Annotated in this window: 417 protein-coding genes, 10 tRNA genes, 1 other RNA gene and 5 pseudogenes (2 of these 433 only partly in view); 176 read left to right on the plus strand and 257 right to left on the minus strand. The window is 65.6% G+C overall.

The genetic code is table 11. The features are described from left to right. Positions 1-150 carry the 3' end of a TonB-dependent receptor domain-containing protein gene (locus Q7I88_RS11825; RefSeq protein ID WP_305096119.1) on the plus strand. 2970 nt of this gene lie to the left of the window's left edge, so the window shows 150 of its 3120 coding nt (coding positions 2971-3120); the start codon falls outside the window, past its left edge; it ends in the stop codon at positions 148-150. Positions 151-327: 177 nt separating this feature from the next. On the opposite strand, the gene Q7I88_RS11830 is transcribed toward Q7I88_RS11825, so the two are convergent. The 4 genes from Q7I88_RS11830 to grxC form a co-directional block, all read right to left on the minus strand. Further along, positions 328-404 (minus strand) — tRNA-Arg (locus tag Q7I88_RS11830). Positions 405-442: 38 nt separating this feature from the next. After that, positions 443-901, minus strand: coding sequence for a DUF1178 family protein (locus Q7I88_RS11835; protein ID WP_305096120.1), 459 nt, complete (start codon positions 899-901; stop codon positions 443-445). Beyond that, a complete protein-coding gene (locus Q7I88_RS11840) occupies positions 898-1728 on the minus strand; it encodes a carbon-nitrogen hydrolase family protein (RefSeq protein ID WP_305096121.1) in 831 nt (276 codons plus the stop codon). The genes Q7I88_RS11835 and Q7I88_RS11840 overlap by 4 nt, the downstream gene beginning before the upstream one ends. A gap of 12 nt (positions 1729-1740) precedes the next feature. Next, complete coding sequence (gene grxC / locus Q7I88_RS11845; RefSeq protein WP_305096122.1) at positions 1741-2001, minus strand: glutaredoxin 3; 261 nt, start codon at positions 1999-2001, stop codon at positions 1741-1743. A 127-nt stretch (positions 2002-2128) separates the two neighbouring features. On the opposite strand from grxC, the gene Q7I88_RS11850 reads away from it, so the two are divergent. Further along, on the plus strand, positions 2129-2614 hold the full coding sequence (locus Q7I88_RS11850) for an Hsp20 family protein (RefSeq protein WP_305096123.1): 486 nt from the start codon (positions 2129-2131) through the stop codon (positions 2612-2614). A 290-nt stretch (positions 2615-2904) separates the two neighbouring features. Here Q7I88_RS11850 and pyrG read toward each other — a convergent pair whose 3' ends face one another. The 3 genes from pyrG to tpiA form a co-directional block, all read right to left on the minus strand. Continuing rightward, positions 2905-4539 (minus strand): CTP synthase, encoded by a 1635-nt coding sequence (pyrG, locus tag Q7I88_RS11855; RefSeq protein WP_305096124.1) that lies wholly within the window; start codon positions 4537-4539, stop codon positions 2905-2907. A gap of 81 nt (positions 4540-4620) precedes the next feature. Further along, the gene (gene secG / locus Q7I88_RS11860; protein WP_305096125.1) at positions 4621-5001 is read right to left on the minus strand and encodes a preprotein translocase subunit SecG; all 381 of its coding nucleotides are present in this window, start codon (positions 4999-5001) and stop codon (positions 4621-4623) included. A gap of 76 nt (positions 5002-5077) precedes the next feature. Beyond that, on the minus strand, positions 5078-5836 hold the full coding sequence (gene tpiA, locus Q7I88_RS11865; protein ID WP_305096126.1) for a triose-phosphate isomerase: 759 nt from the start codon (positions 5834-5836) through the stop codon (positions 5078-5080). Positions 5837-6019: 183 nt separating this feature from the next. Between tpiA and Q7I88_RS11870 the strand changes: the two genes are divergently transcribed. Genes Q7I88_RS11870 through Q7I88_RS11880 form a run of 3 tightly spaced genes read left to right on the plus strand, consistent with a single transcriptional unit; the run spans position 6020 to position 10264 of the window. Next, positions 6020-7954 (plus strand): peptidylprolyl isomerase, encoded by a 1935-nt coding sequence (locus Q7I88_RS11870; RefSeq protein ID WP_305096127.1) that lies wholly within the window; start codon positions 6020-6022, stop codon positions 7952-7954. A 10-nt stretch (positions 7955-7964) separates the two neighbouring features. Continuing rightward, the gene (locus Q7I88_RS11875) at positions 7965-9476 is read left to right on the plus strand and encodes an anthranilate synthase component I family protein (RefSeq protein WP_305096128.1); all 1512 of its coding nucleotides are present in this window, start codon (positions 7965-7967) and stop codon (positions 9474-9476) included. Next, positions 9473-10264 carry a phosphodiester glycosidase family protein gene (locus tag Q7I88_RS11880; protein WP_305096129.1) on the plus strand — a complete coding sequence of 264 codons (792 nt, stop codon included), beginning with the start codon at positions 9473-9475 and terminating at the stop codon, positions 10262-10264. Before Q7I88_RS11875 ends, Q7I88_RS11880 begins: the two co-directional genes overlap by 4 nt. Here the strand turns inward: Q7I88_RS11880 and Q7I88_RS11885 are convergent. Then, complete coding sequence (locus Q7I88_RS11885) at positions 10255-11433, minus strand: FAD-binding domain (RefSeq protein WP_305096130.1); 1179 nt, start codon at positions 11431-11433, stop codon at positions 10255-10257. The genes Q7I88_RS11880 and Q7I88_RS11885 overlap by 10 nt on opposite strands. Before the next feature lie 87 nt (positions 11434-11520). Between Q7I88_RS11885 and pip the strand changes: the two genes are divergently transcribed. The 10 genes from pip (at position 11521) to lexA (ending at position 19206) form a co-directional block, all read left to right on the plus strand. Continuing rightward, complete coding sequence (gene pip / locus Q7I88_RS11890; RefSeq protein ID WP_305096131.1) at positions 11521-12480, plus strand: prolyl aminopeptidase; 960 nt, start codon at positions 11521-11523, stop codon at positions 12478-12480. Continuing rightward, on the plus strand, positions 12477-13076 hold the full coding sequence (locus Q7I88_RS11895) for an anthranilate synthase component II (protein WP_305096132.1): 600 nt from the start codon (positions 12477-12479) through the stop codon (positions 13074-13076). Before pip ends, Q7I88_RS11895 begins: the two co-directional genes overlap by 4 nt. Continuing rightward, on the plus strand, positions 13073-14065 hold the full coding sequence (gene trpD / locus Q7I88_RS11900) for an anthranilate phosphoribosyltransferase (RefSeq protein WP_305096133.1): 993 nt from the start codon (positions 13073-13075) through the stop codon (positions 14063-14065). The genes Q7I88_RS11895 and trpD overlap by 4 nt, the downstream gene beginning before the upstream one ends. Beyond that, positions 14062-14856: an indole-3-glycerol phosphate synthase TrpC gene (gene trpC, locus Q7I88_RS11905; protein ID WP_305096134.1), complete on the plus strand. Its 795-nt coding sequence runs from the start codon at positions 14062-14064 to the stop codon at positions 14854-14856. Before trpD ends, trpC begins: the two co-directional genes overlap by 4 nt. Positions 14857-14893: 37 nt before the next feature. Then, positions 14894-15193, plus strand: coding sequence for a hypothetical protein (locus Q7I88_RS11910; RefSeq protein ID WP_305096135.1), 300 nt, complete (start codon positions 14894-14896; stop codon positions 15191-15193). Beyond that, on the plus strand, positions 15186-15395 hold the full coding sequence (locus Q7I88_RS11915) for a hypothetical protein (protein WP_305096136.1): 210 nt from the start codon (positions 15186-15188) through the stop codon (positions 15393-15395). The genes Q7I88_RS11910 and Q7I88_RS11915 overlap by 8 nt, the downstream gene beginning before the upstream one ends. 118 nt (positions 15396-15513) lie before the next feature. Beyond that, positions 15514-16605, plus strand: coding sequence for a mechanosensitive ion channel family protein (locus Q7I88_RS11920; RefSeq protein ID WP_305096137.1), 1092 nt, complete (start codon positions 15514-15516; stop codon positions 16603-16605). Between the two features lie 174 nt (positions 16606-16779). After that, complete coding sequence (gene moaC, locus Q7I88_RS11925) at positions 16780-17250, plus strand: cyclic pyranopterin monophosphate synthase MoaC (protein WP_305096138.1); 471 nt, start codon at positions 16780-16782, stop codon at positions 17248-17250. Beyond that, a complete protein-coding gene (locus tag Q7I88_RS11930; protein ID WP_305096139.1) occupies positions 17247-18446 on the plus strand; it encodes a molybdopterin molybdotransferase MoeA in 1200 nt (399 codons plus the stop codon). Before moaC ends, Q7I88_RS11930 begins: the two co-directional genes overlap by 4 nt. A gap of 73 nt (positions 18447-18519) precedes the next feature. Continuing rightward, positions 18520-19206, plus strand: a complete 687-nt coding sequence (gene lexA / locus Q7I88_RS11935; protein ID WP_305096140.1) for a transcriptional repressor LexA — start codon at positions 18520-18522, stop codon at positions 19204-19206. Between the two features lie 5 nt (positions 19207-19211). Here the strand turns inward: lexA and Q7I88_RS11940 are convergent, their stop codons facing one another. Further along, on the minus strand, positions 19212-21389 hold the full coding sequence (locus Q7I88_RS11940) for a ComEC/Rec2 family competence protein (RefSeq protein WP_305096141.1): 2178 nt from the start codon (positions 21387-21389) through the stop codon (positions 19212-19214). A gap of 29 nt (positions 21390-21418) precedes the next feature. On the opposite strand from Q7I88_RS11940, the gene gltX reads away from it, so the two are divergent. Both gltX and Q7I88_RS11950 read left to right on the plus strand, forming a co-directional pair. After that, positions 21419-22831 carry a glutamate--tRNA ligase gene (gltX, locus tag Q7I88_RS11945; protein WP_305096142.1) on the plus strand — a complete coding sequence of 471 codons (1413 nt, stop codon included), beginning with the start codon at positions 21419-21421 and terminating at the stop codon, positions 22829-22831. A 23-nt stretch (positions 22832-22854) separates the two neighbouring features. Beyond that, complete coding sequence (locus tag Q7I88_RS11950) at positions 22855-24138, plus strand: citrate synthase (protein WP_305096143.1); 1284 nt, start codon at positions 22855-22857, stop codon at positions 24136-24138. Between the two features lies 1 nt (position 24139). Here Q7I88_RS11950 and Q7I88_RS11955 read toward each other — a convergent pair whose 3' ends face one another. From Q7I88_RS11955 to Q7I88_RS11965, 3 genes are read right to left on the minus strand one after another with little or no spacing between them, the layout of a single operon-like run. After that, positions 24140-25525, minus strand: coding sequence for a sensor histidine kinase (locus tag Q7I88_RS11955; protein ID WP_305096144.1), 1386 nt, complete (start codon positions 25523-25525; stop codon positions 24140-24142). Between the two features lie 3 nt (positions 25526-25528). After that, complete coding sequence (locus Q7I88_RS11960) at positions 25529-26485, minus strand: hypothetical protein (protein WP_305096145.1); 957 nt, start codon at positions 26483-26485, stop codon at positions 25529-25531. Positions 26486-26519: 34 nt separating this feature from the next. Then, positions 26520-27194, minus strand: coding sequence for a hypothetical protein (locus tag Q7I88_RS11965; RefSeq protein ID WP_305096146.1), 675 nt, complete (start codon positions 27192-27194; stop codon positions 26520-26522). On the opposite strand from Q7I88_RS11965, the gene Q7I88_RS11970 reads away from it, so the two are divergent. Further along, positions 27180-27770 (plus strand): hypothetical protein, encoded by a 591-nt coding sequence (locus tag Q7I88_RS11970; RefSeq protein WP_305096147.1) that lies wholly within the window; start codon positions 27180-27182, stop codon positions 27768-27770. The two genes, Q7I88_RS11965 and Q7I88_RS11970, sit on opposite strands and share 15 nt — an antisense overlap. Here the strand turns inward: Q7I88_RS11970 and Q7I88_RS11975 are convergent. Continuing rightward, the gene (locus Q7I88_RS11975) at positions 27748-28047 is read right to left on the minus strand and encodes an Hpt domain-containing protein (protein WP_305098603.1); all 300 of its coding nucleotides are present in this window, start codon (positions 28045-28047) and stop codon (positions 27748-27750) included. The two genes, Q7I88_RS11970 and Q7I88_RS11975, sit on opposite strands and share 23 nt — an antisense overlap. Positions 28048-28117: 70 nt before the next feature. Here Q7I88_RS11975 and Q7I88_RS11980 point away from each other — a divergent pair, with 70 nt between their 5' ends. Beyond that, a complete protein-coding gene (locus tag Q7I88_RS11980; RefSeq protein ID WP_305096148.1) occupies positions 28118-30664 on the plus strand; it encodes a coiled-coil domain-containing protein in 2547 nt (848 codons plus the stop codon). On the opposite strand, the gene Q7I88_RS11985 is transcribed toward Q7I88_RS11980, so the two are convergent. The 23 genes from Q7I88_RS11985 to ndhC all read right to left on the minus strand — a co-directional run bounded on the left by Q7I88_RS11985 (position 30661) and on the right by ndhC (position 50277). Continuing rightward, positions 30661-30951 (minus strand): DUF1467 family protein, encoded by a 291-nt coding sequence (locus tag Q7I88_RS11985; RefSeq protein WP_305096149.1) that lies wholly within the window; start codon positions 30949-30951, stop codon positions 30661-30663. The genes Q7I88_RS11980 and Q7I88_RS11985 overlap by 4 nt on opposite strands. Beyond that, a complete protein-coding gene (locus Q7I88_RS11990; protein ID WP_305096150.1) occupies positions 30951-32603 on the minus strand; it encodes a ribonuclease J in 1653 nt (550 codons plus the stop codon). The genes Q7I88_RS11985 and Q7I88_RS11990 overlap by 1 nt, the downstream gene beginning before the upstream one ends. Further along, on the minus strand, positions 32600-33376 hold the full coding sequence (locus Q7I88_RS11995) for a type III pantothenate kinase (protein ID WP_305096151.1): 777 nt from the start codon (positions 33374-33376) through the stop codon (positions 32600-32602). Before Q7I88_RS11995 ends, Q7I88_RS11990 begins: the two co-directional genes overlap by 4 nt. Before the next feature lie 3 nt (positions 33377-33379). Next, positions 33380-34093 (minus strand): biotin--[acetyl-CoA-carboxylase] ligase, encoded by a 714-nt coding sequence (locus Q7I88_RS12000; RefSeq protein WP_305096152.1) that lies wholly within the window; start codon positions 34091-34093, stop codon positions 33380-33382. Then, complete coding sequence (gene nuoN / locus Q7I88_RS12005; protein WP_305096153.1) at positions 34090-35553, minus strand: NADH-quinone oxidoreductase subunit NuoN; 1464 nt, start codon at positions 35551-35553, stop codon at positions 34090-34092. The genes Q7I88_RS12000 and nuoN overlap by 4 nt, the downstream gene beginning before the upstream one ends. Then, positions 35553-37085: an NADH-quinone oxidoreductase subunit M gene (locus Q7I88_RS12010; protein WP_305096154.1), complete on the minus strand. Its 1533-nt coding sequence runs from the start codon at positions 37083-37085 to the stop codon at positions 35553-35555. Before Q7I88_RS12010 ends, nuoN begins: the two co-directional genes overlap by 1 nt. Further along, the gene (gene nuoL, locus Q7I88_RS12015; protein WP_305096155.1) at positions 37082-39145 is read right to left on the minus strand and encodes an NADH-quinone oxidoreductase subunit L; all 2064 of its coding nucleotides are present in this window, start codon (positions 39143-39145) and stop codon (positions 37082-37084) included. The genes Q7I88_RS12010 and nuoL overlap by 4 nt, the downstream gene beginning before the upstream one ends. 103 nt (positions 39146-39248) lie before the next feature. After that, the gene (gene nuoK / locus Q7I88_RS12020) at positions 39249-39554 is read right to left on the minus strand and encodes an NADH-quinone oxidoreductase subunit NuoK (protein WP_305096156.1); all 306 of its coding nucleotides are present in this window, start codon (positions 39552-39554) and stop codon (positions 39249-39251) included. Next, positions 39551-40168: an NADH-quinone oxidoreductase subunit J gene (locus tag Q7I88_RS12025; RefSeq protein WP_305096157.1), complete on the minus strand. Its 618-nt coding sequence runs from the start codon at positions 40166-40168 to the stop codon at positions 39551-39553. The genes nuoK and Q7I88_RS12025 overlap by 4 nt, the downstream gene beginning before the upstream one ends. 15 nt (positions 40169-40183) lie before the next feature. Next, entirely contained in the window at positions 40184-40669 is a 486-nt protein-coding gene (gene nuoI / locus Q7I88_RS12030) for an NADH-quinone oxidoreductase subunit NuoI (RefSeq protein ID WP_305096158.1), read from the minus strand. After that, entirely contained in the window at positions 40666-41709 is a 1044-nt protein-coding gene (nuoH, locus tag Q7I88_RS12035; protein WP_305096159.1) for an NADH-quinone oxidoreductase subunit NuoH, read from the minus strand. The genes nuoI and nuoH overlap by 4 nt, the downstream gene beginning before the upstream one ends. Further along, positions 41706-43712: an NADH-quinone oxidoreductase subunit NuoG gene (nuoG, locus tag Q7I88_RS12040; protein WP_305096160.1), complete on the minus strand. Its 2007-nt coding sequence runs from the start codon at positions 43710-43712 to the stop codon at positions 41706-41708. Before nuoG ends, nuoH begins: the two co-directional genes overlap by 4 nt. A gap of 117 nt (positions 43713-43829) precedes the next feature. Then, on the minus strand, positions 43830-44081 hold the full coding sequence (locus tag Q7I88_RS12045) for a hypothetical protein (protein WP_305096161.1): 252 nt from the start codon (positions 44079-44081) through the stop codon (positions 43830-43832). 49 nt (positions 44082-44130) lie between these two features. Next, the gene (nuoF, locus tag Q7I88_RS12050; protein ID WP_305096162.1) at positions 44131-45426 is read right to left on the minus strand and encodes an NADH-quinone oxidoreductase subunit NuoF; all 1296 of its coding nucleotides are present in this window, start codon (positions 45424-45426) and stop codon (positions 44131-44133) included. After that, on the minus strand, positions 45423-45563 hold the full coding sequence (locus tag Q7I88_RS12055) for a hypothetical protein (protein WP_305096163.1): 141 nt from the start codon (positions 45561-45563) through the stop codon (positions 45423-45425). Before Q7I88_RS12055 ends, nuoF begins: the two co-directional genes overlap by 4 nt. After that, the gene (locus tag Q7I88_RS12060) at positions 45560-45718 is read right to left on the minus strand and encodes a hypothetical protein (protein WP_305096164.1); all 159 of its coding nucleotides are present in this window, start codon (positions 45716-45718) and stop codon (positions 45560-45562) included. The genes Q7I88_RS12055 and Q7I88_RS12060 overlap by 4 nt, the downstream gene beginning before the upstream one ends. Continuing rightward, entirely contained in the window at positions 45715-46386 is a 672-nt protein-coding gene (locus tag Q7I88_RS12065) for a complex I 24 kDa subunit family protein (protein ID WP_305096165.1), read from the minus strand. Before Q7I88_RS12065 ends, Q7I88_RS12060 begins: the two co-directional genes overlap by 4 nt. Then, on the minus strand, positions 46379-46570 hold the full coding sequence (locus Q7I88_RS12070) for a hypothetical protein (protein WP_305096166.1): 192 nt from the start codon (positions 46568-46570) through the stop codon (positions 46379-46381). Before Q7I88_RS12070 ends, Q7I88_RS12065 begins: the two co-directional genes overlap by 8 nt. Further along, complete coding sequence (locus Q7I88_RS12075) at positions 46567-47781, minus strand: NADH-quinone oxidoreductase subunit D (protein ID WP_305096167.1); 1215 nt, start codon at positions 47779-47781, stop codon at positions 46567-46569. Before Q7I88_RS12075 ends, Q7I88_RS12070 begins: the two co-directional genes overlap by 4 nt. Beyond that, positions 47781-48317, minus strand: a complete 537-nt coding sequence (locus Q7I88_RS12080) for a hypothetical protein (protein ID WP_305096168.1) — start codon at positions 48315-48317, stop codon at positions 47781-47783. Before Q7I88_RS12080 ends, Q7I88_RS12075 begins: the two co-directional genes overlap by 1 nt. Next, positions 48317-49291, minus strand: coding sequence for an NADH-quinone oxidoreductase subunit C (locus Q7I88_RS12085; RefSeq protein WP_305096169.1), 975 nt, complete (start codon positions 49289-49291; stop codon positions 48317-48319). The genes Q7I88_RS12080 and Q7I88_RS12085 overlap by 1 nt, the downstream gene beginning before the upstream one ends. A 15-nt stretch (positions 49292-49306) precedes the next feature. Beyond that, positions 49307-49807: a NuoB/complex I 20 kDa subunit family protein gene (locus tag Q7I88_RS12090; protein WP_305098604.1), complete on the minus strand. Its 501-nt coding sequence runs from the start codon at positions 49805-49807 to the stop codon at positions 49307-49309. A 95-nt stretch (positions 49808-49902) separates the two neighbouring features. Further along, the gene (gene ndhC / locus Q7I88_RS12095) at positions 49903-50277 is read right to left on the minus strand and encodes an NADH-quinone oxidoreductase subunit A (RefSeq protein ID WP_305096170.1); all 375 of its coding nucleotides are present in this window, start codon (positions 50275-50277) and stop codon (positions 49903-49905) included. A 197-nt stretch (positions 50278-50474) separates the two neighbouring features. On the opposite strand from ndhC, the gene Q7I88_RS12100 reads away from it, so the two are divergent. The 3 genes from Q7I88_RS12100 to Q7I88_RS12110 all read left to right on the plus strand — a co-directional run bounded on the left by Q7I88_RS12100 (position 50475) and on the right by Q7I88_RS12110 (position 52657). Further along, on the plus strand, positions 50475-51671 hold the full coding sequence (locus Q7I88_RS12100; RefSeq protein WP_305096171.1) for an acetyl-CoA C-acyltransferase: 1197 nt from the start codon (positions 50475-50477) through the stop codon (positions 51669-51671). Positions 51672-51752: 81 nt separating this feature from the next. Beyond that, positions 51753-52190 (plus strand): hypothetical protein, encoded by a 438-nt coding sequence (locus Q7I88_RS12105; protein ID WP_305096172.1) that lies wholly within the window; start codon positions 51753-51755, stop codon positions 52188-52190. Between the two features lie 65 nt (positions 52191-52255). Further along, entirely contained in the window at positions 52256-52657 is a 402-nt protein-coding gene (locus Q7I88_RS12110) for a hypothetical protein (protein WP_305096173.1), read from the plus strand. Positions 52658-52683: 26 nt separating this feature from the next. On the opposite strand, the gene Q7I88_RS12115 is transcribed toward Q7I88_RS12110, so the two are convergent. Then, positions 52684-53145: an SH3 domain-containing protein gene (locus tag Q7I88_RS12115; RefSeq protein ID WP_305096174.1), complete on the minus strand. Its 462-nt coding sequence runs from the start codon at positions 53143-53145 to the stop codon at positions 52684-52686. Between the two features lie 149 nt (positions 53146-53294). Between Q7I88_RS12115 and Q7I88_RS12120 the strand changes: the two genes are divergently transcribed. From Q7I88_RS12120 to Q7I88_RS12130, 3 genes are read left to right on the plus strand one after another with little or no spacing between them, the layout of a single operon-like run. Beyond that, positions 53295-54587 carry an ammonium transporter gene (locus tag Q7I88_RS12120; RefSeq protein ID WP_305096175.1) on the plus strand — a complete coding sequence of 431 codons (1293 nt, stop codon included), beginning with the start codon at positions 53295-53297 and terminating at the stop codon, positions 54585-54587. After that, positions 54587-54988 (plus strand): nuclear transport factor 2 family protein, encoded by a 402-nt coding sequence (locus tag Q7I88_RS12125; RefSeq protein WP_305096176.1) that lies wholly within the window; start codon positions 54587-54589, stop codon positions 54986-54988. The genes Q7I88_RS12120 and Q7I88_RS12125 overlap by 1 nt, the downstream gene beginning before the upstream one ends. 50 nt (positions 54989-55038) lie before the next feature. Continuing rightward, a complete protein-coding gene (locus tag Q7I88_RS12130) occupies positions 55039-55464 on the plus strand; it encodes a nuclear transport factor 2 family protein (RefSeq protein WP_305096177.1) in 426 nt (141 codons plus the stop codon). A 4-nt stretch (positions 55465-55468) separates the two neighbouring features. On the opposite strand, the gene Q7I88_RS12135 is transcribed toward Q7I88_RS12130, so the two are convergent. From Q7I88_RS12135 to Q7I88_RS12165, 7 genes are all read right to left on the minus strand, one after another. Continuing rightward, complete coding sequence (locus tag Q7I88_RS12135) at positions 55469-56629, minus strand: GDSL-type esterase/lipase family protein (protein ID WP_305096178.1); 1161 nt, start codon at positions 56627-56629, stop codon at positions 55469-55471. 25 nt (positions 56630-56654) lie between these two features. After that, complete coding sequence (locus tag Q7I88_RS12140) at positions 56655-58061, minus strand: NAD(P)H-dependent flavin oxidoreductase (RefSeq protein WP_305096179.1); 1407 nt, start codon at positions 58059-58061, stop codon at positions 56655-56657. 20 nt (positions 58062-58081) lie between these two features. Then, positions 58082-58831: a class I SAM-dependent methyltransferase gene (locus Q7I88_RS12145; RefSeq protein ID WP_305096180.1), complete on the minus strand. Its 750-nt coding sequence runs from the start codon at positions 58829-58831 to the stop codon at positions 58082-58084. A 139-nt stretch (positions 58832-58970) separates the two neighbouring features. Continuing rightward, a complete protein-coding gene (gene prfB / locus Q7I88_RS12150; RefSeq protein ID WP_305096181.1) occupies positions 58971-60098 on the minus strand; it encodes a peptide chain release factor 2 in 1128 nt (375 codons plus the stop codon). Positions 60099-60250: 152 nt separating this feature from the next. Beyond that, entirely contained in the window at positions 60251-60781 is a 531-nt protein-coding gene (locus tag Q7I88_RS12155; protein ID WP_305096182.1) for a peroxiredoxin, read from the minus strand. 68 nt (positions 60782-60849) lie between these two features. Then, positions 60850-63366 (minus strand): penicillin-binding protein 1A, encoded by a 2517-nt coding sequence (locus Q7I88_RS12160; RefSeq protein WP_305096183.1) that lies wholly within the window; start codon positions 63364-63366, stop codon positions 60850-60852. Positions 63367-63432: 66 nt separating this feature from the next. Next, the gene (locus Q7I88_RS12165; RefSeq protein ID WP_305096184.1) at positions 63433-64302 is read right to left on the minus strand and encodes an N-acetylmuramoyl-L-alanine amidase family protein; all 870 of its coding nucleotides are present in this window, start codon (positions 64300-64302) and stop codon (positions 63433-63435) included. Between the two features lie 449 nt (positions 64303-64751). Here Q7I88_RS12165 and Q7I88_RS12170 point away from each other — a divergent pair, with 449 nt between their 5' ends. Continuing rightward, the gene (locus Q7I88_RS12170; RefSeq protein WP_305096185.1) at positions 64752-67460 is read left to right on the plus strand and encodes an Rne/Rng family ribonuclease; all 2709 of its coding nucleotides are present in this window, start codon (positions 64752-64754) and stop codon (positions 67458-67460) included. 143 nt (positions 67461-67603) lie between these two features. Here Q7I88_RS12170 and Q7I88_RS12175 read toward each other — a convergent pair whose 3' ends face one another. The 6 genes from Q7I88_RS12175 to Q7I88_RS12200 all read right to left on the minus strand — a co-directional run bounded on the left by Q7I88_RS12175 (position 67604) and on the right by Q7I88_RS12200 (position 74132). Continuing rightward, complete coding sequence (locus tag Q7I88_RS12175) at positions 67604-68572, minus strand: bile acid:sodium symporter family protein (protein WP_305096186.1); 969 nt, start codon at positions 68570-68572, stop codon at positions 67604-67606. Positions 68573-68692: 120 nt separating this feature from the next. Further along, positions 68693-70306, minus strand: coding sequence for a tannase/feruloyl esterase family alpha/beta hydrolase (locus tag Q7I88_RS12180; RefSeq protein ID WP_305096187.1), 1614 nt, complete (start codon positions 70304-70306; stop codon positions 68693-68695). A gap of 105 nt (positions 70307-70411) precedes the next feature. Then, positions 70412-71044 (minus strand): TadE/TadG family type IV pilus assembly protein, encoded by a 633-nt coding sequence (locus Q7I88_RS12185; RefSeq protein ID WP_305096188.1) that lies wholly within the window; start codon positions 71042-71044, stop codon positions 70412-70414. Further along, entirely contained in the window at positions 71041-71676 is a 636-nt protein-coding gene (locus Q7I88_RS12190) for a TadE/TadG family type IV pilus assembly protein (protein ID WP_305096189.1), read from the minus strand. The genes Q7I88_RS12185 and Q7I88_RS12190 overlap by 4 nt, the downstream gene beginning before the upstream one ends. Then, positions 71673-73277 (minus strand): pilus assembly protein, encoded by a 1605-nt coding sequence (locus Q7I88_RS12195; protein WP_305096190.1) that lies wholly within the window; start codon positions 73275-73277, stop codon positions 71673-71675. The genes Q7I88_RS12190 and Q7I88_RS12195 overlap by 4 nt, the downstream gene beginning before the upstream one ends. A 219-nt stretch (positions 73278-73496) precedes the next feature. Beyond that, entirely contained in the window at positions 73497-74132 is a 636-nt protein-coding gene (locus Q7I88_RS12200; protein WP_305096191.1) for a class I SAM-dependent methyltransferase, read from the minus strand. A gap of 251 nt (positions 74133-74383) precedes the next feature. Between Q7I88_RS12200 and Q7I88_RS12205 the strand changes: the two genes are divergently transcribed. From Q7I88_RS12205 to Q7I88_RS12220, 4 genes are all read left to right on the plus strand, one after another. Beyond that, on the plus strand, positions 74384-75163 hold the full coding sequence (locus Q7I88_RS12205; RefSeq protein ID WP_305096192.1) for a succinate dehydrogenase iron-sulfur subunit: 780 nt from the start codon (positions 74384-74386) through the stop codon (positions 75161-75163). A gap of 7 nt (positions 75164-75170) precedes the next feature. After that, a complete protein-coding gene (locus Q7I88_RS12210; protein WP_305096193.1) occupies positions 75171-75617 on the plus strand; it encodes a PaaI family thioesterase in 447 nt (148 codons plus the stop codon). Beyond that, the gene (gene zapE / locus Q7I88_RS12215; protein WP_305096194.1) at positions 75614-76729 is read left to right on the plus strand and encodes a cell division protein ZapE; all 1116 of its coding nucleotides are present in this window, start codon (positions 75614-75616) and stop codon (positions 76727-76729) included. Before Q7I88_RS12210 ends, zapE begins: the two co-directional genes overlap by 4 nt. Before the next feature lie 68 nt (positions 76730-76797). Further along, on the plus strand, positions 76798-77496 hold the full coding sequence (locus tag Q7I88_RS12220) for a pirin family protein (RefSeq protein ID WP_305096195.1): 699 nt from the start codon (positions 76798-76800) through the stop codon (positions 77494-77496). 9 nt (positions 77497-77505) lie between these two features. On the opposite strand, the gene Q7I88_RS12225 is transcribed toward Q7I88_RS12220, so the two are convergent. From Q7I88_RS12225 to Q7I88_RS12285, 13 genes are all read right to left on the minus strand, one after another. Then, entirely contained in the window at positions 77506-78318 is an 813-nt protein-coding gene (locus tag Q7I88_RS12225) for a crotonase/enoyl-CoA hydratase family protein (protein ID WP_305096196.1), read from the minus strand. A 313-nt stretch (positions 78319-78631) separates the two neighbouring features. After that, complete coding sequence (locus Q7I88_RS12230) at positions 78632-80530, minus strand: XrtA/PEP-CTERM system amidotransferase (protein ID WP_305096197.1); 1899 nt, start codon at positions 80528-80530, stop codon at positions 78632-78634. Between the two features lie 10 nt (positions 80531-80540). Continuing rightward, a complete protein-coding gene (gene xrtA, locus Q7I88_RS12235; protein ID WP_305096198.1) occupies positions 80541-82100 on the minus strand; it encodes an exosortase A in 1560 nt (519 codons plus the stop codon). Next, positions 82090-83322, minus strand: coding sequence for a TIGR03087 family PEP-CTERM/XrtA system glycosyltransferase (locus tag Q7I88_RS12240; protein ID WP_305096199.1), 1233 nt, complete (start codon positions 83320-83322; stop codon positions 82090-82092). Before Q7I88_RS12240 ends, xrtA begins: the two co-directional genes overlap by 11 nt. After that, positions 83319-84377, minus strand: a complete 1059-nt coding sequence (locus tag Q7I88_RS12245) for a FemAB family XrtA/PEP-CTERM system-associated protein (RefSeq protein WP_305096200.1) — start codon at positions 84375-84377, stop codon at positions 83319-83321. The genes Q7I88_RS12240 and Q7I88_RS12245 overlap by 4 nt, the downstream gene beginning before the upstream one ends. Next, positions 84374-85291: an XrtA system polysaccharide deacetylase gene (locus tag Q7I88_RS12250; protein ID WP_305096201.1), complete on the minus strand. Its 918-nt coding sequence runs from the start codon at positions 85289-85291 to the stop codon at positions 84374-84376. The genes Q7I88_RS12245 and Q7I88_RS12250 overlap by 4 nt, the downstream gene beginning before the upstream one ends. Before the next feature lie 19 nt (positions 85292-85310). Next, positions 85311-86465: an XrtA/PEP-CTERM system-associated ATPase gene (locus tag Q7I88_RS12255; protein ID WP_305096202.1), complete on the minus strand. Its 1155-nt coding sequence runs from the start codon at positions 86463-86465 to the stop codon at positions 85311-85313. A gap of 17 nt (positions 86466-86482) precedes the next feature. Then, positions 86483-88144, minus strand: coding sequence for a preprotein translocase subunit YajC (locus Q7I88_RS12260; protein ID WP_305096203.1), 1662 nt, complete (start codon positions 88142-88144; stop codon positions 86483-86485). Between the two features lie 4 nt (positions 88145-88148). After that, a complete protein-coding gene (locus Q7I88_RS12265; protein WP_305096204.1) occupies positions 88149-89201 on the minus strand; it encodes a P-loop NTPase family protein in 1053 nt (350 codons plus the stop codon). A gap of 10 nt (positions 89202-89211) precedes the next feature. Further along, on the minus strand, positions 89212-90729 hold the full coding sequence (locus Q7I88_RS12270; RefSeq protein ID WP_305096205.1) for an XrtA system polysaccharide chain length determinant: 1518 nt from the start codon (positions 90727-90729) through the stop codon (positions 89212-89214). Positions 90730-90745: 16 nt separating this feature from the next. Then, a complete protein-coding gene (locus tag Q7I88_RS12275; RefSeq protein WP_305096206.1) occupies positions 90746-91384 on the minus strand; it encodes an XrtA/PEP-CTERM system exopolysaccharide export protein in 639 nt (212 codons plus the stop codon). A gap of 187 nt (positions 91385-91571) precedes the next feature. Further along, positions 91572-92798: a pyridoxal-dependent decarboxylase, exosortase A system-associated gene (locus tag Q7I88_RS12280; protein ID WP_305096207.1), complete on the minus strand. Its 1227-nt coding sequence runs from the start codon at positions 92796-92798 to the stop codon at positions 91572-91574. Further along, a complete protein-coding gene (locus tag Q7I88_RS12285; protein WP_305096208.1) occupies positions 92795-94318 on the minus strand; it encodes an acyl-CoA ligase (AMP-forming), exosortase A system-associated in 1524 nt (507 codons plus the stop codon). The genes Q7I88_RS12280 and Q7I88_RS12285 overlap by 4 nt, the downstream gene beginning before the upstream one ends. Positions 94319-94348: 30 nt before the next feature. Between Q7I88_RS12285 and Q7I88_RS12290 the strand changes: the two genes are divergently transcribed. The 4 genes from Q7I88_RS12290 to Q7I88_RS12305 are packed head-to-tail and all read left to right on the plus strand — an operon-like array spanning position 94349 to position 97105. Next, positions 94349-95335, plus strand: coding sequence for a GNAT family N-acetyltransferase (locus Q7I88_RS12290; RefSeq protein ID WP_305096209.1), 987 nt, complete (start codon positions 94349-94351; stop codon positions 95333-95335). Between the two features lie 31 nt (positions 95336-95366). After that, positions 95367-95657, plus strand: a complete 291-nt coding sequence (locus Q7I88_RS12295) for an acyl carrier protein (protein ID WP_305096210.1) — start codon at positions 95367-95369, stop codon at positions 95655-95657. Positions 95658-95666: 9 nt separating this feature from the next. Further along, on the plus strand, positions 95667-96326 hold the full coding sequence (locus Q7I88_RS12300) for an alpha/beta hydrolase family protein (RefSeq protein WP_305096211.1): 660 nt from the start codon (positions 95667-95669) through the stop codon (positions 96324-96326). Next, positions 96323-97105 carry a hydrolase 1, exosortase A system-associated gene (locus tag Q7I88_RS12305; protein ID WP_305096212.1) on the plus strand — a complete coding sequence of 261 codons (783 nt, stop codon included), beginning with the start codon at positions 96323-96325 and terminating at the stop codon, positions 97103-97105. The genes Q7I88_RS12300 and Q7I88_RS12305 overlap by 4 nt, the downstream gene beginning before the upstream one ends. Here Q7I88_RS12305 and Q7I88_RS12310 read toward each other — a convergent pair. The 7 genes from Q7I88_RS12310 to Q7I88_RS12340 all read right to left on the minus strand — a co-directional run bounded on the left by Q7I88_RS12310 (position 97082) and on the right by Q7I88_RS12340 (position 105141). Beyond that, positions 97082-98284, minus strand: a complete 1203-nt coding sequence (locus Q7I88_RS12310; RefSeq protein WP_305096213.1) for a class I SAM-dependent RNA methyltransferase — start codon at positions 98282-98284, stop codon at positions 97082-97084. The genes Q7I88_RS12305 and Q7I88_RS12310 overlap by 24 nt on opposite strands. Further along, on the minus strand, positions 98281-99675 hold the full coding sequence (locus tag Q7I88_RS12315; protein WP_305096214.1) for an NAD(P)H-hydrate dehydratase: 1395 nt from the start codon (positions 99673-99675) through the stop codon (positions 98281-98283). The genes Q7I88_RS12310 and Q7I88_RS12315 overlap by 4 nt, the downstream gene beginning before the upstream one ends. Continuing rightward, entirely contained in the window at positions 99662-100027 is a 366-nt protein-coding gene (locus Q7I88_RS12320; protein WP_305096215.1) for a hypothetical protein, read from the minus strand. The genes Q7I88_RS12315 and Q7I88_RS12320 overlap by 14 nt, the downstream gene beginning before the upstream one ends. Then, positions 100027-101883, minus strand: coding sequence for a dihydroxy-acid dehydratase (ilvD, locus tag Q7I88_RS12325; protein ID WP_305096216.1), 1857 nt, complete (start codon positions 101881-101883; stop codon positions 100027-100029). Before ilvD ends, Q7I88_RS12320 begins: the two co-directional genes overlap by 1 nt. Positions 101884-101956: 73 nt before the next feature. Continuing rightward, the gene (locus Q7I88_RS12330; protein WP_305096217.1) at positions 101957-102682 is read right to left on the minus strand and encodes an N-formylglutamate amidohydrolase; all 726 of its coding nucleotides are present in this window, start codon (positions 102680-102682) and stop codon (positions 101957-101959) included. Beyond that, complete coding sequence (locus tag Q7I88_RS12335; protein WP_305096218.1) at positions 102679-103485, minus strand: 4-(cytidine 5'-diphospho)-2-C-methyl-D-erythritol kinase; 807 nt, start codon at positions 103483-103485, stop codon at positions 102679-102681. Before Q7I88_RS12335 ends, Q7I88_RS12330 begins: the two co-directional genes overlap by 4 nt. 30 nt (positions 103486-103515) lie before the next feature. After that, on the minus strand, positions 103516-105141 hold the full coding sequence (locus Q7I88_RS12340) for an electron transfer flavoprotein-ubiquinone oxidoreductase (RefSeq protein WP_305098605.1): 1626 nt from the start codon (positions 105139-105141) through the stop codon (positions 103516-103518). 115 nt (positions 105142-105256) lie between these two features. Between Q7I88_RS12340 and Q7I88_RS12345 the strand changes: the two genes are divergently transcribed. Genes Q7I88_RS12345 through moaB form a run of 3 tightly spaced genes read left to right on the plus strand, consistent with a single transcriptional unit; the run spans position 105257 to position 108292 of the window. Further along, complete coding sequence (locus Q7I88_RS12345; RefSeq protein ID WP_305096219.1) at positions 105257-106003, plus strand: uracil-DNA glycosylase family protein; 747 nt, start codon at positions 105257-105259, stop codon at positions 106001-106003. A gap of 5 nt (positions 106004-106008) precedes the next feature. After that, a complete protein-coding gene (locus Q7I88_RS12350) occupies positions 106009-107763 on the plus strand; it encodes a lytic transglycosylase domain-containing protein (RefSeq protein ID WP_305096220.1) in 1755 nt (584 codons plus the stop codon). A gap of 1 nt (position 107764) precedes the next feature. After that, positions 107765-108292, plus strand: a complete 528-nt coding sequence (gene moaB, locus Q7I88_RS12355) for a molybdenum cofactor biosynthesis protein B (protein ID WP_305096221.1) — start codon at positions 107765-107767, stop codon at positions 108290-108292. 529 nt (positions 108293-108821) lie between these two features. On the opposite strand, the gene Q7I88_RS12360 is transcribed toward moaB, so the two are convergent. After that, positions 108822-109700, minus strand: coding sequence for an NmrA family NAD(P)-binding protein (locus tag Q7I88_RS12360; protein WP_439648341.1), 879 nt, complete (start codon positions 109698-109700; stop codon positions 108822-108824). A gap of 157 nt (positions 109701-109857) precedes the next feature. On the opposite strand from Q7I88_RS12360, the gene Q7I88_RS12365 reads away from it, so the two are divergent. Both Q7I88_RS12365 and Q7I88_RS12370 read left to right on the plus strand, forming a co-directional pair. Continuing rightward, positions 109858-110943 carry a PA0069 family radical SAM protein gene (locus Q7I88_RS12365; RefSeq protein WP_305096223.1) on the plus strand — a complete coding sequence of 362 codons (1086 nt, stop codon included), beginning with the start codon at positions 109858-109860 and terminating at the stop codon, positions 110941-110943. A gap of 109 nt (positions 110944-111052) precedes the next feature. After that, complete coding sequence (locus Q7I88_RS12370; RefSeq protein ID WP_305096224.1) at positions 111053-112585, plus strand: carotenoid oxygenase family protein; 1533 nt, start codon at positions 111053-111055, stop codon at positions 112583-112585. Between the two features lie 21 nt (positions 112586-112606). Here Q7I88_RS12370 and Q7I88_RS12375 read toward each other — a convergent pair whose 3' ends face one another. The 6 genes from Q7I88_RS12375 to Q7I88_RS12400 form a co-directional block, all read right to left on the minus strand. Beyond that, positions 112607-112807: a hypothetical protein gene (locus Q7I88_RS12375; RefSeq protein WP_305096225.1), complete on the minus strand. Its 201-nt coding sequence runs from the start codon at positions 112805-112807 to the stop codon at positions 112607-112609. Positions 112808-112854: 47 nt separating this feature from the next. Next, positions 112855-116325, minus strand: a complete 3471-nt coding sequence (gene dnaE / locus Q7I88_RS12380; protein WP_305096226.1) for a DNA polymerase III subunit alpha — start codon at positions 116323-116325, stop codon at positions 112855-112857. A gap of 76 nt (positions 116326-116401) precedes the next feature. Further along, positions 116402-117076, minus strand: a complete 675-nt coding sequence (locus Q7I88_RS12385; RefSeq protein ID WP_305096227.1) for an ABC transporter ATP-binding protein — start codon at positions 117074-117076, stop codon at positions 116402-116404. Further along, a complete protein-coding gene (locus tag Q7I88_RS12390) occupies positions 117069-118310 on the minus strand; it encodes a lipoprotein-releasing ABC transporter permease subunit (RefSeq protein WP_305096228.1) in 1242 nt (413 codons plus the stop codon). The genes Q7I88_RS12385 and Q7I88_RS12390 overlap by 8 nt, the downstream gene beginning before the upstream one ends. Positions 118311-118432: 122 nt before the next feature. Continuing rightward, on the minus strand, positions 118433-119779 hold the full coding sequence (locus Q7I88_RS12395) for an aldehyde dehydrogenase family protein (RefSeq protein WP_305096229.1): 1347 nt from the start codon (positions 119777-119779) through the stop codon (positions 118433-118435). Between the two features lie 75 nt (positions 119780-119854). Next, a complete protein-coding gene (locus Q7I88_RS12400; RefSeq protein WP_305096230.1) occupies positions 119855-120271 on the minus strand; it encodes a DUF6152 family protein in 417 nt (138 codons plus the stop codon). A 92-nt stretch (positions 120272-120363) separates the two neighbouring features. Here Q7I88_RS12400 and Q7I88_RS12405 point away from each other — a divergent pair, with 92 nt between their 5' ends. Then, positions 120364-121161, plus strand: a complete 798-nt coding sequence (locus Q7I88_RS12405; protein ID WP_305096231.1) for a hypothetical protein — start codon at positions 120364-120366, stop codon at positions 121159-121161. Between the two features lie 12 nt (positions 121162-121173). Here Q7I88_RS12405 and recG read toward each other — a convergent pair whose 3' ends face one another. After that, positions 121174-123234 (minus strand): ATP-dependent DNA helicase RecG, encoded by a 2061-nt coding sequence (gene recG, locus Q7I88_RS12410; RefSeq protein ID WP_305096232.1) that lies wholly within the window; start codon positions 123232-123234, stop codon positions 121174-121176. Between the two features lie 118 nt (positions 123235-123352). On the opposite strand from recG, the gene Q7I88_RS12415 reads away from it, so the two are divergent. The 5 genes from Q7I88_RS12415 to Q7I88_RS12435 all read left to right on the plus strand — a co-directional run bounded on the left by Q7I88_RS12415 (position 123353) and on the right by Q7I88_RS12435 (position 128980). Continuing rightward, positions 123353-123868: a hemerythrin domain-containing protein gene (locus tag Q7I88_RS12415; RefSeq protein WP_305096233.1), complete on the plus strand. Its 516-nt coding sequence runs from the start codon at positions 123353-123355 to the stop codon at positions 123866-123868. A 103-nt stretch (positions 123869-123971) separates the two neighbouring features. After that, entirely contained in the window at positions 123972-124238 is a 267-nt protein-coding gene (locus tag Q7I88_RS12420; RefSeq protein WP_305096234.1) for an FAD assembly factor SdhE, read from the plus strand. Between the two features lie 119 nt (positions 124239-124357). After that, entirely contained in the window at positions 124358-127840 is a 3483-nt protein-coding gene (mfd, locus tag Q7I88_RS12425) for a transcription-repair coupling factor (protein ID WP_305096235.1), read from the plus strand. A gap of 97 nt (positions 127841-127937) precedes the next feature. Continuing rightward, a complete protein-coding gene (locus Q7I88_RS12430; RefSeq protein ID WP_305096236.1) occupies positions 127938-128258 on the plus strand; it encodes a hypothetical protein in 321 nt (106 codons plus the stop codon). 317 nt (positions 128259-128575) lie between these two features. Then, the gene (locus Q7I88_RS12435) at positions 128576-128980 is read left to right on the plus strand and encodes a hypothetical protein (protein WP_305096237.1); all 405 of its coding nucleotides are present in this window, start codon (positions 128576-128578) and stop codon (positions 128978-128980) included. Here the strand turns inward: Q7I88_RS12435 and Q7I88_RS12440 are convergent. Continuing rightward, positions 128977-129546, minus strand: coding sequence for a response regulator transcription factor (locus tag Q7I88_RS12440; RefSeq protein WP_305096238.1), 570 nt, complete (start codon positions 129544-129546; stop codon positions 128977-128979). The two genes, Q7I88_RS12435 and Q7I88_RS12440, sit on opposite strands and share 4 nt — an antisense overlap. Positions 129547-130148: 602 nt before the next feature. On the opposite strand from Q7I88_RS12440, the gene Q7I88_RS12445 reads away from it, so the two are divergent. Beyond that, complete coding sequence (locus Q7I88_RS12445; protein WP_305096239.1) at positions 130149-132620, plus strand: G8 domain-containing protein; 2472 nt, start codon at positions 130149-130151, stop codon at positions 132618-132620. Here Q7I88_RS12445 and Q7I88_RS12450 read toward each other — a convergent pair. Then, positions 132601-133422: an EAL domain-containing protein gene (locus Q7I88_RS12450; protein ID WP_305096240.1), complete on the minus strand. Its 822-nt coding sequence runs from the start codon at positions 133420-133422 to the stop codon at positions 132601-132603. The two genes, Q7I88_RS12445 and Q7I88_RS12450, sit on opposite strands and share 20 nt — an antisense overlap. Before the next feature lie 121 nt (positions 133423-133543). On the opposite strand from Q7I88_RS12450, the gene Q7I88_RS12455 reads away from it, so the two are divergent. Continuing rightward, positions 133544-134332, plus strand: a complete 789-nt coding sequence (locus Q7I88_RS12455) for an NAD kinase (protein WP_305096241.1) — start codon at positions 133544-133546, stop codon at positions 134330-134332. Positions 134333-134335: 3 nt separating this feature from the next. Here the strand turns inward: Q7I88_RS12455 and Q7I88_RS12460 are convergent, their stop codons facing one another. Beyond that, positions 134336-134569 (minus strand): hypothetical protein, encoded by a 234-nt coding sequence (locus tag Q7I88_RS12460; protein ID WP_305096242.1) that lies wholly within the window; start codon positions 134567-134569, stop codon positions 134336-134338. A gap of 253 nt (positions 134570-134822) precedes the next feature. Between Q7I88_RS12460 and Q7I88_RS12465 the strand changes: the two genes are divergently transcribed. Next, positions 134823-134897 (plus strand) — tRNA-Asn (locus Q7I88_RS12465). A 97-nt stretch (positions 134898-134994) separates the two neighbouring features. Here Q7I88_RS12465 and Q7I88_RS12470 read toward each other — a convergent pair. Genes Q7I88_RS12470 through Q7I88_RS12480 form a run of 3 tightly spaced genes read right to left on the minus strand, consistent with a single transcriptional unit; the run spans position 134995 to position 137863 of the window. Next, complete coding sequence (locus Q7I88_RS12470) at positions 134995-135744, minus strand: class I SAM-dependent methyltransferase (protein ID WP_305096243.1); 750 nt, start codon at positions 135742-135744, stop codon at positions 134995-134997. A 42-nt stretch (positions 135745-135786) separates the two neighbouring features. Continuing rightward, positions 135787-137004 carry an MFS transporter gene (locus tag Q7I88_RS12475; protein ID WP_305096244.1) on the minus strand — a complete coding sequence of 406 codons (1218 nt, stop codon included), beginning with the start codon at positions 137002-137004 and terminating at the stop codon, positions 135787-135789. Continuing rightward, positions 136997-137863: an SMP-30/gluconolactonase/LRE family protein gene (locus Q7I88_RS12480; RefSeq protein WP_305096245.1), complete on the minus strand. Its 867-nt coding sequence runs from the start codon at positions 137861-137863 to the stop codon at positions 136997-136999. The genes Q7I88_RS12475 and Q7I88_RS12480 overlap by 8 nt, the downstream gene beginning before the upstream one ends. A gap of 102 nt (positions 137864-137965) precedes the next feature. On the opposite strand from Q7I88_RS12480, the gene Q7I88_RS12485 reads away from it, so the two are divergent. Continuing rightward, entirely contained in the window at positions 137966-139402 is a 1437-nt protein-coding gene (locus tag Q7I88_RS12485) for an MFS transporter (protein ID WP_305096246.1), read from the plus strand. Between the two features lie 9 nt (positions 139403-139411). Here Q7I88_RS12485 and secA read toward each other — a convergent pair whose 3' ends face one another. Both secA and Q7I88_RS12495 read right to left on the minus strand, forming a co-directional pair. Beyond that, positions 139412-142162, minus strand: a complete 2751-nt coding sequence (secA, locus tag Q7I88_RS12490; RefSeq protein WP_305096247.1) for a preprotein translocase subunit SecA — start codon at positions 142160-142162, stop codon at positions 139412-139414. Positions 142163-142241: 79 nt separating this feature from the next. After that, positions 142242-142517: a hypothetical protein gene (locus tag Q7I88_RS12495; protein ID WP_305096248.1), complete on the minus strand. Its 276-nt coding sequence runs from the start codon at positions 142515-142517 to the stop codon at positions 142242-142244. 135 nt (positions 142518-142652) lie between these two features. Between Q7I88_RS12495 and Q7I88_RS12500 the strand changes: the two genes are divergently transcribed. From Q7I88_RS12500 to Q7I88_RS12510, 3 genes are read left to right on the plus strand one after another with little or no spacing between them, the layout of a single operon-like run. Further along, positions 142653-144752, plus strand: a complete 2100-nt coding sequence (locus Q7I88_RS12500; RefSeq protein WP_305096249.1) for a spermine/spermidine synthase domain-containing protein — start codon at positions 142653-142655, stop codon at positions 144750-144752. A 43-nt stretch (positions 144753-144795) separates the two neighbouring features. Further along, positions 144796-146022, plus strand: a complete 1227-nt coding sequence (gene argJ, locus Q7I88_RS12505; RefSeq protein WP_305096250.1) for a bifunctional glutamate N-acetyltransferase/amino-acid acetyltransferase ArgJ — start codon at positions 144796-144798, stop codon at positions 146020-146022. 23 nt (positions 146023-146045) lie between these two features. Further along, entirely contained in the window at positions 146046-146846 is an 801-nt protein-coding gene (locus Q7I88_RS12510) for an inositol monophosphatase family protein (protein WP_305098606.1), read from the plus strand. Here Q7I88_RS12510 and trxA read toward each other — a convergent pair whose 3' ends face one another. The 8 genes from trxA to ahcY all read right to left on the minus strand — a co-directional run bounded on the left by trxA (position 146847) and on the right by ahcY (position 159625). Further along, entirely contained in the window at positions 146847-147170 is a 324-nt protein-coding gene (trxA, locus tag Q7I88_RS12515; RefSeq protein ID WP_305096251.1) for a thioredoxin, read from the minus strand. It abuts the gene before it with no gap. A 78-nt stretch (positions 147171-147248) separates the two neighbouring features. Beyond that, entirely contained in the window at positions 147249-150710 is a 3462-nt protein-coding gene (gene addA / locus Q7I88_RS12520; protein WP_305096252.1) for a double-strand break repair helicase AddA, read from the minus strand. Continuing rightward, a complete protein-coding gene (locus Q7I88_RS12525; RefSeq protein WP_305096253.1) occupies positions 150707-153664 on the minus strand; it encodes a PD-(D/E)XK nuclease family protein in 2958 nt (985 codons plus the stop codon). The genes addA and Q7I88_RS12525 overlap by 4 nt, the downstream gene beginning before the upstream one ends. Further along, the gene (locus Q7I88_RS12530) at positions 153657-154373 is read right to left on the minus strand and encodes a nucleotidyltransferase family protein (protein ID WP_305096254.1); all 717 of its coding nucleotides are present in this window, start codon (positions 154371-154373) and stop codon (positions 153657-153659) included. The genes Q7I88_RS12525 and Q7I88_RS12530 overlap by 8 nt, the downstream gene beginning before the upstream one ends. Beyond that, positions 154370-155347, minus strand: a complete 978-nt coding sequence (locus Q7I88_RS12535) for an aminoglycoside phosphotransferase family protein (RefSeq protein ID WP_305096255.1) — start codon at positions 155345-155347, stop codon at positions 154370-154372. The genes Q7I88_RS12530 and Q7I88_RS12535 overlap by 4 nt, the downstream gene beginning before the upstream one ends. Continuing rightward, positions 155344-155781 carry a tRNA (adenosine(37)-N6)-threonylcarbamoyltransferase complex ATPase subunit type 1 TsaE gene (gene tsaE, locus Q7I88_RS12540; RefSeq protein ID WP_305096256.1) on the minus strand — a complete coding sequence of 146 codons (438 nt, stop codon included), beginning with the start codon at positions 155779-155781 and terminating at the stop codon, positions 155344-155346. Before tsaE ends, Q7I88_RS12535 begins: the two co-directional genes overlap by 4 nt. After that, positions 155778-158129, minus strand: coding sequence for a sensor histidine kinase (locus Q7I88_RS12545; protein WP_305096257.1), 2352 nt, complete (start codon positions 158127-158129; stop codon positions 155778-155780). Before Q7I88_RS12545 ends, tsaE begins: the two co-directional genes overlap by 4 nt. An 89-nt stretch (positions 158130-158218) precedes the next feature. After that, positions 158219-159625: an adenosylhomocysteinase gene (gene ahcY, locus Q7I88_RS12550; RefSeq protein WP_305096258.1), complete on the minus strand. Its 1407-nt coding sequence runs from the start codon at positions 159623-159625 to the stop codon at positions 158219-158221. Positions 159626-159799: 174 nt separating this feature from the next. Between ahcY and Q7I88_RS12555 the strand changes: the two genes are divergently transcribed. Continuing rightward, positions 159800-160279 carry a peroxiredoxin gene (locus Q7I88_RS12555; protein ID WP_305096259.1) on the plus strand — a complete coding sequence of 160 codons (480 nt, stop codon included), beginning with the start codon at positions 159800-159802 and terminating at the stop codon, positions 160277-160279. Between the two features lie 54 nt (positions 160280-160333). On the opposite strand, the gene Q7I88_RS12560 is transcribed toward Q7I88_RS12555, so the two are convergent. After that, positions 160334-160780, minus strand: coding sequence for a ferritin-like domain-containing protein (locus Q7I88_RS12560; RefSeq protein WP_305096260.1), 447 nt, complete (start codon positions 160778-160780; stop codon positions 160334-160336). Between the two features lie 484 nt (positions 160781-161264). Here Q7I88_RS12560 and Q7I88_RS12565 point away from each other — a divergent pair, with 484 nt between their 5' ends. After that, positions 161265-162188 carry a phosphatase PAP2 family protein gene (locus Q7I88_RS12565; protein ID WP_305096261.1) on the plus strand — a complete coding sequence of 308 codons (924 nt, stop codon included), beginning with the start codon at positions 161265-161267 and terminating at the stop codon, positions 162186-162188. 7 nt (positions 162189-162195) lie between these two features. Here Q7I88_RS12565 and Q7I88_RS12570 read toward each other — a convergent pair whose 3' ends face one another. From Q7I88_RS12570 to Q7I88_RS12595, 6 genes are all read right to left on the minus strand, one after another. Continuing rightward, positions 162196-163488: a UDP-N-acetylglucosamine 1-carboxyvinyltransferase gene (locus Q7I88_RS12570; protein WP_305096262.1), complete on the minus strand. Its 1293-nt coding sequence runs from the start codon at positions 163486-163488 to the stop codon at positions 162196-162198. A 31-nt stretch (positions 163489-163519) separates the two neighbouring features. Further along, entirely contained in the window at positions 163520-164128 is a 609-nt protein-coding gene (folE, locus tag Q7I88_RS12575; protein ID WP_305096263.1) for a GTP cyclohydrolase I FolE, read from the minus strand. Further along, positions 164125-165681 carry a phospholipase D-like domain-containing protein gene (locus Q7I88_RS12580; RefSeq protein WP_369426056.1) on the minus strand — a complete coding sequence of 519 codons (1557 nt, stop codon included), beginning with the start codon at positions 165679-165681 and terminating at the stop codon, positions 164125-164127. The genes folE and Q7I88_RS12580 overlap by 4 nt, the downstream gene beginning before the upstream one ends. Before the next feature lie 17 nt (positions 165682-165698). Then, positions 165699-165866, minus strand: a complete 168-nt coding sequence (locus tag Q7I88_RS12585) for a hypothetical protein (RefSeq protein WP_305096264.1) — start codon at positions 165864-165866, stop codon at positions 165699-165701. 120 nt (positions 165867-165986) lie between these two features. Next, positions 165987-166063: transfer RNA gene (locus Q7I88_RS12590), tRNA-Arg, on the minus strand. Positions 166064-166109: 46 nt separating this feature from the next. Continuing rightward, positions 166110-166502 (minus strand): (deoxy)nucleoside triphosphate pyrophosphohydrolase, encoded by a 393-nt coding sequence (locus tag Q7I88_RS12595; RefSeq protein ID WP_305096265.1) that lies wholly within the window; start codon positions 166500-166502, stop codon positions 166110-166112. A gap of 98 nt (positions 166503-166600) precedes the next feature. Here Q7I88_RS12595 and Q7I88_RS12600 point away from each other — a divergent pair, with 98 nt between their 5' ends. Together Q7I88_RS12600 and Q7I88_RS12605 are read left to right on the plus strand one after the other, a co-directional pair. Then, positions 166601-166792, plus strand: coding sequence for a Flp family type IVb pilin (locus Q7I88_RS12600; protein WP_305096266.1), 192 nt, complete (start codon positions 166601-166603; stop codon positions 166790-166792). A 135-nt stretch (positions 166793-166927) separates the two neighbouring features. Beyond that, positions 166928-167098, plus strand: coding sequence for a Flp family type IVb pilin (locus Q7I88_RS12605; RefSeq protein WP_305096267.1), 171 nt, complete (start codon positions 166928-166930; stop codon positions 167096-167098). A gap of 76 nt (positions 167099-167174) precedes the next feature. Here Q7I88_RS12605 and Q7I88_RS12610 read toward each other — a convergent pair whose 3' ends face one another. The 5 genes from Q7I88_RS12610 to Q7I88_RS12630 all read right to left on the minus strand — a co-directional run bounded on the left by Q7I88_RS12610 (position 167175) and on the right by Q7I88_RS12630 (position 172602). Next, positions 167175-168662, minus strand: a complete 1488-nt coding sequence (locus Q7I88_RS12610) for a M48 family metalloprotease (RefSeq protein ID WP_305096268.1) — start codon at positions 168660-168662, stop codon at positions 167175-167177. Between the two features lie 92 nt (positions 168663-168754). After that, entirely contained in the window at positions 168755-169735 is a 981-nt protein-coding gene (locus Q7I88_RS12615) for an acetyl-CoA carboxylase carboxyltransferase subunit alpha (RefSeq protein WP_305098608.1), read from the minus strand. 10 nt (positions 169736-169745) lie between these two features. Next, complete coding sequence (locus tag Q7I88_RS12620; RefSeq protein ID WP_439648391.1) at positions 169746-170624, minus strand: tyrosine recombinase; 879 nt, start codon at positions 170622-170624, stop codon at positions 169746-169748. Between the two features lie 2 nt (positions 170625-170626). Beyond that, the gene (locus tag Q7I88_RS12625) at positions 170627-172471 is read right to left on the minus strand and encodes a hypothetical protein (RefSeq protein WP_305096270.1); all 1845 of its coding nucleotides are present in this window, start codon (positions 172469-172471) and stop codon (positions 170627-170629) included. Then, positions 172468-172602: a hypothetical protein gene (locus Q7I88_RS12630; RefSeq protein WP_305096271.1), complete on the minus strand. Its 135-nt coding sequence runs from the start codon at positions 172600-172602 to the stop codon at positions 172468-172470. Before Q7I88_RS12630 ends, Q7I88_RS12625 begins: the two co-directional genes overlap by 4 nt. Positions 172603-172649: 47 nt before the next feature. Between Q7I88_RS12630 and Q7I88_RS12635 the strand changes: the two genes are divergently transcribed. The 3 genes from Q7I88_RS12635 (at position 172650) to Q7I88_RS12645 (ending at position 176140) form a co-directional block, all read left to right on the plus strand. After that, complete coding sequence (locus Q7I88_RS12635; RefSeq protein ID WP_305096272.1) at positions 172650-173219, plus strand: shikimate kinase; 570 nt, start codon at positions 172650-172652, stop codon at positions 173217-173219. Then, positions 173210-174319: a 3-dehydroquinate synthase gene (gene aroB / locus Q7I88_RS12640; protein ID WP_305096273.1), complete on the plus strand. Its 1110-nt coding sequence runs from the start codon at positions 173210-173212 to the stop codon at positions 174317-174319. Before Q7I88_RS12635 ends, aroB begins: the two co-directional genes overlap by 10 nt. Before the next feature lie 414 nt (positions 174320-174733). Continuing rightward, on the plus strand, positions 174734-176140 hold the full coding sequence (locus tag Q7I88_RS12645; protein WP_305096274.1) for a peptide MFS transporter: 1407 nt from the start codon (positions 174734-174736) through the stop codon (positions 176138-176140). Here Q7I88_RS12645 and Q7I88_RS12650 read toward each other — a convergent pair. The 10 genes from Q7I88_RS12650 to Q7I88_RS12695 all read right to left on the minus strand — a co-directional run bounded on the left by Q7I88_RS12650 (position 176137) and on the right by Q7I88_RS12695 (position 184883). Further along, positions 176137-176661 carry a DUF421 domain-containing protein gene (locus tag Q7I88_RS12650; RefSeq protein ID WP_305096275.1) on the minus strand — a complete coding sequence of 175 codons (525 nt, stop codon included), beginning with the start codon at positions 176659-176661 and terminating at the stop codon, positions 176137-176139. The two genes, Q7I88_RS12645 and Q7I88_RS12650, sit on opposite strands and share 4 nt — an antisense overlap. 24 nt (positions 176662-176685) lie before the next feature. Further along, positions 176686-177150, minus strand: coding sequence for a DUF488 domain-containing protein (locus tag Q7I88_RS12655; protein ID WP_305096276.1), 465 nt, complete (start codon positions 177148-177150; stop codon positions 176686-176688). A gap of 151 nt (positions 177151-177301) precedes the next feature. Further along, positions 177302-177562 carry a hypothetical protein gene (locus Q7I88_RS12660; protein ID WP_305096277.1) on the minus strand — a complete coding sequence of 87 codons (261 nt, stop codon included), beginning with the start codon at positions 177560-177562 and terminating at the stop codon, positions 177302-177304. Between the two features lie 8 nt (positions 177563-177570). Continuing rightward, the gene (locus tag Q7I88_RS12665) at positions 177571-179103 is read right to left on the minus strand and encodes an acyl-CoA carboxylase subunit beta (RefSeq protein WP_305096278.1); all 1533 of its coding nucleotides are present in this window, start codon (positions 179101-179103) and stop codon (positions 177571-177573) included. Positions 179104-179182: 79 nt separating this feature from the next. Beyond that, entirely contained in the window at positions 179183-180238 is a 1056-nt protein-coding gene (locus tag Q7I88_RS12670) for a cytochrome c oxidase assembly protein (RefSeq protein ID WP_305096279.1), read from the minus strand. 52 nt (positions 180239-180290) lie between these two features. Next, positions 180291-181310, minus strand: coding sequence for an NAD-dependent epimerase/dehydratase family protein (locus Q7I88_RS12675; protein ID WP_305096280.1), 1020 nt, complete (start codon positions 181308-181310; stop codon positions 180291-180293). Between the two features lie 36 nt (positions 181311-181346). Then, on the minus strand, positions 181347-182693 hold the full coding sequence (gene gorA / locus Q7I88_RS12680; RefSeq protein WP_305096281.1) for a glutathione-disulfide reductase: 1347 nt from the start codon (positions 182691-182693) through the stop codon (positions 181347-181349). Positions 182694-182748: 55 nt separating this feature from the next. Then, positions 182749-183210, minus strand: a complete 462-nt coding sequence (locus Q7I88_RS12685; RefSeq protein ID WP_305096282.1) for a hypothetical protein — start codon at positions 183208-183210, stop codon at positions 182749-182751. 4 nt (positions 183211-183214) lie between these two features. Further along, entirely contained in the window at positions 183215-183430 is a 216-nt protein-coding gene (locus tag Q7I88_RS12690; RefSeq protein ID WP_305096283.1) for a helix-turn-helix transcriptional regulator, read from the minus strand. Between the two features lie 94 nt (positions 183431-183524). Continuing rightward, positions 183525-184883 (minus strand): DEAD/DEAH box helicase, encoded by a 1359-nt coding sequence (locus Q7I88_RS12695; RefSeq protein WP_305096284.1) that lies wholly within the window; start codon positions 184881-184883, stop codon positions 183525-183527. 369 nt (positions 184884-185252) lie between these two features. Here Q7I88_RS12695 and Q7I88_RS12700 point away from each other — a divergent pair, with 369 nt between their 5' ends. Then, positions 185253-186473 (plus strand): MFS transporter, encoded by a 1221-nt coding sequence (locus Q7I88_RS12700; protein ID WP_305096285.1) that lies wholly within the window; start codon positions 185253-185255, stop codon positions 186471-186473. Positions 186474-186625: 152 nt separating this feature from the next. Then, the gene (locus Q7I88_RS12705; protein ID WP_305096286.1) at positions 186626-187534 is read left to right on the plus strand and encodes an OmpA family protein; all 909 of its coding nucleotides are present in this window, start codon (positions 186626-186628) and stop codon (positions 187532-187534) included. A 114-nt stretch (positions 187535-187648) separates the two neighbouring features. Here Q7I88_RS12705 and pgi read toward each other — a convergent pair whose 3' ends face one another. Next, complete coding sequence (gene pgi / locus Q7I88_RS12710; RefSeq protein ID WP_305096287.1) at positions 187649-189163, minus strand: glucose-6-phosphate isomerase; 1515 nt, start codon at positions 189161-189163, stop codon at positions 187649-187651. A gap of 167 nt (positions 189164-189330) precedes the next feature. On the opposite strand from pgi, the gene lepB reads away from it, so the two are divergent. The 3 genes from lepB to era are packed head-to-tail and all read left to right on the plus strand — an operon-like array spanning position 189331 to position 191734. After that, on the plus strand, positions 189331-190167 hold the full coding sequence (gene lepB, locus Q7I88_RS12715) for a signal peptidase I (protein WP_305096288.1): 837 nt from the start codon (positions 189331-189333) through the stop codon (positions 190165-190167). After that, on the plus strand, positions 190164-190832 hold the full coding sequence (gene rnc / locus Q7I88_RS12720) for a ribonuclease III (RefSeq protein WP_305096289.1): 669 nt from the start codon (positions 190164-190166) through the stop codon (positions 190830-190832). Before lepB ends, rnc begins: the two co-directional genes overlap by 4 nt. Continuing rightward, positions 190829-191734 (plus strand): GTPase Era, encoded by a 906-nt coding sequence (gene era / locus Q7I88_RS12725; RefSeq protein ID WP_305096290.1) that lies wholly within the window; start codon positions 190829-190831, stop codon positions 191732-191734. Before rnc ends, era begins: the two co-directional genes overlap by 4 nt. On the opposite strand, the gene Q7I88_RS12730 is transcribed toward era, so the two are convergent. The 7 genes and pseudogenes from Q7I88_RS12730 to plsY all read right to left on the minus strand — a co-directional run bounded on the left by Q7I88_RS12730 (position 191731) and on the right by plsY (position 199214). Then, entirely contained in the window at positions 191731-193182 is a 1452-nt protein-coding gene (locus tag Q7I88_RS12730) for an MFS transporter (RefSeq protein ID WP_305096291.1), read from the minus strand. The genes era and Q7I88_RS12730 overlap by 4 nt on opposite strands. Before the next feature lie 68 nt (positions 193183-193250). Continuing rightward, positions 193251-193433 carry a hypothetical protein gene (locus Q7I88_RS12735; protein WP_305096292.1) on the minus strand — a complete coding sequence of 61 codons (183 nt, stop codon included), beginning with the start codon at positions 193431-193433 and terminating at the stop codon, positions 193251-193253. Next, positions 193430-195976 (minus strand): type I DNA topoisomerase, encoded by a 2547-nt coding sequence (topA, locus tag Q7I88_RS12740; protein ID WP_305096293.1) that lies wholly within the window; start codon positions 195974-195976, stop codon positions 193430-193432. Before topA ends, Q7I88_RS12735 begins: the two co-directional genes overlap by 4 nt. Positions 195977-196048: 72 nt before the next feature. Further along, entirely contained in the window at positions 196049-196750 is a 702-nt protein-coding gene (locus Q7I88_RS12745; protein ID WP_305096294.1) for a YciC family protein, read from the minus strand. Positions 196751-196774: 24 nt separating this feature from the next. After that, positions 196775-197476 (minus strand): hypothetical protein, encoded by a 702-nt coding sequence (locus tag Q7I88_RS12750; protein ID WP_305096295.1) that lies wholly within the window; start codon positions 197474-197476, stop codon positions 196775-196777. 52 nt (positions 197477-197528) lie between these two features. Further along, positions 197529-198627: pseudogene (gene dprA / locus Q7I88_RS12755) on the minus strand (DNA-processing protein DprA). A gap of 5 nt (positions 198628-198632) precedes the next feature. Then, positions 198633-199214: a glycerol-3-phosphate 1-O-acyltransferase PlsY gene (plsY, locus tag Q7I88_RS12760; RefSeq protein ID WP_305096296.1), complete on the minus strand. Its 582-nt coding sequence runs from the start codon at positions 199212-199214 to the stop codon at positions 198633-198635. A gap of 61 nt (positions 199215-199275) precedes the next feature. On the opposite strand from plsY, the gene murI reads away from it, so the two are divergent. The 3 genes from murI (at position 199276) to Q7I88_RS12775 (ending at position 203783) form a co-directional block, all read left to right on the plus strand. Next, the gene (murI, locus tag Q7I88_RS12765) at positions 199276-200070 is read left to right on the plus strand and encodes a glutamate racemase (protein WP_305096297.1); all 795 of its coding nucleotides are present in this window, start codon (positions 199276-199278) and stop codon (positions 200068-200070) included. Positions 200071-200200: 130 nt separating this feature from the next. Then, positions 200201-201421 carry a 5-aminolevulinate synthase gene (gene hemA, locus Q7I88_RS12770; RefSeq protein ID WP_305098609.1) on the plus strand — a complete coding sequence of 407 codons (1221 nt, stop codon included), beginning with the start codon at positions 200201-200203 and terminating at the stop codon, positions 201419-201421. A gap of 142 nt (positions 201422-201563) precedes the next feature. Further along, on the plus strand, positions 201564-203783 hold the full coding sequence (locus Q7I88_RS12775) for a sensor domain-containing protein (protein WP_305096298.1): 2220 nt from the start codon (positions 201564-201566) through the stop codon (positions 203781-203783). A gap of 6 nt (positions 203784-203789) precedes the next feature. On the opposite strand, the gene Q7I88_RS12780 is transcribed toward Q7I88_RS12775, so the two are convergent. Then, complete coding sequence (locus tag Q7I88_RS12780) at positions 203790-204980, minus strand: type III PLP-dependent enzyme (protein ID WP_305096299.1); 1191 nt, start codon at positions 204978-204980, stop codon at positions 203790-203792. Positions 204981-205203: 223 nt separating this feature from the next. After that, positions 205204-206256, minus strand: a complete 1053-nt coding sequence (locus Q7I88_RS12785) for a 1,9-bis(guanidino)-5-aza-nonane synthase (protein WP_305096300.1) — start codon at positions 206254-206256, stop codon at positions 205204-205206. 114 nt (positions 206257-206370) lie between these two features. Here Q7I88_RS12785 and Q7I88_RS12790 point away from each other — a divergent pair, with 114 nt between their 5' ends. The 3 genes from Q7I88_RS12790 (at position 206371) to Q7I88_RS12800 (ending at position 208371) form a co-directional block, all read left to right on the plus strand. Further along, on the plus strand, positions 206371-207333 hold the full coding sequence (locus Q7I88_RS12790) for a threonine ammonia-lyase (RefSeq protein WP_305096301.1): 963 nt from the start codon (positions 206371-206373) through the stop codon (positions 207331-207333). An 83-nt stretch (positions 207334-207416) separates the two neighbouring features. Then, positions 207417-207860 (plus strand): MAPEG family protein, encoded by a 444-nt coding sequence (locus tag Q7I88_RS12795; RefSeq protein WP_305096302.1) that lies wholly within the window; start codon positions 207417-207419, stop codon positions 207858-207860. A 76-nt stretch (positions 207861-207936) separates the two neighbouring features. Next, positions 207937-208371 (plus strand): response regulator, encoded by a 435-nt coding sequence (locus Q7I88_RS12800; RefSeq protein ID WP_305096303.1) that lies wholly within the window; start codon positions 207937-207939, stop codon positions 208369-208371. Here Q7I88_RS12800 and Q7I88_RS12805 read toward each other — a convergent pair. From Q7I88_RS12805 to Q7I88_RS12890, 18 genes are all read right to left on the minus strand, one after another. After that, positions 208360-210723 carry a TonB-dependent receptor gene (locus tag Q7I88_RS12805; protein WP_305096304.1) on the minus strand — a complete coding sequence of 788 codons (2364 nt, stop codon included), beginning with the start codon at positions 210721-210723 and terminating at the stop codon, positions 208360-208362. The two genes, Q7I88_RS12800 and Q7I88_RS12805, sit on opposite strands and share 12 nt — an antisense overlap. Beyond that, positions 210632-211570, minus strand: coding sequence for a FecR family protein (locus Q7I88_RS12810; RefSeq protein ID WP_305096305.1), 939 nt, complete (start codon positions 211568-211570; stop codon positions 210632-210634). Before Q7I88_RS12810 ends, Q7I88_RS12805 begins: the two co-directional genes overlap by 92 nt. Then, positions 211567-212184 (minus strand): RNA polymerase sigma factor, encoded by a 618-nt coding sequence (locus tag Q7I88_RS12815; RefSeq protein ID WP_305096306.1) that lies wholly within the window; start codon positions 212182-212184, stop codon positions 211567-211569. Before Q7I88_RS12815 ends, Q7I88_RS12810 begins: the two co-directional genes overlap by 4 nt. Before the next feature lie 8 nt (positions 212185-212192). Further along, on the minus strand, positions 212193-212813 hold the full coding sequence (locus tag Q7I88_RS12820) for a class I SAM-dependent methyltransferase (protein WP_305096307.1): 621 nt from the start codon (positions 212811-212813) through the stop codon (positions 212193-212195). A gap of 9 nt (positions 212814-212822) precedes the next feature. Next, the gene (locus tag Q7I88_RS12825) at positions 212823-213464 is read right to left on the minus strand and encodes a tetratricopeptide repeat protein (protein WP_305096308.1); all 642 of its coding nucleotides are present in this window, start codon (positions 213462-213464) and stop codon (positions 212823-212825) included. Positions 213465-213487: 23 nt separating this feature from the next. After that, positions 213488-214243: an SDR family NAD(P)-dependent oxidoreductase gene (locus Q7I88_RS12830; protein ID WP_305096309.1), complete on the minus strand. Its 756-nt coding sequence runs from the start codon at positions 214241-214243 to the stop codon at positions 213488-213490. Then, on the minus strand, positions 214230-216278 hold the full coding sequence (locus Q7I88_RS12835; RefSeq protein WP_305096310.1) for an AMP-binding protein: 2049 nt from the start codon (positions 216276-216278) through the stop codon (positions 214230-214232). Before Q7I88_RS12835 ends, Q7I88_RS12830 begins: the two co-directional genes overlap by 14 nt. Then, positions 216275-216814: a thermostable hemolysin gene (locus Q7I88_RS12840; RefSeq protein WP_305096311.1), complete on the minus strand. Its 540-nt coding sequence runs from the start codon at positions 216812-216814 to the stop codon at positions 216275-216277. The genes Q7I88_RS12835 and Q7I88_RS12840 overlap by 4 nt, the downstream gene beginning before the upstream one ends. Positions 216815-216943: 129 nt before the next feature. Then, a complete protein-coding gene (locus tag Q7I88_RS12845; protein WP_305096312.1) occupies positions 216944-217720 on the minus strand; it encodes a sulfite exporter TauE/SafE family protein in 777 nt (258 codons plus the stop codon). A 14-nt stretch (positions 217721-217734) separates the two neighbouring features. Continuing rightward, the gene (locus Q7I88_RS12850) at positions 217735-218157 is read right to left on the minus strand and encodes a protein tyrosine phosphatase family protein (RefSeq protein WP_305096313.1); all 423 of its coding nucleotides are present in this window, start codon (positions 218155-218157) and stop codon (positions 217735-217737) included. 48 nt (positions 218158-218205) lie between these two features. Beyond that, positions 218206-218409, minus strand: a complete 204-nt coding sequence (locus Q7I88_RS12855) for a YgaP family membrane protein (RefSeq protein ID WP_305096314.1) — start codon at positions 218407-218409, stop codon at positions 218206-218208. A 23-nt stretch (positions 218410-218432) separates the two neighbouring features. Continuing rightward, the gene (locus Q7I88_RS12860) at positions 218433-219371 is read right to left on the minus strand and encodes an MBL fold metallo-hydrolase (protein ID WP_305096315.1); all 939 of its coding nucleotides are present in this window, start codon (positions 219369-219371) and stop codon (positions 218433-218435) included. A 96-nt stretch (positions 219372-219467) separates the two neighbouring features. Continuing rightward, positions 219468-220613, minus strand: coding sequence for a glutamate 5-kinase (gene proB, locus Q7I88_RS12865; RefSeq protein ID WP_305096316.1), 1146 nt, complete (start codon positions 220611-220613; stop codon positions 219468-219470). A 75-nt stretch (positions 220614-220688) separates the two neighbouring features. Then, positions 220689-220765: transfer RNA gene (locus tag Q7I88_RS12870), tRNA-Met, on the minus strand. A gap of 78 nt (positions 220766-220843) precedes the next feature. Further along, on the minus strand, positions 220844-221395 hold the full coding sequence (locus Q7I88_RS12875; RefSeq protein WP_305096317.1) for a 2'-5' RNA ligase family protein: 552 nt from the start codon (positions 221393-221395) through the stop codon (positions 220844-220846). Further along, entirely contained in the window at positions 221392-222360 is a 969-nt protein-coding gene (gene mltG / locus Q7I88_RS12880) for an endolytic transglycosylase MltG (RefSeq protein ID WP_305096318.1), read from the minus strand. Before mltG ends, Q7I88_RS12875 begins: the two co-directional genes overlap by 4 nt. A 10-nt stretch (positions 222361-222370) precedes the next feature. Then, complete coding sequence (gene fabF / locus Q7I88_RS12885) at positions 222371-223633, minus strand: beta-ketoacyl-ACP synthase II (RefSeq protein WP_305096319.1); 1263 nt, start codon at positions 223631-223633, stop codon at positions 222371-222373. A gap of 141 nt (positions 223634-223774) precedes the next feature. Continuing rightward, positions 223775-224011, minus strand: coding sequence for an acyl carrier protein (locus Q7I88_RS12890; protein WP_039094202.1), 237 nt, complete (start codon positions 224009-224011; stop codon positions 223775-223777). Between the two features lie 153 nt (positions 224012-224164). Here Q7I88_RS12890 and Q7I88_RS12895 point away from each other — a divergent pair, with 153 nt between their 5' ends. The 3 genes from Q7I88_RS12895 to Q7I88_RS12905 are packed head-to-tail and all read left to right on the plus strand — an operon-like array spanning position 224165 to position 227852. Beyond that, a complete protein-coding gene (locus Q7I88_RS12895) occupies positions 224165-224665 on the plus strand; it encodes a 2Fe-2S iron-sulfur cluster-binding protein (RefSeq protein WP_305096320.1) in 501 nt (166 codons plus the stop codon). Beyond that, positions 224662-225645, plus strand: a complete 984-nt coding sequence (locus Q7I88_RS12900; protein WP_305096321.1) for an FAD binding domain-containing protein — start codon at positions 224662-224664, stop codon at positions 225643-225645. Before Q7I88_RS12895 ends, Q7I88_RS12900 begins: the two co-directional genes overlap by 4 nt. Beyond that, a complete protein-coding gene (locus Q7I88_RS12905; protein WP_305096322.1) occupies positions 225642-227852 on the plus strand; it encodes a xanthine dehydrogenase family protein molybdopterin-binding subunit in 2211 nt (736 codons plus the stop codon). The genes Q7I88_RS12900 and Q7I88_RS12905 overlap by 4 nt, the downstream gene beginning before the upstream one ends. Positions 227853-227863: 11 nt before the next feature. On the opposite strand, the gene aspS is transcribed toward Q7I88_RS12905, so the two are convergent. Next, positions 227864-229690, minus strand: a complete 1827-nt coding sequence (gene aspS / locus Q7I88_RS12910) for an aspartate--tRNA ligase (protein ID WP_305098610.1) — start codon at positions 229688-229690, stop codon at positions 227864-227866. Positions 229691-229807: 117 nt separating this feature from the next. On the opposite strand from aspS, the gene rnd reads away from it, so the two are divergent. Then, positions 229808-231031, plus strand: coding sequence for a ribonuclease D (gene rnd / locus Q7I88_RS12915; RefSeq protein WP_305096323.1), 1224 nt, complete (start codon positions 229808-229810; stop codon positions 231029-231031). Further along, positions 231028-231924 (plus strand): hydrogen peroxide-inducible genes activator, encoded by an 897-nt coding sequence (locus tag Q7I88_RS12920; RefSeq protein WP_305096324.1) that lies wholly within the window; start codon positions 231028-231030, stop codon positions 231922-231924. Before rnd ends, Q7I88_RS12920 begins: the two co-directional genes overlap by 4 nt. A 20-nt stretch (positions 231925-231944) precedes the next feature. Here Q7I88_RS12920 and pgsA read toward each other — a convergent pair whose 3' ends face one another. Beyond that, positions 231945-232538 (minus strand): CDP-diacylglycerol--glycerol-3-phosphate 3-phosphatidyltransferase, encoded by a 594-nt coding sequence (gene pgsA / locus Q7I88_RS12925; protein ID WP_305096325.1) that lies wholly within the window; start codon positions 232536-232538, stop codon positions 231945-231947. 112 nt (positions 232539-232650) lie between these two features. Between pgsA and Q7I88_RS12930 the strand changes: the two genes are divergently transcribed. After that, positions 232651-233970, plus strand: coding sequence for an MFS transporter (locus Q7I88_RS12930; RefSeq protein WP_305096326.1), 1320 nt, complete (start codon positions 232651-232653; stop codon positions 233968-233970). Here Q7I88_RS12930 and Q7I88_RS12935 read toward each other — a convergent pair whose 3' ends face one another. The 3 genes from Q7I88_RS12935 to Q7I88_RS12945 all read right to left on the minus strand — a co-directional run bounded on the left by Q7I88_RS12935 (position 233971) and on the right by Q7I88_RS12945 (position 234974). Further along, entirely contained in the window at positions 233971-234174 is a 204-nt protein-coding gene (locus Q7I88_RS12935; protein WP_305096327.1) for a hypothetical protein, read from the minus strand. 134 nt (positions 234175-234308) lie between these two features. After that, complete coding sequence (locus Q7I88_RS12940) at positions 234309-234479, minus strand: CsbD family protein (RefSeq protein WP_305096328.1); 171 nt, start codon at positions 234477-234479, stop codon at positions 234309-234311. Positions 234480-234560: 81 nt separating this feature from the next. After that, entirely contained in the window at positions 234561-234974 is a 414-nt protein-coding gene (locus tag Q7I88_RS12945; protein ID WP_305096329.1) for an EVE domain-containing protein, read from the minus strand. 84 nt (positions 234975-235058) lie between these two features. Between Q7I88_RS12945 and Q7I88_RS12950 the strand changes: the two genes are divergently transcribed. Genes Q7I88_RS12950 through Q7I88_RS12970 form a run of 5 tightly spaced genes read left to right on the plus strand, consistent with a single transcriptional unit; the run spans position 235059 to position 240338 of the window. Further along, positions 235059-236729: a putative bifunctional diguanylate cyclase/phosphodiesterase gene (locus Q7I88_RS12950; protein ID WP_305096330.1), complete on the plus strand. Its 1671-nt coding sequence runs from the start codon at positions 235059-235061 to the stop codon at positions 236727-236729. A gap of 42 nt (positions 236730-236771) precedes the next feature. After that, on the plus strand, positions 236772-237581 hold the full coding sequence (gene dapF / locus Q7I88_RS12955) for a diaminopimelate epimerase (protein ID WP_305096331.1): 810 nt from the start codon (positions 236772-236774) through the stop codon (positions 237579-237581). Then, positions 237578-238753, plus strand: a complete 1176-nt coding sequence (locus tag Q7I88_RS12960; RefSeq protein WP_305096332.1) for a MiaB/RimO family radical SAM methylthiotransferase — start codon at positions 237578-237580, stop codon at positions 238751-238753. The genes dapF and Q7I88_RS12960 overlap by 4 nt, the downstream gene beginning before the upstream one ends. Beyond that, positions 238750-239676: a signal recognition particle-docking protein FtsY gene (gene ftsY / locus Q7I88_RS12965; RefSeq protein WP_305096333.1), complete on the plus strand. Its 927-nt coding sequence runs from the start codon at positions 238750-238752 to the stop codon at positions 239674-239676. Before Q7I88_RS12960 ends, ftsY begins: the two co-directional genes overlap by 4 nt. After that, positions 239676-240338, plus strand: a complete 663-nt coding sequence (locus Q7I88_RS12970; RefSeq protein WP_305096334.1) for an inner membrane-spanning protein YciB — start codon at positions 239676-239678, stop codon at positions 240336-240338. Before ftsY ends, Q7I88_RS12970 begins: the two co-directional genes overlap by 1 nt. Before the next feature lie 42 nt (positions 240339-240380). Here Q7I88_RS12970 and Q7I88_RS12975 read toward each other — a convergent pair whose 3' ends face one another. The 3 genes from Q7I88_RS12975 to Q7I88_RS12985 all read right to left on the minus strand — a co-directional run bounded on the left by Q7I88_RS12975 (position 240381) and on the right by Q7I88_RS12985 (position 243563). Beyond that, positions 240381-242282, minus strand: a complete 1902-nt coding sequence (locus tag Q7I88_RS12975; RefSeq protein WP_305096335.1) for a potassium transporter Kup — start codon at positions 242280-242282, stop codon at positions 240381-240383. A gap of 93 nt (positions 242283-242375) precedes the next feature. Next, the gene (locus Q7I88_RS12980) at positions 242376-243437 is read right to left on the minus strand and encodes a Glu/Leu/Phe/Val family dehydrogenase (RefSeq protein WP_305096336.1); all 1062 of its coding nucleotides are present in this window, start codon (positions 243435-243437) and stop codon (positions 242376-242378) included. 49 nt (positions 243438-243486) lie between these two features. After that, a tRNA-His gene (locus Q7I88_RS12985) sits at positions 243487-243563 on the minus strand. Between the two features lie 184 nt (positions 243564-243747). Between Q7I88_RS12985 and Q7I88_RS12990 the strand changes: the two genes are divergently transcribed. Beyond that, positions 243748-244383 (plus strand): prolyl hydroxylase family protein, encoded by a 636-nt coding sequence (locus Q7I88_RS12990; protein WP_305096337.1) that lies wholly within the window; start codon positions 243748-243750, stop codon positions 244381-244383. Beyond that, complete coding sequence (locus Q7I88_RS12995) at positions 244377-244799, plus strand: GFA family protein (protein ID WP_305096338.1); 423 nt, start codon at positions 244377-244379, stop codon at positions 244797-244799. Before Q7I88_RS12990 ends, Q7I88_RS12995 begins: the two co-directional genes overlap by 7 nt. A 3-nt stretch (positions 244800-244802) precedes the next feature. On the opposite strand, the gene Q7I88_RS13000 is transcribed toward Q7I88_RS12995, so the two are convergent. The 16 genes from Q7I88_RS13000 to Q7I88_RS13075 form a co-directional block, all read right to left on the minus strand. Continuing rightward, a complete protein-coding gene (locus tag Q7I88_RS13000; RefSeq protein ID WP_305096339.1) occupies positions 244803-246023 on the minus strand; it encodes a hypothetical protein in 1221 nt (406 codons plus the stop codon). Positions 246024-246177: 154 nt separating this feature from the next. Then, positions 246178-246381: a hypothetical protein gene (locus tag Q7I88_RS13005; protein WP_305096340.1), complete on the minus strand. Its 204-nt coding sequence runs from the start codon at positions 246379-246381 to the stop codon at positions 246178-246180. A 218-nt stretch (positions 246382-246599) separates the two neighbouring features. Further along, complete coding sequence (rpmE, locus tag Q7I88_RS13010) at positions 246600-246824, minus strand: 50S ribosomal protein L31 (RefSeq protein WP_305096341.1); 225 nt, start codon at positions 246822-246824, stop codon at positions 246600-246602. A gap of 396 nt (positions 246825-247220) precedes the next feature. Beyond that, complete coding sequence (gene fabZ, locus Q7I88_RS13015; protein ID WP_305096342.1) at positions 247221-247676, minus strand: 3-hydroxyacyl-ACP dehydratase FabZ; 456 nt, start codon at positions 247674-247676, stop codon at positions 247221-247223. 20 nt (positions 247677-247696) lie between these two features. Further along, positions 247697-248392 carry an OmpH family outer membrane protein gene (locus Q7I88_RS13020; protein WP_305096343.1) on the minus strand — a complete coding sequence of 232 codons (696 nt, stop codon included), beginning with the start codon at positions 248390-248392 and terminating at the stop codon, positions 247697-247699. Then, on the minus strand, positions 248392-251094 hold the full coding sequence (bamA, locus tag Q7I88_RS13025; RefSeq protein WP_439648392.1) for an outer membrane protein assembly factor BamA: 2703 nt from the start codon (positions 251092-251094) through the stop codon (positions 248392-248394). The genes Q7I88_RS13020 and bamA overlap by 1 nt, the downstream gene beginning before the upstream one ends. A gap of 170 nt (positions 251095-251264) precedes the next feature. Continuing rightward, positions 251265-252401, minus strand: a complete 1137-nt coding sequence (gene rseP / locus Q7I88_RS13030; RefSeq protein WP_439648342.1) for an RIP metalloprotease RseP — start codon at positions 252399-252401, stop codon at positions 251265-251267. A 1-nt stretch (position 252402) separates the two neighbouring features. Continuing rightward, positions 252403-253557, minus strand: a complete 1155-nt coding sequence (locus Q7I88_RS13035) for a 1-deoxy-D-xylulose-5-phosphate reductoisomerase (protein ID WP_305096344.1) — start codon at positions 253555-253557, stop codon at positions 252403-252405. A gap of 1 nt (position 253558) precedes the next feature. Continuing rightward, entirely contained in the window at positions 253559-254272 is a 714-nt protein-coding gene (locus Q7I88_RS13040) for a phosphatidate cytidylyltransferase (protein ID WP_305096345.1), read from the minus strand. Continuing rightward, positions 254259-254939, minus strand: coding sequence for a polyprenyl diphosphate synthase (gene uppS, locus Q7I88_RS13045; protein ID WP_305096346.1), 681 nt, complete (start codon positions 254937-254939; stop codon positions 254259-254261). The genes Q7I88_RS13040 and uppS overlap by 14 nt, the downstream gene beginning before the upstream one ends. Before the next feature lie 123 nt (positions 254940-255062). Further along, positions 255063-255620, minus strand: a complete 558-nt coding sequence (frr, locus tag Q7I88_RS13050; RefSeq protein ID WP_305096347.1) for a ribosome recycling factor — start codon at positions 255618-255620, stop codon at positions 255063-255065. Further along, entirely contained in the window at positions 255620-256342 is a 723-nt protein-coding gene (gene pyrH, locus Q7I88_RS13055) for a UMP kinase (protein WP_305096348.1), read from the minus strand. The genes frr and pyrH overlap by 1 nt, the downstream gene beginning before the upstream one ends. A gap of 436 nt (positions 256343-256778) precedes the next feature. After that, a complete protein-coding gene (tsf, locus tag Q7I88_RS13060; RefSeq protein ID WP_305096349.1) occupies positions 256779-257705 on the minus strand; it encodes a translation elongation factor Ts in 927 nt (308 codons plus the stop codon). A 93-nt stretch (positions 257706-257798) separates the two neighbouring features. Beyond that, entirely contained in the window at positions 257799-258563 is a 765-nt protein-coding gene (gene rpsB, locus Q7I88_RS13065; protein WP_305096350.1) for a 30S ribosomal protein S2, read from the minus strand. A 540-nt stretch (positions 258564-259103) separates the two neighbouring features. Then, positions 259104-259949: a CDP-alcohol phosphatidyltransferase family protein gene (locus tag Q7I88_RS13070; RefSeq protein WP_439648393.1), complete on the minus strand. Its 846-nt coding sequence runs from the start codon at positions 259947-259949 to the stop codon at positions 259104-259106. A 29-nt stretch (positions 259950-259978) separates the two neighbouring features. Then, positions 259979-260731 (minus strand): phosphatidylserine decarboxylase, encoded by a 753-nt coding sequence (locus Q7I88_RS13075; protein WP_305096351.1) that lies wholly within the window; start codon positions 260729-260731, stop codon positions 259979-259981. A gap of 235 nt (positions 260732-260966) precedes the next feature. Between Q7I88_RS13075 and Q7I88_RS13080 the strand changes: the two genes are divergently transcribed. The 5 genes from Q7I88_RS13080 (at position 260967) to Q7I88_RS13100 (ending at position 270680) form a co-directional block, all read left to right on the plus strand. Further along, entirely contained in the window at positions 260967-261944 is a 978-nt protein-coding gene (locus Q7I88_RS13080; RefSeq protein WP_305096352.1) for a hypothetical protein, read from the plus strand. An 11-nt stretch (positions 261945-261955) separates the two neighbouring features. Next, positions 261956-262417, plus strand: coding sequence for a hypothetical protein (locus Q7I88_RS13085; protein WP_305096353.1), 462 nt, complete (start codon positions 261956-261958; stop codon positions 262415-262417). A gap of 79 nt (positions 262418-262496) precedes the next feature. Next, positions 262497-263624: a hypothetical protein gene (locus Q7I88_RS13090; protein ID WP_305096354.1), complete on the plus strand. Its 1128-nt coding sequence runs from the start codon at positions 262497-262499 to the stop codon at positions 263622-263624. Positions 263625-263661: 37 nt separating this feature from the next. Beyond that, positions 263662-268734, plus strand: a complete 5073-nt coding sequence (locus Q7I88_RS13095; protein ID WP_305096355.1) for a carboxypeptidase-like regulatory domain-containing protein — start codon at positions 263662-263664, stop codon at positions 268732-268734. Next, positions 268734-270680 (plus strand): proprotein convertase P-domain-containing protein, encoded by a 1947-nt coding sequence (locus Q7I88_RS13100; RefSeq protein ID WP_305096356.1) that lies wholly within the window; start codon positions 268734-268736, stop codon positions 270678-270680. The genes Q7I88_RS13095 and Q7I88_RS13100 overlap by 1 nt, the downstream gene beginning before the upstream one ends. A gap of 41 nt (positions 270681-270721) precedes the next feature. Here the strand turns inward: Q7I88_RS13100 and Q7I88_RS13105 are convergent, their stop codons facing one another. From Q7I88_RS13105 to Q7I88_RS13200, 20 genes are all read right to left on the minus strand, one after another. Beyond that, a complete protein-coding gene (locus tag Q7I88_RS13105) occupies positions 270722-271180 on the minus strand; it encodes a DUF4402 domain-containing protein (protein WP_305096357.1) in 459 nt (152 codons plus the stop codon). A gap of 344 nt (positions 271181-271524) precedes the next feature. Further along, entirely contained in the window at positions 271525-271764 is a 240-nt protein-coding gene (locus tag Q7I88_RS13110; protein WP_305096358.1) for a hypothetical protein, read from the minus strand. Between the two features lie 280 nt (positions 271765-272044). Then, entirely contained in the window at positions 272045-274462 is a 2418-nt protein-coding gene (gene treY, locus Q7I88_RS13115) for a malto-oligosyltrehalose synthase (RefSeq protein WP_305096359.1), read from the minus strand. After that, entirely contained in the window at positions 274459-276462 is a 2004-nt protein-coding gene (gene malQ / locus Q7I88_RS13120; protein WP_305096360.1) for a 4-alpha-glucanotransferase, read from the minus strand. Before malQ ends, treY begins: the two co-directional genes overlap by 4 nt. Then, on the minus strand, positions 276459-278165 hold the full coding sequence (gene treZ / locus Q7I88_RS13125) for a malto-oligosyltrehalose trehalohydrolase (protein WP_305096361.1): 1707 nt from the start codon (positions 278163-278165) through the stop codon (positions 276459-276461). Before treZ ends, malQ begins: the two co-directional genes overlap by 4 nt. Beyond that, positions 278165-280255 carry a glycogen debranching protein GlgX gene (gene glgX / locus Q7I88_RS13130; RefSeq protein ID WP_305096362.1) on the minus strand — a complete coding sequence of 697 codons (2091 nt, stop codon included), beginning with the start codon at positions 280253-280255 and terminating at the stop codon, positions 278165-278167. The genes treZ and glgX overlap by 1 nt, the downstream gene beginning before the upstream one ends. Positions 280256-280259: 4 nt before the next feature. Further along, complete coding sequence (glgB, locus tag Q7I88_RS13135; RefSeq protein WP_305096363.1) at positions 280260-282449, minus strand: 1,4-alpha-glucan branching protein GlgB; 2190 nt, start codon at positions 282447-282449, stop codon at positions 280260-280262. Then, complete coding sequence (gene treS, locus Q7I88_RS13140) at positions 282446-285697, minus strand: maltose alpha-D-glucosyltransferase (RefSeq protein ID WP_305096364.1); 3252 nt, start codon at positions 285695-285697, stop codon at positions 282446-282448. The genes glgB and treS overlap by 4 nt, the downstream gene beginning before the upstream one ends. Next, positions 285694-288792, minus strand: coding sequence for an alpha-1,4-glucan--maltose-1-phosphate maltosyltransferase (locus Q7I88_RS13145; RefSeq protein ID WP_305096365.1), 3099 nt, complete (start codon positions 288790-288792; stop codon positions 285694-285696). Before Q7I88_RS13145 ends, treS begins: the two co-directional genes overlap by 4 nt. A gap of 89 nt (positions 288793-288881) precedes the next feature. After that, positions 288882-289220, minus strand: coding sequence for a DUF2934 domain-containing protein (locus Q7I88_RS13150; protein WP_305096366.1), 339 nt, complete (start codon positions 289218-289220; stop codon positions 288882-288884). Between the two features lie 73 nt (positions 289221-289293). Next, positions 289294-289557: a hypothetical protein gene (locus Q7I88_RS13155; protein WP_305096367.1), complete on the minus strand. Its 264-nt coding sequence runs from the start codon at positions 289555-289557 to the stop codon at positions 289294-289296. Next, the gene (locus Q7I88_RS13160) at positions 289557-290615 is read right to left on the minus strand and encodes a Glu/Leu/Phe/Val family dehydrogenase (protein ID WP_305096368.1); all 1059 of its coding nucleotides are present in this window, start codon (positions 290613-290615) and stop codon (positions 289557-289559) included. Before Q7I88_RS13160 ends, Q7I88_RS13155 begins: the two co-directional genes overlap by 1 nt. Positions 290616-290749: 134 nt before the next feature. Next, the gene (locus Q7I88_RS13165; RefSeq protein WP_305096369.1) at positions 290750-291229 is read right to left on the minus strand and encodes an Lrp/AsnC family transcriptional regulator; all 480 of its coding nucleotides are present in this window, start codon (positions 291227-291229) and stop codon (positions 290750-290752) included. 3 nt (positions 291230-291232) lie between these two features. Next, positions 291233-292432: a dipeptidase gene (locus Q7I88_RS13170; RefSeq protein WP_305096370.1), complete on the minus strand. Its 1200-nt coding sequence runs from the start codon at positions 292430-292432 to the stop codon at positions 291233-291235. A gap of 2 nt (positions 292433-292434) precedes the next feature. Then, positions 292435-294009 carry a serine hydrolase gene (locus Q7I88_RS13175; protein WP_369426062.1) on the minus strand — a complete coding sequence of 525 codons (1575 nt, stop codon included), beginning with the start codon at positions 294007-294009 and terminating at the stop codon, positions 292435-292437. Next, positions 294002-295129 (minus strand): YkvI family membrane protein, encoded by a 1128-nt coding sequence (locus Q7I88_RS13180; RefSeq protein WP_305096372.1) that lies wholly within the window; start codon positions 295127-295129, stop codon positions 294002-294004. Before Q7I88_RS13180 ends, Q7I88_RS13175 begins: the two co-directional genes overlap by 8 nt. Before the next feature lie 5 nt (positions 295130-295134). Beyond that, entirely contained in the window at positions 295135-296178 is a 1044-nt protein-coding gene (locus tag Q7I88_RS13185) for an N-acetyltransferase DgcN family protein (RefSeq protein ID WP_305096373.1), read from the minus strand. A 12-nt stretch (positions 296179-296190) separates the two neighbouring features. Continuing rightward, a complete protein-coding gene (locus Q7I88_RS13190; protein ID WP_305096374.1) occupies positions 296191-298515 on the minus strand; it encodes a TonB-dependent receptor in 2325 nt (774 codons plus the stop codon). Between the two features lie 166 nt (positions 298516-298681). Beyond that, on the minus strand, positions 298682-299704 hold the full coding sequence (locus Q7I88_RS13195) for a dipeptide epimerase (protein ID WP_305096375.1): 1023 nt from the start codon (positions 299702-299704) through the stop codon (positions 298682-298684). Next, a complete protein-coding gene (locus tag Q7I88_RS13200) occupies positions 299704-301686 on the minus strand; it encodes a serine hydrolase domain-containing protein (RefSeq protein WP_439648343.1) in 1983 nt (660 codons plus the stop codon). The genes Q7I88_RS13195 and Q7I88_RS13200 overlap by 1 nt, the downstream gene beginning before the upstream one ends. Positions 301687-301817: 131 nt before the next feature. On the opposite strand from Q7I88_RS13200, the gene Q7I88_RS13205 reads away from it, so the two are divergent. After that, positions 301818-302450, plus strand: coding sequence for a helix-turn-helix domain-containing protein (locus Q7I88_RS13205; RefSeq protein ID WP_305096377.1), 633 nt, complete (start codon positions 301818-301820; stop codon positions 302448-302450). A gap of 76 nt (positions 302451-302526) precedes the next feature. Here the strand turns inward: Q7I88_RS13205 and Q7I88_RS13210 are convergent, their stop codons facing one another. From Q7I88_RS13210 to Q7I88_RS13220, 3 genes are all read right to left on the minus strand, one after another. Next, positions 302527-302877 carry a EutQ-related cupin domain-containing protein gene (locus tag Q7I88_RS13210; RefSeq protein ID WP_305096378.1) on the minus strand — a complete coding sequence of 117 codons (351 nt, stop codon included), beginning with the start codon at positions 302875-302877 and terminating at the stop codon, positions 302527-302529. A 257-nt stretch (positions 302878-303134) separates the two neighbouring features. Next, positions 303135-313724: a filamentous hemagglutinin N-terminal domain-containing protein gene (locus Q7I88_RS13215; RefSeq protein ID WP_305096379.1), complete on the minus strand. Its 10590-nt coding sequence runs from the start codon at positions 313722-313724 to the stop codon at positions 303135-303137. A gap of 90 nt (positions 313725-313814) precedes the next feature. After that, positions 313815-315449, minus strand: a complete 1635-nt coding sequence (locus Q7I88_RS13220) for a ShlB/FhaC/HecB family hemolysin secretion/activation protein (protein ID WP_305096380.1) — start codon at positions 315447-315449, stop codon at positions 313815-313817. Between the two features lie 654 nt (positions 315450-316103). On the opposite strand from Q7I88_RS13220, the gene Q7I88_RS13225 reads away from it, so the two are divergent. From Q7I88_RS13225 to Q7I88_RS13245, 5 genes are all read left to right on the plus strand, one after another. Next, the gene (locus Q7I88_RS13225; RefSeq protein ID WP_305096381.1) at positions 316104-317012 is read left to right on the plus strand and encodes a carboxylesterase family protein; all 909 of its coding nucleotides are present in this window, start codon (positions 316104-316106) and stop codon (positions 317010-317012) included. Continuing rightward, positions 316957-317733: a carboxylesterase family protein gene (locus Q7I88_RS13230; RefSeq protein WP_305096382.1), complete on the plus strand. Its 777-nt coding sequence runs from the start codon at positions 316957-316959 to the stop codon at positions 317731-317733. The genes Q7I88_RS13225 and Q7I88_RS13230 overlap by 56 nt, the downstream gene beginning before the upstream one ends. A gap of 107 nt (positions 317734-317840) precedes the next feature. Next, complete coding sequence (locus Q7I88_RS13235; RefSeq protein WP_305096383.1) at positions 317841-318743, plus strand: SDR family NAD(P)-dependent oxidoreductase; 903 nt, start codon at positions 317841-317843, stop codon at positions 318741-318743. 129 nt (positions 318744-318872) lie between these two features. Next, a complete protein-coding gene (locus tag Q7I88_RS13240; RefSeq protein WP_305096384.1) occupies positions 318873-321113 on the plus strand; it encodes a TonB-dependent receptor in 2241 nt (746 codons plus the stop codon). Between the two features lie 78 nt (positions 321114-321191). After that, positions 321192-322772: an AMP-binding protein gene (locus tag Q7I88_RS13245; protein ID WP_305096385.1), complete on the plus strand. Its 1581-nt coding sequence runs from the start codon at positions 321192-321194 to the stop codon at positions 322770-322772. Positions 322773-322783: 11 nt separating this feature from the next. On the opposite strand, the gene Q7I88_RS13250 is transcribed toward Q7I88_RS13245, so the two are convergent. Next, on the minus strand, positions 322784-324439 hold the full coding sequence (locus tag Q7I88_RS13250; protein WP_305096386.1) for a carboxylesterase/lipase family protein: 1656 nt from the start codon (positions 324437-324439) through the stop codon (positions 322784-322786). Further along, a complete protein-coding gene (locus tag Q7I88_RS13255) occupies positions 324436-325743 on the minus strand; it encodes a spinster family MFS transporter (protein ID WP_305096387.1) in 1308 nt (435 codons plus the stop codon). The genes Q7I88_RS13250 and Q7I88_RS13255 overlap by 4 nt, the downstream gene beginning before the upstream one ends. Positions 325744-325899: 156 nt before the next feature. Between Q7I88_RS13255 and Q7I88_RS13260 the strand changes: the two genes are divergently transcribed. Further along, the gene (locus Q7I88_RS13260) at positions 325900-326583 is read left to right on the plus strand and encodes a TetR/AcrR family transcriptional regulator (protein ID WP_305096388.1); all 684 of its coding nucleotides are present in this window, start codon (positions 325900-325902) and stop codon (positions 326581-326583) included. An 83-nt stretch (positions 326584-326666) separates the two neighbouring features. After that, the gene (gene bktB, locus Q7I88_RS13265; protein ID WP_305096389.1) at positions 326667-327854 is read left to right on the plus strand and encodes a beta-ketothiolase BktB; all 1188 of its coding nucleotides are present in this window, start codon (positions 326667-326669) and stop codon (positions 327852-327854) included. Between the two features lie 30 nt (positions 327855-327884). Here the strand turns inward: bktB (Q7I88_RS13265) and Q7I88_RS13270 are convergent, their stop codons facing one another. After that, positions 327885-330071 (minus strand): malate synthase G, encoded by a 2187-nt coding sequence (locus tag Q7I88_RS13270; RefSeq protein ID WP_305096390.1) that lies wholly within the window; start codon positions 330069-330071, stop codon positions 327885-327887. 183 nt (positions 330072-330254) lie between these two features. Continuing rightward, a complete protein-coding gene (locus tag Q7I88_RS13275; protein WP_305096391.1) occupies positions 330255-331853 on the minus strand; it encodes an isocitrate lyase in 1599 nt (532 codons plus the stop codon). Between the two features lie 120 nt (positions 331854-331973). Here Q7I88_RS13275 and Q7I88_RS13280 point away from each other — a divergent pair, with 120 nt between their 5' ends. The 4 genes and pseudogenes from Q7I88_RS13280 to bktB (Q7I88_RS13295) all read left to right on the plus strand — a co-directional run bounded on the left by Q7I88_RS13280 (position 331974) and on the right by bktB (Q7I88_RS13295) (position 337544). Then, positions 331974-333362 (plus strand): helix-turn-helix domain-containing protein, encoded by a 1389-nt coding sequence (locus Q7I88_RS13280; protein WP_305096392.1) that lies wholly within the window; start codon positions 331974-331976, stop codon positions 333360-333362. 304 nt (positions 333363-333666) lie between these two features. Continuing rightward, positions 333667-335432 (plus strand): annotated as a pseudogene (locus Q7I88_RS13285) (carboxylesterase/lipase family protein). Then, positions 335429-336331 carry an SDR family NAD(P)-dependent oxidoreductase gene (locus Q7I88_RS13290; RefSeq protein ID WP_305096393.1) on the plus strand — a complete coding sequence of 301 codons (903 nt, stop codon included), beginning with the start codon at positions 335429-335431 and terminating at the stop codon, positions 336329-336331. The pseudogene Q7I88_RS13285 and the gene Q7I88_RS13290 overlap by 4 nt, the downstream one beginning before the upstream one ends. A 26-nt stretch (positions 336332-336357) precedes the next feature. Further along, positions 336358-337544 (plus strand): annotated as a pseudogene (gene bktB / locus Q7I88_RS13295) (beta-ketothiolase BktB). Between the two features lie 79 nt (positions 337545-337623). On the opposite strand, the gene Q7I88_RS13300 reads toward bktB (Q7I88_RS13295), so the two are convergent. The 5 genes from Q7I88_RS13300 to Q7I88_RS13320 all read right to left on the minus strand — a co-directional run bounded on the left by Q7I88_RS13300 (position 337624) and on the right by Q7I88_RS13320 (position 346298). Continuing rightward, the gene (locus tag Q7I88_RS13300; protein ID WP_305096394.1) at positions 337624-339252 is read right to left on the minus strand and encodes a tannase/feruloyl esterase family alpha/beta hydrolase; all 1629 of its coding nucleotides are present in this window, start codon (positions 339250-339252) and stop codon (positions 337624-337626) included. 24 nt (positions 339253-339276) lie between these two features. Continuing rightward, on the minus strand, positions 339277-340608 hold the full coding sequence (locus Q7I88_RS13305) for a spinster family MFS transporter (RefSeq protein WP_305096395.1): 1332 nt from the start codon (positions 340606-340608) through the stop codon (positions 339277-339279). Then, positions 340605-341483: a 3-hydroxyacyl-CoA dehydrogenase family protein gene (locus Q7I88_RS13310; RefSeq protein WP_305096396.1), complete on the minus strand. Its 879-nt coding sequence runs from the start codon at positions 341481-341483 to the stop codon at positions 340605-340607. Before Q7I88_RS13310 ends, Q7I88_RS13305 begins: the two co-directional genes overlap by 4 nt. Beyond that, the gene (locus Q7I88_RS13315) at positions 341480-343537 is read right to left on the minus strand and encodes an acetoacetate--CoA ligase (protein ID WP_305096397.1); all 2058 of its coding nucleotides are present in this window, start codon (positions 343535-343537) and stop codon (positions 341480-341482) included. The genes Q7I88_RS13310 and Q7I88_RS13315 overlap by 4 nt, the downstream gene beginning before the upstream one ends. 103 nt (positions 343538-343640) lie before the next feature. Further along, positions 343641-346298, minus strand: a complete 2658-nt coding sequence (locus tag Q7I88_RS13320) for a TonB-dependent receptor plug domain-containing protein (protein WP_305096398.1) — start codon at positions 346296-346298, stop codon at positions 343641-343643. Between the two features lie 155 nt (positions 346299-346453). Between Q7I88_RS13320 and Q7I88_RS13325 the strand changes: the two genes are divergently transcribed. Further along, positions 346454-347530 carry an AraC family transcriptional regulator gene (locus Q7I88_RS13325; protein ID WP_305096399.1) on the plus strand — a complete coding sequence of 359 codons (1077 nt, stop codon included), beginning with the start codon at positions 346454-346456 and terminating at the stop codon, positions 347528-347530. 533 nt (positions 347531-348063) lie between these two features. Here the strand turns inward: Q7I88_RS13325 and Q7I88_RS13330 are convergent. Beyond that, a tRNA-Tyr gene (locus Q7I88_RS13330) sits at positions 348064-348149 on the minus strand. 129 nt (positions 348150-348278) lie between these two features. Here Q7I88_RS13330 and Q7I88_RS13335 point away from each other — a divergent pair. Beyond that, positions 348279-349073 carry a TrmH family RNA methyltransferase gene (locus Q7I88_RS13335; protein ID WP_305096400.1) on the plus strand — a complete coding sequence of 265 codons (795 nt, stop codon included), beginning with the start codon at positions 348279-348281 and terminating at the stop codon, positions 349071-349073. A gap of 78 nt (positions 349074-349151) precedes the next feature. On the opposite strand, the gene Q7I88_RS13340 is transcribed toward Q7I88_RS13335, so the two are convergent. Continuing rightward, on the minus strand, positions 349152-349424 hold the full coding sequence (locus tag Q7I88_RS13340; RefSeq protein WP_159792146.1) for an HU family DNA-binding protein: 273 nt from the start codon (positions 349422-349424) through the stop codon (positions 349152-349154). Positions 349425-349674: 250 nt separating this feature from the next. Next, on the minus strand, positions 349675-352068 hold the full coding sequence (lon, locus tag Q7I88_RS13345; protein ID WP_305096401.1) for an endopeptidase La: 2394 nt from the start codon (positions 352066-352068) through the stop codon (positions 349675-349677). 180 nt (positions 352069-352248) lie between these two features. On the opposite strand from lon, the gene Q7I88_RS13350 reads away from it, so the two are divergent. After that, the gene (locus Q7I88_RS13350; protein WP_305096402.1) at positions 352249-352842 is read left to right on the plus strand and encodes a PilZ domain-containing protein; all 594 of its coding nucleotides are present in this window, start codon (positions 352249-352251) and stop codon (positions 352840-352842) included. A gap of 16 nt (positions 352843-352858) precedes the next feature. Here the strand turns inward: Q7I88_RS13350 and Q7I88_RS13355 are convergent, their stop codons facing one another. The 7 genes from Q7I88_RS13355 to Q7I88_RS13385 all read right to left on the minus strand — a co-directional run bounded on the left by Q7I88_RS13355 (position 352859) and on the right by Q7I88_RS13385 (position 360591). Then, positions 352859-353197 carry a YbaB/EbfC family nucleoid-associated protein gene (locus Q7I88_RS13355; RefSeq protein WP_305096403.1) on the minus strand — a complete coding sequence of 113 codons (339 nt, stop codon included), beginning with the start codon at positions 353195-353197 and terminating at the stop codon, positions 352859-352861. 23 nt (positions 353198-353220) lie between these two features. Next, complete coding sequence (locus tag Q7I88_RS13360) at positions 353221-355005, minus strand: DNA polymerase III subunit gamma/tau (protein WP_305096404.1); 1785 nt, start codon at positions 355003-355005, stop codon at positions 353221-353223. Between the two features lie 51 nt (positions 355006-355056). Continuing rightward, an RNA gene (gene ffs / locus Q7I88_RS13365) (signal recognition particle sRNA small type) lies at positions 355057-355151 on the minus strand. 36 nt (positions 355152-355187) lie between these two features. Beyond that, positions 355188-355466, minus strand: coding sequence for an ETC complex I subunit (locus Q7I88_RS13370; protein WP_305096405.1), 279 nt, complete (start codon positions 355464-355466; stop codon positions 355188-355190). A 17-nt stretch (positions 355467-355483) separates the two neighbouring features. Then, positions 355484-357910 carry an ATP-dependent helicase HrpB gene (gene hrpB, locus Q7I88_RS13375; RefSeq protein ID WP_305096406.1) on the minus strand — a complete coding sequence of 809 codons (2427 nt, stop codon included), beginning with the start codon at positions 357908-357910 and terminating at the stop codon, positions 355484-355486. 180 nt (positions 357911-358090) lie between these two features. After that, entirely contained in the window at positions 358091-359317 is a 1227-nt protein-coding gene (locus tag Q7I88_RS13380; protein ID WP_305096407.1) for a cation:proton antiporter domain-containing protein, read from the minus strand. A gap of 251 nt (positions 359318-359568) precedes the next feature. Then, a complete protein-coding gene (locus Q7I88_RS13385) occupies positions 359569-360591 on the minus strand; it encodes a polyprenyl synthetase family protein (protein WP_305096408.1) in 1023 nt (340 codons plus the stop codon). A 66-nt stretch (positions 360592-360657) separates the two neighbouring features. On the opposite strand from Q7I88_RS13385, the gene Q7I88_RS13390 reads away from it, so the two are divergent. Beyond that, positions 360658-360963: a chorismate mutase gene (locus Q7I88_RS13390; RefSeq protein ID WP_305096409.1), complete on the plus strand. Its 306-nt coding sequence runs from the start codon at positions 360658-360660 to the stop codon at positions 360961-360963. A gap of 35 nt (positions 360964-360998) precedes the next feature. Here Q7I88_RS13390 and Q7I88_RS13395 read toward each other — a convergent pair whose 3' ends face one another. Further along, complete coding sequence (locus tag Q7I88_RS13395) at positions 360999-361559, minus strand: peptidase (RefSeq protein ID WP_305096410.1); 561 nt, start codon at positions 361557-361559, stop codon at positions 360999-361001. Between the two features lie 116 nt (positions 361560-361675). Here Q7I88_RS13395 and Q7I88_RS13400 point away from each other — a divergent pair, with 116 nt between their 5' ends. After that, positions 361676-362104 (plus strand): GFA family protein, encoded by a 429-nt coding sequence (locus tag Q7I88_RS13400; protein WP_305096411.1) that lies wholly within the window; start codon positions 361676-361678, stop codon positions 362102-362104. A gap of 6 nt (positions 362105-362110) precedes the next feature. Here Q7I88_RS13400 and Q7I88_RS13405 read toward each other — a convergent pair whose 3' ends face one another. The 4 genes from Q7I88_RS13405 to Q7I88_RS13420 all read right to left on the minus strand — a co-directional run bounded on the left by Q7I88_RS13405 (position 362111) and on the right by Q7I88_RS13420 (position 365389). Next, positions 362111-363577 carry a sensor histidine kinase gene (locus Q7I88_RS13405; protein ID WP_439648344.1) on the minus strand — a complete coding sequence of 489 codons (1467 nt, stop codon included), beginning with the start codon at positions 363575-363577 and terminating at the stop codon, positions 362111-362113. Next, on the minus strand, positions 363528-364205 hold the full coding sequence (locus Q7I88_RS13410) for a response regulator transcription factor (RefSeq protein WP_305096412.1): 678 nt from the start codon (positions 364203-364205) through the stop codon (positions 363528-363530). Before Q7I88_RS13410 ends, Q7I88_RS13405 begins: the two co-directional genes overlap by 50 nt. A gap of 79 nt (positions 364206-364284) precedes the next feature. Further along, on the minus strand, positions 364285-364608 hold the full coding sequence (locus Q7I88_RS13415) for a hypothetical protein (protein WP_305096413.1): 324 nt from the start codon (positions 364606-364608) through the stop codon (positions 364285-364287). Between the two features lie 67 nt (positions 364609-364675). Continuing rightward, the gene (locus Q7I88_RS13420) at positions 364676-365389 is read right to left on the minus strand and encodes an SIMPL domain-containing protein (protein ID WP_305096414.1); all 714 of its coding nucleotides are present in this window, start codon (positions 365387-365389) and stop codon (positions 364676-364678) included. A 94-nt stretch (positions 365390-365483) separates the two neighbouring features. On the opposite strand from Q7I88_RS13420, the gene Q7I88_RS13425 reads away from it, so the two are divergent. After that, positions 365484-367310 (plus strand): ABC-F family ATP-binding cassette domain-containing protein, encoded by a 1827-nt coding sequence (locus Q7I88_RS13425; RefSeq protein ID WP_305096415.1) that lies wholly within the window; start codon positions 365484-365486, stop codon positions 367308-367310. Between the two features lie 85 nt (positions 367311-367395). Here the strand turns inward: Q7I88_RS13425 and Q7I88_RS13430 are convergent, their stop codons facing one another. After that, positions 367396-367869, minus strand: coding sequence for a DUF6456 domain-containing protein (locus Q7I88_RS13430; RefSeq protein ID WP_305096416.1), 474 nt, complete (start codon positions 367867-367869; stop codon positions 367396-367398). A 102-nt stretch (positions 367870-367971) separates the two neighbouring features. Between Q7I88_RS13430 and Q7I88_RS13435 the strand changes: the two genes are divergently transcribed. Together Q7I88_RS13435 and Q7I88_RS13440 are read left to right on the plus strand one after the other, a co-directional pair. Next, a complete protein-coding gene (locus Q7I88_RS13435) occupies positions 367972-368544 on the plus strand; it encodes a helix-turn-helix domain-containing protein (protein ID WP_305096417.1) in 573 nt (190 codons plus the stop codon). Continuing rightward, positions 368541-369725: a glycosyltransferase gene (locus Q7I88_RS13440; RefSeq protein WP_305096418.1), complete on the plus strand. Its 1185-nt coding sequence runs from the start codon at positions 368541-368543 to the stop codon at positions 369723-369725. The genes Q7I88_RS13435 and Q7I88_RS13440 overlap by 4 nt, the downstream gene beginning before the upstream one ends. On the opposite strand, the gene secF is transcribed toward Q7I88_RS13440, so the two are convergent. Genes secF through yajC form a run of 3 tightly spaced genes read right to left on the minus strand, consistent with a single transcriptional unit; the run spans position 369722 to position 372642 of the window. Next, a complete protein-coding gene (gene secF / locus Q7I88_RS13445; RefSeq protein ID WP_305096419.1) occupies positions 369722-370681 on the minus strand; it encodes a protein translocase subunit SecF in 960 nt (319 codons plus the stop codon). The genes Q7I88_RS13440 and secF overlap by 4 nt on opposite strands. A gap of 12 nt (positions 370682-370693) precedes the next feature. Beyond that, on the minus strand, positions 370694-372298 hold the full coding sequence (secD, locus tag Q7I88_RS13450; protein ID WP_305096420.1) for a protein translocase subunit SecD: 1605 nt from the start codon (positions 372296-372298) through the stop codon (positions 370694-370696). 26 nt (positions 372299-372324) lie between these two features. Next, entirely contained in the window at positions 372325-372642 is a 318-nt protein-coding gene (gene yajC, locus Q7I88_RS13455) for a preprotein translocase subunit YajC (protein ID WP_305096421.1), read from the minus strand. A gap of 172 nt (positions 372643-372814) precedes the next feature. Here yajC and Q7I88_RS13460 point away from each other — a divergent pair. Beyond that, positions 372815-372891, plus strand: a tRNA-Pro gene (locus Q7I88_RS13460). A 266-nt stretch (positions 372892-373157) separates the two neighbouring features. Beyond that, positions 373158-373571: a holin family protein gene (locus Q7I88_RS13465; RefSeq protein ID WP_305096422.1), complete on the plus strand. Its 414-nt coding sequence runs from the start codon at positions 373158-373160 to the stop codon at positions 373569-373571. 93 nt (positions 373572-373664) lie between these two features. Here Q7I88_RS13465 and Q7I88_RS13470 read toward each other — a convergent pair whose 3' ends face one another. Next, positions 373665-374066 carry a PRC-barrel domain-containing protein gene (locus tag Q7I88_RS13470; protein ID WP_305096423.1) on the minus strand — a complete coding sequence of 134 codons (402 nt, stop codon included), beginning with the start codon at positions 374064-374066 and terminating at the stop codon, positions 373665-373667. Positions 374067-374217: 151 nt separating this feature from the next. Here Q7I88_RS13470 and Q7I88_RS13475 point away from each other — a divergent pair, with 151 nt between their 5' ends. The 4 genes from Q7I88_RS13475 (at position 374218) to Q7I88_RS13490 (ending at position 377060) form a co-directional block, all read left to right on the plus strand. Beyond that, positions 374218-374652, plus strand: a complete 435-nt coding sequence (locus tag Q7I88_RS13475) for a type II 3-dehydroquinate dehydratase (protein ID WP_305096424.1) — start codon at positions 374218-374220, stop codon at positions 374650-374652. A gap of 74 nt (positions 374653-374726) precedes the next feature. Next, positions 374727-375227: an acetyl-CoA carboxylase biotin carboxyl carrier protein gene (gene accB, locus Q7I88_RS13480; protein ID WP_305096425.1), complete on the plus strand. Its 501-nt coding sequence runs from the start codon at positions 374727-374729 to the stop codon at positions 375225-375227. 2 nt (positions 375228-375229) lie between these two features. Next, positions 375230-376579, plus strand: a complete 1350-nt coding sequence (gene accC / locus Q7I88_RS13485; RefSeq protein WP_305096426.1) for an acetyl-CoA carboxylase biotin carboxylase subunit — start codon at positions 375230-375232, stop codon at positions 376577-376579. Positions 376580-376601: 22 nt separating this feature from the next. Then, on the plus strand, positions 376602-377060 hold the full coding sequence (locus Q7I88_RS13490) for an ion channel (RefSeq protein WP_305096427.1): 459 nt from the start codon (positions 376602-376604) through the stop codon (positions 377058-377060). A gap of 3 nt (positions 377061-377063) precedes the next feature. On the opposite strand, the gene Q7I88_RS13495 is transcribed toward Q7I88_RS13490, so the two are convergent. Continuing rightward, positions 377064-377528: an Lrp/AsnC family transcriptional regulator gene (locus Q7I88_RS13495; protein ID WP_305096428.1), complete on the minus strand. Its 465-nt coding sequence runs from the start codon at positions 377526-377528 to the stop codon at positions 377064-377066. Positions 377529-377742: 214 nt separating this feature from the next. Here Q7I88_RS13495 and Q7I88_RS13500 point away from each other — a divergent pair, with 214 nt between their 5' ends. The 4 genes from Q7I88_RS13500 to Q7I88_RS13515 all read left to right on the plus strand — a co-directional run bounded on the left by Q7I88_RS13500 (position 377743) and on the right by Q7I88_RS13515 (position 380668). Beyond that, positions 377743-379416: a histidine kinase gene (locus Q7I88_RS13500; RefSeq protein ID WP_305096429.1), complete on the plus strand. Its 1674-nt coding sequence runs from the start codon at positions 377743-377745 to the stop codon at positions 379414-379416. 26 nt (positions 379417-379442) lie between these two features. After that, positions 379443-380438: a polysaccharide deacetylase family protein gene (locus Q7I88_RS13505; RefSeq protein ID WP_305096430.1), complete on the plus strand. Its 996-nt coding sequence runs from the start codon at positions 379443-379445 to the stop codon at positions 380436-380438. Between the two features lie 55 nt (positions 380439-380493). Further along, positions 380494-380569: transfer RNA gene (locus Q7I88_RS13510), tRNA-Ile, on the plus strand. Between the two features lie 21 nt (positions 380570-380590). Next, positions 380591-380668: transfer RNA gene (locus Q7I88_RS13515), tRNA-Pro, on the plus strand. On the opposite strand, the gene Q7I88_RS13520 is transcribed toward Q7I88_RS13515, so the two are convergent. The 23 genes and pseudogenes from Q7I88_RS13520 to Q7I88_RS13625 all read right to left on the minus strand — a co-directional run bounded on the left by Q7I88_RS13520 (position 380642) and on the right by Q7I88_RS13625 (position 394534). Further along, positions 380642-381724, minus strand: a complete 1083-nt coding sequence (locus Q7I88_RS13520) for a tyrosine-type recombinase/integrase (protein ID WP_305096431.1) — start codon at positions 381722-381724, stop codon at positions 380642-380644. The two genes, Q7I88_RS13515 and Q7I88_RS13520, sit on opposite strands and share 27 nt — an antisense overlap. Positions 381725-381753: 29 nt before the next feature. After that, a pseudogene (locus tag Q7I88_RS16545) lies at positions 381754-381924 on the minus strand (helix-turn-helix domain-containing protein); the annotation flags it as partial. Continuing rightward, entirely contained in the window at positions 381921-383648 is a 1728-nt protein-coding gene (locus Q7I88_RS13525; protein ID WP_305096432.1) for an ATP-binding protein, read from the minus strand. The pseudogene Q7I88_RS16545 and the gene Q7I88_RS13525, both read right to left, overlap by 4 nt. Then, complete coding sequence (locus Q7I88_RS13530; RefSeq protein WP_305096433.1) at positions 383641-384285, minus strand: ASCH domain-containing protein; 645 nt, start codon at positions 384283-384285, stop codon at positions 383641-383643. The genes Q7I88_RS13525 and Q7I88_RS13530 overlap by 8 nt, the downstream gene beginning before the upstream one ends. Continuing rightward, on the minus strand, positions 384272-384769 hold the full coding sequence (locus Q7I88_RS13535) for a Lar family restriction alleviation protein (RefSeq protein ID WP_305096434.1): 498 nt from the start codon (positions 384767-384769) through the stop codon (positions 384272-384274). Before Q7I88_RS13535 ends, Q7I88_RS13530 begins: the two co-directional genes overlap by 14 nt. Positions 384770-385008: 239 nt before the next feature. Beyond that, positions 385009-385413: a hypothetical protein gene (locus tag Q7I88_RS13540; RefSeq protein ID WP_305096435.1), complete on the minus strand. Its 405-nt coding sequence runs from the start codon at positions 385411-385413 to the stop codon at positions 385009-385011. Between the two features lie 14 nt (positions 385414-385427). Beyond that, complete coding sequence (locus Q7I88_RS13545) at positions 385428-385637, minus strand: hypothetical protein (protein WP_305096436.1); 210 nt, start codon at positions 385635-385637, stop codon at positions 385428-385430. A 60-nt stretch (positions 385638-385697) separates the two neighbouring features. Then, positions 385698-385976: a hypothetical protein gene (locus tag Q7I88_RS13550; protein WP_305096437.1), complete on the minus strand. Its 279-nt coding sequence runs from the start codon at positions 385974-385976 to the stop codon at positions 385698-385700. After that, the gene (locus Q7I88_RS13555; protein ID WP_305096438.1) at positions 385973-386179 is read right to left on the minus strand and encodes a hypothetical protein; all 207 of its coding nucleotides are present in this window, start codon (positions 386177-386179) and stop codon (positions 385973-385975) included. Before Q7I88_RS13555 ends, Q7I88_RS13550 begins: the two co-directional genes overlap by 4 nt. Beyond that, entirely contained in the window at positions 386176-387207 is a 1032-nt protein-coding gene (locus Q7I88_RS13560) for a phage Gp37/Gp68 family protein (protein WP_305096439.1), read from the minus strand. The genes Q7I88_RS13555 and Q7I88_RS13560 overlap by 4 nt, the downstream gene beginning before the upstream one ends. 195 nt (positions 387208-387402) lie before the next feature. Further along, entirely contained in the window at positions 387403-387894 is a 492-nt protein-coding gene (locus tag Q7I88_RS13565; protein WP_305096440.1) for a hypothetical protein, read from the minus strand. Continuing rightward, a complete protein-coding gene (locus tag Q7I88_RS13570) occupies positions 387894-388136 on the minus strand; it encodes an acyl carrier protein (protein ID WP_305096441.1) in 243 nt (80 codons plus the stop codon). Before Q7I88_RS13570 ends, Q7I88_RS13565 begins: the two co-directional genes overlap by 1 nt. A gap of 211 nt (positions 388137-388347) precedes the next feature. Then, positions 388348-389574 carry a recombinase RecT gene (locus Q7I88_RS13575; RefSeq protein WP_305096442.1) on the minus strand — a complete coding sequence of 409 codons (1227 nt, stop codon included), beginning with the start codon at positions 389572-389574 and terminating at the stop codon, positions 388348-388350. Beyond that, on the minus strand, positions 389574-389858 hold the full coding sequence (locus Q7I88_RS13580) for a hypothetical protein (RefSeq protein ID WP_305096443.1): 285 nt from the start codon (positions 389856-389858) through the stop codon (positions 389574-389576). The genes Q7I88_RS13575 and Q7I88_RS13580 overlap by 1 nt, the downstream gene beginning before the upstream one ends. 1 nt (position 389859) lies before the next feature. Next, entirely contained in the window at positions 389860-390165 is a 306-nt protein-coding gene (locus Q7I88_RS13585) for a hypothetical protein (protein WP_305096444.1), read from the minus strand. A gap of 29 nt (positions 390166-390194) precedes the next feature. Continuing rightward, positions 390195-390944, minus strand: a complete 750-nt coding sequence (locus tag Q7I88_RS13590) for a hypothetical protein (RefSeq protein WP_305096445.1) — start codon at positions 390942-390944, stop codon at positions 390195-390197. Between the two features lie 12 nt (positions 390945-390956). Further along, positions 390957-391346 (minus strand): hypothetical protein, encoded by a 390-nt coding sequence (locus Q7I88_RS13595; RefSeq protein WP_305096446.1) that lies wholly within the window; start codon positions 391344-391346, stop codon positions 390957-390959. Positions 391347-391569: 223 nt separating this feature from the next. Then, entirely contained in the window at positions 391570-392010 is a 441-nt protein-coding gene (locus tag Q7I88_RS13600) for a hypothetical protein (protein WP_305096447.1), read from the minus strand. Further along, positions 392007-392351 carry a hypothetical protein gene (locus Q7I88_RS13605; protein ID WP_305096448.1) on the minus strand — a complete coding sequence of 115 codons (345 nt, stop codon included), beginning with the start codon at positions 392349-392351 and terminating at the stop codon, positions 392007-392009. Before Q7I88_RS13605 ends, Q7I88_RS13600 begins: the two co-directional genes overlap by 4 nt. Next, on the minus strand, positions 392348-392737 hold the full coding sequence (locus Q7I88_RS13610) for a hypothetical protein (RefSeq protein WP_305096449.1): 390 nt from the start codon (positions 392735-392737) through the stop codon (positions 392348-392350). The genes Q7I88_RS13605 and Q7I88_RS13610 overlap by 4 nt, the downstream gene beginning before the upstream one ends. 91 nt (positions 392738-392828) lie before the next feature. Beyond that, a complete protein-coding gene (locus Q7I88_RS13615; protein WP_305096450.1) occupies positions 392829-393512 on the minus strand; it encodes a hypothetical protein in 684 nt (227 codons plus the stop codon). After that, on the minus strand, positions 393509-393796 hold the full coding sequence (locus Q7I88_RS13620) for a hypothetical protein (RefSeq protein ID WP_305096451.1): 288 nt from the start codon (positions 393794-393796) through the stop codon (positions 393509-393511). Before Q7I88_RS13620 ends, Q7I88_RS13615 begins: the two co-directional genes overlap by 4 nt. Positions 393797-393805: 9 nt before the next feature. After that, the gene (locus tag Q7I88_RS13625) at positions 393806-394534 is read right to left on the minus strand and encodes a LexA family protein (protein ID WP_305096452.1); all 729 of its coding nucleotides are present in this window, start codon (positions 394532-394534) and stop codon (positions 393806-393808) included. On the opposite strand from Q7I88_RS13625, the gene Q7I88_RS13630 reads away from it, so the two are divergent. Further along, positions 394533-394784, plus strand: a complete 252-nt coding sequence (locus tag Q7I88_RS13630; protein ID WP_305096453.1) for a helix-turn-helix domain-containing protein — start codon at positions 394533-394535, stop codon at positions 394782-394784. The two genes, Q7I88_RS13625 and Q7I88_RS13630, sit on opposite strands and share 2 nt — an antisense overlap. 86 nt (positions 394785-394870) lie before the next feature. On the opposite strand, the gene Q7I88_RS13635 is transcribed toward Q7I88_RS13630, so the two are convergent. Continuing rightward, the gene (locus Q7I88_RS13635; RefSeq protein WP_305096454.1) at positions 394871-395320 is read right to left on the minus strand and encodes a hypothetical protein; all 450 of its coding nucleotides are present in this window, start codon (positions 395318-395320) and stop codon (positions 394871-394873) included. A 53-nt stretch (positions 395321-395373) separates the two neighbouring features. On the opposite strand from Q7I88_RS13635, the gene Q7I88_RS13640 reads away from it, so the two are divergent. The 44 genes from Q7I88_RS13640 (at position 395374) to Q7I88_RS13855 (ending at position 427756) form a co-directional block, all read left to right on the plus strand. Further along, complete coding sequence (locus Q7I88_RS13640) at positions 395374-395673, plus strand: hypothetical protein (RefSeq protein WP_305096455.1); 300 nt, start codon at positions 395374-395376, stop codon at positions 395671-395673. A 529-nt stretch (positions 395674-396202) separates the two neighbouring features. Next, positions 396203-396676: a hypothetical protein gene (locus Q7I88_RS13645; RefSeq protein ID WP_305096456.1), complete on the plus strand. Its 474-nt coding sequence runs from the start codon at positions 396203-396205 to the stop codon at positions 396674-396676. A gap of 197 nt (positions 396677-396873) precedes the next feature. Next, positions 396874-397137, plus strand: a complete 264-nt coding sequence (locus tag Q7I88_RS13650) for a DUF2312 domain-containing protein (RefSeq protein WP_305098615.1) — start codon at positions 396874-396876, stop codon at positions 397135-397137. Between the two features lie 160 nt (positions 397138-397297). After that, a complete protein-coding gene (locus Q7I88_RS13655) occupies positions 397298-397519 on the plus strand; it encodes a hypothetical protein (protein WP_305096457.1) in 222 nt (73 codons plus the stop codon). Continuing rightward, complete coding sequence (locus tag Q7I88_RS13660; RefSeq protein WP_305096458.1) at positions 397516-400140, plus strand: DNA methyltransferase; 2625 nt, start codon at positions 397516-397518, stop codon at positions 400138-400140. Before Q7I88_RS13655 ends, Q7I88_RS13660 begins: the two co-directional genes overlap by 4 nt. After that, positions 400140-400562: a helix-turn-helix domain-containing protein gene (locus Q7I88_RS13665; RefSeq protein WP_305096459.1), complete on the plus strand. Its 423-nt coding sequence runs from the start codon at positions 400140-400142 to the stop codon at positions 400560-400562. The genes Q7I88_RS13660 and Q7I88_RS13665 overlap by 1 nt, the downstream gene beginning before the upstream one ends. After that, on the plus strand, positions 400559-400939 hold the full coding sequence (locus tag Q7I88_RS13670; RefSeq protein WP_305096460.1) for a hypothetical protein: 381 nt from the start codon (positions 400559-400561) through the stop codon (positions 400937-400939). Before Q7I88_RS13665 ends, Q7I88_RS13670 begins: the two co-directional genes overlap by 4 nt. Beyond that, positions 400936-401880, plus strand: a complete 945-nt coding sequence (locus Q7I88_RS13675) for a DUF1376 domain-containing protein (RefSeq protein ID WP_305096461.1) — start codon at positions 400936-400938, stop codon at positions 401878-401880. Before Q7I88_RS13670 ends, Q7I88_RS13675 begins: the two co-directional genes overlap by 4 nt. A gap of 52 nt (positions 401881-401932) precedes the next feature. Next, complete coding sequence (locus Q7I88_RS13680) at positions 401933-402238, plus strand: hypothetical protein (protein ID WP_305096462.1); 306 nt, start codon at positions 401933-401935, stop codon at positions 402236-402238. A gap of 171 nt (positions 402239-402409) precedes the next feature. Continuing rightward, positions 402410-402622, plus strand: a complete 213-nt coding sequence (locus Q7I88_RS13685; RefSeq protein WP_305096463.1) for a hypothetical protein — start codon at positions 402410-402412, stop codon at positions 402620-402622. Next, positions 402619-402864: a hypothetical protein gene (locus Q7I88_RS13690; protein ID WP_305096464.1), complete on the plus strand. Its 246-nt coding sequence runs from the start codon at positions 402619-402621 to the stop codon at positions 402862-402864. The genes Q7I88_RS13685 and Q7I88_RS13690 overlap by 4 nt, the downstream gene beginning before the upstream one ends. Further along, positions 402849-403469 (plus strand): terminase small subunit, encoded by a 621-nt coding sequence (locus tag Q7I88_RS13695; protein ID WP_305096465.1) that lies wholly within the window; start codon positions 402849-402851, stop codon positions 403467-403469. Before Q7I88_RS13690 ends, Q7I88_RS13695 begins: the two co-directional genes overlap by 16 nt. 16 nt (positions 403470-403485) lie before the next feature. Beyond that, complete coding sequence (gene terL / locus Q7I88_RS13700) at positions 403486-404943, plus strand: phage terminase large subunit (RefSeq protein ID WP_305096466.1); 1458 nt, start codon at positions 403486-403488, stop codon at positions 404941-404943. A 45-nt stretch (positions 404944-404988) separates the two neighbouring features. Further along, positions 404989-406377 (plus strand): anti-CBASS protein Acb1 family protein, encoded by a 1389-nt coding sequence (locus Q7I88_RS13705; RefSeq protein ID WP_305096467.1) that lies wholly within the window; start codon positions 404989-404991, stop codon positions 406375-406377. Next, positions 406377-406580, plus strand: coding sequence for a hypothetical protein (locus Q7I88_RS13710; RefSeq protein ID WP_305096468.1), 204 nt, complete (start codon positions 406377-406379; stop codon positions 406578-406580). The genes Q7I88_RS13705 and Q7I88_RS13710 overlap by 1 nt, the downstream gene beginning before the upstream one ends. Before the next feature lie 11 nt (positions 406581-406591). After that, positions 406592-407734, plus strand: coding sequence for a hypothetical protein (locus Q7I88_RS13715; RefSeq protein ID WP_305096469.1), 1143 nt, complete (start codon positions 406592-406594; stop codon positions 407732-407734). Positions 407735-407736: 2 nt separating this feature from the next. Next, entirely contained in the window at positions 407737-408195 is a 459-nt protein-coding gene (locus tag Q7I88_RS13720) for a hypothetical protein (protein WP_305096470.1), read from the plus strand. A gap of 15 nt (positions 408196-408210) precedes the next feature. After that, the gene (locus Q7I88_RS13725) at positions 408211-409254 is read left to right on the plus strand and encodes a major capsid protein (protein ID WP_305096471.1); all 1044 of its coding nucleotides are present in this window, start codon (positions 408211-408213) and stop codon (positions 409252-409254) included. Between the two features lie 24 nt (positions 409255-409278). Next, positions 409279-409563: a hypothetical protein gene (locus tag Q7I88_RS13730; RefSeq protein WP_305096472.1), complete on the plus strand. Its 285-nt coding sequence runs from the start codon at positions 409279-409281 to the stop codon at positions 409561-409563. Positions 409564-409630: 67 nt separating this feature from the next. Beyond that, the gene (locus Q7I88_RS13735) at positions 409631-410125 is read left to right on the plus strand and encodes a DnaT-like ssDNA-binding protein (protein ID WP_305096473.1); all 495 of its coding nucleotides are present in this window, start codon (positions 409631-409633) and stop codon (positions 410123-410125) included. An 11-nt stretch (positions 410126-410136) separates the two neighbouring features. Then, positions 410137-410397 (plus strand): Rossmann-fold NAD(P)-binding domain-containing protein, encoded by a 261-nt coding sequence (locus Q7I88_RS13740; protein WP_305096474.1) that lies wholly within the window; start codon positions 410137-410139, stop codon positions 410395-410397. Beyond that, a complete protein-coding gene (locus tag Q7I88_RS13745; RefSeq protein ID WP_305096475.1) occupies positions 410397-410792 on the plus strand; it encodes a hypothetical protein in 396 nt (131 codons plus the stop codon). Before Q7I88_RS13740 ends, Q7I88_RS13745 begins: the two co-directional genes overlap by 1 nt. Continuing rightward, complete coding sequence (locus tag Q7I88_RS13750) at positions 410789-411964, plus strand: putative phage head morphogenesis protein (RefSeq protein ID WP_305096476.1); 1176 nt, start codon at positions 410789-410791, stop codon at positions 411962-411964. Before Q7I88_RS13745 ends, Q7I88_RS13750 begins: the two co-directional genes overlap by 4 nt. 10 nt (positions 411965-411974) lie before the next feature. Further along, positions 411975-412253, plus strand: coding sequence for a hypothetical protein (locus tag Q7I88_RS13755; RefSeq protein WP_305096477.1), 279 nt, complete (start codon positions 411975-411977; stop codon positions 412251-412253). Next, on the plus strand, positions 412253-412696 hold the full coding sequence (locus tag Q7I88_RS13760; RefSeq protein WP_305096478.1) for a hypothetical protein: 444 nt from the start codon (positions 412253-412255) through the stop codon (positions 412694-412696). Before Q7I88_RS13755 ends, Q7I88_RS13760 begins: the two co-directional genes overlap by 1 nt. Beyond that, positions 412697-413140 carry a phage tail terminator-like protein gene (locus Q7I88_RS13765; protein ID WP_305096479.1) on the plus strand — a complete coding sequence of 148 codons (444 nt, stop codon included), beginning with the start codon at positions 412697-412699 and terminating at the stop codon, positions 413138-413140. It begins immediately after the preceding gene. A 117-nt stretch (positions 413141-413257) separates the two neighbouring features. Next, on the plus strand, positions 413258-413983 hold the full coding sequence (locus Q7I88_RS13770; protein ID WP_305096480.1) for a hypothetical protein: 726 nt from the start codon (positions 413258-413260) through the stop codon (positions 413981-413983). A 74-nt stretch (positions 413984-414057) separates the two neighbouring features. Continuing rightward, the gene (locus Q7I88_RS13775) at positions 414058-414471 is read left to right on the plus strand and encodes a phage-derived protein YdaY family protein (RefSeq protein ID WP_305096481.1); all 414 of its coding nucleotides are present in this window, start codon (positions 414058-414060) and stop codon (positions 414469-414471) included. After that, a complete protein-coding gene (locus tag Q7I88_RS13780) occupies positions 414408-414836 on the plus strand; it encodes a phage tail assembly chaperone (RefSeq protein ID WP_305096482.1) in 429 nt (142 codons plus the stop codon). The genes Q7I88_RS13775 and Q7I88_RS13780 overlap by 64 nt, the downstream gene beginning before the upstream one ends. Positions 414837-414839: 3 nt before the next feature. Continuing rightward, positions 414840-417512: a phage tail length tape measure family protein gene (locus Q7I88_RS13785; RefSeq protein WP_305096483.1), complete on the plus strand. Its 2673-nt coding sequence runs from the start codon at positions 414840-414842 to the stop codon at positions 417510-417512. After that, positions 417509-418156 (plus strand): hypothetical protein, encoded by a 648-nt coding sequence (locus tag Q7I88_RS13790; protein ID WP_305096484.1) that lies wholly within the window; start codon positions 417509-417511, stop codon positions 418154-418156. The genes Q7I88_RS13785 and Q7I88_RS13790 overlap by 4 nt, the downstream gene beginning before the upstream one ends. A 29-nt stretch (positions 418157-418185) precedes the next feature. Beyond that, complete coding sequence (locus tag Q7I88_RS13795) at positions 418186-418668, plus strand: hypothetical protein (RefSeq protein WP_305096485.1); 483 nt, start codon at positions 418186-418188, stop codon at positions 418666-418668. Between the two features lie 98 nt (positions 418669-418766). Continuing rightward, entirely contained in the window at positions 418767-419426 is a 660-nt protein-coding gene (locus Q7I88_RS13800) for a hypothetical protein (RefSeq protein WP_305096486.1), read from the plus strand. Further along, complete coding sequence (locus tag Q7I88_RS13805; RefSeq protein WP_305096487.1) at positions 419426-419827, plus strand: DUF6950 family protein; 402 nt, start codon at positions 419426-419428, stop codon at positions 419825-419827. The genes Q7I88_RS13800 and Q7I88_RS13805 overlap by 1 nt, the downstream gene beginning before the upstream one ends. Continuing rightward, the gene (locus Q7I88_RS13810) at positions 419814-421964 is read left to right on the plus strand and encodes a hypothetical protein (RefSeq protein WP_305096488.1); all 2151 of its coding nucleotides are present in this window, start codon (positions 419814-419816) and stop codon (positions 421962-421964) included. The genes Q7I88_RS13805 and Q7I88_RS13810 overlap by 14 nt, the downstream gene beginning before the upstream one ends. A 174-nt stretch (positions 421965-422138) precedes the next feature. Further along, positions 422139-422537, plus strand: a complete 399-nt coding sequence (locus tag Q7I88_RS13815; protein ID WP_305096489.1) for a hypothetical protein — start codon at positions 422139-422141, stop codon at positions 422535-422537. Beyond that, on the plus strand, positions 422530-424818 hold the full coding sequence (locus Q7I88_RS13820) for an SGNH/GDSL hydrolase family protein (protein WP_305096490.1): 2289 nt from the start codon (positions 422530-422532) through the stop codon (positions 424816-424818). Before Q7I88_RS13815 ends, Q7I88_RS13820 begins: the two co-directional genes overlap by 8 nt. A 28-nt stretch (positions 424819-424846) precedes the next feature. Next, positions 424847-424972, plus strand: coding sequence for a hypothetical protein (locus tag Q7I88_RS13825; protein ID WP_305096491.1), 126 nt, complete (start codon positions 424847-424849; stop codon positions 424970-424972). After that, positions 424972-425388 (plus strand): hypothetical protein, encoded by a 417-nt coding sequence (locus tag Q7I88_RS13830; protein WP_305096492.1) that lies wholly within the window; start codon positions 424972-424974, stop codon positions 425386-425388. Before Q7I88_RS13825 ends, Q7I88_RS13830 begins: the two co-directional genes overlap by 1 nt. After that, positions 425385-426062 carry a hypothetical protein gene (locus Q7I88_RS13835; protein WP_305096493.1) on the plus strand — a complete coding sequence of 226 codons (678 nt, stop codon included), beginning with the start codon at positions 425385-425387 and terminating at the stop codon, positions 426060-426062. Before Q7I88_RS13830 ends, Q7I88_RS13835 begins: the two co-directional genes overlap by 4 nt. Then, a complete protein-coding gene (locus Q7I88_RS13840; protein WP_305096494.1) occupies positions 426059-426496 on the plus strand; it encodes a hypothetical protein in 438 nt (145 codons plus the stop codon). The genes Q7I88_RS13835 and Q7I88_RS13840 overlap by 4 nt, the downstream gene beginning before the upstream one ends. Beyond that, positions 426496-426900 carry a hypothetical protein gene (locus Q7I88_RS13845; protein ID WP_305096495.1) on the plus strand — a complete coding sequence of 135 codons (405 nt, stop codon included), beginning with the start codon at positions 426496-426498 and terminating at the stop codon, positions 426898-426900. Before Q7I88_RS13840 ends, Q7I88_RS13845 begins: the two co-directional genes overlap by 1 nt. Beyond that, complete coding sequence (locus Q7I88_RS13850) at positions 426900-427466, plus strand: hypothetical protein (RefSeq protein WP_305096496.1); 567 nt, start codon at positions 426900-426902, stop codon at positions 427464-427466. Before Q7I88_RS13845 ends, Q7I88_RS13850 begins: the two co-directional genes overlap by 1 nt. Beyond that, a complete protein-coding gene (locus tag Q7I88_RS13855; RefSeq protein WP_305096497.1) occupies positions 427463-427756 on the plus strand; it encodes a hypothetical protein in 294 nt (97 codons plus the stop codon). Before Q7I88_RS13850 ends, Q7I88_RS13855 begins: the two co-directional genes overlap by 4 nt. Before the next feature lie 964 nt (positions 427757-428720). On the opposite strand, the gene Q7I88_RS13860 is transcribed toward Q7I88_RS13855, so the two are convergent. The 4 genes from Q7I88_RS13860 to Q7I88_RS13875 all read right to left on the minus strand — a co-directional run bounded on the left by Q7I88_RS13860 (position 428721) and on the right by Q7I88_RS13875 (position 431626). Further along, positions 428721-429038 (minus strand): hypothetical protein, encoded by a 318-nt coding sequence (locus Q7I88_RS13860; protein WP_305096498.1) that lies wholly within the window; start codon positions 429036-429038, stop codon positions 428721-428723. Further along, positions 429035-429199, minus strand: a complete 165-nt coding sequence (locus Q7I88_RS13865) for a hypothetical protein (protein ID WP_305096499.1) — start codon at positions 429197-429199, stop codon at positions 429035-429037. The genes Q7I88_RS13860 and Q7I88_RS13865 overlap by 4 nt, the downstream gene beginning before the upstream one ends. A 36-nt stretch (positions 429200-429235) precedes the next feature. Continuing rightward, positions 429236-429619 (minus strand): hypothetical protein, encoded by a 384-nt coding sequence (locus tag Q7I88_RS13870; RefSeq protein ID WP_305096500.1) that lies wholly within the window; start codon positions 429617-429619, stop codon positions 429236-429238. A gap of 237 nt (positions 429620-429856) precedes the next feature. Next, positions 429857-431626 (minus strand): DNA cytosine methyltransferase, encoded by a 1770-nt coding sequence (locus Q7I88_RS13875; protein ID WP_305096501.1) that lies wholly within the window; start codon positions 431624-431626, stop codon positions 429857-429859. A 127-nt stretch (positions 431627-431753) separates the two neighbouring features. Here Q7I88_RS13875 and Q7I88_RS13880 point away from each other — a divergent pair. Further along, positions 431754-431830 (plus strand) — tRNA-Pro (locus Q7I88_RS13880). Between the two features lie 9 nt (positions 431831-431839). Here Q7I88_RS13880 and Q7I88_RS13885 read toward each other — a convergent pair. Further along, positions 431840-432421: a DUF4142 domain-containing protein gene (locus tag Q7I88_RS13885; protein WP_305096502.1), complete on the minus strand. Its 582-nt coding sequence runs from the start codon at positions 432419-432421 to the stop codon at positions 431840-431842. 213 nt (positions 432422-432634) lie between these two features. Between Q7I88_RS13885 and Q7I88_RS13890 the strand changes: the two are divergent. Both Q7I88_RS13890 and Q7I88_RS13895 read left to right on the plus strand, forming a co-directional pair. Next, positions 432635-433320: pseudogene (locus Q7I88_RS13890) on the plus strand (winged helix-turn-helix domain-containing protein). Continuing rightward, positions 433321-434673, plus strand: coding sequence for a sensor histidine kinase (locus Q7I88_RS13895; RefSeq protein ID WP_305096503.1), 1353 nt, complete (start codon positions 433321-433323; stop codon positions 434671-434673). It begins immediately after the preceding pseudogene. A 196-nt stretch (positions 434674-434869) separates the two neighbouring features. Here Q7I88_RS13895 and Q7I88_RS13900 read toward each other — a convergent pair whose 3' ends face one another. Next, positions 434870-435070: a hypothetical protein gene (locus Q7I88_RS13900; RefSeq protein ID WP_305096504.1), complete on the minus strand. Its 201-nt coding sequence runs from the start codon at positions 435068-435070 to the stop codon at positions 434870-434872. A gap of 190 nt (positions 435071-435260) precedes the next feature. Between Q7I88_RS13900 and ettA the strand changes: the two genes are divergently transcribed. Both ettA and Q7I88_RS13910 read left to right on the plus strand, forming a co-directional pair. Beyond that, the gene (gene ettA, locus Q7I88_RS13905) at positions 435261-436934 is read left to right on the plus strand and encodes an energy-dependent translational throttle protein EttA (RefSeq protein ID WP_305096505.1); all 1674 of its coding nucleotides are present in this window, start codon (positions 435261-435263) and stop codon (positions 436932-436934) included. Positions 436935-437053: 119 nt separating this feature from the next. Beyond that, a complete protein-coding gene (locus Q7I88_RS13910) occupies positions 437054-437320 on the plus strand; it encodes an acylphosphatase (protein WP_305096506.1) in 267 nt (88 codons plus the stop codon). Positions 437321-437386: 66 nt separating this feature from the next. Here Q7I88_RS13910 and Q7I88_RS13915 read toward each other — a convergent pair whose 3' ends face one another. Both Q7I88_RS13915 and Q7I88_RS13920 read right to left on the minus strand, forming a co-directional pair. Beyond that, positions 437387-438223 (minus strand): substrate-binding domain-containing protein, encoded by an 837-nt coding sequence (locus Q7I88_RS13915; RefSeq protein WP_305096507.1) that lies wholly within the window; start codon positions 438221-438223, stop codon positions 437387-437389. 101 nt (positions 438224-438324) lie between these two features. Beyond that, entirely contained in the window at positions 438325-439680 is a 1356-nt protein-coding gene (locus Q7I88_RS13920) for a chloride channel protein (RefSeq protein WP_305096508.1), read from the minus strand. A 172-nt stretch (positions 439681-439852) separates the two neighbouring features. Here Q7I88_RS13920 and Q7I88_RS13925 point away from each other — a divergent pair, with 172 nt between their 5' ends. Continuing rightward, positions 439853-440869, plus strand: a complete 1017-nt coding sequence (locus tag Q7I88_RS13925) for an RcnB family protein (RefSeq protein WP_305096509.1) — start codon at positions 439853-439855, stop codon at positions 440867-440869. A 90-nt stretch (positions 440870-440959) separates the two neighbouring features. Here the strand turns inward: Q7I88_RS13925 and Q7I88_RS13930 are convergent, their stop codons facing one another. Then, positions 440960-441514 (minus strand): cytochrome b, encoded by a 555-nt coding sequence (locus tag Q7I88_RS13930; protein WP_305096510.1) that lies wholly within the window; start codon positions 441512-441514, stop codon positions 440960-440962. Positions 441515-441608: 94 nt separating this feature from the next. On the opposite strand from Q7I88_RS13930, the gene Q7I88_RS13935 reads away from it, so the two are divergent. Next, entirely contained in the window at positions 441609-442319 is a 711-nt protein-coding gene (locus Q7I88_RS13935) for a prolyl hydroxylase family protein (RefSeq protein WP_305096511.1), read from the plus strand. A gap of 7 nt (positions 442320-442326) precedes the next feature. Here Q7I88_RS13935 and Q7I88_RS13940 read toward each other — a convergent pair whose 3' ends face one another. After that, entirely contained in the window at positions 442327-442929 is a 603-nt protein-coding gene (locus tag Q7I88_RS13940; protein WP_305096512.1) for a DUF1003 domain-containing protein, read from the minus strand. Beyond that, positions 442926-444530: a lysine--tRNA ligase gene (locus Q7I88_RS13945; RefSeq protein ID WP_305096513.1), complete on the minus strand. Its 1605-nt coding sequence runs from the start codon at positions 444528-444530 to the stop codon at positions 442926-442928. Before Q7I88_RS13945 ends, Q7I88_RS13940 begins: the two co-directional genes overlap by 4 nt. A 134-nt stretch (positions 444531-444664) precedes the next feature. Between Q7I88_RS13945 and Q7I88_RS13950 the strand changes: the two genes are divergently transcribed. From Q7I88_RS13950 to Q7I88_RS13960, 3 genes are read left to right on the plus strand one after another with little or no spacing between them, the layout of a single operon-like run. After that, entirely contained in the window at positions 444665-446395 is a 1731-nt protein-coding gene (locus tag Q7I88_RS13950; RefSeq protein WP_305096514.1) for a MoaF N-terminal domain-containing protein, read from the plus strand. Further along, on the plus strand, positions 446392-446892 hold the full coding sequence (locus Q7I88_RS13955) for a hypothetical protein (protein WP_305096515.1): 501 nt from the start codon (positions 446392-446394) through the stop codon (positions 446890-446892). Before Q7I88_RS13950 ends, Q7I88_RS13955 begins: the two co-directional genes overlap by 4 nt. 16 nt (positions 446893-446908) lie before the next feature. Next, positions 446909-448408: a tannase/feruloyl esterase family alpha/beta hydrolase gene (locus Q7I88_RS13960; RefSeq protein ID WP_305096516.1), complete on the plus strand. Its 1500-nt coding sequence runs from the start codon at positions 446909-446911 to the stop codon at positions 448406-448408. A gap of 56 nt (positions 448409-448464) precedes the next feature. Here the strand turns inward: Q7I88_RS13960 and Q7I88_RS13965 are convergent, their stop codons facing one another. Next, entirely contained in the window at positions 448465-449574 is a 1110-nt protein-coding gene (locus Q7I88_RS13965; RefSeq protein ID WP_305096517.1) for a hypothetical protein, read from the minus strand. Positions 449575-449808: 234 nt separating this feature from the next. Here Q7I88_RS13965 and Q7I88_RS13970 point away from each other — a divergent pair, with 234 nt between their 5' ends. From Q7I88_RS13970 to Q7I88_RS13980, 3 genes are all read left to right on the plus strand, one after another. Next, complete coding sequence (locus tag Q7I88_RS13970) at positions 449809-452532, plus strand: ATP-dependent DNA helicase (RefSeq protein WP_305096518.1); 2724 nt, start codon at positions 449809-449811, stop codon at positions 452530-452532. 1 nt (position 452533) lies between these two features. Beyond that, complete coding sequence (locus tag Q7I88_RS13975; RefSeq protein WP_305096519.1) at positions 452534-453067, plus strand: SixA phosphatase family protein; 534 nt, start codon at positions 452534-452536, stop codon at positions 453065-453067. An 84-nt stretch (positions 453068-453151) separates the two neighbouring features. Continuing rightward, positions 453152-453280: the beginning of a hypothetical protein gene (locus tag Q7I88_RS13980; RefSeq protein ID WP_305096520.1), read on the plus strand. The gene runs 138 nt beyond the window's last position; only the first 129 of its 267 coding nucleotides appear in the window; the start codon lies at positions 453152-453154; its stop codon lies off the right edge, out of view.

Here is a 453280-nt window from a genome sequence, read left to right on the forward strand (position 1 = left end):
ATCGACGGGATCCAGCTGTTCGGCTCGATCAACAACCTGTTCGATCGCGATCCGCCGGTCGCGCCGGGCGGGAACGGCTATCCCACCAACCCGGTGTATTTCGACACCTACGGGCGGCTGTGGCGCGCGGGTGTGCGGGTGAAATTCTGAAGTTCGGAGTCATGGGCGGTCACTCCCACGGCGCGCCCTGACTCCGTTCCTGCCGGATTGCCCTTCGGGTCGCAGCAAGGTCGCACTGGCAGTACATCGAGGGGTCATTCCGCAAGGGATGGCCCCTCTTCTTTCGAGCCGGCCCGCGGGCAGCGAAGCGGCAGGGCAGAAAAAGGGTGGTGCGCCCGACAGGATTCGAACCTGTGGCCCCCAGATTAGGAATCTGGTGCTCTATCCTGCTGAGCTACGGGCGCCCGGCCGAGGCAATAGTCAGGGCTTGGCCTGCTTGCAATCAGTTGAGTTCGTCGGGCGGCGCGACGGGAAAAAGGATTGGCATTACCGGAACGCCTTCCTCGGCCAGCGCGCGCGCCTCCTGGGGCGTCGTCTGGCCGTGGATCGGTTCCGCCGCGCGCTCGCCATAGTGCATCTCGCGCGACTGTTCGGCAAATCCGTCGCCCACCCAGGTCGAGGTTTTCAGCGCTTCCGCCTGGATCCGGGCGACCTTTTCGAACATGACAACCGCTTCGGGCGGAAGCTTGCCGCCGGCAACCGGTGCGCTCGGCTGCCCGGCGAGCTGCTGATTGCCCTTCTTCGGCACAGCCGGTGCCATCGGCGCCTTGACGACCTCGGCCGAACCGCATTGCGGACAGGTAACTAGGCCCCCCGCCTGCTGAGCGGCGAAATCGTCCGACGAGCCGAACCAGCCCTCGAAACGGTGGCCGTCGTCGCAGGTGAGGTCGAACACGATCATTGCGCGCCCGACGTAGGGATGTCGCGCCTGTTGGCAAGGCTCGGCAGCTGCGCGCGCACTTCGGCAGTGCGCGCCGGATCGATCTCGGCAAACGCCAGTCCCGCCGCGTCGCCGCCCATGTCGAGCCTTACGTCGCCCCAGGGATCGACCACCAGCGAGTGGCCGTAGGTCCTGCGACCGTCGGCGTGTTCGCCGACCTGCGCCGCTGAAACAACCCAGGCGCTGGCTTCGACGGCCCTGGCACGTTGCATCAGATGCCAGTGGGCGTTGCCCGTGGGCACGGTGAACGCCGCGGGAATTGCGATCGCATCGCAGGAGAGGCGGCCAAGCTCTTCGAACAAGCCGGGAAACCGGATGTCGTAACAGACTGTCAGCCCGAGCCGTCCGACCGGAGTTCCGGCAATCGTTACAACCTGTTCGCCCGGTACATAAGCAGCAGATTCGCGCCAGGTCTCGCCGCTCGCCAGGGTTACGTCGAACATGTGGATCTTGTCGTACCGCGCGGCGATCTCGCCGGCCGGATCGATCACGAACGAGCGGTTGGCCCAGCGCCCGTCTTCGCGCGCTATCGCCAGCGATCCCAACGCGACCCAAATGCCCGCTTTTGAAGCCGCCTCGCGCACCGCGGCGAGGGACGGATTCTCAACCTCGGAAACGATCGAACCGGCCGCTCGCGCCCGGTCGCGGTCAAGAAGGCCGGACATTTCGGGCGTGAAAAGCATCTGCGCCCCGCCCTCGGCCGCCTCGCGCACGGCGGAGGACAGCGCCCGGGCGTTGGCGGCAGGGTCGATGCCGCTGGTCATCTGCAGGAGAGCGACGCGAGTCATGGCGCAGCCGTGTCAGACCCCGAGCAGGCTGTCGAGTTTGCCGGCGCGTTCGAGTGCGGCCAGATCGTCGCTGCCGCCGATGGCGACGTCATCGATGAACACCTGAGGGACGGTTCTCGCGTCCGGTTTGCGGCTGCGCATCTCCGCGGCCTTTTCGCCGCCCATGGTGATGTCGTATTCGAGATAATCGACGCCCTTGGAATCGAGCAGACGCTTGGCGCGGGAGCAGTAGCCGCAGAACATCTTGGTATAGATTTCGACTTTGGCCGCCATGGTTTATCCTTTCTTTTCAGCGCCTTGCCAGCTCTTGAATCGCCACGCCGAAATCATATCTATTCCAGTGAGGCGCCAAACCGGGCCTCGAACACACTCAAATTGCTCAAAAGAGGATTTGTTTCAAATGAACCGTTTCGATTTTACTCCCTATCGCCGTTCCACCGTCGGCTTCGATCGCCTTTTCGACCTGCTCGAAAACACCGCCCGCAATTCCGGTGGCGGCGACAATTACCCGCCCTTCAACATCGAGCGCCGCGACGAGGACAGCTACCGCATCACCCTCGCGGTCGCCGGCTTCCGCCCCGATGATCTCGATATCACCGCGCAGCAGAACTTGCTGATCGTGCAGGGCCGCAAGCGCGAGGAGGAGGCTGCCGGCGAAATGCTTCACCTCGGCATCGCCAATCGCGGGTTCGAGCGCCGCTTCGAGCTGGCCGATTACGTGCGGGTGGCGAACGCCGACCTTGCCGACGGTCTGCTGATGATCGACCTCGTCCGCGAAGTGCCGGAGGCGATGAAGCCGAAGAAGATCGGCCTGCCGGGCCAGCGCAAGCTCGACCTCGTCAAGAATGACGACAAGAGCGATACGGACCAGGCCGACGCCGCCTGATCTGCAAAGTTACGCACAACATTGCGAAAAAATGCGGGGGCGGAACCGGGATAGGTTCCGCCCCCTCGACGCCTGAGCGCCGATTCACCCCCGGTACTGGCCGTCCGGGTCGCAGAAGACGGCCAATTCCGATCGGCGAACCCATGTGACGAAACCGTTGAAAACGCTGGTTTCGCGTCCCACGCACCCGCGCCCGGTGCGTAAATACGAGGAAACGATAATGAAGGTGAGACTATTGCTCAAGCCATCAAATATTACAATCGGCTAAAGTTAACTTACCCGTCCCGAAATCAGACAAGCCGAGATTGCGTCAAAGCGGCTTCGATAAAGCCCGCGAACAGCGGATGCGGGTCGAACGGCTTGCTCTTCAGTTCGGGATGGAACTGCACGCCGACGAACCACGGATGGTCGGGCCGTTCCACGATCTCGGGGAGCAATCCGTCGGGCGACATGCCCGAAAAGATCAAGCCCTCGCCCTCAAGGGCGTCCTTGTACGAGGAGTTGACCTCGTAGCGATGGCGGTGGCGTTCCGATATTTGCCGTGCGCCGCCATAGATTTGCGAAATGTGGCTGTTGCCCGCGAGGACGGCGTCGTAGGCGCCGAGCCGCATCGTCCCGCCCAGGTCGCCACCCGCGCTTCGCTTCTCCAGTCCTTCCTTGCCCATCCATTCGGTAATGATGCCCACCACCGGGTCTTCGGTCGGGCCGAATTCGGTCGAGCTCGCCTTCTCGTAACCTGCGCCACGCGCCGCCTCGATGCAGGCCATCTGCATGCCGAGGCAGATGCCGAAGAACGGCACCTTGCGCTCGCGGGCAAAGCGCACCGCCGAGATCTTGCCTTCGGAGCCGCGTTCGCCGAATCCCCCGGGCACCAGAATGGCGTGCATCGGTTCGAGCCGGGCGGCGATCTCGGCGTCGTCCTGTTCGAAGATCTCGGCGTCGATCCAGCGGATATTGACCTTGACCCGGTTGGCCAGGCCACCGTGGACCAGTGCCTCGTTGAGCGACTTGTACGCGTCGGGCAGCCCGACGTACTTGCCGACGACGGCAACAGTCACCTCGCCTTCCGGATTGAAATAGCGCTCGGTCACGTCGAACCAGCGCGCCAGGTTCGGCTCGGGCGCGTCGGCGATGCCGAACCCGCGCAGAACCTCGGCGTCGAGCCCCTCGGCGTGGTATTGCAGCGGCACCGAGTAGATCGAGGGGGCATCAAGCGCCGGAATGACCGCCTCGGGCCGAACGTTGCAGAATTGCGCGATCTTGCGCCGCTCGTTGTCGGGGATCGGGTGCTCGGCCCGGCACAGCAGGACGTCGGGCTTGATGCCCAGGCTGGCCAGCTCGCGCACGGAGTGCTGGGTCGGCTTGGTCTTCAACTCGCCCGCAGCTGCGATGTAAGGCACCAGCGTGACGTGGACGGACAGCGTCTGGAGCGGTTCGAGCTCGTTCCTGAGCTGGCGGATCGCCTCCATGAAGGGCAGCGATTCGATGTCGCCCACCGTGCCGCCGATCTCGCACAGGATGAAATCGTGGTCGTCGGTGTCGGCGAGCGCGAATTCCTTGATCGCATCGGTCACGTGCGGGATCACCTGCACCGTGGCGCCGAGATAGTCCCCGCGCCGCTCCTTGGCGATAATCTGCTGATAGATACGGCCCGACGTGATGTTGTCGCTCTGCCGCGCTGAGACGCCGGTGAAACGCTCGTAGTGCCCCAGGTCGAGGTCGGTTTCGGCCCCGTCGTCGGTCACATAAACCTCGCCGTGCTGATAGGGGCTCATCGTGCCCGGATCGACGTTGAGGTAGGGGTCGAACTTGCGAATACGGACTTTGTAGCCGCGCGCCTGAAGCAGGGCCGCGAGGCTTGCAGCCATCAATCCCTTGCCAAGCGATGAGACCACGCCGCCGGTAATAAATATGAACCGCGCCATGGGAGTTGGGCCTTAAGCCGCCAAACGGATTCGGGGCAAGCGTTTGCTCGCCCCGATTTCACACAAGGGGTGGATAACGGCTTACTGTGCGACGTCGCGCAGCGGGTCGTTGCTGGCCGGAGCCTGATCGCCCGCGGCGCCGTCGGTCGTCGCAGGGCCCGTCACCGGGGGTTGCCCGGCCGGCGTTACCGTGCGGTCGAGCGAATCGTCGATCACTTTGCTCTTGGTGGTGCCGACGGCGACCGCCGCCATGGCGATCGCGAGAACCACGAAGACCACGGCCAGCCACTTGGTCATGCGTGTGAGGAAATCGGCCGCACCGCGCGCGCTCATCAGACCGCCGGGGCTGCCACCGCCGCCGATGCCGAGACCGCCGCCTTCCGACCGCTGCATCAGCACGATGCCGACGAGCGCGGCAGCGATGATCGCCTGGACGACGGTAAGGAAGAGGAAAAGGCTCATGACGTCGAATATCCCGGTGGGTCTGCGTGGCCGCCAGATAGGCGCGCCGCGCGCGAATTACAATTGCGCCCCGGCGTCAGCCTTCGCCGCGCTCCGCAGCCGCGGTCATGATGCCGACGAAACTCTCCGCCGTCAGACTCGCCCCGCCGACCAGCGCCCCGCCGACTTCGGGGATCGAAAGGATTTCCGCCGCATTGTCCGCCTTGACCGAACCGCCGTAGAGAATGCGAACCCCGTCCGCCGCTTCGCCGTAAATGCCGCGCAGGCGCAAACGGATTGCCTGATGCATCGCACCGATATCCTCGAGCGTGGGCGTGCGGCCGGTGCCGATGGCCCACACCGGTTCATAGGCCACGGTGACCTTCTCGGCAGCCTGTTCGGTTTCCGGCAACGAACCCTCGAGCTGCTTCGAAACGACCTCGGCCGCCTTTCCGGCGTCGCGTTCGGCCTCCGTTTCGCCGACACAGACGATAACCGAAAGACCGACCGCCAGCGCGGCTTCGGCCTTGGCCTTGACGTCGGCGTCGGTCTCGCCGTGGTCGGCGCGGCGTTCGCTGTGCCCGACGATGACGAACCCGGCGCCCGAATCCTTGAGCATCGCGGCGGAGATGTCCCCGGTGTGCGCGCCGCCTTCCGCGGCATGGCAGTCCTGCGCCCCGACGCCGATCAAGGCGGCTTCCTTGCGCGTTGCGTGGATCAAGGTGAACGGCGGCGCAATCGCCACCTCGACCTTCATCAGGCGTTCGGCCGCGCGGTCGATCGCGCGGGCTTCGGACAGCATGGCGCGGGAGCCGTGCATCTTCCAGTTACCGACAATGTAGGGACGTTCGGACATCGCTTGCGAAGAAATCTTGCCTTGTGGGAAGCCTGCCCGGCAGGCGTGGTGGAGGGGCGCTAATCCGCGGGACCGACGTTGTCAAAGTCCCATTTTCACAAAGTGGGCAAGGTGCGGGCAACTGTTGCGGGCGCGCCGCAGCGGGGATATGGCGCGAGCCCGTTCCCCCAGAGAATTGGCCTCATGCTGCACCTGTTCCGTAAAATCTTTCAATCCAAGTTCGGCATCCTGCTGACTCTCGGCTTCCTCGCGCTCATCGCGCTGGCCTTTGCCAGCTCCGATATCGTCAGCAACAACCCGACCTTCGGCGGCGTCGCCGGGGGCGACCAGGTGGCCGTGGCGGGCAAGACCAAGATTTCCGCTGCCGATTTACGTCAGGCGATGAACAGCGAACTCGATCGCCGCCGGCAGCAGCAGCCGACGCTGACGATGCAGGCGCTCGTCGCCAACGGCGCGACCAAGAGAGTGGCCGACCAGCTTGTCCAGCGCGCCGCGCTGGTCGAATGGGGCCGCAAGTACGGGCTGCGTGCGGGAAAGCGGCTGGTCGACAGCGAGCTGGTCAAGATTCCGGCCTTTTTCGGCGCCAACGGCCAGTTCGACCAGAACGCGTTCAACGCGATCCTCGCCCGTGAGGGGCTGACCGAAGCGTCCGTGCGGCAGGACATCGCCAGCGGGCTGGTGGGCCAGCAGGTGCTCGTCCCGGCGAGCCACGGTGCGGTGGTGCCGCAGGCGCTGGCCAGGCAGTACGCCAAGCTGCTGCGCGAGCGGCGCAAGGGCGATATCGCCGAATTGCCGAGCGCGCTTTTCGCTCCCAAGGGCGCCCCGAGCGATGCGCAGCTGAGTGCATACTACACGGACCACGGCAACGACTATCTCCGGCCCGAGCGGCGGGTGATCCGCTATGCCACGTTCGGCGAGGACGTGCTCGGAGACGTGCCGGCCCCGACCCCGGCACAGGTCAAGGCGCGTTACGAGCAGGACAAGGCGCAGTACGCCGCCAAGGAAGAACGAACCTTCACCCAGATGGTCGTGCCCACCGAGGCGGCCGCGAAAGCGATCGTCGACGAGCTGAACGGCGGCAAGAGCCTCGCCGCGTCGGCCCGCGAGAAGGGCCTCTCGACCACGACGGTCGGGCCGGTCGGCAAGACCGCGTTCGCCACCCAGTCTTCGCAGGCAGTGGCCGACGCCGCCTTTGCCGCCGCCGAGGGCTCGCTGGCCAAGCCCGCGCGAGGCAACCTCGGCTGGTACGTGCTCAAGGTCGACAAAGTCGCGCGCCAGCCGGGCCGCTCGCTTGACGACGTTCGGGCCGAGATCGCCAAGACTCTGGCCGAGGAGCAACGCCGCCAGGCCTTCGTCGACATGGCGAGCAGGATCGAGGACGAGTTCGACGAGGGCAGTTCGATCGACGACGTCGCCAAGGAGCTCAAGATCGAGCTCAAGGACACGCCGCCGCTGACCGCCGACGGCAGGGTCTACGGCAAGGCGGACACGGCGCCGCCCGAGCTGGCCAGCGCGCTCAAGACCGCGTTCGAAATGCAGGAGGGCGAACCGCAAATCGCCGAAGTCGAACCGGGCAAGACCTTCCTCGTCTTCGGCGTGAGCGACATCACGCCTTCTGCGGTCGCGCCGCTGGCCGAGATCCGCGACGATGTCGTGGCCGACTGGCGCCGGTCCGAAGGCGCGAAAGCGGCCAAGGCCGCGGCCGACCGCATCATGAAAGCCGTTGACGGCGGCAAGAGCCTGGCCGAAGCCGTCGCCGCCGAAAAGGTCGCCCTACCCCGTCCCCAGGAAGTGGCGATGGGCCGCGAAGAACTGGCCCGCGCCGGGCAGGTACCGCCGGTCCTCGCGCTGCTGTTCTCGATGGCACAGGGCACCACCAAGCGGCTCGAGGCTCCGCGCAACCAGGGCTGGTTCGTAGCCCATCTCGAAACCATCACTCTGCCCGACGTGAAAGGCGACGATCCGATCATCGCTCAGACGCGCCAGCAGCTCGCGTCGGTATTCGGCGACGAATACGCCGAGCAGTTCGTCCACGCGGCAATGGCCGACGTCGGCACCGAGACAAACCAGGCGGCGATCGACGCCGTGGTGCGCCAGCTGACCGGCCAGGCCGAGTAGGCCGGCAGCCTTGGCCGGCGGCCTTCCCGAGAACGCCCAGAAGGCGCGCAGTCAGCTGGTAGCGGGCGCGCCGGCGCTCGTCTGGCGCAAGCTCGTCGCCGATACCGAGACCCCGGTCGGCGCGGCGCTCAAGCTGATCGAGCCGGGGCGCGGCGACTTCCTGCTCGAATCGGTAGAAGGCGGCGAGGTCCGCGGCCGCTACTCGCTGCTCGGCATCGACGCCGACCTGATGTTCCGTGCCACCGGCAATGCCTGCGAGGTGAATCGCAGGTGGCGCTATGACCAGGACGCGTTCGAGCCGCTGCCAGGCGGAAGCCTCGAGGAGCTGCGCGCGCTGGCTGCCTCCTGCCGAATAGAGGTGCCCGAGGATCTGCCGCCCATCGCCTGCCTGGTCGGCTATTTCGGCTACGAGACCATCGGCGTGGTGGAAGACCTGCCGCGCGCGCCGCAGAGCAAGCTGGCGCTGCCCGACATGCTGTTCGCCCGCCCGGCGCTGATCTGCGTATTCGACCGGCTCTCGGACGACTTGTTCTGCATCGCTCCGGTGTGGGCCGGCAGCGGCGACCCCGATGCGGTGATCGCGGCGGCCGGCGAGCGGATCGACGAGGCGCTGCGCAAGCTTGCCGCGCCCGCGCCCAAGGCGGACGTCATCGCCGATCTGCCTGCGATGGCGCTCGAGCCCGTGATGGACGCCGCCGACTACGAACGCATCGTTCTCGCGGCAAAGGACTACATCACCGCCGGCGACATCTTCCAGGTGGTGCTGGCCCAGCGCTTCACCTGCCCCTTCCCGCTGCCGCCGTTCGCGCTGTACCGCGCGCTGCGCCGGGTGAACCCCTCGCCGTTCCTCTATTTCCTCGACCTGCCCGGTTTCGCCGTGGTCGGCTCAAGCCCGGAGATTCTCGTCCGCGTGCGCGACGGCGAGGTGACCATCCGCCCCATCGCCGGCACGAGGCCGCGCGGCGCGACGCGCGAAGCCGACGAAGCGGCCGAGGCGAGCCTGCTGGCCGATCCCAAGGAATGCGCCGAGCACCTCATGCTGCTCGACCTCGGCCGCAACGACGTCGGCCGCGTCGCTGCCGCGGACAGCGTCCATGTCACCGCCAGCTTCACTGTCGAACGCTATAGCCACGTGATGCACATCGTCAGTAACGTGGTCGGCAAGCTCGATCCGAACAGGGACGCGCTCGATGCGCTGTTCGCCGGCTTTCCCGCAGGCACCGTCAGCGGCGCGCCCAAGGTCCGCGCCTGCCAGATCATCGCCGAGCTCGAGCCGGAAACGCGCGGCCCCTACGCCGGCGGTGTGGGCTATTTCGCGCCCGACGGCTCGGTCGATTCGTGCATCGTCCTGCGCACCGCGGTGGTGAAGGACGGGGTCATGCACGTGCAGGCCGGCGCCGGCATCGTCGCCGACAGTGTGCCCGAATACGAACAGCGTGAGTGCGAGGCCAAGGCCGGCGCGCTGATTGCCGCGGCGCGCGAGGCGGCACGGGTGGCTACGGAACCGGGCTTCGGCCAGTGAGGCTGATCCTCGCTGCCCTTGCTCTGGCCGCCCTCAGCGCCTGCCACCAGAAAGTCGAAGAAAGCTCTGACGTCGCGGCGTTCGAACCCGGACCGCCGGCCTGCGGGCCGGTGATGTTCGAAGACTCGCCGCTCACCGAATGCGTCGCCGAGCCGGGCCGCGACCGCATCCGCATGGTTCTGTCCGGCAAGGACGATGTGCCTTTCCGCAGCTTCAAGGCCTTTGCCGACAGCCGCCCCGGCGACGCCGCGCCCGTCGCCTTCGCGATGAATGCCGGGATGTTCGACGAGGAGGGTCAGCCGATCGGCTACTTCGTCGCGGACGGCAAGCGGTCGAAGGTGCTCAACGAGCGCAAGGGGCCGGGCAACTTCCACATGCTGCCCAACGGCGTGTTTTTCGGCACTGGCGATAATTGGCAGGTGCTCGACACCGAGCGCTTCGCCGACGAAGTCTCCCAGCGCCCCGAGTTCGCCACCCAGTCGGGGCCCATGCTGGTCATAGGCGGCGAATTGCATCCCGCGTTCGATCCCGACGGCGCGTCGCTCAAAATCCGCAACGGCGTCGGCGTCGACGAGGCCGGGCGGGCGCATTTCCTGATCAGCGAAGCGCCCATCAGCTTCGGCAAGTTCGCCCGCTATTTCCGCGACGTGGCCAAGACTCCCAACGCCCTGTTCCTCGATGGCAGCGTCTCGTCGCTATGGGATCCGGGGCACGAGCGCATGGACAGCCGCGTCCCGCTCGGGCCGCTCGTGGTGGTCGAGCGCATTCCCCAGCGCGCTCAGGAGTAATCGGGCAGCTCGACCTGGTCGCGCAGGCTGCGGCCGACCAGCAAGTCAGCCACCCAGCCGATGCCGAGGACGCGGGAAGCGAGGTTACGGAACTTGAGGCCCAGGGCGGTGCGCGGCACGAACGAGCGCGCCAATCCCTGCGCGGCATCCTGCTTGGAGCGCATGAAATCCCCGAGCCGCCGTTCGTACGCCGCCAGCGCCGGCTCGATCGTGCCGGCGCTGCGCTGCAGTTCGCCCGCCAGGACATAGCCGCCGATCATCGCCAGCGCCGCTCCCTGCCCGGCGAGAAAGGACGGCGCATAGGCGGCATCGCCGACCAGCGCGATGCGCCCGTCGTGCCAACTGTCCATGCGGATCTGGCTGACCCGGTCGATGTAGAGATCGTCGGCGCGATGGAGCGCGGCGAGGAAGTCGGGAACCTCCCACCCCGCCCCGGCATAACGCTCGCGCAGCAGCTCGCGCTTGGCATCCGGGTCGTGAGGGATCGCCGCGCGTTCGTCGTCGCGCCAGATCAGCAGCACCAGCGAGGCGCCGCCACGCAGGGCGAAGCGCGCGGCCTGCCGCCCCGGCTCGCCGTACATCACGTAGGCGTCCGCCGCGCGGCGACCGTAACTCTCGGCGGTGAAGGCGGCGAAACTATAGCCGAGAAAGCGCTCGAATCTCTCCTGCGGCCCGAAGGCGAGGTCGCGCGTGCGCGAGTGGATGCCCTCGGCGCCGACGACGAGATCAAAACGCCGCTGCGAGCCGTTGGAGAGGCGCACGCTGGCGCCGCGCGCGTCCTGCGATATTTCGACCAGTTCGGTGTCGAACAGCACCTCCGCCCGGTCCTTCACACTATCGTAGAGCGCCAGCGACAGCTCGCCGCGGGGCAAGCTGACGAAGCGCCCGTCGGTCGCCCGATCGAAGACTTGCGCGCCAAAGCCCCCGCTCGGCTCGCCATCCTTACCGAGGAAGCGGACGTGTTCGACGTGGTAACCGGCCTGCTGCAGCCTCGGCATCAAGCCCATGCGCTCGGCGAGGTCGTAGCCCTTGCCCCAGAAGTCGATGATGTAACCGCTGCCGCGCGGCTCGGGCGCCTTCTCCAGCATGGTCACCCGGTGCCCGCCGCGCGCCAGCCACCAGGCGAGATTGGGCCCCGCGATGCCCGCTCCGCTGATCAGCACGTCCATGGCGGGGGCCTAACCTCTACCCCGCGAGATTTCAAACGCGCGCCCGGCAATTGCCTTGGCGCCCGCCGGACCGTAAGCGCTGGCTTCATGACCGGATACCGCACGCTCTATCCCGAGATCGAACCCTACGAGAGCGGCATGCTCGATGTCGGCGAAGGCCATTCGCTGTACTACGAACGCGTCGGCACGCCCGGCGCCAAGCCGGCGGTGTTCCTCCACGGCGGCCCCGGCGGAGCGATGAGCCCGAAACATCGCCGCCAGTGGAACCCGGACCTCTACGACGTGCTGCTGTTCGACCAGCGCGGCTGCGGCAAATCCCTGCCCTTCGCCGAGATCGAGCACAACGACACCTGGCGCATCGTCGGCGATATCGAGCGGCTGCGCGAAATGTGCGGCCACGAGGCCTGGCAGGTGTTCGGCGGCAGCTGGGGTTCCACCCTAGCGCTCGCCTACGCCGAGACATATCCCGAGCGCGTGACGGAGCTCGTCCTGCGCGGGGTATTTCTCGCTCGGCAGAAGGAGAAGCACTGGCTCTACGCTTGTGGCGCGAGCGAGCTCTATCCCGAGCAGTGGGACAAGTTCAGCGGCCACATCCCGGCAGCTGAACGCGGCGACCTGGTGAAGGCCTACCACGACCGCCTGACCAGCGACGACGAAGCGGTGCGCCTCGCCGCTGCCAAGGAATGGTCGTCGTGGGAAGGCAGCGTCATCACCCTGCGGCCCGACCCTGCCCTGCTCGACGATTTCAACGATCCCGCCAAGGCCCTGCCCTTCGCCCGCATCTGCGCGCGGTTCTTCCTCGACGATTTCTACCTCGAGGAGAATCAGCTCCTGGCGAACATCGACCGCATCCGCGGCATCCCCGGGATCATCGTCCAGGGCCGCCACGACGCCTGCACCCCGCCGGTTTCGGCGTGGGATCTCAAGAAGGCCTGGCCCGAGGCCGAGCTGTGGGTCGTCCCCGACGCCAGCCACGCGGCGAGCGAGCCGGGCATCGTCGATGGACTGGTGCGCGCGACCGACACATTCGCTAGAGGCGCGCCATGATTCTCGTCGTCGACAATTACGACAGCTTCACCTTCAACCTGGTCCATTACGTGATGGAGCTGGGCGCCGAGGTGCATGTCGTGCGCAACGACCGGATTTCGGTCGCGGACTGCATGGCCAGCGGCGCCAGCGGCGTCCTCATCTCGCCTGGACCGTGCACGCCCAACGAGGCCGGGATCAGCCTCGCCCTGGTCGCCGCCTGCGCCGAGGCGAAGTTGCCGCTACTCGGGGTGTGCCTCGGCCACCAGGCCATCGGCCAGCACTTCGGCGGTCGGGTCGTTCGCGGCGGGCTGATGCACGGCAAGACCAGTCCGGTCGACCACGACGGGACGGGCGTGTTCGAGAGGCTGCCCTCGCCGTTCATCGCCACGCGCTATCACTCGCTCGTCGTCGAGGACATTCCCGAATGCCTGGTGGTCAACGCCACCAGCGAGACCCCGGGGCTCGACGGCACCGCGGTCATGGGCTTTCGCCACGCCGAGCTGCCGATCCACGGGGTGCAGTTCCACCCCGAATCGATCGCCACCGAGCACGGACACGAACTGCTGGCCAATTTCCTCAAGATCTGCGGCCTGCCGGTCAAAGTGCCGGCATGAAGACGCTTCCGCCGGTCGAACCGCACCTCTCCGAAGAGGAAGCCGAAGCCGCGTTCGCCGCCATGCTCGACGGCGAGACCTCGGACGAGGAAATCGCCCGCTTCCTGGCCGAACTGGCCGAGCGCGGCGAAACCGCCAGCGAGATCACCGGCGCGGCGCGAGCGCTGCGGGCCCGGCTGATTCCGATCGAGGCCCCCGCCAACGCCATCGACGTCTGCGGCACCGGGGGCGACGGCAAGAACACGCTCAACGTTTCGACCGCCGTCAGCCTCGTGGTCGCCGCCTGCGGGGTGCCGGTGGCCAAGCACGGCAACCGCGCGGCAAGCTCGAAGGCCGGCGCGGCCGACACGCTCGAAGCGCTGGGCCTGGACATGGAAGCCGCAGGGCGCACCGCGGAGATGACCCTGCGCGAGGTCGGCATCTGCTTCCTGTTCGCTGCGAACCATCACCCAGCGATGCGCCGAATTCAGCCGATTCGTCAGAAGCTCGGTCGGCGGACGATCTTCAACCTGATGGGCCCGCTGTCCAACCCCGCGCACGTCAAGGGCCAGTTGCTCGGCATCGCCCGGCCCGCCTACGTGCCGATCTACGCCGACGCGATGGCGCGTTTGGGGACGACGCGCTCGCTCATCGTCTCCGGCGACGAGGGGCTCGATGAACTGAGCCTCGATGCCGGCAACGAACTGGCCGACGTGCGCGGGCACGATTTCGAAATGCGCCGGGTCGATGCCTCGATGGCCGGCCTGCCCCACGCGCCGGTCGAGGCGATCCGCGGCGGCGATCCGCAGCACAACGCCGCTGCCCTTCGCGCACTTCTGCTGGGCGCGCCGGGCCCCTACCGCGATGCGGTGCTGTTCAACGCCGCCGGGGCGCTGATGGTCGCCGGCGAGGTCGAGGACTGGCGCGAGGGCGTCGAGGAAGCCGCCGAGGTCATCGACAAGGGACTGGCCAACGCCTTGCTCGACTGCTGGATAGCGGCGGCGAAATGACCGACAAGCTCGCCGAAATCTGCGCCACCAAGCGCCTCGAAGTGCAGGAGCGCAAGGCGCTCGCCACGCTCGAGGACCTCGACCGCGCGGCGCTGGGCGCCACGGCTCCGCGAGGGTTTCGCAGCGCGCTCGAGGCAAAGGCGTCCGCCGGCTTTGGCCTGATCGCGGAAATCAAGAAAGCTTCGCCTTCCAAGGGCCTGATACGAAGCGATTTTCGTCCCGCCGAACACGCCGTCGCCTACGAACACGGCGGCGCCGCCTGCCTCTCCGTCCTGACCGACGCGCCCTATTTCCAGGGGCACGAGGACTACCTGATGGACGCGCGCGCTGCATGCACCCTGCCGGTGCTGCGCAAGGACTTCATGGTCGACCCGTGGCAAGTCGCCGAAAGCCGCGCGATCGGTGCCGACGCCATCCTGATCATCGTCGCCGCGCTCGATGACGCCGTGATGGCGGAGATCGAGGCCGCCGCGCTCGAACGCGGCATGGACGTGCTGGTCGAGGTCCATGACGAGGCCGAGATGGAGCGCGCCGCGACCCGGCTGCAGTCGCGCCTGATCGGCGTCAACAACCGCGACCTGCGCACCTTCAAGACCGACCTCGCCACCACCGAACACCTCGCCCCGCTGGCGCCCGAAGGCGCGCTGCTGGTCGGCGAAAGCGGGATCGACAGCCACGCCGATTGCCGGCGCCTCGCCGAATCCGGCGTGCGCTGCTTCCTCGTCGGCGAAAGCCTGATGCGCCAGGATGACGTCGAAGCGGCAACGCGCGCCTTGCTTTCAGGCGCCTAGGGCGCGGCGAAGTGCACGCTTCGAAAGCGAACAGACGATGATCCGCGCCGCGCTGCCGCCGGAAGTCTATGAGCGCATCCGCACTGGCGATCTCGCACAGCGGGGCAGGCGCATCGCCGAACTGATCGAAGCCGCTCGGCCGGAGGCACCCGAAGATATCAAGCGCCTGACGGCCCGCAACATCCAGTACCACGTTGTCGCCACGACCTGGTTCTACTATCGTTTCCGCTTCGGGCTCTCGGCGGCCGACACGGTCAGCGCGGCGACACTCGCCATCGCGACCGCCATCTTGGGGCTGCCGCCGGAACCCGCTGAGGGGGAGAGACACGATGGGTAGCCTTTTCAACGTGGTGTTCCGGATCGTCAGCAGCCTGCTCGGCATCCTGATGATCTGCATGGGCGGTATCTGGATACTTCAGGGCCTCAACATCGCCTTCCTCGACAGCTTCATGGCCAACGATAAGCAGTGGGCGATCTGGGGCGTTATCCTCGCGTTGTTCGGTGTCGGGCAGCTGGTGTGGAGCAACACTCGGCGATAGCTCCATTCCCCTGCGGATTCGGATTTCGCGGTCCGTTCGCTCTATGCGGGGGGGCAAGAATGGGAACAATCCCGCGGCGAGGCGCCTGAAGATCAGTAGCCACTGACAAGGAGCCGCCATGCTCGAAAACATCTGGCCGAACCTCGCCAACCAGCCCGCCTGGCTGCAGCAAACGCTCGACTTCCTCGTCGCCGGCGGCATTGCCGTGGCTATCGCCTTCGTCGTGCACTGGCTGGCGTTTCGCCTGCTGTCGGCGCTGGCCAAGGCGAGCGAGAGCGAATCCGACAACATCCTGCTCCAGCGCCTGGGCCGCCCCACGCTGTGGGGGCTCATCGCCCTCGCCCTGGTGCTGGTCGCGCGTGAACAGCCGGCGCTGGACAAGACCTGGGACAAGGTCGCCGGGTTCGTCATGCCGGCGCTGATCGGCTGGATCGTCATCGCCATCGTTCACGCCCTGGTCGAAGCGATGAAGCTGCGCTCCGACATAACCGTCGCCAACAACCTCGAAGCGCGGCGGCGCCGCACCCGGCTCGCCATGTTCAGCCGCATTGCCAGCTTCATCATCGTGTTCGTCACCGTCGGGCTGATGCTGCTTTCGATTCCCGGCGTGCGCGACATCGGCGTGACGCTGGTGGCCTCGGCCGGGCTCGCCGGGCTGGCGGTCGGGGCTGCGGCCCAACCGGCGCTCAAGTCGCTGATCGGCGGCGTGCAACTGGCGATCACCGAGCCGATCAACATCGACGACGTGGTCATCATCGACGGCGAGTGGGGACGGATCGAGGACATCCGCACGACGTACGTGGTGGTCAAGATCTGGGACGAGCGCCGCCTGGTCGTGCCGACGTCCAAGTTCCTCGAGGACGTGTTCGAGAACTGGACCAAGCAGACCGCGCAGCTGCTCGGCACAGTGTTCCTCTACCTCGACCCTGCGACCCGCATGGGCCCGGTCCGCGCGGAGTTCGAACGCCAGGTGCGCGCCCATGAAGGTTGGGACGGGCGGGTCCAAAAATTGCAGGTTACCGATACCACGCCAGAGGCGCTCGAAGTGCGCCTGACGATGAGCGCGCAGGATGCCGGCACGCTGTTCGGCCTGCGCTGCGACATCCGCGAAGGGATGAGCGACTGGATCGCCGAGAACCTGCCGGGCGCGATCGTCCGGCGCCGCTACCTTCGCGTCGAGGAGGACGATCGGGAGCAGGTAGCAGCCTGATGCGCTCTGTCCTACATCTGCGCGATCTGCCATGAGGCGAGTCATGAACCTCGCCATCGCGCCCCTAACTCGACGTTTCCCGGCGCCTCGTATGAAGGCCGATTTTTTTGCCCCTGGACCGTGTAACACCCGGTCCATGTCTGTCACCTTTGCTCTTGCCGCGAGGGCGTGCAGGTGAGCCGCCTCACCCATCTCGACGAATCGGGCGCGGCACGGATGGTCGACGTCGGGGGCAAGCCGCAGACCGCCCGCTCGGCCACGGCCGAAGGCCGGATCCGCATGGCTCCCGCCACGCTTGCGGCGGTCCGCGAAGGCAGCGGTCCCAAGGGCGATGTCCTCGCCGCCGCGCGCATCGCCGGGATCATGGCGGCCAAGAAGACCGGCGAGCTCATCCCGCTGTGCCACCCGCTGGCGCTCGACGCGGTGACGGTCGATTTCGCCTTCGAGGAAGGCGCCGTGCGGGTGATCGCCCGGGCCTCGCTGACCGGCAAGACGGGCGTGGAAATGGAAGCGCTTACAGCCGCTTCGGTCGCTCTGTTGACAATCTACGACATGGCCAAGGCGCTCGAAAAGGGCATGGTCGTCGAAGGTCTGCGCTTGCTCGAAAAGACCGGCGGCAAGAGCGGCGACTGGCGCGCGGAATGACCCCGCCGCTGCCGCTCGGCGAGGCGCAGGCGCGCCTGCTCGGGACGGTCGAACCGCTGGCGGCAGAAACCGTCGCCGCACACGGGGCGATTGGGCGCCATCTTGCCGAGCCGCTTCGCGCCGCCCGCACCCAGCCGGCCGCGGACCTCTCGGCGATGGACGGCTACGCGGTGTGCGGCGACGATCTCGAAGGGCCCTGGGCCGTCGATGGCGAAAGCGCCGCCGGACACCCGTTCGCCGGTACGCTCGCCCCGGGTCAGGCCATCCGCATCTCCACGGGCGCGCTGATGCCCGCCGGCGGCGGCGCGGTGCTGCTGCAGGAAAATGCCGTCCGCGAGGGGAATTTCCTGAAGCTCAACGGCGAAGGGGTGCCGAGCGAGCGGCACATTCGCCGTGCCGGGTTCGATTTTCGCGCCGGGGATGCCTTGCTTGATGCGGGAACACGAATTGGCCCGGCCCAGCTCGCGCTCGCCATGGCTGCCGGTCACGGCGCCCTGGCGGTGCACTGTCTGCCCACGCTGGCGGTGCTCGATTCGGGCGACGAACTGGCGGCTGATCCGGCGAACTGTCCGCCGGGCAAGCTCCCGGCCAGCAACGGGGCGATGCTCACGGCGATGAGCGCGCCCTATGCCGCCTCGATCCGGCGACTCGGCCCGGTGCCCGACACGATGGAGGCGATGCTCGCCGCCTTGGAAAGCGCCGGCGACGTGGATGTTATCGTCACCAGCGGCGGAGCCTCCGTCGGCGACCATGACCTGGTGCGCCCCGCGCTCGAGCACTGGGGCGCGGACATCGATTTCTGGCGGGTGGCGATCAAGCCGGGCAAGCCGCTGCTCCTCGCGCGCAAGGAAGCGCAATGGGTCCTCGGCCTGCCAGGCAACCCGGTCTCGAGCTACGTCACCGCATTCCTGTTCCTGCTGCCGCTGCTGCGCCGGCTCGGCGGGGCCGCAGAACCGCTGCCGCGCCCGCTGCAACTCCCGCTCGGCATGGCGCTGCCCGCAGCCGGCGATCGCACCGAATTTCTCCGCGCCCGGATCGTGGCAGAAGCGCTGGTCGCCGTCGACGAACAGGATTCGAGCGCCCTGCGCGCGCTGTCCGCGGCCGAAATGCTGATCGTGCGTCCCGCCGGAGCGGGTCCTGCCTCGCCCGGCGACGGCGCCCTGGCCTATCGCCTCGAAAACGGCGGTATCGCTTGACGGCCTTGCAAAAGTTGCCTACCTGTTCCGCATTCGTTCCCGAATTGGAACACTTTTTGCGGAGAGAACAGGGATGTTGACCGCCAAGCAGCACGAATTGCTCCTCTACATCCAGCGCAAGCTGGAGGAGACCGGTATTTCGCCCTCGTTCGAGGAGATGAAGGAAGCGCTCGATCTGAAGAGCAAGTCGGGCGTGCACCGCCTGATCTCGGCGCTCGAAGAACGCGGTTTTCTCCGCCGCCTGCCCAACCGAGCCCGCGCGCTCGAAGTGCTCAAGCAGCCGGAGAACGTAAAGGGTCAGACCCCGGCAGCGGCCAATTCGAACGACCCGCTTACCCGGGTGACGACGCCGCCGCGCGCCGCCGCGCCGGCCAACGACGTGATCGAGATCCCGCTCCACGGCCGCATCGCCGCCGGCGTTCCGATCGAGGCGATGGAAAGCGACCGCACGCTGCCGGTTCCCGCCGCGCTGCTCGGCTCGGGCGCTCACTACGCGCTCGAGGTGTCGGGCGATTCGATGATTGAAGCCGGCATTCTCGACGGCGACTTCGCGCTGGTGAAGAAGACCGACACCGCACGCGACGGCGAGATCGTCGTCGCCCTCGTCCGCAACGAGGAAGCGACCCTCAAGTACCTGCGCCGCGAAAACGGCAAGATCCGCCTCGACCCCGCCAATGGCGCCTACGATCCGCAGATCTACGCCGAGCATGAAGTCCAGGTGCAAGGCAAGCTTGCCGGGCTGCTGCGGCGATATCACTAGGCGTTTTACTTCCGCGGGTGCCACCACCCGTGCTCACCCTGGCTCGCCGCCACGGTCGTGACGTCGACGCCGCTCTCGCCCAGCACCAGCGCCACTCCGCCGGTCTCGCCCAGGGTCCGCGCGTCGGCCAGCAACGCGCGCGGCCGGCATGAGCGCGGAAGGTAGCGGTCGGCGACCACGATGTCGGCGCGTTCGCAGGCTGCCGCCAGTGCGCGTTCCTCGATCATGTTGCGGCTGCGGGCCATGAGGAGGCGCCAGGACCGCCCCGCCCGTTCTATCGTCAGGGTGCAGAAATCGCGCGAGCACTCGGCCCCCCGCCAAGTCGCCAACGGTACCGGCTCGGCCTCGACCCCGGCGAGCTCCATCAGGTTGTCGCGGGTAAACTCGCTCTTCGTGTCGCGCAAAGACAGCAGACGCCCGTCCCGGGTGACGATGCCGACCTGCCGGCCGTCGCCCGAGACCAATACGTCGGGGGCCGGTGTGAGCAGCATCGACAGCGTCGCCGCGCCCGCCGCCGCAAGGCCCCACAGCCGTTCCTTGCCGCGCCACAGCGCGAGCCACAGTCCGCCGAGAACGAACAGCGCGAAGGTGCCCCAGCCCATCTGCGGCATCAGCGTGACCGCGCCCGGCTGGCTTGCGGCGAGGTGCGCGATCCACAGCAGGAGGTCGAGCGATTGGCCCGCAAGCCACCAGACCGGCAGTCCAAGCCCCACGAGATCGAGCAGGAGGGCGAGCGCGATCAGCGGCATCGAGACGAACGTGACCAGCGGGATCGCCAGCACGTTGGCGAAGGCGCCGTAGACCCCTGCGCGGTGAAAGTGGAACAACACGATAGGCATCAGCGCCAATTCGATCACCACGCCGGTGAGAAGCAGCCCAAGCGCGCCGCGCAGTATTCGCATCGCAAGCCTCTCCTCGCGCGCGCCAAGCGAGGCCCGCACCGGGCCGGCATTGTGCAGCGCGACGATTGCGACGACCGCGGCAAAGCTCATCTGGAAACTCGGTCCGGCGAGCGATTCCGGCCACAGCAGCAGGACGAACACCGCGGCCACTGCGACCATCCGCAAACTCAAGGGCTCGCGCCCCAGCGCCAGCGCGCCGAGAACCAGAACCGCGCCGACGCAGCTGCGCACGGTCGGCACCTCCGCTCCGGTGAGCAGGGTGTAACCGATCCCGGCAAGCGCCCCGACGCCCGCCGCGACGACCGGCAGTCGCACCCGCAGCGCCAGCCACGGCCAGGCGGCCAGCACGGTCATCGCAAGGAAATAGGCCGCAGCTATGACCGCGCTGACGTGGAGGCCGCTGATCGACAGCAGGTGGGTCAGTCCGGCATCGCGCATGGCGTCTTCGTCGGCCGTAGTGATGGCGCCGCGGTCGCCGCTGGCGAAGGCCGCGGCGATGGCCCCTGCCGAACCGCCCAAACGCGATCGGACATGTGCTGCGAGGCGCCGCTGCAACGGCGCGAGCCACGCCTCGCTGGCCGGCGGCGCGACCAGTTCGACCGGCCCTTGCACGCTGCCCGTTGCGGCATAGCCGGCGAACCAGGCGGCGCGAGCGAAGTCGTAGCCGCCGGGCAGCATCGGCGAGGCAGGCGGCATGAGCCGCGCCTTGAAGCGGATCACGGCTCCCTCGCGAAAATCCTCGCGGTCGGCATCGAGCGGCACGTTGACCCGGATCTTGACCGCCTCGCCCGCGCGATCGCGCGCCGCGAGCACGAGCCGGGTGCGGTCTTCCGCCGGTTGTTCGATGCGCTCGAGCACTCGCCCTTCGACGACGGCCGAGACGGGCCGGGCGAAGGGTTCGGCCCCGACCGCGGCCGAGCGTGCCCAGATCAGCGCCGTTCCCGCCGCGAGCAGCGCACCGGTGCTCGCCACGGCAGTGAGAAGATGCACGCGCCGCTCCTGGCCGCGCCACAATGCAACCGCGCCGAGCGCCGCGAGCATGCCCGCGGCGATGGTACCGATCCACCACGCGGATGCCGGCAGCGCGAACCACGCGGCGATCCCGCCGGCCAGTGCCACCGCCAGCCAGGGTCCGCGATCGAACGCCGCCCGGGCGAGAAACGCATCGGCTCCGTCGAGGAAACTGGACAAGCGGGCGCGCATTCGCCAAGGCGTCTGCTGCAACGCAGCATCGCCTGGTTCCTGCCCCAACGGGACCAGAGGCGCCTCGCGCGTGGCCATCGGGCGCATTGGAAAGGAAAGTCAGTTACATGGCAAGCGGTAGCGAGGGACAGGTGGTCACCCGTTTCGCCCCGTCGCCGACCGGATTCCTGCACATCGGCGGCGCCCGCACGGCGCTGTTCAACTGGCTCTACGCGCGCCACCACGGCGGCAAGGCGCTGCTGCGGATCGAGGACACCGATCGCAAGCGCTCGACCCAGGAAGCGATCGACGCAATTCTCGACGGCCTCGCCTGGCTCGGCCTCGACTACGACGAGCCGCCGGTGTTCCAGAGCGAGCGCGCCGCCCGCCACGCCGCGGTTGCCGAGGAGCTTCTCGCCAGCGGCCATGCCTACAAGTGTTACGCCACGCCGGAAGAACTCGAGGAAATGCGCGCCGAGCAGCGGGCGAAGAAGCTGCCGCTGCGCTACGACGGGCGCTGGCGCGACCGCGACCCGTCCGAAGCGCCCCAGGGTGCGCACTACGTGATCCGGCTGAAGACCCCCAACGAGGGCGAGATGGTGATCGATGACCGCGTGCAGGGCCGCGTCACGGTAAAGAACGCAGAGATCGACGATTACGTGCTGCTGCGCGCCGATGGCACGCCGACCTATATGCTCGCCGTGGTGGTCGACGATCACGACATGGGGGTGACCCACATCGTCCGGGGTGACGATCACCTCAACAACGCCTTCCGCCAGCTGCCCATCTACCACGCCATGGGCTGGCCTATTCCCGTCTATGCCCACATTCCGCTGATCCACGGCAACGATGGCGCCAAGCTGTCGAAGCGCCACGGGGCCATGGGGGTCGACGCCTACCGCGACGAGCTCGGCATTCTGCCTGAAGCGCTGTTCAACTACCTGCTGCGCCTCGGCTGGGGTTTCGGCGACCAGGAGGAGTTCACCCGCGAGGAGGCGATTGCCGCCTTCACGCTTGAAGGCGTCGGCAAGAGCCCGAGTCGCTTCGATATGAAGAAGCTGCTGAGCATGAACGGTACCTATATCCGCAAGGCCGACGATGGCGAGCTGGCCGGGCTCGTAGCAGCCAGAATCGGTCCCCAGGCCGACGTCGCCGTCCTGACCACGGCCATGCCGGTGCTCAAGACCCGCGCCCGCGACCTGCACGAGCTTGCCGATGGTGCCGGGTTCTTGTTCAGCTCCCGCCCCTTGTCGATGAGCGAAAAGGCACAGGAACTGCTAACACCCGAGGCCCGCGTCCTGCTCGGCGGGATTTCGGAGCGCCTAGCCGCGGAAGCGCACTGGACAACCGAGGCGCTGGAGGCCAATCTCAAGACATATGCGGAAGACCTGGGGCTCGGCCTCGGCAAACTCGCCCAGCCGCTGCGTGCGGCGCTTACGGGGCAGACCACCTCCCCCGGAATTTTCGATGTACTGGCCCTTCTCGGCAAAGAAGAGAGCCTGGCCCGGATCGACGCTCAGGCGGCCGAAACGGGCAAATGAACACGACAGACAGGAGACGCGAATTGGCGGACAAGGCAAAACTGGCAGTCCACGGAAACGACTACGAGCTGCCTGTACTCGAAGGGACCTGCGGCCCCGATGTGGTCGATATCCGCAAGCTCTACGGCCAGACCGGCATGTTCACCTATGATCCGGGCTACAAGTCGACCGCCAGTTGCGAGAGCGCGCTGACTTACATCGACGGCGAGGAAGGCGTCCTGCTCCATCGCGGTTATCCGATCGGGCAGCTCGCCGAACACTCAAGCTTCATGGAAGTCTCGTATCTGCTGCTCAACGGCGAGTTGCCGAGTTCCGACGAGCTCGACCAGTTCACCTGGACGATCACCCGCCACACAATGCTGCACGAGCAGTTGATCCAGCTTTTCCGCGGCTTCCGCCGCGACGCGCACCCGATGGCGGTCATGTGCGGGGTGGTCGGCGCGCTCTCGGCGTTCTACCACGACAGCACCGACATCTCCGATCCCGAGCACCGGCGGATTTCGAGCCACCGGCTCATTGCCAAGATGCCGACCATCGCTGCGATCGCCTACAAATATTCGGTCGGGCAGCCGTTCCTCTATCCCGACAACTCGCTGTCCTATACCGGCAACTTCCTTCGCATGACCTTCGGCGTTCCGGCAGAGGAATACGAGGTGCACCCGGCGGTCGAAAAGGCCATGGACCGGATTTTCATCCTCCACGCCGACCACGAACAGAACGCCTCGACCTCGACAGTGCGGCTCGCCGGCTCCTCTGGCGCCAATCCGTTTGCCTGCGTCGCGGCGGGCATCGCCTGCCTGTGGGGTCCCGCGCACGGCGGCGCCAACGAGGCCGCGCTCAACATGCTGCGCGAGATCGGCACCCCAGACAGGATTCCGCACTACATCGAGCGCGCCAAGGACAAGAACGACCCGTTCCGCCTGATGGGTTTCGGTCACCGCGTCTACAAGAACTACGATCCGCGGGCGACGGTGATGCAAAAGACCGTGCGCGAGGTGCTCGAAGCGCTCAAGGTCACCGATCCGGTGTTCGAGACCGCCTTGCAGCTTGAGGAAATGGCGCTTCACGACGATTACTTCATCGAAAAGAAGCTGTTTCCCAACGTCGATTTCTACTCCGGCATCATCCTTTCGGCGATCGGTTTCCCGACGACGATGTTCACCGCGCTCTTCGCGCTGGCCCGCACCGTCGGCTGGGTGGCGCAGTGGAACGAGATGATTTCCGACCCGGCGCAGGTCATCGGGCGTCCGCGCCAGCTCTACACCGGGCCGACGCAGCGCGATTACGTGCCGGTCGACAAGCGGTAGGCTAGCGGCGCTTCTGGCGCCGGTCGTCGAAGGCGGGGAGCTCCAGCGTGAAGCGGGCCCCCTGCCCCGGCGCGCTTTCGACCGACAACTCGCCGTCCATCGCCCGCGCCAGGCGGCGTGAGATGTAGAGGCCAAGGCCCGAACCGCCATCCCCGCTTCGGCCGAGCCGCTCGAACTTTTCGAACACTCTCGCCTGCTGTTCGGCGCTCAGTCCCTCGCCCTGATCGGCGACGGTCAGGCGCGCGCGTCCGCCCTCGCGCTCAGCGCGCAGCCAGACTTGCGAGCCTTCGGGGGCATAGCGCAAGGCGTTGCCGAGCAGGTTGAGCAAGATTTGCAGCACGCGTCGGAACTCGCCGACAGCCAGCACGCTTTCGTCGTCTTTCGGTGCATCGATGGAAATTCCCCGCTCGCGCGACCGCACGCCGAGAATGCCGGAAGCGCGGCGCGCGACATCGGCAAGGTCGATCTTGTCGGGCGCGGTGTCGAATTCTTCTGCCTCGACCACTTCGAGATCGGCAAGGTCGTCGATCAGCGCGAGCAGGTGCTCGCCCGCGGTGGCGATGTCGGCGGCATACTTGCTGTATTCATCCGACAGCGGGCCGGCGAGCTGCGTCCGAATGGTCTCGGCATTGGCGATGATCCGGCTGATCGGTTGACGCAAGACCGGCGCTATGTCGCGCCCAATGGCGGTGCTGAAGACCGATTTCGTTGCCGTCGTCCTCGGTGCGGGCGCAGGCGGCTCGTCGGCGACGAAAAGCAGGTCGAAACCGGTCTTGCCCGGCTCGGCGCGCCCGAGCGGGAGCAGAACCGCTTTCCAGTGGCGCGACGAGCCCGGGATCACCAGTCTCGCCCCGTCGAGCAAACGCCAATGAAGGTTCTTGCGGCGTGTGTCGCCGGCGATCTCGACGAGCTCGGTCCAACGCCTGCCTTGCCCTTCGCGCAGGCGCTGCGCAATTTCGGCCAATTCGGCGCAATCGCAGTCGACCGAGAGCACTTCCTGCTGCGGACCGAGACGAGCGGCGAGTTCGGCCACGTGACGCTCGATTGCTTCGTGGCGGCGCGCGGCGGCCGCCTGGTCTTCGGCGGTCAGGGGGGCCGCTTGCCAATTGGTCAATCCGATGCGACAGCCCTCGCCATCTTCGTCGGGTTCGATCTCGACCCACGCGGTAACGCTTTCGCTGTCGTCCTGGGCCTGGATCGCCCGCGCCAGTCGCAGACCGTACTTGCGCGACTTGCGGACCAGTTGCAGCAACGCCGGCGTGGCGATGATGCCTGGCAGGTCGCCCCCGCTGCGCAGTTGCAGCTCGGAAAGCGGCTCCGCCGCCTCGACCAGCCAGTCGCGCCCATCGGTCCGAGCCGTGGCGATGAATTGGGCTGCGCCCGCCATCGCCTAGCTTTCGGCCCGCAAATCGGAAGCGGCCAGTAACGCAGCCGCGCGCTGGGGCGTCAGATGGTCGAAATTCTCCGGCAGCGATACATCGGGATGGAGATAGAGGAACTGCTCCTCCAGGGCACGCGTCTTGAGCCCTGCCGCGCGCAGGCCCAGGGCGAGGCGGGCGAACTGACGATCCGAGAAAGCCAGCACGGTCACGTCGCGATCCTGCCCAATGGCCATGGCCAGCCCGGTCGCGAAGAGCGCGAGCCCGGCGGTATCGATGTCGAGCGCGCGAGAGGCGCCCTTGCCGAGACGCATGACCAACCGGGTCAAAAGGCCGATACGGCCGAGCCCTTCGTCGAACTCGTCGCGCAACTTGCGTTCCGCCGCCGCGGCACTTTCGTCGCCGCCGGAGGTCTCTCGGAAGGCGACGAGAGCGCTATGCAACAAGTCGCCCGGCAGTTCGCCGAGCGGCATGGCCATGCGCTGCAGCTGCTGCATGAAGCGGGCCTGCGCAGCGATGGCCGACATCGCCGCGGCCGCCATGGCATCGTCCTTTGCCGCAACCAGCTCCTGCAGCAGCGGCGAAAGCACCGGATCGAGTCCGGTGCGGTCCTGCAGCTTGCGCGCCAGTTGCCCTTCCATAGTCAAGGTGTGCAGATGGCCCAGGAAGCCAGCATCGCCCGCCAGTGCGGCGACGAGCGGCTCGCTGCGCGACTCGGCAAACTCGGCACGGTCCGCCGCCATGGCCGCTTCCGCTTGGGCATAGAGCATTTGGCGAGCCACGTCGGTCAGCATCCCGCGAACCCGCGCGACGATCTCGTCGCTGAACAACGCCTGGTCCTCGTTGGCGAGTAGATGGCGCATGATCGGCGCGGCGTTGGACAGCACGGAATCACCCTGCGCGAGCTCGTCGCGCATGACGGCCTCGACCGCTTCGAGACTGCTCTCGGTCAGGGGGGCGTTGTCCATCGCTAAGCCATAGTCGAAGTGGGTTAAATGCGCGTTAGCCGCGTTTGTCGGAAAATGGCCAGATTCGCACTGCCAGCAGCACCAGGGCGACAATCATGAAGCCTTTTTCCGCCGCGTCGATCGCAACCGAAAAGGCCAGGGCAAGGACGAGCAGCACACGATCCGCAAATATCGCCTGCCAACCAGCCCGGTCAGGCAGCGGTTTTACGTGAAGCAGCCCGACGGTGAGCAGTGCCAGGAATAGCCGCCGGTGCAGTGTGCCGGGCAACGCCAGCACCGCCACGACGAGCAGCGCAAGATCGAATGCAGCCCGCAAGCCTCTGGAGACCCGCGATGGCTTTCGCTCACCGGCAAAGCTCGGACGCAACAGCCGGGAGATCCCGTCGCCCAGTTCGATCGCCAGTGCAGCCAGCGCGAGCAGAGTGAACCCGGCAATCGGAAAGGCAAACCACGCCGACGCGAGAGCCCCCGCCAAGGCTAGAGCGGCAGCCATCCGCGCGAGCGGAGCGGCCCGCCGCGAGGCCGTGGCGGCGGCGCCGAAACGACGCAACAGCAGACGCGCGAACCAGCGCGTCGGATTGCGCAGCGAGGCGGCCGGCAGGCGGCGACGCATCCAGCCCGGCTCCGCCGCCGCGGCCTGGTCGGCCGTGCGCAAGAGCCCCCAGCGCCCTTCCGCAAGCTCGCTTTCGGGAAGTTGCCGCTCGGGCACGCCGGCCTGGCGGGCGATCCTCAGGAGGCCGGAGATCGGCTCCGCATCCTCGGGCAGCATGTCGAGGCGGTCCACGAGGCGTCCGGGAATGACCATTGCCCCGCCCCAGGCGGTGGTCAAATCGAGCAGCTCGAAACCCGCGCCGGCGCCCGGCTGCACCGGCAGGCCGAGGAGAACCGGCTCTTTGAGCAAGGCCTCGAAGGCAAGCGGCGAATCCGGCAGAAGGCCGCGCGCGAAGACGAGCAATTGATCATCACCGCGAACGGCCGCGGGCAGATCGCGCGCGCCGCGAAGGACCTGGAACTGGGTCCCCGCCCTCTCAGCCCCATGGCGCAAGGCGATCGCTTCGGGCGAGGCGCCGTGTCCGAGACAGAGGATTTTCTCGCAGCCTTGCCCGAGAGCGAATTCCAGTTGGTGGAGCGACAGCGCGCGGCCGCCGAGAACAGCGGGGTCGCGGGCCGGGTCGAAGCCCGCGTCATCGGTCGCAATCAGGGCAATTCGCACATGGGGTCACTAGGCCGGGCCTGGCGCGCTGCCAAGCTGCAGCGCTTGGTCAGACCTGAATCTTCCCGATGAAACGTTCGAGTTGGCGCAGTACGGCGGGGTCGCCCGGCGCGCTCTCGAGTGCGAGAACGGCAAGATCGACCAGCCGGGGGGCGTGGAAAGAGGCGCCGAGGCTTTTTAGGCGCTGCGCCGCAATTTCCCAGTTACCGTCGCAGCGCGCGCGGCGAAGCAGGTCGATCTGACGCGCGAGACTCTCGACGAATGCAGAGCGCAGTTCCTCAAGCAGCTCCAGGTCGTCACCGGCAGCCGCGGAAATAGTTGCGTCGAAACCGTTGCTCTGCACAGCCATCCACAGCTCCATGCGCGCATCAGGGTTAATGAAGGGTTTTTTGCGGACGGGCCTGTGATATCCTCTGCGAATGTCTCGACGGGAAAACTTGGTTGCGGTGGGCTCCGAGCCTGACACTGCACAGAGCACGGAATCGTCCGAAGCGATTGATTCTTCAGCAGCAGAGATCGACGTCGAAGAGGTCGCGTGGGACGAGGAAGCGCCGCGGCGCCACCTCGACTGGATCGTGCCGACGCTTGCCGTCATGGCGGCACTCGTCTGGAGCGGCTTTTTCGGCTGGGTCTACAGAGACGAAATGCTCGCCGGCGCCACTCCCGAGCAGTGGAGCAATTGGGTTGTCGCCTGGACAGTCCCGATCCTGCTCATCGTATCGCTATGGCTGCTCGCCATGCGCCATTCGCGGCGCGAGGCGTCGCGTTTCTCCGACACGGCCCGCTCGTTGTCGCTTGAAAGTGCGCGGCTCGAGGAACGGCTGTCGGTCGTCAACCGCGAACTCAGCCTGGCTCGCGAGTTCCTGGCCGCGCAATCACGCGATCTCGAAGCGCTCGGCCGCATGGCCGGCGAGCGGATTTCCAAACACGCCGGGCGTCTGCAGGAACTGATTGTCGATAACTCGCAGCAGGTCGAGACGATCGGCAGGGTTAGCGAGACGGCGCGCGACAACATGGAACGTCTGCGCAGCGACCTTCCGGTCATTTCGAACTCGGCCCGCGATGTCAGCAACCAGATCGGGCACGCGGGAGATGTCGCTCATGGCCACGTGCAGTCGCTGGTCGATGGCTTCAACCGGCTCAATCAGTTCGGCGAAGCGAGCGAGAGGCAAATCACTTCGCTCCGCGAACGTATCGACGACGCGCTAGGGCACTTCGAAACCCAGCTGAGCCAGCTCGAGAAAATCGCCACAGAGCGGTTCACGGTGTTGGGTCAGCAGAGCGAGGAGTTCCGAGCCAGACTCGACGGCCGGGAAGTCGAAGCGCTCGCGTCCTTGCGCCGCCAGGCCTCCGCGCTCGACGAGGAGCTGACCGCACGGGGGAGCGAAATCCAGGACCGCACCGAGAGGGAAATTGCCGCGCTGCGCGAACGCGTTGCGCTGGCAGACGACGAAGGCCGCGCGCTGCTCGACCGAATGCGCGCCGGGCAGGACGAGGCCGCGGAGAAATGGTCTGCCGCGATCGCAGACTTCAAAGACCGGCTGAAGCAAGCAATCGACGACATATCGCGGATCGACGCTGCCGCGCTCGACCAGGCGCGGCGTCGGCTCCACGCTTTGAGCGACGAGGCGGAGAGGGTCGACACGGCCATGAACGATCGTGTCGCGGCGTTCGAACAAGCCCTCGCAGGCCGCCGAGAGGAAGCACAAGCGCGCGAAACCGATGCCATCATTGCGCTCGAAAACCGCCTCGCGTCGCTCGACGAGCACGTTCGCGAGCGACAGGAAGAGCATCTCGCGCATGTCGCCGGGCTGGCGGAGCGCGGCGAGGCCATGTCGGCGCTACTGGGCGAACTGGGGCGCAAGATGGCCAGCATCGCCGAGCAAGGCAACCAAGCCGGCGGAACCTTGCAAGAGGCCACGGTCAACCTCGCTCTCAGCCTCGCCGAATCGCGCGAGGAACTGGTTCGCAACAGCGACCTCATTGCCCGGCTTACCGATGAAAGCGTGCGCCTGCTCGAACTCGTCAGGGCCGGCTCCGAACATGCCCAGCGCGATCTGCCGCGTGCCCTGGCCGATGCCACGAACGAACTGGACGGGTTCCAAAAGCGCGTCAGCGATGCGCGCGATGTCATTGGCGAGGCCGTCGGCCGGGGCGAGGCGCTTGCTGCGCATGCCGCCGCGGCGCGACGCGAGGGGGACGGGGCGCTCGATCAGTTCGCTGCGCTCGATGCACAAATTGCCAAGGCTGCCGAAACGCACGCCGAGCGGCTCGCCGAACTGGAGGCTTCGCTCGCGGCGATTGCCGAAAAGTCGGAGGCGATTGCCGAGCGCGCCCGCGGAACGCTCGGCGAAGCGCTCGAAGGCATGACCGAACGCTTTGCCGAGGACAGCGCGGTGTCGATCGAGCGTGCGCTGCGCGAGCACGCCGACAGCGCCATCGAAGACCTGCAGGAAAGCGCGCGCAAGGCAAGCGAAGCGAGCCGCGACGCTGCGATGCAACTGCGCGATCAGCTTTCGGCGGTCAACGAACTCGCCGGCAATCTGGAACATCGCGTCGCCTATGCGCGGCAACGCGCCGAGGAACAGGTCGACAACGACTTCGCCCGCCGCATGGCTCTCATCACCGAGAGCCTCCATTCGAGCGCGATCGACATATCGAAGGCGTTCGACACCGAGGTGACCGACACCGCCTGGGCAAGCTACCTGCGCGGCGACCGCGGAATATTTACCCGCCGTGCGGTGCGCCTGCTCGAAACGCAGGATGCGCGAGAGATCAGCGAGATCTACGGCGAGGACGGGGAATTTCGGGAAACGGTCAACCGTTACATCCACGATTTCGAGGCGATGCTGCGCAGCGTCCTGTCCACGCGCGACGGCCACGCGCTGGGGGTGACGCTGCTGTCGTCCGACCCGGGCAAGCTCTATGTCGCGCTCGCCCAGGCGATCGAACGCCTGCGCGGCTAGTTATCCGACACGGAGCCCGAGATCATCGGCGAAATGAAGTCGAGGTCGTCTGCCTCTATCCAGCCGAACGTGTAATTGGCGACGAACAGCGCGGTCAGCAACGCGGAGAGGATCGTCGCGCGGATCGCCACCTTGCCCGGCCTGAAATTGGCCGGTGCGCTGTCGGCCTGCCCCGCGGTCTTGTCCTTGCCCAGTTCGTCGTGCGTGCGAATTCCGAGCGGCAGCATGATGAACGCGCTCAGGACCCAGACCAGGCCATAGATGGCAATAATCGAGGTCCACTGCATCAGTCGTCGCCCACCAGGATCACACGCGTCTGCGGCTTCTTGCCCGACCAGCGCTGCGCGGCGCGGCGCGCGGCGAGGCGGGCAGCCTCCATGATCGCCGCCCGATCTCGCGACCTGGCGCTCTTGAGGCGCTTGAGCGCATCGACGATATCCTCCTGCGCCTCCTCGACGAAAGCGTCGTAGTCCTCGTCGAGAGGCAACCCGTAACCTTCGACCTGCGGGCGGCCCGCCGCATCGATCACGACGAGCAACATTCCGTCACGCGCCAGACGCCGGCGCAAGGTCACCGCTTCGCCGTCGGCGGGGGCGATGATATCACCGTCGAGCACGAGCCGCCCGGCGCGAACTTGCGCGAGGCGCGACGGCGTGCCGGGCGCAAGGCGTACGACGTCGCCGTTTTTCTGAAACACGCAGTGCTCGATACCGTTCGCCCGGCCGAGCCGCACCTGCTCCTGCATATGGCGTATTTCTCCGTGAACAGGGACCAGGATATTGGGCCGCAGCCAGCCGTAGAGCGCTTCGAGTTCGGGCCGGCCGGGATGGCCCGAGACGTGGATTTCGCTCTGCCGGTCGGTGATCATGACGATCCCGCGCTCGGCAAGGCGGTTTTGGATTCTTCCGATGGCAATCTCGTTGCCGGGAATCTGGCGGCTGGAGAAAAGCACGACGTCGCCCGACGTCAGGCCGACCTGGTGATTGTCTTCGGCGATTCGGGCTAGCGCCGCGCGGGGCTCGCCCTGCCCGCCGGTGCCGAGAATCAACACTTCGCCGCGCGGCAGGCCCATCGCCGTGACGAAATCGATCAGCGGGGGGAAATGCTGCAGGTACCCGTTGTCCTTGGCGACCTCGATGATGCGGTCGAGCGAGCGCCCGGCGACGCACAGCTGGCGCCCGGTTTCCTCGGCCACGTGGCCCAGAGTCTGCAGCCGCGCGACATTGGAAGCGAAGGTCGTTACCAGCACCCGTTTGCCGCGATGCTTCTTCACTTCCTCCAGCAATCCGCGGTAGACCGCCCCCTCGCTACCGGATGCCGCGGAATTGAAAACATTGGTCGAATCGCAGACCAGCGCGAGCACTCCCCCGTCGCCGATGTCCGTCAGTTCCTCCTCGGTTGCCGGCTCGCCGATCAGCGGTTCCTCGTCGAGCTTCCAGTCGCCGGTGTGGAACACCCGGCCAAAGGGCGTCTCGATCAGCAGCGCGTTGCCCTCGGCAATCGAGTGAGCGAGCGGGATGTAGGTTATCTCGAACGGACCGAGTTGGATCGATCCATGGTCTTCCTCGATGATGTTGATCTCGATCTTGCCGGCGATGCCCGCCTCTTCGAGTTTGCGCCGCACCAGCTCGGCGGTGAACGGGGTGGCATAAAGCGGCACCCCCAATTCCTCGGCGAAGTAGGGCACCGAGCCGATGTGATCCTCGTGCGCGTGGGTCAGCACCACGCCCAGCAGATCCGCGCTGCGCTCCTCGATGAAGTCGAGGTCGGCGAAGACGAGGTCGATGCCGGGATATTCATCGCCGCTGAAGGTCATGCCGAGATCGACCATCAGCCATTTGCCGCGGCAACCGTAGAGATTGACGTTCATCCCGATCTCGCCGGAGCCACCGAGCGCCAGGAACAGCAATTCGTCTTCGGGTGTGAAATCCTTCTTCACGACATCTCCATGCGTTCGGCGAGTATTGCGAGGCCTTCGAGCGTCAGATCGGCATCGACGTGGTCGAAAATCTCGGTGTGCTCGTCGAACAGGATAGCCATGCCGCCGGTCGCGACGACCTTTGCCGGTCGGCCGATCTCCGCGCGGATACGGGCTATCAGGCCCTCCATCATCGCCACGTATCCCCAGTATACGCCGATGTGCATCTGATCCTCGGTGTTGCGTCCGATCACGCTTGCGTTGCCGGTTGGCGCTTCGATGGCGATGCGCGGAAGCTTGGCGGTGTTGTTGACGAGCGCATCGAGCGAAAGGTTGATGCCCGGTGCGATGATCCCCCCCTTGTAGGCGCCGTTGAAGTCGACGACATCGAAGGTCGTCGCAGTGCCGAAATCGACCACGATCAGATCGTCGCCGTATTTCTCATGCGCGGCGATGGCGTTCACAGCGCGGTCGGCGCCCAGAGTGGCCGGTTCCTCGACGTCGATCTCGATTCCCCAGCCCCTTTCGCCCGCAAACACCGCCGTGACGCCGAAATACTTGCCTGCCAGGACTTCGAGGTTGTGCCGGGTGCGCGGCACAACCGAGGATACGATCATCCCGGTCACGGCCGCCCGCTCGATCCCTTCGATGGCCATGAGCTGCAGCAACCACACCGCGTATTCGTCGCCGGTCCGGCGCGGATCGGTGGTGATCCGCCAGCGGGTGCGGATATCGCGCCCCTCGAGCACCGCGAAAACCACGTTGGTGTTGCCGACATCGACGGCGAGCAGCATGGTCTATCCTTCCAGCGAGACGTCGCCGGCGTGGATAGGCCGGATGGTGCCGTCTTCCAAGCGCAGCCGCAGCGCGCCGTCGGGTTCGAGGCCGTCGAAGATGCCTGACACGGTTGCTCCGGCGGCGTCGTGGACGGTCAAGCGCGTGCCGGGCCGATGTGCTGCCGCCCGCCAGCGGTTGAGCAGCGGCTCGAGCCCGAACTGGCGCCAGCGGCCCAGTTCGAGATCGAAATTCGCGGCAAGACGGATGGCAAAATCGTCGCGCGACGGGGCGGGACCGACATCGGCCAGCGAGAAGGTCATCGCTCCGTCGATCTGCGGCGCCGAGACCAGGTTTGCGCCGATCCCGACAACTGCGCTGTCACCCACGCGCTCGAGCAAGAGGCCGCACAGCTTGGCGCCGCGCAGCAGCACGTCGTTTGGCCACTTGAGCATCAGATCCTGCGGCTTGGCAATCAGCGCCACGATTGTCTCGTAAACCGCCAAGGCGGCGACGAACGAAAGCCCTGACGCAGCGGGGTCCTGTGCAGCCAGATGGACGACCGTCGAGCCCATGAAGTTGCCCTCACCGTCCTGCCACATGCGCCCCCGCCGCCCGCGCCCGCCGGTCTGGCGGTCGGCGATCAGCCAGTCACCTTCGGAAATGCGCTCGCCGGCGGCGAGCCGGGCGACGAGGTCGGCGTTGGTCGAACCTGTTTCGGGAACGGTATGAATCAAGCGGCGTGGAACAGCGCGGCAGCAGCGCCATTCGCCAGACCGTCAAGCCACACGGTCAGCAAGTAGCCAAGTGGCGAAATCGCCAAGGAACTGATTGCCAGCAGGGTCCAGTGCGCCCAGTCGCTCTTGCCGGTGACAGTCCCGGCGGGTTCATCGAAGTACATGATCTTGACGATCTTGATGTAGTAGAATGCACCAATCACGCTGGCGGCGATACCGAGAGCGGCAAGCGGCACGAGGTCGGCCTGCACAGCGGCCTGGAAAACCACGAACTTGCCCCAGAAGCCGAACAGCGGCGGGATGCCCGCTAGGCTGAACATGAGCATAGCGAGGCACAGCGCCAGCAGCGGACGGGTGCGCGAGAGGCCGGCGAGGTCGGCAATGGCCTCGACAAAGTTGCCTCCGTCGTCCTTGAGCATCAGCACCGCGACGAAGCTGCCGACGGTCATCGCAACGTAGATCGCGAGGTAGACCAGCATCGCGCTGGCTCCCGCCGGCGTGGCCGCAGCGAGGCCAATCAGGATGAAGCCGACGTTGTTGATCGAGGAATAGGCGAGCAGCCGCTTGATATTGCCCTGCCCGATCGCACCCAGCGCGCCGACGACGATCGAGGCAAGCGCGGCGAAAATGACGATCTGCTGCCAGGCGAGCCACTGCGGACCAAAGGCATCGAGCGCGACCCGGGCGGAAAGGGCGATCGCGGCCACCTTGGGGGCGCTGGCGAAGAACGCGGTGACGGGGGTCGGCGCGCCTTCGTAAACGTCGGGCGTCCACATGTGGAACGGCACCGCGCTGATCTTGAAGGCGAGGCCGGCGAGCACGAAGGTGATGCCGAACAGCGCCCCGGTGGTCATGCCGCCGTCCAGTGCGGCCCGGATGCCGTCGAAGCTGGTGGTGCCGGTGAAGCCGTAGGTCAGGCTCATGCCGAACAGCAGGATGCCCGAGGCCAGCGCGCCGAGGACGAAGTACTTGAGGCCCGCCTCGGCGGAACGTTCGTCGGTGCGCAGGAATGCAGCAAGAACGTAAGCGGCGAGGCTATTGAGCTCGAGCCCGACGTAAAGCGTGAGGAGATCGGTCGCGGAGACCATGATGCCCATGCCGAGCGCTGCAAACAGCACGAGAACCGGATATTCCGCGCGCATCATGTTGAAGCGCTCGAAGAATGCCGGGGCGATGACCAGCGCGGCGCCAGCCGCGGCGTAGATCATCAGCTTGGCGAGGCCCGCGAAGGCATCGGCCGTAAACTGTCCGCCGAACGCGACCGTGTCGGGGCCGAGCGCGCCGCCGCAGACCGCAGGAGCGACGAGGAAGAACGCGCCGCCAAGTGCGACGCACGAAAGGATCGAGATCAGCCGGCTGGCCTTGTCCCCGACCCAGGCGGCGAACAACAGGAGCGCCAGCCCGCTCAACGAGAGCAGGATTTCGGGCGCGATCAATCCGAGCGAGTTGTGGAAGTCCATCAGTGGGCTCCCTCGTGCGCCGCGGTCTCGGTGGCGGATGCCGGCTTACCGATCTTGAGCAGCGAATCCCCTGCAGGTTTCACGCGGGCGAGACGCGCGTCGAGCGCGGCGATGTCCTGGCGCATGGGGGCGAGGAAACTCTCCGGATAGACGCCCATCCACAGGACGCCGGCGGCTATGGGGCCGAGCATCAGCCATTCCCGCAGGTTGAGGTCGGGCATGGCGGCGGCATCGGCGTTCCTTTGTTCACCGAATGCCACGCGGCGGTAGAGATAGAGCATGTAGGCAGCGCCAAGAATGATGCCTGTGGCGCAGATCGCGGTGACCCAGGTGTTGGCCTGGTAGATACCGGCGAGACTGAGGAACTCGGCGACGAAGCCGCTGGTTCCCGGCAAGCCGATGCTGGCCATCGTGAACAGCATGAAGAACAGCGCGTACTTGGGCATGTTGATTGAAAGCCCGCCGTACCGCGCTATCTCGCGGGTGTGCAGGCGGTCGTAGATCACGCCCACGCAGAGGAACAATGCGCCCGACACCAGGCCGTGGCTCAGCATCATGATCATCGCGCCTTCAAGGCCCTGCACGTTGAACGCGAACAGACCGACGGTGACGATCGCCATGTGCGCGACCGAGGAATAGGCAATCAGCTTCTTCATGTCGTGCTGGACGAGCGCAATGAGGCTGGTGAGGACGACGGCGGCCATGCTCAGGCCCCAGATCAGCCAGACGAACTGCAGGCTCGCCTCGGGAAACATCGGCAAGCTGAAGCGGATGAAGCCATACCCGCCCATCTTGAGCAACACGCCGGCCAGGATGACCGAACCTGCTGTCGGCGCCTGCACGTGCGCGTCGGGCAGCCAGGTGTGGAAGGGCCACATCGGCATCTTGACCGCGAAACTGGCGAAAAATGCCAGCCACAGCCACGTCTGCGCCTGCGGTGGGAAGTCATAGGCCATCAGCGTCGGGATGTCGGTGGTGCCGGCATTGTTGACCATCCACAGCATGGCGATCAGCATCAGCACCGAGCCGAGCAGCGTGTAGAGGAAGAACTTGTAACTGGCGTAAATCCGGTTGTCCCCGCCCCACACGCCGATGATTAGATACATCGGGATCAGGCCGGCTTCGAAGAAGATGTAGAACAAGTACAGGTCCTGCGCCGCGAACACGCCGATCATCAGCGTTTCCATGAACAGGAACGCGGCCATGTACTCACCCACGCGCCTGGTGATCGAATCCCAGCTCGCGCCGATGCAGATCGGCATGAGAAATACCGACAGCACGATCAGCATCAGGGCGATACCATCGATGCCCAATGCATACTGGAAGCCGGCAAAGATCGGGGCGCGTTCGCTGAACTGCCACTGCGCGCCGCCTACGTCGTAATTGGCCCAGAGCAGGATGCCGAGCGCGAGATTGACCAGCGTAGCGACGAGCGCGATCGTGCGCGCCGCCTTCGCTTCGGCGAACAGACAGGCCAGCGCGCCGAGCAGCGGCACGAGGAGCATGACGGAAAGGATCGGGAAGCCGCTCACTGCGCCATCACCCACGTCACTGCGGCAACGAGGCCGACGAGCATAATCAGCGCGTAACTGGTCAGGTATCCGGACTGGAAGCGCTTGGCGACGATCGCGCCCTTCTCGACCACCCAAGCCGCGCCGTTGGGGCCGAAGCGGTCGATGATGCCGACGTCACCCTTCTGCCAGAAGACCCGGCCGAGCCAAAACGCCGGCTTGACGAAGACGACGTTGTAGAGCTCGTCGAAGTACCACTTGTTGTAGAGGAATCTGTAGACCGGGCCGAGCTGGGTCGCGACCTTGTTCGGGATCGAGGTATCGCGGATGTAGGCGAGGAACGCCGTTGCGAACCCAAGCAGCATGACGATCGTCGCCGCCCACTTCGCCAGTTCGGGAATTTCGTGCATCGCGTGGATCAGGTGCTCGTTGTAGGCGATTGCGCCGTTCCAGAAGGTTTCGCCCTCGATGAACGGATCGTAGAACACGAATCCGGCAAAGATGGCGCCCAGCGACAGCACGCCGAGCGGCACCAACATGGTCCACGGGCTCTCGTGCGGATGATATCCGGCGGTGCCATCGTCTTCTTCGGTGGAAGGCACGTGGTGCGGATCGCCCATGTCGGAGCTTTCCTGACGCGGCGGATTGGCGTGTTCGGGATCGTCGTGGCCGTGATGCACCGCGTGCTGAATGTGCTCGCTGTCGGCCCAGCGCGGCTTGCCCCAGAAGGTCAGGAACATGAGACGCCAGGAATAGAAGCTGGTCAGCAAAGCGGCGATCACGCCCATCCAGAAGGCGAAGGTGCCCATCTGCGTGCCCGAAGCGAATGCGGCTTCGATGATGGCGTCCTTGGAGTAGAACCCGGCAAAGCCGAAAATGCCCGCAATGCCCACCCCGGTGATCGCCAGCGTGCCCGCCAGCATGCCGTAGAAGGTCAGCGGGATCTGCTTTCTGAGGCCGCCGTAATAGCGCATGTCCTGCTCGTGGTGCATCGCGTGGATGACCGAGCCCGCGCCGAGGAACAGCAGCGCCTTGAAGAAGGCGTGGGTGAAGAGATGGAACATCGCCGCGCCGTAGGCGCCGACGCCGGCGGCGAAGAACATGTAGCCGAGCTGCGAACAGGTCGAATAGGCGATGACCCGCTTGATGTCCCACTGCGTGGTGCCGATCGTGGCGGCGAAGAAGCAGGTCGCGGCGCCGATGAAAGTGACGAAGGTCAGCGCGCTCGGCGCGGCCTCGAACATCGGCGAGAGGCGGCAGACCATGAACACACCCGCCGTGACCATCGTCGCGGCGTGGATCAGCGCGGAGACCGGGGTTGGACCTTCCATCGCGTCGGGAAGCCAGGTGTGCAGCCCGAGCTGGGCCGACTTGCCCATCGCGCCGATGAACAGCAGCAGGCACAGCACGGTCATGGTGTCGGCCCGCATCCCGAGAAAGCCGATCGTGCTCGCCCCCTTCATCGCCGGGGCGGCGGCGAGGATTTCAGGAATCGAGGTCGTCTGGAACACGAGGTAGGTGCCGAAGATGCCGAGCATGAAGCCGAGGTCACCGACGCGGTTGACCACGAAGGCCTTGATCGCCGCGGCGTTGGCGCTCGGCTTGCGAAACCAGAACCCGATCAGAAGGTAGCTGGCGAGGCCGACGCCTTCCCAACCGAAGAACATCTGCACGAGGTTGTCCGCGGTCACCAACATCAGCATCGCGAAGGTGAACAGGCTGAGGTAGGCGAAGAACCGCGGCTGGTCCGGGTCCTCATCCATATAGCCCCAGCTATAGAGGTGGACGAGCGCGGAAACGGTGGTGATGACCACCAGCATGACAGCGGTCAGCGTGTCGACGCGCAGGGCCCAGTCGAAGCTGAGCGTGCCCGAATGGACCCACTGGAGGACAGGCGTGACAGTCGCCGGAACGTTACCGCCGAGGTGCTCGATGAAGATCGGCCAGCTCAGCGCGCACGACAGGAACAGGCCGCCGGTGGTGATGAGCTTGACCGGTACGTTGCCGAGCCCGCGATTGCCCAGACCGCCGACGATGGCAGCCAGCAGGGGCGCGAAAACGATGATCAGGATCGGGTTCATATCGCGCGCCCCCGTTCGTCCTGAGCTTGTCGAAGGACGTTGGCCTGGCGCGAGCGTGCTTCGACAAGCTCAGCACGAGCGGGTGTTGGGATGACCAAGGTGCTCATCCCTTCATCCGGTTGACGTCGTCGACGGCGATCGTGCCGCGGTCGCGGAAGTAGATGACGAGAATCGCCAGCCCTATGGCCGCCTCTCCGGCCGCCACGGTCAGCACGAACATCGCGAAGATCTGCCCGGTAAGGTCCTGCAGGAAGGCGCTGAAGGCGACGAGGTTGAGGTTCACCGCCAGCAGGATCAGCTCGATCGCCATCAGGACGACGATGATGTTCTTGCGGTTGATGAAGATGCCGAGGACGCCGAGCACGAACAGGATCGAGCTGACGACGACGTAGTGTTCGATGCCGATCACAATTCGATCCCCCGTCCTACTTCGGGATTGGTGTTGACCACAGCCTCTTCGGGGCGGCGGCGGACCTGGGCCGAAATGTCCTGCGGCCGCTGCATCTTGCGTCCGCGATAGGTGAGCGCGATCGCCCCGACCATCGCCACCAGCAGGATCACGCCCGCCGTTTCGAACAGGAACAGGTACTTGCCGTAGAGCAGGGCTCCGATGCTTTCGATGTTGCTTGCGCCGGGGAGCGGAGCCGAAGTCCCGTCAGGTGTACCGAGGTTGAGCGCGCCGACGCGGTAGGCACCTGCCCCGAGCACCAGTTCGGCCAGCAGCACAAGCGCAACGAGGATGCCGAGCGGGAAGTTCTTGACGAAGCCGGAGCGCAGTTCGGCGAAGTCGATGTCGAGCATCATCACCACGAACAGGAACAGCACCGCGACCGCGCCGACGTAGACGATGACCAGCAGCATGGCGATGAACTCGGCGCCGACCAGCACCATCAGGCCGGCCGCGTTGAAGAACGCCAGGATCAGCCAAAGCACCGAATGCACCGGGTTGCGCGAAGTGATCACCAGCACCGCGCTGGCGACGACCATGAAGGCGAAAAGGTAGAAGGCGATGGCGTGGATCATCGGGTCGCGCGCCGCCTAGCGATAGGGCGCATCGGCTTCAAGGTTCGCGGCGATGGCCCGCTCCCACTTGTCCCCGTTGGCCAGCAGTTTCGCCTTGTCGTAGAGCAGTTCCTCGCGCGTCTCCGTCGAATATTCCAGGTTCGGCCCCTCGACGATGGCATCGACCGGGCAAGCCTCCTGGCAGAAGCCGCAATAGATGCACTTGGTCATGTCGATGTCGTAGCGCGTCGTGCGGCGGCTGCCGTCTACGCGCGGTTCGCTCTCGATAGTGATCGCCTGCGCCGGGCACACCGCCTCGCACAGCTTGCAGGCGATGCAACGCTCCTCGCCGTTGGGATAGCGGCGCAGCGCATGCTCCCCGCGAAAGCGCGGGCTGAGCGGGTTCTTCTCGAACGGGTAATTGATCGTCGCTTTGGGCTTGAAGAAGTACTTGAGCGTGAGGGCATGCGCCTTCACGAACTCCCACAGCGTGAACGCCTTGATGGTTTGGCCGATGCTCATCCGAAATGTCCTGTGGCCATGAGCCAGCCCGATACGAGCACCACGAAGAGCAGGCTGACCGGCAGGAAGACCTTCCAGCCGAGCCGCATCAGCTGGTCGTAGCGGTAGCGCGGCACGGTCGCCTTGACCCACGAGAAGATGAAGAAGAACGCGAAAATCTTGATGAAGAGCCAGATCCAGCCCGGAAGCCAGTAGAGCGGCGCCCAGTCGAGCGGAGGCAGCCAGCCGCCGAAGAAAAGGATCGCGTTGAGCGCGCACATCAACAGGACGTTGGCGTACTCCCCGAGCCAGAAGAGCGCGAAGCTCATGCTCGAATATTCGGTCTGGTAGCCTGCGACCAGTTCGCTCTCCGCCTCGGTCAGGTCGAACGGAGCGCGCTGCGTTTCCGCAAGCGACGAGATCAGGAACATGACCCACATCGGGAAAAGCAGCAGGTTGAAAGCGAAGGCGTTGACGATGCCGAGCCCGTGTCCGCGTTGCGCCTCGACGATGGCATTGAGGTTGAAGCTGCCGGCCCACAGCACCACGCAGATGAGGATGAAGCCGATCGAGACTTCATAGGAAATCATCTGGGCAGCCGCGCGCATGGAACTGAAAAACGGATATTTGGAGTTCGACGCCCAGCCCGAAACCACCACGCCGTAGACACCCAGCGAGCTGATCGCGAGCACGTAGAGCAAGCCGACGTTGATGTCGGCCAGCACGGCGCCGGAATTGAACGGAATAACCGCCCAGGCCATCAGGGCTACGGTAAAGGTGATGATGGGCGCAAGCAGGAACAATCCCTTGTTCGCCGCGCTCGGAACGATGGTTTCCTGCAGGAACACCTTGAGACCGTCGGCAAAGCTCTGCAGCAGTCCGAAAGGACCGACCACGTTCGGACCGCGCCGCAGCGCCATCGCCGCCCAGACCTTGCGGTCGACGTAGATGATCATCGCCACCGCCAGCATCAGGGGCAACGCGATCAGCAGAATGCCGGCAATCGTGGCGACGAACCACGCCCAGTCGTAGGGCAGCCACTGGTTGAAGAAAGCGGTCATTCCGCCGCCTCCGCGAACGTCTCGCCGTGGAGCAGCTCGGCCGAACAGCGCTGCATCGTCGTGCTCGCGCGGGCGATCGGGTTGGTCAGGTAGAAGTCCTTGATCGGATAACCGATCTTGCCCGAACCGCCGTTCTTGCCTTTCGGCAGCTCGGTGCCGTAGTCGGCAAGACCCTCGACGCCGAGCGCCGGCACCTCGGCGATCATCGCTGCGCGCAGTTCGTCGAAGCTGTCGAAGCCGACCGAAACGCCCAGCGCATCGGCCAGCGCGCGCAGAATCGTCCAGTCCTCCCGCGCATCGCCGGGCGCGAAGACGGCCTTGTCCGCGAACTGCACCCTGCCCTCGGTCGAAACGTACGTCCCGGCCTTTTCCGTATAGGCCGAGGCCGGGAGGATGACGTCGGCGACGTGGGCGCCCTTATCGCCGTGGTGGCCGATATAGACCTTCACCGCGCCCTCGAACTGGCTGTAATCCGCCTCGTCCGCGCCGAGCGCGAGCACGACCTTGGGCTTGGCCGCCACGAGGTCCTTGATCCCGGCCTTCTGCGCGAAACCGAGCATCAGCGCACCCATGCGGGCGGCGGAGAAGTGCATGACATTGAAGCCGTTCCAGCCCTCACGCACCAGGTTCCACTCGGCTGCCAGCGCCAGCGCCGGATCGAGCGCGCCGGCAACGATGCCGCCCCCGCCGAGGATGATCGCCGGCTTTTCGGCCTTGCTCATCGCCTCGGCCACGTGGTCCGGCAGGTCGCCGAGCACCGAGACGTCGTCTCCAAGGAACTCGGCCGGGAATGTCGTCTCCCAGTGCGGGCCGACGATGAAAACCTTGGCCCCGCGTTTGACCGCCTTGCGCAGCCGCACGTTCACGAGCGGCGCTTCCCAGCGGACGTGGCTGCCGACGATCAGGACGGCATCGGCTTCCTCGATGCCGGCGAAGGTCGAATTGAAGTTCATCGCCGCGAGGTTGTCGGTCGGATAGTCCATCCCGGTCTGACGGCTTTCGATCAGCGACGAGCCGCAGGCCTTGAGCAGCGCCTTGGCGGCGAACATGGTCTCGCAATCGAGCAGGTCGCCGGCGATCGCGGCGATGTCCTTGCCGGGCCTGGCCGCAGCGATTCGGCCGAAAGCCTCGCTCCAGCTCGCCTGTTCGAGCTTGCCAGTCTTGCCCCGAACCCAGACCTTGTCGAGTCGGCGACGGGTGAGACCGTCGACCTGATAGCGCGCCTTGTCGCTGATCCATTCCTCGTTCACGTCGTCGTTGATCCGCGGCAGCACCCGCATAACCTCGCGCCCACGGCTGTCGATGCGGATGTTCGAGCCCATCGCGTCGGATACGTCTATGCCCCAGGTCTTTTTGAGCTCCCACGGCCGCGCTTCGTAAGCATAGGGACGGCTCGTCAGCGCGCCCACCGGACACAGATCGATCACGTTGGCCGAGAGCTCATGTTCGGCGGCATGCTCGAGGTAAGTGGTGATCTGCATGTTCTCGCCGCGATAGAGCGCGCCGATCTCGTCCACGCCGGCGATTTCTTCCGAGAACCGCACGCAACGGGTGCAGTGAATGCAGCGCGTCATGATCGTCTTGATCAGCGGGCCCATGTACTTCTCGGTCACCGCGCGCTTGTTCTCGTGATAGCGCGAGGCGCCGCGGCCATACATCAGGCTCTGGTCTTGCAGGTCGCACTCCCCGCCCTGGTCGCAGATCGGGCAATCGAGCGGATGGTTGATGAGCAGGAACTCCATCACCCCCTCGCGTGCGGTCTTGACCATTTCGCTGTCGGTGCGGATTTCCTGCCCCTCGGCGGCGGGCAGCGCGCAACTCGCCTGCGGCTTGGGCGGTCCCGGCTTCACCTCGACGAGGCACATCCGGCAATTGCCGGCGATGCTCAGGCGTTCGTGGTAACAGAACCGCGGGATTTCCTTGCCGGCAAGCTCGCAGGCCTGAAGCACCGTGGCGCCGTTTGGTACCTCGATTTCCTGGCCGTCGACCGTGACTTTGGGCATGCTCGATCCGATTGATTCCGCGGGGCTGCGGGGTGCCCTTAGAACGCTGCGGCCTACGCGTCCATGCCCGCAAGGCGCGTATTTCAGCAAAATTTCCGCAATTGAGCGCCGCGAGGCTCAGGACTTGTCCGAATCGCCGTTGCTGCGGGTCCAGTGATAGAGCGTCTCTGCCAGATAGCTGCGGTGGATAAGGCCGGCCAGCTTGCTGTCGACCTCGATCTCGCCGCAAGCCTCTGTTTCCTTGGCAAGCTGCTCGCGCAACTTCTCTTCGTCGGCCGAATCAGGTGCCGCGTCGACAACCTTTCGCGCGAGCCCAGGAGCCAGCAGAACTTCGCACTGGGTGTGCTTGGACAAAGCACGAGCAACCACGTCACTTTCCTCGTCGGCGCTGGGCGTGACCTCGCATATCGCAGAGCGACTACTCCGCCGCTTGCGCGAACTCGCCTTGCCGTTCGGAAATGCGCCGTTCGAGCTCCGGCCGGAAGTGCTTGAGCAGTCCCTGGATCGGCCAGGCCGCGGCATCGCCGAGGGCGCAGATGGTGTGGCCCTCGACCTGCTTGGTCACCTGATAGAGCATGTCGATCTCTTCGAGCGAGCTGTCGCCGACGCGTAGGCGCTCCATCACGCGCCACATCCACCCGGTGCCTTCGCGGCACGGGGTGCACTGGCCGCAGGATTCGTGCTTGTAGAAGGCGCTGATGCGGCTGATCGCGCGGACGATGTCGGTCGACTTGTCCATGACGATGACCGCCGCGGTGCCGAGGCCCGAGCCGACTTCCTTCAGCCCGTCGAAGTCCATCGGGCAGTCCATGATCTGCTCCGCCGGGACCAGCGGGACCGAGGAGCCGCCTGGGATCACCGCCAGCAGGTTGTCCCACCCTCCGGTGATGCCGCCGCAATGCTTCTCGATCAGCTCGCGGAACGGGATGCTCATCGCCTCTTCGACAACGCACGGCTTGTCGACATGGCCGGAGATCTGGAACAGCTTGGTGCCCTTGTTGCCCTCGCGCCCGAAGCTGGCGAACCAGCTGGCGCCGCGGCGCAGGATGGTCGGGACGACGGCGATCGATTCGACGTTGTTGACCGTGGTCGGGCAACCATAGAGGCCGGCGCCGGCCGGAAACGGCGGCTTGAGGCGCGGCTGGCCCTTCTTGCCTTCGAGACTTTCGATCATCGCGGTTTCCTCACCGCAGATGTATGCGCCCGCCCCGCGGTGGACGAAGACGTCGAAGTCGTAACCCGAGCCGGCCGCGTTCTTGCCCAGCAGTCCCGCGTCGTAAGCCTCGGCCACGGCCTTGCGCAGGGTCTCGGTCTCGCGAATGTATTCGCCGCGCACGTAGATGTATGCGGCGCGCGCGCGCATCGCATAGCCGGCGACCAGCGCGCCTTCGATCAGCTTGTGCGGATCGTGGCGCAGGATCTCGCGGTCCTTGCAGGAACCGGGTTCGGATTCGTCGGCGTTGATGACCAGGAAGCTCGGCCGGCCGTCCTTGCTCTCCTTGGGCATGAAAGACCACTTCATGCCGGTCGGGAAGCCCGCCCCGCCGCGCCCGCGCAGGCCGCTGGCCTTGATCTCGTCGATGATCGCGTCCTGCCCGACGGCCATCAGCGTCTTGGTGTCGTCCCAGTCGCCGCGATGTTCGGCCGCCTTCAAGCCCCAGTCCTGGAAGCCGTAGAGGTTGGTAAAGATGCGGTCCTTGTCGGCGAGGCTCATGCCAGAGCTCCCTGCGATAGTAGGTAGGCGGCGATGACGACGACGGCGAGGATGGCGCCGATCTTGAGCAGGCCGGTCAGCACCTTCCAGGCGATGAAGACCAGGACCAGCGCGATGACGATGGTGGCGATGCTCATCGTTTCGTGTCCTTGCGCATCTTCGCGCCCCAAACGACTGCGGCGCCGCCGAATGCCGCCAGTACGGCAGTAAGCACGAACTGATGCTCGGCCGCCGAATAGAGGCCCCAGCCGATCAGCAGCAGGCCGAGCGCGATAAGGATCGGGCCGTTCATGCCCACTCATCCCGGTAATCGTGGTTTTCGGTGACCATGTCCTTGAGCGTGGTCGGTCCGCCGAGCGGTTCGCTGGTGTGGCGGCCGGGTTCCTGCGTGCCTTCCTTCGGCGTCTCGCCACGAGCGAGCGCGTCGAGGATCGCGTCCATCCGCTCGGGCGTCAGGTCCTCGTAATTGGCATCGTTGATCTGCACCATCGGCGCGGTTGCGCAGTTGCCCATGCATTCGACCTCGGTGAAGGTCCACAGTCCATCCTCGGTCGTGTGACCCGGCTTCATCCCGCGCTTGAAGCAGGTGGCGATGATCTCGTCCGAACCGCGCAGCATGCACGGCGTGGTGCCGCAGACCTGCACGTGGAAGCGCCCGACCGGCGCCAGGTTGTACATGGTATAGAACGTCGCGACCTCGAGCACGCGGATCACCGGCATGTCGAGCTCGCGCGCGACGAATTCGATCACCGGGATCGGCAGCCAGCCCTGCGTGTTCGTTTCCGCCCCGACCTGACGCTGGGCGAGGTCGAGAAACGGCATGACCGCAGAGCGCTGCCGTCCTTCGGGATAGCGCTTGACGATCTCGCTCGCCTTCGACGCGTTCTCTTCGGTCCAGGCGAAGTTGCCCCAGCGCTCGCGCAGCTCGGACGTGTCGGGGTGGGGTGCTCGTTCAGCCATGCCGGCGCTTCCTGATCTGGTCGCCCGCGAAAAGCGCCAGTTCGAAGCCGGCTACCGCCGCGGCCACCATTGGCAGATAGTCCGAGCCGGACCATCCAAGGACGATCTGAGCGAAGGCCAGCGCCACCACCGCAAGTCCGGTCAGCATCGCGCAGATGCGCAACTGCTCGAGATCGTCCCTCACCGGTCGCACTCCCCGAACACCACGTCGATCGCGCCGAGGATGGCGGTTGCGTCGGGCAGCATGTGGCCCTTGGACATAAAGTCCATCGCCTGCAGGTGGCTGAAGGCGGTCGGGCGGATCTTGCAGCGGTAGGGTTTGTTGCTGCCGTCGCTGACCAGGTAGACGCCGAATTCGCCCTTGGGACTTTCGGTGGCGACGTAGACCTCGCCCGCGGGGACGTGGAAGCCCTCTGTATAGAGTTTGAAGTGGTGGATCAGCGCTTCCATCGACTGCTTCATTTCGCCGCGCTTGGGCGGGACAACCTTGCGGTCGTCGCTGGCGATCGGGCCTTCGGGCATTTCGGCGAGACACTGCTTCATGATGCGCGCGGACTGGCGCACTTCCTCGACGCGGACCATGAAACGATCGTAGCAATCCGAGTTGGTGCCGACGGGCACGTCGAAGTCCATCCGGTCGTAGACGTCGTAGGGCTGGCTCTTGCGCAGGTCCCATGGCAGGCCCGCGGCGCGGATCATCGGGCCTGAAAAGCCCCAGGCGACTGCGTCGTCCTTGCTCACCACGGCAATATCGACGTTGCGCTGCTTGAAGATGCGGTTGTCGGCGACCAGGCTGATGGCGTCCTCGAACAGCTGGAACAGCCGGTTGTCGATCCAGTCGGCGATATCGGTCAGCAGCTTGAGCGGCACGTCCTCGTGCACCCCGCCCGGGCGGAACCAGGCCATGTGCATGCGCGCGCCCGAAGCGCGTTCGAAGAAGTTGAGGCAATCCTCGCGAATTTCGAACAGCCACAGGTTGGGCGTCATCGCGCCGACGTCCATCACATGGCTGCCGAGATTGAGCATGTGGTTGCAGATGCGGGTCAGCTCGGCGAACAGCACGCGCAAGTACTGCGCCCGCAGCGGAACCTCTAGGTTGAGCAACTTCTCGATGGCGAGGACGTAGCTGTGCTCCATGCACAGCGGGCTGCAGTAATCGAGCCGGTCGAAGTAAGGCAGCGCCTGGAGGTACGTCTTGTACTCGATCAGCTTCTCGGTGCCGCGGTGGAGCAGGCCGATATGCGGATCGATCCGCTCGATGATCTCGCCGTCGAGCTCCATGACCATGCGGAGCACGCCGTGCGCCGCCGGATGCTGCGGCCCGAAGTTGATCGTGTAGTTGGTGATCACCTCGTCGCCGGTCGTCGGCGATTGTTCGATCGTCAGTCCGCCCATCAGCTGCACACCCACTGGCCGTTCACGGCCTTTGAAACTCCATCTGCACCCTGCGCAGTCAGCACGGCATCGCGAAACGATCTGCCCGCCTTGGGCGCCACCGTTACCATGACGCCGTCACCGACATAGGTCGCTCCGCCTTGCACTGCGGGAAGACCGCCGCTGCCTAGCGTGAGAAGGTAGAGCTTGCCTCCCAACCGAACGACCGCCTTGCCCGGAGCCGAGGGATCGGCCGGAGCGCCGGCGAGCAACATCTCGTTGCCGCCGGCCTGGAAGGTGCAACCGCCGTCGCGCGGGCCGAGGTCGGTAGCCGAAATATCGCCAAGCTTCTCCAGCTTGGTCACATCGACGCCGGCGGGAGGCGCAGCATCGGCCGCAGCGGTCTCCGCCGGCAGGCTGGCATCGGTTCCGGCCGCGCCCGATTGTGCGCCGCCGACGCGAGCAGCGAAATCGTCGGCCGTCTCACCGTCATCCTGCGACGAGCAAGCCGCCAGCGCAAGCGGCAGCGCGGCGAGGAGAATCAGGCTGCGCGCCATCACGACTTGCCCTTCTTCGTTTCGGTGGACGGCTTGGTGTCCCGGCCGCTGGCCTTGCGCGGCTTGCGCGCGGGGCGATCTTCGGTCGGGTCCGGGGCGTCGGGGGCGTCGACGCCGGTATTGATCGGGGCGGGATCCGCATCGCCCTGCCCCGCCGGAGAGCCGGAGCTCTTCTTCGCCGGAGCACGCCGCTTCGCGGCCTTCTTGTCGGTCTTGGCGCCGGCGCCGGTCTGCGCGGGGCTCTCGGTCGTCTTCGGAACGCTCGTTCCAGGTCCCCCGCGCGTTTCCGGGGCCTTGGTGTCGACCTTGCCGCTCGGTTCCTCGACTTTCTGCGGGTTGGGCGAAGGCACGGGTTCGGCCGCTTTCTCGTCGCCGGGAAGCACGTAGTCGGCGCCCTCCCACGGGCTCATGAAATCGAAGCTGCGGAAATCCTGCGCCAGTTCGACAGGCTCATAGACCACCCTGCGCTCCTCCTCGGAGTAGCGCAGCTCCTGGTATCCGGTCAGCGGGAAGTCCTTGCGCTGCGGGTGACCTTCGAAGCCGTAGTCGGTGAGGATGCGGCGCAGGTCGGTGTTGCCGTCGAACAGCACCCCGTACATGTCGAACACCTCGCGCTCGAGCCAGCCGGCGTTGGGCCACAGCCTCGTGACGGTTGGCACCGGGGTATCCTCGGCGGCGCGGACCTTGACCATGATGCGATGGTTCTTGGTTAGGCTGAGCAGGATGTAGACGACCTCGAAGCGCTCTTCCCGCTCCGGGTAGTCGACCCCGGCAATATCCATTAGCTGCTGGTAGGCGTGCTCGTCGCGCAGCGTACGCAGGGCATCCTCGATGCCCTCGCGGCTTACGCCGATTACGATCTCGCCGTGCTCTTCCTTACTGGCGAGCACGTTCTTGCCGAGCGCCTTCACCAGCGCATCGCGCACGCCTTCGTTCGAAGAAATCTTCGGGGCGGGATGCAGGACGGCGGCCATCTTAGTGCGAACCCCTCACCGTTCGATCGTCCCTTCGCGGCGGATCTTCCGCTGGAGCTGCATCACGCCGTAGAGAAGCGCCTCGGCGGTCGGCGGGCAGCCGGGGACGTAGATGTCGACCGGGACGATCCGGTCGCACCCGCGCACGACGCTGTAGCTGTAATGGTAATAGCCGCCGCCGTTGGCGCAGCTGCCCATGCTGATGACGTACTTGGGGTCCGACATCTGGTCGTAGACCTTACGCAGCGCCGGGGCCATCTTGTTGCACAGCGTGCCGGCCACGATCATCACGTCAGACTGGCGCGGGCTGGCGCGCGGGGCGACGCCGAAGCGCTCCATGTCGTAACGCGGCATGTTGACGTGAATCATCTCGACCGCGCAGCAGGCGAGGCCGAAGGTCATCCACCACAGCGAACCCGTGCGAGCCCACTGGAACAGCTCCTCGGTGCTGGTGACGAGGAAACCCTTGTCGTTCACCTCGGTCTGGAGGGCGTTGTAATAATCCGCACCGGGCATGCGGATGTCCGGATGCAGGACCTGGTTGTTCTCTGGCCCGATCACTGTGCTCGCGGCGGGATTGGCGAGCGCGTGGTCGAGCGGACCCGTATCCCTTACTCCCATTCCAGCGCTCCCTTCTTCCAGGCGTAGGCAAGACCGACCGCCAGCTCGAACAGGAACACCATCATCGTGATCCAGCCGGGCCAGCCGGTCACATCGAGGCTCACCGCCCACGGGAACAGGAACGCCGCTTCCAGATCGAAGACGATGAACAGGATGGCAATAAGATAGAAACGCACGTCGAACTGGCTGCGCGGATCCTCGAAGGCGGGAAAGCCGCATTCGTACTCGCTCAGCTTCTCGGCGTTCGGCTGATACGAGCCGGTCAGGCGCGAAACGCCCATCGGCAGGAAGACAAACAACGCGGAGAGCGCCGCGGCGATGCCGAGGAAAATCAGGATCGGCAGGTATTGTGAAAGGTCGACCAAGCGCCTGACTCGATTGCTAGCAGTTCGCTGCGCGCCCTAGTCCGTGGCCGGTCCCGGCGCAAGGGCGCGAGGCATGGTTTTTGGGGTCGCCCTCACCTCAGAGGGTCCCCCGCCCCCAGGCCCGCAATTGCATTTACTGCACTGCAACATTAGGTAGCCCCACGCCCATCACTTCCCCGCACGAGGTTCCACTCTCCATGGCCCAGTTTTCGCAGTCCGACCCGATCGTCATCCTCAGCTACGCGCGCACCCCGATGGGAGGCATGATGGGCGTCCTGTCCGATGCCTCGGCGACCGATCTGGGCGCGACCGCGGTCAAGGCCGCGGTCGAGCGCGCCGGCGTCGCCGGCGAGGACATCGACCGCATCTACATGGGCTGCGTGCTGCCGGCCGGTCTCGGCCAGGCTCCGGCGCGCCAGGCCGGGATCAAGGCCGGGCTGCCCAAGTCGGTCCAGGCGACCACCGTCAACAAGGTCTGCGGCAGCGGCATGCAGACCGTCATCATGGGCAGCGAAGCGCTCGCCTCCGGCACGGTCGACGTAGTCGTCGCCGGCGGTATGGAGAGCATGACCAACGCCCCCTATTTGCTCAAGAAGCACCGCGTCGGCGCGCGCCTCGGCCATGACACGGCTTATGACCACATGTTCCTCGACGGGCTCGAAGACGCCTACGAAAACGGCCGGGCCATGGGCACGTTCGCGCAGGAAACCGCCAACGAATACCAGCTTACCCGCGAGGACATGGACGCCTATTCGATCGAATCGCTGCGCCGCGCGGTCGCCGCGATCGACGAGGGCAAGTTCGACGGCGAGGTGGTTCCGGTGACGATGTCCACCCGCAAGGGCGAGGTCGTCGTCGACAAGGACGAACAGCCCCACAAGGGCCGCCCGGAGAAGATCCCGATGCTGAAGCCCGCGTTCGCCAAGGATGGCACGATTACAGCGGCGACGTCGAGCTCGATCTCCGACGGTGCCGCGGCCCTGGTCATAAGCCGCGAGAGCGTGGCTAAGGACAAGGGCCTGACCCCGGTTGCGAAAATCGTGGGCATGAGCGCCCACGCCCAGGAACCCGCGGCCTTCACCACCGCCCCGGTCGGCGCGATCCAGAAGCTCCTCAAGCAACTCGACTGGAGCGTCGAGGACGTCGAGCTGTGGGAAGTGAACGAAGCCTTCGCGTGCGTGACGATGTTCGCCATGCACGACATCGGCATCCCGCACGACAAGATCAACGTCAACGGCGGCGGCACCGCGCTCGGCCACCCGATCGGGGCGAGCGGCACGCGCATCATCGTCACCCTTCTCAACGCGCTCCAAAAGCAGGGCAAGAAGCGCGGCATCGCTTCGCTGTGCATCGGCGGCGGCGAAGGCACCGCAGTGGCCGTGGAAATGTGCTGAGCGGAACTGGATACCGCGCGTGGCGTTCTTGCTGTAACGAAAACCGGACCGCCCGAGCGGCCCGCACTGGGAGAACTTGCCATGAAGAAAGCCATCCTGCTCATCGCGCCGCTCGCGCTCGCCGCCTGCAACCAGGCCGATGACGACGCCGCCCCGGCGGCGGACGCCAGCACGGCGTCCACCGCGCCCCTCGAAGGCGACAGCGTTGTCGATCCGAGCAAGGCCGGTTTCGAGGCTGTCGCTCCCGGAGACTACGAGGTTACCCGTTCCGACGGCACCGTCGACCATCTGACGGTCCATCCCGGAATGACCTGGTCGCGGGTCAACGCCGACGGCTCGGCCGCCGGCGGCACGATCTTCATGCAGGACGGCAAGACCTGCTTCGTCACCGAAGGAGTCGAAGGTCATCGCTGCTTTACCGACGGCCCGGTCCAGCCGGACGGAAGCATGAAGGTCACCGCGGACGACGGCACTGTCGGCGTCGTGCGTCCGGCGGAGACACCCGCCACGACCGGCTAGATACCTCTCGGTTTGCGGGCCTATGCTGTATGGGGCGCTGGCCTTTGTTTAGGGGGCGCACAACCATGAACCGATCGATCGTACTGGCGGGGCTCGCGGCGCTTGCCGCCTGCAGCCGGTCGCAACCTGCGCCGGAGCCGACCGAAAGCCCTGCCGCCATCGCGCCGCTCATGAGATCTGCCAACGGTTCGCCGCCCGGCGTCTACGAGGTGACTGCACCCGATGGGGCCGTCACGACGACCACGCTACGCGGCGATGGGACCTACGCCGACACCGATGCCGAAGGAAATGTGGTGGCCGAGGGGACTTGGACGGTCGGCGGCGGCAAGACCTGCTATACTCCTACAACCGAAGGTCTGGCAGCCAAGTGCTATACCGAAGGGCCGGCCGGCGCCGACGGAACCTTTTCCGAGACATCCGGCAGCGGCGAAGTGTTGACCGTCAGACCGACCGCGGCAAGGCAATAGGGAGCCAAGCGCGGCCTCCCCTCTCCTCAGGGTTCGCCGTCGCCCCAGAGTCGTTCGGCCGCGACCCAGCCCTTGCGACCGGCGGCATCGAATTCGCACCAGTCCTGCTGGCAATCGCCCAGCTTGCCGACCACGCCCGGTTCGGCCTTCCAGCGCAGCGCAGCGTCTGCCGCCGGTGCAGCCCTGATCGCCGCGAGGCCTTTGCCGATGATCACGGCGGCGCGCTCGGGGCTCAGCAACGGGGCATAGAACCAGCCCTGTGCGCCGTCCTGGTCGACGACCAGGCGCCAACCTTCCATCACGCGCACCACCTTCACCGGCAGGCCCTTGCGCTTGTAGACCCAGTCGATGGGGAAGTTCTCGCTCGGCCCGACGCGCATATTCGCGACCTCGGCTCGAAGCGAGGCCCAGTAGGGCGTTTCGCGGTCCTGAGCGCCCGCCGGGACCGCGAAGACCAGGAGGAACACGAACGGGAGAATCAAACGCATCCGGCTACCTAGACAGGCGCCCGGAGTCGCAGCAAGACGCCTGAAGTGCTCGCAATATCGTTGCGTCGGCCCCTTGCCCGGCCTTGCGAATATGTCCTATCGGCTTTGACGAGAGATCGTTCGCGGCAGCGCGGACCGGGGGGAGACGGATGATTCGCAAGTTGGCTCTCACGGCGATGCTCGCCGGCCTTCCCGCTGCCGCTGCGGCGCGGGGCCCCATGGCACTCAACGACAGCGGCGATACGGCATGGCTGCTGGTCTCATCTGTGCTGGTCCTGCTGATGGCGCTGCCCGGTCTCGGGATGTTCTACGGCGGCTTGGTCCGTGCAAAGAACTTCCTGTCGGTGCTGCTGCAAGTCGCCGCCGTGGCTGGGGTGTCCTCTCTGCTGTGGATAGTGCTCGGCTACACGATCGCGTTCGGCCCCGTGGCGGGCGGCTGGATTGGCGCGGGCAGCAAGTGGATGCTCAACAACCTCGGCAATGTGCGCGGAGGGACGGCGCTGCCGGAAAGCACCTTCATGCTGTTCCAGATGACCTTTGCGCTGATCACGCCGGCGCTGATGGTCGGCGCCTGGGTCGACCGCGCGCGATTCGGCTGGGTCGTCGCCTTCTGCGCGCTGTGGAGCCTCGTCGTCTACGCGCCTGTAGCGCACTGGGTTTGGGGTGGCGGCTGGCTGATGCAGCTCGGCACCCTCGATTTCGCGGGCGGAATCGTCGTTCACACCACCGCAGGCGTTTCGGCGCTGGTCGTCGCGTTGCTGCTCGGCAAGCGCAAGGGCTTCCCCGGCAGCGCGCTGCTGCCCCACGCCCCGGGGCTGACCATGCTCGGTGCGATGCTGCTATGGATCGGCTGGTTCGGCTTCAACGGCGGCTCTGCGCTCGCCGCGACCGACGATGCTTCGGCCGCGATCATCAACACCCATGCCGCGGCCTCGACGGCGGCGCTGGTGTGGATCCTGATCGAGCGCCTGACCTTCGGCAAGCCCACCACCGTGGGCTTCGCCACCGGTGCCATCGCCGGCCTGGCCGCCGTGACCCCCGCAGCCGGAATGATCTCTCCCGGCGCGGCAATCGTCTTTGGCGCGGCTTCCGCCCTGACCTGTTACGGCGCCATCCAGCTGGTGAAGATGAAGCTTCTTATCGACGATTCGCTCGACGTCTTTGCCGTTCACGGCGTCGGCGGCATGCTCGGTTCGATCCTGGTGGCGGTATTTCTCGCGCCGGCCGTGGGTGGCACCGGCTATGCCGAAGGGATGAGCGGCGGCAGCCAGCTCGGTGCCCAGATTATCGGTGTGGCCGCAGTCGCAATATATTCGGCCGTCGCCACCGCGCTCATCGCGCTCGGCACGTCGCTGTTCCTGCCGATGCGGGTGAGCGAAGATGACGAGCGGCAAGGGCTCGACGTGGCCAACCACGGCGAACGGGCATGGGAGTTCGATTGATGGACCGGGCAGCCTACGAAGACTACGTCGCCGCTTTCAACGGACGCGATTACGAGCGGCTCGGCTCGTACTACGCCGACGATGTCGAGTTCATCCTCAACCCGCAAGCGGGTCTCGTCTTCCACGGGCGGCAGGCGATCCTCGACCTGTATATTCCCTTTCACCAGGCCGTCGAGGAACGGGTCGATATCGTCAAATTCGCCGCCGGCACCGACTTCATCGCCGCCGAGGTCAATGCCACTTTCAAGCCGAGACCGGGCAAGGACCAATCGGTTATCGATCTGCCGCATGGCAAGGTGCTCAAAGTCACGACCTTCGCGATCTACGACCTCGACGAGCACGACCGCTTCAGCCGCATCCGCGCCTGCAGCTACTCGCGGCGCTACGAGGATGCCGAATAGCTTCGCATCCGGCTTGAATCGTCACACGGTTCGGCTAGGCCGCTGCGGTGATGGACAGCTTTGCCGCCAGTATCGAGACCTTCGAGCACCAGTGGATGCGCGCCTGGATCCAGCGCGATCGCAAGGCGATGAAGGCGCTCGCCTCGCGCGATTTCATCTTCCTGCTCGGCGGCAAGCGGGCCGCGATCCTCGACCGCCCGAGCTGGCTCGACGCAGTCGACCGGTTCCGCTGCGAATCCTATCGGCTCGGGGAGGTCTACGTCCGTCGCCACGGCGCGACGGCGGTATTCGCCTGCCAGATGACGATCGAGGCCAAGTTCGGCCGACGTGACTGGTCGGGCGAGGTCTGGGTGACCGATCTGTGGCAACGCTCGCGCGTCAGGCGCAAATGGAAGCTGGTCGAGCGCGTGGTCTCCCGTCCGGACACCGACGAGGACGCGCCGGCGGACATTCGCGAACTGCAGCTCTGGCGGTAGTCGTTCAACGACCGCGCCAAAGCTCGGGTCGCGCTAGAAGCCATTCGGTCATCCAGTTAGCCATTTGACGGTGATCGGCGTGGCTCCAGTGATAATCGCACGCACTGTTTTCGGCAGGAAAATCGGGCAAAACGGGAAAGTCGACGCGCCGCACGCCCGCGCCGGCTGCGGCATCGCGGATCGCTGTTTTGACGTCGGTACTGAATAGCCGGGCGGTCTCATCCGGATATTTGTCGAAGTCGATCCAAGGCAGGACCAGGGCAGCTTCGGGCGCACGCTCGTGAAGCGATGCCACCAGCTCCCGATAGGCGCCCGTGTAGGCAGTGACGAGCGCAGCTTGGTCCGGCCACGCCTCACCCGGCTTCAGGTCTATAAGGAAATCGGCGAACAGCATCACCACCACGACTTGGGGCTGCCACGCCGGGTCTTGCCATAACGACTTTTCGTCGGGCAGCGTGCGCTCATAGAGCACTGCCATCGTCCGCTCCGGTTCGACCCCGTCGTAGTTGCGCACGAGTCCCCGACCGGACATCGCATCGACCTCATAATCGGCATCCAGCGCATGGGCGACCAGCACAGGCCAAGCCGCGCCGCTGTCGGTCCGCAGCCGGACCTCTTCCGCGCTGCACGTGCGGGTCGCGGAGCGAATGCCGTAACCTGTCATGCCCGAATCGCCGATGAATTCGATCTGACGGGCGCGCGGCGGCGGCGCAGGCAGCACCTTTCCGCCCCGAGGTACGAAAAATCCGTCAAAAGACCTCACCAGAGTGGCGCTTTCCGTGACTTTGTCGAGCCGCACGCTGTGCTTGCCCGGTCCCAACCCTGTGATTTCCAGCATCGTCCGGCCGGGTTGCGGCAGGGCCACGGGCACGCCGCCATCCACAGAAAGTCGATATTCGTTCTTGTCGTCGTCGAAGCCGAGCAGCAGCTGATCCCCGACGAATTCGCCCTCCCAATAAATCGCCGGCCATTGGTGACGATAGCCGTGCGCGCCCCTGGGAGCGGGCGGCGGTAGCGGAACGACCGCGACGCGCCCCCCCACATGTACGGCAAGCGGGATGCTCTGCGCAGCGACCGCGGGATCGACCGAGGCGATGGTCGGAGGTTCAGAAGCCGCGAGCGCGGTCGCCAGCAGCGACGATATACAGATCATCAACCGCCACATGACCCCAGTCGCTGCCTCCGTTTTCTCAGTCCCCCGTGAGGATGCGGTCGACCAGTTGCTTCACCGTCGGGGTGAAGTTGTTCGAATAGAACGGGTCCTGCTTGAAACGGAACGCCGAGTGTCCGGCGAACATGAGATTTTCCTCGACCGGAGCGCCATGGGCGATGTCCTGCAGGGTCTTCTGGATGCAGAAGCTGCGCGGATCGGCCAGGCGGCCGGTGGTGTAGTCGTCGTGATCCTTCCACGACGAGAAGCCGCAGTGCGAGAGGCAGCCCATGCATGCCGCCTGGTCCTCGCGGATCGTCGCGCGTTCCTCGGGGCTGACGAAGACGACGGTGTCGTCAGGCGTTTTCAGCGCTTCGGTATGGCCTTCGGCCACCCACGCGCGGGCCCGCGCCAGATCGGTTGGCGCAACCCAGAAGTTCTTTCCCTTCACCCCGACGTCGAGCTGCACGGTGTGCACTCCGGCCTCGACCTTCGAATAAGGAATTTGCCGGTGGCTGCGCGCCTCGAGGTTGCGGAGGAACGGGTTGCGCACCGCCGAGCTGTAGAACCCTGTCGGGCTGAATCGGTGCAGCAGGATGTCGCCTTCCTCGAGGTGGCGGAGCGCTTCCTTCCAGCCGTCCGGGATCGGGCTTTCTTCGGTCAGCAGCGGGCGCGTACCGTACTGGAAGGCGATTTGCCCGAGCTCGGGGTTGTCGATCCAGTTGTCCCATTCCCGCAGGTACCACACGCCGCCGGCCATGATGATCGGAACGCTCTCCGGGATACCTTCGCTGCGCATCGTCTCGCGCAGGGCCTTGACGCGCGGGTAGGGATCCTCGGGCTTTTCGGGGTCTTCGGCGTTCGATAGGCCGTTGTGGCCGCCGGCCAGCCAAGGGTCTTCGTAGACAACCGCCGCCATCAGATCGGCGACCTTGTGATAGCTGCGCTTCCACAAAGCGCGGAAAGCGCGGGCCGAGCTGATGATCGGCAGGTAGTTGACGTTGAAACGCGCGGCGATCTCGGCCAGCTTGTAGGGCATGCCTGCCCCGCAGGTCACGCCGGTGACGAGGCCCCGGGTCTTTTCCAGAACGCCTTCGAGGACTTGCTGCGCGCCGCCCATTTCCCACAGCACGTTGATGTTGATCGCGCCCTTGCCGCTTGCGACCTCGTAGGCCCGGCGAACCTGTTCGGTCGCGCCGTCGATGGCGTAGCGGACGAGTTGCTCGTGCCGCTCCTTGCGGGTCAGCGCGTCGTAAACCTGCGGGACGATCTTGCCCTCGGCATCGTAGCTGTCGGCGTTGACCGCGCTGACGGTGCCGATGCCGCCCGCGGCCGCCCACGCGCCCGAGCTCATATGGTTGGTCGCCGAAACGCCCTTCCCGCCCTCGATCAACGGCCAGACCTCGCGGCCGCCGTAGGAGATCGGTTGCAGACCCTTGAATGCCATTGTGGTCCCTTGTCTCCGCCCTAGCTCTCGATCCCGTCGGCAGATGCGCCGCCGGGCTGACTGCAGGGCTCGATATCTCGCGGATCGGGCCTTTCGCCGACCGCTTCGAACCGGGCGAAATAGCCCGCGATTTCCGGCTTACGAACAAATTCGGCGAGGCGGAAGCCCACCCGCTCGAATTCGCAGAAGAGCAACTTCGGCGGAATGCCGTGGCGGTCGGTCGGCCGGTCGACGTCGACCACGATCACTTGTCCCCCGTCGCGAAGTGCCGGGCGAAGCCGCCACAGGAACGCATAGGGTTCGCTGACCTCGTGATACATGTGTACCATGAAAATGCGATCGAAGCTTCCCCGCGGCAGTCGCGGGTCGTCTTCGGTACCCCGTTTGATCGAAACGTTGTCGAGCCGCTCGGCTTCGACCCGGTTGCCCAGCCGCGCCAGCGCATCGCCATCGATGTCCTCGGCCAGGACCCGCCCGGACTTGCCGACCCGTTCGGCCAGGCGGACCGTATAGTATCCCTCGCCTGCGCCGATATCGGCCACGGTCATGCCGCGGCGGATCTGGGCCAGGTCCATCACCGTCTGCGCCTCGCGCCGGTCGTCGCGCGATTGTTCGTTCGAGAAGGCGTTGCCGCTGACGGCCGAAACCGGGCGATAGGCCCGCGGGAAGTCGCGTGCCGTCGGGGGGCGCGTGGTGTCGTCCGCCTGCTGGCAGGCTGGCAGCGCGAGAAAGGCAGCGGCAAGGCCGAAAAGGATAGTGCGGCGAAACATCAGCGCGCCCCTTAGCTAGCCCGGTGCGCCAAGGCAAAGCTTGCGTGACACATCTCCGGCGCCGTCGCGCGCTCCGCCAGCCGCGCCCGTGCGGACTGCGGCGATCGGCGATCGACCCTGAGCCGGGCGCGAACGGGGACTACTCGACGTCCTCGACTTCGACCGTCTCGCCGGTCACCCGCTGCGCCAACGCGGCGGCGATGAAATCGTCGAGCTTTCCATCGAGCACGTCGTCGGGCGTCGGCGAGGTCACACCGGTCCTGAGGTCCTTGACCATCTGGTAGGGTTGCAGGACGTAACTGCGGATCTGGTGGCCCCAGCCAATATCGGTCTTTTCCTGATACTCGCCCGCGGCCACCGCCTCGCGCTCGGCCATCTCGCGTTCGTAGAGCCGCGCCTTGAGCATGTTCATCGCCGTGGCGCGGTTCTTGTGCTGGCTGCGGTCGTGCTGGCTGGCGACGACGATGCCGGTCGGGATGTGGGTGATGCGCACGGCCGAATCGGTGGTGTTGATGTGCTGCCCGCCCGCGCCGCTGGCGCGGTAGGTGTCGATCCTGAGATCCGCCGGATTGACCTCGATATCGATGTCGTCGTCGATCACGGGATAGACCCACACCGAACTGAAGCTGGTGTGGCGCCGAGCGCTCGAATCGTACGGACTGATGCGCACCAGCCGGTGGACCCCGCTCTCGGTCTTCGCGTAGCCGTAGGCGTTCTCACCCTTGATCAGCAGCGTGGCGCTCTTGATCCCGGCCTGTTCGCCTGCCTGGTATTCGACCGTCTCGACCTTGAAGCCGCGGCGCTCGGCCCAGCGGGCATACATCCGCAGCAGCATCTCGGCCCAGTCCTGGCTCTCGGTGCCCCCCGCGCCGGCGTGGATTTCGAGGTACGTGTCGTTGCCGTCGACTTCACCGCCGAGCAAAGCCTGGACCTTGTCGGCATCGGCGCGGATCGCAAGGCCGGCGAGCGAGGCCAAGCCGTCGGCGACCACCGCGTCGTCGCCCTCGGCCTCGCCCAATTCGACGAACTCGATCGCGTCGGCCATTTCTGCGGAAATCTCCTTGACCGTTCCGATAGCGCTCTCGAGCCGGCGACGCTCGCGCATGACTTCCTCGGCCTGCTTGGGATCGTCCCACAGGGTCGGGTCCTCGACCCGGGCATTGAGCTCGTCGAGGCGGCGCACCGCGCGTTCCCAGTCGAGCGACTTGCGCACCAGCGCCAGCGCTGCCTCGATCCGGTCGATATGGGCCTGCCCTTCGGCACGCATGAAAAAATCCTTTGGTCAAAAAAGAGCGGCCCGCCTAGCCGAAGGCGGGCAACGGGGAAAGTGGGAGAGCAAAATCCTTCCGGCGGGCCGGAGCACCCGAAGCCGAGGACAAGCTCAGTCGCGGACTGCCGTCCCCTGCCCGCGGAGGATTCTCAGCCCTTCTTGAGCGCGCGAACCGCAGCCAGACTCTTGGTGATGTGATCGTTCGGCTTGAGGTCTGAAAAGGTCAGGACGACCTTGCCGCTGGGCGCGATCACGAAAGTGGTGCGGTTGGTCCAGCCGTTGGCGTTGTTGGGCAGCGCCACGTCGTAGGCCTTGACCATCGCCGGCGTCGTCGCCGCGACCGGGAACTTGCCGGCGCAATGCTTGCCCGAGAACTCGGCCAACTGGTCGGTGTTGCCCGCGGTCATGCCGACCACCGTCGCCCCCGCCTTTTCGAAATCCGGGATCGCCTCGGCGAAGGCCGCGGCCTCGATGTTGCAGCCGGGGGTGAACGCGGCGGGAAAGAAGTAGAGCACGACCGGCCCCTTCTTGAGCGCCTTGTCGAGGTCGAACGTGATCGGCTTGCCCGCCATGGCACCCTTCGCGACGATTTCGGGTGCCTTGGCGCCTTCCTTCAGCGCGGCGTGGGCGGGCGAGGCGACGAGCGCGATCGCGGCGAGTGCGGGGACAAGCTTCTTCATGGTGCGCATTTTGCCTGTTCGGATTGACGATGTCCAATGCAAACGGCGTCGCGGCACTCCGTCCCGCCCTAGTAGATCCCGCCCTGCTCGGCAGCGAAGTTCTCCTGCTGCTCGCCATTGGACGACGAGCTGCGCGAGGGGCCTTTCTCGACCCGTCGCAATTCGGCGAGGATCATGTTGCGCATTGCATCGATTTCGTCCTGGCGCTTCTTCCGCCGCGGCTCGGTATCGGGCTTGAAGGCCTCCCAGATGACCGGCGTCAGCGGATCGCTGGTCGGCTCGGCATCGAAGACGCGGGTGCCGGTGCGTCGGTCGATACGGACCATTCGTATGCCCTTGGGCGCGAGGAACGGGCGGCCGCTCCAGCGGTCGCGCGTCGCCTCCACGAACTGCTTCATGATCGGCCCCGCGGTGTTGCCGCCCTGGACCCAGCCGCCGAGATTGCGCGGCTGGTCGAAACCGACGTACATTCCGGCGATCATGTCGGGGCCGCCGCCCACGAACCAGGCGTTGGTCGGGCCGCTCGTGGTCCCTGTCTTGCCCGCCAGAGGCATTCCCAGCGAGCGCAGCCGCACCGCGGTGCCGCGCTGGACGACCCCTTCCATCATGTGCAGCACCTGGAAGGCCGTGCGCGGATCGAGCACCTGCTTGCCGTTGTCGCCGAGGCGCGGCATCGGCTTGCCGTCCCATTCGGGCATGTTGCAGCCGGTGCAGGCCCGGTTGTCGGAGCGGTAGATGACCTTGCCCCGGCGGTCCTGCACATAATCTATCAGCGTGCCCTTGTGCTGCTGCCCGTGGTCGAACAGCGCCGAATAGGCATTGACCATGCGCATCACCGTGGTGTCGCCGGCTCCGAGCGCGAAGGCGGGGTAGTTTTCGTAGTCGCCGATGCCGACGCGGCGGAACGTGTTGGTCACGTTCTCCATGCCGGCGTCCATCGCGATGTGCACCGTCATGAGGTTTCGGCTCTGTTCGAGCCCCCAGCGCATCGTGTGCTCGCCGCCCCCGCCGCCGCCGAAGTTGCGGAAGCATTTCTCGCCCAGGTTGGCGCCCTGATAGTAGCAATAGGTCTGATCGGGGACCATTGTCGCCGGGGTCATTCCCTGGTCGAGACCGGTGGCGTAGACGAACGGCTTGATGGTCGATCCGGGCTGGCGCAGCGCCTGCGTGGCGCGATTGAAATCGCTCAGCCGGCTGTCGAACCCGCCCTGCATGGCGACCACTCGGCCGGTGTGCGGGTCCATCGCCACGAACCCGCCGGAGACTTCCGGGACGGTCCTGACCGCCCATGAGCTGCCGTTCGGTGCAGCGGCGATCACGTCGCCCACCTTGAGCGCGTCGGGCAGCCCGGTGAGCGGCGCCTCCTCTCCGCTGGCGAAGCCGATCCGCGCCGCGTTGCCGCTGCGCTCGGTCACGACGCCGATGCGCCAGTTCTTGTAGTTGATGCCGAGATAGCTGCTGGCCAGCTGCTTCTTCAGGTCGCCCTTCTCCGGGTCGATCTTCGCCACCGGCCCGTGCCAGCCCTTGCCCGCCGAATAGCGCAGCAATCCGTCGCGCAGCGCGTCGCGAGCGGCATTCTGCATCTCGGGGTCGAGCGAAGTGCGTATCCACAGGCCGCCGGCATAAACGCTGTGCGGGCCGTCGTCGGCCTGCTCGCCGTACTTGTCGATGAGCTCGCGGCGCACTTCCTCGAGGAAATAACCGGCATCGACCGAACGCGGGTCCGAACGCTGGGTAGCGAGACCCAGCGGAGCCGCCTTTGCCGCTTCGGCCTGGGCCTGCGTGATGTGACCGTTGTCGACCATCTCGTCGAGAACGTAGTTGCGGCGCTCTATGGCGAGGTCGCGGTATTTGCTGCGGCCGTAACGTTCCGGCGCCTTGGGCAGGATCGCCAGGAAGGCCATTTCGGGCAGAGTCAGCTGGTCCACATCCTTGTCGAAATAGGCCCGGCTCGCCGCCTGCACGCCGAAGCTGCGCCGCCCGAGCGGGATTTCGTTCAGGTAGAGGGTGATGATTTCCTGCTTGGACAGCACACCCTCGATGCGCCGCGCGAGAATCATTTCCTTGAGCTTGCGGGTAATCGAATATTCGTCGCCGACGAGGATGTTCTTGGCGACCTGCTGGGTGATGGTCGACCCGCCGACCGCTCGTTCGCCCGAACCGATCTTGCTGACATAGTCGATGACCGCGCCGACGAAGCCGCCGAAGTCGATGCCGCCGTGAGTCCAGAAGGTCTTGTCCTCAGCCGAGGTGTAGGCATTTATCAGCTGGGCCGGGAAGTCCTGGAATTCGAGCTGCACGCGGCGTTCGCGGGCATAGGAATGGACGATCTCGCCGTCGTCGCCGCGCACCACGCTTGGCAGCGGCGGTTCGTAATCGACAAGCTTGCCGGCGTCGGGAAGGCCGCTGGCAAGCACCGTCCAGCCGACGATCCAGACGACGAGGAAGGCGCCCAGTGCGCCCGAGACCCACTTGAACCACCACTTGCCGCGCCACTGCTGCCTGAACCACGTGACGAGCCCGCCGGCATCGCGGCGGATGCGATAGCGGAGGTACTCGCCGGTAGACTGGTCGGTGTCGGCCATAGCGCGCCGCCCCTAGCACGCGGATTCAGAGTGAGGGAAGTTGGTTTGAGACAAACCGAACCAGCCTCACACCCCGGCCTGGCGCGCGAAGTAAATCTTGATCGCGCGCGCCATGACCTTGGCAAAGCGTTCGCGTCCCTCGGGCGAAGACAGCCGTTCGGCATCGTTCGGGTTGGTCACGAAGCCGCTCTCGTAAAGCACCGAAGGCACGTCGGGCGCGCGCAGCACGGCGAGCGCCGCCGAGCGCAGCGGTTGCGGGTGGAATTGCAGCACGCCCTTGCCTTCGCGCACGATCAGGCCGGCGAAGGTGGCCGAGCTTCCCGAAGTGCGCCGCTGCGCCAGGTCGACGAGGATCGAATTGACCGCATCGCTGCGCCCGGCCAGAGTCACGCCGTTGACCGTATCGGCGCTGTTCTCGCGGGCGGCAAACCGCGCCGCTGCCTCGCTCGATGCCTTGTCCGAAAGGGTGTAGACGCTGGCGCCGGTGACCTGGTCCTTTTCGCCTGCGGAATCGGCGTGAATTGAAAGGAACAGGTCGGCGCCGAGCCGCCGCGCTATCTCGGCCCGTTCCTCCAGAACGAGGAACCTGTCGTCGGACCGCGTCAGCGCGACGCGGATGCCGCCCTCCCTGACGAGTTCGTCGCGCAGCGCCCGAGCCAGACCCAGCGCCAGGGTCTTCTCCTTGAACCCTTCGCCAACCGCGCCCGGATCGTGGCCGCCGTGGCCGGCGTCGATCACCACCAGCGGGCGGCTGGCGTCCTGCGGCCCCTCGATCGGCGGAAGGCCGACATGCGCACCGGGCTCGGGAAGAATGATGCGGATAACGTAGCTGCGGCCCAGCACCGGCACCGACACCGTCAGCCCCAGCAGGTACAGCCCCCCGACGAGCGCCACCGGCAGCAGGAATATCATGAGGATTTGCAGGCGATGCCACATTCGGGCGCATGGTTATCGGTCGCCGGCCCCTCGTCACAAGGTATTTTTGCCACTTCGCGCAACAACCTTGCCCGATTGTGAAGCCGTTGCTATCTGCTTCCACGACCGGGAGAAACATCTTCCGGCCCTTCCCGGAAGCCCCGTTTGCGGCTTAATCCGGACTTGCATACAGGTTGATGCCATAGTGACAAGAATGTGCCCTCCTACCCCGTTGCAGCCCTTGGCTGGCAGCGCGGTGGCCGGTGCATGCGCGCAGATCGCAACCCTGCGCCTCGTCGCCATGACAGACACGTCAAGCCGCGCCGGCGCGATCCATCGCACCGGCGCCCTTTCATCGTCCGGCCGCGCCCACGGGTGCGCCGGAATATTCACAGAGATGCGTGGCCACGCGCTTGCCCGGGTTTTCACCCGGCGCAAGGCAAAGTCGCGGCGCGCATGGAGACAATTCAATGGCAACGCGCATGCTCATCGATGCGCGCCACCCGGAAGAAACCCGGGTGGCGGTGCTCAAAGGCAACCGGATTGAGGAATTCGATTTCGAATCTGCCGATCACAAGCAGATCAAGGGAAATATCTATCTAGCCAAGGTCACCCGGGTCGAACCGTCGCTTCAGGCGGCGTTCGTCGATTTCGGCGGCAACCGGCACGGCTTCCTCGCCTTCAACGAAATCCACCCCGACTATTACCAGATCCCGAAGCAGGATCGCGAGGCCCTGATCGCCGAAGAGCAGGCCCATGCCGAGGAAGAGGCGGCGCTCCGCGCCTCCGAAGACTTCGACGACGACGACGAACCGCTCGATCGCGACGACGAGGACGATGACGACGACGGCGACGGTGTCGAGGAAATCGACACCAGCGAAAAGGACGACGTCGCCACCATCGAGGACGGCCAGGTCGAGAATGGCGAGGACGAAGATGATGATTCTTCGTCCGAGGACGAAGGCGAAAGCACCGAAAGCGACGAGGACGACGCCGGTCAGGCGCGCGGCCGCGGTCGTGGTCGCGGTCGCCGCCAGGGCCGCAGCCGTGCCAAGGAAATGGACGAGCTGCGCTCCAAGCGCCTGGCGCTGCGCCGCCGCTACAAGATTCAGGACGTCATCCAGCGCCGCCAGGTGCTCCTCGTCCAGGTCGTCAAGGAAGAACGCGGCAATAAGGGCGCCGCGCTGACCACCTATCTGAGCCTTGCCGGCCGCTATTGCGTGCTGATGCCGAATTCGAGCCACGGCGGCGGCATTTCACGCAAGATTTCCAGCGCAGCCGACCGCAAACGGCTCAAGTCGATCGTGGGTGAGCTCAAGCTGCCCAAGGCGATGGGCCTGATTGTTCGCACCGCCGGCCTCCAGCGCACCAAGACCGAGATCAAGCGCGACTTCGACTACCTCGCGCGGCTGTGGGACGAAATCCGCGAAAACACGCTGAAATCGACCGCGCCCGCGCTGATCCATTCCGACAGCGACCTGATCAAGCGGGCGATCCGCGACATCTACAACCGCGAGATCGAGGAAGTGGTGGTCGAGGGCGAGGACGGCTATCGCTCGGCCAAGGAATTCATGAAGCTGCTGATGCCCAGCCACGCGCGCCGGGTGAAAGCCTATTCCGATCCCGTCCCGCTGTTTCAGCGCTACGGCGCTGAAGATCAGCTGTCGGCGATGTACGAGCCTGTCGTCCAGCTCAAGAGCGGCGGCTACCTGGTCATCAACCCGACCGAGGCGCTCGTCTCGATCGACATCAACTCGGGCCGCTCGACCAAGGAACACGGGATCGAGCAGACCGCCCTGCACACGAACCTCGAAGCGGCGCGCGAAATCGCACGCCAGCTGCGCCTGCGCGACATGGCCGGGCTCGTGGTGATCGACTTCATCGACATGGAATACGGATCCAACGTCCGCAAGGTCGAGAAGGCGATGAAGGACGCGCTCAAGAATGACCGCGCGCGCATCCAGGTCGGCCGCATCTCGGGCTTTGGTCTGATGGAGATGAGCCGCCAACGCCTGCGCACCGGCGTTCTCGAGGCGACGACGCGCTCGTGCCCGCATTGCGACGGCACCGGCCTGGTCCGTACCGCCTCGTCGGCAGGTCTCAGTGCCTTGCGGTTGATCGAGGACGAAGCGGCCAAAGGCAAGGGCAGCGTGATCACGCTCTACGCCTCGACCGAGGCGGCGATCTACCTGCTCAACGCCAAGCGCGCCGATCTCGCAGAAATCGAGGAACGCTACGGCGTTTCGGTCGAAGTGGTGCCCGAAGGCGAAGAAGAGGGCGCCAAGATGCGCGTTGGCAGCTCCGGCCCGCGTCCGACATCGACGCCCAAGTTCGAGGCCATTGTGGACGAAGACGACGGCGGCGACGATGCCGAATTCGACGAAGCCGACGACGACGACGATAATGACGACGGCGAACGCGACAGCGATAGTGATCGGTCGCAGAAGCGCCGGCGCCGCCGCCGCGGCGGACGCGGCCGCAACCGTCAGCAGGACGACGAGCCCCGCTCGGACGACGAGGACGGCGACGAGGCTTCGGGCGAGCGCCCGTCGGGCGACGACGGCGAAAGCGGCGAGGACCGGCCGAAGAAGCGCCGCCGTCGCCGCGGCGGACGCGGGCGCAATCGCCGCCGCGAAGAAGGCGCCGACGATGAGAATGGTGAAGGTGCCGAGGGCGGCGAAGGCGAACAGGCCGAAGTTCGCGAGCCGGCTCAGGACCCTGTAGCCGAAGCACCTGCCCCGGAGGAGAAGCCCAAGCAGCGCCGTTCGCGCCGCAAGAAGCCGGCTGAAGGCGAACCCGCAACCGCGCTCGAAGAAGCGACCGAACAAGCGCCAGTGGCCGAGGACGCTCCGTCGAAACTCGCCGCGGAGGGCGTGGAAGCTCCGGTGACCGAGGAAAAGCCCAAGCGCCGCTCGCGCAAGAAGAAGATCGAAGACGTGCCGGTCGAGGCCAGCGAGGCTCCGGCCACGGCGGAACCCGATGGCGAAGTGGAGGCGAAGCCCAAGCCGAAACGCACGCGCAAGAAAAAGGTCGAAAACGAAGCCGAGGCAGCGTCGGGGGACGAAAGCCCCGTCCCCGCTCCGGCTGCAGCGAGCGGCACCGCCGACATCGAGGAGCAAACAGCCGAGGATGCCGGCTCACCGCGTCGCGGCTGGTGGCAGCGCACGTTCGGGGAATAGCTTCGCCCGGCAAGGATCCCAGAAGAGGCCCCCGTCGCGCGTGCGCCGGGGGCCTTTTTCGTGCCGGCGGATCGATGCCCGCCAGGACCGCGGCCTGCCTCGCTCGCTGGGAATGTCCGTAAGCGAAACGTCGCCCTGACTGCCTAGGGTTCGGCCCGGCTGTTCCACCAGCCGGCGAGCAGGCTGCCGATGATCACGTGCCACACAGCCGAGAGCGCCGCGGGAACCGGGGCGAGCGCGGCCTGCACCGCGTCGGGAAACTGCGCGGCGAAGGCCGGCGCCTTGGCGAGCCCCGAGCCAAGTCCCGAGTTCTGCATTCCGACCTCGATCGACACCGTGCGCTGTTCGATCGGACCCAGCCCGAACACCCGCGCCGCCACGTGGCCCAGCGCAAAGCCGAAGGCGTGGAGCAGGAAAGTCGCCAGCAGCAGTTGCCGAGCGTTCTCGCGGATCAGGTCCTTGGCCCCGCCGACGATGCCGCCGACGATCAGCACGACGAGCACCGCGGCGACGAGCGGCAACCAGTCGCCCACGCGCCTCGCGAACCCGGGCAGGAATTCGCTGATCAATGTGCCCACCACGACCGGGACCAGCACGATGGCCAACATGTCGCGGAACAGCGCCCAGCGGTCGATATCGACATAGGTCCCGGCGAGGGCGCCGGTGAGCAAGGGGGTCGCCACCACCGCCACCAGCGTCGAGGTCATGGTCATGGCCACCGACAGCGCGAGATTGCCCCGCGCCAGATAGGCGACGATGTTCGAGGCGGTTCCGCCGGGGCAGCAGGCGACCAGGATCAGGCCCACCGCGAGGCCCTGCTCGAGCCCCAGCGCGCGGGCCACGGCGAAACCGGTCAGCGGCATGATCGTGAACTGGGCCACGACGCCGATCGCCAGCGCCTTGGGCATGTGCGCCAGCGCGCGGTAGTCGGCAAAGGTCAGCGTCAGCCCCATCGCCAGCATGATCACGCCGAGCGCGACCGAGAGCAGCGACTGCCCGGCCAGCGTTATCGAGCCGTCGGTCATCCACGTGAAGAGCGCAGGCTGGAACCATGCGAGCGCAGCGCCGGCCAGCGTCATCAGCGCAAAGTTTGCCGTTATGGCGCGAATCACCGGCGCCCCTCCTTCATGCGCGAGCCCTGTCGCCGGGCGCTAGCCCAGCCCGGCCCGCGCGCCAACCAGATCAGGACGGCTGGAGCGGTCCGACCGGGCCGGAATTGACTGGCGCGACGTTCACCCCTCGCTCGGCAACTTGCACTGGAAGCTTTCGGGCTTCGTGGCGTCGCCTCCGGTGTACTGGGCATGAGCCGGGAACTGGCACAGCGGACGGCTTGCGCTGCCGTCGCTCCGGCTGGCTATCGGGCGATCGGGCGCCTTGCCCTGCTCTACCCAGGTCACGAGGTCGCTCAACAGGTCGAAATTGTCGAAGCTCTCGCCGCCGCGGCAGTGAAGCATCCCCGGCACCATGTAGAACCGGCTCGCCTCGGCAAACCGGGGGCCGTTGGTGGCCAGCGCGCGGGTCCACCAGTCCCACGTCGCCCAAGGGCTGAAGAAGAAGTCCGACGTGCCGTGGTAGAAGATCGTCTTGCCGCCGCGATCGAGGAAGGTGTTGAGGTTGGTCCAGTAATTGGTGTCGACCAGCCGCTGCATCGCATCGTGGTGCGCCGCCCAGGCGGCGGCGTCGACGTCGTAGCTCAGGTCGCGAATGGCCGGACCGAACGGTCCCGGCGCGCCGGTCGGCAGCAACCCGCCCATCGGATCGACGATCCCCGTGTCGTAGGGATAGCGCGGATAGACCAGGTGGCCGAGCGAATCGAGCGTCGGCTGGAAGCCCTGGTCGAGCGCGCCGGCCACCTTGGCGCTGAGGCAGCCCTCGTTCTGTCCCGGCTTGCAGACAAGCTTCTTGGGGTCGAAGCGGCACTGGGCGACGTTCTCGATCACTCCGTCCTCGAGCCCGTCAAGCGTGTCGCACTGGTCGAGGATGCCCTGTTTGATCACTGCCCGTACGGCCGGGGGAAATATCTCCGAGACGATCGGCTTGCCCTCCGCGTCGCGCGGCGCGGCCTGGTTGAAGGCGACCTTCATCCGGTCGAGCGCGGTGTTCGAATCCCCCGTCATCATCGCCGGGGCGCCGACGATCACCCCGTCGAACAGCTCGGGATAGCGCTCGATCGCCAGCATCCCCTCGCGCCCGCCGGTCGAGCAGCCGGTCATGTAGCTGTGAGCCACGGGGCTGCCGTAATAGGTTTCGGTGATCGCCCGCGCCGCCTTGGTCACCGTCGGCAAGCTGCTCTCAGCGAAGTCGAGCGCGGCGCGCTGGTCGGCGCTGAAGCTGCTGTCCCACACGGTGCCGGCGTGGCCGCTGTCGTGCGCCACGACCGCGAAGCCGCGCGCCAACGCCGGGGTCATTCCCGCCGCGACCGGGCCCCAAGGCTGGCCGACGGTCCCGTTGAGCCCGCCGCCGCCCATCATGAGGAAACGCCCGCTCCAGTCCTGCGGCAAAGCCAGCGCGAACTGGATGCCGTAGGTCTTGCCGCCGGCGCCGGTGCGCTTGTCGATAATCCCCTTGACCAGGCAGTGCGCCGGCAGGTGGGTGGTGTTGGTGAAAGGCCCCTGCCCGACCGTGCCCGCCGCGGCGGCGGCAACTTGCGTGGCCGAGGTGATTTCGAGCCTATCGCCAAAACTGCGTCCCACGAGGCGGGCGCAGTCCTTCTCGCCGAGAGCGGGACCGGCCAACCGCTTGCCGCTCTCACGGGGCAGCGAGGCCGGCGACGATTGTGCCGCGCCGCTGGTCGCGGTCGCTCCGGCAAGCATGGCGGCAAGGATCAAGCTGGCGGACTTGTGCATGGTATCTCCCTCTCGCCGCAGGGATACCGCATCATGCACGGCAGGCAAGGCCTCCGCGGTCCGCCGGCACTTCGCGGCGCCCAGCGGGTTTCCGAGCCGCGCCGCTCAACAGGTGTTTTTGGCCAACGCCTGGGCGTTGCTGATGTTGTTGTTCTGCCGGCCGCGCACGTTGAAGGCGCTTTCCTGATGGATCCGGGTGGTGATCGGCAGGATCGTCGCGGAGATCAGCGGCTGGTAGTCGTAGTTGACCTCGACGAACATGACCGCCGTGCCCGAGATGGAGGTGATCCGGTTGGCCGCGGCCCCCATGCCCAGCTTGAGCGAACTGTCGTTGCGCCCGTCGTTCTCCTTGCCGTAGGCCGAGCTGACGGCAAGATCGCCCCAGCAGCGCTGCCAATTGATCACCTGCCCGTGCTTGTTGCCCTTCTTCTCGTTGTCCTGCAGCGAGGAGAGCACGATCCGCCCCCGGCTCTTGAAGTTCATCGACTCGCCGATCGAATTGGCCCCGGCGAAGACCTCGTAGATATTGGCCTCGTCGATCCCGGTGGTCACCCGCCCGGCGTTGTCCGCCACGGTCATCGCGATCTGGTTCACTTTCATGTAGGCCATGGCGTAGTTGACCAGCTCGAGCCCGCCGAGGATCGCGAAGATCATCACCGGGGCGACGAAGGCAAATTCGACGAACGCAAGACCGCGCTCGTCGCCCCGGATGCGGGTAAGCAGTTCGCGCATCGTCATGCCGGGGTTCCGCACACGACGGGCGGCGTCTTCTGGGTGCCGTAAGGCTGATTGCGGATCGCGGTCGACACGCTCATGTCGTAGTTCGAAGGGAAGCCGAGCAGACCGGCAACCGGGAACAGCCGCGGCATCGTGATCCGCGCGGTGTAGAACACCACGTCGTTCGCGCCGCCGATGCCCGACTTTCCGGCGTTCTCGTCGAACTCGCCGTCCTCGTCGAGGTCCGAAAAGCAATCGCCCTGCGTCTCGTCGTACTGGCCGTTGCCGTTGACGTCGGTCATCAGCTTCTCGGGACTGCCGATCCCGGTGAAGTCGAAATAGCTGCGCATGGTGATGTCGATCGTGGCGTTCGGTGTGATCGGATCGAGCGTTTCCTTGATCGTGTTGCGGACCCGCGCCTCGGTCGTCGCGCCGCTGGCAGTGAACGCCGGATCCTGCACCGCCGCCCGCCGCGCGGCGTCGTTCAAGGCGCCCTGCATCGTCGCGCGGATATAGCTCTGGTGGCCGAGGTCGAGCCCGCCCATGATCAGCATCGACAGCGGCAGCGCGACGAGCGCGAACTCGATGATCGCCGCGCCAGACCGCTCGGCGGCCAGGCGCTTGGCAAAGGCGCCGAGAGATCGGTTTCTCATCGCGTCAACCGCAGGTTGCCGATGCCCTGGCCGATTTTCTCGAACACCTTTTCGAGGTCGTTACCGTCGCTGGTGTAGAATTGATCGGCGCTCGTCGCGCAATCGTCAATATCGTCCGTGTCGGTTACATCGAGCGCGATCACCCAGACCGTAATGCCCATCTGCTTGGCAACGTCGCAGGTGGAGTGGAAGCGATCGATATGCCGCTTGTTGCGCGTGCCCGACGTGCCCAGGCGCCTGGAATAGTCGTCTACACCATAAGCCGAGTAGAGCGTACCGCCGGTATCGAGCTTGCCGTCGGTCATGAAGACGATGTGCATGTTGACAGGCACGCCGTCGATTTCAGTGACATTATCACCCTGATTCCGGTTGTTGCCGGCAAAATACCCGGTTTGCGAAACGAAACGGGTTCCCCACAGCATCCCGATGTCATGGTAAGTGCCTCCGGTCACCCTTGCAGTCGCGGTGTTGATCGCAGACTGGAAACTGGCCTCGCTGTCGTATTCCTGCAGTCTTACCGCTTCGGACGGGCAGCCGTCCTGGGATTCGCCTTCCTGAACGAAGGGATCGTACCGACCGTACTGCAGCGGCTCTTGGTTGCCCGCGTTGCCCGCGACGGTGTCGATGTCGGCCCGGGTGACATAGTCCCAGATCTGGAACGTGCCCGTCGAACCGACGCTCGGACGCTCTTCTATGCAACCATCGCCGCTGGTCCGGAATCCCTCGGTATTACCGGCCGCAAAGCCGTGCGCGTTGTTCCAGTAAGAATCGCTGATATGTACGGTCTTCGAACCGGTGTGTGCAAAACTGATGTTGTAAGTGTACTTGGTGTTGCCGTTCGACAGGCCCGCAGTCGGCTTCGCGTCGGAAGTCTTCCACTGGCAATTCCAGTATGAGTAGCCGTTCGAATCGCAGTATCGGTAGGTGTAGGTTCCGTCGACATAGGTCTGGTTGTCGAGGATGTCCTTGTTCTTGAGCGAGCGTGCGACATTGACTGTGTGCGAATAGGGCACGATGCCGTAGCGGGTCACCGAACCGTCGTCGTTGTCGAGGGCGCGATAAAGGCCCATCGCACCCGTGCGCAAACGGCTGATTTTCGAAGCGCCGCCTCCGCTCGGTGCGTCGTTCATCGAACCCGTCACGTCGAGGACGAGGACGATGTCATTGTGACCCATGTCGCGCGTGGCGTTGCAATCGACCTTCAGAGGAATGGTGGTGAAACCGAAGATCCGCATGATCGAGGTCGGCACACTGGCGCTGGCCGTCCCGATCAACTGCGAGGAATTGTTTTTGTCCTGCACGAGTTCGAAGACGGGGGTCGCCACGCCGGCGGTCCCGTTGGGAAAATTGAATTGGAAGAACTTGTGGCCCTCGTCGTCGACACTCTGGTTGAAGTTGGAGCCCTGCATGAACTGGCGCGCCGCCAGCGCGCCCGCGTCGCAGGCGTTCTGCAATCGGCTGCGCGTCATGTAGGCGACACCGAGATCGAGCGCAGAGCCGATCAACGCGGTCAGCGGGATCAGTGCCGCGGCCGCGATTACGAGGGTATTACCCTTGGTGTCGCGGCGCAGGCGCCGCAGGAATTCACCCGATCCGAACATGGAGGTTCCCCAACAGCTCCTTGGGTGACGCTGGTCCAAAAAACTGAAGATCGGGTTAAAATGCTTTGTTACCCGCCAAGTGGCCAAGCAAAGGATTCCCGGTCCTGAGGAATACTTTTCGCCGATCTTCGGGTCTTCGAAATCCAGTTCTTAAGATGGGCGGGGCAAGGTTCGGCTCCTCACCCGGAGCCCGAGAAATGACCCAGGTCAGCGCCGCGCTCAGGCCCCGCGCCGGACGCCGACGCCCCACTCCATCCAGCCGGCCCACTTCGGCATGTTGTCCATGTAGGTGCTGTCTGTGTTCGACAACTCGAAGCCGCCCTGCGCCACCGCGCCGGAAACCTCGCGGGTCAAATGACAGTTGCCCATCGCCCGCTTCCACAGCGGCTCGATCCGGCGTTGCCATTTGCGCGGGCCGGCGTCGGGCGATCGCCCGTGCTCGAGAAACAGCAGCTTGCCGCCCGGTTTCAGCACGCGCCTCAGCTCGCTCAGCACCTGATGCTGGTCGTCGACCGAGCACAGGGTGTAGGTGCACACCGCCGTATCGAAACTGGCGTCGGGGAACGGAATCGCCTCGCCTTTGCCCTCGCGGATATCGGCCTCCCACCCTCGGCCGCGCGCAGCCTTGCGCGCCTGTTCGAGCAGGGCGCCGTTGGGATCGAGCCCGGCGAAGGCCGTGACCTTCTGACGATCGTAAAACGGGTGGTTCAGTCCGCCGCCGCAGCCGATCTCGAATACCCGCCCCGTGGCCAGCGGCACCACGCGCTCGCGCAGTGCGGCGATCTTGGGATCGGCGCAGGCGCAGCCGATCATCTTCGGCAGGATCGTCTCTTCGTACCAGTATCGAAAGCCCATTTGTTTCCTTCCCCGATCGAAAAGCACTGTCCTACATGCTGCGGAGGTGTTCAATGGCGCGGTGCTGCCGATTCCGCCCTTGCCCGCCCAATCTGCCGCGACCGTCATGGCGCTCGGGCTTCGCGAGGTGATTTTTCTTCCCCTGGACCGTGTAACACCCGGTCCATGTCTGTGAACTTCGCCCCCTTCGCCAAGGCGCGGCTTGCCCCAGCGGCTGGGATTGTTAGAGAGGCGGCGAAACGAGGAATCCGATGGCCGAATTCACGCTCCCCCAGAACTCCAAGATCAACGGCAAAGGCCGCACCCACACCGCCGAGGGGGCAAGCCGGGTGCAGAAATTCAAGATCTATCGCTGGGACCCGGAAAGCGGCGAAAACCCCCGCTACGACACGTTCGAGATCGATCTCGACGATTGCGGCCCAATGGTTCTCGATGCGCTGATCAAGATCAAGAACGAGGTCGATCCGACGCTGACGTTCCGCCGCTCGTGCCGCGAGGGCATCTGCGGATCGTGCGCGATGAACCTCAACGGCAAGAACGGGCTCGCGTGCACCACGGCGATGGAAGACCTGAAAGGCGAGATTCGCATCACGCCGCTTCCGCACATGGACGTGGTCAAGGATCTGGTTCCCGACTTCACCCACTTCTACGCCCAGTACGCGTCGATCCGTCCCTGGCTGCAGACGGTCACGCCGAATCCGACCAAGGAACGCCTGCAGAGCCCCGAGCAGCGCGAGCGGCTCGACGGCCTCTACGAATGCATCCTGTGCGCCTGCTGCTCGACGGCGTGCCCGAGCTACTGGTGGAATTCGGACAAGTACCTCGGCCCGGCAATCCTGCTGCAGGCCTATCGCTGGCTGGCCGACAGCCGCGACGAGATGACCGGCGAACGGCTCGACGACCTCGAGGACCCGTTCCGGCTCTACCGCTGCCACACGATTATGAACTGCGCCAACGTCTGTCCCAAGGGCCTCAACCCGGCCAAGGCGATCGCCGAGACGAAGAAGCTGCTGGTCGAACGCCAGATCTGAGCGAGAGGTGGCCCTCGAGGACGTCCTTAGGCCCTGCGAAGATCCGGACCATTCGGACTGGTACGAATGGCGCGTGCCGGGTCCTTTCAACCGCGACGTGATCGGCCGGCTGCTGGTGCGCGAGGAGGCTGACGGAATGGCTCGCACCCGGATCGTTCCCGCGCCGCACATGGGCAACGTCCACGGCATGATCCACGGCGGCGTCATCACTGCCCTCGCCGACGCGACGCTCTTCGCCGGGCCCGGACTGCTTACCAGACAGGACCTCGGCGCTTCGGTAACCGTCGATCTGTCGGTCCAGTTCATCGGCGCGGGAAGCATGGACGCGCCGCTCGACGGTCTGGTCTCGATCCTGCGCGAAACCGGGCGGATGATGTTCTGCCAGGGCCGGATCGTCCAGGGCGAGAACCCCGTCGCCGGCTTCTCCGGCATCGTCCGCAAGATCACCGCATGAGCGCCCTTCTCGCGCGCTATGACGCGCTCGTCGCCGCCGGCGAGCTCCAGCCCGATGCCGATCAGCGCGTCGCGGCCGAGCGGCTGCAGCGGGTGCAGGACGACCTCGTCGCGGCGCGCGACCCGGGAGCTTTCGCCCGCCTGTTCGGCAAAGGTCCGCGGCGCGTGCGCGGTGTCTACCTGTGGGGCGGCGTCGGGCGCGGCAAGTCCATGCTGATGGATCTGTTCGTCGCCACGCTCGAGATCGAGCGCAAGCGCCGCGTCCACTTCCACGCCTTCATGCTCGAGGTCGACCGCCTGATCCGCGAGGAACGAAGAAAGGAGACGGGCGACCCGCTCGCCCCGGTCGCCGCGCGCATCGCCGAACACGTCCGCTGCCTCGCCTTCGACGAGATGGTGGTCAAGAACACCGCCGACGCAGCGATCATGGGGCGCCTGTTCACCGCGCTGATCTGCCAGCAGAACGTGACCGTGGTCACCACCTCGAACCGCCCGCCGGGCGATCTCTACAAGGACGGCATCAACCGCAGCCTGTTTCTGCCGTTTATCGACCTGGTGAAGAAGGAACTCGACGTGGTCGAACTCGACGGGCCGACCGATTATCGCCTCGACCGCATCGCCGGCCTTCATACCTGGCACACTCCGCTCGGCGATGCCGCTACGGCGCAGGTGCGCGAGGCGTTCTTCCGCCTGACCGACTACCCGCCCGAAGACGCCGCGCACGTGCCTTCCGCCGACCTCGACCTCGGTGGCGGACGTACCCTGCACGTGCCGAAGAGCCTCAAGGGCGTCGGGGTGTTCAGCTTCAAGCGCTTGTGCGGCGAGCCACGCGGCGCGGCCGACTACCTCGCCATAGCCCAGTGCTACCACACCGTCATCGTGGTCGGCATCCCGGTCATGGGGCCGGAGAACCGCGACGAAGCCGCTCGATTCGTGACGCTGGTCGACACGCTTTACGAAAACAACGTCAAGCTTTTCGCCACGGCCGCGGCGGAGCCCGAGAAGCTCTACCCGGCGGGCGACGGCAGCTTCGAATTCGCCCGGACGGTCAGCCGTCTCAAGGAAATGCAAAGCGATGCCTACATGGCGCGCGGCCACGGTCTGGAGGCTTGATTGGGCGCTCCCCACCCCCATCTTGTTCCTGTTCCGGCGACAACACCCCGCCGAGGTGGATTACCGACATGATCGACATTCGTCCGTTCGAGGACCTGGCGCACCGCGACCATGGCTGGCTCGACACCCGCTATCATTTCTCGTTTTCCGACTACATGGACCGCGAGCGCATGGGCTGGGGCCGGATCCGGGTGTGGAACGACGACACCATTGCCCCGCAGACCGGTTTTCCGCCGCATTCGCACGCCGACATGGAAATCATCACTTTCGTCCGCACCGGTGCGATCAGTCACAAGGATTCGCTCGGCAACGAGGGCCGCACCGCGGCCGGCGATGTGCAGGTGATGAGCGCCGGCAGCGGCGTGGCTCACGCCGAGTACAACCTCGAAAGCGAAGCCACGACGCTGTTCCAGATCTGGATCCTGCCCGACAGCGCAGGGGGCGAGCCCGGTTGGGGCATGCGCGAATTTCCGCGTGGCGACCGCGCCGGACGCTGGGAAGTCCTCGCCAGCGGCAATCCTGAAGGCGACGGTGCACTGCCCATTCGGGCCGATGCGCGCGTCCTCGCAGCAAGCGTCAAAGCCGGCGAGACGGTGACCTACGAGGCTGCTCCTTGGCGCCACCAGTATCTCGTCGCCGTGGGCGGACGCATCCGCATCAATGGGCAAGAGGCGCAACCACGCGACGGAATCGCCATTACCGGCGAAGAAGCGCTCGCGGTCGAGGCGCTCGAGGATTGCGAAATAGTGATGGTCGACGCCCGCTAGGACGCGTGATCAGGCCGCCGCGACTCGCTCCTGCGCGCGCGTTAGACGGCTCATCACCTTGAGGTCCTGCTCGGTAAGCTGAATCGCCGCGTCGGCCCACAATTCGACGATATCCTTGAGCTCGCGCAACTCGATCGGGCGCGTATGCTTCATCGCCTTGCGCGAGTTCACGAGACCCGGATGACGCCTTTCGCTGCGCTTGATGAAATCGCGACAGGCCTTCGCGCCCTCGCCCGGTTCGGCAAGATAGCTGACGATGCCGAGGTCGTACATCTGCTCGGCGGTGTAAGTCTCGTTCGAGAGGATCAAGCGGTCCGCCATCGCCGAGCCGAGCTTGCGCGAGAGGATCGCATGCGCGCCCATGCCGGGGAACAGGCCGAACAGGATTTCGGGGAGTCCAAAGGTCGCCCCGCGCTCGGCGATGATGAAATCGAACGACAACAACGCTTCGAACCCGCCGCCGAGCGCCGCGCCTTCAACGAGGCCGATGGTCAGCATCGGCAGGTCGAGCGAACGCATGTTGCGGTGCAGAATTTCGACGCAGCGGAAGCCGTATTGCGCCAGCGCCTGCCGGTCGCCCGAGCGGATCAGCTCCTGGAACAGTGCAAGATCGCCGCCGAAGCAGAACACGCCGGGTGCGCGGCTGCCAAGGATCAGATAGCGAAGGTCGGCCTTGTCGGTACCGAAATTGTTCGAAATCAGCCTTTGCCAAGTGTCAAAATCGCGAAGCATTGGCGGAGTAAAACTCGGTCGGCCTTTGGGACGCATATAGGTCCACAGGCTCGCCGTCTGGATATCGTAGTGACACTCTAGCTCGTTCATCAGGAAAAGCTGGGCGTCGATGTCGGCTGGATATCCAGCCGATGTAACCAGGTGCTCGTCGCCCCTACCAAACCCAATTACCGAAGATTCCGCGTCCTGTGACACCGTATCGTCGTCTTCTATATGTCCGGACAAGCGGTCCATTGCGTCCCCATTTCGACCCTGAACTGGCAGCCAGTCTTCTGGTCTTTCCGGAATCTAGGCTTGGCGGAGTCACGTTGGCAACGAATTATTTACCCTAATCCTCCGCAAGGCCGCCCTTGTCTCGTTTTGGGACAACAGGAGTGCTATTGCGGCCACACTCTAGGGCCGGTCAGGTCGCCACTCCCAGCCTGCGCAAAGACCGGTCGAGCATGACCAATTGCCACAAGAGCCGCGAATGGTCCGAACGACCGGTGATGTGGGCATCGGCGAGGCCTGCCAGCTTGCGACTGTCGAACCAGCCGGTGCGGGCCAATGCCGCGCTGCTGGAAATGGCCTTCGCTTCACCGGCGAGCGGACCGCGCAGCCATTCGGCGATCGGGGTGACGAAACCCTGCTTGGGACGAAAGAGTATCTGGTCGGGCAAGTAACGGCGCATCGCTCTCTTCAGCAGCCACTTGCCCTGCCTGCCTCTGACCCGCATCGAATCCGGTAACGTCGCGGCGAATTCGATCAAACGGTGATCGAGCAACGGTTCGCGCGCTTCGAGACTGACCGCCATGCTCGTGCGGTCGACCTTGGTCAGGATGTCGCCGGGCAACCAGAACATGAGATCGGCATACTGCGCGCGGTCGAGCCCACTGCGCGCCGGGGCTTGCTGCATGACTTCGATCAGGCGGTCCTCGGCCCGGTAACCGGCGATGCCGCGCGCGAAATCCGGAGTATAGAGCGACTGGCGCAGCGCATTTGGCGTGGCCGCCAGGGCGCTGGCGTAGCCCTCGCCGCCGTCGCCCGCGAGCGACTGGAGCGTGGTTTTGAGGCGCAATGACCGCGGCGCCCAGTCCGCCTTGGGATAGATTTCCGCAAGCGGGCCGAGCAGCGACCGGCGCAAGCTCCCTGGCAACAAGCGGCGTACCTGTTCCTCGTGGGCGTGAAACACCTGGCGGCGGTATCCGGCGAGCGCTTCGTCCGCGCCGTCACCGGAGAGCGCCACGGTCACGTTCTCGCGCGCCAGCTGGCACACGCGCCACGTCGGCAGGGCGGAGGCATCTGCAAAGGGTTCGTCGAACATCGCGGCAAGGTCGTCGATCGCCCCGAATTGTTCGGCGCCAACGGTGCGCGAATGGTGTTCGGTCCCGAACAGGCGCGCCACTTCGTCGGCATAAGTCGTTTCGTCATGCGCCGCGACGTCGAAACCGATTGAGCACGTGCGCACCGGATCGCGGCTGGTTTCCGCCATCAGCGCCACGACACTCGAGGAATCGACTCCGCCCGAAAGGAAAGCGCCAAGCGGCACATCCGCCACCATGCGGCTGGTCACCGCTTCGCGCAGGTGATGCAGCAGCTCCGCCTCGAGGTCTGCGACGCTGCCCTTGCGCCGCTCGGCGAACGAGACGTCCCACCACCGCACCGGAGCAGCAGGCGCGGTGTCGTGTTTGAGTATGCGGTAGTGGCCGGCAGGGAGCTTCTCGACCCCGCTCAGAATCGATCGGTGATCGGGAACGTAGCCCCAGGCGAGGTAGTCCTCGACGGCCAGCGGATCGATTTCGCGGCGCAGCAAGGGGTGCGCCAGCAAGCCCTTAAGCTCGGACGCGAAGGCCATGCTGCCGTCGGCTAGCCGCGCCATGAATAGCGGTTTGACGCCGAGGCGGTCGCGCGCGAGGAGCAGTTCGCGCTTTTGCCCGTCGTACAGGGCGAAGGCGAACATGCCGTGCAGGCGCGAAAGGCAGTCCACTCCCCAGCGCGCGTAAGCGGCAAGGATGACTTCGGTGTCGCCTTCGGTGCGGAACGTCGCCCCGCTCGCCGCCAGCTCGCTGCGCAGTTCACGGTAGTTGTAGATCTCTCCGTTGAAGACGATCACCGCGGGGCTGTGCGCGCTGGTCATCGGCTGAGGCGAGCCGGCGATATCGATGATTGAGAGACGGCGATGACCGAGGCCGATGCCGGGCGCGGTCCACACGCCCGACCCGTCGGGCCCGCGGTGGGCCAGCGCATCGGTCATCCGCTCGATCCTGGCAGGGTCGACCGGCTTGATCGTGCCGCAGTGGAATATCCCGGCGATCCCGCACATGGCGCGGCGCTTAGGGCACGCGGCCGATGGCGTCCATCCACTCGCCCGGCGGCCCGGCGGCGGCCAGAAAGGCGCGGATAGAGGCGTGCGGATCGTTGCCCGGGCGCGCCTCGGCGGAAAGGATCAAGGTTGCCACGGGCTTTGCGCGCATGGCCAGCCGGTCGGCCATCGTGGCCAGCTTGAGCCGCGCGCGATCGCCCGTCGTCAGGACTCCGCTGTGATACCAGGTCATCGCCAGGCGCCGAGTCCGGCCCTGGGCCTGCAGCCATTCGCCTTGCCCTCCGCCAATCGGGGCGGCGGGTTCGAGCCAGCGCCAGGGCGAGTCTGGCACGAGCGCGCCTTGCCCGTATGCCCCAGCTTCGCGGCCTTCGTCCTGGCGTGCATAGAGAGCATAGGCGACGTCGACTTCGTGGCCCGCGGCATCGCGGTAGCGGCCGAGCAGGCGGTGATCCGCCCCGGCGGAGCGCGGCTCCCACCATACGCGCGGGGCATAGTCGGTTCGCTCCCATCCTGGCACGGCCGGCAGCGCGATGACGGAGGGGAGTGGCGCCTCGAGCGATCGTGCGGCAGCTGACCAGAGCGAGAACGCCAGAACCATGCCGCCGATCGCCAGCAGTGCGGCGCGACTGTCGATCCGATAGCGCGAGAGGTCGGTCAGCAGCGGCGAGGACTCTAGCGAGGTGAGATTGGGCGAAGTGTCGCCTGGGGCGCGGTCGAAGAAGCGCCAGCTGGCGGCGAACAATATCGCCATCACCAAGGCGAAGAATATCCAGCCGTAGAAGATATGGTCGAAACCGGCGGCGAATTCGATGCCCTGCGACTGCGCGAGATAGATCGTGCCCCAGGCGCGTATTCCGTTGGCGACAACCGGTACGACGACCGCGGCGGCCATGAACGAGGCCCGGCGCCTCCAGCTCCGGAAGCAGACGTGTGCCGCGAGCGTTCCGAGCGCAACCATGGCAATGAGGAACTTCACCCCCGAACAGGCCTCCGCGACCTCGAACAACCCGGCAGGCGTATCGATGAACACGCCCTCGATCTGCGCCGGGACGCCGCTCAGGTGCGTAAGCGCAATGGTTAGCTTGGCGGTAATGAGCTGCAGCGCCGGGACGAGTTCGTCGCCGAACGGAACGAGAAACAGCATGTAAGCGAGCGGAAACAGCAAGGCGGCGACGATGCGCGGGCCGAGCAGCGCCAGCGACGCTGCCTGGAGCGCCAGCACGGCGCCGAACTGGCTGGCCGAATTGAGGCCCGAGATGGTCCCGAGCAGCCACAGGAACAGCGCACCTGCGACCATGACGAGTCCCGGCCACCAGGCCGAGGGCTCAAGCTGCCCAAGCAGCGACGCGCGCTGTAATACAAGCCAGCCGATGATCGGCGGAACCAGGAGGATATGGTTGTAGGTCGAAACGTCCCACCACTGGTGGGCCATCTCGTCCCATTCTGGGGCGGTCAGTGCAAAGAGAGCCAGCCAGGCCAGCGCAAGCCAGGCAAGGGGGCGCCGCCATGCCGGGGGCACCACAAGAGGGCGCAGCGCCGGACGGCGCGAAAGAGCAAGGTCAGGCAGCATCGCGGCACGTATCCGGGCCCGCATGCCCGACGATTTTGGGAAGTCCGGCGAGCATCGCCGACCAGCACATTTTCCCTACCACGAAACTGCGGGCCGCTCGGCCGAGTGCTTCGCGCGCGGGGCGGTCGGCGAGCAATGCCAGGGCGCGTCGGACGAGTTCGGCATCGCTCGCGGCGATTGCGACATGCTCGCCATCGGCGATGTCGATCCCGGTCGCGGCTTGCGGGGTCAGCAGCACGGGGCGCGCCATCGCCATCGCCTCGAGCACTTTGTTCTGGATACCCCGGGCGAGCTCCAAGGGGACGACGACGATGTCCGCCCCGGCCAGGAACGGCTGCACAGCGGGGACCTCGCCCCACACACGCACGCCGCCCTTGCCATCCAACTCGCGCACCTCGGCAGCGGGCGCGCGGCCGACGACATGAAACTGTGCCAGCGGGTGGACCTTGCGGATCGCTGGCAAGACGCGGCGCGCCATGCGGACCACTCCAGCCACGTTGGGGGCATAGTCCATCTGTCCGGTGAACACGAAATGCGGACCGCGCTCTGCCGATAGCGCGTCGTGTCGCTGCCAGTTCGCGGGATCGAAGGCGGCGGCATCGATGCCGTTGCCAAGCACCTCGATCTGGGCCGTATTCGAAGCAGGCAGGCGTGAACGCAGCAGCGCCGCCTCGGCTTCGCTGATCAGCAGAGTTCGGTCGGCGATCCGGGCGAGCCGCGCCTCGTAATCTCGCAGCAGCCGCGCCTCGCGGGCATGGACACCGGCTATCAGGCCACCGGCTCGGGAATACTGTTCAAATTTGGCCGAATCGACATCCACCAGGTCGACCACCAGGCGCCCCTCCCAGTTGCGCGGGACGTATTGCCCCATCTGCCCGGAGAATACGTAGATCGTGCCGATGGGCCGCTCGCGCAGGGTTCGGGTTACGAAGGCGGCTATGTCGGCGTGGTGGAACGCCGTCAGCAGGACCGGGAGACCGCGCGCCACCGCCTCGATACCGGCAAATGCCACCGGCTTGCTGCGTGTGGGCATGCAATAGCTTGCGGCGCTTTCCGCCAGCAAGTGCTCGCCCGCGCGGTCGGCGGCCGTTTCGGCAAAGCAGGCAACGTGCACCGGCGCCAAACCAGTCAGCTCAGTGAGCAGGTGATGCGACCGGATCTTGTCACCGCGATCGGGGGGAAACGGCAAGCGGTGAGCCAGGAAGAGAATTTCGCGCTTCACCCCAGGCCCCGCGAAACGTGCGGGCCAATTCGATTGGCGAGCGCGAGGGGCAGGCGCTTCCACGCGGCCACGAGCGCGGCGTGCTTGCCGCTCGCGGGATTGATGTCGCGCGCCTGGGCTCCTTGTGCCGTCCAACTCGCGTAAGACAGCGGTACGCCCTCGAAACCCCAGGTCTTCTTGTAGGCTGCCGGCCCGGAGCCCTTCTTCGAGCGGCCGAAATCGAACCGCGCGCAGCCGCGCCGCCGGGCGTGCAGCATCAGTTCGTAATAGTTGCGGTCGTTGGCGCGTAACCGGCGGGCATCCCACACTCCGCCGCCCCAGTAAGGCAGCACAGCACCGTCATGATAGAAGGACAGCACGCTGGCCACGGGCTCGCCCCGATGCCAGATGGTCTGGATGTCACTGTCGAAGGCATCCAGCGCGGCGTCGAACAGCGCGCGGGGGAAGACCGGCGTGCCGAGGTTTCGCACGCTTTCGGCATAGACCGCGAAATGTGCCGCCCGGTCCCGCTCCGCGCGGCCCACCGTCACTTCGAGCTCTTCCTGCAGGCTCTTGCGCACTTCGGCGCGTTGCTTGCGGGGGATCCAGAGCAGCTGCGCCTCGTCGTCCGCGGTCAGCGGTGCCTCGAACTTGAGGTGGCTCTCGCTCGTCGCGGTCCAGTCCGCCGGCGCCGCGCCGCCGCGCAACTCGATGCACTGGCACGAGCGGCGGGCCGCCAGCTCCTCGGCTGCCCGACACAATGCGAGGGCGGTGCTATCGCGGGTCGCGAGCACCCCGCCCTCGACCGCGAAACCGCTGGAAACCAGCGCCCGGCCGAAAACCGGCGAGTGCAGTTCGTTCAGCGGCAGCCAGCCGACCATGGCGGCACCTTTTTCCGCAACGAGCCCCAGCGCCGCCTGCCCGGTACCTCGCTCGATCGTGCGCAGCCATGCGGGACGGTGGAACAGGCTTCCCCCTTGCGCGGCCACGAATGCTTCGATCCGCGCCGTCTCGTCGGGCTGTCGCAGATCGGCGAGACGCACGACATCGCTCGTCGAGCTGAAGGGCGCGTTCATGCCGCCGCCTCGGCTTCGAGCCGCGCGGCCTCGCGATGGGCGAGAAGGTCCATTCGCCCCCAAGCGAATTCGCCGATCAGCAGCCGCAGTTTGTCCGCCATGCGGTCGAGATTGGTATAGTGCCTGAGCCGTGACTTCAGCGGCGCGCCGGCGACCCGCGGCTGGCCGGGATCGATTTCCCAGGGATGAAAATAGAAGATCGCCGGTCGTCCCTCCTGCCGATTCACCTGGCGGATCGCCCAGCGCGAGAACGCATAGGGAATGACGCGGAAGAAGCCGCCACCACCGGCGGCGAGGCGCTTACCGGCGAACATCGCGGTCGTGACGGGGATTTCGATTAGCTCGGACCAGGGCAGCGGCCGAAAGGCGAAACGCGGGGCCTGGGCCCAGCCGTAATGGTCGTGTGAAACCGGCGCGACGCTGGAGGAATAGGCATAGCCCTGCGCAGCCAGCTCCTGGAACGCCCAGGGGGTGCGCACATCGATCGAGAAACTCGGCGCGCGATAGCCGCTGACCCGGCTGCCCGAGGTGTCCTCGAGCGCTTTGCGGGCGCGTTCGATATCGGCGCCGAACAATGCCCGGTCCATCCGGAACACGCGGCCGTGGTCCCACCCGTGGCTTGCGACCTCGTGCCCGCGATTGACGATCTCGCGCATGATGCCGCCGTGCCGCTCGGCCACCCAGCCGAGCGCGAAAAACGTCGCCTTGACCTCAGCCTCGTCGAACATGTCGAGGATGGCGTGAACGTTGCGCTCGACCCGGTCGACCAGCGAAGGCCAGTCGTCCTTTTCGATGACGGTTTCGAACGCGCCGACCTGGAACCAGTCCTCGACATCGACCGACAACCCGTTGACAATCGACGAGCCCGCTGGGCCGGCAAGAACGGCATCGTCCAGGGGCGCTACGGCATTCACGGGCTATACCTCCCGGCCTTCAGGCCGCCTGCGCTTCGTCCATCTCGCTCTCGATCCATTCGATGAGCATGGTCAGAGTGTGGCGGATCGAGCGCTCCTGCTCGAAGGTCTTTGCCTCGAGATGGGCGACCTTTTCCTGCAACGCGGCGATTTCGGGCATCAGCGCGGCAGCGGCTTCGTCCTGACTGCCGCTGGCCAGCTCGACAATCGCCTGCTGCAGTTCGGCGATCTGCTGATCGCGCTCGGCGAGCATCGCCTCGACCGCCGTCCTGTCCAGACGCGGTTCGTGATTGAGCGGCGCAGGAGTAGCGGGAGCCGGTTCGACCTTCGGCATGGGCTGAGGTGCAGCTTCGGGAAATGCCTTTTCCCCGGCCATCTCGTCGAGCACGGCCTTGAGCATGGCAGAATCGATCCGGGTGCGCTCTTCGACGGCGCCGAGCAGGAGGAGGCGATTGGCGATCTGGTTGACGCGCCGCGGAATGCCCCCGCTGGCCTCGTAGAGCTCCATGAACACGCGCTGGTCGAACGACGGGTTGCCGTTGTAGCCGACCTTGTCGAGACGGTGGATGATATAGGGCTCGATCTCGCCCTTCTCCATCGGTTCGAGGTGATGCGCGGCGATGACGCGCTGGCGCAGCTGTTCGAGGTCGGGGCTGCTTTGCAACGTGGCGCGAAATTCGGGCTGGCCGAGCAGCAAGGTCTGCAGCAGCGGATGATTGCCGAGTTGGAAGTTCGACAGCATGCGCAACTCTTCGAGCGCCGGAATTTCGAGATTCTGCGATTCGTCGACCACCAGCAGGCAACGCCGCCCGGCGCGGGCTTCCTCGTGCAGGAAGCCCTCGATCGAACCCAGCGCGCTGGCCTTGTCGTGTCCTTCGATGTCGAGCCCGAAGCTCTGCGCCACGACATGGATGATCTCTTCGTCGTCGAGCTTGCTGGTGACGATCTGGCCCACGGTAAGCCGTTCGGGATCGATCGTGCCCATAAGGTGCGCGACAAGCGTGGACTTGCCGGCGCCGACTTCGCCGGTGATGACAATAAAGCCCTCGCCCTGCGCCAGACCGTACCCGAGGTAGGAGAGCGCCTTCCTGTGCGTGACGCTGCGGAAGTAGAACGCCGGATCGGGCGTAAGCTGGAAGGGCTTCCCGGTCAGTCCGTAGAAGTTGTCGAACATCGAGTCTTCTCCAAGCGTCAGAAGGTGTACCGCAGGCCGAGCAGCGCCGAAGCGGCCTGCACGTCGGGCAGTGAATCCTGGGTGATGCCGTCGAGACCGACCGCGGCGGTGCCGCTGAGGCCCGCGATCAGCTGGCGGTAATAGGCGAGCGATGCGCTGTACCCGAAGGTCGTTTCGCCGGTGAGGCCGTTCGAGTATCGGCTACCATAGGCATTGGCGCTGAGGCTCGATCGGCGATCGATCTCGGTCGTGCCATAGATCGTCGCCCAGTATTGCTCGTCGACCGCCCCGTTGGCGAGCGCCAGCACAGTTCCGGCGGCGGCAATGTACTTACGGTGATCGTAACCGATGCCGATGCCGGCCTGGCTGCGGCCCATGTTGATCCCGTAGCTCAGCGATACGCCACGATCGCGGTAGACCACCGAGTTGAGCGACCCGAAGGCATCGCCAATGCACGTGCCGCCTTCCGTGCTGGTGCTCGTGACACATGTCCCGAGGTCGCCCGAGAACGGGCTGCGGATGGCCTGAAACTGCGCGGGGAGCCCGGCGAGACGGTCGCTGATCAGGCCGCCGAACGTCTGAATCCCGTCATAAACGGAAATGTTGAGACTCTGGCGGCTGTTCGGTGCGTAGGTGAGACTGCCGTAGTACGTCGTCGAATCGTAACGCTTGCCGATAAACGCCTCGAGCGAGGTCCGGCGGCTCGGGCGCCACATGACGCCGGCATCCCAAATCAGGCCGTCGGTCTGGTAGGCGATGACCCGCGGGGCACTCTTGTCGGTGACGAAGCGGCCGTCGGCCCCGATAATCGGCGCGCCGCTGCCGTCGCGAAGGGCGTCGCGGCTCGATATTTCGACGTCTTCGTATCCTACTCCGCCGACGAGGGCGAGCGTCGGACTGAGCGGGACGGTGACGTCTGCACGCGCATGACGGTCGCGGACGCGCTGGTCGAGATTCGTGGTGTTCTGTTCGTTCCAGCCGCCGCCGACGCCTACGCCGACGACCGGCAGGACCGTGTCGGGCGCGAAGCCGACCCGCGCCTGCGCCGAATGCGTGGTGCTCTCGTCGGCAAGATCGACCAGCTGCGCGCCCCCGCTGGCGCCGGCAACGAGCCTGTCGGGCGATTCAACTTTGGTATAGCCGAAACGGTAATGCCCCTCGACTTCGAGTGCGCCTTCGCGCGACTGGACCGATGGACCTGCATAGACCGAATAGATCCTGCTGGTGGTCGAGTCATCCTGCTGCAGCGAGCCGGCAAACGCCGTGCCGTCGCTGTCGACGCGCGAGCGCGAAGCGAGCGCGCCGGCTTCCACCGTGACGTTGGGCGAGCCGAGCGCAACCGACGCGCGGCCGATGCCGCTGACGGTGTCGCTGTCGCGCGTGGTGCTGTCGTTGGCAAAATGCCGTTCATAGCGAGCCGAGGCCGACGCGGCCGAGTAGCGGCCGGTCGCCGAGACGTCCACGCCCGCAGCAACGGTCGTGTAGGTGACGGTGTCGTTATAGGGATCGAGCTGCTTTGTGAGCACCTCGGCCGCCTCGATATAGGGCGCAATCTCGATATGCGGGCCGCGCAGCGTGGGCGTGGCCTCCTGTTCGCCGCCCTGGTCCTGCGCCTGCGCACCCGCCGGAACGGCGAGCACGGCAAGAGCAAGAGCGATGGTGCGGATATGGCCCGTCATGCGATCACTCCCCGTATCCGTAATAGGTGCCGAACCGGCGTCCGCTCGGGCTGTACTGCGCGGCGTTGAGCAGAAGCTTGATGTCCGGGCAGTTCGACAGCAGCGAGAGCGCATCCTCGAGCGCGCTCTGCCCGGTGAGGTCGGCGCGTGCGACAACCAGCGCCTGACCGACGTATTTCGCCAGCTCCGCCGCGGGTGATGCGGCCAGCGCCGGAGGCGAATCGAAAATGAGCAGGCGATTGGGTGCGCCTTGCGTCAGGCGGTCGAGCACCGCGGCGGTGCGCTTGCTCGAGAGGAATTCGCTGTCGGAATTGGTCTGGTTGCCGGCCGGCAGGACGTAGAGTCCGGGCACGTCCGTCGCCAAGACGAAGCTTTCGACGCGCAACGACGGGTCGGCCAGCGCGTCCATCAGTCCACGGCCCCCGGCCAGGCCGAGCGTGGAGAGGATCGAGGGCTTCGCGAAATCGGCGTCGACCAGCACGACTTCGCTGTCTTTTTCTGCGGCCATGGCGAGTGCCAGGTTGGCAGCGCAAAAGGTCTTGCCCTCACCGGGCAGCGGTGAACAGATGAGCACGCGCTGGGCTTTGGCCCCGCCGCCGTTCGCCTGGGCCGTGCGCGCGGCAAGCAGGACCTCGCGCTTGACGATGCGAAACTCTTCGAGGAGCGCGGTAACCTTGCCACCCGGCTCGATCAGACCCTGCTGGCGCAGGTGGTTGCGGTCGAGCGTTTGGGGCTTGGCCGCGAAGGTCACGGCAGGCTCGACCGGTGTCGGCGCGGCGGGAATCGGCGCAGCTTTGGCCTGAACGGACCGGTCGGACGCAAGGTCGGCAGCGGGACCCGGTTCGGCGAAGGTGTGCTCCGTGTCCTTTGCGACTTCTGCGGAGAGGACGGGAGCCGCTGTTTTCTTGCCGCGCTTTTGCGGCGGCTGGGCGAGTTCGGTGGGAACCGGCGCGCCTCCGAAGCCGAACAGGTCGTCGACCCGCTCGAACAGCGACTTCTTGCGTTCGCCCTCGCCTTTGCCCGCTTCGGGCAGCGGGATCTTGCTCTGTTCGGTCATGCCGGCCTCCTCACGCCACCGTGCCGCGCTGAACGAATTCGGCGATCAGCAGGACCAGGAACAAGACGCCGAGACCGGCGGAAGCTGCGGTAAAGCGGCGCATCCGCAGCTTGTGCAGCGCGCGCGCCGCGTCGGTCAGTGCAAGCGAAATCGTGCCGACGACCGGCAGCTGGAAGGTCTCCTCCAGCCTGCCCGCGGTCGCGAACGAAGAGCGCATGCGGCCGAGCAAATAAGCGGTGCCGCCACCGGCGCAGAGGCCGAGGAAGAGAACTGCGAAGAGCAGGATCGGGCGATTCGGCCAGCTCGGCACGCGCGGCGTGCTTGGTGGGTCGATGACCTCGAACTTGATGGCGCTTCGCTCGGTCTCGACCTGGCCGCGCAGGCGCAATTCCTCGCGGTCCTGCAGGAGCTTGTCGTATTGTTGACGCAGCACGTCGTAGTCGCGGCTGATGCGCTGCGCTTCGGCGGCGACCGTCGGTTCCTTCGCCTGGCTGGCGGCGAAATTGGCCAATTCCGACTGGATCGCCGCGGCCCGCGAAGACAGCGCTTCGACCGTGGCCTGGCGGTCGATCCGCAGGCCCTGAAGCGAGGTATAGGCCGGGTTCGGGGTGCCATAGTCACCTCCGGCGCCCTGCGTCTGAATGCGCAGCGCGGCGATCTGCTTCTTCACCGCGACGACATCCGGGTGGCTGTCCGTGAGCCCGCGAGCCTGCAGTGCCGCAAGGTTCGACTGCGCTTGGGCCAGAGCGGCCTTGGGGCCGCCGCCGTCGGCGGTGACGAGCGTGCGCGGCGTGCTGGCGAGTTGCCCGTCGATCGCCGCGAGCGCGCTCTTGGCGGCTGCAAGGTCCGCTTGCACGGCGCGCAGATCGTCGCGGTTGGCGTTGATTTTCGCCGAGATCGCTTCGGTCCCGCCGGCAAGATCGGGGTGCTCTGATTCGAAGGCCAGGCGCTTTTGTTCGGCTTCCTCGAGCTGGCGGCTGCGTTCCGCGAGTTGCTGATCCAGGAACGTGATCGTGTCGCGCATCTCGCCGCGCGATTCGCCGAGATTGGATTCGCGGAAGATGTCGATCATGCGATTGGCAATGTCCTGCGCCAATTGCGCGTTCTCGGCATCGGACAAGTCGCTGCGGCCGCTCGTCGCGGTGATTTCGAACAGGTTTTCGCCCTGTGCGACGACGACGATCTTCTTGGCCAGCGCCTGCACCGCACGCTCCATCTGCGCCGGCGTGGTGATGTCGTCGCCGATGCGGGTAGAGCGGATTACCTTTTCGAGGTTCACCGCGCTGGTCAGCGTCTGCTGGACGCGCAGGATGTCCTTCTCGCGCGTCGACGAACCGATGCCGATCTGCTGCGCGAGCGCGTCGTCGAGCTGGACGAATATGCGAGTCTTCGAATCATAAGCGTTCGGAATGAGCGCCACTACCAGCCAGCCAAGCAGGCACACGCCCCAGGCGACGGCAAGCGCCTGCCAGCGGCGGTTCCAGACCGTCCAGAGTGCCGAGCGCACCTCTTCGATGATGGTGTTCAAGCCCCCGGCCTCCTGCTCAGAACATGCTCTCGGGGATGATGATCACATCGCCGGGCTGGAGCATCACGTTGGCCTTGCTGTCGCCCTTCTTGAGCAGGTCGCCGAGCCGCAGGTGATATTCGCGCTGGCGGCCGACCTGCTTGTCGAAGCGGATCAGCTTGGCGCGATTGCCGGCGGCGAATTCGCTCAGCCCCCCGACCGAGATCATCGCGTCGAGCACGGTCATGTTGGCGCGGTACGGGATCGACGCAGGCTTTTCCGTCGCCCCCACCACCCGGATTTGCTGGCTGAACGTCCCGGCGAACTTGTTGACGATGACCGTGACCAGCGGCTCGGCGATGTATTGCGAGAGCTGCAGGCGGATGTCCTCGGCCAGCATCGTCGGTGTCTTGCCCACGGCCGGCATGTCGGCGACGAGCGGGGTGGTGATGCGTCCGTCGGGACGTACCTGAACCTGCGCTCCAAGCTCGTCGTTGCGCCAGACGTGGATGGTCAGCTCGTCGAGCGGGCCGATGATATATTCCTCGCCGGGGCCTTCCTGCATTGCGACGAAGCTCGCCGGAGCGAGTTGGGCATCGGGAGTGCTCGAACAGCCGACAACGGCGAGAGCCATCGAGAGGGCAGCCAGAAAACGGGAAACGGCGGAAAATCGCATGGTACGTCCTCGAGTTTTCGGCGGGCCAGACGCGGGTGCAGCCATTCGCACCCGGACCACGACCCTGAATCCGGCTCGCCTTGTCCCGGAAAAGGGTGAACATTGCGTTAGTCTTGACGCCCGAAACCGCCCGATTCTGCGGGTTTGTGAGCGCCCGTCCCAATCCGGGACAGGCGGGGGCCCAATCCTAAACCAGCATTTCTCGGGCAGGTCCCTGGCCGAGAAAGGCTGAGGGGCTGGCGCTGGCGCCATAGGCCCCGGCACAGAACACCGCGACGGTGTCGCCAATGTCGGCGTGCGGCACCATGGCCTGGTCGGCGAGGCGGTCGAGCGGGGTGCACAGGCAGCCGACAACATTGACCTCTTCGACCGGCTCACCAGTGAATTTGCTTGCTATCGCAACGGGATAGTTGCGGCGCACGACCGTGCCGAAGTTGCCCGAAGCGGCCAGCTGGTGGTGCAGACCACCGTCGGTGACGAGGAAGGTCGTGCCGTGGCTGACTTTTCGGTCGACGACCCGCGTCAGGTAAACCCCCGCCTCGCCGACGAGGTAGCGGCCGAGTTCGATGGCGAACTCGGTCCCTGCCAGCTCGCCCGGCAGTTGATCGAAGCGCTCCCCCAGGGCAGCGCCCACGGCGGCGATGTCGAGCGGCTGGTCGCCGCTGAAGTAGGGAATGCCGAATCCGCCGCCCATGTTGAGGTGCGGCAAGGGATGACCGATCTCGCGGGTAAGCCGCGCGGCGAGTTCGAGAACGTTGGCCTGGGTTTCGGCCACCGCACCGGCATCGAGCGCCTGGCTGCCGGTGTAGATGTGGAGGCCGCGCCAGGTGGCTCCGGCAGCGATGATTTCGCGCGCCAGGGCGGACACACGTTCGGCGTCGAGGCCGAAGGGCTTGGCCCCCCCGCCCATCTTCATGCCCGAGCCGCGCAGTTCGAAATCGGGATTGACTCGAATTGCCAGCGCCGGCGCCTTGCCAAGTTCCTCGGCGATGCGCAGCGCGCGATGCGCCTCGTTCTCGGATTCGAGGTTGAGCGTCACGCCATTCTCGATCGCCGCGCGCAGCTCGTCGTCGCGCTTGCCCGGGCCGGCGAAGCTGACTTTGGCCGGGTCCTGCCCGGCTGCCAGGACCATCTCCAGTTCGCCGCCCGAGGCGATGTCGAAGCCGTCGACCAGACCTGCCATCAATTCGAGGACCGGCCGATAGGAATTTGCTTTTATGGCATAATGAATGCGCAGGCTTTGCGGCATGGCCTGACGCAGCACGGCCATGCGGCGGCGCATCAGGTCGGCCGAATAGACGAACAGCGGTGTGCCTCCAGCCTCTTCGACCAGCGCGCTGGCGGCTTTGCCCCCGAGGGCGAGCTCGCCATCGATGCTGCCGTAGCCGGCGGGGATAGGGCCGAGCGGTTTCATGCGGCCTCCTTGCGCGCCATTTCGGCCTGCAGCGCGTTACGGTCGATCTTGCCGTTGGGGTTCAGCGGCATGGCCTCGACCCAGACCACGTCCCTTGGCTGCATGAAATTCGGCAGCTCGCGCTTGAGCGCGGCGCGCAGGGTCTCCTCGTCCCCGCCCCCGCGGACCACCAGCACCACGGCCTGCCCGAGCCGCGGATCGGGCACGCCGACCGCCGCGACTTCGCTGGCCAGGCCGGTGGCGAGCACGGCTTCCTCGATTTCCTGCGGGCTGATGCGGTTGCCCGCGCTCTTGATCATGGCGTCGCGCCGCCCGACGAAGTAGAGCAGCCCGTCCTCGTCGCGCCGCACGCGGTCGCCCGACCACACCGCGGTGCCGCCATATTCGGATTGCGCGGGAGCAGGCTTGAAGCGCTCCGCCGTCCGCTCGGCGTCCTGCCAATAGCCCTGTGCGACGAGCGGCCCGCAATGCACCAGTTCCCCTTCTTCGCCGGGCGACGTCACGCGGCCATCGTCGCCAATGACGAGAATCTCGGCGAACGGGATCGCCTTACCCATCGACGTCGGGTGCGTGTCGACCAGCGCCGGGTCGAGGTAAGTCGAACGGAACGCCTCGGTCAGCCCGTACATCGGGAACAGCCGCGCCTGGGGAAATTGCCCGCGAAGCTTGCGGACCAGGTCCTCGGTCAGTGCGCCGCCGCTGTTGGTCAGGCGGCGCATCGACGCCACGGCTTCCGCCGGCCAGTCGAGTTCGGTCAATTGCACCCACAGGGGCGGCACCGCGGCGAGCGTCGTGACGCCGTTCGTCACGCAGGCCTTGGTGACGTCGCGCGGGGTCAGGTAGTCGAGCGGAACCGCGCAGCCGCCGGCGTACCAGGTCGAAAGCAGCTGGTTCTGCCCATAGTCGAACGACAGCGGCAGCACCGCCAGCGTGACGTCGTCGTTGGCGAGCCCGAGGTAGCTCGCCACGCTGACCGCGCCGAGCCACATGTTCGCATTGCTGAGCATCACGCCCTTGGGCCGTCCGGTCGAGCCGCTCGTGTAGAGGATCGCCGCCAGTTCGTCGGTATTCCGGTCAGACGGGGGCAGGTGTTCATCGGCGTTTCGCGCTGCATCGAGCGCTTCATTCTCACCCAATGCCCGGCAAGCGGCCGGCACGTCGCCATCTTCGAGCGTAGCCAGCCGCGCGGGCGTGCCGATCAGCAGTTTCGATCCGCTATCGCTCAGGATGTGCGCCACTTGCGCCCGCTTGAGCAGCGGGTTGATCGGCACGTGGACCAGCCCGGCGCGCGCCGCGGCAAGCGGCAGCAGGCAAGTGAGTTCGCCCTTGGCCGCCCAGCTGGCGACCCGCGCCCCGTCTTCGTCGGCCAGCGCCCGGAGCCATCCGGCGAGCGCAGCGACACGGGTTCTTAATTCATCGAAACTAAGCGTCTCCCCCCGCAGGACGAGCGCCGCGTCGCCGCCCCTGCCGCGTTCGGCAAGGTGATCGAGCGGCCGGGGCACGGGATCTGGAAGCGGCATTGGAGCTCCGAGGAGGGACGCGAAAGCACTGTGACAGCCATCAGCTATCACGACACGGTTAACGATGTGCAAGCCATAGACTTGGCCGCGCGCGGTCCGTTCGCTCGGCGCGACTGGTTTGCCGCGCTCGAAGGCGGCGCCGGCGTGCCGCTCTATGCCGTGGCCGCAGATGCCTCGGGCGGTATCGTCTTCCCGCTGCGCCGCACCGGACGCCGGCTCGAAGCCCTGCTCAATTGGTACGCCTTCACCTGGCGTCCGCTGGGCACCGCCTATGCCTCTGCCGACAGCCTCTCGATTGCGCTGGCCGGTGATCTTGCCCGCCATACCTCGCACATCGTGCTCGAGCGCGTGCCCGACGAGGACGGCACCGCCCGCCAGCTGCAGCGCGCCTTCGAGCGATCCGGCTGGCTGGTCGTGCGCGAGCCGTGCGACACCAATCGCATGCTCGCAGTCGGCGGGCGCAGCTATGGCGAATACCTCGAAGGACGCCCCGGCCGGCTGCGAACCACGCTCAAGCGAAAGGCGAAGAAGGTCGACGTCGAAATCCTGGACCGCTTCGACCCGGGTGTCTGGGCCGACTACGAGGATATCTACTCCGAAAGCTGGAAGCCCGAGGAAGGCGACCCCGCCCTGCTCCGCCGCTTTGCCGAAGCCGAAGGCAGCGCCGGGCGCATCCGCCTCGCCGTGGCGCGCCACGATGGCGTGGCCATCGCCGCGCAGTTCTGGACGGTCGAGGACGGCACCGCCTACATCCACAAGCTGGCCCACCGCGAAAGCGCCAAGCCGCTGTCCCCCGGAACGACGCTGACTGCCGCGCTGATGGAGCGCGTCATCGACGGCGACGGCGTCCGATGGGTCGATTTCGGTACCGGCGACGATCCCTACAAGCAGGACTGGATGGAGGAATCGCGCCCACGTTACCGCCTGCAATGCTGGCGCGCCCGCGACCCGCGCAACTGGCCGGCGATTGCGCGGGCCAGGCTGCGCACGCTTGTTTCGCGCGATTCCCGCGGCTAACCGGGCTTCCGCAATGCAATTGGGGACCCGGATGAGCCGCGAAACCGCTCTCGACAATTCCAGCGACGCGACCGACGCTTCGCTGCGCCAGATCCTGCAGGACGTGCTCGGCATCTCCGCCGAACGTGCCGCCGCTTTCGACGCCGACACCGGGCTGTTCGGCCACCTGCCCGAACTCGATTCGATGGCCGTCGCCGGCCTCTTGACCGAGATCGAGGACCGGCTCGCCATCGTCATCGAGGACGACGAGGTCGACGGCGAAATGCTCGAAACGTATGGCGGCCTGCTCGATTTCGTCCGTGCCAAGTGCAACGCAGGTTAACGCAGCGCGGTGATCGCCGGCTGGACCTCCCCTTCCGGTGAAGAATACGCGCTCAAGTTCGACCGCGACCGGGATCGGCGCGTCCTCGTGCTGCCCGCCTGGTTCGATGAGAGCAACAAGCTCCGGCGTCTGACCGCCGAAGTCATGCGGCGGCTCGACGGCGCAGGGATCGACGTCATCCTCCCCGATCTGCCTGGCTGCAACGAGAGCGAGGCGCCCCTCGAGGCGCAGACGATCACAACGTGGCGCGCAGCGGCCGAGGCTGCAGCGCGCGAGTTCGCCGCGACCCACGTGCTGGCGATTCGCGCCGGCGCCATCCTCGCGCCGGACCTGCCGGGCTGGCGCTATGCCGCGCTGGGCGGCAGTCAGGTTCTGCGCTCCATGCTCCGCGCCCGCACGATTGCCGCTCGCGAAGCCGGGCGCGAGGAGACGCGCGAGGGCCTGATCGAAATCGGCCGCCGCGAAGGACTCGATCTGGCCGGATACCGGCTAGGGGCGGAGATGATCGCCGAGCTGGAAACGGCCGAGCCGCCGGACCTGCCGCGGCAGCGCAAGATCGCCCACGCCGATATCGGCGGCGCGGCGCTGTGGCTGCGCGCCGAACCCGACTACGACGCGGCGCAGGCCGATGCGCTGGCTGCCGTGGTCTCGATGGAACTGCTGGCGTGAACCGCAAGCACCTCGTCTTCGCGTGCGAGGGAGCGCAGCTGGCCGGAACGCTGGACGACGCCGAAGGCGAGACCGGGCTGCTGCTCGTTACCGGCGGCAACGAGACTCGCGCCGGGGCTTTCTCCGGCCAGGCTGCGCTTGCCGACGGGATCGCCCGCGCCGGGTACCCGGTGTTCCGCTTCGATCGCCGCGGGGTTGGCGACAGCGAAGGCTACAACACCGGTTTCCGCCACTCGCAGCACGACATCGCCGCCGCGCTCAGAGCCTTCAGAGGCGCGTGCCCCGGCCTGTCCCGCGTCGCCGCTCTGGGCAACTGCGACGCCGCCAGCGCGCTGATGGTGGCCGGCGGCGCTGGGGCCGACGCGCTCATCCTGAGCAATCCGTGGACCTATGAAGACGACGCCGCCGACGCGCCGCCCCCGCCCGAGGCGATCCGCGCGCGCTACCTGCAGAAGCTCAAGAATCCGCGCGAAGTCTTGCGCCTGCTGACCGGCGGGGTGGACCTGCGCAAGCTGGTCGGCGGACTGTTCGAGGCAACGCGGCGCAACCCGGCGCCGAGCGGCCTGGCCGGCGAGATGGCGCAAGGCCTGGCGGGATTTCGCGGCCGAACCGCGATCCTCGTCGCGGGCGCGGATCGGACGGGACAGGCGTTCTTGGCCAGCTGGGACCGCGGCGACGAGCGGCTGGCGATCTGCGAGAACGCCGACCACGCCTATTCGGGCACGGCCCACCAGGCGTGGTTGCTCGAACGGATCCTAGCCGTTCTCGCGGACAAATAAGCTCGCCAGTTCGACGTGGGTCGACCAGCGGAACTGGCCGACCGGGCGGACCTCGGCCAGCGTAAAGCCGCCCTGGACCAGCACCTTGGCGTCGCGCGCCCAGCTCGACGGGTTGCAGCTGACGTAGACCACCCTGCCGAGCTTGCTCGCCGCCAGCTGCGCTACCTGCTCGCGGGCGCCGGCACGCGGCGGATCGAGCACGACGCCGTCGAATCCGGCCAGCTCCTCGGCGCGCAGGGGGCTGCGAAAAAGGTCGCGGTGGACCGCTTCGAACGGCAAGCGGGCGCGATTGGCGGCCGTGCGGCAGGCGAGATGGGCATCGCGCGCCGCTTCGGCGGCAACGACCTGCGTACCGCACAGCGCAAAGGCGAAGGTCCCGAGCCCGGCGAACAGGTCCGCCACGCGCTTGCTGCCCGCGAGCCACTCGCGGGCCGCATGCGCCAGCGCCGCCTCGCCGTCGCGGGTCGCCTGCAGGAAGGCGCCGGGCGGATACTCGACCGCTACGCCCGACAGCGTCACGGTCACCGGCTCGGGTGCCCAGAAGCTTTCCGACCCGTAGCCCTGGTCGAGCGAGAGGCGCGCCAGGCCGTTGGCGCGGCAGAAGTCGAGCAGGGCCTCGGTTTCCTCGAGCCCATCGACCTCGAGTCCCTTGATCGCGCAGTCAACGCCCGAATCGGTCAGCGCGAGGTCGATCGACAGCGCATACTTGCCGCGGCGCGATGCGAGCAGGCCGCGCAGCTTGCCGACCATCTCGAACAGGTCGGGCGCGAGGACGTGGCATTCGGCAAGGTCGACGACTTTGTGCGATCCGCCCTCGTTGAAACCGACCAGCGGACGACCGCCGCCGTTCACCGCCTTGAGCGAGGCGCGGCGCCGTGTGCGAGGCGGTGAGAGATGCACCGGAGCGACGATTTCGGGCGCGAGGCCCTGCCCCTCGGCGGCGTTGACCACGCGATCGCGGACGAAATCGGCCAGCGCGGCATCGTCGCAGTGCTGCAATTGGCAGCCGCCGCAGCGCGGGAAGTGGCGGCACGGCGGCGCGATGTGATGCGGGCCCGGCTCTACGATGCCGTCGGGCCGTAGGACATCGCCCGGTGCGGCCAGCGCGACGTGCCGCCCCGACGCGGTGACGCCGTCGCCCTTGGCGGCAAGGCGGACGATCTGCTCGGATTCGCTCACAGGCCGGCCGCGTAGGCCTCGGCAACATGGTCGGCAAGCTCGCTGGCGGAGAATGCAGGGCCCGCCAGCCGCGCCGCCTCGCCGTGCAGCCACACGCCGTTGCACGCCGCCGCGAAGGCTTCCTCCCCCGTGGCGAGGCGGCTAGCGACAATGCCGGCCAGGACGTCGCCCGTCCCCGCGGTCGAAAGCCAGCTCGAAGCCGGCGGCGCGACGCCAAGCCGGCCGTCGGGCGCCGCAACCAGCGTGTCCGGTCCCTTTGCGACGATGACCGCGCCGCAAGCCGACGCCAGCGCGCGCACCGCGTCGATCCGCCGCTCCGTCGTGGTGCCGAAGGCCTGTGCGAGCGCCGCAAACTCCCCCGCGTGGGGTGTCAGGACGAGCGGAGCCGAACGACCGCCAAGCATGGCCGGCGCGAGCAGGTGCAGGGCATCGGCATCGACCAGCGTCGGCAGATCGCGCGCCAGCACTGTCTCCAGCCTGCCGCGCGCCGCGCCGTCACGGGTCAGGCCGGGCCCGACCAGCGCCGCGCCAATCCGCTCGTCGTGCAGCGCTTCGGCCAACGGGCGCGAATCGTTCACCGCCCAGACTGGCCCGCCGGGGGCCTCGCCCAGGACCTTGATATAGCCAGCGCCCGCATGGACCGCGCCTTGCGCAGCCAAGAGCGCGGCGCCCGGCATGGGGCCCGCGACGATGGCCAGCAGTCCGCGCGAATACTTGTGCGCGTCGCGCGCTGGCGCTGCGAGCGACGGGCGGCCAATGACCCGCACCGCGCTCTGCACTTGGGCAACACCGATATCGACCAGCCGCAATTGGCCCATCATCGCGCGCGCCGGCAGCAGGCTGTGGGCGAACTTCCACGCGCCGAGGGCGACGGTCAGGTCGTAATGCGGCAGGTCGTCATTGAGCTGCGCGCCATCGTCGCTCGAAACTCCGCTCGGCAGGTCGATGGCGATAGATGCGCCGTGTGCCGCTGCCAGCGCGCGCAACAGCGCGGCGAGCTCGCCGTCAAGCGGACGGCTGAGGCCGCTGCCGAACAGGCAATCGACGAACACGCCGCCGTCTCCAGTGTCGGCGAGATCGCCGCCATAGGCAGCGCGCGCCTTGCGGGCGGCATCCGTCGCCGGTTCGATGGGCGCCACGACGGTGACACGCGTGCCGCGCGCGCGCAGGGTTTCGGCGATGACATAGCCGTCGCCGCCGTTGTTGCCCGGGCCGCACAGCACGGTAACCGAACGACCCGCCGCGACCCGCCAGACCCATTCGGCCGCGCCCTGCCCTGCGCGCAGCATCAGGCTGTCGACGCTCTCCCCGCCGTCGATGAGCGCCTGCTCGGCCGCCTGCATCTCCGCGACGGTCAGTATCTGGTCGGTCGGTCCGTCACTCGGCGGCATGATCGCCGCGCTTGCTCGCCGGCAGCACGTAGCGATCGCGCCCGACCGCCACGGTCACTGTGCCTTCGGCATATTCGAGGTCGAGCGGCAGGGCCCCGTCGGCCGCTTCGAGGCCCTTGCCGTCGTTCACGATGCGAAAGCGGTGGAAGCTGCCGTCCGGGTTGCGCACGACGACGATCGACTCGCCGCTCTCGTCGGCCAATTCGGCGGTGCAGTCCGCTGCGAACGTCTCGGCGCCCGCCGGCGCGCAATCGATTCGGTCGGAGTTTACAGCCGCTTGCGGCGCTTCGCCCGCCCCGCCGGTGCACGCGGCGACCGCAGTGATCGCAGCAAGCGAGGCCCAGCGGCGCATCACCGGCGCTTGAGCTGCGAGACGTCGCGTACGGCGCCGCGTGCGGCGCTGGTGGTCATCGCGGCATAGGCCTTGAGCGCGTCGGACACGCGCCGCTCGCGCGGCCGGGCGGGATGCCAGGCAGCCTCGCCCTGCGCTTCCATCCGTTCGCGGCGCGCGGCGAGCTCCTCGTCGGAAACCAGGAGTTCAATCGTCCGGGCCGGGATGTCGATCTCGATCGTGTCGCCGGCCTCCACGAGCCCGATGTTTCCGCCCTCGGCCGCTTCGGGCGAGACGTGGCCGATCGACAGACCCGAGGTGCCGCCGGAAAAGCGCCCGTCGGTAATCAGCGCGCAGGCCGCGCCGAGGCCCTTCGACTTGAGGTAGCTGGTCGGGTAGAGCATTTCCTGCATCCCCGGCCCGCCGCGCGGCCCTTCGTAGCGGATGACGACGACGTCGCCCTCGACGACTTCGCCGCTGAGAATCCCCGCGACCGCGGCGTCCTGGCTCTCGTAGACCTTGGCCGGCCCCGAGAACTTGAGGATCTTGTCGTCGACCCCGGCGGTCTTCACAATGCAGCCGTCGCGGGCGATGTTGCCGTAAAGCACGGCCAGGCCGCCGTCCTGACTGAAAGCATGCTCCTTGCTGCGGATGACGCCCGAGACGCGATCGGTATCGAGCTCGTCCCAGCGGCGCGATTGGCTGAACGCGGTCTGTGTCGGCACCCCGCCAGGCGCGGCCTTGTAGAATTCCTGCACCTTGGGTTTGTTGGTCAAGCGGATGTCCCAGTCGGCCAGTGCATCGCCCAGAGTCGGGCTGTGCACCGTCGGGAGCGCGGTGTGCAGCAGGCCGGCGCGGTCGAGTTCGCCGAGGATCGCCATGATCCCGCCGGCGCGGTGGACGTCTTCCATGTGCACGTCGTTCTTGGCCGGGGCGACCTTACACAGGCACGGCACGCTGCGGCTCAACCGGTCGATGTCCTTCATAGTGAAATCGACCCCGGCCTCGTGCGCCGCGGCGAGCAGGTGGAGCACGGTGTTGGTCGATCCGCCCATCGAGATATCGAGCGTCATCGCGTTCTCGAAGGCTTCGAAGCCGGCGATAGTGCGCGGCAGGACGCTGTCGTCGTCCTCCTCGTAATAGCGCTTGGCCAGCGCCACGACGAGGCGGCCGGCGCGTTCGAACAGGCCCTGGCGGTCGGCATGGGTGGCAAGCTGCGAGCCGTTGCCGGGCAGCGAGAGGCCGAGCGCCTCGGTGAGGCAATTCATCGAATTGGCGGTGAACATGCCGCTGCACGATCCGCAGGTCGGGCAGGCAGACTGCTCGATGCTGAGCACTTCCTCGTCGGTCATGCTCTCGTCGGCTGCTGCGACCATCGCATCGACCAGATCGAGCGCGACCTCCTTGCCCTTGAGCACCACCTTGCCCGCTTCCATCGGGCCGCCCGACACAAACACGACGGGGATGTTGATCCGCATCGCCGCCATCAGCATTCCGGGCGTGATCTTGTCGCAATTGGAGATGCAGACCATCGCATCGGCACAATGGGCGTTGACCATGTATTCGACGCTGTCGGCGATCAGGTCGCGGCTGGGCAGCGAATAGAGCATGCCGTCATGGCCCATGGCGATCCCGTCATCGACGGCGATGGTGTTGAATTCCTTGGCGACGCCGCCGGCCTTCTCGACCTCGCGCGCGACGAGCTGGCCGAGGTCCTTCAGGTGCACGTGCCCGGGCACGAACTGGGTGAAGGAGTTGACCACGGCGATGATCGGCTTGCCGAAGTCGCCGTCCTTCATGCCCGTCGCCCGCCACAATCCGCGCGCGCCGGCCATGTTGCGGCCGTGGGTCGAGGTTCTGGAACGGTAAGCGGGCATGTCGGGTCCGATTGCTGGTGGCGGTTGCAGGTCCCGTCCTACCGCAGCGCGCCGCGCAATCTAAGACAAAATCCTATTCAAGCGCCAAAGCTACCCTGTTCGCGATGTCGCCGATCATCGACGCCCAGCGCGCCTGCCCGGCCTCCTTCGTGATCAGGTCATTGCGCAGTTCGATGGCGCAGTACGGAATCCCGCGCGCCTCCGCATGACGGTTCATCGTCGCGTTGAGCTGCTTGCCCGAATAGGGCTCGTTGTCGCCGACGACGCAGCGCTGCGCCTTGAACATGCGGATCGCGTGGCGAGCGGCGCGGTCGTCTTCGTTGTAAAGCAGCGCCACTTCCCAGGGCCGTTCGGCGGGGGTGCTTTCGAGTTCGGGTGTGAAGCTGTGGATCGACAGCAGCAGCTCGGGCTCGACCTCGTCGATCCAGTCCGCAAGCGCCTCGTGATAGGGCCGGTAGAAGCGATCTATCCGCATCTGGCGATCGGCGCCGATGTTGCCGGGTATGAGGGTGCCGTCGCTCGATTCCGGAATTAGCGCGGGCGAATCTTCTTCGCGGTGCAGGTCGATGACGAGTCGGCTGACGCAGGCGAGGTGCGCGGCGATGTCGTGCCTGCGGGCGAGCCGTTCGCACACTCCGGCCGCGCCGATGTCCCAGGCGATATGCTTCTCCAGCGCCTCGGGCGGCACGCCGAGCGGAATGTCCGCGGGCACGAAGTTGCTGGCATGGTCGCATACCGCGATAATGCCGCCCTTCCGGGGCGTGCCGATGCGCCGGTAGACCTGTTCTGCGCCGTTCACCTGAGCCTTCCGGAAAGTTGCCACCAGTTCGGGCAATCGCGGGCCGTCCGCGCCGCCGCTTCGGACCGGGTATCGGCGTCGCGATAAAGTGCGAAGCACGTCGCCCCGGAGCCACTCATACGCACAAGGACTGCTTCCGTTTCGCGCAGGACGTCGAGAACCCCGGAAATCTCGGGACAAAGCGAGATCGCCGGGGCTTCGAGATCGTTGCGCCCCTCGCGGGCGATATCGCGCGCGGTTCCCTCAGGCAGTGGTCCGCGATCAAAGCCGTCCCAGGCGGCAAAGACCGGGCCGGTCGACAGCGCAACCCGCGGGTTGACCAACAGGACCGGCGTTCCGCCAAGGTCGTTCTCGACCAACTCCAGCTCGGTCCCGGTCCCGCGCCCGATGCAGGCAAGGCTGTCGATGCACGCGGGGACGTCGGCGCCCAGCGACGCAGCCTGCTGACGCCAGTCTTCCGGCAGCCCATGGGTATCGCGCACCATGCGGAATACTGCGGCGGCATCGGCCGAACCTCCACCGAGCCCGGCAGCTACCGGGAGGTTCTTTTCGAGCGTGATCGACAGACCATCGGGACGAGGCAATTTCGCCAAAGCCTTCGAAACGAGATTTCCAAACGGATCAGCTATTTCCGTAGCAAACTCGCCAACGACTATCAGTTCGTCGCGCTCGCTGCGTCGTGCCGTCAATTCGTCGCCCGCATCGACGAACGCGAACAGCGTTTCGAGCTCGTGATACCCGTCCTCCCGCCGCCGCCGGACATGCAGCGCGAGGTTGATCTTGGCGTAAGCAATTTCGCGCATCAATCCTCCCCCTCCCCGGTCCGGGGAGGGTTACATGTTCGGATAGTTCGGGCCACCACCACCTTCGGGCGTGACCCATTCGATGTTCTGGGTCGGGTCCTTGATGTCGCAGGTTTTGCAGTGGACGCAGTTCTGGGCGTTGATCACCAGCTTGGGTTCGCCCTCCTCGACGCCGACGAACTCGTAGACCCCGGCCGGGCAATAGCGCGCCTCGGGCCCGGCATAGATCGGCAGGTTGATCCGCGTTGGCACCGTCGGGTCCTTGAGCACGAGGTGGCACGGCTGGTCCTCGACGTGATTGGTACCCGAGAGGAACACCGAGCTGAGCCGATCGAAGGTGAGCTTCCCGTCGGGCTTGGGATAGGCGATGGGAGTGAACAGGTCGGCCCGCCGCGTTTCCTCGGCATCGATGTGGTGCTTCATCGTGAACGGCAGGCGGATCTTGAGCGTGCGCAGCCACATGTCGATCCCGGCGAGCGCCGATCCGAGCGCACCGCCGAACTTGGCGACCAGCGGCTGGGCGTTCTTCACCAGTTGCAATTCGCTTGCGATCCAGCTTGAATGAAGCGCGCTATCATATTCGGAAAGCGTGTCTTTTTCCCGACCGTCGGCAATGGCTGACGCCACGGCTTCGGCCGCCAGCATCCCGCTCTTCATCGCGGTGTGGGTGCCCTTGATCCGCGGCACGTTGACGAAACCGGCCGAGCAGCCGACCAGCGCGCCGCCCGGGAAGGCGAGTTGCGGCACCGACTGCCAGCCGCCCTCGTTGATTGCCCGCGCCCCGTAGGACGCGCGCTTGCCGCCCTCGAGCACTTCGCGGATCGCCGGATGCGTCTTCCAGCGCTGGAATTCCTCGAACGGGTAGACCCAGGGGTTGGCGTAATCGAGCGCGGTGACGAAACCGAGCGCAACCTGTCCGTCGGCCTGGTGGTAGAGAAAGCCCCCGCCCCAGGTCTCGCTCTCCGACAGCGGCCAGCCCTGCGTGTGGATCACCCGCCCGGCTTGATGCTTTTCAGCAGGGACGTCCCACAACTCCTTGATGCCAAGCCCGTAAACCTGCGGCTGACTATCGGCATCCAGCGCAAAGTGAGCCTTCATCCGCTTGGTAAGGCTGCCGCGTGCGCCCTCGGCGAAGAGCGTATACTTCGCGTGCAGTTCCATTCCCGGCTGGTAGTCGGGCTTGTGGCTGCCGTCGGCGGCGACGCCCATGTCCTGCGTCGCCACGCCCATCACCGCGCCGCCATCGTCGAACAGCACTTCGGACGCCGGGAACCCGGGGAAGACCTGTACGCCCAGCGCCTCGGCCTGCTCGGCCAGCCAGCGGCACAGATTGCCGAGCGAGCCGGTGTAGTTGCCCTTGTTGCTCATCAGCGGCGGCATGACGAGGTGCGGCAGCTCCCGCTTGCCCTTCGCGCTCAGCACCCAGTGGTGGTTCTCGGTCACCGGCACGCGCGCCAGCGGGCAGGTCTCGCGCCATTCGGGCAGCAGTTCGTCGAGCGCCCGGGGATCGATCACCGCCCCCGAGAGGATGTGCGCGCCGACTTCGGAGCCCTTTTCGAGCACCACCACTTCGAGCGCGTCGTCGAGCTGCTTGAGCCGGATCGCGGCGGCGAGGCCCGCCGGGCCCGCGCCGACGATGACGACGTCGACAGGCATCGATTCACGCTGCGATTCCTGGGCGCTCACCGGCTCACCTTCATTCGTGTGAATAGCATGGACGGGGCTTGATAGCTGGGCGGCGGCAGGTCAAGACCTGCGCACCGACCGCACCATGGATACGAAACCCGCCATCCCGCTCAGCGAAGCGCTCGCAGCCGCCCAGGACTGGTGGCGCGAAGCGGGCGTCGACTGCGATTTCGTCGACGAGCCACACAATTGGCTCGCCGCACCCGAACCGGTCACCAAGGCTGCTGCTCCGCCGGCAGCAACGGCGATCGAGCCGCCGGAAAAGCCGGAACTGCCGCCGCTGGGAGGGGATCGCGCCGCCTGGCCTCGATCGCTCGCCGAGTTCGCGCCATGGTGGCTCTCCGAGCCCTCGCTCGCCGCTGCCGGCAGCGGGCAGCGAATCCCGCCCCGCGGGGCCGCCCGGGCGAAGCTGATGATTCTCGTGGCCATGCCCGAGACAGGCGATTCGCAGGCGCTCCTCTCTGGTCCGCACGGCCAGCTCGTATCCGCCATGCGCGAGGCCATGGGCCTTGCCGAAGAGGAGACCTATCTGGCGTCGGCCTTGCCTTACCATGCCAAGCACCCAGATTGGACGATGCTGGTCGCGCGCGGATTCGACGATATCGTCAAGCACCACATCGCCCTTGCCGCTCCGCAGCGCATTCTTGTGCTCGGTCGCGAACTTTTGACTCTTTTTCAGCACGATCCGGCGCAAGGCGGTGCAAATCCGCGGCGAATCGCGCTTGAAGGCTCCGACACGGCGGTGCTCGCCGCGGTCGACCCCGACACGCTCTTGCAGCGGTGGAAATTCCGGGCGTCGCTGTGGCAGGCCTGGCTCGACTGGAGGGAGTGAACAGCGTGAAGTTCTTCGCATCGGCCACGGCGGCCGTGCTTGTGGCAACGGCAGCTTTCCCGGCCGCAGCCGAGACGACCCGCGAATATTTCACCGCCCATGCCACCGGGAACGGCGCGCCGCAGCAGCTGGACCGCGACACGCGCGACTATTACCGCCAGGTCTTCGGCGCCATCGACAGGGGCGACTGGAACACGGCCGCGGCCATGCTTGCCCAGCGCGACGGACCGCTCCACGCGGTCGCCCAGGCCGAGCTCTATCTCGCCGCCGGGTCGCCCCGGGTCGAGTTGCCGCAGATCGAAGCCTGGATGGCCAAAGGGCGCCGCCTGCCCGAGGCAGCGCAGCTCGCGCGGCTCGCCGTCACCCGCGGCGCCGCCACGATGCCCGATGTGGCGGAAGAGGCCGATTTCTATCCGCGCGCCGCCCTGCCGCGCCGCGTCCGTCCCCGCACGATCGACGACGGCTCCATGCCCGAGGCCATCCGCGAGCAAATCCTCAAGAGCATCGTCAACGACGATCCCGACGGCGCCCGCCAGCTGCTCGACGGAGTCGATGCGACGCTGAGCCCCGAGGCGCGCGCCGAATGGCGCCAGCGTGTCGCGTGGAGCTACTATATCGAGAACCGGGATGCCGAGGCGCTGGCCATGGCGCAGACGGTGGCAGCGGGCAGCGGTCCGTGGGTCGCCGAGGGGGACTGGGCCGCCGCGCTCGCCGCCTGGCGGCTCGGCGACTGCGGCCTGGCCGGCAATTATTTCGAGCGTTCGGCTCACGGCGCGCAGAACGCCGAACTTCGCGCCGCCGGCTATTACTGGGCGAGCCGCGCAGCGCTGCGCTGCCGTCAGCCGGAGCGCAGCGCCGAACTCCTGCGCGGCGCTGCGGGTGACGACGAGACCCTCTACGGCATGCTGGCAAGCGAACAGCTCGGACGGGCGCTGCCCGACCGGGTCGATACCGCCGACTTCACCCAAGCCGACTGGCGCAGCCTCAAGGACAACGACAACGTCCGGACCGCCGTCGCGCTCGCGGAAATCGGCCGCGACGCGCTGGCCAGCGAAGTGCTGATCCACGAGGCCAAGATCGGCAACCCGAAGAATTTCGGCGCGCTCACGCGCCTCGCGCGCGATCTCGGCCTGCCGCAGACCCAGCTCTATTTCGCCTATAATGCACCGGTCGGCGCCGATCCCGATCCCGCCTCCCGCTGGCCGACGCCCAAGTGGCTGCCCGCGACCGGCTGGCAGGTCGATCCGGCGCTGGCCTATGCCCACACCCTGCAGGAATCGAACTTTCGCGCGAACGCGGTCAGCCCGGCGCAGGCCAAGGGTCTGATGCAGATCACGCCCATTACCGTGCGCGAGCACGCTCCGCGGCTGGGCATGAGCGCGAGCCAGGTCGACATCTTCGATCCCGCCACCAATCTCGCTTTCGGCCAGCGCAACCTCGAGATGCTTCGCGATGCACCGGCGACCCACGGGTACCTGCCGCAGGTCATGGCGGCCTACAACGCAGGGCTGACCCCCGTCACCCGCTGGAACAACGAGGTGAACGACCAGGGCGACCCCCTGCTCTACATGGAAAGCATTCCCTATTGGGAGACCCGCAGCTACGTCGCCATCGTGATGCGCAACTACTGGATGTACGAGCGGCAGGCGCGGGCGAAGTCCGCCAGCCGTGTCTCGCTGGCCGAGAACGCATGGCCCGCTTTCCCGAGCGAGAGTGGCGGCGACGGGCGGGTGTACCTGACCGCCTCGGCGGAGAAATAGCGTGGCGATCGACGAAGCCCGCGAGTTCAAGCCGATTTCCATCGCCTTGCTGACGGTGAGTGACACGCGCGGACCCGAGGACGATACCTCGGGCGACATCCTCGCCCAGCGGATCACCGACGCCGGCCACCGGCTGGCGGTGCGCGCGATCGAGAAGGACGACGCCGACGCCATCGTCCGCCGCCTGAGCGGCTGGATCGACGACCCGCAGATCGACGCGATCGTCTCGACCGGCGGGACCGGCCTGACCGGGCGCGACGTGACCCCCGAAGCACTGAACCGCGTCGCCGACAAGGTGATCGAGGGCTTCGGTGAGCTTTTCCGCTGGGTCAGCTACCAGACCATCGGCACCAGCACCGTCCAGAGCCGAGCCCTCGCCGTGCTCGCACGCGGCACCTACATCTTCGCCCTGCCCGGCTCGAACGGCGCGGTGAAGGACGGCTGGGACCGCATTCTCGCCGAACAGCTCGACAGCCGCAACCGGCCGTGCAACTTCGTCGAACTGATGCCAAGGTTGCGGGAGAAGTAGGACAGATGAGGCTCTATCGCGCGGTCAGGAAATGGATAGATCGCGACCTCTCTCGAGGCTCTCGAGTCATTCTGAAAGCCGACGGCAAGAGCGAATTCGTATCGAACGGATTTCAACGCGCCGGCGCCTCATACCTGCTCATTGGATTGCCGTTTTTCGTACAGGCAATTTTGGAGGGTTTCCTGCAAGGCGGCCTCTCCAGGTCTGGCCTGATGTTTTCGCTAGCGATTTCGTTGCTCATCTTTGCCTTCATAACCTGGAGGCAATTGAGACTTCTCAAGGCAAGGTCGATCAAATCCGGCCGGTATTATGAACGTAGGGCACGGTATTCCATACCGCCCGAATACACCGAATCCGAAGATGCCTTTCTGGCTGACAGGCGCCGAAGCCGAACCCCGAATTCGTCACCCCGGGCTTGACCCGGGGTCCCGCTGTTCTTCGAGCGTCGCCACAAACTAAGACAAGCGGGTCCCCGGCTCGGGGGCCGGGGTGACGAATGGAGGGAAAACTCGCGGTGCCAAAGCAGCCCTCACCCCCGCGCCGCCTTCACCCCTTCGAGGAACTCGTCGAGCGACAGCGGGCTGCGGCCGGTGACCTTGCGATAATCGTCGCTCACCAGGTCGAACTCTCCGGCCTCGATGGCACGCATGGTGCCGACGGTGCTCGCAGAAAGCGAGGGCGGCATGCCCCACTTCTCGGTCATGTAGGCGGGCCAGTCTTCGGCCGCGATTCGCTCGTAGCGGACCGGCTTGCCGAAGCAGCGCGAAAGCGCCTCGGCCACCTCGTCGCCGGTATATGAGCGTTCCATCGTCTCGTTGAGAACGCGGTTCTCCCGCCCGCTTCCGGCGAGAACGGTGGCGGCGGACAGGCCGAGATCGTCGCGCGCGATATAGGTGCAGGGCTTCTCGCCGAGCGAGCGGGCCAACACCCCGGTCGCTAGCGTCTCGTCGAGGTCGCCGACGATAATCTCGGCATAGAGTGCGTGGCGCAGGATCGTATAACTCAGGCCCGAGGCGACGATCGCCTGCTCGGTCGGCCAGTGGACGAGCTGCGTGTGTTCGGGCAGCGCATCGGGCCCGGCGCCGAGGAAGCTGGTGTAGAGCACGTGCTCGACGCCAGCGGCCTTGACCGCTTCCAAACCGGCGAGGTTCTGGCGCAGCCGCTCGGAGTTGTCGGCATATGTCGAGATCAGCAGCGCGCGGGTGGCCCCCGCGAACGCCGGCCCGAGCGTTTCCGGGGCGTCGAAGTCGGCATGGCGCACCGTCACCCCCTGCGCGGCAAGCTGGCGGGCGTTGTCCGATTGGGGGTCGCGCGTGGTGACAAGGATATTTCCGGGATCGGTCATCCGCAGCAGGTTCGCGATAACAGATCGCGCCAGGTTGCCGTTTCCTCCGCTTACCAACAGCATCGCTCGTCCCTCCGGTTTCGGCTCGATTGCCCTGATGGGCCGGCCTAGCACAGGATGTTGGCGGGTACAGCGACGGCCCGCACTTATTCGCCGTCCTTCCGATCCCCGCTCGTTTCGTACAGTGGCGACTCTCTTATGTTCTTGCTATGTTCCTCTTATGGATCAGCGCAAAGAACCTGCAGTACATGGTCGCGGCGCCCAGTCGGCATCGGTACCGCAACGCTTCGGCCTCGCCGAGCGCGAAGTCGACGGCGACTGGAAGGATTTCGTCGCCGCCCTCGACGGCGAGCCGCCGAAGCTGCGCACCACCGTGATCGAGGAGCATCCCAGGACCATCGTCACCTTCAATCAGTCACCCGACGTCGGCTTCGACCGCTCGATCAACGCCTATCGCGGCTGCGAGCACGGGTGCGTTTACTGCTTCGCGCGCCCGACCCACGCCTATCACGACCTTTCCCCCGGGCTCGATTTCGAGACCAGGCTGTTCGCCAAGCTCGATGCCGCGCGGCTGCTGCGCGAGACGTTCGCCCGGCCGCGCTACCGGCCGAAGTGGATTGCCATGGGGACCAACACCGATCCTTACCAGCCAATCGAAGGTCGCTACCGGATCACCCGCCAGGTGCTCGAGGTGTGCCTTGACGTCCGGCATCCGGTAACGATCACCACCAAGTCGGACCGCGTGCTGCAGGATCTCGACCTGCTCGCCGAGATGGCGAAGCATCGGCTCGTGGCGGTGGCGATCTCGGTCACCACACTCGATCCGAAGCTGTCGGGCAAGCTCGAGCCGCGCGCCGCCTCGCCGGCCAAGCGGCTCGCCGCGCTGGCCCGGCTGGCCGAGGCCGGCGTTCCCAATCACTGCTCGGTCGCCCCGGTCATCCCGGCGATCACCGACGAATTCATGGAAGGCATCGTCGCCCGCGCCGGCGAGATCGGCGTGGGCAGCGCGGGGTGGATCCCGCTGCGGCTGCCGCACGAGGTCGCCCCGCTGTTCCGCGAATGGCTCAGCGTCCATTTCCCCCAGCGTGGCGACAAAGTCATGAACATCGTGCGCTCGATACGCGGCGGGAAAGACAACGACCCCGACTTCTTCACGCGGATGAAGCCGAGCGGGGTCTGGGCCGACCTGTTTCGCGCCCGCTTCCGCCTCGCCTGCAAGCGCGCCGGGATCCGGAATGCGCGCTTCGAACTCGACCACAGCCAGTTCCGCCGCCCCGCGGAGGGCGGGCAATTGCGCCTTCTCTAGCCGCCTCCGTTCTTCCTGAGCTTGTCGAAGGACAAAGTGGCAGGCCGCCCGTGCGAACGTGCTTCGACAAGCTCAGCACGAACGGTATGGTGGGCAGGAGGGAGAGGACATGACCTTCGATTTCTCGGGCGATCCGTTCACCACCGGTTTCTGGGCCCCGACGCGGTTCGAGGCCGACCTGCACGACTGCGAGATCGAAGGCGATATTCCCGAGGGCATCGACGGCACCTTCTACCGCGCGGCGGTCGACCGGCGCTATCCGCCGCGCCATCCGCTCGACATTCCCTACAACGCCGACGGGGCGATCGACATGTTTCGCATCCGCGGCGGGCGCTGCGATTTCCGCAGTCGCTATGTGCGCACACCGCGCTATGTCGCAGAGCGCAAGGCGCGCCGGGCGCTGTTCGGCGCCTATCGCAACCGCTCGACCAACGATCCGGCCGCCGCCGGGCTATCGATGAACACCGCCAACACCACCCCGATCGTGTTCGGGGGCAACCTGCTGGCGCTCAAGGAATCGAGCCCGCCGATGCGGCTGGACCCGCACACGCTGGAGACTTTCGAGGAATACGATTTCGACGGCCGGATGACGGCGGAAAGCTTCACCGCGCATCCGAAGATCGATCCGCTTACCGGGGAGATGCTCGCGTTCAGCTACGAAGCCCGCGGCGACCTGTCCGACGATCTGGCAATTCATTTCTTAGCCCCCGACGGCACGCTTGAGCGCACGGTCTGGGTCAAGGCGCCGGTCGTCTCGATGATGCACGACTGGGCGATCACCGACAGGCACGTGGTCCTGCCGACCACGGGCATGGTGACCAGCCGCGAGCGGCTCGAGGCCGGGCAGAACCACTGGGCCTACGATCCGCGCGTGCCGGCCTACGTCGGTATCATGCCCCGCGACGGCGAGGCCAAGGACATGCGCTGGTTCAAGGGACCGCCCGACCGAGCCATGCTGATCCACACCACCAACGCCCGAACCGTTGGCGACAAGGTCATCGTCGATACCCCAGTGGCGCGCGGCAACTTCAACCCGCAGTTCCCCAACCTCGACGGCGGCAGCTTCGACCACGAGGCGAGAAAGAACACGATTCGCCGCTGGACCTTCGACCTCGCCTCCTCGTCAGACACCTGGCAGGAGGAAATCCTCTTTCAAGGCGTCACTCCGACCAGCTTCACGCGTATGGACGACCGCTTCCTCACGCAGGATTTCCGCTGGAGCTTCAACCTCCTCCACGACCCGGCCTTCGCGTTCGACAACGCGCGCACGCGGGTGCCGATGCGGGGCAACTGGAACGCCTGGTACCGCTTCGACCACCAGGGCGGCAGCATCGACAAATTCAGCGCCGGCCCCACGCACGAGCTGTTCGAAGCGCAGTTCGTGCCCCGCCGCGCCGACGCGCCGGAGGGCGACGGCTGGCTGATCGGCGTCGCCAACGACTATGCCGAGATGACCAGCGAACTGGTCATAGCCGACGCCCAATACCTCGCCGACGGTCCGGTAGCGCGGGTGAAGCTGCCTTTCCGTCTGCACATGCAGGTCCACGGCTGGTGGGTCCCGGCCCATGTGCTGCCGTTCGAGTTCGGGCGCGATTACGACTACCACGGAGCCGACTACGGGCCGGAGACGCGGATTCCCTGAAACGCAGGGAGACATGGCCGCTCAGCGCATCAGCGCAGAAATTCCGGCGGTCAGGCCCGCGCCGATCAGGAACAGCACCCACGACCAATAGAAGCCGACACCTTCGATGACGAAATGGCGGACGTTGAGAATGCCGCCGGTCCCGCCTCCCGACCCGATGAACAGACTGACGATGATCGACAGCGCGATTCCGAGAACGATCGACTTGAACAGGGCCCCCATGCGGCAATCCTCCACCCTCGGGGTTAACGGGTTCTTGCTTGCAGCGGTCAGGCCACCAGACGCAGATGTGCGGCGCCGCGCCGCGGGATCAGCGCGACGTTGTCGAGACCGGCGATCAGCGCGAGCCGGTCGACCAGTTCCCCGTCGAGCTCGAAATCGCGCCCCAGGCGCACCAGCGGCTCTTCGGGCTCGCCGATGTGCAGGCGGGCGAGGACTTCTCCGCGCCCTTCCGCGCCGTCGATCAGCGCCAGCCGGAGTTCGGTCAGTGCCTCGGCCGTGTGCACGTCGAGCGTGAGCAGCATGCGGGCATCGGCGCTCGCCTCGGCGAGCGGACGCGCACCGCGCACGGTAACCCGCGGCGGTTCGTCGGGGCTCGGTGCGTCGAGCTCGACATTGAGCAGGATGCATGTGCCCTCGGCCGCCCAGCGCTGGAAACTGTCGACCAGCGATTCTTCGAAGCAGGCCGCGCTGAACTGGCCTGAGGTATCGGAAAAATCGGCGCGAACGAATTCGCCGCCACGCCTGGTGCGCCCCTTGCTGACCCCTTCGACCATCGCCGCCATCACCGCCGGCATGCGTCCGCCGCCGGGCACTCCCGCTTCCATCAGGCTGGCGAAGGTCCGCGCCCCGTTGGCGATCGCCACGGCGCGGAATTGCTCGACCGGATGGGCGGCGAAGTAGAATCCGAAATTCTCCCGCTCCGCGGCCATCTGTTCGGCTCTGGTCCACGGTTCGGCCGGGGCCAGCCGCAGCGAGGGTTCCTCGTGGTCCTCTCCGCCGAACAGTCCGTGCTGGCCGCTCTCGCGCTCGCGCATTGCCGCGTCGGCAACACCGACCAGAAGCTCGGCATTGGCAAGGATCATGTTGCGGTTGGGCTCGAGACTGTCGAACGCGCCGGCGCTGGCCAGCCCTTCGAGCTGGCGCCGGTTCATCGCCCCCGGCGGCATCCGCCGAAACACGTCTTCGAGGCTTTCGAACGGCCCGGCCTTGCTGCGTTCGTCGACCACCGCGTCCATCGCCTTTTCGCCGACGTTCTTGATGCCCGCCAGGCCATAGCGAACGGCATAGCCCGTCTCGGTCTGCTCGACGGTGAACTCGGCTTCGCTGCGGTTGATGTCGGGCCCGAGCAAGACCTTGCCGTTGCGGCGTAGGTCGTCGACGAACACCGCCAGCTTCTCCGACTGGTGCATGTCGAAGCACATCGAAGCGGCGTAGAATTCTTCGGGATAATGCGTCTTGAGCCATGCAGTCTGGTAGCTGAGCAGCGCATAGGCGGCTGCGTGCGACTTGTTGAAACCGTAGCCGGCGAACTTGTCGATCAAGTCGAAAAGCTCGTTGGCCTTCCGCGCTTCGATCCCGGAGACCTCATTGCACCCGTCGACGAAGCGCTGGCGCTGCGCGTCCATCTCCGCCTGGACCTTCTTGCCCATCGCCCGCCGCAGCAGGTCGGCGTCGCCGAGCGAGTATCCGGCGAGGATCTGCGCGGCCTGCATGACCTGTTCCTGGTAGACGAAGATCCCGTAAGTCTCGGCTAGAATCCCTTCCAGCTTCGGATGCGGATATTCGATCTCCGCCTCGCCGTTCTTGCGCTTGCCGAACAGCGGGATGTTGTCCATCGGGCCCGGCCGGTAGAGCGATACGAGCGCAATGATGTCGCCGAAATTGGTCGGCTTCACCGCGCTCAGCGTGCGCCGCATGCCTTCGGATTCGAGCTGGAACACGCCAACCGTGTCGCCGCGCTTGAGCAGGTCGTAGACCTTGGGATCGTCCCATGCGAGCGCATCGAGGTCGATCGCCACGCCGCGCCGCCTGAGCAAGTCGACCGCTTTCCTCAGCACCGACAGTGTCTTGAGACCGAGGAAGTCGAACTTGACCAGACCTGTGTCCTCGACCGTCTTCATATCGAACTGCGTCACGGGCATGTCGGAGCGCGGGTCGCGGTAAAGCGGGACCAGTTGCGCCAGCGGCCGGTCGCCGATCACCACGCCGGCGGCATGGGTCGAGGAATTGCGCGGGAAGCCTTCGAGCTGCATGGCGAGATCGATCAGGCGGTGGACCTCGTCGTCGTTGTCGTATTCGCGATTGAATTCCCCGACCCCGTTGAGCGTGCGCGGCAAGGTCCACGGGTCGGTCGGGTGGTTGGGCACCATCTTGCAGAGGCGATCGACGTGGCCGTAGCTCATCTGCAGGATACGCCCGGTGTCGCGCAGCACGGCGCGGGCCTTCAGTTTTCCGAAGGTGATGATCTGCGCGACGTGATCGTCGCCGTATTTGGCCTGGACGTAGCGTATCACCTCGCCCCGGCGGGTTTCGCAGAAGTCGATGTCGAAGTCGGGCATCGAAACGCGCTCGGGATTGAGAAAGCGCTCGAACAGCAACCCGAGGCGGATCGGATCGAGGTCGGTAATGGTTAGCGACCAGGCGACCAGCGAGCCCGCGCCCGAGCCGCGGCCCGGCCCGACCGGTATGCCCTGCGCCTTGGCCCACTTGATGAAGTCGGCGACGATCAGGAAGTAGCCGGGAAAGCCCATCCCGGTAATGACGTTGATCTCGAACTCGAGCCGGTCGGTGTAGACCTTTAGCTCTTCATCCGACAGCTCGCCGTACTTCTCGAGCCGCGCGGCGAGACCCTTGCGGGCATCCTCGGCCAGCATTCGCGCTTCGCCTTCGAGGTCCCCGGCCAGACTCGGCAGGATCGGTTTGCGCTTGGGGGGCGCAAAGGCGCAGCGCTTGGCGACGACCAGCGTGTTCTGAACGGCCTCGGGCAGATCCTGGAATATCTCGGCCATCATTTCGGCCGACTTCACCCACGCCTCGGGGTTCGAGCGGGGCCGCTCGGCACTGTCGAGATGAGTGGAATTGGCAATGCAAAGCATGGCGTCGTGCGCGGCGTGCATGTGCGGCTCGCCGAAGTTCGAAGGATTGGTGGCGACCAGCGGCAGGTCCATCGCATAGGCCAGCTCGACGAGCTTCTCCTCGGCCGCAGCTTCGGTCGCGTTCCCGCGCCGCGCCAGTTCGACGTAGAGCCGCCCGGGGAACAGCGCGACGAGCCGCTGTGCCATGGCTCGTGCGGCATCGTCCTTGCCGTCGGCGAGCAACCGCGTCAGCGCGCCTTCGGCGGCCCCGGTCAGAGCGATGAGTCCGCCGGTATGGCCCTCGAGATCCTCAAGCGCGACGTGCGGCTCGAGTTCGAGCGGCCGAGCGAGGTGGGCCCGGCTGACGAGATGGCAGAGATTGTTCCACCCTTCCTCGTCCTGCACGTAAAGCGGCAGGTAGTCGATCGTCAGCTCCTCGCCGCGCGCCACGCCGAGAAGCGCGCCGACGATCGGCTGCACGCCTTCGCCAATGGCCGCACCGGCGAAATAGGGCGCGCCGTAGAGCCCGTTGCGGTCGGCGATCGCAATGGCCGGGAACCCGCGCGACTTGGCCAGGCGCGCGATCCCCTTGGGATCGATCGCCCCCTCGAGCATCGAGTAGCTCGACAGCACGCGCAGCGGGACGAAGGGGGAATAGGCCATGACGCAAAGCTAGGGCGCCGCGGCGGATTCGTTAAGGGCGAAGGGCGCGATTATGCCCGGCGCAGTGGCGCTCGACTTATTCGAGCAAGCCTTCGTGAAGGCGGACGATGCGGTCCATCTTGAGTGCCAGCCGTTCGTTGTGGGTCGCGACCAGGGCGGCGCTGCCCGTGCCCCGAACCAAGCCGATGAACTGCTCGAGGACTTTGTCGGCGGTGAGCTCGTCGAGGTTTCCGGTCGGCTCGTCGGCCAGCACGAGCTTGGGCTTGTTGGCCAGCGCACGGGCGACGGCGACCCGCTGCTGCTCCCCGCCCGACAGCTGGCTCGGCCGGTGCGTGAGCCGCTCGCCGAGACCGAGCGCGCGGAGCAGCTCCTCCGCCCGCACCACCGCTTCCTCGCGGCTGCAGCCCGCAACGAGAAGCGGCAGGACGACATTCTCGGTGGCGTTGAAGTCCTGCAGCAGGTGGTGAAACTGATAGACGAAACCGAGGTGGTTGCGCCGCAGCGTCGTACGTTCGTTGCTCGAAAGCGTGCTCGCGTCGGTCCCGGCAATCTCGATGGTGCCGCCAAACCCGCCCTCGAGCAGCCCGACAGCCTGCAGCATGGTCGACTTGCCCGATCCGGAGGGCCCCAGCAGCGCGACGATTTCGCCCGCGGCGATGTCGAGATCGACCCCGCGCAAGACTTCGATCTTCGCCCCGCCCTGCTCGAAACTGCGGGTCAGGTTGGAGAGGCGAACGACGGGACTATTCATAGCGTAGCACCTGCACCGGATCGGTGCTCGCCGCCTTGCGCGCCGGGTAGATCGTGGCGAGGAAGCTGAGCACCAGCGCCAGCAGGACGATGGCCGCCACTTCCTTGGGATCGGTCTTGGCCGGAAGCGTCGAGAGGAAGCGGATCGAGGGATCCCACAAGTTGACCCCGGTGAGGATTTCGATCCCGCGCAAAATCGACTGGCGGAAGATCAACACCACAGCGCCCAGCACGAGGCCCGCGCCTGTGCCGACCGCGCCGATCGTGAAACCGACCGTGATGAATATCTTCAGCAGCGACTTACGCGTCGCCCCCATCGTGCGCATGATGGCGATATCGCGCATCTTCGAGCGAACCAGCATGATCAGGCTGGAAAGAATGTTGAACACCGCCACCAGCACGATGATCGAAAGTACGAAGAACATCGCCGTCCGCTCGATCTCGAGCGCCTCGAACAGGCTCGAATTGATCGACTTCCAGTCGTTGATGACGGCCTGGCCCGCGACCTTCTTGGCCAGGGGGGCAAGCGTCTGCCGCACGGTATCGGGATCGTCGGTCTTGACCTCGATCATCTGGATCGAATCGCCCCACAGCATCAGCGTCTGCGCATTGGGGATCGGCATGACCACGAAGGCCTTGTCGTAATCGTAGACGCCGATCTCGAAGATGGCGGTGACGGTATAGCCGACTTGCCGCGGCACCGTGCCGAAAGGCGTCGCCCGGCCCTGCGGATTGATCACGGTCAGCGTGTCGCCGAGGCGCAGGCCGAGGTTCTGAGCGAGCCGCGAACCGATAGCGACGTTCTGCTCGCCAGGCTTTAGCGACCCGAGGTCGCCTTGCAGCACGTTGGGTGCGATCCGGTCGATATCCGCCTGGGTGTTGCCGCGCACGATCACCGCTTCGGCTCGTCCGTTGAAGGTGGCCAGCAGCGGAACCTCGATCAGCGGACTGGCGCGGACCACGCCGGGCGTTGCGCGCGCCTCTTCGAGAATCTCCTGCCAGCCGTCGAGACGGTTGTCGTAGCCTTGGATGATGGCATGGCCGTTGAGGCCGACGATCTTGTCGAGCAGCTCGGCGCGAAAACCGTTCATCACGCTCATGACGATGACCAGCGAGGCCACGCCGAGCATTACCGCGGCCAGCGAAATTCCGGCCACCAGAGCAATGAACGCCTCGCCGCGACCCGGCAGCATATAGCGCTTGGCGATAGTCCATTCGAAGGGGGAAAGGATCAAGCGGCAGGCCTCTTCGGCTTATCTGGTGGGGTGCGTCTAGGGGGCGGAACATTGCCCTGCAATGAAAAAGGCCGGCCACTGAACGGGCCGGCCTCTTCGTTGTTCCGGCCGCGCCGCGGAACCTACTGGTGCATGTAGACTGCGCGCTCGTGGCTGAACGCCTTGAAACCGAAATAGCCGTGATAGCTGCCGATCCCGCTGGCGTTGACCCCGCCGAACGGCAGGCGATTTTCGAGATAATGCGAGAACACGCCGTTGACCGTGACGCCGCCCGAAGACGTGCGCCTGAGCACCTTGTCGATGTTCTCGTCGTCGGGGCTGAAGACGTAGAGCGCCAGTGGTTTGTCGCGCGCTTCGATGTAACCGATCGCCTGGTCGATGTCGTCGTAAGTCATCACCGGGATGATCGGCGCGAAGATTTCCTCCTGCAGGATCTTCATCTGCGGAGTGACGCCGGTCAGCATGGTCGGGTGGATGGTGAGATCCTCTTCTTCCAGCGTGCCCCCGACAGCTACCGTCGCGCCCTTCTCGACCGCATCGTCGAACAGGCCTTTGACCCGGTCGAAATTCGCCTTGTTGACGATCTGGGCGATCGCTTCCTTCTTGATCTTGCCGTCTTCGTAGAGGTTCTTCTCGACGTTGGACTTGAACGCCTGGACCAGCCTCGCCTGTTCGTCCTCGCGCACGAAGACGTAGTCGGGACTGATGCAGGCCTGGCCGCCGTTGAACTGTTTGGCCCCGGCAAGCGCCGCGCCGATCGCCTCGACATTGGCGCCCTCGTCGATGATCACCGGCGACTTGCCACCCAGCTCGAGCGTGACGCTGGCGAGGTTCTTGGCCGCGGCGGCCATGACGATCTTGCCGACCCGCGTGCTGCCGGTGAAAAAGATATGGCTGAAGGGCAGCTTGAGCAGTTCCTCGGCCACACTGACGTCGCCTTCGAAAACCGCCGTCTCGCTTTCCTGGAACACTTCCTCGACGATGACCTTGGCAATGTGCGCGGTGGCGGGGCAGAGGTCGGTCAGCTTGACCATGCAGCAGTTGCCAGCGGCGACGGCGGCCGCGAGCGGGCCGAAGGTCAGGCCGAGCGGGAAGTTCCACGGACCGAGAATCAGACACACCCCGCGCGCTTCGGGCACGATCATCGCCTTGTCGTCGGGGTTGTTCGACGGCGTGACCTCGGTCGGCTTCATCCACTCTTCGACGCTGTCGATGTTGAGCTGGATGTTATTGACGATGTTCATCACCTCGGTGACGCGGATTTCGCCTTCGGGCTTGCGGGTATCCTTCTGCACCGCGGCGACGATGTCGTCGGCGTGCGCCTCGACCGCATCCTTGAGCTTCTGCAGCTTGGCCTTGCGAGTGGCGGCGCTGCTCGCCTTTACGTCCCACTGGTTGTTGTGTTGAAGCGCGAAAATGCGGTTCATTTCCTTGATGACATGGTCGGAAGCAGGCGAAGAAGCGGTCATGGGTTTCTCGTTTCGGTCGGTTTACGGTCGCAGGTAATCTTGGGGTCTGCGCGGCCCGCATACAAGGTGCGAAACCTAGGGGCGCGGCGCGGCGTCCGCTGCAGGTACCGGTCGGCCTTGCGGTCCGAGCACCTTTCCTTCCGAGGTCGTCACACTGACCAGCGCCGCGCCGGGCGAGCCGTCGCGCATCGGGTTGACGATCATGTTGACCTTCTGCCCCGGTACCAGGGTCGTGCGCTTCCAGCCGCCCCGTGAAATCGTGTTCGGGCTGCCGAGCTCGATCGACCATTCGCGCGCCGGCTGCCCGTCCGCCGCGGCCGCCTCGATCTGGATCCAGCAATGCGGGTTGGTCCACTGGAACTCGCGGATCGTGCCCGACAACATGACCTTTCGGGTTTGGTCGAACATCGCCGTGCTGTGATGCGCGCTGGTGGACACGGCCATGAACAGCAGCGCCAGCGCCGCGCCCGATCGCAATTTTCCGACAGCCATATTGCGTCCTTTCCTCTCCCGCTTTCGCATCGGCCATATTGCATTTGGCAAAAATGCAAAACATTGTCGTTCCCGAGGGAGAGGTAAATTCTATGTGGCGAACGGCATTCTTGGCACTCGCGGTGGGCTTCGCGGGGACGGCGCAGGCGCAGGACATGCCGCCGGTGGACTGGAGCGGCGCATGGCACGCCAGTTCCTTCGGCTTCTTCGAGACCCCCGCCGACGCCCCGATCGGCGATCCGCCGCCGCCGCCCGACGACCCGCGCCGGCATCCGCCCTACACGCCCCGGTTCGAGGCGATCTACCAAGCCAACCAAAAGCGCATCGCCGAGGGGCTCTACCCCGATCCAGTGACGGTCTGCGGCACGCCGGTGGGCTGGCCGCGCGTGCTGGCGACGCCCGACGGATACGAGTTCATCGTGCGGCCCGAGGAAACGTGGATCCTCACCGAGAACGGGCCGAACATCGTGCGCATCTATACCGACGGGCGTGACCACCCGCCGGACGACGAACTGTGGAACACCTACACCGGCCATAGCGTGGGCCACTGGGAAGGCGGCACGCTCAAATTCGAGACTGTGGCCCTCAACGGCGTCGGCAAGGTCATTCTCAGCCGCGCCGGCGTGGTGATGAGCGACAAGCTGACGGTGAGGACGACGGTCCACGAGGATCCTGCAAGCAAGCTGCTGGTATTCGACCTCGTGCTAGAGGACCCGATTGCGTTGACCCGGCCCTGGCCCGTCCGCGTCACCTTCGAACGTTATCCGCCCGGCACCAACATGTGGGACTACGCCTGCGCCGAAAACAACCGCAATCCAGTGGACGAAAACGGCTGGACGCAGACCCTCGACACCGACGGGAAAGTCATCGACGTGGCGCCGGGTAAGTGACGCTGCAGCGCCCTATCCACCCCTGAGCAGTTGCACGCCCCAGTCGCGCTCGAACAGGTAAAGCAGCAACCGCGCCGCCTCACCGCGCTCGCCGGTCAGGCCGCCATCGCGTTCGAGCAACAGGCGCGCATCGTCCTGCGCCATTTGCGCCATGCGCTGCGTCTGCTCGAGGTCGGCGACGCGGAATCCCTCCTCGCCGCTCTGGCGAGTGCCCAGCAGTTCGCCGCCGCCCCGCAATTCCAGGTCCTCTTCCGCAAGCCGGAAACCGTCCTGCGTCTCGCGCATCAGGGCGAGCCGCTGCTTGCCAGTCTCGCTCAGCGCATCGCCGCGCAGCAACAGGCACACGCTCTTCTTCTCACCGCGCCCGACGCGCCCGCGGAGCTGGTGCAACTGGGCGAGCCCGAAGCGCTCGGCCTGCTCGATCACCATCAGCGTCGCGTTAGGCACGTCGACCCCGACCTCGATGACCGTGGTGGCGACCAGCAGGCGGGCATCGCCATCGGCGAAACGCTCCATCGCCGCATCCTTGAGTTCGGGCTTGAGCTGGCCGTGGACCAGCACGACCTGGTCTCCGAAACGCGCCTTGAGCGCGGCGTAGCGCGCCTCCGCGGCGGCGATGTCATCGCCCTCGTTCTCGCGCACCATCGGGCAGACCCAGTAGGCCTGCGCCCCTGCTTCCAGTTGCGTGGCGAGACGGTCGACAACCTCTGGCAACCTCTCCAGCGAAACCACCACGGTGTCGATCGCTTGCCGTCCCGGCGGCATCTCGTCGAGCCGGCTCACGTCCATCTCGCCGTATTGGGCCAGCGTCAGCGTGCGCGGGATCGGCGTGGCGGTCATCGCCAGAGTGTGCGGGGCGCGCTTGCCCTTCTGCGCGAGTTGCAGGCGCTGCGAAACGCCGAAGCGATGCTGCTCGTCGATCACCACGAGGGCCAAATTGCGGTAGCTCACCGTGTCCTGGAAGATCGCATGGGTGCCGACGACGATATCGATCGACCCGTCGAGCAGCCCCATCAGGATGCTCTCGCGCGCCCGACCCTTGTCGCGGCCGGTCAGGAGCGCGATCTCGACCCCGGTTGGCTTGGCCATCCGCCGCAACGTCTCGAAGTGTTGGCGAGCGAGAATTTCGGTCGGCGCGAGAAGTGCCGCCTGGGCACCGGCCTCGACCGCGATCAGCATGGCCTCGAGCGCGACGACGGTTTTGCCCGATCCGACATCGCCCTGTAGCAAGCGGAGCATCGGCGCTTCCTGCGCAAGGTCCGCCTCTATCTCGGCAATCGAGCGCTTCTGCGCCCCGGTGAGCGGGAACGGCAGCGCCAGTTCCCGCCGCAATCGTCCATCGCCGCGCACCGGTTGGCCTTTCCGGCGGCGATTGTCCGCTCGGACCAACAACAGCGCGAGCGCGTTGGCGAGCAGCTCGTCATAAGCCAGCCGATCGCGCGCCAGAGCGTGCTCATCCTTGTGAGTTAGAACCAGCGCGTCGCGCCATCCGGGCCAACCCTGCTTGTCGAACATCCCGGGATCGATCCACTCGGGCATTTCCGGGGCACGCGCCAGCGCCTGTGCCGCCAGCGCGGCGATCTTCGGCTGCGTGAGGCCTTCGGCGAGGCGGTAGACGGGCTCCACGAGCTTGCCGGTGAGCCCCGAGCTGCTCTCGGCAACGTGGTCGGGATGCACGATCTGCAGCATGTCGCCATATCGGTCGAGACGTCCCGCGACCCAGCGCGTCTCTCCCACCGGAAGAGTCTTCTTCGCAGTGTAGCTCGCGCGGCCGAAATAGGTCAGCGCGCAGATATTGCCCTTCGCATCCTGCGCCAGCACCCGATAGGGCCCACGCCCCGAGCGCGGAGCGCGATGTTCGATCGGTGTTAGCGCCACGACGATCTGCTCGCCCTCGCCCGCCTGATCGAGATCCGCGACCGAGCGGCGGGTCACGAAGCGCTCGGGCAAGTGGTATAGCAAGTCGCGCACCCGCGTCAGCCCGAGCTTGTCGAGCGGCTTTTTCAGCTTGGGGCCGACGCCGTCGAGGCTGTCGGTCTCGGCAAACAGCGGATTGAGCCTGTCGGGTCGCATCGCCACCGAATACCGGCACGCTTCCCAATCGTCACCCCTTGCGGAATCCGTGGAACCGGCGCGCCGTTCGACGCTTTATGGGATTCTCGGACGGCGAGAGCGACAGGACACATTTATCATGGCGAAAGAAGAGTTTACCGACGCAATCGCGCTGCTCAAGGCAGATCACCGCAAGGTCGAGGATCTGTTTGAAAAATTCCAGAGCGCGAGCAGCAAGGACCGCAAGTGGGAATTGGCGCAACAGATTTGCAACGAGCTGAAGATTCACGCCAAGATCGAGGAGGAAATCTTCTATCCGGCCTTCGAAGGAAAGATCGAAGACGATCTCTACCGCGAGGCCTTCGTCGAGCATGACGGGGCGAAGGTGCTGATCAACGATATCGTCGCGAGCGGTGGCGAGGGCGAATATTTCGAAGCCAAGGTCACCGTGCTGAGCGAAGAAATCGATCACCACGTGAAGGAAGAGGAGAAGCCCGCCGAAGGCTTCTTCGCCCAGGCCCGCGACACCGGCATCGACATGGTCGAGATGCGCGACAAGCTGATGGCTCGCAAACAGGAACTCGAGGAGCAGGCCAAAAACGGCGGTCTTCCCCCCGCGGAACTGGCCGTGGTGGAGATCGCCACACGCGCCTGACAAGCGCTGCGATGTCGTCGGCAGGCTCCGGCGCACGGCGACCGTGTGTACGTCGTGCGCCGCCGACATTGCAGTGCTGGTGGGCCACGGCTATCCGCCCCGCATGGCAACCGAATTCCAAATCCGCCTCGCCCGCGCCCGGTTCCGTGCCTGGCACCGCGGCACGCGTGAGGCGGACTTTACCATCGGCGGCTTTTTCAACCGTTACCATGCCGAGTGGGGAGAGTCCGAGCTGGCCTGGTTCGAGCGGCTCCTGGAACAGGACGACGTGGCGATCCTCGCATGGGCGATGGGTGCAGCGGAAGCGCCGTGCGAATTCGAAGGCGCTCAACTGGAAGCTCTCCAAAAGCTCGATTTCGTTACCATATAGTCTTTGCAAATTGCGCCGAGACCTCCATGGCGCATCTGCAAAAAGGCTCGCCGGCGCTGCCCTTCCAGACCGCGTCGGCGGGTTTTCGTGTGCGTCCCGTTCGCCAAACCGCTGAGTAAATGCCCGACATTTCGCGTATCCTTTCCGCCGACACCCCGCTGACGCTGGCGTCGCTGGCCCGCGGTGCGCAGCCGCTGATCATGGCCGACTTGGCGCGTGCCTCGAGGGGCCGCGCGGTCTTCATCGCGCCTGACGAAGCGGCGATGCAGGCAGTAGCCGACGCCGCGCGCTGGTTCGCGCCCGAACTCGAAGTGCTCGAATTCCCCGCTTGGGACTGCCTGCCTTACGACCGCGCCAGTCCCGCCCTGTCGGTCTCCGCGCGGCGCCTGTCGGCGCTGCACCGGCTGCAGTCTGGCCAGCGGGAAAAGCAGCTCCTCGTGACAACGGTCAACGCCCTGACCCAGCGCGTTCTGACCCCGTTCCGGGTGCGCGAATCGGTCCGCGAGCTGAAGCCCGGCGTCAGCATCGGCCACGAGAGCCTCGCCGCGCTGCTGCAGCGGCAGGGCTACAGCCGAACCGACACCGTCATCGACAGCGGCGAGTTCGCCGTGCGCGGCTCGATCTTCGACATCTACCCGTCGGGGCTGGAGGCGGGCCTGCGGCTCGACTTCTTCGGCGACGAGCTGGAAAGCCTGCGGCTGTTCGATCCCGAGACCCAGCGGACGACCGAAGTCATCGACAGCCACCTGCTTCTCCCGGCCAGCGAGGCGCTGCTCGGCGAGGAGAGCATCAAGCGCTTCCGTAGCCGCTATCGCGAGCTCTTCGGCGCTGCCGCGACGCAGGATCCGCTCTACCAGGCGGTCAGCGACGGACGCCGACTGGCGGGAATGGAGCACTGGCTGCCGCTGTTCGAAGACAAGTTGGCCAAGCTGTTCGATCACCTTGCCGCGGGCGATACGGTGGTAATAGATGCCGCCGCGCTCGGCGCAGCCGAGGAACGCTTCGGCGACATCGCCGATTACCACCGCCAGCGCGGCGACGCCGCCGGGCAGTCGGCCGGCGGCTATCGTCCTCTGCCCGAGGACGCGCTCTATCTCTCGCATGCCGAATTCGACCGTGCGTTGGCAGCGTGGCCGGTGCACAAGGCCGACATTTTCGCCCAGCCCGACAGCGCCGCCACGGTCGATTTCGCCTTCCGCTCGGCGCGCGATTTCACCCCCGAACGCTCGCGTGGGGAGAACGTCTACGAGGCCGCCGCGCAGCACCTCGCCGCGGTCGCCAAGGCCGGACGCAAGCCGCTGTTCGCGGCCTATTCGAAGGGGTCGCGCAGCCGCATCGCCTCGATCCTCGCAGAGGCCGGCGCGAAGGTGAAGCTGGCCGACAGCTGGCAGGAGGCGCTCGGCCTCGCGACCAAGGGCCCGGTGGCGATGGTTCTGCCGCTCGACACCGGGTTTGCGAACGAAGCGCTCGATCTGTTCACCGAACAGGACCTGCTCGGCGACCGCCTCGTTCGCCGCCGCAAGAAGCGCAAGGATGCCGACGCGTTCCTCGCCGAACTTCAGGCGCTTGGCCGCGGCGATCTCGTGGTCCACATGGATCACGGCATCGGCAAGTATCTTGGGCTCGAACCGATCACGGTCGGCAAGAGCCAGCACGACTGCGTCATGCTCGAATATGCCGGGGGCGACAAACTCTACATCCCGGTCGAGAACCTCGAGGTCCTGAGCCGCTACGGCAGCAGCGAGGAGGCGGTTCCGCTCGACCGGCTCGGCGGAGAGGGCTGGCAGCGACGCAAGTCGCGGCTCAAGGAGCGCATCCGCGCAATTGCCGCCGAGCTTCTCAAGACCGCCGCTGCGCGTGCGCTGCGCAAGGCCACGGTGATCGAACCGGAAGAGGCGAGCTACAACCAGTTCGTCGACCGTTTCCCATGGGAGGAAACCGACGACCAGGACCGCGCCATCGACGATGTGCTGGCGGATCTCGCCGACGGCAAGCCGATGGACCGGCTGGTCTGCGGCGACGTCGGCTTCGGCAAGACCGAGGTTGCCCTGCGCGCAGCGTTCGTCGCGGCGATGGCGGGGCACCAGGTTGCGGTCGTCGCGCCGACCACCCTGCTCGCCCGTCAGCACTTCCAGAACTTCTCCGCGCGCTTCGCCGGCTTCCCGCTCAAGGTCGGGCGCCTCAGCCGGCTCGTACCCGCCGCCGAGATGAAAGCGACGCGCGAGGCACTGGAAGACGGCACGATGGATGTCGTAGTTGGCACTCATGCGATCTTGTCCAAGAGCACCAGGTTCAAACGTCTCGGCCTCGTCATCGTCGACGAGGAGCAGCGCTTCGGCGTGACGCACAAGGAAGCGCTCAAGCAGCTCCGCGCCGACGTCCATGTTCTGACTCTCACCGCCACGCCGATCCCGCGCACCTTGCAGATGGCGATGTCGGGCCTGCGCGAGCTCTCCACCATCCAGACCCCACCGGTCGACCGCCTCGCTGTGCGCACCTACGTGATGGAATGGGACGACATGGTGATGCGCGAGGCACTGCTGCGCGAGCATCACCGCGGCGGTCAGAGCTTCATCGTCGTGCCGCGCATCGCCGACATGGCCGAAGTCGAGGACTGGCTGCACAAGCACGTCCCCGAGATCCGCTACATCTCCGCTCACGGCCAGATGGGCGCGGGCGAGATCGAGCAGCGGATGAGCGCCTTCTACGAGAAGAAGTACGAGGTGCTGCTGTCGACCACGATCGTCGAATCCGGACTCGATCTGCCGAGCGCCAACACCATTATCATCCACCGCGCCGACCGCTTCGGCCTCGCCCAGCTCTACCAGCTGCGCGGGCGCGTGGGACGGGCCAAGCTGCGCGCCTATGCCTACCTCACCACGCCCAAGGACAATGCGCTGTCGGAAGTGGCGGAAAAGCGCCTCAAGGTACTCGGCGACCTCGACAGCCTCGGCGCCGGCTTCCAACTCGCCAGCCACGATCTCGACATTCGCGGCGCCGGCAACCTGCTCGGCGACGAGCAGTCCGGCCATATCCGCGAGGTCGGCTTCGAACTCTACCAGTCGATGCTCGAGGACGCGATCCTTGCCGCCAAGGCGGGCGACATGGGTCTCGAACGCGAAGCCGGACCTTCGCCGCAAATCACCGTCGACGCGCCGATCATGATTCCCGAGGACTACGTCCCCGATCTTGCCGTGCGCATGGCACTTTACCGCCGCCTCAACGATGCCGAGCCGGGCGAGCTGGACGGCCTCGCCGCCGAGATGATCGACCGCTTCGGCCCGCTCCCGGCGGCGACCAGCAACCTCGTCAAGCTGATCGAGGTCAAGCACCAGGCAATCGCCGCCAACGTCGCCAAGATCGACGTCGGCGCGCGCGGCACGCTGGTCACCTTCCACAAGGACGAGTTCCCCCATCCGGCCGGCCTGCTGGCCTATATCGAGCGTCTCGGCAACACCGCCCGCCTGCGCCCCGACATGAAGCTGGTCATCAACCGCGCTTGGGGCGACCCGCAAAGCCGCCTCAACGGTCTGATCCAGCTGACCAAGGGACTGAGCGGAATCGTGCGGAAGGCCCGCAAGCGCGAGAACGCGGTCGCCTGATGATCGCAGACCCGAGCCATGCCGTCACTTGCCGCTTGCGTTTGCGAAGGTTCGCAGGCAGCCGCCGGCCATCAACCACAGTCTGTGATGATCGCGCATGAACCTTCCGGCCCAGTATTCGCAATTCATCAAGTGGATTGGAGATGGCACCGGCGCGTCGGACGCCTTGCTGCATGTGCACGCCGGAATGGCGGTGTTGATCGCGGCGCGTCTCGTAACCGGCCGGTCTCTGGCCACCTGGGTTCCGTTTTCGGTGGTGTGCGCTGCGGAATTCGCGAACGAGGTGCTCGACCGCCTCCACAACGGAAGCTGGCTCTGGCCCGACACCGGGCTTGACGTGCTCAACACGCTCTTCTGGCCGTTCGTTCTCATGGTCGGCCTACGCGTCCGCCGAGCCCGCGTGGGACGGCGGGTGTGAGGCGGGACGGCGAAATGCGCGAGACAAGGGCCCGTTGCGGACCGAACCGCAGAGCCCAGAACTGAAGGCGCGTCGCACCGCGACATAGCTGCCACCGGCCCCCGAAAACTGCGACCCGCGCAGCCGTTTCGAGATCGCCAGATTTGCCTTAGCCCCCGGCGACGGCGTGACCCTGCAATCGGACCGATTGTCGAGCGCCCAGCGACACCTAACCAAGACCATCGGTTGCCGTGCCAAAACGGGACACGCGTCATACATCATGCTCGACGTCGTGCCAAAATGGTGCTTTGATTGACTGACGTGGGGGACGGTTAATTTTGGACGAACTAGAACCACTTGACGTGGAAGCGTGGTTTCAGGCCGTCCGCCTGCTCATGGCGCGCGCGAAAGCCTCGACGTGCGATCTGGAACAGCAAGTCCGGCATCTGTTCCACCTGATGCAGCTTGCCCCGCGCCCCTTGCGAGATTTCCTCACGCCGGTTTGCGGAGAGACCGAGCTTGAGGTCCTGCTGGAGAGCGGCGCGCTCGAATCCGCGGCGCTGCGATTGATTGCGCCCTCCGTCAAATTCTCGGTCGCGCGCAACTGCGACGAAAGGGTCCTCGCTACGGTGAATTTTCCGGGCGGGGAGGCCGCGGGATTCGCGGCCTCGGCCCACCTGGCATCTGCGGTCGTCCAGGCCTGGACCCAAAGCGTCGTGCTACTCGAATCCCATGCGACCTAAGCAGCGGATCGCAGTTTGCCCATCGACCCCGCCTGATCGAGACCGGCATAGATTGCTATCCTGACAGCATCCGAAATCGCCTTGGCGTTGAGCTTCGTCATCATGTTGCCGCGATGGATCTCGACCGTGCGCGGACTGATCTCGAGTGCAACCGCGATGTCCTTGTTCGACATGCCCTGCCCCAGGCCCGCAAGCACCTGAGCTTCGCGCGGGCTCAGCCGCTCGACCGCTTCGAGCGCCGTTGCCTTGAGGCGCGCGAGCTTGAGATGCGGCGGTGCATCTGCGCTCGACTTACGCAGAGCGGCCTGCAGGCGCTCGCGCTCGAACGGCCAGCGAAGATAGTCGAGCGCTCCGGCCTGCACCGCCGACACGACGTTGTCCGGGCTGATTTCTTCGGAATAGGCGATCACCTTATTCGCGCCGACCATGATTGAAACATCGTCGAGCAGACCAGTGCTCGCACCGTCAACCCGATCGTCGGCAATGAATATCAGGCCGCTCTGCGGATTGGTTTCGAAGAACTCTTCGGAACTTTCGTAGATCTCGGCATGAATTCCGAGCGACATGATCTCACGTGCGACCTTCGCTCGTCGCCGGGTTTCGTTATCGATTATATGGATGCGACCCAACATAATATTGCCCTTTTTTAAGAGTCATTGCCGTTGCTCCCGCCTAAGGGGCAACGTCTAGGCATTATCCCTTACAGGCGATATAATGTCTACTACGGACTTCCACTTAGGTTCCCATAAATTGTCGCTTATTTCCAACGTTTTGTATTATTACCGCGCTGCCCGATTATCCTGCCGGGTGGCGCTCGATCCAATTGCGGACGGTGGCTGATCCTCCTCTAGGCGGCGGTGCCTCGACAGAGGATCCCCGCACCGACCGCAGCGCTCCGGAAGATACGGCGGGGCCGCGCCCACCCAGAATAGCGGCTTGGCAAACCGGACCAACCGCTGCAACTTGCTCTCCAACAGAAATGCGGGACTCGAAGTCTCGTTCGAGGGGGATGATCATCATGTGCTTGCAGCCTCGTCTGCTCCTGCTTTCCGTCCTGCTTCCGGCGTCGCTCCTGTTCGGGGGCTCATCCCAGGCTCGAGCGCAGGAGGACCATGCCCTGCCGCACGGAAAAGCGGACGCCGCCCCACTTGCGGCATCGGCTCAGCGAGTGCGCTGGTCCGATCCGGCCGCATGGCCTGAAGGAAAGGTACCGTCGGCGGGCGACGCAGTCACGATCGCGCGGGATCGCGACGTCGTTCTCGACGTCAGTCCACCGGCGCTGCGAAGCCTGACGATCGACGGGAGACTCAGCTTTGCCGACGACCGCGATATCGGTCTCGAGACCGAGTGGATCTATGTGCGCGGGGGCGAATTGCAGATCGGCAGCGAAGCTCGTCCCTACACCCACAATGCGACGATCACTCTGACCGACAACGTTCAGGACGAGGACGTCAACACAATGGGCGATCGCGGGATCATGCTCATGCGTGGAACCCTCAACCTGCATGGCGACCGCGAGCATACCTGGACCAAGCTGGCGCGGACCGCCCAGGCCGGCAGCACCGATATCGAGGTCCTCGATGCCTCCGGCTGGCGCAAAGGCGACGAGATCGTCCTCGCTTCGACCGACTTCAACCCGCGGCAGGCGGAAAGACGTACCGTCGCCGCTATTCGTGGCAACGCGCTCACGCTCGACAGGCCGCTTCAATACATGCACTTCGGCGAAATCACTTACGGGGTGGACGAGCGCGGCGAAGTCGGCCTGCTAACCCGCAACATCAAAATCCAGGCGTCGGACGACGCAGAAAGGTCCTATTTTGGCGGCCATATCATGGCGATGGCCGGGGCCAGGATGTATCTCTCTGGCGTCGAGCTGTCGCGCATGGGGCAGCACTTGCACCTCGCGCGTTATCCGGTCCACTGGCACATCATCGGCGAAGGCGCCGGCCAGTACGTTCAGAACTCCTCGATTCACGACACCTACAGCCGCTGCGTTACGGTGCACGGCACCAACGACGTCCGCGTCGAAAACAACGTCACCTTCAACACCGTGGGTCACTGCTTCTTCCTTGAGGACGCGGTCGAGACCGGCAATCAATTCATTCACAACCTGGCGATCCAGATCAAATGTCATCCGACCTTGCCGTGCGTGCCGACCAACCTCGGCCCGGCCGGATCGGGCGGCGGTCGGGGATCGGGCGCGGCGGGTCAGGCTTCCAAGCAGGTCCTGATTCCTTCCGACAATACGGTTTCGGCGTTCTGGGTCACCAATCCCGACAACATCTACCGCAACAACGTCGCCGCCGGGTCGGACGAGGTGGGATTCTGGTTCGCCCTGCCCGAGCATCCGACCGGAGCGCACGAGGGCAAGGAGGGCTGGCCGCGCCGAACCGCCGTGCGCGAGTTCAGCGGGAACACGGCCCATTCCAACTTCGACGGATTCATGTTCGATCGCGGTCCCAAGCCCGACGGCACGTTCAGCGTCGGCGGCAGCAACTACCATTTCGCCTTTACCGATCCGGCCGATCCCAACAGCCCGCCGAAGGGATCGGTGTTCGAGAACTTCACCGGCTACAAGAACCGGCACGGCGCCGTCTGGGGCCGCGGCGAATTGCACCTGTTCAAGAACCTGCGCGTCGCCGACAACGCGATCGGCTTCACGCATGCAGCATCCGCGGTCGGGCGCGCGGCCTATACGTCCAAGGTCGTCGACTCGCTGTTCGTGGGGGAGAGCGACAATCTCGGCACTCCCTCGACTCCGCAGGAAATCGCTTACGGCCGCAGCATGCCCAACGACATCCCGGATTATCCAATTCGGGGTTACGAGTATTACGATCTCCGCCACGACGTCGAGAACACGACCTTCGTAAACTTCGCACCCAACGCCACTCGCGACGCGGAAGCCGTTTCCTACCTGATGTACACCAGCTTCGGAATGAGCACCGAGAACGCCATCGAGGGCGCCAAGTTCGTCAATTCCAAGCCGGTCGGCTTCCCGCCGGTGGTGCGGCGGTGGGCGTCCGATTTCGGCCGGCAGAATGCCTGGAGGGGTGCAGCGATCCATGACCGCGACGGCTCGGTCGGCGGCGTCCTCGATTCCTATATCGTCCTCGACAACGGAATCGCAGATGACGAAGACGCCTGTCAGATCAAACCGCAATGGGGCGCGGCGGTGTGCCGGGGGGATTTTGGTCACTTCGGTCTTGGTCCCAACATGGGCTTCGGCAATGGGCCCATCGCCGACCCCATCATGCTCAGCCGCAACGGCCGGCGATGGGAGTACACCGGGCAGACCACGATCCGCAGCGGGGCCGAAGTGAGGGTGGAAACCGCCCGGAAGAACCTCTCCCTCTCCTTGACCGAAATGGACGACGGTTCGTCGGTGATCTTCGAATTGCCCGGATTCACCACAGCCGCGGGAGGCGCCGAGCAGCCCAGTCTGGCGGCGCTTCGCGCTGCACCGGGCACGTCCTACTTCAAGGATGGCGACACCTTGTGGGCGAAGCTCGTTGTCGACAATTCTGCCGGCCAGACCGTCACCATCGGCAGACCCGGTGCGGGCGTCAGCACAGTCGGTACCGGGCCCGGGGGCGCTTTCGCCGCCGGAGCAAGCCTCGAGGTCAGCCGGTCCGACTCCTAGTCTGCGATCCTGCGGCGAACGCCATGAAGTCGTCCGCCGTCATGGGTCTTGCGCCGAAAAAGCCTTGCCAGACCGCGCAGCCCTCGCGGGCGACGATCGCGCGCTGGGCTTCGGTCTCGATGCCCTCGGCAGTGACCGACAGGTCGAGCGCCCGTGCCAGCGCGACGATGCCGCGCAGCACGGCAAGGTCGCGGTCGTCCTGCGTTATGCCCTCGATCATGCTGCGATCGAGCTTGATGTCGTGCAGGGGAAGTCGCTTGAGGTAGCGAAAGTTGCAAAACCCCGCACCGAAATCGTCGAGCGCGATGCGGATGCCCGCCGCGGCCATTACGGCGAGCCGCTCGGCCCCCAGTTCGACGTCCGCGACGAGCGATTGCTCGGTGATTTCCAGCTTGAGGCGCGCGGGGTCGAAGCCGGCGCCGGCCACTGCGGCAAGGATGGTTTCAGCGAAGTCGTCCTCCGCCAGATCCATCGCCGTGATATTGAGCGACAAGCGAAGATCGTTTGGCCAGTCGGCCGCCATGGCCAACGCGCGTTCGGCAATATGCCGCGTCAGCCGCGCAGCCTGCCCGGCGCGCATCGCACTGTCGAACAAAGAATCGATGCCGATCCGGCCCAGCTGTGGGTGGTGCCAGCGCGAAAGCGCCTCGGCCCCGACAAGTTTTCCTTCGCCACACGAGAACTGCGGCTGAAAGAGGATTTCCACCCGCCCCTCGGAGAGCGCATTCTCGAGTTCCTCGACGTGGCGCCCGCCGGGCGAGCGGCGGTCCATACGCATGCGGCGGTCGGTGATCTTTGCCAACGCTGTCATCCTCCCGTTCTCGCCCAATGCGCCCGCCCCGTCTGCCTCCGTGCGGCGCGCGTTGCAAATCGGGACGCCCCCCCATAGGTAGGCGTCACGGGAAGGACGGAGCAGGCCGCAAATGGGCGAGAAGAAGGAATTCGCGCGCATGGCGCTGGTCGCATCGTCGGCCGGACCGGCACAGGCGGCAGCACGCCAGCTCGAAAAATCGTGCCCTTGGGTGCCGCTGGACGAGGCCGATGCGGTGATCGTACTCGGGGGCGACGGTTTCATGTTGCAGATCCTGCACCAGATGCTCGACGCCAGGAGGGTCATTCCCGCCTACGGCATCAACCTGGGCACAGTCGGTTTCCTGATGAATCGCTATCGGCAGAACGGCAAGCTGGCCGAAAAGGTGGCCAAGGCGCGTCACATCTCGGTCTCGCCGTTACACATGACAGCTATCACCCAGGATGGCGCAAGACACGAACATAGCGCCATCAACGAAGTCTCGCTGCTGCGCGAAACGCGTCAGACCGCGAAAATCGAGGTCGAGGTAGGCGGCAAAATCCGCATCCCCGAACTCGCCTGTGACGGCGTCCTGCTGGCGACCCCCGCCGGTTCGACCGCTTACAATCTCTCGGCCAACGGCCCGATCCTGCCGCTGGGCTCAAACCTCCTCGCCCTGACCCCGATCAGCCCGTTCCGCCCGCGCCGCTGGCGCGGGGCGATCCTGCCCGACAAGTCGAAGGTGGTGTTCCGCGTGCTCGAACCGGACAAGCGCCCGGTGGCCGCGGTAGCGGATCAGAAGGAGGTACGCGACATCGCCGAGGTCCACTTGCAGGTCGCAGGTGAGCGGGAGCTCACCCTCCTGTTCGACCCCGGGCACAGCCTCGACGAACGCATAGTGAGCGAGCAGTTCGTCGCCTGAGGATCAGGGGCTAACGGGGTCGTCGTCGTTCGAAGCGTTAATTACTGCGAAGATTCCGACCGCGAGCACCGCGGCAATACCGATCCAGGCGCCCGAAGCCATCCCGGAGAGATGCTCGCTTTGCTCGCTCGAACTCGGCGAGCGGGCCGAATCGGCTGCAAAAGCCGGTTGAGCGATCGCAAGGGATCCTGCAGCGACGCTGCCGATGGCGATGGAAAGGGCGTTCGTCTTCTTCATAACTGTCTCCATTGGGGTGGAGCGCCGCATGCGACGCCACCCCATCAAGGTCTCGGCGACGAGCTTGTTCCGGCGCCTTCGCCGAAGCGCGGCGCGGCCGCGACGAAGCGAGCGCGCGCCGCAAGCGAAGGAAGGCTGACGAACGATGACCGGAGATACAAACGAACGTGGCGAAATCTTTTGGCACCCTCGCACCCGTGCTTGCCAAACGAGAATCGCGCCCATATAGGCGCACCCCTGCCTAACGGGCTGCTCCCCGATAGCTCAGCGGTAGAGTAGGTGACTGTTAATCACTTGGTCGTTGGTTCGAATCCAACTCGGGGAGCCATTTTTCAGCCAAAGCTAGGCGGCGATCCCCCCTAATTTCGGGCAACGGCGCCAAGCCTTGGGCGGCGCCGCTGCCCGTTTGCCTCCGCCCCGATAGATCAGCCCGGCTTCTTGAATCTCAGCGCGAACTTGTCGCTCACCCCGTCGAAATCGCGCGGGCTGGCATCGTGCGGGTCGTCCGGGTTGTGCAAGACATCGGATTCCCCGTCCAACACGAAGCCGGCAGCCAACACCTGCGACTTCACTGCGGCTGGATCGATGCGGTGCAAGGTCTTTGTTGCCGACAGGCCCGTTCCCGGCGCGGCGTGATCCTCGATGAAATAGATTCCCCCCGGCTTGAGCGCGGCGAGCGTCTGCTTGTCGGCCGGTTCGGCGGTGCCGCCGTTGACGAAGTCGTGGTAGTTCTCGCTCGTCCAGGCGAGGTCGGCCAGTTGCGGTAGCAGGTAGTTGCCGAAGTCGGTCGGGATGATGTCGACGTTGCCGTATTGCGCGGCGAGCGCATTCATCCGGTCCATATAGTTCTGCCGGTCGGCAAAGCTCGCCGGAACCAGCGCGTAGACGTGGCCTTTCGGTCCGACCGTCCGGGCCAGGAGACGAGTGTAGTAGCCCCCGCCCGGCGCATATTCGATTACGATCATCCCGGGCTTCACCCCGGCAAACGCGATGATCCGGGCCGGTTTGCGGGCATCGTCGCGCGCGGTATCCTCGGCCGGCCTCAGCGGGTCGGCGACCGCGGTGGAAATCGCGTCCGCGGCGGCGACAGTTGGCGTTTCGCCGGCCAACGCGGTGTTCGCGCAGGCGGCGCACAAGATGGCGGCGGCAGCGGTGGTCAGGGCAGTTCGGCGCATCGGTCTCTCCCAAGAGGATTCACCGCAGGAGCCTACCGAACTTTATGGTGCAGGCATAGCGGGTCGCGCCGTGAGGCTCGACAGTTGCAGCGCCAGCGGCACGATCAGCGCGATCATTGCCGCACCGGCGTACCACGGCAGGTCGTGCCCCAATTCGTAGACAAGGCCGAACGTGGGCGGAGCGACGATCCGCGCGAAGGCGTTGCTGGCCATGAGGAATCCCATCACCGAACCTTGCCGGTCTACCGGCACGGTACGGCTTGTGAGGGCGCCCGCGGTGGGGAAAGCGAGGCTGTGGCCCATCATCAGCAGTCCCATCAGCGCCACCGCAGCATAAGGCTCGCGCAGGATCGGCTGGAGCAGCATCGAGGCCGCCAGCGTCCCGAGACCCAGCGCGATGACGCGCCTTTCGCCGAAACGGGTGACAAGGGGTTGGAGGAAGAACAGCTGGATGATCAGCCCGCCCATGCCGATGGCGATGAACGCGAAGCCCAGGTCGCGCGCGGTCCAGCCGAAGTTCGCCTCGCTCCACAACCCGTAAACCGCCTCCATGCTTGCGAAGGCGGCGATGCCGAAGAAGCTAATGACGAACAGTCGGAGCAGCATCGGATGCGTGGTGACGTAATGCAGCCCTTCGCTGTAGCGGGGCAGCGGTGCCGCCCTGCCCAACGGCTCCTTGGCGTTGCGCAGCACGGCAAAGGACCAGATCGAAGTGATCGCACAAAGGCCGGCGGCGGCGAGGATCGGGGCGCGAAAATCGGTGAGGCTGTCCCCGGCCCCGGCAAGTAGTCCACCGATGACCGGACCAAAGGCGAAGCCGAGCGAGAAGCTCGAGCCGAACAGCCCCATCGCCTTGGCCCGCTTCTCCGGCGGGGACGCATCGGCGAGGAAACCCTGCGCCACGCTGAGCGTGCCCCCGAAGAAACCGTTGACGACGCGGATGGCGATGGCGATCCACAACCCAGGCGCGAACGCAAACGCGACATAAGTCAGCGCGGCGCCGGCGGTGGTGAGAATTAGCACGGCGCGCCGTCCGTGCTTGTCCGATTGCCGTCCCCAGTAAATCTCGCCGAAGACGTTGCCCAGGCTGTAGGCGGCGAACAGCAGGGCTACCTCGAACGGGCCGGCGCCGAACAGCGTTCCGTAGAACGGCAGCAGCGGTAGGATCAGGCTGAACCCGGCGATGTTGACGAACACCGCGAACATCAGCGGCAGCATGCGCTTGTAGTCGATGCCGACAGGCCCCGCCGCCTCAGCCATTGTAGCGCGGCTCCGGCAGACCCTTCACGCCGAGCCCGTCGATGACGAAGCAGGCGCCGTCATCGGGTGCGACCTCGCGGCCGGGAATGAATGAGGGGTCGATGGTCGGCACAAACAAGCGGTCGAGATCCGGGCCGAAAAACATCACACTGGCAGGGATCTTCGTGGGAAATGGAATTTCCCGCAGCACCTGTCCGGTGGGAGAAATGCACAGCACCACCCCGCCCTCGCAAATCGCGCACCAGATGTTGCCGTCGGCATCGACCGTCGCCCCGTCGGGGATCGGGCCCCACTTCTCGCTGTTGAAGAAGGCGCGGCGGTTGGCCGCGGCACCGGTTTCGATGTCGTAGTCGTAGGCGTAGATCGTGTGGCGCAGCGAATCCGCATGGTAAAGCACGCTGTCGTCGGGCGACCAGCACGGTCCGTTGCCAAGAAAGATGTTGTCGTCGATCCGGGTCAGCGTACCCTTGTCGAGCGAGTACAGACCGCCGCGAGGTTCCTTCATCGCCCGGTCGCTCGTGCCGAACACGAAGCGCCCTCGGCGGTCGACCTTGCCATCGGCCAGTTGGACCTCGGGATCGGGCGGATCGAGGAGCGCCAGCGGTTCCACCGCACCGGAAGCGAAGTCGAGCGTGTGCACCCCGGTGCCGAGAGCGACGATTGCCCCGCCGCCCTCGCGCAGCGCCATCGAGCCGACGATGTCGGGAAGGTCCCAGCTTGTCAGGTCACCCGTGGCCGGGTCCCAGCGGAACACCGCCTTGCCGATGATATCGATGTAGTACAGCGCCTGCTCGGCCACGTCCCACACCGGGCCTTCGCCAATCTTGCACTTTGGCAGATCGAGCCGTGCAATTTCCATACTGCGCCCCCTCTTCGCGGCCGGATACTAACGAGTGTTATGATTGCGGCAAGCCCCGGGGTTGATGCCCGTGCCAGTCTGGCTAGGCTGCATCCGGTTCCAATGCCAAACGCGATCAAGTCATCCCGCCGCGCCGCGGCCATCCCCGCCCGGCTCGACCGCCTTCCTTGGAGCCGCTTCCACTGGCTCGTGGTCACCGCGCTCGGTATCACGTGGATCCTCGACGGCTTGGAGGTCACTCTTGCCGGATCGGTCGCCGGGGCGCTGCGCGAAAGCCCGGTGCTGCAGTTCAGCGCTTCCGATGTCGGGCTCGCCAACTCGGCCTACCTCGTCGGCGCGGTCGGCGGTGCGCTGTTCTTCGGATGGCTGACCGACCGCTGGGGCCGCAAGCGCCTGTTCTCGATCACGCTCGGTCTCTATCTCGTCGCGACCGCCGGCACGGCCTTCACCTGGGACCTGCCGAGCTTTGCCCTGATGCGCTTCCTGACCGGAGCGGGGATCGGCGGCGAGTACAGCGCGATCAATTCGGCGATCCAGGAGCTGGTGCCGGCGCGCCGGCGCGGCTGGACCGATCTCGTCATCAACGGCAGCTTCTGGGTCGGCGCAGCATTGGCCAGCGCGGCCTCGATCATCCTGCTCGACCCGCGCGTGATCGATCCCGAATATGGCTGGCGGATCGCCTTTTTCGGCGGCGCAGCGATCGGTATCGTGATCCTCAACCTGCGCCGCCACTTGCCCGAAAGTCCGCGCTGGCTTGCAACCCATGGCCGGCCCGACGAAGCCGAGCGGATCATCGAGGAGATCGAAACTCGCGTGGTTGCCGAGGGTCACCCCATCGCCGACGTGCCGCCGGCCGAGGCGCACGTCCGCCCGCGCCGCTCGACGCCGATGGGCGAAGTTTTCCGTGCGCTGTTCAAGACCTATCCCAAGCGCACCTTCTGGTGCCTGACGCTGATGTCGGCGCAGGCCTTCTTCTACAACGCGATCTTCTTCACCTACGCGATGATGCTGACCGATTTCTACGGCGTCGCCACCGCCAGCGTCGGCTATTACATCCTTCCCTTCGCCGCCGGAAACGTGCTCGGCCCGCTGGTGCTCGGCCACCTGTTCGACAGCTGGGGGCGGCGGCCGATGATCATCGGGACCTATGCGATGTCGGGCCTGCTGCTCGCGGCGACGGGCTTCGCCTTCCAGGCCGAATTGTTGACCGCGACCACGCAGACGCTGTGCTGGTCGGTTACCTTCTTCTTCGCCAGCGCGGCGGCGAGCGCGGCTTACCTCAGCGCCGCGGAGAACTTCCCGCTGGAAATGCGCGCCCTCGCCATCGCCATTTTCTACGCGCTCGGCACTCTGCTCGGTGCGGTGGCGCCGTGGGTCTTCGGCCTGCTGATCGAGAGCGGGTCGCGCGGGCAGGTGCTGCTCGGATACCTGTTCGGCGCCGCGCTCATGCTCGTCGCCGCAATCGTCACGGCGTTATATGGCACGGCCGCCGAACGGCGCGCCCTCGAGGACGTCGCACGGCCGCTCAGCTGGAACTGACATCGAAGCTCAGACCAGGGCGCCGTGGCAATGCTTGTACTTGTTGCCCGATCCACACGGGCACGGAGCGTTGCGGCTGATGTCCTGTCCGGCGTAAGGATTGCCCGACGAACCGCCGGGCCCGGCCGCAGCCATGGAAGAGCCGGCAAGCGCCCCGAACAGTGCAGCGCGCTCGGCCGAACCGTCGCCATCGTTGGAATCGTCTAGCCCGGTCAGCGGATCGATATGCCCTGTCAGAAAGTCCGGCAGGTCGGGCAGCGATGGCGGCGGAGGCGGCGATGCCATGCGCAGCTGGCTGGTCAGCAGGATCTTCGTAACGTCCTCGCGGATCGTTTCGAGCATCAACTCGAACAGGCCGAATGCTTCCTGCTTGTATTCGTTGATAGGCGTTTTCTGCGCATAGGCGCGCAGGAATACCACCTGGCGCAGGGCATCGAGCGTGGCGAGATGTTCCTTCCAGTGGTGATCGAGCCGGTCGAGCAAGACCTGCTTTTCGACCTGGCGCCAGATGTTGTGATCGTCTTCGCCGATTTTCTCTTCCATCAGCTTGTCTGCCGCGGCGACGATGCGCTCCTCGATCAATTCGGGTTCGAGTGCGTCTTCCTGCATCCACGCATCGAACGGCAGGTCGAGCCCGGTGATGTCGGCAACGCGCGTCTTGAGGCCCTCGACGTCCCATTGCTCGGGGTACGAGCCCGGAGGGCAGGCAGCACCGACGATGGCGTTGATGGCGTCGTGGCGCATGTCGACGACGACGTCATCGACCTTCTCGGCGTCCATGATCTCGGCGCGCTGTTCGTAGACCACCTTGCGCTGGTCGTTCATCACGTTGTCGTATTCGACGACCTGCTTGCGAACCTCGTAGTTGCGCGCCTCGACCTTCTTCTGCGCGGTCTCGATCGCCTTTGAGAGCCACTTCGAGCCGATCGCCTCGCCGTCGGCGAGGTTCGAATTCATCATCTTGGCGAACAGCGTGTCCGGCCCGAAGATGCGCAGCAGGTCGTCCTCCAGGCAGAGGTAGAAGCGCGACAGACCCGGATCGCCCTGGCGGCCCGAGCGGCCGCGCAACTGGTTGTCGATGCGCCGGCTCTCGTGCCGCTCGGTGCCGAGCACGAAAAGGCCGCCGGCTTCGAGCACCTTCCTGCGCTCCTCAGCCACCTCAGCCTTGATCCGGTCGATCTCGAGCTGGCGCTTGGGATCGTCCTCGGCGAGATCCTTGAGCTCGTCCTCGATCCGGTATTCGACGTTGCCCCCGAGCTGGATGTCGGTGCCGCGGCCCGCCATGTTGGTCGAGACGGTTACCGCGCCGAGGCGTCCGGCCTGGGCCACGATGTGCGCTTCCTGTTCGTGGAAGCGGGCATTGAGCACTTCGTGCTTGACGCCTTCCTTGTCGAGGAAGGTCGAAAGCAGCTCGGACTTCTCGATCGATACCGTACCCACGAGGACCGGCTGGCCGATGTCCTGCTTTTCCTTGATGGCCTTGGCAATGGCCTGGAACTTGTCGCTGGTGTTCTTGTAGAACTCGTCTTCCTCGTCGATCCGCTGCACCGGCACGTTGGTCGGGATCTCGACGACGTTGAGCTTGTAGATGTCCCAGAATTCCGCCGCTTCGGTCGCCGCCGTGCCGGTCATGCCCGACAGCTTGGGATACATACGAAAATAGTTCTGGAAGGTGATCGAGGCCATCGTCTGGTTCTCGGGCTCGATCCTGACGCCCTCCTTCGCCTCGACGGCCTGGTGCAGCCCGTTCGACCAGCGGCGCCCGTCCATCATGCGGCCCGTGAACTCGTCGATAATGACGATCTTTCCGTCCTTGACGATGTAGTCGATGTCGCGCTTCTGGATGATGTTGGCTCGCAGGGCCTGGTCGAGGTGGTGCACGACCTGCGTGTTCTCGACATCATAGAGGTTGTCCGAAACCAGCAGCCCGGCCGCCGCAATGCGGGATTCGATTTCCTCGTTGCCTTCCTCGGTCAGACTGACGCTGCGGGCCTTCTCGTCGACCTCGTAATACTTCGGCTCGAAGTCTTTCACGATGGCGTCGAGCTTGAGGTAGAGCTCCTGCTTGTCCTCCGTGGGCCCGGAAATGATCAGCGGGGTGCGGGCCTCGTCGATCAGGATCGAGTCGACTTCGTCGACAATGGCGTAATTGAAAGGGCGCTGTACCTGCTGGCTGCGCTCGTGCTTCATATTGTCGCGCAGGTAGTCGAAGCCGAATTCGTTGTTGGTGCCGTAGGTAATGTCGGCCCCATAGGCTTCGCGCCGCTCGTGCTCGGACAGGTTGGGTACGATGACACCGACGGTGAGACCGAGGAAGCGGTAAATCTGGCCCATCCACTCGGAGTCGCGCTTGGCCAGGTAATCGTTGACGGTGACGACGTGGACGCCCTTGCCCTCGATCGCATTGAGGTAGGTGGCGAGCGTTGCGACAAGGGTCTTGCCCTCGCCGGTGCGCATCTCGGCGATCTCGCCGCGGTGGAGCACGATGCCGCCGACCATCTGCACATCGAAATGGCGCATGCCGAGCACCCGCTTGGAGGCTTCCCGCACGGTGGCGAAGGCTTCGGGCAGGATGTCGTCGAGATCCTTGCCGCCGGCGAGCTGCTCACGGAACTTTTGCGTCTGGGCGCGGAGTTCCTCGTCGGAGAGCGCCTCGATCTGCTCCTCGAGCGCGGCGATGGTCTGGATCGTCTTGTCGAGCGACTTGACGTAGCGGTCGTTGGAAGAGCCGAAAATGGCTTTGGCAATAGCGCCGATCATGGGCGTGTTCCTACAAATCTGTAATATCGGGGGCCGCGCGTCGTGCAGCAGCGGTCGGTCTGGACGGATATCGAGCGCGCTATTCGTGCGCGCGGTCGACCTGCAACATGACCGGCGGGAAGTAGACGATCGACGGCGCCGGCTTCGGCCCCTTCTTCTGCTCCTGGCGGCACCCGGCCGCCGGCTGCTTGCGATCGTCGAGCCTGGCAATCGCTTGCTTACCGCAGCGCGTGGTCAGCTCGGCGGCAGCGACCATGCCGATGCCCGGCACATCGTGCACGCGCGCCTGAACGGGCGCGCCAATGGCGGCAAGCCCGGAGAGGAGCGCGAACAGCGTGAACAGTCTGCGTAACATGCGCGGCCTAGATAGCGTTTGGCGGGCGTTTGTCCATCTGTAGCCGCCATCTCTTAACCCGTTAATAACCATACTCCCTTACCGCCGCATTTTAATACCTGGGCCGCAGCGGCCTCAGGGGGTGGGAGCAGACCATTGAACGGCATTGCAGGAACGATGAACGACCACGCGGCAAACAAGGACCTCATGGCCCGAATCAGGACGGCTCTCGCCGTATCGGAAGCCGATCGCGAGGATGCGAACAACAGCGCGGTCGCCCGCCTGCTCATGTCGAGCTTCCTGATGTTGTTCCTTGAGCTGGCGCTGATCCGCTGGCTCGGCGCCAACGTTGTGCACTTGTCGTACTTTTCGAATTTCGTCCTGCTCGGCTCGTTCCTCGGAATCGGCGCCGGCTTCCTGATAAGTCGCAAGGAGTGGTCGATCTGGCCGGTTTCGCTGCCGCTCCTTTCTGCGCTGGTCATTGGCGTGCTGCGCTTCCCGGTTTCGATCGAGCGCAGTGGCTCCGACGTGATTTACTTCACCTCGCTCGAAATGAGCGGCCCTCCGGCTTGGCTCGCGCTGCCCGTAGTGTTCGCGCTGGTGGCGACGATCCTGGCCGGCCCGGCCGAGCTGGTCGGACGCTGCTTTGCGCGCCTCAACCCGCTTTCCGCCTACCGTTACGATCTGCTTGGCTCGCTCGGGGGTATCCTCACCTTTACCGCGCTCAGCTTCATGTGGGCTCCCTCGGTTGTGTGGGGAGTGATCGCGATGGCGGTCTATTTGCTGCTAAGCAATCCGCGCCGACGCCTTGTAAGTGGCGCCTGGGCTTCCGCGCTTCTCCTCGCGCTGATCATCGAGACGATGCAGCCCGGAGTCAGCTGGTCGCCATACTACAAGGTCCGAACCGAACCGGTCACCGCCGGTGGGCCGGGCTTCCTGTTGATCCGCGCCAACGGCGTGCCGCACCAGATGATGGCCCCGGCCAAGTGGAAGGTCGAACAGGGCGAGCGGATTTACGAAACGCCATATCTGCGCCTGCCCGACAACAGCCTCGAAGACGTACTGATCATCGGGGCCGGTTCGGGTTCCGACGTCGCCATCGCGCTGTCCGAAGGGGCCAAGCGGATCGACGCGGTCGATATCGACCCGAAGATCCTCTCGATCGGCGCTGCCAGGAACATCGACAAGCCCTACCAGAACCCGCGGGTGCACCGTCACGTGAACGACGGCCGCGCGTTCCTCGAATCGACCGACCGCAAGTACGACCTCGTGCTGTTCGCGCTGCCGGATTCGCTGACGCTGGTTTCCGGAGCATCGCAGATCCGCCTCGAATCCTTCCTCTTCACCGAAGAGGCGATGGCCTCGGTGCGCCGCCACCTCAAGCCCGACGGCGCTTTCGCCATGTACAACTATTATCGCGAACCCTGGCTGATCGACCGGCTCGCCGGGACTGCCGCCAGGGCCTTCGGCCACAAGCCGTGCGTCGATACGTTTGCCGGGGCTCAGGCCGTGGTCAGCATCGGTTTCGACGAGACCAACCAGCAGTGCCTCAAGACCTGGAAACAGACCTCGCAGGGCGAGATCACGCCGGCGACCGACGATTCGCCGTTCCTCTACTTCCGCGGCAACAACTTCCCGCCGCTCTACGCCATCACGCTGATCGCCATCCTGACGACCTCGCTGCTGACGGTGCGCGTGCTCGGCGGACCGCTCAAGCCGATGCGGCCCTATGCCGATCTGTTTTTTATGGGCGCAGCGTTTCTGCTGCTTGAAACGAAGAACGTCGCCACGTTTGCGCTGCTGTTCGGCACCACATGGCTGGTAAACGCCATGGTCTTTGCCGGTGTCCTGCTGATCGTACTCGCCGCGGTCGAGGTGACTCGCAAAATCAAGACCCCGCCGCTGCCGGTGATCTACACCGGCATCGCGCTCAGCCTTGCGCTGGCCTGGGCGATCAAGCCGGAAATGCTGCTGCCGTTGCCGTTCTGGCCCCGTCTGGTGGCCGCGACGCTCATCGCCTTCATCCCGATCTTTCTCGCCAACGTGGCCTTCGCCAAGCGCTTCCGCAGCTCCGGCGACAGCCAGGCGGCATTCGCCATCAACCTGCTCGGCACGATCGTCGGCGGATGCTTCGAATATGCCGCGCTGTTCACCGGCTACGACAACCTGCTGATCGTCACCGGCCTGCTCTACCTCGCCGCCTTCGTGCTCATTCCGCGCGACAAGGGTGGTGAGGCGGCGCCGGCGGCAGCGTGATCCTTCTTGACCCCTGCGGGCCATTCGTTAGCCCGCAGGGGTCATGGACCTCGAACGCTCCCCCCTCGCCAAGCCCTTCCCGGCCATCCCGAAGATTGCCGGCGTCACGCCGCACATCGCGCGTGCCGGGTACAAGGACTGGGGCCGCTGCGACCTGACCTATGTCGAACTTGCGGAAGGCACCGCGGTCGCAGGGGTTTTCACGCGTAACGTATGTTGTTCGAGCGAGGTCGAGCTCGGCCGCGAGCAGGTGCGGCTCGGCAAGGCCCGGGCGCTGGTGGTCAACGCCGGCAACTCCAACGCCTTCACCGGTTACCGCGGGCGCGACGCCGTCGAGACGATCATGGCGCAGGTCGCGCGCCACCTCGGCTGCGAGCCGAGCGAGGTGTTCGTTTCCTCGACAGGGGTGATTGGCGTCCCGCTGCCCAAGGACAAAGCGCAAGCGGGAGTCGCCGCAGCGCTCGAAGCTCCGGAGTGCTCGTGGGAAGACGCGGCCGCGACCATCGGCACGACAGACACTTTCAACAAGGGCGCGCTCGCCACCGCGGTTGTCGGCGGGACGACGGTAACCATCGGGGGGATCGTCAAGGGCAGCGGCATGATCGCCCCCGACATGGCGACCATGCTGGGCTACATTTTCACCGACGCGGCGGTCGATCCAGCATTCCTGCAGCAATGCCTCTCGGGCGCCAACGAGGGCACCTTCAACTGCATCACCGTCGACAGCGACACCTCGACCAGCGACACCGTGCTGGCCTTCGCGACCGGCAAGGCGGGCAATGCGCCCCTCGCCTCGTTCGACGATCCCGGGGCCGACGCCTTCGTCGCCGCGCTGGGCGACGTCTGCCGCCAGCTCGCCCACCTTGTGGTGCGTGACGGCGAAGGGGCGCAGAAGTTCATCGAAATTGCCGTGACCGGCGCCGAGAGCGATGAGAGCGCCCGGCGTATCGGGCTCGCCATCGCCAACTCGCCGCTGGTCAAGACCGCCATCGCCGGGGAGGACGCCAACTGGGGCCGCGTGGTGATGGCCGTGGGCAAGGCCGGCGAACCGGCCGACCGCGACACCCTGTCGATCGGCTTCGGCGGCACATGGTGCGCGCGCGACGGCCTGCCGCTGGCCGATTACGACGAGGCGCCTGTTGCCGCGCATCTTAAGGGCCGCGAGATAACCGTCCAGGTCGATCTCGGCCTCGGCGAGGGCCGCGCCACCGTGTGGACCTGCGACCTCACGCACGGATATATCTCTATCAACGCCGACTATCGTTCGTAGAAGGGGCGCTCGTGAGCGATATCATGGTCTTCCACCGCTCGATCGAGGATCTGCTCAAGCACGTCACCGAACGCGCGATCCTGCCCTACTACCAGCAGCTCGCCGCGCATCAGGTTGAAGACAAGGGCGGCAACGATCCGGTCACCGTGGCCGACAAGCTGTCGGAAGAAATGCTGATCGAGGGGCTGGCGAAAATCATCCCCGGCCTGCCCGTCGTCGGCGAAGAGGGAACGCACGCCGATCCCTCGCTCATGCGCCACCTATCGAGCGACTGTTGGATCGTCGATCCGATCGACGGGACGCGCAACTTCGCTCACGGCAAGCCGCCATTCGGCATCCTCCTGGCCATGGCCTCGGGCGGCGTGGCGCATACCGGGTGGATCTACGATTGTCTGTCGGGACGCCTATGTGTCGCGCACAAGGGCAAGGGCGCGTTCGTGAACGGTGAGAAGGTCTCGGCCCGCGCGACCGGAGAAGAGATACCGGTAGCGGCGATCTCGCTGCTCTTCGTGGACCACGCCAAACGCGAGGCGATGAAGGCCCACCTCCTGCCGAATTATCGGCAGGTCGATATCCCGTGGTGCTGCGCCGAGCAGTACCCGCGCCTCGTGCTCGGCACCAACGACGTTGCGCTGTACGAACGCACCCTGGCCTGGGACCATGCCGCCGGCGCGCTGTTCGTCGAGGAGGCGGGCGGCAAGGTCGCGCGCCCCGACGGCTCGCCCTACCGGGTCGACGAGTGGGAGCGGCCCGGACTTATCGGGGCCGCTTCACCTGAATTGTGGGACGCGATGGCAGAGCGGATGGCCGCTCTGCCGGGCTGATCAGCCCAGTTCGCTCTCGAGCCAGCCCTTGAGCTGGCTCTTGGGCGCTGCACCGAGCTTCTTGGCCACGGCCTTGCCGTCCTTGAACAGCACCATCAGCGGAATAGATTGCACGCCGATCTGGCCGGGGATGTCGGGGTTCTCCATGATGTCCATCTTGGCAATGGTTACCTTCTCGCCGAGTTCGTCGCTGATTTCCTCGAGCGCCGGGGCGATCATCTTGCACGGCCCGCACCATTCGGCCCAAAAATCGACGAGGACCGGCGTCTGGGAATCGAGCACATCGGTCTTGAAGCTTGCATCGGTGACGGTCTTGGTCGGCATGGTGGGGGGACTCCTTGAGATTGCCGTCAATCTAGGTCGCACCCGGCCAGTTGCAACGGTTGCGCTTGGATAGCTTTGCTAGCCGGGCGATAACGCCGCCTTGTGTTCGGCGAGCAGCGCGGGCGGTATCGCCACCAGCAGCGGGACCTGGGTGTAAAGCACGGCCGCCTCGATCCGGCGCCCCGTGTAGATCGCCGCCAGCGCCGCGGCATAGGCCGCCATCTGCCGCAGGGTCGCGACCGGGACCTCGGCCAGGCCTGAAGGCGGGCGCCGCGCAGTCTTGAAATCGACCACCAGCACGCGGTCCCGCTCGACCAGCAGCCGGTCAGCTGTGCCGGCGACAATCTGCCCGTCGACCGTCGCAGCCAGCGGAACCTCGGCAAGCGCATCGGGTCCGAATATCTCGGCCCAACCGGGCTCGTCGAGGACCGCCAGCGCCGGGGCCAGAATCGACTCGCGCTCGGACTCGTCGAATTCCGACGCCTGCCGCGCGAGCCAGTCGCGCGCCGTGCTCGCGCGGAGCAAGGGCGGCACTTCGGGCAGACGTTCGAGCAGGCGATGGATAAGCACGCCGCGGCGCGCCGCAAAACCATCCGAGCCCGGGGGGAACGGCGGGTCGGCCCCCTCGTCCTGTCCGGCGGCGCTCGGCGCAAGCGGGCGCGGCGGACGCGGTTCGGGGCCGACGGGTTGCATTGCCCAGTCGGGGAGCGCCGGCGATTCGATCTCCGTTCCATCGGCTGCATTGGCGTGCACCGGCGCGCGCTCGCCCTGTTCGAGACGCCAGCCCCATACCGGGTCTGCGAGCGCCACGGCATCGATGACTTTGGAAAGTCGCGCATACCACGAATCTTCGGCCGGCTCTTCCTCGCGCGCGCCCAGAGCACCGCCGACGAACAGAGCCTCCTCGGCGCGGGTCATGGCGACGTAGAGCAGCCGCCAGTGCTCCTGTCGTTCCGCCTTGGCGGCCTCGGCTTCTGCTTCGGAGACGCGCCCGGCTTTCTCTTCCTTGGTCAGCGGGGGCAACGGCAGCGTGCGCCCTTCCCCGCCCGGCAGTTCCTCGGCCAGCGACAGCCCGCGCGTGGGCGAGCTGTCCGGATTGCCGGTCGCATCGGCAAGGATAACGATCGGGGCCTGCAGGCCCTTCGAGCCGTGCACGGTCATCACCCGCACCAGCCCCTCGCCTGCCCCCGCCTCGCGCTTGAGCTCGCCCTCGCCGGCATCGCACCAGAGGATGAAGCCCTGCAGGCTCGGGGTATGGACCCCCGAAAAGCTCAGCGCGGCGTTGAGCAGTTCGTCGATGGGGTCGTTGGCCTCGCGCCCGAGCCGGGCGACGAGCCGGCGCCGCCCCTGCCACGGCCCGGCCAGCATCCAGTGCAACAGCGCCTGCGGCGGCTCGAAATCGGCCCGCCGCAGCAAGTCTCTTAGCATATCCGCCACCCGCATCGCTTCGGGTTCGCGCGATTTGCGCAAGTGGTCCCACAGCGCAGTCTTGTCCGGCCGATAGGCGAATTCGAGCAGCTGCTCCTGCGTCCACCCGATCAACGGACTGACCAGCAGCCCCGCCAAGCTGAGGTCGTCGAGCGGCTGCGCGGCGAAACGCAATGCTGCCATCAAGTCCTTGACCGCCAGCGGCGCGCCGAGCCGCAACCGGTCGACACCCGCCACCGGCACACCGGCGGCGTGAAGCCGCGCGACGATCAGGCCCGCCAGCTCGCGGCGCTTGCGCACGAGCACCATGATGTCGCCCGGCCCCGCATTGCGCTTGCCGCCCTTGACCAGCGCGATCGGTTCGGTGGTCAGCCAGCGCTTGACCTGCGCGGCGATCTTGTCGGCCATGCGCCGTTCGGGGCCGGGCAACCAGGTGTCGGGCGCCTCTTCGTCGGGGCCCTCGTCGGGATCGTCTTCGGCCGCAGCGCCAACCGGCTGCCAAAGCGCGACCAGGCCGGGCCGCTGATCTCCGACGTGCGGATCGGGCGGGCTCGTCAATCCGAACGCGGCATGGCCGATTTCCCTAATCGCGGCATCGACGAAATCGAGCACCGCCTGAGCCGTGCGGAACGAGCGGCCGAGACCATAATCCCGCAGTGCGCGGGCGGCGGGATTGTTCGCTGCAAGGCCGGCCAATATCTGCTTGTAGCGCTGTCGCGCCGCCTCGAAATTCTCCGGGCTGGTCCCCTGGAACCGGAAGATCGCCTGCTTGTAATCGCCGACCACGAAGATGGTCCGCAATTTGCCGTCGGCCTGCCCTTCGCCGGCGAAGAAGTCGCCCGTCAGCGCATCGATGATCGACCACTGCGCCGCGTTGGTGTCCTGCGCCTCGTCGATCAGGATGTGGTCGAACTGGCGGTCGAGCTTGTAGCGGATCCAGTCCGACAGGGCCTTGTCGCTGAGTAGCGCGGCGGCGCGGCGGATCTGGTCGTCGAAGTCGATCAGCCCTTCGCGGGTTTTCGCCGCGTCCCAGGCGATGGCGAAGCGGCGGCCGATGGTCAGCGCCGGAACGAGCAGGTCGACCAGACCCAGCAACGCGCGGCAGTCGATGACCTTCTGCAAGCTTTCGCCGACCCTGCGGAGCTTTTCCTCGTATCCCGGATCGCGCTTTGTGATGTTGCCTAGCTGTTTGCCGACCCGGTCGGGCGAGGCGAAACCGGTCTTGTTGAAGAGCGTGCCGGAAAAGCTCTCGATTGCCTCCGCCCGGGTGGCCGGGTCGAGCGCGAGCCATGCTTCTGCAGCCGCTGCGCCCTCGCGTCCGGTCGCGGTGTTCCAGCCGGAAAGCGTGGCGAGGCATTCGCGCAGCGCGTCGCAATCGAACGCATCGTCGGCGCACAGCGCTTCGAGCAAATGCGGCCCGGCATCGCTGGGCAATCCGATCAACGTGCGCACGCGCTCGTGCAGCGGCTCCTGCCAGCCGCCCGGGCCGAACCATGCCTCGCGCGCCTCGGCGCAGCGCATCAGCCAGGCGCGCACCCCGTCCGGTCCCATCCGCACGGACAGCTCCGACAATGCGCCGTGCATCGCGCTGTCGCCCTGCTCCTCCCAGTCGACCAGCAAGTCGGCGAGCACCTGGTGAGCGAGCAGATCCTTGTCGCGATCCTCCATCGGCTTGGTGCCGGGGACCAGTTCGGCCTCCTCGGGAAAGGCGGCGAGCAGCCATTGCGAGAACGCGTGAATGGTGTCGATCCGCAGGCCTCCGCCCGGGCAGTCGAGCACCCTGGTGAACAGCGAGCGGGCGAGGCTCAGTTCCTCGGGCGTGCCCTTCGCGCCGATGGCGTGGAGGTCGGCCGCCAGCAGCGTCTCGTCCATCCGCACCCAATCGGCGAGCACTTCGTTGACGCGGGTCGCCATCTCGGCGGCACCCGCCTTGGTGAAGGTCAGGCACAGAATCTGCCCGGGCTCGACACCCGGCGTCAGCAGCAGCCGCAGGACCCGCGCCGAGAGCACCTGCGTCTTGCCGGTCCCGGCGCTGGCGGAAAGCCAGACGCTGTCGCGCGGGTCGACCGCCAGGGCCTGCTCGTCCTTGAGCGGATGGACCCGGCCGCTCATTCGCCGTCTTCCCGCCCAAGCCACTCGTCGAGGCGCATCAGCTGGTCATAGGTGTCATAGCCCGGCGCATCGGGGTTGAGCCGCGCGGTGAACGGTTCTTGTCCAAGGATCCATCTGTCGAGAGCTTCGTCGAGGAAGCGTTTCGCCTCGGGCAGGAAGTCGTCGAGCGGGATGCCGGAGCGCTTGTTGCCCGTGAGAATCGGCGTGGCGACATAGCCGAAGCCGGTTTCGCTCTTGGGGGACTTGGCCAGCGACCAGTATTCGAACGCCGTCGGTGGCCCGGCAACGTCCTTGAACCCGCCGCGTTCAGCCATAAGGCCCGTCGTGCCGAGCTGCAGGGCATAGCCGTTCTCGACCTGTCGCCCGCTCGGCGGCTGGCCGGTCTTGTAGTCGACGATCGCCAGCGTGCCGTCTGCGAAGCGATCGATCCGGTCGGCCTTGCCGAAGATCTCGATGCCGCGAACCAGCATCGCGCCCCATTCCTCGAACAACACCGGCTTGCGCTCGGGGTGAGCGGCAATCATGGTCTCGACCCATTCAAGTGCCTTCATCAGTCGCGGCCGCCACAGCGCGCGCATCAGCGGGTGGTGGTTCATCTGCTCGAGAACCTCCTCGGCCACCTCGGCCATCGGCCGGCCGGTCTTGTGCCACGTCTCGAGCACCTCGTGCGCCGCCGTACCGCGCCATGCCGGCGTAGGCTCGGCATCGAGCGCGTCGAGCGGCTTGAGACGCAGGATGGCCGAGGCGTAGAACTGGTAGGGATCGGAGCGCAGCCGGTCGAGCGCGGTGACGCTGATCCGCACGCGGCGCTGATCTTCGCGGGGCATCGGCTGCGGCCGCGAATAGCGCGGCGCCGGCTTCGCATCGTCGAGCGCACGGGCGAGCGCCAGCGTGGTCATGTCGGCCGCCTCGTCGGACATCTTGCGCCCGAGCAGCGCCCTGACGCGCAGCAGAAAGCGGCTCGGGATCGCCGGGCCCTGGACGTCGCGGGCGGAGCGGCTGAGCACGACCTCGGGCGCTCCCAGCAGGGCTGCGAGGTCGTGCGCCGACAGGCCGATTCGAAAATCGGGCCCGGGCACACCGAGCGCGCGCAGGACCGCGGGAGCAAGCAGCGGGTCGAGCGCCGGGGTCGCCGGCCAGGTGCCTTCGTTGAGCCCGGCGCAGATCACAAGGTCGGCTCGGGTCATGCGCGCTTCGAGCAGACCGTAGATGGCGACGCGGGGGTGACCGCCGTAGGGGGGCCGCACGGCCACGGCTTCGAGCAGATCGCGCAGCGCGGCGGGCAGTTGGCCGGGCGCGAGCACGAAGCCTGCTTCGCCGGCATGGAGGCGCAGGTCCTCGACCAGCGCCGAGAGCGCCCGCCCGTCCTCGCGGGCCCAAAGGTTCTCCCCGGCTAGCGCCTCGCCCGCCGCAACCATTCGGTCGAGCAGATCGGCGAGCCGGGCCTCGGATTCGTCCATCAGCGGGGCGAGGATCGTCTCGACCTCGCTCCACCAGTCCGCAACCGCAGCCTCGGTTGCCGTTTCGCGCAGCGGCTCGAGCCCGGGCGCGGGGCGCGGACCGCGCAGTTGCAGTTCGAGCACGCGGGCGCGGTCGAGCCACGCCCCGCGCTCGTCGCCGAGCCGCACCAGCGGATGTTCGAGCAGCGCCATCAGCGGCACCGGCGCGGCCTGCTCTGCGCCGACTTCGGCGAGCAGCAAAAACAGCCGTCCTGCCGCAGTCTGCGACAGCGGGCGCCCGGCCGAATCGTCGGCCTCGATATTCCAGCGCCGGAGATGATGGACCACTCGCCGCGCCAGACCGCGGTCGGGCGTGACGACGGCCACCCGCCGCTCCGGCTCGGCGACGGCCTGCCGCACCAGCAGCGCGATGGCCTGCGCCTCCTCTTCCGGATTCGCCGTCTCGAGCAGGCGCACGCCCGCCAGCCGGCGCTTGTCGGCGGGAAGATCGACCCAGCCTTTCGAAGCCTCTGGAGGGAGGAACAGGTTCGAAATCGCATGGCTGCGCTCGGGCGGTCCCTTGCCCAGTCCGGCGCGGTGCCACGGCTGGATTTCGCTGCGGTTCACTCCCATTCGGTTGAGCAGAAGCTTGAGGTGGTACTGCGGATGGGTGACGGCATCGCCCCTGGCCAGCGGCGGGTCGGCCTCGGGCGCGCCGGCATGGCCGAGTTCGTCCCACACCGCGGGATCCATCGACAGGTCGAGGTCGGGCAGGATGACCGCACCTCCCGGCAGCTCCGATACAACGCGCAGCAGCCCGGCGAGCGCCGGCGCTGCGCTGGTCACGCCGGCGGCGACGATCGGCGTCTTCGGAGGATCGCTGCGCCACCGCTCGGCCGCGTGCGCGAACAGGCGATTGCGCCGGGTGGCGGCATCGACTTCGCCCCGCGCGCGCAGTTCGGCCGCCCACATCTGCTGCACGGCGTAGAAGACCTTGGTGTTTTCGACCCAGTGCCCACTCATCTCGGCAAGGACCTGCGCAACCCGCTCCTGCCACAGCGCTGCCGGATCGATGTCTTCGACCAGCAGCCGGTCGATGGCGGTGGCGATCTGGCCGGCCATGCGCAGCCGCGCCGCCCCGCTCGGCGCCTCGCGCCCGAGGGCGCTCATCGCGTCGGGAATCGCCTGCGCCAGTCGGAACAGCCGCCGCATCGGGTCGGCCGCCGGCGCAATGGCCGCGCCCGCGCCGAGCGGGTCGAGCAGCGCGCCCAGCGTTTCGTCGAGGTCGAGGTCGCCAACCACCGCCATGCGCGGCATCAGCAGGCCGTTTCCGGACAGGCGAATGAAGGCCTCGGTCACGGTTCGCGCCGCGCGGCTACTCGGCAGGAGCAGCGTCAGCCGGGCGAGGCCGACGTCGGGCTGGGAATAGCGCGGTAGGAGGCCGGCGACCAGCGCATCGGCAAAGCCGCGGTGTGCAGCGATCGAATAGACTTGCGGGCCTGGGCGATCAGCCATCCCGCAGAGCGGCCTCGGTCGGCGCAATTGCAGCGGGCGTCCCGACTTCGAACCACTGGCCCGTAAAGGCGATGCCGTAGAGCCGCGCTTCCTCGATCGCGCGCGACCACAGGACGTTGGTCGAAAACGGGCCCTCGGGCGCATCGCGCAGCAAGCGATGGCTGACCAATTGGATGCCCGAAAAGATGAACGGCGCGATCCGCCCCGAGCGACGCCGGGTGATCCGGCCGTCGGCGGTCATATGGAAATCGCCCTTGCCGCGAAAGTTGTGCGCCGCACGGTGCGGGACCAACAGCAGCAGCGCGTCCATCCTTTCGGGGTCCCACGCTTGCGACAGGTCGTGGAAGGCATCGCGCGGCCCTTCGAGCCAGATGTTGTCGCTGTTGATGGCGAAGAACGGGTCGGGCAGCAGCGGCAGGGCTTGGATCATCCCGCCGCCGGTTTCCATGAGCTTCTCGCGCTCGTCCGAGACGGTTACCTGCGGCGCCTTTCGCGCCATGACGTGTGCTTCGAGCGCGTCGGCGAGGTAGTGGACGTTGACCACGGCCTTGGCCACACCCGCTTCGGCGAGCCGGTCGAGCGCGTGATCGATCAGCGCCTTCCCGGCGACACGAACGAGCGGCTTTGGCTGGCTGGCGGTGAGTGGGCGCATTCGCTTGCCAAGCCCCGCGGCGAGCACCATCGCGGTATCGGACGCCAGCTTGCTCACATCAGTTCCCCGCCCCGCGTGTCACGGATTTGTTGCGGGATATTGGCGTCGAACCATTCGGCGACCGGGGCCAGCGCCGGATGCTTCAGGTCCCGTTCGAGAGCGTCCCACACGCGCGGAATGTAGCCGAGATAGTGCGCCTTCCCGTCGCGCTTCCACAGCCGCACGAAGATGCCGACGATCTTGGCATTTCGCTGCGCCCCGAGCCGGGCATAATCGGCCAGGAAGTCCGGCCCCGCATCGACCTGCGCCAGATAGTGATCAAGCATCGCCTGCTCGAGGTCTTCGGAGACATCGCGGCGAGCGTCTTGCAGCAAGCTGACGAGATCGTATGCGCGGTGCCCGACCAGCGCATCCTGGAAGTCGATCAGCCCCTGCTTGCCGTCGCGCAGCAGCATGATGTTCTCGGCGTGGTAATCGCGTAGCACCGTCACGCCGGGGTCTTGGCGCGGCAGCATCGGGTTCAGGACTTCGTCCCAAGCCGCGGAGTATCCCGCGACGTCGACCTCGATTCCAACCGCCGGAGCATACCATTCGGGCAACAGTGCCGCCTCGCGCTGGTACGTCGCCATGTCGTACGCCGGAAAGGGCCCGGGCGGCGAATCATGCAGGCTGATCAGCGCATCAATCGCCTGCCGGTAGGTCGCTGCTTCGGCGTCGGGGTGATCGTCGAGCCAGTCGCGCATCCGGTCCGCGCCGAAGTCCTCGATCAGCACCAGCCCGCGCCCGCGGTCCTCGGCGTGGATAGCCGGGGCGCGGTGACCATGGCGGGAAAGCCAGGCCCCGACGTCGAGAAACGGACCCGGGTCCTCCTGCGGCGGCGGCGCGTCCATCAACATCGCGCTGCGCTCGCCGTCGCGGATGCGGAAATAGCGCCGAAAGCTGGCATCGCCGGCGAGAGGTTCGACGGCACTGCCGCCCCACCCCGCGCGGTCGAGGAATTCGTCGAGGCCGGCCGGCAAACGTTCGCTCATGGCATGCGGCTTTGCCAACTGGCGCCTCCTTCGACAACGGCCTTGCGGCCGTGATCCGCAATTTCCAACGTGATCGAGAGGCAGGCCGGCTCGTGGGCGAAACCGCCGGCCTTTTCCGGCCATTCGGCGAGCAGCGCCGCCCCTTCGCGGTAGTCGTCGAGTCCCAATTCCGCTGCTTCGCTCGGGCGGCCCAGCCGGTAAAAGTCGGCATGAACCAGCGGCGGATCGAGCGCGTCGTAGCTCTCGACGATGGTGAAGGTCGGCGACGGCACTTCGCCCGGATGGCCGAGCGCGGCAATCACGGCGCGCGCCAGCGTGGTCTTTCCTGCGCCGAGATCGCCGCTCAGCGCGACCACGTCGCCCGGCCGCAGTCTGGCGGCAATGCGCGCACCCAGACCCTCGACCGCGGCAAGATCGGGCAGGTCGATGGTCACGGCAGGATGATCGTGGCGGTGGTGCCCGCACCCTGCTCGCTCTGCAGCTCGAGCCGGCCGCCGTGCGCCTCGATGAGCTGCCGGGCGAGCGGCAGACCCAGGCCGCCGCGCCGCGCCGCCGCCTTGCCGTCGGCGCCGATGCGATAGCCCTCCAGCGCGCGCGCCAGCTCGCTCGGCTTCATGCCCGGACCATTATCCGAAACGACGATCCGCACGCCCTGCTTGGCGCGCGACAGCGCAACTAGAATGCGTCCGCCCTCGGGCACCGCGGCGATAGCGTTGTCGAGGATATTGCCGAGCGCGCGGCCGAGCTGGCGCTTGTCGGCTTGCACCGTTCCGGCGCCCTTGTCGCCGCGCAGGTCGAGCGTCAGCTTCTTTCCTTCGATCGCGTCTTCCCGTTCGCGCACGATGGTCGTGACGAAGGACAGCAGATCGATTTCCTCGGTCGCGATCGGCAGCAGCCCGGCCTCGCTCTGGGTCAGGTCGAGCACCGTCTCGATCTGCTGCGAAAGGCGCTCGACCGAGGAAATGATCGCGGCGACATATTCCTGGGCCTGCGGAGTGAGATCGCCGGCGACCCCGCCCTGCAGCAGTTCGGCAAAACCGCCGATAGAGGTCAGCGGGGTGCGGAACTCGTAGCTCATGTTGGCAAGGAAACGGGTCTTCACCGCGTCGGCCTCTTCGAGCGCGGAGGCGCGCTCGCGCAGCACATCTTCCGCCTTCTTCGAGTCGGTAACGTCGAGCACGGTCAGCAACCCATTGCCGTCCGGCAGCGGCACACCGGCGAATTCGAGCGTACGGCCATCGGTGAGGGTTACCTGGCCGCCGCGTTGCTGGCGGTCGAGCGTGGCCGATCGCACCACTTCGCCGATCGCCTTGCGCTGTCCCGGCCTGGCGAGCCGTGGCGCGATCTTTTCGAGAACGGTGTCGATTCGCGGGTGTTCGTCGAGAAAATCCTCCGACAGGCCCCAGATGGCGCCAAAGCGGCGGTTCCACAGCTGCATCCGCCCATCCGGTGCGAATACGGCCAGCGATTCGAACAGGCTGTCGAAGGTCGCGGCGCGGGTCCGCAGCAGCGTGTCGCGCATCGCCGAGAGCGCGAGCGGTTCGGTGCGATCCTCGGCAATCATCACCAGTCCGCCGTCGGGCATAGGCTGGGCCACGACGCGCAGGTGCGTGCCGTCGCTCAGCGTCCAAGCCTCGTCGTGGCTCGCATCCGAAGCGAACCATTCTCCCAGCTCGCGCCGCCAGGCGGGGAAATCGCGCACTTCGGGCACTCGGCCGGCGTCGCGCGCGATATCGAGGAAGCGGTCGAAGCTCGGCGGGTCGACCGCGACGTTGGTCGGAAGCGAGAACTGGCGCTGGAACGGCTGGTTGGAGAACGACAGCCGCTGTTCGGCGTCGAACTGGGCGACACCGATCGAAAGCTGGTCGAGCATTTGCCGCTGCGCTTCGCGAAAGGCGCGGAAGGCGCGCGACTGCTCTTCCATTTCCTCGATGTCGATGGCGTAGCCGGCGACACCCTCCTCGCCGAGCGGCAGATCGCTCACCCGCAAGGTGCGGCGCTGGCTGCCGACCGTCGCCTGGACGATGCGCTCGATCGGCAGGTCCTTGTCGCGCGCCTGCGCGGCGATCTGCGCCGCGGAGAGGCCGTCGACGCGCTCGATCAACTCGACCTGCTTGTCGACCACGGAGTCGGCGCTGTCCGCCCCGACCGCCTTGACGTAGGCGCTGTTGACCAGCCGCAATTTCATGTCGGGCCCGCGAAACCACATCGGCATCGGCGCGGCTTCGATCAAACCGACGAGCGCGGCAAAGTCGTCGCGCGCCCTCTGGGTTTCGTCGCGAAGACGGGTGAGTTCGCCCTGGCTCTCGGAAAAGTCGAAAAACCACACCAGCGCCGCTCCCGGCGGTGCGACGACCGGATCGGCGACCTGCCCGCGCAGCGCGAGGCTGCGCTCCGATCCGCGCGGGGTCACGACCATGCGGAACGGCGCCGCGGTTTTCTGCGTACGGCGCACCGCTTCGGTCAGCTCGCCCATGGCGAACTCGCCCAACCCGCGATCTTCGCCCGCCCCGCCCGACAATTCGCTGAGATAGCCCGGCAGGCTATCGAGGCCGAGCCAGCCGGCCAGCTTGTCGGGTCCTTCGATCTTCATGTCCGCCCTGACCAGCAGCGGTACCGCGGGCGAATCCTCCATCATCCGCGCAAGCCGCCGGGCGCTCGAACGCGCCGCCCGGGCCTGGCGCGACTTGTTGCTCGCGGCGAGCGCCAGCCAGCCGGCGCCGAAAGTCCAGGCGGCCAGCATGAGGCCGAGCAGGACCAGCGCAGTGGGAGTGAGCTCCATGCTATGCAGCTATGAGCCGCGCGGGCGCGATGCAACAGACTGTGCGGGCTATCCCCTCCCGCGTGCGACGGGAGGGGATGATGCATGGCTCAATAGCGGTAATGGTCCGGCTTGAACGGGCCTTCGACCGGCACGCCGATATAGTCGGCCTGCTTCTGGGTGAGCTTGGTCAGCGCCACGCCGAGCTTTTCGAGGTGCAGCGCGGCAACCTTTTCGTCGAGGTGCTTGGGCAGCACGTAGACGTCGTTGTCGTATTCGTCGCCCTTGGTGAACAGCTCGATCTGGGCCAGCACCTGGTTGGTGAACGAACAGCTCATGACGAAGCTGGGGTGGCCGGTGGCGCAGCCCAGGTTCACCAGGCGGCCCTTGGCGAGGATGATGATCTGCTTGCCGTCGGGGAAGGTGACGATGTCCGTGCCGGGCTTGATTTCCTTCCAGTCGTAGTTCGACAGCGCGCCGATCTGGATCTCGGAATCGAAGTGGCCGATGTTGCACACGATGCTCATCGGTTTCATCGCCTTCATATGCTCAGCGGTGATCACGTCCTCGTTGCCGGTCGTGGTGACGAAGATGTCGGCACGCTTCACGGCCTGTTCCATCGTCACGACTTCGTAGCCCTCCATCGCCGCCTGCAGCGCGCAGATCGGATCGATTTCGGTCACCATCACGCGAGCGCCGCCGTTGCGGAGGCTATCGGCCGAGCCCTTGCCGACGTCGCCGAAGCCCGCGACGCAGGCGACCTTGCCGGCCAGCATCACGTCGGTCGCGCGGCGGATCGCGTCGACCAGCGATTCCTTGCAACCATAGAGGTTGTCGAACTTCGACTTGGTCACGCTGTCGTTCACGTTGATCGCCGGGAACGGCAGCTTGCCCTGCTTGGCCAAGCTGTAGAGGCGGTGGACGCCGGTGGTGGTCTCTTCCGAGACGCCGTGGATGTTCTTGACCGTTTCGGTCAGGTAGCCGGGCTTGCGCTTGAGGAATTCCTTGAGCGCGCGCTGCATCTCGATTTCCTCGGCATTGCCGGGCGCAGGCATTTCCTCGCCCGCTTCGATCCGCGCGCCCCACAGCGCGAACATCGTGGCGTCTCCGCCGTCGTCGAGGATCATGTTGCAGGTCTCGTCCTCGCCCCAGTCGAAGATCTTGCCGACGTAATCCCAGTAATCGGCCAGGCTCTCGCCCTTGATCGCGAAAGTCGGGATGCCCGCTTCGGCCATCGCCGCGGCGGCATGATCCTGGGTCGAGAAGATGTTGCAGGTCGCCCAGCGCAGCTCGGCACCCAGCTCCTTGAGCGTTTCCATCAGCACCGCGGTCTGGATCGTCATGTGCAGCGAGCCGGTAATCCTTGCGCCCTTGAGCGGCTTGGAGGCACCGTATTCCTCGCGCGTCGCCATCAGGCCCGGCATCTCGGTTTCGGCGATCTCGATCTCGTCACGCCCGTACTTGGCGAGGGTGATGTCCTTGACGATATAGTCGTGCTCGGCAGTGGCAGTAGCCATGCGGGTAACTCCTCCGAAGTGTGGTGAAGGCGTCGCCGGGGCTCCATGCTTCGCCGTTGTTGCGCGCCGACATAGCGATTGCGCGAGGATATCGCAAACGCTGCGGTGTTTCGGTTGCATGGGTCGGGCGATGACCTATCTCAGCGGTGGACGGATTCAGGAGGAACTATTGCAATGACGATTTCCAAGGGCGACAAGCTGCCGGACGTGACGCTGGTCAAAGCCACGGCGGACGGTCCGCAGAAGGTCCAGTCGGGCGAATACTTCAAGGGCAAGAAGGTGGCGCTGTTCTCGGTGCCCGGGGCCTTTACGCCGACCTGCTCGGCGAAGCATCTCCCGGGCTTCGTCGGCAAGGCCGACGAACTCAAGGCCAAGGGCGTCGACGAGATTGTCGCCACCGCGGTCAACGATGCCTTCGTGATGGGCGCGTGGAACAAGGCGTCCGGCTCCGACGACATCACCATGCTGGCCGACGGCAACGGCGATTTCGCCGAGGCGCTCGGCCTGACGATGGACGGTTCGGGCTTCGGCATGGGCAAGCGCGGACAGCGCTGGTCGGCCATCGTCGACGACGGCGTGGTGACCGAGCTCAACGTCGAAGAACCCGGCGATTTCAAGGTCTCGAGCGCGGAGCATATGCTCGGCCAGCTTTGAGGGCACAAAAAAGGGCGCCGCAAGGCGCCCTTTTTCATTCGAATCTGGGCCGGGTCAGGCCATCGCGTGCTTCATCGCGCTTGCCCGTTCGTGGCCCTTGCGGATCGAACCGAAGCATTTCTCGATCGCACCCCGCGTTTGCGCGGACAGGTCGTCGTCCTTCATCGCGCCCTCGAACTTTTCCTTGATGTAATCCTCTCCGCGCTCGACCTCGTTGACGATGGCCTTCTCGTCGCGGCCGGTCACGGCCGCCTTGAGATCGACCCACGTACGGTGCGCGGCGCCCGAGGTGGAGCTTTCGTCCTCCGCCTCGCCGCCCAGCGCGCGAACGTGTGCCTGCAGGTCGGCCGCGACCTGGCTGCGCTCCTCCGACATTTCGCGGAAGAACTGCTTGTGCTGCGCGGATTCGCTGTGCTCCGCGGCCTCGCGATAGCCTTTCATGCTGTCGAGCGTGGTCGCGATCAGGGCGTTGGTGACGTCGATGTCGTGCGAATTGTCCATGGATATCCTCCTCTTGTTAGGGTGTGCCTTTACAAGCGAAGGAGCGCCCGGGTGTTCCGGGAAAAACCAGGATAGCGATAGAGTGCATGAGCCGGGCGACCAGTGGTGCGCCGCGGCTTAGTCCATCCACTGCACGTCGGCGCCCAGCGCGACGAAGTTCTTCACGAAATCGGGGTGCGCGCGCTTGATCGGGTCGGCGTCGAGGATGGTGGGCTCGCCCTTAATTCTGCTCGCCTTCAGTCGGCGACTTGAAGGTACCAGAGCGAAGCAGATGTTTCGGACAACTCGAAAGTCGGCTGATTGTTGAATGAAGATTGCGTCGGCGCAGCGTTCTTCATTCAGTAGCGGCGAATGCGCACGCCTTAGCCCCTGGTTTACCCTTCCATCGTATAAGGCACGAATGCGACTGAGGAACGCCCGACTAGATTCCGATCAAACTATGCTAAGTTTCCTATTCGTGACTCCGATCGCCTGCATTTGCGTGATGACCGGAATTATCGTGTGCGGCTGCTGGCTTTCAGGTGGGAATTACGACGGCACGGGCGGGCTCAATATTGTGCTCGCGCTACTCGCAATCGTGAGCACCCTGGGAATTTGTACGAGGGTCTTCGAACCCGATTCCAAAGTGGCAGCGGGCGTTCATTCTGCAGCGTTGCTATTCGCCATAGGAATTCTCGCCTCCCTTGCCACGGCGGTGTTGGCGCTCGATGGCGGCGCCTACGTCGATCATCTTCTAATCTCGGCCGACCGTGCCCTGTTCCCTTTTGCGAACTGGCAGAGAATTATGCTCTGGCTGCCCTCCGAGCCCGAGCTGCAAACGCTCCTGCAGCTGGCATACACCTCGCTCACCTGGCAGCCATATCTCTACATCCTCCTGGCGTTAACGTTCGGCAAAGCGAAGGATTTCGACGACCTCCTTGCAGCGCTTAGCATTGGGTTGCTGCTCTGTATCTTGCCTTTCGCCTGGCTGCCCGCTCTTGGACCATACTCCGTCTTCGGGATTTCACCGGCGGATATTCCGGGTAGTAAAGTATCTCTGCCTTGGGACTATCCCGTCATGCTGGAAGCTCTGCGCTCTGGAGAAATCAGCAGGATCGGCATTCATACACTGTCTGGTCTGGTGACCTTTCCCAGCTTTCACGCTTGCGGAGCCGTTGTGCTGGCTTGGGCATTTTGGCGATTTCGCCTAATTCGATACCCGATGGCGCTTCTCAACGCGTCGATGCTGGTGGCCAGCGTTCCAATGGGGGGGCATTATTTCGTCGATGTGCTCGCGGGCGCCTGCTGTGCCGCGACAGCCATCCTGTTGTCTCGTCAGCTCGATCGACATCTTCCCCGACTACGATTCCGCCTCATGCGGGGTCGGTCGACGTGGTGTGGCACTCATCCTACTTACTCCATGAGGTAAATTTGGCTCAGTCCATCCACTGCACGTCGGCGCCCAGCGCGACGAAGTTCTTCACGAAATCGGGGTGCGCGCGCTTGATCGGGTCGGCGTCGAGGATGGTCGATTCCCCCTCGATGCTGCTCGCCACCATCAGCAGGGCGATGGCCACGCGGATGATATACGGGCTCGTCACGGTGGCCGGGGCAAGCTTGTCGCCGCCGAAGGTGATCAGGCGGTGCGGGTCGCACAGCAGGGTGTGGGCGCCGAACAGACTGAGCTCGGTGTGCCAGGTCAGGCCGCCTTCGTAGACCTTGTTCCAGAACATCGTCTGGCCTTCGGCCTTTACGCCGAGCGCGATGAAGATCGGCAGCAGGTCGGCCGGAATGTAGGGCCAGGGCGCCGCCTCGACCTTGGTGATGAGGTGGCTGGTGAAGTTCTCCTTCACCTTGAGCGGGCCGGTGGCGCGCACACGCGACCAACCGCCCGCGTGCTCGACCTCGGCGCCGAACTTAGCAAAGGTCTGATCGATCAGCCCGAAGTGTTCGGGGCAGCCGTTGCGCACGGCGATGTCGCCCCCGGTCACCGCCGACAGCGCGAGGAAGGTGGCGATCTCGTGGAAGTCGTCGTTGAACGTGTAATCGGCGCCGCCGAGGCTCTTGCCGCCTTCGACGCTGACCATCGAGGTGCCCTTGCCCTTGAGCTTCGCGCCGCACAGTTCGAGAAAATCGCACATTTCCTGTACGTGCGGTTCGCACGCGGCGTTGACGATCTGGCTGGTGCCCGGGACGGTCAGCGCGCAGAGAATGAAGTTCTCGGTCGTCGTGACCGATGCATATTCGAGCCACATTCGCGTGGCCTCGCCCTTGCCCGTGCCCGTGAAGACGATCTCGCTGCTGTCCTGCCGAACCTCGGCCCCGAAGGCGCGGAACACCGCGACGTGCGGGTCGATCTCGCGCGCGCCGAGCGTGCAGCCCTTGACCGCGTGCTCCAGCCGCACGGTGCCAAGGCGCGTGATCAGGCCGGGGATCATCATGATCGAGGCACGCATCGCCTGTGGCAGCCGCGCCCCGCTCCCCGGGACAATGGTGGAATGATCGATCCGCAGAACCTTGCCTGCCTTGTCCCATTCGACGCTCGAACCGATTTCGCCGAAGAAATCGACGATGCGCAGCACGTCGGTGATCTCTGGCACGTTGCGCAAGGTGACCGGCGCCTCGCTCAGCAGCGTGGCGCAAAGCACGGGAAGCACGGCGTTCTTGTTGGCGGAAGGTTCGATCCGTCCGGTCAGCTTCCGGCCGCCGCGAACCAGCAATGAACTCATTTGGGCAAACCCCCGAAGACCACGTAATCCATCAATAGCCCATCAGCTTGAGCACTTCCTCGCGGCTGCGATGGTCGCTGCGAAACAGGCCCATGACCTGGCTGGTGACCATCGAGACGCCGGGCGTGCGAACGCCGCGTGCGGTCATGCAGGCATGGCTGGCATCGATCACCACCGCAACGCCGCGCGGTTCGAGATTGTCCCAGATGCACTGCGCCACCTCGGCAGTGAGGCGTTCCTGGATCTGCAACCGCCGGGCGAAGCCGTGCAGGACGCGGGCCAGCTTGGAAATGCCGACGACGCGATTTGTCGGCAGATAGGCGATCGCCGCCTTGCCGATGATCGGCGCCATGTGGTGTTCGCAGTGGCTCTGGAACGGAATATCCTTGAGCAGCACGATCTCGTCGTAGCCGCCGACCTCCTCGAACACCCGGCTGAGGTGGATGGCCGGATCCTCGGTGTAACCGAGGCAGTATTCCTTCCACGCGCGGGCGACACGCTTGGGGGTATCGAGCAGGCCTTCGCGCGCAGGATCGTCGCCAGCCCAGCGGATCAGGGTGCGGATCGCCTCTTGCACCTCGTCGGGCACGTCGGGCTTGCCGCGCGGGTCGTCTTCGTCCGGTCCAACAAGGCTACTCATCGTCTTGTCACTCTGCTGCGCAGGCGCCTGCGCGCCATCGCCCGGCTCATTAGGCCCCGGCGGCGAAAAAGGCCACGTCTCCTCGCAGTCAGCAATTCGAACATTTCCTCCGGGGTTTCCGGATCGAGCAGTTCGCTGTCGGCCAGTTCCTTTTCGATGTCGCTCATCTGCTCGAGATGCAGCTTGCGCAGGCTGCGCGGACGGTCGACGCCGAGCGCCTCGATCATCGCGGCCATTGATCCGTGCTTCTCGAGCAGGGCGCCGACGTCGCCCTCCTCGATGGCCAGATGTTCGGCCAGCAACGAATGGCGCAGCGCGCGAATCGTCTCACCACAATGTCCGTTGGCGGGGCGCTCGCAATCGATGAACACGTCGCACTCGCTGTCGAGACCCATCGAGCGGTTGTTGAAATTGGCCGATCCGATCCGCAGCAAGGTGTCGTCGACGATCATCAGCTTCGCATGGCAGTAGATCGGCGTTTCCCCGGTATAGGGGATGTAGAAATGGAGCCGTCCGCGCGTGTCCAGTTCCTGAAGGGCGCGGACCAGCCGGTGACGGGCCATGCCCATCGCCTTTTCCTCGATATAGCCCTCTGCGTCCTTGGGATGGACGATCACCACCTCCGGGGGATCGTCTGCTGCAAGCCGCTGCCCGATCGCCTCGGACACTATTCGTGAGGCGAAATACTGGCTTTCCGCGTAGATGAACTTCTTCGCCTTGCCGATCTGGCTGGCAAACAATGCCGAAATCTCGTGCACGCCCGGGTCGTCGTCATGCTTCGCGCGGGTGCGGGCGATGCCGATCTCCACGTCGGTGAACTGGGCGTCCAGCGCCTCCGGCCATGCGCTGCGGCCATCGCAATCGGCCGGCCCGAGCGGGTCGCCGCCAGCCCTACGCCAGCGATCGCGCCCCAGTTCGCCCAGCGCAGCCGCCACCTCGCCTTCGAGCATCATCGTCGCATCGTGCCAGGGCCCGTAGCGTTTGCCACGCGGCGTGCGCCTTCCGGGCTCCTCTTCGCGATGCTCGCGCGTGTCCCAGCGTTCCGAGGTCATGTCGATGCCGCCGCACACCGCGACCTTGTCGTCGATCACGACGATTTTCTGGTGGTGGCTGCAGCCGAGCGGATGATTGGTGTCGAACTTGAAATCGATCCGGCGGTGCGGCCACCAGCGCGCGAGATCGACCAACATCGTCCCCCGGCTGAAGAATTTGAGGAAGCCCAGACTCCACTTGAGGATGCGAATTTCCAGGTCCGCCCGGTGGCGCCCGAGCCACAGAATGAAGCTGCCGAGCCGCGTGGGATGGCTCCGGTTCCAGGCTCGCTGCCACCAGCGGCGCCCCCTGCCCAGGTGAATGCGGGTATCGAAATCCCAGCCGATGAGCAAAATGCGGCGCTGCGCCTTGAGCATCGCCTGCTGCATGAGCTCGAAATAGTCCGCCGCATCTATGATCACGCTGGCCCGGGCGGCCTTCGCATAGCGCCACACACCCGGTTCGACGGAGCTGTCGTCGAACTCGCCGGTGTCATCGGTGCTGCTGTTGTGTCTGTCCAATCGACGAGTGCCGCAGTCTATTCCTTGAGCTCTTCCACCTTCTCGGGCGGCACCGCGGCGCCGGCCTTTGCGGCGCGCTTACGCCGATCGAAGACGCTCCGCATGAAGTCGGGGCCTTGCCCAGTCAACACCTTCTCGTAGTTGGTTGGCCTGAGATGAGCGAAGACGTCGGCGGGGCGGATCATGAATGCTGCTGTTCGATTTGTGCAAGCAACAGGATCCGGGCGTGCGGGTTCCACGGCGCCTTACGCGCAGCGAAAAGGTCGCCCGGGCGCAGGACAGGACAGGAAGTGAACTGGGGAAATTGGCGCGCCCGGAAGGATTCGAACCTCCGACCGCCTGATTCGTAGTCAGGAACTCTATCCAGCTGAGCTACGGGCGCGCTTGAGGGGCGCCACATAGGGGGGCCTCCTGCGAATGGCAATCCCCTAACCGGCATATGCTTCCAGCAGATGGCGATCCATCGGCGCGAGCGGGAGGAGCTTCGCCTCGCCCGGGGCGTACCAACCGAATAGCTGTCCCTCCAGACCTGCTGGAACTCCGCGCCAGAGCGAACAGGCGTAGAGTTGCAGTGCGACCCCGGGGTGCCCCGCGCGCGCCGCTTCCTCGGCACTGCCGACCAGTCTCATGCCTGCGGGATCGAGCGTGAGCGCCAATTCCTCGGCAATCTCGCGGACCAGCGCGAGCGGGGGATCTTCACCCGGCTCCACCTTGCCCCCGGGGAATTCCCAGAGGCCCGCGTGGCGCTTGCCCGCGCGGCGTTGCTGCAGCAGCAGGCGGCCCGGCCGATCGCAAATCGCTGCGGCCACGACGGTCAGCAATGTCGGGTTTCTTTCCACGTAAACCTTTCGGGCGAACGAATTGTTAATGACGTTATGCGAGTTCCCTCGGTTGGCACTCAGATCGGGGGATCGAAGCCATGAAGTACGTACACATCCTTTGCCGGCTTGCCCGCGACGAACGCGGCGCCACGGCAGTCGAATACGGCATGATCCTGGCGGGGGTCTTCCTTGTCATGGTCGGTGCGCTCAGCGCGATGGGCGACCAGCAGAAGGGAACATTCAATTCCATGGCAAGTGCCGCATCCAGCGCCATGGCGGGCAGTGTCTGAGCCGCCCGACAGGGTAACGATCGGGTAAATCGGTGCATTAGGATTTTCTCAACTTCTGCCCGGTAATTCTCAAGTTGCTTGATCCGTTGACAGGGGGTTGAGCCGGGTATCGAAGACTAGACCAGGAGACTGACCATGAAGTTTTTCAAGAACCTGCTTCGTGATGAAGCTGGCGCCACCGCCATCGAATACGGCCTGATTGCCGCCCTCATCGCCGTTGCCGCGATCACCGCGATGAACGGCCTTGGCAAGCAGCTGTCGTCGACCTTCACCCAGGTCACGACCACGATGAGCGGCGCCGTCTAAGAAACGCGCAGCCAATCGGCTAAAGGAAGGGGCGGCTGGGAAACCAGCCGCCCTTTTCGCGTCTGCGACGCACGGGCTACTGCCCGCGCACGACGATTTTGTATTTCTGCCCAGGCACAACCTGAGCATTTCCGAACAACCCGTTGAGAACGCGAAAGCGCTGCTCCTGGGCGTTGGCGAAGGCCATTCTTCGCGAAAGCGTCGCGACGGTGTCGCCGCTGCCTGCGGTAATCACATCGATCCTGCGCGGCACCACTGCGCTCGCCTCGGCGGAACTGATTCGCCGCATCGACTGGAACATGGGGTTGAACACCCCGGCCTGGCCCGCGGGGGCGATGGCGGCGAAGTGAAACGCCTGATTGTTTCCGAACTCGTAGGCATAGACGACCACGTCGACGTTCTGCGAGCCGTTGTTGACCCGAGCCTGGCCCACGGCCGCGGGGATCCCGTTGACGGTCGTGTTCTGGATCGACTGGGGCACCAGCGTCTGCTGGTCACCGCCGAGAGCCTGGAAGACGTTGGCGACGTAGGACTGCAGATTCCCGTTGAAGGGCGCGGAGGAGAATTGCGCCTGTCCGGTGCCGCCGCCGATCGTCACCGCGCTGGTCCCGTTCATCATGTAATATCCCTGTGGCACGGAGAACGTGAGCCGGTATTCGGGATGGATGAAGGTGTTGCCCTCGATGACTCCCTGCTTGGGATCGTCGCCGTAGGTCAGACCGTCGATCCGGGCCAGGAAGGTGTCGCGGTTCGTCACTCCGCCGACTCCGGCGGCCTGCGCCAACTGCAGCGCGTTCTGTACCCGGCCCGCGGGGTCGGGGTGGGTCGAGGCCCACTCCGGGATCGTCGCATCGCGGCCCTGCAGCTGGGCCTCGAGCGAGTTTTGCGCCGCCAGGCTCTGCAGGACGCTGGCCATGGCTCGCGGATCGTATCCGGCCCGCTTGAGGTAGGTCACGCCGAGCTGGTCGGCCTGCAGTTCCTGGTTGCGCGAATAGCTCAGGGTGGCCAGCTGAGGTGCGGTGCCGGCGATTTGCTGGCCGAGCTGGCCGAGAGCGCTGTTGCCGAGCACCGCGCCGGCGAGCACTTGCCCGAGCACGCCAAGCAGCGCGTTTTGCTGCGATTTCGCCTGGCGCTTGGCCGAATGCCGCGCCGCAACGTGGCCGACCTCATGCCCCATGACCGCGGCAAGCTCGGCTTCGTTGTTCATCAGGTCGACAAGCTGGCGGGTGATGTAGACATAGCCGCCGGGGATGGCGAAGGCATTGTCGACCGAGCTGTTGAGCAGCGTGACGGTAAACGCCGACTGGGCGTTTGCCAGGCCCGACTGGACCGCAATGTTCTTGCCGACCTGCTCGACGTATTGCGCCTGAGGGCCGGTTTCGGCACCGCCGTATTGGGAGAGAAACTGGGGGTGGTATTCGGCCCCTTGCGACGCCTCCTGCTGGGTGATCGGCGAACCGGCGGGAACGCTGCTGCCGGGCACCGTGGCGCACGCCGCCAGTGCCAGCGAGGCGGCTCCCGAAAGGGCTATCGCCCGAACCGGGCGGCGAATTTCTTTGGACATGAACGGCTCCTCACTTTGCGAGCGCGCGGCCTCGGTGGCGAGCCGCAGCGAATCGTTGCTCAGTGAACCGTCGGGATTTGGCGATGTTCCCGTCAGCCGCCCTGCCGGCGGTCGCGCCGCGAGCGCTTGTCGCCGATCGACAGGAAGCGGTCCTCACGCATCTTGCGCAGCGCCTTGGCGCTCTTGCCCGAGAGTTTCGCCAATTCGCTTTCGATGGCCTCGGCCAGCGCTGCGGCGACGACTGCGGGATTGCGGTGCGCCCCGCCGATCGGTTCGGGGACGATGCGATCGACCACGCCGAGCTCGACGAGGTCCTGCGCGGTAATCTTCATCGCCTCGGCCGCCTGCGGGGCCTTTTCGGCAGTGCGCCACAGGATCGATGCGCAGCCTTCGGGCGAGATCACCGAGTACACCGCGTGCTCGAGCATCAGCACGCGTTCGGCGCTGGCCAGCGCCACCGCTCCGCCCGAGCCGCCCTCGCCGACGATCGTCGCGACCATCGGCACAGGCAGCGCCAGGCACGCCTCCGTCGAGCGGGCGATCGCCTCGGCCTGGCCGCGCTCTTCGGCCTCGATGCCCGGAAAGGCCCCCGAAGTGTCGACCAGCGTCACCACCGGCAAGCCGAAGCGACCGGCCAGCTCCATCAGGCGGATCGCCTTGCGATAGCCCTCGGGCTTGCCCATGCCGAAGTTGTGGCGAATGCGGCTTTCGGTGTCGTGGCCCTTTTCGTGCCCGATCAGCACGACCTTGCGCCCGCCCTTGAGCGTGGCGAGCCCGCCGATGATCGCGCTGTCCTCGCCGAAATGGCGATCGCCGCCGAGCGGCATGAAATCCTCGAACATGAGGTCGAGCCAGTCCTTGAAGTGCGGGCGCGCGGGATGGCGCGCGACCTGCGTCTTCTGCCACGGCGTCAACGCCTTGTAGGTGCTTTCCAGCAGCTCGGCGCTCTTCTTCTCGAGCCGCCCGATCTCCGCGGAAATGTCGACGTCGTCACCTGCGGACGCGGCGCGCAGTTCGGCGATACGCGCCTCGAGGGCCGCCACGGGCTTCTCGAATTCGAGATAGGAAATCATCGTCGCGGCGCTAACCGCCCCGGCGGCGTTCGGCAAGGGGATGGCGCTCGTTGACCAGCGCGACGAGCCGCGCCGCATCGACGTGGGTGTAGATCTGCGTGGTGGCGATATCGGCGTGGCCGAGCAGCGTTTGGAGCACTCTCAAGTCGGCCCCGCCCTCGAGGAGATGGGTGGCGAAAGCGTGCCGCAGGACATGCGGGCTGACCTTGGCCGGATCGATCCCGGCGCGCCCCGCCAGCCCCTTGAGCAATTGGTACAGGCGGATTCGGGACAAGTGGTTGCCGCGCGAAGGGAAGAGAAACTTCGTGTTCGCCTCGCGCACCGCCAGCCAGCGTCCGAGCGCCTGCTTCGCGCGGCCCGAAACCGGCACCATGCGCTGCTGCCCCCCCTTGCCGACCACGGTCAGGAACGGCGCATCGCGCGGCACTGCGGCAAGCGGCAGCGAAACCAGCTCGGTCGCGCGCAGGCCGGAGCCGTAGAGCAATTCGAGCAGCGTCAGCAGCCGCACCGCGGGCGGATTTTCGCCTTCGGCCTCGCGCTCCGCGCGGGAGAACAACGCCTCGATCTCGGCGTGGCTGAGGATCTTGGGCAGCGGCCGGCGCGTCGCGGGGCGCGGCAGCGCCGGCGAGGGGTCGTCCTTGCGCAGTCCTTCGTCGACGAGGAATCCGTAAAACTGGCGCAGCGCCGAGGCTTTGCGCGCGACGCTTGCCGGGGCCAGCGTGCTCCAGGCATTGCCGAGGCCGGCCAGGGCAGCGCGATCCGCCCCGGCGAGGTCGCCGAGCAGCTCGTCGGCCGCTTCGAGGTCGCGGCGGTAGGCCGCCATGGTGTTGGCCGCTGCCCCCCGCTCGGCGGCGAGCATGGCGAGGAAGGCGTCGATCGCCTCGCTGATGGCTAGCCTCGCGCCACCGCTTCGGCGGCAATCATGCGGGCTTCGGCATTCAGCCCGACGCGGTCGAGCGCACGCACGATGTGAAACAGGTGCCGGGCAGTCATCTTGTCCCAGCCGTTGCCCTGCATGCCGAGCCCGGCGAGCAGCGCGACAAGCGCGGAATTTCCGTATTCGCCGGCCTTGTCGATCGCGTTGCTCCATTTCGTCTCGCGGTCGAGCGATACGCCGAGGCGGCCGGCTTCGGAGCGGACGTCGCCCTCGGCAAGACGCCCGAGTCCGGCGAGCCCGGCGACGAGGAAGCGCGACTTGCGCTGATCGACGCTCTGGTCGTTGTCGATGAATTCGTCGAGCGCGCCCGAACTCACGTTGCCCTCGCGGTTCGGCTGGGCGAGCGCGAGCAAGGCCCAGGCCTGGCTGCCCTCCTTGACCTGGCTGCCCCAGCGCATCGCGTTGCGGTCGAGCCCCGCCGTGAGCATCGAGGCGATGAACGGTGCGGGATCGGACAGCAGCGCCGTGTCGACCGGCAGGCGCGCCGCGGCATAAGCGGTCAGGACCTGGCGTCCGTACTGCCCTTCGCCGCCGCCCCAGATGGCTTCTATCGCCGCAGCCCGGTCGGCCGGGTCGGCCGCGACATAGGCCGAGCGCAGCGTGGCCGAGCGATCCTTCGCATCGCCGGCGACGTCGTCGTCGGCCCAGATCTGGCCGTAGAGGTCGACCATGGCCCGGGAGGACAGGATGCCGTCGCTGCCGGCGCGGTCGGCCGCAGCGGCGCGCTGATCGAGCGGAACGGCGGGGATCAGGACGTTGGCGCGCATCAGGCGGCCGCTCGCCTTGCTGCGCAGCGCTTCGGGAATCTCGATGCCGAGCGCCCGCGACAGCGACATCCGCCACGGCGTCAGTTCGTCGACCCCGTCCCATTCGATATTGACCGCGCGGCGCCCTTCGCCAGCGGCCCCGGCAAATCGCTGGGCCAGCAGCACGTCGATGCGCGGCGCGGTGCCCCGCGACAGCATCCGATCGAGATTGCGCTCTGCGGTGCGCGATTCGCCGCCGAAGGCATCGCAGATCGCGCGAACCATCTGCCATTCGGCATCCTCGCGCAGATCGCCCCTGAGTTCGGCCACCGGGCACATCCCGACGAGATCGCCGGTTTCGAGGTAGGCGTCGAGCGCGGCGCCGGCGAGCGCGGCATCGTAGTTGGCCGAATCGACGTCCTGCACCAGACGCCGCGCAACCGCGCCCTCGCCCATGCGATTGAGCAGCGCGGCGCGCAGCGCGGCAAATTCGACCGGGTCCATGTCGGCCGGGGCATTGAGTCGGCTGGCGAGCGCGCGGCGCAGCAGGATGTGGCCCCAACGCGAGACCAGCGGGCCCTTGGTGCCCGCGATCGCCGCGCGCACCAGCGAGGCCGGCTGCGCCTCGAGCGAACCAGGAGCGAAGCCGCCCTCCCCGGCGCCGAGAATGCCCACTTGCTCGAGCGCGCGGCGAGCCCCCGGGGGGATGTCGTACTTGGGCTTGAGGCCGAACAGTTCGTCGAGCTCGCCGCTGTCCATCTTCTCGAGCTCGGCGATGCTCGGCAAGTTCTTGGGAACCGTCGTCGGCATGAGATTGGGGTCGTTCGGCGCACCGGGAAGCGGCTGAACCACCGGACCGGCGCCGGGCGCCGGGGTCGGTGCCGCCCCGGCGGGAGCCTCGGGGCGCGGCGCCGCGCTGGGGCGCGGGGCCGGGGCCGGCGTGGGCGCGGGATTCTGGAAGATCGGGGGGAGCAGCGATTCGGGGCTTCCGGCAAGCGCCAGAGCCGGCGTCAGGGCAAGCGCGGCGCCGGCAAGCCAGGTCGTGCGCTTCACTGCCCCGCCCCCGGCAGTTCGACGGTCTGCTCGATCATGTGCGGCTCCTCGCGTCCACCGTCGATCCAGGCAAAAGCTATCACGGCCAGCACCAGCACCACGAGGGCGATCACGATCCTTTTGCGTCCCATTCGGCAATCCTTGCGCAGGCGTCTAGAGACAGTTAGCGCGTGCGGCAATGACCTTGGACACCCCCACCCTCAACGATGCGGAAATCCGCCAGCTCGCCATCCGGCTCGACCGGCCGGTCGTGCTGGTGGGCATGATGGGCGTGGGCAAGTCGACCGTCGGACGCAAGCTCGCCGCACTGCTCGACCTCCCGTTCGTCGATGCCGACGACGAGATTTCCGATGCGGCGCAGTTGTCGATCGAGGAAATCTTCGAGCGCTTTGGCGAAGCCTATTTCCGCGACGGCGAACGGCGCGTCATCGCCCGGCTGCTCGAAGGCGGCCCTTCGGTCATCGCCACCGGGGGCGGCGCTTTCGCCCAGGACGAAACCCGGGCCATGATCCTCGAGCGCGGTCTCGCCGTCTGGCTCGACAGCGACCTGTCCACGCTGGTCGACCGGACCAGCCGCAAGGACAATCGCCCGTTGCTCAAGGGCGGCGACCCGGCCAAGATACTGGCCGAGCTGAAGGAAAAGCGCGATCCGCACTACGCCCAGGCGCCCGTCCACGTGATCAGCGGCAAGGGACCGCATGGCGACACCGTTACCCGTATTCTGGGGGCCTTGGCCGCATGCCTGTGATCGGCGTTGCGCTCGCGGGGCGCGCGTACGAAGTGCGCGTGGGCGGCGGCCTGCTCGCCGATCTGCCGGCGCAGTGCGGCAAGCTGCTGCGCAAGCGCCGGGTGCCCATAATCACCGACGAAAACGTTGCCGAAAGCTGGCGCGGCGTCGTGCAGCAAAGCCTCGAATCCGCCGGCTTCGAACCCCAATGGCTGGTCCACGCGCCGGGCGAGGGTGCGAAGTCCTGGAGTGGTCTCGAGCGCACTCTTGACTGGCTGCTTGGCCAGGAAGTCGAGCGCGGCGACCACATCCTCGCGCTGGGCGGCGGGGTGATCGGCGATCTGACCGGGTTTGCCGCCGCAATCCTCAAGCGCGGCTGCGGCTTCATCCAGTTGCCGACCAGCCTGCTGGCGCAGGTCGACAGCTCGGTCGGCGGCAAGACCGCGATCAATGCCGCGGCGGGCAAGAACCTCGTCGGCGCGTTCCACCAGCCTGCGCTCGTGCTCGCCGACCTCGACACGCTCGCCACCCTGCCGGCGCGCGAACTGCGCTGCGGCTATGCCGAGGTCATCAAGTACGGGATTCTCGGCGATAGAACCTTCTTCGACTGGTGCGAGGCGGAAGGTGCCAAGGTCGTCGGCGGCGACCGCACGGCGCAGCAATATGCCGTGACCAAGAGCGTCGAGGCCAAGGCGCGGATCGTCGCCGAAGACGAGCGCGAGACCACGGGCAAGCGCGCCCTGCTCAACCTCGGCCACACCTTCGGCCATGCGCTCGAGGCCGAGACCGGCTTTTCCGACAAGCTGCTCCACGGCGAAGGCGTCGCGCTCGGGATGGTGCTCGCCGCGCGCTACTCGGCCCGCCGTGGGTATATCGGCGTCGATGACGCGGCCCGCATCACCGCGGCGATCGATGCCGCCGGACTGCCGAGCGAGATCGCGGCTCTGGGCCTGGCCGCCGACGGGCGCGCGCTCGCCGCGCACATGCTGCACGACAAGAAAATGGACGCAGGCACCCTGCCCTTCATTCTCCTGCGCGGCATCGGCGAGGCGTTCCTCGACAAGGAGGTCTCGCTCGGCGACGTCGCCGCGTTCCTCGACGAGGAACTGCAGGCGCACTGAGCGCCGCGGCGGATCGACGTTGGGCGGTCTCGCGCCGGCTCGCTGCTTGCCGCCGCTGGCCAGGTGGGGGCACGGCGCGAAAACGCTTTCCTACACGGCGCCGACCTGCCTAGTTTGCTGCCATGCGCCGCCTCGCCTCCCTGCACGCCCACGATCCGTCTCGGGGCCAGGCCTGCGCCATTCACGGAAATCTTTTCCCGAACCCTGTGGCTGTAACCCGAGAAGGCTGTGACGATTTCGAGATCAAGACTCTGGAAACACACCAGTTTTTCAGACTCTCGCCAGGGTTACTCCTGTCGCTTTAGTAACCCTGCCGCAGCGGCCCGCCGGCGGCTCGAGCGGCGAGATTTGCGCGAGACATGACGCCGTCTGCACGATAAGCGGTCGCAAACGAAACCATTGAGGATTGCCTGAATGTCCGTTGCCGAAGCCGAACCCGAGAACCTCGACGTGGTTACCGACCCCCACGACCGCGCCTTTCTCGGCCAGCCCAAGGGGCTCGGCTTCCTGGCCCTGGTCGAAGGCTGCGAGCGCTTCAGCTACTATTCGATGCAGACGCTGCTGGCGCTCTACATGGTCAATTACCTGCTCACGCCCGAGCAATTCGGCACCGTGGCGGGTCTCGGCTGGCTCCAGAACAACTGGTACGACGGCAAGCAAGGCCAGGTCCTCGCCTCGGCGATCTTCGGCGACTACACCGCGCTCGTCTACCTCACCCCGATCCTCGGCGGCATCGTCGCCGATAAATGGCTCGGCCGCCGGGGCGCGCTGGTCGCGGGCGGCTTGATCATGTCGCTCGGACACTTCCTGATGGCCATCCAGCCGGCCTTCCTCTTCGCCCTGCTGTGCCTGATCGTCGGCGTCGGGCTGTTCAAGGGCAACATCGCCAGCCAGGTCGGCGAGCTTTACGGGCCGAACGACAAGCGCCGGGCGATGGCCTTCCAGATCTTCTACATCGCCATCCAGCTCTCGGTCATCGCCGCCCCGCTCATTTCCGGCACGGCGGGTGAGAAGCTCGGCTGGCACTACGGCTTCGGCTGCGCCGGCGTGGTCATGGTCATCGGCCTTCTCGTCTACCTGCGCGCCCGGCCCTACCTGCCCGAAGACCAGCGCGACCGGCCAAAGACCGCCGAGAAGGTCAAGAGCTTCGAAAAGGGCGACGGCATGCGCATATTCGCGCTGATCCTGCTGGTCCCCGCGCTCGCCGTGACGCTGCTGCCCAACCAGGAAATGGGCAACGCCTACATGATCTGGGCCGACCAGCACTTCGATCTCACCTTTGCCGGCTTCCGCATGCCGACGACCTGGCTGATCTCCTACGATTCGATCGTCAGCTTCGGCACGCTGGTCGGCATCACCTGGTTCTGGAAGTGGCGCGCGGATCGCGGCAAGTGGGAGCCGGACGAACTCGGCAAGCTCATCATCGGCGCGGTGTTCAACATCGCCGGGGCGCTATGCCTCTACTTCGCCGCGCTGACCCAGGGCGACGGCAAGATCGGCCTGATTTGGCCGGCCATGTTCCACCTGCTCAACGACATCGGCTTCGGCCACGTGCTGCCGGTCAGCCTGGCGCTGGTCTCCAAGGTCTCGCCCCGCAGGATGCTCGCGACCTCGGTCGGCATCTACTACCTGTCGTTCTTCCTCGCCAACAAGATCGTCGGCGAGGTCGGCGGTTGGTATTCGACGATGTCGACCCCGCAGTTCTGGCTGGTCCACGTCGGGGCGGCCGTGGCCGGGCTGGTGTTCTTCGCCGCCTTCAAGCTGTTCGGCGGAACCCTGTTCGAAGGGAACGAGCACAACAAGGTCGCGGCTGCCGCCTAGCCTCGGGCGTCGCTCTCGCGCAGCAGCGGCGCGAGCGCGCTATGTTTGCTTGCCGGGACGCCCGCGATGACGCTGAAGCCGCCGTCGGTTTCGAGCACGACCGCGGCGATGTCCTCGATGTCGCCGTGACCCTGCTTGCGGATCGCTTCCTCGATTTCGGCATGCGTCACCCGTTCATGCCGCATCGCATCCTCTAGAAACGCCCCGTCCCGCAGCAATATCCGCGCCTCGGAGCGGATCAGCCTCTTGAACCACCCGAGCCGCAGCGAGAGCCAGGTGACCAGCGCCTGGAGCAACAGCAGACCGGCGAGCGCCGCCAGGCCGTCGGCCAGGCTGGTGTCCTTGAGCAGGATCATGCTGGCGAGAGTCGAGCCGAGCGCGACGGTGACCACGAAATCGAAGGCGTTGAGCTTGGACAGCGAACGCTTTCCCGCGACCCGCAACAGCACGATGACCGCGACGTAGGCGCTCGCTGCGGAGAGCAAAATTCGGACGATGTCGGACCAGGTATCGAACCACATGCCCGACTTACGCTTGGGAGGCCGTTAAGGTTTCGCCTCGCCGGGCAAGGCAGGCTCGAGGTCGACCCGCTCGAAGTCGGCGAACAGCTCGTCGAACAGCAAAGAGCGGTGGCATTTGTCGTAGTCGCGGCAGAAGCACAGCAGGCACACGCGCTTCTCCTCGGCCAACGCGCGCAGCTCGGCCATCGCCGCGAGCGCCTGCGGCAGTTCGAGCTGCCCCATGTAGCTGCGCCGCAGCCCCTCGCGGTCGCCCTTGCGCGCCGCCTCGCGCCCTTCCTTCGGCGTGCCGACGTCGCGGAAGTGGCGATATGCGATCCCCGCCTCCTCGACCGCGGCCTTGAGCGAGTTCTTGGAAAACCCCGGCCGCCGCGACAGCGGCAGGTAGCGCACGTCCGCCAACACCTCGACCCCCGCCTCCACCAGCGCTGCGACGAGCGCGGGCTGCGTGGCCTTTTCGTAACCGATGGTGAGGATGGTATGCTTGCTCACCCTACCCCAACGCCGTCATGCTGAACTCGTTTCAGCATCCATCTCGCCTCATCGACCGAACTGAGCAGGTGGAGAAATGGCCCCCTGAAACAAGTTCAGGGTGACGGATAGGAGATGAGGATCGCGACGGCGCAGATTGGGATGACCCGAGCTATATTGCTTTCCAAATCCATCCAAGAGCCACGGCAACTCCTAACAACACAAAGACCGTGCCTAACACCGCAAAAGTGCGCATGCCCACATTCAGCATCGTGAAGGTTCGGGAACTCTCGTAAAAGTCGATTCGAGTGCCCAATCCATTGTCGAGGTAGCCCTGAGCCTTCCAGCGAACTGGCGCCAGCCATGCCCATTTAGCGAGGGCACCCGCACCTATCGAGCAAAGAAGTGCGAAGAGTGCCCAGAACCATTCCATGCTTATCCTTATAACGGCAAGTTATCATGCTTCTTCCACGGGTTCTCCAACCTCTTCCCGCGCAGCTTCCTTAGCCCCAGCGCAATCCTCCGCCGCGTCGAGTGCGGATAGATCACCTCGTCGATGAAGCCCTTTGAGGCCGCCACGAAGGGGTTGGCGAAGCGGTCCTCGTATTCCTTCGTCTTCTCGGCGATCTTGTCGGGATCGTCGCGGTCCTGGCGGAAGATGATCTCGACCGCGCCCTTCGCGCCCATCACCGCGATCTCGGCGGTCGGCCAGGCGTAGTTGAGATCGCCGCGCAGGTGCTTGCTGGCCATGACGTCGTAGGCGCCGCCGTAGGCCTTGCGGGTGATCACGGTGATCTTGGGCACGGTCGCCTCGGCATAGGCGAACAGCAGCTTCGCGCCGTGCTTGATGATCCCGCCCAGCTCCTGCGCGGTGCCTGGCAGGAAGCCGGGCACGTCGACGAAGGTCACGATGGGAATGGAGAACGCATCGCAAAAGCGCACGAAACGCGCGGCCTTCTTGCTGGCGTTGATGTCGAGGCACCCGGCGAGGACCAGCGGCTGATTGGCGACCACGCCGACGGTGCGCCCCTCGACGCGGCCGAAGCCGCAGATGATGTTGGCGGCGTGGTTCGGGGCGATCTCGAAGAACGCGCCCTCGTCCACGGTCTTCCGCACCAGTTCGTGCATGTCGTAGGGCTGATTGGCGCTCGCCGGCACCAGCGTGTCGAGACTGTTCTCTATGCGGTCCCACGGGTCCTCGGTCGGCAGCTCGGGCACGCCCGAGCGGTTGTCGCTCGGCAGCAGGGTGAAGAACTCGCGCGCGGCGAGCAGCGCCTCGATGTCGTTCTCGAACGCGCAGTCGGCGACGCCGGTCCGGGTCGAATGGGTGACCGCCCCGCCCAGCTCTTCCTGCGTCACCACCTCGTTGGTGACGGTCTTCACCACCTCGGGCCCGGTGACGAACATGTAGCTCGAATCCTTCACCATGAAGATGAAGTCGGTCATCGCCGGCGAATAGACCGCCCCGCCTGCGCACGGCCCCATGATCAGGCTGATCTGCGGCACCACGCCGGAGGCCAGGACGTTGCGCTGGAACACTTCGGCATAGCCGCCGAGGCTGGCGACCCCTTCCTGGATGCGCGCACCGCCGCTGTCGTTGAGACCGATCACCGGCGCGCCGACCTTCAGCGCCATGTCCATGATCTTGCAGATCTTCTGCGCGTGGCGTTCGGAGAGGCTGCCGCCGAACACGGTGAAGTCCTGCGAATAGACGAACACCAGCCGGCCGTTGATCGTGCCGCTGCCGGTGACCACGCCGTCGCCCGGGATGACCTGCTCGGCCATGCCGAAGTCGACGGCGTTGTGCTCGACGTACATGTCGAGTTCCTCGAAGCTGCCTTCGTCGAGCAGCACCTCGAGCCGCTCGCGCGCGGTCAGCTTGCCCTTGGCGTGCTGCGCGGCGATGCGCTTTTCGCCCCCGCCTATCCGCGCGGCGGCGCGGCGACGTTCGAGTTCTGCGATGTTGGCGGACAAGGCGATCCCCTTGATATCTCGGTTTGGTTGCAGCGGTAACCTTGCCCGGGAGCCGGAGCAAGGCCTCGCACGCATGCGCTCAGCCGGGAATCTTGCCGGCGATGCCGTAATCGCGCGCGCCGCCGGGCGGATGGTCGATCAGGCTCACGACCGAGACCGCCAGCACCAGGATAAGCAGCGCCGTCACCGCAAGGCCGAGCGCCAGCGCGGAATTGCTCTTCGCCCGCGCCCCGGCGAGCTCGCGCCCGCTGCGCATGCGGCGCTCGGTGAAGCGGGTCTCCTCGCTGCTCCAGCTGTAGACCACCCAGATCGCCGAGAGCGCGAACATCATCGTCCCGGGAATCCACATGATGATCCCCCCGGTCTGTTCGTCGGTCAGTTCGGAGACGTGCCACATGTGGCCGAGTTCGAGGTAGGCCGAATAGAGCGACACGTCCTTGAGCGTGAGAAAGGCGCCGAGCACGATGTTCCCGAGGGCTGCGGCGAGGAACATCCCGAGCCGGGTCCCCAGCGCCGGTCCCTGCGGCGCCGCGCGGCGGTCGAAGATGACCGAGAAGAACACCAAGCCGGTCAGCAGCAGCGAGACGTGCCACAGATAGTGGATCGGTTCGTCGAGTATGGCCATGTCGTGGAAGCGCGGCAGCATCCAGAAGTAGCTCGCGGCGAGGAACAGCACGGTTGCCAGCGGCGGCCAGCGCAGCACGCCGACCAGTCCGCGCAACCAGCCGCTGCCGGCGAAGAACCGGGTCAGCCAGCGCGGGCTACCGCGGACCATCGCCGCCTGCGGGGCCGACAGGAACAGCAGCATCGGCGCGACCGTGCGCAGCAACATGTGCTCGACCTGGTGAACCGCGAAGATATGATCGGCGAGCCCCTCGACCGGCGAGATCAGCGCCACGAACAGCGCGAGCAATCCGCCGAAAAAGGCGGCGATGCGCCAGCGCCTTTCGACGAGGCCGTGACGGCTGCCGCGCCAGTAGATCAGGCCCGCTATCACGAGGCCGAGGATGATCTCGGGCGAAAATTGCCAGAGGCTCCAGGCGCTCTGGCCTTCGTGGACTTCGTCGCCGTGCGCGAAGGCGGGGGCGGATGCGGCCAGCAGCCCGGCCGCGCAGAACCAGCGTTTGAAAGGCATGGCGCGCTTCTAGGCCCCTGCTCCCGCGATGCAACCCGGGGGATCGGCCGGGTTAGCGCTTCAGGAGATTGTGCGCCGCGAGGCTGCGGGCGGTATCTGCCAGCGTCTGTTCCGGATCGATGAAGGTGAAGCCGAGGACATCCTCGGTATGCCGGCCCGAAACCTCACGCACGTTGCGCAGCTCGCCGCGCACCTGCTTCATCGCCGGCACGACCAGCGCCAGTGTCTTGACCACCCAGTCCGGCATGCGCCTCGTCGGCACTCTGGCCGCCAGCTCGGGCGTCCGACTGCACAAAATCGCGGCGAATTCGGACAGCCAAAGAAAGCGCGTTGCGGTCGGGAAGCGTTCGCCCCGCACCTTCTCCGCCGGCGCTTCGATCGCGAGGATATGCGCCCGGGCGACGTCGCGCACGTCGGTCACCGACATGCCCATGTCGGGGATCGCGGGGAAGCGCCCGTCCAGCATCATCTTCACCACTTGCACCGAAGTCGACAGGTCGTCGTCGTGCACGGGGCCGAACACCGCAACGGGGTTGATCGAGCAGAAAACCATGTCGTGCGCGTGCACCGCCACCCAGTCGCGCGCGGCGCGCTCGGCGACGGTCTTCGATTCGATATAAGGCGGCACCCCGGTGGTAAGGTTGGTCCAGTCGGTATAGTCGAAGTGGTGCCTGCCCGGCTGCCCATAGGCGATCGCCGCAGCCGAACTGGTTTGAATGAAGCGCTTGATTCCGGCCTGTTTGGCGTGGTGCAGCACGCGCAGCGTTCCATCGCGCGCCGGGACGATGAGTTCGTCCTTATCCCGAGGGACGCCCAGCGGAAACGGCGAGGCGACGTGCGCCACCGCATCGCACCCGGCACTGGCCTCGGCCCAGCCGGCATCCCCGAGCAAATCGGTTTCGAACACCTGCAACCGCTGCCCGGCGTCGGGCCAGCCCGCGCGCAGTCGGAACTCATGCTTCGCCTTGTCACGGACGGTGGTGTGGACCCGGTAGCCCTGGGCGAGAAGCTGGTCGATCAGTTCGCCGGCAATGTAGCCCGTACCGCCGGTTACAAGCACGCGTCCTGGCATGTGCGACTCTTCTGCGTCCCCGCGCTATTTGCGGTCCTACCTCAAGAGAACCAGTTCCTCCGCCATCGACGGGTGGATCGCCACGGTATCATCGAAGGCCTGCTTGGTCAGGCCCGCCTTCACCGCGACCGCGGCGGCTTGAAGGATCTCGGCCGATTCGGGCCCGACCATATGGATACCCAGGATCTTGCCCGAGGTATCGTCGCAGATCATCTTGTAGAGGCCGCGCTCCGGATGAGGTGAGAAGATGTTCTTCATCGGCCGGAAATCGGACGAATAGACCTTCACCGGGCCATAGGTTCTGCGCGCCTCGCTCTCGGTAAGACCGACGCCGGCCAGCGGCGGCTGGCTGAACACCGCGCTGGGGATCGCGTCGTAGTTCACCGTGCGCGGGTTCCCGCCGAACACGCTGTCGGCAAATGCGTGCCCCTCGCGGATCGCCACGGGGGTGAGCTGTACGCGGTCGGTAACGTCGCCCACGGCGTAGATGCTCTCGCAGTTGGTGCGGCTGTATTCGTTCACCTTGATGGCGCCGTGCTTGCCCAGTTCAACCCCGGCGCTTTCCAGCCCGAGCCCTTCGGTGTTGGGCGTTCGGCCGATGGCGATGAGCACCTGGTCGACCTCGACCGGATTGGTCTCGCCGATATGGACCCGCAAGCATCCGTCGCCGGCCTTCTCGACCTTGTCGAGCAGGCAGTGCATGCGGAAATCGATGCCGCGGCCCATGGCGATGTGCAGCATGCGTTCGACGATCTGTTCGTCGTAGCCGCGCAGGATGCGGTCGGTGCGGTTGACCACCGTCACCTCGCTGCCGAGCGCCTGGAAGATGCCCGCGAACTCGAGCGCGATGTACCCGCCGCCGACGACCATCAGGCGCTTGGGCTGCTCGCCCAGAAGGAACATTTCGTTCGAGGTGATGCAATGCTCGACGCCGGGAAAGTCGGGCATCGCCGGACGCGCTCCGGTGGCGACGAGGATGACCTTGGCGGTAAGCTCCCGGCCGCTGGCGAGCTTGACGCTGTGCGGGCCCGTGATGGTCGCCCGCTCGCGAAACACCTCGACCTCGTGGTTTTCGAGCGTCTTGCCATAAAGTCCCTCGAGCCGATCGACATCGGCGTTGACGAAATCGCGCAGAGTTGGCCAGTCGAAGCTCTTGCCCTCGATGGTCCAGCCGAAGTTGTGGGCATGCTCGAGTTCCTCGGCGAACATCGAGCCGTAGACGAGCATCTTCTTGGGCACGCAGCCGCGGATCACGCAGGTACCGCCTACACGGTACTCCTCGGCCACCGCGACCTTCGCGCCGTGGCTGGCGGCGACGCGGCTCGCGCGCACCCCGCCCGATCCGGCGCCGATTGTGAAAAGGTCGTAGTCGTAGTCGGCCATGGGTTACTCCTGCTGCCGCGCGATATGGCGAGCGGCAGGGCGAAGGGCAACCGGGTCAGTCGTCCTCGGCTTCCAGTTCGGCCGCGTAGGGCGGCGTGAGCCACGCGGCGGTGAAGATCGAGACGCCGATCCACCCGGCGATGATTCCGGAGGTGAGCAGCCGCCAATCTTCTTTCGACGAAGGAACCCACGTCCGATGTTCGGGCGCCGCTAGTTCGTTGAAGAACGCGGCGGACAGGATGATCAGTAGCACCAGGTGTGCGCCCGTGCTCAAAGCCTTGATCTGCAGCCCCTGTTCGCGTTCGTCCCAGCCGCCCTCCGGCTTGCGCAGGGGGCTGAACAGGCTGAGCATCAAGCCCATGAACATAGCAAAGCCCGCAAGGTCGGAGCCGTCGTCGCCGCCGTTCCTGATCTGCAGCGCGAAAGCGATCACTGTCACCGCCATCAGTCCGCCCGAGAGAAGCATGACGAGCCGCGGTGCGAGCAGGCGGCTGCGTCCATGGGCATTGCGAAACATCGTACTATCCCCCTCCCGTCTGCAACGTCTGCGAAAGCGAGGGGAATGGTTCGAACGAGAACATCATTTCGACGGGCACGCCGAACACTTCGGCAATGCCCATCGCCAGCTCGAGGCTGGGCTTGTAATCTCCGCGTTCGAGGAAACCGATCGTCTGCGGATTGACCTCGACGCGGTCGGCCAGCTCTCGCCGGCTCATCCCCGCCTCGGCCCGAAACATCGCGATTCGGTTATGTATTACCCTCGACATCTTTGCCGAAGTAATCGATTCGTTATGTTAACACAACGACCGATTGCAACATCGCAGAAACCTTTCAGCGCCCGGCGCGGCGCCGGTTGCGGCCGCGCGATGGGCGCCCGCCTTGCCCCTGGCTCTCGGCGCCTTCGCGGCGCGGCTGGCCGGCGCGGCTCGGGTGCTTCTTCTTGGGCCGCGCGTTGCCGCCCTCGCCGCCCCGCGGGGTGACCTTGGGACGGGCCAGGCGCGGCTTCTGTTCGCGCTTGGTCGGGCCAACACCTTCGACGACGGCACGGAAGTTGTCCGGCAGCGGCAGGCGCTCGAAATTGGCGTCGGTCAGCTTCTGGATGTCCTTGAGGTAGGCGCGTTCGTCCTCGGCGCAGAAGGCGATGGCGATGCCGTCGGCCCCGGCACGCGCGGTGCGACCGATACGGTGGACGTACTGTTCGGGAACGTTGGGCAGTTCGTAGTTGATCACGTGGCTGACGCCGGGAATGTCGATCCCGCGCGCGGCGACGTCGGTCGCCACCAGGATCGGCACCTTGGCGCTGCGGAACTCGCCGAGCGCGCGCTCGCGCTGCGGCTGGCTCTTGTTGCCGTGGATCGCGTTGGCCGGGATGCCCCGCTGGGCGAGCTTCTTCACAACGCGGTCGGCGCCGTGCTTGGTCCGGGTGAAGATCAGCACGCGCTCGAACTTGCCGGGCACCGGGTGGCGCTCGGACAGGATCAGTTCGATCAGCGCCTGCTTCTCGTCCTGCTGGACCATGATCAGGTACTGGTCGACCCGCTCGGCGGTGGTCGCTGCCGGGGTGACCGAAACGAACACCGGATCCTTGCAGTACTGGTTTGCCAGATCCTTGATCGACTTGGGCATGGTGGCGCTGAAGAACAGCGTCTGCCGTTCCTTCGGGACCAGCTGGCTGATGCGCTTGAGCGCGTGGATGAAGCCGAGGTCGAGCATCTGGTCCGCCTCGTCGAGGACGAGGATTTCGACCCCGTCGAGCTTGAAAGCCTTCTGGTCGATCAGGTCGAGCAGGCGCCCCGGGGTGGCGACGAGGATGTCGGTCCCGTGGTGCAGCTTGTTGCGGTCCTTGCCCACGGAAGTGCCGCCGACGATCGACTGCACCTTGAGCCCGGCCAGCGCGCCGTATTCCTTGGCCGACTGGGCGATCTGCCCGGCCAGCTCACGCGTCGGTGCCAGCACCAGCATGCGGCACGACTTGAACGGCGTGCGGCCTTCGCGCTTGCGCAGGTTGTCGATGCTCGGGAGCATGAACGCTGCGGTCTTGCCGGTGCCGGTCTGGGCGATGCCCATCAGGTCGCGCCCTTCGAGCACGGCGGGAATGGCCTGAGCCTGGATCGGCGTCGGCGTGTTGTAGCCCTTCATGTCGAGGGCCTGGAGAACGGGCTGCGAAAGCCCGAGTGTTTCGAATGTCATGATGTGATTCAAACTCGCATAATATGCGGTGCGCGGGACCGATTCCGGGCGGAATCGTCGCGCAGCGCGGGTGTCAAAACGACCCGCGTGAAAAGGGAAGTCTCTTGGGAAATCGCCGAATCGCGGCCTAGGCGGATTTTGTCTGTTCCGCCGCATCACGCTGGCAAGCGCGTTCGGTTCGGGGGCGCATGTGGTCGCGCTGCAGGCAAAAGTCAAAGGAAATCGCCGAGTCGCTCGGCGCTTGCCACCGCCGCGGCGCATCGCGCAACGCGCCGATGGCCCGGCTGACAACGCTTTCTCGAGTTGACTGGGCGAGCGCGAGGACTACCGCCGGCGCATGCCGCTGCTGCTGCCCTTCGCCCGCTTCGGATGACGCGTTCGACGACGTTCGGCCCGCTGGCGCACCGCATGTTCGCGCTGTTGATGGCGGGCGTGCTGCTGACCAACCTCGGCAATTCGGTGCAGGCGGTGGGCGCCTCGTGGCAGCTGACCGCGATGGGCGAACCGGCCGATATCGTCGCCCTGGTGCAGACCGCGCTCAACCTGCCGATCCTGCTGCTGGCGCTGCCCGCCGGGGCCTGGGCCGACATGCACGACCGGCGCCGCGTGGTGCTCGGCGCACAGGGCTTCATGCTGGCGCTGTCGCTCCTCCTTGCCGCTCTAGCGCTGAGCGGCGCGGCGCCGGCCTGGGCGATCGTCGCGCTGACCGCGTTCCTCGCCTGCGGCATCGCCACCTTCAGCCCGGCGATGGGAGCGAGCATTCGCGGCACCGTGCCCAAGGCGGAACTGGCGGCGGCGGTGGCGCTCAACATCCTGATCTTCAACACCGCGCGCGCGGCCGGCCCGGCGCTCGGCGGGGCGATCGTCGCTGCCGGCGGCGCGGGCACGGCCTTCGTGGTCAATGCCGCGTGCTACGCGCTGGCGATCGCTCTCTATCTGCGCTGGAAGCCCGAACCGCAGCCACCGCGTGAGCCCCGCCCGCTCACGGCGATGGTCGCGGAGGGATTGCGCCACGCCTTCGCCAGCAAGCCAATCCGGGCGATCTTCGTGCGCGCCTTCGCCTTCACCGCGAGCGGGGCCGCGGCCTGGGCGCTGATGCCGCTGGTCGCCGCGCGACTGCTCGACGCGGGACCTTCGACTTACGGCCTGCTGCTCGGCGCGCTCGGCCTCGGCGCGGTGATCGGCGCGGCCAGCGCGACCACGATTCGCCAGCGTTTCGGCGCCGAGACGATCACCCGCGGGGCAGGCGTACTCTACGGCCTTGCCATCGTTGCAGTCTCGCTGCGGCCCGGGCTCGCCGCCACGCTCGCGCTGCTGGTCATCGGCGGCGCCGGCTGGGTCCAGGCCCTGTCGGGCTTCTCGGTCGCGGCACAGCTCTGGGCCCCGCAGGACGTGGTCGGCCGGGTCGTGGCCCTGGCGAGCGCGGTGACATTCGGCGGGCTGGCGACCGGATCGTGGCTCTGGGGGCATTACGCCGAGAGCGTTGGCGTTGCAGGAGCGCTGCTCGCCTCGGGCGCGGCAATGGTCGCACTGCCGCTGCTAGGGCTGCTGGTGCCGATGCCCGATCACCGCCCTCCCGCGGATGCCTAGCGCCGCTTTGCATGTGCAGCGGCGCTCCGCTCGCCGCACACATCGCTCGCGTGACCCGCAATCGCACCGGCGCAATCGAAATGGTTAATTTGCCAGCAAGGTTAACGCGAACACGCGAAGCGCGAATGTTCTCGTTGGAAAGGGTATGAGGAATGGATGTCACGTCGACAAAGTCGGGAATTGTCTCGCTGGTTGCGATTCTCGCCATGGCCGCGCCGGGCGGTCTCGCGGCGCAGGAGCTTGACGCAGACCAGGGCGAGGTCCTGACCACCGTTACCGGGACGGCGCCGTCCGACCTCACCGGGATGACCGAAGGGCCCGAAATCGAAGGCACGATAACCGCGCGCAGCGGCGACAAGCTGCAGGTCACAAGCGCGGATGGCGCCAGCACGGCGATCAATCTGAGCGAGGCGACCGACATCCGCGCCAGCAAGGGCCTGTTCGGTCTCGGCCGCGAAAAGCTCACGGCAGATTCGCTGCTCAACGGCCTGCCGGTGAGCGTCAAGACGGTGCAATGGGGCAACGGCCTGGTCGCGAGCAAGATCAAGTTCAAGGACGACGATCTCGAAACCGCAGCGATGATCCGCAACGGAACCGCCCAGCGTTTCGGCGAGCACGATGTGGCGATCCAGCAGAACGCCGCGGCGACCGAGGCGCTTCGCGGGCGGCTGGGCGATATCGACCAGTACAACGTCAAAGGTGTGACCAACGTCTATTTCGACACCGGCAAGGCGCGGCTCTCGCCAAAGGCCAAGGCCGACCTGTGCGCCACCGCGGCCGACGCCGATGCAATGGAGAATGCGCTGATGCTGGTGGTCGGCTACACCGATTCGGTCGGCAGCCAGGAATACAACCAGGTGCTTAGCGAAAAGCGCGCCGGCGGCGTGGTTAACTACCTGCAGCAGGCCTGCGGCTGGAAGCCTTACCGCATGCTGACCCCGACCGGCATGGCCGAGGCCGACCCGCTGGCCGACAATTCGACCGCTGCCGGCAAGGCGCAGAACCGGCGCGTCTCGGTAAATATCCTGGTCAGCAAGAGCGTCGACGGCCTCGGCGGCTGAGGGGCGCGGCCCTTCGACAGGCTCAGGGCGAACGGGGTTCTTTGGCGAGATCCCCGCGTCCGTTCGTGCTGAGCTTGTCGAAGCAGGTGCGCGAACGCAGCCGCACGCGCAGTCTCACCCCAGTCCGGCCTTCTCCAGCAGCGCCGTGGTGCTGGGATCGAACTGCGCACCGCCGGACTCGATCCTCTTCGCGATCGCCTTGCCCAGCTCGACGCCGAATTGGTCGAACGGGTTGATGCCCATCAGCACGGCATTGGCGAAGGTGCGGTGTTCGTGGAAGGCGATCAGCGCGCCCAGCGTGGCGGCGTCGATATCGTCGCACAGGATTGTCGCGCTGGGTCGATTGCCCGGATAGGCGCGCGCGGCGTCGTCGCTCGCCTGTCCGGCCATCAGCGCCGCGCCCTGCGCGAAGCAGTTCATCAGCAGAATACGGTGATGCGCGGCGTCGAGACTGTCGCCCGGGGCGATGCTGGCGATGAAATCGACCGGCACCAGGTGCGTGCCCTGGTGAAGCAGCTGGAACACCGCGTGCTGCGCGTCGGTGCCCACCCCGCCCCAGGTGATCGGCGCAGTCGGTCCGTCGACCGGGTCGCCCGCGGCGGTAACCGACTTGCCGTTGGATTCCATCTCGAGCTGCTGGAGATAGCTGGGAAACAGCCGCAACCGCTCGTCGTACGCGAAGACGCCGCGCGTTTCGGCCTTGCGCAGCCGGGCATAGGTGAGGTCGGCGAAGGCGGCGCGCAGGCACAAGTTGGCGCGTCCGTTGCTGTCGCGGAAATGCTCGTCGACCTTCGCTGCGCCCTCGAGAAAGCTTTCGAACTCCTCCCAGCCGATCGCCATGGCGATGGGGAAGCCGATGCTCGACCACAGCGAATAGCGGCCCCCGACGCTTTCCGCGAAGGGCAGGATACGCGTCTCGTCGACGCCCCATTCGACTGCCTTTTCGGGGTTGGCGGTCAGCGCTATGACCCGGCCCGAGGGATCGGCGACGCCGTTCTGCTCGAGCCAGGAGAGCGCGCTGGCAGCATTGGTCATCGTCTCGATGGTGGTGAACGTCTTGCTGGCCACGGCCAGCAGGGTGGTTTCGGGATCGCAGGCTTTGAACGCCGCTTCAAGCGCTTGACCGTCGATGTTCGAAACCACATGAACATCGCAGAGTGGGAAGTCGCGCGCCAGCGCGTCGACCGCCAGCGCCGGGCCGAGCGCCGAGCCGCCGATGCCGACGTGGATCAAGTGTTTGACGTCTCCCATGGCGCCGTCATGGATTGCCCGAACCAGCGCCTCCATGCGGTCGCGCAGGACCAGCGCTTCTTCAACGCTTTCGGCCTTGCCGACGCCGCGCAGCGCGCTGTGCTCGGCGGCGCGGCCTTCGGTGGAGTTGACCACTTCCCCGGCGAACAGCCGCTCGCGCATCGCCGCGAAACCGGCCGCCTCGGCCAGGGCTTCGAACCCGTCGAGCAACTTGTCGTCGAGATGCGTCTTCGACCAGTCGAACAGCACCCCGGTCTCGCCCAGCTCGATCCGTCCGGAAAGCTTGTTCACGCGCTGCGGATCTTCAGCGAAAAGCTCGGTCAGCGTCGGCTCCGGCAAAAGGGCGAGGTCATGCCAGGCATCGGCTCTGGTCGGCATCGAAGTCCTTTCCTACAGGCAAGCTCTTGGGCTAGGCGAGCGAGCAATGTTTTGGAACCCCGAAATCCGCGCCGGACGTACTGTTGGATGCCCCCGCCCGCACCGCTTCTTTTTTTCCTCCTGGACCGTGGTCCAAGTGGTCCATGTGTGTCACCTTGGCTGATCCCGTGAGCGAAACGGACCCGGCGGCCGCGGACGATTCGGCCAAGGCCGAAGACCTGGCTGCGAAGAAGCCGGAAGGCAGCTTTGCCTGGTTTCTGGTCAAGCTCGTCATCATCGTGCTCATCTTCCGCACGTTCGTATTCAGCACCTTCTCGATCCCGTCGGAATCCATGCTGCCGCGGCTGATGGTGGGCGATTACCTGTTTACGGCCAAGTGGCCCTACGGCTTTTCGCGCGCCTCGCTGCCGTTCGACGTCGACATCGGCGACGGGCGGCTCTTCGCCCACTTGCCCAAACGCGGCGATGTCGTGGTGTTCAAGCATCCCGTCGACCGCAGCGACTACATAAAGCGGGTCATCGGTCTGCCCGGCGACACCATCCAGGTGAAGGGAGGCGTCGTCTTCATCAACGGCGAAGCGGTGAAGAAGGAACGGATTGCCGACTTCGTCCACCCGGTCACGCCGTACTACGCCTGCCGGGAAGTGCGCTTCCGCAAGACCGCCCCCGACGGAACCCTGCTTTGCGCCTACCCGCGCTTTCGCGAGACGCTGCCGGGCGGCAAGAGCTACCAGGTGCTCGATTGGGGCTCGACGCCGCAGGACGACACGCCACCGCGCATCGTACCCGAGGGCATGCTGTTCATGATGGGCGACAACCGCGACAATTCTATGGACAGCCGCTTCCCGGCCGTGGCCGGCCAGGGCGTAGGCCTGGTTCCGCTCGACAACGTCGTCAGCCGGGCCAGCTTCATCGCCTTTTCGACCGACGGCGAGGCGAGCTGGATCAACCCTGTGAGCTGGTTCACCGCGGCGCGCTGGAACCGTATCGGGGACGGCATTTGAGCGGCCTGGGCGAAACGCGGGCCTGGCTGGAAGGGGTCGGCTGGAAGGTCCGCGACGAGACGCTGTGGATCGAGGCACTGACTCACGGCAGCACCGGCGCGGCGCGCGACTACCAGCGGCTCGAATTCCTCGGCGACCGGGTGCTCGGCCTGGCGGTTTCGGAATGGCTCTACCAGCACAACGGGGGCAGCGAGGGGGAACTCGCGCAGCGGCTCAACGCGCTGGTCAGCCGTGCCGCCTGCGCCCGCGTCGCGCGCGCCATCGGCGTGCCCGAGCACCTGCGGCTCGGCAAGCAGGCGCGTGACGACGGCGGCCAGGACAGCGACAACATCCTCGGCGACGTGATGGAGGCGCTGCTCGGCGCCAGTTTCCTCGAAGAGGGATTCGACGCGACGCGCGCCGTGGTCCGCGCGATCTGGCAAGGCGAGATGTCGGGCGGCGCTGGGCGCGCCAAGCATCCCAAGAGCGCGCTGCAGGAATGGGCCGCCGGCAACCGCCGCAAGCCGCCCGAATACGAACTGGTCGAACGCTCCGGCCCCGACCATGCCTCGCGTTTCACCGTCCGGGTGAGCGTCCACAACGTCGGTGCGGTCGAGGCCACCGCCGCCAGCAAGCAGGACGCCGAAACCGCCGCCGCCAAAGCCTTCATGGAGACCTACGGATGAGCGAGAGCGAACCTACCCGGTGCGGCGTGGTCGCAGTGATCGGCGCGCCCAACGCCGGAAAGTCGACACTGACCAACGCGCTCGTCGGGCAGAAGGTCGCGATCGTCTCGGCCAAGGCGCAGACTACCCGTGCCCGCCTGCTCGGCATTGCACTCGCCGGCAGCACGCAGATTATCCTCGCCGATACGCCCGGCATCTTCGCTCCCAAGCGGCGGCTCGACCGGGCGATGGTCAGCGCCGCGTGGGAAGGCGCCGAGGCCGCCGACGCGATCCTGCTGGTGGTCGACGCGGTCAAGCGCCGCCGCCACGAGCTCGAGCCGCTGCTCGAGGCTCTCGCCACCCGGCCCGAGCGCAAGCTGCTGGTGCTCAACAAGGTCGACGCGGCGGTGAAGGAGGAACTGCTCGTCCTCGCCCAGGACCTGACCGGCAAAGTCGCTTTCGACGAGGTTTTCTTCGTCTCCGCGCTGAGCGGCGACGGTGTCGAGGAACTCAAGGCGCACCTCGCCGCACTGATGCCCGAGGGGCCGTGGCACTACCCCGAGGATCAGGTCTCGGACGCCAGCGAGCGCCTTATGGCCGCCGAGATCACTCGCGAGCAGCTCTATAACCAGCTGCGCGAGGAACTGCCCTACGACAGCGCGGTGCGGCCCGAGAGCTACACCCAGCGCAAGGACGGCAGCGTCGAGATCCGCCAGCAGATCGTCGTCGGCCGCGAAACCCAGCGCGCCATCGTGCTCGGCAAGGGCGGCAGCCGGATCAAGGCGATCGGCGAAGCGGCGCGCAAGGAGCTGGCCGACATCCTCGGCCAGAAGGTCCACCTCTTCCTGCACGTGAAGGTCGACGAGAACTGGGCCGAGAGCCGCGAGATCTACGAGGAAATCGGCCTCGACTGGGTGCGCTAGCGCACCATGTCGGGGTGGCGGTGCTTGCGGATCAGCGTCGCCCCGGTGGCGCGGAAGCGGTAGGCACTGCAGGCGGCGGCGATGACACACAGCGCGATCGAGGCGATGGCCGGAACCGGGCCCACGCCCAGCCCCATCGCCAGCACGACCCCGATCAGCGCCGCGCCGGTCGACTGACCGAACAGCCGCGCGGTCGAAAGCAGACCGCCCGCCGCCGCCGAGCGGTCCTTGGGCGCCTGGCCGATGATGAGGCGCGAATTGGGCGACAGGAACAGCCCGAAACCGAGCGCGGTCAGGCCCAGCCGCCAGCCGATCTGGGTCGGCGTCGCATCGTTCGCGAGCGTGGCGATGAAAACCAGGCCGGCGATGGCGACCACCATGCCGACGACGCCCATGACCGAGGGCGAGATGTGGTCCGAAAGCCAGCCAGCCGCCGGCGCGACGACCAGCATGGTCAGCGGGAACGGCAGCAGCAGCAGGCCGACTTGGTCGGGCGTGTAGCCCATGCCCTGCTCGAAGCGGAACGGCAGCGCCACCATCAGCATGGCCGAGGCGATGAAGGCGCCGATGGCGGCGATGGTCGAAAGCCCTATGGCGGGCATGGCCATGAGGTCGACCGGCATGACCGGACGGTCCCTGCTCCGCTCGTAGCGGGTCAGGAAGACCGCCGACACCGCACCCAGCGCTACGGCGACGAGGCCCGGCACCGGGTTGTCGTGGGTGGCCACGGCAAGGCCGCCGATCAGCGCCAGCACCGTCAGCGCGCTCCAGGCGCCCCCGGTCCAGTCGATCTTCATCCGCCGGGGGTGCGGATCGGGCAATGTGCGGCCGAGCGCGAGCGAAACGATGCCCAGCGGCGCCGCCGACACGAACACCCAGTGCCAATCGACATGCTCGGTGATGAACCCGCCCAGCGTCGGCGCGATAGCATAGGAACTGGCGACGATGACCGAGTTGATGCCCATCCCCGTGCCGAGGTTCTTCGCAGGGTAGATGGCCCGCAACATAGCCGCCGAAACCGACAGCGCGATGCCGGCGCCGATGGCCTGCCCGGCACGCACCAGCAGCAAGGCCCAGAAGTTGTTGGCGAGAAACGCCGCGGCCGAAGCCGCGCAAAACAGCACCTGGCCGATCTGGTAAAGATTGCGGTGGCCGACCTTGTCGCCGATCGTGGCAAAGGGCAGCAGGACCATGACCATGGCGAGCTGGTAAACGGTAACGACGTTGGTCACCGCGCTGTCGCTGACGCCGAGATCGCTCGCGATGGTCGGCAACGCGACGTTGGCGATGGCTCCGTCTACCACGAACAGCGCGGTCCCGAAGCTTATCGCCGCGATCGCCCAGTACCGGCGAGGCCTGGGCAAGCCATCGCCCGATGCAGCCTGCGGGGCGGAATCGGTCGCCGGCTCCCCGGCATCGCTTTCCGTTTCACTTCGCAACTGCAACATTTCCGTTGAACGAAAGAGGCCGGAAAAGGTCCCCGCTACGGCCAAATAATTGCTGCCCCACCGGCGCGTCAGCGCTTCTTGGCAATGGCGATCTTGTTCTTCTTCGCGAAGTCCTTGGTCGATTCCTCGCTGCGATTGAGGGCCTTTGCGATCGCTTTGAGCCCGTGTCCCTTTGCTGCGAGCGTGCGCAGCTGGCCCGCCTCGTCGGCCTTCCACGGTTGCTTGTGGCGCTCGAACAGTTCCTTGCTCACTTCGCGTCCGCCTTCTTTTTTGCCGGAGCCTTCTTCTTGGCCGGCGCCTTCTTCTTTGCCCCCTTCTTCTTGGCCGGTCCCTTGGCAGCGCGCGCGTCGATGAGGGCGATCGCCTCGGCTTCGGTCACGTCCTCGGGCTTGGCGTCCTTGGGCAGGGTCGCGTTGGTGGTGCCGTCGGTCACGTAAGGGCCATAGCGGCCGGGCATGACCTTCATCTCGCCGCCGCTTGTCGGGTGCACACCCAGGGTCTTTATCGGCTCGGCCTTGCCGCGCGCGCCGCCTTTGCGGTTGGCCGCTTCGGCCAGCAGGGTGACCGCCGCGTTCATGCCGGTATCGAACACGTCCCGCGTCGAGGATAGCTTCGCATACTTGCCGTCGTGCCGCAGGTACGGCCCGTAGCGGCCGATGTTGGCCTCGATCTCCTTGCCGGTCCCGGGATGTACGCCGACGATGCGCGGGAGGCTGAGCAGTTTCAGCGCCCACTCGAGGTCAAAGTCGGGCAAGTCCTTGGGAATGCTCGCGCGCTTCGCCTCCTTGCCTTCGCCGAGCTGGACATAGGGACCGAACCGCCCGACCTTGCGCTCGACCTCAAGCCCGGTTTCGGGGTCGGTGCCCATGCTCTCGTCTTCGTGCTCGCCGTTCTCACCGGGCTGGCCGAAGCGCCGGCGGAACGTGCATTCGGGATAGTTGGCGCAGGCGATGAACGCGCCGAAGCGTCCGCCCCGCAGCGAGAGCCGGCCACCCCCGCGGCCCTCGGCCAGGCACTTTGGGCAGGCGCGCGGATCGCCGCCGTCGGTCTGGGGCGGGAACAGGTAGTCGGACAGGAACTCGTCGAGCACCTCGGTGACTTCCGAAGGCTTGCGCTCCATCACCTCGTCGCTCTTGGGCTTGAAGTCGCGCCAGAAGGCTTCGAGCAGGTCCTTCCATTCCTCGCGCCCGCCCGAGACGTCGTCGAGTTCCTCCTCCATGCCGGCGGTGAACTCGAAGGCGACATAGCGTTCGAAGAATCGTTCGAGGAACGCGGTCAGCAGACGGCCCGAATCCTCCGCGAAGAAGCGGTTCTTTTCCATCCGCACGTATTCGCGGTCGCGCAGCGTCTGGATGGTCGAGGCATAGGTCGAAGGCCGGCCGATGCCGAGTTCTTCCATCCGCTTGACCAGGCTGGCTTCGGAAAAGCGCGGTGGCGGCTGGGTGAAGTGCTGCGTTGCGGTGACGTCCTTCTTGGCCGGGGCATCGCCCTTGCGCATCAGCGGCAGCAGACCCGAATCCTCGTCATCGTCGGCTTTCTGGTCGCGCCCTTCCTCGTAGATCGCCAGGAAGCCCGGGAACTTCACCACCTGGCCGGTGGCGCGCAGCTCGTGCCGGCCGGTCGGATCGCGCATGGTCACCGTAGTGCGTTCGAGCCGCGCGGCGGCCATCTGGCTGGCCATCGCGCGCTTGAATATGAGGTCGTAGAGCTTGGCCTCGTCGCCCGATCCGGCGCGGTCGCGGCCGAAATCTGTCGGACGGATCGCCTCGTGGGCTTCCTGCGCGTTCTTGGCCTTGGTCTGATAGAACCGCGGCTTCTCCGGCAAGTAGTGCCCATCATAGCGCTCGGAAATGGCGCGCCGTACGGCGCTGATCGCGCTGCCGTCCATCTGCACGCCGTCGGTGCGCATGTACGTGATCGCGCCCGCTTCATAGAGATTCTGCGCACAGCGCATCGTGTGACTGGCCGAATAGCCGAGCTTGCGTGCCGCCTCCTGCTGGAGCGTCGAGGTCGTAAACGGCGGCGCCGGATTGCGCGTAAGCGGCTTTTCCTCGACCTCCTCGACGGTAAAGCGGGCGCCTTCGACCGCGGCCTTGGCCGCCTGCGCCGTGCCTTCATCGCCGATGGTCAACCTGTCGATCTTCGTACCGTCGTACTTGACCAGGCGCGCTTCGAAGCCTGTGCCGTCGTGCTCCATCTGTGCGGCGACCGACCAGTATTCCTGCGGCTTGAAAGCCTCGATCTCGCGCTCGCGGTCGACGATCAGGCGCAGCGCGACCGACTGCACACGGCCGGCGCTCTTGGCGCCGGGCAGCTTGCGCCACAGCACCGGGCTCAGCGTGAAGCCGAAGAGGTAATCGAGCGCGCGGCGTGCGAGGTAGGCGTCGATCAGGTCCTGGTCGAGCTCGCGCGGCTTGCCCATTGCATCGGTCACGGCGGCCTTGGTGATGGCGTTGAAGGTGACTCGCTCGACTTCGCCCGGCACCGCCTTGCGGTTCTTGAGCAGTTCGAGAACGTGCCAGCTGATCGCCTCGCCCTCGCGGTCGGGGTCGGTGGCGAGGATCAGTCGGTCGGCCTTCTTCGCCGCGTCGGCGATAGCCTTGACCTGGTCGCGGTTGCGTTTGTCGGCATAGACCTCCCAGTCCATGGCGAATTCCTCGTCAGGGCGGACCGAGCCATCTTTTGGTGGCAGATCGCGGACATGACCGTACGAGGCGAGAACCTTGTAGTCCGAGCCGAGATACTTCTCGATAGTCTTCGCCTTCGCCGGCGATTCAACGATTACAAGCTGCATGGAATTTTTGGGTGCCCTTACGTGTATGCGTACGCGCGAGGGTGAATCGGGATTGCCGCCCTCGTCAAGCGGTCAGGAGAAGACTTCGCCGATCTCGCGCGCGTCGCGGTGCACCAGGCAATAGACCGCGATGCCGAAAGCCAACAGCACGGCGTTGACGGATGCTTCGAGGAGCGCACCGACGATAGCGCCGAGGTTGGCGCTGATCGCAGCGAAGATTCCCGCCACCACACCGGCCGCGATGATGGCGATGAGGAGGACCAGGCCGGCAAGAAATATCTGACCGCCGTGCCCTCTGGTCGCTTCCCAGCTCGCACGGAGCGAACCGATGATTCCCTCGCGCGCGCCGATCACGAACCCCGAAGCGGCGGACCAGCGCACGGCGAGGAAAAGGCCCGGCACGAGAAGAAAGATCAACCCCACGGCAATGGCGAGGCCCGAGAGAATCGCCATGGCGATGTAATGCCAGAAGCGGGTCCCCCCTTCGTGCATTCGGCCGCGTGCCGCGAGGTAGCGAGTGAGGAGCAGGTACCCCGCGACCACCGAGACGAGGCTGGATACCAACGAGAACGCGGCAGAGCCAGGGCCTTCGAAGGTATCGACCCGGACACCAAACCCGACTGCGGGATCCGACACCTCGGAAAAACCGAGAAGGACGCCGAGCACGCCAAGACCGCCTATCACTACAATGAAGGTCACCACGTCTCGACGGGTATCGCCAACTAGCCGCGAGACTTCCGCAAGAATGTCGCTCACCCGAATTTCGCGTTCCATTGGATCGCTCCCCTCGCTCAGCAGTTACCCTCCGGCGGCTACACGCGGATCGGCCACACCCTCGTTCGCTTTATCGCGCGCCACGACGATCTCCTGGAAGATCGCGACGCCCATCGACAGCGAGACAGCGCTCATGGCGCTCGCCGCAAGCTGCGAGATGGCGATGCCGACAGGGTCGGACTTTTCGTACAGGTAGCCCGCCAGCGCCGAGATCGCGATCAGGGCGAAAACCAGCGCCAGCATTGCGACGAGAATTGGAAACTCGCTGCCGCTGGTCCGCGCCCAGCTTTCCTTGAGCGATGCGATCGCTCCCCCGCCGCGGCGAGATAGCAGCAGGGGCTGGGCTATGATCCATCGCGCCATGAAGAACAGTCCAGGCAGGATGAGCATGATAAACCCGGCCATCACCCCGAGGGTGTAGAGCACCGAAAGGACACAATAGGCGAGAAACAGGTCGTCCCCACCCGCGGGGCGATTGCCCGTCCGGCGCAGCAAGACCTCGAGAAGCTGGTAAGCAGCCACCACGCCGACGACGAAGTTGATTCCTCCCTTCGCGAGAACCTGGAGGATCGCGGTGCGGTCGACGGTATAGAAATCGATGGCGCCGTTGATGATCGTCAGAGCGACGATGTAGATCGCGACCGGCCCCTTGCAACGCTCGAGCAACTCGAGCGTCCCCTCGACGATGGTGCCAATTTTCAGTTCCCGCGCGGGTACGATAGTCATGGCTGGCCTCCCCCTAACTTCCACCTTCAGAATCGCCGTTTGGCGGCAACAGTCAAGTGGACAGGCTTACCCGGCCCCCTGCATGCCGAAGGAGGCATCCGGCCACTTCCAGCTCGAGCAAGGCCATCTGCACCTCGGCCGCACCGGCGCCGGACTGGCGTATGAGTTCATCAACCGCGATCGGCACCGTGGTCAGCAGTCCGGCGATGTCAGCCGGTTGGGCCTCGGCCCAGTCGTCGCAATCGAGGTTTCCGGCCTGGTCCGATTCGCGCACCGTCGAACGCGGCGTGCCGTCGAAACCGCTGAGCAGTTCGATCACGTCGTCGGGTGCCTGAACCAGCACGGCGCCTTCGCGGATCAGCGTTGCATCCCTGCGCCCGGGCATCGAGCGGACTGCCCGGAATCGCCATGACTTCGCGTCCGGCCTCGCCGGCCAGGCGCGCGGTGATCAGCGAACCCGACTTGGGCGCCGCCTCCACCACCAAAGTCCCCGAGGCGAGACCGGCGATAATACGGTTGCGGCTCGGAAAGTGGCTGCCGCGGGGCTCGGTACCGGGTGGCTGTTCGGCAACCAGCAGACCCTGCGTTGCGACCTGCTCCTGCAGTTCCGCGTTCTGCGGCGGGTAAGCGACGTCGATGCCGCTGGCGATAACGCCGATTGTCGACGGTAGCGCACCGCGATGCGCCGCGCCGTCGATTCCGCGCGCCAGCCCGGAGACAACGACGAACCCGGCCTCGGCCAGCGTCGCGGCGAAATCGCGCGCCAGCTTGACCGCCGCTGCCGAGGCGTTTCGCGCGCCGACCATGGCGACGCACGGCTTTGCCGCCAGCGCCGTGTCGCCTTTTACGATCAGAATCGGCGGCGCGCCGTCGATTTCGCCTAGCAAAGGGGGGTAATCGAGCGAATCGTGAAACAGGTAGCGCGCCCCGGCGCGGCGCACAGCGGCAATCTCGTCTTCGATCAGCTCTCTCGGCGCCGGGCGATAATTGCGGGCGCCGCGGCTGGCGAGATCGGGGAGCGCCTCGATCGCTGCCTTCGCAGTGCCGAAACGGTGCAGCAACTGTGCGTAACTGACCGGTCCGATGTTGGGTGATCGCAGCAGCCGGATGCGGCCAAACGCTTCCTCCTGCGAAAGCGCCGGTGCCGCCACAGCGGTCACGATTTGCTGCCGACTTTCGGTTCCTCGCCCGCAAGCAGACGGCGAATGTTCGCCCGGTGGAGCCAGAGAACGACCAAGGCGATGAAGACCAGGTATGGTACCAACTCGGGCTTGCCGAGCAACCAGGCCGCGATCGGCGCCGCGACAACCGCGCTGATTCCGCCGAGCGAGGAAATGCGCGTGGCGGCCAGCATCGCAAGCCAGACCGCGGCGAAGACCAGACCGATCGACCAGAACAGGCCGAAACAGGTTCCCGCGGTTGTCGCCACGCCCTTGCCGCCTTTGAACTTGAGCCAGACCGGGAAGCAATGGCCCAGCACCGCCCCCGCCGCCGCAAATCCGGCCATGGCCGGCCACAGTTGCCAGGCAATCATGACTGCGACCCACCCTTTGCCGAGGTCGAGCAGCAGGACCAACGCGGCGAGCCCCTTGTTGCCCGTTCTCAGGACATTCGTCGCGCCGATGTTGCCGCTACCGATCTGGCGGATGTCGCCCTTCCCCGCGGCCATGGCGAGGAGCAGCCCAAACGGCACAGAGCCGACGAGATATCCGGCGAGAAGGGCGAGGAGCCAGTCCATGACCCTTCCTATCCGCTTGTCTCGCTTGCCTGCAACCGCGAACGCGGGAATAGGGGCCGCGATGGACGCAACGGCCCCGATCCTGATCTTCGATTCCGGCGTCGGCGGGCTGACCGTGCTGGCCGAGATCCGCAAGCTGCTGCCGAACGCTCCGCTCATTTATGCCGCCGACCTCGCCGGGCTGCCTTACGGCGAGAAAAGCGAGGCGGAAATCGCCGCGCGCGTCGCCGGGCTGCTCGGACGGATGAGCGAACGCTTTCGCCCTCGCCTCATCACCATTGCCTGCAACACCGCCAGCACCATCGCACTGGGCATGGTGCGCGAGGTGCTCGAGGTTCCGATCGTGGGGACGGTCCCCGCGATCAAACCCGCCGCGCTCCAGACCCAGAGCGGTGTCGTCGGCCTGCTTGGAACTTCGGCGACTATCCGCCAGAAATACGTCGACGACTTAGAAGCAAACTTCGCCGGAGGAAAAGTCCTCCTGCGCCACGCCTGCCCGGCCCTCGTCAGCGCGGCGGAGCAGAAGCTGCGCGGGGAGGTGCCGGAACCGGCGGTGTTTCGCGCCGCGGCCCAAGGCCTCCGCGGCCAGCCGCGGGGCGAAGAGATCGATACGGTAGTCCTGGCCTGCACCCACTTCCCCCTCGTCGAAGACGAATTGCGCGCGGCACTTGGGCCCGGCGTGGAATTCATCCATGGCGCGGAAGGAATTGCCCGGCGCGTGGCACACTTGACGCAGGACAATGAATTTCACCGCGAGAAACCCGATTTCGCAGTCGTCACCGGGCCTATCGACGCTGCCGCTGGTCTCGACCTGGCGTTTCGCGAATACGGATTAGAAGCGGTGGCGCAGTTCTAGGTCCAGCGGAAGGAACCTCCTGTTGCAAATCGTTCGCAAACTCCGTCCTTTAAAGCCGACCGCGCTTGGCCTAAGTCGCACCGGACTCGACAGCCGCACACCCACGAGCGGCGCTGACGGGACAGGTACGCTGAACTACGAGCACATCTTCGACCAGGCTATCGACCGGCTCCATTCGGAAGGCCGCTACCGGGTATTCATCGATATCCTGCGCAACAAGGGTGCGTTCCCCAACGCGCGCTGTTTCGCCCACCACAACGGCCCGAAGCCGATCACCGTGTGGTGCTCGAACGATTACCTGGCGATGGGCCAGCACCCCAAGGTCGTCGCGGCAATGGAAGAGGCGCTGCACGACGTCGGTGCCGGCTCGGGCGGCACGCGGAACATCGGCGGCAACACGCATTACCACGTCGATCTCGAACGCGAACTGGCCGACCTGCACGGCAAAGACGGCGCTTTGCTGTTCACCAGCGGCTATGTCTCCAACGACACCACGCTTTCGACGCTGGGCAAGCTGCTCCCGGGTTGCGTAATCTTTTCCGACGAACTCAACCACGCCAGCATGATCGCTGGAATCCGCAACTCGGGCTGCGAAAAGCGCGTGTTTCGTCACAACGATGTCGAGCACCTCGAAGAACTGCTGGCTGCCGAAGATCCCGAGCTGCCCAAGCTCATCGCCTTCGAGAGCGTTTACTCGATGGACGGCGACGTCGCACCGATTCACGCGATTTGCGACCTTGCCGACAAATACAACGCGCTCACCTACATCGACGAAGTCCATGCGGTCGGCATGTACGGACCGCGCGGCGGCGGAATTTCCGAGCGTGACGAAGCCGCCCACCGCATCGACATTATCGAGGGCACGCTGGGCAAGGCGTTCGGCGTCATGGGCGGTTACATTGCCGCCGATACCAAGATCATCGATGTCGTGCGCAGCTACGCTCCCGGTTTCATCTTCACCACTTCGCTCAGCCCGGTGCTGGTCGCCGGCGTGCTTGCGTCTGTCCGGCACCTCAAGGCGTCGAGCGAGGAGCGCGAGGGCCAGCAGGCTGCGGCGGCGAGCCTCAAGACCATGTTCCGCGAAGCCGGCCTTCCGGTAATGGAATCGACCACGCACATCGTCCCATTGATGGTGGGCGACCCGGTCCGCGCCAAGCGGATTAGCGACATCCTGCTCGCGGAATACGGTGTCTACGTGCAGCCGATCAACTTTCCCACCGTGCCGCGCGGGACCGAGCGCCTGCGCTTTACCCCCGGTCCGGCGCATAGCGAAGAGATGATGCGCGAGTTGACCGACGCCTTGGTCGAGATCTGGGACAGGCTCGAGCTCGAGCTTTCTAAGGCCGCCTGAGCTGGGCAGCCATCGCCGCTGCATCCCGTCCGCGCTCGCCTGACTCCGCCCTTTCGTTAGGCTCATCGTAACCAAGCCATGCCATGCCGGTCCGCATCGGCGCTCAATGTTGTGCGTCCCCTTGCGCGAGCTGCATTAACAGATGGAATTGTCCGGCTTCTTCAAGAGCAAGACGTCTTCGGCACAGGACGAAAACATCGCCGAACTGGCCCCTGCCGGGATCATCAGCCCCGGGGACTCGGCCGCACGACTCGCCGTAATCGATGACTTCGAGCAGGCCGGCATTGGCTGGATCTGGGCGTCGAACAACGAAGGCCGGTTGATCTACCTGTCCGGCAGCGCACTCGAGCGGCTCGAATTTGCCGCCCCGCAGCTCCTCGGCCAACCGCTCGTCGACTTGTTCGAAACCGACAGCGAAAATCCCGAGCAGGGCAGCGAGAGGCCGCTGAAATTCCAGCTCACATCGCGCAACAAGCTCAAGGACCTGGTGGTTCGCCTCATGCCCGCCACCAAGGCGAGCGGCCGCAATATGTGGTGGGCGATCTCGGCCCACCCGAAGTTCGACCAGCAAGGCAGGTTCGAAGGCTATCGCGGCAGCGCCAAGGACGTAACGGTCGAATACGAACGCAAGCTCGAGGATTCCCGGCTCGCCGAATACGATTCACTCACCAGCCTCGCCAACCGGCATCGCATGACGCGGCGACTCGAGAGCACGCTTGCGGCATTCAAGAGTTCACGCCGCGCTTGCGCGCTGATGATGCTCGACCTCGACCGCTTCAAGCAGGTCAACGACACCATGGGCCACCCGGCCGGCGACGAACTGCTACGCCAAGTGTCCGAACGGTTGCGCAACGTCATCGGCGAGCGCGGCGAAATCGGCCGTCTCGGCGGTGACGAGTTCCAGGTCATCCTTCCCGACCTCGACGATCGCGGCAAGCTCGGCGAATTGGCCAGCAAGCTGATCCAGATCGTCAGCCAGCCCTATCCCATCGATGGAAAGCGGGCGATCATCGGCACCTCGATCGGCGTTGCCATCGCGCCCTATGACGGGGTCGAGAAAGACGAGATTGTCCGCGCGGCCGATCTTGCCCTCTACGCCGCCAAGAAGGGTGGACGCGGCGCGTTTCGCTTCTTTTCCGCGGACCTGAAGGATGAGGAAGAAGAGCGCGCCCTGCTGCTCGACGACCTGCGCGAGGCGCTGGCGAGCGAGCAACTCGAATTGCACTATCAGCCGGTCGTGCGCACCAAGGACGACATGGTCGTCGGCTTCGAGGCACTGATGCGCTGGGAGCATGAGGAGCGAGGTTTCGTCAGCCCCGGGGTCTTCATCCCGGCAGCGGAGGAATCGAACCTCATCAATTCGCTCGGCGAGTGGGCGCTGCGCACCGCCTGTACCGCGGCAACAAGCTGGCCCAAATCGGTGCGCGTGGCCGTCAACGTGTCGGCGGTGCAGTTCGCCAATTCCGGTTTCATCGACATTGTCACCCACGCCCTCGCTCACTCGGGGCTGGAGCCGCATAGGCTCGAGCTGGAGCTGACCGAGAGCGTCTTCATGGGCGACAGCGAAACCGTCGATGCCACGTTCCGCATGCTCAAGGATCTCGGCGTTCGTCTGGCGCTCGACGACTTCGGCACAGGCTATTCCTCGCTCAGCTACCTGCGCTCGGCGCCGTTCGACAAGATCAAGGTCGACAAGAGCTTCGTCGATTCATGCACTCAGAAGGACCAGAACAGCGCGAAGATCATTACCGCGATCATAGGCCTTTCGGAGGCGCTGGGGATGGAGACCACGGTCGAGGGCGTCGAAGCCTTCGATCAGCTCAAGCTCGTCATCGATAGAGGCGCGCGGTTCGTCCAGGGGTGGATCTATTCAAAAGCCCTGCGGCTCGACGAAATCGAGAGCCGCATGGGGAGCGGCGAATTCAAGATCAAGCCCGATGGGCCCGAGATATACCGCGCCGAACGGCGCAGCGTGTTCCGCCGCATCGGCGTGATCCACGACGACCACCGCTACGACGCGGTAATGCGCGACCTGTCGAAATCGGGGGCCTACATCGAGGGCCTGCTCGGCGTACCGGCCGGAACCGGCCTCGTGCTCGACTTGGGAGCTGGACAGCTTGTGGTGTCCACCGTCACCCGCTCGCAGGATGCGCAGATCGCGGTCGAATTTGAAACCCCGCTGGTTAGCGACGGCGCCGGCGGCTTGTGCACGCGCCACCGCGTCAGCCCCTACGCGCTCGCCGCCGCGGGGATGCCACTGACCTCGCTGCCGCAGGGGCACTACCCGATCGAACAGCTCCAGCAGGGTCCGCGCAGCAAGCCGCAGTTCCTGCAGGTCACGAACGGGCGCGCCGCGGCTTGAACACGGTCAGCGCAAGCTGACCACGTTGTCGCTGCTGCGCGGATCGGCACGGTCGCCGCGGTAGAGACTCGCCATCGGCTCGTCGGTCACGGTCACGGCAATCGCTTCGCCGAAGCCGTTGAACCCGGTCTTCATCGCTGCGCCATAGGCGCCGAGCATCCCGATTTCGATATAGTCACCGGCCTGGATGTCGGCAGGCAGCATGAAGGGGCCCTTCATGAAATCGGCGTCGTCGCAAGTCGGACCGTAGAACGAAAATTCGTCGTGCGGCTGAATCAGATCGTCTTCCAGCGCGAGCACCGGAAAACGCCAAGCCACGTGCGCAGCATCGAACAGCGCGCCATAAGCGCCGTCGTTGATGTAGAGCTCGTTGCCGCGGCGCTTCTCGACCTTGACGATCAGGCTGGAATATTCGGCACACAGCGCCCGGCCCGGCTCGCACCACAACTCGGCCGAATAGGAAATGGGCAGCGCTTCGAAATGGCGCGAGATAAGTGCGAAGTAATCCTCCAGCTGAGGAGGTTCCATGCCCGGGTAGCAGCTCGGAAATCCGCCGCCGACATCGATGATATCGACGGTGACCGCAGCCTCGGCGATCGCCGCACGCACGCGCTCGAGTGCCTGGACATAGGCAAACGGAGTCATAGCCTGGCTGCCGACGTGGAAGCAGATGCCCAGTGCATCGCAATGCTGACGCACGGCGCGGAGCAAACCTGCGGCATCGGCGAGATCGACGCCGAACTTAGAGGCGAGCGAAAGTTCCGAATACTCCGACGAGACTCGCAGCCGCACCAGCAAGTTGAGGTCTTTGGCACCGCCGGTGGCCTCGACAATCTTCTCCAGCTCCTCGACCGTGTCGAGGCTGAAGGTACGCACGCCGTGCTCGGCGTAGGCCTCGGCAATCGCGCTCTTCGTCTTGACCGGATGCATGAAGCACAAGGTCGCCTCGGGAAGAAGCGAGCGCACCAGTCGCACCTCGGCGATCGACGCGACGTCGAAATGCGTCACGCCCGCGTCCCACAGGATTTGCAAAAGGTCGGGCGACGGGTTCGCCTTGACCGCGTAAAGCGACTTGCCCGGAAACTTCTCGGTAAAGAAGCGGGCAGCGCGCGCAGCAGCATGCGGGCGATTGAGGATTACCGGCTGATCCGGCGCGAAGGCGCGGGCTACAGACGATGCGTCAGGATAGCTGTGCAATTCAAGGGACCCCCAACGGTAGTTTCGGTTTAAGCTGCCTTGCGGTTGGAAGGTCCCATGGGGCAGCGAGGGGCGCATATATTCCGCCGGCGGCGAACTGCAAGAAAAATGTGCGGAATCGGCGCCCTTTTTGGACCATCTTCTGCAGCGTTCCAGCTCTTCGCAATCAAGCGCCCGGGATGGGAAATCGTTCCAAATCAGCGCGCGCAGGCGGGCGATGCAATCATTCGAATAGCTTCGCCCAGCGGCGCGGGGTGCGGGTCTTCCAATGCTCGCGGTGGTAAGCGTCGCTGGCGAGCAGCGGCATGACGGATCCCGCCTCCGCAAAAACCATCTGTTCGATAGCCGTATTGACCTTGCCCCAGCTCGCGGCCTCCTGAAGCGTCGAGGACGAGCAGGCGCCATCGCGTACGTCGGCCACGGTAATCTGCACGGCGTACTTGTGCACGGAGACATCCTCGTGGCCGAGTATCTCGGCGCAGACCACGGTGTCCTGGATGAAGTTCTTCGGCACGCCGCCGCCGACCATAAGCAGGCCCGAATCGCCGCTCTTGATCTTGATGTCGGTCAGCTCGCGGAAATCGGCCACCGCGTCGATCATCAGGTACGGCTTGTCTTCCTTCATGCGGTCGACCTGATGCTTGACCAGACCGAAGCCGGCCGAGCTGTCGACGAACGCGGGGCAGAAGATCGGCACGTCGTGCTCGTAGGCGAGCTTGACGAGGCTGTTGTCCTTCTTGCCGTGTTCGCAAAGATACTTGCCCATCTCGCGGATGAAGGCGCGCGACGAGTACGGGCCAGGCGGCAGCTCGTTGGCGATCTTGTTGATCGTGAAATCGCAGTCCTGCAGCTGCTCCTCGTCGATGTAGGTGTCGTAGATGCGATCGATGTAGAGCGAGCGCAGCGTGTCGTCGTCGGGCACTTCAAGCGCCTGGTAGTGCTTGTGGCCGAGCCCCTCGAAGAAATCCATGTCGACGATCGTGGCGCCGGTGGCGACGACGCAGTCGACCATGTTCGAACGGACCAGTTCGGCGTAGAGGTCCATGCAGCCCGCAGCGCTGGTCGAGCCGGCAACGACCAGGAAGATCGTGCAATCCTTGTCCTCCAGCATCTGGTTGTAGATGCGAGTGGCACGCGCGAGGTCGCGGCTGGTGAAACTCATTTTGCCCATGGCGTCGATCAGCGGCCGCGCATCGTATTCGCGGATGTCGATATGCTCGACTTTGGTCGAAAGCAGTTCGGCCTTGCGCGTGTCGTTGATCGTCGATTCGGTCATTCGCTTGTCCTTTAAGTCCTGCCCCGCCAACGGCGAGTCCCAAGCTGCGGTTCCGGTAAATGCGGGCGCGCCTAGGCGCTGGTCGGGCCGCCGTAAATATGCGACGCGCGCGCCATGGCCGATTCCTCATCGCTTCGCAAACCGACCCGTTCCGGCGTGGTCCGTGCGGCCGAGAAGATCGCGCGCCTCCTGCCGCCTACTCCGCTGCTCCCGGTCGTCATTCGCGGGCACCGCGTATGGTGCAAGGCCGAAAACCTCCAGGCCATCGGCGCATTCAAGATTCGTGGCGCCTGGCACCGGCTGACCGATCTATCCAACGACGAGCGGAGACAAGGCGTTGTAGCGGTTTCAAGCGGCAACCACGCGCAGGGGGTTGCCTGGGCGGCGCGCGAGCTCGGCATTGCGGCGACCATCGTCATGCCCAGCGATGCACCGGGGGTGAAGCTTGACGGCACCCGGACGCTCGGCGCGAATGTCGTCCTTTACGACCGCCCAGGCGGTGAATCGCGCGATGATGTCGCAGCGCGGCTCGTCGCGGAGAGCGGTGCAACGCTGGTTCACGCCTACGGCGATCCTTGGGTCATCGAAGGCCAAGGCAGTGCAGGGATCGAACTGGCCGCGCAGTTGGCCGAGGAGCCGACGCGCATCGTCGCCTGCTGCGGGGGCGGCGGACTGGCGGCCGGTCTTGCCCTCGCCTGCCCGGACTCTGCAATCGTGCCGGTCGAACCCGAAGGCTGGGACGACGTGCGGCGCAGCCTTGCGGCCGGCGAAATCCTCACCGTGGGCCCCAACCCGCCTCCGACCGCCTGCGACGCGCTGCAGACGCTGGCAACTTACCCGGTCAATTTCGAAGTGCTGTACGGCCGCGCCGCGGCCGGTGTCGCGGTGAGCGAGGAAGAGGTTCGCCAAGCCCAGCGCTTCGCCTTCTCCCGGCTCCGGCTCGTGCTCGAACCCGGTGGCGCGGCAGCGCTGGCCGCGGCGCTGAGCGGAAAGGCGGATCTCGGTGGCAAAACGGTGATCATGCTCACCGGCGGAAACGTCGACGCCGCCGCCTTCGCGAAGGTCATCGCCGAATAACGGCTGTTCGCAAGTGTCGGACGGCGCTTGATTGCATCGGCAATTAGGGCATTGCTAGCGGCGCATTTTGCAGGAGCCTGAGCGTGCCCGAACTTTCGATTCTCCAGCCGGTCGTGGCGCTAGCCGCTTGGACCATGATTATGTGGCTGTGGATGTACGCCACCCGCATTCCTGCCATGCAGGCGGCCAAGGTCGATCCCGACAAACTCGTGAACGATCCCGACACCACGCTAGATCGCGCGCTGCCCGCCGCAGTCCAGTGGAAGGCGCACAATTACAACCATCTGCACGAAGCGCCGACGGTGTTCTATGCGGTAGCGCTCGTACTGTTCCTCAGCGGCGAAGGCGATGGACGCCCGGCCATTCTCGCTAGCGCCTACGTTGCGCTGCGCATTCTGCATTCGCTAGTGCAGGTTACTGTCAACAAAGTCCTCGTGCGCTTTGCCATTTTCGCGCTGTCATCCGCAGTGCTGATGGCGCTGATCGCCCTCGCCGCGCGGGCCGTGTTTCTAGGTGGCAGTGCGTAGCAGGGGATTAGCAACCCGCCAGCAAGGCCGCTCTAGTCCCGGCTTCTGATCCAATCGGAAGAGCGGGGATCGCGACTTGGCATTCATCCTCATCGCCGAAAGCGACCCAAACGTCGCGGAGCGGGCCGCCGACGCATTGGCCGCTGCGGGCTTTGCCTGCGGATGGGTGACTGACGCAGACCAGACGCGAACGCTTCTGCGCTGCCGCCAACCGGATTTGATCCTCCTCGACGCCAACATGCCGGGACGGAGCGAAGGACATCTATTGCGTGAGCTTCGCTCAAGCGAGCAATGCCGCGACACGCCGATCATCCTGCTTACTGCTGCAAGCGGCCGAGACGATCCCGCGAAATCGGCGGATTGCGGCGCGCAAGACTTCATTCGCAAGCCATTCGACCCCCGCTTCCTCGTCTGGCGTGTCAACCACGCGGTTGGAATGCTCGAAGCCCGGCCTAAGCTTGGGGAGGTCAGCGAGTGGCCGGTGCAGCAGCAACACGGTTCACTCGGCTGAGCCCCCCGGCCGGTAGGACAGCGTCAGGCGAAACGTGCGCGGCTGCTGCGGCGTGAACTGCGGCATAGTGCGCACCCGCAGAGGGTTACCGTAAGCGAACGTGTCGTGCCGCCCGTCGAACAGGTTGAGTACCTCTAACGCGACGCCGAACGGACCCCGACTGCCCCGCAATTCGGCAACTGCATCGATGATTTTACCCATCTTGCGGTCGAGCGCGGGATCGAAACTGAGCCGCGCCGAACCAAAGTAATTGAGCTGCGCCCGCGCGCTCATATCCCAGTCGCCGAGGTAGAAATCGTGAAGCAGCGCGGCGCGAAAGGTCATGTTCGGGACGACCGGCAAACGCCGATCCCCGTCGGTCGAGGCGTCGAGCGGATCGATCTTGGCCGACTGCAGCATCGCGCCGGCCTGCAGGTGCCAGCGTTCGGCGGGCTCGGCCTCGATCGAGAGTTCGGCCCCGCTGATCGCACCCTTGCCGACATTGGCGGTCTCGATCAGCCCGTTGGGGCGCAGAACGTCCGACTGGATGCTGCTCCACCACGAATGATACAGACCGAGGTCGAAGCGGATCGCGCCGATCGTGTCGCGCCAGCCGGCCGACAAGGTCTCCAATTCGTCGCCGTCGAGAGCTTGGATCGTTCCGTCGTCGCCCACCCCGGTTCCGCCCTGGCGGAAGGCCGAGCCGTAGTGGGCGTAGATGAGCCGCCCCGGCTCAGGCTTCCACGACAGCCCGACGGCCGGCGTGATGCCGTAGCGGATGAAGCGAAAATCGGCCGCTCTGGCGCCTTCGATGCGGCTCTCCTCGATCAGGCTGCGAAACGCCCGAGCACCCGCGGTCGCCTCGAGCCGGTCCGTCAACGGAATAGACAGTTCACCGAACAGCGCGAGTTCCTCGGCAGATCTGTTATCGTTGTCGACCGCAAGGTTGGTATCCGCTAGCCCGGATAAGTTGCGCGAGCTCTTTTGCGCGGCGGAAAGATACGAAATTCCGCCCAGCCAGCCAAGCGATCCGAGATGCCCGTCGGCGCGGATCTCGTTGTCCCAGACCTTGTACTCGTTGCTGTCGAGCAGGAGCTGCGGATCACCCATCCCGAGCAGCTCAGCCCCCTGCGTGGCGTCGAAGCGCTCGTTCACGTCGTGGCGGGTATAACCGCTCGACATGACGATGCGCACCGGCCCCTCCTCGCGCGCAGCGCGCAGCGAACCGTGCAGCATGTCATTGTCGTGCATTTCCGCCAGTTGCGCCGGGCGGCTGCGCGCCAGCGGAACGTAGACGTAGCGGCTGTCATCGGCGTCCAGCCACTGCGCGAAGCCGGTGGCATCGGCGCGCCAGCCAGCCCCGATATCGATGCCGAGCCCAGCACGGAAACCGAACAGGCTCGAATTGTTGCTGTCCTTGCGGGCGCCGGTATCGACCCAGCCGGGCGCCAATTCGCCGTAGCCCACCAGCCGCAACGCGACCTTGTCGCGGGCCAGTGGCAGGTTGGCCATCGCCGAGCCGCTTATCCCCGTCGACCCGCGTTGCACCGTCTCGCCGGTTACGGACGCTGCGAACTCGGTGCGCGACAGGTTGGCACGGCGAGTCACCACCCGGTATATCCCGCCCAGCGCGCCGGTGCCGTAGAGTGAGCCCTGCGGTCCCTTGAGTATTTCGACCCGCTCGACGTCGACAAGGCGGATGTCGGGATCGGGCGCGGCATAGGTCACTCGCGCGTCGTCGAGCAGGACAGCCACCGTGGACTGGGTTCGCCCGCCAAAGGCGCTGTCGGCAACGCCGCGCAGGAACATGCGATTGCGGCCTGGGCCTTGCCCCGTCAGCGAAAACCCTTCGACGTTCGCCGCCACCGTTGCGCTGTCGCGGCTGGCGCGCATCTGCTGGAAAGCATCGGGACGCACGACGGCGACGGCTATCGGGGCGCTGTCGAGCGACACTTCGCGCTTGGTCGCGGTGACAACGATATCCGGGCCGATGGTCGGCGGGACGATCTTCGGTCGGCTTACCGTCGGGGGCGGGCTGGCCGGTGCGCGCTCGATCCGCCATGCCGTGGCGCCGACCCGCCGGGCAAAGTAGCCTGTGCCGGCGAGCATCCGGGCCAAGGCACGATCGACCGTCATTCGCCCTTTGACAGGCGTACTCCGCTGTCGCGGAAGCGCTCCTTCCGCTCCGATCGAAACGCCCACCTCTCGCGCCAGTTCGGCGAGCGCCTCGGGCAGGTTGGCGGATTCTACGTCGATAGACTCGCGGGCGTCGCCCTGGGCCTCAGCCGGCAGGCTCCAGGCGATAAGTATCGCCGTCGTGCACCAGCACCAGCCCCATGAGCTGCGCCAGATCCCTGACCGCTGTATCGCCATTCCCGACCGACAGAGTCCCCGAAAACCGGCGGTTCTCGATTGCCGGCGTGATGTCCAAACGCAGCCGGGCATAGCGTGCGAGGTCGGCTGCGACCAGTGCCAGCGGCGCGGATTCATATGTCAGCCTTCCCTTGCGCCACTCGCCGACATTTTTTCCTGCAACCGGGGCCACCGTCGCGATCTTGTGTTGCGGATCGAACGAGAACCGCTTGCCCGCGCCAAGCTCGATCGGCGCAGCAAGCGCCGCGCCGCGCACCTGCACCCGGCCTTCAGCGACCTCGACCCGTGCCGACTGGCCGACGACCTGCACGTCGAACCGGGTGCCAATGTCCGTGACCTCTACGCCGCCGGCCTTGATCACCATGCTGCGCGCCGGATCGTGGCGGATGTCGAAAAAAGCCCCGCCCTGCAGCGCCAGTTGCTCCTGGTGTCGTCCGGAAACCGTCAGGATGCTGCCGGGGGCGACAACGACGCTGGAACCATCAGCAAGCGAGACGGTACGGCTGATGGCGCCCACCGTGTAGGTCACCGGATCGGGCTGCAAAAGCTGCGGGACGGCCACAAGCGCGACGAGCGACGCGGCCAAGGCGCCGCTTGCCCAAACTGGCCATCGCGAGCGGCGCGGCGGCTCTTGCACCTCCTCAGTTTCTTCGGCGAATTCGTCCGCCAGCGACGGGCCGTGGCGGGCGGCAAGGTCATCGGCCAGCGCGATCTCGTCGTAGAGTTCACGATGACGCGCGTCGGCCTCGAGCCAGGCCGTGAACCCGTCCCAGTCCATCTCGTCGCGCAGCGAAGCAAGGTGCCATTGCACCGCCTCTTCGCGAATCTGTTCATTGGCCCCGGTCATCGTGTCTTTTCCATTGTCGAGTCCGGTCGTTCTGACCGTCCTCGATTGCGTGACGACGCGGAATCGAAATATCCGCAGTCCTCGAGGTGCTTTCTCAGGTGCCTCATCGCCAAAGCGAGGTGCTTTTCCACCCCGCTGCGACTGATGCCCATCATGGTGGCGATGTCGCCCTGCGCCATACCTTCGAACCGATAGGCAACGAGAGCGCGCCGGGCGCCGTCGGGCAAAGTGGCAATGGCCGCGCGCAGGACTTGCCCCTCCTCCTGCTCGAGCAGCGCCTCCTCCGCGCCGGGCGCGGGATCGGGCCGGTCCTCGACCGCGACCCCGAGCGCAGGCTCGCGCTCGAGCCAGGCCCGGTCGCGCCGCATCGCCCGCTGGCGGCGTCGCACCCGGTCGAGCGCGAGGTTGTTGGCCATTCGAAACAGATAGGCCCGTCCGTTGGCGATCGGCCCCACTCGAAGGTCGACGAGTTTGAGCCAAAGCTCCTGCAGCAGGTCCTCGGCTTCGACCGGATCGCCGCACCTCGCGCCGAGAAACCGCAGCAATTCGGGGCGATGGACGTCGAACAGGCCGTTCAGCCCGCTCGTCGCCACCGCTTCGTCGCCCTCTGCCATGATGCTCCTCAGTGCCGGGCGCATACGAGAAGTCCTCTTACGCCCAGGCCTGCGGCGCATTCCTGCACGCAAATGCCGTCCGAGGCAAAGCCACCCTGCTCAAGAAGCTCGGTAATCGAATGCAAGTCGAACAGGCGATGCAGTCCTGCATGGGCAAAGCGCCAGCGCTCCATCGTCTCACGATGGGTGACGTAGGCGATCAGCCGCCCGCGAGGCGCAAGTGCACGACGCATCGTCCCGACCATCGCTCCGGCGTCATCGGCGAAATAGAGCACGTTGAGCGCGAGGACAGCGTCGAAAGGCGCGGCGGGCGGTGGCATGTCCTCGATCCGCACCGCGGCAAGGGCCGCCTGCACCCCGAGCCGGCGGCGCGCCGCGGCAATCATCGCCGGTGACGGATCGACGCCCGCGCAGAGGCAGTCGGCGCGGTGCAGGACCGCCGCCAGCGCGGCCCCGGTCCCGCACCCGGCATCGAGGATTCGCTCGCCATCGTGGGGCTCGAGCAAGTCGATGGCCAGGCGGGTGCAGCGCCGGTTGGCCCAATCCATCGCCTGCCCCAGCAAGGTGCCCGGCAGCCCGCGAGGTCGTGCGAGCTGCCCGGCAAGACTGGCCGCTAGGGAACCAGCCATCTGGGCCGGTCAGCCGATTTTCCGGAGCAGTGCCGCGACTTCGCGCCGCCGACCGGCATCCCACGCCGGTCGCGCCGGATCGTGCCGCGCCTTGAGCGCCTTTTGCAGGTAGCTCTTCGCCCCGGCCTTGTCGCCCTGCTCGAGGAGGAAGTCGCCGTAGAAGTAGTTTGCATCAAGCCCATCCGGATCGAGTGCCAGGGCTTCCTTCAGCAGGCGTCTGGCTTTGCCGTCGTCGCCGAAGCCGATCGGCGAGCCGGGAACCTTGTAGTAGAGCACGCCGAGGCTCATCGCCGCGCCGCCGTCGGCAGCGCGCGGATCTATCGAATAGGCTTTGGCGAGTATGTCGCGGGCCCTGGTCGCCAGGCTCAGCTTGTGGAAGATGTTGGCCCGGTTGGCCTGTTCGCTCACGACAATGCCCTGCCACAGCAGCGGCTCGGCCTGGCCGGGATACTTGGCGACCAGCGCCGCGGCCTGGTCGGCCAGCTTGTCGAGCGCCTTGGTCTGCGTACTGGAGCCTTTCACCTCGTAGGTGATGTGAGCCCAGCTGTCGTTGACGCTCTTGACGTCCTGGCTCATCGAACCGGCGGCATAGGCGGGTGCGACCAGCGCCAGCAGCGCGGCGGCCAAGGTTAGGCGGGTCTTGCCAATCATCGGATGAATCCTCTCTCTGGCGGTTAGGTGAAGGCGGCGCGGGCGCGCCGGACCTGCGATTTGAGGCCGCTATCGATCACGGCCGGGACAAGCGCGTTGAGTGCGGCGTAGACGCGCTCCATCGCACCGATGCTGACGTTCGTGCGGCGCCCCTCGATCGCCGCAACGATGCGGCGGGCGACCCAGTCAGGATCGTCCGCCTTCATTCCGGCCAGATCGAGGAAGCGCTCGACCTCGCCGTCGTTGAGCTTGGTTTTCGCCGCCCGGGGGCTGACGTGGGTCACCGCCACGCCCGACCCGGCGAGTTCCCGGCGCAGCGCCTGGCTGAGGGCGGCAAGCCCGGCCTTGCTCGAAGAATAGGCGGCAAACCACGGATACGGGATCGCGCCGAGCATCGAACCGATGTTGACGATCTGGCCCGAGCCGCGCGTTCGCATCGGCCCGGCCACTGTCTGCGCCAGCGCGGCGGGAACGATCAGGTTGATACGGTAGCAAAGCGACAAGGCATCGAACGGCTGGCTCTCATGCAGCCCGAACCGCATGATCCCGGCGATGTTCACGAGAATGTCGGGCGGGTCGTCGGCCAACCGACGGCACAGTGCGAGCAGCGCAGCATCGTCGGAAAGATCGGTGACGATGGACGATGCGCAGACTGTGCATTCGAGCCGATCGATCCCGGTTACGTGGGCTCCGCGCGCCGCCAGTAGCTCGGCCACGGGCGTGCCGAGGCCGCCAGCTGCGCCGGTGACCGCAACGCGCTTGCCCTCAAGCGAGCTCAAGGTCGGCCTCCATCTCGATGCTGGCAAACATCGCCCCGAACAGGGCGAAGACTTCGCGTGCCATGCGGCGCACACTCGCGAGGTCTTCTTCGCCGAAGCCGTTTATCAGCGTGGCGAAGAACGTCATGTGCGACTGGTCGAGCGCGCCATGCGAAGTGAGGTAGGTGAAGGCCTGCGGCGGCAGTCCGAGCCGCTCGGCTACCGCCCCCGCCCCGCGCGTCGCGAGCGCCACGCTGACGCTCTCCAGAACGTAGACCATGCCGAAGAACGCAACCGGGTCGCCGGCCGCGATCCGAGCATAGGCATGATCGACCATGGCTTGCGTTGCGTCATATGGGATGCTCGCCCGGGCAGCGTCGGCATCGCCGCCCGCGGCGGCGATATCGGCGAGGATCCATTCCTCGTGCCCAGTTTCTTCCTCGATGTATTCGTCGAGCGCCTCGACGAGATCGGGCCGGTGACCAAGCCCGGCGCGCGCCGCCCGCATCAGCGGCACGGTATGCTTCACATGGTGATAAGCCTGCGTCAGGTAGGCGATGTACACCTCGCGGCTGATTGCCCCGGCGAGACCCGCGCGAACCTGCGGAACCGCGAGAAACGCCAGACGCTCGCGAACGGTTTCGTCCTCGAGCAGGGTGAAGTTGTCCGGTCTCCCGAGGCAGCTCCGTTCGATTTCGGCGCGCCGAAGCCGCCCGTTGCCCGTCAGGCGGCCGTTCTGCGGCGTGAAATGGGCAACCTGGCGCCACGTCGCGACGCGGGCATAGGCAGGCAGGGAGGCGTTGGCGGCGTCGACAGCGGCGGAAAGATCGGCGCTGGGCGTGGCCGGAACCAACAGCGCGCTGGGAAACGGCATGCCATCCCCGTGAACGAAGGCTTGGGCGATCGCGGGTTGAGCCAGCAACGCCTCCTCGACCCATTCCGGCGCAATGTTGCGGCCATGCGCGGTAACGATCAGGTTCGACTTGCGCCCGGTGACCCACACGCGCTCGGCCTCGTCGATACGGCCGATATCGCCCGTGGCGAGCGGTCGGGCGGGCGCTTCGCCGCCGATAGTTCCCAAACACAGCGGTCCGTCGAGCAGGATCTCCCCGTCTTCGGCCAGCGTTACGCTCATGTGCGGCAGGGGGCGGCCGGCCGAGCCGAGCGCATCGTCGTCCGCATCCTGCAGGCTGACGACCGATCCGCACTCGGTCAGGCCGTATCCCTGCCGCACCGGCAGGCCCAGCACCCGCGCCCGCTCGAGCAGCGGCAGCGGGACTCGCGCCCCACCGACTGCCACCAGGGACAGACAGGGCAGCAGTCCGCCGCTCGCCTCGAGCGCGGAGACCAGGCCGGCAAGGTATTCCGGCACGAGAATAAGTGAAGTGGTGCCCCAGTCGGCAATCCGCGCCGCCATGGTCGCAAAATCCGGCCGGAAAGGATCGTCCAGCCCGCACAGCTCCTGCGGCGGACAGACGTAGGTGCCGCCGGCCAGCAGAGTGGCGAACAATCCGGCGACGGTTTCGAGTAGTATGCCGGGCGGCAGCAGGGCGAGATGACGTCCGGCATGTTCGGCCCCGACCGCCTCGACCACCGAAGCGGCGACCAATCCGAGGTGGTCGGCAGAGAGGCACACGCCTTTCGGAGCGCCGGTCGATCCAGACGTGAAGGTTATCCGGGCCGAGCCGGCGGGGAGCGGGACGGGGCGCAAGGGGTACGCCGGCCGCCTGACCGCTCCCACGCCGGACAGTGTCGCGGAGACCCCGCTCGCTACGAGGGCATGGCGACGCTGTTCGGAGGTGAAAAACGCTGGAAGGGAAAGCACCGGCACGCCCGCGGCGAGCAGCGCGACTTCTAGAACAACCTCGTCGGCGCCGTGGTCGAGTTCTAGCGCGACGACCCCGCCGGCGAATTCCTGCGCCAGCCCCGGTGCCAGCGCATCGACCTGGTCCGCCAGCGCGGCATAGCTTAGCGGCGGCGCGCCGACCGGATCGACTGCGACGCGCTCAGGAGTGCGTCGTGCATGGTCGCGAATGGCCTCGAGCAGGGCGATCACGCAGCAGTCCTCCGCATACGGCGAGCGCGAAAGGCGGAAATCGCCGCTTGCCCCTGTCGGATTTCACCGGCGCAGACGTACGGATCCTGCGCGTAGTAACTGCCCCAATCGGACCCCAAGCCCGCGACCCGGCCTTCCCCGGCGGGGCAGAGCTCGTGGATCACGATACCGATGCGGCGAAACATGGCGCGCAGCGAGCGCGTGAGCGTCGCAACGACGATCTCCCCACTGGCCCCAAGGTCGTTGGCAGCCGCGCCCCACAGCTCGATCATCGCCATCGCGTTGTTCGAGGCCAGGTTGCCGATCTCGATGATTGCCTCGCGGCGCACGCGCCGGCCATAGATCGGAGCAATGAGATCCTCGATCGGCTCGTCGAGATAGGCTTCGAGGAACAAGGCCTCGTCGCCCGCGCGGCGATAGCCCAAGACCGCCCCCGAACGCGACGCGAGATAGCGCGAAAATGTCGCCGCCCCTTCTGCCCCGTACTCGCGATGAAACACCTGATCGACGAAATGCCTTGCGCCCAGGGCGTCCATATTCCGGCTCCGTTTGTCCACGGATCCGAGACGCTGTGGCGTCGGCAATTCCGGAGTTCAGGGAAAAAATATTCGTCGAGAACGAACAGCAGGTTCGGCCAGACGGCGCTTGCCGGTCCGAGAAGGCGCCTACATCGCGCCCCAGCTGCGCCACAGCATGTAAGCTGCGACGACGAAGATCAGGACCGCGAAGACGGTTCTCAGCGCGTTGCCCTGCGAGAGCCTCTGGGCAAGGATAGTGCCGAGCAAGCTCCCGAGGACGCCGCCAAGAACGAAGACTCCTGCCAGCGGCCAGTCGATCAGGCCGGAGAGCGCATAGTTGGCCGCTGTGGTCAGCCCAAAGGCGGTGACAGCGACCAGGCTCGTACCGACGGCGTTGATCATCGGCATCCGCGTCGAGGCGACCAGGCCGGGCACGATCAGGAAACCGCCGCCGATCCCGAAGAAGCCGGAAAACGCACCGGTTCCGAAGCCAAAGCCCAGCAACCGCGGGGCGTTCTCCCGGTCGAGGTGAACATCGGGTTGGCCCAGAGCACTGCGACCGCGCAGCATAAGTATGCCCACCAGCACCATCACCAGCGCAAAGAGGAACAGCAGCTTCTGACCATCGAAGTTCTTGCCGAGCGTCGATCCGGCAAGCGCGCCGACGATGCCTGAGGCGGCGAACAAGCTGCCACAGCGCCACTTCACTGTGTGCTTGCGCGCGTGCTGGAACAGCCCGGAAGCCGCGTTAACCGCCACCGCCAGGGCGCTGGTGCCGATGGCGATGTGCGGGCTCTTCACGCCGACCAGGTAAACCATCAACGGGACCGCGAGGATCGACCCGCCACCGCCGACCAGGCCCAGCGTGAACCCGACCAACGCGCCCGAAAGCGCGCCGAGCGACATGTGCAGCGCGTCGATCATTTCCTGTGTGCCGGTTAGCGCGAGCGCTGTTCAAGCCGGGCGCGAACGCCCGAAATGTCGCATCCGGCGCCGGCGCATGTCTCGATCGCCGTATCCGCTCCGATTTCGGGCGCCTTCGCGAGGCCCCACAGCATGGCAGCGCGTGTTCCCGTACGGCAGAAGCCGAGGATCGGCTTGGGCATTTCTGCCATGGCCTTGTCGAACGCCTCGATCGCGTCGTCGGTGATCTGGCCGGGAATGACCGGGATATGGCGATATTCCAGCCCAGCCGCGTGCGCCGCCGCGGCGACCTGGGCCGAGGATGGCTGACCCGGCTCCTCACTGTCGGGGCGATTATTGATGACCGAACGAAACCCTTGACGGGCGGCTTCGGCCAATTGCTCCGGCAGCAGCTGTTCGCGCACGCACAGCGCCTCGTCGAGCTTCTTGGTCTGCATGATCCAATTCCTTTGCTATGCCTGATCCCCGCGCAAGCGAGGACGCGTTCAGTTCTTGCCGCAGGTGTCGATGCCCACGAGCCGGTAGGCCGGGCAGAACCCGACCAGGCTGGTGACGAGGAATACAGCCGCGACCACGCCGGCGAGGATACCCAGCGTGCCGTGCAGCGCGCCCGTGGCGATGAGGACCACCAGCGCAATGGCCACCGCTATCCGCAAAATGCGGTCGAACTTGCCCATATTCGTTGTCATCGCATGCTCCTTCGCAAGTGTGATCAAATGCCGTTCACCGGTATCTTGAGATAGCGCATCCCATTCGCCTCGGGCTCCGGAAAGTGCCCTGCGCGCATGTTAACCTGCACCGAAGGCAGGATAAGCCGGGGCATGGCGAGCGATTTGTCGCGCGCGGTGCGCATGGCGACGAACTCGTCTTCGCTCACGCCGTCATGCGCATGGACGTTGCCGGCACGTTCGGCCGCCACGGTGGTTTCCCAGACGAACTCGTCGCGGCCCGGGGCCTTGTAATCATGGCAGAGGAGCAGTCGGGCGCTGGCCGGAAGCGACAGCAGACGGCGTATCGAGCGGTACAGCGCATGCGCGTCGCCACCGGGAAAATCGGCCCGTGCGGTGCCGTAATCGGGCATGAACATCGTGTCGCCGGTAAACACCGCATCGCCAATCACATAAGCGAGATCAGCCGGGGTATGGCCCGGAACGTGCAGCGCCACGGCCTCGAGTTCGCCGATCCGGAAGCGGTCGCCGTCCTCGAACAGGTGGTCGAACTGCGAGCCGTCGAGCGCGAAGTCGGTGCCCTCGTTGAACAGCTTGCCGAACACCTCCTGGACGCGGAGTATATCCTTGCCGATGGCGATCTTGCCGCCAAGGCGAGCCTGCAGGTACGGAGCAGCCGAAAGGTGATCCGCATGGGCATGGGTTTCGAGCAGCCATTCGACGGTAAGGCTCTCCGCTTCGACGAAGGCGATGATTTCGTCGGCTGAACCGTGCGAGACGCGGCCCGCCGCAGGATCGTAATCGAGCACAGAATCGACGATCGCCGCATGGCGCGTCGCCGGATCGAAGACGACGTAGCTGGCCGTAAAAGTCGCCTCGTCGAAGAAGCTTTGCACGACCGGAGAAGCCGTCTTGCCGGAAAGTGCCTGTTCGACGATCGCCGAAGCCGCCGCGAGGGCGCCATCGTGGTTGTTGTCGGGCATTGCTGAGTTCTCCTGCTATCCTCAAGCTACTTAATTAGTAGTAGCTAATTTATCAAGGATGGCAGGGGAGTCGGGCGGATGAAACCCGTAATGTCCTCAGTCGGAATCGAGCGTGCCTGGTGCATCCCAAGGCAAGTGACGCCCCTCCAGCACGACGAGGTTTTCCGGACGGATGATTTCGGCGTGGGTCTGGTAACCGAGCAACTGATCTGCCGGCAGTTCCTGGTTGACCGTCATCACCCGGGTCTCCTCCGAGGTGAAGTCCGAAAGGCCGCGAGCCAGTTCGGTGCCCGTCTCGTCGTAGATGTGCAGGACATCGCCGCGGGTAAAGTCGCCGTCTATCGACAACACATCGCGGCGGTGGATCGGATTGCCTTCGCCAAGGGATTTGGCCGCCGCTGCGGTGATGACCAGACTGCCGGCCATCTGCAGGCGATCGGCCAGCCAGATCGTCCATAGCGAATCCGGTTCGGAATGCGCGATGCACTTGGTGCACTTGCGCCGTCCGTCGAGCACGGCCGATAGCGGATATTCGGCCTCGCCATTGGCGATGTAGGTCGTGCAGCCGGCGTTCTGCGCCATGTTGGCGGCCTTGAGCTTGGTCAGCATTCCGCCGGTGCCGAGCGTACTCTTGCCCGAGGCCGCCTCGATATATTCGCTGACGTCGTGGAGTTCCTCGACCAGACGCGCACCCTCTTCCGCCGGATCGCGGTCGTAAAGTCCGTCGACTCCGGTCAGGATGATGAACTGGTCGGCCTCGACCATCTGCGCAATCTTCGCCGCCAGCCGGTCGTTGTCGCCGACGCGGATTTCCTCCGTTGTGATCGTGTCGTTTTCGTTGACGATCGGGAGAATTCGCGACTTGAGCAGGCGGTGCACGGTGTTGCGCGTGTTGAGAAAGCGGCGGTGGTCCTCGAAGTCGCCGAGAGTGAGGAGGACCTGGCCAATCTCGATGCCGAATTCGTGCCCGACCTGGCGGTAGGCGTTGAGCAGCAGCGGCATGCCGCACGCCGCGGCGGCCTGCTTGTCGCTGAGCCCGGCGGTCTCGGGCCGCGCGCCGACTGTGTTGAGGCCGAGGGCCACCGCACCCGACGAACACAGGATGACGTCATAGCCCTGATCGCGCAGGCGGGCGATGTCTTCCAGCAGGCGTTGCATGAAGCCGAACCGCGGGGTCAGGCGATCGGTGTTGGCCAGCAGGCTCGAACCGACCTTCACGACGAGGCGCTTGTTCTTGGTCACAATAGCTATTTCGCTCCCGTTGCGGATTGCGCGGCCCGGGCCGACGGCCAAACTCCTGCTCTGGAGCATCGAAAATGGTAGCGGAGGAGGGACTCGAACCCCCGACACAGGGATTATGATTCCCCTGCTCTAACCGACTGAGCTACTCCGCCCCAAGGGCAGGCCCCGGTGGGGCCCATCCCGGCCTGCGCAGGGACAGGCGGCGCATTTAGGGTGGCGCCCCGCCCCGGTCAACCGCGAAACGACCACCGTCCGACAGCCTCCCAGGGCCCGCCGCGATAGCGGTGCAGGCCGACCCCGGCAAAGGCGAAATCGCGGGGCGCGACGCTGCCCTCCAACTCCTCCAGAAGGCGCCTCGCCGCTCTCGGTTCGACCTTGTTCTGGATGGTCACGTGGAGCCGCGGGCGCTGGGAGTCCTGCGGCGTGAGCAGGCCGCGGAATCTCTCGGCGAGGTCCGCGCGGAGCGCCAGCATGGCCGGGCTCGACAGCGTCAACGCGACCCCGCGGCCAAGCGACATGACTCCCAACAGCCGGGCTGGCACCGGGGGCTGCGCAGCAGCGGCCGCGAGCCGTTCGCGCAATTCCTCTTCGCACGACGGCGGCAGAGCGTGAAACAGCGTGACGTGGGCGTCGAGAAAGTTGCGCTCGGGAGGAAAGTGGGCTCGGCGCAGTCCGTTCGCCCAGGCCTGCAGGTCGCGCGGCAGTTCGGCCGTCACGATCAGCGGACCGGCCGCCGTATCCGGAGCCGCGCACGCGCCAGCCCGGACCGTCCCGCGCGTCACATCTCGCCGCGTTCGCGGCGCAGCTCGAACCACTTGGCGACATTGGCGTTGTGCTCGGCGAGCGTCGCCGCAAAAGCGTGTCCACCCGAGCCGTTGGCCACCATGTACAGCGCATCGGTCTTCGCCGGATGCAGAACCGCTTCGATGGAAGCGCGGCCCGGGTTGGTGATCGGCCCCTTGGGAAGTCCGACCATGGTGTAAGTGTTGTAGCCGTTCACCGCGCCGATCTCGCTCTGGCGGATGCGCCGGCCGAGCGGTTTGCCCGCGGTTATCGGATAGATGATCGTCGGATCGGCCTGCAACAGCATGCCCTGCTTGAGGCGGTTGGAATAGAGCCCGGCCACCATCCGGCGCTCGCTCGCCACGCCGGTCTCCTTCTCGACGATCGAGGCCAGGGTTATCGCCTCCTCCGGCGTCTCGACGGCGATGTCCTTCTCACGCTGCGGCCACAGTTCGGCAATCGTCTTCTTCATCGCCGTCTGCATCCGGGCAAGGACCGCAGCCCGATTTTCGCCGCGTTCGAAGTCGTAGCTTTCGGGCAGCACCGAACCTTCGGCGGGTACCGGGATGTCGCCGGTCAGCAGCGGCTCGGCCATTAGACGTTCCCAGACCATGATCGAGGGCATGCCCTCGGGAATCGTGACGAAACGGCGGATCACCTCGCCGTGCTGGAAGGTGTCGAGGATGTCCGCGGGGCTCGAACCTGCCGGTAGCAGGAATTCGCCTGCCTTGATCGGATCGCTGCTGCCGAGAATCTTAGCGTGAAGGACGAAAGAGTCGGCGGAATCGATGATCCCGTCTTTCTCGAGCTGCTCGGCGACGCCGGTCACGGTCGAGCCGCTCTGCACCACGAAAGACCGGTCCTTATCGAGATTGGCCGATCCCCACCAGCTCGCCCCGAACCAGCCGAGCGCAATCGCTGCGACGATGAGAACCGCCGCGAGGAAGGAACAGCCCTTTTTCACGGCGTGGACCCTAGTCGACTTTCTTCATCACCAGCGAGGCATTGGTGCCGCCGAAGCCGAACGAATTGTTGAGCACCGCACGCACGTCGCGCTTCTTTGCCATGTGTGGAACAAGATCGACCCCCACGCAGCCCTCGCTCGGATTGTCGAGATTGAGCGTCGGCGGCACGATCTGGTCGCGCATGGCGAGAATGCAGAAGATGGACTCGACCGCCCCGGCGCCGCCCAGCAGGTGGCCGATGGCGGACTTGGTGCTGCTCATCGAGACCCCCGAAATGGCATCGCCGAACAGACGGCGAACCGCGCCGAGTTCGAGTTCGTCGCCGAGCGGGGTAGAGGTGCCGTGGGCGTTGATGTAGTCGATGTCCTTGGGCCCCATCCCCGCCTTGCGCAACGCCATTTCCATCGAACGGAACGCGCCCGAACCTTCGGGGTGCGGCGCAGTGACGTGGTAGGCATCGCCCGACAGGCCGTAGCCGACGACCTCGGCGTAGATCTTCGCCCCGCGGGCCTTGGCGTGCTCGTATTCCTCGAGCACCAGAACCCCGGCGCCCTCGCCCATGACGAAACCGTCGCGGGCGACGTCGTAGGGGCGGCTGGCCTTTTCGGGCTGGTCGTTGAACGCGGTGCTCAGCGCGCGCGCCTGAGCGAACCCGGCCACGCCGATCGGGCAGATCGTCGCTTCGGCGCCGCCCGCCAGCATGATGTCGGCATCGTCGTCGCGGATCATCCGCGCGGCGTCGCCGATCGAATGAGCGCCGGTCGAACAGGCGGTGACGACCGCGTGGTTCGGCCCCATCAGACCGTATTTGATCGAGACCTGGCCCGAAATCAGGTTGATCAGCCGCCCGTGGACGAAATGTGGGCTTACGCGGCTCGGCCCCTTTTCGTGCAGGACGAGCGATTCCTTCTCGATGCCCGGCAGTCCGCCGATGCCCGAACCGATCGAGCACCCGGCGCGCAGCCGCGTCGCGTCGTCCATGTCCTCGAGCCCGGCGTCTTCGATCGCCTGCCCGGCGGCGTCGATGCCGAAAACGATGAACGGATCGACCTGGCGCTGGACCTTGTGGTCGACGCGCTTGTCCGGGTCGAACCCGTATGGGTGATCGGCGGGTTTGACCTCGCAGGCGATGCGGCACTTGAATTCGCTGGCGTCGAAATGCGTTATCGGTCCGGCGCCCGACTTGCCGGCGAGAATGTTGGCCCAGGTCGTCTCGACATCGGCACCCAACGGGGTGACGAGCCCGAGACCGGTTACGACGACACGACGCATGCTTCTCTCCAGACTCGCGACCAGCGGTCGGTCCCTAACACAACAGGCTCAACCCCGGTTCGGGCTGAGCCTGTCGAAGCCCATGGGGCCACGCCCGCCGCCCTTTGACTCTGCTCGGGGCGAAGGACCGAAGGGACGGACTTATCCCTTGTGTTCTTCGATGTACTTGTTGGCGTCGCCGACCGTGTTGATCTTCTCGGCGGCGTCGTCGGGGATTTCGACCCCGAATTCTTCCTCGAACGCCATGACCAGCTCGACGATGTCGAGGCTGTCAGCGCCCAGATCGTCGATGAAGCTCGCGTCGGGGGTGACCTTGTCTTCCTCGACGCCGAGGTGCTCGACAACGATCTTCTTAACGCGGTCGGCGGTATCGCTCATTTGCTGCCCTCTCAGGTAATACAGAAGTGGATTTGGCAATCGCCCTAATCAACGGGCGGGACGCTGGCAAGTGCCATGCACCGGCACTTTTTTTGCGTCTTCGGGTCGGACCCGATAGGGCTGAACCGCGTTGGCAGGGGGTAAGGAGACCCCATGCCCATTTCGGTGAACGGCCAGCAACACGCGTTCGCGGGCGACCCGCGGACCACGCTACTCGACTTCCTGCGCCGCGAGTGCGGCCTGACCGGCACCAAGAAGGGCTGCGATCACGGCCAGTGCGGCGCCTGCACCGTTCTGGTGAACGGGCAGCGGATCAATTCCTGTCTCAGCCTGGCGGTCATGCACGATGCCGACGAGGTCACGACGATCGAAGGTATCGGCGCGGCCGGGAGCCGCTCGCCGCTGCAGGATGCGTTTGTCCGGCACGACGGGTACCAATGCGGCTACTGCACGCCGGGGCAGATCTGTTCGGCCACCGCGATGCTTGGCGAGATTGACGCCGGCTGGCCGAGCTTCGTCAGCGAGGACCTCGAAGCCGCCCCCGCCCTCAACGACCAGGAAGTTCGCGAACGTATGAGTGGCAACCTGTGCCGCTGCGCCGCCTACTCGAATATCGTCGCGGCGATCCTCGATGTGGCGGGAGAAAGCGCATGAGGCCGTTCGACTATCAGCGGCCCGATCGGCTCGACCACGCCGCGGACCTGGCTCGTGAAGGCGGCAAGGCGATCGCCGGGGGGACCAATCTGCTCGATCTGATGAAACTTCAGGTCGAAACGCCGCAAACGCTCCTCGACATCAACCGGCTGCCGATGGCGCAGATTGCCGAAACCGACGGCGGTGGGTTGAGGATAGGCGCGCTCGCCTCGAACACCGCCTGTGCGGTCGATCCCCGCGTGCGGCGGGATTATCCCGTGCTGTCGCGCGCGATCCTGGCCGGAGCGACGCAGCAGCTGCGCAACAAGGCCACCACCGGCGGCAACTTGTGCCAGCGCACCCGCTGCTACTACTTCACCAACATCGACCAACCGTGCAATAAGCGCGAGCCAGGTTCCGGATGCGGTGCGATCGGCGGCTTCAACCGCATCCACGCCATTCTCGGCGCCAGCGACGAATGCATCGCCACCTACCCGGGCGACATGGCGGTCGCCCTTTATGCTCTCGACGCCGAGGTGGAAATTGCCGGCCAGCGCGGTTCGAGCCGTACCCTGCCGGTCCGCCAGTTTCATCGTCTGCCCGGTGACACGCCGCAGCGCGACAACAATCTCGAACCCGGCGAGCTCATTACCGGGGTCGTCCTGCCGCCGCCGCGCGCGGGAAAGCAGCTCTATCGCAAGGTGCGCGACCGCGCGTCCTATGCCTTCGCGCTCGTCTCGGTAGCGGCCATCGTCGAAATGGACGGAGATACGATCCGTAACGCCTCGCTGGCCTTCGGGGGTCTCGCGCACAAGCCGTGGCACGATCCCCGGATCGACGCAGTGCTGTCCGGTGCCAGGCCTTCCGATGCGCTCTTCGCCGAAGCCGCCGACCTCCTGCTCGAAGGGGCCGAGGGGCAAGGCCATAACGATTTCAAGATTCCGCTGGCCCGCCGCACCTTGTTGGCCGTCCTGCGCGAAGCGACGGGAGGCGCGGCATGAACAGTCTGACTTTCGACACGCCCGATGCGAGGAACCGGCTCGACCACATGGCGCAGGGCGTCATCGGCAAGCCCCTGCCGCGGCCCGACGGACCGCTCAAGGTCAGCGGCGCCGCCACTTACGCGGCCGAATACACAGCCGAGGGGTGCCTCGACGGCGTGCTCGTCACGGCGACGATCGTGAAGGGTCGGGTAACGCGCCTGGACGAAGCGGGCGCTCTGGCGATGGACGGTGTCGTCGCGGTGATCACCGACCCGCGTCTCACCACGCGCTCGGCCCAAGGCACCGCGGGCGAGGCGCCCGCCCAGCACCTGCCGCAAGTCGATTACTGGGGCCAGCCGATCGCGCTGGTCGTGGCGGAAACGTTCGAGCAGGCGCGCGACGCGGCGAAGCGGCTGGTCGTAGAATATGACGCGGACGCCACCCCGCCCGTCTCGCCCGACGACCCGGCGGTCGAGTGGAAGCCCAAGGACGCCAAGACGGTCCGTCAAGGCGATCTTGCCCACGCGATGCGCGAGGCGGCCCATGCCGTCGACGTCGAAATCACCACCGCGGGCCACGCCAGCGCGGCGATGGAACCGCACGCAACGATCGCGCAATGGGACACCGAAGCGCGCAAGCTGACCGTCCATTCCTCGCTGCAGATGCTCAACTACAACCTGCCCGAGCTGGCCGACAGCCTCGGCCTGGAGGAAGAGCAGGTGCATATCCTCGCGCCTTACGTCGGCGGGGGCTTCGGCTCCAAGCTCGGCATTTCGGCCGAAGGCGTGGCGGCGAGCGTTGCCGCCATGCAACTCGGCCGGCCGGTGCGCGTGGTGATGAGCCGGCAGCAGGTCTTCCAGTGCGTCATGCGGCGTTCGGAGACGCGCCAGCGTCTGCGGCTCGCCGCCGACGAGGACGGGCGGCTTACCGGCTTCGGTCACGAAGGTTGGGTCACCAATCTGCCCGGCGAGTTCTTCGCCGAACCGGTCCTGCAAGCGAGCGAGTTCCTTTACCGCGGCACCAATCGGCTGCTCCTCAACTCGGTGGGCCGGATTCACCGCGTCACCGCGGGCTCCGTCCGCGCGCCGGGCGAGGCGGTCGGCATGCAGGCGCTGGAAGTGGCGATGGACGAACTGGCCAACGCCGCCGGCATCGACCCGGTCGAACTGCGTCTGCGCAATATTCCCGAGCGTCATCCCTCGAAGGACATCCCTTACAGCTCGCGCAAACTGGCCGAATGTCTCCGCGAGGGCGCGGACGCGTTCGGCTGGGAGGGTTCCGACCGCACGCCCTGCCGCCGCCGCGAAGGCGAATGGTGGCTCGGCACCGGCATGGCCACCGCCGCCCGGGTCCACAATTTCAGCAAGGCTTCGGCGCGCGTGGTGCTGCGGCCCGACGGGACGGCCGAAGTGGCGACCGACATGACCGACATCGGCACTGGCACCTATGCCGTGCTCGGGCAGATCGCGGGTGAAATGCTCGGCCTGGACCCGCGCGACGTTCTCGTCAGCCTTGGCGATTCGGCCCTGCCCAAGGGCCCCGGGTCGGGCGGCTCGTGGGGCGCTGCGTCCAGTGGAAGCGCGGTCTACCTCGCCTGCGAGGCGCTGCGCGAGGAGCTCTGCGACCGCCTCGGCTGCGATGCGGCGGATCTCACGCTCAAGGACGGCTTTGCCATCGCCCACAACCAGCGCCAGGCGCTCGTCGATCTGCTTGGCGGGGAGAGCATAGAGCGCACCGGTCAGGTCGAACCGGGCAAGACCGAGGACGAGTTTTGTCAGGCCATGTACGGCGCCTTCTTCACCGAGGTCGCGGTCAACGCATACACCGGCGAGACGCGGGTGCAACGCATGCTGGGAACCTTCGGCATCGGACGGGTGCTCAACGAAATGACCGCACGCTCTCAGTGCCAGGGCGGCATGGCCTGGGCGATCGGCTCGGCCCTGACCGAGGAGCTGGCCTTCGATCCGCGCGACGGTCACCTGGTGAACTGCGACCTGGCCGAATATCACATCCCGGTGAACCTCGACGTCCCGCACCTCGAAGTGCACTTCGTCGAGGAACGCGATCCCGCCGCCAGCCCGCTACAGGCCAAGGGTGTGGGCGAGCTCGGCATCTGCGGCGCGGCAGGGGCGATCAACAATGCCATCCGTCACGCCTGCGGGGTGCGCGTGCACAGCTTTCCGATGACACCCGACAAGCTGCTGGCAGCTTTGCCCGATCCCTAGGCCGCGCCTGCTCAGCTGTCGGGTGCGACGGCCGCGTCGACGTTCGCTTTGTCGGCCTCGCTGGCCTTGGGCTGTTCGATCAGGCGAATGTGCACGTCGCGCAGCTGGCGCGGGCTGACGACGCTCGGCGCGCCCATCATCAGGTCCTGCGCCTTCTGGTTGAGAGGGAAGGCGATGACTTCGCGAATATTCGGCTCGTCGGCGAGCAGCATGACGATGCGGTCGATGCCCGGGGCCGATCCGCCGTGCGGTGGGGCGCCGAGCTTGAACGCTTCGATCATGCCCGAGAAGTTCGCGTCGACCTCTTCCTTCAAATAGCCGGCGATCTCGAAGGCCTTGTACATGATTTCGGGCTTGTGATTCCGGATCGCGCCCGACGAAAGCTCGTAGCCGTTGCAGACGATGTCGTATTGCCAGGCCTTGATCTCGAGCGGGTCCTGGTTCTCCAGCGCTTCCATCTCGCCCTGCGGCATCGAGAAGGGATTGTGGCTGAAGTCCACCTTCTTCGCCTCTTCGTCGTATTCGAACATCGGGAAATCGACGATCCAGCAAAACTTGAAGCAGCCTGCCTCGATCAGGCCGAGTTCCTCGGCGCAGCGGGTGCGGGCGGCACCGGCGAGACGAGCGGCGTCCTTTTCCTTGCCCGCGGCGAAGAACAGGCCGTCGTTCTCGCCCAGCCCCAGTTCGGCGTAGAGCTTTTCCATGCCCTCGGTGCCGTGGTTCTTGGCGATCGGACCGCCGAACTCGCCGCCCTTGCGGGTGACGTAGCCGAGCCCGGCGAACCCTTCGCGGCGCGCCCAGTCGTTCATGTCGTCGAAGAACTTGCGACTCTTCTCATGGGTATTGGGTGCGGGGATAACGCGCACACGGCCACCCGAGCCGACGATCTTTTCGAACAGGCCGAAACCGGACTTTTCGAAGTGGCTCGTCACGTCGCTGATGACCAGCGGGTTGCGCAGGTCGGGCTTGTCGGTGCCGTACTTGAGCATCGTCTCGGCATAGGGGATGCGCGGGAACTCGCCGGCCGGGGTGACCGACTTGCCGCCCGAGAATTCCTCGAACACGCCTGCCAGCACCGGCTCGATCGCGTTGAACACGTCTTCCTGCGTGACGAAGCTCATCTCGAAGTCGAGCTGGTAGAATTCCGGCGAGCGATCGGCGCGCAGATCCTCGTCGCGGAAGCACGGGGCGATCTGGAAATAACGGTCGAACCCGGCAACCATCAGCAACTGCTTGAACATCTGCGGCGCCTGCGGCAGCGCGTAGAAGCGGCCCGGGTGCAGACGGCTCGGCACGAGGTAGTCCCGCGCACCTTCCGGGCTCGATGCGCCCAGGATCGGTGTCTGGAATTCGGTAAAGCCCTGCTCGATCATCCGCCGGCGGAGGCTGGCGATGACATTGGAGCGGAGCACGATGTTCTTGTGCAGCCGCTCGCGCCGCAGGTCGACGAAGCGGTACTTCAGCCGGGTTTCCTCCGGATAGTCCTCGGCCGAATTGACGATCAGCGGCAGTTCGTCGGCGTGGTTCTGCACAGCCACCGAACGCGCGAAGACCTCGATTTCGCCGGTCGGCAAGTTGGCGTTGACCGTCTCGGCGCTGCGCGCCTTGACCTCGCCGTCGATGGTCACGACCGATTCCAGCCGCAGCCGCTCGAGTTCGGCCAGTGCCGGTGAATCCTCGTCGGCGACGATCTGGGTGACGCCGTAATGGTCGCGCAGGTCGACGAACAGCAAGCCGCCGTGGTCTCGCTTGCGATGCACCCAACCCGACAGGCGGACGGTTTCGCCGACATCGGCAGCGCGCAGGGCGGCGCAATTGTGGGTACGATAGGCGTGCATCACTGACTCTTTCATTCGAGCGGTCTATGGCGCTAGGAAGCCGGCGCTGAAACGGGAGGCTCGCCCGCTTGTCAAGCCACGCCGACTGCGTTCGTCGCGCCCTATAGAAAACCGAAGATGAAAATACACCCGCTGATTACAAAGACTGCCGACCTCGCCGCGTTGTGCGACCGCCTGGCAAAACACGAATTCGTCTGTGTCGACACCGAATTCATGCGCGAGAACACCTACTACCCGTTGCTGTGCCTGGTGCAGGTCGGCAACGAGGAGGAAGCCGCGGCCATCGACCCGCTGGCCGAAGGGCTCGACCTCGCCCCGCTGCTCGAACTGCTGACCGACAACGAGGACGTGCTGAAGATCTTTCATGCCGGGGGCCAGGACGTGGAGATCATCTACAACCTCACCGGCCGGACCCCGCATCCGATCTTCGACACGCAGATCGCCATGATGGCGGTCAGCCAGAGCGAGCAGATCGGTTACGCCAACCTCGTCGAGGCATGGCTCGGCAAGACCATAGACAAGGGCGCGCGCTTCACCGACTGGAGCCGCCGCCCGCTGACCGATCGGCAGATCGAATATGCGATCGGCGACGTGACCTATCTCGCCACCATCTTCCCGCGCCTGCTCAAGAAACTGATCAAGACCGGGCGCGGGGCCTGGCTGAATGCCGAGATGGACAAGCTCGCCGATCCGGCGAACTATGCCAACGATCTCGACACCGCCTGGCACCGCATCCGCGCGCCCGCCCGCAACGCTCAGGTTCTCGGCCGCCTCAAGGCGCTTGCCGCCTGGCGTGAGACCGAGGCTCAGAACAAGGACATCCCGCGCGGCCGCATTATGCGCGACGAGACCCTCGCCGACCTGGCCAGCCACCCACCCAAGTCTCAGGCAGATCTCGCCAAGGTGCGCGGCCTCAGCCAAGCGTGGAAGGACAACGACATCGGCAAGCGGCTGATGAAGGTTCTCGCCAAGGCGGAGCCGATGCCCGACAGCGAAATGCCGGAAAAACCCAAGCGCGGCGCGCCGCTGGGCAAGGAAGGCGCGCTGGTCGCCGACCTGCTCAAGCTGCTGCTCAAGATCCGCAGCCGCGAGATCGACGTTGCCAGCCGGCTGTTGACCCGCTCCGACGAGCTCGAGGCGCTTGCCGCCGGCGTGCGCAAGCTGCCGGTGCTCGAGGGCTGGCGTTACGAGATCTTCGGCAAGGACGCGCTCGACCTGGTCGAGGGCAAGCTCGCTTTCGCGGTGGAAAAGGGCCGGCTCAAGATGAGCCACATCGACGACGTGGCGAGCGGCGATGCGATGGTGCATGGCGAGACGGCGGCGGAGCCGACGAGGCAGTGAGCACGTACCTGCCGACGATCAAGCAGCTGCAATATCTCGTCGCGCTGCACGAACACGGACATTTCGGCCGCGCGGCGGATGCAAGCTTCGTTTCCCAGTCGACCCTTTCGGCCGGCATCCGCGAGCTCGAATCGCTGCTCGGCGTGACCCTGGTCGAGCGTAGCCGCCGCGTGGTGCGCTTCACCCCGCTCGGGGTCCAGGTCGTCGAGAAGGCCCACCGCCTGCTGCGGGAGGCCGAGGAGCTTTCCGATCTCGTCCAGGCGGGCGGCAAGCCGCTCTCGGGCGAACTGCGGATGAGCGTCATCCCGACGATCGCCCCGTTCTTTCTTCCCCGCATCCTGCCGCGCCTCAGGAAGGAGCGACCCAATCTCAAGCTGTTCCTGCGCGAGGAAACCAGCGATCACGCCATGGAAAGCCTCAACCACGGCCGCGCCGACTGCGTGCTGCTTGCCCTGCCCTTCGCAACCGGCGACGTCGAATGCGAACACATCGCCGACGACCGCCTCTACGTCGCCATGCCCAAGGACGATCCGCGCGATCCGCCCGAGCAAGTAACCCCGGCGATGATCGACGAAGGCAAGCTGCTGTTGCTCGAGGACGGACACTGCCTCAAGGAACATGCTCTGGCCGCTTGCAATCGGCCCGAGCTCAGCGCTTCGGCGACGATGATCGGCACTTCGCTCCACACGCTGGTGCAAATGGTCGACAACGGTCTCGGCATGACGATGCTGCCGCAAATGGCCATCGACGCGGGCATCCTTCACGAAACCGAGGTCGTGGCAAGGCCGCTCAAGGCCAAGAACCCGAGCCGCGAAATCGCGCTCGTCTGGCGCAAGAACTCGCCGCGGGGCGAGGAATTCCGCCTGCTGGCAGAGGAACTGCGGGCCGGCTGACGGTCGTCAGCCGCAAGCGCTCAATCCATGTGCTTGAGACCGGCCCGAAGGTAATCCCATCCGGTCAGCAGGGTGAGGATCGCCGCAGCCCACAAGGTCGCGAGGCCGACGGTGTGCGGGACATTGGCGTCGATTCCGTCGACCAGCACGATCCAGTGCGGCAGGGCATTGCCGAGGATCAGCGAGCCGAGGCTGACGAGTTGGAAGGTGGTCTTCCACTTGGCCAGCCGGCTGACCGGAACCGAAACCTGCAGTCCGCCCAGGAATTCGCGCAGCCCCGACACGGCGATTTCGCGGATCAGGATGATCAGGCCGGCAATGACGTGCGCATCGCCGACATAGGGGCCGCGCAAGACGCCTTGCGCCGTCAGCACCAGAATGACCGCTGCGACCATGATCTTGTCCGCGATCGGATCGAGGAATTGCCCGAGCCTGCTCACCGCCCCGCTCGACCGGGCAAGATAGCCGTCGAAGTAATCGGTAATGCCCATGACGCAGTAGAGGACGAAGGCCAGCAGGTAGCCGAAGGCCCAGTCCGGCCACCACAACAGGAACGCCAGAAGCGGCACCGCGAAGATCCGCGACAGCGTAAGCAGGTTGGGCAAGGTCAGCATGACGCGCTCGATAGCCGCATATCGCGGCGGGAAAAACCCGGCTTGTCCCTTGCGGTGCCTGCCGAGGCGGCTAAGTCGGGGGTGATAAACGAGAGAGGGCCGCAGCAGCCGCATGCTGACTTCGACATACTTGCTGCGGCAGCGCCGCTTCCTGCCCCTGTTCGCAACGCAGCTGTTCAACGCGTTCAACGACAATCTCTACAAGAACGCGATGGTCCTCTTCGTGGTCTACGAGGTCTATCGTTCGGAGCAGGCCGAAGCGCAGTTCTCGGCCATCGCTTCGGGCCTGTTCATCCTGCCCTTTTTCGTTCTGTCCGCGCTGGCCGGTCAGCTCGCCGACATGCGCGACAAGGCGAAGATCATCCGCATCGTCAAGGCGGCGGAAATCGGCATCATGTCGATCGGAGCCAGCGGTCTGCTGCTCGCCTGGTGGGGTCATCTGACCACTGCACTGGCTATACCGCTGATGCTGACGGCGCTCTTCGCAATGGGCATCCACTCGACCTTCTTCGGGCCGATCAAATACGCGATCCTGCCGCAGCATCTCGAAAAGAAGGAGGTTCTGGCCGGGACCGGACTCGTCGAGGCCGGCACCTATATCGCGATCCTCGCCGGCACGATCCTCGCCGGCTGGATCCCGGTCGAATGGGCCGCGGCCGGGATTATAGCGACGGCGGTGCTCGGTTATCTGACCAGCCGCAGCGTGCCCCCTGCCCCGCCGATCGTTCCCAACGAGCCGATCGACCTCCACCTCATCCGCTCGTCGATCGCGCTGGTCCGCAACACGATGCACCAGACGGAGGTCTACTACGCCATTCTCGCGATCAGCTTCTTCTGGACGATCGGCGCCGTGCTGTTCATCCAGTTTCCGCCGCTGGCGAAGAACGTCCTGCTCGCCGAGAAGGAAGTCGCCAGCCTTTTCCTGGTGGTCTTTTCGATCGGTGTGGCCATCGGTTCGATTGCCGTAAACGCCCTGCTCAAAGGCAAGGTCTCGGCGCGCTACGCACCCGCGTCGGTCCTGGCGATGGGGGCCTTCGTCGGGATTTTCTACCTCGTCTGCCGGGTCTGGGCGGCGACGGTAACCGGTGACCTGATGGACGTGCCGACCTTCCTGTCGCACCCGATGGCGTTCCTCGTTCTCTTGTCGCTGCTGATGATCGCGGTCGCGGGCGGCATGTTCGTCGTCCCGCTCTACGCCTTCCTCACCACCAAGGTAGATCCCGGACAGGCGGCACGGACGGTGGCGGCCAACAACATCGTCAACTCGGGGGCGATGGTGATCGGCTCGCTGCTCGCCGGTGCGCTGAGCATGGCCGGCGTCGCCCTGACCGAGCAAGTCCTGCTCAGCGCGGTGATGTGCCTGTTTTCAGCGTGGCTCGGCTTGATGCTCTACAAGGCCGAGCAGGCCGCGGATGCGGGCGCAGCCCCATAGTCAGAAGAGGAAGGCGATGACTGCAACCAGACAGGCGATATAGCTGGTCGCAAAACCGCGCACGTCTTCGCGGGTGATCGTCAGCGCCTCGCGCCAGCTCTGCGGACTTGGCGTAGCGAGCACATCTTTGCGTACCTGCGGCGGCAGGCTCTGCCGGAACGGGTGACGGGCGGTTTCATCGCCGAGGACAAGATAGCGTCTCATCGCATCTGCAATTAACCCAATCGTAACCATTCGTCAGGAGCGGCCTGGCCACTGTCCACAGACGGGACGGGCACAGAGAAAGGGCCGCCCTTGCGGACGGCCCCTCGCTCGATTTCTGTCTGGCGGCAGCGCCGTCAGACCTTGTTGCCTACAGCCCCTTCGACTTCGCCCTTGAAATTCTGGGCCTCGCCCTTGCGTTCTTGGGCCCGGCCTTCGGCGCGGGTCTCCGCGTCGTCCGATTCCTGCTTGACGTTGCCGGCGGCCTCGTTGGCCATGCCCTTGGCTTTGTCCTTGAGTTCACCCATGATTGTTCTCCTTGCTGGTTGCACCGGCGTCATCGCCGTGCTCGATCAACCAACGGAGGGCACCGACGCGTTGTTCCCGCACTAAGCCGTTGCCATCGAACAAATCTTTTCCCATTCGGCCGGGCGTATTTCCGCAACGGACAGCCGTGAAAGGCGGATCAGCTCGATGTCCTGCAGCGTTGGTTCGGCCTTGATCGCAGCAAGCGAAACCGGGCGTTCGAACTTGCGGACCGGCTCGATTTCGACGGCCGCCCACGTGCCGCTGTCGTCCTTCGGATCGGTCATTCCCGCCTTCACGACCCGGACGATACCGACGATCTCCTTGTCGCTGACCGAATGATAGAAGAAGGCTTCGTCGCCGACCTGCATCGCCTGCAGATTGTTGCGCGCCCGGTAGTTGCGCACCCCGTCCCAGATCGTGCGGCCGTCCTCGACCAGCTGATCGTAACTGTAGGCCGCCGGTTCGCTTTTCATCAGCCACAGGCGCTTCGCCATCGATCGACTCTCCTTCGCATCTGCGCGGTCACCTCAGGTCCGGATTAACCGAAAGGGAAGGTTGCGGCGCTATCCGCGGGTTCCATGGGAGCCTTCGCTCGATCCCTCAACCCCCTGCTTCGCGCCGCTGAGACGGGCGAGCGCGTCGAAGAGCGCGTATCGCGCGATTTCGTGCCCGCCGGGATCGCGATTGCCGCCGTCATCCTGTTCATCGGCATAGGCGGACAGGTCCTGCCGCAGATACTCAAGACCTGGCTCGGCGTGGCCGATCCGCCCGACGTGTTGCTGACCAACGCGCTCCTCCTCAACATTGCCATTCTGCTGTTCGGTTGGCGTCGCTATTCGGCGCTGAACCGGGAACTGCTGGTTCGCCGGCAAGCCGAAAGCGAAGCGCGCGAATTGGCAGAGAGCGACCCGCTCACCGGCAGCCGCAATCGCCGCAGTCTCCTGCCCGGAGTCGATGCATTGCTGGCGGAACGCGCGGGGGGCGTCGGCGATGTCGCCCTGCTGCTGATCGATCTCGACAACTTCAAGGCCATCAACGACCGCTGCGGACATAAGGCGGGCGATGCCGTGCTGGTCCAAGCGGCGGCGCGAATTGCCAGGGTGCTGCCCAAGGGCGCGCTGATGGCGCGCATGGGGGGCGACGAATTTGCCTGCGCCCTGCCCTGCGACCGGATCGACCGGGCCGGTCTCGAGACGCTGGCCGACGACATTGTCGGCACCGTGGCCCAGCCGGTCGAGGCGGGCAATTTTCGCATCGACGTCACCGTTTCGGTCGGCATCGCCACGGCGGTCCAACCCGGCGAGACCTGGCCCAACGCCGAATTGCTTGCCCACTGGGCCGATGTGGCAATGTACCACGCCAAGAAGAGCGGGCGCGACCGCTACGCCTGGTTCGAGCCGCAGATGGAGAGCGAGCTGCGCTTTCGCAACGCGCTCGAGAGCGGGCTGCGGCAGGGCATCAGCGACGGCGAATTCGTCCCCTATTACGAGCAGCAGATCGATATCCAAAGCGGCAAGCTGGTCGGCTTCGAAATGCTGGCACGGTGGAAGTCGCCCCAATTCGGCATCGTCAGCCCCGAACTCTTCATCCCGCTGGCGGAAGACCTCGGCGTTATCGGCGAGCTGTCCGAAGGGCTCATCCGCCTGGCCCTGCAGGATGCCAAGAACTGGGACGATCACCTGACGCTGTCGGTCAACATCTCGCCGATCCAATTGCGCGATCCGTGGCTGGCGCAGAAGCTGCTCGTGTTGCTGCAGGAATCCGGCTTCCCCGCGCATCGCTTCGAGATCGAAATCACCGAGAGCTGCCTTCACGAGAACATGGCCGTTGTGCGATCGGTCATCGCCAGCCTCAAGAACCAGGGCGTCAAGATCAGCCTCGACGATTTTGGCACCGGCTATTCGAGCCTCGCCCAGCTCCGCGCGCTCGAATTCGACCGCCTCAAGATCGACCGCAGCTTCGTGGGCGAACTGGCCGACGGCAAGGCCAGCAGCGAACTCGTCGGAGCGATCGTCGCGCTGGGCCGCGGGCTCGGCCTGCCGATCGTCGTCGAAGGCATCGAGAACGCCGAGGCCCTGGCTGCCGTCAAGGAATTCGGCGAGATCAAGGGACAAGGCTTTCACTACGGGCGGCCTGAAAATGCCGAGTCCACGCTGCATCGCCTCCTTCTCAACGCAGCGCAGAGCGAACAAGCGCCGCAAGCGCCGGCCGAACCCACTGGGGCGTTGAGCGTACGCAAGGCGGGCTAACCGGCATTGTGATTGTCGCCGCCGCACCTTAGGTGGGCGCAGATGCGAATTCCGTTCATCAAGATGCACGGCCTGGGCAACGATTTCGTCGTGCTCGACGCCCGCGATGGCAACCTGCCGCCGCTCGAGGCGCATGTCGCGCGGGCGCTGGCCGACCGCCATACCGGGATCGGCTGCGACCAGTTGATCGTGCTCGAACCCTCCGATGTGGCCGACTTCCGCATGCGCATCCGCAATGCCGACGGCGGCGAGGTCGAGGCTTGTGGCAATGCAACCCGCGCCGTCGCCCTGCTGCACGGCGAGGCGGCCGAAATCGAAACTGCAGCCGGGATTCTTTCCGCCAGGCCCGAAGGCGGCGGCGCAGCGGTCGACATGGGCGAGCCCGATTTCGACTGGAACTCGATCCCGCTCTCCGACCCGATGGACACACTCGACATGCCGGTTGGGTGGGATGAGCTCGAGCGCCCGGTCGCGGTCAATGTCGGTAACCCCCACGTTGTGTTCTTCGTGCGCGATTGCGACAAGGTCGATCTCGCCCATCTCGGCCCGGCGATCGAACGCGACCCGCTGTTCCCGCAGCGCGTCAACGTCAACGTCGCGACGGTGGAGAACCGCGGCGAGATCCGGCTGCGGGTGTGGGAGCGCGGCGCAGGGCTGACCCGAGCCTGCGGCACCGGGGCCTGTGCCACCGCCGTCGCCGCGATGCGCCGCAAGCTGGTCGAGCGCGAAGTCGTCGTCAGCCTGCCCGGCGGCAAGCTGTTGATCAGTTGGGGCGAGGACGGCCGGGTCACCATGACCGGACCGGCGAGCGAGAGCTTCCGCGGCAGCTTCGACTGGGGCGATTTCGCGTGAACGCCGCGCAGGTCATTTCGCTCGGCTGCCGCCTCAACATAGCCGAAAGTGAGCGAATCCGCGCCTTGCTGGCGGGCGAGACCGATACAGTGGTGATCAATTCCTGCGCGGTAACGGCGGAAGCCTTGCGCCAGACCCGCCGCGCCATTCGCCGCGCGCGCCGGGCGCAGCCCGCTGCGCGGCTGCTGGTGACAGGCTGCGCCGCCGAAATCGAGCGCGTGGATCTCGCCGCGATGCCCGAGGTCGACGGTATCGTAGCCAATGCCGCCAAGCTCGACGCGCGGTCGTGGAACGTCCCAGCGCGGGCTGCCCCGGTGCGGTCGCGGCACACCCGGGCCTTTGTCGCCGTGCAGAACGGCTGCGACCACGCCTGCACCTTCTGTGTCATTCCCCAAGGGCGCGGGCCGAGCCGCTCGACGAGCGTGGCCGAGGTCCTGCGCGAAACGGCCCGGCACCTCGAACACGGCGCGGCCGAAGCCGTGCTGACCGGGGTCGATGTGACCAGCTGGGGCCACGATCTGCCCGGCCGCCCGACGCTCGGCACCCTGGTTCGCGCGCTCCTCGACGAGTTCCCGCAGCTCCGGCGCCTGAGGATGTCCTCGCTCGACGGCATCGAGGTGGACGCAGAGTTGTTCGAACTGTTCGCGGGCGAGACGCGGGTCATGCCGCACCTGCACCTCTCGCTGCAGCACGGACACGACTTGATCCTCAAGCGCATGAAACGCCGCCACAGCCGCGCCGACGCGGTGCGGCTGGTCGAGCGCCTGCGAGCCTGCCGGCCGGACATCGCCGTGGGCGCCGATCTCATCGCCGGCTTCCCGACCGAGAACGAGGAGCATCACCGAGCCAATCTCGAGATCGTCGAGCACCTTTCGGTGGTGCACGGCCATGTCTTCCCCTTCTCTCCGCGTCCCGGCACGCCTGCCGCGCGCATGCCGCAAGTCGATCGAGCGACGATCAGGCGCCGCGCCGCCGAACTTCGCGCCGCTGTCGCCGACGTGCATGCGCGTTGGCTGGCCGGGCTCATTGGCACGGTGCAATCGGTCCTTACCGAAGGCGACGGAACCGGCTACGCGCCAAACTTCGCCCGCGTTGCCGCACCGCCGGGGACGCCCCGCGGTAGCATCGTGACCGTTACCCCCACCCGCATTGAGGAAGGCCTGCTGCTGTGAGCGAGCCGAAAAGCTGGAGCGAGCGCCTGTTCGGCGGCTTCCGCAAGACGTCGGAACGGCTGAGCGAAAACCTCACCGCCGTCGTCGGCACCGCCAAGCTCGACCAGGCGACGCTCGACGAGGTCGAGGATGCGCTGATTCTGTCCGATCTCGGGCCCAGCGCAGCGGCGCGCATTACGGCGAAGCTGTCGGAAAAACGCTTCGGGCTGACGATGACCGAGCGCGAACTCAAGGAAGCTGTCGCCGAGGAAATTGCCGAGATTCTCCGTCCCGTTGCCCGCCCGCTCGAAATCACCGCGTTTCCCCGGCCGCAGGTCGTGCTGGTGATCGGCGTCAACGGCAGCGGCAAGACCACCACCATCGCCAAGCTGGCCCACCTGTTCCAGGAGCAGGACTACGGCGTTCTGCTCGCCGCCGGCGACACCTTCCGCGCCGCTGCCATCGGCCAGCTCAAGGTCTGGGCCGAGCGGATCGGCGTTCCGGTCGTCACCGGACCCGAGGGCGGCGACCCGGCCTCGGTGGTGTTCGATGCGGTCAAGCAGGCCACCGCCACCGGCATCGACGCGCTGATCGTCGACACCGCCGGGCGGCTGCAGAACAAGCGCGAGCTGATGGACGAGCTGGCCAAGATTCGCCGCGTGCTCGGCCGTCTCAACCCCGAGGCGCCGCACGACGTCGTGCTGGTGCTCGATGCCACCAACGGGCAGAACGCCCTCTCGCAGATCGACGTGTTCAAGGAAGTCGCCGGCGTGACCGGCCTGATCATGACCAAGCTCGACGGCACCGCGCGCGGCGGCGTTCTGGTCGCCGCCGCCGAGCAGTACGGCTTGCCGATCCACGCCATCGGCGTCGGCGAGAAAATCGACGACCTGCGTCCGTTCGATCCCGACCTGGTGGCGCGCGTGATTGCAGGAGTGGCGTGATGGCTGGCGAAGACCGGACCCCGATGGCCGAGAAGAAGTCCTCGACCGGCTGGCTCAACCTGCTGATCGACTATGGCCCGCTGCTGGTCTTCTTCGGGGTCTACTGGTTTTACGCCCCGGCCGACAAGGAAGACGGTATCGGCACGGTCTTCGCCGTCGTCCACTCGACCGGCGCGTTCATCGTCGCCGCGGTCATCGCGCTCGCCGTCTCGAAGTGGCTTATGGGCAAGATCTCGCGCATGCTGGCGCTCTCGACCACGCTGATCGTCGGCTTCGGCGGATTGACCATCCTGTTGCGCGATCCGTTCTATGTGCAGGTCAAGCCGACCGCGCTCTACCTGTTCTTCGGCATCGTGCTGCTGGCCGGGTGGATGCGCGGCAAGGCGCTGCTGCAGTGGCTGCTCGAGGCCGCGTTCGAAGGCCTGAACGACGAAGGCTGGCTCAAGTTGAGCCGCAACTGGGGCGTGTTCTTCCTGTTCCTCGCGGCGCTCAACGAGACTCTGCGTCACTTCCTCAGCTTCGGCGATTGGCTGACCGCCAAGCTCTGGGTGTTCATGCCGCTGTCGTTCCTGTTCACCTTCACTCAGCTTCCCATGCTGCTGCGCCACGGCCTAGCGACGGGGCAGGAGGAAGAGGTGATCGAGAACCCGCCGGTCGAGTAGCCAGCTACCCCGCGCCGTCGCTCCCCGACGAGGACGGCGGTCTCAGATCTCGACCTGGCTCCCCAGCTCGACCACGCGGTTGGTCGGCAGGCGGAAGAACTCCATCGGCGTGGCGGCGTTGCGCATCATCCAGGCGAACAGCTTCTCGCGCCATATCGCCATGCCCGGCTTGTCGGCGCTCAGCAGCGTCTGGCGGCTCAGGAAGAAGCTCGTCTGCATCATCTCGAAAGGCGCGCCGCACAGGGTGTTTATCTTGGCCAGCGCCGCCGGGATGTCGGTCTCTTCCATGAAACCGTAATGCAGCACCAGGCGATAGAAGCCATCGCCGAGATCGGTCATCTCGACCCGGTTCTCCGGATCGACGTAGGGCGCATCGTCGATCGACACCGTCAGGACGACGACGCGTTCGTGCAGCACCTTGTTGTGCTTGATGTTGTGCAGCAGGGCCGAGGGAGTACCGTTCGAACCCGAGTTCATGAAGATCGCCGTGCCCGGCACCTTGGCGGTGCTGTTGCGCCCCGACTTGGCGAAGATGTCGAGCGGCAGGCCGACCTCGGCCATGCGCGCGCGCATCAGCTTGCGGCCCTTGGCCCAGGTGGTCAGCAACGTGAAGGCGATGCCGGCAATCATCAGCGGGAACCAGCCCCCGTCGGGCACCTTGGTGAAGTTCGATACGAAGTACGCCCCGTCGACGATGACGAACAGCAGGATGACCGGGACGGCGAAGTACCAGCGCCACTTGAACACGACGAACAGCAAGACGCCCATCAGCGCAGTGTCGATAAGCATCGCGCCGGTCACCGCGATGCCGTAGGCCGAGGCGAGGTTGGAGGAGTTGCGGAAGAACAGCACCAGCACGATCACGGCGATCATCAACGCCCAGTTGATAATCGGGATGTAGATCTGCCCGTGGTGCTCGTCGCTGGTGTGGCGGATCGACAGGCGGGGGATGAAGCCGAGCTGGATTGCCTGATGCGTCACGCTGAACGCGCCCGAGATCACCGCCTGGCTGGCGATGAAGGTGGCCGCCGTGGCGAGGAACACCAGCGGCAGGCGGAACATGTCCGGCGCCATGAAGAAGAACGGGTTCTGGATCGCTTCGGCCGCCGCGGCATCGCCCATGCCGATGATCATCGCGCCCTGCCCGAAGTAGTTGAGCAAGAGGCACGGCATCACGAAACCGAACCAGGAAAGGCGCATCGGCCCGCGTCCGAAATGGCCCATGTCCGAATAGAGCGCTTCCGAACCGGTCACCGCCAGCACGACGGAGCCGAGCGCGAGGAATGCGAGCCACTTGTCGAGGAAGAAGAAATTCAGTGCGTAATACGGATTGAGCGCGAGCAGAATCTCCGGGGTCTGCACCAGCTGGATAATGCCCAGCAGCGCGATCGTGCAGAAGTAGAGCAGCATGATCGGCGCGAACAGCGCCCCGACCTTTGTGGTGCCGCGCTTCTGGAGCACGAACAGGCCAATCAGCAGCACCAGCGCAATGGGAATGACGAACTGGTCGAGCCGGCTGTTGACCACCGTGAGGCCCTCGACCGCCGAGAGCACCGAGATCGCCGGGGTGATCATGCTGTCGCCGTAGAACAAGGCGGTGGCGAAAACGCCGAACAGCACCGTCAGAAAAGCGTATTTCGAGCCGCCGAGATAGCGGCTCATCAGCGCGACCAGCGCCAGCGTACCGCCCTGCCCCTTATTGTCGGCACGCATCAGGATCGAGACGTACTGGATCGAGACGATCAGCGTCATCGACCAGAAGATCAGGCTGGCGACGCCGAGGATGTGGGCATCGTCGATCGTCAGCTTGTGCGGGCCGACGAAGGTTTCCTTGAAGGCGTAGAGCGGACTGGTGCCGATATCGCCGAAGACGATACCGACAGCCCCTACAGCCAGCTTCAGCTTGGCCGACGTCCGTCCGTTGTCCGATTGGGATCCGCTCATTGCGATGGATGCCCCGGGGTGCCACTCTTGCGCATTGCCGAGCGCGCTTAGCAGCGCCTTATCGGCACCGCAACGGCGCTCGCGCCGGCTGTCTCAACCCCGGCCGATCAGCTCGCGCGCCATGGCGTCGGCGACGACGTCGGACGAACGCCCGGTTTCGTCGCTCTCCTGCCAGATGGCCATGAGACGGTCGGGGATCTGGGCAATCCGCTTGCGCACCTCGTTGATATCGCAGGGTTCGCGGTGCTGGCGGCACAGGTACTCGAGGCTGACGTTGATGATCCCGCCGGCGTTGATGACATAGTCGGGTGCGTAGAGAATGCCGCGCGCATGCAACTGCGCGCCGTGCTCGGGGCGGGCGATCTGGTTGTTGGCGCCGCCGGCGACGATCCGGCAGTCGAGCCGCGCCACGCCGGCCTCGTCGAGGATCGCGCCAAGCGCGTTGGGGCTGAACACGTCGCAGCTGGTCGCCATGATCTGGTCCGCTGCCACGGCCTTGCCGCCGACTTCCCGGGCCAGCGTCTTGGCGCGGTCCTCGTCGACGTCGGCCACGGTCAGCTGCGCGCCTTCCTTGGCCAGCAGGCGGGCGACGCCGCCGCCGACGCTGCCGCAGCCCTGCAGCGCCACATGCACGCCCGCCACGCTGTCCTTGTCCAGCTTGTAGGCCACCGCGGCCCTGATGCCGTGATATATCCCCATCGCGGTGAACGGGCCCGGATCGCCGCCGACCGACCCGTCTTCCGCGGGCAGGCCGCAGACGTGCGGCGTGCGGGCGTGGATCGCGACCATGTCGGCTTCGCTCGCCCCGACGTCCTCGGCCGTGACGTAGGCCCCGCCCAAGGCATCGACCGCATCGCCGAAGGCGGCGAGCATGTCCGCCGTCTTGGTGCTTTTCTCGTCGAGCAGGACCACCGCCTTGCCCCCACCCATCGGCAGGCCGGCCATGGCGTTCTTGTAGCTCATCCCGCGGCTCAGGCGCAGCGCGTCGCGCATCGCCGCGTCGGGATCGGCATAGTGCCAGAAGCGGGTGCCGCCGGCCGCCGGCCCCAGGTGGGTGGAGTGCAGCGCGATGATCGCGGTCAGGCCCGATGCGCGGTCGTGCACCACCTCAACCCGCTCGTGTTCGTCGAAATCAGCCTCGGTCCAGAATGCCATCGTACCGCCCGTGCAAGCGTTTGAATTTAGGGCGATAAGCTTGGGAAAATGGGGCGAATGACGGGATCCGAACCCGCGACCTCCGGTACCACAAACCGGCGCTCTAACCAACTGAGCTACATTCGCCACAAGCCTGTGCCGCGAGGCGCGGCTTAGGGCCCTGCGCATGCCGGTCAAGCGGCGATTGCGCGAGGGCGCGCCTGTTGCACAGGAGGCCAAAAATGAAAAGGGAAAATGTGCCGCGGTCGGGCACCCGCGCAACAAAATTACAGTGCTTTGAAGCGACGATCGGCAACGCTATCAGACCGACATGACGAATCCGGGCGAGACCTCCGCCGACCTGCTGCTGTCCCGCCCTGGCGTGCGCCGCGTGCCCTCCCCGCGCATCGAACTGTTCAGCGTACCCGGCTTCCTTCCGCCGGAACTGTGCGACGCGCTGATGACGCTGATCGATGTGGGCCGCCGTCCCTCGACCATCGCCGATCCCAATGGCGACGACTATTTCCGGACCAGCGAGACCTGCGACCTCGACCCGGCCGATCCGGCGGTGCAGGACCTGGAGGCGCGGCTATTCGGGCTGAACGGCATCCCGATCGAATACGGCGAGCCTGTCCAGGGCCAGCGCTACGAACCGGGGCAGGAGTTCAAGGCACACACCGATTATTTCGAACCCAGCGGAGCGGACTTCCACAAGTACACCTCGGTGGCGGGGCAGCGGACCTGGACCTTCATGGCCTACCTCAACGACGTCGAGGCCGGCGGTGCGACGCGCTTCAAGGTCATCAAGAAGATGTTCCAGCCGACCCGGGGCACGGTGGTGGCCTGGAACAACCACCGCCCCGACGGAAGCCTCAACCCCGCCACGCTGCACCACGCCATGAAGGTGCGCAAAGGGCTCAAGTACGTCATAACCAAATGGTACCGGGAGAAACCGTGGGCATGGTGATCGAAGGCGAATACGATGGCGGCTGCCACTGCGGCGCGGTGCGCTATCATGCCAAGGTGCCCGAAGGCGCGAGGGCGCGGCGCTGCAACTGCTCGATCTGCGCGATGAAGGGCGTGCTGATGGTCGACGTCCCGCTCGAGAACCTCAGGGTGACCGGGGGCGAAGACGTGATCGCGCTCTATACGTTCAACACGCACCAGGCCCAGCACCACTTCTGCCCCAGGTGCGGCATCCACGTCTTCCACCAGACCCGCTCCGACCCCGACAAGTATGGCCTCAATGCCGCGACGCTCGACGGCGTCAGTCCCTACGATTTCGCTGCGGTGCCGGTCTTCGACGGGGTAAACCACCCGGGCGATACGGGCGTCTCGCGCTATGCCGGGACGATGCGCTTCGATCCGGCGAACGGGGATTGAGCGCTACGGGTTGCCGAGCGGTTGATTGCTGCCAGTAACACGAGCATCCCAGAACAGTTCGCCCTCCGTATCGAATGAGAAGTGTGTCATGCGGTCCTGCGGCCGGACGCCCCACTGGACGCCGCAATTCCAGCCTCCCGAACGCAGCAGGCAAATGCGGATATCGACGGGCGTCTCGCACCCGTTGACCGCCACGGCCTGAATCGCCCCCTTCCATGTCGCACTCGGGGAAACCACCGGCGGAGAAACGCAGCGGCGGGCGTCGGTATCGGTCGAGGCCTTCTCCTTGCCCTGGTCTTCCTTCACGGCGACGGGCTTGCCCGCCCTGATGTCGTCGCAAGCCTGCTGGTTGCCGGCCTGGCAGAGCTTGTATCGCTCGAGGTCGGCCAGATACTCGCGCTGGCGCCGCTCCTGCTCGGCCACCGCGAGCTGGAACATCGTCTGCTTCTTCTCGTACTCCTCGTCGCGCTTCTGTTGCTCAGCCAACTGCGCTTCGTATTCGCGTTTCCGGCGGTCTTGTTCGGCGATAGCGCTCTGGGCGGATTTTTGCTGCTCGGCATAGATCGCCTGCACTTGCTCGGTCTGCTCGCGTTCGACCCGCTCGCGCTCTTCCTTCGCCAGCTGCTGCTGCTGCTCCTCGCGGGTACGGGCTGCGGCGTCGGCGTCTGCCGCCAGTTTCGCTTCGCTCGCGGCCCGATCGCCACCTTCGTCGCCTTCCGTCGAGCCGCTCTCGGCTGCTACTTCTTCGATCCCGACCGGCGATGTTTCCGCTGCGAGCGAAGTGGGCATTTTCTGCCGGTCATCCCAGAACCACGGAACGTTGAACGCCCTCATGCGCTCCACGATCGACTTCTTGACGGCCGTGTAGGTCCGCCCCCAAGTCCTGGCCCGACCATTTTCCGCGCCAGGTTCAAGCGGTACGCATTCGGCCCCTGTCACCTCGGCACCATCGAGCAGCTGACTTCTACTGTCGGCATTCTGCTCTGCAGCGCTCTTGGTGTGCAGGTTTGCCCAGTATTCCGCAATGGCCCCTGCCTCGGACAGGCGATCGACTTCGCCCCAGACGACATAGGCGAAATCCTCGCCTGCGCGCACATAATACCCGTCGCTGTTCTGGTGGAACTTGGTGACGCACAGCAGTCCCGCGCCATCCTGCGCCGCTGCCTGTCCCGCCGTGAACATCGCGGACAGCGCCGCCGCACCCAAAAGAATTCTGCTCCGCATCGTGCCCCCAACCCGCCGGATCCATCCGCCGCCGGGCCGGATGGATGTTAGAACTTGGTGACAGTTGCACGGCCAAATTGAATTGAGAAGACGGCTACGGCCCAGGGTCGACGATTTAGGCATTTGCTGCATCGCCCGATCGCCTGGATCGATGCTAACCTCGCCGGACCTTCCTAAATCGTCCGCGCTTGTCGCGCCGGTAGTCGAGCTTGAGAGTGGGCTGGCGAAGCCAGCGGGCAAATCGCGAGAGGATCGACATCGACACTGCGGCAGTGCGGTCATCCTCCGACGGCAGATCGGCGATAATCCAGCGCACGAAAACCCACCCGCAAATCACGAGCAGGAGACACACTGTCATCAGGACGATGAGCAAGACTTGGACGATTCGCAGTCTCCGGATGGCGGTTTGCGAGCGCCGCGGAGGCTAGTACTCTCTTGCAAGTCGGTCGACCGCCGTGCGGCGAAAGTCCTGAAATGGGTCGACAATGGCGTTGGGTTCGAAGGCGCTGCGAAGATGCCCCAATAGAAAAGGGCGGCCCCGCGGGACCGCCCTTCGTTTGTTCGGTGCCGAACCGCTTACTTCTTGAGGCTGAGCCCGCCGAAGCGCTTGTTGAAGGCCGCGACGCGGCCGCCTTCCTGTACCTGGCGGGTGCCGCCGGTCCAGGCCGGGTGGCTGGTCGGATCGATTTCCAGCGTCATCGTGTCGCCCTCGCTGCCCCAGGTGGAGCGCGTCTGGAACTCGGTGCCGTCGGTCATCTTGACGGTGATCATGTGGTAATCGGGGTGGGTATCGGCCTTCATGGTACTCGTCTCCAAAGCTTCGGAACGGTTCCGACCGGTCCAGCTGTGTTCGGGAAAGCAGGCCCCATATAGGGGGAGGCGGCCAATTACAAGCGTGGCAGGAGTCTTGTTTTGCGCTCGCCCACCGGGCGAGCGTCCGCGGGGCGATTCCCTCCGCCTACGGCTACGAGGCCGCCGCGGGCAGCCGTTCGGCCTTGCGACGCGCTGGTAGCGGACCAATCCTTCGCCGTTCGGACAAGTTGGAAACTAGCTGGACCCCGGATCAAGTCCGGGGTGACGAAAGAAGGGAATGTCCCTCGCCGCCGGGAGGCGGGGCAAGCGCGAATGCGCGCCCGAGCGGGGGCAGCTTGCTGCCCGTCTAGCGAGGACGAACGCCCGGATGGGCGTTCGAAACGATCAAACTGGCGGATCCGCAATCATCGCGGTGAAATCGCAGGTCGAGGTGACCTTGCCCTCGACGCTGGCTTCGCCGGAGAACTTGTACACCCGGCTGCGCTGCTGGGTGAACTCGACCTTGAGATCGAGCAGGCAACCCGGCTCGACCGGGGCGCGGAACTTGGCGCCGTCGATGCCCATGAAATAGACCAGCTTGCCGGTCCCGGCGAGCTCGAGCGTCTCGATGCCCAGGATCGCCGCGGCCTGGGCCATGGCCTCGATCTGCAGCACGCCCGGCATGATCGGGCGGCCCGGAAAGTGGCCCTGGAAGTATTCCTCGTTGAAGCTGACGGCCTTTACCGCGTGAATCCGCTCGCCGAGATCGAGGCTGACCACCCGGTCGACGAGCAGCAGCGGATAACGGTGCGGCAGGGCCTTGAGCACCCCGAGAATATCGAGAGACCTCGGATCGCTCATGCCCTGCCTCCGTCAGTGCCTCAGCGGCCCGAAACCGGCGCCGTGCTGGCGGCAGCTGGCTGCTGGCCTTGCGCAGCCGCCGACGCGGCTTGCTGTTGGGCCTGCTGTTCGCGCGCCTCGCGCGGCAGCCAGCCGGCGGGCGGAACCAGCTGCACGCTCGGAACCAGCGTATTGAGCTCGTCGAGCACGGCCTGGTTGAGGTTGTACGGCGCGGCGGCGTAAAGCACGCTGTCGGGGCCGATGACCAGAGTGACGTTCTTCTTCATCGCCGCGTTCTGCACGGCGGTCGCCATCTGGTCGGTGATCTGTTCCTCGACATAGGCCTGGCTCAGCTGCACCGGCGCGAGAATCTGCTGCAGCTCCTGCTGGCCGCTCTGCTGGATCTGCTGAATCGTGTCGTATTGCTTCTGGAGCGAGGCCTGATTCTGCGCCGCGTTGGCCGCCTGGCTTTCGGTCTGAAGCTTGGTAACGAGCGGCTGCAACTGGGCCTGAATGGCCTGCCGGCGCGCGGTCGCCTGATCGATCTGCGCCTTGTAGGTGACCTGCCGCTGCTGCTGCGCGGTCTTGAAGGCGTTCGAATTGGCGATCACCAGCGGCGCGTTGACGATGCCGATGCCGGCAACCTGCTGTGCCGCGGCCGGCGAGATCGCGGCGGGCGAAACGAGCGTTGCGAGGGCGAGACCGGCGGCCAGCGCCGGTTTGGAGAAGATTTTCATCAGAATTGTGTTCCTACGTTGAACGAGAAGCGTTTGGTATCGTCGCCTTTCTGCTTGAGCAGAGGATAGGCGAAGTCGATCCGGAACGGGCCGAACGGGGAATTCCAGTTCACCCCGATACCGATCGAAGCGCGAGGTTTCGGCGAATCGCCGTAAAATTCCTCGACGAAGGGCGGTACGCTGCTGCCGATGGGGGTGTTCGCGTTGCCCTGGGGATCGGTCGCGTTTGTCACGACTTGGATCCCGGTGACAGTCCCTGCGCTGTCGTAAACCTTCTGCTGATAGAGCGCATTGCCGTTGCTATCCCGCGAGGGGAGGAAAATACCATTGGGATAGGGGCTATTCGTCAGGGCGGGCCTCTTCACGCCGAAGACCGAACCGATGTCGAAGAAGACCGACGGCCGCAAACCCAGCTCGCGGGCGCCCGCACCGAGCGGAATTTCGAGCTCTGCACGGCCGCGGTAATATCCGGTCCCGCCCAGCGCATCGTTGCCCGTGCCCCGCGCATTGATCGCCGTCAGGGGAGGCGGAGTGGTCGGATCGTTATCATCGTCGGGCAGATAATACCGGCGCACAACGCGCGGCCCCACGCCGCGAATGTCGAAGCCGCGCAGCTGCGGCTCTCCAAGGAAGAAGCGATCGTTGAGCAGGACGTCGGTAACGCCCGGCCCCTTGTCGGTCAGCCCCTTGATGAACCCTGCTTCGCCGGTCAGCGAGAAGACCAGCCCGCCGCCCAGCGGCCAGTATTGCGCGGCGTTGGTGGTGAGGCGGACATAGCGCGTATCGCCGCCGAGGCCGGCGAAGTCGAGGCTGGCGGTCGCGGAACGGCCGCGCGTCGGCCGCTGATAGCTGTCGAGCGTGTTGTAGATCAGCGAAAGTCCGAGGATCGAACTCAGCCGGTTGCCGACCGCTTCGCACAAGTAGCGCCCGGCCAGCAGCGGTTCGCACGTACGCACGCCGTCGCCGTTGAGGTCGGCGTAGAACTGGTTCTCGTCGAGCGTAATCTCGTCGTAGTTGATGGTATAGCGCCCGAGCACCGAGGTGTACTCGGTCAAGGGCACGCCGAGACGGAACTGCGCGCCGGTGGTCGACTGCTTGTAGGTCGCCGTGCTGTTCTTGTAGTAACCGTTGTTGTAATCGCGGCGGTAGACGTCGACGCCCGCCGAGATGTTCCGGTCGAAGATATGCGGCTCGTTGAAGCTAATGTTGCCCGAACGCGAATAGCGCGACCAGTTGACGCCCAGGCCCACGGTCTGGCCGCGGCCACGGAAGTTGCGCTGCTGGATCGAGCCCTGGAAGATGAAGCTTTCGAGGCTCGAGAAGCCCGCCGACAGCGAAAGCTGCCCGGTCGCCTGTTCCTGCACGTTGGCCTCGAGCACGATCCGATCGGGCGCGCTGCCGTCGACCTGCTCGACCTCGAAGTTCTCCTGGAAATAGCCGAGGCCGTTGATGCGGTTGGTGGTGCGCTTCACCGCCAGCGAGTTGAACGCATCGCCTTCGGCCAGGCGGAATTCGCGGCGTATGACCTTGTCCTGCGTCAGCGTGTTGCCGTTGACGTCGATCCGCTCGACATAGGTGCGTTGCGCCTCGCCGATGTTGAAGGTGACGTCCATCGTGTGGGTTTCACGGTTCGGCACCGGCTTGGGCCGCACGTCGGCGAAGGCATAACCGTAGGCGCCGGCAGTCTCCTGCAACTGGTCGACGGTGTCTTCGACCAGCTTGGCGTTGTACCACTCGCCCTCTTTCATCGGCAGCGACTTGGTCATCAGGCTGGAATCGAAGTCGCGGATCTCGCTCTCGACCTTGACGTCGCCGAACTTGTAGCGCGGACCTTCCTCGACCACGTAGGTGATGATGAAGTTCTTCTTGTCGGGCGTCAGCTCGGCGACCGCGGAAACGACGCGGAATTCGGCGTAGCCGTTGGTCAGGTAGAACTGGCGCAACAGCTGCTGGTCGTACGCCATGCGGTCGGGGTCGTAGCTGGTCGAGGAACTGAAGATCTTCAGGAGGCTCGCCTCCTTGGTCAGCATCTCGCCCTTGAGCTTGCTGTCCGAAAAGACCTCGTTGCCGATGATGTTGATCGCCCGGACCTTGGATTTGGGCCCTTCGGTAATCTCGAAAATCACGTCGACGCGGTTTTGCGAAAGCTGCACCATCTTCGGCTCGACCGAGGCGGCGTAGCGCCCCTGCCGCTTGTACAGCTCGATGATCCGGGCGACGTCGGCGCGCACTTTGGAGCGGGTGAAGATCTGCCTCGGGGCGAGCTTGATCTCCGGGGTGATCTTGTCGTCCTTGAGGCGCTTGTTGCCCTCGAGCACCACGCGATTGATCACCGGGTTCTCGACCACGTTGATGACCACGTTGCCGTCGTTGTTGGTGACCGAGAAATCGGCGAACAGTTCGGTCGCCGCCAGGTCCTTGAGAACCTGGTCGGCCGCGGCTGCGGTGTACCTCTGGCCGGGGCGCATCTGGATGTAGCTCAGGATCGTCTGCGGCTCGAGGCGCTGCGCGCCCGCGACCGAGATCGTCTTGATGACGTCGCTCTGCTGATCGGCCGGGGCCGGCGCAGCATCGGGCGCCGAGGGCGCATCCTGCGCGCTGGCCGCGACCGGGACACCGGCGAGGATCGTACCGCCCAGCAGGGCGATGGCAAATGGCGTCGCTGCGATCGTCTTGGCCTTGCGGCTCATAAACCCGTCCATTCCATCGACACAGATGCGTGCCATTCCCGTCCCGTCACGTCGGCTCGGCGCTTGCTTCAAAGCGTCCCGTTTCGACAACCGGCGAGGCGAACCGCGCCCTTGCCCGATGCGGCGGGGTCAATCAAGCGATCATCCCCGGTGTGCGCGCGCCGTGGCATCCTTTTCCCCGCCTAGCCGCCGAAAATCGGCAGCGAGGCGATATCGTTGATCGTCACGAACAGCATCAGTGCAAGCACGAAGGCTATTCCGGTCCGATAGGCCCATTCCTGACTGCGTTGGCTGGCTGGTTTGCGGCGGAGCGCCTCTGCCGCATAGAAAGCCAGGTGCCCGCCGTCGAGGGCGGGGATTGGCAACAAGTTGATGAACGCCAAGTTAAGCGAGATGAGCGCCGCGAAACTGACGAACTGCGGCCACCCCAGGCTGAGCTGCTCGCCGGAAAACTTGGCGATCTTGATCGGCCCGCCGAGCTCCTTGACCGAGCGGTCGCCGACCAGGATCTGCTTGATCCCGGTGACCATGAAGCGCGTGATCTGCCAGCATTCGACGAACGCCGTCCCGATTGCCTCGACCGGCCCGACGGGCCGGAACTCGCGCTCGACATCGCGGGCCATCACGCCGATCCGGCCGATCTGCGAGGCATTGCCGAATTGGTCGTGGGCGACCACGCTGGCGGTGGTGATCGGCACGGTCAGCGCCTCGTCGCCGCGATCCACCGTGAAGGTCATCCGCACCCCGGGGTGGAGCGCGACCTGCTGCACGACCTGCTCCCAGCGGGCCATGGGCTGGCCGTCGATGGCGACGATGCGGTCGCCGACCTGCAGACCGGCGGCGCGCGCCGGCGAGCTCTCGGTGAACGAGGCGATATAGTTTTCCTGCGCCGGATCGGCCGGCACGGCCTTGCCGTTGATCGTCAGGAACGCGGCGATGATCCCGACCGCCAGCAGCAGGTTGGTCACGGGCCCCGCGGCCACGATCAGCGCGCGCTGCCACAGCGGCTGCGCCTGGAAGGTCTTGCTGCGCTCTTCCTCGGGCAGGTCGAGCCATTCGCGGCTCGGCTGGCTGCTGGCGTTCATGTCGCCGGCGAACTGGACATAGCCGCCCAGCGGCAGCGCCGAGAGCTTCCAGCGCGTGCCGCGCTTGTCGGTCCAGCCGGTCAACTCCTTGCCGAAGCCGATCGAGAACGCGTCGGCCTTGACCCCGAACCAGCGCCCGACGAGGTAGTGCCCCAGCTCGTGCAAGGTGACGAGCGGGCCCAGCACCAGCAGGAAGCCGGCAATCCACATCCAGAAAGGCGGGTCGTGCACCACGTCAGGCGTGCTCCAGGATGTTCGACGCCCATGCCCGCGCCTCGCTGTCGACGGCGAGCACGTCGTCGAGAGTGGCAGGAGCGGATGGAAGCGTACGGGTCAAGGTCTGCTCGACCACTGCGGCAATGCGGGTGAACGCAATCTGACCGGCGAGAAAGGCCGCCACGGCGATTTCGTTCGCCGCGTTGAGCACCGCCGGGGCCGCCCCGCCCGCCTCGGCCGCCTCGCGCGCCAGCCGGGTGGCCGGGAAACGCTCCTCGTCCGGCGGGAAGAAGCTCAGCGTGCCCAGCGCCGGCAGGTCGAGGGCCTTGCACGGCGTGTCCATCCGCCCCGGCCAGGCCAGGCACGAGGCGATCGGCACGCGCATGTCCGAGGGCCCGAGCTGCGCCAGCGTCGAACCGTCGCGGTACTCGACCAGCGAATGAACCACGCTTTGCGGATGGACGACGATGCGGATTCGCTCGAGGCCGACCGGAAACAGGTGCGCCGCCTCGATGAATTCGAGACCCTTGTTCATCATCGTCGCCGAATCGACGCTGATCTTGGCGCCCATATCCCAGTTGGGATGGGCGACGGCCTGCGCCGGGGTGACCGCGGCGAGCCGCTCGTCGCTCCAGGTGCGCAGCGGCCCGCCGCTGGCGGTCAGCGTGATCCAGCGCACGTCGGCCAGGTCCTGTCCGTGCAGGCACTGGAAAATCGCGTTGTGCTCGGAATCGGTCGGCAGCAGCGTCGCGCCGTGGCGCGCTACGGCATCCATCAACACGTCGCCGGCCGAAACGAGCGCTTCCTTGTTCGCCAGGGCGATGATCCCGCCCTGCTCCACCGCGGCCATCGTCGGCGCCAGCCCGGCGCAGCCGACGATCGCCGCCACCGTCAGCTCCGCGCCCCGCGCCGCCGCCTCGCACAGCGCGGCCCTGCCGGCCGCCGCCTCGATCCCGCTTCCGGCGAGCGCTTCGCGCAAGTCGGCCAGGCAGCTCTCGTCGGCGACCACCGCGACCTCGGCACCGAACTCGCGCGCCAGCGCCGCGAGCTCGCGCGCCTGGCAATTGGCGGTGAGCGCCACGACCCGCCACCTCTCGCGCTCGCGCCGGAGCAGATCGAGCGTGGAGGCGCCGATCGATCCGGTCGCGCCGAGGATGGTGATGGACCGGGTCATGTCACGCCGCGCTCGACAGCAAGCCGACGACCAGCGCCACCGGAATCATCCCGTCGACCCGGTCGAACACCCCGCCGTGGCCGGGAATGAGCCGCGAGGAGTCCTTCGCCCCCGCCCTGCGCTTGAGCCAGGATTCGAAGAAATCCCCCGCCTGCGCGACGACCGCGAGCACGCAGCCGACGAGGAAGGCGCTGATGATCTTGTCGTAGCCGACGGCCCACACGGCGCCGAGGTCGCCGCCTTCGCTGGTGAAGAAGAACATCGCCGCGACGAGCGAGAGCCACAAGCCGGCGAAGACCATCCCGCCAACGAGCCCGGCCCAGGTCTTCGACGGGCTGATCTTGGGGGCAATCTTGGGTCCGCCGATCGTCCGCCCGCTGAAATAGGCCCCGGTGTCGGTGAAGATCACCGCGCCGATCGCGGCAATCAGGAAATAGGAATCGAGCCGCATCAGCACCCAGGCGGCAAAGCCGAAGTAGAACAGCCCGAACGCCACCCCGGTGCCGCGCAGGCCGATGCTGGGCGTCGCCTTGATCACCAGCAGGCAGTATTCGACGAAGGCCAGCGCGGCGACGATCGCGACCAGCCCGGAAACGTAGTCCTCGCCCATCGCGATGGCGCCGACCACCAGCGCCAGCATGACGACCGCCGAGGCGATGCGCACCGGTAGGTCGGCGTTCCTCTTGGCGGCAGGAACCGCTTCAGCGTCCGCCATAGCGCCTCTCCCGTTTGGCGAATTCCTCGAGCGCCGCGGCCAGGTGCCTGGGCGTGAACTCGGGCCATAGCACGTCGGTGAACCACATTTCGGCGTACGCCGCCTGCCATAACAGGAAATTCGACAGCCGGACCTCGCCGCTCGTGCGGATCAGCAGGTCGAGCGGCGGCAGATCGGCGGTGTCGAGATGCGCGGCAATCGTCTCGGGGGTGATCTCTCCCGCCGCGGCCGCCTTGCTCGCGGCGCGGGCGATTTCCTGCTGCGAACCGTAGTTGAGCGCCACCGCCAGCGTCCGGCTGCCCTTCGCCGTTTGCTCCAGCGCATCTTCGAGCATCTTGACAATATCAGGGTCCAAGCCCTTCCAGTCGCCGATTATTTTCAGCCGTACGTCATTGGCGACGAACTCCGGCAGGTCGGATTTGATGAACCGCCGCATCAGGTTCATCAGGTCGCCGATCTCCTCCTCGGGGCGCTTCCAGTTCTCCGAACTGAAGGCGTAGAGCGTCAGGCATTCGAGCCCGGTCGAATCGAGCGAGCGGACCAGCTTGCGCACCGCCTCGACTCCGCGCTGGTGCCCCATCGCGCGCGGCAGGTGGTGGCGCTTGGCCCAGCGCCCGTTGCCGTCCATGATGATCGCGACATGGCGGGCGCGATTGTCAGAGCCCATGAATGAAATCCGTTCGTGCTGAGCTTGTCGAAGCACGTTTTGGCACCGCCTCGCAAGTTCGTCCTTCGGAAGCGCAGCTGTCGCGGAGCGACACCGGCTCAGGACGAACGGAACCGGAAAACGTCACTGGGTCAGGATTTCCTTTTCCTTCTGCGCGGCGGCCGCGTCGGCCTCGGCGACGTACTTGTCGGTCAGCTTCTGGACCTCGTCCTCGCCCCGCTTGCGATCATCCTCGGAAATTTCCTTCTTCTTCTCGTCTTCCTTGAGCGCTTCCATTCCGTCGCGGCGGACGTTGCGAATGGCGATCTTGGCGTTTTCGGCGTACTTGCCGGCGAGCTTGGCCAGGTCCTTGCGCCGCTCCTCGGTCAGGTCGGGCATCGGCAGGCGCAGCGTCTGGCCGTCGATCATCGGGTTGAGACCGAGGTTGGCGTGGGCGATACCCTTCTCCACTGCGGTGACATTGGCCTTGTCCCACACCTGCACGCTGAGCATGCGCGGTTCGGGCGCGTTGACCGTCGCCACCTGGTTGAGCGGCATCATCGCGCCGTACACCTCGACCACCACCGGATCGAGCAGGCTGACGTTGGCCCGGCCCGTGCGCAGGCCGCCGAGATCGCCCTTCAGGCTGTCGATCGCTCCGGCCATGCGGCGTTCGATATCGGCCTTGTCATACTTCGCCATCAGGCTTCCCCTTTCACTATGGTTTGCACGCCCCCGCCCGCCAGCACGCGCGCCAGGTTGCCCTTTTCGCGGATCGAAAAGACCACGATGGGAATCTGGTTGTCGCGGCACAGCGCCACGGCGGAGGCGTCCATCACCTTGAGATTGTCTGCCAGCACTTTGTCATAGCTGACTGTATTGAAACGCTTTGCATCCGGGTTTTGTTTCGGATCGCTGTCGTAGACGCCGTCGACGCTGGTGCCCTTGAGCAGCGCGTCGCACTGCATTTCGGCGGCGCGCAGCGCGGCGCCGGAATCGGTCGTGAAATAGGGCGCGCCGACGCCGGCGGCAAAGATCACGATGCGGCCCTTCTCGAGATGGCGCTCGGCCCGGCGGCGGATAACCGGCTCGCACACCTGGTCCATCTGGATCGCCGACTGGACGCGGGTGTGAACGCCGATCTTCTCGAGCGCGGATTGCATCGCGAGCGCGTTCATCACCGTCGCCAGCATGCCCATGTAGTCGGCCTGCGCCCGGTCCATCCCCTGCGCCGCCCCGGCCATGCCGCGAAAGATATTGCCGCCCCCGATGACCAGGCAGATCTGCAGGCCGGTGTCGCGCGCCGCTTTCACTTCCCTCGCCAGCTCGGTCACGAACGCCGGATCGATGCCATACTGCTGGTCGCCCATCAGGACTTCGCCCGAGAGCTTGAGCAGGACGCGTTTGACCCGGGGCATCGACATGGGCGGCAGGAACCTCTCGGCTAGCGGAAATGCGCCGCCCTTATAGAGCGAGAGCCTGCGGTGCCAAGTATCGGGCGAAACCGAATATCCCCGGCATGGCGATTTTTCGCTTTCCTACACAGGCTTCGCTCGTCAACCTCCCGCCCGCTCCTTGAAACGGTTGGATTCGCACCAGGCCGGCTGTCGGACCTGGGAATCTTCGGTTGCGCTGCACCGCAAGCGTTCTCCCTGCCGATTCCGCGAATCTGTCACCCGGCAGATTCGCGGAATTATTATTCGATCGCAGTCTCTTAGAACGCGCTCTTGTGAGTGACAGGGTGTCGCTTGTGTCAACCTGGCCGTTCAGGGCAGCGCTCCGCGTCCTGAACGACGCGCACGAAAACGGCCGCCGGACCGAAGTCCGGCGGCCGCTCGTTGACCGTAATGGCGGGTCGGCTCAGCCGGCGACGGCGGCCGCCACCTCCGCGGCGAAGTCGCTCTCTTCCTTTTCGATGCCTTCACCGAGCTGGAAGCGGACATAGTCCTTGAGCACGATCGGCGTGCCGGCGTCCTTGCCCGCCTTGGCGACGACGTCGGCGACCGGGGTCTTGTTGTCCATCACGAAGACCTGGCTGAGCAGCGCGTTCTCCTTGGCGAACTTCTTTACCGCGCCGTCGACCATCTTCTCCTGCACGTCGGCCGGCTTGCCGCTCTCGGCCGCCTTTTCGGCCGCGATCTTGCGTTCGCGGTCGATCACCTCGGCGTCGAGCCTGTCGGCGTCGAGCGCCTGCGGGAAGGCCGCGGCGATATGCATCGCAAGCTGCTTGCCCAGAGCTTCGAGCACGTCGGCCGGAGCTTCGCTTTCGAGCGCGACGAGAACGCCGATCTTGCCGAGGTTCGGCGCCTGGGCGTTGTGCATGTAGGGCACGACGACGCCCTGCGCGACTTCGACGCTCTTCATCCGGCGGACCTGCTGGTTCTCGCCGATGGTGGCGACGTTGTCGGTCAGCTTGTCGGCGACGGTTCCGCCGCCCGGGTAGGAAGCCGCCTTGAGGGCCTCGACGTCGTCGGAACCCAGCGACAGCGCCGCCTCGGTGGCGTTGCGCACGAAGTCCTGGAATTTGTCGTTCTTGGCGACGAAGTCGGTTTCCGAGTTGACCTCGACGGCCACGCCCTTGGTGCCGGCAACGGCAATGCCGACCAGGCCCTCGGCCGCGGTGCGGCTGGATTTCTTCTGGGCCGTGGCCAGGCCCTTGGCGCGCAGCGCGTCGACTGCGGCCTCGATGTCGCCGTTCGCCGCTTCGAGGGCCTTCTTGGCATCCATCATGCCCGCGCCGGTCTTCTCGCGCAGGGTCTTCACGTCAGCGGCAGTAAAAGCAGCCATGGTAGTATACCTCTTCGATTCAAATGGGGTCAGCGCCGGGCCTCGCAGATGGGGGCCCGGCGCGCGGTTCGCTAGTGCGAGCCGGGAAATGGCTTAGGCGGTCGCCTCTTCGGCAGCCGCTTCGGCGGGCGGCGTGTCCATCGCGCCGAAATCGGCACCCGAATCGACCACGCCCTCGCCGCGGCCCGTGGTGGCGGCTTCGGCAACCGCGTCGCAGTACAGGCGCACCGCGCGGCTGGCGTCGTCGTTGCCCGGGATAGGGAAGGCGATGCCGCTGGGATCGACGTTCGAATCGAGCACCGCGACGACCGGAATGCCGAGCACGTTGGCTTCCTTGATCGCCAGCTCTTCCTTGTTGGCGTCGATCACGAACATCACGTCGGGAATGCCGCCCATGTCGCGGATGCCGCCCAGCGACAGCTCGAGCTTGTCGCGCTCGCGAGTGAGCTGGAGCACTTCCTTCTTGGTCAGGCCGCTGGTGTCGCCCGAGAGCTGCTCTTCGAGCGTCTTGAGGCGCTTGATCGAGCCCGAGATGGTCTTCCAGTTGGTCAGCATGCCGCCGAGCCAGCGGTGGTTGACGAAATGCTGTCCGCTGCGGCGCGCCGCCTCGGCGATCGGGTCCTGCGCCTGGCGCTTGGTGCCGACGAACAGCACCTTCCCGCCCGACCGGACGGTCTGCTGCACGAAGTCGAGCGCGCGCGCGAACAGCGGCACGGTCTGCGACAGGTCGATAATGTGGACGCCGTTGCGCGCGCCGAAGATGTACGGCTTCATGCGCGGGTTCCAGCGGTGGGTCTGGTGGCCGAAGTGTGCGCCGGCCTCGATCAATTGCTGCATCGTGACGGTAGGAGCCGCCATAGGTAAATTCCTTTCCGGTTATGCCTCTGGAAAGCAAAGTGACCCTTGCGGAGCGTCCCGCGCGGGCACCGGTATGCATGTGCCTTCCATGTGGATTTGCCCCGACCAAAGGCCGCGACGGAGCGCGCCTTAGCGGCCATCGTCCCGAAAATCCAGCCTCAATTCGGCCCACCCGCCGAACCCGCTATCGCAAGAAAGACCTTGACGAGTGGAACATAGCAGGAACATAAAGCCGAACCGGAACAATACGGGAACCTAAATAGGTGCCCGGCATTTTTCCAGATGTTTTCCACACCCCCTCCACGGGGTTTGGCACAGGCAAGGATCAGACAATGCTCGCTATGCTTATCACCCTCGGTCTCGGCGCCGCCGCGCTCTTCGCGCTGACTTCGATCGCCGCGTCGTTCCAGAGGGGTTTGCTGGCCCTCGACAGCCTGCGCCGCGAGCTCGAGGCTTGCGGCGATACGCGTACGCTCACCATGTGGAGTGCTTCGACCGGTTTTGCGCCCCACTCGGGGCGCGATGGCGCTCAGGCGCGGGCTACGCGTCGGCCTGCACGTGCGGCGTCTCGCCTGGCTCCGTCCGCCCATCGCGTTGCCGCCTGACCCGGGCGTATCTGGCGATGCCGAGCGGCATGAAGAGCAGATAGCCGACACAGATTACCACCAGGGTCCACCACGGGTCGGTCAGCAGGGCGGCGAACAGCAACCCGCCGAAACCGACCATCGCCAGGCGCCAAGAACTCCTCGGCCGCAGCGATTTCCAGCTCAGCGTCGCGATATTCGAGATGAGCAGGAAGGCAATGACAGCCGTCCAGATGGCAACCGCCCACGGAGTGCGAAAGACTTCGTTCTCCGTTGCGATCCACAGATACATCGGCAGAAACGCCAGCCCCGCCCCGACCGGTGCCGGAACCCCGGTCAGGAAGCCGGCCATCTTGTGGGGCTGCTCTTCAACGTCGATCCGCGCGTTGAACCGCGCCAGGCGCAGCGCGGTACAGATCGCGAAAGCGAGCGCAGCGAACCAGCCGAGGCGCGGCAGGCCCTGCAAAGACCACAGGAACAGAACCAGCGCCGGCGCCATTCCGAAGCTGAGCGAATCGGCCAGGCTGTCGAGCTCCGCCCCGAACCGCGACTGCGCCTTGAGCAGGCGTGCGATCCGTCCGTCGATACCGTCGAGCAACCCGGCCAGGAGGATCGCGAACAGGGCCATCTTCCAGTCGCCGACTATCGCGAAACGGATGCCCGTCAGGCCCGAGCACAGCGCCGCGGCAGTGATCGCATTGGGCACGACGGCCCGCAGCGCCAGCCCACCGCCGAAACGGCGCGTGACCGGGACTTCGTCCTCGCTCGCCTTGGGCCCGAGCCACGCCGGACCGGGATCGATCGGGCTGTCGTCGTCTATCTCGGACGGGCTCACTGGTTGACCCCTTCGATCAGGCCTTGCTTGCCGATCTCCGCAAGGACGGTCTCGCCAGCGATCACGCGCTGGCCGAGCAGGACCTTCGAATCGGTTCCGGCGGGAAGATAGACGTCGACGCGGCTGCCGAAGCGGATCAGCCCGACCCGCTGCCCGGCGGCGACCGTGTCGCCCGGCTTGATGAAGGGCACGATGCGCCTGGCGACCAGCCCCGCTATCTGAGTGAAGGCGATCTGGATGCCGTCGTTGCGCTCGATCAGGATGTGCTGGCGCTCGTTTTCCTCGCTCGCCTTGTCGAGGTCGGCATTCATGAACTTGCCGGGGATATAGACCACCCGCCGGACAATTCCCGCCACGGGCGAGCGGTTGATGTGGACGTCGAAGACCGACATGAAGATCGAGATGCGGGTCACCGGCTCGCTGCCGAGCCCCGGCCCGCCAAATCCGTCGGTGCCTTGCATCTCGGGTGGCGGCGCCACCTCGCCGATCAAGGTCACGAGTCCGTCGGCCGGCGCGACGATCAGCTCCTGCGCTTGCGGGACGACGCGTTCGGGGTCGCGGAAGAAGGCGAACACGCCGAGCGATGCCACCAGCAGCGGCCAGCCGACGATCCCCCATCCAAACAGGAAGATGAATACCAGCGCCACCGCGACTGCGGCGACTCCGAACTTGCGTCCTTCGGGATGGATCGCGGGCCAGCCCCATTCGGCATCGCCCCGGCCCCGGTTGTCGAGAAGATCTCCGGCCATGTTCGGCATCTAGGGCGGATAGGCCGACGCGGCAAGGTTGAGCGGCGGGACTACCGGCCGGCACTGGTGGAAAGCGGAGCGCCATGGTCCTCCGCAGCCTCCGGTTCGGGCGCGGCGCTCAGACCGCAGCTGTCATTGCGGCCGACCTTCCGCCGGACATCACGGGGAATCCCCTACCGGTGCCGTAACGGCTTGGTAAGCAATTTGTTTACCACTTTTGGTTAGCACGTTCCGCATGGAACGGGGGTTTTCACTTCGCACAACGGCGACAGCAGGTGTCGCGGCGCTGCTGCTGCACGCTGTGCCGGCGCACGCCGGCGGCGTGGCTGCGGGCACGCTGATTGAGAATACCGCAACCGCCAGCTTTTCAGCCAACGGCGCATCGCGCACGGTCAATTCCAACACGGTCTCCATCACCGTTGACGAGGTAATCGACGTCGCGGTCGCCTCGCAAGACGGGGCACCAATACCGTCGGCAGGCGCGACGACGCTGCGTTTCCTCGTAACGAATTCGGGGAACGGCCCGGAAAGCTATAAGCTCACGGTCGATCCCGGCGTTGCTGGCAACGACTTCGACCTGCAGATCGACAAACTGGCGATCGATACCAACGGCAACGGTGTCTACGACGAGGGTGTAGACACGCTGCTGGCCAGCGGCGCGGCTACCCCGGCCCTGGATCCCGATGGCTCGCTCAATATCCTCGTCGTCGGAACGGTGCCTGCGGGTGCGGCCGATGGCGGCAGCAGCAAAGTCAAGCTCCTCGCCCAGGCGGCAACGGGCTCGGGCACTCCCGGCACGGTCTTTTCCGGCGCGGGCGCAGACGGCGTCGACGCCGTCGCGGGCCTTTCGGGCGCCGATGACGACGATGCGGGCGAGATCGTTGCGTCGCTGGCCAGCGTTTCGCTGACCAAGTCCGCCACAGTCGCCGACCCTTTCGGCGGGACCCAGCCGGTCCCCGGCGCGATCATCACCTACACTATTGCGGCCGCGGTAGCCGGCAGCGGCTCGGCGACCGGCCTGCGGGTTTCAGACACATTTCCCACGTCGACCACATACGTGGCGAACAGCCTAACGCTCGATGGGAGCGCGCTCACCGACGGAACCGACAGCGACGCGGGGGAAGCAAGTGTCACGGGCATCGGCGTCGACCTCGGCGACCTGGCAGCGGGCACAACGCGCACAGTTTCATTCCGAGTTACGATAGAAAACTGAGGAATAATAAGATGTTCAAACGGCTAATTCTTGTCATTTCTATCAGTTTCGCCGCTTTCCTGGCGCTGCCTGCGCACGCCGAAGAGATCCAGCTCAAAGGCGACGTCAAAGTCGTCCGAACGATAGAGGAAGGCGGGGTTTCGCGGGAAGAGCGCCTCCCACCCGACAGGGTGGTTCCGGGCGACCGGCTCGTTTTCACCACGCACTTCCACAACACCAGCGCAGAGCCTGCGAACGACTTTGTGGTCACCAACCCTTTGCCTGTCGCGGTGATGTTGGCCAAGGACGGGGACTTCGACGTCTCTGTCGATGGCGGGCAAACGTTCGGACGCCTCGCAGCGCTGACGGTGGTCGATGGGGGGGCAACGCCGCGCGCAGCAGTTCTCGGCGACGTCACGCATATTCGATGGACGATTCCCCGCATCGAACCCGGGGAACAAGGGGAAATCAGCTACTTCGCCGTGGTTCGTTAGCGAACCGCGAACTTGAACGCCGCCATCGGCTCGCGGGCGGCAGTGAATACCAGCGGGCTAGAAGATGGGACCAAATATCATGAAACGCACGAGCAAATGGCTCGCTGCGGTTAGCGGCTTTTCGCTCGCCGTAGCGTCTACGATGGCCCAGGCGGCGCCGGTCGGCACTGCTGCAGGCGTGGATATCACCAATACCGTTCAGGTGAACTACAAGGTCGGGGGCGTCGACCAGACGCAGGTTACCGCGACCGACACGTTCAAGGTCGACCGCAAGGTCAATGTCACCGTCGCGACCACGGATTCGGCCGCAGTGAGCGTATCTCCTGGCCAAACGAATGCGGTCACCACGTTTACCGTTACCAACAACTCGAACGCATCGCTCGATTTCCTGCTGACTGCCACCAACCAGTCTGGCGGGACCGCGCAGTTCAGCGGGACCGACAACTTTGACGCGAACAATGTCCGCGTTTTCGTCGAAACCAACGGGACCGCGGGTTGGCAGGCAAGCGACACGCAAGCATCTTCGCTTGCCGCGATCGCCTCGGGCGACACTGCGACGGTCTATGTCGTGTCGGACATCGTCGTAAGCGCAGGTCCACCTGCGGTTCTTCCGTCGAGCGGCGATATCGCCACGATGATCCTGACCGCAACAGCTGCTTCCGGCGTCACCCAGATCGGCTCGACGGTCGCGGGAAGCGGCGGCTCGGCCATTTCGGAAACTCCCGCTGGTACGGCCAATGGCAAGACCACGATGGAAACCGTCTTTGCCGATGCGGCTTACGCGCCGAGCGGCGACGCCGCCAAAAACGGCAAGCACGCGGCACGCAGCGACTACAAGGTGCTGGGGGCGCAGCTGTCGATCAACAAGTACAGCCGCGTAATCAGCGATCCGGTTGGCAGCACCAATCCGCGCTCCATTCCGGGCGCAGTGGTGGAATACTGCATCGTTGTGTCGAACGCCGCCGGGGCCGCCGCAGCGTCAAACGTCGCGGTCAGCGACGTCGTGCCTTCCAGCATGACCTACGTCACGAGCAGCGTGTATCTCAATGGCGCCTTCAGCGCGCCCGACACCTGCGCTGCGACGGGGGGCGCCGCGGGCACTGACGGCGCGAACTACAATGCCGGCACCACGACGGTCAGCAATACCTTTGCGTCCATCGCGGCTTCGGAGACCAAGACGCTCAGGTTCCAAGCGACGATCAAGTGATCGCCGCTTGGACAGTCTTGTTCTGTGACGCGCAAGAATGCGTACCCTAACGGTCATCTTCGAACTTGCAGCAGCGCTCCTCGGGGCGCTGCTGCTGTTCGCCGGCCCGGTACGCGCACAGAGCCAGACGATTAGTAACACCGCCCATGCCTCTTGGTTGCAGAATGGTGTCGAGAGATCGACTCTATCCAATACGGTTGACGTCACTGTCTCACCATTGGCCATCGATCTGGCGATTTATCACCCGACGCCGGGTTCGGGCGGCCTTCCCGTGCGCGCGTCCTTATGCGGCGACACGCCATTGCTGCTGTTCCCCGGGTCTTCGGCCGCCAACGTCGATGTCGCCTCTTCCCAGACTTCCAATCTGAGGATCGGCGAGATCCTCATCTTGCGGTTCACCGTGCCCGCAGCAAATCTGGATTCGGCAGCGATCGACAAGACCGCCGTAACGCTCACCGGCGCGGGCGGGGACATCGAGGTCATCACGGTGTTCGAAACCGGACCCGACACCGGGGAATTTACCGGCGCCATAAAGACATATCCCGTCCCGCCAGGACGGGTTTCGGGCGACTGCAAGCTCAGCGTCGAGAAGGACGAGCAAATCGTTGTCGCGCTGGGCGGCGGGGAAGGATTTCCGCTGACCGCCGCAGGACATGTCACCGTGCTGGCGGACCCCTACGGCATCGTGTTCGACAGTGCAGACGGAACGCCTGTTTCGGGCGCGCGGGTGACGCTGATGGACGACAAGACCGGCGCGCCTGCCGCCGTGCTCGCGGACGATGGGATCACAGCCTGGCCCTCAAGCGTCATTACCGGACAACCGATCGTCGACGCCAACGGCGCTAGCTACCCCATGGGAGCGGGCGAATACCGTTTCCCCCTGGCCGCTCCCGGCAGATATCATCTCCAGGTCGAGCCGCCCTCGCCCTATTCGGCGCCCTCCACAGTTCCGGCAGATTCGTTCAGCGCCTTTACCACGTCCGACGGAACACCGCTCGAAGTGAACGACGCGTCCTATGGCGCAAGTTTCGCGCTCGGTTCGGCCGGCGCCGTGAGGGTCGACGTTCCAGTAGACTGGCCGAACACGCCAGTCGCAATCAGCAAGAGCGCCTCGCGCACCCGGGCGCAACCAGGCAACGCGGTGTTCTACACCCTGACGCTGAGCAATCCCGATCCCATGCGCGCCAAACACTACGTGGCCGTGCTTGATACCGCTTCACAATGGTTGCGCCTGCGCCCCAACTCGGTGCGCATCGACGGACGGGCCGCCGGCGCCGCGGCGGCTGCGAGCCGTGACGGACGTCAACTTTCGATTACGCTCGACAGCCTCGCGCCCGGACAGACCGTCAAAATCACTTACGCGATGGTCGTGCGCGCCGATGCTCCTCCGGGCCAGGCGTGGAACCGCGCGACCGCGACCGACACACGCGGCGGTCAATCGCGCGCCGAATACGCCGTGAAGATCGAACGCGATGTTCTCACCGCCCGCATGACGATCGTCGGGCGGATAACCGCGGGCTCCTGCGGATTGAGCGAGGATCGCACCGGCGTACCCGGCGTGCGCGTCATGCTGGAAGACGGCAGCTTCGCCATCTCCGACAGCGATGGCCGCTATCACTTCGAAGGCGTCGTGCCGGGGACGCATGTGGTCCAGGCACAGCGCCAGACTCTGCCCACTGGTGGAAAATTCGTCGACTGCGAGCGCTCCACCCGCTCTGCCGGACGGGCGAATTCCCGCTTCGTCGTGGGTCAGGGAGGCAGCCTGGCGGTGGCAGACTTCCACGCCGATATACCGGCGCAGAGTTCCGTTCGTCCGGACACGGACGACGATCCCGCCCCGCCCGTTCCGGGAACGGCCCGGCGCGAGGGAGCACCTCAGGACGACGTAGCCAGCTATCGCGAGGCCGGGGGCGGCGATACCGATTGGATGGCGCTTGGAGATGGCCCGACCGGATTCCTCTTCCCGGGGCCCGAGCACAATCCGCGCGTTCCGGCGGTGCGCGTCGTCATCCGTCACGAAGCCGATCAGAAGGTCGAACTCTCCGTCAGCGGCAAACCGGCGGACCCTCTCGCCCTCGACGGTACGACCGTCTCCGCCGACCGCAGCTTCGCCATCTCGACTTGGCGCGCGATCCCTTTGGCTGAGGAGAAGACTGTGCTGCGTGCCGTAGTGCGCAATGCAGATGGCTCGTTGGCGGCGGACCTGACTCGCGACGTTCAGTTTGTCTCGGCGCCCTGGAAGGCCGAGATTGTCCGCGAACGCTCGCGTCTGGTGGCGGACGGCAAGAGCCGCCCGGTCGTCGCTGTGCGCTTCACGGATCGCAAAGGGCGCCCGGTCCGGGCCGGAGTAACCGGTACGTTCGCGATTGGCGAACCGTACGAAAGCGCGGCAATGCTCGACCAGCTTCAACTCGGGCAGCTTACCGGCAGCGGCAGCGCCACGACCAACTGGGTTATCGAGGGCGATGACGGGGTCGCGCTCGTCGCGCTCGCACCGACCATGGTCAGCGGCCCTCTCCGTCTTGCCTTCACATTTGCCGACGGCGAATTGCAGCGCGAACAAAAGCTCGACGCCTGGGTCGTGCCCGGGGACCTCGACTGGACGATCGTGGGTCTCGCCGAGGGATCGGTCGGCGCCAGAAACGTGGCCGACAACATGGAGCGAACCGGCGCCTTCGACAGCGATCTCGGCGACGACGCGCGTTTGGCACTCTACGCCAAGGGCCGCGTTCTTGGGCGGTTCCTGCTCACCCTGGCCTACGACAGCGCCAAGCAGAAGGACGACCAGCGCCTTCTCGGTACGATCGATCCAAATGCCTACTACACGGTCTTCGCGGACCGATCCGACCGAAGGTTCGACGCCGCCAGCCGCGAGAAGCTGTACGTCCGGATCGAAACGGCATCGTTCTACGCACTCTACGGCGACTTCGTGACCGGCTTCGACCAGACGATCCTCGGCCGCTATCAACGCACGCTCACGGGTGCGAAAGCAGAGGGCCTGTTCGGTGGCCTGCACGCGCAAGGTTTCGCCGCGAGTGTCACCAGCCGATATCGCCGCGATGAAATCCAAGGCAATGGTCTGACGGGTCCATATCGCCTGGGCGATCGCAATATTCTCGCCAATTCCGAGACCGTGGCGATCGAAACACGCGATCGAATGCGCTCCGAAATCGTGGTGACTCGCCATGAACTGGTCCGCTTCGTGGATTACGATATCGATCCGCTCGCGGGCACGATCACGTTCAAAGAACCGGTGCTGAGCCGCGATTTCGAGCTGAACCCGCAATTCATCGTCATCGACTACGAAGTCGCTGATGGCGGCGGCTCCGCTGCGTGGAATGCCGGCGCGCGCGCCGACTATACGCTTGGGAGTGGGGGTCTACGGATTGGTGCGACCGCCATAACAGATAAGGGCGACGCGGCTCGCTCCGATCTGGCGGCAATCGATATTCGCGCGCCAATCGGAAATCACAGCGAGGTTCGCGCCGAACTCGGCGTGAGCCAAACAGAGGGCGTCGGCGCGAGCGCGTGGCTTGTCGAAGCGGAGCACCGCACGGGTTCGCTGGACGTCCTGGCTTATGCGCGCTCGCTGGATCAGGATTATGGTACGGGCCAGCAGACTGGCGCCGAACTCGGTCGCCGCAAATTCGGTATCGATGCACGCTACGAGCTCGACCAACGGCTCGCTGTAATCGCCAGTGCATGGTACGATGACAGCCTCGCCGACGCTTCCAGCCGCCGCGCGGTGCAAGTGTCCGCGGCCTATCGCACTGGCGATACCGAGGCGCGAATTGGCATCTCGCACCTTGCTGACCGCTTGTCCGACGGAGATCACGCCAGTTCGACGGTGCTCGAAGGCGGCGTGTCGCAGCGGCTCTTCGACAACAGGCTCGAGCTGAGCGCGACGACCAATGTCGCGCTCGCCAAGACGGAGTCGATCGACTTGCCGGCGCGTCATCGTCTCAGGGCAAGTTATGCCGTCACCGACTGGTTGCGTGCGATTGGGACATACGAAATCGCCGACGGCGCAGCGATACGAGCCAGAACGCTTAACGCCGGATTCGAACTCTCGCCGTGGCAAGGCTCCCGCGTGGTCACGACGTTCGGAAGGCAGGATATCGGCGAATTGGGAAAACGCAGCTTCGCCGCCTTCGGACTGGCGCAAGGTTTCGTCGTTTCCCCGACGCTTTCGATCGACGCGACCCTGGACGGCAACCGGACACTCAGCCGCCCCGACAGGCTTGATGTCGTTAATCCGCAGCACCCCGTCGCGAGCGGTGGGCAGATTGCACAAGATGGCTCGCTGTTCGAGGATTTCACTGCAATTACTCTCGGCGGCGCCTGGCGCAAGGATGCATGGGCTGCAACGATGCGCGGAGAATATCGCGACGGAGAATTTGCGAACCGTCATGGATTGACTGCCGGCGCGATCCGCCAGCTGGCCGAGGGAGTGGTGATCGGCGGGGGCGCGACCTGGACGCGCGCAACTGGCGAGGACCTTTCGTCGAGCGAGATCCTCGATGGATCGCTGGCGATCGCTTATCGGCCCGCCGAATCCGATTTCGCGTTCTTGGGCAAGCTCGAGTTCCGCAGCGACCGGGTTGCCGGCGCACATGCCGGGGAAACCGGTCCGGCCGGACGGACAGCTCTGACTGTGGATGGGAACGCCAAATCTCAGCGGATCGTCGCCAGCCTCTCGACGAACTGGTCGCCGCGCGGCATGTCAGACGGGAAACTGGTGCGGCGCACAGAAATCGGTGTGTTCGTTGGGGGACGCTACAACCTTGATCGGCTTGACGATTTCGACTTGTCCGGGTCGACGCTGCTCGGCGGTCTCGACGCGCGCATCGGCATCGGCGAGCGCTTTGAAGTCGGAGGCTCTGCCACCGTGCGCGCGAACGTAAGTGACGGCACCACCAGCTTCGCGATCGGACCGCAGATAGGCTTCTCTCCGGCCGACAACACGCTCGTCAGCGTCGGCTATAATCTTGCCGGCTTCCGGGACCACGACTTCTCCGACGCGCGCAGCACGAACAAGGGCTTCTTCGCCTCTGTCAAACTCAAGCTTGATGCGGACTCCTTCTCTTTCCTCGGGCTGGGGCGGCGATGATGGGTGGGCAGAGCCTGGCCGCTTTCCAGCGGCTCCTCCTATTCCTTGCCGGTTTGTGCCTGCTTGCGACTCCCGCGGGGGCGCAGTCCGTCACGACCTACACCCAGGCCACTGCCGGCACGATCAACAGGAACACGGACTGCGCGAGGCCGCTGGTCCGGACATTTTCCGTCGGCTCCAGTTTCACGGTCGGCGATGTCGACATCGGGGTCCTGATCACGCACACCTGGCGCGGCGACCTCCAGCTCACGCTCCAGTCGCCCGACGGCACAAGCGTGCAACTCACCAACGGCGACACCGCGTCGACGAGCGGCAACAACCTGAACGTGCTGTTCGACGATAGCGCGGCGCAGTTGGTCAACACCGACAGTCCGACGGGCAACCATTCATCGAGCGCGCCGCCTTTTCAGAATACCTTCCGTCCGCGCAATCCACTTTCGGCCTTTGCCGGCAAGGCCTCGGCGGGAACCTGGCGGCTGGAGATATGCGATCTCTACCCGGCTGCGGACGACGGAACATTTCAATATGCGGAGCTGCGCCTGACCTCGGCGCCGTCGAGCTACGCCGACTTGTCGCTGACGAAGAGCGTGCTCGGCTCGGCACCGAGCAGCGGAGGGTCGGTGACATGGCGTCTGAGCGTTTCGAACTCCTCGACGTCGCCGTCGGCCGCCTCCGGCGTCACAGTTAAGGACTACCTTCCCGCCGGGTTCACCTTCGTCTCGGCGTCGGGCAGTGGCTCGTTCAACGCTTCGACCGGTGTGTGGACAGTCGGCGCTGTTTCGGCAGGACAAACGCGGACGATCGACGTGACCGGCACGATCAACGCCACCGCCGGGGCGATGATCGTCAACGAAGCCGAGATTGCGAGCAGCAGCGTCGTCGACATCGATTCCGCCGTTAACAACGGCGTCACGGGCGAGGACGATTATGCCACCGTCTCGTTCACTGTCGCCGGCACCCGGTCTGCCGGCACGGCGCCGGCCTTGAGCTGTCCGAATGGCAGCACCCTGTTTGATTGGGATCCGCTGAGCTGGTCGGCGGGAAGCACAGCCAACACCTATTCGCTCGGCGGCTATGGCTCGATCGGCTTCACCCTCAGCAATCCGGGCGCGTGGCTGAGCGACAACTCGCTCGGGGGCACGTCGCCCAATTTGCAGACGGCGATGCACGGTGGCTACGTCGGGCAGAAATCGCTCATACAGCTCGTGAATCTTCCGAGCCAATCGGCGCGTGTGACGACCACAATCACTCTCCCGGCTGCGATGCAGGGAGCACAATTCCGGCTGTTCGACGTCGACTATGCGGCCAACCAGTTTGCCGATACCGTCACGGTGGAAGGTCGTTATCAAGGCGCGACGGTCATCCCCACGCTGACCAACTCCATCGCCAACTATGTGATAGCCAACAGCGCCTATGGCGATGGAGGGGCCAACACCGGCACGTCGGACGGCAACGTGGTCGTGACGTTCGGTCAGCCGATCGACACGATAATAATCCACTACGGCAACCATACAGCCGCGCCAATCGATCCCGGCCAGCAGGCGATCGCCATCGGCGACATCACCTTCTGCGACCCCACCACGGTGCTTTCCGTCACCAAAGTCAGCGCGGTGCTTTCCGATCCGGTAAACGGGACGACCAACCCCAAAGCGTTGCCGGGCGCCGTGGTGGAATACTGCCTGACGATCAGCAATCCCGGCGCTGTCGCGGCGACCAATGTCGTGGCTACCGACACGGTCCCCGCCACAATGACCTATACAGCGGGATCGATGACCAGCGGCGCCTCGTGCGCGGCGAGTTCGACTGCAGAGGACGACAACGCGTCCGGGTCGGACGAATCCGATCCCTACGGCGCGTCGTTCGCGGGCAGCGTGATTTCGGCGGCGGCCAATACCCTTTCGCCAAATCAATCGTTTGCGCTGAAATTCCGGGTTTCGGTCAACTAGCAGTCGCGCAAAGCAGCGGCCGGATTCCGGCCGCCCCGGATCTAGTCGTAGTTCAAGCGAATATCGAAAGTCCCGGTGTATACGCCCGGAGTCTGGTTCGCTGCGACGTGCAAAGTCCCGCCAGCGTGGATCGTGTAAGAGCCATCCAGGTTCAATATCCAGAAACGGTGGCTTCCGCCGGCGACGCCGAAGTCCAGCATACCCGGCCCGCTACCGAATGTGAAATTGTCCAGCCGCATCGTGGCGCCGCCGGGTCCCGAAAGATTTATTTGATTTCCAGTAGGCCCGGTAACCCGGAGCCCGAAAAGAAATGTCACCTTGCCTTCGAACGTTGCCGCGCGACAGGTCCCGGTGTGGATCACGCCGCCGGTCGTGTTGCATTGCGCGTTTGCGCCGGGCGACATCACGACGGTGCCGGAATTTCCCCGCGGCGCTATGTTCCCGAAGTCCATGTCATGGACGTCGGTCATTATCACGGGAGTATTGATGGCGGCCGCCATTCGGGCCGTCGCCCTCTCCTGGCACGAAGCAACTCGCGGCTGAAGCGATGCAGCCGCCACGAGAACCAACGTCAGCGCGTGCCACGCGGAAGCTTTTGGTCGCGCTTCGTTCGTCATGCGGTCTTTCTGGCTTCACCCAAGCTCGTTGCTGTAGACACAATCAAATGATTTGAGGTCTATATAGACCTCAGAGGTAAAGCCTTTGTTTCCTGCCTTGCCAGTGGGAAATATCGAGGGTGTCGAAAGAGAAGACCAAGGAGAGCGCCGACCTCAGGCGCCATGATCTTCCGAAGCGCGTGCTCCGCCATCTGCGGTGCGTCGCCTGCAATTGGCAACGCAAAATGTCAGGCGTGGTGGTTTGCCAACAGGAACGGCAGGACGACCCAAAAGCCTTCGCGGGTGCATTTCATCCTGCCAAGCGAATGGCCGTCCTCCAGCAGCTCGATCTCCCTTCCCGGCAGTTCTCGCTGCGCCATGTTCATTGCCGTAAAGGGTTCCAGAGCGTGCAGCTCAATCACTCGAGCTTCGCCCGCCGCATCGGGTTCGGCGACAAGAGTGTAGGTATGATCCAATTCGTTAACCATGCGACTCTCCTCCGAAGAATTGACCTTACGGACCTGGGGAAGTGGATGCGCCAACATACGTCAACTTGGGCAGATTTGGTGAAAGGAATAAGCGAGGAGGCTTGTGGTAAAGGAGACAATCCGAAAGGCGCCGACCATCAAGAGGCGTGACATGGCAGGTTAAATTTCACCCGACCGGGACACTTTGCATTTCCGGCTCGTCGGCAGTCGTCCGATCGAGACGGTCACAGCTACGATTTCACTGGTGGAACCGCGCGCCCACTATTTTTTCTCGACTTGGTCAATAAACGCGACTCAGCGATATCGGACCGTGCGCCAGGATCGCGCCCGCCTCCTGAGCCCGATCCGCGCCGTCCGCGAAAATTATCCGGGTGTCGCCCCACCATTCTGGAGGCATCCTCGGTTCGGAGCAGCCGAAAAGTTCCGCACCGCTGCGCAGAGCCACAGCGACCCTGAGCAGCTTGCCGCCGTTGTGGCGGCTGAACGCGAAGACGTGCCCCTGGCGTCCCCCTTCGACACGGGCGACCGCAAAGGCGCCGCCGCTGAAAAGTTCAGGGCTTTCGCTGCGCATCTTCAACGCCGCGTGGATGAGCCGCATCTTGGGCGACTCCGAACAATCCGTCGCCAGCAGGCGCCGCCGCAGATCGTAGTCTACGGGTCTGCGGTTGTCCGGATCGACCAGGCTGAGATCGGTCAATTCGCACCCCTGGTACAGATCGGGGACCCCGGGGACCGTGTATTTCAGGGCGGTCTGGGCGAGCGTGTTGGAGAGGGCGGCGGCTCGGTTCTGGCGCACGAAATCCGCCACGTCGCTCACGAACGAAGCGGAGCGCGCCGGATCGAGCAGCCGCTCGACGAAATCGCGGCAGGCAGCCTCATAGGCCTCGTCGGGCTCGGCCCAGGACGAGCGCAGCTTTGCCTCGCGCAGCGCCTTTTCCTGCCAGCGGGCAACGCGCCGGGCAAAGGCGCGCAGCCCCTCGTCGTCGCCGGGCTCCAGCGTTTCGGGCCAGGCTCCGAAGAGCGTCTGGTAGAGCATGTAGCGGTCGGCCGGATCGACGTCGCTGCCTTCGCCGATCGAGCGTTCCCACTGTTCGACGCGCTGCCGCCAGCGCCCGGGAACGTCGCTCAGCACGGCAAGCCGCGCGCGCACGTCCTCTCCGCGCTTGTGATCGTGGGTTGCCGTCGCCAGCATCGCGCTGGGAAAACGCTCTGTGCGTTCTGCACAGTCTCGGGCAAAGTCCTCGATTCCGATCGCCAGGCGCGCCGGATCGAAACCGACATCGTTGCGCGAGAGCAGCCGTCCGTACCGGTAGAACGCGGTATCCTCGACCGCCTTGGCCGCGATAGGCGCGGAGAGCTGCTGGAACCGTCTGACGGCATCCGCCGCGAGGTTCGCGTCTCCCGGCCCAGTGCCGGCGAGCCAGGCGAGGATCTGGTCGATCACGGCCATCTCGCCCGGCGGGGCAAGCGGCTCGGCGCGTTCGCGCGCCATATCGCGGAGCACCCGGTCGCTCTCGGGCGCGAAATCCCCGGTTCCGTAAGTTCGGTAGGCCGGAAAAGACCACAGCAGCACGCGCAGCGCGCGGCGCAGCATCCCCTCGGTCAGCGGCCGCGTGGCCTCGTCGGATGCCGCGAGATCGCAGAAGGCCCGGACGCAGGCGGAGAGCTGCGCCTCGAATTCCCACGAGAGCATGTCCTGCCGCGCCTGCAGCTCCTCGGCGCCAAAGTCGACCGTGCGCCCGCTCATCTGAACCCACAGCTCGCCTAGCGCCTCCTCGCCCGCCGGGTTGTGGAGCAGTCCGGAAACCTGCTCCATAAAATCGTATCCCGTGGTGCCGTCTATGTCCCACCCGCCAGGCAGGCGCTCGCCGGGAGCGAGAATTTTCTCGACAATGATATACGCCGCTGGCCCGAGCCGCTCGCGCAGGCGGCGACAATACTGCGCCGGATCGGCGAGCCCATCGATGTGATCCACCCGCACCCCGTCGATCAGGCCTTCGTCGTGCAGGCGGAAAACCAGTTGGTGCGTGGCTTCGAACACGCGCGGATCGTGGACCCGCAGCGAGGCGAGCTCGCTGATTGTGAAGAACCGCCGCCAGTGCAGTTCGTCGTTGCCGCGCCGCCACCAGCACAGGCGGTAGTGCTGCCGCTCGAGCAGTTCGGCCAGGTCGCTGTCGAGCGGCGCGCTGCGGTCATCGGGCCGTAGCGGGAAGCGGTGCTCGCCATAGGCCCACAGTTCGGTCCCGCCCTCCCCCGTTCGCAGCTCCAGCGCCCCATGCTCGAGCGCGTCGGCGAGCGGCTCGCCGAGGAAGGGCAGGAGCAGCTTGTCGCCCCAATCGATGTCAAAGAAGTCGGCAAACTTGCTCTCCCGCCCCCGCGCGAGAACGTCGTTCCACCAGGCGTTGTCGCCGCCCGCGATGCCCATGTGATTGGGGACGATGTCGATGATCAGCCCCATCTCGTACTCCCGCAGCCGAGCGACGAGCGAACGCAGCGCGCTCTCGCCGCCCAGTTCGGGGTCGACTTCGGTCGGGTCGACAACGTCGTAGCCGTGCTGCGAACCTCTGCGCGAGGTCGTGACCGGTGAGGCATAGATGTGGCTAATGCCCAACTCGGCGAAATACGGCACGAGCTCCTCGGCACGGGCGAAGGGGAAGTCGCGGTGGAACTGCAGCCGGTAGGTTGCGCGCGGCCTCATCGCCGGCGCCTCTCGTTGATGCCCTCGATCCGCCGCGCGACTTCCTCCTCCTCGAGCAGCTCAGAGGTTTCGTCGGGCATGCGGCGGCGCCAATTCGGGTGCTCGTCGGTCGTGCCCGGGAGATTGGGCTGCTCGCGCAGCCCGAGCACGTCCTCGAGTGGATAGAGCGCGAGCAGCGACGGCGTCGAAGCCACGTGCTCGGTCGCGGCATCAACGGCGCGCGCCGGCTGGTCGGCGGGCGGCGGTTCGCCTTCGGCCGAGCCGGATTGGCACAGCGCAGCCCACAACTGGCAGCGCTCTTCGGCGCGGCGCGTGCGATCCTGCTCTTCGCTCCCGTCGGGATCGCCCCGACCGAGCCGCCACGCCCAGTCGAGGTCGCGCTCCGACCACCACCCGGCAACGGTGAATAGATCGTGGGTCCCGGTCATCGCTACCGCGCGACGCTGCCAGCGCTCGGGCGGGATGTAGCGCCCGCCGTCCTCGCGTTCGAACCACAGCACGCGCATTCCTAGCACTTCGCGCTCCTCCAGCTTTTCCCGCAGCCCGTCGGGAATGGTGCCGAGATCCTCGCCGATGACGACCGCCCGCGCCCGGCGCGATTCGATGGCGAGCACGCGCAGCATGTCGTCGAGCGGATAGCGCAAGTACGCTCCGTCGGCCGCGCTGCCGCCGTGCGGAATCACCCACAGCCGGTTGAGTCCCAGCGCGTGATCGATGCGGATGCCGCCGCACAAATCGATGTTGGCGCGCAAAGTGGCGATAAGCGGCTCGAAGCCATTGCTGCGCAGCGCGGCGGGCGAGAAGGCCGTCAGCCCCCAGTCCTGTCCGTGCGGACCGAGCGGATCGGGCGGAGCGCCGACCGAGAGCCCCTGAAGCAGCTCGTCGCCCTTGCTCCAGCCGTGGCTCCCGCCTGCATCGAGGCCGACCGCCAGATCGGAGATCAGTCCGACCTTCATGCCGGCGTCGGTGGCGGCGCGCTGCGCGGCGGCGAGGCTTTCCTCGGCGAGCCACTGGGCGAAGACGTAGAATTCGACCTCGTCGCTGTGCTCGGCGGCGAAGCGCTTGACCGCCACGCCTCTGGCGTCGTGGAAGTCCTCCGGCCAACCCTGCCAGCCCCCGGCGCCGGTGTGGAAGAAGTGCGCATGCAGCGCATCGAAGGTCGCGTGGAGTTCGAGCGTCTCGCCGCCTTCGGCGCGGTAGGCGGCGATGCGGTCCGCGAGCGCTGCCCGAGTGATCTCGAACGTCTGGCGCAAGGTCGCGAGGCGGCGCGGGATCGCATGCTTCCAGTCGATCAACTCGCCGCCCCGCGCTTCGCCGAGCGGCTGCCCGACCAGCGCGGGATCGCCGAAGAGGATGTTGAGGAAGGCCCGGCTCGACGGGCCGTAGGGGCTGAAGCGCGACGGATCGGCGGGAAACAGGGCATGCGCCGGGCTGATCGCGAGCGCGTCGGCCCCGCGTGCGGCAAACGCGCTTGCCGCCCCGGCGACACTGCCGAAGTCGCCAAACGCGCGGCCGCCGCCGTCGCGCAGCGATGGCACCTGAACTGCGGCGCCCCAGGCCCGGCGATCGCCGATCGCCTCGGCGATGCCGAAACAGCTTGCCGGTGCTATGGCGAGGCCCATCGTGCGCGCACCGATGTGGAGACGGTGATAGCCAATCTCGTCGATCGGCTGCAGCCTCAACCCTTCGTCCGTACGCTCGACCCGCACCGCACGTTCGGAGCCGTCCTCGAGTTCGAGCTCGGCGCGTCCAGGCTTGCCCGCTCCGCCGGGGAGGTCCACCGGCCGGCCGCTGTCGCCGGTAACGAAGTCGGCGCGCCGGCTCTCGCTGCGACAGCGCTCGAGACTCTCGGCGATGTCACGCTCGTGCTCGGCCGGGTAGCCGAGCGCGCGCAGGACGTTGCGCAATGCGTCATCGCCGGTCCGCTGGTACCGCCCCGCTGCATCGCGCCATTCGATCTGAAGCCCCGCCTCCGCGGCAAGCTCGTGCAGCGCGCTCATGACTCGATCCCGCACACGAAGCTGCCGGGCTCACCGCTTGCACCGAGCGTGAAGAGCGGGCCGGGCACGTCGCCAAATTGCGCGCGTTCACGGCCGAGATTGATCGCCAGGGTGAGCGTCGCTCCGTCGCCCATTCGCCAGCGAGCGCTCACCGCGCCTTCGGCAAGCACCTCTGCCCCGAGGCTCTTCGCCCCGGCGAGGCGCGGCACGATGTGCCGGTGCCGCAGCTGTAGCAGTTCGGCGTAAAGCCCCCGCCACTCTTCGGCATCGGGGCCCGGGACCGGGATCGAGGCCGCGAAGGTCAGGGCATCGTTTGGGTCGGGGATTCGCTCGCGGTCCTCGGCCTTGGCGAAGGCGCGGAAATCGGCGAATTCGCGCCGCCGCCCCTCGCGCACGGCATCGGCCAGCTCGTCGTGAAAATCGGTGAAGAACAGGAACGGGGAACGGCTCCCCGCTTCGTCGCCCATGAAGATCAGCGGGATCTGCGGTGCGAGCAGCAGCAGGGCGGTCACCGCTCGCAGCTTGTCGCGCTCGGCCAGCACCGTCAGCCGCTCACCCAGCGCGCGGTTGCCGATCTGGTCGTGGTTCTGCAGGAACGAGACGAACCGCACCGGCGGAAGGTGCCCGCTCGGGCTTCCGCGCGGCCTGGCGTCCGGACCCGGCGGAGACTCACCCTGGTAGACGAATCCTTCCGTAAGACAGCGAGCGAGCTTGTTCGTCGGCTCCTGCGCAAAGCCTGCGTAATATCCTTCGGTTTCGTCGGTCAGCAGCACGTGCACCGTGTTGTGGAAGTCGTCGTTCCACTGCGCGTCGAAGCGCCCCTCCGCCAGCCGGCCGGCGTCGTTGGCTTCGTTTTCGAGGATCAGGTGAACGTGGCGATCGCCGACCGTTTCGCGCAGCTCGCTCGCCATCGCGTCGAGGAAGCGGCTGTCCCCGATCGCATGGATCGCGTCGAAGCGAAGCCCGTCGAAGCGGAACTCATCGAGCCACATGCGCGCATTGTCGATGAAGAAGCGCTGCACGGGCTCGCGCGCGGAGGCGATCCCCGGGCCCCACGGCGTGTGCCGCGTCGCATCGAAGAACGGTTCGGCATAGGCGTGGAGGAAATTTCCATCCGGTCCGAAGTGGTTGTAGACCACATCCAGGAAAATCATCAGGTCCAGCTCGTGCGCCCGGTCGACCAGCGCTTTCAGATCGGCGGGCGTGCCATACGCCTCGTGCACCGCATAGGGCAGGACGCCGTCGTAGCCCCATCCGCGCTCGCCCGCGAAGGCTGCAACGGGCATCAGCTCGACCGCGGTGATGCCGAGATCCGCCATGGCAGGCAAGCGTTCTGCGACGCCCGCGAAGCCGCCGAGAAGGCCGGCGTGGACCTCCTGGATCACCGCCTCGTGCCACGGCCGTCCGCGCCAGCCGGTGCACTTCCAGTCATAGCCGTCCGGATCGGGAAGCACACTCCACCCATGCGGGCCGCCGCGCTGCGCACGCGAAGCGGGATCGGGCACGGCCAGCGTTGGATCGAGGCGAAAACGGTAGCTCGCCCCTGCAGCGGCCTCGGTGGTAACCGACAGCCAGCCCTCGCCCGCCGGCTCCATCGGTATGGAACGGCCGTCCTCGAACTCGAGCGTGATCGCCTCGCGATCGGGCGCCCACACGTTGAAGCGCCAGCCCCCCTCCTCGACGCGTTGTGGACCCCATTGCATCAGACCGGCACTTCCCACCAGATCAGCGCCGCCGCGCCGGCGAGCAGCCAGTAGCTGTCGCCGATGTCGTGCTCCTCCAGGTGGGGATGCGCACTGTCGATCAGCAGGCGCCGGCGGGCCGAAGGCGGCGGAAGGTTGAACACGAGATTGTCCGGCGACCCGTTCATCAGCAGGGCGATGATCCTTAGCCGCCCGTCCTCCATCTTGCGCGCCAGCCGCATGACCAGAGCGCGGCCGTGAACATTGTCCCAGTCCTCTTGCGCCAAGGGCATGCCGCGCTCGTCCCACCAGTCGATATCGGGGAGGTTCGCGGCGACCTCCTGCCCGTAGAGATAGCGGCGCGAGTGCAACAGGCTGTAGCGTTTGCGCAAAGCGATCAGCCGCTGCACGAAGCCGATCATGGCCTCCCCCTCGGGCGAGCGCGCCTGCTTCCAGTCGAACCAGCTGATCGCGTTGTCCTGACAATAGGCGTTGTTGTTGCCGCCCTGGGTACGGGCGAACTCGTCGCCGCCGAGCAGCATCGGCGTGCCGTGGGAGGCGAGCAGGGTCACCAGCATCGAACGCTGGATGCGCATGCGCATTTCGCGGATTTCGGGGTTGTGGGTCGGCCCCTCCTCGCCCCAGTTACGCGAGAAGTTCTCGCCGTGTCCGTCGTTGTTGTCCTCGAGGTTGGCCTCGTTGTGGCGATGCTCGTAGCTGACCGTGTCCGCGAGCGTGAAGCCGTCGTGGCTGGTGACGAAGTTGACGCTGGCCCAGGGGCGGCGGGCGCGGCGATCGAAGATGTCGCCCGAGCCGGCCAGCCGTGCGGCGAGCTCGCCGCGCATGTCTTCGTCGCCGCGCCAATAGCGGCGCACCGCGTCGCGATAGCGATCGTTCCATTCGGCGAAGCCGGGCGGATGATGGCCGAGCTGGTATCCGCCCGGGCCGATGTCCCAAGGCTCCGAAATCAGCTTCACCCGCTGCAGCACCGGGTCCTGGCGCAGAACGTCGAAGAAGGCTGCGCCCGGGTTGAAGTCGGGATAGGTGCGGCCGAGCACGGTCCCCAGGTCGAAGCGGAAGCCGTCGATGCCGAACGAGGTCACCCAGTAGCGCAGTGAATCCGCGACCATCTGGATCACCCGGGCCTTCGACATGTTGAGCGTGTTGCCGGTCCCGGTGAAGTTGACCGCATAGCGCCGATCGTCCGGCGACAGGCGATAATAACTGGCGTTGTCGAGCCCGCGCCACGACAGCGTCGGCCCCCGCTCGGACCCTTCCGCCGTGTGGTTGTAAACCACGTCGAGAATCACCTCTATCCCCGCGGCATGGAGCCTGCGCACCGCGAGGCGCAGCTCGTCGAGGTCGGGACGGGCGAAATATCGCCGCTCGGGCGCGAAGAACGACAGCGTGTTGTAGCCCCAGTAGTTCCTCAGCCCCTTTTCGAGCAGGAAGCGGTCTTGCGCATAGGCGTGGATAGGGAGCAACTCGATCGCGGTGACGCCCAGCCGCTTGAGGTGATCGACCACCGGGCCGCTGGCGAGCGCCGCGAAAGTGCCGCGTTCCTGCGGCGCCACTTCCTCGAACAGCTTGGTCAGGCCGCGCACATGCGCTTCGTAGATCACCGTGTCCGCCCACGGCGTGTTCGGCCGGCGGTCGTGCGACCAGTCGAACGAACCGTGGGTCACTACGCCCTTGGGCATCGCCGGGGCACTGTCGCGGCGATCGAACGAAAGGTCTGCCTTGCGCGAGCGGACACGGTATCCGAACAGGCTGTCCGTCCACTTGAGCTCGCCCACGAGCTGCTTGGCGTAGGGATCGAGCAGCAGTTTGTGATGATTGAACCGGTGCCCGTTCTCCGGCTCGTACGGGCCGTAGGCGCGGTAGCCGTAAACGAGCCCCGGCAGCGCATCCGGCAAATAGCCGTGCCAGACTTCGTCGGTCCACTCGGGCAGATCGAAGCGAGCGATTTCCTTCCTGCCATTGGGATCGAACAAACAAAGCTCGATCCGCTCGGCGTTGGCCGAGTAGACGGCGAAGTTCACCCCCATTCCATCGAACGTGCTGCCGAGCGGATAGGGCGAACCGGCCTCGAGCCGCTCCGGAAAGCTCATCGGGTCAGCTTTCGCCGTGCTTCAGGATGACGACGCCGAGCGGCGGCAGCGACAGCGCGGCCGAACACGGCTGGCCGTGGAGCTGCGGCCCATCGGCGCTCACGCCGCCGTCGTTTCCGAAATTGCTGCCGCCGTACATCTCGGCATCCGAATTCAGCAACTCGCGCCAAGTTCCGGATTGTGGCAGGCCAACGCGATAATTTCGCTGCGGTTCGGGCGTCATGTTGGCGATAACCGCGATATCCGCCCCGCCCCTGCCGCGGCGATGGAAGGCGTATACGCTGTTCGCGGCATCGTCCGCGGCAAGCCAGCGGAATCCGTCGGGATCGGTGTCGAGCGCATGAAGCGCCGGTTCCTCGCGGTAGACCCGGTTGAGGTCGCGCACGAGCAGCTGAACGCCCGCATGCTCCTGGGCATCGAGAAGGTCCCACGGAAGCGACTCGTCGTGGTTCCATTCGCGCTCCATGCCCAGTTCGCAGCCCATGAATAACAGCTTCTTGCCCGGGTGTGTCCACATGAACGCCAGGTAGGCGCGCAGGTTGGCGAACTTGCGCCAGCGGTCGCCCGGCATTTTTCCCCACAGCGAGCCCTTGCCGTGGACCACCTCGTCGTGGCTGATCGGCAGGACGTATTTCTCGGAGTAGGCGTAGACCATCGGAAAGCTGAGATCGTTGTGGTGCCACTGGCGGTGGACCGGATCGCGCTCGATGTATTCGAGCGTGTCGTGCATCCAGCCCATGTTCCACTTGTAGTTGAAACCCAGGCCGCCTTGCGGAACCGGCGAAGTCACGCCGGGCCAGGCGGTCGATTCCTCGGCGACCGTGATGGCTCCCGGGCAACGCTCCGAGACGATCGTGTTCAGGTGCTTGAGAAAGGCGACCGATTCGAGATTCTCGCGTCCGCCGTGGACGTTGGGCACCCACTCGCCGGCATTCCGGCTGTAGTCGCGGTAAAGCATCGAGGCGACAGCATCGACGCGCAGACCGTCGACGTGGAAGGTTTCGAGCCACCACATCGCCGAGGCGAGCAGGAATCCCGAGACCTCGTTGCGCCCGAGGTTGTAGATGAGCGTGTTCCAATCCTGGTGGAACCCCTCGCGAGGGTCCGAGTGCTCGTAGAGATGGGTGCCGTCGAACTGCGCCAGACCGTGCGGATCGGTCGGGAAGTGCGCCGGCACCCAGTCGAGGATCACGCCGAGCCCCGCGCGGTGGCAGGCGTCGACGAACGCGGCGAAGTCCTGCGGACCGCCGAAACGGGCCGAAGGCGCGAACTGCGACAGCGGCTGGTAGCCCCACGATCCGCCGAACGGATGCTCCATGATCGGCAGCAGCTCGATGTGGGTGAAGCCCATGTCCGCTGCATAGGGAATCAATCGCTCGATCAGGCCCGCCCAGTCGAACGCGCGATCGCCCTCGCCCTCGGGCTTCATCCACGAAGCGGCATGGACTTCGTAGATGGAGATCGGCGCCTCGGGCGCGTGGCGGCTCGCACGTTCGGACATCCAGTCGCTGTCGGACCAGGAATAGTCGGGCGCCGCGGCCACCACCGACGCCGTGGCCGGCGGGCGTTCGGTCTGCCGGGCAAGCGGATCGGCCTTCTGCATGATCCCGCCGTCGGCGCCCGCGATCTCGAACTTGTAACGCGCGCCGGGACCGAGCCGCGGGACGAACAGTTCCCACACCCCGGCCCAATGGCGCAGCCGCATCGGGTGGCGTCGTCCGTCCCAAGCGTTGAAGTCGCCGACCACCGAAACCCGGCGAGCGTTCGGCGCCCAGACCGAGAAGAGCACGCCCCGGGTGCCGTCCACCTCGCGCGGTTGCGCGCCGAAAACGCGGCCCATCTCGAAGTGCCGGCCCTCGGCGAACAGGTGCAGGTCGAAGTCCGAAAGCATGGTCCCAAAGGCGTAAGGATCCTCCGTCTCCTGCACCGTTCCTCCGGGCCAGCGGATTCGCAGCAGGTAAGGTCCGGCAAACTTCACCGCCCCGGCGAACAAGCCCGGCCCCGCTTCCCCGAGCCGCGCAGCCCTGCCGCCGTCCGGGGGCACGCATTCGACCATCTCGGCGCCCGGCTGGAAGGTGCGCACCACGCGATCGCGGTCGCCCTGGTGGGGGCCAAGCAGCGCGAACGGATCGTCCAGACGGCCCTCGATCAGCGCGAACGCCGACCTTGCGAGTACGTCTTCTTGCGCGGTCATTGGGGTTCTCCGAGAAGCTTTCTGGCTACATGAGCAAGTCCGGCGGCGGGGACTTCGATCCAGTCCGGCCGGTTGGCGGCTTCGTAACCGACCTCGTAGGCAGCCTTTTCGAGCAAGAGCAAGTCCAGCAGCGGGCCCGGAGGCTCTTCGATCACGGCGGTGTATCCCTCGAGGAAGGCGCCCGCAGCCGCCTCGCGGAACTCGCGGGCGAGGCGCTGGGCGCGGTCCTCCCAGCTCTCGGTTCCCGCAGGATGCGTGCTTCGGGCCACCGCGGCGGCGTAATCGAAGCTGCGCAGCACGCCTGCGACGTCGCGGAGCGGCAAGTCCTTGGCCCTGCGCTCATGCAAGGCGCGTGCGGGCTCACCCTCGAAGTCGATGATCGTTACATCGTCGCCGGTGACCAGGATCTGCCCGAGGTGCAGGTCGCCGTGGATTCGGGTCTTTTGAAGACCTTGTGCGCCGGCTGCGACCTCGGCAACGCGAGCGGTCAGATCGTCGCGCCTCTTGCGCAGAAACCCCGCGTCGGCCTGCGCGGCTTCGCCGAGTTCCGCATGGCCGAGACGATCGATCGCGGAATCGAGCTGGCCGGCTATCCGCTGGGCCAGCGCTTTGGCATCTTCGCTGTCGAAGCGCGTCGGCGAAAAGGCCGAGTTGTCGGTTTCGCGCGTGAGGACGGTGTGCATTTCTGCGAGCCGGCGACCGAGGTTGCGTGCGAAATTCGTATAGCTCGCGAAGCTCCACTCGCTTTCGGTCGCCATCCTCTCGAGCATCGCGAGCGTCCACTGCCAGCCGTCGCCCTGGTTGTAGGCGAACGCTTGCGCCATCATCAGCAGCATGTCTTCACCGCCTTCGCGGCGATAGGCGGTGCCCAGAATCGGCGGCACGTTGGCGAAGCCGTGCTCGGTGAGATAGGCGACCATCTCCGCATCGGGGTGGACACCCGGCGCCACTTTGCGCAGCAGCTTGAGAACCGCCTTGCGCCCCACGATCATCGTGCTGTTGGACTGTTCGGCGGATGACCACTCGGCCTCCGCCTCGGGCTCGAGATCGAAGTGGCGAGTCTTCTCGAACCGCAGCTCGCCTTCGCCCGATGGCACGCTGCGCCCCTCGCTCATTGCCGTAATGACCGAGCGAGCGAACGAGGCGAGCGCGAACCCGTCCGTCAACAAGCCGACGTAGCGCTCGCGGCGCACGCGGGCGATCGCGAGGTTGGAAGCATAGGGGCCGTTGGCCTCACCTTCCCAGGCAATTCCGAGCGGCAGGGTGTAGACCGCGCTGCCGCCCGAGGTCGTCACAGCCAGTTCGCTCAGCAGCAGATCGTCGGCCGCGGGCATCTCGGTCAACCGCATCAGCTCGACGCGTTCGATTGTTTCATCCTTGGCGCCGAACCAGCGGCGCTGGGCGATGTAGTCCGGCAGCACGTCGCGCTCGAGAATCGCGCGGTTGCCCGGCGAGCCGAGATCGGTGAGCCGCGGCCGCAGGACGAAAGTGTATCGTTCGACATCCGCGCCGGGTGCGCCCGATGCCCAGTCGGGCGCGTCCACGTCGTGCCGCAGCTCAAACCAGTAGAATCCGTAAGGCGGCAGCGAGAGAAGGTACGGAAGTTGCCCCACCCGCGGAAACGGCGATCCTCCGGTCAGTTCGATCGGTGTCGCGCCTTCGAAAGAGTGCAGGTCGAGCTCGACGGCCTGCGCGGTGCGGCTGAGATTGGCGACGCACAGGATCGTCTCGTCCCCGTGCCGGCGCAGGTATGCGAGTATTCGCCTGTTCGCCGGACGCAGAAACGTCTGCGTTCCGCGGCCGAATGCAGCGTGCTCGCGCCGCACCGCCAGCATGCGCTTAATCCAGTTGAGCAATGAGTGGCGGTCGCGCTCTTGCGCTTCGACGTTGACCGCTTCGTAGCCGTAGAGCGGGTCCTGGATCAGCGGCAGCGAGAGCGAAGCGGGGTCGGCGCGCGAAAAGCCGCCGTTGCGGTCGGGCGACCACTGCATCGGGGTGCGCACGCCGTCGCGATCGCCGAGAAAGATATTGTCGCCCATCCCGATTTCGTCGCCGTAGTAGAGGACCGGCGTCCCGGGCATTGTCAGCAGCAGCGCGTTCAGAAGCTCGATCCGCCGGCGGTCGCGCTCCATCAGCGGGGCGAGACGGCGGCGGATACCGAGATTGATCCGCGCTCGCCGGTCGGCCGCGTAGGTGTTCCACAGATAATCGCGCTCGGAATCGGTGACCATTTCAAGCGTCAGCTCGTCGTGGTTGCGCAGAAAAATCGCCCATTGCGCGTCTTCCGGAATATCCGGCGTCTGGCGCATGATATCGGTGATGGGGAAGCGGTCTTCCTGCGCCACCGCCATGTACATCCGCGGCATCAGCGGAAAGTGAAAGGCCATGTGGCACTCGTCAGTCCTGCCGTCTTGCTCGCCAAAGTACTGCTGCGTGTCCTCCGGCCACATGTTGGCTTCGGCCAGCAACATGCGGTCGGGATAGTGCGCGTCGAGGTCGGCGCGGATGGTCTTCAGCACCTGATGCGTTTCGGGCAGGTTCTCGTTCGACGTCCCGTCGCGCTCGATCAGGTAGGGGATCGCGTCGAGCCGCAGCCCGTCGATACCTGCATCGAGCCAGAAGTGCATGACCGACAGGACTTCCTCGATCACCTTGGGATTGTCGAAATTGAGGTCGGGTTGGTGCGAATAGAACCGGTGCCAGAAGTAGGCGCCGGCTTCCTCGTCCCAGGTCCAGTTCGACTTCTCGGTGTCGCAGAAGATGATCCGCGTGCCCGAATAGAGCGTTTCGTCGTCTGACCAGACGTACATCGCGCGCTCGGGGCTGCCCGGCGGCGCGCGGCGTGCGGCCTGGAACCAGGGGTGCTGGTCGCTGGTGTGGTTGATCACCAGCTCGGTGATCACGCGCAGGCCGCGGGCATGGGCCGCATCGATGAATGCGCGCGCTTCTTCCATCGTGCCGTAGTCGGGGCTGACATCGCGGTATTCGGCAATGTCGTAGCCGTCGTCGCGCCGCGGGCTCGGGTAGAACGGCAGCAGCCAGATCGCTGTCACGCCCAGGTCCGCGACGTAGTCGAGCTTTTCCATCAACCCCGCGAAGTCGCCGACCCCGTCGTTGTTGGCGTCGAAGAAGCTCTTGACGTGGAGCTGGTAAATGACCGCATCCTTGTACCATAGCGGATCGTCTGCAGACGACAGCGTGGCGGAAACGGTCTTGGGAGACGAGGGTCGCGGCGGCATCTCGTTCATGCCCGGACCTCCTTCGGCACGAGCCGCCAGATGCGATAGGGCTCGTCGGGTGCAAGGTGGATGTGCTGGATCTTGCCGTGCCAGTCGAAGCGATACCCTGCGGCGAGGTCCTCTACGCCGATGGCGGCATCGTCGGGCAGGCCGAATTCCCACAGCGGGACCTCGAAGTCGCAGGCGTGCGCGTGGTGAGGGTCCATGTTGACCATCACCATGATCATCTCGCGCAGCACGCCGTCGGCCGACGGCGCGGGCTTGCCGTACCAGATGACGTTCTCGTCGTGTGCAGCGTAGAAGCGCGTGTTCAAATGCGTCTGAAGCGCTTCATTGGCACGCCGCAGCCGATTGAGCAGCCTTACGTCGGCGATGATGTTGCCCGGCGCGTCCCAGTCGCGGGCGCGAAGCTGGAACTTCTCGGAATCGAGATACTCCTCCTTGCCTGGCCCCAGCGGGGCCGCATCGCACAGTTCGAAACCCGAATAGACGCCCCACAGACCCGACAGAGTCGCCGCCAGCACTGCCCGGATGCGGTGCGCCGGTCGGCCTCCCGTCTGGAGGAAGAACGGGTTGATGTCCGGGGTGTTGACGAAAAAGTGCGGGCGGTAGAATTCCTTCGGCGCCTCGGTGGTCAGTTCGGTGATATATTCGATCAGCTCGTACTTGCGGTCTCGCCACGTGAAGTACGTGTAGCTTTGGCTGAAGCCGACCTTGGCCAGCCGGTACATCATGGTCGGCCGGGTGAAAGCCTCGGAGAGAAAGATCACGTCCGGGTGACGCCCGCGCACCTCGGCGATCATCCACTCCCAGAACGGCAGCGGCTTCGTATGCGGGTTGTCGACCCGGAAGGTCTTCACCCCGTGGTCGACCCACAGCAGCACGACGTCGCGCAAAGCCTCCCATAGGCCTGGCACCGCGTCGGGCCCGTAGAAGTCGACATTGACGATGTCCTGATACTTCTTCGGCGGGTTCTCGGCGTACTTCATCGTCCCGTCGGGGCGCCAGGCGAACCATCCAGGGTGCTGCTCGAGCCAGGGATGATCGGGAGCGGCCTGGATGGCGAAGTCGAGGGCAATCTCCAGTCCGTTCTCGGAGGCCGCTTTCACCAGCCGGTCGAAGTCCTCGAACGTGCCGAGCTCGGGATGGATTGCCTCGTGTCCGCCTTCTTTCGCCCCGATGGCGTAGGGGCTCCCCGGATCGCCTGGCGCGGGTGTCAGCGTGTTGTTGGGTCCCTTGCGGTTCTTTCGCCCAATCGGGTGGATCGGAGGAAAATAGAGTGTGTCGAAGCCCATTGCGCGCACTCGCGGCAGATGGTCGATCACATCGGCAAAGTTGCCGTGCCGATCCGGATTGTCGCTCATCGAGCGCGGGAACAGCTCGTACCAACTCGAGAAGCGCGCCTCGATCCGTTCCGCATCGATAGGGTGCGCTACGGAGACGATGCGGTGAGGACGCTCGTCGGCTGCGCGCATGAGGCGCCTCAGGTCCTCGGAGAGCAACAGTCGCTCCTTCTGCGCGTCGTCCCCCTTGTCGTATGCTGCCAGCTGCTTCTTGAGCGCCTTCGCGAGATCGCCCTTGGTACGGTCTGCCGCCTGTTCGACCAGCTGCCGCCCCTCCGCGCGGTCGACTGGCTCCGCCACGCCGGCGTCCACCTTCTTGCCGAAGTCGCGCTGGAAGCCACCGAAGCGGTCGAGCCATCCTTCCACCACGAACTCATGCCGGCCCAGTCGCTCGATCCGCAGCTCGGCGCGCCAGCGATCGTTCGCCAGCTGCTCCATCGGTGCCGAGCGCCACTCGTCTGCATCGGCGGCCCGCCAGCGCAGTTCGGCAGCGAGCTTCTCGTGCCCGTCTGCGAAGATCGTCGCTTCGACGCAGATCGTGTCGCCGACCACGCGCTTGATCGGGAAGTCGCCCCCGGCGACGCTCGGCGAGACCTTTTCAAGCACCAGCCGTTGTCCGGGCTCAGCCGCATCGGCGAGCGGGCGAGCCTGCACGAGTTTGACGGGTGGCGCGCGCGTTCCACCCAGCACTCGGACCTCGCCCGGCGCAAGCGCGGCGATAGCTTCGGTTCCGCTGTCGAATGTGAATTGCGCGGCGACCGAGGGCAATCTGGCTATCTCCGGCGGCGTCGCTTCTTCCGTCGATGCGTTCGCCATAATCAGCAGCGCTTTCTGCGCTTTACGGAGATCGGCAGTGTCGGACCGGAGCACCGCGGTGACCGGCCCCGTCGAGCCGCCGATCCGGCGCATGGCTCCGCCAAAGCCGCTCACCTCGTTCGCCAACCGGACCGCATCGGCAGCGGCGTCCATGAAGGGTGCGCCGCGGCGCAGTACGTCGAGCGGAACGATGAATCCGTCGCCGAGGGCCGCGGCCTCGCGCAGCAGCAGCATAGCATCGCGTCGACTGTCCGAGCGCACCTCGTTGAGCATCGGCGCCGCGGCGCGGAGAACTTCGGCCTCGTCGAACCACCACTCGCTGCGGCCATCCCATGCGGAATAGGAACTCACGAAAGCGTCGACCGCGGCGGCGAGCTCGGCGGCGCGCTGGATATTCTCGACCCCGCTGCCGATCACGACCAGGCCAGGGGCCTGATCGCGCAGTGCGGCGGTGACACGCGCAAGCAGCAGCGGTTCGATGCGGTCGACACCGGCGATCTGCAGGCCGTCCGCGCCCCGCTCGACAAGTCCGGCGAGAGCCGCACGCATCGGCTCTTCCAAAACTCTCCCGGCCGCGGCATCGTTCAGCCGCGCGCTGGCTACTCCGCTGGGCGGTGCGGGCTTGCGGGGGTCGATCGGCGCGCGTTCCGCCGCCGAGCGGTGGAGGCGAAACGCCGAAGGATGTTCGGTCACCAAGGCATGATCGGCGGGGAACCGCCGCGGATCGACTTCGACGATCACCCGCAGTCCCGCGCGGCGGGCGATCGCGAATGCCTCGTCCACTGCTACGCCGGGCTCTTCGAATAGCGATCCGTCAATTCGCCAGGTGACGGCGTCGAACCCGGCATTCTTCGCTGCTGCCAGGGTTTCAGCCGACTCGCTACCGCCTATTTCTCGTGCGGCCGAAATTGTCCCGGCCGAGATCGTGCACATGGGCGGTGGCATCGGGATAGGCGCTTTCCTCTTGGAGCGATGAGACGTTGTTCTACCAAAGCGAGAGTGCCGCAGACGTTCCGCGACCTGCCGCCGGTTGCTCAGCTCTTGCGAGCTTTGGTCGATTTGATGGCGGACTTTCGCTTCGCGTCATTCCGAGATTTTGCCCCGGCCGGTTCGTCCGGTCGGTCCTGGTTAGGGAGTTTTGTCCCGCCTTTGGGCTTGTCAGAGCTGCTCTTCGGTTTCGTTGAGGCGCGTGCAATCTGGCCCGGGACTTTTGCCGCCCGCCCGCGCTTGCCGGCAGTCGATTCGGCCTTGGCATCGGCGAACTCCGCGCGCGCCTGTTGCCAGTGTTCCTCCTGACGCCCCTCCGGGCGGCCCTCGCTTTCCCAGATTTCGTACGCCCGTTCCTGGATCCTCTTGTCCAGATCGCTCGACATCGTTCCGCTCCTTCTTTGCGTCCGTTCGCTTAACCAACGACGCCGGAGCGCAAAGGAGCCCGGAAAATTTGGCCTATTTATCCCTAAGACATGCTGCCTTTCGAATTTCGCAAAAGTCCACCCCGACAAACCCGGAGACTTTCCGATAAACCGCCGCCCTGTACTCCCACTCGACTCGTTCGAGATCGAGCGTCGCCTCCATCACGTTGGCGACAACCTCGACCTGCAGCGCAGGGGCCGGAATGCCGAGCTGGGCGAACACCCCGATGACACGCGCTAGAAGACCGGCTTCCGCCGCCCCTCGCACCGTCAGGGCGTCGCCTTCCGGGGGAGACATCACGCTGCCGCTCGGCGCTGGACCTGAGCCAGCCGAGCGCGCGCAAGCGCGTCGGCCGCCCGGTGCGGGGGCAAGCCGGTCTCCTCTGCATGATCGAGCACAGACATGAGCCGCTGCCCGCTCGCCCGCACGCGGGCTTCCACCTCGGCCAGGCTCCAGCCGAGGTACTCTGCGCAAACGTTGATGATGCCGCCGGCATTAACGACATAGTCCGGCGCCAAAAGAACGCCGCGGGCGGCGAGTTCGTCACCGTCCTCGACCGTCGCCAGCACGTTGTTGGCCGCGCCGCAGACGATGCGGGCCTTGAGGCGTGCCACACTGTTCCGGTTGAGGACGGCGCCGAGCGCACAAGGCGCGAAGACCTCACAGGGTGTTTCGAGAATTGCCTGGGAACTGACGATCTGCGCGCCATACTTGCAGGCGACCGACGCGGCCAGCTCGGACCTGATCTCGGCGACTACCAGCTTGGCTCCAGCGCGGTGCAGCAATTCGCAGAGCTCCGCACCCACATGCCCCAGCCCCTGAACGGCTACCGTCAGACCATCGAGGTCGCCTCCGAACTTGGACCGCACCGCCTTTTGCATCGAAACGAAAACCCCCAGCGCGGTCCACGGCGATGGATCGCCGCCCGGCGCGCCGTTGGCCGGCGGCAAGCCTGCAACGTGGCTGGTCTGCGAGCGTACGACCTCCATGTCGGCCACGCTCGTTCCCACGTCTTCCGCCGTGACGTACGCACCGCCCAGCTTCTCCACCTCGCGGCCGAAAGCCTCGAACGCGCGAACCCGGTCGAACTCACCGTCCGGCAATCGGATCACCGCCTTGCCGCCACCCAGCGGCAGATCTGCCATCGCGTTCTTGTATGCCATCCCCTCCGCCAGGCGCAGGGCATCCAAGGTCATGGCGGGCCGGTCGGCGTATCGCCAGACACGGCACCCTCCTGCTGCCGGACCGAGCCGGGTCGAATGCAGGACGATTACGCCTTCGAGGCCGGACTCCGGATCCGTGACGACGTGTACCGCTTCTGGCGGAAAAGGCAGATTGGCATTCAATTGCGGCATGGTGAACCTCCTTGGATCGGATGCGCTTTTGAAGCAGCCGCGGGGGTTTTTCTGGCCTGAATCGAGCGGCGCAGCCGCGAATCAAGGTGGATCCATCCCCTGAACCCGCGATCGGGGGAGAGATTGGCCGCGGCTCAGCGAATGGGCAGCGCTGTGGTCGATTTGATTTCGGACAGAGCGATCGTGGAGTTCACTTCCTGCACGCCTGGCAGTTGCGAGAGCCGGTCGAAAAAGAACCGCTCGTACGCCTCGATGTCGGAGGCAACAATTCGCAGAAGGAAATCCACCGGGCCCATCAGGACGTAGCACTCGAGAACCTCGGGAAAGCCCCGGATCGCTTGCGCGAACTCGTCGAGATTCGCCCGGCCGTGCGCGTTGAGCTTCACCTGTGCGAATATGTGGGCGTTGAGGCCCACGCGTCCGCGATCGACCAGCGCCACTCGCCGCTTGATGTAGCCATCCCGCTCCAGCCGGTCGATACGGCGCCAGCACGGTGACGCGGAAAGTCCGACTTTCTCCGCAATGACGGACGTGGAGAGCGAGCCATCCTCTTGCAAAAGCGCGAGAATCTTCTTCTCAAAAACATCAAGGGGAGCGGTCTCGCTCTCGGCCATCGTTTAATGCGCCGTCGCGGCGCCCGCTTGCGCGGCGCGCATGATCCGCAGCACGTTGCCGCCCGTCATCTTCCCCACATCGTCGCGCGAGTACCCGGACTCTAGCAGACGCTGGGTGATCACGGGCAGGCTGTTGATGTCCATCATGCCTTCGATCCCGCCCCCGCCGTCCCAGTCGGCGCCGAAGCAGACATGGTCGACACCGGCAACGTCGATCAGATGCTTCAAGGCGGTCATGTACTGCTCGAAGGTGGTGGTCCACATGGGCTCGGTCTTGTCCAGCTCGCGCCACCGGCGGATAAGCTGGGTCTGTTCTTCCGGGGAGAGGTCGGCAATGTGCTCGTACTTGTCGAAAAGCTTGGACCGCTCTTCGCCCATCTTCATCTCGCTCATGAAGATCGTCGACATGCACACGGCTCCGCCATGCTCCGCAATGGCGCGGATGTGGCTGTCGTCGATATTTCGCGGATGGTCGTGGGCCCACCGCGGTGAGCTGTGCGACAGGATGATCGGCGCCTTGGAGAGCGTCAGGATATCGTCGAGCGTCTTGTCGGAGGAGTGGCTTGCATCGATGACCATGCCGAGCCGGTTCATTTCGGCCACCCACTTCCGCCCCAGCGGACTGAGACCGTTCCACTTCGGCGTGTCGGTTGCCGAATCGGCGAACTGGTTGTTGCCGGAGTGCACCGGGCCGGCCATGCGCACGCCGCGGTCGTAGAACGCCTGCAGCAAGGACAAATCCTCGCCCAGCGGGTAGCTGTTCTCGATGCTCTTGAAGCCGATCAGCAATCCCTGCCGGGCAAGCGACTCCGCCTGGGCAGGAGTGGTCGCGGGACGGATCAGCGACGGGTGCTTCGCCAGTTCGGCGTCGATCAGGTCCGAACGCCCGCGTGCGAACGCCAGCGCGTCGCGATACCCTTGCGCCGTCAGCGGCCCCTGCTCGGTGTAGATGACGAAGAACCCTCCATCGAGATTCCCCTTCGCCATGCGGCCGAGATCGACCTGAGCGATGTCGTTGGCGATGGTGTGCTCGGCAGCGAAGTCCCAGCCCTCGCGGCCGAAGTTGATCGGCGTGTCGAGGTGCGTGTCGAGCACCAGGAGGTCGCGGTGGATCGCCGCGTAATCGCTGGCCGAAGGAGGCACGGTCGCACAACCGGCCAGCAGCGCCGCTAGCAGTGCCATGGGGGTATGCTTGGCGATCATGGTCAATTCCTCATCGGTAGCAATCGAAGGTCACGGTAATCATAGCTGAAGTCCGCCAACGGCGACGCCGCCTCCATCGCGACGCTCGCCACCTTCCCGTGCGGATCGAGCTGGAACGTCACCAGCGCATTCTCGAGCGCGGGATCGGTGAGCTGCGTCATGAAGGTATCGTACTGGTAGTGGACCAGCTTGCCCTCCATCCGCGGGTTCGTGGTGAAGTCGATCCAAAGTCCGCCGTCGCGCTCGGTAACCTTCACGTCGCCATACCAGGGATCGCGGTAGGTGCCGGAATAGCTGCTGAGGGGCAGCGAAGGCCCGACGTCGGCCGTCTCCTCATTCACCTTCGCAAGGGCGGCCTTGCCGCCTTCGAGCCGGGCATCGACGAACCTGTCCCACTTGGCGGGCCAGTCGTTGAACGGAAGGCCGAGGTAGTGGTCGAGCAATTCATAGAACAGCCCGCGTCGCAGGGCGGCTTCCTCGGAGTTGATGACGATTGCGAAGCCGACGTCCTGGTCCGGCAGCAGGGCGACGAGCGCGATCGCGCCGAAGACGCCCCCGCCGTGCCAGATCAGGCGGTGTCCGCGGTAATCCTGCACCTGCCAGCCAAGCGCGTAGGCCGTGTAATCCGGGTTCGTCGGCGCAAGGTCTCCCGGCCAGTCTTCGTTCGGCATCGGAGTGACCGGCTTCCACATCTCCGCACCCGCGGCTGCGCTGAACAGGCGCCCTCGCCCGGGGAGGGCTCCATGGGCGAGCTGGATCTTGAGCCACTGCGCAAGATCGGCGGCACTCATCGCGAGGCCGCCGGCAGGCAGGGCGTTGCGGCCGAGTTCGTTGTGCTCGTCGAGGACGACGTTCGGCCCATCCCCGCGGATCGCCCCGGTCGTGCGGGCGTGGGGATACGCCCGATTGGCGACGGCGTACCGGGAATCGTAATCGGACGTCGAATCGTTCATGCCGCCCGCACGGAGCACATCTTCCAGCACGTAGCGTTCCCAGCTCTTCCCGCTCACTTCCTCGATAAGCTGGCCCGCCACAACGTAGAGGATGTTGTCGTAAGCGTACCCGGATCGAAAGCTGGTTGCCGGCGGGATGTAGCGCAGCCGCTCCACGGTCTGCCGGCGTGTCAGATTGGACCTCGGCACATAAAGCAGGTCGCCCGCGCCGAGCCCAAGACCGCTGCGGTGGACGAGCAGGTCGCGCACGGTCATTTCCGCGGTGACCCACGGATCGTACATGCGGAACCAGGGCATGTGATCGATGACCTTGTCGTCCCAGTTGAGCTTGCCGCTGTCCACGAGCGTGGCCAATGCCGCCACGGTGAAAGCCTTCCCGGTCGAGCCGGTTGGGAAGATCGTGTGCGCGTCAACCTTCGCGGCTTCGCCCTGCTTGCGAACGCCCCAACCCCGCGCAAGGGTGGTCTTGCCGTGTTCGACGATCGCGATCGCGATGCCGGGCGCGCCCGACTCTTCGCGCAGTGTCTCGACACGCTCGACGAAGCCCTCCGGCGGAGCGGCGTCGGCGGGGAACGGCAGTGGAGTTAAAGCGGCGACGACCACCAGGGCGACGAGTTTACGCATGATCATGCTCCGGATGAGCGGTCCCCTTGACCAGGCGGTAGAGACCGATCGTCATGAGCGGGACCACGAAGCTGAGGATGAACACGAAGGCCATAATCCGATAACCGGACGCGATCAGGTCGACGAGGCCGATCTGATTGGCGACGAACATGCACACCACGAGAATTGTGAGAGTCAGAACCGGACGGAACGCCGAGCTCACTTGACCTGCGCCCTCGCGGCTTTCTCGCCAGGCCACGGCGCGCTCGTTGATCGCGTGAATGACGCCGACCCCGCTTTCCAGCAGTGCGCCGAACACCATCGTCTGGAACGCGAAGCGGAAGGCCGGGCTTTCCAGGCGCTGCAGGATGTAATCGGAAGGAAGCGTGGCGCTGAGGATATCCGGGTAGAACCCGATCATGGCGAGCAGGAAGGCGAAGGCCGGCAGCATCGCCATCGGCCCCGCTACCAGCCCGGCGACCACGGCGTTCCGGCGAGAGGTCATGTGCCGGAGCACGGGAAGGATCATCACCGCCGCGACGATGTTGTAGGTGCCGTAGGTCAGACCCGCGAGAGGCCAGGCCGCGTCTGCGCCGGCCATGCCGAGGCCGTGCTCGATCCGCTCGCCGAAGCGCGAGAGAGAAAGCACCAGAAAGATCGTGTAGATCGCATAGAGGAACGTCGAGACGTATTTGAACATTGCCTCGACCGCGCCCTCCCCCACGCCTGCGATGCCCGCGATCAAGAGCGCCAGCACCACTGTTCCCACCAAGGCAGGAACATCGAACAGGCTGGCGCCGACCTCCCCGGCGGCCGCGCCGAAGACCGCCAGCAGCAGGACCGAGAAAAGTACGAAGCACACTTCGAAAATGATCGAAGCTCTTCCCAACAACTTGCTGACAAAGCTGCGATAATCGTATGTGCGGTACATATGCGCGAGCGCGAAGGAGGTGGCCGCGACGGCCGACCAGATCACGGTCGCAAGAACCATAGCCGCCAGGGCGCCCCGGGGCCCTTGGCTGAGGAAATACTCGGCGAGCTCACGCCCCGTCGCATAGCCTCCGCCGATGATGACGCCCTTGAGTGCGAAGGAGGGCAGCAGATAGCGCTGGAAAAAGGATCCCCCGGTGCGGGCTGCCACATCGCTCACGCGAGGCAACTGTCGACCAGCCGCTCGAATCCCCTGCCGCCCCGCATCGGATCGCCCACGGGCAGCCCATGCAGGCGCTCGCCCTCCGCTTCCATGAGCCTCGCGGCTTCGGCCTCCCTCAACGCCGAAGTGTTCAGGCTCACGCCTCCGCAGCGAATGGCGGGATTGGTGAGCTTGCCCAGCCGGATGGTGAGGTCGATCACCTCCTCAATGGTGGGAAGGGCAAATCCGTCCACCCCGATGATCTGTTTGCGGGTCGGATCGTGGCAAACCACGAAGACGTCGGGCTGGCTGCCGTGAAGCAGGCCGAGCGAGACTGCGGCGAACGACGGGTTGAAGAGGGAGCCCTGGCCCTCGACGACATCCCAGTGATCCGACGCCGCGTCCGGCGAAAGCACTTCCGCCGCGCCCGATTCGAAGTCCGAGACGACTGCGTCCATCGGCATGCCTGCCCCCGAGATCATGATCCCCGTCTGCCCTGTGGCGCGGAAGTCCGCCTTGAGCCCGCGCGAGACGAGGGCGCGGTGGAGAGCCATCGCGGTGTACTTCTTGCCGAGCGCGCAATCGGTGCCGACCGTCAGGAGCCGCTTGCCCGTCCGCTTGCGCCCGGTGCCGACCGGGATGTTCTCCGGCGGCACGCGCACGTCGACCAGTCGCTTGCCGTTCCGCGCCGCCGCGTCCACCAGTTCGGGGATCGACGACAGCGGCCGGTGCAGCCCGCTCACCACCTCAAGCCCGGCGTCGAGCGCCTCCACCAGTGCGGCGACCCAGCTTTGCGGGATGACCCCGCCGGGATTGGCGACGCCAATGACAAGCGACCGGGCCCCTTTCGCCCTAGCCTGCTCGGGAGTCATCTTGGGAAGTCCTGTGGTGATCCCTCCGTCGAGCATCGACCACTCGCCCACGCAGAGATCCGGAGCCCAGTCCGCCAGGCCGAACGCCGTCTTTGCGTAGCTCGGCTGTTCGATATCTCCCAAAAAAAGCAGGTATGGCGTGGAGAGGCGGAGCCCCTCGGATACGCTCCTTAGTGGTGCGTTCATCTTCCCGCCGCCTCAGAAATCGGCGCTAAGCGAGAGGCCGGCGGTGCGGGGCCGTATCGGCGCGACAGCGACCGCCTGGGCAGGGCGTATGAGGAAGGAACCGATGCTTGTCGCCCCGCCGGCGTTCGTCAGGTTCCTCACAAAGCCGGTCACCCCGAACCGCCCGAACTTCACCCCCGCGCGCACGTCGGCCACGGCGTATCCATCGATGGAGTAGCGCTTGCCGGTCAAGGCCAGGTAGTTGTTGTCGAAGTTTCCAACCTGATCGCTGACGTAGCGGAGGTCTCCTCCGACGAACGCATCAGTGTCATTGCCAATCGACCAGTCGTAGTCAGCCGACAGGTTGGCCGACACCTTGGGCGCATACGGCAACCGGTCGCCGGCGAATCCGCCAGTCCCGACACCGAGATCCTCGTCCAGATGCGCATCGTTGTAGGCGAAGTTGACGGTAACGCTCAGGCCGGTCTCGGGGCGAAGTGTGGCAGAAAACTCCATACCCTTGCTTGTCGCACTCTGGCCGTTTCCGGCGGCGTTCACGACGCCGATCGACGTGTTGTAGGCGATCAGCGTCTGGATGTTCTTCCAATCGAGGTAATAGACCGAGGCATCGACGGTGAGGCTGCGGTCGGCGGTCTCTGCCCGCAAGCCCGCTTCGTAGCTGATCAGCGTGTCCGCCCCGAACTGGCGGGGATAATCGGCCGGTGCGCCTGGGGGCACGACGTTGGGCCCGCCCGGACGGTAGCCCTTGGCCACGCGCGAATAGACCGACACGTTATCCGACAGTTCGAAGCGCGGCGCGATAGACCAGGTGAACACGTTCTCCTTGGAGGATCCGGTCTGCACATCGGGGATGGCGCCGACCGGATAGCCGGAGAAGAACAGAAGCGAGCCGTCGAGCGACTGCAGAACGTTCTGCTCATTATGGCTGTAGCGGCCGCCGGCCGTGATGTCGAAGCGCGGCCCGAAGTGCAGGGTCGCGCTGCCGAAGGCAGCGTATTCCTTGTACTTCGAATCGAGGATCGCGGTGAGGAACGTCGGGAAAGTGACATCGCCGCCGCCAGGGCCGACCGGCAAGGTCATTGCCGGATCGAGGGCGTCGCCCGTAGCGAGCTCGAAGGGCTGGTAATTCTGGAAAAGCAGCCCGTCTTCCTTCGTGTAGTAGCCACCTACCAGCCATTCGAAGCGGTCGTTCGAAGGCGAGTCGAGCCGCACTTCCTGCGTGAACTTCTTCTGGCTCGCCAGCGCCGGAAACGTGATGCCGAGCGCGGGGACACCCGGACCGCCGTAGATCGCGTCGGCGACGCCTGGCAGCGTGGCGGTGACGTCGTACGCTTCGAACTGATCGAGCGTTCCGTAGCTCGTGACGGACGTCAGCGAGGCAAAGCCGAAGTCCCAGTTGAGGGTACCGTTGTAGAGCCGATAGTCGACGTCGTTGCTCTCCGGATAGAACTCAGTGCGCGTCCAGCGCCCCGCGGTCGAGGCACCCGTGTTCGGGTCAGTGTCCAGCGGCTCGTAGGTGAACGGGTCAGCATCGTAGGTGGCGTGCGAATCCGCCCGAATGTTCTGGGCCAGGGCCATCAGCCGAACCGAGAAATTGTCACTCGGCTGGAAGAGCAATGAAACACGGCCGCCGTAGCTTTGGTAGTCGTTGGCATTTTCGCGGTTGATGCCCACCGTGTCGATGTAACCGCCGACCTTGCGGTAGTAGCCGCTCGCGCGCACCGCCAGCGAACTGCCCAGCGGCACGTTGACCGCCAGGTTGCCGTTGTATCCCATGTTGCCCCCTTCGGTGAACTCGGCGCCGGCGCGGACCCTGCCGGAAAACTCGCCCAGCTTGGGGGCGACCGTCACGAACTTGACGAGGCCGCCGAGCGAGTTGGCCCCGTAAAGCGTGCCCTGCGGACCGCGCAGAACTTCCACCCGCTCGATGTCGAAGGTGTCGATGTCACCGGCAAGGACGGCCCCGTTGCTCTGCCCCGTGCTGGGGCCGAAAGGCGTGTCGTCGATGTACACCGCGGCGGTCGGACTGTCGCCGCCGGTATTGATACCGCGCAGAATGATCCGCGACTTGCCGGGATCAGTCTGGTCGATCGTCATCCCGGGCACGAGCGCGGCGTAATCGACGAAGCTGACTGCCTGTCGCTCCTCCAGCTTTTCACTTCCAAGCACGGAAATCGATTGCGGGACATCGGCGAGGATCTGCTCGCGCTTCTGTGCAGTCACGACGATGACCTTGGGATCGGTCGAGTCATCGGCGGCGTCCTGCGCCCATGTCGGCGCAGCGGTGATCGCGACCGTGATCGCGAGAATGCTCGAAGTAGCTGTGCCCAGTCTCATTGTTCTCGTCCCCTATGGCCCGCCCGCAGCAACGGCGACGGTGATCCGGACCTGCGAATCGCGCGCAGTCCGGCCAGAAAAAGATCTCTTGTCCGATCTCGGCGTGGATGGTGTCCGCTTTCGGATCTACGCCATTATTGTCCTGATTAGAAAACTGTCAACCTGTTTAGGACATTTTGCCCGATCCGCCCCAGATTGCGGTGTCGCAATGCACCTTTCCGTCGGAATAGGTGACACCGCCCGGGCGATCGCGGGTGAGAAAGGTCGGTCCGTCGAGGTCGACGATGTCGCACAATTGCCCGAGCAGGTAGGACGGCGCCATCGACAGGCTGGTGCCCATCATGTTGCCGACCATCACGCCCATCCCGAGCGCCTTGGCCCTCCGGGCGATCGCGATGCCTTCGGTCAGCCCGCCGCACTTGTCGAGTTTGATGTTCACGACGTCGAAGCGGCCGACCAGTCCCTCGACGTCGGCGAGACCGAGCGCACTTTCGTCGGCGGCGAAGGGGATCGGCCTGTCGAATCCGTCCAGATCCGCCTCATGGCCGATCGCCAGCGGCTGCTCGAGCAGCTCCACGCGCGCCGCCACCAGCGCCGCCAAGAGTTCCGGCAGCGCATCGATCCGATAGCCCTGGTTGGCGTCCACTCCTATCCAGGCGTCCGGTCGCGCGTCGCGCACGGCGTTGATCCGGCGGATGTCGAGGGCTGTGTCGCCCGTGAGCTTGACCTTTATCGGAGCAGCCGGATCGAGACGGAGCGCAGCGGCTGCCATCTCGTCAGGCTCGGCTGCGCCAAGTGTGAGGGTCGATCGCAGGGGCTGCGGCTCCGGCAGGCCGGCCAGCTGCCAAGCCGGCGTGTGGCTGCGCTTCGCTTCGAGGTCCCAGTAAGCGCAGTCGATCGCGTTGCGGGCGCCACCGGCGGGCATGACCTGCTGGAGATCCTGACGGCTCGCGCCGCTCTCGATGCGCGACCTGGCGTCCTCCGCCTGCCGGAGCATGTTTTCGGCGTCGTCTCCCAGGTAGTACGCGCCGGCCCCCTCGCCCCAGCCGGTATCCTCACCATCCGAAAGGCGCGCGACCAGAACCGTCGTACTCTCGAACACATGACCCGAGATGCGGAACGGTTCGCGATAGGCGAAGCGCTCGATACTCAGATCGAGCGAGAGGCGCTGCTCCATCTGCGAGGCCATCAGAAGGTCATTTCGAAGCCATACAGATTGTAGGCGATGGTCACCCAGCACAGGATCACGCCCGCGAAGACCAGCAGGACAGCGCCCAGCTTCATCGTCCAGCGCCGGCCGTCGCGGAAGCTGTTCGCGAGGTGCCAGGCCGCGGTGACGAGCAGGCCGAAGGCCGCGAGCGGCGTAAGGATGCGCAGCAAGTTGATCAGCCAATCGAGGTCTCCCCCGAGGGTCCCGCTGTCCGCAGTGAAGGTTTGCACCAACAGGAGCCAACCAAGAACAGCGAGGATGGCGAGTCCGGCGAACACTCGGCTGAGGCGGTAAGCCGTCAGCGACCTTCCGCTCAGCGCGAAGGGTGCCCCGAAGTGGCGCCGTACCAGCGCCCGCACCGGCCAGGCGACGACGGCCAGGAAGCAGAACGCCAGGGCAATGAGCAACGCCGGCAGCAACCACGCGGGATTGGCCGCTGCAGGAGCCGGGAACAGCACCATGAACGGAGAGACAACGTCCATGCTGACGCGGACGACGTTGCCGTCCTTCACCTCCGCCGCGACCCTTTCGCCGGAGAACGTGTCCCGCCACACGAACGGCTCGACTTCGACCCAGTCGCGCGGGCCAGCGCTCAGGATGCTGAGGTCGGGCAAGCTGATCCCGCCGTCGGGCAGGGCTATTATCTTCGTGGGCCCGAGCAAGCCAAACACGCTCATGAAATTGGTGAAGGAACCGCGGCTCGATACATATGTGCCGGCGACGAGCTGCGCGTGCTGGCGCGAAACGGCGGGATCGATCGGCGTGAACTTGCGCTGCTCAGGGAAGTAGCGATCGGCGAATTCGTGAATGATCGTTCCGCGCAAGCCGTATGCCGCGGCCTCCTTGCCGCGGCTATTCGTCGCGATGAACAGCCCGATTCCGCTCTCTGGAAAGAGCCATACTTCGCTGTGGAAGTAATCGGTGTCCCCGCCATGCCCGATGCTGCGGCGGCCGTTGATGACCTGCTCGTAAAAACCCAGCGCCATCCGGTTGAGCGGCCCGACGCCCTTGGCCCGGTAGTCGTGCATTTGAGTGCCGGTGGCCGGGTCAAACAGAACTCCGGAATTCTGGAGGTGGGCGATCATGAACTTGCCCATCGCCTCACCGCTGACCGAGAAGCTTCCAGCCGGTGCGGGCTGGACGATCTCGAACGGCCGGGGAGCTTCGTTCCAGTCTCGATAACCCTTCGACATGTACGGCGCGAGCTTGGCCGGCAGCGGCTGGCGGGAGGTCGCGAAATTCATCCCCACGGGGTCCAGAATATGGTTCTCGACGTAGGTGTCGTAGGGCTGGCCGGAAACGCGCTGGACAATGTAGCCGGCGAGCGCCGTGGCATAGTTTGAATAGGCCGGCGTCGTCCCCGGCGCATAAACTTGATGGGGCAGAGCCCTTTTTGCGTACTCATCGAGAGGCAGCAGCGCGGCAGGGTCGGTCGTGAAGAGATAGCGAAGTGACTCTTCGAACCCGGGAGTATGCGTCATGATGTCGCGCAAGGTGAGCGGCTTACCCTCGTAGGGGGGAATGCGGAAATCGAGATAGGCGTTCACGTCCTGATCGAGATCGAGCCGACCGGCCTCGACCTGCTGCATGACGGCCGTCCAGGTAAACAGCTTTGAGATCGAACCGATACGGAAAAGCGTCCGACGAGGATCGACCGGCTGTCGATTGGCCAGATCGGCGAAGCCGTAACCTTTCTCGGCAATAATCGCGCCATCGTCGACCACGACCACGACCGCGCCCGGTATCCTGCCCGCCTTGAGCGCGTAGGGCATCAGACCGTCCAACCAGGCCGACACGTCGGTGGACGTAAGCGCGCGGCCCGCGCCCCCCGCCGGCGTCTCTTCGGCCGAGGCCGGGCGATCGTCATCGGCCGGAGCCGGAGTTGCAGGGGTTTGCGCCGTCAGAAAGAAGAACAGCGATAGGGCCGCGAGCGCCGACCGGATCCTCGATTTGTGCGTCATAGTTGCTTCCTTCTGTTCGCGTGGCCGCCACTTGCGGTGGAAAGGCCCGGCCCCTAGGATGGCCGTAATCATCCCACTTAGGACAATGTGTCCTGATTGGAAAATTGTCAAATCGAGAGTAACCGACCGTCATGGAGATCAGCACCGACCGTCCCACACTGGCGAGCGTCATGCGCGGCATCCGCGCCCGGAAAGGCTGGACTCTCAAACAGATGAGCGAACGGTCCGGGATTCCGGTCTCGACCCTGTCGAAGGTCGAGCACGACCGGCTCACCTTGAGCTATGACAAGTTGCAGCAAGTGAGCGAGCGGCTGAAGATCCCGATGTCGGATCTCTTCGCCGAGACTCAGAGCCGCGACGAGCAGAAGGTGACCGGTCGACGGTCCATCGGCAGGATCGAAGATGCCGTGCAGGTGACGACCGACAACTACGATTATCACTACCTCTGCACCGATCTGCGACAGAAGCGGATGATTCCGATCGTCACGAGGATCAGAGCTCGCAGCGCCGCCGAATTTGGCGATCTCGTGAAGCATCACGGTGAAGAGTTCATCTATGTCATCGAGGGCTCCATCGAAGTGCACACCGAGTTCTACGATCCGGTCATCCTTTCAGAGGGGCAGAGCATCTACTTGGACTCGTCGATGGGACATGCCTACGTCGCCGCGGAGGGCTGCGATGAGGCGGTCGTGCTGGGCGTGTGCTCGAGTTCCGACGCGGGACTGCTCGACTCCTTGCTCAATATCAGCAAGCGAGGAGGCTGAAGCTCCTCAGCCCCACGGTTGGCAATTTTCGGGACAGTGCTCGCTGGTCATCGTTACAACGGCATCGGGAGCTGGATCACTGGCCTTCCTCCGCCTCGGCCCAATGCGGGTAGGTCACATATGCGGTCAATGCTCCCTCCCCATGGGAGCGGATGACGACTGAATTTCCCTTGGGCATGTAGATGATCTCGCCGGGGCCGGCGGCGAACACCTGTCCATCGGCCTCGACCGATACCCGTCCTTCGAGCACCACCATGACGTCGTCCACGACGATCTCGGTCTCCAAGACCTGATCTGGCTGGTAGCGACCGTAGCCCACCGTAATCGGACCTCCATCGCGCTGATCCACAAGGTTCGCCGCGAAAATGTCGGCGTCTTGGCCGGGGGAGCGTTCGAACCGAGCATCGGCGGGTTCGTATCGTTGCACGCGCATAGGCTTCCTTTCAGGTCTTGGAGGTGTGAAATTGCCTCGGTCTGGGCGTGGTGGATCTCGATCATGTCCGCGAATGTGGCATTTTACCTCCGTGGAGCCGATCGCGCCCATACGCTCCTGGAATCAGGCAGGGGCAGATATTCGGCCTTCCAGATCGTCTGTCACGCCGAAATACCTGTTTATCCTGAGGCCAAAAGCCCGGTGCCATCACGGCCAGACCTCTGAATGGCGGAAGTGCGAGAGCGAACCGTCTACTCGCAACCGGACTCAGGCGAACAATCAACTGCGGGCTCACCCGCCGTCAGCTCCCTTTCAACGTCGTCGCTGCTCTGGTCCAACTGGATAATGACGGCCGTATAGCCGACCCTCAACAGTTCGCCGAGCCGGTCGACCGAATTGACGACTACCGCGGGCCGTCCGGCGGTTTCCATTCCGGCCGGAGCGATCAGGCCCATGACGAGGCCGCTGGGCAAGATGATCTCGCCTTGACCTCCAATCACACCCCCTGCTGGGGCCAGAAACCGATCGTTGATGATCTGGCGCGCATCGGTATTGCCGCCCCCCACGACCGGCTGATCGTTGACGACGAAGGTGCCTCCTGAGTCGGTGCTGATTTGGCTGAAATTGCCGCTCACCTCGCCGCCCGGTGCGTTGACCGTGACGGCTCCGCCAGTCACCTGGACGTCGATCGGCGTGCTCGAGGTAAGGGCCACCGGCCCGCCCGAGTTGATCGAGCTGGTGACCGGCCCGGGCGCGGCAACGGAAACCGAGCCGCCGGCGCTGATCGTGCTCGAAACGCCTCCCGAACTCGAAACGACCGAAGCCGCTCCCGGCGTCGAGACGGACGCGCTCACCGGGCCTTGCGCCGTCACGGCAACCGCGCCGCCGGCCGTGATCGAGCCCGTGACGGCACCCTGTGTCGCGCTGACGTTCACCCCGCCGCCGGCATTGACCGTGCTCGACACACCCGTAGCCGAAGATATGCTGGCGGTCGTACCCGCATTCACCGCGGTACTGACCGCTCCGCTCGCGGCGATGCCCACCGCGCCTGTCGCGCTGATCGATCCGGTGACCGGACCGGAAGCGTTGACGCTGACCGCGCCGCCCGATTTGACTTGGCTGCTGACGGAGCCTTGGCTGGACGTAAGCTGCACGCCGCCACCCGCTGTCACGGTGCTCGACACGCCCGTCACCGAGGCGATGGTCGCGCTGTTGTTGGTCTTGACCGTAGTGCTAACGGGACCGGTCGCGGTCACGCCGACCGGGCCCGTCGCCGTGATCGAACCGGTGACCGGACCCACGGCATTGACACTGACCGTCCCACCCGAGGTGACTTGGCTATTCACCGCGCCTTGGCTCGAGCTCAGGCTCACGCCGCCGCCGGCGGTGACGTTGCTCGACACGCCTGCGACCGACGAGATGTTGGCGGTGGTCCCCGCAGTCACGGTCGTGCTGACCGCGCCGGTGGCGGTGACGCCCACCGCGCCGGTTGCGCTGATTGAACCGCTTACCGGTCCGCTGGCTGTCAGCGAAACGCTGCTCTGCGACGTGATCGCGCGCGACATCTCGCTGGAATAGGCTAGTACGACCGCGCCACCCGCCGTGATCGAACCCGCGCCGGAGCCGCCGGCGGTCAGGCTGACAGCGCCGCCAGCCACGATGGGCCCGCTTTCGCTTCCGGTGACCTGCGCCTTGACGTTCCCCAATGTGTCAAGCGTCTGCGAACTGAACACCTGGCTACCGCCTAGGACTGAAATGAAATCGCCCGCGAGCTTGACCGTTGCGGCGGAGAAATCGCCGCCGGTCACGCTCAGATCCCCGAGACGCACTTCGTTGCTACCAACGTTGCCCAGCACAATGTCGCCATCGCTCTGGGCACCGGTGCCGGTAACAAATGCGGCGCTTTGCAGCGCATTCTCCGTGCCGATCAAATGCGGCGCGATCAGGATCGCCCCATGCACCGCCGTGGTGTCGAACGTCGTCTGGGCCTGGGTCAGCCTTACCGTGGCATTTTCTCCCTTGGCGAAGCTCAAGCCGTTTGCGCGATAGGTGGCGCCGTTCAGGACCGTCTGCCGGGACGTAATGCTAACCGAGGCGAGACGCGTGTTTTCGCCCAGGGCGCCCAAGGCCGCCGCGTCCGCCACGAGCGCGAAGTCCGCGGTGCCGTCAATGGCGCCAAATGTCGCCGCGCCGCTTGAGGTGACTCTGGTCCCGCCGACGAGGGTGGTCGGACCCGCGACCGTGAAGCCGGTCGCTTGGTACGTACCTGCCAGTGCGGTCGCTCCATTGAAGCTCTGTACGCCACTCGTGGTTACACCGCTGGTGGCGATGCTGTTGCCGGTCGCTGCGAGGCTGGCGATGTTCGTCGCGCCGAGAGTCAGCGCGTTGCCGCTGAGCGTCAGGACGTATGCACCGCCGATAGTGCCGAGGGTGACGTTGCCGGTGGCTGCGAGGGTCGTCGCACCGCTCAGCGTGGTTGCGCCGGTGACGGCGAAGGTCGAAGCGCTATAAGCACCGTTGAGCGTGAGCGCGCCGGCGTAGTTCTGCGCGCCGCTTGTTGTCACGCCGCTGGTGGCGATGCTGTTGCCGGTGGCTGCGAGGCTGGCGATGTTGATCGCGCCGAGTGTCAGGCCTGTGCCGCTCAGGGTCAGTGCTTGAGCGCCCGTCACTGCACCCAGCGAGATGTTACCGGCAGTCGCGATGGCCGTCGCCCCGCCGAGCGTCGTCGCGCCGTCCGCATTGAAAGCGGATGCGCTGTAGTCGCCGTTGAGCGTGACCGGACCGGTATAGCTTTGCGCTCCCGTCGTAGTCACGCCAGCCGTTGCGATATTGCTGCCAGTCGCGGCCAGGCTGGCAATGTTGGTTGCGCCGAGAGCGACCTCGCCGCCGCCCAAGGTCAGCGAGTGCCCGCCGCCAATGCTACCGAGGGCGATGTTTCCGCCGGCTGCGACGGTCGTCGCACCGCCAAGCGTCGTCGTCCCGGCGACGGTGAAGGCAGAGGCGCGGTAGGCGCCGTTGAGGGTGGTGGCGCCCGTGTAGCTCTGCGCCCCGGTCGTATTCACACCCCCGGTCGCGATGCCTGTGCCGGTCGCTGCCAGACTGGCGATGTCCGTCGCGCCCAGCATCAGGCCGGTGCCGCTCAGGGTCAGTGATTGAGCGCCGGTCACTGCATTCAGCGAGATGTTGCCGCTCGCCGCGACGGTTGCCGCCCCGCCCAAGGTGGTGGCGCCGGTGACGGCGAAGGTCGAAGCTCTGTAGGCACCGTTGAGCGTGAGTGCGCCGGTGTAGCTTTGCGCTCCCGTCGTGGTCACGCCGGCCGTAGCGATATCGCTGCCGGTCGCGGCCAGGCTTGCGATATTCGTCGCGCCCAGGGTCAGCACTTTGCCGTTCAGGGTGAGGGCCTTGGCCCCGCCGATGCTGCCCAGAGCGATGTTGCCGCTCGCCGCGACGGTTGCCGCCCCGTCCAGGGTGGTGGCGCCGGCGACGGTGAAGGCCGAGGCGCTGTAAGCACCGTTGAGCGTGAGCGCGCCGGTGTAGCTCTGCGCGCCGGTCGTCGTCACGCCGCTGGTGGCAATGCTGCTGCCGGTCACGGCCAGACTGGCGATGTCCGTCGCGCCCAGGGTCAGCCCCTTGCCGGTGAGGGTCAGTGATTGAGCGCCGGTCACTGCACCCAGCGAGATGTTGCCGCCAGTCGCGACGGCCGTCGCCCCGCCGAGCGTCGTCGTCCCGACGACGGTGAAGGCAGAGGCGCTGTAGACGCCGTTGAGCGTGAGCACGCCGGTGTAGCTCTGCGCGCCGCTCGTGGTCACACCGCTGGTGGCAATGCTGCTGCCGGTCGCGGCCAGGCTGGCGATGTTCGTCGCGCCGAGAGTCAGCGCGTTGCCGCTGAGAGTCAGGGCGTGTGCACCGCCGATACTGCCGAAGGTGACGTTGCCGGTGGCTGCGACGGTCGTCGCACCGCCAAGCGTCGTCGTCCCGGCGACGGTGAAGGCAGAGGCGCTGTAGGCGCCGTTGAGTGTGACCGGACCGGTATAGTTTTGCGCTCCCGTCGTGGTCACGCCAGCCGTTGCAATATTGCTGCCGGTCGCGGTCAGGCTGGTAATGTTGGTTGCGCCGAGAGCGATCCCGCCGCCGCCCAAGGTCAGCGAGTGCCCGCCGCCAATGCTGCCGAACGCGATGTTGCCGCTGGCCGCGACGGTCGTCGCACCGCCGAGCGTGGTCGCGCCGTTCACCTTGAGCGCGGATGCACTGTAGCTGCCGTTGAGCTTGACGGGACCGGCGTAGTTCTGCGCGCCACTCGTGGTCACGCCGCTGGTGGCGATGCTGTTGCCGGTCGCTGCCAGGCTGGCGATGTTCGTCGCGCCGAGAGTTAGGGCATTGCCGTTAAGGTTCAGCGACTGCGCGCCACCGATGCTGCCGAGGGCGATGTTTCCGGTGGCTGCGATGGACGTCGCCCCGCCGAGCGTGGTCGCGCCGTTCACCTTGAACGTGGATGCACTGTAGCCACCGTTGAGCGTGACGGGACCGTCGTAGTTCTGCGCGCCGGTCGTCGTCACGCCGCCGGTCGCGATGCTGTTGCCGTTCGCAGCCAGACTGGCGACGTTGGCGGCGCCAACCGTCAGCCCCTTGCCGGTGAGGGTCAGTGATTGAGCGCCGGTCACTGCACCCAGCGAGATGTTGCCGGCAGTCGCGACGGCCGTCGCCCCGCCGAGCGTGGTCGCGCCGTTCGCATTGAACGCGGATGCGCTGTAGTCGCCATTGAGGGTGACCGGACCGGTATAGCTTTGCGCTCCCGTCGTGGTCACGCCGGCCGTAGCGATATCGCTGCCGGTCGCGGCAAGGCTTCCGATGTTCGTCGCGCCGAGAGTCAGCGCGTTGCCGCTGAGAGTCAGGGCGTGTGCACCGCCGATACTGCCGAAGGTGAGGTTGCCGCCGGCTGCGATGGTCGTCCCACCGCCGAGCGTGGTCGCGCCGTTCGCCTTGAACGCGGATGCACTGTAGGCGCCGTCCAGCGTGAGCGCGCCGGCGTAATTCTGCGCGCCGGTCGTCGTCACGCCACTGGTGGCGATGTGGGCGCCCGTCGCGGCCAAGCTGGCGATGTTGGTCGCACCTAGCGTCAGGCCGGTGCCGCCGAGGGTCAGTGATTGAGCGCCGGTCACTGCACCCAGCGAGATGTTTCCGTTGTTCGCGGCGATGCTCGTGGCGCCCGCCAGCGTCAGAGGACCCGCAGCGGTGAAGTTGCCGGTCGCCAGCGTGAGATTGCCTATCAGGCTGTTGCCTGCCGTGGTTGCGTCGAGCGCCAGTCCATCGAGCACGACGGTGCCGAAGTTCAGCGAGCGCGTGCCTGCGAGCGTCGCGGTTTCGGGATAAGTGCCCGAGGCGACGTTGATCGTGTCGCCGTTTGCCGAACTGTCGAAGGCCGCCTGCAACGAAAGCGCGCGCTGGCCGCCACCCATGAGCGTGCCATGACCGACATAGAAGTTGCGGTCGTTGGCCGAGCCTGTCCAGCCCTGCACCACGCTCGCTCCCGGCACCCCGAGGCCGACAGCGTAATCGTAGGCCGCCTGCGCCGCTTTCTGGAAGTAGGTGAATTGCGCACCGTCCGGTCGATGCGCGGGGTTCCGCACGGTGTAGCCGTAGCCCGGCAACGAAATCGTCCCGGGAGCCGTGAGCGTGGAGGAGGCTCGGAGGTGGACGCCGTTGGCTTCGCCGAAGGTGTTGCTGGCTTCGATGACGACGTCGTTGAGCTGCTGGTTGCTGCCTCCATTGGCGATGTCGTTCGTCTGGTAAAGCGCGAGACCCCCTCCGGCATTGCCTGAGGTGGTGCTGTTGCGCACGACGACATTGGCGCTGTCGGTGATCGCGATGCCGGTTCCGGCGATCGCGCCGGTCACGTTCACGCCGTCGATCGTCGCGCCGACGACGGCACTGAGGTCTAGGCCGGTCCTGCGCGTGCCTACGACGGCGACGTTGTTGATCGCAAAGCCCGTGTTGCGCTCATTGACCCCGCCGCCGGATTCGACCTTGATGCCGTATGCGGTGTCGGTCGCTGCCGCAGATCCGTTGAGCGAGAAGCCGCTCAGCGCGACATTGTCCGCATGAACGCGGATGCCGTAACTGTCTTGCCCTCTGGCATCGAGGATCGTCACCCCCTCGCCCTGGCCCACCACATCGATGTCTTTGGTTAGAAACAGCGTTCCGGTGAGCGTGTGCGTGCCGGCCGAGAGGTTCAGCGTGTCGCCGTTGCTGCCGAGCGCCACGGCGCGCAGCGCGGCGTCGGTGCCCGAGTCGGTGGTGACGTAGAGCTGCCCGGCGGAGACGCGCGCGAGGCCGGCGCCGCCGAGGTCGATGCCGTGGGTGATCAGGTCCTCGACCGAGAAGGCCTGCGCAAGACTGAGGTTGCTGGCCAGCGTGCCGTTGAACGAAACCCCGGTCAGGTCGAGCCCATCCGGGCTGCGCCAGACGATGTGGCGAAGTGTGTCGGGGCCGGCGACGAAGTTGTTGCCCGCTCCGAAGCTGATTGTCCCGGCGCCGGAAAGGTTGCCGGGCAGGTAGATCGCATAGGCATTGTTGGTGAAGGTGTTGCCGGTGAAGTTGGTCACGCCGGGCAAACCGCGACCCGGCTCGACCGCGAATACCTGATTGTTGCCGGTGAAGGTGTTGCCGGTGACGTTGAGCACGGCCGTGCCGCGGGTCATCAGCACGGCGCCGTAGGCCGACTCGCTGGCGGGGTTGAACCCGCTGGTCCCAACGCCGCTGACATTATTTCCGGCGAAGTCGACCTGGTTGGCGTTGAACGCCTTGAAGATCGCGCCGAACGAATTGGTCGCGTTGCCGATGTTGCGAACAGTATTACCGGAGAACGCGATATTCGGGAGCGTGATGGCGCCGCTCTGCTGGCGGAAGGCGATGTGCCCGATCGTGTTGTCGATCAGGTTGTTCGAGAACACCCCGCTGGTGATCTGCGCGCCGTCGTTGCCGCCCGCGCCGCTGCGCGTGTCGAACGCCGCCCAGCCGCGGATGTTGAGGAACTCAGAGCCGGTGATCGAGATCGCGCCGCCGATCTGTCCCCCGATCAAGCCGTGACGGTTGGTGACGTTCTGCCCGTCGATACGTACGCCGGAGAGTGTGAGCCCGTTGATCGCACCGCTGTTGCCGATCACGCTCGTGCCGTTCGCGGACCCGCTGACGGCGAAATTGCGCAATACGACGTTGTCGAGCGCACCGCTCAGCAGCATGCCCCCTGTGATCGACGTGGCGTTCATGCCCGCGCCCGAAAGGCTCAGTGACTTGTCGATCGCAACGGCTTCACCGTAAGTCCCCGCACCGACGTTGACGGTGCCGCCAGTCCGCACGTCGCGAATAGCCGAGTTGATCGAGAGGCCGTCGACCACAGTGAAAACGTTGCTGAGTCCGGTGCCGGTGTAGCCTTCGATGGAGCTGGCGCTGGCCGTGCCGACCGCCTTGGCGAAGCCGGCCGCATCGGTCAGCGACGTGCGATAGAAGATGAACTGCCCGTCCAGATTGTCCGGACGGTGGTCGGTGTTCCGCACCGCATAATTAAAGCCGGTCAGATTGAGCTGCCCGAAGTCCTGGGTGGTCGATTCGAGCTGGCTGAACACCCCGATCGATTCCTCGAACGTATTCTGCGAGGCGTCGATGTTGATGTTGGTCGTCTCGCCGTTGTAGGCGTTCGGTTTGTTAGCCTGGTAGAGCGCCACGCTGCCCCAGGCGTTGCCCAGCGTATGGACCCCGGTCAGGGTGATGTTCGAGCTGTCGGTGATCTGGACCCCGGCGCCGGCCGTCTCGGCATTGTTGGCGACCCGGCGCCCGTCGGCCGTGAAATTGCTGATCGTGGCCCCGACCACGCCGTTGAGATCGAGCTCCGCGCGCATCGAGCCCCGCACGGTCACGTTGTCGATGGCGAAGTTGTACAGCCGCTGGTTGGGCGAATAGGCGCCGCCGGAGGAATTCGGCTGGACCTTGATGCCGTAGTTGCTCGCCCCGCTGTCCGCACCGTAGAGCGTGAAGTTACTCAGGCTGACGTTGTCCGCCTGCACTTGCATCGTACCGAGCCCCGCGCCCACACCGCGACCATCAAAGATGACGCCCGATTGCGATTGACCCACCAGATTCAAGCTTCGGGTAATCGACACCGGCGTGCTGCCGATGTTGTACGTGCCGTCGAGCATGCGCACCGTGTCGCCGGCGAGCGCCCGATCGATCGACGCCTGGACACCGCGGGTAATGCGAATGTCGTCGTAGGACTCGCCGCCATCGCTGACGAGCACTCCGCGCGCCTCGTCCGTTTCTCCCTGGTACGCCAGCACTGCGCCGCCGACGAACGTATTGCCGTTGCCACGGAAGATGCCGTCCCAGTCGAGCGCAGAGGTCAATATCCCTGTGGTGCGCACGGGGATGTCGACCCCGGTAAAGACATTTCCCCCCACCGACACCGCACCGCTGGTGAGCTGCTGCCAGGCAATCGAGGGCATCCGCCCTTGGATCTGGAAGCCCCGCCTGCCTGCGAGCCCATCTCCAAAGAGCTGGTTCCCGGTGAATTGGCGATTCGATGCATCCGTGGCGCGTCCTACGCCGCCACCGACCACGACCATCGCACTGACGGTAGTTCCGCCGTGCAAGATGTTGTCCGCCAGTGTGAAGCTCTCGACCCGCGGCGTCCCCGGCTCCTCGAAATCGCTGATGTAGAAATTGGCGGCTGTCGCGTTGGCGCGGTTGTCGATGACCGAATTGCGCAAGGTGAAGTTGTTGCCGACGACTTCGAGTGTCTTGTTGGTTCCGCCGGCGGCAGGGCGAAAGCCGAGCCCTTCGATCGTGACGTTCGATCCCGAGACGAAGTGCTGCGCCCCGAATCCCGCCTGGTACATCGCCGTTATATAGGCCGCGACATCCTCGGCGCGCGAAATGGGCTGCCAGCTGCTGTCGACGCCTTGGATCGTGAGGTTGTCTTTCGGCACGTGAAGCCCGAATTGCTGGCTTCCACTCCCTCCAAAGGTACCGACGCCAGTCACCCCTTCGGTGTACTCCCCCGGTAAGACGAACACGGTGCCGCCCGTCACGACGGCATTCACGCCGGCTTGCACGCTAGCCAGCGGGCTTAGCCGGCTTCCCTGTGTTACGCTGCCACCGGTGGGGGATACGTAAGCACCCGTGCGGTTCGCCGCGGAATAGGCGATGTTCTGCACCGACATGCCGTTGTTGGCATCGCGCAGCCCGAGCAGGCGCTGCTGCTCGGCGAGGCTGGCAGCGCCGAGCACGCCCACGGGCAAACCGCCCACGAGGCTGGTGCTCGGATTGATCGTCACCCCGTTCGGCTGGAGGATACCGTTGAGGTGGACGTTGATGCCCCACTCGTTGCCAATGGAGCCTTCGAAATTGCCGCCCAGCGCGACATTCGAGCCGTCGGTGTACTGAACCGAGATCGCGCTCTTGGTGTTGTCGATGCGGTTGCCGGTGACGACGGCGTTCAGGTTCCTCCCGTCGACGATCACGCCGGTGCGGATGTCGTGGACGTTGTTGCCCGTCACCGTCGCGTTGTCGGCGCCGTTGTGGACGAACACCCCGCGCGAGTTGGTGCCGCCCCAATTAAAGCTCGTGTAAGCCGAGGTCGCCGGGCCGAAGACCTCGAGGTTCCGGACGGTGACGTTGTCGCCCCACACGTCGATGGCGTTCTCGATCCCGCTGACCCAGCCGACTCGCGCCGCGCCCTGGCCGTCGAGCATGACGTTGCTCGCGGTGAGCGAGACGCCGGGCCGATAGAGTCCCGAGCCGAGGTTTATCGTCGTTGCGTCGACCTGGCCGCCGATGACGCCGAGCGCATCGTTGATCCAGTTTTGGCCGGTCGCGAGGGTATCGGCGACCGCGCCGCCCGCATTGACATTGAGCGTCAGGTTGCCGTCGATGTCGAGATCGCCGGTGCCGTAAATGCGGCTGCCGCTCAGCACCAGGTCGCCCCGTCCGGAGATGTCCGAGGTGAGCTGAACGTCGCTGCCCGTCGCATCGAGCACGATCGTGTTGCCGTCCAGCCGCGCCGAGCCGACCGGCAGGACGCCCGTGCGGATCGTCTGGTCGAGCAGCGCGCTGGCCTGCCGTGCGGAGAGCTGGATCTGTCCCCCGCCGGCGAACACGCTGCCGAGGTTCTGGACCAGTGGGCTGGCAGCGCCGACATCGATCTGCAGCAGCCCGTCATTGGCCAGATCGAGCGTGAAGGCCGTCCCCGCGCCGAGCTGAACCCGGCCCGCGGTGGCGGTGATCGTGCCGCTGTTGCGCACGCTTGGCGCCACGAGGGCGCCAAGCCCCGCATTCGCCACAGAGATGCTGGCGCCCGCTGAAACGACAATTTCGCCGCCGTTCGCGCCGGTAATGCCGAGCAGGTTGCCGCCCGCCATGAATGCGGTGTCATCGATCTTACCGGTGGAAGCGATCAGGCCGCCGACGTTGACGTCCGCGGTCCCCGCGAACAGCACGCCGTTGGAATTGAGCACGGCGACGATACCGTTGGCCGTCAGCTTGCCGGCGATAAGCGAAGGTGCGGTGCCGCCGATCACGCGGTTGAGCGCAATCGCGGAAGCGCTCGGCTGCGTGAAAGCGACTTCGGCATTCTGGCCGATGTCGAAGCTGTTCCACTCGATCACCGCGCGGCTCGAAGCCTGGATGACGTCGAGCTTGGCCGCAGACGAGGGAGAGCCGATCGTTGCCGAGCCCGCCACCACATTGCCGCCGGTCGGCAGGGTATCGACGGTCTGGGCCATGGCCGGATTGGCAGTTATCAGCGCGAGGAATCCTCCCGACACCAACAGCGCGGTTCGGTATTTCCGCATTGCGCGGTGGTCTCTCGATGCGGACGCGGCACAGGCATTGCTCATTTCAATCTCCACCGACATCTCCCGCCAGCGACGGGCTCACCGCGGTCAATAGGCAGCGCTGAAAGACACAAACGCCCGCCCGTCCCGGTCACCATTTGCGGCAACGTCGCGATCGAAAGGCTTGGCGTATTCGATCGACGCAGCGACGCCGCCCGCGAAGCTTAGGCGGACTCCCGCGCCGAGCGATTCAAGGCTCGCGCGGAGCGCCTCGCCCGGCAATGCATCGTTCTGCTGCACCTGGCCGCCTTCGTAATAGACGAAAGGCTCGACGGCCCCGGACCGGAACGCAGGATGAGTGTAAAACAGCTCGACCTTGCCGGCGAAGCCCTCGTCCCCGGTGATCTCGGAGGGGTCGAACGCACGTCCGAACTGCGTGCCGCCCAGGCCGAACTCCTCGGAGGCGAGCAGGCTGTCGTGGCTCGCCTGTGCCGCTCCACCGAGCAGGAGGTGCAGCCCGCCATACAGGCGCTGCACCCATTCGGTTTCGACATTGACGCGGGTAAACTGGCCCGACGCGGTGGCGCGCGACTTGGCCGGATCGGCGGCCTCTGTCGCGCCGAGTACATCGAGTCCGCGCGTGATCGAAAGCCGCAACGTGAGATGTGCGCCCCACGGCGTCGCCTGGTTGGCGATCGCCTCCGCACTTAGCGTCCGGGTCTTGTCGCGGAAGATCGGATCGAGGGCGAGATTGAATGATTGGCTGTCGCGCACGGTAAACGTCAGGCGTCCCAACAGGTTAGCATCGCGGCTGCGTATCAGCGGGTATTGTAGGGTTGCGCCTCCGGTCAGGCTCTTGCCTTCGAGTCCCAAAGCGCGAAGTTCGCCGCCCGGCCGCGTGCGGACGTAACTGACGAAGGTCCCGGCGCGCAGACCCGATCCGCCGATCGGCTGGTCGTAGGTCGTTGAAAGGAAACCCAGTTCGCCTCCGTGATCGGGCGCGGCGACGCCGGTAATCGCCAGCCTCTCGCCGCCCCCGAGAAGATCGTTGAGCACCATGCCGCCGTAAATCTGCAGTGGGCCGAGCCACCGCGACCCTCGATTGTCGAACGCAACAAAGCCTTCGAGCGGTCGCCTATTGACCACCAGGCTGAGGTCGGCGGCGCCCGCGATGTCCGGGGACGGCGCCAATACGGCCCGCACCTCCACTCCCTCCAAGTCGCGCGCGAGCAACAAGGCTCGGGCGAGGTCGTCGCCCGTCGTCGGCCGTCCGCCGCGAACCGGCGCGAGATAGGCATCGAGGAAGGGACGATAGCCGCCCGCCTTTCCTTCGATCGTGGTCCGGTCGATGAAGCCCTCGACGATCTGGATCGTGAGCACGCCGCCTTCGATGCGCTGCGGCCCGACGATGGCGCGCGAAAGCACGAAGCCGCGGCGGCGGTATTCGGCCGTTACTTCCTCCGCCAGGCGGAACACTTCCGACAACGGCATTTCGCGCCCTAGGTATGGAGCGGCCAGCGCCTCGAGCGCTTCAGGCGGGACAGCGCTCGCGCCTTCGAAACGGACGGCGGTGAGCGTGACGGAGAGGCCGCTGTCCGGCACCGCAGCCTGGAACTGCACCTCTGGCAGATCGATCGCCCCGACCGGTGGAACATCCGGACGAGCGCGCAGCCGCTCGTCCACCCGTCCGGGATCGGTAGTCTGCTGCGCAAAGGCTATCGATGAATGGATCGCGGCCGCCATTAACCACAGCCAAGATCGTCCAGACTTCATGCCACGTCCCCCGGGCCTGGCGGACCCGACACAAAGCTTAAGGGGAATTAAGCATCCAGTATGCGCGGAGGACTACTTAACGTGATCGCGGGCGATGCCCCGAGCTTCGGACCCTCCGCCAGGCAGCAGACATTGGAGGAGTGCTGGCGGAGCGGAATACCCCTATGCTCGCAGGCGCGACACGGCGGTGCCCTCCCGACATGAGGAGAAGTGTTCCGAATCCGGATCAGGGCTCTCCGATATCGCCTTCAAGTGGATGCTGGGCGACGCTCGGGCACCTCCGGCCGCTTCGTATCGAGGTTTCCAAGTTCAACATCATTCCTTCCGCGGTAGCGATATCGCCATCGCGTGAGTAATCGAGGTGCCTGTGGAGGTGGCGTGCACCAAGATGAACTTCTGAAGTGACTTCATTCGCCCGAATCTGAACACCGCTCGTTCTCGTCGTCGGAACGGCAGGTGACCGTCTCTAGACCGGTTGTCGGCCCTGCGGCGGACCTCCTGCTTCTCGACAGGCCGTTACTCACTGCCCTACGAGTGAAGTTTGTAGAAATGTCGCCGTGGCTCCTGCCGGCAAATACTCTGCGAACCGGCTTTGGCGGTCCACAACTTTTCGGGTCAGTCTGAATGAGCAAGCGATCACAACTGCAGTCCCGAGGGCCGGCCAAACCTGATCAAGTCCAGCGCTCCACCTCCGGGGAGCCGGTCGCCCGATCACCAGCCGGAACGTTCCTCGGGGTTGCCAATGGGGTCGCCCGATGGCTGGGAATCCCATACGCCAGACCGCCGATCGGAGAGCTGCGCTGGCGGCCGCCTGTGGCCCTCGAGGAAACCGAGGCAAAAGTCCTCGCCGACCGTTTTGGGCCGTCCTGCGTGCAGACCGAGCTGCACTCGCAAGCCTGTCCGATCTATCGCGAACACTTCGCTTTGCAGGACGAGAACTGCCTTACCCTCAACATATGGGCTCCAGCGGACGCAACCGATGCGGCGGTGCTGGTCTGGATACACGGCGGGGCGCTGCATTACGGCGGAAGCGCTTCGCCCATGCTCGACGGCAAGCGGCTTGCCGCGGAGGGCCTCGTCGTCGTCACGATCAACTATCGCCTCGGAGTTTTCGGGTTTCTTGCCCACGAGGAACTCAGCGCGGAGTCGCCCGACGGCGTTTCCGGCAACTATGGCCTGCTCGATCAAGTGGCGGCACTGAAATGGGTGAAGCGCAACATCGCAGGGTTCGGTGGTAATCCCGACAACGTCACCGTGGCTGGCCAATCTGCCGGGGCGCTCTCGATCATGTGCCTGATGGGTGCGCCGGATGCGCGGCCCCTGTTCCACAAGGCGATCCTGCAGAGCCCCTACATGATTTCGCTGCCGTCCTTGAGCTGCGAGCGGCACGGGCACCCTTCGGCAGAATCGGCCGGCGGCCAGTTCGCCCGCCGTATAGGCGCGAGCAGCGCTGCGGAGTTGAGAAGCTTGCCGGCGCATGAGCTTGTCCGGCAAGCCGCCGGAGCAGGTTTTCTCCCCTTGGCCGACGGTTGACGGAAATGTGATTCCTCGCCAGCTCGTCGAAACATTCGCACGGGGCCAGCAGACGAACATACCCGTCATCGCGGGTTTCAACGGCGGGGAGATAAGGTCGTTGCGCCGCCTGCTACCCCCACCGCCTGGTTCGGCGCAGGACTACGTAGATCGCATTCGCGCTGCCTATGGCGAGTTGTCCGAGGGCTTCTTGCGTGAATATCCCGCGTCAGACCTCGATGAAAGCATGCTCGCCGCCACGCGCGACGCGATGTACGGATGGAGCGCGCAGACGGTTGCCACGGCGCAGGGCCGGCTTGGCGCGGCGTCCTTTCTCTACCTGTTCGATCACGGCTATCCGGCGGCCGAGGCAGCTGGGCTGAAGTCGTTTCACGGCGCAGAATTGCCATTCCTGTTCGGCACGATGCGCACAACGCCCCCCGAATGGCCGGCCATTCCCGATACGCAGGAGCAGCAGCTGCTGTCGGAAGCAATGATCGAGTACTGGAGCACGTTTGCGAAGACAGGCCGCCCCGAATCCGAAGCGGGACCTCAATGGCCAAATTACATGACCAGCCAGCAACACATGCTGTTCGATTGCAAGTCCAAGATCGGAGGCAGCGTGCTCGACGAGCGCTTTGCCATACACGGCGAAACTGTCAACAGAAGGCGCCGGGAGGGTGATACTCCGTGGCATTGGAACGTCGGTTTTGCGTCTCCCCTGCGAGGCGAGGACCGCTGAGGGCGAGCCTTCGGCTCGCTTCCCGCGGTATGGGACACGGAAGGTTTGCAACGCATCTTGCGTTCCGTTATTCGCTATCTTGAGAGTTAACTAATAAGAGGTTGATCATGAGTGAGGGAATCTTGGCCGGGCGTGTGGCGATCGTGACGGGAGGTGGAAACGGGCTTGGCCGAAGCCATGCTCTCGAACATGGACGCCAAGGTGCCTGTGTCGTGGTGAACGACCTGGACGAGGATTCTGCCTGCTCGGTGGCTGCCGAGATCGAGCGTGCAGGCGGCCAGGCGATGCCCTTTGCCTGCTCGGTGACGGACGAAGCGGCGGTCGAAGCCATGACGGCAGCGATCCTCGACCGTTGGGGACGCATCGACATCCTCGTCAACAATGCCGGAATCCTGAGGGATAAGAGCTTTGCCAAGATGGACCTGGCTGACTTTCGCCTCGTCGTTGATGTCCACCTGATGGGTGCGGTGATCTGCACCAAGGCGGTGTGGGAGACGATGCGGGTGCAGAGATATGGCCGCATTGTCATGACGACGTCGTCATCCGGACTGTACGGGAACTTCGGACAGGCCAATTACGGCGCGGCAAAAATGGCGCTCGTCGGCCTGATGCAGACGCTCGCCATCGAGGGCGAGAAGTATGGCATTCGCGTAAACTGCCTCGCTCCGACGGCGGCGACGCAGATGACCGGGGGTATTCTCTCGGAAGGAGCACTCGCCGCGCTCGATCCCGCCCTGGTAAGCCCCGGGCTCGTCCACCTTGTCAGCGACAATGCACCGACCCGGGCGATCCTGTGCGCAGGCGCAGGGCACTTCGCGGCGGCGCACATAACCCTCACGGAGGGGCGCACGCTGGGACGCGGGCCCCATACCGCCGCCGAAGTGGCACGGCAATGGGACGGGATCAGCGCGCGTGAGGGCGAGATCGTGCCGGATCGCGGCTTCATCCAGGGGGAGCGGGAGATCGTCGCGGCCGGTGGCGACTCCGACATCTTCGCTGGGGCTGATTGACGAAACCGTTCCGGAAAGCACCTTCTCGAATTACCTTCACTCACACGAGAACGAGTATTGAAACCTCCGTGCGCATCTGTCATCAGGATCACAAGCGCCGGAGCGCGCTGATGTCCAAGGAGAGGGAAAATGAGAGGCGCAGGTATTCTTTTCGGTGTGTCGACAGCAGCCCTGGCCTGGTCGGCCCCGGCCATGGCGCAGGACGCGACCGACGATCAGACGGCTAACGCGGCCGAGGCCGAAATCGTCGTCACGGCCACGCGCCGCGCCGAGAACCTGATGCAGACCGCGATTTCCGGCTCGGTCCTGACTGGCGACGACCTGGCCAACAGGGGCGTCGTCAACGTCGATGCCCTGCAGTTCGCGACCCCTAGCATCGTGGTCAACAACTTCGGCCAGGGCAACGACTTCAACGTCCGCGGTATCGGCAAGGCCGAGCACAACACGCAGACGACGACCGGCGTCATCACCTACCGTGACGGCGTGCCGACGTTCCCAGGCTACTTCCAGGGGGAGCCCTATTACGACGTCGCCAACATCCAGGTCCTGCGCGGCCCGCAGGGGACTATCGTCGGGCAGAACGCTACCGGCGGCGCCGTCTTCGTGAACAGCAACGAACCCGTGATCGGCGGCGGCGTGCACGGGTATATCCAGGCGAGCATTGGCAACTATGACGAGTTGGGCGGCCAGTTCGCCGTCAACGTGCCGGTAAGCGACACCTTCGCCGCCCGCTTCGCCTTCTACGGCCAGCGCCGCGACGGCTTCTACAACATCACCGGACCGGGCGGCAGCAAATCGAAGGAAAACAACGACCTGGGGATTGCGGCCGGCCGCATCAGCTTCAAGTGGGAGCCTTCGGCCAATTTCACCCTGCTGTCGATGACCGACCTCGATTACCTCGACTTCGGCGCCTACCCGGCCAATCCATACTACCAATCGTTTGAGACACTGCCGAACGGCGCGCCCAACCCGACCTACACCGACCTGTTCGACATCAGCGCCAACGCGCCGATGAGCGCCCGCGACAAGTTCTTCCGCTCTATCCTCAAGGCCGAATACACGACCGACGGCGGCTACAGGTTCCGCTCGATCTCCTCTATCCAGCGGGGCAATACGCAGTACGAGGCCGATCTCGACGGCACGTCATCAGACTTTAATAACCCGATCACCGGCGCCCCGGTGGCGAGCCAGTACTTCTACGACACCGTCAACGAGCACCAGTACACTCAGGAATTCAATATCATCTCGCCCGACGACCGGCGTTTCACCTGGCTTCTCGGCGCGTTCGGCGTGTGGAACAACTACTATTTCCCCGCCCCCTTCTCGAACTTCGTGATCGATGTCGCCTATCCGTTCAACCTCGTCGCCGCGCAGTACAACCTCAAGGGCTACAACAAGACCCGCTCGCTCGCCGCGTTCGGCCAGGTCGGGTTCCAGATCACCCCGGCGCTCAAGCTCGAGGTCGGCGGGCGCTACACCGCGAGCCGTTCGACGAACCTCGTCGACGTCCGCCAGTACGGAACCCCGCTGCTGTCGGACCAGACGGTCAAGTCGGACAACTTCTCCTACAAGGCGTCGCTCGGCTGGGAGGCTTCGCCCACCCAGTACGTCTACGGCTTTGTCGCCACCGGCTTCCGACCGGGCGGGCTGAACCTCCCGGTCGGCCTGGGCGACCCGCCGCCGTTTAAGTCCGAGAAAGTCACCTCTTACGAAGCCGGGTGGAAGGGTGAATTTGCCGACGGGCACCTGCGCACGACTCTGACCGGGTTCTACAACCGGTACGAGAAATTCCAGGTGATCATCGGCTATCCCACCTTCCCGACCTTCGGGATCGAACTCAACGTCGAGGATCCAACCACGATCTACGGTGTGGAAGCCGAACTCGAAGCGCATTTCGGCGGCCTGCGGGTCAGCGCCGGCGTCAACGCGCTGAAGAGCTCGCTCGGCGAGTTCTACGCCAGCGACCCGCGCCGCCCGGCGACCGGCGCCTGCGACCCCCTGACGGGGGGACCGGGTGCGAACTGCATCGCCCTCGAAGGCCGCGACCAGACATACGCGCCCAATTTCACGTTCAACTTCGCGGCCGAGTACGAAATTCCACTTGGCGACACGGCAAAGTTGACCCCGCGCGTCAACTTTGGCCACATAGCCGCGCAATGGGCGACCCTGTTCGAAGACCGCGCGCTCGGCGATCGGCTCGAATCCCGCAATATTCTCAACGCTCAGCTCGAATGGCGCCGCGGCGGGCTTGCCGTAACCGCTTACGCGACCAACCTGACCGATCAGCATTACCCGGGAGCGCTCAACAGCGGCCTCTACTTTGCCGGGGCTCCGCGCCAGTACGGCATCAAGGTGATGAAGGTCTTCTGAGGTTCTAAGGACAATCCCAACGGTGCAGGCCCAGGGTCCGTACCGCGGGAAAATCGGCGGCGAACGAGGGATTTCGGGATGCAGACCTATTCGCTGACGGTCGACAAGTTTCTCGACCATACCGGCAAGTGGACCCCCGATCGCGAAGTGATCTGGGCGGAAGGTGGAACGGTCAAAGCGCGGTTCGGCTATGGCGAATTGCGCGCGCGCGCCAACCGGCTCTCGTCCGCGCTGGCCGGACTGGGCGTAGAGCAGGGAGACCGGGTCGGAACCCTCGCCTGGAATACCCGTCACCACCTCGAGCTCTACTACGGCATCATGGGCATGGGCGCGGTGTGCCACACGCTCAACCCGCGGCTCACCACTGCCCAACTCGCAGCGATCGTTCGCGAAGCGGGCGACGTGGTCTTGGCCGTGGCAACCGACCTGCTAGCGCTCGCACTCGAGATCCGCGAACAATGTCCGTCCTTGCGCCACCTTATCGAATTGGACTGCGTCGAGGGCGGCGCCACCTCGCCTGAGGCCCTAGGCTACGAAGCCCTGCTGTCCGATCAGCAAGATGAAGCGTTCGCCTGGGGCGCGTTCGCCGAGGGGACGCCTGCAGGCCTATGCTACACGTCGGGAACGACTGGGCAGCCCAAGGGTGTGCTCTACACCCACCGGTCGAATTACCTGCACACGTTGTTTGCGTTGCAGGCTGATGCCGTCGGCCTGACCGCGGCGGACACGTTGCTGATGGCCGTGCCGATGTTTCACGCCAACGGCTGGGGTCTGCCGTTCGCTGCGCCCGCCGCGGGCGCAAGCCTCGTGCTGCCCGGCCGCCAGCTGGATGGCGAGAGCCTGCTGCGCATCATGCGCGACGAAGACGTGACGCTTGCCGCGGGCGTGCAGACCGTCTGGCTCGGCCTTGTCGATTACCTCGATGAAGTCGGAGGATCACTTCCGGCGCTCGAGCGGATCATCGTAGGCGGCTCGGCCTGTCCCGAAGCGCTGATCGATCGGCTCGAGGCGCGGCTCGGGGCACGGGTTCAGACAAGCTGGGGCATGACCGAGCTGTCACCCATCGGAACGATGGCCCTCGCCGGAGCACCCGCGCAAGGCGTGGGAGCCGGCCGGCCGCGCCTGGGTGTCGATCTCAAGCTAACCGATGCCGAGGGCAACACGCTCGCCGAACAGTGCGGCGTCCTGGGACATCTGAAGGTCAAGGGAGCGGCCGTAATCGACCGCTACTTCGCGACCGACGAGGACGTGCTCGATGCCGAGGGCTACTTCGACACCGGCGACCTGGCGACGATCGACGCCGAAGGCAATCTGACGATCCAGGGCCGCGCCAAGGACCTGATCAAGTCGGGCGGCGAATGGATCAACCCGGCCGAAATCGAGGCGATCGTCGGCACCCATCCCTCCGTGCGCCACGTCGCGGTGATCGCCCGGCCCGATCCCCGGTGGGGCGAACGCCCGGTGCTCGTGGTCGAGAGGGATCCCGCGGACCCCGATGCGAACCTGCTCGGGCTACTACGTGGCCAGGTTGCTGACTGGTGGATCCCGAACGAGATCGTCGAGGTTGCCGCCATGCCGCTTGCCGCTACGGGCAAGATCGACAAGGTGCGCTTGCGGGCCGATCTCGAAGCCGGCAACCTCGTCGCGCAGGCGGCCTAACCCGCTGCGGTTCAGGGATTGGGCGGCGCGCACTCGCTCGACATTGACGCAACAGGCTTGGGCGCCGCCAGCCCCACGTTCCAGTTCCACCCGACCTTTCGGTCGGCACGGCGGCGGCACATTACCAATTCGTTGAACGCGAACATCCCGGGCATGAGATGGCTCGCCGGCTCGGGCCGCTCCGCAAACAGCATGTAGCGCTGTCCGGGCGCGTAGCTCGGCCAGGAGGGAGCTCCGGCGGCAACCGGTTGTCCGCCCCGCGCAAAGCTCGCCCAATAGTCGGTCATCGCGGCGGACAGGGCGCGCTCGGCTTCGCTGTCGGGGATTTTCGGCCACAACGGCGGCGTACGTGCAAACGTGCCGAACACGTAGGGCAGTTCGCTCGCATGATGGGCATGGTATCCGGCCGCATCCGCCGCGGGATAGCCGTGGTCGAACAGGTACAGGTACGAAGGCAGCCCTTGCGCCGCTTGCTGGCGCACGACACGCTCGGCGGTCCAGCCGTAGAGGGCGTCCCGCGTGGCGGCGAGCATGCTCTCCGCCTGGTCGGCAGCAGGATACAGCGCCAAGAAGCGATCGGCGAGATCGCCGTATCGCTCGCGGATTGCCGCTTCGTACTCCGCGGCATCCTTCGCTGGCTTGGCGAGCAGCATTCGAAGCGAGCGGATCTCGCCCTGGTTGAAGCCCGCGACGACCGGCACCGGCGCCTGCTCGCCCGCGTCGAAAGTATCGACCATCTGCCTCGGCAGCACCTTGCCGTCAACCGCGGGCAACGGCGCGAAGCCGAGCTTGGCGCTGGCGTCGGTGATCGCCTGAGCGTCCATCCGCCGCATCGCCGCCAGGTCGGGCGCCCTGAGGCCGCCCTGCAGCATTTTCCCCGTCGCCTGCCACGAGGGAACGCTGAACACGCTGCGCTTCAGTTCCGGCAGCGCGATCATGTAGCTGCTCTGCAGGATCGCGCGCTGGAACAGCCCGCGCGCATAGGGGCTCGACATCAATAGCAGGCCGCTGAGGCCGCCCGCGGATTCGCCAGCAATGGTCACCTCGGAGGGATTGCCGCCGAACGCAGCGATGTTATCGCGTATCCAGTGCAGCGCGGCGATCTGGTCGAGCAGGCCGTAATTGCCCGAGATGTCCTGCGGCGATTCCCGCGTCAGATCGGGATGCGCGAGCCAGCCGAGCACACCGAGGCGGTAGTTGATCGAGACCACGACCACGCCGCGCCGGGCCAGTTCGGTTCCGTCGTACAACGGCTCGCGGCTCGACCCGGTGAGCAGCGATCCGCCGTGGATCCACACCAAGACCGGCACGCCTCTTGCCTCGTCCGGCGTCCAGACGTTGAGTGTAAGGCAGTCTTCGCTCACCGGCATCGGCGGCTCGGAGTAGATCGTGGTCAGCTTGTCGGACTGCGGCTGCACGCACGCCGGGCCGAACTCGCTTGCCTCGCGCGTTCCCGGCCACCTGTCGAGCGGGACCGGCGGGCGCCAGCGCAGGCTGCCCACCGGGGGCTTGGCGTAGGGAATACCCTTGAAGACGCGGATGCCACCTACCGCGGAGCCGCGGACCGCGCCGGCCGGTGCCTCGACCACGGGTTGCAGGTCGCTGGCAGTCGCCGCCACGCCGCCGCCCGCAAGTGCGAGTGCGAACAGGGTCGAGCGCATCGTCATTTCCGGGCCTCCCTGCCCAGCCGCCGCGCGAGCCACAGGAACAGCGCAATGGCGATCCCGTAAGCGGGTAGCAGGGAGTAGAGCGCCAGTTGGAGCGAGTTGGCCTCGCCGCGCGCGGCGAACCAGTCGCTCGCCGCGCCGACCCAGGTCGGGCCGAGGCCGAGCCCGATGAAGTTCATCACCAGCAGCAGAAGCGCGCCCGCGAGCACGCGCTGGTTGGGTGCGCTCTCCTCCTGCACGAGCGTGATCGAGCACGAGAGATAGAAGTAATTGAAGAACATCGCCACGGTGAGGAAGACCAGCGCGAGTTCCCACGACGGAGCGCAGATGAAGCCGGCGCAGAACGGCGCTGCGATGGTCAGAGAGATCGCCGGGGCGAGCGCGTACGTCCTGCGCGTCCGGGTCGCCAGCTTGTCGATCACCCGGCCCGAGGCGATCATGCCTCCGCCCATGCCGACGATAACCACCAGCGCGTACCAGATCGCGACCTCGCCCATCGTCATGCCCTTCTCGCGGATGACGAACAGCACCGCGAAGTTGCCCAGGCCATAGGTGACGAACTGCGTCGCGCCGCTGCCGAACGCTGCCAGCGACATCACCGGATTCGAGAAGAACGAACGGATCGTGGCCAAAAACGGCGCCTTGTCTGTCCGCGCCGCGGCGCCGGGATCGGTCGCCCCACGCGAGGGCTCGGGCACCACAAAGGGAAGGGCCACGGCGGCAAGGACGCCGATGGCGCCGATCGCGACGAATGCATCGCGCCAGTCGAAAAGCTCGGCGATCGTCGCGCCAAGAGCAATCCCGAGCGCCGCGCCGATCGGAGGTCCGAGATTGTAGATTCCGAAGGCCATCCCCCGCTTGCCGGGCCCGAACGTGTCGGTGATCAGCGCGTAGGACGGCGGCACCCCGCCCGCCTCGCCGAATCCGACCGTCATGCGCGCGATCACAAGTTCCGTGTAATTGCGCGAGAGCCCACAAGCGATCGTCGCCGCGCTCCAGATTGCGCAGGCGGCAGTTAGTACCGCTACCCGGTTGGTCCGGTCCGCCAGCCAGCTGACGGGAATCGCGATCAAGCAATAGAACAACGCGAAGTAGAAGCCGCCGATGAGGCCGAGTTGGCCGTCAGTAACGTGCAGCGTGTCCTGGATCGGCTTGGCGAGGATGCTGAGGAGCTGGCGATCGAGGAAGTTGATCACGTAGACAAAGGTAAGCATCCACAAGACCGCCATGGGGCGGCGAACACGCCTGTGCCCTTCGCCGGCATAGCCGGCTGTCGGGCCCTCGTGGACCGTGCTGGCATCCATCTGTCCGCTCCCGGAATTTTCGCTACTTCTTTTTTCGATAGCTTGCTTGCGTCAAGCGGGCACGGCTGTCAACCTTCACTCACATGTGTGCGAATGTAATCGGCGCGCGACTGTCGCTTGACGCAGACTAAAAGAACCCGGAAGGGTCTCGGCGATATGCCGACCACCGCCGATGCCAGGAAGAAGCGCCCCACCAAGAAGGCCGAGCAGCGCGCCGAAACGATGGAACAGATCTTCGATGCCGCCGAAGAACAATTCGCCCAGCACGGCCTTCACGGCGTCACGCTGAAGGATGTCGCCAAGCAAATCGGCGTCCACCACACCCTCCTCAACTACTATTTCGACGACAAGCGCGCGCTGTTCGACGCGGTTTTCGCGCGCCGGGCGGTGGTCACGAGCGAACGGCGCATGAAGGCGCTCGACGACTACGATGTCGCTTGCGCCGGCAAGCCCACGATCGAGGGGGCGCTCCATGCTTTCCTCGACACTGACCTCGACACCTATATCCAGGGCGGCGAAGGGTGGAAGAACTACGGGAAGCTCGGAGCCCAGGTGTCGAACACCCCCGAATGGGGTGCGGACTTGATGGACGCCCATTTCGACCCGGTGGTTCTGCGCCTGATCGGCCTGTTGAAGAAGGCCATGCCCGACTGCGCTGAGGAAGACATCTACTGGGGCTACCACTTCGTCTCGGGCGCGTTGATGCTGACACTGGCCCGAACCGGCCGGATCGACAAACTGTCGGGCGGAAAGTGCCGATCGGAAGATTTCGAGGCGGTCAAGGCACGAATGGCGAAGTTCATGGCCGCCGGTTTCCGCAAGATTTGCGATCGACGATAAGACCGCTGAGTCTCGTTCACTCTTGACCTAGTGAATGAATCCTCGCACTTCCTGGCAACTCCTCTCACCGACAGGGTCATCCAGTGGAAGACATCTTCATCGTCAGCGGCGCTCGCACGGCCGTCGGAAACTTCGGCGGCGCCCTGAAATCGAAAATGCCGGCCGAGCTCGGCGCGATCGCCGCCAATGCGGCCATTCGCCGGGCGTGCGTCGAGCCAGGGGACATTGATCACGTCGTCGTCGGCCAGGTCATGCAGACTAGCGCGCGTGACAACATGCTCGCCCGTGTCGTCGCCTTGAACACCGGCGTCCCCGACAGAACACCTGCCCTTACTCTCAACCGGCTTTGCGGATCGGGGCTCCAGGCGATCGTCTCGGCTGCGCAGATGATGCAGCTGGGCGAGGCCTCGATCACGCTCGCCGGCGGGGCGGAGAGCATGTCCAACGTGCCCTATCACGACCACTCGGTTCGCTGGGGGCGCAAGATGGGACCCAACGAGCAGGAAGATGCGCTCGTCATCGGCCTGCAGGACGCGATCTTCGATTTCCACATGGGCATCACGGCGGAGAACGTGGCCGAGCGCCACTGCATCACGCGCGAAGAGATGGATGCGCTGTCGGTGACCAGCCACCGCCGTGCCGCGCGAGCCATTGCCGAGGGCAGGTTCAAGGAGCAGATCGTTCCGGTCGAGATCGTCACGCGCAAGGGGACGATCGTATTCGATACCGACGAACACGTTCGCGCCGACATCGATGCGCAGGCTCTCGCCGCGATGCGGCCGGCGTTCAAGGAGGGCGGCGCCGTCACGGCCGCCAACGCAAGCGGCGTCAACGACGGAGCGGCAATGGTCGTCCTCGCCACGCGCTCCCAGGTAGAGCAGCGCGGTCTCGAGCCGATGGCCCGCATCGTGTCGTGGGGCATCGCGGGAGTCGAACCGGCCTTCATGGGCGAAGGGCCAATCAAGGCCGTGCCCATCGCACTCGAACGCGCCGGCCTCTCGCTATCCGACATCGACGTTATCGAGAGCAACGAGGCATTCGCAGCACAGGCCGCGGCCGTGGCCAAGGCGCTCGGGTTCGATTCCGACAAGGTCAATCCGAACGGGTCGGGCGTAGCATTGGGCCACCCGGTGGGCGCGACGGGATGCATCCTGACCGTCAAGTGCATGTACCACCTGCGCGCGACCAGAGGGCGCTACGGTCTCGTCACCATGTGCATCGGCGGGGGCCAAGGGATTGCTATGGTCATCGAGGCGCAGCCGGCGCCCTAACGGCTCCGTCCGGGCGGATGGACCGTGCTGTCATCTGTTTTCTAGCGAGAACTTCGCTTCCTTGGCCGGCGCCCATGCGCAGCAGCCGTCTTTCGCTTCCTTGCGGTAGCGGTGCAGCAGCGGCTCGGTGTATCCATTGGGCTGCCCCAGCGCTTCGAAAACAAGCGAACGAGCAGCGCGAAAGGCGATGCTGCCTGCCGAAGGAATGAGCGGACGGTAAGTCCGGTCGGCCGCATTCTGGGCATCCACCTTCCTTGCCATTCGCTTCAGCGCGGCATCGATCTCGTCCTCCGATACGACCCGGTGAAGCAGCCAGTTTGCGACATGCTGGCTGGATATCCGCAGTGTGGCGCGGTCCTCCATCAGACCGATGTCGCGAATGTCCGGAACTTTCGAGCAACCGATCCCCTGGTCGATCCAGCGCACGACGTAGCCGAGTATGCCCTGCAGGTTGTTCTCGAGTTCGTCGCAGACCTCGGCCTCGGTCCAGGCGTCCTCTTTTCCGGCGAGCGGGACCTCCAGCAGGCAACCGAGCGGGGCGATCGGCTCTGCGGCGCGCTCGGCCTGGCGGGCGGCCACGTCGGAACAGTGGTAGTGAACGGCGTGGAGCACCGCGGCGGTCGGCGAAGGCACCCATGCGGTGCTCGCACCGCTCATTGGATGACCGATCTTCTGCGCCAGCATTTCGTGCATACACTCGGGCATCGCCCACATGCCCTTGCCAATCTGGGCGCGGCCAGCGAAGCCGCAGGCGAGCCCGATCTGGACATTGCGATCCTCGTACGCGGCGATCCAGGCGGCCTGCTTGATATCCGACTTGCGGAGCATCGGCCCGGCCAGCATCGAGGTGCGTATTTCATCGCCGGTGCGATCGAGGAACCCCGTGTTGATGAAGAACACCCGGTTCCTCACGGCGTGGATGCAGGCCGCGAGATTGGCGCTGGTCCGCCGTTCCTCGTCCATCACGCCGATCTTGATCGTGTTGCGCGCCAGCCCCAAGAGGTCCTCCACCGCATCGAACAGTTCGTTTGCGAAGGCGCATTCCCCGGGCCCGTGCATCTTCGGTTTCACGACATAGATCGAACCCGTGCGCGAATTGCGCCCGGCACCCGGGCCGAGCAGGTCGTGCAGCGCGCACAGCGAGGTGATCGCTGCATCGAGCAGGCCTTCGAAGACCTCGTGCCCGTTGGCGTCCAGCACAGCCGGGGTGGTCATCAGGTGCCCAACGTTGCGCACCAGAAGCAGGCTGCGACCGGGAAGGTTGAACGGCGTTCCTGAAGCATCGAACCATTCGCGGTCGGGCTCGCAGCGGCGCACGCATTGCCGACCGTCCTTGTCGAACGTCGCAGTCAGGTCGCCGCGCAGCACGCCCAGCCAGTTGCGATACGCTTCCACTTTTTCTTCGGCATCGACCGCGGCGATCGAATCCTCGAGATCGACGATGGTTGTCAGAGCGGCTTCGAGCCGGACGTCGGCGATACCTGCCAGGTCGGCCGCGCCGATCGGGCTTGCGCGATCGATCACGATCTCGACGTGCAGCCCGTTGTGCCGCAGCAGCAGGTTCGCACCGCTGCGGCCGACAAGCTGCCTCGGGTCGCGCAAGGCCGGATCGTCGCCGCGCCAGTCGTGCCACGAGGCACCTGCGAGCGGGAAGTGGGCGTCGAGGAAGTCTCTCGACCAGGCAACAACCCGGGAGCCCCGCGCGCGATTGTAGGGTCCGGCGGGCGGCGGCACGCCGTCGAGCGCATCGGTGCCGTAGAGCGCATCGTAGAGGCTGCCCCAGCGGGCGTTGGCGGCGTTGAGCACGAAGCGGGCGTTGCGCGCCGGCACCACGAGCTGGGGCCCGGCCCCCGCGGCGATCTCCCGATCGACACCGCGCGTGCCGATGGTGAACGCGGCCGGTTCTTCGACGAGGTAGCCGATCTCGCGAAGAAAGCTTTCGGGTGCTCCGCCCGCCCCCGGATTTTGCCGATGCCAGGCATCGATCCGCGCCTGCATCGCGTCCCGCTCTCGCAACAGGCCGCGATTGCCGGGCGTGAACCGGGCGACGATTGCGGCGAACCCCTCCCAGAATTCTCCTGCCGCAATCTGTGTCCCCGAAAGCGCTTCGCTTTCCACGAAGTCCGCTAGGCAGGAGGCGACCTGCAGGCCCGCGCGCTCGCACCGGGCGTCGCTCGAAACAGTCTGCGCCCGGTGGACCTGTGCGGGGTCTGTCATCGGCCAAGGCGTCCCAGCCGGTGGTGTAGGTTCACGAACTTCGCGATTCCTTCCTCCCCGTCATGGGCACGGACGTATTCGGCCACGGCGGTGCGCAGAAGAGCGAAGTCCTGGCTGCAGAAAATCGGGCGGGCCCTTGCTGGCTCGGGCATGGCGATGTCCTTTCGTTCTTGCCGGGGCGCCTCAGGCGGCCGCGAACTGGTTCATGGTGTTGTGTTCGCCGCCGGCCTTGAGGGCCGCTTCGCCGGCGAAGTATTCCTTGTGATCGTCACCGATGTCGCTGCCGGCCATGTTCTGGTGTTTCACGCAGGCGATACCCTGGCGGATCTCCTCGCGCTGGACCTGCCTGACGTAGCCGAGCATGCCTTCCTCGCCGAAATAGCGTTTGGCCAGGTTGTCGGTGCTGAGCGCCGCGGTGTGATAGGTCGGCAGCGTGATCAGGTGGTGGAAGATCCCTGCCTCGCGCGCAGAATCAGCCTGGAAGGTGCGAATTCGCTCGTCCGCCTCGCGCGCCAGCTCACCATCGTCGTATTGCTGGCTCATCAGGTGCTCGCGCTCGTAGCCCGCCAGGTTGCGGCCCTCCGCTTCCCAGGCATCGTAGACCTGCTGGCGGAAATTGAGCGTCCAGTTGAAGCTGGGCGAGTTGTTGTAGACGAGTTTGGCGCTCGGGATTACCTCGCGGATCCGGCGGACCATGCCGCCGATCTGGCCGATATGCGGCTTCTCGGTCTCGATCCACAACAGGTCGGCACCGTTTTGCAGCGCGGTGATGCAATCGAGCACGCAGCGGTCCTCTCCGGTGCCAGGACGGAACTGGTAGAGGTTGCTCGGCAGCCGCCTTGGCGCAAGAAGAGTTCCGTCGCGGCTGATGACGACCTGGCCGTTGGCCACGTTCGCCGGATCGACCTCCTCGCAGTCGAGGAAGCGATTGTATTGATCGCCTAGGTCGCCCGGCTCTCGGCTGAAGGCGATCTGCTTGGTGAGGCCGGCGCCAAGGCTGTCCGTGCGGGCGACGATCACGCCGTCGTCCACGCCGAGCTCCATGAAGGCGTATCGCACCGCGCGTATCTTCGCGAGAAAGTCCTCGTGCGGCACGGTCACCTTCCCATCCTGGTGCCCGCACTGCTTCTCGTCGCTGACCTGGTTCTCGATCTGGATCGCGCAGGCGCCGGCCTCGATCATCTTTTTCGCTAGCAGGTACGTCGCCTCGGCATTCCCGAAGCCGGCGTCGATATCGGCGATGATCGGGACCACGTGGGTCTGGTAATCGTCGATTCTGCGCAAGAGCCGATGGGTGTTGCACACGTCACCCGCTTCCTTTGCCGCGTCGAGTTCGCGGAACAGGTCGCCCAGTTCGCGCGCATCCGCCTGCCGCAGGAAGGTGTAGAGTTCCTCGATCAGCGCCGGGACGCTGGTCTTCTCGTGCATCGACTGGTCCGGCAGCGGGCCAAATTCGCTCCGCAGCGCAGCGATCATCCAACCCGAGAGATAGAGGTAGCGCCCCTTCGTGGTGCCGAAATGCTTCTTGATGCTGATTATTTTCTGCTGGCCGATGAACCCATGCCAGCAGCCGAGCGATTGCGTGTAGGCTGCCGGATCGACATCGTATGCCGCCATGTCGGAGCGCATGATCGCCGCGGTGTGGCGAGCGATGTCCAGGCCGGTGCGAAAGCGGTTTTGCGTGCGCATGCGCGCAACCGCTTCCGCGTCGATTCCGCCCCATCGGGCGCCATTGGCGGAAATGGTGCCGGCGATACCGGCGATGTTGCCGAGGTAAGTCATTTGTTTCTCCGCAATGAACTGTGGAGTGCTCTTCGCACATGCAGCACGCTTGTAGGAGAGCCGGCGGTGTCGTATTGTCAAACTTTACAAGTCTTGTTTGTAAAGTTGTAAGGAGACCCGATGGCCGGCAAAGCGCTCTATATCGGTCCGCGTCTCAAGCGCGTGCGGCGCGACCTCCGTCTGACCCAGGCCGACATGGCAGTGGATCTTGGCATTTCTCCTTCCTATGTCGCGCTGATGGAGCGCAACCAGCGGCCGGTGACGGCGGACATGCTGGTCAAGCTGGCGGCTGCCTATCGCATCGACATCGCCGACCTCGCTGCCGGCGAGGTGGAGGAAACCGCTGCCCGCATGCAGGCGATCCTGCGCGCGCCGCTCTACGCCGGGATCGATCTGCCGAAGATCGACATTGAGGATGTGGCCGCGAGCTATCCGGGCTTTGCCGAGGCGCTTATGCGCCTGCACGCAGCGCACGAGCAACTCTGGCTCACGCTTGCCGAACAGCGCGAGAAGGGCGTCGAGGACGTGCTCGATCCAGTGGAGGAAACACGGCATTTCCTCGCCCAACGGCGCAACTACTTCCCGTCGCTCGATGACAGTGCGTCGGCCCTCGCCGCGAGGCTGAAATCTTGGGCCGACATGGCCGCGCACATCGAGCACGTCCACGAGCTCGAAGTCCGTTTCGTCCCGCCCGCCGAGATGCGCCATGCACTGCGGTTCCACGACTTCCACCGCCGGCGCGTCCTGATCAATGCCCGCTTGACTGAGGACGGCCGCCGCTTCCAGCTCGCGCTGCAGATAGCCGCGCTCGAACAGAGCGAGGCTATCGCCGAACTCGTGCGCGACCCCGGCATCGTCAGCGACAACGGCCGCACGCTGGCGGCGCAAGCGCTTCGCGGCTACTGGGCGGCGGCGCTGGTCATGCCGTACGACGCGTTCCTCACCGCGGCACGTCGCCAGCGGTTCGATATCGAGGGCCTAGCCGCCGAATTCGCCGTCAGCTTCGAGCAGGCAGCGCATCGACTAACCACTTTGCAGAAACCCGGCGCTGCGGGCGTTCCGTTCTTTTTCCTGCGGCTCGATTCCGGGGGCAATGTCTCGAAAAGGCTCGACGCATCCGGCTTCCCCTTCGCCCGTTTCGGCGGCGCCTGCCCGCTGTGGAACGTGCACGACTGCTTCGCGCGTCGCGGCGAACTGCTACTGCAGCGGATCGAACTGCCCGAGGGCGGCAACTTCGTTTCCATCGCCCGCTCGGTCGAGGTGCGCGGTTGGCAACACGGCCACCCCCGCCTCGTGCGTGCGGTCGCTCTTGTCTGCCCCGAAGACTATCTCGACGAACTCGCCTATGCTGACGACCTGCGGAAGCATGAGCGCACGCCGGTGGGAACGACTTGCCGGCTATGCCACCGTCCCGATTGCGCGGGCCGCTCGGCGCCGCCGATTGGTCGCGAGATCCTGTCCGATACCTACCTTCGCGCGTCTGAGCCCTTCGCCCTGAGCGGAGAGTGACCGGGCCGTCCCGACCGGCAATGGAAGGGAGCGGTGTGCGCGAGCACCGTAGGCGGCGTAAATCGGCGCGCGAAAGCCATGTCCATCCAGATTGCCCCATGAACGGCGCGTACCGACGTCACGCTTTCGCGCGGGACAGGCGATGGCTCCCTTCCAGCGGCAGGTGTCCTCCAGAGATACATTGATGTCCTGTGATGCGCTTACGGTGTGTCCTGACAAGTCATAGTCACGTGATCTCAACAACGCGTCGTACGGCGGCGGCACCACCGTCGATGAATACGGACAGCGGTGGGAGAGAAAGACGATGTCGAACCAGAGGATTCTGGACAGCACGGTCCGCTACCAATTCTCGCGTCGGCGGCGCAGACTGACCGGAGCTCGGATCGCCTGGCGGTTTCTTGCCTTGGCGGTAGCGCTTATACCGGCCGCGTGTGCCACGTCCCCGGCCGAGGGTCGCGGCGATGCTCCGCTGGTCGATGCCCCGGCCGGTCTACTGCGCGGCACTTTGGATGAGGGCGCGGCGGTATTCCGGGCGATCCCGTATGCGCTCCCGCCCGTCGGGGACCAGCGCTGGCGGGCGCCCTCGCCGATGCCGCGCTGGAAGGGCATACGGACCGCTCGTGACGAAGGGCTTGCATGCATGCAGCCGCCAATGGCGCCGGGCGTATATGATCGCGGCAAGGTCCGGATGGCCGAGGATTGTCTGACTCTCGACGTGACCGCGCCGGTGGGCGCGACGAACGCCCCGGTGATGGTGTGGATCCACGGCGGCACGTTGATCTGGGGCAGCGGGCACTCCGCGATGTACGATGGCGGCGCATTCGCCAAACGCGGCGTTGTGCTCGTCTCCATCAACTATCGGCTCGGGGTGTTCGGCTATCTCGCCCATCCCGAACTCAGCCGCGAGAATCCGGCCAACATCTCCGGGAATTACGGCCTGCTCGACCAGATCGCCGCCTTGCGCTGGGTCAAGGACAACATCGCTGCCTTTGGTGGGAACCCGAAAACGTCACCATCTTCGGCGAGTCTGCGGGCGCGCTGAGCACCGAGTATCTTCTTGCCTCCCCCAAGGCACGCGGGCTGTTCGACAAGGCGATCATCCAGAGCGGCTACCTGTTCACGATGCCTGAGTTGCGCAGCGCCCACTACGAGGAACAGTCGGCCGAGGGGATCGGCGCTGCGCTCGCCGCGAAAATCGGCGCGCCGCACATCGCCGACCTACGCGGGCTCGATGCGCAAACTCTGCTCGACAGGGTGACGGCTGCAGGATTCGTTCCCTACGGGACGATCGACAGAGCGATCCTGCCGCGGCAACTGGTCGATACGTTCGACAGGGGCGAACAGGCGCATGTTCCGTTGCTGGCGGGCTTCAACAGCGGTGAAATCCGCACGTTGCGGTATTTGCTGTATCCTCTGCCCAAGGATCCGGGAAGCTATGCCGCCGACATCGAGGCGCGCTACGCCGACCTCGCTGAAGCCTATCTGCGCCTTTACCCTGCGCAAGCAGATCCCGACGAAGTCCGCCTGGCTGCAACGCGCGACGCGGTGTTCGGTTGGGCGGCCGAGGGAATGGTTCGCAAGCAGACGGCTGTCGGTGAGCGCGCCTACCTCTACCGCTTCAACCACACCTATCCTGCAGAGACGGCGGCCGGGCTTGAGGGCTTTCATGCCAGCGAGGTGCCCTTCGTTTTCGGAACGTTCGCAGCCACGCCCCCCGGCTGGCCGGCAATTCCGGAGAGCACCGAGCAGCGCGAGTTTGCCGACACGCTGCTCGACTATTGGACAAGTTTCGCCCGCGATGGCCGCCCGACGGCGCAGGAGGCGCCGAACTGGGAGCCTTACAGCGAACGGCACGTCTACATGGATCTCGGTGACCGGCCCCGCCTGGCGTATGCGCTGATGCCAGGCATGTACGAGTTGCACGAAGAGGTCATGTGCCGGCGCCGGGCGAGCGGCACACAGAGCTGGAACTGGCGAACGGGGTCCATCGCGCCGCGCCTGCCCGATCCGGCCGCCACCTGTCGACCGGGCGCCGAACAGGGGCTCAACCGCCCGGACCGAGGTTCGTGACGGCGCGGGAGACCGGGTTACCGGGGCCACTCGCCGGGAAGGTTGCTATCCTGACGGGTGCGGGCAGCAGTCTCGGAAAGTCACACGCACTGTATCTGGCCGCCCAAGGTGCGCGAGTCGTCGTCAATGACGTGGCATTCTCGGCTGCCGGAGCGGCGGTCGATGCGATCGTCGAGGCGGGAGGAGAAGCCATTGCCGCGACCGGATCAGTGACGGACGAGCAGGCGGTCGCGCAGATGGTGACCGACGCGATCACGGCCTGGGGCGCGATCGACATCCTCGTCAACAACGCCGGCGTTCTACGCGACAAGAGCTTCGCGAAAATGGCGCTCGAGGATTTCCGTCATGTCCTCGACGTCCACCTGATGGGGGCGGCCATCTGCACGAAAGCAGTGTGGGAGCCCATGCGCGCCAACAGCGGCGGCAGGATCGTGTTCACGACTTCGTCATCGGGACTGTGGGGCAACTTCGGACAGTCCAATTATGGTGCCGCCAAGATGGCCCTGGTCGGTCTTATGCAGACCCTGTCCATCGAAGGCACAAAGCACGACATCCGCGTCAACTGCCTCGCGCCGACGGCAGCGACACAAATGACCGAGGGAATTTGGTCGGAGGAGGATCTGGCGGATCTTTCACCCTCGCTGGTCAGCCCCGGGCTCTTGCCCCTCGTAATCGAGGACGCGCCGACGCGCGCGATCCTGTGCGCCGGGGCAGGTCATTTCGCTCGCGCCGAGATCATGCTCACTCCCGGTGTCTTTCTCGGCTTCGAGGACGACCCGGGCGAGGCGCTGCAAAGCAAATGGACCGCGGTCGGCGCGCTGGAGGGGGCGGTTGTCCCGGAAAACGCCATGGCCCAGTCGCGGCGGGAACTGGCGAGCAAACGCGCGCGCACCGTCTGACCGCGCGCCCGCAGAAAGGACGAACCTTGGAAGACATCTACATTGTCAGCGGCGCGAGAACCGCGATCGGCCGGTTCGGCGGGGCCTTGAAGACGCTGATACCCGCGCAGCTCGGCGCGATCGTGGCGAAGGCGGCGATCAGCCGCGCCAACGTGACATCGCAGGACGTGGAACACGTCGTCATGGGGCAGGTCATGCAGACCAGCGCGCGCGACAACATGCTGAGCCGTGTGGTCGCCCTCAATGCTGGCGTGCCCGCCCGTGTGCCCGCTCTCACGCTCAACCGCCTGTGCGGCTCGGGACTTCAGGCGCTCGTGTCCGCGGCACAAATGATGCAACTGGGCGAAGCGAGCATAAGCTGGCCGGAGGTGCTGAGAGCATGTCGAACGTGCCGTACCACGATCACGGCGTTCGCTGGGGCCGCAAGATGGGCGCCAACGTGCAGGAAGACGCACTGCTCCTCGGCCCGCAGGATGCGATCGGCGATTATCACATGGGCATCACGGCCGAAAACGTGGCGAAGCGCCATGACATCGGGCGCGAGGAGATGGATACCCTGGCCGTTACGAGCCACCGCCGTGCGGCGCACGCGATTTCCGAAGGGCGCTTCGGCGAACAGATCGTCCCGGTCGAAATTCGCGGCCGCAAGGGGACGATCGTCTTCGACACCGACGAACATGTGCGAGTTGATGTCGATGCCGACGCCCTTGCCCGAATGAATCCCGCCTTCAAAGAGGATGAACGGGTTACCGCCGGCAACGCCAGCGGCGTGAACGATGGAGCTGCAATGGTACTGCTTGCCACGGCGAGCGAAGTCGCTGCCCGCAATCTGCGGCCACTCGCTCGCATAATTTCATGGGGCCATGCCGGAGTCGAGCCGGCCTATATGGGAGAGGGGCCCATCAAGGCCGTCCCCATAGCGCTGCAGCGGGCCCGGCTCACCATAGCGGATATGGACGTGATCGAAAGCAACGAGGCGTTCGCGGCACAGGCGGCGGCCGTTGCAAAGGTCCTGGGATTCGATCCGGCAAAGGTGAACCCTAATGGCTCGGGCATTGCGCTCGGTCATCCCGTCGGCGCGACCGGATGCATCCTGGCGATAAAATGTGCTTACGAATTGAACCGCACGGGTGGTCGTTACGGGCTTATCACGATGTGCATCGGCGGCGGCCAGGGCATCGCGATGGTCATCGAAGGATCGCTCGCATCCTGATCGAAGCACATTGAGTTCGACGACCACGTGCATGGGGAGTGAGGGCCGCCGCATCGGCCACGATATCAGGCCGGAACACCTAGGGCTTCGGCGGGGCCTCGCAGCGGAAGCTGCTCGCCGCGTCGGTCGAGCCGACTCCGCGATACACCGCCGTCTGCGGCCAAGGACACAGTGGGCGCTGCATGGCAATCTTCCCGGAGCCCTCGCCTGCGAACCTGGTCGCGGTGATGCGTTCCGGCGCCTCGCCGCCGACCCATGCGATGAGCGCGGAGAACATGTCGTGCTGCGGATCGTCGGATGGCGGGCGAGGCGGGATGCCCAGCGTCGAGTTGAACGCATCGGGCCCGGTTCCGCCCCCGCAGTGCATCATGCCGGGTGCCATGAACAGGCGCGCACTCTCGCTCAGCTTCGCGGCGCCGCCCACCTGCGCTGCCTGGCGCTCGAAAAAATCGACCGACTGCTCGGTGGGGACCAGCGTGTCGGCGAGCCCGTGGAAGACGAGCAGCTTGCCCCCGCGCTTCGCATAGTCCTCCAGCGAGCCGCGCGTTGCGTCGTTGACGATCGCATCGAGCCGCGCGTCGACGGTCGGCATGTCGCGGCCGAAGTCGAATCTCTTCCAGTCCCAGTTTGCCCCGAAGACCCATTTGAAGAGACTGCCGAACGCCGGCTGCGCGTTTGCCTGATTCTGAAGAAACGACCATCCGAAGGTGTCGGGCATTTCGCTGCCCGGAAGCCAGCCGAAAAAGCCCGGCTTGCCGTTGCGATCGGTAGGCCCCGAATAAAAGGCGCGTGCAGTCGCGACCTCGCCTTCGCTCAGGCAGGTATCCGACGCGCCCCCCGTGCATTGCAGCACCTGCGGATCGAACTGGCAGCGCATCGGATCCATGATGAAACGGTCGCCCGCCAACGCGTAACCCTGGCGCCAGCAAGTGGCGATTGCGGCCTGGTTCAGCAGCTTGAGCTTCGCCTCGGAAAGCAAGCGCCCGGGTTGGCGGTTCGCCGCCGCGTAGTCCCACAGCACCGCCGCATGGCCCCAAGTGCGGTCTATCACCGGCGCACCGACCAGGATGCCGTCATAGTCCCGGGGATAGTACAGCGCTTCTATGAGCCCCATCTGGCCGCCGGTCGAACAGCCGGTGTAATACGATCGCCGCGGCTCCTTGCCGTAAAAGGCGCGTGTCAGCGCCTTGCCGGTGGTGGTCATGACATGGGTGGAACGCCGGCCCCAGTCTCGCCACTTGGCAGGCTGGCCAATCAGCACATCGCCTTCCAGCGGCGTGGCAGGCGCGGTCCCCGTGTCGGTCGTTGCGGTGGCGAAGCCGCGCCGCAGGCCTTCGACCATGCCCGAATAGCCGAGCGCGAAGGTTCCGCCGAAACCGCCGCTGCCGTTGCCGTGGAATACCCCGGCCCAGCGCTGTGCGGGCAGCCACAGCTCTACTCCGATGTCGGAGCCGGGTTCGGAACGGACGCGCGCGACCACGCGGCAAAAGCCAGGATAGCCAGACACCTCGCCCGCAATCGTCTGTTCGGCGGGCTTGGCCGGCACGAGGACCGCGCTTTCGATAGTCGTGTCGGCCAGCTGCAGGCGCGATAGCGCCGCGCAGCGCGCCGCGGCGCTCTCGCTCGATGGCTGGGCCCGTGCAACGCCCGGAACCGCACAGCCGATAGCTGACATGGCCAGGATGGCGATGCGGTACGTGGGTTTCATGATCCTCTCCGATGGTCAGTGATGTTAGGCGGGTATGCCGTCGCGGCGCATCGAATGCCCGATCAGCCGGGCGAGCCGCAGGAACAGCAGGGCACCGATCAGATACATCGGCGCGAGCGCATAGTAGGCGGCCTGCAGGGCGTGTTCGCCGTGAACCGGGCGGAACCAGTCGCTCATCATGCCAACATAGGTCGGGCCGAGGCCAAGCCCGATGAAGTTCATCACCAGCAGCAGCAGCGCGCCCGAAATCACCCGCCGTCCGGGCGCGACCTCGCTCTGGACGAAGGTGACCGTTGCCGAAAGGAAGAAGGAGTTGAGGAACATCGGCACCGCGAGGAACGCCAGCGCGATCTCCCACGTCGGCGCCCAGATGAAGCCCAGGAAGAACGGCAGTGCGAGCACCAGCGACGCCGCGGGCACGGTGGCGTAGGCGGTCTTGCTGCGCCGCGCGAACCGGTCGACGATGCGGCCCGAGGCGTAGATTCCGGCGCTCATTCCGATCCCGACGACCAGCGCGTACCAGACCGCGACTTCCCCGAGCGTCATGCCCTTTTCGCGCATCAGGAACAGCACGGTGAAGTTGAGAAGCCCATAGGTGATGAAGTTGCCCGCGCCGCTCGCCAGCGAAGCCATGCGCAATACCGGATTGCGAAAGAAATCGAGGATGGTGGCGACGAAACCCTCGGTCCCCGCATCGGCCAAGGCCGATGCGGGAAGCAGGTCGGTCTCGCCGCGCTTAGGCTCGCGGACGAGCCAGAAGACCGCCACCGCAGTAACCACCCCGATCGCCCCGATCGCATAGAAGGGTGCGCGCCAGTCGAACGCGGCCGCCAGCGACGCGCCGAATGCCACGCCCAGTGCGGACCCGATCGGCGGGCCGAGGTTGAAGATCGCCATCGCCGTCGTTCGCCGCTCGCGCGGGAAGCTGTCGGAAATGATCGCATAGGACGGCGGCACGCCGCCCGCCTCGCCCACGCCCACCATCATCCGCGCGACAACCAGCTGGCCATAACTGCCCGCCATGCCGCATGCCGCAGTTGCGGCGCTCCAGATCGCGCAGGCGGCGGAGAGTACTTTCACCCGGCTGGTGCGATCGGCCAGCCAGCCGATCGGGATCGCGATGAAGCAATAGAAGAGCGCGAAGTAGAAGCCGGTGAGCAGGCCGAGCTGGCCGTCGCTGATGTCGAGCGCGTCCTGGATCGGCTTGGCGAGAATCGAGATCAGCTGGCGATCGAGAAAATTGAGCACGTAGACAAATGCCAGCATGGCGAGCGTGACGCGCGCGGTCCTGGTGGTTTGGTATCCGGCTCTCGGTGCGGTTGCGGCGGTCATGCGCGCTGGGTTGGCTTCGGTCATTCGCGTTTCCTCTCCCGTCCATTCCATTTGCGGGGCGCGTCCAACCAGCCGGGCCGGTCGCCACCGCCGCCATATCCCGCCGCGACCCGCTGTTTCAGCAAGGCCCGCGGGCGGAAGCGCTCGCCATAGGCATCGTGGAGTATGTCCTGCACTTGCAGGCAAAGGTCCGACGTGACGACGTCCATCAGCGCGAACGGGCCGACCGGGTGACCGAGGCCCAGCCGGCATGCGGTATCGAGTTCGGCGGGCGTGGCCACGCCTTCCTCGACCAGCTTGACCGCCTCGATCAGCAGCGCGTGAAGCATGCGGTTCACTGCGAAACCCGCGACGTCCTTGATCCGCACCGGCTCCTTGCCAAGCCCGGCGAGTAGCTCGGCAACTTCATCGGCCACCGATTCATCGGTGGCGAAGCCCGGGATCACCTCGACAAGCTTCATGCGCGATACGGGCGAGAAATAGTGGGTACCGAGAAAGCTGCCCCGCCGCTCAGGCGGCAGAAAAGCGGCAAGGGCCGAAATCGGCAGCGTCGATGTGTTCGAGGCGAGGATACAATTCGGCCTGCAGGCCGCGTCGAGCGAGCGCAGCACGGCCGCCTTGGCGTCCATCGATTCGTAGACTGCTTCGGTAACGATCGCGCAATCGGCCATCGCGGCGATGGTGGTGACCGGCGCAATCCGGTTCAACGCCGCGTCCGCAGCCCGGGCGTCGTAGACTTGCCGCGACACGCCCTTGGTCACGATGCCGCGCAGACGCTCGAGCGCAGCGGTAAGCGCGTCTTCATTGGTGTCGCTGAGTACGACGTCGTGTCCCGCCAGCGCGAAGACCAGAGCGATTTCCGCGCCCATCAGGCCCGCACCGACGACCCCCGCCCTCACGATGTTTGTCCTGCGCGCCGACCGGCTTCGAGCGTCGCGTCGCGCCGCCAGCTTTGGGCCTGCTCGATGTACCACGGCAGCAGCTCCGGCGTGGCGCTGGCGTCGGCGTTGATCACCTCTGCGACGGGCCATCCGGCGAACAGCCGCTTGATCGGCAGTTCCTGCTTCTTACCCGACAGGGTGCGCGGAATGCCCGGCGCCGCGATCAGCCGATCCGGCACGAAGCGAGGCGACAGGCTGGTGCGGATCGCCGCCGCCACCGCAGCTTCCAACGAGGCATCGGGATGTCCCTTCTCGGCCGCCACGACGAACAGGATGAGTTCGCTCTCGCCCTCGCTATCCTCGACATCGATGATCATCGCATCGGCTATCTCGGGCAGCCGCTCCACCGCGGCATAGATTTCGGCGGTGCCCATGCGCACCCCGTGGCGATTGATCGTCGCATCGCTGCGGCCAGTAATCTGGCAACTTCCATCGCTGCGGATGATCAGCCAGTCGCCGTGTCGCCAGACACCGGGCCATTCGGCGAAATAGGATTCGCGGTAGCGGCTGCCGTCGTCGTCGCCCCAGAAATATAGCGGCATGCTTGGGAACGGCCGGGTGCAAACCATTTCGCCGACTTCGTCAATCACCGGCTTGCCCTGCGCATCCCAGGCTTCGATCGCGGCGCCGAGGTGCCGGCATTGCAGCCGTCCGGGCGTATCGGGCATCTCGGGGTTGCCGGCCATGAAGGCGGCGGCGATTTCCGTGCCTCCGCTGACGTTGCACCACCAGATGTCGGGCCGACCGATACCGGCGAACTGCGCCGTCCCCCAGCGCTGGACATCGGGCGAAAGCGGCGATCCGGTACTTCCCAGCGCCCGAACGCGTTCGATCCCGCAAATCCGTGCGAGCTCGACTCCGGCCTTGCGGCAATTGGCGTAGAAGGCGGCGCCCGCGCCGAACCATGTTACCCCGCTATGGCTGGCGAACTCCCACAAGCGGGTCCAGTCGGGATCGGCCTTGGTGCCGCTCGGCGATCCATCGAACAGGCAGATGGTGGTGCCGCTGAGCAACCCGCCCACCTGGATGTTCCACATCACCCAGCCGCTGGCGCTGTACCAGTAGAAACGGTCGCCGAGAGTGTTCGGCGCATAGCTGGGGCCGAGGTCGAAATGGAGCCGCCCGGCGGCGGTCGCCAGAATCACGCCTCCATGGCCGTGAACGATCGCCTTCGGCAGGCCGGTGGTGCCGCTCGAATAGAGGATCCACAGCGGGTGATCGAACGGCAGCCATTCGGGTTCGAACGCGGCGACCGCATCGTCATGGCGCGCGATCGTCGCCGCGAAGTCGATGGCATCGGCCAGCTCGGTTTCGCCGCAGTCGCTGGCGATCAGAAACAGCGCTTCTATGCAGGGCAGCGCCTTGCGGAGCTCGGCCACAACGCCGGTGCGGTCCATCGCTTTGCCCGCGTAAAAAACCCCGTCCACGGCGATCAGCGCTTTCGGCTTGGTTTGCCGCCACCGGTCGAGCACCGCGGCGGTGCCCATATCGGGCGAACACAGCGTCCATACAGCACCCAGGCTAGCGCAGGCGAGCAGGCCGACGACTGCCGCCGGGATATTGGGCAGATAGGCAGCGACGCGATCCCCGGACGCGATGCCCCGAGCGCGCAGCTCGAGCGCCAGCGAGGCGGCCTGACGGCGCAGCTCGGCCCAGCCGATTGTCTCGCTGTCGCCGCGCTCGTCCATCGCTACGATGGCCGGCTGACCGGCGGCGTCGGCGGCCTCGGCGTGGCGGAACACGTGCCGCGCGTAATTGACCCTGGCGCCATCGAACCAGCGAGCACCGGGCATTGCATTCCCGCTTAGCACCGCGGTCACCGGCGTGGGGGAGACGATGCCGTCCCAGTCCCAGACGCTGCGCCAGAAGCTTTCGAGGTTCTCCACCGACCAGCGGTGCAGGTCTTCGTAGGTTGCGAAATCCAGCCCGCGCGTCTCTTTCAGCCAGTCGCGGTACAATCGGATCTGCGGTATGGGCGTCCATGGATCCACGCTGGTCTTGGCAGGGTTCATCTAACGGGAAACCTTGGTTTGTGTTCGTCTTCTCGAGCGGCGCGCGCGTGGGGAAGCGCGCCGGATAGGGCGGGCGGTGCCTTCGGCGCGACCCCGCACCGGTTCAGAAGCCCGTCCGCAGACTCATCGCGACGTAACGGCCAATCGGGTTGTACGCGCCGCCGATCCCGTCCGTGCCGGGGAAGAACGGTGGCGTTGCGCCGAACAGGTCGTTGACCTGCAGCGCCAGTTCGGTCCCGTGGGTGAAGCCCAGGTCAGGCAGGCACACCAGCAGACGCAGGTCGACGGTGGTGTAACCCTCCGCCTCATAGAGCGCGGAACCGGTCGGCGTGGCATAGGATGCTGTCACGCCCGAGCGATGATTGACGTAGTTCACGAACGTCACCGGACCGGCGGTGAAACCGAGCGTGGTGCGCAAGGTCGCGCGCGGAATCCCTGCGTCGAGCGAGTTGCTCTCCGCCGAGGTCGGGGACAGTCGGTTCGTATAGTTGAGGATGTAGTTGCCGGCGATTCCGGCGAAGACCGACCCGAATCCCGTGGGCTGCCGATAATTGAAATCGAAATCGATGCCATTGGTCTTGCGCACCCCGAAATTGCCCTGCCGCAGGTCGAGGATATTGCCGATCGGCGGGACGGCAGCGAAGGTGTAGAAGAACGGAACGGTATCGGCGATCGCGTCGCTCAGCTTTGCGGCACTGGGATCGCGGATGACGCGCGTTGAGAAGGTCGGATCGCTGAACAGCAGTGCGCCGAGCCCCGACGGGGTGCCGATCACGTGGTTATACTTGATGTCGTAGAAGGTGACGCTCGCGGTCAGGTTCGGGGCAAAATTGGGCCGCAGGTCGGCGCCGGCCGACCAGGTGAGCGCGGTCTCAGGCTCGAGATCTTCATTACCGCCGTACAGGAGGATCGTGTTGACCTGAGCCGCCCCACGCGCGGGGTCGCGAGCGCCGAACGCATCGACCAGCGCGGCTGCGGAGTAGTAGGAACCGACCGTCGATCCGAGATCGCGCAAACCGGGCGCGCGGAACGAGTGGCCGTAGCTGCCGCGCAAGTTCACTCCTTCGACCGGTTCCCAGGTGAGGCCGATCTTCGGATTGGTGGTCGATCCGAAGTCGCTGTAGTGATCGTAGCGCCCCGATAGCGACAGCGTCAGGCTGCGGGCCAGTGGCCCTGCATTGCGGGATCCGACGATCGGCACGAAAAGTTCGCCGAAGACCGACTGGACATTACGCGAGAGGTCTTCCGGGAAGCCCACGCCACCGCTCTGCCCCCGCTGCCTGTAGGTTTCGCCGCGATATTCGGCGCCGACCGCAATTTTGAGGTCGCCACCGGGAAGCTGCGCCAGCGGTCCGTCCACTTTTACCGCGCCGATCCGCGTGCGCTGGCGGTTGGTGAAGGTGGTCGGATTGTCGAGGATCGCCGCGACCACCGCCGGATCGGTCTGATAGCCGAACGGGTCGAGAGCGGTGGATGTCGTCGTCCCGGCGGCGGCCGCTGCAAGCGCGGTGGTGTCGATGCCCGGCTGAAGCGTGTCGTTCCGCGACCAGTCGTAGGTGCCGTAGACGGTCGCCTGGAAGTCGCCAGGCAGGTCTATGTCGGCCCCGGCGGTCGCGTTGCCGGTGCGCACGCGGTAAGTCTGGTCGAAGTGATCGTCGCCGACCAGTCGGTCGGGCCGGAAGTCGAAGTATCCGAATAGCGAGCCCGTCCCCGGCGGTGCACGAAAGTAGGGGTTGGCGGCTGTAATCAGGACGAAGGTCTGCCCCGGAAGCGCCGCTTGTACGATGTCGCGGCGATCGGAATAGAGCACGTCCGTCCACAAGGTTACGCTGTCCGACAGATCTTGATGTGCGGAAACGAAGCCAGCGTGCGTGCGGTTCTCGGGCAGGAGGTCGACCGGGCCGCGTGGATCGCAGGTATTGATCCCCGGCTTGAGGTCGGGCGCGGCATAAATCGTGCCCGCGAAGAGGTTTACATTCGCATCGGGGCAGACTGTCGAACGTGTGTCGATCCCACCCACCGAGCGGAAGTCGAGCGAGCGATAGTCGCGATCAAATCCGGTGATGTTGCTGTTCTGCTGGTATTGGTAGGCGAGAACGACCGAGCCCGTATCCCAGTTGTGACCGAATGCGGCGCCAGCGTTTAAAGCATTGTAATCGTCGGCAAAACCGTAGCGAAAATTTGCTTCCAGCCCCGAGACCCGCTTGCGGGTGATGAAATTCACCACGCCGGCAACTGCCTCAGAACCGTAGATTGCGGAGGCACCGTCGGCGACGATCTCAACCCGCTCGATCGCAAGTTCAGGGATGAGGGGATAGTCCGGGTTGGTCTGCTGGACACTGCCGGAAATGAGGCGATGACCGTTCATCAACGGCAAGGTCGCGGAGGTAGGAAGGCCACGCAGACCGGGAGCGAACGATCCCACGCCGCCGTTGCTCACGCGGGGCGCGGTGTTGAAGCTGTTGAGCTGCGGCACTGTTGCGAGCAACTCGGGCGTGCTCGCTGCCCCGATCAACTTGGCGTCCTCGCGAGTGACGGTAATGAGGTCCGACCCCGTGGGGGGTGTCCCGCGGATGCTCGTTCCGGTCACGACGATCACCGTTTCCGATTCGTTGCTGTCGGCAGCGGTCTCGGCACCCTCGGTCTGGTCGTCCGTCTCTGTTACCTGCGCGTGCGCGATGCCAGGCAGGCCCAGCATTGCGACGAAAAGCGCGGAATGGTGAAGCAGACGCGCGCGGCGCTGCCTGGAAATCGACCTCATCGACATTCTCTCTCTCCCATCGTCATCGCGGACCTTGCCGCTGCCGGACTTTGCCGACTTGATGACATGCTTATGGCCTGACAGACCCGCGCGAAAGCGCATGAGCGGACATCTCTGTGTCTTTTGCGGACATGCTTGAGGGAGAAGCGGACAGAATGACTAAATCAGGTGAAACCGGCGAGGAGGCCGCGATGCGCAATGAACGCGCAGGATTTCCGACGCTCAACCAGCGCATTTTCGCGCCATTCAAGATCGCCACGGTCATAGACACGGTCGCCCAGCGCGGGATCGCGGCAGAAACCGTACTGCAGCGCACCGGACTTACCATGGACGACGTGCGAGACCCACACACGCTGACCTCGATCGGGCAATACCTGACCGCGTGCGAGAACATCGTGGCGGCGGGTGCCGGGTTCGTGGATGCCTTCGCGATCGGTTCGCGGCTGCACCTTTCGGCTTACGGAATGTATGGATACGCGCTGATGTGCTCGCCCACGATGCGTGAGTTCTTCGATTTTGCGGTCCGTTACCAGCCGCTCGCCACCCCGACCGTGCGACTGTTCTGGCGGGTGGAAGGCGACGTGGCGATTTGGCAGTTTCGCGAGATTTACCGCGACATGATGAGCGGCGACGTCCGCACCTTCCTCATCCGCCAGCAGATGAAGATGACCTTCACGCACATCCGCGACGCGGCCGGGACCGACAACCTCCCGGTGCGCGCGCTTTTCGCACTCCCGCAGGACGACCACCCGGCAATGGACGCGCGCGAGCTTTCTTGCGAGTGCATCTACGACCAGGCGGCCAACGAACTTCATTACCCGGCCGGGATTCTCGACAGCACGCCCGAACTGGGCAACCGGCTGACGCGGACGATGCTCGAGGAAACCTGCGAGCGTCTGATCGGGCAATCACGCATTTCCTCGGGGCTCTCGGGAGAGGTGTACCAGCTGCTACTGAAAGCGCCCGGCCAGTTCCCACCGATGACAGCGGTGGCCGCGCAGCTCGGCTTGCAGGAGCGCACACTGCGTCGCCGTTTGGCGGCGGAGGACGCCACCTACGGCGCGATCGTCGACGATGTACGGCGCAAGCTGGCGATCGAGTATCTGCAGACAACGCGAATGAGCTTGGACGATGTCGCTTGGAAGGTCGGCTTCAGTGATGCAGCCAATCTGCGCCGCGCCGTCCGGCGATGGACCAACAAGACAGTGAAGGAAATTCGCGACGAAAGATGACTTTTCGCAGTCTGCTGACCCGGCCTCCGTGGCCACTGTGCAACGCGGCTGCAACGCGAAGACGCTGCTGCATAAAGTGCTGGCGCCGCGCGGCTATTGGGCGGTGCGAACAATGCGGCGCTGCTAATAATGAAGTTGGGAGCACCTTAGGTATCCAAAGCTGCCGGGACTATTAAGCAATTGGTGGCGCTTCCAAGGCTTTAACTAGGCCGATTTGGTTAATGCGCCGGTAATCATAAGAGTGCGTAATTTCCCCTACAGGGTAGCGACTTATGGCCTTGCGTTTGAAATCTGCATCATCATCTATAGCGTCCGATTCCAGGCCATGGGGCCTCCCGATTCCCCCCACCGATTTGCTGCGGCTCACCGGGCTAACCATCTGAGTAAATAGACTCACCAGACTTGTCCGCGCCGTCCGCCGGCGCCGATGGGACCAAGCCGCCGGCATGCGCCACACGAAACCGGCCATCTGCCACAGCGCCGTAGAGCGATGGCCGGCAGCACGACAAACCCGAGATCTGTGAAGGGCCGGCTGGTGGACAGGGGTGGATTCGAACCACCGTACGCTTGCGCGGGCAGATTTACAGTCTGCTGCCTTTAACCACTCGGCCACCTGTCCACCCTGGTGCCGGGAACGCGGGATATCCCGCTGATGTGCGGTCCTGCATCGCAAGACCCCGGCCGAGTGCGCGCCCAATGGCGAAGCCGCGCTTGCCTGTCAATGGTGCCGCTGGCACAGGAGCGCCCCATGGCAAAAGGTGGATCGAAGAAATCGCTGCGCGGACGCGCCGGACGCATGCAGGGCGGCCGCGGCTCGGGACGCGCGACGCACGGGAACGTGCGGCTGTGGGGCCGCCATGCCGTCGAGGCGGCGCTGATGAACCCGGCGCGCCAGCATCGCAAGCTCTGGGCGACGCGCGAAGGCGTGGCCTCGCTGGGCGGCGAACTGCCGGCCGACTTTCCAGTCGAATATGCCGATGTCGCCGACCTCGCCCGCCTGGTTGCGCGCGATGCGCCGCACCAGGGGCTCGTGCTCGAATGCGAGCCGCTCGGCGATATTCACCTCGAGGACGTCCTTTCCGGAGACCCCTCGCGGCCGATCGTGGTGCTCGACCAGGTCACCGATCCGCACAATGTGGGGGCCATCATGCGTTCGGCAGTCGCTTTCGGCTCGGCAGCCATGGTGACGCAGGACCGCCATGCGCCCCCGGAGGGAGGCGTTCTCGGCAAGGCTGCTTCCGGTGCGCTCGAGACACTGCCGTGGGTGCGGGTGGTGAACCTCGCCCGCGCGCTCGAGCAGATCGCCGAAGCGGGCTATTGGCGAATCGGGCTGGCGGGCGAGGCCGAACTGGATTTCGCCGCGGCCCTGCCGTCCGGCCCTCTGGCAATCGTTCTCGGCGCCGAGGGCGAAGGTTTGCGGCACAACATTGCGGCCCACTGCGATGCGCTGGCCAGACTTCCCATGTCGGGCGAAATCGAAAGCCTCAACGTCTCGAACGCCGCCGCCATTGCGCTCTATGCCGCGGCGATGCGCCAAGCCTAACCGCAGACGGCCGAAGGGCCGCCCCGCCGGCGCGGAACGGCCCTTGGAAGAATCAATCCGGCGCGAGCCGCACCGGCTTTAGTTCACAGCGTCTTTCAAGCCCTTGCCCGCCTTGAACTTGGGCTGGGTCGAAGCCTTGATGGTCATCGGTTCGCCGGTCCTCGGATTGCGGCCGGTAGAGGCCTTGCGCTTGGCGCACGAGAACGTACCGAATCCGACCAGACGCACTTCGTCTCCCTTGGACAGCGCGCCGGTGATGGTGTCGAAAACCCCTTCGACAGCCTTCGTTGCATCGTTGCGCGAGAGTCCGCTCGCTTCTGCGACGGCACCGATCAGTTCGTTCTTGTTCATTGTCCGAGTTTCCCCCTCATCCATGGCGTGTTCGGGACCGGCGTAAATACGCCGCGCGATGGGGCGGGACTTGAGCGCCTTTTCCCCGGCCTGTCAAAGCGAAAGCCCCGGACTACCGTCCAATTGACCCAATTCGGCGCAATGCAAGGCCGCGTTAACCGTGATTGCCGCGAAGGATGGCCTCAGGCGAGGGTATCCCACGCCTCGAGGCCCGCCGATTCGCTGCGGCGCAGCATGCGATAGAACAGACCTAGTGAGCCACAGCGGCTCCGCCGGCGGCCGGTTGCGCCGTCAGCGGTTGGCTGGCGAGGTCGTCGGCTTCGGTCCAGTCGATCGGAGCGGTCGGGGAGGTCAGCGCATGTTCGAGCGCCTTGTCGACATGGCCCACAGGAATGATCTGCAGTCCCTCCTTCACGTTGTCGGGAATTTCGGCGAGATCCTTGAGGTTCTCTTCGGGTATCAGCACGGTCTTTATGCCGCCGCGGAGCGCCGCCAGCAGCTTTTCCTTGAGCCCGCCGATCGCCAGCACCCGGCCCCGCAAGGTCACCTCGCCGGTCATCGCGACATCCGGCCTTACGGGGATGCCGGTCAGCGTCGAGACGATCGAGGTCACCATGCCGATGCCTGCGCTCGGACCGTCCTTGGGCACCGCGCCTTCAGGCAAGTGAATGTGGATGTTCTTGCGCTGGAAGATGCTCGGCTTGATGCCGTAAGCCGGTGCCCTCGCCTTTACGAAGCTGAACGCTGCGGAGATGCTTTCGGTCATGACATCGCCCAGCTTGCCGGTCGTCTTGATCTCGCCCTTGCCGGGGGTGGTGACGCTTTCGATGGTCAGCAATTCGCCGCCGACCTCGGTCCAGGCAAGGCCCGTCACTGCGCCGACCTGCGCTTCGTCCTCGCTCATGCCATGCTTGAACTTGCGCACCCCGGCGAAGTCGCCGAGGTTTTCCGGCGTAATGGTCACGCTCGTCGCGTCGCCTTCCAGGATTTTCCGCAACGACTTGCGCGCCAGTCGCGCGATCTCGCGCTCCAGCGTGCGCACGCCCGCTTCACGGGTGTAGTAACGGATCAGGTCGCGCAGGCCGGCCTCGGTCAGCTCGAACTCACCGTCCTTGAGCCCGTGGGCTTCGACCTGCTTGGCGATGAGGTGGCGCTGGGCGATCTCGACCTTCTCGTCTTCGGTGTACCCCTCCAGCCGAATGATCTCCATGCGATCGAGAAGCGGCTGCGGCAGATTAAGGCTGTTCGCCGTGGTGACGAACATGATGTCCGACAGGTCGATATCGAGTTCGAGGTAATGATCCTGGAACTTCGAGTTCTGCTCCGGATCGAGCACTTCGAGCAGCGCCGAGGCCGGATCGCCGCGGAAATCCTGCCCGAGCTTGTCGATTTCATCGAGCAGGAACAGCGGATTGCTGGTTCCGGCGCGGCGCAGGTTGGTGACGATCTTGCCAGGTAGCGAGCCGATGTAGGTGCGGCGGTGGCCACGAATCTCGGCTTCGTCGCGCACGCCGCCGAGCGACTGGCGCACGAATTCGCGGCCCGTCGCACGGGCGATCGACTTGCCGAGGCTGGTCTTGCCGACGCCGGGGGGGCCGACGAGACAGAGAATGGGCCCCTTGAGCTTGTTGGTGCGCGCCTGGACCGCGAGGTATTCGATGATCCGGTCCTTGACCTTGTCGAGCGCGTAATGATCCTCGTTGAGGATTTCCTCGGCTTTCCTGATGTCCTTCTTGAGCCGGCTCTTCTTGCCCCATGGCAGGCCCAGCAGGACATCCAAGTAATTGCGGATGACGGTTGCCTCGGCGCTCATCGGCTGCATCGACTTGAGCTTCTTGAGCTCGCTTTCGGCCTTGGCCTTGGCTTCCTTCGACAGCTTGAGGGTATCGACCTTGGCCTGCAGTTCGGCGATCTCGTCACCGTCTTCGCCGTCGCCCCCGCCCAGCTCGCTCTGTATCGCCTTGAGCTGCTCGTTAAGGTAGTATTCGCGCTGGGTCTTCTCCATCTGCCGCTTCACCCGGCCGCGGATCTTGCGCTCGACCTGGAGCACGGAAAGTTCGCCCTCCATGACCGAGTAGACCATTTCGAGGCGCTTGAGCGGATCGGTCTCGGTAAGCAGCGCCTGCTTGGTCGCTACCTTGGCGGTCAGGGCGCCGGCAATCGCGTCTGCGAGCTGGCCGGCGTCCTCGATCTGGCCCAGTTCGCTCTCGACTTCCTCGGGCAGCTTCTTGTTGTGCTTGGCGTAATCGCCGAATTGCTCGAGCGCGCTGCGCATCAGGGCGACGACCTGGTTGCCCGAGGCCGCCTCTTGCTCGATTTCCTCGGTCGTTGCCTCGACGTAGCCGTCACGCTCCTCCACGCCTTCGAGGCGAGCGCGTGTGGTGCCTTCGACCAACACGCGAACCGTGCCGTCGGGCAGCTTGAGCATTTGCAGGACTTGGGCGACCACGCCGACGTCGTAGAGATCTTCGCGCTGTGGGTCGTCGCAGTGCGGGTCGAGCTGCGAAAGCAGCAGGATGTCCTTGTCGCCGGCCATGGCCGCTTCAAGGGCTTCGACCGATTTCTCGCGGCCGACGAACAAGGGCACGACCTGACCGGGAAACACGACCACGTCGCGCAAGGGAAGGAGGGGGAACTTCGACATCTATAATCCTGACTCAATCGGTTCGGTGCGCCGTCAGCGGCGCAAGGTGTTGCCGGCAATATGGGAAGCGGGCGCGGCCCCTGCAATGTGTCTCGTCGCGAAGCTGTGGACGGTGCAAGGTGTCGGCCATCGCGTTTTCCGACGGCTGTTTCCTGCTCCCACCTGTGGTAAATGCCGCCCATGGAGGAACGGCGCGACGAACGACATGGCCTGATCGTCAACGGACGCTATCGCACGGGCACAGGCATGCCGATGGATATCGTCCTGCACGACCTTTCGAAAAGCGGCTGCCAGATACACGACCGCCTCGGACGTCTGGACATGGGCCAATTCCTGACCATCCGCATCGGGCCGATCGGTCCGATCGACGCTCACGTACGGTGGCTCAGGGGTCGCATGGCGGGTATCGAATTCGACAACCCGCTCAACGACGCCGTTCTCGAACATCTGCGGACGATAGCCGAGCCAGCCCCGACCGCGGCCGAGGACCAAGAAGACGAACCGCCCCAGCCGAGTGAGCCGCAGCTGAACGAGCTACCGCTGTCGGACCGCGAGCGCGCCTTCTGCAAGGCGCTGGGCGCGATCGAGATCGACGCGGCTCACCGAGAAGTCCTGATCGGGCTCGACCGAGCGGAAAGCGAATGGCTCCTGGCCTGGCGCGGCGAGCGAATTGACCAGCGCCGCGCACGGCCGACTTATCACGCGGATATCTACCTCGCCGAGCAACTCGAGGAAAAGCACGAGTTGCTGCGCCGCAGCCGGCACGCGTTCTGACGCATCCTGCGGCGCGTCAGCCCATTCCGGGAAAGTTGAAGCCCGGTGGCAGCGGCAGACCCGACTGGACCTTCTGCATTTCGGCGTTCGACGCCTGGTCCGCCTTGGCCCGCGCGTCATTGAACGCTGCAGCCACCAAATCCTCGAGCATCTGCTTGTCGTCCGGCACGATCAGGCTGTCGTCGATCGAGACCGAAAGAATTCGGCCCTTCGCGCTGGCGCGTATTTTGACCAGACCGCCGCCGGACGTGCCTTCGACCTCGATTGAATCGAGGCGGACTTGTGCATCGTTCATCTGCTTCTGAATGTTCTCGGCTGCCTGCTGGGCGGCCTTCATCATTTCTTCCATGTCCATCGGATCGTACCTCTGCCGGGCTCTCAGGCCCTCTTGCTCCAGTTGCGGCTTGCGCCGTTTGCCTCGGGTTCTTCGACCAGTTCGGCGCCGGGAAAGGCGGCGAATGCGGCGTCGACCAGGGGATTGCTGCGTATACGCGCCCGTGCGTTCGCCTGTTCCGTCTCGGCCCACTCGCGCAGCGTAGGGGCGCCCTCGCCTGCTCCGCGCTCGACCAGCCAGCGCTCACCGGTCGCCCTGAGCAATGCCTCGCGCAGATCGGGCGCAGGGTCGCCCGACAGGCCCGGCGCCAACGCGAAGACCAACCGTCCGGGCGCGAGTTCGATCACTCGCACCCAGTCACGCATCGTCTGGGCGACCCGGAGGGCACCGCTGGCCTCCACACGCTCGACCAGCTTTTGCCATTCCCCGCTCGACACGGGAGCGGCATCGGCTTGCCCGCGAACCTCAGACGGCGGCGCCGCGACGCCGTTCTCGGCCATTTCCTCGAGCTTGCGAACCAGCGCCCCCGGGTCGGGCAGAGACGCGGCATGCAGCACCCGTAGCAGGGCCATCTGCGCCGCCACCAGCGGATCCGGGGCGTTGCGGACCTCGCCGTAGCCCTTGAGCAGGAGCTGCCACAGCCGGTGGAGCTGCCCCGCCGGCAGAGCGTCGGCCCAGCGCTCCAGCGCCGCGGCTTCGTCGGGCGTCGCCGCATCGGCAGCGCCCTTGGCGACTTGAAGCACGGTGATGCGGTGGGCAAGATCCATCATTCCGCGCATAATCGCCAGCGGTTCGACGCCGAGGGCGTATTGCTGCCCGACCCCCTCGATCAGGACCTGCGGATCGCCTTCGAGCATCGCCGTGAACAGTCGGCGCAGCGCGGCCCGGTCGGACAGGCCAAGCATGTCGCGCACGCGCTCTGCAGTGATTCTCCCGCCGCCCTCGAGATCGGCATGCGCGATCGCCTGGTCGAGGATCGAGAGCCCGTCGCGGGCCGAGCCCTCGGCCGCGTTGGCAATCATAGTGAGCGCCTCATCGTCGGCTTCGACGCCCTCGGCGCGGCAGACCATTGCATAGTGTTGCTGCAGCAGTTCGGTCGGGATGCGCCGCAAGTCGAAGCGCTGACAGCGGCTGAGCACAGTGACCGGGAGCTTGTCCACCTCAGTCGTGGCGAAGAGGAACTTCACGTGCGCCGGCGGTTCTTCGAGCGTCTTGAGCAGCGCATTGAAGGCGTTGCGCGTCAGCATGTGGACTTCGTCGATGATGTAGATCTTGTAGCGCGCAGAGACCGCGGCGTAGCGGACGGCCTCGATGATCTCGCGCACGTCGTCGACGCCGGTATGGCTGGCGGCATCCATCTCAATGACGTCGATGTGCCGGCCCTCGGCGATCGCCAAGCATGGCTCGCATACCCCGCACGGGTCGATCGTCGGGCCGCCCTGCCCGTCCGGCCCGACGCAATTGAGCGCTTTGGCGATGAGCCGCGCGGTCGAGGTCTTGCCGACGCCGCGCACCCCGGTCATCAGAAAGGCATGAGCAAGACGGTCGCGGCTGATGGCGTTGGCCAGTGTCTGGACCATCGCGTCCTGCCCGATGAGCTCGGAGAAAGTCTGCGGACGGTATTTCCGCGCCAGGACACGGTAGGGCTGACTCGCCGCCGCGGGCGCTGCGGCCGCTGGCGCGGCGACCTGCGGTTCTGCGGCCGAAGACGCGGGTTCGGCAAACATCGCCGACTGGCCGGCAGCCTCCAGCTCCGCGGCAGAGGGCGTTTCAACCTCCTCGCCGGCCGGCGGCGCGTCTTCGCCGAACAGATTTTCGGAATCACCCATAGGCCGCAAGGTAGGCACTCGTGAGCCGGATGTCATGGCAACAATGTCGGGGAAAAAGGAGCCGGGCGACCCGCTGCAATCTACCTGGGCTGCTTCCTTCCGGACCTGACCCGGTGAGCAAACGCGAACGCCCGCCCGACTCCCGGGCCGGCATATGGCTCCGGGTTCGCGGATTTGCAAGCTCAGCGAAAGTTGTCGGCGTAGGCCTGAAGCTTGAGTTTCTTGGGCGGTACGGAATGGACGATGGCGGAAATCCCGTGTTTGGCGGCATAGGCCTGCGCCGCTTCGCAACTCGCGAACTTGAGCTGGACCTGTTGCTGGGTATCGCCGCTGCCGGCCCAGCCCATCAGCGGATCGGGCTTCTTGGCCTCCGCCGGGACGAAATCGAGGACCCACTGATCGGTGAGCGCCTTGCCCGACTGCATCGCGTTCTTCGGGCGCTTGTAGATGCGTGCCTGCATAATGGCGGGGCTCTAATTCAGGATCGGGTTCGTGAAAAGGCGTTCTTGGTCTTCAGGCTCGGCTTTTCTGTCCACGGCGCCTCGGGCCAGCGGTGTTTCTGGTAGCGACCCTTCATGTCCTTGACGACGTCCTTCCAGCTGCCGCGCCAGAAGCCCGGCAAGTCGCGGGTGGCCTGAATCGGCCGGCCGGCAGGGCTCGTCAACCTAAGCAGCAGCGGCGTGTCGCCGACCATCGGGTGGCTGTCGAGCCCGAACAGCGCCTGCACGCGGACCTCGACGGCCGGTGCGTCGGCACCGGCGTAGTCGATGGCATGTGTCGTCTCGGCGGGCGTCGTGAACTTGCGCGGGGCGAGCCGGTCGAGCCGCTGGCGGCTTTCCCAGTCGATCTGCGATAGCACCGCCTCCGCGACGGCTCCCGCGGGGATATCGAGATCGCGGCGCCCCGCCACAAGCGGCGCGAGCCAGAGGTCGGCGGTCTCCGCCAGGCGCGGGGGCGCCAGTTCGGCGATCCCGGCATAGCGGGCACGGGCCAGCAGCGCGGCGGGAAGAATATCCTCGTGGTTCTCGACAGCTTTTTCCACAAGGAGCGCGGTGACCGCCGCTTCATCGGGTGCCGGATCGGGGCCGGTTGCGAGCGCGATCGCACCGAGGCGCCGTTCGAGCCGCGCTTCAACCCGCTCGCCCGTCCAACGCAGGACGCTGCGGCGCTCGATACGCTCGCCGAGCCATCGTTCCACCGAAGCAGCGGACAGCGGCAATGCAGCGGTTACGCGTGCGCCCTTGGCCAGGCCCTGCGCATCGCCGACGGCGATCCAGTCCTCGCGTGCCAGCGGCGATGTCGGGTCGAGCGTGTAGCCGCGGCCGCCCGCCGAGATCCAGTTTTCGCCTTTGTCATCGCGGCGCCGGGCGAGATTGTCAGGCAAGGCTAAGGCTAGCAGAACGCCCGGCTCGGGCGCATCGCGGCGGCCCCCTGCAACAAGCTTCTCCGCGCGCTGCGCCCAGCCCTGCGCCAGCTTGCGCGAAGCCTCGGCGCGCGGCGAACGGTCGGCGTCCCAACGATCGCGCCGCTGCGCAAGGTCCTCGCCCCGGCCGCCGAGGCCGCGTTCCTGCAGGAGCAGCGCGATCTTTGCCGCGTCGAGCGCCATTCCGTAATCGGCCCCGTGCAGCAACATTGCCGCTTGCCACGGCGCCATCGGCAGTGCGGCGATGTCCCGCCCGCGTGGAGTGATCCGTCCCTCGTCATCGAGCGCGCCGAGCGCCTTCAGGCGGCCGCCGGCCGCTTCGAGCGCTGGGGCCGGTGGCGGGTCGAGCCACGGTAGCGAGGCCGGGTCGGCCACACCCCATTGCGCCAGCGCCAGCAGCAGCGGCGTGAGGTCGCTCGTGAGCATTTCCGGCGGATCGAACTGCGCACGTCCGGCGTGCGCGGCTTCTTCCCACAACCGGTAGGCCACGCCGGGCCCCTGCCGCGCGGCGCGCCCGGCGCGCTGCGCCGCGGCTGCCTGGCTGGCGCGGTGAGTGACGAGATGAGTGACTCCGGCGGCAAGGTCGAACTCGGCCCGCCGCGAGAGCCCGGCATCGACCACCACCGAAACCCCGTCGAGCGTGATCGAGGTCTCGGCGATCGCGGTGGCGAGGACGATGCGGCGTTTGCCTTCGGGATTGCGGCGGATCGCGGCGCGTTGGTCGGAAGGCTGGATCTGGCCGTGGAGCGGCAGGACGGGAACGCCCGGCAGGCGCGCGACGAGCCGTTCGCGGGTGCGCTCAACCTCGCCGACCCCGGGCAAGAAGGCGAGTATGTCGCCTTGCTCGTCGCGCCACGCCTGCAGGACCGCGCTCGCCACTGCCTCGTCCGTGCGCAGTTCGGGTTGGTTGCCGAGCCACTCGAGGCGCAGGGGGTGCGCCGTCCCCTCACTCTCGATCACCGCCGCGCGTTCGCCGAGCAAGCGGGCGAAGCGCGCGCCGTCGATCGTGGCCGACATGATCAGCACGCGCAGGTCGGGCCGCAAAACAGCCTGACTCTCGAGCGCGAGAGCGAGCCCCAGATCGCTGTCGAGATGCCGCTCATGCGCCTCGTCGAACAACACCGCCGAAACGTCCGAAAGCTCCTGGTCGCCAAGGATGCGCGAGACGAAAATCGCTTCGGTCATGACCAGCACGCGCGTCTTCGCCGACTGCCTGCTGTCGAGCCGGGTGAGATAGCCGATGGTTTCCCCCGGTTTCTCGCCGAGCAGTTCGGCCATGCGCTCGGCGGCAGCGCGGGCTGCGACCCGGCGCGGACTGGTGAGGATGATCTTCCCGGTGCACCACGGCTCGCCAAGCAAGCCGGGGGCGACCGCCGTGGTTTTCCCCGCACCGGGAGGCGCGACGAGCACCGCTCCGTTCGAGTCGCGCAGTGCAGCGAACAGATCCGGGAGGACGGCGTCGATCGGCAGGTCGGCGTTCATCGGGTGCGGCTCGCCAGAGCGGCAGCGGTGCCCGCTGGCCCAGCCACAGCAGGGCGCCTCGCAGAAATTTGTATGATCCGGCGGAGACAAGTCATGCTAAGCCGGCTGCCACAACCGCACCCGTATAGGAAAGATGAAATGAGGAGCGCGAACAGCTGGGCGGCGGCGGTCTACGGGCTGTTACCTGCCCTCGATGTCGGCTTCGATCGCCTCGGTCTGCGGGCGCAATCTCTTGGCCAAGGGCGTCGCGCTTATACCGTGCGCCAGAACCGACGAAACGACCAGCAAGCTTACCACCGGCCAGAGCCAGGTCAGGCCCGTCTCCCGGACTGCAAGCAGGCAGTAGTAGATCGCGCTGACCCCGATGGGGCCGAACCATCCACTGAACATCTGTTCCTTGCGGGAAAGCCGGCGGTTGAAGGCCTTGAACAGCATCCACCAGGGAAGGCGGCGCAAGACCAGGATCAGCAGCGCCAGCGCCCAGAGCTGCCAGCCGAATTTCGTCCATTCGGCCCACGGCAGCAAGGTGCCGAATAGAAGGAAGACGGGCAGGTCGAAGAAGCGCGAAATCGCTCCCTGCATGCGCTGCTGATGGGTCTCCAGCGGGTCTGTCAGACGGTTGAACGTGATGCCGGCGGCGAAGGCGGCGAGAATGCCGTCGCTATCGAACAGCTTGACCGCCGCGAGCACGGTCAGCGCCAGCGCCACGCCGATTGTCAACATCGACTGGTGTTCCGCATCGGGTTTCTTCTTCGCCCAGACGAAGATGCGCCCCGCCACATGGCCCGCAATCGCGCCGAAGACTACCGCGCCGACGATTCCCTTGAGCAGGACCTGCACGAGCCAGTCGCCGATCGCTGCCGGGGCGCTTGTCTGGCTCAGCAAAACGATGGGAAGCATGACAAAGAGCAGGCCCAGCCCGTCGTTGGCGCCGCTCTCCGCAGCAACCATGTCGCGCAGCTCCGCGCGCACGGAATCCTCCGCCGTCTTGCCTTCGAGTATCGCATAGGAAACCACCGGATCGGTGGGAGCGACGATGGCGCCGAGGAGCAGCGCGGGGAAAATCCCGATCGGCAGAAGGAGCAGCGCAAGGGTAGAGCCCGTCAGCCACATAAGGGGCATGCCTAGGCCCAGAACCATCGCCAGATTGCGCCACCTCGATTCGATCCAATCGCAGGGCAGGCGCAAGGCCACTCCCATCACCGCAATGCCGAGCGTAACGCGCGAGACCTCACGCAGGAGCGCAAGGTCGTCGCCCGAATAAGCAAAGTCACCGAAGATCCACGCCAGTGCCAGCCCGATCGCCGCACCGACCGCCGTGCAGATCGTCGCGTCCGATAACCACAGCCGGTTGGTGATGTGGCCGGCAAGGAGGCTGAGCATCAGAACGGTGAAACCCGCGGCCAAGATGGCGAGGTTAAGCGCTATGAGACATCTCGGCCGGCACGCTGCCGGGCGCCGGTTCCCTTAGATGCGCCTCGCCGTTCCAGAGGGGTAACCCGGGCCTCGCGGAATTTGTGATTTCTCGTTGGAGCGATCCGGCCTGGTAATGCTGTCGCCATATCGGGAAAAACGACAAGCCCCTTTGACCGTTCCTGAGCAGATTTCGAGCGTTCGCGTGCATCGCGATGGCCCGGCAGCTGCCCCTTTCCGGTGAGCTAATATCCCCGGCTGACCGCGAACTGTGCCGCTTCGACCATCGCCTGCCGCGCCGCACAGTCGGGGAAGATCGACAGGGCGTCGCAGGCGCGCTGGGCGAAATGGCGAGCGCGTTCGCGGGTCGTCGCGACTGCATCGTGCTTGCGGATCAAGCCCACAGCCCGGACCAGGTCCTCGTCCTCGGTCCGGAAGCCGGCGATCGCTTCTTCCCAGAACTTGCGTTCCTCGGCATTGCCGCGGGCATAGGCGAGGATCGCCGGGAGCGTCATCTTGCCCTCGCGGAAATCGTCGCCCTGGTCCTTGCCCATGTCGGCACTGGCGCTGTCGTAGTCGATAGCGTCATCGACCAGCTGGAAGGCGATGCCGAGGTTGCGGCCGTAATCGTCGAGCGCCCGCTCTTCGGCCTCGCTGCGCTCTGCCACCACCGCGGCGATGCGGCTGGCGGCGGCGAACAAGGCCGCGGTCTTGGCGCCGATGATGTGCAGATAGCGTTCTTCGCTGGTTTCGATGCGGCGCTGCGCGGTCAGCTGGTCAACCTCGCCCTGGGCGATAATCGCGCTCGCGCCGCTGAGAATCTTGAGCACCTTGAGGCTGCCGTCCTCGACCATCAGCTCGAAGGCGCGGCTGAACAGAAAGTCGCCAACCAGAACCGTCGCAGGGTTGCCGAACACGATGTTGGCCGCGCTCTTGCCGCGGCGCTGCTCACTGCCGTCGACCACGTCGTCGTGCAGCAGGGTCGCCGTGTGGATGAACTCGACCGCCGCGGCGAGCTTGTGATGGCGCGTACCATTGTAGCCCACCAACTCGGCCCCGGCGAGCGTCAGCATCGGCCGCATGCGCTTGCCGCCGCCCGAAATGAGGTGCCCGGCGAGCGCCGGAATGAGCGGGATTTCGCTCTGCATCCGGTCGAGGATGATAGCGTTGACCGAGTTCATCGCGGTTGCCGTAAGCGAGAGGATCGGCGACAGGCTGGGCTGCCTGTCATCGCGTCGGGCGGGCAAGGGAATGACATCGGCGCTCATCGCCGCGGCGATGGAGGTTCTGCCCCGTCTTGGCAAGCGGCGAATCCGTGCTAGGCAGCCTGCGACATGCCCGGAAACCCCCATTCGCAGCGCCAGGATCCGGTCCTGGCCGTCTATCGCAAGAGCATCGACAATATCGATGCCGCGCTGATCCACATGCTGGCGGAACGCTTTCGCATCACCCAGGCGGTTGGCGAGTACAAGGCCAAAGCCGGGCTCGAACCGAGTGACCCTGGCCGTGAGGCGCGGCAGATCGAGCGCCTGCGGGCGCTGGCGATCGATGCCGAGCTCGATCCCGAATTCAGCGAAAAATTCATCCGCTTCGTGATCGAAGAGGTCATCCGTCACCACCAGCAGGCGGCAGAGCGGTAACTTCGCGCCCTCCTCTCCCGGGAGGGCTAACCCGCTCAGTCGCGGCTCTTCCTGCGGAACTCCCTGCCACGATCGACCGACTTCGAGCGCCGTTCGCTGCGCTCGGAGCGGCGTTCCACGCGGCGGTTGTCGCGCGCACCGGCAACCGGAGCAGAGCGGCGCTGGTCCCGATAACTCTGACGGTCGTCGCGGTCGCGATGCTGGCGGTCCCAGTTCCCGTCGCGGCGATGGTCGCGGTCTCGCGAATAGTCGCGGTGACGCCCGTCGCGGTCGTTGTCGCGGTGATAGCCTTCCCAGTTGGGACGTCCGTCGCGGTGGTTGCCGCGGCGGCCTTCCCAGTAGCCGCGCTGCCGGTCGTTCCAGCGGTGCTTTCGGCCGTGGCGGTCGTACACATAGTAGCCGGTGCCTGGGTAGTAGTAGTCGTCATACCAGCCATAGTAGCCGTAGGGCGTGTAGCGGCTCGAATAGGGATAGTATCCGCCGCTGCCGTAGCCCACCGAGGCGTAAGTCCGGCCGTATCCGCCGTAAGAAGTGCAGGCGCCGAGCGCCGCAGTCGCCGCGATGAGGATCGCAGGGCGTATGAATCGTCGCAACATTTTCGTCTCTTCCCAAGTCTGTGTGCCCACATTTAAGCACGGCGCGATGGACTCGGGCTGAACTGTCTCGACAGGAAGGGCTCTGCCCGGCAGGTTACGCGGTGAGGAGAATGAGGATGAACGAAGGTCTTGTCGGGGGCTGCCTGTGCGGTGCGATCCGGTACCGCATCAAGGGCGAGCCGATGTGGGTCAGCCAGTGCTGCTGCAGGGACTGCCAGAAGGCGACCGGCACCGGGCACACGACCATCATCGGCATGCACAAGGACCAGCTCGACATGGAAGGCGAGCCTGCGACCTTCACCAACACCGGAGATACCGGCGGCAGCGTCACGCGGCATTTCTGCGGTACCTGTGGCGGGAGGCTCTACACGTCGGGCGACGCCCCTGGGGATCACATCATGGTCCAGGCCGGTTCGCTCGACGATCCGGGCCAGGTCAGCCCGGAAAACTGCATCTACGTGAAGGACCGGGTAAGCTGGGACATGCTCGACGAGAGCCTGCCGCATTTCCCCGGCCTACCGCCGCGCCCCGGCATTCTCGATTAGCGCGCGCTAGCCCACGCGGGGAAGGACCAGCTTGACCAGAAGGCCGCCGAGGTCTTCGCTCTCGCCGAGCTCTACGCTGCCGCCATAGATCTCCGCGACATCGCGGACGATGGCCAGACCGAGACCGGTGCCTGGCTTTTCGGTATCGAGCCGCGCCCCGCGCTGGAACAGCGCTTCGCGCTGCACCGCAGGAATGCCCGCTCCATCGTCCTCGACCCAGATCGCGCAGCCCTCCGAACCGGGCTCGGCATCGACCGTCACGAACACGCTGCCGCCGCCGTACTTGGCTGCGTTCTCGACCAGATTGCCGAGGATCTCGTCGAGGTCCTGGCGTTCGATCGCAACATCGGCGGTGCGCGAACCGTCGATGTCGAAGCGGACGTCGGGATAGAGGCGGGCGACGGCGCGCTCGACCGCATCGGCGCTGGCCATGACGTTTGTTCGGGCCAGGCCCACCGCCCGGCGGCCGACGGCCCGAGCGCGGGCGAGGTGATGGTCGACCTGACGGCGCATCGTCGCGGCTTCGCGCAGCACGGTCGTGTCGAGGTCGGGCGAATGCGCCGAGGCGGCATTGGTCAGCACCGTCAAGGGCGTCTTCAGCGCGTGGGCGAGATTGCCCGCGTGGCGCCGCGCCTCCTCGGCCTGTTTCTCGGAATGTTCGAGCAGCGCGTTCAATTCCTCGACCATCGGCTGCACTTCCAAGGGCAGCGGGTCGGTCACGCGGTTGCGCCCGGTCGTGCGAATGCGGACGATGGCCCGGCGCACGCGGCGCAGCGGACTGAGGCCATACCAGGTCTGCAGGCCGGCCATCAGGAACAGGCCGATGCCAAGCACCGCAAACGACCAGGCGAGGATCGAACGGATGCTGACGATCTGCTCGTCCAGCTCCTGGCGTTGCTCGGCGACGACGAAATGCCACCGCGTGTCGCTACCCGGGATGCGGATCGTGCGTTCGACCACGCGCAGCGGTTCGTCGGCAAACTGGAAGCTGTCGTAGTAGTGCGGTTCGCGGTAATCCTTGTCGAGGTTCACCTCGAGCCGGCGATCCCACAGCGAGCGCGAGCGGTAATCCTCGTGACCCTTGCCGCTGATCTGGTAGTAGAACCCGCTGTTCGGTTCGAGGAAGCGCTGGTCGCCGAGGGGCCGGTTGAACCACACTTCGCCATCGACGAGCTCGGCCGCGCCAAGCATGCCGTTGAGGCTGTAATCGAGCTGGTCGTCGAACTGGCGTGTCACCAACGAAGTCAGCGTGCGATCGAGGGCGACGCCGCCGACCAGAAGCAGGATCGAAATCCAGCCCGCGGCGATCAGGATCATGCGGCGGGCGAGACTGCCGGTGTGAGGCTGGTTGGCTTCGCCGTCGGTCACGCCAGCGCCGTCCTCCGCGGCGGCGGGGGGATCGACGGCCGGCGGCGCGGGATGGTTACTCGCGCGGCGGTTCGTCGGGATCGTCGAGGCTGTAACCGAGGCCACGGATAGTTGTTATGACGTTGGCACCCAGCTTCTTGCGGATGCGGGTGACGAAGACCTCGATCGTGTTCGAATCGCGGTCGAAATCCTGATCGTAGATGTGCTCGATCAGCTCGGTGCGGCTGACCACCTTGCCCTTGTGGTGCATGAGATAGCTGAGCAGCTTGTATTCCTGCGCCGTCAGTTTGACCGGCTCGCCGGCGCGCGTGACGCGGCCGGAGCGGGTATCGAGCCGCACGTCGCCAGCGGTCAGTTCGGAGCTCGCGTTGCCCGAAGCGCGGCGGATCAAGGCGCGCAGCCGGGCGATTAGCTCTTCGGTCTGGAACGGCTTGGCGAGATAGTCGTCGGCCCCGGCATCGAGCCCGGCGACTTTGTCGGACCAGGAATTGCGCGCGGTCAGCACCAGGACGGGGAAGTTGCGCCCTTCCTTGCGCCACATGCCGAGCACCGTCAGCCCGTCGACCTCGGGCAGGCCCAAGTCCAGGATCACCGCGTCGTATTCCTCGGTGCTGCCGAGGAAATGGCCGTCTTCGCCGTCGGTCGAAAGATCGACCGCATAGCCGTTCTGCTCGAGAGTGTTCTTCAGCTGCTGGCCGAGGGTCGGTTCGTCCTCGACGATCAGGATCCTCATCGTGTCTGTACCCCTGCTGTCGCGGCTCGTAGTTGGGCCTTGTACATGAACGCGTCAACCGGCGCGCCGTTTCCATGCCCTATTCGCGGATGTGCAGAATACGGGCGTTGCGGGCGTCGACATCGACCCACACCATGCGCCCCTTCTTGTTGTCGATGAACTTGAGCCGATAGGCCCGCGCCACTTCGTCCCATTCGGGGGTCAAGTAATGCAGGTCGGGATTTCGCTTCTCGACCTGCGGCACGACGATGCGTTCGATCTGCCGCAGGGTGAGCACGTTGCCGGCGCGCATCTCCTCGCGCGCGCTGTCCTGGTCGCGACGCTGGTCGGCCGCCGCGGGTGCAGCAACCATTCCGGCCGCGAGCAGCGCTCCGGCGGCGAGGTTCAGGAGGGTGTTTCGCATCTTGCCCCCGTGCCTATGCGCCGCGCCTTGAACAACCTGTGAATGTCACCGCCGCTGGCCGTTCAGATCAGCGGGTCATCTCGAACTTGACGGTCAGGTTGACCTCGGTGGTCACCAGCCCCGGTTCGACCGGCGTTGTCTTCGCGTCGGCCGCCTGCAGGCGGGCCTCCGGCGCGAACGGACGCGGGCCGCCCGGCGCGACGCTCTCGTCGATTTCGAGCAGGCGCACGTCCGTATAGCCGGCCCACTTGGCGTATTGCGCCGCCTGCGAACGCGCCTTGTCGAACGCCGCCTTGCGCGCCTGGGCGCGCGGAGCGCTGTCGTCTTCGAGCGAGAAGTTCGGCCCGCCGATATCGGTCGCCCCGGCGGCGACCAGGGCATCGAGCACCTCGCCCGTCCTGGCGACATTGCGCAAGATGACGCTGACCCGGTTGGAAGCCTGGTACCCACGGAAGACCTGGCGCTGGCTCTGCTGGTCGTAGTCGTAGCGCGCGCCAAGGCTGATGCCGGTGGTCTGGATGTCGTCCGCCGCGATGCCGAGCGCCTTGATGCGCTTTACCACGTCGTCCATCGCAGCGGCGTTGCGCTGCATGGCCTCGACGGCGGTCTGCGCTTCGGTGGTCACGCCGGAGCTGACGGTGGCGATATCGGGCTTGGCCTTGATCGTCTCCGAGACGCTCAGTTCGACCACCGGGTTCTGCGCCGCAATCTGGATTTCGGCGGCAGCAGCGGGCGACGCCAGCGAAGCGGCGGCAATCAACGGCAGGGCAAAGCGATTCATATGGGTCTCCTTCGGCCGGCGATTGGCCTTGCCGGCATTACGCGCCGGTGAACCGGCTTGTTCCTCCCTGCGCCTGTCCCTAAGTGCGCGCGTCATGGCGGAACCCCCGATACTCTCCTGGGAAGGCCTCGGCCTGCAGCAAGGGAGCGGCTGGCTGTTCGGCGCGCCCGAGACCGGCGGTCTCGACCTGCACGTCGGCCCGCGCGACCGGCTGGCGCTGATCGGCCGCAACGGGGCCGGCAAGACCACGCTGCTGAACCTCGTCGCCGGGCGGATCGACGCCGACCGGGGCGAGCGCAAGATCAAACCCGGCACGCAAGTCGTGATCCTCGAACAGGAGCCCGACTTCGCCCCCTTCGCCACGCTGATGGATTTCGCTCTGGCGGGACCCGAAAACGGCGGCGGCGCGGCTCCGCAGGCCCACGAGGTCGAAGCCAATGCGGGACAGCTCGGCATCGACATGGCACGCCCCTCGGCGACCGCCAGTGGCGGCGAGAAGCGCCGTGCCGCGCTTGCCCGGGCGCTGGCGCAAGACCCCAACCTGCTGCTGCTCGACGAGCCGACCAATCACCTCGATCTCTCGGCGATAGAATGGCTCGAGGGCTGGCTGGATCGCTACAAGGGCGCCTTCATGGTCATCAGCCACGATCGCACCTTCCTGCGGCGCCTGACCCGATCGACGCTGTGGCTCGACCGCGGCAACCTGCGACGCAAGGACATCGGCTTCGGCGGCTACGAAGCGTGGGAAGAGCAGGTCTACGCCGAGGAGGCGCGGGCCGCAGAGAAGCTCGACGCCAAGCTCAAGCTCGAAGCGCACTGGCTCGAACGCGGCGTCACCGCACGGCGCAAGCGCAACATGGGCCGGCTGGAAAAGCTCCACCAGATGCGCGCCCAGCGCGCATCGATGCTCAGTCCGGCCGGGATCGCCAAGATGCAACTGGCGGCCGACCAGGAATTCAAGTCGAAGTCGGTCATCGTCGCCGAGAACGTCTGCAAGTCGTTCGGCGAGCGCCCGATCATCAAGAACTTCAGCCTGCGCATACAGCGCGGCGACCGCATCGGCATCGTCGGCGGCAACGGCGCGGGCAAGACCACGCTGCTCAAGCTGCTGACCGGGGAGCTCGAACCCGATTCGGGCGAAGTGACCCGTGCCCGCACGCTGACCGGGGTGACGATCGACCAGCAGCGCAGCCTGCTCACTCCGGAAAAGCGGGTTCGCGACGTGCTCGCCGATGGCGGCGACTGGATCGATGTGCGTGGGGTCCGCAAGCATGTTCAGGCCTATCTCAAGGACTTCCTGTTCGATCCCTCGCTGATCGACGCCCGGGTCGGCACGCTGTCGGGCGGCGAGCAGTCGCGGCTGCTGCTGGCGCGCGAGTTCGCCCGCACCTCGAGCCTGCTGGTGCTCGACGAGCCGACCAACGACCTCGACCTCGAGACGCTCGACCTGCTGCAGGAAATCATCGCCGATTACGACGGTACGGTATTGATCGTCAGCCACGACCGCGACTTCCTCGACCGCACGGTGACCATTACCCTCGGGCTCGACGGGAGCGGCCGAGTCGACATCGTCGCCGGAGGCTACGAAGACTGGCAGAAGCAGCGCCGCGAGCGCGATGCGGCGAAGGCCTCCCCCCGCGCCGAACGGAACCGGGACGCGGCACCGCCCCCTTCCTCCACCCCGGCGAAGAGCGCGAAACTCTCCTACAAGGACCAGCGCGACTACGACCTGCTGCCCAAGCGGATCGAGGAACTGGAAACCGCGATCGCCCGCGGAGAGGAAATCCTCTCCGATCCGACGCTCTACGCCAGCGATCCGCAAAAGTTCGCCACCATCACCAAGGGCCTCGAGAATGCCCGGGCCGAGAAGGACGCGGCGGAGGAGCGCTGGCTCGACCTGGCCGAGCGGGTCGAAGGCTAGCCGCGGCGGCCCCGACGGCATGGGCGCGATTGCCCGCCGCTAAACATGGACCGGGTGTTACAGGGTCCAGAGGCAAAAAAGACGCTCACGAAATGCGGTAAAAATCGGCCACCCGGTCGAGCGCAAGCCTGAGGACCAGCTTGCCGCTGCGCACTGGCCATTCGAGCGCACGTTCGGCCGCGGGCACGCTCTCGCCGGCGCAGGCGACGCGCCAGAGAATGTCTTCGAGCCCCTTGCCCGCCGCGGCGATGGCCCCGTCGAAGCGCTGGCGGGCGGCGATCTGTCTCTCGCTCGGGTTGAGGCCGCGCTGGCCCGTGCTGCGGATCCGCACCACGTCCCAACGCATCGTCACGCCGGGGGAAAGTCCCGCGCGCTCGTAATCGGCCCGCAGGCGTTCGCCGGCGATGAAAAGCCGATCGTCGAGATGGCCGCGGGCATAGAGCCAGGTGAGCGGAGATTCGGCCAGATTGACCGTGACACTGCGGCGACGCGGCGCCGCGCCGCCACGATGGCGGGGTCCTTCGGGGGTCAGTTCACGTTGGACCAGTCTTCTCGTCATGCGAATCTCCAGGCGGCAGGGGACTCCGCTCTTGACAAGCGCGGTTCATGTAGGAAAGTATAATAACCAATTAGGTTATTCCGTCCGAGAGGGAGCGTAGCCGTGATCAACCGCATCCGCGACGTCCGCAAGCAGAAGGGGATGACGCTGGCCGACGTGGCGGAAGCCTGCGATCCGCCGACCACGCCGCAGACCATCGGCCGGCTCGAAACCGGCATGCGCAACCTCTCGCTCGACTGGATGAACCGCATCGCCGCCGCGCTCGGGGTCGAGCCCGAGATGATCCTCAAGGGCCGCGACGCCGAGACGCCGCAAGTCGTCGCCCGGCTCACCGACGCCGGGGCGGAGGCGCTCCCTGCTCCTCGCGATGCGATCCTGCCGACCGAGCTCGACAGCGGCGCACCGCTGCTGTGCCTCGTCGTCGAGGCGAGCCAGGGCGAATACCGCAGCGGCGACCAGCTGTGGCTGCGCCAACTGCCGGTCGAAGACGCGAGCAGAGCCATCAACCGCGACGTGCTCGTCCCCCGCTCCGGCGGACGCTTCGCTTTCGGCCGCCTGATCGACCGACGGGGCACGCTGGTCGGCTTGCTCCCGCCGGGCGCGGGCCAGCGGCAGGTGGTGATCGACAACCCGGCCTGGCTTGCGGTCGCGGAAATGCTGGTTCGCAAGCTGTGAGGCGCTTGCTCTCGCTGGCGACGCTCTATCCCAACGCGCACAGTCCGCGCTTCGGCACCTTCGTCGCACGCAGCCTGGAGTCGCTGGCCGCGCGCGGCGACTGGTTGGTGACGGTGATCAATCCGATCGGCCTGCCGCCGCTGCTCTATGGCCACTACCGCGAGCTCGCGCTGGCGGCGACAAACGGCGAAACGAACCGGGTGGAGATATACCGCCCGACGTTCCGCCTGCTGCCCGGGCTCAGCGGCAATTGGAACGCCAGGCTGATCGCGCGCAAGATCCTGCCGCTTGCCCGCCACCTGCACCAGGCCGCACCCTTCGACCTTGTCGACGCGCAGTTCTTCTATCCCGACGGGCCGGCGGCGGCGCGCATCGCCGCCGATCTCGGGGTGCCGCTGGCCATCAAGGCGCGAGGCGCGGACATTTCGTATTGGGGCGGGCGGCGCTCACCGCTTCGCCAGATGCGCAAGGCGGCGCGGCGGGCCGACCGGCTGTTGGCGGTATCCGACGCATTGGCGAACGACATGGAGGCGCTCGGCTTCCCCGCCGAGAAGGTTCGCGTGCACTACACCGGGCTCGACCGCGACCTGTTTCGCCCGCTCGACCGCTTCGAATGCCGAGTGCGGCTGGCGGAGCATTTCGGCTTCGCCCTGCCCCCCGGCGCCCCGCTGCTCGCCTGCGTCGGCGCGCTGATCCCGCGCAAGGGGCAGGCGTTTGCGATCGAGGCGCTGCCGGCGTTCCCAGAAGCGCACCTGCTGCTCGTCGGCAAGGGACCCGACGAAGCAAGGCTGCGCGCGTTGGCGGACCGGCTCGGAGTGGCCGGCCGCGTGCATCTCCTCGGTTCGCTCGACCATACCCTGCTGCCGGTACTGCTCTCGGCAGCCGATGCCATGGTTCTCCCCTCGGCCAGCGAGGGCCTGGCCAACGCCTGGGTCGAGGCAGTGGCCTGCGGGTGTCCGCTGGTCACCACCGACGTCGGCGGCGCGCGCGAACTGGTGCGCAGCGAGGCCGCGGGGACGATCGTAGCGCGCGACGCCGGGGCGATCGCGACGGCCTTAAAAGCGCTGCTGGCTCACCCGCCCGATCGAGACGCAGTCGCCGCCACCGCCGAGCGCTTCAGCTGGCCGGCCCACGCCGAAGCGCTGGCCGGTCTTTATGAAGATATCGTCGAAACGTCCTAGGCGGACTGCGCATCGGCGACGGCTTCGCCGGGCACGAAGCTGTCGCCGGTGACCCCGAGCCAGATCAGGATCGGCGCGGCCATGTAGATCGACGAGTAGGTGCCGACGAAGATGCCGAGCGTAATCGCCGCGGTGAAGCCGAACAGGCTCGCCGGGCCCAGAAGCAGCAGCGAGGCAAGCACCAGCAGGAGCGTCAGCGAGGTCATCACCGTGCGCGCCAGCGTCTCGTTGACCGAAAGGTCGAGCAGCTCGGGCAGCGGCATCTTGCGGTACTTCTTCAGGTTCTCGCGGATGCGGTCGTAGACCACGATGGTGTCGTTGAGCGAATAACCGATGATCGTCAGGATCGCGGCGACGATCTTGAGGTCGAATTCGAGCTGGAACAGCGCGAACATGCCCAAAGTGAGACTGACGTCGTGGAACAGCGCGAACAGCGCGCCGACGCCGAATTGCCATTCGAAGCGCACCCAGATGTAGATCGAGATCGCCAGCATCGCGAGGCCAAGAGCCCACATCGCGGTGCTGAACAGCTCGCCCGAGACCTTGCCCGAAACGGCAGAGAGGTCGTCGATCCGTGCGCCGGGGAAGTTGTTGGTGATCGTGTTGGTGACCTGGCTGGTCATCGCATCGGAGGCCTTGGGATCCTCCTGCACTTCGGGCGGAAGCCGGAAGCGGATGTTGACCGACTTGGGCCCGTCGGCGTTCTGGATTACCGGCTCCCCGTAACCGAGCGAGCCGACCTTCTGGCGAAGCTCCGCAATGGGTGCATCGCCAGCGCCGGTGAAGGTTACCTGGACCTGCTGTCCGCCCACGAAGTCGACCCCGAGGTTGAGGCCGCGGGTAAAAACCAGCGTCAGACTGGCGGCGATCAGGACCATGCTGATCACGTAGAACGGCACCCGCCAGCGCAGGAAGTGGATGTTGGTGTTGTCGGGAATCAGCTTGATCAGGCGCATAGCTTGTGTCCGTTAGATCCTGATGTCGCTCGGGCGCGCCTTGCGCAGCCACTGCGCCACCCACATCCGCGTCAGGGTGACGCCGGTGAAGACCGAGGTGAACAGCCCGACGATCAGCACGATCGCGAAGCCCTTGACCGGGCCCGAGCCGAACATGAAGAGCAGAACCCCGGCGATGAAGTTGGTGATGTTGGCGTCGTAGATCGCCCGGCTCGCTTCCTTGTACCCGTTTTCGACAGCGGCAATTACCCGCCTGCCGCGCTTTCGCTCTTCGCGGATGCGTTCGTAGATCAGCACGTTGGCGTCGACCGCGGCGCCGATGGTCAGCACGAAACCGGCGAGACCGGGCAGCGTCAGCGTGGTCTTCATGATCGACATGATGCCGACCAGCATGAGCACGTTAAAGACCAGCGCTATCGTCGCATAAACCCCGAAACGGCCATAGGTCAGGATCATCAAGACGATGACCAGCCCGGCACCGATTCCCATTGCGAGGAGGCCCTTGGCAATCGAGTCGGCACCCAGTTCGGGGCCGACAGTGCCCTGCTGGATCACCGTAAGATCGACAGGCAGCGCGCCCGAGCGCAGCGAGATGGCGAGGTTGTTGGCGCTCTCGACCGTAAAGCCGCCGGAAATCTGCGCCGTCCCGCCGAGAATCGGCTCGTTGATGTTCGGCGCCGACAGCACTTTGCCGTCGAGGATGATGGCGAAGGGCTTGTTGACGTTCTGACTGGTCAGGTCGGCGAACTTGCGCGCGCCCTGGCTGTCGAAGGTGATGTTGACGATCGGTTCGTTGGTCTGCTGGTTGAACGACTGCTGTGCGTTGGTCAGCATGTCGCCGCGAATCCCGCCGAGCCGCTTCACCGCGATCGCCTGGCCGGCATAGGGCGAACTCGGATCGTAAGGTACTATCTCGCTGCCCGGAGGGGCGATGCCCTGCTGAATGTCGGATTGCAGAGCGGTCGTATCGACGAGCTTGAATTCAAGGTTGGCGGTCTGGCCGAGCAGATCCTTGAGCGCCTGCGGATCGTCGAGGCCGGGGACTTCGACCGAGATGCGGTTGTCGCCTTCGCGGATGATGGTCGGCTCGCGCGTGCCGAGCGCGTCGATGCGCTTGCGCACGACCTCGGTGGCGCTGTCCATCGCCTGGTCGACTGCGAGCTTGAGGCCGGCTTCGGTCTGCGTCAGGACGAACTTGTTGCCGTCGACGACATCGATGGTCCAATCGCGCTGGCCCGACAGGCCGGCGCCGGTGGTCAGCGGCTCGATCAGGTCGCGCGCACGGTCGACCTGGGCCGGATCCTGCAGCACGAACGAGAGCTTCCCGCCTGTGGCCGAGAAACTGCCGGTGCGGATACGCGGTTCGGCCTGGCGCATCGACGCGCGGACCGATTCTTCCATCGATTCGAGCCGCTGCTTGGCGACCTGCGTCGGCTGCGCCTCGAGCAGGATGCGGCTGCCGCCGGCCAGATCGAGGCCAAGGTTGATCTGCGTATCGGGCAGTGCGGAGGGCCACGTGCCGCCGGTGTGAACGACCAGCGAGGGAATGGCGGCAAGCGCGGCGAGGATGGTCAGGGACCACAGCCAGATACGGCGCCAGCGGGGAAAATCGAGCATGTCTGCGGCTTATCCTGCGTCGGAGCTCAGTCGTTGGCCGGCTTGCCGCCGGGAGGCACGACATCGCCTATCGTCTGCTTGATCACCTTGACGCGCACGCCCTGAGCGATGTCGACCTCGGCATAGTCGTCGTCGACCTTGACCACCTTGCCGACAATGCCCCCGGCGGTGACAACCTGGTCGCCCTTCTTGACCGAGGCGATCTTGGCCTTGTGTTCCTTCTGCTGGCGCATTTGCGGTCGGATGATCAGGAACCAGAAGATGGCGATCATGCCGACGATCGGCAGGAAACCGGTCCAGCCGGGTGCCGAGCCCGCGGTTCCGGCGGAAAGGATATCAAGCATTACTCTCGCCCATTATGATCAGGTGAAGTGGTGTTGCGAAGCGGCTTGTGAAGGGGGCCAGGGCCGCCCGTGCACCGAACGGCGAGGCGCGTAGCAGCAATGCAACACTGGTGCAATCAGCCCGGGTTGCCTTGCCACGAGGTCCGCCTTATAGGCCCGGCCTCCACTGGAACGGGACGTAGCGCAGCCTGGTAGCGCATCACACTGGGGGTGTGGGGGTCGCAGGTTCGAATCCTGTCGTCCCGACCAGTGGCACGAGACTCGGGAGTGTCTGTGGACATTCCACGTCGACCTGCCCCACGCGAAGACCGTCGCGGCGCGCTCGAACCCCCTTGCGCAAGCATATCTCTGGCTCCTGCGCGAAGGCAGCCGCCCACGATCCGCCGCATTGCAGCGACTCGACGTTGTTACGCGGCCACGCGATTCGATCGAACGGCCACCTGCGAAGAAATCACTTTCCTACACGAACCATATCGGTTCATGTATTCTCTGCTCATAACCAAGCGGAGTCTCTCATGCCCCTGCTCGATGGCCTTATCGGCCCCATCGCATCTATCATCGACAAGGTCATCCCCGACAAGGCCGCGCGCGAACGGGCCAAGCTCGAACTGCTGCAACTGGAAGGCTCGCAGGAGCTCAAGCAGCTCGAGGCGCGCCTGTCTGCCATCGTCGCCGAAGCGCAGTCGCGCGACCCGTGGACCAGCCGCGCCCGGCCGAGCTTTCTCTACGTAATGTACGCCATGATCCTCTGGGCTCTGCCGATGGGTCTGATCGCCGCTGTCCGCCCCGAAGCCGCCCGCGACATCGCTGCCGGAATGAACGCTTACCTCTGCGGCCTGCCCGAACCGCTCTACGCCCTCTTCGGCACCGGTTATCTCGGCTATACGGCGGCTCGGCAGTGGGGAAAGGTCAAGGCGGCGGAGACATAGGTCGGCCAGGGTTCCTTCGCCTCAGCCCAGCCGGCGTTATGCGTCCAAAGTGCCCCTTCCCCGCGCGTGGGCAGCACTCGGCATGCCCCGAACTCACCAATAGGGCACGGCTCCGTAAGCTCCGTAGTATCCGTAGATCGAGTCGCCGTATGCTAGGTGCTTGGGACCGCCAAGCTCGGCGATCTCTGCCGCTTCGTAGTGCGGCGCACCGTCGAGGGCCGACTTGTCCAGGGGAATCACGAAGCCGCCCTTCTCGACGTCGTAGTCGAGCAGCGACCAGGGCACCGGGTGAAACCTTTCGCCGATGCCGAGAAAGCCGCCGAACGACATGATGGCGTAGATCGTCTGCCCACCGACCTTCTCGATCGATAGGTCGTCGATATGTCCGAGGTGGTCGCCCTCGCGGTTGTAGACCCGGGTGCCGACGACCCGGCTCGACAGGATGAGGTCGTGTCCGGAGATATGCTGCGTCTGCTCTCGTGCTGTCGGTTCCATGCCTGCGCTCCTCTCTTCAAAAGGGATTGCTGGACCAACGCGCGACCAACCGATTGGCTCCTCCACCGGCGGCCGAGAAAACCGGCAGTTTGACCCGGCGGCGAACCTTCGGCTTCTTCCCCCTGACGCGCCTTCCCGCTAATCCGAGCGCATGACTCAGACCGTCTACGTTCTCAACGGCCCCAACCTGAACCTGCTCGGCCTGCGCGAGCCCGAGATCTATGGCTCGGACACGCTCGACGACATTGCCGGCATGCTCGAGGACAAAGGCCGCGCGCTGGGGCTGGAGATCGACATGCGCCAGTCGAACCACGAAGGGCACCTGGTCGACTGGCTGCACGAAGCGCAGGCCGAAGGGGCCAAAGCGGTCCTGCTCAACGCGGGGGCTTACACCCATACCTCGATCGCGCTCCTCGACGCGATTCGCTCGATCACGACGCCGGTGATCGAAGTGCACCTGTCGGATCCCATGACCCGCGAGGACTTCCGGCACGTCTCCTACGTCGGCATGGCGGCGGTAGACGAGGTCAAGGGGCTCGGCGCCCAGTCCTACGTCGTGGCCCTGGAGAAGGCTGCGGCGCTCTAGCTGCAATCGCCTGCCCCCTTGCCAGCCCGGGCGCGCGCGCATAGGCGGGCGCCAGGACAGATAATGAGGCGCACATGGCGGAAACCAAGGCCGCAGCCGGGCGTAAGGCCGGAATGACCATCGACACCAAGCTCGTTCGCCAACTGGCGGACGTGTTGGCCGAAACCGGCCTCACCGAAATCGAAGTGGAAAACGGCGGCCAGCGCATTCGCGTGGCGCGCTCGGCCGCTCCAGCTCCCGTCCAGACGGTCGCCGCCGCGCCTGTTGCCGCAGCCCATGCCCCCGCCCCCACGCCCGCCGCCGCACCGGCGGAAGCGTCCGCGGCACCTGCCGGCAACGCCGCCGGGACGATCAAGTCGCCGATGGTCGGCACCGCCTACCTCGCACCCGAGCCCGGCGCCTCCGACTTCGTCAAGGTCGGCGACGCGGTGCAGGCCGGCGACACCCTGCTGATCGTCGAGGCGATGAAGGTGATGAACCCGATCACCGCGCCTGCTGCCGGCACGGTCAAGGAAATCCTGATCGGCAGCGGCCAGCCAGTGGAGTTCGATCAGCCGCTCGTCGTGGTGGCGTGACCGTGGCGATCAAGCGCATCCTGATTGCCAACCGCGGCGAAATCGCGCTGCGCATCCACCGCGCGGCGCACGAGATGGGCATCGAGACGGTCGCGGTGCACTCGACTGCCGACGCCGACGCGATGCACGTGCGGCTGGCCGACCACGCCATCTGCATCGGCCCGCCCCCGGCCAAGGATAGCTACCTCAACGTTGCGGCAATTATTTCCGCCGCCGAGATCGCCCAGGCCGACGCGATCCACCCCGGCTACGGTTTCCTGAGCGAGAACGCCCAGTTTGCCGAGATCGTCGAAGCGCACAACATCGCCTGGATCGGCCCCAAGCCCGAGCACATCCGCACCATGGGCGACAAGGTCGAGGCCAAGCGCACTGCCGGCGCGCTCGGTCTGCCGCTCGTCCCCGGCAGCGAGGGCGCGGTGAGCGATCCCAAGGAAGCGGCCAAGATCGCCAAGAAAATCGGCTACCCGGTGATCATCAAGGCCGCGAGCGGCGGCGGCGGACGCGGCATGAAGGTGTGCAACGATCCCGACCAGCTCGAAACGCTGATGAAGCAGGCCGGCAACGAGGCCAAGGCCGCGTTCGGCGACGACACCGTCTATATCGAGAAGTATCTCGGCAACCCCCGGCACATCGAGTTTCAGGTCTTTGGCGACGGTCGCGGCAACGCGATCCACCTCGGCGAGCGCGACTGTTCGCTGCAGCGCCGCCACCAAAAGGTGCTCGAGGAAGCCCCCTCCCCGGTCATTACCCCCGAAGAGCGCGAGCGCATGGGCGAAGTTGTTTCCAAGGCGATGCGGGACATGGCCTATCGCGGCGCGGGGACGGTCGAGTTCCTGTGGGAAGACGGCGAATTCTACTTCATCGAGATGAACACCCGTCTGCAGGTCGAGCACCCGGTGACCGAGGCGATCACCGGGGTCGATCTGGTGCGCGAGCAGATCCGCATCGCCGACGGCAAGGACCTTTCGGTCTCGCAGGACGAGATCGAGTTCAAGGGCCATGCCATCGAATGTCGGATCAATGCCGAGGACCCGCGGACCTTCGCCCCTAGCCCCGGGCTGGTGACGGCCTATCACGCTCCCGGTGGCATGCATGTTCGGGTCGATAGCGGGCTCTACGCCGGATACCGCATCCCGCCCTATTACGATTCGATGATCGCCAAGCTGATCGTCTACGGCCGCACGCGCGAGGGTTGCATCATGCGCCTGCGCCGTGCGCTCGAGGAAATGGTGATCGAGGGTGTGAAGACCTCGATCCCGCTCCACTGCGCGCTGCTCGAACAGCCCGACGTGCTGAGCGGCGACTACTCGATCAAGTGGCTCGAAGACTGGATGAAGGAGCACGAAGTCTGACGGCTGGCGGCGGATTGGCGCGATGACTGCGACCGAGTGGCTCGTGCTCGGCGCCGGCCTCGTGCTGCTGTTCGCCAGCGCGCCATGGCACCTTGGCGGGCTGCTGCTGATCAAGCGCATCAAACCCTCCGGCGGCGACAACGGCTTTCTCGCGATCCTGCTCACGTTCTGGTCGCTGATGCTGCTGCACCTGTCGGAAATCGCCATCGCCGCGGGCATGTACTGGCTGGTCATGCTCGCCCCCGACGCCGGCACGATCACCCATGCTACGGGCAGCGAGATGGCGGCGCTGCTCTATTTTTCCGGCGTTACCTTCGCGACGCTCGGCTTCACCTCGCAGCACGCCGAAGGGCCGATTCGCATGCTGGTGATGCTCGAAGCGCTCGGCGGATTCATGCTGATCACCTGGTCGGCGACCTTCGTCTATTCGATCTGGTCGGAACGCTTCCGATCGCCCGATGACGGCGGAGAGTCGGGCTAGTCGTTACTCCAGCGGCACGCCAGGTTCGTGCTTCGAGGTCCTGATCGTCAGCGAGGTCTTTACGCTCGCCACGTTCGGCGCCGGTGTGAGCTTGCTGGTGAGAAATTCCTGGAAGCTCTGCAGATCCTGACTGACGATCTTGAGAATGAAGTCGATCTCGCCATTGAGCATATGGCACTCTCGCACCTCGGGCAGCGTCTTGATGTGGTCCTCGAAACCGCGCAGATCCTCTTCGGCCTGGCTCTTGAGGCTGACCATGGCGAACACGGTGATGGCGAAACCGAGCTTCGAGGGGTCGAGATCGGCGTGGTAGCCGCGAATGACCCCGGCTTCCTCGAGTGCGCGCACTCGGCGCAGGCACGGCGGAGCGGTAAGTCCGACGCGCTGGGCAAGTTCGACGTTGGTGACGCGCCCTTCTTCCTGAAGTTCCGCCAACAGCCGGCGGTCGATCTTGTCCAAAGTCGCCATATTTGTTGCTCCAAGGCGCGGCTGCGCCTGCTTCCCCGATCCCCAAGCCGCAACTAACCGCTAAAAGCGAACCGTTAGCGGAAATATAATTTTGTATGCTCGTAACCGTCCCGCTTTGCAACGGTGCAGAGCTTCGCATTTCACCCAATAACCGTTTTGCTAATTCTTGGTTTCCACGCGGTGCATCCTGCACCGGCGCGGGCGCGGAGATTCCATGCTGCTCGACGACCGCCTTGCTACTGTCCTGCGCTCTGGCGCAGCAGGCGAGCGCGCGGCGCGTACGCAATACCGGCAACTGCTCGATCTGCTCGGCACCATGCCGCCCGGCGCAAATGGCCCATTGGTGACGGCGGCCTATGCGCGACTAGCCGAGATTTCCGACCAGCTTCCCGCCGCCGACCAGTCGCGGATCTTGCGCGAACCGTGGCTGAGGCTGCGCAACCCGCGGCTCCTCGCCTACCTCGCCGAAGGCGATCCGCAGGCCGCCGCGGCGGCGATGGCCACCGCGCGGCTCGAGGAGGAGCAATGGGTCGAACTCATTCCGGAACTGCCGGTCACCGCGCGCGGTTTCCTGCGCCACCGCCGCGATCTGCCCGGCAAGGCGCGGGCCTTGCTGGCGCGCCTCGGGGTGCGCGATCTGGTCCTGCCCTACCCTGACGGGCCCGCGGTCTTGGAAGCGGAGCCTGCGCAGCGGGCCCCGGCGCCGACTACCGCAGCTCCCGCAGCGGAAGCGCACGCCTCCTCCGCCGAATCCAACGGCGAAGGCATTTCCGCCCTCGTCCGCCGCATCGAAGCGTTCCAGCAGGCGCGCAGGTCTGCTCCCGCCGCGCTCGACCCGCGACTGCCGCTCGGCGACGGAGCGCCGGATCCTGCCCGGGAACACGGCACGAGCTGCGACATCGCCATCGACGTGACCGGCCGGATAGGCTGGGCGACGCCCGGCTTTGCGCCGCTGCTCGTCGGGCTCGAGCTCGCTGCGGCCGAGGTGCTCGACTCCGCCTCGCGGGCCGCCATGCGCCGCCACCAGCCGGTCCGCAGCGGCAAGGTCCGCCTAGAAGGCGTCGCCGCGATAGCCGGCGAATGGATCATCGACGCCGCGCCGAGCTTCGGACCGACCGGTTCTTTCACCGGCTATGATGCGCGGCTGCGGCGCTCTTTCGGCGGCCCGGTGCGAAGCGTGGCGAGCGGGCCCGCCGACCGAATGCGCCAAGTCCTGCACGAACTGCGCACCCCGGTGAACGCCATTCAGGGCTTCGCCGAAATCATCCAGCAGCAGCTATTCGGTCCGGCGCCGAACACGTATCGGGCGCTCTCCGCCGCGGTGGGAGTCGATTCGGCCCGTCTGCTCGCGGGCTTCGACGAGATCGACCGGGTCGTGCGGCTGGAGAGCGGGGAAGCCGAGCTTTCCGAAAACGGTTGCAACTTGCGGCTGGCAATCGAGCGCACGCTCAAGCGCCTCGAGGGCGTTACCCGTCCGCGCGGCGCGAGGATGCGCCTGCTGGTTTCCGGCGAGGGCTTCGCGGTCCGTCTCGGGGAAGACGACGGCGCGGTGCTCGGCTGGCGCATCCTGGCCACGCTGGCCGGATCGCTGGCGCCCGGCGAGGTCATCGAACTGACCCTGAGCGGCTCGCGCGAGTGGGTTACGCTGACGATGGACCTGCCGGTCGGCCTTGCCGCCGACGACCCGTTCGGCGCGGCCGCCCCGGCCCAGGCGCCGGCGGTCACTGCAGGCATGTTCGGCAGCGGCTTCACCCTGCGTCTGGCACGCGCCGAGGCGATAGCGGCCGGCGGATCGCTGACGGTCGAGGACGATACACTGGTCCTCTCGCTGCCAGCCTTGACCGGCTCCGCCGCCGGGCATAGCGGTGGCGCCGTATCGACCGCCTGAGCGGCCGCGGAAAGGTGCCAGCGCCCATGCACGCGATTACCGATCCACCGTCGCCGGGATCGCATGCGCGCTTCGACGCGCAGTTCGGCCGCCGCTTCATCCTGACCGTGGATACCGAGGAGGAATTCGACTGGTCGAAGCCGCTCGCACGGGAGGGCCATACGCTCGACCACCTGACCCGGCTGGCCAAGTTCCAGACTTTCTGCGAGGCGCTCGACGTGGTCCCGATCTATCTCGTCGACTGGCCGATTGCGACGTCGAAACTCGCCGCCGAAATACTCCGCCCGTCCGTCCTAGCCGGCAAGGCGGAGGTCGGAGTCCAGCTGCACCCCTGGGTCAATCCACCGTACGACGAGGAGGTGACCCCAGCCAATAGCTTTGCCGGCAACCTGCCCCGCGAACTCGAGGCGGCCAAGCTCGGCAACTTGCGCGATAGGATCGAGCAGGCTTTCGGCACGGCGCCGCTTATCTACCGCGCCGGGCGCTATGGGACGGGTCCGAACACCGCGCAGATTCTCAGCGACGAGGGGATCGCGATCGACACCTCGGTGCGGGCCAACTTCGATTATTCGGCCGGCGCCGGTCCCGATTATAGCCGTCACCCGCTGTCCCCCTATTGGCTCGATGGCGAACGCACCCTGCTCGAACTGCCGCTGACCACGGTCTACTGGGGCATGCTGCGCCGCCAGGGGCGCGCACTGTATCCGCTCAGCCAGCGCGTGCCGCACCTGCCCGGCGTGCTTTCGCGCCTCGGATTGCTCGAACGCATCTCGCTCACGCCCGAAGGCGTCGGCATAGACGAGGCGATCCGTGCCATCGACATCGCGGTCGACGACGGGCTGCCGCTGCTGGTGTTTTCCTTTCACAGCCCTTCGCTGCAGCCCGGTCACACGCCCTACGTGCGCTCCGACCGCGACCTCGACGCGCTGTACGGCTGGTTCCGCGAGGCCTTCGCCTATTGCGAGCGCTGCGGCGTCGCCCCGACCAGCGTCGGCGGAATCATGCAGTCCGTGATGCGCTAGGACGCTTGCCAGCCGCCGGAGCGCAGCCTAAGCGGTGCGCCGCGCAAGCGGGTCGGGGCCTGTAGCTCAGCGGTTAGAGCTGGCCGCTCATAACGGCTAGGTCGCGGGTTCGAATCCTGCCGGGCCCACCACCGCAGCGCGCGAAACGAGGTCGGGGAGTAGCGCAGCCTGGTAGCGCATCTGCTTTGGGAGCAGAGGTCCGATCATTCGTCATTGGCGGCTTTCCTTGTGTTTTCGGCGCTCTCATCGAGCGGTTCGGGACTATTCCGGGACTCGGCTGCAATCATCGCCTCGCGCACGCTGTCTTCGCCCGGGTGGAAATAGCGCTGCGTCGTCCGGTAATCGGAGTGACCGAGCAATTGGTTTGCGGCCTCGATCGATCCGGTACGAGTCGCGGCGGTGTGGCGGTTGTCGTGGAACCGGTAGCCTTCGATCCCAGCCTCTTTGAGCGCCTTGCGCCACTTGCGATCCCATCCCTGCCGGCTGAACGGGTAGCGCTGCCCCTTTACCCGCTGCGGCCGATCATCGCGGCGCGGTGCCGACCGTTCGGCAACATAGGTGAACACCTGGGCACAGGCCTTCGGCTGATTGGCGATCATGGCGATCAGCTGCGGAGTGAGCGGGAACGTGTGCCGCCGGCCGCCCTTCGCCCAGACCGTAGCTCTCGCCTGCGCGAGGTCCACGTCAGACCAACGCAGGGTGACGATCTCGCTCTTGCGCTGGCCTGACAGGAGAGCGAAGCGCACGATCGGTTTAAGGCTTTCAGGAAGCGCGGCGAAAAGGCGATGCTCTTCCTCGGCCGAGAGGGTGCGCGTTACCGGCTTGGGCTCGCGCAGCTTGACCTCTTTCCATTTGATCGATGGCGCTTCGAAGTCGCGAGCCTCGTGCCATTCGATGACGCGGCGCAAAAGGGCCGTCTCTCTGTTCACGCTGGCATTCTTCACGCTGCCACGCCTCTTCGCGATGTAGCAGTCGAGGTCGGCAAGGGTAATGTCGTGCAGCGGCCGCGTGGGGCCCAGCCCCTGAGCGAGATTGTCCAGCTGATAGAAGATGGTCTTGGCGCTGCGCAGGTGCTGTCCCTTGGCGAGATACCAGGCGCCGCAAGCATCATCGATCGCGATAGTCGGCTTCGCATCCTCGCCTAGCGCCGCTTTCCGCCGGACTTCGGACTGGAACCGTTCTGCGTCGCGCTTCGACGTGCATCCCGTAGAGCCGTGATGCCGATGACCTTTGAATCGGAAGTCGTAGTGCCAGTATTTGCTTTTCGCGGGTTTGTAGAGCGACATGGCGGTTCATCCTGGCAGCGCTGCTTTTCGATGTATTCGGCGAGATCGTCCGGAGAGTATGCGATTCTGCGCGGCGACTGCCGAATGTAGCGTATCATTCCCTTGCTTCGCAGGTCGCGCAAGGTGCGGGGCGATAGGCGCAGAGCTTCGGCCGCCTCGTCCTCGGTCAGCAGCTGGGGGAGGTTCGCCGGCGCGTTCACTGCAGCACCCTTCCCAGGCCGACCCTGCCGGCCTCCGGATAGTCGACGAGGCCCAAGGTGCGGAGCCGGCCAAGATCATTCGCGAAGCTCGAGGACGAAGGCGACATTGCGGCACGGTTGGCGAGGTCGTTGCGGTATTGGTCGCCGCTCTCCCACAAGGCGTCGAGAATGCGGCAATGCCGTGGCTCTAGGCGCCGCTTGATGAGTTCGAAAAGGGCTACTCGGCTCGGGGCCTCTTTCGGCCAGTTCGCTGTCGCCGCGCCGCTTTGAGTGAGGGCCACCATCCCTTGCGACGGATAGTCGATCAGGCCCTTCGTTCGCATCGCGCCGAGATCGTTCGCGTAGCTTGAGATCTTGGGGGAAATGTCGGCCAGCCAAGCGACGATGTTCCGCTCCACCGTGTCACGCTTCAAGAGACGCTGGGCCCAAGCGATCCCGTCGAGAATGCGCTGCCAGCGCGGCGGATAGTCCCCTGCGGGGGCAGTCCCAACCTGCCGGCCCTGTACCTGTTCCTCGGTATCTGCCCGCCCCTCCGGGGTCGATGGCATACGCAGACGCGAAGTCATTGCGGCGGTGCCGGGTTCCTTCTCCGTCGATTCGGAGTTGCCCGCAGGAGCTTCTTCGAGCGCCGGCCTGATCCGCTGGAAATCAGCGAATGCCTGACCGATGATGTCGCGCAGCGCGCGGTTCTCAGCCGTGAGTGCGTCGATCTGCTGCTGGCCGACGCCGCGCTCGATTATCAATTCGTCACGCTCGGTCTCGAGATCGGCCACCCGCCGTTTAAGATTTGCGACCTCGTCAGAGGTGGCAGATGTTAAACGCTCGCCACCGGGATCCTCGACCTTCGGCGGCGCCAACTGCTTTGCTATCGCGCCCAGGTCGATCTGCGCCAGCATCTTCGGCTCGGCGACACTCTCCCCGGGCTCAGGCGTCCGGCTGCTGTCGAAGGTACGCGGCATCTGCGATATGCCGCGATCGAGGATGCCGAGCCGCGGACTGTAAACCCACCGTTCGCCCCGGGCGAGGCCGGCCAGGCTCTCCATGACGGTCGCCATCGTCGCCTTGTCGGCGTTGGCCCTGAGATATGCCTTCACGGCATCCTGATCGGCCGGAGCAATCAGCTGGTGCGCGATCACCGTCTGCATCTGCGAGATTACCGACTTGGCAATGTCCGCCGGGCGCTGCGTGATGGCGGTGAGCACGAAGCCCTGCACCCGGCCGCGCTTGGCGATCCATTCCATCTGGCGCTTCGCGGCCTCGCCCGCCTTGCTGGGGCTGGTCTGCGGCGCGAACTCGTCGGCCTCGTCGACGACCAGGTGAAAGTTGCCGCGCGGCTTCTTGCGGAGCGCGGCGACCATCCAGTGAACGAACTCCTGCTGTTCGTCGCTATCCATGAGCGAGAGGTCGACGATCGCGGAGACGCCGCTCGCGATAATCTCGCCGATCTTCCCGCCTTGTTCGTGCGAGATTGGAACGTCGCCGTTTGCCCCGCCGAAGATCGGAATGGGGAAGCCGGGATCCTCGCCATTGGCCGCCGAGCGCAGGCCGTGCCAGACGCCCGTTGGATCGACGATGCAGGTATGCCGCCCGGCCTCGAGCAGTTGCTCGACCTGGTCCTTGGCGGTGACCGTCTTGCCTGCGCCCGATGCGCCGACGACGAGGGTGTGCGTGTCGAGGATCGCGACGTCCGCCGCCTCTCGGGCTTCCTGCGATACCTCAGCCATGCTGGCCTCCATTGGGCGCATCCTGGCGGACCGCGCTGGCGGGGCTTTGCCCCTGAGCCTCCTGCGAAGTCTCAGCCGTTCCGGCGCTCATCGCTTGCGCGGGAAAGCGCCACCAACCTTGTTTGCCCTTTGCTTGGATCGGCTCGCGCAACAGGTCGGCCCGCATCACGGGCCATGCCCACCGACCGTCGCCCCAATCGCCCGCGGCTATCTCGCTTTCGGGCTGGTGCGCGCGTTCGTCTTCGGTGCGACGGGCGCGGGCGAACTCGACAACACCGATGATCGCACCGCGCGGCAGACTGTGATTGTAGGCGCAGCCGAACATGTCGTAGCAGAGGTCGTGCAGCATGGGGGTGATCGCACTATCGGGCGCAAAGCGTTGTGTTGCGTGGATGGCTATCGGCTTTCCGATCAGGCGCTCAGGCAGGCGAAACCTGCGCGTCTCAAACGCCTTGGCGAAGTCGCCTACACTGCTATCCCAAGCGAACAGGAGTGAGGCGTAAGGCTGCCACATCGAGATAACAGGCATATCCGAGCTAGGGACGGAAGCCCGAAGGGCGGAGACGCTTGCGGCTCCGTTCACGACGGCCCGGTCCGAAGGAAGCGCCCCCACTTTGTTGCTGTCATTCTGTTCCATCGGTCTTGCTCCCAAGGGCTGCGAGGGCGTCCAGTTCGGCAAGCTGCCACGCGGCGATTGTGAAAGTCTCTTGCCCTTCGTATCGTTCGATGTGCTGCACCACGCGGCGCACCCGCTCCACCAGCCCATCATCCGGCGCGGAAGCAAGGCGTGCGTCGATGTGGGCAAGGGCTTCGGTGACAAGCGGCAATGCTTGGTCAAGATATGCCTCGCTCCAATTGTAGCCGCGCGAGTTGATCTCGGGCGCTACCGAATAGGCGGCTCCTTTGACTGCTCGCAGCGCCTCCCGCAGCACTTCATCGCTGGCGGGCTGGCGCTGGTTCCATGCGGCGATGGCTTCGGCTTTGACGGCCATCCTTGCGCGGGCGTGGGCTTTGCACTTTGAACAGCGGACCTGATGCCTCTCATAAGGCCAGTCCCACGACCGTAGTTCAGCTGCCCCGCTACAGAACGGACACGCCGCAAGCTGTTCATCCTTGGTCATTGCTTTGCTCCTGAATGTGGGCGCGGACGGGCTGCCAGCAAATGCAGCCTTCGCCGTCACCCGCGTTCATGGTTTGGCGGTTAGGAATGAAAGACGCCGGGAGGTCCATGACCGCATCTGCGGCGCAGGTTGTGTTGACAGGCCATCCCCTGTATCGCGGGTAGAAGTTGGCACCCCAAAGGCGGCAATTGCCGCACCGCCGCTGCGCCTCAGTCAGCCCCTTCGCTATCCTCTCAACATCACCCATGATCGGCCTCGCTGGCATGGGCGCGGAGGGCGGCGGCGGTTAGGGCGAGTGCGGGAGTGGCGGCTGCTCCGTTCATACGCCTTGCCGGGATATGACTGCCGCCGCGAAACCAGTAGAGGTTCGCATTGCCAAAACGGCTGTCTGCTGTGCGCACGATATTGACGCTCCACCCCTCCGGCACCAATTGCATCGCTGCGTTGAGCGAGGCGGTGTAGGCGGGGGCCTTGATCGGATTGACGTACTGCTTGCTCCCCACGCACCAGCCTCCCGGAGCGGCAATGGGATTGCCCCCCGCGCGGTCGACGGCGATGTGAATGAGCGCATCCAACTCCCGATCCGGCCCCGTCGCAGCCTCGACCTGTGCGGCCAGTGCTTCAAGTTCGGCTCGGTCGGTCATGGCCGGTTCCTCGCTCACGACAGCGCCCTTTCGTGAACTTCGCGGTTGTTCCTGGCCTGCCGGCTGCGCACCGCGGCAACGGCCATCAGCTCGGTGTTTTCGAGCGCGACGAAGTCGAAGCCTCCGCTGACCGTCTGCCCGCGCTTCACGACTTTCAGGCCGAGAAGATCGTTCAGAATGGGGGCCGTCTCGGGCACGCCGGGCAAGCTGATTTCGATGAGCATCAGGAGTTTCCTTCCTTGTCGATATTGCCGCGATGGACGGTGAAGGTGACGGCGACGATGTCAGCCAAAACAGCCCCCTATTCCGAGCAATGCCGCCCAAGCGAGCAGCGAAACCGTGACGCCGATCACGGCGCCGGACACAAAAGCGCGAACCTCGGTATCCTCGCGCCGGAACCTCTCGCGCAGCGCGTCATCGTCGATCTGCAGGGCCTCGGCTCCGCGTGGATCGCCCGGGACGTAGGGCCGCACGCCGGGTTCGAAGCGAAAGCCGTTCACGATGACGGGCGCGTGCGGATCGAAGCGCGGATCGGGCGTGGTGAGCGAGAATGCGGAGCTCATGCCTGCGCCCTCGCCTTGCTCGCCAGCGCCAGCCTGAACCGGCGGCAGGGCTTGAACCCCGGCATGGTGTCGGGCGGCAGGGTGCAAGCGCCTTCGCCGCCTTCGTGGTCGTGCCGGTAGTCGCCACATTCGCAGATATCGAAAGGGCTGCGCGCTGCGGCCAGCGGGGCGCGGGGCGCGGGGATCGTGCCGGTGCCGCTCATCGGACCGGCATCCCGTTGTGCTCGACGCCGTCGAGCAGCCGCCCGGCGCGCTTCTTGCCGAGACGATAGACGAGATCAGTCGAGTGCTGCGTGAAGCTATACCCGCGAAGCCGAAGGGCGCCAGCATCGTTGGCGAAGGTCGTGTAGCGGTTCATCCAGTCGCGCACGTCACCTTTGCGGGTCGTTACCGGACCATCCGTCACCGCAGGCTCGCCATCGAGGCGAAGGGCATCGAGAGGCGCCCACTCCCCCCACTGCTTGAAGAAATAGGCGATACCGTTCGCGGCGCAGAAATCGCGCGCCGATCTATGCCAGTCGGGATGGCTCGGCCGTGCCTTCGGTCCGCTCTCGCCGCCGCTGATGATTTGGTGGACGAACTCCCATCCGCGCCAATCGACGGGGCCCAGCGCAGGCTCATAGCTGACGAACTTGATCGCGGCGGGCGTAGCGGCGAAGTCCTCGCGGCGCTCGTCGGCGCGCTGCTGGTCCTCGACCGAGACGCCCAGCCAGACGTTCGGGAGGGGCCAGCGATCCGGCGAGAATACCGGCATCCCGCTCGGGTTCATATCCGGCCCTCCGCTGGCCGGTTTGCCGTCGCGAGTGACGTAGCCATCCCACGCTGGCGCAGCCTTGAAGCTCGATAGGTATTCTCGCATCCGCCCAGCGCGCTTGGTCAGCACCTGGAATGTGTGTTTTCGGCTCTGTGCCATCACCACGAACACCCGGTCGATCCATTCGTCGGGCACGCTCTCGTGGAACAGGTCGCCGTGCGCGCAGACGAAGATCAGCCGCGGCGCGCGCCAGCGCAGGGGCTGGTCGAGCCATTGCTCGTTGAAGCGAACCTTGCCAGTCCAGACCGGCCCAGCCTTCGTGTCCTGCGTCAGTCCGGAGCGCGACGGATGGTTGCGCAGCCGCGTGCCAGCCAGCTTCATCGCGTAGCAGTTCGTGCAACCCGGCGAGTGCACGGAGCATCCGTTGACGATGTTCCAGGTTGCCTCGGTCCATTCGATCTTCGTCTTGTCAGCCATCAGTCAGCGAGCCTCCACTCAACAATATCGAAGTTGCGCGACCGTCTGCCCTCCCGCGTGAGCGACCAGCGGCAAGCGCCGCGCCCATCGGCAGGCCAGCTTTCCACGGGAACGAGACCGTTTCTGAGGCGAACGCGGACGCGCTTGCCTTCGGCCTCGGGCGGCATGTGGCCCTCGTTGCGTTGCCAGGGCACGTCACGCCGCCCTCGCCTGCCGCGCGCCGACCGCGAGAGCATGGATCTGCTCGGCAAGTTCAGCCTGCTCGGTCGTCACCGCGGGGCCGTCGATCTGCAACAGTTCGTGCGCCGCATAGTCCGCCTCGGCCAGGTTCCTCTCGAGGTCCTGTTGCAGCTTGAGCCGCCGCGCCTGCGCCACCTGCTCTTCGCTGAGCCGAAACCCGCTGTAGGTCGCGCGCTGCTCTTCGGCGGGTGCTTCGCCGCCGCGCTGGCGTTCCGACCAGTTGAGCGCCTTTTCATCGGCCTCGGCGCACTGCGCGAGTTCTGCATCGAGCAAGCGCTTGGCATCGCCGACCGGCTTGGAGCCGTAGAGCTTGATCGCCCAGTTGCGGCGCTGGTGAGCCCAGAAGGTGATGGTCGCCGGGCCGCAGGGGTCTTTCTCGCGGATCGGGAAGCGATCTTCGCCGGGTTCGAGACGGTCGAGCGGGTCGAAGGGGGATGCGGAGGGCATCAGCGCTTCCTCTCGATCACCTGCACGACGTCGCCGACCGTGCGCCATTTGCTGTAGTCGTCGTCCTCCGTGTCCGTGCCGAGTTCGTCGTCGATCCGGATCGCTATTTCGATGACGTCGAGGCTGTCCGCGCCGAGGTCGTCGATCAGCTCGGCATCGTTGGTCGTGCGCTCGAGTGCGACGCCCAGGTGCTCGGCGATGATCTTGCGGACGCGCTCGGCGATGGTGATGGTGTCGGGCATCAGCGCGCCACCCTTCTGGCGCGGCGATGCCGACGCCTCACTCGCTGCGAATGCCGAACCATGTTCGTTCGCTTGCGAGGCCGGTCCTTGAGCGCCTTCTTCTTGGGGCGCAGATTGCCGGAGGGGTGACTCGGCGGCGTAGGCAGAGGTTCGAACGCCGCTAAGTCGAGCCGACAGGCCAATGCGGCGGCGGTGAGGCCCAGAATCCTCCTCATTCGCCCTTCTCCCCGCCCTGCAGCACCTTGCGCCGCTCCGCGAATTCCTTGTCGACCGCGCCCGCCGTCTCGTCGTCGAAGGCGATACGATGCTTGTTAACCCATTCCTGCTCCACCGCGGCGAGGCCCTTGACGTTCTTCGCGGCGGCGATCTGCTCGCGGACCTTGCGCAGCATTTCGTCGGAGACCGATTCCCCGGCTTGTTCGTCTTGCTCGGGCTTGCCTTCGGTTTCGGCTTCGTCGTCGTCGGTTTCGCCGGCGTCGAGCTTGCGCGCGGTTTCCTCGTCGACCTCGGTCATGCCGCGGCTGTCGCGGACCTCGCCGGTTTCGGGATCGTGCTGATCGTCCTGGTCGAGTTCGTCGTTCGACGGCAGTGCAACAGGCGCGTCGGGTTCGACGGCGTCCAGTGCAGCGACCGCAGAGCGCGCAGCCCGATCGATCTCGTCACCCTCGACGTCACGGAAAATGTCGCCGCTCATCGGCAGCACCTTGGAGTGGCGACGCATGACGGTCTTCTTCGCCATCTCGGCGAAGTGATCGACCCATGGGCCCTTCGGATCGATCGCTTTGCCCTTGTTGGCGCCGAACTTGACCGTCTGGCCTATCGCGCCGGTCTGGCTAAGCTGGCGGATCTTGTCGATCTCGCTGCGGCGCATGACTTCCGCCGACCAGGACCCGTCCTTGAACTTCACCAGCGAGAACGCGGCAACGATGTTCTCGTCGGCGGTTTCCTCGTCGGAGAGCGCGAGGTCCGGCCGGTAGCGCACCGGCGGTTCCATCCCGAGTTCGTACAGGAAGCGGCCGCTCTCGTATTCGGCCCGGTAGACCACGCCGACCTGCATCACGCTGATCTCGTCGGACTGCATGATCTTCTTCCGCAGGCCGTAGACCATCGGCATGTATTGGACCTGCTTGACGCTGATCCACTTGCCCTGCCCGTCCTTCTCGCGGGTGTTGAACGGCACCAGCGCGGCCTCGCGGCCATCGGGTAGCAGCCCGTCCTGCGCCGCCTTCATGCACGAAAGGATGAGGCTGCGGCGGTCGGCTTGCAAAATGGTCGGGTTCTGCTGCGCGGCCATCAGGACGGTGCGCTGCAAGTCCTCGGGCTTGATGTGCGATGGCAGGGCCATGCGGAACGATTCCGTGCGCTTTTCGAGCTCGTGCTTGAGTTCGATCATCGGCGACGGCTCGCGGGTGGCGAGGTTTTGAGCGGGGGCGTTCATCAGATGGTCTCCTGCTCGGCAGAAGCATCTTCGATCTGCTCGTGCTCGATGGTGGGGGAGAGTGACGCTGCGACGTTCTCGGCGAACTCAGCCGCGCTGCGAGCCATGCTATCGACGACGGCCTGCTGAATGATGCCCACGATGGGCTGCAGCATTTCGTCCGGGATTCCGATGTTGATATCGGCCGGATAGTTGCTTCCGCCATGCAGCTTGATCGCCGCGCTGTATTTGCCGTGGTTGGCGCCGAATTGCGGCTTGCTGATGTTGATGCTGACAATTTCCATGTCACTTGTCCTCCAGGAAGGATTGCAGGAGCGCGTCGTCGGCATCGTCGAGAGCATCGCGCTCGCGCTCCGGTTCGGCGACCCCTTCGGTTTCGGTTTCGGTTTCGGGTTCGAGCTTGCCGAGGACCGGCTTGCAGGCGAACGGCGGCGCTTCATCGCTGATCGAGACGACCTCGACGCGCTTCCAGCCATCGCCGCTGCGGTCCGGCACCTTCACGGTGTCGCCGATGGCTAGCGGCTCGCCCTCCCATTCGTAGGTGTAGGAGCGGGAATCCTCGGGGCGAAATTTACAGGCAACGAACTGCATGGGCGGGGTTCCTTTTCGGTTCGGGTAATTCAGCGAGCGAGCGCCTTGGCGCACTCGTCGATGCGCACGCCGGGGATGGCGGTCTGGCCCTTCGTGGCCTTGACGATGCGCTGGATGGCCTTGTCGATCGCTTCGCGAACCGAGGCGTCGTCCTTCACCTTGCGGAAGGCCTTGGAATAGTCCTCCACGGTCGAGATGTAGTCGACCTGCGTCGACACGGTCGCGCCGCCGTCGCTGCGCACCGGCTCAGGACGAGCGGCAACAGGCGGGGGCGGCGGCAGCGCTTCCTCGAGTTCGTTCTCGCGCGCCAACTCTTCGAGGCGGCGGCGCTCTTCCTCGGCCTTGCGCTGCTCTTCGATCTCCCGCTGGCGCTTCTCTTGCGCATAGCGGTTCATGTGCTGCTCGACCTTGCTGCGGGCGCCCGCGAGCCGTCCGGTCAGCGCGTTCTTCTCGGCGTCGCAGACGCGGCCTGCGGTGAGATACGGCGCCTTCACCTTGGTGTGCGTCTCGCTGACCAGCTTGTCGGTGGCACGAATGATGCGCACCATGTCGCCGGCTCGGCCGAGCGTTTCGTCGTCCGTGACCTGCACGCGGTCGGCGGCGGCTTCGATCTGGTCGAGGCGCGTGTCGAAGTCGGGCTTCGCGGTGAGCAATTCCTCGCGGAACTGCGCCTTCACGTCGTCCTCTGCGGGAGGGCGGTTGTGACCCATGCCGCCATCGGCTGGCTTTGCCGCTTCGGGCCAGGGTTGAACGTCATCGAATACAGGCTTGGTCGCCATGGTCTTTCTCCGTCAGAATGGCAGGGGCGTGCTCAAGAGGTCGTGCCGGGCGCGCGGGTCGGCGTATGCGGAATCGGGCGCATGCTCTTTCGCCCAGTCCTGGCGCTTGCAGGCGAGGCGGTAGTCACGCTCGGTAGAGGGATGCTTGGCGCAGACCGGCCAGACGCGCTCGACGTCGATCGGTTCGCCATTGAACAAGGCCTGCCAGCGCCATGACCGGTCCAGCTCTTCGCCGGTAACCGGGTCGTGCGGCGGGCCGTACCAGACCTTGACCACGCCCCAGACCGCGCCGCCGTGCAGGCGGAAGCGATAGAAGCCTTCGACCGGCGTCGAGGCGTCGAACCCCGCGCGAGCAGGCGCTGGCGCAGTGCTGTCAGTGTATGAGCGAAACGCGCGGCTCACCGCCCGTCTCCGATGCTACCACCGGCCTCTTCGGCGGTAGCGAGGGAAGCCGGCGCGGCTACTGGGGATGCGCCAGAGGACGGCTCGGGAAGGGTTGGAGGCGTGGCGATCCACACTCCCGCCAGCGCGGCGAACGCGAGCGCCATGGCGGCGGCGTCACCGGGGAGACTGCGGAGCAGGCCGAGGGCGCGGGCTTCGGCGAGGAGGTTGGCGACGGGGCGCATCACTGCTCGACCAGCGAAAGATCAGCCCCGACCGCGTTGCCGTCGCGCATCGTCCACGGCTCGACCGGGTCGAAGCCTTCGCCGACGCACACCTGCATCACGAGCTCGGGATATTCGGGATGTTCGCGCACGGACTTGCCGTCGGCGCCGCGCACCCATCCGGGGTTCGATTTCTTCCTGACCACGAACACGCTCAGCAGGTGCCGGCGCTCGGGGCGAAGGCTCGCGTCGCTGCGCAGCACGAGGATCGAGGACTTGTGCATCAGGCAGGTGCAGGCGCAATCCGCCGCATCCTTGGCGGTCTCGACCCATTCGGGCAGATCGACCGGCTTTGCCTCGTGGCGCGGGTTGCCCTGGTCTTCGGCGAGAACCTGCCACGCCTTGAACTGGACGGCGCGGAAGGCGCTGCCGGGGCGGGCTATGTGCTGCAGGACGCTCATGCTGCACCCCCGCAGGCATTCCGCAGGACGCCGAGGGCGAACTCGACAACGTCGGTGCGCTCCCAATCCCCTTCCATGGACTGAACGCAGCGCCTGAGCGCCTCGACCAGCTTCGCATGGCTGTTCGCCGCCCGCACGATGAACTCGGCATTGGCCACCGCAACCGAGCGCGATTGGCTATCGTCTGCCTCGTCGATTGTCCGACACACGAAATCGAAGGTGTGGTGCGTCGTGCCGTCGATTATCTCGCCGTCGACGTTGCCGATGACCGTGGTCTGGCCTTCAAGGTCGAAGTCGTGCTTGACCTGCCACGGGGTGCCGGTGGGAGAGATCGCGCTCACGCCGCGAGCCTCCCCGCCCCGTGCTTCGCCAGCATCAGCGCGTCCCAGTAGGAAAACCCCTTGCCCACGAGCCGCGAGATTTCAGCCTGCTCGGCCCTGTGTCGGCGCTGCTCGGCGGCGGCTTTCTCGAACTCGGGAATGCGTGAGGAATGGCGCAGCGAGCACGCCGCGGTGACAACCTGCTCGACGCGGTAGGTCACGCCCTCGCTCGGCTGCCACGCCGCATCGGCCTCGGCATCCTCGCGACGGGCGTAGTACGTCTGGCCCTGCTGGATGCGACCGCCGCACTCCGACACGATCACAAAGCCGTAGGCGCTGCCGGCGCCGTAGCGTTCCTCGGCGGTCAGGCCGAAGTTGTCGCGGATGGTGGGGGACTGGCTTTGCATCGGCTATCTCCGTTCGTTGGAGATATATATACCGATACGGTATTAACGCGTCAACACAGAATATGCCGTTATGGTATGTTTTTTGGCGCCGCTATCGTTTTGCCTTCATCTTCTTCGCCCGGATTCGAGCGATGGCCTTATCCCAATCGTCCGCCCAGCCCCCGGCCTTCGCCTGTTCGCAAAGCTCGATTGCGCGATCAAAGTTGCCGCGTTTCTCTTCGATGATGCGAAGCTGCCGAAAGCACGCGTGGGCGGGAACGGAGCCGAAGAACTCCTTTGCTTCCATCGCCGCTTGCTCGTGAATCGCAATGCACATCTCGCAGGCCGCGATCGCCTTCTCCAGCGCGCCCGGCACGCTGTCGCGCCACCGGTAAAAGACCGCGCAATGGTTCGCGAGGGCGAAATGACGGTCGAGAGCAGAGATGGCCGGGGAGTAGAACTCAACCGACTTTTCGAGGAATGCTATCGCGCAGTGCTCGTGGCCGGGTGTGCTGAACCATGTCGCCAGCATCGAGAGATAGGTGAACGGGCTGGTTTCGGTGTGGCAGCCCCACCCTTCCACGAGCCGCCGATCAGCTTGAGCGACTCGTGCGGCTGGCGGAGCGATACTGGCGACGACGCCGAGCGGGGCATATGTCTCCGCCATCCAGTCTCGATCGGCCTTGGAGAAGGTCTCAAGCCACCAATCCTGAAGGCCTAAGGCAGCGATGTCCCCACCGGCGACCTCGTGACCAAGGATGGGCTGGCTACGACCTCGGAGCCAGCGCGCGATCACTCGCTGCAGCTGAAAATGAGCACGGCGTAGTTGGAACCTGAAGCCAGGCCCTGCTGCGTAGTATTGCCCTCGACCTGCAGTCGTTTCCCTTGCGCACTGCAGAATCGCGCCGCGTGCTCGGCGACGTTGCCAGAGAGGATATCCATCTCCGAAAGCGAGTATTGGCCGCCACCGAGGCTCTTGACCGCTCCATTCGATGCCGGGTCCATCGAAGCGCACCCAGCGAGGCCAATCGCGATCAAGGAGAGAGTGGGTACGAGATACCGCATTTCAGCATGCTCCATCTGCGAGAACTATTCGGGTCGAACCGACGAGACGACGACCGCGGCGATGCGAATTTCCCGAATGCCAGGCTCAGGCTCGCCTACACGATAGGGTGAGTGGGCCGGGTTTGTCGAGCGAGGCACCAGCCAGAGCTCCCCGTCTTGCTCGACAAGCTCTTTCACGGTGGCCTCAACCTCGCCGCTCTCGTTGGTGCGAACAACAACAACGCGCTTGCCGGGCTCAGGCTCGACGTGCCCGAACACCGACACGCATTCGACGATGGTTCCCGGGGGATAGAGCACGTCCATGCTGTCGCCCACCACGCGCAAGCCGAACCGATGTTCCGGCGCCGCAGTCACATCGGAGCGACCGGTGAAGCTCTGCCATTCGTCCTGCGGCATCTCCAGCGCTGCACGCCAGACGCCGGCTGCGACTTCACCCTTCACGAACAGCCGCGGACCGATCGGGACTGCGACGGTCTCGTCGATCAAGGATCCGGGGTCGACGTCGAGCGCTTTCGCCAGCTCGATAAGCTGACCGAGATCCGGCTCGCGCTTTCCGGTTTCCCATCGCTGGACCGTCGGCTGCTCTACGCCAAGGCGTTCCGCAAGCGTGGCCTGCGTAAATCCCTTTGCCTTCCGAATCGAGGCCAAGCGGTCCAAATACCCCATCGGCATATTCTGCCCGCCCAGGAAAATGGGCGGTATAGCCAGACTGGTATTGCCATAGCATACCGTTTCGGTATATTCCGCGCTCATGGCCACCTACCGAGAGACACTCAACGCATACCTGAAGCGTGAGGAAAACAGCGAGGCAACGCTGGCCGAAAAGGCTGGCTGCACGCAGGCTTCAATCAACCGATATCGGAACGGGAAGCGCTTCCCCGATATCGAGCAGGCGCGAAAGATCGCCGCCGCCACAGACGGCGAAGTCTCGCTTGAGCTTTGGCAAAGCGATTTTCTTCGGCGCTCTGGTCTCACCCCCACCGGCGAAGCGGAGGCGGCATGAGCGCGCGGCAACCCATCTTCACAGGAGCACCCTATGCCTTGGCCACCCGAATGGTCCGTCGTCATCCTGTGTGCACTCCTCATGCTCTACGGCTTCTGGTTGTCGGCGACCGAAAGACGCTTGCGGCGCAGCGTGCGCGAGCTGGAGGACATCGTCAGACGTATCCATCGCTGAGCGTTCCGGTTCGACAAACCCAGGTCGAACGTCGCTGTTTCGCCGGCCCGAACATGCCAATCGAGCCTCAATGGCGAAGGCACCCGAACCACCTTAGGCGGGGTGTATTCCCATCCCTCGCCGGGCGCGTGCCGCGTCTCGATGAAATCTGCCTTGGCCTCTGCTCGATCGATGAACAGGTCTTCGTTCAGCCGGTTGACGACTGTGATCGTGACGAAGGGGTGTTCCGGGTTCCATGCCGCTCGCACGATGGGCATCGCTTGCCGCGCTTCGGCGCGCTTGCGCTCGAACCACGTCGCAGCCGCCCCGCTCATTGCCATAGCGGTCAGCACGACGCCAACCCACTCCGGTGTGATCTGCATGCGGCAGGATTCCGTAACGGCTGTCCAGAGTCCAGCCCCGAACAGGCCGCCGCATGAGCGCGCCGGAGCCTTTCACCGCGGAGCAGATCGCCTTCCTTCGCCAGATGATGGCCGAAGAGGTCGAGATCGCGGTTGCGGCGGGCGTCGGCGACACACGCCGCCTGCTCGACGGTATTCCGCTCATCCGGGCGGAGATGGCGCTTCAGGCCTTGCCGGGAGAGACCCGCAAGGAGCAGCTCGTTCGTGCCAACGAAGACGCGTCGAACCGCGTCAACGAGGAACACGGCGTTCAGCGCTGGTTGGACGGCCTCAGGAGCGACATCGAAGAGCAATTGCGTCGAGGGTCTGCTTAATATGGTCAGCGAGCATATCTCTGTCGGCCTTGCTGCTGATTCCGGGTGCCGGGTATCCGCGCGACCTGATGTAATCGATGTCTTGCTGGACGAATATTTTCCGCTCCGCGAGGCGTTCGATGATGCCGAACGCGAGGTCCATGCTCGTGCGGGCGATGAGGTAAGCGTCTTCGCTCGTATTCGTGTTGGCCATAGCCATTCCCTTCGTGCTGTCTTCGACTCCAGCACGATAGCCGAAGCGGGGAGCGATGGAAGCGCTCCCCGTGGAGGCGCCGCATGATCGACACCGCCTCCCCTCCCGGTTCGTACAGGTCCGCACTCAACCCCGCCGCAAGCTGCAAGGCCTGCGCGCAGAGCGTCTGCGGCTGCGAGGATCTGGTCTACGCGGGCGTCGTCCCGCCCCTCACACCGAACGATGCGGCGGACGCGACCCCCGCCGCGTCTCCCCGCCGGGGCGTCTCCCCTCCTCCTTCGTACGTCCCGGCGGGGCTTTCTCTCGACACAGTTTTTCACCCTGCGGAGAATGCCCGTGCGTAGCGACAATGTCCTGTTGCCGATCGCCATGCCGACGCAAAAGCAGTTGCGCGATGCGATAGCGAACATCATCCGCGACATTCAGCGCGATCACGGCGAAACCGACCAGTGCACCGCCGACCGCGTGGGCGTTTCCATCGGCACGGTGCGCAACGCCCGGAACGAGACGGCCGACCTCAACGCTCTGACCATCGCCAAGATCGGCGCGGTCTACGGCGCTCGCTACGTCGATCCCTACAACGCGCTCTACGGAGCGACCGCGCATCCGCTCTCCACCTCTGAGGTCGATCCACTGAGCGATATGGCGCGGGCCGTCGCGACAATTTGCGACATGCGCCGGGCGGACAGTCCGGGCGGCTCTACGGAGTTGCCGAAGGAAAAGCTGGACGCGCTGCCTAGCCTGAAAGCCGCGGCCGCTTCGTTGACGGCTTACATCGCCAGCATCGAACGACTGCGAGCGGCGGCATGACCGGCGGCTCGCAGCAACTCCGGCAGTTTCGCATCGCTATCCGCTCAGGCGCGACTCTCGAGGAAGCCTCCGCAGCGACGGGCGGCATCATCGGCCCCGACGAGGGCCGCATTCACCTCGCAGCCGACGCGAAAAATCCCCCGCCGCCCGAGGCTTTCGAATTGCTCGGACACAATCACCCACCAGAGGAACCCGCCATGGCCAATACCACCGACGACCGCCTGCGCCTGCTGATCGAGCGCATCGAACGCCTTGAGGAAGAAAAGAAGGGCATCGCCGACGATATCCGCGACGTTTACGCCGAGGCCAAGGCGGTCGGCTATGACGCCGCCCTTGTTCGCAAGGTCGTGAAGCTTCGCAAGATGCAGGCCGACGCTCGCGCGGAAATGGACACGGTGCTGGCGACCTACTGCGCCGCCGTGGGTTTGCAACTCGACCTCCCGCTCGCCGTCGCCGCCTGACGTGCATCCGATTGTGCTCCCATTCCCCCCGTCCAGCCTATCCGGCCACGCGAAGGGGCACTGGCGCGCGAAATCCGGGCCGACTGCGAAGCATCGCGCGTGGGCCCGCGATGCCACGCTAGCTGCCCGTCCGATCATTCCGACCGAAGGCGATATCGCCATGCACATTCACTTCGTGCCGCCCGACCGACGCGGTGACCGATGCAACTTCTGGAATCGCTGCAAGCCGTACATCGACGGCATTGCGGAAGCGCTCGGCATCAACGACGCGCGGTTCCTGCCATCCATGTCATTCGCGCAACCGGAGAAGCCGGGGCGTGTCGAGGTGACTATCGGGCGAGCCGGAGAAGTGCTGCGGCCGGCGCTGGGGGCGGCACAATGAACGCGCCCACATCCTATCTCGACTTCGTCGCCGCCAAGGCAGTTGCCGCTCCGAAGCAAGGATTTGCGATCGAAGCCGGTGAGGTGAACCCGATCCTTCATCGCCATCAGCCGGTCCTAGTGAAGTGGCTGGTCGAAGGCGGGCGCCGCGCGCTGTTCGCAAACTTCGGCCTCGGCAAGACGATGATTCAGCTCGAGGCGATGCGCCTCGTCGCTGAGGCTGTGCACGCCCGCGACGGCGGCGAATGGCCGGCGTGTTTGATCGTCATCCCGCTCACAGTGGTGACCGAGTTCAAGCGCGATGCGGCCAAGCTCGGCATTCCGGTGTGCTTCGTGCGCACCACGGACGAGATCCTCACGGCGCGCGGGGTCGAGGGTTTCCGCGGCATCTTCCTGACCAATTACGAGAGCGTGCGCGAGGGGAAGATCGACACGTCGATACTCACCGGCGTCTCGCTCGACGAGGCGAGTTGTCTGCGCGGCTTCGGCGGCACGAAGACCTTCCGCGAGTTCATGGCGCAACTCGCCGGCGACGACCGGCGCGGCGATGCGACGATCAAGGGCGAAGGCATCCCATTCCGCTTCGTCGCTACCGCCACGCCGAGCCCGAACGAGTATGTCGAGCTGCTCGCCTATGCCGCGTTCCTGGGCGTGATGGACGTGGGGCAGGCCAAGACCCGGTTCTTCAAGCGCAACAGCGAGAAGGCCGATCAGCTCACGATCCACCCGCACAAGGAAGACGAGTTTTGGCTTTGGGTGAACAGCTGGGGCGCATTCATCCAGCGGCCGAGCGACCTTGGCTTTTCAGACGATGGCTACGACCTGCCGCCGCTCGACGTGCGCTGGCATGAAGTTCCGAGCGATCACTCGCGCGCCGGCGCCGAAAAGGACGGGCAGCAGCGGTTACTCAAGACCGACGCGATCGGCGTCGTCTCTGCCGCGGCCGAGAAACGCGAGAGTTTGCCAGGCCGGGTCGAGAAGTTGCTCGAGCTCCGCGCCGAGGATCCCGATGCGCACCGGCTTATCTGGCACGACCTCGAGGCCGAGCGTCACGCGATCGAAGCGGCGGTGCCGGGTGTCGCATCTGTTTACGGCGCACAGCCCCTCGACGAGCGCGAACAGACCATCCTCGCGTTCAGCGACGGCGAGGTTCAGGAGCTTGCAGCCAAACCGGTGCTCGCCGGCAGTGGCTGCAACTTCCAGCGTCACTGCGCCTGGTCGATATTCCTCGGCGTCGGGTTCAAGTTCAACGACTTCATCCAGGCCATTCACCGGGTTCAGCGCTTCCAACAGACGAAGCGCGTTCGGATCGACCTGATCCACTCCGAGGCGGAGCGCAGCGTGAAGGACGTGCTGCTGGGCAAGTGGAAGCGGCACGACGAGATGTGCGCCCGCATGAGCGAGATCATCCGGCGCTACGGGCTCGGCCTCGAAGGCGCAAAGGACGTCCTGGCCCGCTCAAGCGAGGATGGGAGCGGAGCGGCTTGCGAGGAAGGGCCGGATTGGAAAGTCTGGCGCAACGACACCGTTCTGCAGACGGCGCAGCTGCCCGAGAGCAGCGTCGGCCTGATCGTCACCAGCGTGCCGTTCTCGACGCAGTACGAATACACGCCGAGCTACAACGATTTCGGCCACAGCGACGACAACGGGCATTTCTTCCGGCAGATGGACTACCTCTCGCCCGAATTGCTGCGGGTGCTGAAACCTGGCCGCAAGCTCTACGTCCACGTGAAGGACCGGACCCGGCCTGGCGGGCTCGAGGGCGTGGGTTTTCAGACGGTCGATCCATTCCACGCCGACTGCATCCAGCACTACCGGCGCCACGGGTTCTACTACATGGGCATGATCACCGTCGAAACCGACGTGGTCAGGGAGAACAACCAGACCTACCGGCTCGGATGGAGCGAGAAGTGCAAGGACGGCAGCCGCATGTCGGTCGGAATGCCGGAATACGTCCTGATCTTCCGCAAGGCGCCGACTGACAACAGCGATGGTTACGCCGACGATCCTGTGGTGCACGACAAGACCGACTATCCCCGCGGCCGCTGGCAGACAGATGCCCACGCCAAATGGCGCAGCAGCGGCGACCGGCTCCTTGGACCTGAGGATTTCCGCGGGCTCGACGCCAAGGGCATCTTCCGCAAGTGGCGCGAGCACTCGACGTCGAGCGTCTACGACTACGAGAGCCACGTCGCGATCGCTCAGTCGCTCGACGAGGCGAAAAGCCTGCCCCCCGGCTTCGCTCTTCTCCCGCCGCATGCATGGCACCCCGAGGTGTGGAGCGATGTAGCGCGCATGCGCACGCTCAACGGCGAGCAGGCGGCCAAGGGACGCGAGATGCACCTGTGCCCGCTGCAGTTCGATATCGTCGACCGGATTATCGAGTTCGACAGCAACCCCGGCGACGTAGTCTACGACCCGTTCGGCGGGCTGATGACGGTTCCTCTGCGCGCCGTGATGAAGGGCCGCGTCGGTTGGGCCAGCGAGCTCAACCCGGGCTATTTCGCGGACGGGGTGCGCATCCTTCGCGAGAACGACGCGAAGCGCAGCGCACCGACGCTGTTTGACCTGATCGATGCTGGTACGCGTGAATCGGCCGATACCGAAGTGGAGGCCGCTTAATGTCTCCCTACAGCGCCGCAGCATACAACCGGCACAAGGTCTACAAACTCCTCTGCCGAGCGGCCGACAAGGACCGTCCATGCCCTACGAACAACGATATTGCCGCGGATGCGGGCTTCAACAGCCCGGCAACGTCTTCACGCATTATCTCCGACCTGGAGAACGCGGGCCTGATCGAGGTGAGACGAGAGGCGAACGGGCGTAAAATCCGCATTTGCGACACTGGGCAGACGATCGCTACGCGGCCCCACTCAACGCCGTCCCGACTGCCTCGTTTTCGCCCGAAGGCTGAGGAAATAGTCGAGTTGCGCCAGGACGCGGCGGAACGACGCCGCACCTATGAGCTCGAAATGCTCCGTGAAGAGCAGCGCCGCTACGCCTTGCCGCGCATGAGTAAGCCGCTTTCGGATATGCCGGCATGAACCATCCCATCGCCCGCTACAGCGATCTGTGGTTCCGCATGAACGCGCCGCGAGCCGAAGAGCTGCTGCTCGATCTTGCGCGGGGCTGGCAGCCGCCTTTGCCGACATCGGCCGAACTCGATGAAATTCACCGCGAGGCGATGCGCGCGATCGCCATCCTGCCCGATCCTTACGAATACGCGATGCAGTTGCCGCCCGAGCTCGCCGACGAACTGAGGCAGGCGTTCAAGTCGAAGAAGAACGAGCACAGCGGAGAATGGCGCATCAGTGGGCCTTTCATGGACGATTGCTTCGCCTGGGGCCTGTGTACCAGTGACGGCTTCCTGGGGACCTTTGGCATCGCCGTGCGGCGCGAAATCATGGCGGACGAGGAATGAGTTTGCCGGACCCTCTTGTCCCCTCGGAGGTCGATTTGCAGGACTTCCCGTTCATGCCATTGCAGGTAGCGAGGCTGCGCGACAGCGACCTCGCGGCCGAAGAGGAACCGGAGACGTGCTGGTACGCGGTGCTGCTCTGGGCAGCCTCGTGGCACCAGATTCCGGCCGGCAGTCTGCCCGACAATGACACCGTTTTGATGCGCCTGGTCGGGCTCGGACGCGACAAGCGGACATGGAACAAACACCGAAAAGGAGCCCTTCGAGGCTTCGTTTTGTGCAGTGACGGACGACTTTATCACAAGACAGTCGCAGAACAGGCCATCGAAAGCTGGACAGGCAAGTTGCGCCAAAGGCATCGGACTTTCTGCGCCGCGGTGCGCCAGCACAATGCCCGCAACCCGGAAAATAAGCTGCAATCTCCGTCATTTGACGAATGGGAAGCGCTCGGTCGTCCCGCGAGCGTAGCCGAGAACGTCACGGACCTGTCACGCGTACAGGAGGACAATGTCACGCGTGACAAAGGCTCCAAGGGACAGGGACAGGGACAGGGACAGGGACATCCTAGTAATACGTTAGAACCTGACGGTTCTAACGCCGCTGACGCGGCGTCGGCTGAAAAGTCCCCTCAGGCGATCGATGCCGTCAAGATCATCTTCGACACCGGTGTTCGCCAACTGGCGGTGAGCGGGAAGCGCGATGCCGAAGCCAGATCGATCATCGGCCGATGGCGAAAACAATTCGGCGACAGCATCGTCCTCGCCGTCCTCCCGCGGTGCGAGGTCGAGCGACCAAGCGACCCCCTCGAATGGATCAGCAAGGCCCTCCAGGCGGAGGCCAGAAAGGCAGCAGGAAACGGTTATGGAAACTCAGATCGACAAGGTCGCGGCGGAAGCACCCGCAGTGCAGCGCAACTCGCACTCGAACGACTTCATCAAGGCTAGCGAGATCGTCCCTCAACTAGCAGCTTGCCTTGCGCTCGTGAGGCCGGTCAGCATGTCCGAGGATGCCGCGGCCGAGTGGCTCACCGTCGCCGCTGCGGAACTCGCAGGCTACCAGCGGGCGCTTGTTCTCGCCGGGCTCACCGATGCCCGGAAGCGGTGCACATACCACGGGCAGATCGTGCCCCACGTCATCAACTGGATGGAGGAAGCTACGCCATGGCGCCTCGGTAAACCGCTCGCTCGGCAGCTGTCGGCGTCGGACCGGCAGGACCTTCCGCCGCCCTCGGTGCAAGGGTTGATCGCCAGTGCCACACGATCACTTGCCGCGAATGGACGAGGCTCGAACCGCGATGGCTGACAATCCGCCCCGCAATCCCGGTGAGGACCTGGTCGCGTACCGCAATCGCTGCCTTCGAGCGCGCGGCCGAAACGACGTGCGCTGGCGCTACAACGGGCGCGGCGGGACCGAGCTTGTGGACGTTCACGTCTCACGAAATCCGAACCTACGGCCCGATGGGGAGACGCTGCTATGATCCCGAACGCCGAATGCGGAACCTGCGCGTTCTGGAACCTCGCCCCACTCGTGAAGCGCGCCGATGGCATCGCGGTCGGCGAGTGCCGCGGCCTCGCGCCGAAGCTGATCCAGACCGCCGACATGCGCCAGCACGCCAGCTTCCCGCTGATGCGCCAGGGCGAGTGGTGCGGGGAGCATGCGACGATTGCGGAAGGAGAAATCCAGTGACCGAAGCGATGATAGTTCGTCCCGCCCCTGGCCCCGTCAACGTCCTCGCATGGGAGGCAATCTCGAGCATGCCTGAGGATTGCCGCGATGGCCGGCCGGTGCTGCTGTGGTTCGATGACGGGCATCCCGAGCTTTGCTCGTGGGAGGGTGATTGGCTCGACGCAGTTGGCCGCAAGGTTGCGCATGTGACGCACTGGGCCGATGTTACCGGGCCTGGAGGTGAAACGTGTCTGGGCCACTGAAGAACGCGCGCCATGAACGCTTTGCACAGGAGTTGGCGAAAGGGAAATCTGCGTGTGACGCTTATACAGCCGCGGGGTACAAGGAAAGCCGCTCGGCCGCCTCACGCCTATCAACAAATGTGAACATCGCGCGACGGGTGAAGGATCTGGTGGAAAGTGGCGCGAACAAGGCGGAAATCGACATTGCCCGCGTTCTGAAGGAGCTTGCCCGCCTTGGCACGTCCGACATTCGGAAGCTATTCGATGAAAGTGGGAGCCTGCTCGCAATCACCGATCTGGACGACGAGACCGCAGCGGCCGTGGCTTCGGTCGAGGTTGTGACGCGTACCCTTCCCGGCGAGTCGGATGACGAGCTTGACCCGCAGCCGCATGGTGGCGCGCTGGCCCGCAGGCGCAATGCCAAGGTGGAATACGTCCACAAGCTGAAGTTCTGGGACAAGAATAGCGCTTTGGAGAAGATCGCGAAGCATCTAGGTATGTTCATTGACCGTCACGAACACACCGGCCGCAACGGCGGCCCGATCCAAACCGAAGATCGCACCACAGCGTCCCTCATCGAGGAAGCCAAGCGCCTTGGCATCGATCCCCAAACTCTCGGACTCTAACGACCGTGCCGCGCGCATGTCCCTGCTTGCCGGGGTGGTGGCGCACAGGAAGCGTGCCGCACTGGCACCGGAAGGCAAGCTGCTCGATTTCACGCGCTGGTACTTCCCAGAGCGCGAGGGGATGGACTTCATCGAAGGGCCACACCATCGGGTCATAGGAGAGACGCTCGACCGTGTTCTGGCCGGGGAGATCACGCGGCTGATTATCACCCTTCCGCCGGGCTACACGAAGACCGAGGCCGCGGTCGTCAATTTCATCGCCAAGGGCTTCCACATCAATCCGAAAGCCCGGTTCATTCACGCCACGTTTTCCGACGATCTGGCGCGAGAGAACAGCGACAAGGTCAAGTCGCTCATCGCCCTGGAAAGCTACCAGTCGATCAAGGAGGTCGGCATTCGGCACGACAGCAGCGCGAAGGATCGATGGAAAACGACCGAGGGCGGCGGTGTTCTGGCGAAGGCTGCGGGCGGGCCTATCACCGGCTTTCGTGCGGGCTACATGGACCGAACGATCTTCACCGGGGCGCTGGTGATCGACGATCCGCTCAAGCCCGACGATGCGTTCTCCCCAGCCAAGCGCAAGACCGTGAACCAGCGCGCGACGAACACGTTTCGCTCGCGCTTGGCGCATGAACGGGTGCCGATCATCGTCATCATGCAGCGGCTTCACGCGGACGATTTTGCCGGGCACCTGCTCACCGGAGGCTCGGGCGAGAAGTGGCACCACCTGAACCTGCCCGTGGTCATCAACAATTCCGACGATTACCCGGTCGAATGGACGTACGGCATCCCGATTGAACACAACCTGCCGGACGGCCCGCTGTGGAAAGAAAAGCACAACGAACGCGAGATCGAAGTGCTCAAGGCCGATGCCTACACCTTCGCCAGCCAATACATGCAGCGCCCCGTCTCAATCGAAGGCGCGCTGTTCGACATGGACGGGTTCAAGTGGTGGCACGAGCTGCCGCCGATCGAGTGGTATTCGATATACGCCGACACGGCCCAGAAGACTGCCGAGCGCAACGACTTTTCGGTCATTCAGCTATGGGGCAAGGCAGAGACCGGGATCTACCTCGTCGACCAGGTGCGGGGCAAATGGGAAGCACCGCAGCTAGACGACATGGCGCTCGCATTCTGGGCCAAACACAAGGGCAAGCACGTTCGCGGCTTCAACGTCGAGGACAAGGCGTCGGGCACGGGGCTTATCCAGTCTCTGCGCAAGAAGGGCGTCCCCGTCATCGGCATCCCGCGCGACCGCGACAAATATACCCGGGGCCTCGACGCCGCGCCGTGGATCGCGACGGGCATGGTTCACCTGCCGGCCGATATGGACGGGGTGACCGTTCCGCTCCGCGCTGAGTTGCAGATGTTCGACGGTCTCGGCACCGGCCATGACGACCAGGTCGATCCGCTCATGGATGCGATTGCCGATATGCTCGCGGAGACCAACGCGAAGGCGGGCTGGTTCCTCTGACGCAACATAATTGCGCGGCGCTGCAATATCGCGTAACTATCTGGCATGTCCACGCACGGAACCCTGCTCGGCAATGCGTACGACCGCTCGCGCGAATTGCTCCGGCGCTTCTTTCCCTTCGCCTACACCATGAGCACGAAGCACGACTACGCGAAGGACTACGGGTGGCCTGAAGAGCTCGGTTTCGAGCAGTTCTACCGGCTCTACACCCGCTCCGGTCTCGCTGCTGCTGCTGTGGACAAGACCATCGGCAAGACGTGGCAGACCATGCCCGCGCTCTGGGAAAGCGAGGAACCTGCCGAAAGCCCGGCAGAGGCCGCGATCCGCAAGCACTTCGCGCGGCGCAAAATCTGGCGCCAGCTCATGGAGGCCGACCGGCGTTCGATGGTGGGCGAGTATGCCGGCGCGATCATCCTGCTGCGCGACGGCAAGGATCTGGCCGAGCCGGTAGACCGGGTAGCGCGCGGTATCGAGAACGTGGTCGGCATCATTCCGGCGTGGCAGGGCCAGCTGACCGTCGCGGAATGGGACACCGAGCGGCAGAGCGAGACTTACGGCGAGCCCATGTGGTTCCAGTTCGACGAACAGGCCGTGGGCAACCCTGCGAGCACGAACAACAGCCAGCTTCGCATTCACCGCGACCGCATGCTGATTTTCTCGGACGATGGGACGCTCAACTGCCGTTCCGCGCTTGAGCCGGGCTACAACGACGTGTCCGACGCGGAGAAGATCAAGGGCGCGGGCGGCGAAGGGTTCTGGAAGTCCTCGCGCGGCGCGCCTGTTGTGGAGACGAAGGAGGGCACATCCCTTCAGGATATCATGCGCGGGATGGGAGTGGCGACGCAGCAAGAAGCTCGCGATGAGCTGAACCAGAAGGCTGCAGATTTCCAGGCGGGATTCGATAACTTTCTCATGCTCGGTGGCTTCTCGGCTAAACCGATGACGATCACGCTCCCCCAGCCCAAGGAGTTCTGGGAGCCGTGCGTCCAGTCGTTCGCGGCTTCGATGGGCATCCCGTTCAAGGTGCTCGTGGGCAACATCACCGGCGAGCGCGCCAGCACCGAGGATGCGCAGGAGTGGGCGCAGACGAACATGTCGCGGCGCGAGAACCGCGTCCTTCCGATTCTGTACGAGTTCGTCGAGCGCCTTGTGGCATGGGGCGTGCTCGAAAAGCGCGACTGGACGATAGGTTGGGATTCGCTGCTCGAAGATAGCCCCGACGACAAGCTCGGCCGGGCCAAGACCATGGCTGATATCAACAGCTCGCTCAGCAATGAGCCAGCCTTCCTGCCCGACGAAATCCGCGAGGCTGCTGGGTTCAAGCCCGCCGATGAGATCGATGGCTGGGACGAGTTCCTGGCCGAGCGCGAGGACCGTATGCGCCGCGCCGCCGAAGATGGGACTAGTGCGCCAACCGATGAGGTGACCGAATAATGCCTGCGCCAGATGGAGACCAGACCGGCAACGCGCGCTTTCGCAAGCATTGGAGCGGGCGGCTGATCTTGCAAGTCGAGTACGAGCGCTTCCGCGATGAAGCCTTAGGTGGCTCCGTTCTCGCGTGGCGCGATGCGACCGACCATGACCTCTATCGCACCCGCTGGATGCGTAAACACCGTGGCCTAGAGCCTCTGATCTGAAAGGACTGATCATGTCCCGCACCGTCCGCGTCAACGTCCGCCACGCGATCGACAACAGCGCCATCCGCCGCGAACGCCGCGATGGCCGCGACTACATCGTCGTGCCCAGCGCCACCATGCCAGACGGCATAGTCATGAACCGGGTGCGCTATCCGGCCGACGAAATCGCCAAGTCGTTTGGCAGTCTCGAGAACACGCCTGCCCCGCTCGGGCACCCGACCATCGAAGGCGCGTTCGTCTCGGCAAAGGACCCGGAAGGACTGGCCCGGGGGTGGATCGGCGCATGGAACCGCAACGCACGGCGCGAGAATGGCCGCGTCTGGCTCGACAAGGTGATCGACGTTGCCACCGCCAACCAGCTCGACGGGGGCAAGACCGTGCTGGCGGCAATCGAAAAGGGCGATCCGGTTCATTCCTCGACCGGCCTCTACTGCCTACTGACCGCGGTGCAGGGCGACGACGAAGCGGATTGGGAGGCGTCGGACATCGTTTTTGACCATGATGCGATCTTGGTGGGCGAGGACGGAGCGGCGACGCCGGAGCAGGGCGTAGGCCTGATGGTCAACGCCGCAGCCGCCCCGGATGGCGAGAAAATCGACGTCATCAACTGCACGATGGAAGAGGATATCGACCGCGAAATCGGTTGGTCGTTGGACAGTATGTTTCGCGCCGTTGAAAGAAAAGAACGTCTAGGCTTGCTTGAACAGGCCAAAAATTATATCACTAGGTTGATCCAGGGCGACCCGACGCCCGAAACCACCGAGGGTTCGGCCCTCAACGCGAACGAGGAAGCCATGGACAAAGCGCAGTTCGATAAGCTTTCGGGGGAGGTGGCGGCGCTGTCCGATACCGTCGCCGGGCTCGACGAAAAGATCACCACCGCAGTCGGAAACGCGCTCAAGCCCGTGACCGACGCTATCGAAGCTCAGGCCAAGGCCGCTGCCGACAAGGCCGAGGCCGACCGCCTCGAACTGGTCAACCAGGTCGTCGAGGCCGGGCTGCTGGCCGAGGATGTCGCCAAGGACGCCGCCGCTCCGGTGCTCAACGCGCTGCTCGAAAAGAGCAAGGGTGCGGCCCCCGCATTCCGTGTGAACAATGCGTTCACTCCCAAGGGCGACAAGCCCGGCTTCACCGCTCCGAAGGGGGATGACTGATCATGGCGCGCTTCAACAAAATCTTCCTCGGCCCGACCGAAAAGAACAAGCCGCAGGTCCGCGAGGCCATCGCAGCTGCCGCGCTCAAGCCTGGCCGGCTCGTCGTCATGTCGTCGGGCGAGTTTGCGCTCGCCGGCGCATCAACGGTGGGACAGGTCTTGCTTGTGCAGGACAATTATCTCGCCATGAAGGACGTCGATACCGACTGGGCGGCCGATGACCGCGCGGTCGCGATCGAGATGCAGTCTGACGAGCTCTATGCCGCGCGCATCGCCAACGGCGTCAACATCGCCGCGATCGGGACGGCCCTGACGCCCGCTGCGAACGGAACGCTTGGCATTGCCAGCACATCCGACCTCGTCGTCGCCTATTCGGCCGAGGTCTACAACAACAACTCGGGCAGCGAGCAGCTGCTGATGATCCGGCCGGCAGGTAGCCAGTCGTATCTCTCGGCCGCGTAAAGGGGGTCTCTGAAAATGCGTTACTTTGACCAGCAGCTCATTGCTAACAACCCCCGCCAGCATGGCGCATGGTGGGGTGAACTTAGCCTCGTGCGCGAGCATTTTCACCAGACCGAGGATGGCCTCGCAGCGATCGGCAACGCCGCCGCAGTCCTTCCGCGCGATGCGTGGCTCGATCTCGACAGCATCACCCGCCGCGTCATGCGCTCGGACGAAGGCCAGGTCTGGATGGCCGACCTCATGCCGCTCGCGAAGCCGGTCAACATCGGCAAGCTCGTGCACCTGAACCGCGTGTCTGGTGATGCAGGTCGCGTCGTTCGCAGTATGTCGGGCCAGGTGCCGGTCACGCTCGACAAGGTAACTTATGCCTTCCGCGGCACGCCGGTCCCGATATTCGCATCGGGCTATGGCCGCGAATGGCGCGAGTGGAACACTCTGCAGAACGAAAACTTCGATGCCCTGGCGGACGACCAGGAAGCGATCACCGCAAAGCTGCGCCGCGACAATGCGCTCTACGTGCTCGACGGTGACGCCAGCATCGTGGTTGAAGGTTATACCGCCTATGGTATCCGCACGTCGCAATATTCGAAATCGATCGATCTCGGTTCTGGTGGCGCCAATATCGACCTCGCCGCATCGGCGACGACCTCGGATGCGATCGAGGCGTTCATCAACGGCGCGTTCGGGACGATGCTGGACGACAATTTTGTCACCATGCCGGTCAACCTCTACATCTCGCCGGAGATTGCGCGGAACTGGGATCGCCCCTATTCGCTCGCCGGTGGGTTCAAGGGTGGCTCACTCCGCGACCAGATCCTCGGCAATCGGCGTATCGCCAAGATCGAGGTCAGCTTCGAGCTTTCGGACAACGAGTTCTTCGGCTTCGTGCCGAGTGCCGAATATATCCGCCCGCTCGTTGCGATGGCTACCTCGACGGTCGCCATGCCTCGCCAGCATCCGCGCGCGAACTATCAGTTCGAGGTCTGGAACGCGATGGGCATTGAAATCCGCGCCGACGTCAATGGCCGGTCGGGCGTGTTCTACTCGGTCGAGCTTTAATCGACAGCATAAGGAGCGACTTTGATGCGAATCCGCCTCACCGCTGAACCGACCGGCATCTATGGTGCCAAAGGTCAATTTCCGACCGGGACCGAGCTAGACGTAAAGGACGTTCCGGCGGGCTGGGCTGGCCGCTATATCGTTGTCGGCGAGGATCCGAAGGAAGGCTCGGTTGCCCTCACCGGCAAGAACAAGGCGCAGCTGCTCGAGATCGCCAAAGCCGAAGGTGTCGAGGTCGAGGACGACGCGACCAACAACGACATCAAGTCGGCGATCGAGTTGGCGCGCGAGGAAGCCGCCAAGGCCTGAATACCCTCTCTCCCCAACTCGGGCCGCTGCTCTAACCGGGGCGGCGGCCCTTTTCGTAAGGACCGACATGGCGAGCTACGGCACAGACGAAGGGTTCACCACCTGGCTCGCAGAGCAGGGCTACACGCTGCCCGACGGTGCGCCCACCTCCGCCGTGCTCCGCGCGCGAGGGACGGCCTATGTCGATGGCTACGAGGCGTACTGGACCGGCACTCGCACGGACGGCGTAGCGCAGGAGCTGGCATGGCCCCGCACCGCGGCGACGATGAACTGCACCGTTGCGATTGCCGACGACGTCATTCCGCCCGCCGTGGTGACTGCGACCTATCGCGCCGCGTGGCTCGAGGCGCAGACGCCGGGGGTCTTGATCGGATCTGCGGGCAATGCCGGATCGCGCGTGAGGCGGCAAAAGGTCGAGAGCATCGAGCGCGAATTCTTCGACGATGGCAAGGCCGAGGTAGGCAGCGGCCCGTCGTTCATCGACAGCCAGATCGACGGCCTGCTGAGCGCGTTCATCTGCGATGGGAAAGATGGACCGTTCCTGTGGACACTGGGCAACTAAGGAGACCCGACATGCGTAAGACTGAAGCCGACAAGGCCGCACTCGACCACCTGAAGCCGGTGGAGCCCGATTTTGCTTCGCAGAATGGCGAAAAGATGGACGAGGCCGAGCGTCACAAGTGGTTTGCCGAGGTGGGTGAAGAGATGCGTCAGCGAGGCGCTTCCCACGTCCGCTATAGCTTCGACCCCGATCTCTCCATCGCCCTCGTTGAAGGCTGGAGGGTTGTTCCGGCAAACGAGCCGCCACCGCGCTACTTCCTCAAGGCGGATTGATGGCCGATTTCTACACCGAGATGGCGGGCGTAGCGCAAGAACTGCTCGCTCCGACCAGCGAGGGCGGTCTGGGGCAAGGCGCGATAGAGCTTGTGCGCTACGTTGAAGGTCCGCCGCCCGCGAATTCATGGGACCCGCCGTCGCCGCCTAGTCGACAAGTAACCCCGCTCGACGGCGCCGCGTCCGGTGTGGCGAAGGAGCTCATCGGCCTACCCGTCGAAACCGGGGGCCAGATCGTCGCCACGGACCCTCAGGTGATCGTCGCGCCGTGGGGCGGCTCCTATGACCCGGGCGACGTTCTCGAGATAGACGGCGCGCCCGTCACGGTTCTCAGGGTGCAGAACATCCCTGCGGCCGGAACGGTGTGTGCGGTTCGCTTCGTGGTGAGGCGATGAACGACGAACTCGCCGCCCTCATTGCCAGCCTCGAGCCCGCCTTGGCGTTCGCGTTCCTGCGCGCCATCGGCCTCATTCGGGACGGTATCAACGTGCGGGCTCTGGAACAGGCATTGGCGGCGCGGGATATCGACGCGGCGATTCAAGCCCTCGATGTCGATCCGGCGGCGTTCAACCGCTACGTCATGGAAAAGCAGTCCGGCTTTGTGCAGGCCGGCGAACTGGCATCGGCCGCACTGACTAAGGACCGGGCCAAGAGCCTGCCCAAGCGCGACACGTCCGACCCGGTGCTGCGCTCGCCGCCGCTGCAGCCGCCCGACACACCGCTGCCGCCCGTATTGACCGCCCCTGGCGGCGGGGAAATCGAGTTCAGGTTCGACATGACCAACCCCGCTGCGGAGGCTCGAATCCGCACCGAGGCAGCGGCGCGCGTCGAGGGCTATGTCGAGGAGCAGGTCGCCACGGCTCGCCGCGTCATCGCCGACGGATTCGCCCGCGGTGACGGCCCGCAGAACATCGCCACCGATATCGCAGGCCGCATCAATCCGATCAGCAAGCGGCGCGAGGGCGGCATCGTCGGGCTGTCCGATCCGCAAGTCGGCTATGTCCAGAGCATGCGCGAGCGGCTGCTGAGCGGCGATCCCGACGAGATGATCAAGGTGCTCGGCCGTTTCGACAAGGATGGCAAGTGGGTCGAGGGCACCGGCATGACGCTGCGCGACAGGCGCTTCGACCGATCGATCAAGAAGGCGATCCGGGATCTGGCTGCGGGCAAGCCGAACCCGCTGACCCGGTCGCGCATCGACGAGATGACCGCGAAATATTCCGACCGGCTTCTAGCCCGGCGCGCCGAGGATATCGCCCGCACCGAGACGGCGCAGGGCGTCGAGATGGCCCGCGCCGAGGCGGCGCGCCAGGCGCTCGCGAAAGCCGGGCTGCCGAGCGATGCGCTGGTCAAGACCTGGTATCATGCGGGCGGAGTTGACCACGCACGCGAACAGCATCTCGCCATGCACGAGAAAACCGTTACCGGCACGGACACGCATTTTATCCTGCCCGACGGAACGCTGATGCTTCACCCGCACGACCCGGCAGGCGGGGCGAAGCACAACGCCAACTGCCGGTGCAGAGGCGACAACGAGATCGATTGGGCCTTCGGGCTGTTTGGATAGGAGAACGACTATGGCTTGCCAGAACTGCGAAAAAATCCGCACCGCGATCCTTCACGGCAAGATGGCCCAGGCGGCCGGGCTGACCGTCGAAGCGCTGCGCGAGAAATTCGGGCTATCGCCTGCCGGCGAACCGCTGGTCGATCCCGAGACGCTGCCGAGCCTGTCGGGCAAGACCAAGGCCGAGCTGCTCGCCATAGCGGCAGCGGAAGGGGCTGAGGCCGACAGCGACGACACAAATGCCGAGATCATCGCCGCGATCGAGGCCCGGCGCGAGATGGTCACTGCGTAATGGCGGCAGGGTGGTCAGGAACGGACCCGTCCAAATGGGCGGAACAGAAGGATGCTCTCCTGACCGCCTTGCTGCGCAACAGCGTCCAGTCGCTCGCCAAGGAGGCGGGAAGCACGATTCCGAACGGCGGGCGCGTGCCGGTGCGGACAGGCAACCTCGCGCGCTCCGTCGTCGCCTCACTCACCCCGCCGGTGGTCGATGCCAAGGGCGTGACGCATACCGCCGGGCAGGACGTGTCGCTCGTGCTTGCCGAGCTCAACCCCGGCGATGACGTGTGGATCGGTTGGACGGCTCGTTATGCGCGCAGACAGAATTATGGGTTCGTCGGTGCGGATTCGCTCGGGCGGACCTACAATCAATCGGGATACGGCTTTGCCGAGGCGACGGCGGAGAAGTGGGGCCAGATCGTGCGGGCGGAAGCGACGAAGCTGAAGGACAGGTAAATGCCATCCATCGAAACCAGCGACTGGCTTGCGCTAAAGTCCCGCATCGACACGCTCGTAACCGACCCGGCGATGCCGCGCTTCGATCCGGGTGAAACCGTCACGCCGCCCAGCGATGCAACCGGCCCTGCGCCGTTCGTCCTGCTCTCGGACGTGACCAACGATCCGCAGCGCGTCGGCATCTCGAGCCGGGGCTTGTCCGGCGTCGATCATATCCGCAGCGGCACGTTGATGCTCACGGTGCAATGGCCCATCGCACGCGCCGTCTCGCATACTCAGCTCAAGGAAATCGCAGGCCAGATCGCGGCGCACTTTCCGGCCGATACCTGCATGTCATTCGGGGCTTCGCGGCTGCGGGTGTCGGAGAACGCGAGCACGCTGCCGGCCTATGTCGACGGAGCGTATCGGGTCGCGGTTGTGCGCGTTCCTTGGTTGAGCATTTGAGCTCAACGACCGAATAATTCTCACTTGCGCATGAATGTTGCGCGAAACGGCAATCGCCTGTAATGTTCCGGCTGTCTCAACGGAACGCCCGGCTATGGGCAACAGGAGAGCCGGATCATGGCATTGCAGGCTGTAGCAGGGTCGAAGTTCTACATCGGAACTCGTGTCGCCCCCAAAGATACCGTCGCGCTGGCGGATTTCACCGCGCAGGAAGCGGAGTGGACCGAGGTCAAGGGTTGGACGCAGTCCGGCTCGCTCGGCGATACGCAGGAAATCATCAGTCAGAACTTCATCGACGCGAACCGCACCCGGCAGATCAAGGGCACGCGCGTCGGAGGCTCGATGGAAAACACCTTCGCGCCGCTGCCAAACGACCCGGGCCAGCTCAAGTTCAAGAACGCGATCGACAGCTGCTCGCCCTACGCCTTCAAGGTAGAATGGGGCGCGGGCTGCGCATCGGAAGGCGAAGTCACGATCAGCACCGCGACGCCCGGCGTCGTCACCTGGCCCGACGGTCACGGCCTCGAAGCCGATTCGCCAGTCATCTTCACGCCCGACAGCGGCACCCTGCCCACTGGGCTCACCGCCGACACGGTCTACTACGTCGTCGGATCCGGCCTCACGCCTACCACGTTCAGCGTGGCAGCAACTCCCGGCGGCGCGGCTATCGCCACGACCGCAGACGGTACGGCCACCACCATCACCGCCACGGCGCAGCCTGCCGGCCAGACCGATCTATTCTTCGGCCTCGCCATGCCGGGCGCGAAGCAGGGCGGCGATTCCAACACCCCGATCCTGCGCACCTGGGCCGTAGCCGTGGACAGCAATATCGTTGAAGTCTGACCAAGCTAAGGGCGGCGGCTGTCGGGTCGGTTGCCGTCCTTAGACCCGAACAGGCCCGATGAAAGTGTGAAGCCATGGATATCGGCAACCTCAGCAAGAAGGTCGATCTCGCGGAAGGCGACTGGATCGACGAAATCCCCGAACTCGACGGCATCCGCCTCAAGGTCCGGAGCACGAACTACAAGCCCTTCCGGGTCGCAACCGCCGGGCTCGCGCGCCGCAGCGGCAAGAAGCTCAACACCGACGAGGGCATCTCGGACTTCACCGTCGCCACGGGCAAGCCGCTCGCCGATCATATCCTGCTCGATTGGGACGGCGTCACCGACAACGGCAAGCCGCTCAAGTACGATGCGAAGAAGGCCCTCGCGATCCTCACCGCCGAGGACGACTTCGGCATCGGCGCGAAGTTCCGTCGCGGCGTCGAGTGGGCCGGGGACCAGGTTGCCGAGCGTATCGCGGAGCAGGCGAACGCCGCGGCGGGAAACTGACCGATGCGCTGCGCTGGTCGCTCGATCACGCCGACGAGTGGCGCGCAGCGAAGGAGGCCGGGTTCGTCCCTGAAAGCCTCGAACCGCCGCAGATCCTCGACGGGTATGGCGGTTGGTTCGAGGACTTCTGGCGCCTCTCGACCGAACGGCAGATCGGCATGGCGCTCGGCCCCATCCCGGCCAGCGCCATCGAGCGTCACGTCGCGGGGTGGCCCTACGAAGATGCCGAGGCTTTCGAGCACTGCATCCGTGAGATGGACGGGTTCTACATGAAGACGCAGAACAAGACCGGGGAAGCGCCGCCAGACGCGGGCTCGCCCATGGAAGCGTTCCGCGGCGCAACGTCCGGTCGGAGGGGGAAATAGGCCATGGACGTTGGCGCCCTCGCTCTCAACATCGATAGCAGCAAGGTCGTCAAGGCAGCGAACGACCTTGACCGCTTCGCCGCGGCAGCAGCAAAGGCGGGCGCTGCAACTGGTAACCCCACAGGCTCGATAGCCAAGTTGGTGGCGACGATCCAGTCAATGGACGCCAAACTCGGCCAACTCGTCACCGGCCTTAACCGTGCGAATGCGGCGCTGTCAGTGAATAGCGCAGCCGCTGGCCGCGCGGCAGCATCGAATGACAATCAGGCCAATGCGCTCCGGCGGTCAGCACAAGCAGCGCTGGAGAGCGCTGCGGCTCAGCAGCGCGCTTCGAGTGCCAGTTCCGATCTGGCGTCAACGCAAGCCGTGCTCGCCGCGCGACTGACCGCACTCGCGTCGGTTCAGCAGCAAGCATCGAACGCTATGCGGCAAGCTAACGCGCACGTGCTGGCCTATCGGGATCACTTGGCCTCAATCCCGCCCGCAGCTCAAAAGGCACAGGATAGCGTCCAGCGACTAGGGCGGCGGGCGGCGGACAGCGCGTCCGCCATGAAGGCCAACACCGGCAACATCGCGGCGCAGTTCCAGGATATCGGCGTTACTGCGGCAATGGGAATGAATCCCATGCTGATCGCACTACAGCAAGGAACCCAGCTGTCCGCCGTTTTGGCGCAGACCGGCGGCACGGCAATGGAGACTCTTAGCGCTGCGTTTGCGTCCGTCGTCTCGCCTGTCTCCCTTTTGACGATTGCTATTGTTGCGGGCGCTGCGGCTTTGATTCAGTGGGCAATGAGCGCGACATCGGCTTCCGACGAATCCGAGAAGCTTGCCAAGAAGTTCGACCAGGTCAAATGGGCCACCGATGCCGTGGGCGAGGCTCAGACCATCCTCGGCAACTACATGGACATCACGACCGGCAAGATCACGACACAGAGCGCCGCTCTGCGCGATCTGGCGCTGGCGCAGGCCATGGTCGCCAAGGTGAAGGCGCAGATCGCTCAGGAAGATGCCCGCAGCCAGATGGCCGAGATGACCCGCAGGCGCTGGGGCGTGAGCGGCGGGTTCGGCGGCGGTTTGGGCGTCCAGTCGTTCTACACGCCCGAAAGCGGCATCGTCGAAGCCTTCACAAAGGGCGAGATGAAGGCCGACACGGCGCTTAAGCAGCTCGAGCGGCTCAAGGACATGGGCCAGCTGTCGAAAGAGGCATTCCTAGACGCCGCTGCGGCCATTGCGAACTTCAACGTCGAAACGGAGAGGATCGCCAAGTTCGACGAACTGTCGCGCGGCATTGCGGGCGAGAGCGGTCTCCTCAGCCAGTTCATGAAGCTGAACAAGACGCGCACTCGCCACGGGAAGACCGATGCGGAGCGCCTTGCAGACCTTGTTCGCGGCGCGAAGGAGGCAATCACCGCCGAGGAAAACCGCGCCAAGGCGGTGGAGTTGTCGGCGTACGCGACGGCCGAGCTGGAACAAAAGACCACGCTGCTCAACAAGGCCGCCTCTGCCGGCGTGAAGGTCACGCCCGCGCTTTCTGCCGAGATCGACAAGCTAGCCGACGCCTATGCCAAGGCGAAGGTGAATGCGGATATCAGCGAGACGGTCAAGGGCATCACGCACGATATCGAAAACCAGCAAGCCGCAGTTGAGGACCAGATCAAGCTGATCGGTCTTTACGGCGAGGCTCTGGCCCGTGCGCGGCGTGAGCAGGAAGCACAGCGCACCTTGCGCGAGAACACTCCGAAAGGCGAGATTGTCGTCCTGGGCAATCTTACGGGCGGCCTGTCCAACGATATCGAGCGGGCAAACCGGCTTCAGCGGCTTGAGGATATCCGCAAGGCGAGCAAAGACGCGGCCTATGCCATGAACCTTGAAGCTGGGGCTCTCGGGCTGACCGGCAAGGCGCTCATCGCCTACAACTACGCGGCCGAACAGAAGCTCAAGTACCAACGCGATGGTATCACTCTGTCTCCGGCGGAAATCGCGCTGATCGACAAGACGGCTGATGCCTATGCGCGCCAGCGTTATGCGATCGATCAAACGCAGCAGAAGATTGCCGACGCGCGCGAGGTGACAAAGGGATTCTGGCTCGACCTGATAAACGGTGCCCGTGAAGGCGCAAATGCCTTCGCCGCTCTCGGCAATGCGGCGGTGAACGCGCTCAACCGCATTATCGACAAGCTCCTCGACCGGACGCTCGACAACTTCCTGAACAGCCTGATGCCGGGTGGGATGACCGCTGGCGGCATAGCGCGGTCGAATGCAACCGTCGCCGCGACTATGAACGCCAATGCCGGGATATTTGCCAAGGGCGGCACCTTCGGCACGGCCCAGCGCTTCGCTAATGGCGGCGCCTTCACGAACAGCGTGGTCAGCACGCCCACCCTGTTCCGCTTCGCCAATGGCGGCAAGGTCGGGGAGATGGGCGAGGCCGGCCCCGAGGCCATCATGCCGCTCAAGCGCGGGCCGAACGGTGCGCTCGGCGTTCAGGTGCATGGCGGCGGCAAGCCGAACGTCAACATCTCAGCTCCGGTCTACATCACGCAGTCCGGTTCGTTCACGACGCAGGACGCGCAGGCGATGGCGCTGCAAGCCGGGCAGTCGGCGGTCGACCAGGTCAAGAAGAACCTCAATTCCTACATGGAAGAGTGGCAGGCGAACGGGGCGGTGGCGGTATGACGAAAATCTACCAGTTCCCCATGTTCCGCGTCGAAAGCCAGCTCTTTCATGTGCCCGGGGCCGGATATGACGGGGGCCTGACTGCGGGCGGTGCGCAGTTCATTACGCCCGAGCCGGGTGGGTTCGGCGTGCTCGAAATCATGCCCGCGATTATCGATACGGAGTGGATCGACCCGGCGGCTTCGTGGCTCATGTCGAAGATCGACGGGCAGGTTATGCGGGTCCGCCTTGCCGCTTCGCCGCAGATCGCGTGGAGCCTCAAGCGCAACAATCAGCTTGATTGGGATTGGGTGAACCCGGTTGGCCCGCGAACTGAGGCCGTCTCGACATTTACGGCGACTGCCCTGAAAGGCGAAACCGCGGTCGCTGTCGATATATCCGAGTTGGGGCGGCTGCTACGCCCCGGGCATGTGATCGGCCACGCCTTCGACTGCTACCTTGTGGACGAAATTGAGTATGCCGGAAGCGTGGCAAACATCGTCGTCAAGCCGCCGTTGCGCCGGGACATCGCAGTGAATGACGAATGCCTGTTCACGCCGTGGTTCACGGGCCGAATTAGCAACGGCGCAGATATCCGCGCGGCTTACAACAACTTGGGCCACGTTAAGCCGGGGAATATCGTCTTGCACGAGGCAGTCTTGTAGAAACGCCCGCCCGGTGGCATGCTAAGCCCATGACCCGACTTATCTTCGCCGCCGCTGCGGCTCTCACCCTCTCGGCTTGCGCCAACAGCGCATTGACCGTCGAACAGCCCGCCGCCAGCGGCTTTCGCACCGAAAGCGTCCGCATCGAGCGTGATCCGCAGATGGCCGTATCGGTCGACCCCGAGAATCTCGCCTATACGCAAAGCGAACTGGAAAAGGCGTTCTTCGGCGGCGACGATCCGCTGTTCGATCGGGGCAGCGGCATGACGGTGCGCTATCGCTACGTCGGCTTCAACGAGGGAAGCCGGCTCGGCCGCTATCTCACTGCCGGTCTGGCGGGCGGCTCCAAGGTTGTTCTCGAGACCGAGTTCATCGCGCCCGACGGCAGGGTGCTCGGCACGGTTCGCGGAGAGGGCGAAGTTCGCGCCGGCTTCGCGGGCGGCTCGAACAAGACGGGCATCGACAAGGCGATCAAGCGCATCGCCGAATACGCCGCGGTGAACTTCCGCTAGGATTTCCGCACTAATCGTTCCCGTCAGCGCACTAATGTTGCGCGCGAAGCCCTGCGCCTGTAACCTTACGGTAGCTGCCATAGCGCCGGACGGTTACAGTGAGCGCCTTTTATGACCAGATCGACGAAATACTCGGCGCAGCCGAAGATGTAACCGATATCGTCGCCACGGCGCGCAAGTGCTGGCTATACGATTTCAAGGACGATCCTATTCGCCTCTGGGATGGGCAGGGGCCGTTCACCGACATTGACGGTCACGAGTGGCTCGGCACGGTCGATGCGAACGGGCGCAACATCCACAAGGCTCCGGCGCTGCAAGACGGGCGCGACGGGACAAGCGCTTCCTACACGTTCTCGCTCAGCATCCCGACGGTCCCCGGTGAGGACACGCTGGCGCTCTACCAGGCGCTCAAAGCCGACCAGTCCAAGGTCTTTGGCCGCAAGCTCACCTGCTACATTGTGCTGTTCATCGAAGGCGAAGGCCTGCGCCCGGGCACGCCGATTTCCTTCTACAAGGAAATGACGATGTTCTCGCCGAAGTTTTCCGAGACCATCGAACGCTCGCCGGACGGCAGGGTGACCAAGACCTACACCGTTTCCGTGGTCGCAAAGGACAGCAACCACGGGCGCAGCGAAACGCCTGACCGGACCTATGCAGACACGATGCAGAAGCGGCGCGCGGCGCAGCTCGGCGTCTCGGTCGACCGGGGAGCGGAATACCTCGCCCTGCTCGCCAACCGCACATACCAGGTGCCTTGATGGACCTCGTCGACGAGACGCTGCGCGAATGGCGCTCGGGCGCGCTCGTTTACGGCCAGAGCGACTGCATGCTGTCGATCGGGCGCTATCTCGCGCGAGCCGGCCACAAGGACGTGACGGGGCTGTTCGTGGGCCGCTACGACACGCGGGAAGGCGCGCTCGCCATGATGGCCGAGCACGGCGGCGTTCCCGGTCTCGTTGCGATGACCGGGGCGGTCCCGAAATGCGGCGCACCGGCCCGCGGCGATGTTCTCGAGGTTCTCTATCAGGACGAGGACGGTGTTACCGGCATTGGTGGCATCTGCACCGGGGATGCCGTGGCGCTCCGGCTCGAACGCGGCACGATAGAGGTGGCGCTGCGGTTCGTCCGCTACGCAGGGGTGTGGCATGTCGGCGATTAAGAAGATCGTTGGGCTGGTCGCCATCGCGGGCCTGACATGGTTCGCCGGGCCGCTGGGGCCTCTGGCGAGCATGCTGGGCGTCTCTGGCTTTCTCGGGGCCGTCATCGGCGCCGTGGTCATTGCCGCGGGCTCCTACGCGATCCAGTCGGTTCTGGGCGGAGGCGGCCGGCGTGCGGCGGACATGGAGGCGGGGAAGGTCAACGTCAAAATCCCCGAACCGCCGCGATGGCTCAACGCTGGCCGGGCGCGGCAAGGTGGCGGGGCACTGTTCGGCGAGTTCGATTCGGCGGGCAACTGGTGGATGCTGATCGTTCACAGCGACGAAATCCTGCAAGCCGGCCTGCCCTACCAGTATTTCCTCGACGATGAGCCGGTGACGCTCGATGGCTCGAACTACGTCACTCAGAAGGAATTCCGGCTCAAGACCAACAAGGACAAGGATCCGGCTGAGAGCGACGGCGAGGGCCAGGGCTACATTCGCATCTGGACAACGACCTACAGCGAAACCGATCCGACCCCGCCGCGCATCGCCGAATTCGATGCCGCTTTCCCGTCGAAGTGGACCAGCGATCACAAGCTGGTCGGCACGACTTTCAGTGTCGTTTGCATGAACGCGCTCGAAATCGAGCATCGCTACAAGATCTACCGCTGGCGGGGACCATTCGGTCTGGGCGAGCCCGCTGTCAGCATCGCGGGCGATTGGGCGAACGTGTACGATCCGCGCGATGAGACGCAGATCCTCGGCGACCGCTCGACCTACAAGCCGACGCGCAACGCAGCGCTGATCTGGGCGTGGTTCCGCACCCATCCATTCGGCCGCAACAAGCCCGAGAGCAGCATCAACTGGACGCGCATCGCGGAGCAGGCCGATATCTGCGACGAGACCGTGGAAGGCATCGAGAGCACTCAGGCGCGTTACGAGGCCGGTGTCGCCATAGTCGACAGTAAGCGCCGTGCCGATGCCGAACGGGAAATCCTGCTCGCCTGTGACGGCCAGATCGTGTTCGACGAGGACGGCAAGTCCTGGGTGCGGGTGGGCTACTACTACGAGCCGACGCTGTCGTTCAGCCGCAACCGCGACATCATGGCGATGGCGTCGATGGAAGCGCAGGACGGCGAAAGCGAGACGCAGGGCGTGATCGTGCGCTACATCGAGCCCGCGGCGAACTACACGGTGCAACCCTCTGCGGCGTGGATCAATCCGCTCTATTACGATCCGCTGACGACGCCGAAGTTCCTCGTGGTCGATATCCAACCCTGCCAGAACCACAATCAGGCCATGCGGCTCGCCAAGGCCATAGGAGAGCGCTCGCAGCCCCGGCACAAGATCGGCCCGACGGTAAACCTGCGGGGCCTGCAGGCGCGGCAGGAGCGCATCGTCGATATCGTCTACGACAACACCTTTGCCGGCGACTACGAGATCGCCGCACCGGTAGAACTCGACGGCACGGGTATCTTTACCGGGTTCGGCGCCGTGCCGATCGGCCCCTACCGCTGGACCCTCTTGCCCGGCGAAGAGCAATCCAAGCCCGTCGTGGACGGCTCGGCGGGAACGGTCACCTATCCCGCGATCACAGGCGAAAGCGTGTCCTACAGCGAGGGAACGATCAGGATCGACTTTCCGACCGCGCCGCGCGCCGATGCAACCTATGTTGCGGAATACATCGTCACATCCGAGATTACGGGCGGCGAAAACGACCCGTGGACCCCGATGGCGGTCAACGTCGATCTTGCTGTCAGCGGCCCGGTCACGGGCGGCGTGAGCTACACGGTGCGTTATCGCTACGTCACCGGCTCGGGACGCGGTCCGGCATGGGAATATGCCATCGTCACGCCGGAAAATCCGATGTCGCCGCCCACTGAACTCTCCGCGACCGGCGGCGCAGGCGAGGCGACGATCACCTGGCGCAATCCGACCGATTCCGCGCTGGCCTATGTGAAGCTCTATCGGAACACCGCCGACGACTTCGGCACCGCGAGCGATATCTCGGGCGAGCTGGTAGGTGGGCTTGGCGAGGTCATGAGCGTGACAGACGACTCACTCGCAGCGGACACCTATTACTACTGGATAGCAGCGTTCAACAGCGCGGACACGCCGTCCACTCCGCTCGGCAGCGTGACTGTTACGGTGACCTGATGGCGCTTCGGCCCAACAGAATCTCGGGTGCAGTGCGACGCGAAGGGAGCCTCATCCCCATCAAGGACGGCGATGCCGTTCCCCCTCCCGATGAGCAGGACACCTCCGCTGCGGGTTGATAGTTGCGGCAAAACGCAATAATATGTCGCCTTAGCAGAAAGGCCGGACATATTTATGCGCCCACACCGCTTCGATTTTCCGGTCATCACTAACTCGGATTACACCGAGGAATTGTCGTTTCAGGACGGCGCGCAATATCTCGACATCACCGGACATAGTTTTCTCGCTCAGATCCGAGTGACGCCGAATGCGGCCAGCGTCATCGATACGCTGGGCATCGTGGCATCTTCTGCCGCCGAGGGGTTCTATCCGGTCGATCCCGCAAGGGGGTCGCTGCAGGTTCGTATCGCTTGGGAAAGCATCAAGTCGATGTTCGAAGCTGCCTATCCGACCATCCTGATCGGCGACGTGGCAGCGCTTTACTACGATCTTCTCGTAACGCTGCCGTCCGGCGACCAGGAGGCATGGCTTTTCGGCTACCTGATCATTGACAAGGGGATCACCAATGGCTGATCGCGTCATCAATCTTGTAGGGCGCGGGCTGCGCGGCGAGAGCTACGCCGACATCCTGCGCCGCACGGGACTCTTCGGAGTCTTGCCCACCGATGACGACGCGACGGCGCTCGGCAAGTTGAACGCGGATGCCGACGCAGCGAGGCTGGCCGCCGAGCTGGCGCGGGATCAGGCCGCCGACCTCGTGCTGCCGGAGAACATCTTTGTCGACACGACCGTCGCTGCGGCACGCGCGACGGCAGAGGCGGCGGTCGCGGACGGCACCACGTTCAAGGCGGTTGGCTCGACCGAGGGGCTGGCCGAGGTCAGGCAGATGGGCGCGGTTTCGTCCTCGCTGCTCTACACCGAGGTAACAGCCTCGGCGCTCGCCTCTCCTACTGGAGCCGAGAAGATCGGCACGCCGGACGGCACGGCGCAGGTTTCGCTCGATGCCAAGCTGGAGAGGGCGACGACGCTCGCTGGAATGAAGGCAACGCGCTCCGCACTCGACCAAGTGTTGTATGGCGGCGCACTGTGGCAATACGAGACGGGCGATTTTACCGGACTGTCCAACGACCATTCGATCGCCAAGGCCGACGACGCCGCCCTGACCGCTGGCGCCCGGGTGCGCGTGCCGCTGGCTAGCGGCAACCTCTCGCCATCGCGCGCGCGGCAGTTGGTCATGTCGCAAATGTTCCGCATGAACGACCACGCGAACGGTGTCGTCCTGCTCGGGGACAGCATCAGCGTCGGCGCGCACTGTGCGGGCGTAGGCGGAACCGACACGGGAAACGCCTATACCAACGCCTATTCCTGGCTGCTCGCGCGGGCAATCAACGCGGCGTTCGACAGCCACAGTCCCGGGTATCACCCGATGGAACATATCTACCATCCCGTGATACCATCGAAGCAATTGCACGACGTCACCTTTTCATCTGGCGATTGGGGTGCGGTTTCGGCCGATCCTGCCCCCTACGACTACCCCACCGGCAAGATCGGGACCAATGCATCCGAAGTGTGTTGCGGCAAGTCCTACGTAAGCAGCAGCGCGTCTGGAGCTACGATCACCATCGTCGTTCCGCCCATCGCGGAAAGCCTGCGCCTCAAGGTCAGGTTGCAGCCCGGCGGCGGTTCGATGGTGCCGACCGTCAACGGCACGGTGGTCGATCCGACGGTCAATGGCACCTTCTTCATCGGCACCATCGTAACCGACACCGACACGTACAATTTCGGCGCGGGCATCGCGTCCGGTTCGACCCACGATAACATCGACGTCGTCATTCCCATTGAAGACAACGGCAAGGGTGTGTGCACGATCGTGCTGACCAAGACCGCCGACACCGATCCTTTCGAGATCGCAAGCCTGGTCGGATTTACGGAGGCAGACACCGCGCCGACGGACCTATCCCGGCGAATGCGGCTATCGAACCTATCCTATAGCGGCCGGGCGCTTTCGGACATGAGTGAAGCGAACATCATCTATTGCTGCGATGCCGCCTGCCTGATCGTCTCGCTGGGGGTCAACGACTGGTTCAGTTATCTCACCGATAGCGACGACGTTGCGTTCGCCGCCTTCGCGCAGCGGATCGACTGGCTTGTCAAATACGCCCGCCTCTACGGCTGTTTGTTGGTAGTGCAGGACTTCATATGGACCGAGACGCTGGAAAGCAGTCGCACCCGGCGCGAACTCGCCCGGCTCGCGCGTCAGGCCGGGGGAATTTATATCCCCTATGGCGACCAGTTCTACGGCACTGGCGCGCCGCCGGCGGATGGCACGACGCTGAACGCCACGCACCTGATCTGGGCTGACGCGCTGCACCCCTACGCCGATGGACACGAACTGATTTTCGCCACACTGGCAACCGCACTGGGCTTGCCGGTCACAAGCAAGCGGCAGGCGCTGATGTATCACGATTGGGCATTCCCGCTGGAAATCAACAGCGGAGCGGATTTCGAGAACCTCACGCCGTCGGCGATCCGCACGATTTCGACCATCCGGCAAGTAGGGGAAAGCTACGAGCTGCGGCTGAACCTCGCATATACCGGTGGGTCACCCGGCGATCCGATGCCAAGCGCTACTCTGTTCGATGTAATCGACGCGCTTCCCGAGCGTTTCCGCGGTGCGCAGCTCAATCTCATGCCAGTCCGATTTCCCGGCTCCATCAACTACGCGACAGGTGCGGTGAATTGCGCCGTCCTGTTGAATGCGGCCGACGCGGCGGACAACGTGAAGGTCTACGCCAACGACACCATCGCAACCAACATACAGGCGGTGCAGATGCTGCGCCGCGACGCAGTCTAATGCCCACGTCGCAGCAATCGGATGCGTCATGATCGCGCTCGCCATCATCGTCGGCGCGATCCTTACCGCGATACTCGCGCGTTGGGCGTGGGCGGCCGCATGGCGACACCTACTGCGCCTGGTCGACGCGAAGATCGCAGAATGGGGGCTGTGATGCCTGACCAGCAAATCCGCAAGATCATGACCGCCAACGATCCCGCCGACGTGGCGCAGATGGCGCTGATCGAATGCGTGCGCCAGGTGGCCGACAACGGCAAGCAGACGAACAAGCTGCTCGAGGGGATGCAAGCCGAGCTGCGCGACGTGCGCGAGCGGGTGATCCGCATCGAAGCGACCGAGTTCAAGACCGAGCTTGGGCAGGCCAAGCGCGAGATCGACCGGCTGCGCACCGAGGCGAAGGGCGAGCGCGATGCCTTGGCGGTGCGCGTCACGGCGCTCGAATCGAAGGAAAATCAGCGCGCCGGGGTGCGCATCGCCTTCGACGCCATCGTGAAATACGGCCCGGTCTTAGTCGTCGTGCTGGCAGGGGCGTTCATCGTGATGGTGGCGACCGGGAGGTTGACGCTGTGAGCGTCCGCACCGCCCTGCTCGCCCTGCGCCTTGCGGCCGCTCCCAAGGCCGCTGTGCCGCAGTTCGAGCTTGCCAATCCTGCGCCGTTCTTTCGTGTGGTCAAGACGCTCGCCGGCAAGCTGACGCAGCAGCAGGTCGACACGATCAACGGCATCCTCGCCGCCTGCGCAGACTGGCCGCTGTCGTGGACTGCTTACGCGCTGGCGACGGCGTGGCACGAAGCGCGGTTTATCCCGCAGCGCGAGTGGGGCCGGGGCAAGGGGCGCCCCTATGGCAAGCCCGGCGCCCGCATGAAGCCGCGTGCCGGTCTGCCGACCTATGGCGGACAGGTTCCTTATGGCCGGGGGCTGGTGCAGGTGACGTGGGTCGAGAACTACGAATGGCTCGACAAGGCAGCGTCTGGGGCCGGGCTGATGCACCCGGAGCAGCTGCTCGCCGATTTCGACCTGGCGCTGCGCCCCGACATCGCTGCGCTTGCGCTGGTCAAGGGCATGGAGGAAGGCGCGTTCAACCCCAAGGGCAAGGGCATCGCGTTCTACATCCCGCGCGAATTCGCCGGATACGAGGATTTCGTGAAGGCGCGGATTCTCGTCAACCTGCACGACAAGGATCGGTTGATCGCGGGCTACGCGGTGAAGTTCCGCGAGGCGCTGCTCGCCGGGGGCTGGGCGTGACCCGTTCGCAGCGCATCGCCGCCCTGTTCCGCTGGTGCGGCCATCCATTCCGCAGCGTCGCCCGCGCGCTGATGGTGCTGGTCAATCTCACGCCGCGGCAGATGCAGTCGCTCACGACCCTGGCGCTCATCGGCGGGATCATCGCGAACAGCGGGTGGATCTACCTGTACGTGCAAGGCGTGCGGCGGGAAGCGCGCAGCGGTATGCCCTACAGCAGCCCGTTCTTCGCGATCTCCCTCGACGTCGTGCAATGGCTGGCAATCTGCTCCGGCCTGTTCGCGCTCTTCATGTGCCTGATCGCCTTCGGCGCTGACTGGCTGCGGGTCAAATACAAGGATTTCGAAGCCGGCACCGGGCGCGAAGCGGGCAAGGCCGCGCGCGCTGTTGCCGATGCGGCCGACGACAAGGCCGAGCAGATCGAGGGAGAGTCCTGATGCCGTTCAACCCGTTCTCGGCGCTCACGTCCAAGATCTTCGGAGCGGCGGCCATCGCCCTGCTGATCGCACTCGGCGTCGTCATGTGGCGCGCCGATCATATCAGCAAGCAGCGCGACGAGTATCAGCGCCAGGCCATCGAAACCGGCCTCAAGCTGCACGTCTCGAACCAGTCGATTGCCACACTCGAGAAAGCCGTCGCCGATCTCAACGAGCAGGCCGAACAGCGCGCCGCCGCATTTGCCGAGGCGCAGGAACTGGCGAAGAAGCGCGATGCCGAGCTGGCGGCGCAGCGCAAGTCATCGAACGCGAAGATCGCCCGGCTGCGGGCGCTGGCGGAACAGGCCGGCGACGGGACTTGCGAGGCGACCCCGGACCTGCTGCGCGAATTGGAGGGGTTGTGATGCTGGATGCCGCCGAATTTTACCGCCTGCGGGACGGGGTTGTCGAATGCGGCTACGGGGAGGACATTTCGTGGTCTGAGGGCATCAATCCGCCCGCCGATGAATGGGAGTTCGCGCGCGAGGCGATTTTCGTCATCTGCAACAGCGGGATGCGCTTCACCGTGGCGCAAGGAATCTATCATCGAGTCATGACTTCGTTGGCCGATGGCGGTTCGGCGCATGACGCGTTTGGTCACAAAGGCAAGGCGGCAGCGATCGATTTCATCTGGCAGAACGCTCAGCACCTTTTCCAAGGCTATCTGGATGCCAAAGATAAACTCGCCTTCTGCGAAAGCCTGCCGTGGATCGGCGGCATCACAAAATACCACCTCGCGAAGAACTTTGGGGCCGACGTAGCTAAGCCGGATGTGCACCTTCAGCGCCTGGCCGATGCAGAAGGGTGTTCCGCGCAAGAACTATGTGACCGCTTGGCTAAAGCGACGGGTTATCGGGCTGCAACGGTCGACGTGGTGCTTTGGCGGGCGTGCGCCATAGGGCTTCTCAACTCACGGGAGATCGCCCGATGAACCGCCTGCTTGCCCTCCCCGTCCTGCTGCTGACCCTTCCGGCCGCCATGTGCGACACACCCGAACCCGGCATCGAAGTCCGCACCGTGACAAAGGTTGTCGAGGTTCAGAAGCCGTGCCCCGGCACCGTGCCCGTCCGCCCCGCGCCGCTCGGCAAGCTGCCTACCGACCTCGCCGCACTGGCCGCTGCGCTGGGGGCGAAGCTCGCGGAATACGCTGGCGAGGGGCAATACGCGGACCAGGCTCAGGCTTACTTTGAGACCTGCAGTAAGGTTGTGAACGAACCGTGATTCTGCTAGGATTTCTGCGGCTCAGAGAGGTGCGCAAACACCCGCTCTGAGCCTGACCAACACAGCTATTGGAGGTAGCCATGCCAGCTTTGATTGACCTTACGGGATGCCGCTTTGGAAGGCTAGTCGCTGAGCAACGGGCAGGATACGGAAAGCGGCGGGAAATCCTTTATAAATGCCGCTGCGATTGCGGTCGCACAAAAATCATTCAAGGGCGGAATCTGAGCCGTGGTGACACCGCGAGCTGCGGCTGCATTCGCGCGGCGACGGACATTAGGGGCCAACGCTTTGGCACGCTCACGGTAATTAAGCGGGGCCGCCATGCAATCTCAGGTAGAGCGTGTTGGCTCTGCCGGTGCGATTGCGGAAACGAACATGCGGCCACGGGCCCGGACTTGACCAAAGGGAAGGTCAAGAACTGCGGTTGCTCGCCTGCTTGGATCAAGCACGGCCTGACCAACCATCCGCTCTATCGCATCTGGGCGAGCATGAAGGACCGATGCTCGAACACCAACTCCGAAGCCTTCCAATGATATGGCGGTCGCGGAATTTCGGTCTGCGATGCATGGCTGGGCGATCCAGAGGCATTCATTAGGTGGGGTGAGGCCAACGGCTACCGAAAGGGGCTCCAATTGGACCGCCGCAATAACGACGGCGGGTATTCACCTGAGAATTGCCGGTGGGTTACCCCTCAACAGAATGTCGCCAATAGCAGAAAGGCGAAACTGCTCCAATGGAAGGGCCGTCTTAGAACAGAGCGCGAAATCGCTCGCATGGAGGGCATTAATAAGTCGACATTCCATAAGCGGATTAAGTGCCTGGGGCTCTCGGTTGAGGACGCGGTTTCATATAGCCGCTATCCTAAGTAGGTAGCACCTGCCCGCCTGCCGCGTCTGGCGCCTAGAACACCCCCGCCACAAGCGCCGCCAGCCCGAGCAACGAGGCGGCGAGCAGCAGCACGTACTCAATCCTCAGCCGCATGCTCAGCCATCCAGTGGCACCGCGTGCAGCCGATGGCCCGGTTGCCGTCCGCGCTCTCGAACGTCTCGAGCGTGCCATGCTCTCCCTCAAGCCAGCACAGCGGACAGGCGGGCGGCGCATCGGGCACGGACAGGTTGAAGGCCAGCGGCAGGATTTCGTCGCCGATCATCTTGCGTGCGTCGAGGAACGCGACGTAGGCATCCCTGCGCAGGGTGGCGCCCTCGGGGCCGATGCTGCTCTCCGGCCGGTCGTCGAAGCGGCGGTAGAGGGCCTTGAGCCGGTCGTGCTGTTCGCGGGTCATTCCTCGCTCCAACGCACGGTGCAGCCCTCGCCTGCCAGGCGCTTGAGCTCGTTCTCGAGGTCGCGAAAGCCCGACGTGCCGCGCTCCACATTGGCGAGCGAGCGCCGCGATCCTTCGATCTCTGATCCGGTTTCGTCGGTAAGGTAGAGGTAGCCGCGCATGGGCGGTTCATCGCGCGTAGGGGTGATTCGGGCAAGTCAGGCATCTAGCACGGCGGCGAAGAGACCGTCCCGCGCCACCGTAGTGAGGATGTCCGCGAGCAGTTCGGCAGGTGAGCAGCCGCGTTCGGCACACTCCCGTTCGAACGTCTCACGAAGAGAGCCGGTCAGATCGGCTTCGAGGGTTACAGCGAGCACTTCCTCAGTGGGCGCTCCGCTCGCAATGAACTGAGCTTCACTAGCGCAAAACTTGTTTCGAAGCGCCATGTTGTCCTTGTGGAGCTGCGAGAGCGTGACCCTATAGCTGTCGTTGGACCTGCATACGCGCCGGACGTCGTTCGCTCTCTTATGCTCATCGATGCTGTCGAGAAATAGGGCAACATCCCGCGCCTCAGCGACCGCCGCTCTGGCTTTTTCGCTCACCCTTCACCTCCCATCAAAGCGGGGGAGAGCCTTGAGCCCGACCCTCCCCCTACCGCGCGTCCGGGCGACGGGCGCTCCGCTACCGGAACCACTGAGCGCCGATCTCGCGCGGAATCTCGTTCTTGCACCCGCAGCCGCCTCACCAGCGCCACGGCATAGGCATTGCCCGCCTCGGTCAGCCGGAACTCGCCGTCCAGCAGGCCGCGGGATTGGAGGGAGGCGCGCACCGCTTCGAACCTACGCGGCTTCGGTGGCATGGTCAGCCGCGGCCTCAGCCATGTTCGCGCGCACCAGCGCTTCGGCGAGCGGCGGGCAGACAGAATTCCCGCACTTGGCGACCTGCGCCGTCTTGGTGATCGGGGTCCCGTCGACGTCGCGGTCAATGATGTAATCCGGAGGGAAGCCCTGCGCGTTGAACAACTCGCGCGGAGTGAGCATTCGCATGCCGATGTCGACAATGACATATTCCTCGCCCTCGATCGTGACGGTGACGAGGCCGAAGCGGTCCTTCGTGGTGACGCTGTGCAGCGGTTCCTCGAAGCGCGGGTCCTGGTCGGTGCCGTAGTATTTCAGGAGGAACGCGCGGACTTCGCCCATGTGCGTGCCGCCGGCGCTGACAGTGTGGAGCGGTTCCTCGACGCTCTGGCCGTCGCGACAAGTGCCGCGCAGCTTTACGAGGTTGCTGGTGACGAGGCGCTGTGTGCAGCCCTTGGCGACGATGGTCGAGAGCGGCGCGTCCGCAGCTCGGCCGGGAAGCGGTTTGTCACCCTCGGGGCTGCCGTTGGCCTGCTCGATGTGGGCGCAGATGACTGCGTGACGCGGTGCTCCAGCCATTACGGTGTGCAGCGGCTCACGGGGATCGACGCCTTTCCCGTTCTCCGCGAATTTTTGGAGAAGAGCGGCGACGGCGACGTTGTGATCCTTCTTCGACGCCGTGACGGTGTGCAGAGGATCTTCGACGGAGCGGTTGGCACCACCCTGCTGGGCGTAGCTGGCAAAGGGTGCGAGCACTGCATCCACCCGCCCAAGCGGCGCGCTGCCGCCCGGGCGCTTCACGTAGCTGTTCGCCGTCACGGTATGCAGCGGCTCGCCGATGTCATGGCCGGTGGCGCCGGAGCGGAACTTGGTGATGTGCGGCGTCACGAGACAGGCGTCCGCCTTGGTCGTCGTGGTCGGATACGGTTGATCCATTCCGACGGGACCGCTTTGCCCTCTCCGCCCGCCGCAGCCGACGATCACTGCCGGCACCACGAACGGCCTTGGATTGTTCACCACGAACTTCATGATGCCGTGCGCGATGCGGCGCAGGGTCTTCTCGGCCAGCGGCTTCTTGCGTTCGAAGATCGACGGGCAGGGAATCGACCAGTCGATGATCTCGGCAGCGGTGCGCCATGGCTTGCGCTTGCCGCTGCGGACCTCGGCACTGTCGGGTGCGCCGTGCGTCGGCTCGGGCCAGACGATCGGCTGCCCGTCGCAGCGGGCGATCATGAAGAACCGCTTGCGAATCGTCGGCGCGCCGTAGTCGCAGGCCCGCAGCTCGCGGAACTGCAGCTTGTACCCAGCCTTGCGCAGCTCGCGGCACCACTTGTCGAACGTCTCGCCCTTGCGCTCGGGAATCGGCTTGCCCTCGGCGCAGAGTGGGCCCCAGGTGCGGAATTCCTCGACGTTCTCGAGCAGGATAAGCTGCGGCTTCACGCGCTGGGCCCAGAGCACCACCACCCAGGCGAGGTCGCGAATCGACTTCTCGCGCGGCTTGCCGCCCTTGGCCTTGGAGAAGTGCTTGCAGTCGGGCGAGAACCACGCGAGGTCGACGTCCCGCCCCTTCACCACGTCGCGCGGATCGACCTGCCAGATATTGTTGCGAATGTGGACGGTGCCGGGGTGATTGGCCTCGTGCATCCGAATCGCCTGCTCATCGTGGTTGATGGCGATATCGACCGCGCGGCCGAGCGCCGCCTCGATGCCGGTGCTGGCGCCTCCGCCGCCTGCGAAGTTGTCGATTATCAAACCCGGCCCGTTCGGGACTATTCCGGGAATCCCGTCGCCTGTTCCTGCCGTGTTCCGCCGCCCGCTGCCACGAACGCCGGTTTGTTCTTGCCCCGGTTCGGCGGGAAACCTAAGGGCTTCTGCGGTTCGGGGAGTAGCGCAGCCTGGTAGCGCATCTGCTTTGGGAGCAGAGGGTCGCAGGTTCGAATCCTGTCTCCCCGACCAGTTTCGATCTCAGCCGCCGGATTGCAGCGACTGCGCCGTTTCGAGGTGCTTCTTCAGCGTCGGCACGGTGTCCGCCGCCATCCCGGTGACCTCGGGCGCGTCATTGCTGTCGGCTTCCGCCTGATAGGCGGCGATATCGTTCTTATGATCCTTCACCATGCCGGCGACGAACTCGCGATCGAAATCGGCGCCGCTCAGCCCCTGGAGCTTATTGTAGAGTTCGTCGGCCTCGGGCTTGGTCTCGCTGGTCGTCGGCACGCCCATCTTCTGGGCGAGCGCCGTGACCTTGGTCAGGTGGGCCCCATGGTCGTCGGCCAGCATCTTGCCGTAATCCTTGACGCCCTGCGTCGAACCCTTTTCGGCCGCAAGCTGGCCCACGCGCACTTCGCTGTTGTCGCCCTTCATCGCGTCGGTCAGGAACTGCGAGGCGTGATCCCCCGCCATGGGCGCCGACGCATCCGTGGTCATGGCGGCGTCCGGAGCCACCGTGGCGGTGGTTGCTGTATCGTCGGCGTCGTTGTCCGAGCATGCGGCCAGCGACACACTCGCGGCCGCGATGGCTGTCATCATCGATAGTCTGCTGATTTTCATGGTTGGAATCCTGTTTTGCGGTCTTTTCCAACAGCGCCGGCGGCGCAATCTGGTTCCGCACTCATTTTTCGCTTCGGCGCTCGCCGCACCCGATCCGTCGATCACGAGGGGTCGTCCTGGTGCAGCGAGAGCGGCGGCAAAGCCTACCGATCGGCAATATTCCGGTCAGCTTCCGGAAAGGACCGACGCTGCAAAGCGCCATCAGGAGGCCCGATGAGCGGCAAGATCCTGGTGGTCGAGGACGACGAGACGACCGCGGCATTCGTCGCGCGCGGGCTGGCAGAATACGGGTTCACCGTGGATCGGGCAGGCAACGGCCGGGACGGCCTCTTCCTCGCCACCGACGGATCGTACGATGCGATCGTGCTCGACCGGATGCTGCCGGGCATGGACGGGCTGGCGTGCTCGGCGCACTCCGCGCCGCGGCGATCGAAACGCCGGTGATTTTCCTGTCCGCGCTCGGCACGCCCGACGACCGGGTCGATGGGCTCAATGCCGGATCCGACGACTACCTCGCCAAGCCCTTCGCTTTCGCCGAACTCCTTGCTCGACTGCGCCTGATGCTGCGCAAGGCCGCTGGTGGCCAGCGCACGATTACCGAGCTTTCGTGCAACGGGCTGGGGATGAACCTCCTGTCGCGCCGGGTGGTGCGCGAGGGCCGGACCATCGACCTGCAGCCGCGTGAGTTCCGCCTGCTCGAATACCTTATGCGCCATGCCGGCCAGGTCGTGACCCGCACGATGCTGCTCGAAGGCGTGTGGGACTATCACTTCGACCCCGGCACCAACGTGATCGACGTCCACATCAGCCGCCTGCGCAAGAAGATCGACGAGGGCTTTGCCGAACCCCTGCTGCACACCGTGCGCGGTGCCGGCTACCGGCTCGGCGCGGGACTCTAGATGCTCGTCGGCAGCGGCTCGGCGCGGCTCGCTGCGCTGCTCTTCGCGGCCATCTTCCTCCCGACCATGGGTGCGCTCGGGTTCATGCAGCTCGCCAGCGAGCGTACGCTGGCCGAGCAGCGCGCCGCGCTGGTCACCGAACTGCGCGACGAACTCGTGGTGGAATACGATGGTGGCGGCGCGCGGGGCTTGGCTGCAGCGATCAAGGACCGGCTCGATTTCAATCCGCTGGGCGAAGAAGTTATGTCCTATGCAGATGCCGGCGGACGGATCGTCGTCGGCAACCTGAGCACCTGGCCGGCGCTGCCAAGGCGCAAGGAGCGCTGGGAGGAGGTCGAGCTGGTTCGCACAGGCGACAAGGGACCACGGCCGGTCGTCGTGCTCGTTTCCGCGCTGCCCGACGGATCGCACCTCCTCACCGGACATGTCGCCAGCGGCAGCAGCGAACTTGCCGCGGCCAACCGCTGGGCCCTCCTGCTCGCCTTTCTCGTCGCGCTGCCGCTGTCGGTCGGGCTTGCCTACGTGCTGCTGCGGGTGATCGAGCGACGGGCGGCGGCGATCACCCGGATCGCCGAGCGGGTCGGCGCCGGGGACCTGTCGCAGCGCCTTCAGCTCGGCGATGGCGACGATGCGTTCGCCCGGCTCGGCCGCGGCCTCAACGCCATGTTCGAGCGCATCGAGACGCTGGTTTCCGAACTGCGGCTGGTGACCGACGGCCTCGCCCACGACCTGCGCTCGCCGGTGACGCGGCTGCAGGGCGTGATCGAACGCGCCGCGGCCAAGGTCGACGACGATGCGGCCTCGGACGCCTTGGAGAGCGCCCGGCAGGAAGCGGCGCACTTGCAGGCGATGCTGACCGCGGCGCTGCAGATCAGCCGGGCCGAAGCCGGCATTGGCCGCGACCGCTTCACGCCCGTGGAACTGGCAACCGCGCTCAACGATACGGTCGAAATCTACGGGCCGCTGGCCGAGGACAGCGGCGTGGAGCTGGCTGCGACGGCGGAACCCGGCCTCACCATGCCTATGCACCGTGAGCTGCTTGGCCAGGCGCTCGGCAACCTGGTCGAAAATGCCCTGCGCTACGCCGATGGAGCGACGCGCGTCGTGCTCGGCGCTGCGACAGAAGGGTCGGACGTGGTGATCTCGGTCACGGACGATGGGATCGGCATAGCCGCCGACCAGCGAGAGGAGGCCATGCGCCGCTTCGGCCGGCTCGATCCGGCCCGCCAACAGAGCGGCTCGGGCTTGGGCCTGGCGCTGGTCGAAGCCGCAGCGAAGCTGCACGGCGGTCGCCTGGACCTGGCAGATGCCGCGCCGGGCCTGTCAGCGCGCATCGTCCTGCCGCTGCCTTGAGGCCAACAACAGCGCTGCGACGAGGAAGAGAGCGCCCGCGAGTTTCTCGCATGCACGCGGTCCGCTTCCCTTGGGCTGGGGGTGGGGACGGGAGGCCGGAAGAAGCGGACCGCGTACCTGCTGCCGCCCGGTGACGTGCGCAAGGGGTCGCGCGTCGGTCCGGGCGGCACTGCCGGAGGATTTCCGGCAGGATAGGTTACTTGGCCGTCTTGGCGGCCTTGATGGCGTTGTGCTGCTTGGCCTGGCAGGCCTTGAACGCGCTGCCCTTGAGGTTCTTGCAGGCGTCCTTGGCCGGGGTGGTGGTCGCCGGCTTGGAGGGCGTCGAGGCGAATGCGATCGCCGGGCTGACGAGCAGCATGGCGCCGGCAAGCGAAGCGAGCATCTTCTGGGAGGTCATAGGGCATTCTCCAAACTGCGGCCAACCCGGCCGCTGGAGCGTGTGGTAGTCCCACCTGCATTCCGTCCAGCTGGCCGGCCGATTAAATCTCGGTAAGGCGGCGGAAGCCGAGTGACTTGCCCCGTCGGCACTCAGCGCCTATCTGGCCGGCAACTTTCGACACATCGCCAGACATTCCCGAAGGACGACCATGGCCGCCCAGTACGCATACGTCATGAAGAACATGACGAAGACCTTCCCCGGCGCGCCCAAGCCGGTGCTCAGCAACATCAACCTGCAGTTCTACCAGGGTGCCAAGATCGGCATCGTCGGGCCGAACGGCGCGGGCAAGTCGACGCTGATCAAAATCATGGCCGGGATCGACACCGATTTCACCGGCGAGGCCTGGGCAGGCGAAAACATCACCGTCGGCTACCTCGAGCAAGAACCCGAGCTCGACCCGACCAAGACCGTGCTCGAGAACGTCAAGGAAGGCGCCCGCGAGACCGCCGATCTGGTCGACCGCTACAACGCCATCGCCGCCGAGATGGCCGAGCCCGATGCCGACTTCGAGAAACTCGGCGACGAGATGTCCGAGCTGCAGACGAAGATCGACGCGGTCGATGGCTGGACGCTCGACAATCAGCTCGAGATCGCGATGGAGGCGCTGCGCTGCCCGCCGGGCGACATGGGCGTCGAGACGCTGTCCGGCGGCGAGAAGCGCCGCGTCGCGCTGACCCGCCTGCTGATTCAGAAGCCCAGCATCCTGCTGCTCGACGAGCCCACCAACCACCTCGACGCCGAGAGCGTCCAGTGGCTCGAAAACCATCTCAAGGAATACGCCGGCGCGGTGCTGATGATCACTCACGACCGCTACTTCCTCGACAACGTCGTCGGCTGGATTCTCGAACTCGATCGCGGTTCCTACTATCCCTACGAGGGCAATTACTCGACCTATCTGGAAAAGAAGGCCAAGCGGCTAGAGCAGGAAAGCCGCGAGGAAAGCGGCAAGCAGAAGGCCCTCGCCCGGGAACTCGAATGGATCCGGCAGACACCCGCTGCCCGGCAGACCAAGTCCAAGGCGCGTATCCGCAAGTTCGAGGATCTGCAGAACAGCCAGGACAATCGCCAGGTCGGCAAGGCGCAGATCGTCATCCAGGTGCCCGAGCGCTTGGGCGGCAAGGTCATCGAGGCGAAGAACCTGACCAAGGCCTATGGCGACAAGCTGCTGTTCGAGAATCTGTCGTTCATGCTGCCTCCGGGCGGCATCGTCGGCGTGATCGGCCCGAACGGCGCGGGCAAGTCCACTCTGTTCAAGATCATCACCGGCAAGGAACAGCCCGACAGCGGCACGATCGAGATCGGTTCGACGGTGCACCTCGGCTACGTCGACCAGAGCCGCGACCACCTCGATCCCAAGCACAACGTGTGGGAAGAAATCTCCGATGGCCTCGATTACATGAAGGTCAACGGCCAGGACATGAGCACCCGGGCCTATGTCGGGGCGTTCAACTTCAAGGGCGCCGATCAGCAGAAGAACGTCGGCAAGCTCTCGGGCGGCGAACGCAACCGCGTGCACATGGCCAAGATGCTCAAGGAGGGCGGCAACGTGCTGCTGCTCGACGAACCGACCAACGATCTCGACGTCGAAACGCTCGGCGCGCTCGAAGACGCGATCGAGAACTTCGCCGGCTGCGCGGTGGTCATCAGCCACGACCGTTTCTTCCTGGATCGTCTCGCCACCCACATTCTCGCTTTCGAGGGGGACAGCCACGTCGAGTGGTTCGAGGGCAACTTCGAAGCCTACGAAGAGGACAAGCGGCGCAGGCTCGGCGATGCAGCAGATCGGCCGACGCGGCTGGCGTACAAGAAGCTGACGCGGTAATCTTTGCTCTACGGGTCGAAACAGGCGAGCAAGGCTACGGCGCTTTGCAGACATTCCCCAAGTCGTCACCGCTGCTCCCGAGCGGTGGTCGGATAAGGAAAATGCGTTAGAGCGGGCGAATGACCGCTCTCGATCTCGTCGTCCACGGCCGCGTCCAGGGCGTGTTCTACCGCGACTGGACGGTCCGGACCGCGCGGGAGCTCGGGCTGGCCGGTTGGGTGCGCAACGAGGGCGACGGCACGGTCGCAGCGCATATCGAGGGCGAGCCGCAAGCGGTGGAGGCGATGGTGGCGCGGATGCGGGACGGTCCGCCTCGCGCGGCGCCCACCCGGATCGAACAGCGGGAAGTGGCGGCGACAGGGCTCACCGGTTTCGAGCGGCGGTAACGATTCCCGGTCTTCTCGTCCCGGACCTGCTCCGGGCTCGAACCTGCTTTCCTGCGCTGGAACGACTCAGGCCGCTTGCGCCACGGCGTCGGCGACCGATTCGCGCTCGACGATCTCGAACGGGATTTGCTCGTGCCGCGTCGGCCTGAACGGTTGACGGATGCGCTCGAGCAGGAGCCGGCTGGCGGCCTCGCCCATCTCCTCGAGCGGCTGGCGCACGGTGGTTAGGCGCGGCCGCACGGTTTTCGCCACCGCGTTGTCGTCGAAGCCGACCAGCGAAATGTCGCCGGGGATGGAGATGTTGGCGGCTGCGGCGGCGTCGATGATGCCAGCGGCCATTTCGTCGTTGCTGGCGAAAATCGCCGTAGGCCGGGCGGCGAACAACTGGCCGGCCTGCTCGCGCCCGGATTGCCGCGAAAAGTCCCCTTGCGCGATCAGCGCGGGATCGATCTGGAGACCCTTACCGCCCATCGCATTCGCGTAGCCGTTATGCCGGCGCATGCTGACCAGGTGGACTCTGGGCCCGCGCATGAAGCCGATCCTTCGGTGTCCGCGCCGCAGCAGGTAGTCGGTGATCGCTCGGGCGGCGTCGTATTCGTCCATCGTTACGGTCGAGCCGCGCTCGAGATCGAGGAGCGGCGCGATCCGCACGAGGGGCAGCTTGCGCTCTTCGATGAGCCCGAGCACGTGACGGTCGTCGGAAAGCGGCGGCGTGAGGATCACGCCGGCCAGCGCCGGATCTTCGACCAGATCGGCTGCCGCCTTATTGGTGCCGAACAGGTTTTCGGCCTGCACCACCAGACCCGATGCCCGCCCGGCGCGGCTCACGCCGTCGCGGATGCGCGAGACATATTCGGCGCCGTTGTTGTCGAACAACAGCAATATGCGTGTACCTGCGTTCATTCCCCGCCCCTCCCCGGTTCGGCCCTGCCGCGTTACGCCATTGCCCGACGCCTTATCCGCAGAAGGTGAATATTTCTTCTAAACGGAAGAGTGCGCGCCGCTCAGGCGTAGCGGTTCTCTTCCTCCGGCGGCGGGGGCGGCGGCGGCGGCGGCGGCGGCGGAGCGGGCGGCATGAAGTCGCGCGCCAGGGTGTGGTAGAGCCGCTCGCGGCAAACCATGGCACCGGCCCAGTCGCCGATCAGGCACGTGGCGAAGAGTGGCAGGATGACGGCGGTGGTGCCGGTCGTTTCGCTGAGGATAATGACCGCGGTCAGTGGCGCGCGCACCACGCCGACGAAATAGCCGGCCATGCCGAGCAGCACGATGGTGCCGCTCTGCTCGCTCGGGAACAGCGGGGTCAACAGATTGCCCAGCCCCGCACCGACCGCGAGCGAGGGGGCGAAGATGCCGCCGGGTATGCCGCTGGCGCTGGTCACCAGCGAGGCGACGAACTTGGCCGGCCCGAACCAGTATTCGCCTTGCGCTCCCTCGAGCAGCGCGCGCGTCGGCCCGTAGCCGGTGCCCCAGGTCGACCCACCCGCCGCCACGCCGATCACAGCGACGATGATTCCGCAGACCAGCGCGGTCATCAGCGGCCGCTTGCCGAGTACCCCGCTCCAGCGTCCCCCCGGGCCGCGCAGCGTCAGCAGTGCACGCGAAAACAGCCCGCCCGCGATCCCGCCCAGGACGCCCGCCAGCGGCGCGGCGACAAGCACGCTGAGCAGCGGCAAGCCATGGCCGACATGGCCGAAATAGACGTATTCGCCGGCAATCCCCTGGCTGGTCAGGCCGGCGATCATGACTGCGCCCATCACCAGCACCGCGACGCGCTGCTCGTAGGCAACGGCGAGTTCCTCGATAGCGAAGGCAATCCCGGCGAGCGGGGTGTTGAACGCGGCAGCGACACCCGCCGCTCCGCCGGCGATCAGCACCCCTGGCGAGACGCGAACCTTGAGCAGACGGTGGACCTGGACCATGATCGCCGCGCCGAGCTGCACCGTGGGTCCCTCGCGTCCCACCGAGGCGCCGCCGAACAGCGCCCCGACCGACAGCGCAAGCTTGGCCACGCCGGTACGGAACGACAGCAGCTCGCCGCTCTCCGCCTTGTCCGAATCGCGGCTTGCCGCGATCACCTGCGGGATGCCGGAGCCGCGCGCCTCGCTCGCCAGCGAGCGGGTCAACGCGGCGATGACGACGAAGATCAGCGGCGTCAGGATCAGCGGCGCATACCATTCGGTCGTGATTCCCGCGAAGGTGCGCTGGGCAAAGTCGCCGGCGGCGGCAAAGCCCACCGCCAGCAGGCCGATCAGCAGCGCCGAGACGAGCATCGCGAGCCGCTTGCGCCATTGCTGAAGCTCGACAAGGTCGGCGGGGAAGCGCTCGGCAAAGCGCCGCAGGAGCTTGGCCAGAGGCTGCATGGCATGGCCCCTACCGCTGTGGCTCGCCCGGGTCCAGCGTTCAGGTGAAGAGCCATAAACATGAATGGAAGGCATGCACGACGGTTCACCTTCACGTCAGCACGCCCGGCCTATCCCGGTGCCATTCAAGGGGCCGCATCCCACTCGGCGGCAGTCTCAGGAGTAAGCCGCAATGACTTTCGGGAAGTATCTGACAGGCGGGGCAGTGGCGGCGATCGCGGCCGCACTGGCGCTCGCCGCAACCCCTGCCCCCGCGCGCGAGGCGCGTGAGAACATGGGGCGCAGTTGGCAGCCTTCGAGCAACAGCGCCAAGGCCAGCGAACGCCGCGAGGCGCGCAGCGTCAACCGCAGCCAGCCGGTGCGCCAGGCTCCGCAGCGGCAGCCGGCGGCGCAGCGACAACAGTGGAGTCCGCCGGCGCGCCCGGCGCCCCAGGTGCGCCAGGCTCCTCCGCAAGTACGCGGACCGCTCCGCCAGGACACCGGTGTCGCCCGGCGCGACTGGCCGCGCGGCAACGACCGCTCGAACCGCGATGCGCGGGCCGGCACCACCTGGAACCGTGGCAACGCCGCGACGCCGCCGGCGATTCGCAGCGTCCCCGTCCCGAGCCGCAACACCACGTATGCCGATGGCGGCCGCAACCGCAGCTACACCGATTCCGACCGGAACCGGAGCTACGGCGGGCGCCACGACGACAACGCCAGGGCGGACCGGCGCAGCGACGATCGCAGCGGGCGCTGGGCCGACCGGCGCGACGACCGTTGGTCCGACCGTCAACAAGAGCGCAGGACGGATTGGCGCGGCGACCGGCGGGGCGACCGTTATGCCTACAACGGCGGGCGGCGCGACGGATATCGCGACCACGATGGCGACCATCTGCGGTGGGACAGCCGCGGCTGGCGCAACGATCATCGCTACAACTGGCGCGACTACCGCAATTCGCACCGCACGGTGTTCCGTCTCGGCGGCTACTACGCGCCTTATCGGAACTATTCCTACCGCCGGCTGAGCATCGGGTTCTACCTGGATTCGCTGTTCTATGCGGACCGCTACTGGATCAACGATCCGTGGAACTATCGCCTGCCTGCGGTCTACGGCCCCTATCGCTGGGTGCGCTATTACGACGATGCGCTGCTGGTCGATATCTACAGCGGTGAAGTGGTGGACACGATCTACGACTTCTTCTGGTAAGCGCCGCGACCGACTCTTCGCCGGGGAGTGGACCGGCGAAAGCGAAGCCCCCGTGCCGCGAGGCCGGGGGCTTTTGCTTTGTGTCCGGACTTATTGTGCCGGCGGGTGCGGCTCGCCCCACGGCAATATGCGCCACAACTCGCCGTCCTTGTCCCAGAAATGGTGCTTAAGCGCACCGAGGATGTGCAGGCCGATCAGGTAGATGAAGATGTTGCCGAACGTTCCGTGCAGCTCGAGCAGCTCGTGTCCCGCCCCGGGGTCCTTCGAGGTCGGCAGCATGGGCACCGTGAACCAGCCGAAGAAGTCTATCGGATGATCCTGCATCGACGTGCCGATCCAGCCCATCAGGGGCAGAGCGATGAGCAGGACATAGAAGATGATGTGGACGACCTTTGCGAGCACGGCCTCCCACCTGGCGAGGTGCGATCCGATCGGCGGGCTCGCGTGGGTGAAGCGCCAGGCCAAGCGCACCACGCTCAGCGCCAGGATCAGGATGCCGGTGGCCATGTGCGGGCCCAGCGCCTGCAGATGCTGGTCGCGCGGCACACCCTCGCCAGCCTCGGCGAGGCGCCAGTTGACGATAACGGCGATGGCGATGAGCCAATGCAGGAGCATCGCCCCCTTCGAATAGCGGGTGACCGGCATGCAATTTCCTTTCGTCGATCATCGTAGCGCGTTCATCTTGCGCGGCAAGCGCAAGGCTTGTCATGCGCGCCCGAGTTTGGAAAAGCTTTGCCTCATGACAAATTTCGTCACCACCGCTTCGCTTGGGGGCAAGCCCGCCCCGAAGGTCAAGGCCCCCGACCAGGACGGGCTGCGCCGCACGGGAAACAAGGTCCGCAAACGGCTCACCGCCAACCCGCGGGTCTACCCGGTACCGGCCCAGGAGAAGGCCGAGATTTTCGCCGTCGGCGATTTCATGAACCCCGACGAGTGCAAGCGAATGATCGCGCTGATCGACCAGGTGGCGCGGCCGAGCGCGGTGTTCGATCTCGAATACGGCGCCGACTATCGCACCTCCTATTCGGGCGACGTCGATCCGCACGATCCATTCGTCAAGAAGATCAGCCGGCGGATCGACGATCTGCTCGGGCTCGAACCGGCCTGGGGCGAGACGATCCAGGGCCAGCGCTACCTGCCTGGGCAACAGTTCCAGGCCCACAACGACTGGTTCTATACCGAGGCCGACTACTGGAAAGTCGAAAAGGATCGCGGCGGGCAGCGCAGCTGGACGGCGATGGTCTTCCTCAACGAGGTCGAGGGCGGCGGCACGACCGATTTCACCAAGCTGGGCCTGTCGATCGAGCCGCGGCGCGGGGCCTTGCTCGGCTGGAACAATGCCGATCTCGAGGGCGTGCCCAACGAATGGACCATGCACGCCGGCACCCCGGTGACCGCCGGGGTCAAGTACATCATCACCAAGTGGTACCGGACCAAGCGCTGGCGCTGACGCGGCATCAGGTCAGCGCGTCTTCGTCCTCTTCCTCCCCGCCCTTGCGGTTGCGCTCGATCCGGCGCGAGAGCTTGCCGAGTTCCTTCGCCCCTTCTTCATCGAGCTTCGCGCTCTGGAGGAACATGTGCGCGAAACGGTCGATGCGGTGGGAGAGGCGCAGGATCTCGAGCTGGGTGCGCAAGTTGACCTCGTAATCGTGGCGCGCGGTAATGCGGTCTTTCGCCGCCTGGCGGTTCTGGCTCATCATGATCACCGGCGCCTGGATCGCGGCGAGCATCGACAGCATCAAGTTGAGGAAGATGTAGGGGTAGGAATCGAACGGCTTGAGGCCTAGGTCCTCCAGCAGCGCGCTGTTGAGCAGCATCCAGCCGAACAGGACGACGCCGAAGGCGATGATGAATCCCCAGCTCCCGCCGACCGCAGCGACTCGGTCGGCCAGCTTGTCGCCAAAGCGCAATTCGAGCTGTGCGGCCTCATCGGCGTCGATGCCGATGTATGTCCCGGCGGCCACGCGCGCGAGCACGTCCTGTTCTTCCTGATCGAGTTCGTCGAGCGAACGGCCGAGCAGATCTTCGGCCAGCCGCTCGAGGTCGGCCGTCTCGGTCACCGCACGAGCGCCTCGGCGATCAGCTTGCGGGTGTTCTCAACCCCGTAAAGCGCGATGAAGCTACCCATGCGCGGTCCTTGTGCGCTTCCCAGAAGGGTTTCGTAAAGCGCCTTGAACCAGTGCCGCAGGCTTTCGAAGCCGAACGCTTCGTCCTTGCCGATCTCGTAGACCGCGGTCTGCATGTCCTCGGCGGAGGTGCCGGCCGGGATGCCGGCGAGATAGGCGTCGAGCGCCCGCAGTGCCGCCTTCTCGTTGTCCTCCGGCCTGCGCTTATGCAGCGTGGGGGCGACGAAATCGCGGTTGTAGTTGATCGCGGTGTGGATGAGCTTTTCGAGCGCGGGATCGTCGACCGGCTTGCCGAGGTAGGTTTCGACGTATTCGGCCAGGCTTTCCGGCGTCGCTTCGGTGCCGAGCACGCCCGCAAGGTTGAGCAGCAGTCCGTAGGTCACGGGCAGGCTGTCGCCGTCGCCTCCTTCGTACCCGTTGGCGCGCAGCAGGTGCCAGACCGGATTGCCGAGCTGCTGTTCGAGCGGCTGCTCGGGAATCTTGGAGCGGAACTGCCAGTATTCGTCGACCGCCCGCGGGACGATCCCGGCATGCAGGCTCTTGGCGCTCTTCGGCTCGCGGAACAGGTAGAGCCCGAGGCTCTCCTCGCTGCCGTAACGCAGCCATTCGTCGATCGTCAGGCCGTTACCCTTGGACTTGGAAATCTTCTCGCCGTTCTCGTCGAGGAACAGCTCGTAGATCATGTTTTCCGGCATGCGCCCGCCCAGCGCGCGGACGATCCGGCCCGACTGGGTGACGCTGTCGGTCAGGTCCTTGCCGCACATCTCGTAATCGATCCCGAGCGCATACCAGCGCATCGCCCAGTCGACCTTCCACTGCAGCTTGGCCCGGCCGCCGAAGATGGACTGCTCGACGGTTTCGCCCTCGTCGTCGAAGCGGATCATCCCCGCGGCGGCATCGACCACTTCAACCGGGACCTGCAGCACCTTGCCGCTCTTCGCGCTGATCGGCAGGACCGGCGAATAGGTCGCGGCGCGCTCGGCGCGCAGCGTCGGCAGCATGATGTCCATGATCGCGCCGAACTTCTCGAGCACGCGGGCGAGCGCGGCATCGAAATCGCCGCTGTTGTAGCGGTCGCTGGCGGCGATGAACTCGTAGTCGAACCCGAAGCGGTCGAGGAAATCGCGCAGCATGGCGTTGTTGTGGTGCGCGAAACTCTGGAAGCCGGCGTTGAAGGGGTCGGGAATGCGGCTCAGCGGCTTGCCGAGATTGGCTGCCATCATCTCGTGATGCGGCACGTTGTCGGGCACCTTGCGCAAGCCGTCCATGTCGTCGCTGAAGGCGATGAGGCGCGTCGGCGCGCCGCCGGATACGATCTCGTAGGCGCGGCGCACCAGCGTGGTGCGCAGCACTTCCTGGAAAGTGCCGATGTGCGGCAGGCCCGAGGGACCGTAACCGGTCTCGAACACCACCGCCTCGGGCGATCCGTCCTCGGCGGTCTTGCCTTCGGGGAAGCGCTTGACGAGCTTCATCGCCTCCTGGAACGGCCAGGCCTTGGATACGCGGGCGGCTTCGGTGAGGGCAGGGTCAAACATAACGCAAGGGGCCTTTGCCGAAGCGTAACCGGCTTGCAAGCGAGAACGCGGGGGCGCGGCGCAATCGATCCTTGCGCTTCGCCCCGTTCGTGGCAGGATAAAGTCAACGATAAAAGGGGTGAGAGGGGAAAGGCATGGACATCGCCCGCAAGGCGTATCCCGATGTGCCGCTGTTCCGGTATCCGTATACCGATCTCGGCACAGGGCAGATCGCGGCGGCCCTGGCCAATGCCGACGGGCCGGGAAGCAAGTCGGCGTTCGACACCGACGGGCTTGCCGGGCGAACCGTCCGCTTCAGCGGAGAAGGCGCGCCCGATCTGGCCTGGGCGTTCTCGCCCGACGGCCGGGTCACGCTCAACGGCGGGCGCAGCGTCCGCTACGGGGCGCTCAGCCTCGAACAGGTCACACTCGTAACCCACCTCGTGCCCGGCACGATGCAGGCCTATGCGCTGATCTGGAACCGCCAGACCAACGCTGCCACCGTGTTCGAGCTGTGGTTCGGCGGCGGGCCGGCCCCGCGCGCTCGCGAGATCGACCGCGCCGTGTGGCACGGCGCGATCGGCAGCGCGCCCGCGGCGGGAGCCGAGCAGCATCACGCGACGCTGCGCAGCGAAGGCCGCGCCCTTGCCTGCACCGAAGACACCGGAATGCGCACGATCGAGTACTACTGCTCCGTCACGTATACGCACTGGGTAGAGCTCGACCGGCTCGACGAACACCGCGGCTATTCGGCCCCGGCGGACTACATCCAGCTGACCGAGGAACTCTACGCCGTCGCGCGCGTCGAGGCTGAATTTTCCGGGCTGCTCCACCTCTACGTCTACGACGCAAACACCCTGCAATCGGTCGGCTTCCGGCTCGGCTTTGACGGGCTCGACGAGCTTGAATACTACATGTTCCGCGGGACCGGCGAATGGCTCGGGCAGAACGCGCGGTTCGAGAAGCTCGGCGATTTCAGCGCCGATCCGTTGCCGATCCCCGACGGTAAAAAGGGCGAGCGGCGGATCTATCGCCCGCTGGCGACGATGGACAAGATGACCCCGGCCGAGATCGACGCGGAGATTGCTGCGGGCAATGTCCATGTATTCGACAAGCCGAGCCCGATGGCGGGCAACGGCACCAGGCCGAGCGCGGCGCTGGCCGGCAGGGCCTTCACCATCGCTTACGACGACGGGCCGACCGTCGAATACCGCATGAAAGGCGCCGAAACCCTCGACTGGCGCAAGGACGGCGGCGCCTGGACCGAGGCGCGCTACAACGCCTGGGAGATGATGCCCGGCGCATTCATCTTCGGGCACCTGCTGGCGGGCGAGAAGGACCACGACTGCCACATCGTGGTGATGGATTTCGACACCGGCATGGCGACGAATTTCCACGGCTTCGTCAACACGCCCTACATCGCCAACGAGGCAGGTGCCGAAACCCTGTTCGGCAAGCTCTCTGGCGATGGCATCCCCGATCCGGGCCGCAAACGCCACGAGAGGACGCGCGATCTTCTGGGCAGGGCCTTCACCTGGGAGTATTCGCCCGGGCTCAATTCGATGCACCTCTATTCGACGCCCAACACCACCAGCTGGATCATTCCCACGCCCGACGGCCATTTCGCCACCGAGTGGAGCGGCAGCGGCGATTTCATCAAGATCCGCGACCAGCTCTACTTTGCGCGCTGGCAGGAGGAAGCCTGCAACGGTACGCTCGGCACCATCCTGATCAACATGCGCACGATGCACGACGCTGGCATAGGCTATCATATGGGCCGCAAGGGCGGACTGAGCCTGAGCGCGGTCGGCGCCCCCGCGCGCCACGCCGGCAAGATCGAGGTATCCCGCTTCTTCGGGCCGAATGCATGGGAGAGAAAGGCATGAGCGAGAAGTTGACCGGCACCGACAGGCGCTCGTTCCTCAAGACCGGCGCCGTCGCCGCGGCGCCGCTCGCCGCGTTCGCCCCGGTGGCCGCGCTGGCGGACGATGCGAGCAAGGCCCGGCTGGCGCGGATCGAGGACGAACGTGCGATCGAAGCGCTCGAGCGCGACTTCCTGCGCCGCGTGAACGCTCCGAACGCCGGCCGCTGCGGCGAGCTGTTCGCTTGCGGCAAGGCTCCGCACCTCGGCGAGGCGCAAATCAGCGCCGACCTCGCCGGCGAGGCTCCGGCGATCGCCTTCGCGGCGGACGGGCAAAGCGCCACCCTGCGGCGCGCGGTAACGACCACGCGCGAGGTTCACTTCACCGGCGACTCGACGCTCGAGCAGATGGCCCGCCTGCAAGGCCATGGCAGCCATCGCCATACCGAGGACCGCACGCTGGTGGCGCGGCTTACCAAGAACAAGGACGGCTGGCGCTTCGCCAGCGTCGACCTGGCCTGATTTCGGGAGAACAGACTTGAGACTTACCGCTTCGATTGCCGCCGCAGCGCTGCTCGCCGCCGGCTGTGCCACCGACACCAGCCAGCCTTCCGGCGCGATCACCTACAACGGCGTCAAGGATTGCGCCGCGTTCAACGTCGCCGGTCTGGGCCTCGCCGATGCCAAGACCACCTGGGTGCCGGGCAAGGACGCGCTGCCTTCGTACTGCGAGGTCAGCGGCACGCTGCACCCGGTCGCCGGCTCCGACATCGGCGTGGTCTACCGCTTGCCGGAAGCGTGGAACCGCAAGGTCTACGGCGTCGGCGGCGGCGGGTGGATCGGCAACACCGCGCTGCAGACCGTCACGGATGCGCTTCGCCGCGGATACGCGACGATGTCGACCGACGGCGGTCACCCGATCGGCAACGTGTGGGACAATTCCTGGGCGGTCATGCCCGAGAAGGCGAAGGACTTCAGCTACCGCGCGATCCACGAAATGACCGCGGCCGGCAAGAAGGTCGCCGCCGCCTATTACGGCAAGAAGCATTCGCGCGCCTACTACGTCGGCTGCTCCACTGGCGGGCGCATGGGCCTGATGGAAGCGCAGCGCTTCCCGGCCGACTACGACGCCATCGTCGCCGGAGCCCCGGTCTACACGCTGCAGGTGCAGACCAGCTCGGTGCTGCGCACCAACGTCTTCACCCAGAGCGGCGGCTTGAGCGCCGGCGATCTCAAGCTGGCCGAGAACGCCGCGCTGGCACAGTGCGACGCCGATGACGGGCTCAAGGACGGGCTGATCAACGATCCGCGCTCGTGCCACTGGGATCCGGCGACGATCCAGTGCAGCGGCGCCAAGACCGATTCGTGCCTCAGCGCACCGCAGGTCGCCGCGCTCAAGACGGTCTACGAAGGCATCAAGTCGCCCGACGGCGAGTGGGCCATGCTGCCGATGAGCCGCGGCGGCGAGACCACCTGGTCGTTCTTCGTCGCCACCGACGGCAAGGGCAAAGACCCGACCCAGGGCGGCGGGCTGGTCGGCCTCGGCCCGGTGATCTTCCCCGGCCGCACCGTCGACTGGGCGCATTTCTCCGCGGCCACCGACGTCCCGCAAGTCCGCTCGAGCGCCTTTGCGGCAATGTACGAGGCCAAGGACCCCAACCTCTCGCCGTTCTTCCAGCGCGGCGGCAAGCTGCTGATGTGGCACGGCCTGAGCGATGCCGGCCCGAGTCCGGTCGGCAGCACCGACTATGCCCGCGCGGTGATGGCGCAGAACAAGGCCGCGGCGGACCAGTACCGCCTGTTCCTGGCCCCTGGCGTCGGCCACTGCGGCGGAGGCCCCGGCGCCGACGTCCTGCCGCTGCTCGACACCATCGAAACCTGGGACAGGACCGATGTCGCGCCCGAGACGGTCGTGGCCAGCAAGCGCGACAGCCCGCTCAAGCGTCTCGACTGCGCCTGGCCCAAGGTCGCGCATTACAAAGGCAGCGGGGACGCCAACGACCCGGCGAGCTGGAGCTGCGCCGCGCCGACGAGCTGACGAAAAAAGGGCGGCCCCGAGGGGCCGCCCTTCCCTGCAAAGCCGGTCAGAGAGGATCAGGCCGACTCGAGGATCCGCGTGTCGGCGCTCGGCGCGCGCGTCGGACGAACCGGGCGGGCATCAGCGGCCTGGCTCGGCCAGATTTCCGGGTATTGGCTGAGGTCGATCCACGGCTGCGCGGTCTCGAACTTGCGGCCGATCGATTGCAGGATCAGCCGCGCCCGCCGCAGACGCGCCCTGCGGTTGGTGAACGGGTTGGCCTTGTCGGGCTCGGCGTCGACCATCCGCTTGATCAGCGCATCGCGTTCCTCAAAGCTCTCGGGCAATTCGCGCGGGAGCCGGACGGCGGCGCCATGGCTGCCGACATAGGCCGCAGAGGGCGCCGCGCGCTTGACCGGCGCTTCGCCGAGAACCGGCGGAGTGAGCGCGGAAGCCGGGGCCCGCGGTGCCGCCGCAAGAGGGGTCGCGGGGGCGGCGCTCGGTTCGCTCACGCTATGGTATTCCGGCGTGCTCCGTGTGGCCGAAGCCCGGCGAGCCGACGCGGTTTGGCGGCGGCGACGAAAGGCCAGTGCAACGATGGCGGCGATGACGATAGCTATCAGGCCGGCGAGAATGGCCGCCAAGAGGGCGGTGGCGTCCCCGCCCTCGCTCTGCGCGGTGGCCGGCTCAGGCTGCTGCACGGGGTCCGCAGCGACCGGATTCTCGAGCGGGGGCTGGACCAGCGGCGCAGCGACCGCGAGTGACGGGTCGGCCGGAGTACCGACGACGGGATCGGCGACCGGCTCGCTGGCCGGGGCGCGGGCGGCAGGCGCGGGTTTGGACGCCGGCTTGGGCGCAGGCGCGGTCTTCTGCACCGGGGCCTCGACCGCGGCGGGAGCGGTCTCAGCCGGCGGGGTCGCGGGGACCTGCTGGACGACCGGGCTCGCCACGCTCGCCGGTGCGGCGGGCGTCGACGACGGACTTGCTTCCGGGAGAGTGAAAACCGGCGCGGGTGCGGTGCTCGCCGTGGTCTCCGCAGGCGCGGTTGCCGGTGCCGGGGCGGTGTTGACGATCGGGCCGTCGAGCGTGGGGGAAGCGTCCTGCGCCAGGGCAGGAGCGGCGGTCAGCGCGAGGGCAGCGGCAATCGCGGTCGTGGCGCTGAATGGGGTTCGAGTGGGTTTCTGCATAGTCCCGAAAAAACCGCCGCTGTGCCTGCGCCGTTCCCTGAACCGGCGTTCAGGAAACCGCCATAACCTTGTTTTCGCATATTATTTTCTGAATCAAATTCCGGCCAGTCGATTGTCTTTTGCGGCAAGCCGAACCGGCGATTTTTGCTGTCAAGCCGATTCGCGGTGGCAAACCTGCAGTTCGCGGCGGAACCCGCGTTTACTTTTCGTTCTGCACCGGTAATCGCTTTGACGATGGAGTCCCTCGCTCTCCCCGCCCTCCACGCCAGTCACGCGGGAACCTGGCTGCGCGATGCGCGCGGGATCACCCGCGGCACGTCCAAGGGCGAGGCGATCATGGCGGCCGCGGACACGCCGCTGCTGCTCCTCAACGCGCCGCTGGGGGCGAGCCGGCTCGGCTATCCCGATCTTTCGGGCCTCGATCTGCTCGAGCTCTATGCCTTTGTGCACCCCGCCCGCTTCGTCGTGCCCACGCCCAAGGGCCTGGCTCATGCGCTAGGGCTTGAGGAGGCGGCGAGCGACGGCGACGTGCCGGCGCTGCTGCAGCGCGCCGCCGCCGTCTTGCTCGCGCGCTGCGCCGACGACGGCTGGGCGGAGCGTGAGGGCGCATGGTCGGTGCTGCAATCGCTGGCCAAGCTGCGCTGGCCCTGGGCGGGAGTCCTCGCCGCGCACGTCCGCCAGCCGGAAAGGGCCGAGAAGTGGCTGTTCGCCCGCCTGCCCGAGTGGGAGGAAGCGCCCGAGCGGCCGATGCCCGCGCAAGTGGCGATCGACGAGTTCGAGATCGAGGCGCGGCTCGAACGCCTGACCGGCGAAGGGTCCGAACGGCGCGAAGGCCAAAAGACTTATGCGCGCGAGGCTGGTCGCATCTTCTCCCCTCGCGCCGCCCGCAAGCTGCCGCATATCCTGCTGGCGCAGGCTGGAACCGGCATCGGCAAGACTCTCGGCTATCTTGCGCCTGCATCGCTGTGGGCGGAAAAGGCGCAGGGCACCGTCTGGGTCAGCACCTACACCAAGAACCTTCAGCGCCAGCTCAGGCAGGAAAGCGCGCGCGCCTGGCCGCCCGCCCGGCCCGACGGCAGCAAGCCGGTGGTGGTTCGCAAGGGGCGCGAGAACTACCTCTGCCTGCTCAATCTCGAAGACGCGCTGCAGGGAGGCTTCGGCGGGCGCGCCGCGGTGCTGGCGCAGCTGGTGGCGCGCTGGGCAGCCTATACGCAGGACGGCGACATGATCGGCGGCGACCTTCCGGGCTGGCTCGGCACGCTGTTCCGGAGCCGCGCAATCCGCAGCCTGACCGACCAGCGCGGCGAATGCGTCTATGCCGGCTGTCCGCATTATCGGAAGTGTTTCATCGAACGCGCCGCGCGCGCCTCGGCGCAGGCCGATCTGGTCATCGCCAACCACGCGCTGGTGATGGTCAACGCCGCATGCGGGCGCGATCATGCCCGGCGGCCGACGCGAATCGTCTTCGACGAGGGGCATCATGTCTTCGATTCCGCCGACAGCACCTTCGCTGCCGCGCTTACCGGCCAGGAGGCCGTCGAGCTCAAGCGCTGGATCATGGGCCCCGAACGCGGCTCGAAGGGCCGCCGGCGCGGGCTCGCCGCGCGGCTCGCCGACGTCGCCAGCTACGACGAGGAAGGCGGCAAGGCGATCGCCGCCGCGTGCGAGGGGGCAGAAGCGCTCCCCGCCGACGGCTGGCTGCAGCGGCTCGCGGAGGGCATGCCTTCTGGCGAGATCGAGACGCTGCTCGCCGCCGTGCGCGCGATTACTTACGCCCGCGACGAAAGCGGCGGACAGGAAATGGGCTACGGTATCGAGACCGAGGCAGCGCAGCTCGACGGCAATTTCGTCGAACTGGCCCAGCAGGCGGCGATGGCGCTGGGCGAAATCCGCCGCCCGCTGATCAGACTCGGTGTGCGGCTCGAGGCGCTGATCGAGGACCCGCCCGACTGGCTTGACGCGCAAGGCCGCGCCCGTATCGACGGAGCGCGCCACTCGCTCGCCTGGCGCGCCGACACGCTGGCCGCATGGGAGGCCTTGCTCGACCGGCTCGGCGGCCCGGCCGATCCCGATTTCGTCGACTGGCTCGCCGTCGACCGCTCGGACGCACGCGAATTCGACATCGGCATCCACCGCCGTTTCCTCGATCCGATGAAACCCTTCGCGCGCGTCGTGCTCGAGCCGGCGCACGGCGTCATGCTGACCAGCGCGACCCTGCGCGACGGCGAGGACTGGCTCGGGGCGATCGCAAGATCGGGCGCCAACCATCTGGAAATACAGCCTTCGCTTTCCGCGGCGGAAAGCCCGTTCGACTATGCCAGCAATGCCGAAGTGCTGATCGTCACCGATGTGAAGAAGGGCGATCTCGCCGCACTGGCCGGGGCATATGCCGCGATCATCGCCGCTTCGGGCGGCGGCGTCCTGGGCCTGTTCACCGCGATCCGCCGCCTTCGCGCGGTGCACGGGCGCATCGCCGACCGGCTCGCGCGCGACGGGCTGCCGCTATACTCGCAGCACGTCGACCCCATCGACACCGGCACGCTGGTCGACATCTTCCGCGACGACCCGCGCGCCAGCCTGCTCGGCACCGATGCCTTGCGCGACGGAGTGGACGTGCCGGGCCAGTCGCTGCGCTGCGTGGTGGTGGAACAGGTTCCCTGGCCCAAGCCGAGCATCCTGCACCGCGCGCGGCGCGCGGCGGGCGGCGGCAGCGCCTATGACGATGCCATCATCCGCGCCCGGCTGGCGCAGGCGTTCGGCCGGCTGATCCGCAGCAAGGACGACCGCGGCCACTTCGTCGTCCTCTCACCCGCCTTTCCCAGCCGACTGCTCTCCGCCTTCCCTAAGGGCACCCCGGTCCTGCGCCTGACGCTGGACGAGGCTTTACAGCGGCTCGCCAGCCGTGTTTCAGAGGCCGAGACGCCCGCCGGCATCGCCGCACACGAGGATCGAAACTGACGTGAAACGCCTGGGCCTGCTGCGCCATGCCAAGTCCGACTGGGACGATCTCGCGCTGCGCGATTTCGACCGCGGGCTCAACGACCGCGGGCGGCGCGGGGCGGCGGCAATCGGCGCGCACATCCGCGACCACGGCTGGGGCTGCGAGGCGACCATCGCCAGCCCGGCCGAGCGCGTGCGAAGCACGATCGAGGCGACCGGGCTGGGTCTCAACCCGCGCTTCGACCCGCGGCTCTACCTGGCCGACGCGGCGACGCTGCTGGCCGTGCTGAGGGAGATGGAAGGCGATCCGCAAAGCGTGCTGCTTGTGGGGCACAATCCAGGGCTGCAGGAACTGGTCTTCCGCCTCGTCGGCGCCGACGAGGACGACGAACTGCTCGAGCGCGCGGCCGAAAAATTTCCCACCGCTACGCTCGCGGTGCTCGAATGCGACATCGCCTCGTGGGACGAGCTGGCGCCGGCCAGCGCCCGGCTGGTGCACTTCGCCCGGCCGCGCGATCTCGACCCCGAACTGGGGCCCGAAACGGTCGGTTGACTCTGCGGGCTGCCCCGGCCCTCCCGTTTGCAATTCGGCAAGGGTTTTAGGTTAAAACCGGGTTTCGCAAAGCGAGGCAGAGTCTTGATCGAAATCGAAGTCCAGAACGAGACCTACCAGAGCCAGACCAAGGTCAAGTTCATGGTGGCGCCGCGGATCGGAGAGGGGATCCGGCTGCTCGACCCGAAAGGGCAGTGGCAGTCGTTCGACGTG

It is taken from the genome of Croceibacterium aestuarii, from assembly GCF_030657335.1.
Lineage (GTDB): Bacteria > Pseudomonadota > Alphaproteobacteria > Sphingomonadales > Sphingomonadaceae > Croceibacterium_B > Croceibacterium_B aestuarii.

Coding starts and splice junctions, on each gene's coding strand:
- Q7I88_RS13600 (WP_305096447.1), bottom strand. CDS start 392,010: ATGAGCGTCCTGCAGCACATAGCCCGCCCCGGCAGCGCCTTCCGCGCC.
- Q7I88_RS13355 (WP_305096403.1), bottom strand. CDS start 353,197: ATGGACATGGAAGAAATGATGAAGGCCGCCCAGCAGGCAGCCGAGAAC.
- Q7I88_RS12635 (WP_305096272.1), top strand. CDS start 172,650: ATGACCTTGGACACCCCCACCCTCAACGATGCGGAAATCCGCCAGCTC.
- Q7I88_RS13550 (WP_305096437.1), bottom strand. CDS start 385,976: ATGAGCTCCGCATTCTCGCTCACCACGCCCGATCCGCGCTTCGATCCG.
- Q7I88_RS13075 (WP_305096351.1), bottom strand. CDS start 260,731: ATGGCCGGAGATCTTCTCGACAACCGGGGCCGGGGCGATGCCGAATGG.
- Q7I88_RS12055 (WP_305096163.1), bottom strand. CDS start 45,563: ATGAGCATCGCCACCATCGTCATCGCGCTGGTCCTGGTCTTCATCGCC.
- Q7I88_RS11910 (WP_305096135.1), top strand. CDS start 14,894: ATGATCCGCGCCGCGCTGCCGCCGGAAGTCTATGAGCGCATCCGCACT.
- Q7I88_RS12420 (WP_305096234.1), top strand. CDS start 123,972: ATGGCAACCGAATTCCAAATCCGCCTCGCCCGCGCCCGGTTCCGTGCC.
- Q7I88_RS13275 (WP_305096391.1), bottom strand. CDS start 331,853: ATGACTTACCTCGGCAACATCGCCGGTATCGCCGGCACCATTTCCGCC.
- Q7I88_RS12510 (WP_305098606.1), top strand. CDS start 146,046: ATGGTCTTCCACCGCTCGATCGAGGATCTGCTCAAGCACGTCACCGAA.
- Q7I88_RS13090 (WP_305096354.1), top strand. CDS start 262,497: ATGAAACGCACGAGCAAATGGCTCGCTGCGGTTAGCGGCTTTTCGCTC.
- addA (WP_305096252.1), bottom strand. CDS start 150,710: ATGAGCGGCCGGGTCCATCCGCTCAAGGACGAGCAGGCCCTGGCGGTC.
- Q7I88_RS12840 (WP_305096311.1), bottom strand. CDS start 216,814: ATGGACGCCCTGGGCGCAAGGCATTTCGTCGATCAGGTGTTTCATCGC.
- secD (WP_305096420.1), bottom strand. CDS start 372,298: ATGCTCGATTTTCCCCGCTGGCGCCGTATCTGGCTGTGGTCCCTGACC.
- Q7I88_RS12825 (WP_305096308.1), bottom strand. CDS start 213,464: ATGATTGGCAAGACCCGCCTAACCTTGGCCGCCGCGCTGCTGGCGCTG.
- Q7I88_RS13255 (WP_305096387.1), bottom strand. CDS start 325,743: ATGGATGCCAGCACGGTCCACGAGGGCCCGACAGCCGGCTATGCCGGC.
- Q7I88_RS13495 (WP_305096428.1), bottom strand. CDS start 377,528: ATGGCGACTTTGGACAAGATCGACCGCCGGCTGTTGGCGGAACTTCAG.
- Q7I88_RS13535 (WP_305096434.1), bottom strand. CDS start 384,769: ATGACCAAGGATGAACAGCTTGCGGCGTGTCCGTTCTGTAGCGGGGCA.
- Q7I88_RS12850 (WP_305096313.1), bottom strand. CDS start 218,157: ATGCAGACCAAGAAGCTCGACGAGGCGCTGTGCGTGCGCGAACAGCTG.
- xrtA (WP_305096198.1), bottom strand. CDS start 82,100: ATGCTGCCTGACCTTGCTCTTTCGCGCCGTCCGGCGCTGCGCCCTCTT.
- Q7I88_RS12905 (WP_305096322.1), top strand. CDS start 225,642: ATGAACAGTCTGACTTTCGACACGCCCGATGCGAGGAACCGGCTCGAC.
- Q7I88_RS13635 (WP_305096454.1), bottom strand. CDS start 395,320: ATGCAGATCACACCGGAGTGGGTTGGCGTCGTGCTGACCGCTATGGCA.
- Q7I88_RS12025 (WP_305096157.1), bottom strand. CDS start 40,168: ATGATCCACGCCATCGCCTTCTACCTTTTCGCCTTCATGGTCGTCGCC.
- Q7I88_RS12645 (WP_305096274.1), top strand. CDS start 174,734: ATGTCCGTTGCCGAAGCCGAACCCGAGAACCTCGACGTGGTTACCGAC.
- Q7I88_RS13845 (WP_305096495.1), top strand. CDS start 426,496: ATGCCGTTCAACCCGTTCTCGGCGCTCACGTCCAAGATCTTCGGAGCG.
- Q7I88_RS12990 (WP_305096337.1), top strand. CDS start 243,748: ATGACGAATCCGGGCGAGACCTCCGCCGACCTGCTGCTGTCCCGCCCT.
- Q7I88_RS12455 (WP_305096241.1), top strand. CDS start 133,544: ATGGGCGAGAAGAAGGAATTCGCGCGCATGGCGCTGGTCGCATCGTCG.
- folE (WP_305096263.1), bottom strand. CDS start 164,128: ATGAGTAGCCTTGTTGGACCGGACGAAGACGACCCGCGCGGCAAGCCC.
- Q7I88_RS13915 (WP_305096507.1), bottom strand. CDS start 438,223: ATGAACGCAGGTACACGCATATTGCTGTTGTTCGACAACAACGGCGCC.
- trpC (WP_305096134.1), top strand. CDS start 14,062: ATGACCGACAAGCTCGCCGAAATCTGCGCCACCAAGCGCCTCGAAGTG.
- Q7I88_RS11960 (WP_305096145.1), bottom strand. CDS start 26,485: ATGGACAACGCCCCCCTGACCGAGAGCAGTCTCGAAGCGGTCGAGGCC.
- Q7I88_RS13200 (WP_439648343.1), bottom strand. CDS start 301,686: ATGACGCACAAATCGAGGATCCGGTCGGCGCTCGCGGCCCTATCGCTG.
- Q7I88_RS12120 (WP_305096175.1), top strand. CDS start 53,295: ATGATTCGCAAGTTGGCTCTCACGGCGATGCTCGCCGGCCTTCCCGCT.
- Q7I88_RS13335 (WP_305096400.1), top strand. CDS start 348,279: ATGGCAAAAGGTGGATCGAAGAAATCGCTGCGCGGACGCGCCGGACGC.
- Q7I88_RS11895 (WP_305096132.1), top strand. CDS start 12,477: ATGATTCTCGTCGTCGACAATTACGACAGCTTCACCTTCAACCTGGTC.
- Q7I88_RS11930 (WP_305096139.1), top strand. CDS start 17,247: ATGACCCCGCCGCTGCCGCTCGGCGAGGCGCAGGCGCGCCTGCTCGGG.
- Q7I88_RS12205 (WP_305096192.1), top strand. CDS start 74,384: ATGGCCGAATTCACGCTCCCCCAGAACTCCAAGATCAACGGCAAAGGC.
- Q7I88_RS12935 (WP_305096327.1), bottom strand. CDS start 234,174: ATGAGACGCTATCTTGTCCTCGGCGATGAAACCGCCCGTCACCCGTTC.
- Q7I88_RS13035 (WP_305096344.1), bottom strand. CDS start 253,557: ATGACCCGGTCCATCACCATCCTCGGCGCGACCGGATCGATCGGCGCC.
- nuoF (WP_305096162.1), bottom strand. CDS start 45,426: ATGAGCCTCGCCGACAAGGACCGCATCTTTACCAACCTCTACGGCTTC.
- Q7I88_RS13740 (WP_305096474.1), top strand. CDS start 410,137: ATGCGTAAGACTGAAGCCGACAAGGCCGCACTCGACCACCTGAAGCCG.
- nuoI (WP_305096158.1), bottom strand. CDS start 40,669: ATGAGCATCGGCCAAACCATCAAGGCGTTCACGCTGTGGGAGTTCGTG.
- Q7I88_RS13240 (WP_305096384.1), top strand. CDS start 318,873: ATGAGAGGCGCAGGTATTCTTTTCGGTGTGTCGACAGCAGCCCTGGCC.
- Q7I88_RS12130 (WP_305096177.1), top strand. CDS start 55,039: ATGGACAGCTTTGCCGCCAGTATCGAGACCTTCGAGCACCAGTGGATG.
- pgi (WP_305096287.1), bottom strand. CDS start 189,163: ATGCCGACCAGAGCCGATGCCTGGCATGACCTCGCCCTTTTGCCGGAG.
- Q7I88_RS13810 (WP_305096488.1), top strand. CDS start 419,814: ATGTCGGCGATTAAGAAGATCGTTGGGCTGGTCGCCATCGCGGGCCTG.
- Q7I88_RS13655 (WP_305096457.1), top strand. CDS start 397,298: ATGCACATTCACTTCGTGCCGCCCGACCGACGCGGTGACCGATGCAAC.
- Q7I88_RS13860 (WP_305096498.1), bottom strand. CDS start 429,038: ATGACCCGCGAACAGCACGACCGGCTCAAGGCCCTCTACCGCCGCTTC.
- Q7I88_RS13490 (WP_305096427.1), top strand. CDS start 376,602: ATGACTGCGACCGAGTGGCTCGTGCTCGGCGCCGGCCTCGTGCTGCTG.
- Q7I88_RS13390 (WP_305096409.1), top strand. CDS start 360,658: ATGCCCGGAAACCCCCATTCGCAGCGCCAGGATCCGGTCCTGGCCGTC.
- Q7I88_RS13865 (WP_305096499.1), bottom strand. CDS start 429,199: ATGCGCGGCTACCTCTACCTTACCGACGAAACCGGATCAGAGATCGAA.
- Q7I88_RS13710 (WP_305096468.1), top strand. CDS start 406,377: ATGCCTGCGCCAGATGGAGACCAGACCGGCAACGCGCGCTTTCGCAAG.
- Q7I88_RS12480 (WP_305096245.1), bottom strand. CDS start 137,863: ATGGAAATTGCACGGCTCGATCTGCCAAAGTGCAAGATTGGCGAAGGC.
- Q7I88_RS13100 (WP_305096356.1), top strand. CDS start 268,734: ATGGGTGGGCAGAGCCTGGCCGCTTTCCAGCGGCTCCTCCTATTCCTT.
- Q7I88_RS13110 (WP_305096358.1), bottom strand. CDS start 271,764: ATGGTTAACGAATTGGATCATACCTACACTCTTGTCGCCGAACCCGAT.
- Q7I88_RS11975 (WP_305098603.1), bottom strand. CDS start 28,047: ATGGCTGTGCAGAGCAACGGTTTCGACGCAACTATTTCCGCGGCTGCC.
- rpmE (WP_305096341.1), bottom strand. CDS start 246,824: ATGAAGGCCGATACCCACCCCGATTACCACATGATCACCGTCAAGATG.
- Q7I88_RS12155 (WP_305096182.1), bottom strand. CDS start 60,781: ATGAAGAAGCTTGTCCCCGCACTCGCCGCGATCGCGCTCGTCGCCTCG.
- Q7I88_RS12125 (WP_305096176.1), top strand. CDS start 54,587: ATGGACCGGGCAGCCTACGAAGACTACGTCGCCGCTTTCAACGGACGC.
- rnd (WP_305096323.1), top strand. CDS start 229,808: ATGAAAATACACCCGCTGATTACAAAGACTGCCGACCTCGCCGCGTTG.
- Q7I88_RS12970 (WP_305096334.1), top strand. CDS start 239,676: ATGGCTGGCGAAGACCGGACCCCGATGGCCGAGAAGAAGTCCTCGACC.
- Q7I88_RS13320 (WP_305096398.1), bottom strand. CDS start 346,298: ATGAGGTCGATTTCCAGGCAGCGCCGCGCGCGTCTGCTTCACCATTCC.
- Q7I88_RS12190 (WP_305096189.1), bottom strand. CDS start 71,676: ATGAGAAACCGATCTCTCGGCGCCTTTGCCAAGCGCCTGGCCGCCGAG.
- Q7I88_RS13195 (WP_305096375.1), bottom strand. CDS start 299,704: ATGGCCTCGCAGATGGAGCAGCGCCTCTCGCTCGATCTGAGTATCGAG.
- Q7I88_RS12430 (WP_305096236.1), top strand. CDS start 127,938: ATGAACCTTCCGGCCCAGTATTCGCAATTCATCAAGTGGATTGGAGAT.
- Q7I88_RS12065 (WP_305096165.1), bottom strand. CDS start 46,386: ATGGCTGAACGAGCACCCCACCCCGACACGTCCGAGCTGCGCGAGCGC.
- Q7I88_RS13910 (WP_305096506.1), top strand. CDS start 437,054: ATGACCGCTCTCGATCTCGTCGTCCACGGCCGCGTCCAGGGCGTGTTC.
- Q7I88_RS12585 (WP_305096264.1), bottom strand. CDS start 165,866: ATGATCCGCCCCGCCGACGTCTTCGCTCATCTCAGGCCAACCAACTAC.
- Q7I88_RS11955 (WP_305096144.1), bottom strand. CDS start 25,525: ATGGCGGGCGCAGCCCAATTCATCGCCACGGCTCGGACCGATGGGCGC.
- lexA (WP_305096140.1), top strand. CDS start 18,520: ATGTTGACCGCCAAGCAGCACGAATTGCTCCTCTACATCCAGCGCAAG.
- mfd (WP_305096235.1), top strand. CDS start 124,358: ATGCCCGACATTTCGCGTATCCTTTCCGCCGACACCCCGCTGACGCTG.
- Q7I88_RS12660 (WP_305096277.1), bottom strand. CDS start 177,562: ATGGAATGGTTCTGGGCACTCTTCGCACTTCTTTGCTCGATAGGTGCG.
- Q7I88_RS12170 (WP_305096185.1), top strand. CDS start 64,752: ATGGCAACGCGCATGCTCATCGATGCGCGCCACCCGGAAGAAACCCGG.
- argJ (WP_305096250.1), top strand. CDS start 144,796: ATGGACCTCGAACGCTCCCCCCTCGCCAAGCCCTTCCCGGCCATCCCG.
- Q7I88_RS13215 (WP_305096379.1), bottom strand. CDS start 313,724: ATGCGGAAATACCGAACCGCGCTGTTGGTGTCGGGAGGATTCCTCGCG.
- Q7I88_RS12650 (WP_305096275.1), bottom strand. CDS start 176,661: ATGTGGTTCGATACCTGGTCCGACATCGTCCGAATTTTGCTCTCCGCA.
- Q7I88_RS12845 (WP_305096312.1), bottom strand. CDS start 217,720: ATGATCGACGCGCTGCACATGTCGCTCGGCGCGCTTTCGGGCGCGTTG.
- Q7I88_RS13930 (WP_305096510.1), bottom strand. CDS start 441,514: ATGCCGGTCACCCGCTATTCGAAGGGGGCGATGCTCCTGCATTGGCTC.
- Q7I88_RS13570 (WP_305096441.1), bottom strand. CDS start 388,136: ATGCCCGACACCATCACCATCGCCGAGCGCGTCCGCAAGATCATCGCC.
- zapE (WP_305096194.1), top strand. CDS start 75,614: ATGAGCGCCCTTCTCGCGCGCTATGACGCGCTCGTCGCCGCCGGCGAG.
- Q7I88_RS12930 (WP_305096326.1), top strand. CDS start 232,651: ATGCTGACTTCGACATACTTGCTGCGGCAGCGCCGCTTCCTGCCCCTG.
- Q7I88_RS12090 (WP_305098604.1), bottom strand. CDS start 49,807: ATGCCCGGTGCGGATTATTACAACGCCCTCCAGACCGAGGTGAACGAC.
- Q7I88_RS13465 (WP_305096422.1), top strand. CDS start 373,158: ATGCCCCTGCTCGATGGCCTTATCGGCCCCATCGCATCTATCATCGAC.
- Q7I88_RS13545 (WP_305096436.1), bottom strand. CDS start 385,637: ATGCTCATCGAAATCAGCTTGCCCGGCGTGCCCGAGACGGCCCCCATT.
- Q7I88_RS11915 (WP_305096136.1), top strand. CDS start 15,186: ATGGGTAGCCTTTTCAACGTGGTGTTCCGGATCGTCAGCAGCCTGCTC.
- Q7I88_RS13770 (WP_305096480.1), top strand. CDS start 413,258: ATGGCATTGCAGGCTGTAGCAGGGTCGAAGTTCTACATCGGAACTCGT.
- Q7I88_RS13970 (WP_305096518.1), top strand. CDS start 449,809: ATGGAGTCCCTCGCTCTCCCCGCCCTCCACGCCAGTCACGCGGGAACC.
- ettA (WP_305096505.1), top strand. CDS start 435,261: ATGGCCGCCCAGTACGCATACGTCATGAAGAACATGACGAAGACCTTC.
- Q7I88_RS13625 (WP_305096452.1), bottom strand. CDS start 394,534: ATGAGCGCGGAATATACCGAAACGGTATGCTATGGCAATACCAGTCTG.
- Q7I88_RS13475 (WP_305096424.1), top strand. CDS start 374,218: ATGACTCAGACCGTCTACGTTCTCAACGGCCCCAACCTGAACCTGCTC.
- Q7I88_RS13525 (WP_305096432.1), bottom strand. CDS start 383,648: ATGGCTGAGGTATCGCAGGAAGCCCGAGAGGCGGCGGACGTCGCGATC.
- nuoN (WP_305096153.1), bottom strand. CDS start 35,553: ATGGACTTCCACAACTCGCTCGGATTGATCGCGCCCGAAATCCTGCTC.
- Q7I88_RS12365 (WP_305096223.1), top strand. CDS start 109,858: ATGGATCAGCGCAAAGAACCTGCAGTACATGGTCGCGGCGCCCAGTCG.
- Q7I88_RS12605 (WP_305096267.1), top strand. CDS start 166,928: ATGAAGTTTTTCAAGAACCTGCTTCGTGATGAAGCTGGCGCCACCGCC.
- Q7I88_RS13585 (WP_305096444.1), bottom strand. CDS start 390,165: ATGCAGTTCGTTGCCTGTAAATTTCGCCCCGAGGATTCCCGCTCCTAC.
- Q7I88_RS13665 (WP_305096459.1), top strand. CDS start 400,140: ATGTCTCCCTACAGCGCCGCAGCATACAACCGGCACAAGGTCTACAAA.
- Q7I88_RS13145 (WP_305096365.1), bottom strand. CDS start 288,792: ATGCCACCGCCCATGTGCACGATCTCGGCCGGGACAATTTCGGCCGCA.
- Q7I88_RS11995 (WP_305096151.1), bottom strand. CDS start 33,376: ATGCTGCTCGCCGTCGATGTCGGCAACACCAACGTGGTTTTCGCGGTG.
- nuoH (WP_305096159.1), bottom strand. CDS start 41,709: ATGACCGCTTTCTTCAACCAGTGGCTGCCCTACGACTGGGCGTGGTTC.
- Q7I88_RS13080 (WP_305096352.1), top strand. CDS start 260,967: ATGGAACGGGGGTTTTCACTTCGCACAACGGCGACAGCAGGTGTCGCG.
- Q7I88_RS13205 (WP_305096377.1), top strand. CDS start 301,818: ATGGAGATCAGCACCGACCGTCCCACACTGGCGAGCGTCATGCGCGGC.
- Q7I88_RS13790 (WP_305096484.1), top strand. CDS start 417,509: ATGACGAAAATCTACCAGTTCCCCATGTTCCGCGTCGAAAGCCAGCTC.
- tpiA (WP_305096126.1), bottom strand. CDS start 5,836: ATGTCCGAACGTCCCTACATTGTCGGTAACTGGAAGATGCACGGCTCC.
- Q7I88_RS13580 (WP_305096443.1), bottom strand. CDS start 389,858: ATGGAAATTGTCAGCATCAACATCAGCAAGCCGCAATTCGGCGCCAAC.
- Q7I88_RS13680 (WP_305096462.1), top strand. CDS start 401,933: ATGTCCGAGGATGCCGCGGCCGAGTGGCTCACCGTCGCCGCTGCGGAA.
- Q7I88_RS13715 (WP_305096469.1), top strand. CDS start 406,592: ATGTCCCGCACCGTCCGCGTCAACGTCCGCCACGCGATCGACAACAGC.
- Q7I88_RS12220 (WP_305096195.1), top strand. CDS start 76,798: ATGATCGACATTCGTCCGTTCGAGGACCTGGCGCACCGCGACCATGGC.
- Q7I88_RS12730 (WP_305096291.1), bottom strand. CDS start 193,182: ATGTTGCAGTTGCGAAGTGAAACGGAAAGCGATGCCGGGGAGCCGGCG.
- Q7I88_RS13650 (WP_305098615.1), top strand. CDS start 396,874: ATGGCCAATACCACCGACGACCGCCTGCGCCTGCTGATCGAGCGCATC.
- Q7I88_RS13685 (WP_305096463.1), top strand. CDS start 402,410: ATGATCCCGAACGCCGAATGCGGAACCTGCGCGTTCTGGAACCTCGCC.
- Q7I88_RS13920 (WP_305096508.1), bottom strand. CDS start 439,680: ATGCAGCCTCTGGCCAAGCTCCTGCGGCGCTTTGCCGAGCGCTTCCCC.
- Q7I88_RS12395 (WP_305096229.1), bottom strand. CDS start 119,779: ATGACCGCTTCTTCGCCTGCTTCCGACCATGTCATCAAGGAAATGAAC.
- Q7I88_RS12900 (WP_305096321.1), top strand. CDS start 224,662: ATGAGGCCGTTCGACTATCAGCGGCCCGATCGGCTCGACCACGCCGCG.
- Q7I88_RS12160 (WP_305096183.1), bottom strand. CDS start 63,366: ATGGCCGACACCGACCAGTCTACCGGCGAGTACCTCCGCTATCGCATC.
- gorA (WP_305096281.1), bottom strand. CDS start 182,693: ATGGCCGACTACGACTACGACCTTTTCACAATCGGCGCCGGATCGGGC.
- Q7I88_RS11920 (WP_305096137.1), top strand. CDS start 15,514: ATGCTCGAAAACATCTGGCCGAACCTCGCCAACCAGCCCGCCTGGCTG.
- pip (WP_305096131.1), top strand. CDS start 11,521: ATGACCGGATACCGCACGCTCTATCCCGAGATCGAACCCTACGAGAGC.
- Q7I88_RS13280 (WP_305096392.1), top strand. CDS start 331,974: ATGGCCGGCAAAGCGCTCTATATCGGTCCGCGTCTCAAGCGCGTGCGG.
- Q7I88_RS13270 (WP_305096390.1), bottom strand. CDS start 330,071: ATGACAGACCCCGCACAGGTCCACCGGGCGCAGACTGTTTCGAGCGAC.
- Q7I88_RS12940 (WP_305096328.1), bottom strand. CDS start 234,479: ATGGGTGAACTCAAGGACAAAGCCAAGGGCATGGCCAACGAGGCCGCC.
- Q7I88_RS12085 (WP_305096169.1), bottom strand. CDS start 49,291: ATGGCCGCCGTCCTGCATCCCGCCCCGAAGATTTCTTCGAACGAAGGC.
- Q7I88_RS13610 (WP_305096449.1), bottom strand. CDS start 392,737: ATGCAAAGCCAGTCCCCCACCATCCGCGACAACTTCGGCCTGACCGCC.
- Q7I88_RS12075 (WP_305096167.1), bottom strand. CDS start 47,781: ATGGGCGGACTGACGATCGAACAATCGCCGACGACCGGCGACGAGGTG.
- Q7I88_RS13325 (WP_305096399.1), top strand. CDS start 346,454: ATGACTAAATCAGGTGAAACCGGCGAGGAGGCCGCGATGCGCAATGAA.
- Q7I88_RS12890 (WP_039094202.1), bottom strand. CDS start 224,011: ATGAGCGATACCGCCGACCGCGTTAAGAAGATCGTTGTCGAGCACCTC.
- Q7I88_RS12460 (WP_305096242.1), bottom strand. CDS start 134,569: ATGAAGAAGACGAACGCCCTTTCCATCGCCATCGGCAGCGTCGCTGCA.
- Q7I88_RS13725 (WP_305096471.1), top strand. CDS start 408,211: ATGCGTTACTTTGACCAGCAGCTCATTGCTAACAACCCCCGCCAGCAT.
- hrpB (WP_305096406.1), bottom strand. CDS start 357,910: ATGAACGCCGACCTGCCGATCGACGCCGTCCTCCCGGATCTGTTCGCT.
- Q7I88_RS13415 (WP_305096413.1), bottom strand. CDS start 364,608: ATGCGAAACACCCTCCTGAACCTCGCCGCCGGAGCGCTGCTCGCGGCC.
- Q7I88_RS11980 (WP_305096148.1), top strand. CDS start 28,118: ATGTCTCGACGGGAAAACTTGGTTGCGGTGGGCTCCGAGCCTGACACT.
- era (WP_305096290.1), top strand. CDS start 190,829: ATGAGCGAGAGCGAACCTACCCGGTGCGGCGTGGTCGCAGTGATCGGC.
- topA (WP_305096293.1), bottom strand. CDS start 195,976: ATGCAGCTTGTAATCGTTGAATCGCCGGCGAAGGCGAAGACTATCGAG.
- Q7I88_RS13230 (WP_305096382.1), top strand. CDS start 316,957: ATGAGCTTGTCCGGCAAGCCGCCGGAGCAGGTTTTCTCCCCTTGGCCG.
- Q7I88_RS13340 (WP_159792146.1), bottom strand. CDS start 349,424: ATGAACAAGAACGAACTGATCGGTGCCGTCGCAGAAGCGAGCGGACTC.
- Q7I88_RS12285 (WP_305096208.1), bottom strand. CDS start 94,318: ATGCCGCTTCCAGATCCCGTGCCCCGGCCGCTCGATCACCTTGCCGAA.
- Q7I88_RS12670 (WP_305096279.1), bottom strand. CDS start 180,238: ATGCCTTTCAAACGCTGGTTCTGCGCGGCCGGGCTGCTGGCCGCATCC.
- Q7I88_RS12810 (WP_305096305.1), bottom strand. CDS start 211,570: ATGACCGGGGCCAATGAACAGATTCGCGAAGAGGCGGTGCAATGGCAC.
- Q7I88_RS13925 (WP_305096509.1), top strand. CDS start 439,853: ATGACTTTCGGGAAGTATCTGACAGGCGGGGCAGTGGCGGCGATCGCG.
- Q7I88_RS13520 (WP_305096431.1), bottom strand. CDS start 381,724: ATGTCGCTCTACAAACCCGCGAAAAGCAAATACTGGCACTACGACTTC.
- Q7I88_RS13760 (WP_305096478.1), top strand. CDS start 412,253: ATGGCGGCAGGGTGGTCAGGAACGGACCCGTCCAAATGGGCGGAACAG.
- Q7I88_RS12775 (WP_305096298.1), top strand. CDS start 201,564: ATGGAATTGTCCGGCTTCTTCAAGAGCAAGACGTCTTCGGCACAGGAC.
- Q7I88_RS13425 (WP_305096415.1), top strand. CDS start 365,484: ATGGCGGAACCCCCGATACTCTCCTGGGAAGGCCTCGGCCTGCAGCAA.
- Q7I88_RS12405 (WP_305096231.1), top strand. CDS start 120,364: ATGTGGCGAACGGCATTCTTGGCACTCGCGGTGGGCTTCGCGGGGACG.
- Q7I88_RS12265 (WP_305096204.1), bottom strand. CDS start 89,201: ATGACCGAACAGAGCAAGATCCCGCTGCCCGAAGCGGGCAAAGGCGAG.
- Q7I88_RS13795 (WP_305096485.1), top strand. CDS start 418,186: ATGACCCGACTTATCTTCGCCGCCGCTGCGGCTCTCACCCTCTCGGCT.
- Q7I88_RS12705 (WP_305096286.1), top strand. CDS start 186,626: ATGGATGTCACGTCGACAAAGTCGGGAATTGTCTCGCTGGTTGCGATT.
- Q7I88_RS12100 (WP_305096171.1), top strand. CDS start 50,475: ATGGCCCAGTTTTCGCAGTCCGACCCGATCGTCATCCTCAGCTACGCG.
- Q7I88_RS13820 (WP_305096490.1), top strand. CDS start 422,530: ATGGCTGATCGCGTCATCAATCTTGTAGGGCGCGGGCTGCGCGGCGAG.
- Q7I88_RS12340 (WP_305098605.1), bottom strand. CDS start 105,141: ATGCCTGTCGACGTCGTCATCGTCGGCGCGGGCCCGGCGGGCCTCGCC.
- Q7I88_RS12820 (WP_305096307.1), bottom strand. CDS start 212,813: ATGGCTGGTTCCCTAGCGGCCAGTCTTGCCGGGCAGCTCGCACGACCT.
- Q7I88_RS12440 (WP_305096238.1), bottom strand. CDS start 129,546: ATGTCGCTCGGAATTCATGCCGAGATCTACGAAAGTTCCGAAGAGTTC.
- Q7I88_RS12255 (WP_305096202.1), bottom strand. CDS start 86,465: ATGTTCGACAACTTCTACGGACTGACCGGGAAGCCCTTCCAGCTTACG.
- Q7I88_RS12485 (WP_305096246.1), top strand. CDS start 137,966: ATGCCAAACGCGATCAAGTCATCCCGCCGCGCCGCGGCCATCCCCGCC.
- Q7I88_RS12685 (WP_305096282.1), bottom strand. CDS start 183,210: ATGTTTCGCAATGCCCATGGACGCAGCCGCCTGCTCGCACCGCGGCTC.
- lon (WP_305096401.1), bottom strand. CDS start 352,068: ATGTCGAAGTTCCCCCTCCTTCCCTTGCGCGACGTGGTCGTGTTTCCC.
- Q7I88_RS13735 (WP_305096473.1), top strand. CDS start 409,631: ATGGCGAGCTACGGCACAGACGAAGGGTTCACCACCTGGCTCGCAGAG.
- pgsA (WP_305096325.1), bottom strand. CDS start 232,538: ATGCTGACCTTGCCCAACCTGCTTACGCTGTCGCGGATCTTCGCGGTG.
- Q7I88_RS11870 (WP_305096127.1), top strand. CDS start 6,020: ATGCTGCACCTGTTCCGTAAAATCTTTCAATCCAAGTTCGGCATCCTG.
- secG (WP_305096125.1), bottom strand. CDS start 5,001: ATGAGCCTTTTCCTCTTCCTTACCGTCGTCCAGGCGATCATCGCTGCC.
- Q7I88_RS12360 (WP_439648341.1), bottom strand. CDS start 109,700: ATGCTGTTGGTAAGCGGAGGAAACGGCAACCTGGCGCGATCTGTTATC.
- Q7I88_RS13565 (WP_305096440.1), bottom strand. CDS start 387,894: ATGCCCTCCGCATCCCCCTTCGACCCGCTCGACCGTCTCGAACCCGGC.
- Q7I88_RS13950 (WP_305096514.1), top strand. CDS start 444,665: ATGGACATCGCCCGCAAGGCGTATCCCGATGTGCCGCTGTTCCGGTAT.
- secA (WP_305096247.1), bottom strand. CDS start 142,162: ATGATCGGCGCTATTGCCAAAGCCATTTTCGGCTCTTCCAACGACCGC.
- Q7I88_RS12545 (WP_305096257.1), bottom strand. CDS start 158,129: ATGGAGCTCACTCCCACTGCGCTGGTCCTGCTCGGCCTCATGCTGGCC.
- Q7I88_RS12895 (WP_305096320.1), top strand. CDS start 224,165: ATGCCCATTTCGGTGAACGGCCAGCAACACGCGTTCGCGGGCGACCCG.
- Q7I88_RS12225 (WP_305096196.1), bottom strand. CDS start 78,318: ATGAACGAGCTAGAGTGTCACTACGATATCCAGACGGCGAGCCTGTGG.
- Q7I88_RS13160 (WP_305096368.1), bottom strand. CDS start 290,615: ATGCCGCAATTGAATGCCAATCTGCCTTTTCCGCCAGAAGCGGTACAC.
- Q7I88_RS12560 (WP_305096260.1), bottom strand. CDS start 160,780: ATGGACAATTCGCACGACATCGACGTCACCAACGCCCTGATCGCGACC.
- treZ (WP_305096361.1), bottom strand. CDS start 278,165: ATGCAATGGGGTCCACAACGCGTCGAGGAGGGGGGCTGGCGCTTCAAC.
- Q7I88_RS13395 (WP_305096410.1), bottom strand. CDS start 361,559: ATGTTGCGACGATTCATACGCCCTGCGATCCTCATCGCGGCGACTGCG.
- Q7I88_RS12615 (WP_305098608.1), bottom strand. CDS start 169,735: ATGATTTCCTATCTCGAATTCGAGAAGCCCGTGGCGGCCCTCGAGGCG.
- glgB (WP_305096363.1), bottom strand. CDS start 282,449: ATGACCGCGCAAGAAGACGTACTCGCAAGGTCGGCGTTCGCGCTGATC.
- Q7I88_RS13955 (WP_305096515.1), top strand. CDS start 446,392: ATGAGCGAGAAGTTGACCGGCACCGACAGGCGCTCGTTCCTCAAGACC.
- Q7I88_RS13470 (WP_305096423.1), bottom strand. CDS start 374,066: ATGGAACCGACAGCACGAGAGCAGACGCAGCATATCTCCGGACACGAC.
- Q7I88_RS13945 (WP_305096513.1), bottom strand. CDS start 444,530: ATGTTTGACCCTGCCCTCACCGAAGCCGCCCGCGTATCCAAGGCCTGG.
- Q7I88_RS13430 (WP_305096416.1), bottom strand. CDS start 367,869: ATGACGAGAAGACTGGTCCAACGTGAACTGACCCCCGAAGGACCCCGC.
- Q7I88_RS12745 (WP_305096294.1), bottom strand. CDS start 196,750: ATGGAACGCGAAATTCGGGTGAGCGACATTCTTGCGGAAGTCTCGCGG.
- ilvD (WP_305096216.1), bottom strand. CDS start 101,883: ATGCCCGCTTACCGTTCCAGAACCTCGACCCACGGCCGCAACATGGCC.
- Q7I88_RS11850 (WP_305096123.1), top strand. CDS start 2,129: ATGAACCGTTTCGATTTTACTCCCTATCGCCGTTCCACCGTCGGCTTC.
- Q7I88_RS13705 (WP_305096467.1), top strand. CDS start 404,989: ATGTCCACGCACGGAACCCTGCTCGGCAATGCGTACGACCGCTCGCGC.
- Q7I88_RS12135 (WP_305096178.1), bottom strand. CDS start 56,629: ATGTGGCGGTTGATGATCTGTATATCGTCGCTGCTGGCGACCGCGCTC.
- Q7I88_RS12335 (WP_305096218.1), bottom strand. CDS start 103,485: ATGCGCGAAATTGCTTACGCCAAGATCAACCTCGCGCTGCATGTCCGG.
- Q7I88_RS13775 (WP_305096481.1), top strand. CDS start 414,058: ATGGATATCGGCAACCTCAGCAAGAAGGTCGATCTCGCGGAAGGCGAC.
- Q7I88_RS13155 (WP_305096367.1), bottom strand. CDS start 289,557: ATGTCTCCCCCGGAAGGCGACGCCCTGACGGTGCGAGGGGCGGCGGAA.
- frr (WP_305096347.1), bottom strand. CDS start 255,620: ATGGCGAAGTATGACAAGGCCGATATCGAACGCCGCATGGCCGGAGCG.
- Q7I88_RS13660 (WP_305096458.1), top strand. CDS start 397,516: ATGAACGCGCCCACATCCTATCTCGACTTCGTCGCCGCCAAGGCAGTT.
- Q7I88_RS13900 (WP_305096504.1), bottom strand. CDS start 435,070: ATGACCTCCCAGAAGATGCTCGCTTCGCTTGCCGGCGCCATGCTGCTC.
- secF (WP_305096419.1), bottom strand. CDS start 370,681: ATGCGCCTGATCAAGCTGATTCCCGACAACACCAACATCCACTTCCTG.
- Q7I88_RS12700 (WP_305096285.1), top strand. CDS start 185,253: ATGACGCGTTCGACGACGTTCGGCCCGCTGGCGCACCGCATGTTCGCG.
- Q7I88_RS13410 (WP_305096412.1), bottom strand. CDS start 364,205: ATGAGGATCCTGATCGTCGAGGACGAACCGACCCTCGGCCAGCAGCTG.
- pyrH (WP_305096348.1), bottom strand. CDS start 256,342: ATGTCGATGCCCCGGGTCAAACGCGTCCTGCTCAAGCTCTCGGGCGAA.
- Q7I88_RS11835 (WP_305096120.1), bottom strand. CDS start 901: ATGATCGTGTTCGACCTCACCTGCGACGACGGCCACCGTTTCGAGGGC.
- Q7I88_RS13190 (WP_305096374.1), bottom strand. CDS start 298,515: ATGAGACTGGGCACAGCTACTTCGAGCATTCTCGCGATCACGGTCGCG.
- Q7I88_RS13040 (WP_305096345.1), bottom strand. CDS start 254,272: ATGGCGGACGCTGAAGCGGTTCCTGCCGCCAAGAGGAACGCCGACCTA.
- Q7I88_RS13385 (WP_305096408.1), bottom strand. CDS start 360,591: ATGAGCGCCGATGTCATTCCCTTGCCCGCCCGACGCGATGACAGGCAG.
- Q7I88_RS12950 (WP_305096330.1), top strand. CDS start 235,059: ATGGGAGCCTTCGCTCGATCCCTCAACCCCCTGCTTCGCGCCGCTGAG.
- Q7I88_RS12695 (WP_305096284.1), bottom strand. CDS start 184,883: ATGACATTCGAAACACTCGGGCTTTCGCAGCCCGTTCTCCAGGCCCTC.
- Q7I88_RS11840 (WP_305096121.1), bottom strand. CDS start 1,728: ATGACTCGCGTCGCTCTCCTGCAGATGACCAGCGGCATCGACCCTGCC.
- Q7I88_RS12400 (WP_305096230.1), bottom strand. CDS start 120,271: ATGGCTGTCGGAAAATTGCGATCGGGCGCGGCGCTGGCGCTGCTGTTC.
- Q7I88_RS12245 (WP_305096200.1), bottom strand. CDS start 84,377: ATGAACGCGCCCTTCAGCTCGACGAGCGATGTCGTGCGTCTCGCCGAT.
- Q7I88_RS13755 (WP_305096477.1), top strand. CDS start 411,975: ATGGCTTGCCAGAACTGCGAAAAAATCCGCACCGCGATCCTTCACGGC.
- Q7I88_RS12115 (WP_305096174.1), bottom strand. CDS start 53,145: ATGCGTTTGATTCTCCCGTTCGTGTTCCTCCTGGTCTTCGCGGTCCCG.
- Q7I88_RS12165 (WP_305096184.1), bottom strand. CDS start 64,302: ATGTGGCATCGCCTGCAAATCCTCATGATATTCCTGCTGCCGGTGGCG.
- Q7I88_RS13085 (WP_305096353.1), top strand. CDS start 261,956: ATGTTCAAACGGCTAATTCTTGTCATTTCTATCAGTTTCGCCGCTTTC.
- Q7I88_RS12200 (WP_305096191.1), bottom strand. CDS start 74,132: ATGGGCTTTCGATACTGGTACGAAGAGACGATCCTGCCGAAGATGATC.
- Q7I88_RS12470 (WP_305096243.1), bottom strand. CDS start 135,744: ATGCGCCGAACTGCCCTGACCACCGCTGCCGCCGCCATCTTGTGCGCC.
- trxA (WP_305096251.1), bottom strand. CDS start 147,170: ATGCCGACCAAGACCGTCACCGATGCAAGCTTCAAGACCGATGTGCTC.
- Q7I88_RS12275 (WP_305096206.1), bottom strand. CDS start 91,384: ATGCGATTTTCCGCCGTTTCCCGTTTTCTGGCTGCCCTCTCGATGGCT.
- Q7I88_RS13745 (WP_305096475.1), top strand. CDS start 410,397: ATGGCCGATTTCTACACCGAGATGGCGGGCGTAGCGCAAGAACTGCTC.
- Q7I88_RS13305 (WP_305096395.1), bottom strand. CDS start 340,608: ATGACCGAAGCCAACCCAGCGCGCATGACCGCCGCAACCGCACCGAGA.
- treS (WP_305096364.1), bottom strand. CDS start 285,697: ATGAACGAGATGCCGCCGCGACCCTCGTCTCCCAAGACCGTTTCCGCC.
- Q7I88_RS13105 (WP_305096357.1), bottom strand. CDS start 271,180: ATGGCGGCCGCCATCAATACTCCCGTGATAATGACCGACGTCCATGAC.
- Q7I88_RS12555 (WP_305096259.1), top strand. CDS start 159,800: ATGACGATTTCCAAGGGCGACAAGCTGCCGGACGTGACGCTGGTCAAA.
- Q7I88_RS13560 (WP_305096439.1), bottom strand. CDS start 387,207: ATGGCTGACAAGACGAAGATCGAATGGACCGAGGCAACCTGGAACATC.
- Q7I88_RS12315 (WP_305096214.1), bottom strand. CDS start 99,675: ATGCCGCCGAGTGACGGACCGACCGACCAGATACTGACCGTCGCGGAG.
- terL (WP_305096466.1), top strand. CDS start 403,486: ATGTCCCTGCTTGCCGGGGTGGTGGCGCACAGGAAGCGTGCCGCACTG.
- Q7I88_RS13420 (WP_305096414.1), bottom strand. CDS start 365,389: ATGAATCGCTTTGCCCTGCCGTTGATTGCCGCCGCTTCGCTGGCGTCG.
- Q7I88_RS12475 (WP_305096244.1), bottom strand. CDS start 137,004: ATGGCTGAGGCGGCGGGGCCTGTCGGCATCGACTACAAGCGCATGCTG.
- Q7I88_RS12140 (WP_305096179.1), bottom strand. CDS start 58,061: ATGGCATTCAAGGGTCTGCAACCGATCTCCTACGGCGGCCGCGAGGTC.
- Q7I88_RS12260 (WP_305096203.1), bottom strand. CDS start 88,144: ATGACGGGCCATATCCGCACCATCGCTCTTGCTCTTGCCGTGCTCGCC.
- grxC (WP_305096122.1), bottom strand. CDS start 2,001: ATGGCGGCCAAAGTCGAAATCTATACCAAGATGTTCTGCGGCTACTGC.
- Q7I88_RS12785 (WP_305096300.1), bottom strand. CDS start 206,256: ATGACCGAATCGACGATCAACGACACGCGCAAGGCCGAACTGCTTTCG.
- Q7I88_RS13830 (WP_305096492.1), top strand. CDS start 424,972: ATGCCTGACCAGCAAATCCGCAAGATCATGACCGCCAACGATCCCGCC.
- treY (WP_305096359.1), bottom strand. CDS start 274,462: ATGAGGCCGCGCGCAACCTACCGGCTGCAGTTCCACCGCGACTTCCCC.
- Q7I88_RS13250 (WP_305096386.1), bottom strand. CDS start 324,439: ATGACGATGCGCTCGACCCTGTTCGCACTCGCACTTGCGGGCGGCGGC.
- Q7I88_RS13785 (WP_305096483.1), top strand. CDS start 414,840: ATGGACGTTGGCGCCCTCGCTCTCAACATCGATAGCAGCAAGGTCGTC.
- Q7I88_RS13720 (WP_305096470.1), top strand. CDS start 407,737: ATGGCGCGCTTCAACAAAATCTTCCTCGGCCCGACCGAAAAGAACAAG.
- Q7I88_RS12105 (WP_305096172.1), top strand. CDS start 51,753: ATGAAGAAAGCCATCCTGCTCATCGCGCCGCTCGCGCTCGCCGCCTGC.
- Q7I88_RS12185 (WP_305096188.1), bottom strand. CDS start 71,044: ATGACGATGCGCGAACTGCTTACCCGCATCCGGGGCGACGAGCGCGGT.
- Q7I88_RS13555 (WP_305096438.1), bottom strand. CDS start 386,179: ATGAGCGGCACCGGCACGATCCCCGCGCCCCGCGCCCCGCTGGCCGCA.
- Q7I88_RS13895 (WP_305096503.1), top strand. CDS start 433,321: ATGCTCGTCGGCAGCGGCTCGGCGCGGCTCGCTGCGCTGCTCTTCGCG.
- Q7I88_RS13235 (WP_305096383.1), top strand. CDS start 317,841: ATGAGTGAGGGAATCTTGGCCGGGCGTGTGGCGATCGTGACGGGAGGT.
- Q7I88_RS13730 (WP_305096472.1), top strand. CDS start 409,279: ATGCGAATCCGCCTCACCGCTGAACCGACCGGCATCTATGGTGCCAAA.
- Q7I88_RS13540 (WP_305096435.1), bottom strand. CDS start 385,413: ATGACCGACCGAGCCGAACTTGAAGCACTGGCCGCACAGGTCGAGGCT.
- Q7I88_RS13400 (WP_305096411.1), top strand. CDS start 361,676: ATGAACGAAGGTCTTGTCGGGGGCTGCCTGTGCGGTGCGATCCGGTAC.
- Q7I88_RS12980 (WP_305096336.1), bottom strand. CDS start 243,437: ATGGCATTCTGGACCGAGGCTGATTTCGACGAACACGAGCGGGTTGAG.
- Q7I88_RS13220 (WP_305096380.1), bottom strand. CDS start 315,449: ATGGCGGCCGCGATCCATTCATCGATAGCCTTTGCGCAGCAGACTACC.
- Q7I88_RS11885 (WP_305096130.1), bottom strand. CDS start 11,433: ATGGACGTGCTGATCAGCGGAGCGGGCATCGCGGGGCCCAATCTCGCC.
- dapF (WP_305096331.1), top strand. CDS start 236,772: ATGCGAATTCCGTTCATCAAGATGCACGGCCTGGGCAACGATTTCGTC.
- Q7I88_RS13630 (WP_305096453.1), top strand. CDS start 394,533: ATGGCCACCTACCGAGAGACACTCAACGCATACCTGAAGCGTGAGGAA.
- Q7I88_RS12110 (WP_305096173.1), top strand. CDS start 52,256: ATGAACCGATCGATCGTACTGGCGGGGCTCGCGGCGCTTGCCGCCTGC.
- Q7I88_RS13245 (WP_305096385.1), top strand. CDS start 321,192: ATGCAGACCTATTCGCTGACGGTCGACAAGTTTCTCGACCATACCGGC.
- ahcY (WP_305096258.1), bottom strand. CDS start 159,625: ATGGCTACTGCCACTGCCGAGCACGACTATATCGTCAAGGACATCACC.
- Q7I88_RS12600 (WP_305096266.1), top strand. CDS start 166,601: ATGAAGTACGTACACATCCTTTGCCGGCTTGCCCGCGACGAACGCGGC.
- Q7I88_RS13640 (WP_305096455.1), top strand. CDS start 395,374: ATGAGCGCGCCGGAGCCTTTCACCGCGGAGCAGATCGCCTTCCTTCGC.
- prfB (WP_305096181.1), bottom strand. CDS start 60,098: ATGCGTGCCGAAGGGCAGGCCCATATCGACCGGATCGAGGCAGCGCTG.
- Q7I88_RS13965 (WP_305096517.1), bottom strand. CDS start 449,574: ATGCAGAAACCCACTCGAACCCCATTCAGCGCCACGACCGCGATTGCC.
- fabF (WP_305096319.1), bottom strand. CDS start 223,633: ATGCGTCGTGTCGTCGTAACCGGTCTCGGGCTCGTCACCCCGTTGGGT.
- Q7I88_RS13750 (WP_305096476.1), top strand. CDS start 410,789: ATGAACGACGAACTCGCCGCCCTCATTGCCAGCCTCGAGCCCGCCTTG.
- Q7I88_RS13350 (WP_305096402.1), top strand. CDS start 352,249: ATGGAGGAACGGCGCGACGAACGACATGGCCTGATCGTCAACGGACGC.
- Q7I88_RS12195 (WP_305096190.1), bottom strand. CDS start 73,277: ATGTTCGGATCGGGTGAATTCCTGCGGCGCCTGCGCCGCGACACCAAG.
- plsY (WP_305096296.1), bottom strand. CDS start 199,214: ATGGACTGGCTCCTCGCCCTTCTCGCCGGATATCTCGTCGGCTCTGTG.
- Q7I88_RS12535 (WP_305096255.1), bottom strand. CDS start 155,347: ATGAGCGAACGTTTGCCGGCCGGCCTCGACGAATTCCTCGACCGCGCG.
- recG (WP_305096232.1), bottom strand. CDS start 123,234: ATGCGACCCGACAGGCTCAATCCGCTGTTTGCCGAGACCGACAGCCTC.
- Q7I88_RS13020 (WP_305096343.1), bottom strand. CDS start 248,392: ATGAAAATCTTCTCCAAACCGGCGCTGGCCGCCGGTCTCGCCCTCGCA.
- Q7I88_RS11940 (WP_305096141.1), bottom strand. CDS start 21,389: ATGGCCACGCGCGAGGCGCCTCTGGTCCCGTTGGGGCAGGAACCAGGC.
- Q7I88_RS12815 (WP_305096306.1), bottom strand. CDS start 212,184: ATGGCAGAGGGCGACGAAGCGGTGGCGACGAGCGGGCTGAACGGCCTG.
- Q7I88_RS12320 (WP_305096215.1), bottom strand. CDS start 100,027: ATGCGCCGCTGGGCCTCGCTTGCTGCGATCACTGCGGTCGCCGCGTGC.
- accB (WP_305096425.1), top strand. CDS start 374,727: ATGGCGGAAACCAAGGCCGCAGCCGGGCGTAAGGCCGGAATGACCATC.
- Q7I88_RS13530 (WP_305096433.1), bottom strand. CDS start 384,285: ATGGAACAGAATGACAGCAACAAAGTGGGGGCGCTTCCTTCGGACCGG.
- Q7I88_RS13935 (WP_305096511.1), top strand. CDS start 441,609: ATGACAAATTTCGTCACCACCGCTTCGCTTGGGGGCAAGCCCGCCCCG.
- glgX (WP_305096362.1), bottom strand. CDS start 280,255: ATGAGCTTTCCGGAGCGGCTCGAGGCCGGTTCGCCCTATCCGCTCGGC.
- Q7I88_RS12180 (WP_305096187.1), bottom strand. CDS start 70,306: ATGCACAAGTCCGCCAGCTTGATCCTTGCCGCCATGCTTGCCGGAGCG.
- Q7I88_RS13850 (WP_305096496.1), top strand. CDS start 426,900: ATGCTGGATGCCGCCGAATTTTACCGCCTGCGGGACGGGGTTGTCGAA.
- murI (WP_305096297.1), top strand. CDS start 199,276: ATGGACGCAACGGCCCCGATCCTGATCTTCGATTCCGGCGTCGGCGGG.
- malQ (WP_305096360.1), bottom strand. CDS start 276,462: ATGAGCGCGCTGCACGAGCTTGCCGCGGAGGCGGGGCTTCAGATCGAA.
- Q7I88_RS13815 (WP_305096489.1), top strand. CDS start 422,139: ATGCGCCCACACCGCTTCGATTTTCCGGTCATCACTAACTCGGATTAC.
- Q7I88_RS13165 (WP_305096369.1), bottom strand. CDS start 291,229: ATGGCCGAGAGCGAGACCGCTCCCCTTGATGTTTTTGAGAAGAAGATT.
- Q7I88_RS13315 (WP_305096397.1), bottom strand. CDS start 343,537: ATGAACCCTGCCAAGACCAGCGTGGATCCATGGACGCCCATACCGCAG.
- dnaE (WP_305096226.1), bottom strand. CDS start 116,325: ATGGCCTATTCCCCCTTCGTCCCGCTGCGCGTGCTGTCGAGCTACTCG.
- tsf (WP_305096349.1), bottom strand. CDS start 257,705: ATGGCTGCTTTTACTGCCGCTGACGTGAAGACCCTGCGCGAGAAGACC.
- Q7I88_RS12975 (WP_305096335.1), bottom strand. CDS start 242,282: ATGAGCGGATCCCAATCGGACAACGGACGGACGTCGGCCAAGCTGAAG.
- pyrG (WP_305096124.1), bottom strand. CDS start 4,539: ATGGCGCGGTTCATATTTATTACCGGCGGCGTGGTCTCATCGCTTGGC.
- nuoL (WP_305096155.1), bottom strand. CDS start 39,145: ATGAACCCGATCCTGATCATCGTTTTCGCGCCCCTGCTGGCTGCCATC.
- nuoG (WP_305096160.1), bottom strand. CDS start 43,712: ATGCCCAAAGTCACGGTCGACGGCCAGGAAATCGAGGTACCAAACGGC.
- Q7I88_RS13000 (WP_305096339.1), bottom strand. CDS start 246,023: ATGCGGAGCAGAATTCTTTTGGGTGCGGCGGCGCTGTCCGCGATGTTC.
- Q7I88_RS13590 (WP_305096445.1), bottom strand. CDS start 390,944: ATGGCGACCAAGCCTGTATTCGATGACGTTCAACCCTGGCCCGAAGCG.
- aspS (WP_305098610.1), bottom strand. CDS start 229,690: ATGCACGCCTATCGTACCCACAATTGCGCCGCCCTGCGCGCTGCCGAT.
- Q7I88_RS12370 (WP_305096224.1), top strand. CDS start 111,053: ATGACCTTCGATTTCTCGGGCGATCCGTTCACCACCGGTTTCTGGGCC.
- Q7I88_RS12565 (WP_305096261.1), top strand. CDS start 161,265: ATGACCGGAATTATCGTGTGCGGCTGCTGGCTTTCAGGTGGGAATTAC.
- aroB (WP_305096273.1), top strand. CDS start 173,210: ATGCCTGTGATCGGCGTTGCGCTCGCGGGGCGCGCGTACGAAGTGCGC.
- Q7I88_RS13185 (WP_305096373.1), bottom strand. CDS start 296,178: ATGAACGCACCACTAAGGAGCGTATCCGAGGGGCTCCGCCTCTCCACG.
- Q7I88_RS12495 (WP_305096248.1), bottom strand. CDS start 142,517: ATGTTACGCAGACTGTTCACGCTGTTCGCGCTCCTCTCCGGGCTTGCC.
- Q7I88_RS13805 (WP_305096487.1), top strand. CDS start 419,426: ATGGACCTCGTCGACGAGACGCTGCGCGAATGGCGCTCGGGCGCGCTC.
- trpD (WP_305096133.1), top strand. CDS start 13,073: ATGAAGACGCTTCCGCCGGTCGAACCGCACCTCTCCGAAGAGGAAGCC.
- Q7I88_RS13885 (WP_305096502.1), bottom strand. CDS start 432,421: ATGAAAATCAGCAGACTATCGATGATGACAGCCATCGCGGCCGCGAGT.
- Q7I88_RS13765 (WP_305096479.1), top strand. CDS start 412,697: ATGCCATCCATCGAAACCAGCGACTGGCTTGCGCTAAAGTCCCGCATC.
- Q7I88_RS12295 (WP_305096210.1), top strand. CDS start 95,367: ATGAGCCGCGAAACCGCTCTCGACAATTCCAGCGACGCGACCGACGCT.
- Q7I88_RS12080 (WP_305096168.1), bottom strand. CDS start 48,317: ATGGCGCGCAGCCTGATTCTCCTCGCCGCGCTGCCGCTTGCGCTGGCG.
- Q7I88_RS13150 (WP_305096366.1), bottom strand. CDS start 289,220: ATGTCGAGCGATCTGGACAAGAGGATCCAGGAACGGGCGTACGAAATC.
- Q7I88_RS11985 (WP_305096149.1), bottom strand. CDS start 30,951: ATGCAGTGGACCTCGATTATTGCCATCTATGGCCTGGTCTGGGTCCTG.
- Q7I88_RS12345 (WP_305096219.1), top strand. CDS start 105,257: ATGGATACGAAACCCGCCATCCCGCTCAGCGAAGCGCTCGCAGCCGCC.
- Q7I88_RS13170 (WP_305096370.1), bottom strand. CDS start 292,432: ATGATCGCCAAGCATACCCCCATGGCACTGCTAGCGGCGCTGCTGGCC.
- Q7I88_RS13260 (WP_305096388.1), top strand. CDS start 325,900: ATGCCGACCACCGCCGATGCCAGGAAGAAGCGCCCCACCAAGAAGGCC.
- Q7I88_RS12855 (WP_305096314.1), bottom strand. CDS start 218,409: ATGACAACGAATATGGGCAAGTTCGACCGCATTTTGCGGATAGCGGTG.
- Q7I88_RS13675 (WP_305096461.1), top strand. CDS start 400,936: ATGAGTTTGCCGGACCCTCTTGTCCCCTCGGAGGTCGATTTGCAGGAC.
- Q7I88_RS13095 (WP_305096355.1), top strand. CDS start 263,662: ATGCGTACCCTAACGGTCATCTTCGAACTTGCAGCAGCGCTCCTCGGG.
- Q7I88_RS12750 (WP_305096295.1), bottom strand. CDS start 197,476: ATGACTATCGTACCCGCGCGGGAACTGAAAATTGGCACCATCGTCGAG.
- Q7I88_RS13505 (WP_305096430.1), top strand. CDS start 379,443: ATGCACGCGATTACCGATCCACCGTCGCCGGGATCGCATGCGCGCTTC.
- Q7I88_RS12630 (WP_305096271.1), bottom strand. CDS start 172,602: ATGGGACGCAAAAGGATCGTGATCGCCCTCGTGGTGCTGGTGCTGGCC.
- Q7I88_RS12570 (WP_305096262.1), bottom strand. CDS start 163,488: ATGAGTTCATTGCTGGTTCGCGGCGGCCGGAAGCTGACCGGACGGATC.
- Q7I88_RS12375 (WP_305096225.1), bottom strand. CDS start 112,807: ATGGGGGCCCTGTTCAAGTCGATCGTTCTCGGAATCGCGCTGTCGATC.
- Q7I88_RS12790 (WP_305096301.1), top strand. CDS start 206,371: ATGGCCGATTCCTCATCGCTTCGCAAACCGACCCGTTCCGGCGTGGTC.
- Q7I88_RS12525 (WP_305096253.1), bottom strand. CDS start 153,664: ATGGCTGATCGCCCAGGCCCGCAAGTCTATTCGATCGCTGCACACCGC.
- Q7I88_RS12675 (WP_305096280.1), bottom strand. CDS start 181,310: ATGCCAGGACGCGTGCTTGTAACCGGCGGTACGGGCTACATTGCCGGC.
- Q7I88_RS12060 (WP_305096164.1), bottom strand. CDS start 45,718: ATGAACGGCCCGATCCTTATCGCGCTCGGCCTGCTGCTGATCGGCTGG.
- Q7I88_RS13300 (WP_305096394.1), bottom strand. CDS start 339,252: ATGAAACCCACGTACCGCATCGCCATCCTGGCCATGTCAGCTATCGGC.
- Q7I88_RS13670 (WP_305096460.1), top strand. CDS start 400,559: ATGAACCATCCCATCGCCCGCTACAGCGATCTGTGGTTCCGCATGAAC.
- Q7I88_RS13360 (WP_305096404.1), bottom strand. CDS start 355,005: ATGGGTGATTCCGAAAATCTGTTCGGCGAAGACGCGCCGCCGGCCGGC.
- Q7I88_RS12610 (WP_305096268.1), bottom strand. CDS start 168,662: ATGTCCAAAGAAATTCGCCGCCCGGTTCGGGCGATAGCCCTTTCGGGA.
- Q7I88_RS12280 (WP_305096207.1), bottom strand. CDS start 92,798: ATGAAACCGCTCGGCCCTATCCCCGCCGGCTACGGCAGCATCGATGGC.
- Q7I88_RS12690 (WP_305096283.1), bottom strand. CDS start 183,430: ATGTTTCGGGCCGAGGCGGGGATGAGCCGGCGAGAGCTGGCCGACCGC.
- Q7I88_RS13825 (WP_305096491.1), top strand. CDS start 424,847: ATGATCGCGCTCGCCATCATCGTCGGCGCGATCCTTACCGCGATACTC.
- Q7I88_RS13500 (WP_305096429.1), top strand. CDS start 377,743: ATGCTGCTCGACGACCGCCTTGCTACTGTCCTGCGCTCTGGCGCAGCA.
- Q7I88_RS12805 (WP_305096304.1), bottom strand. CDS start 210,723: ATGGCGATACAGCGGTCAGGGATCTGGCGCAGCTCATGGGGCTGGTGC.
- rpsB (WP_305096350.1), bottom strand. CDS start 258,563: ATGGCGGCTCCTACCGTCACGATGCAGCAATTGATCGAGGCCGGCGCA.
- Q7I88_RS12230 (WP_305096197.1), bottom strand. CDS start 80,530: ATGTGCGGGATCGCCGGGATATTCCACTGCGGCACGATCAAGCCGGTC.
- Q7I88_RS13005 (WP_305096340.1), bottom strand. CDS start 246,381: ATGACAGTGTGTCTCCTGCTCGTGATTTGCGGGTGGGTTTTCGTGCGC.
- bamA (WP_439648392.1), bottom strand. CDS start 251,094: ATGGACGGGTTTATGAGCCGCAAGGCCAAGACGATCGCAGCGACGCCA.
- gltX (WP_305096142.1), top strand. CDS start 21,419: ATGGCAAGCGGTAGCGAGGGACAGGTGGTCACCCGTTTCGCCCCGTCG.
- Q7I88_RS12860 (WP_305096315.1), bottom strand. CDS start 219,371: ATGCCCGACAACAACCACGATGGCGCCCTCGCGGCGGCTTCGGCGATC.
- Q7I88_RS13855 (WP_305096497.1), top strand. CDS start 427,463: ATGAACCGCCTGCTTGCCCTCCCCGTCCTGCTGCTGACCCTTCCGGCC.
- Q7I88_RS12995 (WP_305096338.1), top strand. CDS start 244,377: ATGGTGATCGAAGGCGAATACGATGGCGGCTGCCACTGCGGCGCGGTG.
- Q7I88_RS12945 (WP_305096329.1), bottom strand. CDS start 234,974: ATGGCGAAGCGCCTGTGGCTGATGAAAAGCGAACCGGCGGCCTACAGT.
- Q7I88_RS13620 (WP_305096451.1), bottom strand. CDS start 393,796: ATGGAGCATGCTGAAATGCGGTATCTCGTACCCACTCTCTCCTTGATC.
- Q7I88_RS13575 (WP_305096442.1), bottom strand. CDS start 389,574: ATGAACGCCCCCGCTCAAAACCTCGCCACCCGCGAGCCGTCGCCGATG.
- Q7I88_RS13225 (WP_305096381.1), top strand. CDS start 316,104: ATGAGCAAGCGATCACAACTGCAGTCCCGAGGGCCGGCCAAACCTGAT.
- Q7I88_RS12415 (WP_305096233.1), top strand. CDS start 123,353: ATGGCGAAAGAAGAGTTTACCGACGCAATCGCGCTGCTCAAGGCAGAT.
- fabZ (WP_305096342.1), bottom strand. CDS start 247,676: ATGAGCGATCCGAGGTCTCTCGATATTCTCGGGGTGCTCAAGGCCCTG.
- Q7I88_RS13370 (WP_305096405.1), bottom strand. CDS start 355,466: ATGCAGGCACGCATCTACAAGCGCCCGAAGAACGCGATGCAGTCGGGC.
- Q7I88_RS13175 (WP_369426062.1), bottom strand. CDS start 294,009: ATGCGTAAACTCGTCGCCCTGGTGGTCGTCGCCGCTTTAACTCCACTG.
- Q7I88_RS12385 (WP_305096227.1), bottom strand. CDS start 117,076: ATGAATAGTCCCGTCGTTCGCCTCTCCAACCTGACCCGCAGTTTCGAG.
- Q7I88_RS12145 (WP_305096180.1), bottom strand. CDS start 58,831: ATGTTTCGCCGCACTATCCTTTTCGGCCTTGCCGCTGCCTTTCTCGCG.
- yajC (WP_305096421.1), bottom strand. CDS start 372,642: ATGCTTGATATCCTTTCCGCCGGAACCGCGGGCTCGGCACCCGGCTGG.
- uppS (WP_305096346.1), bottom strand. CDS start 254,939: ATGGGCTCTGACAATCGCGCCCGCCATGTCGCGATCATCATGGACGGC.